The organism is Paraburkholderia sp. RHO2 (genome assembly GCF_050955445.1).
Taxonomy (GTDB): domain Bacteria; phylum Actinomycetota; class Actinomycetes; order Mycobacteriales; family Mycobacteriaceae; genus Prescottella; species Prescottella agglutinans_A.
The window spans coordinates 1201665-1657965 of record NZ_CP162617.1; the positions used below are offsets into that span (position 1 = coordinate 1201665).

A 456301-nucleotide genomic window follows, 5' to 3' on the forward strand; every position below is an offset into this window, starting at 1 on the left:
GACGACGCCACGACGTTCGGCCGCGTGCGGCCCGACCAGAAGCGCGCGATGGTCGGTGCGCTGCAGTCGCGCGGGCACACCGTCGCGATGACCGGCGACGGCGTCAACGACGTGCTCGCCCTCAAGGACGCCGACATCGGCGTCGCGATGGGCTCGGGCAGCCCGGCCACCCGCGCGGTGGCGCAGATCGTGCTGCTGGACAACAAGTTCGCCACCCTGCCCTACGTCGTCGGCGAGGGCCGGCGGGTGATCGGCAACATCGAGCGGGTCTCGAACCTGTTCCTCACGAAGACCGTGTACTCGGTGTTGCTGGCCTTTCTGATCGGCATCTCGGGCGTGGCGTCGCAGATCTTCCACTTCGATCCGCTGCCGTACCCGTTCCTGCCGCGGCACGTGACGATCGCGGCGTGGTTCACGATCGGCATCCCGTCGTTCATCCTGTCGCTCGCGCCGAACAACGAACGCGCCCGATCCGGGTTCGTCGGCCGGGTCATGCGGTTGGCGATCCCGTCGGGCGTCATCATCGGCGTCGCGACCTACGTGGCGTACCTGCTCGCGTACGCGGGACCCGACGCCACCGAACAACAGATCGAGCAGGCCAGCACCACGGCGCTGATCACGCTCATCATGATCGCGCTGTGGGTGCTGGCCGTGGTCGCCCGCCCGTACGTGTGGTGGAAGATCGTGCTCCTCGTCGGCTCGGTGCTCGGCTACGTGGTGCTGTTCGGATTCGATTTCACCCGTGAATTCTTCAAGCTCGATCCGTCCAACGTCGCCGCCACGACCGGAGCGTTCGCGATCGGGGCCGTCGGCATCGTCCTCGTCGAGATCGCGTGGTGGGTGACCGGTCGGATCCACGGTGAGCACCGGCGCCTGTTCGCGTCGAGCGACGATCTGCCGGGAGTGCACGGCGCGTGATCCGGCGGTTCCCGATCTCCCCGGGAACCGTCGTTGTTGCCGGCACGGAAACGTTGCGCAATCCCGACAAATTCAATGATCACTGTCTGTAGAGTGCAGACCCGCAGACATGACGGACCAATGGGTTTTCGGTCGGGACGAAGGGGAGAAGACCATTACAGTGCAACTGTTGTCGGATAAGCACGCCGAGGTGATTCGGGCGACGCTGCCCGTGGTGGGCGAGAACATCGGCGCCATCACCGGGCTGTTCTACACCAAGCTGTTCGACGCGGCGCCGGTGCTCGAACGCGACGTGTTCAACCGGAGCAACCAGGCTCGGGGCGAACAGCAGAAGGCACTGGCCGGTTCGATCGCCAACTTCGCGACGCTCCTGATCTCGGACACCGACGAGGATCCCCGCACGACCATCGGCCGGATCGCACACAAGCATGCATCGCTCGGTGTCAGCGAAGCCCAGTACGACGTGGTGCACAAGTTCCTGTTCGAGGCCATCGTCGAGGTTCTCGGCGAGGCGGTGACCCCCGAGGTCGCCGAGGCGTGGGACGCCGTCTACTGGCTCCTGGCGAACGCGCTGATCGACGCAGAGAAGCAGCTGTACAAGGCCGCCGACGTCGACCCCGACACGGTACTGCGAGAGGTTCAGGTCCTCGACGTCGTCCGGCGCACCGAGGACGTGATCTCGCTCGTCCTGGATGCCAGCGGGTTCCAGGAACCCGTTCCCGGCCAGTATCTGTCGATCGGGGTGAAGCTCCCCGACGGTGCGCGTCAGATCCGCCAGTACTCCATCGTCGATTTCGGCAACGGCCGGGTCGAGGTGGCGGTCAAGCGGGACAAGAGCGATCCGCTCGGCGAGGTGTCCAACTTCATCCACGACCACGTCGCGGCGGGATCCACGGTCGTCGCCTCGCCCCCGTTCGGTGACGTCGGCCTCCCCGAGGGGGAGGGCCGTGTCTTCCTCCTGTCCAAGGGCATCGGCAACGCTCCGTTCGTCGGGATTCTGAACGGCATGGTCGCCCGGGGGCGGACGAACCCGGTCGTGGTGATCCACGCGGACCTCGACAGCGCATCGCACGCGTTCGCCGACACCACCATGGACCTGGTCGACAAGCTCGGCGGCGAACAGGTCTTCTGCTACGCGGAACCTGCGGAGACCCCCGAGGAGACCTTCGCTCGAGCGATCGCGGAGCGGGCCTTCGCGGACACCGACAACGCTCTCGTCTGCGGCTCGGTGGACTTCGTGGCCGCCACCCACAAACTGCTCAACGTCGCGGGCGTCGACGATTCCCGGATCCACTACGAGGTCTTCGGGCCGGATTCCTGGCTTCGATCCTGACGATTCGATTCGTGTGAATACAGGGTGGGGCCATTCGGATATGGCCCCACCCCTGTTCTGTTTCAGCCGCTTTCGCAGTAGTGGAACCCCCTGTGACAAGTAATAGAGGACTAGAAGGATGACGCTGACCCGGCCGCGGGTGGGTGGACAGATCGATCATCGAGAATCCCTTCGCTACGAACCGTTCACGACAACCCGGGAGATCGCCTCTCTGCACGGGAACGCGGAATGGCAGGGAACGGCGATATCCGATCTCGATGCGTACCTGCAATCCCTGGAAATCCAGTACTACCTGAAAGGGGTTCTGGACGTATTCCAGGAGTCCGACGCCCTGTATCACCCCCACCACTCGTCGGCCGACATCTCCGGACCGGTGGCTCGAATGATCGACATCCTCCAGGACAAGTTCGGTCCCCGATTCCACGCCGACGTTTCCAACGCCTCCGTGGAGATCGCCTTTCATCAGGGGGTCAGCGAAGCTCTGGCCGCCGTTGTCGATTGGTCTCGAAAGGTTGTGACTGTCTGATGTCCGAAGCCGCCGTTGCGCCGAATTCGTCGCTCCTTTCGCCTGTGTCCCTGCCCATCATCGAGTCGACCCTCCCTGTGGTCGGCGAGAATCTGGGCGAGATCAGCCGCATCTTCTACGAGAACCTGTTCGACAATCTCCCCTCGCTGGAGAAGGACCTCTTCAACGAGACGAACCAGGAGAACGGGGAGCAGCAGAAGGCGTTGGCCGGCGCGATCGCGGCCTTCGCGACCCTGCTGATCACCGAGGACGCGCCCCCGGTCGATCACGTCATGTCGCGGATCGCGGCCAAGCACGCATCGCTGGGCATCACGCCGGTGCACTACGACCTGGTTCACCGGGCCCTGTTCAAGGCCATCGTCCAGGTTCTCGGGGAGGCCGTCACCGCCGAGGTCGCGGCCGCCTGGGACGAGGTCTACTGGCTCATGGCGAACTCGCTCATCAAGCAGGAAGCCGAGATGTACGAGCAGGCCGGTGTCTCCGCAGGCCAGATTTGGACTGCGCTCACGGTCGTCGGCCGCCGCGAGATCGCTCCGGGGGTGTGGACATTCACCCTTGCCGGAGACGACAACACCCCGATGAAGCACTTCGAGGCCGGCCAGTACATTTCCGTTGCGGTGATCTACGAGGACGGCAGTCGCCAGATCCGCCAGTACACCGTGATGGCGGGCGAGGAGCCCGAAACCTGGGAGTTCACCGTCAGCCCGGTGCCGGGCGGCCGCGTGTCGAACAAGCTGATCGCCGAGGTCGGGGTCGGGTACCCGCTCGTGGTGTCGATCCCATCGGGAACGCCGTATCCGATCCCGGGTGACGGTCCCGTCGTGCTGGGCTCGTCCGGTGTGGGTGCCGCGCTCACCGTCGCCGTCCTCCAGCAGATGGTCGAGAAGCTGGACACCCGGCCGGTGCACGTCTTCCACGTCGACAACGACGAGCCGTCCTTCGGCCACCGCGGCCAGATCCTGGAACTGCTTCACACATACGGGGGCAAGAGCTCGATCGACACCTTCTATGTCGGCGACATGGCGGAAGGGCTCAGTCGGCTGCGCAAACACGACTGGGACCGCAAGGCCGACGTGTACCTGTGCGGATCGCCCCAGTTCATGCGCCAGGTGCGCAAGATCGCGGTGGTGAAGGGCGTCCGGCCGGAACGCATCCACTACGAGGTGTTCGCCCCGGACTCCTGGCTGGGCTTCGACTGAGTCGGTCGTCCGGGACTCGGGGGGAGATGTCACGTGGTGCAGCAGGCTCGTGCGGTGGCGACCCGGCGGCAGATCGTGGTCTGTGCCGCACAGATCTTCGACCGATCGGGCTACTACGGTGGACGTGTCGACGAGATCGTCGACAGCGCTCGAATCACCAAGGGCGCGTTGTACTTCCACTTCGGATCCAAGGACGGGCTCGCGCAGTCGATCATTCGGGAACAGCGGGGCATCGCCGAGGCGTCGACCGAGGCGATCGCCGCGGCCGAGGTGTCGGCGCTCGAACAGGTGGTGATGCTCTGCCACGAGATGGCGCGGCAGATCGTCACCGACCCGATCGTGCGCGCCGGGATCCGCCTGACCGTCGAGCTGGGCTCGTCGGGCGGGGGCAGCGGCCCGTCGGATCCGTACAGCGCGTGGACGGACGGCTGCACCCGCTTCGTCGAGCGCGCGATCGAACAGGGGGACGTCGCCGACACCGTCTCGGCGCCGGTGCTCGCGCGGCACCTGGTCTGCGCTGTCGCCGGAGCCCAGTTGGTGTCGCGGATGCGGACCTTCTTCGAGGACCTCGATCGGCGCGTCGACGAGATGTGGGCGGTGCTGTTGCCGGGGATCGTCCCGGCCTCCCGGCACGACCGGATCCGGACGGTCACCTCCGCCAGGTGGTGTGCCGCAGGGAGGTGAATCCCGATATGTAGTGTGCACGTCACGTGCGTGATGCACATCGGGTACTGCGGGAGTGAGGCACTGTGGCGGATTCGGTCGAGGAACAGCAGGTCCTCTACGTGTACGACGGGCTGACGGACGAGGAGATCGCGCGTGAGGTCGACGTCTACGGCCCACTGACCGCGAGCGTGCGGGATCTGGTCGAGGTCGCGTTGGCGACCGAGGTCGACGACGACGACATCCGCCGGGCACGCGAGCACCTCGAGGCGGCGAAGGCGCTGTTGGGCAAGCAGACCCGGCCACACCCGTACGGTGTGCGGTGGAGCGAATCGGGCACGAAGCGGGCGTGGGGGAACGCGGTGGTGGGCCTGCGCAACGCGGTCGCACCGCCCGTGACGATCAACCGCGAACCGGACGGCCGGGTGTGGGCGGACTTCGAACTGGGCATGGCGTACGAGGGCCCGGCGGGTCTGACGCACGGCGGCATCTCGGCCCTCGTGCTCGACCAGGTGCTCGGCGAGGCGGCCGAACACGGCGGCTCGCCGGGAATGACCGCAACCCTCACCCTGCGCTACCGCCGCCCCACCCCGCTCGGCAAGCTCCACGCCGAGGCCCGGATCGACCGCGTCGAGGGCGTCAAGACGTTCGTCACCGGCCATCTCACCGGACCCGACGGCATCTGCGTCGAGGCGGAGGGGATCTTCATCATGCCGCGCTGGGCGCGGTCCGCAGACGGGTCGGGCGCACTCCCGATTCCGGGATCTGCCTGAACCGACCGCTGGGGGGTGCCGCAGTGGCAGCCACGGCAGCGGCGATGTGAGACTGGACGTCGGGCACGGCAGTCGTGCCCGACGTGGAGGAGGATGTCGCCATGGGCTTCATGGATTCGGTCAAGGGACTCGTGGACAAGGGTCAGGAACTCGCTGCAGAGCATTCCGACAAGGTCCAGGACGTGATCGACAAGGCCGCGGATCTCGCCGACGAGAAGACCGGCGGCAAGTACAGCGAGCACATCGACAAGGCCGCAGAGGCGGCCAAGAAGGTTGTGCCGCCGAAGGAGTGACCGTCGCGCGGTGACGGCGCGGCACACGAGTGACCAGGGGCCGTTCGGCGGCACAATCGTCGTGTGAACGGAACCCTGGTACTGCTCGTCGTCATCGTGTCGATCGCGGTGACCGGCCTGGCGAAGCGCCGGGACCTGCAGGTACCCCTCATCGGGGCGCAGGCCCAGGTCGAGGAGGTCGCGGCCGAACAATGCGTGCATCGGCGCCGCGGATGATCCGCTCGACGGCCCGGGACGGGCACAATCGAGCCGTGACCCGAATCAGGACGGCGCTCGTCGCGCTCACGTGCGCGGCGGTGGTCGCGGGCTGCGCGGCGACGGCCGGCGAGCCCGACGCCGAGACCACGACGAGCGCCACCACGGCGATCGCCCTCCCGGATCCGGCGGAGCGCGGCCTCGTGACCTCCGCGGAGCCGTTCACCGGTTCCGGGCTGTCCGGCCACCGAATCCTCTACCGGTCGACGTCGGGGATCGACGGGCGCGGCACCGAGGTGTCGGGCACGCTGTTCGTGCCGCCCGGGCAGCCGCCACCGGGTGGATGGCCGATCGTGACGGTGGGGCATCCGACGACGGGCCTGCTCGACGAGTGCGCGCCGTCCCGCGCCCCCGACCTGTTGGGGTCGGCGGGGCTGGTCCGGGACCTGTTGGCCCGCGGCACCGTCGTCGCCGTCACCGACTACGAGGGACTGGGCACCGACGGGCCGCACCCATATCTCGAGCCGATCACGGCTGCGCACAACCTGATCGACGCGGTCCGGGCCGCGCGGTTCCTCGTCCCGGACGCCTCGCAGCGTTGGGCGGCGATCGGGGTGTCGCAGGGTGGGCAGGCGTCGTGGGCGGCCGCCGAGCAGGCGACAACGTACGGCGACGGTCTCGAGTTCGTCGGCGCCGCCAGCCTGTCCCCGCCCGCGGATCTCAGCCCGATCGTTTCGGACGGAGCGCCGAATCTCGATGTGCCGCAACAGTTGTTCCTGCCGATGCTGCTCGACGGCCTGGCGGTGGCACATCCCGACCTCGACGCGAGCGCCTACATCCGCGGGCCGCTGACCGAGAACCGGGACGTGATGCGCTCGTGCACGGGACCGCTGGCGTCGCGGAAGCTGTCGGTGGCGCTCAGCGTCACCCCGGCCGACACGATGCCGCGCAGTACCGACGACGTGTCCCGGATGCGCGAGTGGCTCTCGCAGGACGCGCTGCCGCAGCGCCGCGCCGCGGGGCCGATACTGGTCGTGGTGGCCGGTCGCGACAACCTCATCCGCCCCGACTGGACCACCGCGGCGGTCGGCCGCGCGTGTGGGCTCGGCGACGCGGTCGAGTTCCGCTACCGCGCCGACGACGTGCACGCTGACTCGCGTGCGCTGCCGGGCGCGATCGACTGGGTGACCGGGCGGTTCACGGGCGCGCCGATCGTGAACACGTGCGCCGGTCAGGCGGCCCCGTGAGCGCGGTGCTGTGGACCGCGCTGGTGGTCGCCGTCGCGGTCGCGGTCACGGTCGTCGCGATGCGCACGCGTCGGGTGCTCACCACGCCGGCCGAGCGGGCCGTGCACGACACGTTGCACACCGCGTCACTCGCGGCCGGGCCGCTGCGCGGCGGGCTCGACGAGTCGTCCGCCAGGGAGGCCGCACCGCACCTGCGCCGCCTGACCGGTGCCGAATCCCTCGCGATCGCCGGCCCGGACGGCGTGCTGCTCGCCTGGAACGGTCCGCACGAGGCGTTGTCGGGCCAGTTCGCCGCGGCCGCGGTTCGGGCGATCGACGGCGGCCGCCGGGTGCTGGTGGGGCAGGGGGGTCTCGGAGCGCGCGACCACGACGTCCGCGCCATCGTCGCGCAGCCGTTGCTGATCGAGCACACCGGCGTCGTCGGGGTGCTCGGCGTGGTCACCACGTCGGAGCCGGGTCCGGCGATGCTGGGCGCGCTCACCGAGGTGGCGCGGTACGCGTGCAGCCAGATCGAACTCGCCGAACTCGACGCCTCCCGGGCCCGACTCGACCGCGCCGAGGTGCGCGCACTGCGCGCTCAGATCAGCCCGCACTTCATCTACAACGCACTCGGCACCATCGCGTCGTTCGTCCGGACCGACCCCGACCGCGCCCGGGAACTCGTGCTCGACTTCGCGGACTTCACGCGGTACTCGTTCCGGTCGGCGGGCGAGTACACGGTCCTGGCGGACGAACTGCGCAACATCGACCGGTATCTCACCCTGGAGCGGGCCCGGTTCGGCGACAACCTCGAGGTGCGGCTGCAGATCGCGCCCGAGGTGCTCAGCGTGGTGCTGCCCTTCCTGGCGTTGCAGCCGCTGGTGGAGAACGCGGTGCGGCACGGGCTGTCCGGGAGGACGGACGGTGGCACCATCACGATCGTCGCGTCCGATGCCGGCCCGGACTGCGTCATCAGCGTCGAGGACGACGGTGTGGGCATGGATCCGGACCTGCTGCGCTCCGGCGAGTTGGACGCCGTCACGTCGGGGAGCGGTGGGTCGAGCACGTCGGAGGCCGCGCACGTGGGCCTCGCGAACGTCGACGATCGGCTGCGGGCGGCGTTCGGCAACGACTACGGCCTGGTCGTCGAGACCGCGCCGGGTGCCGGCACGAAGGTGAGCATGCGGGTGCCGAAGTTCCGTCCCGGGATCCGGGCGTGAGCGCGACCCCTCGGCCCGCCGAGTCCGGACCGCGGCCGCGACATGGCACGATGGGTCCGTTGTGAAAGAGACCCCTGACCGGCCCGCAGATGGCCTCCTGACCGTGCTGGCAGTCGACGACGAACGTCCTGCCCTCGACGAGCTGGCCTTCCTGTTGCGTGCGCGCGACGACGTCGGCGAGACCCGCACCGCCGGCGATGCGACGACCGCGCTGCGCATCCTGCGCGACGGCGGCGTCGACGCGGTGTTCCTGGACATCAACATGCCCGGTCTCGACGGACTCGAGCTGGCCGGGATCCTGACGCAGTTCGCGAATCCGCCGTCGGTGGTGTTCGTGACCGCGCACGAGGACCGGGCGGTGGCGGCGTTCGACCTCGGGGCCGTCGACTACCTGCTCAAGCCGCTGCGGGAGGAGCGCCTCGCGGAGTCGGTGCGGCGCATCGTCGAGCGGCGGCGCCGCGCGCGCGACGAGAGCGACGACGAGGCGTCGGCCGACGAGGTGATTCCGGTCGAACTCGGCGGGGTCACCACGCTGGTGCCGCGGTCGACGGTGAAGTGGGTGGAGGCCGACGGCGACTACGCCCGCCTGCACACCGCCACCGGATCGCACCTGGTGCGCATCCCCATCTCGTCGCTCGAGAGCCGCTGGGCGGACGCCGGCTTCCTGCGTGTGCACCGCTCGTACCTGGTGTCGCTCGGCGAGGTGACCGGCATCCGCAGCGTCGGGTCCGGGCTGGTGGTGTGCCTGCGGCCGCAGGGGGACGTGCCGGCCGTGGAGCTGCCGGTGAGTCGTCGCCACACACGCGAACTCAAGGATCGTTTGATCCGGGGTCCGCGGCAGACCTGGACGTCACGGTGACGTCGCCCGACGCGTATGGTCGGGCGGCCCCGCCGCCGCGCGAACGGGTGGTGCTGGCGCAGCGTCGCGGCGCCCGGATGGTGCGCACCCGGGTCGAGGTCCAGGAGCAGACCGAGGTCGGGGACGCGATGATCCGGGGCCTCGTGCGGGCCCAGCTCAGTTTGGCGCTGCGCGTCGCGCTCGTGGTCGGCCTGTTGTTCGGGGCGATCCCGCTGCTGCTGGTGGTGTTCCCGGGCGCGGCCGGCGTCGCGGTGCTCGGGATCCGACTGCCGTGGCTGCTGGCGGTCTGCCTGCCGGTGCCCATCCTGTTGGCGGCCGGGTGGTTCTACATCCGCGCCGCCGAACGCAACGAGCAGGACTTCGCCGACCTGGTCGACGACTAGCGATGTCGCCGACGCCACGATGCCGATGACCGGACAGCCCATTCCCCTCATGACGGTGCTGGCGCTGGTCGTCGCCGCCGTGGCCACCGTCGGCATCGGCATCTACGGGGTTCGCTTGGCGCGCACCACGTCCGACTTCCTCGTCGCGTCCCGCAGCGTCGGTCCGGGATGGAACGCTGCCGCGATCTCCGGCGAGTACCTTTCGGCGGCTTCGTTTCTGGGTGTGGCCGGGCTGGTCGCGAAGTACGGCGCCGACGCGCTGTGGTACCCGATCGGGTTCACCGCCGGCTACCTGGGCCTGCTGTTGTTCGTGGCGGCGCCGCTGCGTCGGTCCGGTGCCTACACGGTGCCGGACTTCGCCGAGTTCCGGCTGGGCTCCCTGCGGGTGCGGCGGGTCGCGATGCTGGTCGTCGCCCTGGTGTGCGGCCTGTACATGGTCCCGCAGTTCCAGGGTGCCGGACTGACGCTGAACATCCTCCTGGGGGTGCCGCGGTGGGTGGGCGTCGTGATTGTCGGGGCCATCGTGATCGGCAACGTCGTCGGCGGCGGCATGCGGTCGATCACGTTCGTGCAGGGCTTCCAGTACTGGCTCAAGTTCACCGCCGTCGCGGTCCCGGTGGTGGTGCTGTCGGTGCACTGGTTCGGCGACCGGCAACCGGTCGGTGAACCCGCCCCGCCGACGGTCGCCGTGCAGACCTCGGTGGACGTCACCACCGACGTCGTCGTCCAGGTCGCGACGCCGACCGACGTCACGGTCGACGGCGAACTCGACGGACGCGAGACGTCCGGTGCGGTGCAACTCGGCCCGGGCCGGCACGAACTCGGCAAGGGCACGACGCTCGTGCTGCCGGCGGGATCGCCCGTCCCCGTCGTCGCGGGCGCCCCGGCGAACGGCGCCGGATGGGTCGAGCCCGGAAGCGGGTTCGGTGAGCCGCACCCGCTCTACCAGGTGTACTCGCTGATCCTCGCGACCTTCCTCGGCGCGATGGGGCTGCCGCACGTCCTGGTCCGCTTCTACACCAATCCCGACGGCCGGGCCGCGCGGCTGACATCGCTCGTGGTGATCGCCCTGGTGGGGGTGTTCTATGTGTTCCCTGTGCTGCTCGGCGTGTTCGCGCGGCTGTACGTGCCCCAGTTGCTCATCACCGGCACGTCCGACGCGGCGGTCCTGTTGTTGCCGGGGTCGGTGCTGTCGGGCTGGGGCGGACAACTGCTGGCCGCACTCGTCGCGGCCGGCGCAATCGCGGCGTTCCTGTCGACGTCGTCGGGACTGTTGGTGAGCATCGCCGGTGTGCTCAGCACCGACGTCCTGCGTGGGCGGGTGCGGGACTTCCGGGTGGCGGCACTCCTCGCCGGGGCGGTGCCGCTGGTGCTGGCCCTGGGCGCGACGGCGTTCGACCTGTCGCGGTCAGTGGGGCTGGTGTTCGCGGTGGCGGCGTCCACGCTGTGCCCGCTGTTGGTGCTCGGGATCTGGTGGCGCGGGCTGACGGCGGCCGGCGCGGCCGCGGGATTGACGGTCGGGATCGTGCTCGGCGGGGGAGCGGCACTGCTCGCCGTGCTCGACGTGGTGTCCGACGACGTGTGGCACGGCTGGCCGGCAGCGCTGATCGGCTACCCGGCCGCGGTGAGCGTGCCGCTCTCGTTCGCCGCGATGGTGGTGGTGAGTCTCGCGACGCGGCGACAGATTCCGCGGGAGGTGGGTCGGATCTTCACGCGCATGCACGCCCCCGAACGGCTCGGCATGGGCCGCGACCGCGAGGGCGACCTGCGGTCGATGTGAGCCCGGATTCCGGTAGGCGGGTCCGGCGATTGACGTGGTTCGTGGGAATCGGACACCGTGACGAGGCTGCGTGCGCGTCGGTGTGCACGCCCGGAAGAAGGAGACCCGCGTGGCGGAATGGCAGTGCCTCGGAACGGCCGACGACTACCGGGACGGCAAACCGCACGCCGTCCGGGCGTTCGACACCGACCTCGTGGCATTCTCCGACCGCGCGGGCGTCGTCCACGTCCTCGATTCCCGCTGCCCGCACATGGGCGCCGACCTGAGCCGCGGCCGGGTCGTCGGCGACAACATCGACTGCCCGGCGCACCGCTGGCGCTGGAACGGCAAGGGACGCTGCGTCGGTGGCTCGCCCAAGCTCCTCCCGATCCGGTCGTGGACGACGGAGGAGCGCGGCGGGCTGCTCTACCTGCAGGCGTCCGACGCACCGGCGACCGGGCGGCCGGTGAGGGCTGCCAACGCCTGGTGGTGAACATCGGGCGGTACCGCTCGTCGCTCCCGGTCGACCGTTGGGCGCACGCAACGACAGTTCGGCGTGTGACCGGTGCCACACCCTTCTCCTGTGACCTGGCTCTCACTAGCGTCGCATCGCACACCCCGCACCAGCGGCCGCGACGCGGTTGCCGATGTCCCAGGAGCCACCATGACCACCACCGACCTCGGATCGGGCGCGCCGCCGCAGCGGCCCGCACCCGACGCGCAGGCCTTCGTCGACATGCAGGCGAGCCCTGAGTTCCAGGAACTCCGGCACCGCTTGCGGCGCTTCGTCTTTCCGATGACCGCGTTCTTCCTGACGTGGTACGCCGTGTACGTGCTGCTCGCGACGTACGCGCCGGACTTCATGGCCACCAAGGTGTTCGGCAACGTCAACCTCGGGATCGTCCTGGGGCTCGGCCAGTTCGTGACGACGTTCGTGATCACCGCCCTGTACGTGCGGTTCGCGAACCGCGAGCTCGATCCGCGGTCGTCGGCGATCCGCGAGGAACTGGAAGGACCGGCCCAGTGATCACCACCTTCGCACAGTCCGCGCCCGCCACCGACGTCGGCAACCCGCTGTTCAACATCGCGATCTTCGTCGCGTTCGTCGTCGGCACCATGACGTTGGTGATCCGGGCGAGCCGTTCGACGAAGAAGGCCTCGGACTTCTACACCGGCGGTGGCCAGTTCTCCGGCCCGCAGAACGGCTTCGCGATCGCCGGCGACTACCTGTCGGCCGCCTCGTTCCTCGGCATCGCCGGCGCGATCGCGGTGTACGGCTACGACGGCTTCCTGTACTCGATCGGATTCCTCGTCGCGTGGCTCGTCGCGCTGCTGTTGGTGGCCGAACTGCTGCGCAACACAGGACGTTTCACGATGGCCGACGTGCTCAGCTTCCGGCTGAAGCAGCGTCCGGTCCGGATGGCTGCGGCCCTGTCGACTCTCGTCGTCTCGCTTTTCTACCTGCTCGCACAGATGGCGGGTGCGGGCGGTCTGGTCGCGCTCCTACTCAACATCAAGGACTTCGCCGGGCAGGCGATCGTCGTCGCCGTCGTCGGCGTGCTGATGATCGTGTACGTGCTGATCGGCGGCATGAAGGGCACCACCTACGTGCAGATGGTCAAGGCCGTCCTGCTCATCGCCGGCGCCGGCATCATGTTCGTGCTGGTGCTGTTCGCGGTGAAGGGCAACTTCTCGCAGCTGCTGGCCGACGCGCAGAGCACGGTGAACAACTCGGCCAACGAGGCGGTCGCCGGTCGCGACGTGCTCGCGCCGGGCGCCAAGTACGGCATCAGCGACATGTCGCGGCTGGACTTCGTCTCGCTGGGCATTGCGCTCGTCCTCGGCACCGCGGGTCTGCCGCACGTGCTGATGCGCTTCTACACGGTGCCGACCGCCAAGGAGGCGCGGCGCTCGGTGACCTGGGCGATCGGACTGATCGGCGCGTTCTACCTGTTCACGCTCGTCCTCGGCTACGGCGCCGCGAAGATGGTCGGCCCCGACGAGATCCTCGCCGCACCCGGCAAGGAGAACTCGGCGGCGCCGCTGCTCGCGTTCGAACTCGGCGGCACGATCTTCCTCGGCATCATCTCCGCGGTCGCGTTCGCGACGATCCTCGCGGTCGTCGCCGGTCTGGCCATCACCGCGTCGGCGTCGTTCGCGCACGACATCTACGCCAGTGTCATCAAGCGGGGCAAGGCGTCGGAGGAGGAGCAGGTCCGGGTCTCGCGGATCACCGTCGTCGTCATCGGCGTCGTCGCGATCGTCCTCGGCATCCTCGCGATGGGCCAGAACATCGCGTTCCTGGTGGCGCTCGCGTTCGCGGTCGCCGCGTCCGCGAACCTGCCGACGCTGCTGTACTCGCTGTTCTGGAAGAAGTTCAACACCACCGGCGCGCTGTTCAGCATCTACGGAGGCCTCATCAGCTGTCTCGTGCTGATCGTGTTCTCGCCCGCCGTCTCGGGCGCCAAGACGTCGATGTTCCCGCACGCCGACTTCTCGTGGTTCCCGCTGGCCAACCCGGGCATCGTGTCGATCCCGCTCGCGTTCGTGCTCGGCATCGTCGGCACCTACGTCGGCCGGAACAAGCCCGAGGACCCGGTCAAGCAGGCCGAGATGGAGGTCCGCTCGCTCACCGGTGTCGGCGTCGAGAAGGCGGTCGCGCACTAGTACGGCTGCCCGGTCGGATGGATCAGCTCGTCGCCAGCACCCGGCGACGAGCTGATCGCCGTCCGCCTATCCGGGACTGATGGCCAGGAGGAGTCGGACGAGTTCGGCCTGACGGTGCGTGCCGGTCTTGTCGAAGACGTGTTGGAGGTGGGTTCGAATTGTCGTCAGCGATACCGAGAGCTCGTCGGCGACCGGATTCAGACCTTCGCAACGGAGCACCCGGAGAGCAACGTCCGCTTCCGTGCTGGTGAGGCCGTAGAGTCGCCGCAGAACGGCGGCAGTGGGCTCAGGTTCGCGCGCCGGATCGATGACGAGGACGAGGGCAGTCGCCGCCGCAGAGTCCAGCCCGGCGGTTGCTCGGCCGAGCGGGATCACGTGTACGGCGTACGCGCGAAGGCCGGATGGTCGAGGGCACAGGGTAATTCCTCCGCTGGGGATCGCGGAGGGCCCTTCTCCGAGCGCGCGGCACACGAGGCGACGGAGTTCTCGATCAGCGCGGGCGACCGGTGCCGAGATCGACCCTGACGAGTCGATGTCGAGGCCGTCGCCGGCCGAAAGGACAGCCTCCGCAGCGGAATTCAGATGCAGTACCCGGCATCCGGGCCCGACGATCACCATCCCGTTCGGGACCGATTCTATGGCCCCGGCGAGGTCGGTTTGTCGGCGAGCGAGGTTCGACAGCTTGCCTTGCGTGTGGATTGCCTGCTGCAAGTGTGGGACCAGTTGGCTCATCAGTCGCACCCGCTCGGGTGTGCCGAACGGCTCCGAGCGATGCGGCGCCGCAACGGCAAGCCACTCGCAGACGGCTCCGTTGGTGAGCCGGACGAAAACTCCGTCTCCGAAATCGTTGGGACGAATCCAATCGACATGAAACTCCGAGTTCATGTGAGGAAGGACCAACTCGGTACCGGTGTGCACCAGGCCCGCCGGGGATCGTTCGATCGCCGCCGCCACGTGGTCGAGGCGGCCGTAGTACTCGTTGTAGGCCCTCTTTGCGGCGGCGTCGGTGCCGACGTTGACCTGTATCTCGGCCATATCCGGGGCCGCCTGGGCGATCGCCAAGGCGCCGCCGGTTCCGTCGAAAGCGTCGACAACCTCGGCGAGGGTCTCATCCCAACGCCCAGTGGTGACAGCTGCAGCGTAGATGGACGAGACGAGCTGCGAAAAATTACTGACTGAAACCATCGTCCGGCACTCCCCGCCGTTCACACCGGGCAGCGCGCTCGCCACTGCTGCCCCGCACCACGAATTATCGCCGATGTCGTCTGTCCGGGCGAGGCTGTGCAGTTCCGCCATACCAGTTCGACCTCGCAAAACAGACCACAGTGCATGTCGTGCCGCGATCCCGGTGCGTGGTGCACTGTCGTATACGTCACCTTCGCGATTGGTTACGATCCGTCAATGGCCAAGCTGAAGGTGTCCGTGGACGTGCCGATGAGCCCGGACGACGCGTGGGTCCGGGCGTCGGATCTGACGGGTTTCGACCAGTGGCTCAGCATCCACGAGGCGTGGCGCGGTGACCTCCCGGACGAACTCCGCGCGGGCACCACGGTCAGTTCGGTGGTCGCGGTCAAGGGCCTGCGCAACCGTGTGACCTGGACGTTGAAGCAGTACAACCCGCCGCGCAGCCTGGTCCTGAAGGGGGACGGCAAGGGCGGCGTCAAGCTCGGCTTGGTCCTCAGCGTCGACCCCGCCGCCGAAGGCGCGAAGGTCACCCTCGACATCGATCTCGGCGGTGCGCCGCTCTTCGGGCCGATCGGGTCGGGCGTCGCGCGGGCACTGCGCGGCGACATCGAAAGCTCCCTGCAGAAGTTCGTCACCCTATACGCCTGACTCGGGCGCAAGCCGCCCGATCATCCGCCATCAGCGCTCCCTGCGCCTTCCCTGGAGGTTTCCAAGCCATGGCCGGTCGCCACAGCGCAACGCGCGCGAAATCCGTCTCTCCCGTCGTGAAGTACGGGTCGATCGGCCTCGCCGCCGTGGTCGTCGTGGGTGCGGGTTACTTCGTCGTGGACAGTCTCACCGGCGGCGGCTGCGATACGACCACCGCATACACCGTGGCGGCCGACGAGTCGATCGCGCCGGTGCTCACCGAGGTCACGGGTGGAATGTCGGCCGAGGACCTCGGTTGCCGCAGCTTCGCGATCCAGGCGGCGTCGGGCGTCGAGGCGCTCGGGGCCCCAGGGGAGCAGGGCGGCCCGGACCTGTGGATCCCGGACTCCTCCCAGTGGGTCGCCAAGGCGAGCAGCGGATCGGGCACCCTGTTCGACGTCGCCGCGCCGTCGGTCGCCGCGACCCCGGTGGTGATCGCCGCCCGCGAGGGTGACACGCCCTCCTTCGCGACGTGGCTGAGCGCGCTGCAACTGCACGGGCTGCGGATCGGCGATCCGCTCACCAGCAGTGTGTCGGCCGCGCCGATCGTCGGTGCACTGGCCGAGGCGGAGGCGGGCACCGTCCCGGCCGACGCCGTCCCGGGTGCCCTCGTGCCGCTCGCGCAGGCACAGGCCGCCAACCTGCACCAGGCCGACGTGCCGGCACGGCTCGGCGCGGTCGCCGCGGAGGGCGGCATCGCGATTGCGACCGAGGGGCAGGTCGTGGCGCGTAACCAGAGTGACCCGTCGAAGCTGGCGGTGACGGTTCCCGACAGCGGTGCCGTGTTCCTCGACTACCCGGTGGTGGTGACCGCGTCGGGCTCCGACCACGCGGCAGCGAAGGAGGCCGGCATCGCACTGGCCGAGACGATGGCGTCCGAGTCGGGACGCGCTGCCCTGTCCCGCAGCGGATTCCGCGGACCGGACCGCGGCCCCCTTGATTCCGGTCGTGGGGTCGGGGCCGTCACGACCCTCACCCCGACAGACAGTGCCGCAACGGCCCAGGTGCTGAAGCGCTACGCCGTGCTGGCGCTGCCGTCGCGCGCACTGGTGGTCGAGGACGTCTCGGGTTCGATGAACGAGAAGGCCGGAGCGGAATCCCGGATCGCGTTGACCGTCCAGGCCAGCGAGACCGGTGCGAAACTGTTCCCGGACAACGCGCAGCTCGGGTTGTGGGCCTTCTCGATCGGGCTGGGCGGCAACGGAAAGGACTACAAGGAGCTCACGCCGATCCGGCCGCTGGGCGAGACGGTCGACGGCACCAGTCACCGCCAACGATTGACCGACGCCGTGCGCACGCTGCCCACCCTCGTCAAGGGCGGGACCGGGCTGTACGACACCACGCTCGCCGCGTTCCGCAAGGTCAAGGAAGGCTACGACCCGGCGGCCATCAACAGCGTCATCCTGCTCACCGACGGCGCCAACGAGGATCCGTCGAGCATCTCGCTCGACGAGTTGCTCGCGACGCTGAAGAAGGAACAGGACCCGGCCCGCCCGGTCATCATCGTCACGATCGGGATCACCGAGGACGCCGATGCCGCTGTTCTGCAGAAGATCTCGGCGGCCACCGGTGGCACCAGCCACGTCGCCCGGACGCCCGCCGAGATCCCCGGCGTGTTCGTCGACGCGATGCGCAGCCGCGCCGCGAGCTGACCGCTCCGACGCGAAACGGGGGTGGGTGGCCGGTCGGCCACCCACCCCCGTTTCGCGTCTTCGTCAGTTCAGGGGCGCGTCGGTTGCGGCCCGAACCTGCTCCTCGGTCACGCCGGGAGCGCACTCACGCAGGGCCAGACCGGTATCCGTCACATCGATCACCGCAAGGTCGGTGATGATCCGGTGGACCACGGCGCGCCCGGTGAGCGGCAGCGTGCAGCGTTCGACGATCTTCGAGGCACCCGACTTGTCGGTGTGCTCCATGAGCACGATGACCCGGCGCGCTCCGTGCACCAGGTCCATGGCGCCGCCCATGCCCTTGACCATCTTGCCCGGCACCATCCAGTTGGCCAGGTCCCCGGTGGCGGAGACCTGCATGCCGCCGAGCACCGCGGTGTCGATGTGGCCGCCGCGGATCATCCCGAAACTGGTGGCAGAGTCGAAGAACGACGCACCGGCGTTGACCGTCACCGTCTCCTTGCCGGCGTTGATCAGGTCCGGGTCCACCTCGGCTTCGGTCGGGTAGGGGCCCGTACCGAGGATCCCGTTCTCGCTGTGCAGCGTGACCTCGACGCCCTCGGGCAGGTGGTTCGGAATCAGGGTCGGCAGACCGATTCCGAGATTGACGTACTCGCCGGACACGAGTTCCTGGGCGGCCCGCGCGGCCATCTGCTCGCGCGTCCAGCCGACGGTCTCGACCACCGCGGTCATCGGGTGCCCTCCTTTGCGGCCGAAACGGTCCGCTTCTCGATCTTCTTGTCCTGCTGTCCGATGTGCACGATGCGGTCGACGAAGATGCCCGGCAGATGCACCTGCTCGGGGTCGAGTTCGCCGGCCTCGACGATTACCTCGACTTGGGCGACGCACACCCGACCGGCCATGGCGGCGAGCGGGTTGAAGTTCATCGCGGCCTTGTTGAACACGAGGTTGCCTTCGGTGTCGGCCACCATGGCGTGCACCAGCGAGAAGTCGGCGTTGATCGACTCCTCGAGGACGTATTCGCGTCCGCCGAACTCCCGAATCTCCTTCGGCGGCGACGCGAGCGCCACCGAACCGTCCGCGGCGTAGCGCCACGGCAGGCCACCCTCGGAGATGGGCGTGCCGACCCCGGAGGGCGTGAAGAACGCCGGGATTCCGGCCCCACCCGCGCGCATCTTTTCTGCGAGCGTGCCCTGCGGCGTCAACTCCACCTCGAGTTCACCCGACAGGTACTGGCGCGCGAACTCCTTGTTCTCCCCGACGTACGACGCCGTGACCCGGCGAATGCGCCTGTCCTCGAGCAGGATTCCCAGGCCGTGGCCGTCGGTGCCGCAGTTGTTCGAGAAGACCTCGAAGTCGGTTGCCGTGCCGGCGGCGAGCGCGGCAATCAGAACGTCGGGGATACCGCACAGTCCGAATCCGCCGACGGCCAGGGACGCCCCGGAGGGGATGTCGGCGACAGCGTCGGCCGCCGATGCGTAGATCTTGCTCATGAGTACCTTTCCGTCTCCGACTGTCTCGGCCGTCGCTGGGTCAGGCGGACGCGGTGCTCTGCGACGCGAGTTTGCGCATTCCCGCCGGGTAGACGCGCTTGCCGACGAGCAGCGCGACGATGGCAGCGACGTAGAAGAGCGGCGCGAGCTGGAGGGACTCGAGAAGTCCCAGTCGATCGGCGAGGATGCCGATGACGAAGGGGCCCAACGCCAATCCGAGAACATTGTTGGCGATGGTGAGTGTACCCAGTGCCGACGAGCGGACCGACTCGTGGGTGAGGCTGGCGACCATGGCGGCCGTCGGGCCCGAGCAGCCCGCCGAGAAGAATGCACCGATTCCGAGCAGGATCAACTGAGGAGCGCCGGTGCCCATACGGAATGCGACACCGAGGGCGACGAGCGAGATCGTGCAGAACACGACGGCGGTCAACCACTTGCGCGCCGGGTTGGTACGGCTCACGCGGTCGGTGACGATGCCGCACACGACCATTCCCGTGCCGACCAACAGGACGATGATCGCGGCGGCCCCGGCCGCCTTGTCGAGCGCCATGCCGTAGTACCGGTTGAAGAAGCTGGGCATCCACGACAGCAGGACGGCCGCGGTGAACATCTGGAAGCCGCCGGCGAGGTAAGCGCACCACACCGCAGGGTTCGTGAACAGGGTGGACACGCGGACGCGGATCACCGGGGCGGACGCGGCGGAGCGGTCGGACGGGGCGACGGGTTCGTCGTGCACGGCGTACTTTGCGAGCCGGGCCTCGGTGACGACGACCCAGAAGATTGCGACGAGGATGAGTCCGAGCACAGCCATCGCGATGAACGACCACCGCCAGCCGAGGTTCACGGCGATGACGCCGCCGAGCGAGACACCGACAACGGAGCCGAAGGATCCACCGGCCATGAACAGGCCGCTCAACGACGAGTGCATTCGCGAGGAGAACACGCTCAGGACCACCGCGATGCCGACGCTGCCGTACGCGGCCTCGCCGACGCCCACGAAGAACCGCGCCGCCAGCATCTGCTCGTAATTGGACGCGATCGCGCAGCCCAGAGTCGCGATGCTCCACACCACAGCCATGATGACCAGGCTTCGGACCCGGCCCCACCGGTCGGCGAGCAGCGACAGGGGGAAGGTCAGCAAGCCGACCATCAGGGCGACCACACTCGTCAGCGAGGCGAGCTGCGAATCGGACAGCGCCCAATCGGCCTTGAGCATCGGGAAGACCGCGCTGAGCACCTGTCGGGACATGTAGTCCGACAGCAGCAGTGCGAAGGCGAGAGCGGCGACGATCCACGGATAGATCCGGCGCCGAGGGCGGCCGGCGATCGGGGCGGCGGCCTGCTCGGTGTGGTCGAGCTCGATGGTTCCGACCAGGTCTTCGGTCGGCGTGGGGGACAGTCCCATGGTGGCTCCTGGAGGCGGATGGGCTGGTGGAGAGCGCGGCGATCGAGGGGAGGGGATCGATGTCGCGATGGGGGTGATTTAGGTGCGGGCCTCGAAGGCGGTCAGCTCTTCCTCGAGGATCGGGACGCCGAGGTTGCAGGCGTGGATCCCGAGGACGCTGACCATCTGAAGCACCGTGAGGATCTGCTCACGCGTGACGCCGAGCTCGAGGGCGGCGCGGATGTGCCGTCGGACGCCGGGTGCGTACATGTGGGTGGCGGCGGCGTCGATCGCGATGCTGAGCAACTCGACGAACTCGGGCGGAAACACTCCGCGCCGAATCGGTGTCGCGTTCATCGCCATGAACTGCTCGGTCCATTCCGGATCCCACTCGAAAAGGGTGTCCCACAGCGGATTCCAGTTACCGGCGCGCTGCATGCTGTCGATCGTGGGGGTGGGAGTCGGCTCGGGGCTCGTGGTCATGGCAGCGCTCATTTCAACGGACGTCGGATACGGATGTGGTGCGTGCTACTGCGCGCAGGAGAACGTGGCGCACATCACGTTATATGGACTCCGTTCACGATAGTTACCCCTCCGGGACGTCATTCTGTGCATTTTGGGACACTCGTGCCCCGTAGGCACCCGTGAAGACGCCGGATGCCGCCTGTTTGCGCCACTCGCGTGGGCTGACGCCGAACTGCTGGCTGAACCAGCGGGAGAAGCTGCTCGGTGTCGAGAACGCGAGCATCTCGGAGATCTCGGTGAACGAATAGCGGCTGCCACCGACCATCCGGTTGGCCAGCTCTGTCCGGGTGGTGTCGAGCACGGAGGTGAACGTCTGGCCCGATTTCGCGAGGTGGCGATGGACGGTGCGACGGTCGACGCCGAGACTGCGGGCCACCTGGTCGATGGAGCACCGCCCGGTGGGCAGAAGCAGCTCGACCAGTTCGCGGACGCGTCCCTCGAGCGTGGGCTCCTCGGGCGTCGTGATCGTGTCGAGGAACTGCTTGGCATACGAGCGCAATCCCGGATCGGACAGACGGTTCGGTTCGTTCAGATCGTTTGTGTAGGTGACGATCCCGCTGAAGTCGTTGTCGAAGGTGAGAGGTGCGCCGAACATCCGGCGATGCGTCGAGTCGTCGGCTGGTCGGCCGTGCTCGAAGCAGACGGACACGGGGTGCCACCGGTCGCCGAGCAGGTTGCGGAGCAGCTGGTAGACCACGGTCACTGCGAGTTCGATCGACTGGCGAACGGGCATCGGTTCGCCGGGTTCGAAGCTGACCTGGATCGCGGACAGTCCGTCTCGCTCGGTCATACGGATGTGCAGGGCCTCGTTGTACATGTGCTGGTACCGGATCAGCATCTGGAAGGCACTGCGGGCGTTCGGTTCCTCGCGGATGCTGACGCTGAGTGGGCCGAGCGTGGACAGTCGGCGGTGTTCGGCGAGCTTGAGGGCGAAGTCGGGGCGTCCGGATACGGCCGACGAGAGTTCGAGCAGGCGCGCCACGGACGCGGCGGGGATCCATCGATCCTGGAGGTCCAGGCTCGAAGGGTCGAGTCCGACGGTCCTCAGTAGCTGTACCGGATCGATTGCCAGCATGCGGCTGACCTCGATGTATCCGGTCAGCGAGGCGTATCGCGCGAGGGGCTTGGCCACTCGTATCACCCTCCTCGGGCTGGTGGTGCTGTCCCGCAAGGGTAAGTGTGTGCCCGGGCACATCGAAACCGGGGTGTGGGGGCGGACATATCTCGTGGGTCACACCGTTGTCCCGAAATGGACAGAAATATGTCCCTTGAGGGTATGTGTGGTGCGCCACAGGCCGATAGTGTCGTGTCAGCTGAGTCACACGGGAATCGTCCCGGCGATTCACGTGCCGAACCAGGTCGGGGCGAGCGTGCAGACGCCGGCTCGACGAGGCTCGGATGCGAAAGAGGTTGCTGCCCGGAATGTTCCGGCAACCGCGCATATGGGGCGGCCTGCCCGGGGCCGAATCATGATCAAGGAGAGAGAGCTATGGCAAAGGCGATTCGCTTCTACGAGACCGGTGGCCCGGAGGTCCTGAAGTGGGAGTCCGTGGAGGTCGGTGAGCCCGGCCCGGGCGAGGTGCGGATCCGTCACGAGGCCGTCGGGTTGAACTTCGCCGACACCTACTTCCGTACCGGCATGTACCCGGCCCCGCTGCCTGCGGGTATGGGCGTCGAGGCTGCGGGTGTCGTCGAGGCGGTCGGCCCCGGGGTGGAGGGTTTCAAGGAAGGTGACCGGGTCACCTACACCGGCAGCCCGCTCGGCGCGTACAGCACCGAGCGCATCATGCCCGCCGAGCACCTGATCGCGCTGCCCGAGGGCATCGAGTTCGAGACCGCGGCCGCGATGACGATGCGCGGACTCACCACGTCCTACCTGCTGCGCCGGATCTACCCCTCGCTGAAGGCGGGTGACACGGTGCTGCTGCACGCTGCCGCCGGCGGTGTCGGCCTGATCTTCTGCCAGTGGGCAAAGCTGCTGGGAGTCAACGTCATCGGCACCGTATCGACGGACGAGAAGGCCGAGGTCGCCCGCGCTCACGGTTGCGGAGAGGTGATCGTCTACAAGCGTGAGAACGTCGCGGAGCGGGTCCGTGAGCTCACCGACGGGGTGGGTGTGCCGGTCGTGTACGACAGCATCGGTGAGTCGACCTTCCAGTCGTCGATCGACTCGTTGGCGCGCCGGGGCCTGCTCGTGGCGTTCGGGACGGCGTCCGGCCCGATTCCGCCGATCAACGCCATGGAACTCGCGGTCAAGGGTTCGCTGTTCGTGACCCGTCCGGCGCTCGCCGACTACATCGCCGATCCGGCCGAGCGTGCCGAGCTCGCCGGCGAGTTGTTCGGCCACGTCGCCGCCGGCCGCATCAAGATCGAGATCAACCAGCACTACGCGCTCGAGGAAGCCGAGAAGGCTCACCGGGACCTGGAGTCGGGTATCAGCATCGGCTCGTCGGTGTTCTCGTTCTGATCCGAATCATCCATCTGCGCAACGTCGTTCGGTGCCGACGCAACGAGTGACGAGGCTGCGGCTTCACTACTTTCCCAGTTTGTACAGGAGAGCGTCATGACCACTGTCGAAATTGCTCCCGTCCGCCGGACGACCGTCTCGCCGATGGATGCCCGTCCCCTCACCTGCAGCATCGGTGCCGAACTTCACGGTGTCGATCTCGCGGACGTATCGCGTGACGACGACCTCTTCGCCGAGCTGAAGTCGCTGCTGCTGAAGCACAAGGTGCTGTTCTTCCGTGATCAGGGCATGAGCCGGGCCGAGCACGTCGCGTTGGCGGAGCGTTTCGGCTCGCTCGAGGACCATCCGGTGGTCGGCAGTGATCCCGAGCATCCCGGTCTTGTCCGGATCTACAAGGATCTCGACAGCCCGCGCGAGGCGTTCGAGAACGCGTACCACACCGACGCGACGTGGCGGGTGAACCCTCCGATGGGGTGCGTGCTCCGCTGCGTCGAGGGCCCGGCCGTCGGCGGCGACACCATCTGGGTGAACATGGCGCTGGCATACGAGCGGCTGCCCGAGCGCGTCAAGGAGCAGATCCAGGGTCTGCGTGCCCGCCACAGCATCGAGGCGTCCTTCGGTGCGCGCCTGCCGATCGAGAAGCGTCTCGAACTCAAGGAGCGGTTCCCGGACGCAGAGCACCCGGTGGTCCGCACGCACCCCGAGACCGGCGAGAAGATCCTGTTCGTCAACAGCTTCACGACGCACCTCACGAACTACCACACCGAGGAGAACGTCCGGTGCGGCATCGACTACGCCCCGGGCGCCGGTGAGCTGCTGCGGTACCTGCAGACCCAGGCAACGATCCCGGAATACCAGGTGCGCTGGCGCTGGACGAAGAACAGCGTCGCGATCTGGGACAACCGGTCGACCCAGCACTACGCGGTCCAGGACTACTGGCCCGCGGTTCGAAAGATGGAGCGCGCCGGCATCGTCGGCGACCGCCCCTTCTGAATTCCGCTGCTCTTCCACATTTCACTGCTATCCAGAAACGGAGCTACACAATGCATTTCCACGACGATGCACTCTACCCTGAGAACCAGGACAAGCTGGTCATCACCGTCGCGCCGTACGGCCCGGAGTGGGCGGTGGAGGACTTCCCGGAGGATCTGCCGCTGACGATGGACGAGCACGTCCAGCAGGCGGTGGACTGCTTCGAGGCGGGCGCGACGGTGCTGCACATCCACGTCCGTGAGGAGGACGGCAAGGGCTCCAAGCGGCTGTCGAAGTTCAACGAGCTCCTCGGCCGGCTGCGTGAGGCGGTGCCGGAGATGATCCTGCAGGTCGGCGGGTCGATCTCGTTCGCGCCGGAAGGTGACGGCGCGGACGCGAAGTGGTTGCCGGACAACGTGCGTCACATGCTCGCCGAGCTGGATCCGAAGCCGGACCAGGTCACGATCGCGATCAACACCAGCCAGATGAACATCATGGAGCTGATGACGCCGGGCGACATCAAGGGCACGTCGCTGGAGAACGCCGAGCTCGCGCACACCTACCGTGAGATGACGGTGCCGGCCGGCCCGGAGTGGGTCGAGGAGCACCTGCGCCGGTTGCAGGCCGCCGGGATTCAGCCGCACTTCCAGCTGTCGAGCATTCCGCAGCTCGAGACGGTGGAGCGGTTGATCCGTCGGGGTGTGTACACCGGTCCGCTGAACCTGACGTGGGTGGCGATCGGTGGTGGCTTCGACGGCCCGAACCCGTACAACATGATGCAGTTCATCAACCGGGTTCCGGACGGTGCCTGCCTGACCCTCGAGACGCTGATGCGCAGCGTGTTGCCGGTCAACACGATGGCGATCGCGATGGGTCTGCACCCGCGTTGCGGTAACGAGGACAACCTGTGGGCGCCGAGCGGCGAGGTGAAGATCACCTCGGCCGAGCAGGTCCGTCAGCTGGTCCGGGTCGCCAAGGAGCTCGGCCGTGAGGTCGCCACGGCGAAGGAGGCCCGCGACATCTACAAGATCGGCACCACCTACAAGGATGCCGACGAGACCCTCGCCCAGCTCGGGTACGCCCCGAACCGTCGCCCCGGCCAGGTCGGCTTCACCCAGCACGCCTGACCCGCTGTCACCCGTCTGCGACAGCACCCTTCGGCGGAGCGGGGATACCTACAGGTGTCCCCGCTCCGTCCGACCGTCTCGAGATCTTTTGGAGGAAATGCCTTGAGCAGCGCCGCTTCCCCGACCGTCGTGATCGTTCCCGGACTGCGTGACCACGTCGAGGACCACTGGCAGACCCTGTTGGCCGCCGGCCTGGACAAGGTCCGCATCGTCCCGCCGCTCGAGCACGACAAGCTCAGCCTCGACGCCCGTGTGGCCGCGCTCGACGCCGTCCTGGCCGACATCGACGGCCCGGTCGTCCTCGTCGCGCACAGCGCCGGCGTGATGATCACGGTGCACTGGGCCGCCCGCCACGACCGCCCGGTCGCGGGCGCGATCCTGGCCACCCCGCCGGACTTCTCCACGCCGCTGCCCGCCGGCTACCCGACGCGTCCGGACCTGGACGCGAACGGGTGGAACCCGGTCCCGCGCAGCCCGTTGCCGTTCCCGAGTATCGTCGCCGCGAGCACCAACGACCCGCTGGCCGACTTCGCCGTCGTCGTCGATCTTGCCCGCGACTGGGGCAGCCGCCTCGTCGACCTCGGCGAGGTCGGACACCTCAACCCGGCCTCCGGCTACGGCGAATGGCCCCGCGCCACCGAGCTCCTCGACGAGCTGTTCACCACGATCGGCGCCGCGGCCGCGCCGAGCCACTGACCTTCACGACCGCTGCCCGAGAGAGACGCCCCGATGCTCAATCTGTCCATGTTCCTGGAAGACTCGGCCCGTAAGTACCCGAGCCGCGACGCGCTGGTGCTGGGAGACGACCGGTTCACCTACGCGGAGACCGACGGTCTCGCGAACCAGATCGCCAACCTCCTCGTCGCGTCCGGGATCGAGCCCGGTGACCGGGTCGCGGTCTCGTGCCCCAACCTGCCGTGGTTCCCGATCGTCTACTACGGGATCCTCAAGGCGGGTGCCGTGGTCGTTCCGCTGAACATTCTGCTGAAGGGGCGCGAGATCGCGTACCACCTGCAGGACTGCGGCGCCAAGGCGTACTTCTGCTTCGAGGGTGGACCGGACCTGCCGATCGGTGAGTACGGGCGGGACGGCTTCCGCGAGGTGTCGTCGTGCCGGTCGATGTTCGTGATCGGTGCGGACAGCGAGTACGGCGAAGGGATCGAAGCGCTTTCGGCGGTGCTCCCCGCCCAGCCCGCCACCTTCGAGTCCGTCGTGCGTGAGGCGACGGATACGGCCGTCATCCTGTACACGAGTGGCACCACCGGCCAGCCGAAGGGCGCCGAGCTCAGCCAGTCGAACATGGTGATGAACGCGCTCGCCGCCAACCGACTGTTCGACAGCACACCAAGCCGGCCGGACACCCATCTGCTGACGCTGCCGCTGTTCCATTCGTTCGGGCAGACGATCAACATGAACGCCGGGTTCTCGATGGGCGCGACACTGGTGCTGCTGCCGCGCTTCGAGGCCGCCGCGGCGCTGGAGATCATGGAGCGCGAGTCGATCACGATGTTCGCGGGCGTGCCGACGATGTACTGGGGTCTGCTCGGGGCGGTCGACGACTCCGTCGATGTCAGCCGGATCGCCGCGAATCTCCGCAAGGCCATCTCGGGCGGCGCTGCCCTGCCCGTCGAGATCCTGGAGCGCTTCGCGAAGCGCTTCGGGGTGCAGATCCTCGAGGGCTACGGGCTGTCCGAGACGTCGCCGGTCGCGCTGTTCAGCGATCCCGAGCAGGATCCCCGCGCCGGTTCGATCGGCGTTCCGCTGTGGGGCGTGGAGGTCCGCCTCGTCGACCAGAACTGGAACACCGTCGATGGCGCGGACATGGTGGGCGAGATCGCGATCCGCGGCCACAACGTGATGAAGGGCTACTACGGCCGTCCCGAGGCCACCGCCGAAGTGGTGCGGGGCGGGTGGTTCCGCACGGGCGATCTCGCGCGCCGGGACGCCGACGGCTTCTACTACATCGTCGACCGGGCGAAGGACATGATCGTGCGGGGCGGGTTCAACGTCTACCCGCGCGAGATCGAAGAGGTCCTCATGACGCACGAGGCGGTCTCGCTGGCCGCGGTGATCGGCGTTCCGCACGAGAGCCACGGCGAGGAAGTGCGGGCGTACGTCATTCCCGAGCCCGGCTCCGACGTCTCCGGCGACGAGTTGGTCTCGTGGTCGAAGGAGCGGATGGCGAGCTACAAGTACCCGCGCGAGGTCCGGATCGTCGAGCAGCTGCCGATGACGGCCACCGGAAAGATCCTCAAGCGCGAACTCGCCTGAGACGCAACTAGGTCCGGGCGCGATCGGGTACGACGACGTCGGCGGCGGGACGGGGTATCGGGACCCCGGACCGGCGTCGGCGTCGTAGCGCTTTCTCCGCCTCGATGACGACCGGAACGATCAGCGACCAGCCGATGCACGCGAGCCACTGCCCTCCGGTCAGCGATGTGGTCATGAGCAGGTCCTGGAGCACGCCGGCCTCGACCGCGAACACGGTGATGACGGCGGCGATCGACAGGATCCGGATGGCACTGAGAACCGGCGGTGCGAGCCCGGATTCCGGATCGCGCCGCATCACCAGACCGCCGAGGATCGAAGCGAACGACAGCACCACGAACGTCATCGTCATCGGCACGTTCGGTGCGGTGGTGCTCAGGTCCCCAGGGGCGGTGAGCATTGCTGCGAGTGCGACCGCGAACTGGAGCACGCCGTAGGCCAGCCATTGCCCGATGGACCTGGGATTGGCGATCGGCACCTTCGGGTCACGCGGAGGCTTGCCCATCAGATTCGGTGGCGCCGGGTCGACCATGATGACGGCCACCGGGAACAGCGTGATGAAGAAGTGCTGGAACAACACCATCAACGGTGTGAGTGCCACCCCGTCGTTGATGTCGAAGACACTCGCGACGAGGAACAGCAGTACCAGGGAGAACAGCTTCGCCATCTGGTAGCGGATGTACGACACGATCTTCTCGTAGATGCTGCGACCCAACTGGATTGCCGTGATCAGGGTTCCGAAGTTGTCGTCGGTGAGGATCATCCGCCCGGCCTGCTTGGTGACCTCGCTACCGGATCCCATGGCGACACCGATGTCGGCCTTCTTCAGCGCCGCGGCGTCGTTGACGGCGTCCCCCGTCATCGCCACGATCGCGCCGCCGCGCTGCATGACGTCGGCCAGCCGGAGCTTGTCCTGTGGGGTGACGCGACCGAACACGTGCAGGTGGGGGAGCGCCGCGCCCAGTTCCGTGTCGGTCATCGCCTGGAGTTCGGCGCCGCCGATCGCACCTGGCCCGAGTCCCAGTTCGGCGCCGATCGCCGAGGCAGTGATCGCGTGGTCGCCGGTGATCATGCGGACCTCGATCCCGGCCTCGTGGGCGATGCGGACGGATTCCACGGCCTCCGGTCGGAGGGGGTCGATGATGCCGACCATCCCGACGAACGTCAGGTTCTCGACGAACGACATGGGGTCGCGTCCCACGGCGTCCTCTTCTCCGCTGTCGAGTGGCCGTGCGGCGAACGCCAGTACGCGCAAGCCCTTCTCCGACATGTCGCGGTTGGCGGCCACCAGCTCGTCGCGCACCTCGTCGATCGGCACCCGGCTTCCGTCCGGGCGGAACGCCGTCGCGCACCGGTCCAGAACGACGTCGGGCCCACCCTTGACCACTTCCAGGAAGGTGGTGGTTCCGTCGACCGGGAGGTGATGGAACGTCGCCATGAATTTGTACGCGGAGTCGAACGGCACCTCGGCCACGCGGGGATACGTCCGCCGGGTGAGCGGTGCGTCGACGCCCATCTTGGCCGCGAGCACCACCAGAGCCGCCTCGGTCGGGTCACCGACGACCTCGCCGCTGTCGGACACAACGGCGTCGCTGTCGAGGCAGAGTCCGTACGCGAGCAGGGTGAAGTCCGGGACCGGTTCGCCCGCAACGTGGGTGATCGCCCCGGTCTTGCCGTACCCCACGCCGTCGACGGTGAACCACCGGCCGCGGAAGTAGAGTGACCGCACCGTCATCTGGTTCATCGTGAGGGTGCCGGTCTTGTCGGAATTGATCGCGCTGGTCGCCCCGAGCGTCTCGACGTCGGTGAGGTTCTTGACGACGGCCTTCGCCTCGGCCAGTTGCCGCGCCCCGTAGGCGAGCATCGCCTGGACGAAGGTCGGTAGGCCGGTCGGGATCGCGGACACTCCCATCGAGATGCCCAGCAACAGGAGCGTCGTGACGTCCTGTCCGCGAATCACGCCGATCACCACGATGATCGCCACCGCGGTCCACGCGATGACGCCGAGCACCTTGGTGAGCGAGTCCAGTTCGCGCTGGAGGGGCGACTTGCTCGGTGCGACGGCCGACAGCATCGTGGCGATCCGCCCCATCTCGGTGTGCATGCCGGTCTCTGTGACCACGACCGTGGCGGTGCCGCGCGTGACCGAGGTGTTCTGGAAGACCATGTTGCTGCGGTCGCCGAGCGGAGCGTCGGCGGTGTCCAGTGTTCCGGCGTCCTTCGCGATCGGCGTGCTCTCTCCGGTCAGCGCCGCTTCCTGGGTTTCCAGGGTCGTCGACGCGATCAATCGGCCGTCCGCCGGGACGATGTCGCCGGCCTCGAGTGCGACGATGTCGCCGGGCACGAGGTCGGTCGCGTCGAGTGCGACGACCGCGCCGTCCCGCAACACCCGGGCCTGCGGGGTCTGCATCTTCGCGAGGGCATCGACACTGGCGCGGGCCTTCAATTCCTGTCGCGTGCCGAGCACGACGTTGAGCACGACCAGTACTGCGACCACGATCGCCGTCGGTATCTCCGAGATGACCAGGCTGACGACGACGACGGCCACGAGCATGAGGTTCATCGGATCCCGCAACTGCCGCAGTGCGATGGCCCACGCGGACGGGCCGGGCGCGGACGCGATCACATTGGGGCCGTAGCGGGCCTGGCGGACCGTGGCCTCGTCGCTCGTCAGCCCGGTCCGTGTGTCGGTGCCCAGTTCGGTCACCACGGCGGTGGCGTCGTGGATGTACCAGGTCTCGGCGGTGGTCATGGCGTTCCCAGCGAGCGGGTCCGAGTTCCGTCCACGGGTCCTCCTTCGCGCCGCAGGGCGCGATCAATGGCGCCGCGAGTCCGGGCGCCGGGTCGAGAGCCGACGGTTTCGCTGCGATCCAAAGTAGCGAATCGCACCATGAAGCGGGCGAATTCGAGCTAGGCTCGCGCGGAAGTTGGACGCTTGTACAGGAAGGCACCCCTTGCGCGCGCTGCTGTTGACTGCCCTGACGGTACTGACCCTGCAGGCCGCCGTTCCCGCGGCCGAGGCAGCCCCGGCCGAGGAAGGCTGGACGCTGCCGCAGCTGACCGTGGTCGACGGCACCATCAAGGATGTCGACGGACGGACGGTGCTGCTGCGCGGCGCCAACGTCAATGGGCTCAACGACTACGCGTCCAACGGGACCGGACTACCGACGGTTGCGCCGCTGGACCGGACGGACTTCGAAAGCATGGCGACGCTCGGCTTCAACGTGGTGCGGCTGAACGTCGCGTGGTCGGCACTCGAACCGACCCCGGGTGCTTTCGACGCCGCGTACGTCGACCGGATCCGCCAGGCTGTTCGGGACGCGAAGGACAACGGCATCTACACCGTCCTCGACATGCACCAGGACGCGTGGGGGCCGTACGTGGGAACTCCGGATGGCCAGGACTGCCCGCCGCTCCTGCAGCGAGGCATCGGGTGGGACGGGGCTCCCCAGTGGGCGACGATCACCGACGGGTGGACGACGTGCAACATCGGCGGTCAGCGGGAGGCATCGCCCGCGGTGGCCCGGGCGTTCCAGGCGTTCTACGACGACGAACAGGGCGTGCAGGGCCACCTGGTGCAGACGTGGGCGCGGCTGGCCGCAGAGTTCAAGAACGAACCCGCGGTGGTGGGCTACGACCTGCTCAACGAACCGAATCCCGGTCTGCGTGACCCGTTCACCGCGGCCGACCAGATCGGGCGCTTCTATCAGCGCGCGATCACGGCCATCCGGCAGGCCGAGACGGGTGGCTTCCAGCACCTGGTGATCTTCGAGCCCAGCGCGCTCTGGTCGGCATTCGGATTCGATGCGCTGCCGCCGCGGCACTATCTCGCCGATCCGCTCGTCGTGTTCTCGCCGCACCTCTACAGTCAGTCCATCAACGTCAGCAATGAAATCCCGTCGATCGAGGACGGGTTCCGGATCGCCGCGCAGGCGGCGGACTGGTACGGCGCACCGCTGTGGACCGGCGAGTGGGGCTGGTTCGGTGAGCCGGACGAGCAGGCCGGGGACGTCGGCCGGTTCGTCGATGCGATGAACACCCACCGGATCGGGGGTACGTGGTGGTCGTGGACCCAGGCGTGCGGCGACCCGCACGCGGTGAACGGCGGCACCACCGCCGAGCCGCAGGGCAACCTCAATCGCATCGACTGCCCGTCGGGTGAAGAGCAGGGGCGCGTCGACGGATTCGCGGAGCAACTCGCCCGCGCCTACCCGCGGGCGGTGCCGGGGGCCCTCACCGAGGTGACGGCGAAGGGCTTCACCGGGACTGGGACCGGGCGCGTCGAGGCGTGGTACCCGGGCGCCGAGCAGCCGCGACTCGAGACCGCGAACCTCGCCGACGTCGAATTGACCCGCGTCGACGGCGGTTGGCGCCTGACCGCCCACGCGGACGGTGCGTACTCCGCAGCGCTCTCCTGAGCGATCGCTCATGCCCTGAGCGATCGCTCAGGACACGAGGGAGGTCATCCCGTCAATCGGTCGCCTTGACCATTCGCTCGGCCAGGGCGGCGAACGACGTCCCGACCGCCTCGGGGGTGTGCAGTTCCCGGGACGGGTACCAGCGAACCGTGTCGATGCAGAGCGACAGGACGGCCAACGTCGTGGCGTCGATGTCGGCCACGGCGAACTCGCCGGCCCGCGTCCCCTCGGAGATGATGTCCCGCACCGTGGCCACGATGTCGTGGCGCAGCTGGACGACCTGGGCGTGATTGTCTTCGTCCAGGGCCGCCAGTTCGTACTGCACCACCCGCCCCGCCGTGTGGTTCTCGGCGTGCCAGTGCGCGAAGGCATAAACCGTTGCACGCAGGCGTTTCGTGGGTGATCCGGCGGTCTCGGCGCCTGCGCGGATCGCGCTGAGCGCCGAGACGTGTCCGGTGAGGCTGAGCCGGGCCAGCACCTCCTGCTTGGACCGGAAGTGGATGTACATCGCGGCCGGGCTCATGCCGGCCCCCGCGGCGATCTCCCGGGTGCTCGTGCCGTGATAGCCCTTCGCGGCGAACGCGTCGCGTGCCGCGTCCAGTAGGCGTTGCTCCGCTTCTCCCGTCGGGCGATCCGTTTCCGTCGCCCCGTTTCGCGCCCCTGTTCGCGATGACATGTGCTCCGACCCTTCGCCGCATCCGTCGACCCGATGTCGACGCGCTCGCGTTGACATTCTCACACCGTACCCGCACACTAAGCGAACGCTTAGCCGGACGAGGTTGAGTCGGAAAGGGTGTTGAAGTGAAGAGAGCAGTTTTCACCGACGATCACGAGCAGTTCCGCGCGTCGGTCCGCGATTTCCTGGCACGTGACGTGGTTCCGAACGTCGAGGAACACGCCGAGAATCGGCTGATCCCGCGCGAGGTGTGGCACGAGGCCGGCAAGCAGGGGATCCTCGGACTCGAGATCCCCGAGGTGTACGGCGGCGGCGAGGCCGGGGACTACCGGTTCAACGCAGTTGCGACCGAGGAACTCGCTGCGGTGAACGCGGCCTTGGTCTCCGCGTTCGGTATCCACTTCGACATCACGACGCCGTACGTCGTCGACCTCGCCTCCGAGAACCAGAAGCAGCAGTGGTTGCCCCGCATGGCCGCCGGTGAGGCGGTCGCCGCGATCGGCATGACCGAGCCGTCCGGCGGCTCGGACCTGGCGAACCTCAAGTCCACTGCTGTCCGGGACGGCTCCGACTGGATCCTCAACGGCGCCAAGACCTTCATCACGAACGGCTACACGGCCGACGTCGTGGTCGTGGCTGCGCGCACCGACCCGGAGAAGCGTTCGAAGGGCATCAGCCTCTTCCTCGTCGACGCGTCGTTGCCCGGTTTCGAGCGAGGCCGCAAGCTCGACAAGGTCGGCCAGCCGGAGTCCGACACCGCCGAGCTGTTCTTCGACGACGTGCGACTGCCCGCCGACGCGCTGCTCGGCGAGCCCGGCATGGGATTCGTGGCGATGATGGAGCGCCTCCCTCAGGAGCGGATCGGTGCGGCGGTTGCCAACATCGCGCACGCCAAGCAGATCCTGCTCGAGACGATCGAGTACGCCAAGGAGCGCAAGGCGTTCGGCAATTCGATCGGGTCGTTCCAGCACAACAAGTTCCTGCTCGCCGAGCTGGTCACCAAGATCGAGGTGGCGGAGGCGTACGTCGACGCCGCCGTCGCCGAGCACGCCGGGGCCGGTCTGAGCGCGGTGGACGCGGCCAAGGCCAAGTGGTGGTCGGCGCAGGTGCAGAACGAGGTGCTCGATCACTGCGTGCAGCTGCACGGCGGCTACGGGTACATGCGCGAATACCGCGTCGCCCGTGCCTGGATGGATGCCCGCGTCACGAAGATCTGGGCCGGTTCCAACGAAATCATGAAGGAAATCATCGGGCGCGATCTCGCGCTGTGATCCGACCCGGCGTCAGCCGGTGGAAAGGAACGCACATCATGACCGAAGCTGTCATTGTTGCAACCGCGCGCTCGCCCATCGGGCGGGCCGGCAAGGGATCGCTGGCGGGTATCCGTCCGGACGATCTTGTGGCACAGATGGTTCGGGCTGCGCTGGACAAGGTTCCTGCCCTCGACCCGAACACGATCGACGACCTGTACCTCGGTGCGTGGGAACACACGGGTGAGCAGAGCGAGAACGTCGCCCGGCGCGTCGCGGTCCAGCTGGGACTGGACGCCGTCCCCGCGGTGACGGTGAACCGGGCCTGTGCGTCGAGCGTGCAGACCACGCGGATGGCGTTCAACGCCATCAAGGCGGGCGACGGCGACGTGTTCGTCTCGGCCGGTGTCGAGTGCGTGTCTCGCTACCCGCAGCAGAACGGGGTGGGCGCCGGTGACGTGAACCTGCAGAATCCGCTCTTCGCGCAGGCGCAGGAGCGTACCGCCCGCCTCGCCGAGACGAACGAGACCTGGAGCGACCCCCGCGAGACGGGTGCGCTGCCGGACGTCTACATCACGATGGGCCAGACGGCGGAGAACGTCGCCACGTACCGCGGCATCAGCCGCGCGGAGCAGGACGAGTTCGCCGCCCGCTCGCAGCAGTTGGCGGAGAAGGCCATCGCCGACGGGTTCTTCGACCGGGAGATCACCCCGGTCACGCTGGCCGACGGCACCGTCGTACGCACCGACGACGGCCCCCGCGCCGGCACCACGGTCGAGAAGCTGTCCGGTCTCCGGACGGTGTTCCGCGAGAACGGCACCGTCACCGCCGGCAACGCGTGCCCCCTCAACGACGGTGCGGCCGCGCTCGTCGTGATGAGCGACCGCAAGGCCGCCGAACTCGGCCTGACGCCGCTCGCCCGCGTGGTGTCGACCGCGGTGAGCGGCCTGTCGCCCGAGATCATGGGCCTCGGCCCGGTCGAGGCGTCGCGTCGTGCGCTCGCGAAGGCGGGCCTGTCGATCGCCGACATCGATCTGGCCGAGATCAACGAGGCGTTCGCGGCGCAGGTGATCCCGTCGTACCGGGACCTCGGCATCGACATCGACAAGCTCAACGTCAACGGCGGCGGCATCGCCCTCGGACATCCGTTCGGTGCGACCGGCGCGCGCATCACGACGACGCTGCTGCACTCGCTGCAGGAGCGGGATCTGCACTTCGGCCTGGAGACCATGTGCATCGGTGGTGGACAGGGTATGGCGATCATCTTCGAGAGGCTGAGCTGATGACGGAAACGGTTGCGACACACGAGCAGAACGCGTCGAACATCTCGTTCGACTTCGCCGGGCAGACGGTCATCGTGACCGGTGGTGGCCGGGGGATCGGGCTCGAGCTGGGACGGTTCTTCCACGAGGCCGGCGCCACCGTGTACCTGGTGGACTTCGACGCCGCCGCACTGGCGGAGGCCGTCGCCGATGTCGGGTGCCGTTCCGCGGTGGCCGATGTGAGCGACAGCGCCTCGGTGCAGGCCGTGGTCGACCAGGCGATCGCCGAGACCGGTCGCATCGACGTCCTGGTCAACAACGCGGGCATCCTGCGCGACCGGGTGCTGTGGAAGCTCACCGACGACGACTACGAGCAGGTCATGGCCGTGCACGCCGGCGGGACGTTCCGATTCACCCGTGCCTGCGTGCCGCACTTCCGTGAGCGCGGGTACGGCCGCGTCGTCAACGTCACCTCCTACACCGGGCTGCGCGGCAACCCGGGCCAGGCGAACTACTCGATGGCCAAGGCGGGCATCATCGGGTTCACGAAGACCGCCGCGAAGGAACTGGCGCGCTTCGGCGTCACCGTCAACGCGATCTCGCCCAACGCCGAGACCCGCATGATCGCGTCGATCCCGGACGACAAGAAGGCCGAACTGGTCGCGCAGGTGCCGATGGGGCGCTTCGCGGACCCGCGCGAGATGGCCGCCGCGGTCGCGTTCCTGGCGTCCGCGAACGCCGGATACATCACCGGCACGGTGCTGCCGGTCGACGGCGGTATCTCGATATGACGGCCCGCTTCGCGGACCGCGTCGCGGTCGTCACCGGGGCGAGCCGGGGGATCGGCCTCGCCGTCGCCCGGCGTCTGATCGACGAGGGCGGCCGGGTCGTCATCACCGCGCGCAAGCAGGAGGCGCTGGACCGGGCCGTCACCGAACTCGGCGGGCCGTCGAAGGCGATCGCCGTGGCCGGGCACGCCGACGACACGGCACACCAGCTCGAGACGTTCGAGCGTGCCGCCGCGGCCTTCGGGCGGGTGGATGTGCTGGTCAACAACACCGGCATCAACCCGGTGGTCGGTCCGGTGCTCGACGCTGATCTGGACGCGGCGCGAAAGATCCTGGGGGTCAACGTTCTCGGCGTGATCGGCTGGACCCGTCAGTTCCGGGAGCAGGCCGGCAGCCGATCCGGTGCCGTCGTCAACATCGCGTCGGTGGCGGGTCTGCGTCCGGCCGCGGACATCGGTGTGTACGGGGTGAGCAAGTCGGCGGTGATCGGGCTGACCGCGCAGCTGGCGAAGGAGAACAGCCCGGCGATCCGGATCAACGCGGTCGCACCGGCCGTGGTGCGGACGCGGTTCGCCGGACCGCTGTTCGAGGGACGGGAGGAGCGAGTGACCGCCGACTACCCGCTCGGGCGTCTCGGCGAGCCCGAGGACATCGCCGCGGCGGTGGCCTTCCTCGCGTCGGACGACGCCGCCTGGATCACCGGGCAGACGCTCGTGGTCGACGGCGGCCTGACCCTGTCCGGAGGTGTGTGATGGCCGTCTTCGCGTCGGTCGACGAGTTGCGGTCCGCGGCCGGTACCGACCTGGGGGCCAGTGACTGGATCACCGTCACACAGGATCGGATCGACACGTTCGCCGAGTGCACGGAGGACCGGCAGTGGATCCACACCGATCCGGTGCGCGCGGCCGACGGCCCGTTCGGCGGGCCGATCGCCCACGGGTATCTCACGCTGTCGTTGCTGTCGCGGTTCATCGAGGACCTCGTCCGAGTCGAGCACGTGGCCGCGGCCGTGAACTACGGGCTCGACAGGGTGCGGTTCCCGGCCCCGGTGCCGGCCGGTGCGCGCGTGCGCGGGCACGGCCGGATCGCGTCCGTCGACGAGATCCCCGGAGGTGTGCAGGTGGGCCTCGACATCACCGTCGAGTGCGAGGGTGCGAGCAAGCCGGTCTGCGTCGCGCGGTCCCTCGCCCGTTTCCTGGCCGAGGCGCCGGAGTAGTACCCAGCGCGCGGGAAGGGCGCCGCCTCGGGCGGCGCTCTTCCCGCGTCGGCACCGGCACGCGGGCCGTCGGCGGCGCACAATGTGCGTACAGCAGCGGAACTCGAGGGAGGTGCCCGCGTGCCGACACGCACCATCGACGGCCGTCGTGTGGCTGTGAGCAGGCTCGACAAGGTGCTGTACCCCGCCACGGGCACGACCAAGGGCGAGGTGATCGACTACTACACCGCGATCGCGCCCGCGATGCTCCCGCACGTCGTCGACCGCCCGGCCACCCGCAAGCGCTGGCCGAACGGGGTGGACGAGCCGTCGTTCTTCGAGAAGAACCTCGCCACATCGGCGCCGCAGTGGCTCACCCGGCACGCCGTCCACCACAAGGACCGGACCGTGCGCTACCCGATCGTCGACTCCACGGCGGCGCTCGTGTGGATCGGTCAGCAGGCGGCGCTGGAAGTGCATGTCCCGCAATGGCGGTTCGTCGAGGGCGAACCGGGGCCGGCGACTCGGCTGGTGTTCGACCTCGACCCCGGCGAGGGGGTGGGCCTGCCCGAGTGTGCGCGGGTGGCGTTCGCGGTGCGGGACCTGGTGGCGACGCTGGGGTGGACGGCGTACCCGGTGACGAGCGGCAGCAAGGGCATTCACGTCTACGTGCCCCTGGACCGGACGCTGGCTCCGGGCGGGGCGTCGACCGTCGCGAAGAAGGTGGCGACGAGCCTGGAGCAGATGCATCCCGACCTGGTGACCGCGACGATGTCGAAGTCGGTGCGGGGCGGGCGGGTGTTCCTCGACTGGAGCCAGAACAACGCCGCCAAGACCACGATCGCTCCGTACTCGATGCGTGGGCGCGCCCATCCGACTGTCGCCGCGCCGCGACGCTGGGAGGAACTCGAGGATCCGGACCTGCGGCACCTGCGGTTCGACGAGGTGCTCCAGCGGTACCGACGGGACGGGGACCTGCTCGCCGACCTCGACGCGCCGTGGGACGCCCTGTCCGAATACCGCCGTAAGCGCGACCCCGCCCGTACCCCCGAACCGATCCCGCAGACGGAAGCCGAAGGCGGTGAGGGCAATTCGTTCGTCATCCAGGAACATCACGCCCGCCGACTGCACTACGACTTCCGGCTCGAGCGGGACGGCGTCATGGTCTCGTGGGCGGTGCCGCGCGGCATCCCGACGTCGCCGAAGGAGAACCGCCTGGCCGTGCACACCGAGGACCATCCCCTCGAGTACGCGAGCTTCTCGGGCTCGATCCCGAAGGGGGAGTACGGCGGCGGGAGCGTGAGCATTTGGGACGCCGGGACGTACGAGCCGGTCAAGTGGCTCGACGACGAGGTGATCGTGCGACTGTTCGGGGAGCGGGTCCAGGGCCGGTTCGCGCTCATCCGCACCGAGGGCGACCAGTGGTTGATGCACCTGATGCGGGAGGACGGAGACGACCGGAACTTCCCGCGGGGGCTGCGGCCGATGCTCGCGACGGCGGGCACCCTCGACGGCCTGAACCCCGACGAGTGGGCGTTCGAGGGGAAATGGGACGGCATCCGGCTGATCGTCGAGTTCGACGGAGCTACCCTCACCCTGCGAGGCCGTGCCGGCAACAACGTGACCGACCGGTATCCGGCACTGCAGTCGCTGGCCAGGACCATGGACGGGCACCGGGTGGTGCTGGACGGGGAGGTCGTCAGCCTCGACGGCGCGGGGCGGACGAGTTTCACCGCGCTGCAGGCCGGAGGCGAGCCGCGGTTCTGGGCGTTCGACATCGTGTATCTCGACGGGGTCTCGCTGCTGCGCAAGCGCTACGACGACCGCCGACGCGTTCTCGACGCGCTGGCCGCCGCGGTCGACGGACTCGTCGTTCCGCCGCAGTTGACGGGCTCGGTTCCCGAGGTCGTCGAGCAGAGCGGCGACCTCGAGGGCGTCGTGGCGAAGCGGCGGGACTCGGTCTACCTGCCAGGGAAACGCGGATCGGCGTGGATCAAGACCAAGAACTGGCTCACGCAGGAGGCCGTCATCGGCGGGTGGCGTCGCGGACGCGGTGGACGCGGTGGCAGCCTCGGCTCGCTGCTGCTGGGGATCCCCGGCGACGGCGGCCTGCGCTACATCGGACGGGTCGGCACCGGGTTCAGCGAGTCGGAACTCGACCGGCTGAGTGCGCTGCTCGCCCCGCTCGAGCGAAAGACCAGCCCCTTCGTCGGCGACGTGCCCGACGTGGATCGGCGCGAGATCGTGTGGGTGACCCCGAAGATCGTGGGAGAGGTGCGGTTCCGGGACCGCACCGGGGCCGGAAGGTTGCGACACCCGAGCTGGCGGGGTCTGCGCGACGACAAGACGCCCGACGACGTGCGCGAGGAGTCGGGCTGAGCTCGGTGGTCGCGAACCGTGTCGGGGTGTATGGTCCGGGGCTGCGGGTGGCCGAGTTGACAGGCACCGCAGGAGGTTTCGACTCCGAACGCACAGGGTCCCACACGAGAAACCCGACGAGCGGGTGACCGAGATGCGGGCGCCGGTCACCGAAACCTGATCGGACTGGCGCGCGAAAGGTCCTTTGGTTCGGAGGCAAGGCGGTTCGAAGGTGGCCGGGCGACAACCTCACCGCGCGGGTCGAGGTCGTCGGACTTGCGCAGAACGAGAAGGGCTGCGCCGCGGTAGAAGGGCACTCCGAACCACGAATCCGCATGGCGCCCAGGTCTTCAGCGGCGCCGCCGAGGTCGGCTGATCTCGATCAGGTCGCGCAGCCGCGTTGTGGAGGATTCCTCTTGGTATCCGGGAGAAATCCTTCATGATCGCCGGGACCGCTCGCTGGTGGAGTGCCCCCGGCAGGATTCGAACCTGCGACACCGGCTTTAGGAGAGCCGTGCTCTATCCCCTGAGCTACGAGGGCGGGGGCGGGGCGAACTCGGTTCGCAGTGTTCCGCAATTGGGAGTGTAGCCGCCGGCGGGCTGCTCCGATGAATCGGTCGTCGCGTCACACTCCGTCGGGTCGAGTCCCTGCCGAACGCAGGAGAGTCCCCACTCTCGTGACGTAGGGGACCGACGGACGGAACGGCGCCGGCAAACTGATCGATCCGCGCTCCGACTCCGAACCGTCAGAAAATCGAAAATAAAGATCAGGTAACGCTAGCGAACACGTATATGGATTTGTTACCTTGGCTCGGCAGCAAGATCGAGTGCACTCCGAAGTGTGCGGCCGAAGAAACGATTGACGAGGTAGCTGACTGTGGGACGCCATCGCCGGACGGATTCCGACGCCCTTCTCATCGAGCTCGACCCGACCGCCCAGCGTGGCCGTCACCGCGACGCAACCTCCGGTCCCGGGGCAGGTCTGAAGGCCGCCACCGTCGCCGCTGCGACCGGCGCGATCCTCACCGCCGGAGCGCAGCTCGGTGCCGGATCCGCGGCCGCCGACACCGGACCGAGCACCCAGCAGTTCCAGATCCCCGAGGGCCTTCTCCCGGCCGGCGTCGAGTTGCCCGCCCTCCCGGCGCTGCCCACGCTGCCGCAGGCGCCGACCGCGCAGCAGGTGATCGAGACCGTCAAGGCCTTCGAGATCCCGGCCGGCATGCCGCAGGTCGAGCAGGTCGTCGACGACCTCACCACCCGCGCCGAGGCGAGTTTCGGCTCGATGAGCGGTTCGCTGAGCGCGCCGCGTGCGGTCAAGCCCGTGTCCGGCACGCTCACCTCCGACTTCGGTCCCCGCTGGGGCAGCCATCACGGCGGCATCGACATCGCGGCCCCGATCGGCACCCCCGTCTACGCCGCCGCCGACGGTGTCGTCGTCGACGCCGGTCCCGCGTCCGGATACGGGCTGTGGGTGCGCGTCAAGCACGACGACGGCTCCACCACCATCTACGGCCACGTCAACGACTACCAGGTCGCCGTCGGCCAGCAGGTGGTCGCGGGCCAGCAGATCGCGACCGTCGGCAACCGCGGCCAGTCGACCGGCCCCCACCTGCACTTCGAGGTGTGGAACGCGAACGGCGCGAAGGTCGACCCGTCGGCGTGGCTCGAGGAGCGCGGCGTCCAGGTCACCTGGCGCGGCGCCTCGGCCACCATGTGAGCCGACCCCGAGACGACGAAAGTCCCCGCCCCGATGGGCGGGGACTTTCGTGTTCGTGGGCCGGCAGGTCAGGCGGCCGGGGTGGCTGCCCGGCGGGCGGCGTAGGACAGCCCGCACGCGGTCATGACCTGGCCGAGGCTGAGCGCGCCGCCGTCGCCGAGCGCCCGCGAGAAGCGGCCGTCGGGTCGCACCCACAGCCGGACCGTCGCCGCGCCGTCGGTATGAGCGAGGACGTACTCGTCGCAACCGTCGGGGCAGGGCAGCGTCTCACGCACGGCGTGCTGCGAGTATGCGAGTTCGATCAGGTCGTCGATCACGAAAGCTGCTCCTAACCCCCGGTCCGACCGAGGCCTACATCACCGTTCGGTAACGCAGATTAGGCTAACCTTCGCCCAGTACTGGCTGTCAACCCCTTGGTTCGTCCTGTGAGCAACCACTCGGGGACCCGTCGCCGGTCCTACCGCGGCGACAGTGCGACCGAGGCCTCGCCGGTGTACGTGAGGAACGTCAGCGACTCCTGGAAGTACAGCTCGACCGTCTCCGAATCGTGCGACAGGTAGCCGATCGACAGGTCCTGCCCGATCTGGAGGTCGAAGTCGCCGCCGCGGGTGGTCAGCACGAACGCCCCGTCGATCGCCGGCGCCCAGATGATGTCGCCGTCGATGAGCCGCCGGATGTGCTCGCGAATCGGGTACCCGTGATCGGAGGTCTCGCTGACCTGCGTGTACGCCTCGGCACTCAGCAGCACCGAGTACGGGCCGTCGACGCCGGCCAGGCGCAGCTCCGACAGCGCTTGGCTGATCACCTCGGGCACGTCGCGGACGTCCTCGGGCAGGCGCAGCGTCGGGTTCGACGAGCTCGCGCGGATGCCCTCGATGCCGGCCGCGGCGTACCCCTCGAAGATCGCGCGGTCCTCGGCGAACGCGATCTTCTTCGCGGCCTCCTTGACGGCGTCCCAGTCGGCGTCCTGCGCGCCGCGCTCGACGTTGTCGATCTCCTCGCGGGACAGCGTGAACGGCACCCGCAGCTCGACCAGCGGGGCGACGCGGCGCTGTCGGGCCAGCACGCCCGCGGCCGGGGCGTCGATCGACGTGGTGCGGCCGAGCCCGACCGCCGAGAAATCGGTGCCGTGCGGGCCGGAGACGTCGACGACGGTGCGTCCCGCGATGTGCCGCTTGAAGGTTCGGGTAGCCTCCTCCTCGATCGACGCCCAGGCGGCGTCGGTGATGGGGGCGAGACCGCGATAGAGATTGTTCATATGGTGGAACTCCTTCTCAGACTGCCAATTCCGAGTGATCCGTCAGCGGCGGGGGACGGGCTCGTGTCTTCGGTGCCGGCGTGCCTTATCCCGGGAGCCGGCGGGAGGTCGTCGAGGAACTCGATAGTGGGGGAGAAGAACAGGCTGCCCGTGACGGCGGTGGAGAAATCGAGGATGCGGTCGGTGTTGCCCTCGGGCTTGCCGACGAACATGTTGCGGAGCATCTCCTCGGTGACCGCCGGCGTGGCCGCGTACCCGATGAAGTAGGTGCCGAACTCGTCGCCGCCGAGGCTGCCGAACGGCATGTTGACGCGCAGGATCTGGCGCTCGTCGCCGTCCTCGTCGACGACGGTGGTCAGTGCGACATGGGAATTGGACGGTTTGACGTCGTCGCCGAGTTCGATGTCGTCGAGCTTGGTGCGGCCGATGACGCGCTCCTGCTCCTCGGTGGAGATCGCGTTCCACGCGTCCATGTCGTGCAGGTACTTCTGCACGATCACGTAGCTGCCGCCGGTGAAATCGGGATCCTCGTCGCCGATCAGCGCGGCCTCGGCCGCCTCGGCGCCCTCCGGGTTCTCGGTGCCGTCGACGAACCCGAGCAGATCGCGCCGATCGAAGTACTGGAAGCCGTGGGTCTCGTCCACGACGGTGGCTGCACCCCGGAGACGTCCGACGATCTTCGACGCGAGTTCGAAGCACAGGTCCATGGACACCGCACGGATGTGGAACAGCAGGTCACCGGGGGTCGCGGGGGCGCGGTGCCGGGTGCCTTGGAGTTCGACGAACTCGTGCAGTTCGGCGGGGCGGGGCCCGTCGAACAACCGGTCCCACGCGGACGAGCCGATCGAGGTGACGCACACCAATCCCGAATCGGGCACCCGGAATCCGACGGCCTTGCGCAGGCCGTCGACGTCGGACAGCACGTCGCGGACGGTGTTCTCGCCGCCCTCGTCGATGGTGAGGACGAGGAATATCGCCGCAGGTGTCAGCGAGGTCAGGATCAACTGAGGTCGGGCCACACCTCACCGTAGAACACTCCCGGCGGCGTTGCCCGGGAACACCGACCGTCGGCGGCGTGATGTCGCCGACGGTCGTGGGCCGCGATCGGGTGGCTACGCGGTGGCGCCGGCCCAGCTGTCCGGGCCGAACACCTCGTAGTGGATGTTCGCCTCCGGGATGTTGCGGGCGATGAGCGACTCCTTCATCGCGAGCATGAACGGCAGCGGGCCGCACAGGAAGGCGCGGGTGCCGGGCTCGAGTGCGACGTCGGTCAGATCTGCACGCCCCAACCGGGTTCCGGTGAACGCCTCGCGCGCACCCATGTCCTCGTACCAGCGGTGCATCACACCGGACGGCAGCCGCCCGACCAGCTCGGTGAGCTCGGCACGGTGCGCGTGCTGCGCGGCGGAACGGTCGGCGTGCAGCACCGAGACGCTGCGCCGGTCGTCGGTGGAGGCCAGGTGCTCGAGCATCCCGATCATCGGGGTGCAGCCGATGCCCGCCGAGACCAGCAGCAGCGGGGCGTCGTCGTCCGGCAGGACGAGGTCGCCGAACGGCAGCGACACGGTCAGCTCGTCACCCTCGAAGACGTTGTGGTACAGGAAGTTCGACACCTCGCCGGCGGGCGCGGCGGAGCCGTCGGGCAGTGCCTGGGCGGCGATCCGCTTGACCGTGATCCGCCACTCGGCGTCGGTGGGCCCGCACGCGAGGCTGTACTGCCGGATCTGGCGGGCGCCGTCGGGCAGGTGGACGGCGACCGAGATGTACTGGCCCGGTGCGAACGCCGACAGGGCGGAACCGTCGGCGGCCGCGAGGGTGAACGAGACGGTGTCGGCGGACTGGTGCGCCCGGCGCGTCACCCGGACCGACCGCCACACGTCACCCGCCTCGACGCCGGCCTCCTCGTACAGCCCGGCCTCCATCGCGATCAGGGTGTTGGCCATCAGCCAGTAGACCTCGTCCCACGCCGAGGCGACCTCGGGCGTGACGGCCTCGCCGAGCACCTCGACGATCGCCTCGAACAGGTACTTGTGCACGATCCAGTACTGGTCGGCGGTGATGCCGAGCGACGCGTGCTTGTGGGCGATGCGCGACAGGATCGCCTCGACCCGTGCGGGATCGGGGTCGAGCTGCAGCGTCGCGAACGCGGCGATGGCCCCGGCCAGCGCCTTCTGCTGCTCGCCCTGGCTCTGGTTGCCCCGGTTGAACAGGTCGCGCTCGAGCTCGGGATGGGCGTCGAACATCTTGCGGTAGAACAGCGGCGTGATGTCGCCGATCGCGGCGCCCACGGCGGGCAGCGTGGCGCGGACGGTTTCCTTCGAGGCCTCCGAGAGCATCGGATTCTCCTGTCGGTCGGGGATTACGGTTCGTTCACTGCCGGCGCGGTGAGCGTCAGCAGCACGTCTCGGGTGGAGTCGTCCGCCAGGTCGCGGACGGTCAGCGTGTCCAGGGCGCCGTAGAAGGCGTTCTGGGCGTCGCGCAGCGCGGAGCGCAGCCGACAGCCGCGGCGCAGCGGGCACGGCTTGTCGCCCTCGCAGGTGACGACCTCGCCGTCGCCCTCGAGCTGTCGGGTCAGCCAGCCGAGCGATGCCGACCGGCCCAGTTCGGTGATCGCGAGGCCGCCTCCGCGGCCCCGGCGGGTGGTGACGACGCCGAGTTCACTCAGCCGCGCAACCACTTTCGTGGCGTGCGTGTACGAGACGGCCAGCTGGTCGGCGATCGCCCGGGTGCTCGGGGCCGCCCCGGATCCGGCGGTCGACCCGTCGGCCAGTCGCATGACGATCCGCAGGCCCAGATCCGTGAACTGCGTCAGCTGCATGACTCGACAGTAGGAAATTGGAATCTGGGACTCCAATTAAATGTGACGGGCGTCTCGGGTCCCGCCGCGAAGTCCCGACTTCCGGCCCGGCGCGGAGGGACTTTGGTCCCGAACTACACGGGACTCATGCATCCCCGCGGAAACCGGTCGGAGTGACTAACGTCGAAGTCGGCACCTCGATCGGTTCGATCCGAGGACGATCGACCACGACTTGCCGCACCGATTCGTCGCAAACGGAAGAGGGTGAGCGGGATGACCGCACAGGGCATGCAACACGGCGCCGAGGAACCGTCGATCGCACGGGCCGCGAACGCGGTGATCGTCGGCGTCGACGGATCCGAGTCCGCGGAAGCGGCCGTCCGCTGGGCCGCGCGGATGTGCGCGGACCGCAACCTGTCGCTGCGGATCATCCACGCCCTGAACTTCTCGCCCTACACCTACGGCGCGCCGTACCTCGACGTCGCCGGCATCTACGACTGGATGGAGGACGAGGGCAAGGAGATTCTCTCCCGCGCGGCCGCCGTGGCCCGGGAGGTCTCCGCCGACCTGGACGTCTCCACCGAGATCTCGACGATGGGCGGCGCCCGCTGGCTGGTGTCGCTCTCCGAGGACTCGCGGGCGCTGGTGCTCGGGGCGTCGGGCAGCGGCGCGGCCGGCGGCATCGGCTCGACCGCGGTCAACGCCGCGAGTCACGGTGTGTGCCCGGTCGTGGTGGTCCATCAGCGCGACGGCGAGGTGCCGCAGGAGGGGCCCGTGGTCGTGGGCATCGACGGCAGTCCCACGAGCGAGCGGGCCACAGGCATCGCGTTCGAGGAGGCCGCGCAGCGCGGGGTCCCGCTCGTGGCGATCCACGCGTGGAGCGACACCCCGCACGGGACGCTCGCCGGTGGGCGCAGCGCGATCCGCGACCCGCGCGCCTTCGAGGACGCCGAACACGAGGTGCTCTCCGAACGCCTCGCCGGGTGGTGTGAGCGGTACCCGGACGTCGAGGTCCAGCGCGAGCTGTACATCGACGGCCCCCGCACCCACCTGCTCGCGTGGTCGCAGAAGGCGCAGCTGGTGGTCGTCGGCAGTCGCGGCCGCGGCGGCTTCCGCGGCCTGCTGCTCGGCTCGACCAGCAACGAACTGGTGCAGAAGGCGCAGTGCCCGGTGATGGTGGTCCGGCCCGAGCGGTCGTAGAGTCCATTTGTCGTAACGGCCGTCACAGGAAACGGATTGGGGTCGCCGCAGTGCGCATCGGAATGGGCTTGAACTACAGCGGGGGATTCGCGGAGACCGTCGAAGAGGTCGCCGACCTGGAACGGGCGGGCCTGGACATCGTGTTCGTGCCCGAGGCGTACTCGTTCGACGCCGTCAGCCAGCTGGGATACCTGGCGGCCAAGACGTCGAAGATCGAGCTGGCGTCGGGCATCTTCCAGATCTACACCCGCACCCCGAGCCTGACCGCGATGACCGCGGCCGGTCTGGACTACGTCTCGGGCGGCCGGTTCGTGATGGGCATCGGGGCGTCGGGTCCGCAGGTGATCGAGGGCTTCCACGGCGTCAAGTACGACGCCCCGCTCGGCCGCACCCGCGAACTGGTCGACATCTGCCGGCAGGTGTGGCGTCGCGAGAAGGTCAACTACCAGGGCAAGTACTACCAGGTCCCGCTGCCCGCCGATCAGGGCACGGGACTGGGCAAGCCGCTGAAGCTGATCAACCATCCGGTGCGGGAACGGATCCCGATCGTCATCGCCTCGCTGGGACCGAAGAACGTGGCGATGACCGCCGAGATCGCCGAGGGCTGGGAGCCGATCTTCTTCCACCCGGAGAAGGCGGAGTCGGTGTGGGGCGAGGCGCTCGCGGCCGGCAAGGCCAAGCGGGACCCGGCGCTGGGGGATCTGCAGATCTACGCGGGCCCGGCGCTGGCGATCGGCGACGACGTGGAACCGATGCTGCAGTGGATCAAGCCCCACCTGGCGCTGTACATCGGCGGCATGGGCGCCAAGGGCAAGAACTTCTACAACGACCTCGCGTGCCGCTACGGGTACGCGGAGGAAGCCGAGAAGATCCAGGACCTGTACCTGGCCGGCAAGAAGGAGGAGGCCGCCGCCGCCGTGCCGGACGAACTCGTCCGCGCCGTTTCCCTCATCGGCACCGAGAGCTTCGTCAAGGAGCGGGTGGCGGCGTTCGCCGCCGCCGGCGTGACGACCCTCAACGTGACCCCGATGGCCGCCGACCGCGCGGGCCGCGTCGCCCTGATCGAGAAGCTGCGCGCGATCGTCGACTGACCGCCGCCCCGCCGAGCCGTGGCGTGGCGTGCCCAGAGTCACGGCCCGCGGGGCGCCGAGACGCACGCGGTGGCGGACAGAAATCGGGACAATGGTCTCGACCGGACTGCAGGTGTGAAGGAGAAACTGGATCCATGAGCGCAACCGAAGCGATCGTCGTCGCCGTCGACGGCTCCGAAGCGGCATCGAACGCGGTGGTGTGGGCCGCCCGAGCCGCTGCGGTCCACCAGCGTCGCCTGCACATCGTCACCGCCGTGCACATCCCGGCGTTCTACTACTCCGAGCCGTACCTGGCCCGTAGCTTCCAGGACGAACTGCGCGACACGGCCCGTTCGCGTCTCGACAGCGCCCACGTCCTCGCCAAGCAGTCCGCCGAGGACATCGGTTCGATCGAGATCACCACCGAGCAGATCGACGGGCGTCCCGCGCCGACGCTGATCGACCTGTCGAAGCAGTCGTGGATGGTGGTCCTCGGATCGCACGGCCACGGCGAGATCACCGGGCTCGTCGTCGGTTCGGTCACCGCGGCGGTGGCCTCGCACGCCGAGTGCCCGGTCTCCGTCGTCCGCGGTCGCACGCTCGACGGCCTGCCGCCGACCGAGGGTCCGGTCGTGGTGGGCGTCGACGGCTCCGAGTCCTGCAAGCCCGCCGTCGCGGCCGCGTTCGAGGAGGCGGCGGCACGGAACGCGAACCTCATCGCCGTGAACGTGTGGAGCGACGTGAGCGTGCAGCCGTCCCTCGGCGCCACCCCCGACGACCCGCACTGGAGCCGCATCCAGACCGGTGAGGAAGTGGTGCTCGCCGAGCGCCTCGCGGGCTGGCAGGAGCGGTACCCGGACGTCACCGTCGAACGCGTCGTGGCCCGGGACCGGCCGGTGCGGGTGCTCAGCGAGTACGCCGAGCAGGCCCAGTTGATCGTCGTCGGCACCCGCGGGCGCGGCGGCTTCCGGGGCATGCTGCTGGGCTCGACCAGCCGGGCGATGCTGCACACCGCCGACTGCCCGGTGCTGATCGTGCCGTCGGGCGACTGAGTTTTCGACCTTCCGATCGGGGCCGCGTGGCGATTCGCCGCGCGGCCCCGGTGTCGTCCTACGGGGTCCCGGCGAGGGCGAGCACCCGATAGCCGGACTCGTTGAGCGCGTGGTGGCGCGCCCACCGGGTCTCGGTCCACACCGGATCGGTGTGCGCGGCCACCAGTGCCGCCGTCGTCGCCGAATGCAGGTCGAACTCGAGTCCGCGGCAGAGTTCGCGCGCCTCGGACCGGTCGCGGGTGGACGCGGTCCGCTCGATGGTCGCCGCCACGCGGTCGTCGGCGTCGACGAGGATCCTGCGGTACGACGCGGGCAGCACCGTCCACAGCACGACGACGGCGACGACGACGCCGATCACCGTCTCGAGGAGACGATCCCGGGTGACGCCGGTCAGGTCGTCGGGCGACCCGAGACCCCCGAGCAGCAACGCCAGGGTCGTGATGAACACCATCGCCAGTCCGTAGTTGCGGACGAGATACGCCTGCAGTCCGGCCATCGACGCGGCCAGCGCCAGCACGAGCGCGGCCCCGGTCGGATCGATGGGCGTCAACGCCGCCAGAACCAGTAGGCCCAGCACCGTTCCCGCGAAGCGATGCACGGCCCGGTATGTCCCCAGGATCCGGTCCGGCCCCTGGTGCAGGATCATCGCGGCGGTGATGACCGCCCAGTCCGGCCGGGCCACACCGAGGCCCATCGCGACGGCACCGGCCACCGGGCACGCGACGAGCAACCGAACGACGATGAGCGTCGACCGGCCCCGCAGGTGTGCCGCCCGCCCGAGCCGGAACCGGATCGTCGGGCGCGGCGCGGGGACCCGCCGCCCCAGGTCCTCACCGTCGGCGTCGAGCGCCGTCTCGCTGCCGTGCAGCAGCGTCACGCAGCGATCCTGTGTCGCGAGCAGATCCCGGGTCAGCGGGTGGTCCCGGATGGCGATGCCCGCGTCGTGCAGGCACTGCCATGCGGCATGGACGGCCTTGACCGCCCCGTGTCGTCGCGTTGCGGAGTCCCGATCGTGGTCGAGGGCGTCGACCGCCGCGATCGCAGACGAGACCGCCGTGCGTTCGGGGGTGCGCGGCCGCACCGGCCAACCGGACATCGCGACGAGGACGGCGGTGGCCGCGCCGACCGCCGTCCAGGCGACGACGTGGCCGACGGGGACGCCGACCGCGGGCAACGCCGACGCGATCTCGACCGCCAGAAGTGGGAGGAACGCGCCGGGAGCGCCGATCCGCAGCGCGTCGACCACGAACGCGGCCACGGCCACGAACGCCGACATCGCGAGTACCAGCGCCATCGGCCACAGTGCGGATCCGCCGGCGGTGGCCGCGTCGTGGACCGCGCTGCCGACGACGGCGCCGAGGGCGGCCGCGACCACCATCACGCACGCCGCGACGGAGACCGCCCGCCACCGCACCCGGTACGGACGGCCCTCCCCGTACACCACCGCGAACGCGCCGAGGGCCGCCGAAGCGGCCGCCGGATCGTGGCCGAGCGCGACGCCGATCAGTCCGGGCAGAGCGACGGCGACCGCTGCACGCGCCGTCCCCGGCCATCGGCGCCCGTCCCGCGGCACGCGCACCAACGCGGGCCATGCCCGTGTCGGTGTGGGAATCGGGGGAGGGGCTTCGATCGACACGGGTACTTACGTTACGAAACGGCGCGGGGCGCGATCGAAGCAGGCAAAAAGGGAAGGCCGAGAGGGGCCGCGCCGGAGGCTCATTGTCCGGTTCCTCCCCCTGTTCGCTCGGTGGCGGGTCGCGCGCGCCGCAAAGCGGACTCCTGCCGCGCGCCGGGCGGGCGCCCGAGCCTTTCGCGTTCGCGATTCCTCTCCTCGACGGACCGGATCGGAGTTAAATAGATTCGAACAGGCGCAACGGATTTCGACAAGATCAAGCACAGCCCAGTCCACCGCCCACCCGCTCCGGTCCGGTGCCATCCGCGGGAGGCAGATCGCTTCGGGGATGCGCAATGAACAAAGCAGCTTTGGGCGTCCACGCGCGCAGCAGCGAGCCCGCCGCGGCGCCGCCGGAACTGTCCGATTCGCTCGACGACGACTCTGGTGGCGCACGTGGCGGCGTCACACTGCCGAGGCTGCTCGCGGGTGCGCGGCTGACGCCGGCGCAGGCTGCGCAACTGTCTGCGGACGTGATCGACGAGCTCGGACGGGTCAGCTCCGGCGGTAGCCGTCCGGTCACCGTGCGGAACGACGCCGCGGTGGTGTCCGACGGCGGGCGACTCATGCTGGACGGCGTTGTCGGCGGCGCGTCCCGCATCGAGACCAAGGATGCGATCGCGGACCTGCTCCGCGGCATCGCGACGAACTGCCGAGGGTCGGATCTCGGTGATCCTCTGATCGAATCCTTATCGGACGCAACGGATCCGAATGACCTGATTCGCCGGGTTCGTCGGGTGATCGACCCCGAACTCGACCCGGCCGGCGAAGCTCGGCGGAGGCGAGGGATCGGCGAACTCGTCAAGGCGACGATGGGGCGGCGCCCACCCGACCGTCGAGCAGGGGAGGATCGAGGAGAGCGGACCGACGTACGGAACGATCCGTCCGTGCCGACCGGGTCGCTCGTGACGGGCACCGGTTGGTACCCGCCGGTTCGAAGCCCCTGGCACAGTCGTCGGCGTCGGCCGTCCCGTCGCCAGGGGATCTACGTCGTGCTCGTGACCGTCGTTGTCGCCGGGTCCCTGGTGGCGGCGCCTCGTGCGTGGGAGCAAGTGAGCCGGGGCTGGGACGCCCTCCTCCATCCGGTGAACGCCTCCTCGGCGCAGAACCGCATCGAGCCGGTGTCGCCGCCGCCACCGGAACCGGCGGACCCGGCGGGGACCGCGGCAGGCGGTGTCACACCCGCGCCGGTCGATACCGGTGCCCCGGCCGCTGCGGGCCAGATCGCCGGGGTCACAGCACGTTTCGCCGACGGATCGTGCAGCCCCGGCAAGCCGTGCGCCGTCCGTGTGGACGTCCGCCTCGATCCGTCAGCGGCCGGTGCGGTCACCTGGAAACTGAACGTCTACGACCGATGCTCGGGTGAGGTGCACGAGGGCGGTGACGTCACCATCCCGGCCGAGCCGGACCGGGAGGGTGTGTACGGCCTGAGCAGGACCACACTGCCGAACGGGTCTGCCTTGGCCGTCGCGGCGGTCACGAGCGCCCCGGCCGTCGCCGCGTCCGAGCCGCTGTACGTGCCCGCCGACAAGGCGGCCTGCTGATGACCGCGGACGGCGGCCGGGTGAGGGGACACGATCGAGAGTCCGACCCCTGGATCGTCTCGGCGGCGGTCGTGCTCGCGGTCCTCGGGCTGCTCAACCTGATCTCGATCGGGCTCACGTCGCAGGCGATCCGTCATGCATGTTTCACCGTGATCGGCCTCGGGTTGATGTGGGTCGTCTCGCGCGTGCGGGTGAGCAACCTGGCCCGATTCGGGTGGGTGACCCTCGCTGTCTCGGTCGTGATGCTGGCGGCGGTCCCGCTCGTCGGCGTCGCGGTCAAGGGCGCGCAGCGGTGGCTGGACTTCGGCCTGTTCACCGTGCAGCCTTCGGAGATCGCCAAGCTCGGTCTGGTGATGGTGTCGGCAACGATCCTGGCCGGCGGCTACACGTTCGGCCGGTTGACAGCGGCGTTGGGGATCGCGGGTGCCGTCGTCGCGCTCGTCGCGCTGCAACCCGACCTGTCGAGTGCCGTGGTGCTCGTCGCGATCGCGGTGCTGATGGTGGTTCTGGCCAGGGTGCCGATGGCGCCGCTGATGCCGCTGTTCGCGCTGGGCATCGCCGCGTTACCGATTGCCGTGCTCTTTCTCCGTCCGTACCAGCTCGAACGGATCCAGACGTTCGTGTCGAGCGACGCCGATCCGAGCGGATCGGGCTGGGCGTCGATGCAGGCCGACATCGCGGTCGGCAGCGGCGGCCTGTGGGGCCTGGCGCGGGACCCCACGTACGACCTGAGGGCCGCATACCTTCCCGAAGCGGAACACGACCTCGCGTTCGCGAGCGTCGTGTACGGGTGGGGGCTGTTCGCCGGCATCGCGGTCATCGCGGCCAGCCTGGTGATCACGTGGCGTGCCGCCCTCGCGGCCCGCCGCGCCCGTACCAGGGAAGCCGCGCTCGTGGCCGCCGGTGTCGGTGCCCTGTTCGGGATCCACGCGGTGCTGTCGATCGGTGCGAGCCTGTCGGTGCTGCCCCAGACCGGAATGCCGCTCCCGATGTTCAGCTACGGCGGCACCGTCGCGGTCGTCGGTTTCATCTCGATCGGGCTGGTACTCGCGGTGCGCCGCGACGGTGTCGGCCGGCCGCTGTGGGCTCAGCCGTCCACGCGCCGACGACGGCCGCGGGGCGTCACGGCGGGTTCCCTCGCGGTCACCGCGCTCCTCGTGGCGATGTCCGTGTTCGCGTGGCAGTTGCAGAGCGACCGCGGTCCGGAGCTGCGTGCGCTGAGCGACACCCAGATGACCCGCTGCATCCGACTGCCCGCCGAACGCGGGGAGATCCTTGACCGGAACGGCGTGCCGCTGGCGACCAACGTTGCCGAGTACTCCATCTCGGTGGTCAGCCGGATGTTCGACGAGGACGACTCCGGGGAGCGCACCATGCTCGCCGCGCTGCTGGGCGAGCCCGACGCCGAGCTGACGAAGACCCTGGCGGACAGCGGCGGGGAGATGCAGGCCGTCGTCGGCAGGGTCACCCCGGAGCAGGCGCGGCGGATCATCGACGCGCAGCTGCCCGGCGTGCTCGTGGTGCCCTCCGGAAAGCGGCACTACCCGTACGGACCCGCGCTCGCCTCCGTCCTCGGCTACGTGGGCGTCGGTGATCCGCAGGACATGGAACGTTGGCCACAGCTCGCCCTCGGGTCGCGGGTGGGCCGGGCCGGGCTCGAGAAGCAGTACGACGCCCTGCTCCGCGGCACCGACGGCCGGCAGTGCGTGTACGTCGACCCGGCCGGAAACCTGGTCGGCCCGGCCGAGCGCGTGGATCCGGTGCCGGGTCACGATCTGCGGCTGCACCTCGACATCGGGTTGCAGACCCTGGCGACGGACGCGCTGGCCCAGGCGGTGCGCAGCAGCGGCGGCGACCTCGGCGCGGCGGTGGTGATGGACGCGCGGACCGGAGGGGTCTTGGCGCTCGCCAGCGTGCCCGGGTACGACAACAACGTCTACGGGCCCCCCGTAGACGCCGTCGCGCTGGCGGCGCAGACCGAGGGGACCGGGCCCGGACGGATGCTCAACCACGCCTACCAGACCGCGGCGCCGCCCGGCTCGACCTTCAAGATCGTGGTCGCGTCGGCGAACCAGGAGGACCAGGTCCTGGACCCGGAGCAGGTGATCGAGACCGGCGCCGCCTACAGCTACGGAGGGCACACGTTCGCGAACTGGCAGCCGATGGGGCCCAACAAACTGCTGGGTGCGATTCAGTGGTCGGACAACGTGTACTTCTACAAGCTCGGTGAGCTTCTCGGTCCCGAACGGATGGCGAGGACCGCCTCCGAACTCGGCGTCGGCAGTCGGTCGGGGATCGATCTGCCCGGCGAGTCCGCGGGGTTCCTGGGCACCCCCGAAAATGTCGGCGAGATCGGTGGCACCTGGTATCCGGGGTCGACGCTGTTGATGGGCATCGGGCAGGGCACCGTGATCGCCACCCCGGTCCAGGTGGCACGGTGGACGTCGGGCATCGCGACCGGGGCGCTCGTCACCCCGCAGCTCGCCGCCGCCGACGCGACCGGAGACGGCGCGCCGATTCCGACGGGAGAGCCGCAGCGGCTTCCGTTCGCCGACAAGCTCGGTCCCGTCCGCGCGGGGATGCGGGCATCGGCCACCGCAGGTACCGCAGGCCAGCTTGCCACGCTGCCGGTGACGGCCGGTGCCAAGACCGGCACTGCGGAGGATCCGTCGGCACCGGGCGGCCTCAACGCGTGGTTCTCCGCGGTGGTGCCCTTCGAGTCCCCCGAAATCGTTGTGACAGCCCTTGTTCGCGGCGGTGGATTCGGATCGGCCACGTCCGGCCCCGTGGTCAAGGCGATCCTCGAGCGGTACCTCGCGGAGCGGCCGGCCCCGGCACCCCCGGCACCGGGTCGGTGATCAGCTGTCGTAGGTGATCCCCCGCAGCGGATCGGGTGCTGCGGGGGATCGGTGCAGGTACGGGATCGGAGGATGCCGGAGATCAGCCGCTGTACGCGGCGACGACCTCCGGGTGATCCAGGCAGGCCGTGGCGCCCTCGGCGACGCACGTGAGCGGCCGCTCGGCCGTCTTCACCGGGAGGCCGAACGACTCTTCGAACAGCTGGGGCAGCCCGCGAAGCAGTGCGCCGCCCCCGATGACCAAAATCCCTTCGGCCATGACGTCACTGATCGCCTGTGGGGGAAGGTCTTCCAGGCATGCAGTCAACGTCTGCACGATTCCGGTCGTGGTCGGCCGCAGCGCTTCCACGATCTCCTCGACGTCGAGTGAGATCAGCCGCGCGCGGCCGGTCACGGCATCGAGGCCCTCCACCACGAGCGACTGATCCTCGGCGGTGTCGGGTGCGCCCATCTTGGCGCGCTCGGCGGTCAGCTCTCCGACGATGATCTGGTGCTCTTCGCGCAGGTGGTGGTGCAGCGCCTCGGTCAGTTCCTCCCCGGCCAATTGGCAACTGCGGTGAGAGATCACGCCACCGAAACAGATGGCGGTGACCTCCGAGGTGCCGCCGCCGACGCTCACGATGAGATGGGCGCGAGGCTCGAGCGGATTGACGCCGCATCCGAGAGCACCCGCCACCGGTTCCGGGATCAGCCCGACTTTGCGGAGGCCGGCCTCGTGCCCGACCTCGAGGAGTGCGCGACGCTCGAGTGGCGTGGCCCCGGCAGGAGCCGAGATGACCGCCTTCGGCCGCCGACCGTACCGTCTGTGCGGCGCGACCTGCTCGATGACGGCCGTGACGAACGCTCGGGCCGATTCCAGATCCACGATCACGCCGTCGCGCATGGGGCGCACCTGCGTGATCCCGGCAGGTGTGCGGCCGACAAGGTTTCGCGCATCCTGACCGATCGCGAGGGCGCGGTGCGGATCTTTGTTCCGAACCAGCATGAAAGACGGTTCGTTCAGGACGACCCCGTCTTCGAGGGTCCCTACAACGGTGTTCGTAGTTCCGAGATCGATGCCAAGTCCACGCACGTCGGCCTCCCGAAGGGAATCGAACGAGATGGTCTAGATGCTACGCACACAGAGGGGGTTCATGGCCTGTTTCGCGAGGCAGTCCTCTGCGCGGGCGCAACCTTGACTTCTCTGTGCCGATTCTGTGGTCAGGCAACGAGTTTCGAGGGTTTGCACCGCGCCCGAACTGGCTGGAAAGCCCTCCTCGAGAAGTTTGCGATTTCCCCCCCGACCTCTAAGAAAGAAACTCACAAAACCAATTCGGCCCTGTGTTAAGTGGGTGAGATGTTAGGTTGATGCCGCCTATATGCATGGGGGCGCCAACTGTTCAGTCGGGGGTCTGGCGGAGTTCCGTGAGGGGAAATGGCGGCGTTTCATGAATGTAATTCCATGCGGTGGGCGGATCGTTGATGAATTGCTGCGTAGGCCAACCGAGGAGGTCATGTAACGATGCCAACCCACAGGCGAGAAAACTCACGCGCGCGGAAAATGAAGACGCGAATCATGATTACGGCGGCGGCGGTCACGGCTCTCGCGATCAGTTCGCCTGCAGTCGGGCTGGCCGATCCGGCGGCAGTCGGCGGCGCCGGTAACGAGGCCGGTAACGAGGCCGGAGGCGATGGACTCGGGAGCCTCGGATCGGCGCTGGATCCGAACTCTCTCGCCAAGGTCGTGTGGGGCAGCATCGATCACGGAAGCTCCGGCGGCGGTCACGACGGGAGCATCGGCAAGGGGAGCGTGGAAGGCAGCCACGAGGGGAGCATGGAAGGCAGTCACGAGGGGAGTGTCGGCAAGGGGAGCCTCGGCAGCCATGAGGGGAGCATGGAAGGCAGCATCGGCAAGGGGAGCCTCGGCAGCCATGAGGGGAGTATCGAAGGCAGCATCGGCAAGGGCAGTCTAGGTAGTCACGAGGGCAGTCTCGGCAGCCTCGGCAGTCTCGGAAGTGGTGAAACCGGTAGCGCCGCCCTCGGCTCGTTGCCGTTGCTGGGAAGCGCGGGCGGCAGTGGCGGTAGCGCCCTGATCGGCAGTGCCGCAATCGGTAGCGGGGCACTCGGTAGTGCTCTGTTGGGTTCCAGCGGGTCAGGTGGGTCGGGCGGACCGGGTCCGGAGGGTGGCCCGAGTCCCCAGGCTCCCGGTCCGCAAGGTGGCCCGGGTCCCCAGGGTGGTCCCGGTCCGCAGGGTGGTCCCGGTCCGCAGGGTGGCCCGGCCCCCCAGGGTGGAGGAATGATGCCGGGTGCACCGCTCCCCGGTGGGCAGATCGGCATGGTCCCCACCGGCGGCGTCGAAGCAGGTGGCGGACCGAGTGGCGACGTCGCCGACGGAATGTTGGTCGGTACTGCGCTGTTCCTGGCGGCGGCGACAGGCACGACAGCCGCGTGGCGGCGTCGTCCTACTTCCTGAGCACGCGAATCCGCTCGGCGGTGCCGGCAGCTTGTTGCCCTGTAGACGGCAACAAGCTGCCGGCATTGTTGTTTTTTCGGCCCACCGCCGCGACAACGGCGACATTGTCGACTCTCTGGACAGAAACCTGCCTGGAACTACTCGATCCTTCGAGTTCGTTCTGGATCGAAGGCGTTCGATACCGCCTATCGAAAAGCGCTACGCTCCGGTTTGCGTAGAAACTTCTTTGTTCGGCGTTTTCGAATAAGCGTTATCCGAAATGGTGGACAGCGTTGTTTGAAGGATAGTTTGTTCGGCTCGCACAGTCGTAGCAGCGCGCCCGCGGTGGTGACGACCCCGCGGGCGCGCTGAGTTGATCCGACGACGCGTGTCTAGAGGGTCCGTGCCAGGCGGTTCGCGAGCAGCTTCGCGAAGTGCGCCGGATCCTCCAGCTCGCCACCCTCGGCGAGAAGTGCGGTGCCGTAGAGTAATTCGGCGGTCTCGGCGAGGCTCGGGTCGTCGCCGCGCGCGGCGTGCGCGGCCCGTAGACCCTCGACGAGCGGGTGCGTCGGGTTGAGTTCGAGGATCCGCTTGAAGTGCGGGACGTCCTGGCCCGACGCCCGGTACATGCGCTCGAGTGACGGTGTCATGCCGAACTCGTCGCCGACGATGCAGGCAGGGGAGTCCGTCAGGCGAGTCGACAGGCGCACCTGCTTGACCTGCTCCTCGAGGGTCGAGGTGAGCCAGGCGAGGACGTCGGCGAACTGCTTGTCCTGTTCCTCGCGCTTGGCCTCGGCGTCCTTCTTCTCCTCCTCGGTGTCGAGGTCCACTTCGCCCTTCGCGATCGACTGCAGCGGCTTGCCGTCGAACTCGGGGACCGACGTCACCCACATCTCGTCGACCGGGTCGGTGAGCAGTAGCACCTCGAGGCCCCGGGCGCGGAACGCCTCCATGTGCGGCGACGCCTCGAGCTGCTGGCGGGACTCGCCGGTGAGGTAGTAGATCTGCTCCTGGCCGTCCTTCATCCGCTCGACGTACTGCGCCAGCGTGGTCTGCTCGTCCTCGCTGTGCGTCGACGGGAACGACGAGATCTCGAGGAGCGTGTCGCGGTTGTCGAAGTCCGACAGCAGGCCCTCCTTGAGGACGCGACCGAACTGGGACCACACCGTCCGGTACTTGTCCTGTGCCTCCGTGTCCTCGGACGACATCAGGTCCTTGATGGTGGTCAGCACCTTCTTGGTGAGCCGTCGCCGGATCGCGCGGATCTGCCGGTCCTGCTGCAGGATCTCGCGAGAGACGTTGAGCGACAGGTCCTGTGCATCCACCACGCCCTTGACGAAGCGCAGGTACTCGGGCATGAGTTCCTCGCAGTCGTCCATGATGAACACCCGCTTGACGTACAGGTGGATGCCCGCGCGGTGCTCGCGCGAGAACAGGTCGAACGGCGCGTGCGACGGGATGAACAGCAACGCCTGGTACTCGAACGTGCCCTCGGCCTTCATCGGGATGATCTCGAGCGGATCGTCCCACGAGTGGCTGACGTGCTTGTAGAACTCGTTGTACTCCTCGTCGGTGACCTCGCTGCGCGGGCGGGCCCACAGCGCCTTCATCGAGTTGAGCGTTTCGGTCTCGACGACCGTCTTCGGTTCGGTGTCCTCGGCGTCGTCGGTCTTCGGGGCGGGGCGCTCCACCTGCATCCGGATCGGGTAGGCGATGAAATCCGAGTAACGCTTGACGATCTCGCGCAGCTTGCGCTCGGACGCGTAGTCGTACAGGTGGTCCTCGACGTCCTCGGGCTTGAGGTGCAGCGTCACCGACGTGCCCTGCGGAGCGTCGTCGACGGTCTCGATCGTGTAGGTGGCGTCGCCGCTCGACTCCCACCGCGTCCCGTGCTTCTCGCCGGCCTTGCGCGTGAGCAGGGTGACCTTGTCGGCGACCATGAACGTCGAGTAGAAGCCGATGCCGAACTGGCCGATCAGTTCTTCGGACGCCGCCGCATCCTTCGCCTCGCGTAGCTTGCGGCGCAGCTCGGCGGTGCCGGACTTGGCGAGCGTGCCGATCAGGTCGATCACCTCGTCGCGGGACATGCCGATGCCGTTGTCGCGCACCGTGAGCGTGCGCGTGTCCGCGTCGACGTCGAGTTCGACGTGCAGATCGGACGTGTCGGCCTTGAGGTCCTTGTCGCGGAACGCCTCGAGCTTGAGCTTGTCGAGCGCATCGGACGCGTTGGAGACGAGCTCGCGGAGGAAGGTGTCCTTGTTGGAGTACACCGAGTGGATCATCAGATCCAGAATCTGGCGAGTCTCGGTCTGGAACTCGCGCTGTTCGATACCCGTGGTCATACGTGCTTCCCCTTCGGCAAACAGAACTTGCGACCGAAATGTTAGGACGGCGGCGGGCATCGCGGTGACGAAGGGCCGCGATCGTCACCCGGAGGTGAGGAATGGTTCCTCGATCGCCACGAATCCGTGACACAGCGCGGTGACGATCTTGCTGCCGCGTTCGGGATCGAACCATCGGTCGACGTGCGCCCAGTGGTACGGGTGCGTCATGTAGGGGCCGGTGAGGCCATCGAGGCTCGCGTACTCCTGCTCCCACACGTGCGTCCAGCCCGTGGAGCCGGTGGCGTGGTGCACCTGGGCGAGCTGCGAGGCGCCGATGGATCCGATGTAGTTCGGCATCGCCCCGGTCTCGGTTTCGAACTGCCGGACGCGTCCCGGATCGGCGGCCGGATCGACCGCGACGAGCAGCACCCGGTACACCGCCGGCGCGTCGGCGCTGGGCGACGGGGCGACGGTGCCCGTGTAGGTGGCGCCGTCGACCCGGTCGACCGCCGGACTCCAGAACCAGGAATCGACGACATTCTCCACTGCGCGCCAATCAGATTCGGTGCCGAAGCGGAACCGGGCGATCACGTCTCCGGCATTGATCGCGCCGGGCAGTGTGGGCCCGATCAGCACCGCCGCGGCGTGCGGCTCCACCTCGGCGCGCAGACCGGCGACGATCGCGTCCCGGTACCCGGCGTCGGCGGTGTCGGCGAAGTGGATCAGCCGGATCACCTCAAACATCGGTCACCGCCTCGAGGTCGTCGAGCGCGGCCGACGTCGTTCGCCGCCGGCTCACCAGCGACTCGTCGGCGGACGCCCACCACGCCGCGACCTCCGGGTCGCGGCCCGCGGCCCAGCGCTGCTGCCACCAGGCCTCCGCTCCGCTGACGGTCCACGTGACGGTGACGGTGTTCGACTGCTCGGCGAGCCACACCGGCGGGCTTACGAGGATCCGGTCGAGGGTGAGTCCGCGCGCGCGTGCGCCCGGCGCGTACTGCTCGAGATACGACGTGAGGAATTGGCGCGCCCGACCGGGCACGACCTCCATCTCGTCGACGATGTAGACGGTCGGTGCAGCGTCGTCGGCCGCGGGCCCGGCGAGCAGGCGCTCCATCGAACTCCTTTCGGTGTACCTCGACAGGACGCTAGGGCGTCGTGGAGTGTGGTGCCTACGGCCGTTCCACGCAGCGGGAGGACGGGAAGCGCACGGGGAGGGGGCAGCGGCGATGCGGATCGGGATCCTCGCCTACGAGGGGTGTCTGGCGGCGGAGATCTTCCTGTTCTCGGACATCCTGCTGGTGGCGAATCGGGTCGCTCGGCACGCGGGCGCCGAGCGGGACCCGTTCGTGGTGTCGGTGATCGCCGCGTCGGCGACGCCCGTGCGTGCCGCGGGCGGGTTCCCCATCGGGGCCCAACCGTGGCACCACGACTTCGACCGAATCGTCGTGCCCGGGTTCGAACTGGTGCCGTCGGAGGACCCCGACGACAGGTTGCCGACCTGGCGCCACGAATCCGCGTTCCTCGCCGCCGCCGCGGCCCGCGGAACCGAGGTCGCCTCGGTGTGCGTGGGCGCGTTCCTGCTGGGCGAGGCCGGACTTCTCGACGGGCGCCGGTGCACCACGTCGTGGTTGTTCGCGCCCGAGCTCGGTCGGCGGTATCCCGCCGCGACCGTCCTCGGGGATTCGTTGGTGGTGCACGACGGGCCGGTCACGACCACGGCCGCGTTCAGCGCCGCACTCGACCTGGCCACGGCGCTCACCCGCATGCATCTCGGGGACGGCGTCGCGCGGGCCACGGCCCGGATCACCCTCGTCGCCGAGAACCGGACGAGCCAGGCGCCGTACGTCGTCGACGCGATGCTGCCCAACGGCCACGGCCCGTTCGCCGAGGACGTGGGTCGATGGTTGGTGGCGCATCTGGCCGAGCCCTACGACCTCACCCGCCTGGCCGGGGCATTCCACGTGAGCACGCGGACGATGCTGCGGCGATTTCGCGCCGACGCGGGACAGTCACCGCTCACGTTCCTGCGGCGGGCCCGGGTCCGCGCCGCCAAGTCGCTGCTCGAGACCACCGATCTGCCGCTGGCGCAGATCGCCGAACGCGTCGGCTACCAGGACGCGGGGACGTTCCGCCGACTGTTCCAGGCGCAGGTGGGGATGGGCACCGCGGAGTACCGCCGGCAGTTCCGGGCGCGACCGTCGGTCGGGGCGGGTGGCGAGATCGCCCTCGAACGTGGCGGCGACGCCACTCGTGCGGCGGCGCGGTCGCCGAAACACTGATCGGGCACGCCATTCGGATCAGTGACGGAGGAACGCCGGTGCCCGACCGCAGCATGAGCGAGGACGACCCGCTCGAGGACTTCGAACGACGACGGATCGAGTTCGACGGGCTCGCGAGGACCGTGTACGTCGCGGGCGGCGGCCCAGCGGTGATCGTCATGCCGGAGATTCCGGGGATCAGCCCGCACGTCGCGCGCTTCGCCCGCTGGGTCCGCGACGCGGGATTCACCGTGTACATGCCGTCGCTGTTCGGCCGCGACGGCGCCGTCCCCACGGTCGACGACGGGGTCGCGGTGCTCCGGCGGGCGTGCGTCAGCGCCGAGTTCCGCGCGCTCGGCGCGAATGACCCGAGCCCGGTGACGGTGTGGCTGCGGAGCCTCGCGCGCCGCGCCCACGACGAGTGCGGCGGCCCCGGCGTCGGCGTCATCGGGATGTGTTTCACGGGCAACTTCGCGCTGTCGATGATGCTCGAACCGGCCGTCCTCGCCCCGGTGCTGTCGCAGCCGTCGCTCCCGCTCGACGACCCCGACGCCGTCGACAGCGGCCCGGCCGAGCTGGCGGCGGTCCGGCGTCGCCTCGACGCCGAGGATCTGACCGTGCTGGCCTACCGGTTCCGCGGGGACCGGTTCTGCCGGGCGCAGCGTTTCGCGGCCTACGCGGCCGCGCTCGGCGACCGTTTCGTGGCACGTGAGCTACCCGATTCCGCCGCCAACCCGGACACCTCGCCGTTCTTCGAGCACGTGATCGGGGGCCCGCACAGCGTCGTGACCGCCCACCTCGTGGACGCGGCGGGACAGCCGACGCTCGCGGCGCGCGACGAGATCCTGTCGTTCTTCCGCGTCCGCCTCGGGCCGTGAGGCCCGGGCGATCGCGGGCGCGGTAGCGTCATTGCCGAGAGTTACGGAAGGTGGCACCGATGACCCGGGTCTTTCTGGTGGACGATCACGAGATCGTGCGGCGCGGACTGGTCGATCTTCTCGGCAGCGCGCCCGACCTGACGGTCGTCGGCGAGGCCGCGTCGGTCGGCGAGGCGATGGCGCGGATCCCGAGCAGCGGCGCCGACGTCGCCGTCCTCGATGTCCGCCTGCCCGACGGCAACGGCGTCGAGTTGTGCCGCGACCTGCGGGCCGTGCTGCCCGACCTGCGGTGCCTCATGCTCACGTCGTTTGCCGACGACGAGGCCCTCTTCGACGCCGTGATGGCCGGCGCCTCCGGGTTCGTGCTCAAGCAGATCCTCGGCACCGACCTGATCTCGGCGGTCCGGACCGTCGGCGCGGGTGGGTCGCTGCTCGACAGCCGCGCCACGGCCGCCCTCATGCAGCGGATCCGATCCGAGCGCACCGCCGACCCGCTCGCCGAACTGTCCGATCAGGAGCGGGCCGTGTTCGACCTCATCGGCGAGGGCCTGACCAACCGGGAGATCGCCGAGCGACTGTTCCTGGCCGAGAAGACGATCAAGAACTACGTCTCCCGCCTGCTCGCCAAGCTCGGTATGCAGCGCCGCACCCAGGCCGCGGTCCTCGCGACGGAGTTGCGGAACAACCGGCGCAACTAGAGCGTGCCTCCAAATTGACGAGACGCTCGAGCCTGTGGCCAATTCCGACCACTGCTCGACGGCAGCGAAGGATCGCTCGACGACATTGCAGCCCTGTACTCGTCTCCCCACGGACGTCATGCGCGTTCGGAGGTAATCGATCTCTCCCGGTCGACCCGAATCCGGCTGGTAAATGGCAAGATTCGCTAGGCAGTTACTCAGCGAATGGAGTCGACAGTGGCGCCAACAACCGTGAAATCCGCGCGCAAGCGATTGAACCGACTGGTCAGGCAGGTCAACGACGACACCGTCGCGATCGAGATCGCCGGCGAGAACGCCACCGCCGTGCTGATTTCCAGCGACCGCTACCTGGCCCTGCAGGAATCGACCTTTCTGCTCCGGTCGCCCGAACTCATGAACAGCCTCCGCCGCGCCGCAGAGCGCGCGCTCGGCGACAACGCCTCCGCCACCGAAGGGGGCACCGGGAAGCGCAAGTCTGCGCAGGCTGCCAAGAAGTCGAAGAAGTCGAAGAAGGCGAAGAAGGAGAAGAAGCCGAGAAAGAACAAGTAGACGCTTCTGCTCGACAACAAGGGTGGAAATGTGCCGGTCATGCGCACGGAATCCAACGAAACCGCTTATTACTACCAGGATCTCGACGACGCGGGCGGCCGCCTGCACGGCTCGACCGTGTACACCGTCCGGTTCCCCGCCGACCGGCTGCCCCCCGGTCCGCGGGTTCTGGTCGCTGACGGTCTACAACAAGCACCACTTCTTCCGCGCCAACGACCTCGACCGTTTCTCTCTCTCAGCACCAAGAACCAGGACCTCACGTACGGAACAGCCGCGCCACGGCCGCCCTCATGCAGCGGATCCGATCCGAGCGCACCGCCGACCCGCTCGCCGAACTGTCCGATCAGGAGCGGGCCGTGTTCGACCTCATCGGCGAGGGCCTGACCAACCGGGAGATCGCCGAGCGACTGTTCCTGGCCGAGAAGACGATCGAGAACTACGTCTCCCGCCTGCTCGCCAAGCTCGGTATGCAGCGCCGCACCCAGGCCGCGGTCCTCGCGACGGAGCTGCGGAACAACAAGCGCGGCTGAGCGCGGATCGGGCGCGGTCTGTCGGGTTCATCTGTTCCGGGTGATCCGGCGGCGGTTCACGACGGCATACGGTCACAGCTGTTACGTCCAGTGTTCGCGAGATAGGGAGCTGCGATGACCGGTGCCGGGGGCCCCGATCGCCCGAAGATGACCGTCGACTACGCGCGCGCGGTGGGGACCACCGCCTATCTGTGGGGCTGGCCGCTGGTGAACATGCACAATCGGCGGAACCTCATGGAGCAGCTGCCCGAACCGGGTCTGCTCGGTGGCATCGTGCCGGCGGGGCCGCCCGGGACGATCGGGATGCTGCACGACTACATCCGTCCGGAGGAGCGCGTCGTCGCGTGCCCCAACCAGGACGTCGCCTACGGGTTCGGAGTCCTCGACGCCGAGCGTGGACCGTCCGTGGTGCAGGTCCCCGACTTCGGCGACCGATTCTGGGTGTACCAGGTGGTGAACCAGCGCACCGACTCGTTCGTCGAGCTCGGCACGATGTACGGAACCCGTCCCGGCTTCTACCTGCTGGCGCCCACGTCGTGGGACGGCGACGTGCCCGAGGGCATCACCGGTGTGTTCCGTCACGACACCCGCGTCGGCGTCGTGATCCCTCGGGTGTTCATGGACGACACCGCCGAGGATCGCCGGGCGATCGCCCCGTTGGTGGGCCGCATCTGCATGTATCCGCTGTCGGAGTTCGACGGCGAGGTGAAGACCCGGGACTGGACGGACGTTCCCTCTTTCGGTGACAGTCGCGCCACCGGCGGCCAGGGCGAGACCCAGTGGGTGGATCCCGAGAAGTACTTCGAGGAGTTCGGCCAGGTGCTCGACGAGGTGCCCCCGCTGCCGGGCGAGGAGGCTCTGTACGGATGGTTCCGTTCGGTCCTCGCCGCGGCCGCCGACGATCCTGCGGTCGCCGATGCGCTGCGGCAGACCGCGATCGACGCCGACGTCGTCGTCCGGGAACTGTTCGAGTTCCGCAACATCGGCAATCCCGTCGCCCACAACTGGACCACCCAGCGCAACGGAGCCGCGTTCGGCACCGACTACCTGTCGCGGACCGCGATCGGAAAGTCGAACATCTTCGTCAACACCCCGAACGAAACCGCTTACTACTATCAGGATCTCGACGACGCGGGCGAGCGCCTACACGGCACGAACGTGTACACCGTCCGGTTCCCTGCCGGTCAGCTGCCCCCGGTCCGCGGATTCTGGTCGCTGACGGTCTACAACAAGCACCACTTCTTCCACCCCAACGACCTCGACCGGTTCTCGCTCGGCACCAAGAACCAGGACCTCACCTACGGAGACGACGGATCACTGACCCTCACGGTCGGCGGTCAGGCACCCACCGACCCGAAACTGCTGGCCAACTGGCTGCCCGCCCCGGACGACGACTTCACGATCTACCTGCGCGCGTACTGGCCGGAGCCGAGCATCCTCGACGGAACCTGGGAGCCGCCCGCCGTCAGCCGGCAGGCTCGGACCTGACCGCGCCCAAGCGGCGCGGCGTGACCTTCGGTCACCTCACCGCAGCGGCACCCGCCACGTCAGCTCGGTGCCAGCGCTGACGCCGGGCAGCACGGTGCAGGTGCCGCCGCACTGCTCGGCACGCCGGACCAGGTTGTTGAGCCCACTGCGACTCGGATTGTCGGGGACGCCGACGCCGTCGTCGCAGATGCGGATCGTCAGGTGGTCGGCGGCGTCGATCGCGACGGTGATCGTGGACGCGCCCGCGTGCCGCAGTGCATTGCTCAGCCCCTCCCGCAGGACCGCCTCGGCGTGCGGATGGACCCGCGGCGGCACGAGCGTGTCGATCGCGCCGGTGAACTGCACGTTCGGGGTAAGCACCGACCGGGTGGTCAGGTCGCCGATCGCGTCGAGCAGCCGTCGACGCAGGCTCGTCGGGGTCTCCTCGCCCGCGGTCTGCAGGTCGAAGATCGTGGTGCGGATCTCGCGGATCGTCCGGTCGAGCTGGGACACCGTCTGGGTGAGGGTGTTCGCCGCGGACTCCGGGACGGGGTGGGCCTCGTCGAGCAATAGGCTCTGCAGGCTCATCCCGGTCGCGAACAACTGCTGGATGACGTTGTCGTGCAGGTCGCGGGCGATGCGGTCCCGGTCGGTCAGCACGTCGAGTTGCCGCCGCCGGTGCTGCTGATCGGCGAACTCCACCGCGAGTGCGGCCGAGTCGGCCATCGAACCCAGCCGCGTGACCTCGTCCTGCGTCCACGCCTCGTTCTCCCGCGTGACCACCAGCATGCCCGCGACGCCCGACGTCGTGGACAGCGGCAGCGCGGCGATCCGGACGCTGCCCGACGCGTCGAACGGGGCCACCCGATCCTGCTCGGTGAGCAGCGCGGGACGCCGGCTCCGGACGACCGGCAGGAGGTCGGAATCGGACAGATCGAGGTGGCTGCCCGCCCGGGGGCCACCGTCGCAGGCGGCGGCCTCGACGGTGGCGTCCTCCTCGTCGACGACCATGACATACGCGCCGCTCGCGCCGCACAGGTCCCGGGTGCGCGTCACCAGCAGGTCGAGGGCCTCGTCGATCGACCCGCCCGACAGCAGGCGCGCGTTGAACGACGCGAGCGCCGTCAGCCACCGCTCGCGGGTGCGGGACTCCTCGAACAGGTGCGCGTTGTCGATCGCCACGCCGGCCGAGGTGGCGAGCGCGTCGAGGATCGTCTCGTCCTCGTCGGTGAACTCGGGGCCGGTGCGCTTCTCGGTGAGGTAGATGCTGCCGAACACCTGGCCTCGCACGATGATCGGCATGCCGAGGAAGCTGTCCATCGGCGGGTGGTTCGGCGGGAAGCCGACCGATGCCGGATGCTTGCCCAGGTGCGCGACACGCACCGGCCGCGGATGCTCCATCAGCAGGCCCAGCAGCCCGTGGCCTTCCGGTAGGTGGCCCAACCGGGCGCGTTCGTCCGCGGTGATGCCCTCGTATACGAACTCCGACAGTCCGCCATCGGGATCCCGCACGCCCAGCGCCCCGTACCGGGCGTCGAGCAGTGTCGTCGCCGCCTGCACGATCCGCTGCAGGATCGAGTCCAGTTCCAGTCCCGCGCCCACCACCAGGACCGCCTCGAGCAGTTCCCGCAAACGGGCGGGCGTCGCGACGCTGTCGACGAGGCGACTGCGCATGTCGGCGAGCACTTCCTCCAGGTTCTCGAAGTCCCCGAAGTCCCAATTCGTGCTGTCGACCATGCACGCAGCATATGTGCCCGAAAAGCGATCCGGGATTTCGGTCGAAATGGGGTGTAACACGTTCTACCCGGCTCCCGATGCATTCGGTGACGCTGTCGTGAGTGGGATCGTGGTGGCCCCCTCACGGCACGTGACCGTCCGGCGTCGATCCTCGGGGGAGGGGGTTGACGCCGGACTCCCTTCCGTGGGGTCCGCGTCAGATCACCAGGTGGTCGAGGGAGAACGGTGGTGTGCCGACTCCGGTGATCCGGAAATGCCCCCACGGGTCTCGTTCGGCGAGGGTCGCGTCTACGGCGCGACCCTCGCCGATCCTGAGGGTGGGCACCCCGGCGTCCGGGCGCTTCAGTTCCGCGATGCGCTCGTCGCCGCCGACCCGGCCGTACCAGTGGTAGCGCCCGTCGAGGGGGTCCATGTGCCCGGTCAGGTGCACGTCGACGTCCAGCCTCCGGCCGCCGCTGCCCTCGAGCACCGCGGGCCCGCGGTAGTCCTCCTCGTCGCGTTCGGCCGCGTTGCTCAGGTCGAACGCGCCGACGTCCGGGTGTCGCGTCCGTAGCCAGTACGACACGCTCGACCCGGGCCACGCCGCGCGGTTGCGCCCGGTCCGGTCGAGGTACCAACTGTCGCAGCCGCCGGAGTTCCACACCGACCGCTCGAGCTTCCGGTGGATCCGACGGTTGAATTCCCGCTGGGTGCCTGCCCGCACCTCGATGCGGGTGGCACCCTGCCGGTCCATCATCCGCAGGCACTCGAGGACGTAGCGCGCCTGCGCCTCGATCACGAACACGATGGACTGGTTCCCGCCGCCCGAGTTGGGGCCCATCATGAGGAAGAAGTTCGGGAAGCCGCTCACAGCCGTCCCGAGGTACGCCTCCATGCCGCCGCGCCAGGCCTCCTGGATGGTCAGTCCACCCCGGCCGACGATGTGGTCGGTCTCGAAACGGTCCTCGATCGCGAAGCCGGTGCCGTACACGACGACGTCGGCGGCGCGCTCGACACCGTCGGCGGTGCGGATGCCGGTCTCGGTGAACCCGTCGATGCGCGCGGTGACGAGGTCCACGTCGTCGCGTTGCAGAGCCGGATAGTAGTTGCTGGACAACAGGATTCGCTTGCATCCGATCGTGTAGTCCGGCGTCAGGGCCGCGCGCAGTCCCGGGTCCGGCACCTGACGCCGCAGCAGCCCGCGGGCGACGCGTTCGAGTACCGTCATCAGACGCGGATGCATGAAGCCGGCGATCAGCGACTCGTGGCTCCAGTAGATCGCGCCGCGGTACGCCTTCTGGCTGCCGGGGACAGTGCGGAACAGGCGCTTCTCGGTCGGGGTGATCGGCCGATCGAGTTTCGGGACGATCCAGTGCGCGGTGCGCTGGAAGACGTCGACGTGTGCGGCCGCCTTCGCGATCTCGGGCACGAACTGGACCGCGCCGGCGCCCGTCCCGATCACCGCCACCCGCTTGCCCGCCAGGTCGACCGAGTGGTCCCACTCCGCGGAGTGGAAAGCCGTGCCCGTGAAGCGTTCCCGGCCGGGGAAGTCCGGGATGCTGGGCTTGTGCAGCGGCCCCGGCCCGGCCACGACGATCCGCGCACGGTACGCGTCCCCGCCGCTGGTGCGGACGGTCCAGCGGTCGTCGGATTCGTCGAAGTCGTACGCCACCACCTCGGAGTCGAAGCGGATGTGCGGGGCAAGGTCGTAGTCGTCGACGATCCGCCGGATGTAGTCGAGGATCTCGGGTTGCCGCGCGTACATCCGGGTCCACCGCCGGTTCGGGGCGAACGAGAACGAGTACATCAGCGACATCACGTCGCACCCGCAGCCCGGATAGGTGTTCTCGCGCCACGTCCCGCCGACCTCGGATGCCTTCTCCAGAATCACGAAGTCGTCGATTCCCGCCTCCTTCAACCGGATCGCCATACACAGGCCCGAGAACCCGGTGCCGACGATCGCGACCCGTGCGGTCTCGAGGCCGGTCACAGGAATCCCGCCCGACGCCACATCGCCCGGGAGCTGCGGCGCATCAGCCCGGTGTCCTCGAGAAACTCTGCGAGACCGGCGAAGCCGCGGCGCTGGTTCTCGCGGAAGTACGGGTTCGCCCGGGCCTGCCGTCGGGCCTCCCGCGCGTCGAGTCCCGCCCGCCGGTACATGGCCGGGTTCGTGAACAGCCGCTCGAGCAGCAGGCCGCCGAGGCCCTGGGCGGTGCCCACCCAGATCTTCTCGACGCGGTGGGTCCGGGCCATCCGCCGCAGCACCCCGGCCCGCGCGAACTGGATGTGCCGGGCCTCCTCGGTGACATGGATCCGCATCAACCGCGCGATCAGGGGCTGCAGCTGCGGGTCGTCCACGACGCGGCGCTGGGTGGCGTCGAAGATCTCCTCGCCGATCAGTGCGGCCACCCACAGCATCGTGCCGCGGAATGCCCTGGGCAGCAGGTTCACTGCGGTCGCCTGATACCAGCGCAGCTGGAAGGGCTTGGCGCCCATGCGTTCGATCGCGCGGCCGAACATGGCCATGTGCCGGCACTCGTCGCCCATCTCGGTGAGGGTGTAGCGGGTGTGTCGCGAACCCGGGTCGTTGTGCAGCAGGTGCCGCAGCAGCGCCTGGTTCAGGATGTTCTCGAACCAGGTGCCGACGCCGAGGATGTTCGCGCACTCCTGGCGGGACAACTCGATTCGCTGCTGCTCGCTCATCGAGTCCCACATCGGCGTCCCGTACAGCGACAGGATGTGCGGCGGCAGGAAGTACTTGCCGTCGTCGAGCGGCGCGTCCCAGTCGATGTCCACGACCGGGGCGTACGAGCGCTTGACCGAGCCCTTGAGCAATCTGTCCGCGACCTGCTCCGGGCCGTGTGGTTTCGCGGTCTGCGTCATGACCGTCCCTCCTGGGCGGACCCCGCGCGGCGGGCCGGCGGGGCGGGAACGACGCCGTGGTTCGACACGGCGCGTGCTGCCGGTGTCCCTTAGAACGTAAGCGCGTCCGGGGGCGAACGTCAACGGTGTCTGTGATCGGCCGGCACAGCAAACGAGCAGAAACAGAACCGGCCGGTAGGTAGATTCGGCACTACACTGACCAGCCGTGAGTTCCCGTGCACAAGATCTGAGCCCCACCGCGATTCGCGAACGCATCCTCGACGCCGCGGAGGTGTGCCTGATCGAGTTCGGTTACGGTGCACGACTGCACGCGTTGATCGCCGAACGGGCCGGACTGTCCCGGCCGACGCTCTACAAGTACGTCGGCGACCAGTCCCAGATCTTCGACGCGCTTCTCCAACGCGAGATCATGAGGTTCTTCGCGGTGCTCGATCCGGTGCTGCGCCGTCGGGACCGGCTCCCCATCGGATTCGTCGACTGCATCGTGTTCGCGGTCGGCTACGCGTCTCGGCACCCGGTGCTGCAGAAGGGGCTGCGTGATGATCCGGCCACCGTGCTGTCGTGGTTCACGGTGCGATCCGCTCCGCTCATCGAGCGCGGCGCTGAGTTCCTGGTTCCGCACTTCGAACGGATGGCCGCCGGCGACCGGTTCGCCGCCGCCGGTCCGCGCGTGGTCAGCGAGTGGGCCTTCCGTCTGGTGGCATCGCTCATCACCACCGACGGCGGCGTCGACACCGCCGACGAGCGTGCGCTGCGCGAGTTCGTGAACGGACTGCTGTCGATCGGCGTGGTCGCGGCGGGCGAGGTGGTCGAACCGCTACTTGACGACCGTGAGGAGGAAGGCGACGTCCTCGAGTGCCTCGACGCTGTGCCGGGCCGCGGGAATGATCAGCATGTCTCCGGTCGAGCCCTTCCATGAATCCTCGCCGCAGATCAGGGCGAGCTTGCCGCTGAGCACGAGGATCGTCGCCTCACCGGGGCTGTCGTGCTCGGCCAGACTCTTGCCGGCGCCGAGCGCGATCACGGTCTGGCGCAGGTGACGCTGGTGGCCGCCGAACACGGTCTGCGAGCTGCGCCCGCTCGACGAAGTGGACGCCAGCTTCAGTTGCTGGCGGGCCAGGGCCGTCAGTGAGGTCTTGTCCATCACATGCCACTCCGATGCGTCGGGACGAAACGGGACACTGCCTTTGAAGTATGGCCCACGACAGCCCCCTTGCGCCCGCAGATGCGGGTCGGGAGGGGTCGAGTGAGGCGCTCAGAAGCGCCGCGTCCGGTGTGTTTCAACTCGTTCGCTATCGGGAAAACTCGCGATAACGCCGGTCCCGGATGCTCCGACTGCCGCGAACAGGCCGTGGGAGGCAACCGGCGGATGTCGATTGACCAAGGTCTCGAGGAGCCGAAGATGGACACCACCACGACCATCATCTGGATCGTCGTCGCGCTCGTGATCGTGCTGGTCGTGATCGCGCTCGTCTCCGCGGTGGTGCGCCGACGTACCCGGCAACGCCGTGTCGAGGCAGAAGACCTTCGCAGCGCCGCGCGTGAGGAGTCGCATCGGGTCGGAGAACAGGAGGCGCGGGCGGACGAGACCGCCGCGAAAGCCCGTGCGGCCGCCGCGGAAGCGGACGCGAAGCGCGCCGAGGCGGAAAGACTGCAGCATCGGGCCGACGCGCGCGGTAATGAGGCTGCCTCCGCCAGAAAGGAACTCGGCGAACAGTTCGAGCGTGCGGACGAGGTCGATCCGGACGGTGACCCGGACCACGACCGGGGTGGCGACACCGGTCGAAGACCTGACCGGGACCGGTAGACGATCGCGCGGTGCATCGTAGTGCCGGAGAACGGCGGGATGCCCCACACTCCAACGGAGGGCGAGGAGATCGCCGCGGCGGAGCAGGACGCGGCCCGGATCAGGTCGACGGACCATCCGCTCGGCCCCCCGGGACCTCGCTTCGACCGCAGCTCCCCGTTCATGATCGGAATGACCGGGGCCGCGGGCGTCGTGGTCACCTACGTGCTGGTCGAGATGGTGATCGCGGTTCGAGGGATTCTGGTGCTCATCGCCATTGCGGCGTTCCTGGCGATCGGTCTCGAACCTGCCGTCTCGTGGCTGGTACGCCATCGTTTTCCGCGCTGGCTGGCGGTGGCTGCCGTATTCGCGATCGCTTTCGGGCTGATCGCCGGATTCCTGGCTGCTGCGATCCCCCCGATGATCGACCAGGGCACCACCCTGGTGCATCACGCGCCGGATTACCTCCACGACCTGCGGCTGCGCTATCCCGTCATCGACCAGCTCGACGCCCGCTTCCACCTGCAGGGCCAGCTCGAGAAGGCGGTGGGCGGAGAGTCGGTGCCCACCGTCGTCGGCGGGGTCGTCGGGGCGGGAAGGTTCGTCTTCAGCGCCATCACCGGGACCGTCGTCGTCATCGTCCTCACCGCGTACCTCCTCGCGGACTTCGACCGGGTCCGCGCATCGCTCTACCGGTTGGCGCCGGCCTCGCGGCGACCACGCACGATTCTCATCGGGGATGAGATCCTCGCCAAAGTCGGCGGTTACGTCCTGGGGAATCTGTTGATCTCCCTCATCACGGCCATTCTCACGTTCGTCTGGCTCACCGTGTTCGGGGTGCCCTATCCGCTGCTTCTCGCGGTGCTGGTGGCCGTCCTCGACTTGATCCCCGTCGTCGGCTCCACCCTCGCCGGTATCGTCGTCGCGTTAGTCGCGTTGACGGTGTCGTTGACCGTCGCTGTTGCGACCGTCGCGTTCTTCATCGGACTGCGACTGCTCGAGGACTACCTGCTCGTCCCCCGCATCATCGGCCGCACGGTGCGGGTGCCGCCACTTGTCACCGTCGTCGCGGTTCTCCTCGGGGGCGCGCTCCTGGGAATCGTCGGAGCGCTTCTTGCCATTCCCGTTGCTGCCGCGGTGATGCTCCTGGCCCGCGAAACCGTCCTACCGCAGCTCGACCGTCGGTGACACGGTGAAGCCGGTGGCCGGGCCGCGGAACGACCGGCCGGGTCGAGCCGGGATGGCGGGCACGCGCTCAGGCGCGCACGTACGTCAGGAAGCGGTACCGCAGACCGGACGCCTCGGAGATGCGCCAGTCGCCCTTGTCACCCACTACCCACTCGTCGGCGATGGTCGGGGCGAACGCGTCGCCGTCGACGTCCGCGTCGATCTCGGTGACCGACAGCAGATCCGCGAACGGCATTGCCGCCGTGTAGATCTGGCTGCCGCCGATGACCCAGGCGGTGTCGCCCGCGAGCGTGAGTGCCTGCTCGACCCCGTGCGCGGTCTCGACGCCGTCGGCCGCCCACCCGGCCTGGCGGGTGACGACGATGTTCCGGCGTCCCGGCAGCGGGCGGAACCGGGGCGGGAGCGAGTCCCACGTCAGACGGCCCATCACCACTGGGTGGCCCATGGTGGTGTCCTTGAAGTGGGCCATGTCCTCGGGGATGCGCCACGGGATGGTGTTGTCGCGGCCGATCACCCCGCCCGTGGTCTGGCCCCAGATCAGACCGATCATCAGACGGCCACCGGCGCCTTGATCGCCGGGTGGTGCCGGTAGTCGACGATCTCGACGTCCTCGAAGGTGTAGTCGAAGATCGAGTCGCGCTTGTTCAGCTTCAGCGTCGGGTAGGGGAGCGGCTCACGCGAGAGCTGCTCGGTGACCTGCTCGACGTGGTTGTCGTAGATGTGGCAGTCGCCGCCGGTCCAGATGAAGTCGCCCACCTCGAGGCCGGCCTGCTGCGCCACCATGTGGGTGAGCAGCGCGTAGCTGGCGATGTTGAACGGCACGCCCAGGAACAGGTCGGCGCTGCGCTGGTACAGCTGGCAGCTGAGCTTGCCGTCGGCGACGTAGAACTGGAAGAACGCGTGGCACGGCTGCAGCGCCATGGCGTCGAGGTCGGCGACGTTCCACGCCGAGACGATGATCCGCCGCGAGTCCGGGTTGGTCCTCAGCGTCTCGATGACCTTGGTGATCTGGTCGATGTGCTCGCCCGACGGCGTCGGCCACGAGCGCCACTGCACGCCGTACACCGGGCCCAGCTCGCCGTCGGCGTCGGCCCACTCGTCCCAGATGGTGACGCCGTGCTCCTGCAGCCACTTGACGTTGGACTCGCCGCGCAGGAACCACAGCAGCTCGTAGACGATGGACTTGAGGTGCACCTTCTTGGTGGTAACCAGCGGGAAGCCCTCGGCGAGGTCCCAGCGCATCTGGTGCCCGAAGACACTGCGCGTCCCGGTTCCGGTGCGGTCCGCCTTGGCAGTTCCGGTGTCCATGACGAGGCGGAGCAGATCTTCGTATGGGGTGCGCACGGCAGCCAGTCTAGTGGGCGCGCATCCTAGCCTCGGGCACCGGCAGGTAGCCTCGCCGAACATGCGTGAACTGCTTGTCATCGGCATCGGAGCCGGCGACCCCGACCAGGTGACGATCCAGGCCGTCAAGGCCATGAACCGGGCCGACGTGTTCTTCGTCATCGGCAAGGGCGACGAGAAGCAGGAGCTGGTGGACCTGCGCACCACGATCCTGTCCGAGCACATGGACCACGAGTACCGGATCGTCGACATCGTCGACCCGCCGCGGGAGCGGACGAACGTGCCTTCTGTTCGCTCCGCAGGCTCCGCTCAGGCCGACTACGGCACCGTCGTCGACGACTGGCACGACCGCCGCGCCCAGGTGTTCGAGGAGAAGTTCGCGGCCGAGGACGGCGTCGGCGCGATCCTGGTGTGGGGCGACCCGTCGCTCTACGACAGCACGCTGCGGATCGTCGAGCGCGTCCTCGCCCGCGGCAACGTGAGCTTCGAGTACTCGGTGATCCCCGGCGTCACCAGCGTCCAGTCGCTCGCCGCGCAGCACCGGATCGTGCTCAACCGCATCGGCGAGCCCGTCCACGTCACCACCGGACGGCGGCTGCGCGACGGCCTGCCCGACGGCGTCGACACCGCGGTGGTGATGCTCGACGCCGAGTGCAGCTTCACCCACGTGCCCGGCGAGGACGCCGAGATCTGGTGGGGCGCATACCTCGGCCTGCCCGACGAGGTCCTGATCTCCGGCAGGCTGCGCGAGGTCGAGGACGAGATCGTCCGCGTGCGCGCCGAACTGCGTGAGCGCAAGGGCTGGATCATGGACGTCTATCTGATCCGTCGCTGACCGGCCTGGTCGCGTCCAGCTGCGCTGCGGGGGCGTTCCCGACGACGTTGTCGAACCGAGAACGCCCCGATCCCCACGCCTACAGAGCGGCCTGCAGCTCTTGGATGGCAGCCGCCAGGGTCGGCGACGATGCGCCCTGCGCCGAGTGGCCCGCATCGATGGCGATCGCCTGTCCGCGGATGGCGATCGCGGCATCGGAGGCCAGGAAGGCAACGAGTTCCGCGACGTCCTCGGGCTGGGTGAGGCGGTCGGTGGTTTGGTGCTTGACGACGGCGTCGGCCAGCGGTTTCGGGAACTGCACCGCCGCGCCCTCGGAGAGGACCAGGCCGGGCAGGACCGCGTTGATGTTGATCCCGGCTCGGCCGTGCGAGGAAGAGACGTACTTCGTGATCGCGGTCACCGTCGCTTTGAGTGATCCGTACGAGGCCCTCAAGAGGTCGCCCGTCTCGCCGCCCATCGACGAGGTGAGGACGATACTGCCGCCCCCGTGCTCGAGCAGCTTCGGGATGCCGAACTTCAGTCCGTGCACCACACCCATCACGTTGACGTCGAACACGTCCTGCCACACCGAGAGGTCGGTGTCGACGACGTTGGTGTCGACGGGACTCCCGGCGGCAGCGTTCAGGTGCAACACATCCAGCCGTCCCAGACGCTCGACCGTCTCGTCGTAACTGGCGCGGACCGCCTCCGGGTCCTTCACATCCACCTGAAGGGCAATGGCCTTCGCTCCGGCGCTCCGCAGCCGATCGGCGACCGATTCCGCCGCCTCGCCGTTGACGTCGACGACCGCGACCGCCGCCCCTTCCCTCACCATCACCGACGCAGTGGCCTTGCCGATGCCACTTCCTGCGCCCGTGATGTACGCGGTCTTCCCATCGAGCCGCCGTGTCATGTGCAAACCTCCATCTGTTGAGTCAGCCCGCCGGTTATGGCGGTCTGTGCCAAAAATGCACGCAGAAGTGATCGAGCAGTTCGTTCGTGCCGTCGTAAAGAATCGGGTTCTCGTCTAATCGACCTTCGAATCGTGGTCTATGTCTCAGTACTCAATGAAGAGTACGTCATTTCCCTCGATCGATGTGGAACCTTGTTCTATTCAAAGTCGCGCACGTCCGACGGGCGGCGCGTGGTCACGCGCTGCGGCGCGTACGGATAGGAGGAGGGCGCTTACCGGAGTCGAATCCGGTAAACGCCCTGCCCGCGTGCGTGCTGGTGGTTCAGTCGGTTCTTCCCCGGACCTATCCGTTCGACCGCATCGTCACCAGTGTGGCGGGACCGAGGTCCGCGGCAGAGGTTCCGAGGCGGACGGCGTAGCTTCCCGGCTCGACCTCCCAGCGGTGGTTCTCGACGGACCAGTGGGCGAAGCTGCGTTCTGCGATCTCGATGACGGCTTCCACCGCTTGACCCGGATCGGCATGGGCGGCATGGAATCCGGCCAGCCAGATGGCGGGGTAGTCGATGTCGGACGGATCGACCCGGCTCACATATGCCTGCAGGACGTGCTTGCCAGGCCGCCGGCCCACGTTGGTGATGTCGGTTCGAACGACGACCCCGCCGTGATGATCGAGTCCGGTGACCGTCGGCTCACCGACGGACCATTCGGTGTAGCCGAGCCCAAATCCGAACGGGACAGCCGGAGCGGGGCCGCCCTGGGCTTCGCGCTGGGCCCATGCCCGGTATCCGATGTGGACTCCCTCTCCGTAGACCAACTTGCCGTCGGTCGGTTCCACGGTCCAGACCGGAACGTCTTCGTCGTGGGCCGGCCAGGTGGTGGGCATTCGACCGCCGGGTTCGCGCTCTCCGGTGAGCACGTCGGCCAGCGCGGTTCCGAACTCCGCACCCGGGAACCAGGAGACGACCGTGGCCGCCACCTCGTCGATCCACGGCATGATCACCGGAGCGCCGGAGTTCACGATGACGACGGTGCGTGGGTTGGCCGCAGCAACCCGGCGGACAAGTTCGTCCTGTCCGTCGGGCAGCGCGAGATTCGGGCGGTCGTGCCCCTCGGATTCGATCGCCTCCGTGGTCCCCACCACGACGACGGCGATGTCGGCAGAGCGTGCAGCTTCCACCGCGCGAGCGAATTCGTCGTCCGGGTCTCCGAAGACCTGCTCATAGCCGAGCGTCAACACGGCGAACGCGAGCCCCGTCGGGAAGTACGGGGTCAGCTCGAGCTGAAGTTCGATCGTCTGGCCCTCCTCGAGAGTCACATCGAAGACGCGCCGCGGCGGTTGCAGGCTCTCCACGATCATGTTGTCGCTCTCAGGCAGCACCGGATCGGCGCTGACAAGCTCACCGTCGATCCGGAACTGCAACATTCCCAGGCCCGAGAATCCGATTCGGTGGTGACCGGTCTCTCGTGCCGTATAACGGGTATGCAGCCGGACCAGTGATGCGTCAGCCAGGCGCGGATCGCCGAGCCAGCCCACCCGGCCACTGGGTGCAATCTCGGTGGCGAATTCCGTTCCCTCCGCGTCGAGGTACTGCACCCGCATCCCGGCGTCCCCCGTCACGGGGTCGACAAGGGTGCCGCGCTCGAACCCGATCAGCTCGTCCACCGGTGGCAGGCCGGGTGCGTAGGTGACCGCGGAGTCCCCGAAGGCGGCATGCAGGCCCTCCAGCGGGGTGTGCACATAGCGCGGGAACACGGTGGCCGAGCCGCCGCCCTGACTGCGCGCTCGGTGGGCGTGCTGACCGAGTACGGCCACTCGCGACGTGTTCTCGACGGACAACGGGAGGATGCCGTTGTTGCGCACCAACACCATTCCGTCTGCCGCGGCCTCGCGGAGGAGCGCCGCCACGTCTGCGTCCGTCCACTCGGCCGGAGCCCCCGTGTCGATCGTGACACCCTCGAGTGCGCCGACACGTGCAGCGAGTCGGAGCAGCCTGTGCACCTTGTCGTCGATGGCGCTCTCGGGTACCTGACCAGCACGCACCGCTTCGACGAGTGCGGCGCCCCACGGACCATCCGGGCCAGGCATGACGATGTCGAGACCGGCGGCACCGGACCGCACCGCTTCGTGGACAGCAGCCCAGTCCGACATCACGGCGCCGTCGAAGCCCCACTCGTCCTTGAGGGGAGAGGTGAGGAGCGGGCTGGCGCTCATCGTGTGCCCGTTCACCCCGTTGTAGGCAGACATGACCAGCCAGGTGCCTTCTGCCACAAGTTCTTCGAACGGAGCGAGGTACACCTCACGAAGAGTCCGCTCGTCGACCCTGGCGTCCACGGTCATCCGGTCGGTTTCGCTGTCGTTCGCAACGTAGTGCTTTGCCGTCGAACCGATTCCGCACGACTGCACCGCGCGCACGTAGGCGGCGCCGATCTTGCCGGTCAACCACGGGTCCTCGCTGTAGGCCTCGAAGTGCCGACCGCCACGCGGGCTGCGATGCAGATTGATGGTTGGTCCGAGGACGACGTCGACGTTCTTGTCGCGTGCCTCCGCGGCGATCAGATGCCCGAGTCGCTGGACCAGATCGAGGTCCCAACTGGCGGCGATGGCGGTCGCGGACGGCAAGCTGGCCGATGTCTCTCGATCGTCCAGGGCCTGGCCGCGCACACCCGTCGGGCCGTCCGAGACGATGATGGTCCGCAACCCGATCGACGGATCGTCGTGGAGCGACCAGGCTGATGCGCCGGTCAGAAGCCGGACCTTCTGCTCCAGCGACATCGACGTGATGCGCTCGAGCAGAACGGCCTCGATGTCCGTGTCTTCGTAGGTGCCGGTGGGGTTCACCATGTGTTCCTCTTCGTTATCGATGTGTGTCGGCAGTTCGGATGTCGTGGGCCAGTCGCAGATTCCAGGTTGGCTGTCAACGTGCGCGCCGGACGGGCAGGATCGCGAGCGCTGCCAGCACGACGATGGCGCATCCCATCGGCAGGATCAGGTTGTACGAGCCTGCTGCGAGGGCGATGATTCCGCCCGCGATCACCGGAGCAATGGCGTTGCCGAGGTTGTTGGCCCCCTGTGCCAGGCCGAGGTCGCGTCCAGCGGAGTGCTTGTCCGGCAGAACATCGATGAACAGCGCCTGGTCGACGACGAGGAACGCTCCGTAACCCAGGCCGGCCACGATCGCCTGGATGAAGAATGCCGGCAACGTCGGCCAGACGACGGGAATCAGGAACGAGACGGCCATGACCAGCGACGCTCCGATCACGAACGGCTTGCGGCGACCGATCCGATCCGACCACCTGGCGGCGACGACCATCGCAATCAGGGTGAGCGGCAGCGCCGACATCTGGAGCAGGGGCGCGGTTTGTGCCGCATCGTCAGCCGACAACGCAGGGCGTACGTAGCTCTGCAGCATGTACACGGCGTAGGTCCCCGCCATGGCGTATCCGATGGCGAACAGCAACTTGGCAGTCCATACCCACCGATAGTCGCGGTCGCGTAGGGCCGAGACGAAGGCGCCGAGCACCGCGCGAATATGCAGTGCGCGACGTGGCATGTCCTTCGACGACCTGTCGGGTGCGATCACGACGAACAGCAGCGACAGCAGGAGCATCGCGATCGCCAACGGGTAGTACGCGTCCAACCCGATCGCGGCGAACAACTGGCCGGCGGTGAAGGATGCGGCGATCGCGCCGAAGTAGCCGATCACGCCCGTCACCGCGGAGGTAGTTGCAATCCGTTGCGCCGGAACACGATCGGCCACCGTCGCGGATCTCGGTGTCTCCACGGTGTTGACAGCGAGGCTCACGAGCGACCAGAGAACGACGAGCGCACCGATGGTCGGCGCGAATCGCATCGCGATGGTGAGTCCGGCGCCGGCGACCGCGCCCGCTGCGATCCACGGTGCGCGTCGGCCCCACCGCGAATGGGTGTGGTCCGACAGGACACCGATGATCGGCTGCAGCAACAACGTGCATGCCGCCGCCACTGCGTGGATCACCGACAGGGACGATGCGCGCGCAGTGTCGTATTGGCGGTACAGGTCCAGGAGCCGCGCCTGCTCGGCGGTCGGTACGACGGCGCCGGCGTCGACCTGATGTTTGAGGTTGGCAAGTTGGGTGAGATCGACGGCGGCGTCCGCACCATTGAAGTAGTGGTGGAGTTCGAGCCCCTGCACCTGCAGAGGCAGCAGGACCATTCCAGCAGCACCCCAGAACAGCGTTGTGCCGAGAGTTCCCAGTGCATATGCCCCCGTGAAGCGGCGGAGTGCTCTGGTCTTGGGCTCGTGGCGGACGGAGACGTCGTCGAGCTCGTCAACCTCGTTCGCGGTTGTTTCAGTCGTCATGGAACCGCCTTCCGGCGTGGAGGGGAGCTTCTGGGGGAGTGCTTGATGGGCGGACTCACGTCATCGCAGTGGGCAATGCCCGGTCGCCGCCGCGGGTCGGGCGTGGTTGTTTCGCACGCTCGCACTCCGGCTCGAACGTGCTGCCGAGAGATCCGGGGCACGCCCGACACCGGGGAGTGATGAAGACGATGTACGTCGCCGTGGCCCATCGATGCTCCCGTCAGGCGGATCGCGCTGGAGTATCGAACGCTCGGCCACCAGCAGATTAATTACTGTCGCATGACATAAATATCACGGGCGGGTCGATGTGTCACGGTTCGGTGTCGTCCGGATTCGGCCGTTGGATACCGTGAGCGGGATGTGAGAAGGAGTGACGATGGCTGCACCGAAGGACGGTCCGGCGCCTGCCCGGAGGCGGGGGCGTCCGCCGCGCATCGACCGGCAGATGATCGTCGAAGCTGCCCGTGATCTCGACCCCGAGCAGCTGACCATGCAGGTGATCGCCGACCGTCTGGGTGTCCACAGGAATGCTGTGCACTACCACGTCGCGGACCGGGAGGGCCTTCTCCGGCTGCTGGCCGCGGACACGGTCGCGCGTGCTGCAGGGCAATACAGCTTCGACGACGACGAGCCCTGGCAGACGACCGTTCGTACGTTCGCGGTGTGGGCCAAGGACAGCTACCTCGCGGCGGGGAAACTGATCGACTACTACCGGTTCGAGCCGTCCGACGACCTGTCGAGCCTCGTGCCCGTCGATCACTTCCTGCGCAGCCTCCGCCGCAGCGGCTTCGATGAGAACTCCGCGGCACGGGCCCTGACCATGGCGCTCACCGTCGCGCTGGGCTTCGCGCGGGACGTCATCTTGTCGGAGCCGCTCGAGCGGCACCCTCAGCTCGTGGACCTGGCTGCCGCGATCGACGTCGACACGACTCGAGACTTCGCTGCGCTCCGCCGTCTCGTGGAACACGAACACGAACCGTCGGATACCGCTCAGTTCGACTTCGATCTCGACCTGATGGTCCTCGGGCTCGAGGCCTGGCGAGACCGTTCGGCGGGCGGTCGTGGGCGTTGATACTCAACTCCCGAGGCTGCGGGGCGACCTCAGCGCTTCGATAGGTCCCGATCGACCGACGCGGGACTCAGGACATGGTCGACGGCCAACGTGGCGCTGCCGATGACGCCCGACCGGTCGCCGAATTCGGTCGGCAGAATCTCGAGACCCCGGGTGGCCACCGCTATAGCGCCGCCGTAGAGCGTCTCCCGCACGCCCGCCACGAAGTCGTCGTAGGCCGGCGCCATGTCCCCGCCCACCACGACGACGGCGGGATTGAGCAGGTTGACCGCACCGGCCAACACCTCGCCGATGTGCCTGCCGGCCGTGCGGATCAGCCGGCGCGCCTCGCTGTCGCCTTCGAGGGACAGGGTCACGACGTCGCGGACGTGGGCGACCTCGCGGCCGCGGGCACGCAGCTGCTGCACCAGCGCCCACCCTCCGGCGACGGCTTCCACGCAACCGGTCTCCCCGCACCGGCAGGGCATGCCGTCGGCGGCGACGGTCTTGGTGTGCCCGATTTCGCCGGCCGCGCCGAGGGCGCCGCGCTGCAGCGCCCCGCCCGCCCGGATGCCGGCACCCAGCCCGGTCGACGCCTTCAGCAACAGCAGGTCGTTGCACTTGCCGAGCCGCCCGTGGCCCTCGGCGAGGACCATCACGTTGGTGTCGTTGTCGACGAGCACTGGCGCATCGGTCAGCTCGGCGAAGAACGGCGCCAGCTCGACTCCGTCCCAGCCGGGCATCATGAGTGCGCTTCGGCTGCATCCGCGTTCGGCATCGACAGTGCCCGGAATGCTCACGCCCACGCCCAAGACCTCAGCGGGGCGGCGGTCGAGTGACGCCAGTAGCTGCGTGAGCCGCTCGGCCGCAAGCGGCACCACCGTGTGCGGTCCGACGTCGGTGTTCTGCTCGAGGCCGTCGACGGCCAGCACACCCGCCGCGAGATCGCACACGGCGAGCTGGACGCGGCTGCGGCCTATAGCGGCAGCCAGGACGACGCCGGCGTCGACGTTGAACGCGAGGGTGGTCGGCGGACGCCCGCCCGTGGACACGCCGTCCTCGACTTCGGTGACGAGATTGCGGTCCTGCAGGGCCGCTATGCGCGAGGTGACGGCGGTGCGCGACAGACCGGTGCGGGCCGCAATGTCGGCTCGGGTGAGCCCGTCGTGACTCCGGATGACGGCGAGCAGATCACCAGCCGTCACGGGGGAGCTGGGTCGGTGTGACTTGCGCATACGCCGATTCAACCAGCTCCCCCTCTCGCGGGTTTGAGCGATGCAAGATTCAAGTTCGGGAAGTTAAGTCTGCGAAAGACAGACTTTTGCTTGCAAACGGTCATAAGTCTCGATACCGTCTGGTGCTCAGTGATCCGAAACGTCGGAAAGAGACTCCGTGACAGCGATTTCCGCGCCACCCATCCCCGCCTCGTCGGAGGCACCCCCATCTGGTTCCTCCGCGGCCACGTGCGATTTCGTCGTCTTCGGTGGCACCGGAGACCTCACCGCCCGCAAGCTGCTGCCCGCCCTGTACCTGCAGGACCGGCGCGGCGGCCTGTCCGAGGACACGCGCGTGATCAGCGTCGCCCGTGCGGATCTCGACGGTGCCGCGTACCGGGCCAAGGCTCGCGAGGAGCTCGAACAGTTCGTCGACGGCCACCTGCTCGACTCCGACGTGCTCGCCCGGTTCCTCGAGCGGATCGAGTACATCCACCTCGACTTCCTCGACGGGGACTGGAGCGAACTGCGGGCACTGCTCGACCCCGGAGCGGGCCGGGTCCGGATCATGTACCTCGCCAGCGCGCCGTCGATGTTCGGCCCTATCTGCCTGCGGCTGCACGAGCAGGGGTTGGCGGACGATGCGTGCCGGGTGGTGCTCGAAAAGCCCATCGGAACCGATCTCGAATCGGCGCGTGAGATCAACGATGCCGTGGGATCGGTGTTCTCGGAGTCGCAGATCTACCGAATCGACCATTACCTGGGCAAGTCCAGCGTCCAGAACCTGCTGGTGACCCGATTCTCCAACGCGTTGCTCGAGCCGCTGTGGAACTCGAGGTGGATCGACCATGTGCAGATCACCGTCTCCGAGACGCTCGGGGTGGGAAGCCGCGGTGGCTACTACGACCACGCGGGCGCGTTGCGCGACATGGTGCAGAACCATCTACTGCAACTTCTCTGCCTCATCGCGATGGAGCCCCCGGCGCGGATGGACCGCGAGAGCGTACGCGACGAGAAGCTGAAGGTGCTTCAGTCGCTGAAGCCGTTGCGCGGAGCGGCTGTCGACCGTGACACCGTCCGCGGTCGCTACGAGGCCGGTGTGGTCGACGGCCGGCCCGTCGCCGGCTACCTCGAGGAGGTCGGCAACCCCGACAGTCGCACCGAGAGCTTCGTGGCCCTGGAGGCCCGGGTGGAGAACTGGCGTTGGGCCGGCGTGCCGTTCTACGTGCGTACAGGCAAGCGCATGTCACGCCGATGCTCGGAGGTGGTGGTGCAGTTCAAGCCTGCCCCGTATCCGTTCTACGCCGACGGCGAGGCCGGCGGCGGGCAAGCGAACCGTCTCGTCGTGCGTCTGCAGCCGGACGAGGGCATGCAGTTGTACCTCAACTTCAAGGAGCCGGGATCCGGTGCGGTACGCATTGATCCGGCGCCGCTCAGCCTCAGCTACGCCAAGCTCTTCGGGGGTGCAGTCCCCGACGCCTACGAACACCTGCTGATGGACGTCGTCCGCGGCGACTCGACGCTGTTCATGCGGCGTGACGAGGTCGAGGCCGCGTGGGCGTGGGTGCAGCCGATCCTCGACCACTGGGCGACGACCGATGTGCCACCGCAGCCGTACCCGGCCGGTGTCGACGGTCCGGCCGCATCCGATTCACTCATCGAGTGCGGCGAACGCTCTTGGTATCAAGGACATTTCGAATGAGTCTGCATCCACGACTGGCCGCCGTCACCGAACGGATCATGCAACGCAGCCGCGACGAACGGCACGCGTACCGCGATCGGATCCGTCGCGCCGCGGAGGCAGGTCCCGTTCGTGGGCGACTGGCGTGCGCGAACTTCGCGCACGGGTTCGCTTCGGCCGGGCCACCGGACAAGGAGGCCCTGCGTGGGCTGGTGAAGCCCAACGTGGCGATCGTCTCCTCGTACAACGACATGGTGTCCGCGCACAAGCCCTTCGAGTCCTACCCGGCGCTGCTGAAGAGCGCGGTCGTCGCCGCCGGCGGGATCGCGCAGTTCGCCGGCGGCGTCCCCGCGATGTGCGATGGGATCACCCAGGGCACCGCGGGTATGGAACTGTCGCTGTCGAGCCGCGACGTGATCGCTATGTCCACCGCAATCGCACTGTCGCACAATATGTTCGACGGCGCTCTGATGCTCGGCGTCTGTGACAAGATTGTTCCGGGAATGTTGATCGGCGCACTCAGCTTCGGGCACCTGCCGACCATCTTCGTGCCGGCGGGACCGATGACCTCCGGACTGTCCAATGGCGAGAAGTCTCGCGTGCGCCAGCTGTTCGTGGAGGGCAAAGTCGGCCGCGAAGAGCTGCTCGACGCCGAGGCAGCGGCGTACCACGGCATCGGCACCTGCACGTTCTACGGGACCGCCAACTCCAACCAGCTGCTCATGGAAGCGATGGGCCTGCACCTGCCGGGCTCGAGCTTCGTCAACCCGGGTACCGCTCTCCGCGAGGCGCTGACGGCGGAGGCCGGTCGGCGGATCAGCCGACTGACCGCTCTCGGCGACGAGTACACCCCGATCGGCGAGATCGTCGACGAGCGTGTGATCGTCAACGGTTGTGTGGCACTGCTGGCCACGGGCGGCTCGACCAACCACACCATTCACCTCGTCGCGATCGCGCGGGCCGCGGGGATCGTCCTGACCTGGGATGACATCTCGGACCTGTCCGAGGTCGTCCCGCTGCTCGCACGCATCTACCCGAACGGGCAGGCCGACGTGAACCACTTCCACGCAGCCGGCGGTGTCGGATTCGTGCTGCGAGAATTGTTGTCGGCGGGTCTACTGCACGAGCACGTACGGACGGTCGCCGGCCAGGGCCTGCGCCGCTACACCGAGGAACCCCGCCTGGCGGAGTCCGGACTGCACTGGGCTGCGGGGGTGACGTCGAGCCTCGACACGGACGTCGTCCGGCCGGTGACCGACCCGTTCGACGCCGAGGGTGGGCTCAAGATGCTCGCGGGCAACCTCGGCCGCAGTGTGATGAAGGTGTCCGCCGTGGCGCCGGCTCACCGGTTCGTCTCGGCGCCGGCGCGGGTGTTCGACGGCCAGGCCGACTTCCTCGCCGCGTTCGAGGCGGGCGAGTTCGACCGGGACGTCGTGGTGGTCGTGCGGTACCAGGGCCCTCACGCCAACGGGATGCCCGAGCTGCACAAGCTCACCCCGGTTCTCGGTGTGCTGCAGGACCGGGGGCTGCACGTCGCACTGGTCACCGACGGCCGGATGTCCGGTGCGTCGGGCAAGATTCCCGCGGCGATCCACGTGACACCCGAGGCGGCGTCCGGTGGCCCGCTCGCCCGCGTCCGTGACGGCGACGTCATCACGGTCGACGCGGTCACCGGAACTCTCGATCTGCACGTCGACGCTGTCGCACTCGCAGCGCGTCCCGTTTCCGGCAGGCGACCGAGCGACGGGGAATGGGCCGGACAAGGGCGGGAGATCTTCGCGGGCATGCGCACCGTCGTCGGACCTGCGGACGAGGGGGCGACCGTGTTCGCGCCCCCGGTCCCACGCACCACTTCGATTTCGTACGAAACAGTTTCAGGAGGTCTGCGATGACCACGTCGCTGCTCGACATCTCACCGGTCGTCCCCGTCGTCGTTCTCGACCGAGCCGAGGACGCCGTGCCGGTGGCACGTGCACTCGTTGCCGGCGGAGTCTCGCTGATCGAGGTGACGCTGCGGACCCCGGTGGCGATCGAGGCCATCCGACGCATCGCCGCAGAGGTGCCCGAGATCAACGTCGGAGCGGGAACGATCGTCACCCCCGCGGACGCCCGTGCGGCCGTGGCGGTCGGCGCAGGCTTTCTCGTCTCGCCGGGCAGCACGGCACCGCTGGTGTCGGCGGCACGCGAGTGCGGCGTGCCCTACCTGCCCGGCGCATCGACCGTCTCGGAGGTCCTGACCCTGCTCGACCTCGGTTTCGGGGAGATGAAGTTCTTCCCGGCGCAGGCCAGCGGCGGTGTCGACTTCCTGAAGTCCCTGGCCCCCGTCACCCCTGGCGCGCGCTTCTGTCCGACGGGCGGCGTCAGCGTGGACAACGCAGCGCAGTACCTCGCGCTGCCGAACGTCGGATGTGTCGGCGGATCCTGGCTGACCCCACGCGACGCCGTCACTGCCCGTGATTTCAGCCGGATCACCGAACTGGCCCGTGCCGCAACTGCTCTGCGGGCGGCGAAGTGATCGCGGCGGAGGAAAGCGGTCTCGCGCTCGGCATCGACATCGGCGGCACTGGCATCAAGAGCGGCATCGTCGGGCTCGACCGCGGCGAGCTCGTCGGCAGTCGTCATCTGATCGCGACACCGCAGCAGTGCACGCCGGAAGCGGCCGCGGACGCAGTGGCGGTCGTCGTCGAGCATTTCGCTTGGAGCGGTCCGGTGGGGATCACCCTGCCCGCCGTCGTCACCGACGGCATCGCCCGAACAGCAACCAACATTGCGCCCGAGTGGATCGGCACCGATGCGCGCGCACTGTTCGCCGACGCGCTGGGTGGAGGCGAGGTGACGGTGCTCAACGACGCCGACGCCGCAGGTCTGGCCGAGTACCGCTACGGGGCCGCGACCGACGGCGTCGTGGTCGTGCTCACCTTCGGTACCGGAATCGGATCGGCCGTCCTGCACGACGGTGTCCTACTGCCGAACACAGAACTCGGCCACATCGAGATCGGCGGCAAGGACGCCGAAAGGCTCGCGGCCGCATCGGTGAAGACCCGCGAGGACCTGACCTGGGGGCAGTGGTCCCGCAACGTCGACGCATACCTTCGCTGCATCGAGAACCTGCTCTGGCCAGACCTTTTCGTCGTCGGAGGGGAGATCAGCCGAATGCACAAGCACTGGATTCCAGGGTTGTCGGTTCGTACTCCGATCGTTCCGGCGCAACTGCTCAACAACGCCGGCCTCGTCGGCGCCGCCGCCGCGACGAGCGTGATGCCCGTACCGCGCGGCCTCGAGAGCCCGTCCTCGCCTCCGTTCTCGGCGCTGATCACGTGACGGTACCCGCATCCGACCACAGGAGCTTGTCATGACCACGAAGACCGATCGCAGTCGAATTGGACAGTTCGTCCGCCGCGGTGGGCCCCCCGCCTACCGCACCGACGAGTGGGCCCAGATCGTCATGCGGGCGCTGTCCGCCAACGGCGAGTGCTGGCTGGTGTTGTACCACGACGGCGCGAACAACGTCATCCCCGTCCACGATCCGTTGCGGAATTACGAGTTCCGGACGAGCCCCGTCGACTGGCGGGTCTGACGACCGCGCGCCCCGCCCTTGGATACGTGATCGCTGACGGCCGGTTTACCGGTCGACAGCGCCCGCGAATTCGAGGTATGGGGCGCAGTGTTCAGGGGCGGAGAGGGAACGGCTGGTCCGCGAGAGTAGGTGGTACACGGATCAGGCCGGCAGCGACGCCGGATCGGGTGTGCGCGCCACCACTGATGCGGTTGTCATCTCGATCAGGTTCGCGACGAAAGCGTCGTGGGGTGCAGCGTCCGCGAGATCTTCCGTGCGGCCTCGATGACGAGCGGGGCGACGTGATCGAGCTGTGCCGTACGGGCGTCCCCGCACAGCGAGATTCCGGCGATGGGAGTGCCGGCTCCACGAATCGCGACGCCGACGCAGGCAACACCGTTCACCGACTCGCCCCGATCGAAGGCGAGACCACCACGCTGCCGAATCCGGGTGAGTTGCATGTGCAGGGTCGGCATGTCTGGGGCCGTTCGGTCAGTGCAGATACTCGGACGCTCTCGGCACAAGTGATCGACGCGCTCGGGGGCGAGCCACGCCAGCATGGACCTGCCGGCGGCGGTGGCGTATGCGGGACTTCGACCGCCGACGCGTGACGGCAGTGTCGTTGCGAATCGGCCGCCCACCTTGTCCAGGCAGAGACTGTCCGACCCGTCGAGGACCACAAGGTGCACGACCATGCCTGTCCGCATGTGCAGTTCGTGCAGCAGAGGCGCTGCTGCGGAGCGGATCTCGTTGTGGCTGCTGCCGCCGAAACTGTAGGCACGGCTGCCGAGCCGGTAGCCGAGCGGCGTGTGCTCGAGCCAGTTCGAGTGGACCAGCTGGTCAAGGATGCGGTGCACCGTCGAGCGAGGCAGCTGGGTTCGGCGCATCACGTCGGAGTGAGTCAGTGGTCTGGTGGTTCCGTGGAATGCGTCGAGAATCAGGGTCATCCGCTCGATCATGGACGGCCGCAGTTCTTCGCGGATCGGAGTGTCGACGGACCGACCCGTATCGACAACCGTCATTGAATCCTCCGTGCGCTCGTTCTCTGCGTCCATCATCGAATGACAGCCCTGATCAGGACGCGCGTCTCCCCGGACCTGACGGACCGAGACAATCAGGGCTGCAACGGGTTCGGCGAGCACAATGTCGTTTCATCAGATGCCCATCTTCGCGCCGTCCGATCGAGGACTTTGCTCCGTCAGCGATCGTCGGCCTATCCATCGCAGTCCTCCTCGAGTAATGCACCGCTGTAAGGCGCGCTTCTGCATATCGAGCGGGCGGCCACGCCTGTCCTGCGACTTAGAACCATATTCTATTGAAGGGAACCCGAGATCGCGTGAGGATGCAAGTCCTACCTCGCGCAATCCCTCTGCAAGGTAGGTCGGATCCAACGGTAAGGGGTTGATCGAATGTCGTCGCCGGGTCTTGACGCTTCGAGAACCCAGTTCTATATTCGATCCAGATTGAGAGGTACACCGGACTAATGCCGGTGTGGAATCGCTACCCCGTGCAGGTGTGAACCGCCACTGTCGATTTCGACCTACCTGCTCGAGCAGGGTTGGCGTGCAGAGCTTGCTGCCGTAGCTGATCGGTGCCCACGGACGCCTTCCGAGATATCAACCGAGGAGATCCCATGACCAGGGTTGTCTACGCCCGAAGTGTTCACGACGATGCCGAGATCGATGCGTGTCTGGAGGTGCTGCGGGGTGGTCCGTTCGCGCTGAAGATCGGTAAGAATGTGGCCGAGATGGAGCGGCGGGTCGCAGATTTGTACGGCAAGAGGCTCGGACTGATGTGCAACTCGGGCTCGTCCGCGCTGTATCTTGCGTTGGAGTTGCTGGATCTGCCGAAGGGGTCGGAGGTCATCACCTCGCCGCTCACGTTCTCGACCGATGTCTCGCCGATCGTGCGTGGGGGCTGGGTTCCGGTGTTCGTGGACGTCGAGCCGGATACGTACAACGTCGACGCGTCGAAGATCGAGGAGTTGATCACCGACAAGACCAGGGCGATCCTGGTGCCGAACCTGGCGGGCAATGCGCCTGACTGGGACGCGATCCGGGAGATCGCGGACCGGCACGATCTGAAGGTCGTCGAGGATTCGTGCGACTGCATCGGAACGACGCTGCGTGGCACCAGGACCGGGTCACGCTCGGACATCACCGTCACGAGCTTCGCGATGGCGCACATCATCACGTGTGCGGGTAACGGTGGCATGGTGTGTCTCGACGACGAGAAGCTGCGGGACAAGGGTCTGATGCTGCGGCGGTGGGGGCGGCGTTCGGAGCCGCACCTGTTCGGGTCCGAGAAGACGGGTCGGGTGTTCCGTGAGGATCTCGACGGTGTCGCGTACGACAACGACTTCATCTTCGATGTTCTGCCGTGGAACTTCGAGCCGTCCGAGCTGGGTGCGGCGTTCGGTTTGGTGCAGCTGAGCAAGCTCGACGTCAACTACACGCGGCGGGCGCAGATCTTCGAGGCGTTCTCCGCGGCGTTCGGGGCGTATCCGTCGCTGTTCCGGCTGCCGAGGCAGCTCGAGGGGTTCCAGACGGCGTGGCTGTGTTATCCGGTCACTGTTCGTGAGGATGCCGGCTTCACCCGGTCCGATCTGCAGGAGTCGCTCGAGGGTGCCGGTATCGACACGCGGACGGTGTGGAGCGGCAACGTCACCCGCCATCCGATGATGCGGGGCGTCGAGTACCGCATCCCGGAGGGTGGTCTGCCCTTCGCCGACGAGGTCTTCGAGCGTGGGATGTCGCTCGGCATGAGTCACGGGATGAGCGACGAGGAACTCGATCACGTCGTGGCGAGCATCCACGCCTTCGCCTCCAAGTACACCACTGCACAGTCGTAGGACGGTCCAGAGACGGTTCTCGCGGCGCGGGCCCCTGATCTCGCGACGTCACGACACGTTTCACATACATCTGATCAGGAGTCTCACAGTGACGAACGAAACGCCGTACAACCTCATCTCCGTGGACGGCCACGCCGGTGCTGATGACACCCCCTACCGTTCGTACCTCGAATCGGTGCGGCACAAGGGGTTCGACGCATGGCGCGGCAAGCACCAGAACGCGTACCGCGTTCTGGTGGACGTGCTGCCGTGCGGGTCGTTCGCCACGCAGGTCGAGGCGGAGCTGGGCGCGTGAGCGGCCGGCTGGAGGGGCGTCGGGCGATCGTCACCGGCGCCAGCCGCGGGATCGGGGCGGGCATCGCGCAGCGGCTCGCGGCGGAGGGCGCGGCGGTCGCGATCGTGGCCCGCACGGTCGACGAGCCCGATCGCGGGTTCGAGGGCACCCTCGCCGAGATCGGCGAGCTGATCCGCGCGGCCGGCGGCACCGCCGCGACCATCGCCGCCGCACTCGAGGACCCCGAGTCCCGCGGGCGGATCGTGGAGGAGGCCGAGCGGCAGCTCGGCGGTCCGATCGACATCCTCGTCAACAACGCCGCGGCGGCCTTCTTCCAGCCGCTGCGGGGCATCCCCGCGAAGCGGGCACACGTCACGTTCGAGGTGAACGTACATGCGCCGCTGGACCTGGCGCAGCGCGTGATTCCCGGCATGCGCGAGCGTGGGGAGGGCTGGATCGTGAACATCACCAGCGGGACTGCCCGGCTGCGCCCCGTCGAACCCTTGCCAGAGGGGGAGACGGACCTGGACGCGGACATCCACGGCACCGCCCTCTATGGCGCCAGCAAGGCGGCACTGGACCGCATCACCGCGGGTCTCGCCGCTGAACTCAACGGCACCGGAATTCGGGTCAACGCCGTCCGGCCACGGTCGGCGGTCGCGACCGCCGCCGCGCTGACGGCGGCGTCGAACATGGTCGGCACCCAGTGGTTCGTTCCGGAGTCGCTCGAGGAGATGGTCGAGGCTGTCATGTGGCTGTGTGACACCGCACCGCATTACACCGGCAACATCGAGGCGAGCCTCGACATCCTCGAACGTGAGGAGATCACGGCACGCGGCCTCGACGGCGCGCCGGTTTCGAAGGAGCAGAACGCATGACCATCGCCGACGGCATCCCGAGCAGCACCACTCACAGCGCGTTTCATGACCCCGGCTGTGGTGGCGAGCTGAACGACGTCCACTCGAGGGTGCGTGCTCTTGCTGACGCACACCCCTTCGCAGAGTTGTCGATGATCGACTATCTCGGCAAGCGGTACGACGCCGGTTTGGCGTGGATCCACCATCCGGTCGGTCTCGGAGGCTTGGGGCTGGCCCGGAATCTCCAAGAATCTCTCGAAGAAGCCCTCGCCGATGTTGGTGGCCCCGTTGTCGACGCATTCCGGAATCCGATCGGAACCGGAATGGCCGCACCGACGATCGCGGAACACGGAACGGACCAGCAATGTGCACGTCTACTGCGTCCGCTGTGGACTGGCGAAGAGATATGGTGCCAGTTGTTCAGTGAGCCCGATGCGGGATCTGACCTTGCAGGGCTGTCGACCCGTGCGGTCCGCGACGGTGACGAATGGGTAATCAACGGTCAGAAGGTGTGGACCTCCTACGCGCACAAGGCTCGCTGGGCCCTACTGCTCGTCCGCACGGACGTCACAGCACGCAAACACCAAGGGCTGACGTACTTCATCCTGGATATGCGCGGGCCGGGTGTCGAGGTCCGCCCCTTGCGGCAAGCCAACGGCCAGGCCGAGTTCAACGAAGTCTTCCTCACCGACGTACGCATTCCCGACACGATGCGCCTCGGAGAGGTAGGACAGGGTTGGGCCGTGGCACGGACGACCCTGATGAACGAACGAACATCCATCGGTGGTCGAACAACCCAAAGAAACGACGGCCACATCGGTCGGGTACTCGACCTGTGGAGGGAACGACCCGAACTGAGAACACCGGGTTTGTATCAGCGCCTCATGCATGTCTGGGTTGATATCGAGGCCGCACGTCTGACGAATGAGCGGACCAGGCAGGCGATCGCTACCGGAGCGCCCGGGCTGGAAGGCTCGGGTGCCAAGGTGACCTTCGCGAAGAACAATCAGGAAGTGGCCCGGTTGTGGGCGCAGTTGGATCCCGCCGCGGGCTTGAGCTACGACGACTGGTCGGTGGCGAACGGTGTTCCGCGAGTGCAGAGGCCGGCGGGATACCACTACCTGCGTTCCCGGGCGAACTCGATCGAGGGTGGAACTTCCGAGATCCTTCTCGGTCTGATCGCAGACCGGGTTCTCGGGCTCCCGAAAGAGCCGAATCCCACAGCAGACCTCGCGTGGCAGGACATTCCGAAATGACAACGACAGCGCAGCACCATCCCGATACCGTTCCCGACCTGCTCTACGACTCGACTCACGAACAGTTGCGGGCCACTCTCCGTGGAGTACTCGCCGAAGAATGCACTACGGACGTGTTGCTCCGAACAGCCGACACCGGTGCCCGCAGCAGTGCGGCCCTCTGGGACATCATCGCAGGAAAGATGGGGTTGACCGGACTCCTCATCCCGACGGAACTCGGCGGTGACGGTGCCACTACCCGGGAAGTTGCGGTGGTGATGGAGGAGCTCGGACGCGCAGTCGCGCCCGTCCCCTACCTGGCCAGTTCGGTCCTCGCGACCCTCGTCCTCGTCGACTGCGGTCGAGCTGGGTCCACCGCCGCCGAATCGGTGTTGAAAGACCTTGCCGCAGCATCACTGACGGCCACCCTGGTCGTGGAAGCGACCCGGGCGCCGGGCGCGGACTGCTCCTCGCGCGTTCGAGCGACGTCCGGTGGGGCACCGGCGTCGGTGGGTCTGACGGGGACCGTTTCCTCGGTACTCGCCGCGGACTACGCGGACGTGTTCGTCGTCCAGGCGGTCGCGTCTGGAGAGCCCATTCTCGCGCTGGTCGATCAACCAGCTTCCTCCGTCCGAGTCACACCCGTCACCAGTTTCGACACCACCCGCCCGGTCTTCACCGTCGACTTCGACAACACCCCCGCAACGGTATTGGCCACCGGACCCGCCGTCCTGCAGGCCGTCGATCGTGCATTGCGAACCGGTGCCGCCATGATCGCAGCGGAGCAGGTGGGGCTCCTCGAGTGGGCGCTGGACGCTGCCTGTTCGTATCTGACGGTGCGGCATCAGTTCGGCCGTCCGATCGGCTCGTATCAAGCTTTGCGTCACCGTGCTGCGGACATGTGGATCTCGCTGGGGCAGGCACGCGCGACGTCCCAGTACGCTGCAGCCGCCCTGGCCACCGACAGTCACGATGCAGAGGTGGCCAGCTCGTTGGCAAAGGCGCACTGCACTTCTCGCTCCTTGGATGCGATCGAAGACTGCTTGCAGATGCACGGTGGGGTCGGATTCACGTGGGAACATCCGATCCATATGCGACTCAAGCGCGCGTTCGCGGCGCAGCTGACGTTCGGCAGTTCCGAACATCATCGACTGCTGCTGGGTGACCTGTTGGACATCCCTGCCCCATCGAACGAGCTGTGAACCTCTCACCGCCAGCGCCTGCGAACAGGTAACTTCTCCGAAGGGAATCATGATGCAGTTCAATCTCGCCGATGTCTTCGAATCGGTCGCCGAATCGGTCCCCGACCGAATTGCGCTGACGTATGAGGACCAGCACCTGAGCTACGCGAGCCTGAACGCCGAGGCGAACCGAACCGCCAACCTGCTGACGAAGGCCGGCATCCGCCAGGGCGACCACGTGGCCCTGTTCCTGAAGAACAGCATCGAACACGTCACGTCCATCCTCGGACTGATCAAGATCCGCGCGGTGCCGATCAACGTCAACTACCGCTACACGCCGGCCGAACTCGAGTACATCTTCACCAACTCGGACTCGACCGCGGTGGTCGTCGAACTGCCCGAGCATCAGCGCACCCTGGCCGACCTGCTCGGCAGCTACCCGCTGATCCGGACGGTGCTCGTCATCGGCGATCCGGTCGAGGAGTTGCTCACCGCGGCTGCCGCCCGCTCGATCACCGTGTCCCGGTTCGCGGACTCGGCCGATCTCCCGGCCACCGCGGAGTTCCCCGCCCGCTCCGGCGACGACCTCTACATCCTGTACACGGGCGGCACCACCGGCTACCCGAAGGGCGTCATGTGGCGCCACGACGACTTCTTCCGAAAGCCGCTCTCCGGCGGCAACCCGTACGGCGAGGACGCCCGGCAGGACCTCGCGGAGGTTGCCGCTGCCGCAAAGGAATTCCCCGACATGGCGTTCCTCATCGCCGCCCCGCTCATGCACGGTGCCGCGCTGTACTCGCTGTTCACGTTCTTCACGCTCGGTGCCCGCGTGGTGCTGATGCGCGACTTCGACCCGAAGAAGGTCGTCGAGGCCATCGAGAAGGAGCGACTGCAGGTGATCCTGATCGTCGGCGACGGCATGGGCTTGCCGCTCGTCGACGAGATGGAGCGCCGCAAGGACGACATCGACTTCAGCTCGCTCTTCTCGATCACCTCGGGCGGGGCGCTCTGGTCGGTCGGCGTCCGGGAGCGGATGCTCACGGTCAAGCCGGAGCTGTTGTTGCGCGACAACTTCGGTGCCTCGGAGTCCGGCAACGACGGCGCCTTCACAATCGACGAGGACGGCAATCTCCGCATGGCACCCTCGCCCAACATGATTCTCGTGGACGAGCGCCTCGACGAGATCGCTCCGGGCACCGACGAGATCGGGTACATCGCCCGCATCGGCAACGTCCCCCTCGGCTACTACAAGGACGAGGACAAGACCGCCCGCACGTTCCCGGTCCGCGCCGACGGCACCCGCATCTCGGTCCTGGGCGACATGGGGCGGATCGAGGCCGACGGCACCATCGTCTTCCTCGGCCGCGGCTCGCAGTGCATCAACACCGGCGGTGAGAAGGTGTTCGCCGAGGAGGTCGAGGCCGCGCTGCACGCGCACCCCTCGATCGCCGACGCCCTCGTCGTCGCCAAGCCCGACGAGCGGATGGGCCAGCAGGTGGCCGCGGTGATCGCGATCTACCCCGACGCCCCGGAACTGACGCTCGACGAGGTCCAGGCGCACTGCCGCAAGACGTTGGCCGGCTACAAGATCCCGCGGACGATCGTGCTGGTCGACGAGGTCAAACGCACCCCCGCCGGCAAGGCCGACTACCGCTGGGCCACCGAGATGGCCTCCGCCTAGCCCAGTGCGAGACGCGCCCGCGTCGGCAACGCAGCCATCATCGAATCACTGTGAAACACAGTAAGATCCGGAAGGAACCCGCATGATCGTCACCGACAGCGTCGCGCTGGTCACGGGCGGTGCATCAGGCCTCGGTCTGGCTACCGTCAAGGCCCTCCACGACCAGGGCGCCCACATCGTCATCCTCGACCTGCCGTCCTCGAACGGCGAGACTGTCGCCAAGGAGATGGGTGACAGCGTTCGGTTCGCCGCCGCCGACGTCACCGACGAGGCCGCGGTGACCGCGGCCCTCGACGTCGCCGAGTCCCTCGGTCCGCTGCGCGTCGCCGTCAACTGCGCCGGCATCGGCAACGCCATCAAGACTGTCGGCAGGAAGGGCGCGTTTCCGCTCGCCGACTTCACGAAGATCATCAACGTCAACCTCGTCGGCACGTTCAACGTGCTCCGCCTTGCCGCCGAGCGGATCGCGAAGACCGACCCCGTCGACGGCGAGCGCGGTGTCATCATCAATACCGCCTCAGTCGCCGCGTTCGACGGTCAGATCGGCCAGGCTGCCTACTCCGCGTCCAAGGGCGGCGTCGTCGGCATGACCCTGCCGATCGCCCGCGACCTCGCGGCGCTGCTGATCCGCGTCAACACCATCGCGCCCGGACTGTTCAAGACCCCGCTCCTGGGCTCCCTGCCCGACGAGGCCGAGGCCGCCCTCGGTGCACAGGTCCCGCACCCCTCCAGACTCGGCGATCCCGCCGAGTACGGGGCCCTCGCCGCCCACATCGTCTCCAACGCGATGATCAACGGCGAGACCATCCGCCTCGACGGCGCCATCCGCATGGCGCCGCGCTGATCGCGGCGGTCCATCGACTCTTCTGATCGGGAATACCGATGGGCGGGCGGGTCGATGGACGGCGCCGCCGTGAATCCACCCCAGGGTGGAGATTCCTCACCCCCGTGGGTGTCGCGGTCCACCCTCGGGTTGCTGTTCAGCGGGGCGCACTCGGACGAGGTTGGAAACCGGGAAATGTGGACATCCGACCTGGAGTGACCACGTCGCTCCGAGCCCTACACCTGGACGGAAGGTGGAGGAGACATGAGGCTTCTCGAAACCGAGCGCGATGTGCTGGCTCGCGCGCTGCCCGGTCTGGACGAGGCGCTGACAGCGATACCACCGGGGGATCTGGAACGGCGGGGCAGCCCCGGCACGGCGGTGTTCCGGGAGGCCGGTGGGCCGGGCCTCCTCGTGCCCGCCGATCTGGGCGGCGTCGGGGCAAGTCCCCTCGAGGCCGTCCGGGTGCAGCGCGCGATCGGCTCGCGGTCACCGTCGCTGGCGGTCGCCACCACGATGCATCACTTCTCGGTTGCGAGCCTGGTCGCGGTGAGCGAGACGAACACCGGTCTGGACTGGATGTTGTTGCAGGCCATCGCCGCCGACAGCCTGCTGCTCGCGTCGGGCTTCGCGGAGGGGCGTCCGGACGGGCAGATCCTGAAGCCCACCATGACCGCCACCCCCACGCCCGACGGCGTCCGATTGAGTGGGGTCAAGAAGCCCTGCAGCCTGTCGCGGTCCATGGATCTGCTGACCGCCAGCGTCATGCTCCCGCGCCCGGACGGCCCGGGAGAGCAGCTCGCGGTCGCGCTCATCCCCGCCAAGGACGACGGCGTCTCGGTCAGCCCGTTCTGGTCCAGCTTCGCGCTCGGTGGCGCCGAAAGCGACCAGGTCACCATCGACGACGTGCTGGTGCCGTCGGATCTCGTCGTGACCACGACGGTGGGCGAGGGCGAACAACTCGACGACATCCAGAACGCCGCCTTCCTGTGGTTCGAACTGCTCGTCACCGGCGCCTACCTGGGAGCCGCCAGCGCCCTGGTGGAGCTGGCGCTCGGTTCGGACCGGATCAGCGAATCCGACCGGCTCCGGCTGGTCGTCACGCTCGAGGGCGCGATGGCGTCGGTGGAGAACATCGCCCGTCGGATGACCGACGAGCTGGACAGCCGGAAGCTGCTGGTGGACGCGCTCCTGGTGCGGTACGCCGTGCAAGACGCGATCGCGTCGGCGGTGCCGCGGGCGGTGGAGCTGCTCGGCGGGCTGAACTTCATCACGTCGGACCGGGTCGGCTACCTCGCCGCCGCGGTCAACGGCCTGGGCTTCCATCCGCCGGCCCGAGCCAAGATGGCCGGCCCGTTGCTGGGCTGGTTCGCCGGGAATCCGCTGACGATCGCCTGATGAAATGCATTGGAGGACACGGACATGAAGCGCACCATGCTGCTCACCGGTGGCTCCGGGGTCATCGGCAGAGCGGTGCTCGACGAGATGGCCGAGGACTTCGACATCGTGTGTCTGCGCGGCAGACGCCCGATCGACGACCCGAGGGTCGGCGAGTTCCCCGGTGACTTCACCCATCCCACGCTGGGCCTGCCCGCCGCGGACTACGCCCGCCTGGTGGACCGGGTCGACGTGGTGCTGCACGGGGCGGCAGTCACCAAATGGAACGTGGATCCGGAGCGGCTCCGGGCGGTCAACGTCCAAGGTCCCGCGTCCATGCTGCGGGTGGCGGCCGACGCCGACGCCCCGGTCTACTACCTGAGCACGGCCTTCGTGCTGCGTCAGGCCCCGGCCGACGAGCGATTCGCCGGACTGGCCGCCTATCTGGAATCCAAGACGGAGGCCGAGGAGTTGATCCGTGCCGGCTCGGTGCCGGCCGTCATCCTCCGGCCGTCGGTGGTGATCGGGGACTCCCGCGACGGTCGGATGGCCGCCTTCCAGGGGTTGCATCGCATGCTGGGGAACGCGGTCAGGGGCAATCTCCCGGTGGTCCCGGGGGACATCGGATCCCTGGTCGACACCGTTCCCCTCGACATCGTCGTCGAGGCCGTCGGCAACCTGATTCGCGACCGGGTCACCGAGGGCGAGTACTGGTTGACCGCGGGAGAGCAGGCGCTCACGTTCACCGAGATCGCCGAACTGTGCGAGTACGTGTCCCGGCTCGCGTGGATCGGCGCGGTGCGGCCACGGTTCATGCCGTTCGAGTCCGTCGATCGGTTGCTGCTGCCGCTGTTGGACGACCTGATCTCGGACGCACGACGACGGATGTTCGTCGACTTCCTCGAGTCGGTGTGGGTGTTCCAGTCCAGCGAGGCCATGCCCAGCGACCTGGACCGGCTGGGATTCGGTGAACGGGCCACCAAGGACGCGCTCACCGAGGCGCTCAGGCGCTCGCTGATCTACTGGGCGCAGGTCAAGAAGCTGTTGCCGGCGGAGCCGCCGGTGCTCGAAGGCGCAGTCCGATGAGCGCCGGCGCGCTGCGCGACTCCGCGCTCCTCGATTCCGACGTGCTCACCGACCGGTACCGCAGGCACTTCGGCAGCGGCCGGGCGGCACTCGGCCGGCTGATCGGCGACCTGGCCGAGGTGGAGTCGTCGGGTGCCTGGATCACGGTGGCGGACGGCCGACGCGTCCTGGACTTCGGTGGTTACGGCGTGTACCTACTCGGACACCGTCACCCCGCCGTCGTCGAGGCGGTGTGTGCCCAGATGCGACGGCACCCGATGGCCTCGCGGGTGTTCCTGGATCCGGTCGGCGCCGGTGCCGCGGCCGCCCTGGCCGAGATCACCCCCGGCGACCTCGATCTGGTGCACTTCGTCAACTCCGGCGCGGAAGCCACCGAGTGCGCGTTGAAACTGGCCCGCGCCCACGGCAAGACCGCCGTGATCACGACCCGCGCCGGGTTCCACGGCAAGACGCTCGGCGCGTTGAGCGTCACGGCGAACGGCGTGCTGCAGCGGCCCTTTCGGCCGTTGCTGCCGCACATCATGGAGGTCGCCTTCGGGGATCCGGCCGAGCTGGAGGTGGCGCTGCGCGCAACCGGCGGCCACGGCTGCTTCATCGTCGAACCGGTGCAGGGGGAGGGCGGCGTGAACGTGCCGCCGCCGGGCTACCTGCGCGACGTCGCCGACCTGTGTCGGCGCTACGGGGCGCTGCTGGTCGTCGACGAGGTCCAGACCGGGCTCGGTCGGCTCGGTCGGTGGTGGGGTGTCGATACCGACGGCGTCGTGCCCGACATGATGTTGGTCGGTAAGGGTCTCTCCGGGGGCGTGATGCCGATAGCCGCGGTGGTCGCGACGCCGGAGGCCTACGCGCCGTTCGCCCGGGACCCCTACCTGCACACCTCCACGTTCGCGGGGTCGCCGGCGGCGTGCGCCGCCGCGCGCGCCGCCATCGGCGTGATCCGCGACGAGGACCTCCCGGCGCGGGCGGCGACCCTCGGGGCTCGCCTGCTGACGGGCGTCCGGACGGCCGTGGACCGGCACGGCGCCGGCCGCGTGGCCCAGGTCCGCGGTCGCGGGTTGCTGCTGGGCCTCGAGATGGCGTCGAGCGGCCTGGTCGGGGAGCTGTTCCTGAACCTCCTGGAACGGGACGTCCTGGCCAACCACTCGCTGAACGCGGCCAACGTGCTGCGCCTCACCCCGCCGGCGATCGTGACCACGGACGAGGTCGAGCTCTTCCTCCGGGCCCTCGGCGACGCCCTCGAGGACCTGACCCTCACCTGAACACGACCCTTTGGAGTTCTCATGCGCCACGTAGTCATGCACATCCGCGCCGAGCACGTGCAGCCCGACGCGGCCTACGCCCGGATCAGCGACTTCGCCCGCTATCCCGAACTCACCGAAACCGTCCTCGCCCTCGAACTCGAACCCGCGCAGGCGGACGGGTCGGTCGTCTCCAGTTGGCTGGTGCGGTTCCGCAAGGGCACGCTGCGCTGGACCGAGCGGGACGTGCTCGATCCGGTTGCCCGCCGCATCGAGTTCGCCCAACTCAGCGGGGACTTCCTGACGATGGAGGGCTCCTGGCAACTCGACCCGGAGCCGGACGGTGACGGGGTGCTGATCCGGTTCGAGACCCGGTTCGACCTCGGGATCCCGAGCCTGGCGGAGATCCTCGACCCGGTCGCGGAGTCCACCCTGCGCAGCAACATCGTGCTCATCCTGACGGGCCTGCTCGGTGCCGTCGTCGAGGTCGGGCCGCTGAACGAACCTGTCTGACTCCGCCCGGCTGTCGGTGCCGGCGCCTACTCTGATCGCATGCCCGAACTGCCCGAGGTCGAGGCCCTGGCACAGTTCCTGCGCGACCACGCGGTCGGCGCGGTGGTCGGCCGCGTCGACGTGGCCGCGCTCAGCGTGCTCAAGACATTCGACCCGCCGATCAGCGCCCTGCGCGGTCGGGACGTGACCGGCTCCCGGCGCTTCGGCAAGCACCTGGGGATGGACTGCGACGGGCTCTGGCTCATCACGCACCTGTCCCGCGGCGGGTGGCTGCGCTGGACCGACAACCCGAGCCCGGCGCCCCCGAAGCAGGGGAAGGGGCCGCTGGCGCTGCGTGTGCACTTCTTCACCCCGGAGGGGGAGACACCCGCGTTCGATCTCACCGAGGCCGGCACCAAGAAGCGGCTCGCGGTGTGGGTGGTGCCCGACCCGCAGCAGGTGCCGGGCATCGCCCGGCTCGGGCCCGACGCGCTCGAGGTGACACGGCCACAGTTCGGCGAGATCCTTGCCGGAACCACCGCCCGGATCAAGACCGCGCTCGTGGACCAGTCGCTGCTCGCGGGGGTCGGTAACGCGTACTCCGACGAGATCCTGCACGCCGCCAGGCTGTCGCCGTTCGCGACGGCGTCGAAGCTGACGACGGACGAGGTGGACGCGCTGTACGACGCGATGCGCTCGGAACTGTCCGACGCTGTGGAACGCTCGGTGGGGCAGGAGGCCGCACGGCTCAAGGGCGAGAAGCGGGCCGGGATGACGGTGCACGCCCGCACCGGGCTACCGTGTCCCGTGTGCGGGGACACGGTGCGGGAGGTGTCGTACGCCGAGCGGTCGTTCCAGTACTGCCCGACCTGCCAGACCGGCGGGAAGGTCCTCGCCGACCGGCGGATGTCACGGCTGCTGAAGTAGCGATTGCCGGCGGCCGAACACCCAGCCGCGGAGCGCGACGAACCGCAGGGCGCCGACGACACCGCTCACTGCGATGACCAGCGCGATCGACACCAGGCCCGACGCGTCGGGGAAGAAGAAGTGCAGCAGCGCCAGCGCGAGCGAACTGATGATCAGGCCGAGCAGCGCGAGCGCGCCGCCCTCCCACTGTGCCGCGAACCAGGGCACCCGGTCGGCGGCGCGGAAGGTGCGGCGGCGGTGGAGTTCGTTGGCCAGCACGGTGCTGGTGGCGACGCCCACGGCGTTCGCGAGTAGCGTGCCGTAGGCGTCCAGGACGATGAACGACAGCGCGTACACGACGTTGCTCGATCCGCCGACGAGGGCGAACCGGGTCAGCTGGGCGAACCATCCGTCGCCGCCCAGACGCAGGTCGAGCATCGACATCGAGGTCTCCCACAGCCTGAAATTTGGTTGCGATCCGCAACGGTATACCACGGGGGGTTCAATGTCGGTGCCGGTATCCGCGCCACGCTTCGCGTCGGCTCCGCAGGGGATCGCATTCGACACGGCAGATCTCGTCGATGATCAGCGTGTCGCGGCGTTCATACGAGTAGCGCGGCCAGGTCTCCAGCGGGCGGCCGCCGCGGGCGAAGGCGAGCCAGTGGCCCTGCATCGTGTCGGTCACCGTGCGCAGGCCGCGTGCGCCCCCGAGCGCCGTGAGCGTGCGGGTGGTGCCGGCCCGCGCCCCGAACACCGGCCACAGATCCGTCGCGTGGGTGGCGCCCATGCCGATGAGGTGCAGCAGGCGCGGCGCGAAGTCGTAGCGGTACATGTAGGTGTCGCTATGGCGGGTGTGGGCGTGGGCGCAGCGCAGCGACGGCTCCCAGAACACGACGTCGCCGCCCAGGTCCGCGGCCGCGCGCCGACCCGGGTACCCCGGATAGGCGGCGAGCACGCGGGCCTTGATCGCCGGATCGGTGCCCTCGAACATCTTCTCGATCCGGACCGGATCGGTCGGCAGGATGTCGAGCAGCCGGGGAAACACCCGGCCCTCCTGGGCATTGGTGCCGATGACCAGCGGCACCCGGTGCTCGGTGCCGGCCTCGAAGGCCTCGAGCGGATGCTCGGGCAGCAGGTCGCCGTCGGCGACCGGCGCGAACGGCCGGACGCCCGGGACTTCGTCCGCGCCCCGGGCGCTGAGCGTCGATGCGGTCTCCACGAGCACTTCGGGGGCGGCGGTGGTGAGGTACGCGGCGGCGTCCGACCGCGGCACGCCGGAGAGCTCGAGGAACTCGCGTGCCCACATCGCCGCCAGTTCCGGGCCGTTGGACGTGGCCGGCGGTGGACTCTGGGCGATGACCCGGGCGAACAGTCCCCGCGCCGCGGGCACGCACATCAGGGTCATGACGGCATCCGCGCCCGCGGACTCGCCGAACAGCGTGACATTGTCCGGATCCCCTCCGAAGGCGGCGATGTTGCGCCGCACCCACTGCAGGCCGGCGAGCTGATCGCGCAGCCCGAGGTTGACATCGAAAGGTCGCTCGGGGGTGGAGAACTCGCGGAAGTCGAGGTATCCGAGCGCCCCGAGTCGGTAGTTCAGGGAGACGAAGACGACGTCGCCGCGCCGCACCAGCGCCGCGCCGCTGTACTGCGGATCCGCCGACGTGCCGGCGGTGTGCGCACCGCCGTGGATGTAAACCATGACCGGCCGGGGGACGTCGGTGGGTCCGGAGGGTCGGAGCACGTTGAGTGTCAGGCAGTTCTCGTGGCCCTGCCGGCGCAACTGTGGGGCCGGGGAACCGAACTCGGTGGCCTCCCGGACGCCGGACCACGCCGCTACGGGCTGGGGAGCGCGCAGGCGCAGCGGCCCGACGGGTGGGGCGGCGTACGGGATCCCCTTCCACGACAACAGGCCCGGCAACCGTCGGCCGCGGACGACTCCCTCGGCCAGGGTGACGTCCACGTCGGAATCGGTCACGGCAGGGGCTCGGTTTCGGCCCTGCCTTCTGCGCTGCCTTCGCTTTCGTAGCCGAGATACCCGGACCACGCGAGTCGACGCTCACGGCCCGGGTCGCGTTCGATGCGGGTGGGGACGTCGAAGATCAGGGTGCGTCGGTGGTCGACGTCGTACCGCGGCCACCATGGCGTCGGAATACCGTGGCGGGCAAACGAGATCCAGTTCTCCTGCATCCGATCGGTGACCGCTCGCAGTCCGCGTCGGCCACCGGGCGTGGTGAGTGCGCGTCCCACGGCGGAGTCGCCGTACCCGAACACCGCGAACATCTCGAACGCGTGCGTGGCTCCGAGACCGAGCCAGTGCATGAGACGCGGTGCGTAGTCGAAGCGGTAACTGTAGGTGGGGGAGTGGGCGGAGTGCGCGTCGGCGATCTCGACCGACGGCTTCCAGAACGTCAGATCGCCGCCCAGATCGATCGCCGCGGCCACGTCGGGGTAACCGGCGTACGCGCCGACGATCCGCGCCAAGGCCTCCGGATCGGTGAGTTCGAACATCGCCTCGATGCGGGCGGCGTTGCTGGGCAGGGCGTCCAGCATCTTGGGGAACAGGGTGCCCTCACGGGCGTTGGTGCCGATGATCATCGGGACCGGGTGCGCGCGTCCGGCCGCGAACGCCGTCAGCGGCGGCTCCGGCAGGAACTCGCCGTCCACCACCGGGCCGAACGGGTGCAGTCCGGGCGTCTCGGCGAGAACCTTGGCGCCCAGCCGAGTTCCGGCCCGGCCGAGTTCCGTCGGTGTGGCGGAATCGAGCGCCCGTCCCGCCTCAGTCTGGTCGTCGCAGCCGAGCAGCGTCAGGAACTCGCGGGCCCAGCGCTGCGCCCGACGACGGTTGCCCACGAGCACCGGCGCCGAACTCTCCGAGATCGCCCGCGCGAAGAGCCCTCGCGCGGCCGGTGTGGCCATCAGCGTGGTGACCGATGTGGCGCCCGCGGACTCCCCGAACAGCGTGACGTTGTCCGGATCGCCGCCGAAGGCGGCGATGTTGCGCTGCACCCATTGCAGCGCGGCCACCTGGTCGCGCAGTCCCAGGTTGGAGTCGAACGGCCGCTCGGGGGTGGAGAACTCGGTGAAGTCGAGGAAACCGAGCGGGCCGAGACGGTAGTTGATCGAGACGTACACGACATCGCCGCGCCGGACGAGGCGGTCCCCGCGGTAGAGGCCCATGGCGGTGGTGCCCAGGACGAACGCGCCGCCGTGCACGAACACCATCACCGGCCGGGGCGTCGAACTCGGTGCCGCCGGCGCGAGCACGTTGAGCGTGAGGCAGTCCTCCGAGGTCGGCTGGTGCTTGCCCGGCCGCAGCGTGACGCCCATCGGGTGCTGTGGGGCGGCGGCGCCGAACTCGCCGGCGTCGCGGACCCCGGTCCACGGCTCGGTGGGCTGCGGCGCCCGCAACCGCAGCGGACCCACCGGCGGGGCGGCGAACGGGATTCCGCGCCAGGCGAGCAGATCACCGATCCGGCGGCCCCGGACGACGCCGTCAGCGGTGGTCACTTCGAGACTCGGGGTCATGGCCGCGACTATACGACGGTTCGAGGGCCCGGCCGGTCCGGTCGAGCCGGGCCCTCGAATCGTCAGCGGGCCCGGAGGAACTGCCCGGTGCGCCGACTGCCCAGGGCAGCCGCTGGTTCCCCGTTCCCGAAGACGTACTCGCCGCCGACGAACACGGCGGAGACGGCGTCGTCGTTGCGGTTCACCATCCGGGAGAGGTTGTCGTACTCGGGGACCGTGCACTCGGCGTACGTGTCGAGCGAGGCGTCGAGGTGCTCAGGGTCGACGACCACCAGGTCGGCGCGGTCGCCCTGCCGCAGGTGGCCCGCATCGAGGCCGTACCAGTCGGCGAGCTCGCCGGTGACCCGGTGCACCGCCTGCTCCACCGACAGGAACGGTGTACCCGCCCGCTCGGCGTCGCGCACCCGGCGCAGGAATCGCAGTCCGAAGTTGTAGAACGCCATGTTCCGCAGGTGCGCACCGGCATCGGAGAAACCCAGCTGCACACCGGGATCGGCGGCGAGCGTGTTCAGCACCTCGGGACGATGGTTCGAGATCGTGGTCCGCCAGCGCACCTTAGGCCCGTACTCGACCACCAGGTCGAGGAACGCGTCGACGGGATGCACGCCGCCGCGATCCTCCCCGACCTGACCGAACGTCTTCCCGATGACCGATTCGTCCGGGCACTCGACGATCTCGGCGTCGAAGAAGTCGCGGTGCCACACCCGAGGCCCGTACTTCTTGTCGTAGTCCTTGCGGAAGCGCCGGCGGTAGTTCTCGTCGGCCAGCAGTTCCCGGCGCGCGTCGATCTGGTTCGACAGGTGCAGGGCCGCCGCGCCGGAGCCGAACTCCTCGAACACCGGCAAGTCGATGCCGTCGGAGTACACCTCGAACGGCACCGGCAGATGCTGCCAACGGAAGTCGCCGCCGAGGCCGTTGAGGACCTTCGCCATCAGCGGGAAGACCTTCACCACCCCGGGGATCGCCTTGACGTCGGCGGCCGAGAGCAGGCTCGTCTTGAGCGGCTTGCGGAAGATCCCGAGGCTGCTCAGTGCCATCACCACCATGCTCTGCGGGCGGGCCACGTCCGGGCCACCCTGCAGCGCCCGGCGGCGGCGGCGCAGGATCGCGTTGAGTCGGCGACGCTCCTTGGCGGTCGCGTACGTCGACGGCAGCGTGCGGGACCGGCAGACTTCGCCGTCGAGCTTGTCGAACATCAGCTGCTGTGACGACATCCCGACGAACCCGGCGTCGAGGGCCTCGGTCAGCTGCTGCTCCATCGCGGCGAGCTCGGACGCGGTCGGCTTGACCTCCTTGCGAGTGGCCCGGTCCAGGCCCATCAGCGCCGCCCGCATGTCGGAGTGGCCGATGAACGCGGCGACGTTCGCTCCCAGCGGCAGCGATTCCAGCGCATCGACGTATTCGCGTGCCGAGTTCCACGTCTTGCGCTCCTCGAGCCCGTCGACGACGTGGCGGCGGGGGATCGCCTCGACCCGGCCGAACAGGTCACCGGCGTCCGACGGCCCGACGTGAACCGTCGACAGCGAGCACGAGCCCACGAACACGGTGGTGACGCCGTGCCGCACCGACTCGTCGAGCTGGGGGCGGAGCAGGACCTCGACGTCGTAGTGGGTGTGGATGTCGAGCATGCCGGGGATCACCCACTTGCCGGACGCGTCGATCACGCGCGGGCAGTCGGTCTCGTCGAGCGGTTCGGCGGAGACCGTGGCCACCCGGCCGTCTCGGATACCGAGGTGGCGGGTTGCGGACGGGGCGCCGGTGCCGTCGAACCACCGGCCGTTCTTGACGATCGCGTCGAAACTCATCGGGATCTTGCCTCTCTCGCCGCGGGGGACGGAAATTCGTTCGCTCACAGGGCGATCTGAGTGCGGATCGTCTTGCCGGTCGCGTTGCGCGGCAGCGAATCGGTGGTGATCTTCCATCGGGTCGGCACCTTGAAGTACGCGAGACGATCGGCGGCGAACTCCCGCAGCTCGTCCTCGGTCACCGACATCCCGGGCTTCGGGACCACCACCGCGCCGACCTCCTGCCCGAGGTCGGGGTGGTCGACTCCCACCACCGCGGACTCGGCCACCGCCGGATGCTCGTCGAGGCACTGCTCGATCTCGACGGGGTACACGTTCTCGCCGCCGCGCAGGATCAGGTCGGAGCGACGGCCGGTGAGCCGGACCATGCCGTTCTCGATCACACCGAAGTCGCCGGTGTGCAGCCAGCGGTCGCTCCGGATCGCGTCGGCGGTGGCGGCGTCGTTCTCCCAGTAACCGAGCATCACGTACGGGCTGCGGACGCAGATCTCGCCCTCGATCCCGTCGGCCACCGGCTCGCCGAGGGGATCCCGGACCTCGACGGTGACGCCGATGATCGGCCGGCCGAGGGTGCCCGGGAACGCCTGCAGATCCATCGGGGTCGCGACCGAGATGGCAGTGCTGCACTCGGTGAGCCCGTAGCTGTCGACCAGGGCGTTGCGGGCGAACGGCAGCTTCTCGCGCAGCCGCTGCTGGAAGGTCGGCGACGACGGCGCCGACGCCAGCGCGAACGCGGTCAGCGACGACAGGTCGTAGCGCGAGACGTCCTCGTGTTCGAGTAGCCGTCCCGCCATCGTCGGCACCGCGCCCCAGTTGGTGACCTTCTCACGCTCGATGAGCCGCAGCACCCGATCCGCGTCGAAGGAGCCCTGGTAGATCACCACGGCGCTGCCCGTGGCGAGCCGCGGGACCACCAGGTTGTGCAGGCTGGCGATGTGGAACAGCGGCGAGGTGAGCAGATACCGCAGATCGCTCGGGCCGTCGCTCACCGGCGCGCCCGTGAACGCGGCGGCCAGCGCGTCGCTGTAGCGGTGGTAGCCGATGACGGCCAACAGGTTTCGGTGCGAATGCACCGCCCCCTTGGGTCGGCCGCTGGTGCCGCTCGTGTAGAGGATCACCGCCGGGTCGTCCTCGAGGACGTCGACTCGCGGCAGCTCGGCACCGGCGAACTCCGCGACCAGGCGCGGCACGTCGTCCTCCATGGTCAGGACCGGGACGTCGAGATCGAGGCCGTCGAGCAGCGCGGCGCGCTTGGCGTCGACGATCACGACGGCGGGCCGGGTGTGCTCGATGCCGTACTCGATCTCGCGTGGTGCCCACCACGCGTTGAAGCCGACGGCGATCGCCCCGAGCGACTGTGCGGCCCAGAACGACATGACCCATTCGGGGGTGTTGGCCGCGAGGATCCCGATACGGTCGCCCTTGCCGACGCCGTACCGGTCCCGCAGCGCGGTGGCCAGGGCGGCCGCACCGGCACCGTGCTCGGCGAAGCTCAGTCGGCGGTCCTCGGTGACCAGGTAGTCGCGGTCGCCGAACGCGATCGAGGCCGCGAGAACCTCGCCGAGGGAACGCTCGCGGTTCTTCATCACCGGCATCCGTGCGCCGAGAACCTCTTCCTCGCCGAGTTCGAACCGCCCACCGGGGCCCGTCAATCCGGCCATCACCGATGCGATGTACGCCTGGGGGTCGAGAGACTTCGTCACTGCGGGTCCTTTCGGATCGGGGCTGTCCCCGACACAATTCATAGTGATGTGGGTCATACTCCGACGTGACTGACGATGTGTCAAGTGAATGACGACCCGTTGCCTCAATGACGGGTCGACTTGCCCGGGCGCGTGGAGGTGGACGATCGTGGATGCCGTGGGAGTTGTTGCGGACGAGATCAAGGGCAGGCGCGGGAAGCTGCGCGACGAGCAGAAGCGGTGGACCCGCGCCCGGCTTCTGGAGGCCGCGCGTGAGCTGTTCTCCGCGCGTGGGTATGCGGCGGTCACCGTCGACGACATCGCGGCCGCTGTCGGCTGCAGTCGCGCGACGTTCTACCTGCACTTTCCCAGCAAGATCGAGATCCTCCGGGCCATCAGCCTGGAGAAGATGGCGCCGAGTGCGTTTGCGTTCTACGAGGACCTGGACCGGGTGCTCGACACCGGTTCGCGCGCCGAGTTCACCGCCTGGGTCAACCGGGCCATCGACTGGTTCGACGAGTGCAAGGACATCCTGCCCGCGTGGGACGAGGCGGTCGCGCTCGAACCGTCGTTCCGCGAGACGTCCCGCGAGGCGATCCTCGCCCTGCCCAACTCGATGACGCAGTACCTGGCGCGCTGGCCGCGCGATCGGCAGGACGAGGCCCGGTTGCGCGTCGAACTGCTGGTCACGCAGCTCGAGCGGTTCTTCACCCGGTGGGCCCTGCAGGGGACGATCGAGGTCCCCCGCGAACGGGCGGCCGAGGTCCTCACCGACATCTGGTTCCCGGCGCTGAACGCGCCGATCCAGGCCTGACGCGAGGCGCCCGGCGTCACCCGGGGTCGACGAGCCCGGCGAGCCGGTCCAGTGCCTCGTTCCATCCCAGTTCGTTGTCGGCCGGATCGACGCCCGGCGGAAGACCGGTGTGGTCGGCGGCCAGTTCGGTGCCGCCGTCGTTGGCGCGCAACGTGATCGACATCGTCATCTCTCCCCGCACCGCGGGGTCGTCGGTCTCGAACTCGAGCACCTCCACCACTCGTTCGTTCGGCACGATCTCGGCGAAGTGCCCGTGGTAGGTGTCGGTGTGGGCGCTGGATTTCCCGGTCCGGTCGGGCGAGTCGTAGGTGAGCGAGATCCGGAACCTGCCGCCGACCCGGGCGTCGAACTCGTGTACCGCGCTGGTCATGTTCGACGGCACCCGCCACGCCGCGGTCGCCTCCGGATCGATCAGCGCACGAAAGACCCGCTCGCGAGGGGCTCGCAGTGTCCGGTGGACTCGTGTCGAGGTCACGTCGAAAGTCTTGCACGCGAACGGTGCGGGTGTGACGGGTCAGGGTGCGAGGGCCGCGTTGTGCGCGGTGAGCAGCGCCCCGAGGAGGTAGTGGCCGTCCGCGGAGTCGAGCGGGACCACGCCGCCGACGGCCGCGACTGCGGGATGTGCGCGCGTGGCCGGCGAGCCGGCGAGCATCCAGGCCAGGTTGTTCTCGTCGTGCCGGGGTCGATACTGCAGGCCGTCGATGCCGGGGTTGGCCGCGAGGATCGCGGCGGCCCAGCGGCGGGCGTGAAGGTAGCCGGACGGATCGCATTTGGTGAGCCACACGCCCGCGTTGATCTGCGCGGCACCGGTTCCGGTCAAATCGACCACCCGAACGGGACGAGTGGTGCGGAGCTCGCTCAGGACGCGGCCGCGGATCTGCGCGCGCGGAATGAGCCGCGGGGACTGGTCGACCGGGAGGTTCCGGCACAGCGTCTCCGCGACCGCGGCCGCGGGGCTGTCCCCGAGATACAGGTAGGCGAACGAGCCGTCGAGGCTGTCGAACCTGCCGCCGACGCGGGCCCGTGGGCGCGGCGTCGGATTGAGCTCGGCCGCACCACGATTTGCGTTGTGGATGCGCCACACCGGTGTATCGGCCGGGACGGTGACGATCGATGCACGGGGCAGGGGTGTGGGGGGATCCGGGTACTCCACCGGCCGCTCAGTCCGCGACCAGGTCGTCGGCCATGTCCCGCAGATCCTGTTCGTGGCCGCCCGCGACAGCGAGTTCGGCGGGGGAGCGTGGATCGTTTGCGAACGCGGTCGGGTTCAGCCACCACGACGCGGCGCCCCACGGATCGTCCTTGGCGTCGATCACCCGGTTGATCTCGGCGACGATCGGGCGCACCTCCCGGCGTTCGGTGTCGAACTGGAAGGCGGGGAAGAGCTTGTGTCCGCCCGCGGGCAGGGCCACGACGCTGCCTGCGGCGGCGAGACGACTGGCGGTGTTCCGGCTGGTGGCCGACTTGCCGAGGGCCCGGCTGACGGCGGTCGAGTCGAGCATCTCGTGTTCGTCGACGAGTGATCGCAGGGCCGACGACACGATGCGGGTGCGCGCGACCGCGGCGGCCGCGGGGTTGGCGACGGCGCGCTCGTGCTGCAGCGCCAGAGCCGGGCCCATCGCCAGCAGTGCGGTCACGTCGTCACGCACCGGCCGCAGATTCGGCCGTCGGGAGAACTCCTCGGCGAGGAGTTCCACCAGGTCCTGATCCGACAGGGCGTGGATCGTGTCGCGGGCTCGGTCACGGTTGGCGAGCATGGTCACACCTCCAGATGTGCCATCAGCGTACCGCGTACCGGTCGTGTCAGCCAGCTCAGTGCCGGCCCGGCAGATCCACCTCGTCCGGGGACTTGTCGTTCCGCAGGCCCTTCCAGCTGGGGTGCCGCAGGCTCTCGCCGGCGTAGTCGCGGTACTCGACGTCGCCGACCAGCTCGGGCGCGACCCAGTGCGCTCCCGCGGAGTCCCGGGCGGGTGGTGGTGCTGCCAGCGGACTCGTCGGCCGCTCGATCGCCGCGAGCCGGTCTCGCAGCGATCGACGTGCGGCAGAGGTGAATCCGGTGCCGACGTGCCCGATATAGACCAGACGGCGGTCCTCGTCGTACGCGCCCAGCAGCAGGGATCCGACCCCGTCCCTCGCGGCTCCGGTGCCGTCGACCCAGCCGACGACGACGGCTTCGGTGTTCTTGCGCAGCGGCGTCTTGACCCACGTCGGGGCTCGTCGGCCGGGCAGATAGGTGGAATCGACCTGTTTGGCGACCACGCCCTCGAGGTGATGCTCACGGGCGAGGGCGAGCATGCGGTCGCCGTCGACACCGGTCCAGAACGGCGGTACCTGCACCTGCCGCCCCGACAATGCGAGCCCGTCGAGCAGTGCACGCCGTTCGAGGTAGGGCAGAGTCGTCGACGACTTGCCGTCGATGCCCAGGACATCGAACGCGTAGTAGGTGACGGGATAGTCGCTGACCAGCCGGGCCGTCGGGCGTAGCACGTGCATCCGCCGCTGCAACCGCGCGAACGACGGACGGCCCTTCGTGTCGAGCGCGACGATCTCGCCGTCCAGGACTGCGGCGTGCCCGTCGACAGCATCAGCAAGAGGGCGGATCAGTTCCGGGAACGTCTCGGTGATGTCGATGCCGTTCCGGCTGAACAATCGGGTCTGGGAGTCACCGACCTCGGCCACGGCTCGCTGTCCGTCCCATTTCATCTCGAACGCCCACCCCTCACCGGCCGGTGGCTGACCGAGCGTGGCCAGCATCGGCGACGGCGGCGCCGACGACGAGCGCATACCTACTGCTTGCGCCGCGCCTCGAGTAGCCGCAGCCACACCTCGCTGACCGTCGGGTACGACGGGACCGCGTGCCACAGGCTGTCGAGCGGCACCCGGCCCACCACCGCGACGGTCGCGGCGTGGACCAGTTCGGCGACACCCGAACCGACGAACGTGGCGCCGACGATCGTGTCGGTGGCGCGGTCGATGACGAGCGAGGCGCGGCCCGAGTAGTCGTCGCGGGACAGTGCGGCGCCGGCGACATCGATGTCCACCGCCACCGTCTCGACATCGAGTCCATCTGCGCGGCACTGGCTTTCGGTGCGTCCGACGGCCGCGACCTCGGGTGTCGTGAACACCACCTGCGGCACCTGGCCGTGGTCGGCCGACGCGACGAAGCGGGGACCGTCGAGCGGCCGGCCCTCCGCGCGGGCCGCGATCACGTCGCCGCACACCCGCCCCTGGTACTTGCCCATGTGGGTCAGCAGCACCCGGCCGTTGGCGTCGCCCACCGCGTACAGCCAGTCGCCGTCCACGCCCTGCGCCGTGAGATGGTCGTCGACCGCGACATAGCCGTGATCGGGCAGTCCGACACGCTCGAGGCCCAGCCCCGCGGTGGTGGGGGTGCGGCCGGCGGCGACGAGGATCTCGTCCACGGTCAGTTCGGGATCGCCGTCGTCGCCCGTGACCGTCAGCGCGACCGGTCCGCCGTGGATGCATCCGATCCCGGTGTCGGAGGCGTCGGCGCGGGCAACCGCCGCGAGCGAGGCGCCGAACCGGACGTTCACTCCGTGCTTGCGCATCTTCTCGGCGACCATCTCTCCGGCGAACGGTTCGGTGCGTTCGAGTAGCGCCGATCCCCGCACCAACAGCGTGACCTCCTCGGCGCCCAGTTCGTGGAGCCACGTCACCGCCTCGCACGCAACCACTCCGCCGCCGACGACCGCGAGCCGCTTCGGCACCTCCCGGACGTTCGTGGCGTCCCGCGACGTCCACGGGAGCGCGTCGCGCAGACCGGGGATGTCGGGCACGCTCGCGGTGGTGCCGGTCGCGACCACCACCGCGTGCCGGGCCCGCAGCACGCGCTCGCCCACGGTGACCTCCCGGACCCCGGTGAGCCGCGCGCTGCCGCGGATGACGTCGATGCCCACCGAATCGGCCCACAGCACCTGCGACGAGTCGTCGAGGTTGTTCGTGAAACCGTCCCGTCGGGCGAGCACGGCCTGTGTGTCGAGGCCGTAGGCGTTGACCTTCTCCTCGACGCCGGGCATGTGGCGGGCGGTGCCGAGCACCTCGACCGGCCGCAGCAGCGCCTTCGACGGCATGCACGCCCAGTACGAGCACTCGCCGCCCACCAACTCGTGCTCGACGAGCGCCGCCGTGCGGTCACTTCCGGCGATCGCGTAGGCCGCCGCGTTCTCCCCGGCCGGCCCGCCTCCGATCACGATGACGTCGAATTCTTCGGGAGCCATGGATCCACGGTAGGCCGGGGAGAACGGTTTCGCGCGACTTCCCATCACCCGGTCAGCGGATCGCGCGGTGCTCGTACAGGCGCTTCGCCCAGACGTACCCGAACAGGGCGATCGCGACGGTCCACGCCACGGCGAGCACCCCGTTGTTGCCGATCGGGCCGCCGAGCAGAAGCCCGCGCAGTGTCTCGATGACCGGGCTGAACGGCTGGTACTCGGCGAACCACCGCAGTCCGGTCGGCATCGAGTCGGTCGGCACGAACCCGCTACCCAGGAACGGGAGCAGCATCAGGAACATCGGCAGGTTGCTCGCGGTCTCGACGCTGCGCGACACCAGACCGAGCGCGACCGACAACCACGTGAGCGCGAACGTGAAGCCGGCCAGCAGCCCGATCGCGGCGAGCCACTCGAGCGCGTCGGCGGTGGGGCGGAAGCCGACGAGCACGGCCACACCCGTCACCACGGCGAGGGCGACCATCGTCTGGATCAGGCTGCCGACGACGTGTCCGGTCAGCACCGAGGATCGGGATATCGCCATCGTCCGGAACCGGGCGATGATGCCCTCGGTCATGTCCGTCGCGACCGAAATCGCGGTTCCCTGAGCGGCACTCGCAATCGTGATCAGCATGATGCCGGGGGTGACGAACTCGAGGTAGGCATCGCGTCCACCGCCGAGACCGGCGCCGAGCGTGCCGCCGAACACGTAGACGAACAGCAGCAGGAGCACCACCGGCATTCCCACGAGCAGAACCGTCATCGACGGGTAGCGCGCCATGTGCCGGACGTTGCGGCGCAGCATCGTCGCCGAGTCCCGCAGGGTGTAGGTGACTGTGGTCATCGCAGCGAATCCTTCCGGGTGGTGGAACCTTCGGTCAGGGCGAGGAAGACGTCGTCGAGGTCGGGGGTGTGGATCGACAGGTTCGTGACCTCGATCGAGTCCGCGTCGAGCCGGTCGAGGATCGACCGCAGCGACGGCACACTGCCGTCACCGGGGACGTCGAGGGTCAGTGCGTCGTCGTCGCCCGGAGCGACTCCGAGTGACGCTGCGGCCGAGGCCAGTTCACGCGGATCGGCGAAGGAGAGCCGGACGTGCCCGCCCGGCACCAGTCGCTTGAGGTCGGCGGGGGTGCCCTCGGCGACCACGCGGCCGCCGTCGAGCACCGCGATCCGGTCGGCGAGCTGATCGGCCTCCTCGAGGTACTGCGTGGTGAGGAAGATGGTGACCCCGTCGGCGACCAGGTCGCGGACGATGTCCCACATCGTGCGCCGGCTGCGCGGATCGAGGCCGGTCGTGGGTTCGTCGAGGAAAATGATCCGCGGCCGGCCGACCAGGGTCATCGCCAGATCCAGGCGGCGACGCATGCCACCGGAGTAGGTGCCGGCCGTTTTCGACGCGGCGTCGGCGAGGTCGAACCGTTCGAGCAGTTTGGCGGTGCGGCGCCGCTCCTCGCGGCGCCCGAGATGACACAGATCGGCCATCAGGGCCAGGTTCTCGGCGCCGGTCAGGAGATTGTCGACCGCCGAGAACTGACCGGTGACACCGATCGCGGCGCGGATCGCGTCCGGCTCCCGCGCCAGGTCGTGCCCGCCCACCCGGATGTCGCCGGCATCGGGGTGGACGAGGGTGGAGAGGATGTGGACCGTGGTGGTCTTGCCGGCCCCGTTGGGGCCGAGGAGGGCGAAGACCGAGCCCCCCTCGATGTCGAGGTCGATTCCGTCCAGAACGACCTTGTCCCCGAAGGACTTCCGCAGGGACCGGACCCGAATGTCCGACGTGGTGAGGGTTGCTGTGGTCATCACTCCGCCTTCTCACTGGTGGGCTGGTCGGGGGTGGCGCGTCGAACGAGGATGTCGCCGAAACCGGTGTGCGCCTGGATCTCGACCGAGTCGTCGGTCGATGCCGGGCTGGTGGTCTCGGCCAGCAGGTTCTGAACCTTTCCGAAGGTCGTGTGGACGTCGAGGCGTGCCGCGGTGCCGCTCCGGATGCCGATCTCGATCTCGCCGCGCGCGGTGCGCAGATTCGCCGCCCCGCGTGCGATCTCACCGATTCGGATGTTGCCGTTGGCGGTTGCGGCGTTGACGTCGTGTCCCACGCCGCTGACGACGATGTCGCCGTTGGCGGTCTTGGCCCGCAGCGATCCGGTGACCGTGCCGATCCGGTTGTGGCCGTTGGAATTCTTGACGACGGCGTTGCCCGCGACGCTGTGCACCTCGATCCGACCCGATCCGGTGCTGATCTGGACGTCGCCGTCGACGTGTTCGACGGTGACCGTGCCGGCCCCGGTGCCGACGGTCGTGGTGCGGGCCTCGTCGAGGCGGACGTCGCCCGTCGAGGTCTTGATGCGGCAGTCGCCCAGCGCGCCGGTGGTGCGGACGGTGGCGACCGAGGCATCGGCCTCCAGGTCGGAACCGGTCGGCAGTTCGATCGTCACGTCGACCGATCCGACCTTGCCCCACAGCACGCGGGGGCGGGGGGCGCGGACGACCAGTCGACCGGACGCGTATTCGACCCGGGTCTGCTCGGCGGCGCGCACGTCCGCGTCGCGAGCGGAGTCGCTGGGCCGGACCCGCACGACCGTGTCGTCGCGATCGGTCGCCGTGATCGTGGCGTCGCCGACGGCCAGTTGGACGAGCGCCGAGATCGGTTCGGGGGTGGTGAAAGTGGGCATCGTGATCCTCTGGGTGTGATGGAGGTGGCGGCTCGGCGGCGGGGTCAGCGGACCCAGCCGGTGAACCGGTCGCCGCCGATGGGGGCCCGGCGCTCCGGGCGTCGCGGGGTGGCATTCTCGTCGAGTGCCGCCGTCGCCGCGCGGACGAGCCACGCATTGACCGACAGCCCGGCCGCCCGCGCCGCGTCCTCGACGCGGTCCTTGAGGTCCTGCGTGAGCCGGAGATTGATCCGGGTCATCGGACCGTCCTCGACGTCCGCCGGGCGCGGCGGTGCCGTCGGCGCCTCTTCGGGGGCGGCGGGTTCGTCGAACGCGGCCGGTGCGGGCGGGGGAGTGACCACGAAGCCGGGTTCGCGTCCCCGCAGGCGCAGGTCCACCGAGCCCGGGGCGAGGTCGCGGGTGATCTCGTTCGCGGCGGCGGACAGGGCGTCGAGCAGCGCCAGGCGCACCGCCGAATCGAGCGGCGCCGTCAGACGCTCCGCGAGCGCCCGAGCCTCCGGACCACCGGCCTCCGCGGCCACCGCCAGGTCGTTCTGGAGTGCGGTTACATACGGTGTCAGATCCATGGCATCACTATGGCACCAAAATGGTGCCATGTGAAGCCGGTTATCGAACTTGCCTGATCAGAGTGGTGTCACTGTGGCATCACTCGTCACCACGGGTGTGCCATCAGGCCCCTCGCGGCGAGCGCGGACACCGCGAGATCCCGCAACCCTTCGTTGCTGTCGAAGCGGTCGGGATCGATCCCGACCAGCGACAACGTGTAGGTGCCGCCGAGCGAGCTCAAGTAGGCCGACAGGCGGGTGGTCGTCCGCACCGGGTGGTCGCTCGAGATGCCCGGATGCATCGCGCGCGTCGCGACGCCGGTGGTCCGATGCGGGCCCAGCGATGCGAGCGCGTCCGGCAACCGGCCGATGTTCGAACACAGGGCGTCGAGTTCGCCGGCCCCGGCGGTCAGGCGCGCGGCGATCCGGTCGGGGAGGATCTGCGCGGTCTCCTCGGGGAAGCCCGACGGCGCACCCATCGGGCGAGCGGCGTAGGCCGCGCGGCTGGACCGGCGGATGTCGGCGAGTGAATCACTCGGCGCCACAATCACTTCTGTCATGACGACGGCATTGTCCACCGCGTCCGAGCTGCGCATGTCGACCGGTACGCTGACGTGCAGCGGCATCGGCACGCCGGCCGCATCGGCGATCGCGGTCACGAGCGCGAGGAACAGTCCGTTCGGGGTGCCGCCCTCGGCGGCGGCCGCCGCGTCCCACGCCGCCGCGTCCACGTCGACGATCGCCGTGCAGGTTCCGGTCGCGAGGTGCGTGCGGACCGGCCGCGGGCTCGGCTGGCCGTCGACGAACTCGCGCAGCTCGCGGCGTCGCCGGGCGCTGAACACGAGTCCCAGCGACGCGCGGGCACCACCGAGCAGGACGGTGCCGACGGTCCGAACCGCGTCCGCGACGTCCGAGGTGCGCGGAGGCGTCGCGGACGGGGGTCGCCCGGTGAGCGCCGCGTCCACCGCCGACGCCAGCCCGCGGGCGTCGGCGACCGCGTGCGAGCACACCAGCGAGATCGCGGTGCCACCGCCGGTGACCGGCGCGGCGGACAGCGCCCACCCGGGACCGAACTCGGGGTCGACGTCGACGGCGGCCTGCGCGTCGGCCCACCGCACGACGTCGTCGACCGGGAGCTGCGCGTAGCGGAGCGGGTGGGCGGCGGTGCTCGCCTCCCACCGCGGGCGGGCGCCGGGCACCCGGGGGCGGACGACGCGGCGCCCCAGCGCGCTGCGGGTGAGTGCGCCGTGCACCGACTCGAGGACCGCGGCGTCCACCGCATCCGCGGTGCGCCACACACCCTGCATCACGATCGGGAGGCCGTACCCGTGATGCCGGCGCAGGAAGATCTCGTCCACGATGGTCAACCGGTCCATGCGGACGGACGCTACCGCTACTGCTGGTCGAACTGCCCGTGTCGCCCCTCGCCGGCCGCGAATCGGGCCGCACCGGTGAGCGCGTCGACCGTCACCGCGACCATGCCGTGCCGGAACTCCGACGCCAGCGCCTCCTCCTCGGTGAGGCCCTCCTGGTCGAGCAGCGCCATCCGGTCCTCCCGCAGGCACGTCTGCGGGAAGCGGGCGAGTTCGGCGGCCAATTCCTCCGCGGCGGCGCGGGACTGTCCGGTCGGCACCACTCGGGTCACCAGGCCGATCGCGAGGGCCTCGTCGGCGCCCACCGCGCGACCCGTCAACACCAGGTCCATCGCCCGGCCGGCCCCGATGATCCGCGGCAGCCGCACGGTGCCACCGTCGATCAGCGGAACACCCCATCGTCGGCAGAACACGCCGAAGATGCTGTCGGACTCCGCGATTCGAAGATCCGCCCACATCGCCAACTCGAGTCCCCCGGCGACGGCATGCCCGGCGATCGCAGCGATCACCGGCTTCGACAGCCGCATCCGCGTCGGCCCCATCGGCCCGTCACCGTCCGGGGTGACGTGGTTGGAGCGGTCGGTGCCCAGCGCCTTGAGGTCCGCGCCCGCGCAGAACGTGCCGCCTTCGCCCCACAGGACCGCGACGGCGGCGTCGGGATCGGCGTCGAACTCCCGGAACGCGTCCGCGAGTGCCGCGGCGGTGGGTCCGTCGACCGCGTTGCGCACCTCGGGCCGGGACAGCACGATCGTCGTGACGGGCCCGGATCGTTCGGTGCGCACCGGCATGGTTCGACGCTACCCGCGCCCGCTCGGCCGCCAGGACCGAATCGCGACTTCGTCGCTCGCCCTGGTTCACTACACACATGGCCTACCGTCGGACCCCTGCAGTCGAGGCGCGTCTCGCTGCGCAGCGTGACGCCATCTTCGAGGCCGCGGTCGCGGTGTTGTCCGAGTCGGGGTATCAGGGGTTGACGATCGCCGCGGTCGCCAACCGGGCGCAGGTCGCGACGGGAACCGTGTACTCGCACTTCGCTGGGAAGTCGGACCTGGTGGTCGCGGTGTTCCGGGAGATCGTCGGCCGGGAAGTGGCGGCGGTGAACGAGGCCGCGGGACCGGGCCGGTCGGCCGGCGAGCGCATCGCGGCCGTGATCGAGACGTTCGGTGGGCGCGCGATGCGGAACCCGAAGCTCGCGTACACCCTGCTCGCCGAACCCGTCGACGCGTCCGTCGACGCCGAGCGGTTGATCTTCCGCCGCACGTTCGCCGACGCATTCGCGGCCGCCGTCGCCGCCGGTGTCGCCGCCGGGGAACTGGCGCCGCAGAACGTCCCCCTCGTGGCGGCCTCGCTCGTCGGCGCGACCGCGGAGGTCCTGGCCGGGCCGCTCGCGTCCGGGCAGGATGCGCCCGGCGTGATCGACGACCTCGTGCGGTTCGCGCTCACTGCCGTCGGAGCGGTGCCGGTAAGGCGCTGATCAGGAAGTTTGCGCGGCGAGCGCATACTGGGTGCAGCGCAATCCCGATCCGTACGGAGCACGGTCATGCTGGGCGACACTCACTGGAGCGCCTGGAACGAGGAGATCCAGGTGCAGGTCACCGAGGGCGCCGCGCTGGGTCCCGCGGTGGCACTGGTGGGAACGGTGCTCACCGAGGCCGAGGCGGCGTGCAGCCTCCAGCGCGGGAACGCCGAGATCCACGCCCTCAACCTCGCGCAGGGGCTGCCCGTGCGCGTCAGCGTCCCCCTGGCCGGGCTGCTGCGGTCGGCGCTGTGGGTGGCCCGCATGACCGACGGCGCGGTGAGCCCGCTCGCGATCGAGGAATCGCCGCCCGGCGTTCCGCCCATCCATCCCGAACCGACGTTCGCGGACGTCCAGATCGACGACGCCACCGTCCTCGCCCCGTGGGGTGTCTCGTTCGACATCGCCGACACGGCGAAGGCCGACAGTGCGGACCGGGCGGCCGCGCTGGTCGCCCACGAACTCGAGTGCGGCGTGCTGGTGCGGGTCGGCTCCGTCCTCGCGACCGCGGGACACTGCCCGGCCGGCGGCTGGCAGGTGACGGTGCCCGGTGACGGTGCGGTGGAGCTGCGGGCGGGCACCGCGATGGCGACCGTCGGCGCCGACCTGACGTACGGCGGGCACGACCCGGTCAGCGGCGAGTGGGAGCAGGTGTCGGTGCTGGCCGACGACGCGCTGTGGGCGTACGGCGCCGCAGCCGCGGCGATCCGACGCGGCGTGGGCGCGGTGCCCTGGCTCGAACAGCAGGAACTCGGCGCCCGACTGGTGGACCGGCTCGGCCGGATCTACACGACGCACGGGTGGAGCCACCCGCACGCCGCGTAGGTACCCGTCAGACGGCGCGTCCGCGCTGCGACCGGTACCAGCGCACCAGCGCATCGGTCGACGAATCGTCCTGCTGCGGAGGCGCTTCCGGTGACGTCAGCACGGGGCCCAGTTCGAGAGCCTGCGCCTTGCCGAGTTCGACGCCCCACTGGTCGAACGAGTCGATACCCCAGATGACGCCCGCGACGAACACCTGGTGCTCGTACAGCGCGATGAGCTGACCGATCGTCGACGGCGTCAGCCGCGGGGCGAGGATGGTGGTCGAGGGGCGGTTGCCCGGCATGACCTTGTGCGGCACCAGTTCCGGTGCGGTTCCCTCGGCCGCGATCTCCTCGGCGGTCTTGCCGAATGCGAGCACCTTGGTCTGCGCGAACAGGTTGCTCATGAGCAGGTCGTGCATGCTGCCGGTGCCGTCCGCGGTCGGCAGGTCGTCGGTGGGCTCGGCGAAGCCGATGAAGTCGGCCGGCACCAACCGGGTGCCCTGGTGAAGCAGTTGGTAGAAGGCGTGCTGGCCGTTGGTGCCGGGCTCGCCCCAGAAGATCTCACCGGTCTTGGTGGTGACGGGGGTACCGTCGGCGCGGACCGACTTGCCGTTGGACTCCATCGTCAGCTGCTGCAGGTACGCCGCGAACCGGGCGAGGTCGTTCGAATACGGGAGCACGGCACGGGATTCGGCGTCGAAGAAGCTCGAGTACCAGACCCCGATCAGCCCGAGCAGCACCGGTGCGTTCCGGTCGAGCGGCGCGGTCCGGAAGTGCTCGTCGATCGTGTGGAAGCCGGCGAGGAACTCGGCGAAGCGTTCCTTGCCGATCACGGCCATCACCGAGAGCCCGATCGCCGAATCCACCGAGTACCGGCCGCCGACCCAGTCCCAGAAGCCGAACATGTTGTCGGTGTCGATACCGAACTGGGCCACCCGCTCCGCGTGCGTGGAGACGGCGACGAAATGCTTGGGCACCGCCTCCTCGCCGAGTTCGTCGACCAGCCAGCGGCGGGCCGCGGACGCGTTGGTGAGCGTCTCGAGCGTCGAGAAGGTCTTCGACGCGACGACGAACAGCGTCGTGGCCGGGTCCAGGTCGGCGAGCGTCCCCACCAGATCCGCCGGGTCGACGTTCGAGACGAACCGGGCCGAAATGCCGGCATCGGCATAGTGGCGCAGCGCGCCGCACACCATGACCGGTCCGAGGTCGGAGCCGCCGATGCCGATGTTGACGACCGTGCGGATCCGCTCGCCGGTGGCGCCGCGCCACTGTCCGGACCGCAGGCGGTCGGCGAAATCGCCCATACGCCGCAGGACCGAATGCACGTCGGCGACGACGTCCTGGCCGTCGACCACGAGCTCGCTGCCTGTGGGCAGTCGCAGCGCGGTGTGCAGCACCGCCCGGTCCTCGGACGTGTTGATGTGGGATCCCGCGAACATGTCGTAGCGGCGCTGCTCGACCTGCGCGGCGCGTGCCAGATCGACGAGCAGCGACAGGGTTTCGGGGGTCACCCGGTGCTTGCTGTAGTCGACGTACAGGTCGCCGGCGGAGACCGTCAGCTCGGTTCCGCGTCGGGGATCCTGCTCGAACAGGTCTCGTAGATGGGCAGATTCGATCACTCGATGATGCGCATCCAGGTTCTTCCAGGCTGCGGTCCCGGTGATGTCTGTGCTCATGGAACAGCAGCTTATCGGCACTGCGCCCGCGGAGCGGGACGACTCTCGTCGAACGAGAAGACGGCGCATGATGGAGGATATGAACTCAGCCGAATTGATTCGTGCCGTTCCCACCAAACTGTGGATCGGGGGCACCCCGGTCGATGCCGAGAACGGCGCCACGTTCCCCGTTCACGACCCCGCCACCGGAGAGGTCCTCACCGAGGTCGCCGACGCCAGCCCCGCCGACGCGGTCAAGGCGCTCGACGCCGCCGCGGCCGCCCAGTCGGACTGGGCCGCCACCGCGCCCCGCGAGCGCTCCGAGCTCCTGCGCTCGGTGTTCGAGAAGATCACCACACGGGCGGAGACGTTCGCCCAGCTGATGACCCTCGAGATGGGCAAGGCGCTGCCCGAGAGCCGCGCCGAGGTGCGATACGGGGCCGAGTTCTTCCGCTGGTTCGCCGAAGAGGCGGTCCGGATGGAGGGCCGGTACCAGTCCGCGCCGGCCGGCAACGGGCGCATCCTCGTCAGCAAACAGCCCGTGGGGCCGTGCCTGGCCATCACGCCGTGGAACTTCCCGCTCGCGATGGGCACGCGCAAGATCGGACCGGCGCTGGCCGCGGGCTGCACGATGATCGTCAAGCCCGCGTCGGAGACGCCGCTGACGATGCTCGCGCTCGCCGAACTGTTCGTCGAGGCGGGCCTGCCGCAGGGCGTGCTGTCGGTGCTGCCGACGTCGCGTTCGAGTGCGGTCACCGAGCCGCTGCTCGCGGACCCACGCCTGCGCAAGCTCACGTTCACCGGTTCCACAGCGGTGGGCCGGCTGCTGGTGGAGAAGTCGGCCTCGGGGCTGCTGCGCACCTCGATGGAACTCGGCGGCAACGCGCCGTTCGTGGTGTTCGACGACGCCGATGTCGATGCGGCCGTCGACGGCGCGATGCTGGCGAAGCTCCGCAACGGTGGCGAGGCGTGCACCGCCGCGAACCGTTTCCACGTCGCGAACGCCGTCCGCGACGAGTTCACCGCGAAGCTCACCGAACGCATGGCAGCGTCGAAGCTGGGCCCCGGCATCGACCCCGCGACGAAGCTCGGCCCCCTGATCAACGCCGACCAGCTCGCCACCGTCACGGAACTGGTGGACGACGCCGTCCGCGCCGGCGCGAAGGTGCTGCTCGGCGGCGAGGCGCCGGGTGGGCCGGGCTGGTTCTACCCCGCGACGGTGCTCGCCGATGTGCCGTCGGCGGCACGGATCCTGCGCGAGGAGGTGTTCGGGCCGGTCGCCGCGATCAGCGGGTTCGACACCGAGGAGGAGGCGATCGCCGCCGCCAACGACACCGAGTTCGGCCTGGCCGCGTACATCTACACCCGCGACCTCGACCGGGCGCTCCGCGTCTCCGACGCGCTCGAGACGGGCATGGTCGGCGTCAATCGGGGCGTCATCTCCGACACCGCGGCGCCGTTCGGCGGTGTCAAGTCGTCCGGCTTCGGGCGTGAGGGCGGCAGCGAGGGCATCGCCGAGTACCTCGAAACCAAGTACATCGCGCTCACCTGAGACGTGTCCGGGGGCGTCGCACCCGAAGCCCTCGGCGCACACGAGAACCGCCCGGTCCGAAGACCGGGCGGTTCTGGGAAGTTCGATCGACGCGTGGAGCTCGGTGCTCTCGGAGGTCTCTAGTGCCCCAGTCGTCCGCGACCGAGGCGCAGCAAGAGCATCGCGAGGGTGTGTCCCTCCTGGCCGAGCTCGCTGAAGCGCTCGAGAACCTTCATCTCCCGACTGTGGACCAGGCGGGGGCCACCGGACGCCATCCGGGTGCGGCCGATGATCTGGGACACCTCGCTGCGACGCTTCACAGCGGCGAGGATCTCCGCATCGAGTCGGTCGATCTCCTTGCGGAGTTCGGCGATCTCGGCCTCGCTCGAAGGCAGGGGCGACTCGGATGAAGGCGTTGCGGTCGGACTGCTCATAATCTTCTCCTCGTGTCGGAACTAGGTTCGTTCGGTTCCCTCGAGTCGTTACGAATCCGGGTCCAGCTCACAAGAACGCCCCGGGATCCGGTGTGGACCTCGGGGCGCGCGGGGGATCAGGCCGCGGGCACCGTCGGTCGGTACCCGCTGGGAAATCGCCAGTGCTCGCGGGGCGAGCGCCATCGGCCCGGCTCTCCCTGTGCGGCAATGATCATCACTCCAGTTTGCCACGCAAAGGAGTGCAACCCAAGCAGAGGTGACTGCCTTCACCACCTGCGGTATCGGGCCCCTCCCGCAATGTCGGACTTCGCCGGTAGCGTGGACAGACGATGAACACGATTCCCGGCTCCACGATCGGTGCGGCAGGCCGTTCTCCCGCCTCGTCCGACGCCCTGCTCGAAGGTCTCAATCCCCAGCAGCGGGAGGCCGTCCTGCACGCGGGATCGCCGCTGCTCATCGTCGCGGGCGCGGGGTCCGGCAAGACCGCCGTGCTGACCCGGCGGATCGCCTACCTGCTCGCCGAGCGGGACGTGATGCCTGGCCAGATCCTCGCGATCACGTTCACCAACAAGGCCGCCGCGGAGATGCGCGAGCGCGTCGCGCAGTTGGTGGGCCCGCGCGCCAACAGCATGTGGGTGTCGACGTTCCACTCGAGCTGCGTGCGGATCCTGCGCGCCCAGTCCGCGCTGCTGCCGGGTCTGAACTCGAACTTCTCGATCTACGACGCCGACGACTCGCGCCGCCTGCTGACGATGATCGCCAAGGATCTGGAGATCGACTCCAAGCGGTACTCGGCGCGGCTGCTCTCGACCAAGATCTCGAACCTCAAGAACGAGCTGATCGATCCCGGCGAGGCCGAAGCTGCGGCCGCGGCTGATGATGCCAACGACCTCGACAAGCTCGTGGCGCGCGTGTACGCGCACTACCAGCAGCGGCTGCGGGCCGCGAACGCGCTCGACTTCGACGACCTGATCGGCGAGACGGTGTCGCTGCTGCAGCGGCACCCGCAGGTCGCCGAGTACTACCGGCGCCGGTTCCGGCATGTCCTGGTCGACGAGTACCAGGACACCAACCACGCCCAGTACGTGCTGGTCCGTGAGCTGGTGGGGGAGCCCAGCGACGACCCGCACACGGTCCCGCCGGCGGAGCTGTGCGTCGTGGGCGACGCCGACCAGTCGATCTACGCGTTCCGCGGCGCGACGATCCGCAACATCGAGGAGTTCGAGCGGGACTACCCGGACGCCCGGACCATCCTGCTCGAACAGAACTACCGGTCCACGCAGAACATCCTGTCGGCCGCGAATTCCGTCATCTCCCGCAACACCGGTCGGCGTGAGAAGCGACTGTGGACCGACTCGGGCGAGGGCGAGCTGATCACCGGCTACGTCGCCGACAACGAACACGACGAGGCACAGTTCGTCGCGTCGGAGATCGACCGCCTGGCCGACGCCGGCGACGCGAAGTTCGGCGACGTCGCCGTCTTCTACCGGACCAACAACTCGTCGCGCGCGCTGGAGGAGATCTTCATCCGCCTCGGCATCCCGTACAAGGTGGTCGGCGGCACCCGGTTCTACGAGCGCAAGGAGGTGCGCGACATCGTCGCGTACCTGCGCGTGCTCGCCAACGAGGACGACGCGGTGAGCCTGCGGCGCATCCTCAACACCCCGCGCCGCGGCATCGGCGACCGCGCCGAGGCGTGCGTGTCGGTGTACGCCGAGCAGAAGGGGGTCGGGTTCGCGCAGGCGCTGCGGGCCGGCGCCGAGGGCGTCGTACCGCTGCTGAACACCCGGTCCCAGAAGGCGATCGCGTCGTTCCTCGAGTTGCTCGACGGGCTGCGCGCGATGATGGCGTCCACCGATGCCGACGGAAACGACCTCACCGACATCGGCGAGATCATCGAGGCCGTCCTCGACCGCACCGGGTACCGTCGCGAACTCGAGCTCAGCAGCGACCCGCAGGACGGCGCGCGACTCGACAACCTCAACGAATTGGTGAGCGTTGCAAGGGAGTTCAGCTCCGACGCGCGCAACGCCGCCGCGTTCGCCGCGGAGAACGCGGCCCCCGACGACGTCGTGGACGACGAGGGCCTGCCCGACCCGGGTTCGCTCGCGGCGTTCCTCGAGCGCGTCTCGCTGGTCGCCGACTCCGACCAGGTGCCCGACGCCGGCGAGGGCGTCGTCACGCTCATGACGCTGCACACCGCCAAGGGGCTCGAGTTCCCCGTCGTGTTCGTCACCGGCTGGGAGGACGGGCAGTTCCCGCACATGCGGGCACTCGGCGATCCCGCGGAGCTGTCGGAGGAGCGGCGACTCGCCTACGTGGGTATCACGCGGGCGCGGCACCGGCTCTACCTCACCCGTGCGATCGTGCGATCCGCATGGGGTCAACCGGTCACCAATCCGGAATCACGCTTCCTGCAAGAGATCCCGGCCGATCTGGTGGACTGGCGCCGCGAGGATCCCGGCGTCCTCGGCGGTGGGGGAGCGATCGGGGGCGGTCGCCCGCGTGGCCAGGGCTACGGCGGATCCGGTTACGGCGGTTCCGGATTCGGCGGTGGTGGCCGCGGTGCGGGTTCGTCGCCCAGCTTCGGGGCGCCGCGCGGCCGCAACAACAACCTGGTGCTCGCGGTCGGCGACCGGGTGAGTCACGACAAGTACGGACTCGGAAAGGTCCTCGAGACGAAGGGCAGCGGTCCCACCGCGACCGTCACCATCGACTTCGGGTCCGCCGGCAAGGTGCGTCTGATGCTGATCGGCGGCGTGCCGATGGTCAAGCTCTAGGACTCAGGTACACCTCGCCGGCCGGGCCGAGGGATTCTGCACAGGCTACTGCGCGGTGTAGCCGCCGTCGACGAGGTGGTGGCTACCGGTGATGAACGACGCGGCGTCACTGGCAAGGAAGCACACCAGATGCGCGACCTCGGTGGACCGACCGAGGCGTCCGATCGGATGCTTCGAGACGAGGATGTCCCGCGCATCCTGGTCGGCATCTTTCAGCAACGGCGTGTCGATGAAACCCGGGCCCACGGAGTTCACGCGGATACCGGACGCCGCATACTCGAGGGCGACCGTCTTCGTCAAACCGACGACGGCGTGCTTGGATGCGACATAGGCAGAGCTGTTGGCGGAGCCAACGCTACCGAGGATCGAAGAGACGTTCACGATCGCGCCGCCACCGTTCTGCGACATCGAATTGACCTGGGCGCGAACATTGTGGAACACCCCGTCGAGGTTGACGCGGGTTACCCTCTCCCAGTCCTGGTCACGGAACTGGCCGGTCGGAACACCTCCTCCGACGATCCCCGCGTTGTTCACCGCGATCTTGAACGGGGCAAGGGTTGCGGCTGCACGGACGGACTCCTCTGCGACTTCCGGTAGGGCCGCGTCGCCGATGACGGCAACGGCAGTGCCTCCCGCCGCTGCGATTTCCGCAACCACCCGGCTCCCGGCTTCTTCGTTGAGGTCCTGGACGACGACACTGGCGCCACTGTCGGCCAGGAGCAGCGCAACCGCCCGACCGATCCCTGACCCCGCACCCGTCACAACCGCCGAACGGCCGAACACATCATAAACAGCCAAGGCCGACATCCTTTCTCGCAAAGTCGATATGCGCGGTTCTGCCGAACGCAGTTCTCGCGGAAGCCATAACGGCGACGCCCCGTCCAGGGCGACGGATTGAGACAGTATCCAGAGACGCCGGATCGAGCTTGACGGTTTGGGTCAAATTTCTTGACCTGTTGGGATGTGCCTGTGTCGTCCGCCACCGGATCGAAGTCCAGTCGTCCTGGCCACGGCGAAGAGGGGCAGGTGGGAGGCGGGTGTCAGTGGAGTATGCTGCGACGCGAAATCACATGGCCCGCAGCCGTTCTCGTGGCTGCGGATCGAGCGTCAGGGCTGCTCGACGCCGAGGCTGATACCGCGGGTCGCGAGCCACGGGATCGGGTCGATCTTGTTTTCGCCGGCGAGGTGGACCTCGAAGTGGAGGTGCGGGCCGGTGGAGAAGCCGCGGTTGCCCATCGTGGCGATCTGGTCGCCGGCCATCACCTTCTGGCCGACGGTGACCAGGGTCTCGTTGATGTGGCCGTACACGGTGATGGTGCCGTCGGCGTGCTGGACGCGCACCCACATGCCGAACCCGGACGCCGGGCCGGAGTCGATGACGACGCCGTCGGCCACGGCGTAGATCGGGGTGCCGATGGCATTGGCGATGTCGACACCCGCGTGCAGCGTGCCCCAGCGGGCGCCGAACGACGAGGTGTAGGTGCCCTTGGCGGGCAGGACGAACAGCGGGCGGCGGGCCGCGGCCTCGCGGGCGGCGCGCTCCTCGCTGAAACGCTGACCCTTGGCGAGGAGGTTCGAGAACTGGCCCAGGTCGGTCGGGCTGGCGACGGCGAGGACCTGCGGTGCCGAGCTGTCGGAGGAATTCTGTGCGACATCGCTGAACTGGGCGGCCTGCGGAACGGCGGTGGTGGCAACGGAGCCGGAGGCGGTGAGCTCGACCTCGGAGTGGTCGGAATTCTCGGCCGGGCCGTTGGTGGCTGCCTGGCCTGCGGCGACGACTGCGCCGGCGGCGACCGCGATGACTGCGGCGCGGCCCTTCAGGGCGGAGGGGGGAGCTGGGAGGCGGTGCTGGCCGCCGCGGCGGGGAGCGACGACATCGACTGTCGGATCGATCGTCCCCGCGGGGGTGAAGTACTCGGTCGGCGCCTCGTCTGTATCGACGGCGTCGTAGTGATTTTCAGGCTTGGAACTGTGGAGCATGGCGCTACGAATCTCAGATCTTTCCGCCTCGGGGTAACGAACCCCCGAGGGCGTCGGATAGCTGGTTGCGACGCCGTCCGCCCGTTCCGACAGCGTGACCGGAGACGGCTCCGCTGCTGGATTGCAACGCTCGAACTCGTGATCTGCCGCAGCCGGGAACCTGGAGGCTTCCGGGTCAGCGTGTTGATTCACAAAACGGCTGGCGGTGAACTGAGTGCGGTGGCGCATGTGCCTTTCCGTCCTCCTGCCCGTGACCTGCCTGTGACTTAGACCCTGGCGACGGTAACGAAACGGTTGCAGGGGAGCAACCCGTAAGACCGGACGAAACGGGAGATGTGACTGGCGTCACAGCGCGAACTGGGCGGATGCCGAACATGCCAAATGGTCTCGTTCATATATCGGGACGGGCCCGCCGCGTTACATCACGTATATCTGCGGTCCGACATTCCTGTTCGAGCGACGATCCGGCGCACACCCGCTAGCGTCGCGCGGGTGGATTCCCCAACCGAACTGCGCGCGGTGCCCGAAGCGATCGAGCCCACCGGCAAACGGACGATCGACCGGCCCGCGAGGCGCGGTGACGACGGGCCCGGTCTGCTGCCGTACGCGGCCGTGGCGCTCGCCGCCGTGGGTGCGCTCGCGGTCGCCGCGGGAACCCTCGGCGCGGTCGCGCGCTCCGCGGCCGATGCGACGCGGATTCCGGGAGTCGGTGCGGCCGCCGTCGTGGCGGTGCTGCTCGCGCTGTCCGTTCCCGTGGTGGCCGCGGTCCTCACCGTCCGTCGGTCGCCGGCGGGCGGCGCGGTGCTCGCGGGGGCCGGCCTCGTGTCGGTGGGGCTGTGCGTGATGGACGTGCAGTTGTGGAGCGGCCCGATCGACGCCAACCGGCTCGAGCTGTTCCGCCCTGTGACGGCCGGCGGCATCGAGACCGGACCCGGTGCCGCGCTCGTCCTCGCGGGGCACGTGTGCGCCGTGGTGGCCGGGATCGCCGGACTGGCCGTGGTCCACCGTGCCTCGCACGCAGACGGTTACGGCTCGTCGCCCGATCCGGACGCGGTCGGTCGTCCGGTAGGGGCGCGCGTCGGGGGCGGGCTGGTCACGGTGGTGCTCGCCGCCGCCGTCGCGCTCGCGGCGGCGCTGTTCACGCGTCCGTTCACCTCGAGTGATCCCGTGCTCGTGGTGCGCGCCGCGATCGCGTCCGACGCCGCCATCGCAATCGGCAGTGCGGTCGTGGCCGTCGCCGTGCTGATCGCCGTGGCTGCAGCGCTGGCATCCGTGGACGTCGGCGTGGCCGCCGGCGTCGTCGGGGGAGCGGCCCTGGCCGCGCTCGGACCGGTCGGCAGCCGTTTCGCGGCGAGCCTCGCGGACGACCGTCTCGCAGCCGGCGCCGGAACAGTGTGCGGCGTGCTCGGTGCCCTGCTCCTCGCGGTGGCTGCATCGTCGATCCCCGTCGTCGCCGGCCGGCGCGAACGACGCGCCGCGGTCGTGCTCGAGGAGCCGGCGCAGCCGCGCGCCGGCGCCCGCGGAAGCGGCGCCGCGGCCCATGAGCGGATGCTGCGGTGGCACGCCGCGGCCGGTGCCACCGGTGTGCTCGCCGGGGCGCTCGCGAGCGTCGGCGCTCTGCTGCCGGTGCTCTCCGTGCCCGCGGGGCTGCCGGAGCCGGACTTTCCCGCCACCCGGCTGGTGCTCGTCGCCGGAGTGTTGCTGGCGATCACGAGCGTGTGGCTGCTGATGTCGGAGTTCTCCGTGTTGTTCCGCCCGGCCCTCGCGATCATGTGGGTCGGGGTGGTCGCGGCGGCCGCGGACGTCGCGCAGACCGCCCTGAGCGCGGTCCAGCTCCCCGGCGTGAGGCTGGGGGTGGGCAGCATCCTCGTCACGTGCGCGGCCGTCGCGGCGGCGGGCGCCGGCGTCCTGGCGGCCATCGCCGGTGCCGTCGAACGTGACGACATCGATACGTCGGAGCCGCACGATCCCCCGCAGCAGATACTGATCGTCGGGGCGGCCGCCGCCGTCGCCACCGTGCTCGGATACGCGCTGCCGCTGTACCGCGGCAGCGACGGCACCGCGGCCGCGCTCGGTCGCCTGCCGTGGGGCTGGGACGCGTGGGGGCAGGTGCTGTCGGTGGTGGCGATCGTCGTCGCGGTGCTGGTCGCGATGGGTGCGCGGCCGGCGCGCGGGGCCGCGCTCCTCGCCGGTGCGGCCGTCGTCGCCGCCCTCCACGTGCTCGCGTGGCCGCTGTCCGCTGGACGTCTGACCGATCCGGTCGTTGCCTCCGGCGCCGCACCTGCAATCCTTGCGGTAGTGCTCCTCGCGGTGAGCGCGGCGCTCGTCGGGCGCCGCGACCGCCGTTGAGGCGTGCATCGACGGCTGTCGTCGCGTGACATATCCCACATAGCATGTGGGCGGGCGATAGGCGATTGATTGAACTAGTTAAAGTCCGACACGGACCCGCTCCTACCCCTGAGCGGGCGTCAACGCAGACGAGACGGTGAGCAGATGGATCTCTTCGAATACCAGGCGAAGGAACTCTTCGCCAAGCATGACGTGCCGACGTCGGCCGGCCGTGTTACCGACACTGTCGCCGGTGCCCGCGAGATCGCGGAGGAAATCGGCAAGCCGGTCATGGTCAAGGCGCAGGTCAAGGTCGGTGGCCGCGGCAAGGCCGGTGGCGTGAAGTACGCCGCCACCGCGGATGACGCGCAGACTCACGCCGAGAACATCCTCGGCCTCGACATCAAGGGTCACGTCGTCAAGAAGCTCCTGGTCGCCGAGGCGAGCGAGATCGCGGAGGAGTACTACATCTCCTTCCTGCTCGACCGCACCAACCGCACCTACCTGGCCATGTGCTCGGTCGAGGGTGGCATGGAGATCGAAGAGGTCGCCGCCACCAAGCCGGAGCGTCTGGCCAAGGTCTCCGTCGACGCCGTCAAGGGTGTCGACCTCGCGTTCGCGCGCAGCATCGCCGAGCAGGGCCACCTGCCCGCCGAGGTGCTCGACGCCGCAGCCGTGACCATCCAGAAGCTGTGGGAGGTCTTCGTCAAGGAAGACGCTCTCCTCGTCGAGGTCAACCCGCTCGTCCGTACGCCCGACGACCAGATCCTGGCCCTCGACGGCAAGGTCACCCTGGACGCCAACGCCGACTTCCGTCAGCCCGGCCACGCCGAGTTCGAGGACAAGGACGCGACGGATCCGCTCGAGCTCAAGGCCAAGGAGAACGACCTCAACTACGTCAAGCTCGACGGTGAGGTCGGAATCATCGGTAACGGCGCCGGCCTGGTCATGTCGACTCTGGACGTCGTCGCCTACGCGGGCGAGAAGCACGGCAACGTGAAGCCCGCCAACTTCCTCGACATCGGTGGCGGCGCCTCGGCTGCCGTCATGGCTGCCGGCCTGGACGTCATCCTGAACGACGCGCAGGTCAAGAGCGTCTTCGTCAACGTCTTCGGCGGCATCACCGCGTGTGACGCGGTCGCCAACGGCATCGTCGGCGCGCTCGAGACCCTGGGCGACGAGGCCAACAAGCCGCTCGTCGTGCGCCTGGACGGCAACAACGTCGAAGAGGGTCGTCGCATCCTCGCCGAGGCCAACCACCCGCTGGTGACGGTCGTCGCAACCATGGACGAGGCTGCCGACAAGGCTGCCGAGCTCGCCTTCGCAGCGAAGTAAGGGACACACACAACAATGGCTATCTTCCTGACCAAGGACTCCAAGGTCATCGTCCAGGGCATCACCGGCGGCGAGGGCACCAAGCACACCGCTCTGATGCTGAAGGCCGGCACCCAGGTCGTCGGTGGCGTCAACGCTCGCAAGGCCGGCACCACGGTCTCGCACACCGACAAGGACGGCAACCAGGTCGAGCTGCCGGTCTTCGCGACCGTCGCCGAGGCCATGAAGGAGACCGGCGCGGACGTCTCGATCGCGTTCGTTCCCCCGGCCTTCTCGAAGGACGCCATCGTCGAGGCCATCGACGCGGAGATCCCGCTGCTCGTGGTCATCACCGAGGGCATCCCGGTGCAGGACTCCGCTTACGCGTGGGCCTACAACGTGGAGAAGGGCAACAAGACCCGCATCATCGGCCCCAACTGCCCGGGCATCATCACCCCGGAGGAGGCCCTCGTCGGCATCACCCCGGCGAACATCGCGGGCAAGGGCCCGGTCGGCCTGGTCTCCAAGTCGGGCACCCTCACCTACCAGATGATGTTCGAGCTGCGTGAGTACGGCTTCTCGACCGCCATCGGCATCGGCGGCGACCCGGTCATCGGCACCACCCACATCGACGCCATCGAGGCGTTCGAGAAGGATCCCGAGACCAAGCTGATCGTGATGATCGGTGAGATCGGTGGCGACGCCGAGGAGCGTGCCGCCGACTACATCAAGGCCAACGTCACCAAGCCGGTCGTCGGCTACGTGGCGGGCTTCACCGCTCCCGAGGGCAAGACCATGGGCCACGCCGGCGCCATCGTCTCCGGTTCCTCGGGCACCGCGCAGGCCAAGAAGGACGCCCTCGAGGCGGCCGGCGTGAAGGTCGGCAAGACGCCGTCCGAGACCGCGGCTCTCGCCCGGGAGATCCTGAAGAACCTCTGATCCGGTCGGATCTCACGAACGGCGCTCGCAGCCAGGACACTTCGTCCGGCTGCGGGCGCCGTTCGCGTGTCACACGTCGACCCACCGGACCCCTGCCGGAGTGAGTTCGCTCGCGCCGGCGGTCAGTTCGGCCACGACGGCCGCCAGGTGCGCGGGATCCTTCGTCGCGAGCGTGAACGTGACCTCGGCGGCGTAGGCGGTGTCGACGACGGGGATCCCGCGTCCGCGTAGTTCGGCCTCGAGACGGCCCGCGGTGTCGTGCCCGACGTCGAGCGACAACAGTTCGAGGCGTTCGCGGCTGAGCCACCCCGGAGCGGCGCTCGCGGTGTCGGCCGCCGCCGCCACGGCACCCGAGTACGCCCGCACGAGTCCACCGGCCCCGAGCTTGATGCCGCCGAAGTAGCGGGTGACGACGGCCGCGACGTCGACGAGTTCGCGCGCCCGCAGCACCTGCAGCATCGGGATCCCGGCGGTGCCGCCCGGTTCACCGTCGTCACCCGACCGTTCGGCCCGCTCGGACGGCTCGTTGCCGGTGATGTACGCCCAGCAGTGGTGTCGCGCGTCCGGGTACAGCCGTCGCTGTTCGTCGACGAACGCCTGCGCGTCGGCAGGGGTGTCGACTCGCCGCAGCGCCGCGATGAACCGGGAGTGCTTCACCTCGGTCTCCGCGACGACGTCGGAACCGGCAGGCAACGTGAAGGGCATGATTCATCTTCCCTTTTCCGCTGTCGCGGACATGCCGTGGGGAGACAATGGGGCGGTCCCGACCCGAGCCGAGGTGAGGCGCCATGACCGACGTCGTAGAGTTCTCCACCCGCAACGACCGCGCGGGCCGCGGTGAGGAGGCACGTCGCCGCGTGCCGTTCGAGGCGCTCGTCGACATCGGACCAGGTGCGCAGCGCGACCCGATCGGATTGCTCGAGGAGCAGGCCCGGACGCGGATCCCCGACCTGGTGCCCGTCCGATACAGCCGAATGGCAGTGGCGCCGTTCGCGTTTCTGCGCGGCGCAGCCGTCGTCATGGCCGACGACCTGGCGCGCACGCCCGACACGGGTCTGCGGGTGCAGCTGTGCGGGGACGCCCATCTCGCCAACTTCGGCATCTTCGCAACCCCGGAACGGCGGCTCGCGTTCGACCTCAACGACTTCGACGAGACCTACCCCGGGCCCTTCGAATGGGACGTCAAACGGTTGGTCGCCAGCTTCGAGGTCGCCTGCCGCCAACTCGGATTCGGCGAAAAGCGTCGTTCGCGCATCACCCGCGCGTGCGTCGCCGCGTACCGGGAGACCATGGTCCGGCAGGCTGGACTCGGCAACCTGGCGGTCTGGTACGCGCACGTCGAACCGACGAGCGAGTTGGCGCAGCTGCGCGACGAACTCGATTCCGCGACCCGCAAGAGCAGCAGGAAGCTGGTCGAGAAGTCGTGGAACTCCGACAGCGTCCAAGCGCTGGGGAAGCTGACGACGCTGGTGGACGGGCAGCGGCGGATCGTCAGCCGTCCGCCGCTGATCGTGCCGATCGAGGAGGTGTACGCCGACGCGGACGCCGACGGGCTCTATCGTGAGCTGCGCGCCCGGCTCGGCGAGTACGCCGGCACGCTGCAGCGCGAGTGCCGGATCCCGTTGGAACAGTTCGAGTTCATGCAGGCGGCGCGGAAGGTCGTCGGGGTGGGCAGCGTGGGCACTCGGGCCTGGATCCTGCTGCTGCGGGGGCTCGACGACGACGATCCGCTGTTCCTGCAGGCGAAGGAGGCGCAGGAGTCCGTGCTGGCGCGTCACGTCGACGGTCCGAAGTACCCGAGTGAGGGGCAGCGGGTGGTCGAGGGGCAGCGGGTGATGCAGGCGGCCAGCGACATCTTCCTGGGATGGCAGCAGGGGGTGGGGTACGACGGCGTGCGCCGCGACTACTACGTGCGTCAGCTGCGGGACGCCAAGGCATCGGTGTCCGTCGACGGGGCCACCCCGGTCGGGGCGGAGATCTACGGCCGGCTGTGCGGGCGAGTGCTCGCCCAGGCCCACGCCCGCTCCGGAGATCGGGTCGCGATCGCCGCGTATATGGGCTCGGGTACGGGGTTCGACGAGGCCATCACGGCGTTCGCCCGCGCGTACGCGGACCGCACCGAGCGCGACCACGCCGCACTCGTCGACGCACTCGGATCCGGGCGGGTCGTGGGGGCGTGAGCGCACGGCGCTGCATCGATCACGGCTGATGCGCGATTGCGGGTAGCGTTCAAGGCGTTGCGTTTCACCGACGAGGAGCAGACATGACTTACACCGACGGAGGGTCCTACGGGCAGCCTTCGCAGGCGTCGACCGAGACGGGGACGAAGAACCTGTCGTTCTATCTCGGACTTGCCGTGGCCGCTCTCGGCATCGTGAACTTCCTGCTCGGTTTCGCGCCGTACGTCGAGAATTCGACGACCGTCGGCTTCGGGTTCTCGTTCACCCAGGACGCGTTCGAGAGCGGCGGCGCACTCCCGCTGGCGTTCCTGCTGACCGGTGGTCTGCTCGCCGGGCTGTCGCTGCTGCCCAAGCAGGAACACGCCGCTCCGGCTGCGGTCGCCTCGCTGGTCGGCTTCCTCGTGTCGTTCGTCTTCATGCTGAGCCTGCCCGGTGGCGGCAGCCTCGCCGGTGGTGGGATCGCGATCCTGGTCCTCTCGTTCGTCCAGGCGGTGATCGCGGTCGCCGTCTTCCTGTTCGGTGCCGGCATCGTCAAGATGCCGCAGCCGCGGCCGTCGCGCACCCACGTCCACCCGGCCGCCTACGGCCACCCGCAGGGATACAACCCGCAGGCCCCGCAGCCGGGGTACGGGGCACCCCAGGGCTATGCCGCCCCGCAGGGCTACCCGCAGCAGCAGATGCCCGGCTACGGCCAGACCGGGCAGGCGCCCCAGGGTTACCCGCAGCAGCCGACGGCCGGCTACGGGCAGTTCCAGGCGTACCAGGCGCAGCAGCCGACGCAGCACATGCCGCAGCAGTCGCCGTCCCCGTCTGCCCAGCCGCACACCTCGCAGCCCGGCGAATCGTCCGGCGCGCCGTCCGGGACACCGGGTGCCGACGCGTCCGGTGCACCCACGCAGGCCTTCGACGCGCAGGCGCGCGAGGACGACGACGAGAAGAAGTGACACAGTGCGCCCCACCACGCCTCGGCGCGCCTGAGGGGCGCCGCCGCGCGCGGGTGCGACCCTCGATTCGATGACTTCTCTGCTTGCTCGCGGCCCCCGCCGCGACACTTCCAGCCGCCCCGACCCCGCGTCCGAGCAGGTGCGTGCCCTGGTCGGTGTGGCGCTGCGTCCCACGGGTGTCGCGATCGTCCTGATCAGTGCGGCCGTGCTCGTGACGTTGGTGTCGTCGAACAGCGACCTGACGGGCGCGGTCGGCGCGATCGCGGCGGGCTGGCTGGCGCTGCACCAGGTGTCGCTGACCATCACCGACGCACCCCTCGGGATCCTCCCGCTGCTGCCGACGGCGGTGCTGGTGTGGGCTGTCGCGCGGGGCTGTGCCCGGGCGGTGAATCCCCAGTCGTCACTTCAGGACGCCGCGCGCGTCGTCGCGGCCGCGGTCGCCGGTCCGCTGGCGGCGACCCTGATCGCGCTCGCGGTGATCACCGACGCCACCGTCGTGATCCCGTTGGCGGCGCCCAGCGCGCTCGAAGCCCTCGCCTGCGTGGTGGGCATCCACCTCGTCGCGGCGTGCGCCGGCGTCGTGGTGGTGATCGGCCCCGCCGAGTGCGCCCGGGTGGGCGCCCCGGAATGGCTGCCTTCCATCGCCCGGCCCGCCGCGCGCGCGGCCGGCCTGCTCTTCGCCGCCGGTGCCGCGGTCACGGTCGCGTCGCTCGTCTGGTCGTGGTCCGAGGTCGGTGACCTGTTGGACGACGACTCCGGATTCGCCGGGGTACTCGGCCTGACCGTGCTGTCGGTGCTGTACCTGCCGAACGTCGCGGTCGGTGCCGTCGCGGTGCTCGTCGGCGGCACGGCGCACGCCGGCGGGACGACGTTGAGCGTGTTCGAGATCGTCGGTGGACCGGTGCCGCCGGTGCCCGTGCTCGGCGGTGTCCCCACCGACCTGGTCGGCAGCGCGTGGCCCGTTCTGCTCGTCGTACCGGTGACGGTCGGAGCCCTGCTCGGTCGTGACTGCGGGCGGTTGCGCCTGCCGGTCGCGGAGACCGCGTACGCCGTGCTGTGCGCGGCGGCGGGCGTCGGTGTGCTCGCCGCGGTGGCCGGTGCGCTGGCCGGTGGCGATATCGGCTCCTACGGGTTCGTGGGGGTCGAACCCCTGGCCTTCGGACTGGTCAGTTTCGGATGGCTGGCCGTGCCGGGCGTCGTCGTCGGGGTGCTCCTCGCGCGACGGAACAGCACCGAAGACGGTGGTGACGAGGCGGAGTCGGTGGACCGGGAAGGCGTATCGACCGAGGCGCCCGCCGGCGAGCCGAGCTTCGAGGTGAAGCGGCTCGAGCGTCCCACCCTGAGGTACCGATCGGCGGCCGTACCCGAACTGGAACAGGCGGCCGCGGCGACCGAGCCGACCGCAGCGACGGAGACCACCGCGCCGCCGGAGACGGTCGTCGACGCCGAGATCGTGTCGGAACCGACAGCCCCGACCGGGGCGGACGAACCTTCCGGCGGGGAGGTCGCAGAGCCGGTCGAGGCCATCGAGGTCGCCGTCGACGCGGTTGTCGGGGAGCGGGCGAGCGACGAAGCGGACGCCGCCGAGGCCACCGAAGGCGACCTGCCGGACGGTCCGGTGACCCCCAGCGACTAGGCTCTTACCCGGCCGGTGATGCGGCCGGAACCGTCTCGAAAAACCAGGAGTAGTGCGCTGACTGCCACGCGTGACCAGCTGCGGCCCACAGTGCCCGCTCGGATCGTCGTACTCGCATCGGGGACGGGCAGCCTGCTGCAGGCTCTCATCGCCTCCGCGCGTGCCGACGAATACCCCGCGACCATCGTCGCGGTCGGGGTCGACCGTGACTGTGCCGCCACCGAGCGCGCCACGGACGCTGGTATCGCCCACTTCACGGTGTCGTTGCGTGATCACGCCGACCGTGCCGCCTGGGACGTCGCCCTCACCGAGGCCGTCGCCGCGCACGAACCGGACCTGGTCGTCAGCGCCGGATTCATGAAGATCCTCGGCCCCGCGTTCATGGAGCGCTTCGGTGGCCGCATCATCAACACGCACCCCGCGCTGCTGCCCTCGTTCCCGGGTGCGCACGCGGTGCGGGACGCGCTCGCGTACGGCGTCAAGGTGACCGGCTCGACGGTCCACCTCGTCGACGACGGCATCGACACCGGACCGATCCTGGCTCAGGAACCGGTCGCGGTCCTCGCCGACGACGACGAGGCCACCCTGCACGAGCGCATCAAGACGGTTGAACGACGACTGCTGGCCGAGGTCGTGGCCGCTGTCGCCCTCCGAGGTGTTGTTTCCGACGGACGAAAGGCCGTGATCCCCAGTGAGTGAACGCAAGGCTGTGCGCCGCGCACTCGTCAGCGTCTACGACAAGACCGGCCTGGTCGAGCTGGCCACCGGCCTGCATCAGGCCGGCGTGGAGCTCGTCTCCACCGGCTCCACCGCCGCCAAGATCGCCGATGCCGGCATCCCGGTCACCAAGGTCGAGGACCTGACCGGCTTCCCCGAGTGCCTCGAGGGCCGCGTCAAGACGCTGCACCCGCGCGTGCACGCCGGCGTCCTCGCCGACACCCGCAAGCCGGAGCACCTCGCGCAGCTCGAGGAGCTGGGCATCGAGGCGTTCCAGCTGGTGGTCGTGAACCTGTACCCGTTCACGCAGACCGTCGCGTCGGGCGCCACCCCGGACGAGTGCGTCGAGCAGATCGACATCGGCGGCCCCTCGATGGTCCGCGCCGCGGCGAAGAACCACCCGTCGGTCGCGGTCGTCGTCGACCCGAAGAAGTACGAGGGCGTCCTCGCCGCGGTCGAGGCCGGCGGCTTCACCCTCTTCGAGCGCACCGCGCTGGCCGCGCAGGCCTTCCAGCACACCGCGTCCTACGACGTCGCGGTCGCCACGTGGATGACGTCCACGATGGTCGAGTCCGACGAGCAGTTCCCGCGGTGGGTCGGCGCGACGTGGGACCGTTCCGCGGTGCTGCGCTACGGCGAGAACCCGCACCAGGCGGCGGCGCTGTACGACAGCCCGGCCGGCCCCGCCGGCCTCGCGCAGGCGAAGCAGTTGCACGGCAAGGAGATGTCGTACAACAACTACACCGACGGTGACGCCGCGTGGCGTGCCGCCTTCGACCACTCCGAGCCGGCCGTCGCGATCATCAAGCACGCCAACCCGTGTGGCATCGCGGTGGGCGCCGACATCGCCGAGGCGCACCGCAAGGCGCACGCGTGCGATCCGGTCTCCGCGTTCGGTGGCGTCATCGCCGCCAACCGTGAGGTGACCGTCGAGATGGCCGAGCAGGTCGCCGACATCTTCACCGAGGTCATCATCGCCCCGTCGTACGCGCCGGGCGCCGTCGAGGTGCTGACCCGCAAGAAGAACATCCGCGTGCTCGAGGCCGCCGCCCCCACCGCGACCGGCATCGAGCTGCGCCCGATCTCCGGCGGCACGCTGCTGCAGGAGCGCGACGTCCTCGACGCCGAGGGTGACAACCCGGCCAACTGGACGCTGGTCGTCGGTGAGGCCGCGGACGAGAAGACCCTCGCGGACCTCGAATTCGCGTGGCGCGCATGCCGTGCCGTGAAGTCCAACGCGATCCTGCTCGCACACGACGGCGCCTCGGTGGGCGTCGGCATGGGCCAGGTCAACCGCGTCGACTCGGCGCACCTCGCGGTGCAGCGTGCCGGTGACCGGGCCAAGGGTTCGGTGGCCGCGTCGGACGCGTTCTTCCCGTTCCCCGACGGCCTGCAGGTCCTGCTCGACGCCGGCGTCCGTGCCGTCGTCCAGCCCGGTGGCTCGGTCCGCGACAACGAGGTCATCGAGGCCGCCCGCGAGGCCGGCGTGACGCTCTACCTGACCGGCGCGCGCCACTTCGCGCACTGATCGAACAGTCCGACGACGCTCCCTCGTCCGGCTCGCGCGCCTCTCAGGCCGCGAGCCCGGACGGGGGAGCGTCGTTGTGTGCGGAGGCGAGCAGCGCACGGGCGTTGGCGGCGTCGGTGCCCGAGATGACCAGGCGGGCGGCGCCGCGGGCGAGCAGTTCGCTGAGCAGTGCCGCCGCGCCGGTGTCGTGACCGGGATCGACGTGACGCAGATCGATCGTGACGACCTGCCCGGTGAGGTCGCCGGGCAGATCCTGGGTGGTGGCGCCCGTGGCGCCGAGTCGAAGCTTCATTCTCTGGTTCTCCTGACTGGAAGCGATAAAAGAAAAGGCACCCGAGGCGGTGTGCCTTCGGGTGCCCGAGAGAGATTCCGGTTACGGGGAACTGGTCTCTCGGGGCCACCTGAAGAAGGCTGCGTGGCTGTGCCGCGCGGGTACGGCGAAAAACGCGTGCTTCGAAACGTGCTTGGCATATACGTGCTTCACGGCAATTGCCGAGGCTATCGACTGCATCGCGACCGTACCTTTCTCGTGTGTGCCCGTCGGTTAACGGAGAACCATACAGCAGTGTCCGCCCGGCGACATCTCGGTTTTTCGCCGAGCGTGTCGCCGGGGACACCCTGCAGGGACATCAGAGACTGCGGAGCCAGCCCTCGAATCCGCTGGTGAACTCGGTCGACCACGGCAGCGGCTCGATGTAGTCGGCGCCCGTGGACGCGACGGCGCCGATCTCCTTGAGCACGTGGTTCGCCGTCGTCATGCGCACCGAGGTGAGGGCCGTGTGGGCCAGGGCGGCGTCGAGCGCGTCGACGTCGGCGCAGTCCAGCTGGATGTCCTTGGCGGAGCAGCTCGTCACGACCGGCAGGCCGGCGGGCAGGCGACCCGCGAGCTCGCGCGGATCGAGCGCGTCCTCCTCGGCGAGGGCCCGCGCGTTCGCGGGTACCAGACCGGCCGCGCGCAGCGGTTCGGGCAGGTCGTCGGCGAGCGTGGCGTCGGAGCGCAGCGACTCGACGGCGCCGGCCAGCGCCAGCCTCAGCTCGTCGGCCAGCTCGACCGGCAGCTGCCCGGCCCCGACGACCGCGGTGAGCTGGCCGTCGATCTGCGTCGTCAGCAGGTCCAGCAGGCGCACGCTCAGCGGCTCGAGCAGACCCAGTCCCGCGACGTTTGCGCCGCCGGCGGCGAGGGCGAGCGCGATCAGCGCGCCCTCGCTGTGGCCGACCACGTACACGCGGTCGGGGTCGACGGCGGCCCGGCCGGCGAGGAAGTTCAGCCCGGCGGCGGCAGAGTCGGTGAACACGGAGAAGCCGAGGCCGCCGATGTCGTCGACGTCGTACGGGCCCAGTCCGGTGGTGCCGCTGCCGAGCTTGTCGTAGCGCAGGCTCGCGAACCCGCGCTGCTCGAGCAGGTCGGCGAGGAACTCCAGGGTGCCGATCGAGCCGGGCAGCAGCGCGCTGTCGCCGTTGCGGTCGGTGGGACCGCTGCCGGCGAGCAACAGCACGGCAGGCGCGGGGGAGTCCGCGCCGGCGCCCGCCGGGAGACGGAGGCTGCCGTGCAGCGTGATGTTGCCGGTGGTGAACGTGATCTCGAAGTCGGCCATGACGTGTGTCTATCAGAGCCTGGGAAAGCGCAGCGCAGGCGACGGCGTTCCGGGTGCCGAATCGCCAGAACGCTCGTAACTTGGAGTGGTGACTGCCACACCGCCTGCGCACCTGCCCCGGACACTCGGTGAACTCCGCGCGTCTGGTCACGTCCAGCGTTCGGTCAAGGACGAGATGCGGGAGAACCTTCTCGTGTATCTGCGCGACGGCTACGACCCGTGGCCCGGCATCGTCGGCTTCGAGGAGACGGTGCTGCCGCAACTCGAGCGGGCGCTCATCGCCGGCCACGACGTCGTGCTGCTCGGCGAGCGCGGTCAGGGCAAGACGCGTCTGCTGCGCACCCTGTACCTGTTGCTCGACGAGTGGACACCGGTGATCGCCGGTTCCGAACTGGGCGAGCACCCGTACGAGCCGATCACGCCGATCTCGCTGCGGCGGGCGGCCGAACTGGGGGACACGCTCCCGGTCACGTGGCGGCACCGCAGCGAACGGTACGCCGAGAAGCTCGCGACGCCGGACACGTCGGTCGCGGACCTCGTCGGCGACGTCGACCCGATCAAGGTCGCGGAGGGGCGGAGCCTCGGCGACCCGGAGACCATCCACTTCGGCCTGGTGCCGCGCGCCCATCGCGGGATCGTGGCGATCAACGAGCTGCCGGACCTCGCCGAGCGGATCCAGGTGTCGCTGCTCAACGTCATGGAGGAACGCGACATCCAGGTGCGCGGCTACACGCTGCGGCTGCCGCTCGACGTGCTGCTGGTGGCCAGCGCGAACCCGGAGGACTACACCAATCGCGGACGGATCATCACCCCACTCAAGGACCGCTTCGGCGCCGAGATCCGCACGCACTACCCGTCGCTGCTCGAGGACGAGATCGCGGTGATCGAGCAGGAGGCGAACCTGCAGGCCGTGGTCCCGCACCACCTGCTCGAGGTGCTGGCCCGGTTCACCCGGCTGCTGCGCGAGTCGACGTCGGTGGACCAGCGTTCGGGGGTGTCGGCCCGCTTCGCGGTCGCGGGCGCCGAGACGGTGAGTGCGGCCGCGGTGCACCGCAGCGCGGTGCTCGGCGAGGCGGAGGCGGTGGCCCGGCCGATCGACCTGGGCACGATCGTGGAGGTGCTGCGCGGCAAGGTCGAGTTCGAGTCCGGCGAGGAGGGGCGCGAACTGGAGGTCCTCGAGCACCTGCTCAGGCGCGCGACCGCGGACACGGCCCGCCTCCGGCTCGGCGGCATCGACCTGGCGCCGCTCGTGACCGCCGTGGAACTGGGGCGGCCGGTGGTGACCGGGGAACGGGTCACCGCCAAGGCGCTGCTCGGGGAGCTGCCCGAGCTCGAGGTGCTCGACGAGGTCGCGGCCCGGCTCGGGGCCGAGTCCGACGGCGAACGCGCGTCGGCCGCCGAACTGGCACTCGAGGGCCTGTACCTGGCCCGGCGGATCTCGAAGAACCCGGACGAGAACGGTCAGGCCGTCTACTCGTAGTCGGCATTCGGATTGGGAGGCAGGATGTCTCGCGGCGCGCGGTACGGCCCGTACGAGGGCGGGGATCCGCTGGCCCCGCCGGTGGATCTGCGGGAGGCGCTGGCCGCGATCGGCGACGACGTCCTCGAGGGGGCGTCGCCGCGGCAGGCGCTGCGGGAGTTGCTGCGGCGCGGGTTCGGGGAGCGCCGCGGCCTCGACGATCTGGCGGCGCAGGCCAATCGGCGACGTCGGGAGGTGTTGCAGCGCAACAATCTCGGCGGAACGCTCGACGAGGTGCGGGAGCTGCTGGATCGCGCGGTACTGGAGGAGCGCAAGACCCTCGCCCGTGCCCTCGACGACGACGCCCGGTTCGCGGAGATGCGGATCGAGGAACTGCCGCCGTCGACGGCGCAGGCCGTCGCCGATCTCGCCGACTACGACTGGCGCAGCAGCCAGGCCCGGGAGGACTACGAGAAGATCCGCGACCTGCTCGGGCGCGAACTGCTCGACCAGCGGTTCGACGGGATGAAGCGGCTGCTCGAGGGCGCCACCGACGAGGACCGCGAACGCATCCGGGAGATGCTCGAGGATCTGAACTCGTTGCTGGACAGCCATGCCCGTGGCGAGGACACCACCGAGCAGTTCCGGGAGTTCATGAACCGGCACGGCGAGTTCTTCCCGGAGAACCCGCGCAACACCGACGAGCTGCTGGACTCACTGGCGCGTCGGGCAGCGGCGGCGCAGCGGCTGCGGAACTCGCTGTCCGCGGACCAGCGCGCGGAACTGGATGCGTTGGCGCAGCAGGCCTTCGGCGACCCCTCGCTGATGGACCAGCTGGACCGCCTGGACGCGCACCTGCGGGCGGCCCGGCCCGACGAGGACTGGAAGGGATCGGCACAGTTCCGCGGCGACGAGGGCCTGGGCCTGGGGGAGGGGACGTCGGCCGTCGCGGACGTCGCCGACCTCGAACGGCTGTCCGAGCAACTGTCGCAACAGTATCCGGGCGCGCAGCTCGACGACATCGACACCGAGACGCTGGCCCGGCAGCTCGGTGGCGAGGCGGTCGCCGACGCCCGCACTCTCGCCGACCTCGAGCGGGCGTTGCAGCAGCAAGGCTTCTTCGATCGTGCCCCGGACGGCCAGTGGCGGCTGTCGCCCAAGGCGATGCGGCAACTCGGCCAGACGTGGCTGCGGGACGTGGCCGGGCGACTGGCGCACCGCGGCGGCCAGCGGGAGACCCGCCGTGCCGGCTCGATGGGCGAGCCGACGGGGGCGTCGCGGCCGTGGGAGTTCGGCGACACCGAGCCGTGGGACGTCACGCGCACCCTGACCAACGCGATCCTGCGCGAGCCGGGCCGGATGCCGGTGCGGATGACGGTGGCCGACGTCGAGGTCGCCGAGACCGAGCAGCGCGCGCAGGCGGCGGTGGCGCTGCTGGTGGACACGTCGTTTTCGATGGTGATGGACGGGCGCTGGGTGCCGATGAAGCGCACCGCGCTCGCGCTGAACCACCTGGTGACCACGCGGTTCCGGGGAGATGCACTGCAGCTCATCGGGTTCGGCCGCTACGCGCAGGCGCTGTCCGCCGCCGAGCTCGCGGGCCTGGACGGGGCGTGGGATCAGGGCACCAACCTGCACCACGCGCTGCTGCTCGCGGCCCGGCACCTGCGGCGGCACCCCAACGCGCAGCCCGTCGTGCTCATCGTCACCGACGGTGAACCCACCGCGCACCTCGAGCCCGACGGGCAGGCGTTCTTCGACTACCCGCCGAGTGTGCGGACACTGGGACTGACGGTCCGCGAACTCGACACCCTCGCCCGGCTCGGCGCACAGGTCACCATCTTCCGGCTGGGCGACGACCCCGGCCTCGCCCGCGTCGTCGACCGCATGGCCCAGCGCGTCGGCGGCCGCGTCGTCGCACCCGACCTCGACGGGCTGGGCGCCGCCGTGGTCAGCGACTACATGCGGATGCGGCGTCCGGGCCGGTGAGTGCGGGCCTCAGGGCTGACTGGCGATCTGGATCAGGTTGCCGCACGTGTCGTCGAAGACGGCGGTGGTGACCGGGCCCATCGAGAGCGGTTCCTGTGTGAACACGACCCCGAGTGCCCTCAGCCGTTCGAACTCCGCCTGGACGTCGTCGACGGCGAAGGACGCGGCCGGGATGCCGTCCGCCACGAGGCCCTTCTTGTAGGCCTGGGCCGCCGGGTGCTCGTCCGGTTCGAGGAGCAGCTCGGTGCCGTCGGGATTCTCCGGGGAGACGACGGTGAGCCACTTGTGCTGCCCCAGAGGGACATCGGTCTTCTTCACGAAGCCGAGGACGTCGGTGTAGAACGCGAGCGCCTTGTCCTGGTCGTCCACGTGCACGCTCGTCAGATGGATCCTCATTGCGTTTCTTCCTCTCGGTCGTCCGGTGCGGGTATGGGCCAGCGGTCGACGATCGCCCGCAGTGGGGTGGTGTCGAGGTGGTGGAACTTGTAGCGACCCTCGCGGCGGGTGCGGAGCAACCCGGCCCCCTCGAGCACCGCGAGGTGCTGGGAGACGGCCTGCCGGGACGATCCCGATCCGTACTTGGTGACCAGTCGGGTGCACAGCTCGAACAGCGTCTGCCCGTCGCGATCGGCGAGCTCGTCGAGGATTGCCCGTCGCGTCGGGTCCGCCAGCGCCTTGAACAGATCGCCCACGCCCGAACCATAGGCAAGTAGTGACTTGCCTGTCAACGGTGGCCCGGCACCATCGGTCATTCGACCGATGGTGCCGGTGTGACGCCAGTCATAGCGTGGCGTTCGTCTCCGAAACACGTCACCGTGAAGGGTGGTTCCCATGAACACATCGGACCTGGGTTGGATGCCGGCTACCGAGATGGCCGCGCAGGTCTCCTCGAAGAACTTGTCGCCCAACGAGATTGCCGAGGAGATGATCCGTCGGGTCGAGGAGGTCAACCCCTCCGTCAACGCGATCGTGCACTTCGACGCCGAGCAGGTGCGCCGGGACGCGGCGGAACTGTCGCGAGCGCAGCAGAGTGGTGAGCCACTGGGGCCGCTGCACGGTGTCCCGTTCACGATCAAGGACCTCACCGACGTGCGTGGCCTGCCGACCACGTTCGGTCTGGAGCCCATGCGCGACAACATCGCCGAGCGCGATGCGGTGATCGTGACCAGGCTGCGGCAGGCGGGCGGCCTGTATCTCGGTAAGACGAACACGCCGGAGAGCGGCTACTACGCCGGTACCGACAACCACCTGTTCGGACCCACCCACAATCCCTGGAAGCCCGGGCACAGCGCCGGCGGCTCGAGCGGTGGTGCGGCGGCCGCCGTCGCGGCCGGCCTGGGCCCGCTGGCCGAGGGCAGTGACGGCGCCGGTTCGGTCCGGATCCCGTCGGCACTGTGCGGCGTCGTGGGACTCAAGCCCACGACCGGGGTGATCCCGCAGACCATCCTGCCCGGCCGCTACAACAACTGGGCCTACCACGGCCCGATCACCCGGACCGTCGCCGACAATGCGCTGATGCTGGATGTCCTTGCCGGGCCCGATCATTCGGATCCGCTGAGCATCGAGCGAGTCGAGTCGTCGTACGTGGAGGCGGCGCGGGGCGGCATCGACGGCCTGCGCGTCGCGTGGTCGCCCGATCTCGGTCTCGGTTACGTGGAACCGGACGTCGCGGCGGTGTGCGCCGAAGCCGTCGCGTGTTTCGAGGAGATGGGCGCCAAGGTCGTGGAGGCGACGCCCGACTGGGGCGATCCGTCGGAGGCGATGTGGCACGGCATCTGGGTGCCGGGCTTCGCCGGCGAGCACGACATGCTCGACTGGGACTCGCTGCACGGCCGGGTCGACGAGAACCTGATCGAACTCATCCACGAGGGACGGCGGCTGTCCGGTGTCGACTACGGGCGCGCCGACGCGTTCCGCGGCCGGATGTGGGACACCTGGACCGAGTTCATGAACGACTACGACGTCCTGATCTCGCCGACGCTCGCGTCCGCGACCTTCCCGCTCACCCAGTTCGCGCCCGACTGGCTCGAGGGCAAGTCGCTGCGGGAGCAGTTGCTCGACTGGCTGTTGACCTACCCCTACAACATGCTGAACAACCCGGCGATCACGGTGCCGGCCGGCTTCACCCCGGACGGGCGTCCCGTCGGCCTGCAGATCGCCGCCCGGCACCGGCGGGACGCGCTGGTGCTGCGGGTCGCGGCCCACCTCGAGCAGGCCCGGCCGTGGGCCGACCGCCGTCCTGTGGCGTAGCCCACAGGTACATTCGTGCCATGAGTGAGCGGTGCGGGACGGTGACCGGAGACCGGGACCTGATGTCGTCCAGGTCCCCGGTCACCGTCGCGCACGGCCTGCTCTCGCGCTGGGCCGGTGAACTCGGCTACGTCGCCGCCGCGATCACCTACCGGCGCCGTGGGGACGTCACGCATCGCGTGTTCGCCAACGGGGGATACGCACCACCCGTCGCGGAGTACCTCGCCCACGAGTTCGTCGACGACACCGGCGTGTTCGACCGCATCCGGATCGCGTCCGGTCGGCCCGTGTGTTGGGAGGACGTCCCCGGCTTCGAGCGCACCGCCACCGTGGAGGAAGTGCTGCGGCCCTCCGGGTTCCGTGAGGGATCATCGGTGGCGCTCGGACTCGAGCGGGGCCAGGTGACCGGCGTCCTGCACGTGAGTTTCGCTCGGTCCCAGGTCGATTCGTCCGCGCGAGCCGGGATCGAGGCGCTCGCGACCCAGTGCCGCCGCATCGTCGCCGATCAGGCCGATCGGGAGGCGTTCCGGCTCAGCGGCCGCGAGCACCAGGTCCTCGCGCTCGTCGCGCAGGGACTGAGCAACGCCGAGATCGCGGACGAACTGCTGGTCAGCAAGCGGACGGTGGCGACGCATCTCGAGAACATCTTCGCGAAGACGGGGACGCGGTCCCGGGTCCGTGTGGCGGTGCGAGCCACCGAACTGGGCGTCCTGTGAAGCGGGCGGCTCAGGCCAGCAGCGCCGCCACCAGCGCGATCGCGGGGATCGACGCGAGCGTGGTGACGAACGCGGCGTCGCGGGCGAGGACCATGCCGCGCTGGTAGCGGCTGGCATAGACGAAGACGTTCTGCGCGGTCGGCAGGGTCGAGACCACCACGATCGCGAACAGTTCGTGGCCGTCGAGGCCCAGCAGGAAGCGGGCCATCAGGTACCCGAGGACGGGTTGGACGCAGATCTTGAGGACCGATGCCAGCGCGACGTCGCGGCGCGGACTCGCGCCCTTCTCGAGCACCCGCACCCCGTACAGCGACAGACCGAACGCCAGCAGCGCACCCGGAACCGAGGCGCCGCCGATCAGGCGGAACGGCTGCATCAGCGCCTCGGGCGGCGTCCACCCCGACACCGCGACCGCCAGCCCGGCCGCCCCGGCGAGCACGATCGGATTCTTGAACGGCGCGGTGATCGTCTCGAGCCGGGACGCGCCCTGGCGCATCGTGCTGATGTCGAGCACGGTCAGCGCGATCGGCGAGAAGATCATGATCTGGAACAGCAGCAGCGGGGCGACGAACGACGCGTCGCCGAGCACGAACACCGCGATGGGGATGCCGAGGTTCGCGGAGTTCACGTACGACGACGCGAGCGCACCGACCGTCAACTCCGGCAGCGGCCGACGCAGCCAGACCTTGGCGACGGCCAGATAGATGCCGGCGACGGCGAACGCCGTGGCCGCCGCGACCGCGAGGGTGGGGGAGAACACCACCGACAGATCGGAATTCGCGAGGGTGTCGAAGAGCAGCGCCGGCGTCGCGACGAAGAACACCAGCCGGCTGAGCACGAACTGGCCGTGTTCGCCGAGAGTGCCGCTGCGACCGAGGAAGAACCCGATCGCGATGACGACGAAGATAACCGTGAAACCCGCGACCACACCCGACACGTCGCGGGGCACCTCCAACACCGAACCGAAACTCGGCGGAAAGTCTAGACCTCGTCGAGGCGGAAGATCCCGGCGGCGGGGTCGAAGCGGACCCGCTGCGAGTCGAACGCCCGCCGGATCGCCCCGGACTCGACGAGCACCGCGGGGGTGCCGTCGACGACGGTGGCGTCGCCGGCGGCCAACCACACGTGCCGTGCGGTGCGCAGGACCAGTTCCACGTCGTGCGTCGAGAGCAGCACCGTCATGCCGGCGTCGTCGGCGATCTCCGTGAGCAGCGCCAACAGTTCGACGCGGGCGGCGACGTCGAGGAACGCGCTGGGCTCGTCGAGCACCAGCAGCGACGGCTGCTGCACCAGCGCCCGCGCGATCAGCACCCGCTGGCGCTGCCCGTCGGACATCTCGTGCAATCGGACGTCGGCGAGGTGCGTGGCGCCCATCCGCTCGAGGCTGTCGGCGATCAGTGTCTTCTCGCCGGCGCTCAGCCGCGACGCGAAGCCCTGGTGCGGCAACCGTCCGAGTGCCGCCACCTCGCCGCCGGTGAGCAGGCCGCCGTCGACGCGGTCGGTGAGGACCACCGCGATCCGCCGGGCCCGCTGCGCGGGTGGCAGCGACGTGACGTCGACGCCGTCGAGCAGCACCGCCCCGCCGAGCACCCGCTGCAGGCCGGCGACCGACCGCAGCAGCGTCGACTTGCCGGCACCGTTGGGTCCGAGCAGCGCCGTCACCTGCCCGGCGTGCGCGGTCAGGTGCAGGTCGGTCAGCACCTCGCGCAGCGGGCGGCCCGGGTAACCGACGGTCACGCCGTCGAGCACGAGCGTCATGCCATACCCGCTTTCGCCCGGCGCGAGCGCAGCAACACCAGGATCACGACCGGGGCGCCGACGAGCGCGGTCACGACGTTCAGCGGCAGCACGCCGTCGCGTCCGGGAAGCTGCGCGACCACCGAGCACAGCAGTGACACCGCCGCGCCCATCAGGATCGCTCCGGGGACCAGCAGCCGGTGATCCGACGTCCGGAGCGCGAGCCGCGCCAGGTGCGGAACCGCGATGCCGAGGAACGCGATGGGTCCGCAGAACGCGGTGACCGCGCCCGCGAGCAGGGCGGACGCGGTGATCGCGATCGCCCGTGTGCGCAGCAGGTGCACACCCATCGAACTCGCGTAGTCCTCGCCGAGCAGCATCGCGTTGAGCGGCCGCACCAGCGTCGCCGCCAGCACGAGGCCGACCAGCACGACGGGCACCAGCACCCGCAGGTCCGACCACGACGCGCCCGCGTACGAGCCGAGGCTCCACAGGATGAACTGCTGCATCTGGGCGGGCTGCGAGAACGCGACCAGCAGCGAGACGACGGCGCTGGTGACCGAGCCGACCATGACACCGACGATCAGCAGCGTCACCACCGACTGGACCCACCGCGAGATCGCGACCACCAGCAGCAGCACCGCGAGGGCGCCCACCGCGGCGGCCGCGGCGATCCCGAGTCGGCCGGTGCCGGCCACGGCCGCGAACACGCCCGCCCCGGCGCCCGAGCCCAGCACGACGAGCGCGACACCGAGACTCGCTCCCGACGACACACCGAGGATGTACGGGTCGGCGAGGGGGTTCGCGAACAGCGTCTGCATCAGCAGGCCCGCGACCGCGAGCGCGGCACCCGCGCACGCCGCCGTCACGACCCGGGGCAGACGAATGTCCTCGATGAGCGTGGTCCACCGGCCGCTACCCGCGTCCCCGGTGAACAGGTAGCGCACGGTGGCGTCGAACGGGATCGTCACCGACCCGACCGACACCGCCAGCACGGTCGCCGCAACGACGAGCGCGACCAGCGCGGTGACGGCGGCTGCGGTGCGGTTCACTGCAGGCGACGGTAGAAGGCGAACTCGTGGCCGGGCAGCAGATCCGGGTGCGCGATCGCGATCAGGTCGGCCAGCACCAGGTCGGGCCGCAGGACCCCCTGCTCGTAGATGTCGAGTGCGCCGGCGTCGGTCATGCGGTTCGACGACGTCCACACCTGGCCGTCGCGGAACGCCGCGAACTCGGCCAGCCGCGGTTCGGCCGCGATCGCGTCCGCTTTGGTGGCGTTGGACGACGTGCTGATCGCGAGCGGGATGTCGCCGGCCTTCGCGAACACCGTCTCGAGATCGGTCTGCAGGGTGCCGGTGCCGGGCTCGGTCATCCACGGGTGCGTGATGTGGGCGGTGGTGTACAGGTCGTTGGAGTAGCTGGCCAGCGGCACCGACCAGGCGCCCTGGTACGGCAGGCCAGGCACGACCGGCACGGGAGCGGTGTTCGCGGCCAGGCTCGTGTACTTGTCGTACTCGGCGACGATGCCGTCGAACGTCTCGGTGGCCTGCTTCTCGGTGCCGGTGAGGGCGGCGAAGAACTTGATCCACTCGGCGCGGCCCAGCGGATTCGTCTCGAGCCAGTCGTAGTTGTCGAGGACCGGGATCTTCGAACGCTCGATCACGGCGAACGCCGGATCGGTGAAACCGCCGGTGACGAACGCCTGCGGCGCGTGGGCGACGACGGCCTCGGCGTCGACCTGGCCGGCCGTCGCGAACTGGACGACACCGTCGTCGGCGATGTGGGTGCGCGCGGTCTCGCTGTAGACGTAGTCGGCGCTGGCGAAGCCGGTGAGGGTATCGAGCTTGCCGAGCGCCTCGAGGCTCGGCAGGTGCGTCGTGGACTCGGCGAACAGGTCCGTCACCGGAGTAGTGACCTGCTGGGCGCCCGCCAGATCACCCTTCATGTCGGGTGCCGGGGCGCCGCACCTGGTGAGCACGTACGACTCGTCGGCCTGACCGGGCTGCCGGACGGTGAGCACCTGGTACGAGCCCCGGTACTCGATGTCGAAGTTCTGTGCGTACTCGACGGTCTGCTTGTCCGGGAAGTAGTCGACACCGGGGTCGAAGTCGGTGATGCAGTCGGGAGAACCGAACACCGACGTCGAGGACTCGGACGAGCAGGCCGCGACACCGCCCACGGTCAGGGCGGTCGCGGCCAGGAGAGCGGCGGTACGGAGCGAAAACGACACCCGGAGAATCTAGCGTGACGCCGAACGCGCGAGGCCGCGCAGTCTCTGGGACTGCGCGGCCTCGCGCGATCTGTCTGTGCGATCTGTCTGCGTGCTACCGGCTGGTGAACGGCAGCAGAGCCATCTCGCGGGCGTTCTTCACGGCGATGGCGACCTGACGCTGCTGCTGCGGGGTCAGACCCGTGACGCGGCGGCTGCGGATCTTGCCGCGATCGGAGATGAAGGTGCGGAGCAGGTTGACGTCCTTGTAGTCGACGGTCTCGATGCCCGCGGCGATGAGCGGGTTCTTCTTGGGGCGGCGGCCCTGCTCGCTGCGCGCCTTCTTCGACGGTGCCCTCTTGACTGCCATTGCTCTTCCTTACCAGCTCGACTTGTGTACGCCTGGCAGTTCCCCGCGGTGGGCCATCTCGCGTACCCGCACGCGGGAAAGACCGAACTTTCGCAGGTGACCGCGCGGACGTCCATCCGCAGCGTCTCGATTGCGCAATCGTACCGGACTGGCGTCCCGCGGAAGCCCTGCCAGCCGAGACTGTGCGGCGGCGCGTTCCTCGGAGGTGCTCGAGGGGCGGCGGATCGTCTCCTTCAACTCGGCCCGCAGTCGCGCATAGCGGGCGACGATCTCCTTGCGCTGTTCGTTCTTGACGATCTTCGACTTCTTCGCCACCGTCTCAGCGCTCCTCTCGGAAGTCGACGTGGCGGCGCACCTTCGGGTCGTAGCGGCGCAGCACCAGTCGGTCGGGGTCGTTGCGGCGGTTCTTCCGGGTGTAGTACCGGTAGCCGGTCCCCGCCGTGGAGACGAGCTTGACCAGGGGGCGGATCTCGTTGCGTGCCATGGGTTCAGACCTTCTGTCCGGCGGCCCGCATGCGGGCGACGACGGCCTCGATGCCGTCGCGGTCGATGGTGCGGATGCCTTTCGGCGTCAGCCGCAGGGTGACCCGGCGGCCCTCGCCGGGCAGGAAGTACGTCTTGGTCTGGATGTTCGGGTTCCAGCGCCGGTTGGTCCGTCGGTGGGAGTGCGAGACGGACCGACCGAAACCGGGCCGTCTGCCGGTCACCTGGCAGTGAGCGGACACGGGTGCTCCTTTCCGGCCGGAACGGCCAGTTAATGAAAACGATTGTCGTTAATCGCTCGGTGAGTGTAGTCTCGCCAACCGTTAATGACAATCGTTTTCGAAAGGGGCTCGATTGTGGCTGCGAAGCCGGACGGCCGCACCCCGCTGGTCGTGGTCAGCGGGTGGAGCGGACCGGTGCACGAGACCGCGCACTCGTTCCTCGGTGACCGGGAGACGCCCGCCGTCGTGGTTCGACACGACCTCGGCGACCTCGGCCAGGGCATCGTGCGACGCACCCTCACGACCGGATCCGCGGAGGCGCCGGAGGTGACCACGGAGGTCCTCGAACTGGCCCACGGGTGCGTGTCCTGCACGCTCCGCTACGACCTGTTGCCGCTGTTGCGCAGGCTGCACGCCCGCAGTTCGGTCGGCCGCATCGTCCTCGAACTGGACCCCGCGCTCGAGCCGGAAGCCGTTTGCTGGGCGGTGCAGCACGTCCCGGTGGTCGGTGTCGTCGGACAACTCGACGGCCCCGCAGGCCGCGACGTCCGCGTCGAGGCCGTCGTGGCGTGCCTCGACACCGAGGCCTGGTGGGAGGCGGTGACCGGCGACGAGGACCTCGACGACGACCGGACCGTCGCGCAGGTCGCGGTCGGGCAAGTCGCCTTCGCCGACGCGCTCGTCGTCGACGACCGTGCCGCCGACCCCTGGCTGACGCACAAGGTGGCGGCGGTGCTCGCCCGGCTCGCGCCCGGTTGCCCGACCTCCGCCGCGCCGGACGGTCCGGCGCTGCTGTCCCGAGTCGGCGCCGACACCCGGCGCGGCCGCGTCGACGGCGCCCACTCCCCACTGCTCCGGGGAGGTCCGCCCCTCGACGCCGACCACGGTGTCGCGCTCGTCGAGTTCACCGCGCGACGACCGTTCCACCCGGGACGGCTCCACGAGGCGATCGACGTCCTGCTCGACGGCGTCGTCACCGCGCGCGGCCGACTCTGGCTCGCCACCCGCCCCGACGTCGCGCTGTGGCTCGAATCGGCGGGAGGGGGACTGCGGGTCGCCGCGGCCGACCGCTGGCTCGCCGACATGACGGCCGACGAACGGTGCGACGTCGACGCCGAGCGGCGTGCGCTCGCCGCCCTGCGCTGGGACGAACGGTTCGGCGACCGGGACACCTCGATCGTCGTCCTCGTCCACGACGTCGACCCCAGCGCGATCACCGCGGCGCTCGACTGGGCGCTGCTCACCGAACGCGAACTCGACGACGAGGCGTCATGGCCCACGTGGGACGACCCGTTCGGCGAGTTCCACACCGATCCGTGCGCCCCGACCGCCGTGGGCGCACTCGAGAAGAACGGAGAAACGACATCGTGAAACCCGGCATCCATCCCCACTACCGGCCCGTGGTGTTCCAGGACGCGGGCACCGGCACCGCCTTCCTCACCAGGTCCACCGCCCGAACCGAGCGCACCGTGGACTGGGAGGACGGCCACAGCTACCCGCTGGTCGTCGTCGACGTCACCAGCGCGTCCCACCCGTTCTGGACCGGCGCGGACCGCATCGTCGACACCGAGGGCCGGGTCGAGAAATTCGAGCGCCGGTACGGTCGCCGGGTCCGACGCGACCCCAGGGAGGGCTGAGCGGTGGCGGTACCGAAGCGGCGCATGTCGCGCGCCAACACCCGCAGCCGGCGCGCGCAGTGGAAGGCGTCCGTCCCCGACCTGGTGACCGTCACGGTCGGCGGACAGACGTTTCGCGTCCCGCGGCGGCTGGTCCGGGGCATCCGGCTCGGGGTGGTCGATCCCACCCGCCTGTGATCCCCGGCAGCGGGTCCGTGCGACCCTGTCCGCGTGTTGCTGAAGATCCTCGAACTGGTGGGCATCGTGGCGTTCGCCGCGTCGGGATCCCTGGTCGGCGTCAGTAAGCGCTTCGACATCTTCGGGGTGTTCGTCGTCGGTGTCTTCACCGGCATCGGCGGCGGCATCGTCCGTGACCTGCTGCTGGGGATCCATCCGCCGACGTCGCTGACCAGTTGGCCGTTGTTCGGGACGGCGGCGGCGACGTCGGTGGTCGTGTTCTTCGTGCACTCCACGCTGGGCCGCCTGCGACGCGTGATCCTCGTGCTCGACGCCCTCGGCATGGGCCTGTTCGCGAGCACGGGTGCGACGATCGCTCTCGAGCACGGCGCGGGCCCGCTCGCGTCCGCCCTGATCGGGGCCACCGCCGCGATCGGCGGCGGCATCCTGCGCGACGTGCTGGTCAACGAGGTCCCGCTGCTGCTGCACCGCGACCTGTACGCGATCCCGGCGCTGCTGGGGGCCGCGCTCGTCGTTGCGGGGACGTCGGTGGGCATGACCTACAACGCGGTGCTGGTGCTCGGGACGGTCGTCGCGACGACGTTGCGACTGGTCGCGATCTGGCGGCGCTGGAGCCTGCCCGCTCCCCGGTTCCCTTCCGACTGAGCCGACACGCCGGCCTGCTCGACGGGACCTCTCAGCGGGATCTCAGTCGCTCGGGCCAAAATGTCGGCATGCGCATTTTGGTGGTCGACGACGACCGGGCGGTCCGGGAGTCGCTGCGGCGATCCCTCAGCTTCAACGGCTACACCGTCGATCTCGCCGTCGACGGAGTCGATGCGCTCGAAAAGGTGACCGCGTCGCGCCCGGACGCGCTGGTGCTCGACGTCATGATGCCGCGACTCGACGGGCTCGAGGTGTGCCGCCGACTCCGCAGCACGGGCGACGACCTGCCCATCCTCGTCCTCACCGCGCGCGACTCGGTGTCCGAGCGGGTGGCCGGACTGGACGCCGGCGCCGACGACTACCTGCCCAAGCCGTTCGCGCTCGAGGAACTGCTGGCGCGACTGCGGGCACTGCTGCGCCGCGCGGCCCCCGCTGCCGGTGACGACTCGGAGACGATGAAGTTCGAGGACCTCACGCTCGACCCGGTCACCCGCGAGGTGACCCGCGGCGGCCGCTCGATCAGCCTCACCCGAACCGAGTTCGCGCTGCTCGAGATGTTGATGGCGAACCCGCGCCGGGTGCTCTCGCGCAGCCGCATCCTCGAGGAGGTGTGGGGGTACGACTTCCCGACGTCGGGCAACGCGCTCGAGGTGTACGTGGGCTACCTGCGCCGCAAGACCGAGGCCGACGGTGAACCGCGGCTGATACACACCGTGCGCGGGGTCGGCTACGTCCTGCGGGAGACGCCTCCGTGATGGTCACTCCCTTCGGTCGGGCGGGTTCCCGTCCCAACGGCCCGGAGACGCCGATCGGCGCCATGCCACCTCCCCGGCACGAGATGCGTCCCCCGATGCCGCTGACCCGGTCGGTGTCGCTGCGGTGGCGCGTGACGCTGCTCGCGGCGTCGGTCGTGGCGATCGCGGTGGCGGTCATGGCCGTCGCCGCGTACGCGGTGGTCTCCCGCGCGCTGTACGCCGACGTCGACAAGCAGCTGCAGTCGCGGGCGTCGGCGATCGTCGACAACGACCTCATCACCTTCGACCCGCGGTACGTCGCGGGCGCGACGCTGTACACCAGCGACATCAGCGTGGCGTTGATCTTCCCGGACTTGAACAAGTACATCCCGCCGGGATCGGTGGTGCCGATCGGTGCGCCCGAGCTGGCGGTGGCGCGCGGCCAACGCGACTTCTCGCTGCGGACCGTCGAGGACAACCGGGTGCTCGCCGAACGCACCCGCGACGGCAGCACGCTGGTGATCGCGCAGCGACTCCAGCCCACCAAGGACGTGCTCGACCGTCTCGCCTGGGTGCTCTTCGTCGTCGGGGGCTGCGGCGTCGTCCTGGCGGCGGCCGCCGGCACCACCGTCGGACGAACCGGTTTGAGACCGATCGGGAGATTGACCGCGGCGACCGAACGTGTCGCCCGCACCGACGACCTCACGCCGATCCCGGTGACCGGCAACGACGAACTGGCCCGGCTGACCGTGAGTTTCAACACGATGCTGCGTGCCCTCGCCGAGTCCCGGGTGCGGCAGAGCCGGCTCGTCGCCGACGCGGGGCACGAACTGCGCACCCCGCTCACCTCGCTGCGCACCAACATGGAGTTGCTGATCGCGTCGAGTCGTCCCGGAGCCCCGCACATCCCGGACCAGGACATGGCCGAACTCCGCGCCGACGTCATCGCCCAGATCGAGGAGCTGTCCACCTTGGTCGGCGACCTGGTGGACCTCGCCCGCGAGGACGCGCCCGAGACGGTCTTCGAACTCGTCGACCTCCGCGAGGTGGTGGAGCGGTCGCTCGAGAAGGCCCGCCGGCGACGCAACGAGATCGACTTCGAGGCCGTCACGACGCCGTGGTTCGTCTACGGCGACCAGGCGGGCCTGTCCCGGGCCGTGCTCAACGTGCTCGACAACGCGGCGAAGTGGAGCCCGTCCGGCGAACGCGTCGACGTCACGATGCGGCAGATCGGGGACCGGCTGCTCGAGCTCACCGTCGACGACGCCGGTCCCGGCATCCCGGTCGAGGAACGCGAACTGGTCTTCGAGCGGTTCTACCGGGCCACCGCATCGCGGTCGATGCCCGGATCGGGGCTCGGCCTCGCCATCGTGCGGCAGGTGGTCGTCAAGCACGGCGGCACGATCGCCGTCGAGACGTCCGACCGCGGCGGCGCCCGTATCCGCGTCGTGCTGCCGGGCGAACCGGACGCCGACGCCCGCTGAACGTCCGTCCGGGTGCCTTCGGGGGTGACCTCGGTGGAATTCACGGCAAGGTCACGGGAAACTGAAAGCGGCGTCTCAGCGGCTTCTCAGCCGTACCGGGCAACCTGAAGTCAACGACCGGACCAGAGCCGCCCACCCAAGGCGGTCACGAACGAAGGCGGTGCGATGACCGACGACCGTAACCCCCACGGTGGCCCCGACCAGGGGGCTCCGCAGCACGGTAGCCCTCAGCAGAGCAATCCTCAGCAGGGCGCTCCTTACCAGGCGCCCGGCCATCAGTCCGCGCCGCAGGATCCGTGGCGTTACCAGGCCCAGACCCCCGGATACCCGGGCGGTGCGCATCCCGGCCACGGCTATACCCAGCCCGGATACCAGGCGGGGCACCAGCCGACCGAGCAGTTCCCCGGGATCGGCGCGACCGGCACCCTTCCGACCACCGGCGCGCCGGTGGCCACTCCGCCGCGCCGGGTGGGACGCACCACGCTCGTCGCCGGTGCCATCGCCCTGGCCCTGGTCAGTGGCGGTATCGGCGGCGCCGTCGGCGCGCTCTCGACGTCGAGCAACGGCAGCAATGCCCCGGTGTCGAACGCGCTCGACGCCCCCAGGGCGAGCGCCAGCCCGGCGTCGAACGCGCCGGAGGGCTCCGTCCAGGCGGTCGCGGCCAAGGTCGTGCCCAGTGTCGTGCAGATCCAGGTCGCCGGCAGCCGGGGCGAGGGCGAGGGCTCCGGCGTGGTCCTCTCGTCCGACGGCCTCATCATGACCAACAACCACGTGGTCTCCGGCGGTGGACCCGACGGCAAGCTGATGGTCGCCTTCTCCGACGGCACCACCGCGCCCGCGACCCTCGTGGGGACGGACCCGACGTCCGACATCGCGGTCATCAAGGCCCAGGGCAAGACGGACCTGACCCCGGTCGAGCTGGGCTCGTCCGAGGGCGTCCAGGTGGGCGAGCAGGTCGTCGCGATCGGTTCGCCGCTCGGACTGGCCGGCACCGTCACGTCGGGCATCGTCTCGGCGCTCGACCGGCCGGTGTCGACCAGCGGTGAGACCGGCAACCAGAACACCGTCATCGACGCGATCCAGACGGACGCCGCGATCAACCCCGGTAACTCGGGTGGTGCGTTGGTGAACATGAACGGCCAGCTCATCGGCATCAACACCGCGATCGCGACCGCCGGCGGTCAGGGCGGATCAATCGGTCTCGGCTTCGCCATCCCCGTCGACCAGGCCCGACGGATCGCCGACGAACTCGTCGACACCGGCAAGGCCACCCAGGCGATCATCGGTGTGCAGGTGTCGGCCAAGGAGTCCGCGGGCGGCGCGACCGTCGTCGACGTCACCCCCGGAGGCCCGGCCGACAAGGCCGGTATCCCCAAGGGCGTGATCGTCACCAAGGTCGACGACCGGGTCGTCACGACCGGTGACTCGTTGATTGCGGCCATCCGGTCCCACGCCCCCGGCGACACCGTGAAGGTGACCTACCGGGACTCCGCCGGCAACTCCAAGACCGTCGACGTCCAGCTCGGAACCCAGACACAGGGCGGTCGTTGATGGACTCTGATCACCCCCGGCCCCCGGCACGGATTCTCAGGCCGCTCCCGACGGTGTCGGGCGAGCTGCCGGGGGCTGCCACTACGGTAGGGGCCATGGAACTCGAAGCACCGCTCGCCGGACGTGCGCTCGTCGTGATCGTCGATGACCGAACCGCACACGGTGACGTCGACTCGACCGGACCGCTCGTGACAGAACTGCTCACCGAGGCAGGCTTCCTGGTGGATGCGGTGGTCGCGGTGACCGCCGACGAGGTGGAGATCCGCAACGCACTGAACACCGCGGTGATCGGTGGCGTCGATCTGGTGATCTCCGTCGGTGGTACCGGTGTCTCGCCACGCGACGTGACGCCCGACGCCACCGCCGAGGTGCTCGATCGAGAGCTGCCGGGAATCAGCGAGGCACTGCGGTCCTCGGGACTCGCGGCCGGTGCGGTCGACGCCGTGATCTCGCGAGGACTCGTCGGCATCTCGGGCAGCACCCTCGTGGTCAACCTGGCGTCGTCCCGCGCCGCGGTGCGCGACGGCATGGCGACGCTGACCCCGTTGGCCAGCCACGTCATCGGGCAGCTGTCGAGCATCGAAGACTAGACACCGGCGAACAGAGCGGAACGAAAGACATGTCGGCAGGACAGACGGACACCGGCTCGACGGCGGAAAGCCGGCCCTCCGCGGCGTCCGGCCGGGCCCGCATCGACCGGGCTCGCCTCGACGCCATCTTCGGGACCGTCCTGCCGGAGCAGACCTCCGACGAACGCTCCCGCGACGGCGCGTCGTCCTCGGGCGGCGGTCAGGACGAGTGGCTGCGGCGGCAGGTGCCGCCGCATCACGGCTGACCGGCGTCCGGACCCGCGGGCGAGACGACAACGGCGAAGGAGCCCATCCGATCGGATTCGGATGGGCTCCTTCGCCTTGGATCGGGCGGCTAGTCGAGCACCCGGGTGTGCTTTCCGTCCGGCTCGGTACCCGCCTCGCCGATGCGACCCTCCGCCAGGATGTCGCGGATCTGGATGAGCAGATCGGCCTCGCTGGCCTTCGTGTCCTCTTCCTCGGTCGCGAACCGGGCCTTGACGGCGTTCGCCGGCACGATGAGCACGAAGTAGACGACCGCCGCGATGATGACGAAGTTGATGATCGCGGTCACCACGGCACCGACGTTGACGAACGTCTCCGGGTTGCCGGCGATGATCTCCTTGCCCCAGGCGTGCTCCTCGGAGCCGCCGACCGCGGCCACGAGCGGATTGATGATGTTGCTGGTGAAGGCGGTCACGATCGCGGTGAACGCGGCGCCGACGACGACCGCGACGGCGAGATCCAGGACGTTTCCGCGGAGCAGGAAGTCCTTGAAGCCTTTGAGCATGTGGTAGCCCCTCTGTGTGTTTCCCGACCGAGGCGAGACTAGTGCAGTGTCACGGTGATCGCGTCGGTGAGCGACGCCGCGGCCACCGCACCCGCCTCGGGCGCCGGGAGTGCGAGCATCACGACCTGGTCCCGACGCGTACCCGACGACGGTTGCTCGGGCGACACCAGCACGACCGTCGCGCCGGACGCCAGGACGGTCGCAGCGGGCGGCTGGGACGCGCCGGTGTCGTGCGCCGCGCCGACGGTGAGGACGTCCACCCGGTCGCCCTCGCGAATGAACTCCGCGAGCCCCGCGTCGGACAGTCGGACGGGAACCACCCGGGCGTCGGCGGATCCGACGGCGGCCTCCGCGAGGCGCGGTCCGAGCAGTCGGACGTCGGTGAGGATCTCACCGCCACGGACGGGGGAGGAGACGGTGCGCCCCACCACGGCGCCCGCGTCGTCGACCGCGGCGTCGGGAAGATCGGCGCGCGGACGGGCCACGGTGCGGACGTCGTCGGCGGTCACGAGGTGACCGGGCGTCAGGTCCCGCGCCGCGACGACCACCGGTTCGCCGGTGTCGTCTCGGTTGTCGCGGATCAGGAACACGAAGGCCGCGACGACGAGAGTCGCCGCGGCGATCCGCCGTGCGGTGTCGGTCCGGGCCCAGCCGGGGCGCAGCAGCCGACCGAGCCGGTCGCCGATCGTCGGAGCGAGTGATCCGCTGCGGTCGGTCTCGCGTCGACGGAACAGGTCGTGGGGCATGACGGGAACGCTAGGCCTGGGAGTGGAGGCCGGAGCCTGTCGGAACCGCGTTCGGCAACCCGCCTGTGGATGAACGGCGGGCTGTGGAGAACCTGCTGACTAGCTGGCAGCGGCGGGAGCGGAGGTGCTCGACGACGACCCGGAGGTCGATGAGCTCGACGTGCTGGTAGAGGAGTCGCTCTTCTTCGCCGGTTCGCTCGCGGTGCTCGATCCGCCGCGGCTGTCGGTGCGGTAGAAGCCGCTGCCCTTGAAGACGATGCCGACCGAGTTGAACAGCTTGCGGAGCTTGCCGGAGCACTCCGGGCAGACGGTCAGGGTGTCGTCGGTGAACGACTGCACGATGTCGAATCGGTTGTCGCACTCGGTGCAGGCGTACGAGTAGGTGGGCACTGGGGTCCTCCGCTGGTGTCGCGCATTGTGTAGTCAAACCGCAGGTGTTGGCACTCTACAGTCGACAGTGCCAACAGCGCGAACCAGCCGACTATTCCAGCGGCAGCGGACCGACCTGCCGATTACCCCGGATCGCCCGCCCGCAGACGCACCAGCCCGCGGCCCGGCGTGAGGGCATGGGTCATGGCCACGTCGTGCGGATCACCCGGCAGGTGCGGCACCAGTTCGCTGTCGCGGACGACGGCGACGAGCATCGCGTCGGGTCGCGCCATCCCCAGGGTGCGGTCGTAGAAGCCCGCGCCCCGGCCCAGCCGCACGCCCTGCTCGTCGACCGCCAGCGCCGGCACCAGGACCACCGCGGCGGCCGCGACCTCGGTCGACGGCAGCACCGGACCGCTCGGCTCGCGCAGCCCGTACCCGGCCGGGACGAGATCGTCGCGACCGGTGAACTCGGCCCACTCGAGCGGGCCGGGCTCACCGGTGACGGGCAACAGAACCCGGCGGCCCGCGTCGCGCAGCGCGTCGAGCATCTCCATCGAGCCGGGCTCGCTCCCGACCGGGACGTACGCGCACACCGTGGTGTCGGTTTCCGGGTCCGTCGTGACCGATGTGACCGATGTGACGAACTCGACCAGCGCCTCGGCTTCGGCCCTCTTGGTCTCGGGCGCGACCGCCCTGCGTTCCCGTAGCACGCGGGTCCGCCATTGCGCTTTGGTCGGCACATTCATGATCGCAACCATAGGATCGCTCCGACCGGCCGCGGGGGCCGGTGGATAGGGTGGTGAGTTATGACAGAAGCCGTCACCAATGACAACAGGTGCTTTCGGACGGCGGTCGTTCCCGCTGCGGGTATGGGAACCCGGTTCCTACCTGCGACGAAGACCGTGCCGAAGGAGTTACTCCCGGTGGTCGACACCCCCGGCATCGAATTGGTGGCGGGAGAGGCGGCCGACTCCGGGGCGAGCCGTCTGGTCATCGTGACCTCACCGGGCAAGGACGGTGTCGTCGCCCACTTCGTCGAGGACCTCGTCCTCGAGAGCAAGCTCGAAGCCAGCGGCAAGTACCACCTTCTGGAGAAGGTGCGGAAGGCCCCGGGGCTGCTCGAGGTGGAGTCCGTCGTTCAGGAACAGCCGCTGGGCCTCGGCCACGCGGTCGGCTGCGCCGAAGCTGTTCTCGACAACGACGAGGACGTGATCGCCGTACTCCTGCCCGACGACCTCGTCATGCCGCGCGGTGTGCTCGAGACCATGGCCCGGGTGCGGGCCAAGCGTGGTGGCACCGTCCTCTGCGCGATCGACGTACCCAAGGACCAGGTCAGCGCCTACGGTGTGTTCGAGGTGGAGACCGTGCCGGACACGACCAACCCGGACGTCCTCAAGGTCACCGGCATGGTCGAAAAGCCGGCCATGGAGGACGCGCCGTCGACGTTCGCGGCCGCGGGCCGCTACCTGCTCGACCGGGCGATCTTCGACGCGCTGCGCCGGATCACTCCGGGCGCCGGTGGTGAGCTTCAGCTCACCGACGCGATCGCCCTGCTCATCGAGGAGGGACATCCCGTTCACGTCGTCGTCCACCGCGGATCTCGACACGATCTGGGAAATCCCGGCGGCTACCTGCGTGCTGCGGTTGACTTTGCGTTGAACAGCGAGGAGTACGGCCCGTCTCTGCGTGAGTGGCTGACCGACCGTCTCCAGCAGCCGTCCGGCGAGTAGTCGCCGGTAGGTACAGGTCGGGTCGACAGGGTCGGGAGGACGAGGAACCACATGCGCTCGGTTGAGGAGCAGCAGTCGAGAGTCACTGCTGCCGCGGTCGCGCCCAGGCCCGTCCGGGTCGCGATCTCCGAGGCACAGGGATTGCTGTGCGCCGAAGAAGTGGTGACCGAACGGCCCCTGCCGGGCTTCGACCAGGCCGCGATCGACGGCTATGCCGTGCGCAGCGTCGACGTCCTCGCCGCGGGTACCGATATCCGCGGTGAGGACGGCGAGCCCACCGAGCTGACGCTGCCGGTCGTCGGCGAAGTCACGGCGGGCTCGCGGCAGCCGATCCGGCTGCAGCCGCGTCAGGCGGTGCGGGTCGACACGGGCGCGCCGCTGCCCACACTGGCGGACGCGGTGCTCCCGATGGACCGCACCGACGGCGGGCACGCCCGCGTCAAGGTCTACAAGCCGGTCCGGTCCGGCGACTACGTCCGACGCGCGGGCGACGACGTCCAGCCGGGCGACGTCGCCGTCCGCGCCGGCACGATCATCGGTGCCGCGCAGGTGGGACTGCTCGCCGCGGTCGGCCGCGACAAGGTTCTGGTGCACCCGCGGCCGCGCCTGTCGGTCATCTCCGTCGGCGGCGAGCTCGTCGACGTCGACCGGACCCCCGGACCCGGCCAGGTGTACGACGTCAACTCGTACGCGCTCGCGGCCGCGGCCCGCGACGCCGGCGCCGACGTCAATCGGGTCGGCATCGCGACGATGGATCCGCGACGCCTGCGTGAGGTGGTCGAGGGGCAGCTGATCCGCTCGGAGATCGTCGTGATCGCGGGAGCCGTCGGCGGCGGCGCCTCCGACGAGGTCCGTGACGCGCTGGCCGACCTCGGGAACCTCGAGGTGGAGCGCGTGGCGATGCATCCAGGTTCGGTGCAGGGATTCGGACAGCTCGGACGCGACGAGGTGCCGACGTTCCTGCTGCCGTCCAACCCGGTGAGTGCCCTGGTCGTGTTCGAGGTCATGGTCCGGCCGCTGATCCGGATCGCGTTGGGACGCCGCCAGCCGATGCGCCGGATCGTCACTGCGCGGACCGTCGGCCCCATCACGTCCATCGCGAACCGCAAGGGTTTTCTGCGCGGTCAGCTGATGCGCGACGAGTCGACGGGGGAGTACCTCGTCCAGGCCCTCGGGGGTGCGCCGGGCGCGTCGTCGCACCTGCTCGCGACGCTCGCCGAGGCCAACTGCCTGGTTCTCGTCGAGCCGGAGGTCACCGAGATCCATCCCGGCGAACAGGTGGAAGTCGCGTTCCTTGCGCAGCGGGGCTGAACGCTCGATGTCGGTGCATCCGGGTTGGCCCGCCCGGATCGGCCCGCTGCGGGTGCCGGCCGGGCGAGTGACGCTGCGTCCCATCCGGTTGCGGGATGCGGCAGTGTGGAGCCGGCTGCGTATCGAGAATCAGGAACACCTCGAACCGTGGGAGCCGACGGGGCAGGCGCCGTGGGCGGACCGGCACCACATCACGGCGTGGCCGGGACTGTGCTCGAGTCTTCGTTCGGAGGCCCGCAAGGGGCGGATCCTACCGATGGCCATCGAGCTCGACGGCAGCTTCTGCGGTCAGATCACGGTCGGCAACATCGTGCGCGGGGCGCTGTGCTCGGCGTGGATCGGCTACTGGGTCGCCAAGGAAGTCGGCGGGCAGGGGGTCGCAACAGCGGCACTGGGGCTCGGGTTGGACCACTGCTTCGGGCCGATGATGTTGCATCGGGTGGAGGCCACGGTGCGGCCCGAGAATCTGGCGAGCCAGGCGGTGCTCCGACATGCCGGGTTCCGCGAGGAAGGGTTGCTGCGCCGCTATCTCGACGTCGACGGTCAGTGGCGCGATCATCTGCTGGTGGCGATGACGGTCGAGGAGGTGCCGGGGTCGGTGTCCGATCGGCTGGTGCGTGAGGGTCGCGCGGACTGGGCGTAGTTCGGCCCGGCCGCTACGTCGGAGGACGAAGAACGGCCCCGCCGGTGCCCGACTGCCGACGGGGCCGCTCGGCCGACCTCAGACGATGACCGGGGGCCCGTAGCTGACGACGACGTCGTCGGCGACATCCGTGGAGGCGGTGAACAGCGCGTACGAGCGCACCGACACCGACCCCAGGGCGTGGTTGACCTCGAGGTGGACGTCCCGGAGGGTGATCGCGCACTGGTTGGACTTGCATTCCTTCTTCTGCACCGGGACCGTCGCGATGGTGCCGGGCGCGATCTGCGTCGACAGATTGCCCTCCACCGGTGTCTCGACGCCCAACTCGAGGGCCTGACCGTTGAAGAGTTCGACGACCGGCGGGACGTTGGGATCGGCGGCGAGGATCAGCGTCTCCGCTTGCTCGGGGATGTACACCGCACCGGGCGTGATCCCGGCGTTGCCGGTGATCACGGCGCCGTTGGAGACATCCGCCTGGTAGCCGATCTGGTAGCCGACCTCGAGGACGCCGCCCGTGTAGGGGGACCTGCCGTTGCCGCTGACGGTCGCGAGCGAGCGGCCGCTGGCGAAGATGTCGCGAGTGAACTGGTTCCCGGACAGCGGCGGAACGCTGTTGATGGACTGGCCGGTCTGGTCGATGTGGAGTTCCCAGCCGTCGAAGCTGGTGGTGTGGGCGGATGTGTCGTCCTGGTACGCGACGTCGGCGCCGGCCGAACCTACGGACACCGTGAGCGTCAGAGCCGCGGCCCCGGCGATGACGGCGGTGCTGGAGCGTGCGAGTTTGCGGCGAAGGAAAGACTGGTGATTCACGAGCATAGGAATTCCTCGTCTTCGTTTGTTCGCGACCGGCGCAAACCGGCCTCGGGCAGGTTGGTACGACTCCCGCGTCGGGCGTCCCGTGTGCAGTATTCGTTCTCGATCACTGGCGCGTAAGATTTTGGCGACTAGTTTTCTCAAATTTGATAAAGAAAAGCTAACAATTCGGCTTCGGCGCCCAATTGTGTCGTTTCCGGTATTCGCGCGAATCGCCGGAATTGTCCGGCGGTGTTGGCGGTGCGAGGTGGCGACCCGAGCGGTCTGGAGCGCCGGGACGGGGCGAGGCGGGCGCCGCCCCTGAATCTCGAGTCTGCAATTTCCCTCTCGAGGGGTGATAATCGAGTGACGGGTGTGACACCTGCGAAAGCTGAGTCGGCGCGTCTGCGAGGATGGGAGCGCGGATGCCACTACGCTGAACGGGTCAAGAGCGTCATCCGTGCTGGTAGACGAATGGGAGGAGGTCGCCGGTATGCCGAGTTCCTCGATCATCTGGATCGCGCTGGTAGCCGTCTGGCTGTTCGTCCTTGTTCCGATGCTTGTGAGCAAGCGGCCTCGAATTCGGCAGACGACGGATGCGGCGCTCGCCACTCGAGTGCTGTTCCGGGGAGGCGCGGACAGGCCGGCACGTGGTCCCGCGGCGGGGCATCGCAGTGATCCGAACTGGCATCACGGGCCGACATCGCAGAGCAGCGACACACACGGCGACGACGACATGTACGGCACAGACGCGGAGGACCGAATGGATGTTCACGCCGACTCCGAAATGATGGATGACGAGATGGACCGTGAGCGCGGTTCCGCGGGGGAATTTGTTCCGAATCGGCGCGGCCGGGGCGGATTCGACCCCGAGGCCGACGCCATTGCGCGTGCGGCGCGCTATCGGTTCCGGCAGCGCACCGTGCTGGGACTCGTGTTCGCGGCGATTCTCACCGCGGCGCTTGCAGTGGCTGTCAGCGCCGTCCTGTGGTGGGTGTTCGCGCTCGCGGCATGCGGACTCGTGGGCTACATGGCGTACCTGCGGCGCCAGGTCAACCTCGAGCAGGAGATCCGTCGGCGTCGGATGGCGCGGCTGGGCCGTTCCCGCCTGGGTGTGGAGTCCGACACCGACGACGAACTGCGCCTCGTGCCGTCGCGGCTCCGTCGTCCCGGGGCGGTGGTGCTCGAGGTCGACGACGGGGATCCGGCGTTCGACCATCTCGAGCACTACGACGCCGAGGTGGAGGACTACGGCGACCGGCGTGGTTACGACGGTTACCGCGGCGACGGAATGCGCCGGGCATCGGGGATGTGACGGCGCGAGCCGTCGAGAGCGCTGGGCGCCCGGTCACACACGGTGACCGGGCGCCTCTTTCTTTGCGTCGATCATGTGAGCTGACCAGGCGATTCGTTCTCCGGGGTCATCGCCTGTTACAGTTTCCGAGCGGTCAGCGAAAGCGGGACCGTGATTCGGGGCTGTGGCGCAGTTGGTAGCGCGCTTCGTTCGCATCGAAGAGGTCAGGGGTTCGATTCCCCTCAGCTCCACCACGAGAAACCCTGCTCACCGTATCCGGTGAGCAGGGTTTTCTGCTATGTGGCGAGCCAGGGCGTTGTGCCGAGCGTGTGCGCCTAGAGAACGCAAAGAATCCACCAAGCGGAGGCAGCCAGACTCGGCGGCAGATCCACATCGTCTCGACGATCTGCCTTCGAAAGGAGCCGAGAACCGTGCTTTCATCGCTATCCGAGTTGTTGGGGAGGGGGCGGCCGCGGGTGTCGCGGCGGGCTCGAACCGCCCTGCTCGTACCCCTCGCCGCTGCCGCGTGCCTGGCCCTCGCCGCGCCGTCCGTCGCAGCACCCGTCGGAGCCCCGATCTCTGCCAGTGGTGGTGCCGTAATTGCCTGGGGCGCAAATGGCGAGGGTCAGGTGAGGGTGCCGGCTGCGCCGTCGGGGCAGACGTTTGCCGCCGTCTCGGCGGGTTCCTATCACTCGCTGGCCCTGACGTCCGGTGGTGAGGTCGTGGCGTGGGGTCTCAATGACTACGGCCAGGCGACGGTGCCGGTGCTTCCGTCGGGGCAGACGTTCACTTCCGTCGTTGCGGGCGGTGTCCATTCGGTCGCGCTCACGTCGAATGGATGGGTGGTCGCCTGGGGTCACGGTCAGTACGGCCAGACGACGGTACCGGCACCGCCTGTAGGACAGCGGTATACCGCTGTCGCCGCCGGTGGTGTCCATTCGCTTGCGCTCACGTCTGCGGGGCAGGTGGTTGCGTGGGGTATGAACAACGAGGGTCAGGCGACAGCGCCGGCGCCGCCGGCGGGGCAGAAGTTCACTGCGGTCTCTGCCGGCTATGCGCATTCGCTGGCGCTGACATCGGATGGTCAGGTGGTTGCCTGGGGCAGTAACCGGGAAGGCCAGACGAGTGTGCCCACGCCGCCGGCAGGGCAGAAGTTCACTGCGGTCTCTGCCGGCAATGCGCATTCGCTTGCTTTGACGTCCGGTGGCCAGGTCGTTGCATGGGGCTTCAACGGCGACGGTCAGACAATGGTGTCGGCGCCGCCGGCCGGTCAGAGGTTCACTGCGGTCTCTGCGGGTGGCTTCGCGCATTCGCTTGCGCTGACGTCGGGTGGCCAGATTGTCGCGTGGGGCGCCAACGGTGTCGGCCAGTCGACGGTGCCGGCTTTGCCGTCCGGAAGGGTCTACACAAACATTGCGGCAGGGGGGTGGCACAGTCTGGCGATCGCATCCGAACGGCCCGTGAGTGAATCGCCGGGTTCGCTCTCGGGAGCGTTCGGTTCGCTGAGTTGACGCGCCCGTAGACGATCATTCGCGCCGGCGTCGATGGAACCTGTTCCTCGACTCCGGCGCGAATCGATACTCAGCTCAGCGCGACGCGTCCGGCGGGATCTCCGGGAGTCCTTCCGCGGCACGGAGCTTTTCCGCGAGCGTGGTGAGCAGTGCCTGCGATTCCTCGGACAGGTCGAATGCGCGGGTAGCGAGCCTGCGCAGCCCGTAGCCCTGCAGTTGGGCCAGCAACTCGAGGTCGTGGTCGACCTTTGCGGCGTAGATGTCGTTGAAGAAGTACGCCGGCTTCACCTTGAAGAACTTCGCGAATGCGGCGACGGTCTCGTCCGACGGGTTGCACCGCTGCCCCGACCGCAGCTGGGAGATGTACGGCTTCGAGATCTGGTGGCCGTCGGCGCAGAGGGCGTTCGCCACCTCGGCGTTGGTGTGCGGCTTCCTGCCAGGGGGATGAACTGTGTCGAAGAGCTTGTTGAGCCGTGCGGCGAAGTCAGACATCGCGAAGATAGTAACACCGGGAATAACCGGCGGGTAGCTCGTTGAGAGTGATTGGTCGACTGTTCGGAAGACCGACTCGCTGCCCCGTTCGAGACGGTGGAACGAGGGGTTGGCATGTGAATAACCTCGTGATAGCTCGTTGCCTCGATTCGGGGTAACGATGTCGGTCCGGTGTCGCCGGAACCTGGAAAATGTGAGTGCCTGCGGGGAAACTGGGACTCATGGACCGCAGAATGAGCGACAACGAATTGCGCCGGGCGATTCGCGTGCTGCGCGAGCGGGCGGACGACGCGCGCAGGCACGGTCGTCCCGAGGACGCGGACGGGATCGAGAAGACCATCCGCGACTACCAGGACGAGATGACACAACGCCTGTAGGCCTCGTCCCCACAACTCCGGCGCCGCACATCCTCGGTGCCGGAAGTCGTCGAGCGCGGAAAGTGGCGTGCGCCACGTACACTGCCGACACGGACCGAACCGATCGGCGAAGGTGGGGGAGCACGCGATGGCGATCACGACGTTCGACGGTAAGAAGTGCCTGATCACCGGGGCTGCCAGTGGGATCGGCCGGGCCACCGCGATCGCCGCTGCGGCGCGCGGCGCGCACGTGTTCCTCACCGACGTCAACGAGATCGGGCTGGCGGAGACCACCGCCCACATCGGCCGGGCCGGGGGCACCGTGAGCTTCTCCCGCGCCCTCGATATCTCCGACTTCGAGGCGGTCACCGCCTTCGCGGACGAGATCCACGATCAGTTCGGCAGCCTCGACATCGTGATGAATGTGGCAGGGATTTCCGCGTGGGGCACTGTCGAGAACCTCGAGCACCGGCACTGGAAGTCGATGGTCGACGTCAATCTGATGGGCCCGATCCACGTCATCGAGTGCTTCGTGCCGCCGATGATCGCCGCCGGACGGGGCGGGCACCTCGTCAACGTCTCGTCGGCGGCCGGCCTGCTGGCGTTGCCCTGGCACGCCGCGTACAGCGCCAGCAAGTTCGGGTTGCGAGGCGTGTCCGAGGTGCTGCGGTTCGACCTCAAGCGCCACGGCATCGGGGTGAGCCTCGTCGTCCCGGGCGGAGTCCGCACGGGCCTTGTGGGCACCGTGCAGATCGCTGGGGTGGACCGCTCCGATCCGCGGATCGAGAAGCTCACCCGCCGGTTCGAGAAGCGCGCGGTCACCCCCGAGAAGGTGGCCGCCTGCATCCTCTCGGGGATCGAGAAGAACCGCTTCCTCGTGTACACGTCCCCGGACGTCCGGTTCGGCTACTGGTGGGCGCGCAAGTTCGCGCCGCCGTACGAGTTCGTCATGCAGAAGGCGAACGACCAGTTCAGTAAGCTCCTGTAGCCGCGGGGACAGCCCGGGGCCGCAGCCGCCCGCTGTGCATCTCGTACGCCGCGTCGACGAGGTCGAGCTGGTTCAGGTCGTGGGTCACCATCACCGTCGCGACCGAGCGCTCCCGGCTCAGGTCGGCCAGCAGCGCGACGATCTCCCGACTGCGTTCCTCGTCGAGAGCCGATGTCGGTTCGTCGACCAGCAGCACCGCGGGGTCGTTCATGAGCGAGCGGGCGATCGCGACGCGCTGACGCTGGCCACCGGAGAGCTGATTCGGGCGTCGGTCCAGCTGGCCCTCCAGGCCGAGGCTGCTCAGCAGGTCCCGGGCGCGTCGACGGCTCTCCCGGACCGACCCGCCGTTCAGATGCGTGATCATCTGCAGTTGCTCGGTGGCGGTGAGGGACGGCAGCAGGTTCGACTGCTGGAACACGAAGCCGAGCTTCTCGCGCCGGACATCGGTGCGCGCCGCGCGGTCGAGGCCGGTGACGTCGGTGCCGTCGATCGTCACGGTGCCGGAGTCGGGCGAGGTCAGCAGCCCGGCGACGGCGAGGACGCTCGACTTGCCGGACCCGGACGGGCCGGTCACGGCGACCAGTTCGCCGCGATCGACGTGGAGGTTCACCTGGTCGAGGACGCGCAGTCGGGTGTCGCCGTCGGGGTAGGTGAGGACGATGTCGCGGAGGTCGATGCTCATGGGGGTCCTTTCGGGGTTGTAGGCCGGCTCAGCGGGCGGTCGCGAGCGCGGACTGCGGGTCGATCGAGACGATGCGGGCCAGGGCGGCGGTGGCGCCCACCATGCCCATGACGATCAGCGCGACGAACGGGACGAGCGTGCCGGACAGGGTCAGCGTGAACGGCACGAACTGGGATGCGATCGCACCGACGCCCACCGCGGCGAGGGTGCCGAGGCCGGCGCCGAGCACCAGCACGATCAGTGACTGGCCGAGGGCGTCCTTGAGCAGGTACTTCGTGGATGCGCCGACCGCCTTGAGGACCGCCAGGTCCTGGCTGCGCTGGATGGTCCAGACGGTGAAGAACGCACCGACCACGAGGGCACTGACGGTCATCAGCATCGCCTGCATCAGGAGCAGCGAGCCCCGCTCCGACGTGTAGGAGCCGATCGCGTCGAGGGCACCCTTCTCGTCGGTGATCGACGTGCCGGTCGCCGCGGCGGCGCCGTCGGCGTCGAACCCGCCCGAGGTGCGGAGGGCGACGACGGTGCCGTCGCTGCCGCCCGCGGAGGGCAACTGCGTCCACATCTCGTGGTCGATCCACACCACCGGCTGGTGGCTGTAGAAGGACTCGTCGACGAGCGCGGTGATCGTGAATGTCTCTGTGCCGATGGTGATTCGGCTGCCCACGGTCCACCCGTTGTCCTTGGCGAGGTCGGTGTCGACGGCAGCCGATCCGGCGTCGAGCGGGACGGGGGCGGCGAAGGACCCGCCGTCCACACCGAAGGCGGAGGCGGCCACCTCCCGGCCGTTCGTGCTGATCCGCACCGGTGCGATTCCGACGACGGCGGCCTCGTCGACACCGGGCGTCGCGGCCAGGGCGTCGCGCTGCTGCTCGGTGACCGTGGACTCACCGAACGACAGCGACTGCCCCTCGGCAGGTGCACCGAACGCGAAGTTGTCGGCGCCGATGTGCTGGACCGCGGCGATCGACTGGTTACCCAGTCCTGCGGTCAGCCCCGACAGCATCACGACCATCAGGGAGATCAGGAACAGGGCCGAGCTCATGATGGTGAATCGGCCCTTGGCGAAGCGGAGATCTCGAATACTGAGGAACATGTCATCCACCTTCGCGTGGAGTGAGGGGTCGGGGCATCGCACATCGGTTGACATCCTCGGTCCATCGAAAGTTGGAGATGGCCGTCCGAGGCGGCAGACGCTGCATCGGCGGTGTTAGCGTGAGTGAAATGCAGACCTCTGACGTGTACCACCCGGGCGGTGTCGCCCCGGTGCTGCGCGCGATGCGGATCGGCGCGCACCTGCTGTTCGTGTTGTTGCTCGCGGTCGGCGTCGGACGGGTCATCGCCTCTCAGGGCACCCACGGCTGGTGGATCGTGGTGCTCGCGATCGCCGAACTCGGGTGGTACGTGTGCGGGGTCTTCTTCGTCGAGCGCGGCCGGGGTGGCGGCAAAGCGGACAAGGCATCGGGGCGGGTGTGGCTCGCAATCCTCGTCATCGGTTGGCTGGTGCTGGTGGCCTCGAACCCCGACTTCGTGTGGCTCTCGTTCGCGTTGTTCTTCCTGTGCTTCCACCTGCTGTCGATCCCGCAGGCGCTCGGGGCGACGGCGGCGCTGACGGCGGTGTCGATCGGGGCGAGCCTGTGGCACGGTGTGTCCAACACGATGGCGTCCATCCTGGGACCCCTGATCGGAGCGGCGGTCGCCGCCGGCATGGCGATGGTGTACGAGCAGTTGGTACGTGAGGCGAGGGAGCGGCAGGTGTTGGTCGACGAGCTCACCGAGGCTCATCGTGAACTACTCGGGGCGCAGGACGAACTGGTTGCGCTGCAACGGGAATCCGGTGCGCTCTCCGAGCGTTCGCGGTTGGCCCGCGACATCCATGACACCCTCGCGCAGGGGTTCTCGTCGATCCTGCTGTTGGCGCGCGCTGGTCTGCGCGGCACCGAGACCGCGCCGATCTTCACTCAGATCGCCGATACGGCACAGCAGAACCTCGTCGAGGCCCGCCGCGTGGTGGCCGCGCTCGCGCCCGCCGCCCTCGAGTCGGCGCCGCTCGAATCGGCGCTGAGCCGGTTGCTCGAACAACTGTCCGACCAGACCGGCATCGCCGGCGAACTGCTCACGGACGGCGAGTCGGCCGCGCTCTCGATGGACTACGACGTGGCTCTGCTGCGGGTCGCGCAGAGCGCGCTCGCGAACGTGCGCCTGCACTCGCAGGCTCAGCGCGTCCGGGTGACGCTGAGCTATGCGGGCGACGAGGTCCGCCTCGACATCGTCGACGACGGTGTCGGGTTCGATCAGCGCGAGGCGGGCGGGTTCGGTCTGCGCGCGATGCGGGATCGGCTCGCCGAGCTCGGCGGCACACTGGTCGTCGAGTCCGCCCCCGGCGACGGAACCGCTGTTGCCGCAACACTTCCCGTCGGGAGGCCGGCGTGAGCGCGGTCCGGGTCCTGCTGGTCGACGACCACCCGGTGGTGCGTGCCGGCCTGCGCGCATTGCTGGCGTCGCACGAGGAGGTCGAGGTGGTGGCCGAGGCGTCGTCTGGCGAGGAGGCGGTGGCGTTCGCGGCGACCGCGAAACCCGATGTGGTGCTGATGGATCTGCGGCTCGGCGCCGGTATGGACGGCGCCGGCGCGACCGCGCAGATCACCGCGATGCCCGAGCCGCCGCGGGTCGTGGTGCTCACGACGTACGACACCGACGCCGACATCCTGCGGGCGGTGGAGGCGGGCGCGTCCGGCTATCTGCTCAAGGACACCGCCCCGCAGGTGCTGATCGATTCGGTGTTCGCCGCGGCGCGCGGTGAGACCGTGCTGGATCCCGACGTGGCGCAGCGGCTGTACCGGCGGATGCAGCAGCCCCGCGCCGACCTGAGCGCGCGAGAGGTCGAGGTGCTCGGGCTCGTGGCCCAAGGGTTGTCGAACCGGGCAATCGCCAAGCAGTTGTTCGTCAGTGAGGCCACCGTCAAGTCGCATCTCGTGCACGCGTTCACGAAACTCGAGGTCGACAGTCGCACCGCCGCCGTCGCGGCGGCCCGCGAACGGGGCCTCATCGCCTGAGCGATCCGGTACCGTCGGCTCCATGCCGAAGCGATTCGAGTTCTCGGCCGAGTTCGATCACCCCGTCGAGCGCGTGCATGCGCTGCTGACCGACGAGGATTACTGGCGCTCCCGCGCGGCCGACGGGTCGTCGCGCGCCGAGGTGCGTGTGGAGGCGGCAACGTCCGACGACGGGCAGCGGCTGGTGACGGTGACGATGGTCGAAACCGTCGATTCGGACAACTTTCCGGCCTTGGTGCGCAAGGTGATTCGTGGTGAGATGCGGATGGAACGGGTCGACGCGTGGCGGCCCGTCCACGACGGCGCGGCGACGGGCCTGGTCACCGGGCGTTCCACCGGGATCCCCGTCGCGATCGACGGCGAGTACGCCCTGCGCTCGCACGGCGTGGGATCGGTGCTGGACGTGCGCGGCACCATCACCGTGCGCGTCCCGCTGGTCGGCGGGCAGATCGAGCTGCTCGCCCGACAGATGGTGTCCCAGATGGTCGAGCGCGACCGCACCGAGGCGCAGAGCCGTCTCGACGGCGAGCGGGCGTGACGTCAGTCCAGGTCGACGTCGATGACGCGGGCGCCCGGCCCTTCGGTGCCGAGCTCGTCGTGCGGGTTGGCCAGCGTGCAGCTCGCGAGCGAGAGGCAGCCGCAGCCGATGCAGTTGGTGAGGTCGTCGCGGAGCCGGACCAGCTGTTCGATGCGGCGGTCGAGGTCGGCGTGCCAGCGGCTCGACAGTCGGGCCCAGTCGTTGCGGGTGGGTGTGCGGCCGTCGGGCAGGGTCGAGAGGGCGTCCCGGATCTCGGCGAGCGGGATCCCGACACGCTGTGACAACCGGATGAACGCGACGCGGCGGAGGGCGTCGCGCTTGTAGCGGCGTTGGTTGCCGCTGGTGCGGCGGCTCGAGATCAGGCCCTCGCGTTCGTAGAAGTGCAGCGCCGAGACGGCGACCCCGCTGCGTTCGGACAGCTGCCCGGGGGTGAGCTCCCTGGTGTTCCAGTCCGGCTTGTCCATGATGTCCGCCTCTCCCGAGCCCACAACCTCGACAATAGTCGAGGATTGTGAGGTGCCGACCGACCCACGCGGGACTACCGTTTACCCATGAGCGTGCAGGAGGCCTCCGGGCTCGGCGTCGACACCGAGGTGGGGACGCTGCGGTCGGTGCTGCTCCACCGCCCCGGCGACGAGCTCAGACGCCTCACTCCCCGCAACAACGATCAGCTCCTGTTCGACGGGCTGCCGTGGGTGGATCGCGCGCAGGACGAGCACGACGCGTTCGCCGCCCTGCTACGCCGGCACGGTGTCGAGGTGCTGCTGCTCGCCGACGTGCTGACCGAGACCCTCACGACCAGCGGCGCGGCGCGCATGCAGGGCATCTCGGCTGCGGTCGATCCGCGCAAGCTCGGACACGCGCTCGCTCAGGATCTGGCCGCGCACCTGCGCGGTGTCCCGGCCGACGAACTGTCCGCGATCCTCACGGCGGGCATGACGTTCGACGAGTTGCCGATCGGCACGGGCGCCGCGACGCCGTCCCTGGTGCGGCTGATGCACCACGGCGGCGACTTCGTCATCGACCCGTTGCCGAATCTGCTCTTCACCCGGGACTCGTCGTTCTGGGTCGGCGGTCGCGTCGCGATCACGTCGCTCGCGTTGCCCGCGCGGGTGCGCGAGGCGTCGCTGACCGACCTGATCTATGCGCACCATCCGCGCTTCCGCGGGGTGCGGCGGGCATACGAATCGCACACCGCCCCGGTCGAAGGCGGGGACGTGCTGCTCCTCGCGCCCGGTGTGATCGCGGTGGGGGTGGGGGAGCGGACCACCCCGGCGGGTGCGGAAGCGTTGGCGCGCAGCGTCTTCGAAGACGGGCTCGCGCACACGGTGCTCGCGGTGCCGATCGAGCAGCGCCGCGCGTCGATGCACCTGGACACGGTGCTGACCATGGTGGACTCGGATGCCGTGGTGATGTATCCCGCCGTGCGGGACACCTTGTCGGCGTACACGATTCGACGTGAGGACGGACTGGTCTGCATCGGCGGACCGGAGCCGTTCCTGGAGGCGGCCGCGACGGCGATGGGCATCGGCAAGCTCCGGGTGATCGACACCGGACTCGACCACATCACCGCCGAACGCGAGCAGTGGGACGACGGCAACAACACGCTCGCGCTGGCGCCCGGTGTCGTGGTGGCCTACGAGCGCAATGTCGAGACGAACGCACGGATGGAGGCGTCGGGCATCGAGGTGCTGCGCATCTCCGGGGCGGAATTGGGGTCGGGCCGGGGCGGACCGCGGTGCATGTCGTGTCCACTTGCGCGCGATCCGCTGGCCTGACCGGCGGACTACAGGATCTCGCGCACCTTCTCGTAGGGGCGCGCCAGGACGGTGCCGCGGTCGGTCACCACGATCGGGCGTTCGATCAGGATCGGGTTGGCGACCATCGCGTCGAGCAGTTCGTCCTCCGACGCCGTCGCGAGTCCGAGTTCCGCGAAGAGGGCCTCCTTCTTGCGGATGGCCTCGCTGGGGCGCAGGCCGGCGTCGTCGAGCAGCTTGCGCAGACCGTCGTGCGACGGCGGCGTCTCGAGGTACTTGACGACGGTGGGCTCGATGCCCGCGTCCTCGATGAGCTTCAGGGTGTTCCGCGACGTGCTGCAGCGCGGGTTGTGATAGATCGTTGCGGTTTTCGCGGTGTCGTTCGTGCCTGCCATGTCAGTCATTGTGCACTGGGACAATGGCAGGGAGCGGACACGTCATGTCGAACCAGTGTGAGGAGTCCACCATGACCGATCGACGCGTCGTCATTGCCGGCGGGCACGGCAAGCTCGCCAGGCATCTGATCAAACTGCTCACCGCCTCGGGGGACCGGGCCGTGGCGCTCATCCGCAACCCCGACCACGAGGGCCCGGTGCGCGCGCTCGGCGCGCTCCCGCAGATCGTGGATCTCGAACACGCCACCGCCGGCGAGGTCGCTGAACTGCTCCGAGGCGCCGACGCCGTGGTGTTCGCAGCCGGAGCCGGCCCGGGGAGCGGCGTTGCCCGCAAGGACACCGTCGACCGTGGCGCGGCGGTGCTGATGGCCGACGCGGCGGAGCTGGCCGGAGTTCGGCGGTTCGTACAGGTCAGCTCGTTCGGGGCGGGCGAGCCTGTTCCGCCGGGAACCGACGAGGTGTTCGCCGCGTACCTGACCGCGAAGTCGGCGGCCGAGGAGGATCTGCGCGGACGCGATGCCCTGGACTGGACGATCGTGCGGCCCGGCGAGCTCACCGACGAGGAGCCGACGGGGGAGGTGGCGCTCACCGAACCGCCGCTCGAGCGCGGCACCGTGCCGCGCGCCGATGTCGCGGCGGTGATCGTCGCCCTGCTCGCGTCGGGGGCGGACGGCCACACGCCGCGGGCGGTGGGCCGCACATTGATGCTCACGGAGGGCTCGATTCCGGTCCAGGACGCCGTCGCCGTGTTACCGTGAGTTCACGGGCCGGATCAGCAAGGACGACGAACGGGGACGCCGGTGGAGATCGAGATCGACCACGACGCTGCGACGCCGCCGTTCGAGCAGTTGCGGGTGCGCATCCTCGAACTCGTCCGCAACGAGGAGCTGGTCGCGGGTACCAAGATCCCGACGGTGCGCAAGCTCGCCGCCGACCTGGGGATCGCGCCGAACACGGTGGCCCGCACGTACCGCGAGCTCGAACAGCTCGGGGTGATCGAGACGCGCGGTCGGCTCGGTTCTTTCATCGCGGCGACCGGCGATCCGACGCGGACCAAGGCGCAGCGGGCCGCGACGGAGTACGTGGCGACGGTTCGTCGGCTGGGGATGTCCGACGAGGACGCGGCGGCGTTCGTCGCGACCGCGCTCAAGGGGGCCTGACACATTTGGTTGACGCTTCAACTTAAACGTGTCAGAGTGGGGACATCCGAGGGCGCGGCTCCGCGCGTCCGATCCCATCCTGAGGACTCTCATGAACTCCACGGCTTTCCGTGACGCCACCCTGCTCATCGCCCGCGTCGGAATCGGCGTCATCTTCATCGCCCACGGCTGGCAGAAGTTCTTCGACTGGGGAATCGACGGCACCCAGGCCGCGTTCGCCGGCATGGACATTCCGCTCGCCGACGTCTCGGCGATCGTCGCCGCCACGATCGAGCTGGTCGGCGGCATCGCCCTGCTCATCGGACTCGCCACCCGCATCGCGGGTGTCCTGCTGTTCCTCAACATGCTCGGGGCGTTCTTCCTCGTCCACATCGGCAACGGCGTCTTCGTCGGGGACGGCGGCTACGAGCTGGTCGTGGCCCTCGGGGTCGGTTCGCTGCTCATTGCCGGTGTCGGTGCGGGCCGGGTCAGCGTCGACGCCTTCGTCGGCAAGAACTCGCGCATCCTGTCCGCGGCATAGCGATCCCACGCCCGCCGCACGCGAGCAGCACCCGGACGCCGCCACGAGCGTCCGGGTGCTTGCTTTTGCGCAGGAAGATGAGCAGCGTGTGGGGAATGGCAGGCACGCGTGAATTGCCCGGAACCGATCGTGTCGTGTTCGGCGTCGCCGCGGGTGCGGTCGCCGCCATCCTCGTCTGGGGACTGGCCGCGCCCGACAACCTCGAGACGGTCACCGGGAACATGCTCGACTGGCTGGTCGAGAACCTGGGTTGGCTGTTCGTCATCGCCGCCTCCGGTTTCGTGATCTTCGCGCTGTGGCTCGCCGCCAGCCGGTACGGGCGGGTGCCGCTCGGTAAGGACGGCGAGAAGCCCGAGTTCACCACCGTCAGCTGGATCGCGATGATGTTCAGCGCGGGCATGGGCATCGGACTGATGTTCTTCGGTGTCGCCGAACCCCTCGCACACTTCGTCACACCGCCTCCCGGCACCGACGGCGGTGTCGGAACGGCCATGGCCACCACCATGTTCCACTGGAGCCTGCACCCGTGGTCGATCTATGCGGTGATGGGACTGGCGATCGCCTACGGCACCTACCGCAGGGGGCGCCCGCAGCTGATCAGCGCGGCCTTCTTCCCGCTCCTCGGGCGGCGCAGCGAAGGACCCATCGGCCGGATCATCGACATCCTCGCGATCTTCGCGACGATGTTCGGCACCGCCGCGTCCCTGGGGCTCGGTGCGCTGCAGATCGGCTCCGGCCTCGAGGTCGTCGGCTGGATGGGCGAGGTGGGCACCCTCCTGCTGGTCGCGGTCGTCGCCGTGCTCACTCTCGCCTTCGTCGCGTCCGCGGTGTCCGGCGTGGCCAAGGGCATCCAATGGCTCTCGAACATCAACATGGTGCTCGCCCTCACCCTCGCGGTGTTCGTCTTCGTGCTGGGGCCGACCGTGCTGATCCTCAACCTCGTGCCCACCACGATCGGCAACTACGCCGCCGAGCTCTCGCTGATGTCCGCGCGGACGGCGGCGTCGAGCAATCCGGCCACCGCGGAATGGCTGTCGTCGTGGACGATCTTCTACTGGGCCTGGTGGATTTCGTGGACCCCGTTCGTCGGGATGTTCCTCGCCCGCATCAGCCGCGGCCGCACCATCCGCCAGTTCGTGGTCGGGGTCATCCTGATCCCGAGCCTCGTCAGCCTGCTCTGGTTCTCCGTGTTCGGTGGCGCCGGCATCAACGAGCAGCAGGAGGGCATCGACCTCGCCGGCCGCGACACCACCGAGAGCCAGTTGTTCGGCATGCTCGAGCATCTGCCGTTGTTCGGGCTCTCGACCGTCATCGTGATGGTGCTGGTCGCGATCTTCTTCGTCTCCGGCGCGGACGCCGCCTCGATGGTGATGGGCACGCTGTCGCAGCGCGGGGCGCTCGCACCGGCCCGCTGGGTCGTCGTGTTCTGGGGTCTGCTCACCGGCGGTGTCGCGGCCCTGATCCTGTGGACCGGCGGCGCCGAGGCGCTGAACGGACTGCAGACGATGACGATCATCGCGGCCGCACCGTTCGTCATCGTCATGATCGGCCTGTGCATCTCGCTGTACCGGGACCTGTCGCGTGACCCGATGATCCTCGCCGAGCGCAAGGAACGGCGACTGTCGGTGCGGGCCCGCAGTCGCTGGACGTGACGGTCAGCCACGGTCGGTGACCATCGACAGGATCCGGGGAAGCGGCGTCCAGTCGGTGGAGACCACGGACGCCGACCGGCCCGCGAGTTCCAGAACCCGCGCCCGCGCGTCCGCTTCCGGCGGAGCGACCGGGTCGAGCGCCGGATTCACCTTGTGCGCGTCGGTCATGACGACGAGATAGCCGCTGTCGCGGTACCACGCGGCGTCGATCCCGCCGCCCGTGAAGTCCGACGCGTCGCCGTCGAACACCACGAACCACGGCCGCAGGCCCGCCTCGTACCGCATGCGCGGATCGCCGGCCTGCGCCTTGTGCACCGCGGGGAAGGCGCTCGCGAGACCCAACCCGTCGACCCGGGCGAGGTCTGCCAGGTGCGTCGCGTAGGCGCGGTCGGTCCACCAGGTGTCGAGCGGGTTGTTCTCCTGCACGGTCCCCGGGATCAACTCGATCAGGAACTTTCCGCGCAGCGCATCCGCCGCGGGCCACCCCGCGGTCCGGACGGCGTCGTCGAGTGTCGCGGCGGACCCACCGTGGGCAAGGAGATCGGCCGGCGCGAACACCGCATCCCCGAGATGGCTGCGCACCAGCGCGTCGAACTCCGCCGGACCGCGGCCGAACGGTGCGGTGAAACCGTCCTTCATCTCGACCTTCACCACGACGGGCGCGTGGTTCGGGTTCGCGTCGTGCCACGTTCGCAGGTCGTCGAGGCAGCCGCCGAGGAACCGATCGAGCGGACCCGTCCGTAACTGCGAAGCCGACGTCGCTCCCGTGCAGTTGTTGTCGTTCGCGATCGGATTGGAGTGCGACACGCGCCACTCCGGGCCTGCGGCATTGGTCCACACGTCGAGTTCGATCAGGCCGGCACCGGCATCGAGCGCATCGGTGAGGAACGGGTAGCGCTGCTTCTCGAACGTGTTGTGGACGCCCACCGACGTCACATCGGACCAGCGGGGCGCCACCGGGCCGGCATCGGCTCGCGCCGTTGCCGGTACGAGCACGGTCAGCACGGCGAGGGCGGTCACGATTCCCGCGAGAGACGATCTGGACATCCGGTGCACACTACCCACGCGCGGGGCCGGACGGATGCCTTTCAGCCGCCGGGGTCAGCGCCAACTCGGCAGCCACAGTTCCCGCTGCCACATCTCCGGGGTGATCGGCACCGCAGTGAGGATCGGCCACAACCACACGAAATTCGCGACCACGAGGCCCACGTACAGGCACACCGCGAGCAGACCGGTGCCGCGCCGCTCGGCCGAATCCTTCGCGGCGCCGAGAATCTCGCCGAGAATCAGCGCGATCGCCATCACGAAGAACGGCGCCAGCGCGACCGCGTAGAAGTAGTACATCTGCCGGTCCAGCGTCACGAACCACGGGAGCAGCGCGGCGGCGTACCCGGTGAGCACTGTCGCGTACCGCCAGTCGCGGCTCACGAACGTCCGCCACAACGCCCATCCGAGCACCGGCACCGCCAGCCACCACATGGCGGGCGTGCCGATCAGCATGACCGCCTTCACGCAGCTCGGCCCGCCGCAGCCGGACACGTGCTCGCCTTCGGCGTAGTAGTACAGCATCGGCCGCAGACCCATCGGCCACGTCCACGGCTTCGACTCCCACGGGTGGTGGTTGCCCGCCGAGTTGGTGAGCCCCGAATGGAATTCGAGCACCTTGGCGCTGTAGTACCACAGCGACCGCAGCGCGTCCGGCACGAACCCGAACGGTCCGCCGGTACCGACCTCGTTGCCCACCGCGTGCCGGTCCACACCGGTTTCGCTCGCGAACCACGCCCAGTACGTCGCCAGATAGACGCCGAGCGGCACCAGCACCAGCGCGTACAGGGAGGGGCCGATGTCGCGGATCGCGGTCCCGACCCACGGCCGGCGCACGCCGTACGCGCGTCGGGCCGCGATGTCGAAGCCGACGCACATGAGCCCGAAGAACGCGATGAAGTACATGCCGGACCACTTGGTGCCGCACGCCAGCCCGAGCATGATGCCCGCGCCGAAACGCCACCACCGGACGCCGAGTCTCGGGCCGAACGCGGTGACGTCGATGCGTCCCTCCGCCCGTACGCGGGCCATCCGCTCCCGCACCTGGTCGCGGTCGACGACGAGGCAGCCCAGCGCCGCGACGGTGAACAGGGCCAGGAAGATGTCGAGCATCCCGAGCCGCGACGAGACGAACGTGACGCCGTCGACGATCAGGAGCAGGCCGGCGATGGCACCGATCAGCGTCGACCGGGCCATGCGCCGCACGATACGCACGACGAGCAGCACCAGGATCGTCCCCGCCATCGCCGACGCGAACCGCCAGCCCCACGCGTTGTACCCGAACAGCGCCTCGCCGATCGCGATCAGCTGCTTGCCGACCGGCGGATGCACCACCAGCCCGTACGCGGGGTTGTCCTCGATGCCGCCACCGGTCAGCACCTGCCAGCCCTGCGGCGCGTAGTGCTTCTCGTCGAAGACCGGCGTCCCGGCGTCGGTGGGGTAGTTCAGCATCGTGAACCGGGTGATCGCGGCCAGCGCCGTCACGAGCGCCGTCACGATCCAGCCGCGGCGTCGATCGGTCAGGCCGAAGTCGGGCGCCGGCGCCAGTGGCGCCGGGCTCACGAGTCGGGCACTGCCGGACGACGGCACAGGACGATCGTCCGTCAGCTGGGTCACGAGTCGATCGTAGGCTGTCATCCATGACTGGTCGCCTCGTCCTCGCCGCAACTCCGATGGGCGACATCGGTGATGCCTCCGATCGCCTGCGCAACGCGCTCGGATCCGCCGACGTCGTCGCCGCGGAGGACACCCGTCGCACCAAGGCTCTCGCGGCCGCACTGGGGGTCACCATCACCGGTCGGGTCGTCAGCTTCTACGACCAGGTCGAGGTCAACCGATTGCCCGCACTCCTCACCGACCTCGAGGAGGGGCGGACGGTCCTGCTCGTCACCGACGCCGGGATGCCGTCGGTGAGCGACCCCGGCTACCGGTTGGTCGCTGCGTGCGTCGAGAAGGATCTGCCGGTGACGTGCCTGCCCGGACCGTCCGCGGTCACGACGGCGCTGGCGTTGTCCGGGCTGCCGGTCGAACGGTTCTGCTTCGACGGGTTCCCGCCCCGCAAGCCGGGGCAGCGCCGTGCCTGGCTGGAGATGCTGCGCACCGAGCCGCGGGCGTGCGTGTTCTTCGAGGCGCCGCACCGGCTAGCGGCCTGCCTCGCCGATGCCGTCGACGTCCTCGGAGGGGATCGGCGTGCCGCCGTCTGCCGGGAGCTGACGAAGACCTACGAGGAGGTCCGCCGCGGCACGCTCGCGGAGTTGGCCGAGTGGGCCGCCGACGGTGCCCGAGGTGAGATCACTGTGGTCCTCGAGGGCGCGCAGCCGGTCTCCGCCGATCCCGAGGATCTCGTCGGGGAAGTGGAGCGTCTCGTCGCCGAGGGCGTCCGGCTCAAGGACGCGTGCGCTCAGGTCGCCACCGATGGCGTGTCGAAGCGAGAGTTGTACGAGACGGTGCTCGCGACGCGTCGGGGCTGACGCCCGCGCGGTGGAATGACGGCGTGGTTTGCCGGCCCCCGCCGACCCCCGTCGGAGTCACTCACCCGCGGGTAGGGGCTTCGATTGAGATCGAAGCCCCACCCGGCGGGGTCGCGGCCGCATCGGCGGGGGCCGCACCCAACAGCACCATCAGCCCCAAAGTCGCTGCGATCACGAGAGTGGCCGCTACTGCCGGCGGTGTTCTCGCCGTCAACTTCGTCGCTCGTTCGATCATCGCGCGCTCCTCCTCCGTGGCGTGCGCCGGCCGGGACTACCCCTCGTCTGTCTCCAGCCCCAACCGGCAACCGCGCCGCCGGCTCTGGGGCCGTTGTGCGTCGATGTCGACTTTGCCCCGCTTGGCGGAACTCAGAAACCGACGAGTCCGCACGAGGCGCTATCATCGCAGTTCGCAGGCGGTGAGGAATTAATCCGCAGCGGAATTCGAGTGGTCTTCCAGGTCGTCCGCGGCCCTCTGTCGAGGGCGGAATCGAGACGAATCGGACCAACGAGTCGGGGATGGAGGAGGGACGCGGGCGATGACGTCCGAGACCGAACAGATGCCGGACGCGGGGCAGTCGGGCTCGCAGGCACGCCTGTTCTTTGCCGACCAACTCCGGCTCCTGTTCGCGACCGCGGGGGGACCGCCGCTGAAGAAGGTGGTCTCCGAAGCCGCCACCCTCACGCGCTCGATGGGCGGGGAGAAGCCGGCGTCGGTTCAGCGCGTCAGTGACTGGCGGTCCGGCAAGCGGATGCCGGCCACCTTCGAATCCGTCCGTCCGGTGCTGGCCGTGCTGATCCGCATGGCGCGCTCACTCCACGTCGGCCAGCCGCCCACCGACGGGCTGTTCTCGATGCGGCAGTGGGAGACGTGGTGGCGCAGCGCCAACGCGGTCCCCGCCGCCCGGACCGCGGGCGCCGGCGCCGAGCCGATCGTCCCGGCCCTCCCCGCGGGTGTGCGGCCCTACCGCGGACTCGCCCCGTACCGGGAGAAGGACGAGCGACTGTTCTTCGGTCGACGGCACAGCGTGAGCAGCCTCGTCGCCGCGGTGCTGTCGGCGCAGGGGCAGGGCCTGGTGATCGTCACCGGCGCCTCCGGTGTCGGCAAGTCGTCGCTCGTGCAGGCCGGCCTCATTCCCGAACTGCGCGGACACGACCGCGGCGAGGGCCGGACCGCGTTCGCGCCGATCGTGTTCGCGCCCGGCGCGAACCCGCTCGATGCCCTGGTCGCGGCGGTGCCGGAGCTGGAGAAGTGCATCGCCGCCCCCGATCACGCGCAGATCGACCTGGCGCTCCGCGAAGCCGCGGGCCGAACGGGGGCCGCCCAGGTCCTGCTGGTCGTCGACCAGATCGAAGAGCTCTTCACGCAGTGCACCGATCCGGACCAGCGGACGCGATTCCTCACGGTGCTCGATTTCGCGGCCACGGCCCGGTTCGGCCAGGAGCCGTCCGAGACGCCGTCCGTCGTGGCGACCATGCGCTCGGACTTCTACGCGCAGGCCCTCGCCTACCCGGTACTCGCTCGCGCGCTGGAACAACGCAGCAAAGCGGTGGCGCCGTTGCTCCGCGAGGACGTCGTCGAGGTGATCACGCAGCCGGCCCGGATGATCGGGTTGAAACTCGAGCCCGGCCTGGTCGATCTGATCCTCAACGACCTCGGGGTGCTCACGGAGCCGTCCCCGAACCCGCCCGAGGGCAGCGGCGCGGTGCTGCCGGAGGGGAGCGGCACCGTGCTGCCGCTGGTCTCGCATCTGCTCGACACCATGTGGGAGCGGCGCCGCGGCGGCCAGCTCACCATCGCGAACTACCGCGGCACCGGCGGCGTGCTCGGCTCCATCGCCGCCGCCGCCGAACAGGCCTGGGAACAGCTCGACGAACGTGGCCGCGTCCTCGCGCGCGCGATGATGGTGCACCTGGTGTACGTGACCAGTACCGGCACCGACGTCAAGATCCGCCGCACCCTCGCGCAGCTCGTCGCCTTCGAGGGCGCCGACACCGGCGCCGGACGGCGCGTGATCGACCACTTCGTCAACGCCCGTGTGCTCGTCGTCGACGGCGACGACGTCGAGCTGATCCACGACGCGGTGATCGTCACCTGGCCGCGGCTCGCGACCTGGATCCAGGAGGACCGGTCCTACTCCGCGCTGCGGCAGCAGGTCGAGACCGACGCGGTGCACTGGGACGACGCGAAGCGCAACAACAGCCTGCTCTATCACCGCGGTCGCCTCGACCTGCTGGCCGAGCACGCCGCGAAACGTGCGGACAACTCCACCGACACCACCGAGGCCGGCATTCCCGCGGTGGCGGCGTCGCTCACGCCTGCGGCCGCCGACTTCCTCGACGCGTCCGTCCGCCAGGTGCGACGCCAGTCCTGGATGGAGCGGAGCGTGATGACCGCCCTCGCGTTCTCCGCGGTGGTCGCGTTGGTGATGGGCGTGATGGCGCTGGCCGCGAAGTCCCGCGCCGAGAACGAGCGCAGTGCGGCGCAGTTTCAGCAGGTCGTGGCCCTGGCCGACGCACTCCGTGACAGCGACCCGACCACGTCGGCGCAGCTCTCGCTCGCCGCGTGGCAGATGCGCCCCGGCAGCGACGACGCCTTCTCCCGGCTGGTCGCGACCGAGAACACGCCCATCTCGCGCGCCCTGCCCGGACACACCGGACCGATCTACGGGGTGGCGATCTCGGCCGACGGCCGGACGCTCGCGACGGCGAGCGACGACCGGACGGTGCGCCTGTGGGACTTCACCGATCCGTCCGATCCGGTCCAGGTGGGCGCAGACCTGACCGGATCGCAGCAGTACATGGCATCGGTGTCGTTCAGTCGCGACGGTCGACTGCTCGCCGCCGGCAGCGGCGACGGCGCGATGTGGATCTGGGACGTGACCGACCGTGCCGCGCCGCGTCCGCTGGTGGAGGGCGTGCGGTCGGCGCCCGGCGCCGTGCACAACGTGCGGTTCAGCCCCGACGGCACGCTGCTCGCGGTCCCGCACGACAACGGCACCGTCACCCTCGTCGACACGTCGGACCCCGTCTCCGGACGGTTCCCGACGTGGACGCTGCATGGCCATTCCGGTGCGGTGCGGACGGTGTCGTTCCGCGGGGACTCGGTCCTCGCGACGTCGAGCGACGACCGCACCGTCCGGGTGTGGGACGTCGCCGACCCGGCGCGCCCGGTCCAGATCGGTCGTGAGCTGTCGGGCTTCGACGACGTGGTGCATTCGGTCGCGTTCAGCCCGGACGGCCGCAGCCTCGCCGCGAGCAGCGACGACGGGCTGATCCGGATGTTCGACACCACCGATCTCGCGGCGATCCGCCCGATCGACACCCCGATCCAGGCGCACACGGGCGGCATCTGGACCATCGCGTTCGCCGCGGACGGGGCGACCCTGGCGAGCGCGTCGTGGGACGGGACCGCGAAACTGTGGTCGGTGGACCCGGCGACGCGCGTCCTGCACGAGATGAAGCCCGCGCTCAGCGGCAACGGCGGTGGGGTTCCGGCGCTCGCGCTCTCCCCGGACGGCGGTGCGATCGTCACCGGTGGCCAGGATTCGGTGCTGCGGGTCTGGACGTTGGCGCCGGGGACGGTCCCGGTGTCGGATGCGCAGTTGACGTTGCCGTCGATGAACCGGTCCGGGTCGCTGCTGGCGACCGCCGGATACGACACCGCGGTGCGGCTGTGGGCGGTCGACGAGCAGGGCCGCCTCGAGCAGGCCGGGTCGATCGACGTGCCGCGACCGCGCGGCGGCGCGAATGTCGCGGCGCTGTCACCGGACGGCCGGATCCTCGCGACCACGCAGACCTCGGGCGGCCACGTGCAGTTGTGGGATGTGCAGGATCCCGCGAAGCCGACCCCGTTGGGTCCCGCCATCGTCACCGCGACCCGGTTCACGTGGGAGATGGCGTTCAGCCCGGACGGGCGGACCCTGGCGATCGGCGACGACGACTTCAGCGTCGCGCTGTGGAACATCGAGGATCCCCGCGCGCCCGTCATCCGCGGCCGGAGCTTGACCGGACCGCACAATCTGGTGCGCAGCGCCCAGTTCAGCCCGAGCGGCGACCTGCTGGTGGTGGCCAGCGCCGACGGCGACATCCACGCGTGGGACGTCACCGATCCGTCCGCGGCTGCGCCGCGGGAGCTGCGGGGCGGCGGTCACGAGGGCGGCGTCAACGCCCTCGCGTTCAGTCCGGACGGTTCGACGATGGTCACCGCGAGTGACGATCACACGCTGCTGCTGTGGGATCGCGACGCCGACGGCGGATTCGACCGGCGTCCGGAACCACTGCGGGGGCACACCGGGACGGTGTACAGCGTCGCGTTCACAGCGGACGGATCCCACGTCGTCAGCGGCAGTGACGACGGCTCGGTCCTGTTGTGGAGCGTCGCCGACGACGGCGAGGCCGTCGGAGGCCCGTTGACGACGATCGGCAAGGGACGCTGGCAGGTGACGACCATGCCGCGGACCGACACCGTTGTCGCCGGTGGCGGTGACGGCGTGCTGCGCATGTGGCGGCTGGACGCGGACACGATCACCGGGCGGATTTGTGCCGCTACCTCGGAACTGACGCAGGATCGGCCGGCGCATTTCGAGATGCCGGAGTCGGGACAGGATGCGTGCGGGACGCGGTGAGCGTCACGATGCTGCGCGCCTTGTCGAGGCATTCCTGCCATTCGGCGGCGGGATCGGAGTCGATCGTGATGCCGCCGCCGACGCCCAGTTCCACCCGGCCCGTCGGGTCGAACTCGACGGTGCGGATCGCGACGTTGAGTTCGAGACCCGCGACCGGGCTGTGCATCCCGACGGTGCCGCAGTAGACGCCCCGCGGCTCCGGCTCCCACTGCGCCAGTAGTTGTCGCGCGGAGAGTTTGGGGCAGCCGGTGACCGACGCGGGCGGGAAGGTGGCGTCGATCAGCGCGGCGGCGTCCACGGCGTCGGGGACGGTCGCGGCGACGGTGGAGACCAGGTGCCAGACGCCGGGGGCCGGTTTGACCCGCAGCAGATCGGTGACCCGGACGGATCCGGGCTCGGCGACCTGGCCCAGATCGTTGCGGACGAGGTCGACGATCATCACGTTCTCGGCCACGTCCTTGACCGAGCCGCGCAGCAGTTCGGGATTCTCGCCGAGCGGCAGCGTGCCCTTGATGGGGCTCGACGTGACGGTGCCGCCGTGCCGGGACAGGAACACCTCGGGCGACAGCGACGCCACCGAACCCCACGGGCCCTGCACGAAGGCGGCCCGGCTGGGGCGGGTCCGCTCGACGGCGTCGGCGAAGAAGTCGGTGGGCAGCCCGGAACTGGTGCCGTGGAATCGCGCGCACACGCACGCCTGGTAGACGTCGCCGCGGGCGATGGCGTCGAGGCAGGCCTCGACGCCGCGACGGTGGGCGTGCCGGTCCGGTTCGGTCCATTCGACGTGCCACGGCTCCGGAGCGGCGTCCGGGTGGCGTACCGCTCGCACGACGTCGTCGGGGCACGGCTCGTCCCGCAGGCTCTCGAACCACCAGCACCCCGACGCGTCGAGTCGCACGACGTGATCGGTCCAGCCGCCGGCCGCGGCGGGCAGCGTCCCGGTCCGGTCGGGGTAGGCGCGGTAGCCGATCCAGCCGCCGCCGACGAGCAGTCCGTCCGGTACCGGTGTTTCACGTGGGTCGGACCCGGCAGGCGGCCGCAGCGTGAAGGCCGCCGCGGGGTCGCACGGGACTGCCCGCACGCTCGGGGCGATCACCGCGGCAGTGCCGAACCAGCGTCCGGTCAGGCCGGCCGGCGGGGGAAGCTGCCGCGACCGAGCCCGCCGAGCCAGTGCGCGGAACACGTCGGCGGCGGTGCCACCGTCTCCGAGCCGCTCGATCCGCATCGGTCCAGCTTTCCATGGGCGGCGGGCGGCACCGGCATCGGTCCACGGTGACGTCGATCGGGCCGGCACCCCGTGTGTGGCCGGTGCCTCATCGCGGGATCGCCCGAGCCGACGGTGACAGGGACGCGTCGTCGGCCGCGGACTGCCCGGCGTGCCAGCCGTCGGCGTCGACGGTGCGACTCCGGGACGCCCTGGTGGTGGGGAACAGCCGCTCGAACTCCGCGTCCACCGCCGCGGACCGCGCGGCCAGCACCGGCAGCAGGTCGTCGATCCGGACGTCGGCGTCCACCGCGGCCTCGGCGGTGGCGCGGCCGTCCGTCTCCTTGAGTCGCTGCCCGATGCGCACCGCGAACCCGAACAGGAACGCCTTGCGGAACGACGCGGTCCGGGAGGTGCCCGCGTCGCGGGCTCCGGCCGTCTGCATCGCGCGGGTGGCCTGGACCAGCAGCGACGTGAACAGCAGTTCCACCTGTTCGAGGTCGAGCGGGCTGCCGACGACGGTTGCGATCGCGAACCGGTCGAACCACACCGTCCGCACGCGATTGGCCTCGCCGATCGCGGTGAGCAGGTGGATCTTCTCGCGCACGTACGGGTTGTCGAGGTGCAGGCGGCGACTGTGGACCGCGGTGGACGCCGGACTGCCGCCACTCAGCAGTGCGGTGCTGATCGCGTACCGCGTCATGAGGTCCTGTGCCTTGGCGGTGAAGGTCTCGGCCTCCTCGACGAACTCGGTGGCCTCGGCCTTGGCGAGCAGCCCGCGAATCCTGCCGAGGACCTTGGCGTCGACGGCCTCGGGGACCTCGGTGGGACCGTCGCCGTGCTGCGCCCGCAGGCGCGGCCACACCGACGGCGGCTCGCACAGCTGGTTCAGCCGCGGGAACTCGAGCCACAGCACCGTCAGGTCCACCCAGTCGCGCACCGCGATCTGCCAACCGTCGGCGTCGAGGGCCGCGGCGAAGTCGTCGGGGTCGCAGCGGGGCGGCAGCGCGTCGGCGAACCGGGCGGCGTCCGGTTCGCCGTCCGCGATGCGGGAGAGCTGTGCCAGCCACTCGCGCGGTGCCCGGCCCGTGCTGCCCGAGGTGTGTGCCTGGAAGAGCACCGCCGCGGCGGCGGTCGGCGTGGTCCCGGCGCCGAGCGCGCGCCGGGTCACGTGCATCACGTCGGCCGGCTGCCAGCCGCGCTCGTAGGCGTCGGCGAGCGCGGCCATGAGCCCGGCCGCCGACCGCTGCCGCGGCGGCACGCAGTCGGCGGCGAGGCGTTCCCGTGTTCGAAAGTATGTTCTATTGCTCCCCATGGGTGCGAGTGTGCACGAGGGGACCGACAACTTTCGGTGAGCGACTACTCGTCGGCGGATTCCTCGACGTACCGCGGGAACACACCGACCGGCTTGGGCAGCGGCGTACCGGCGACGATGCGGTTCTCGAGGTCGGCGAAGGTGCGGGCCTCGGGGGCCTGGCCGAGCAGGTCGAGGATCTTCGCGGCCGAGTCCGGCATCACCGGCTGGACGAGAACGCCGACGATGCGTACCACCTCGAGGGTCACGTACAGGACCGTGGCCATGCGGGCCGGATCGGTCTTGCGCAGCACCCACGGCTCCTGCTGCGAGAAGTAGCGGTTCGTCTCCCCGAGCACGTGCCAGATCGCCTCGAGCGCGAGGTGCAGTGCCTGCACGTCGAACTCGGCCCGAACTTTCTCGAGCAGCGCGTCGGCCTGCGCGAGCAGCGCACGGTCGTCGTCGGTGAGCTCACCCGGCGTCGGGACCTGCGCGTCGCAGTTCTTCGCGACCATCGACAGCGACCGCTGGGCCAGGTTGCCCAGCTCGTTCGCCAGGTCGGTGTTCATGCGGGTGACGATGGCCTCGTGGCTGTAGCTGCCGTCCTGGCCGTACGAGATCTCGCGCAGCAGGAAGAAGCGGACGGCGTCGAGGCCGTACTGCTCCACCATCGCGAGCGGGTCGACGACGTTGCCGACCGACTTCGACATCTTCTCGCCCTTGTTGAACAGGAAGCCGTGGACGAAGACGCGCTTCGGCAGCTCCACGCCGGCCGACATCAGGAAGGCCGGCCAGTACACGGTGTGGAACCGGGTGATGTCCTTGCCGATGATGTGCAGGTTCGCGGGCCAGTAGCGCCCGAACTCCTCGGACTCGGTGTTCGGGAAGCCGGCACCGGTGAGGTAGTTGGTGAGCGCGTCCACCCACACGTACATGACGTGCGCGGGGTCGCCGGGCACCGGGACGCCCCAGTCGAACGTGGTGCGCGAGATCGACAGGTCCTTGAGGCCACTCTTGACGAAGCTGAGGATCTCGTTGCGGCGGGTGGCCGGCGCGATGAAGTCCGGGTTCTCCTCGTACAGCGCGAGCAGGCGATCCTGGTACTTCGACAGCCGGAACGTGTAGTTCGACTCCTCGGTCCACTCGACCGGCGTGCCGGTCTCGGTGGCGATGCGCGTGCCGTCCTCGAGGACCGTCGTCTCGTCCTCGGCGTGGAAGGCCTCGTCGCGCACCGAGTACCACCCCGAGTAGGTGTCGAGGTAGATGTCGCCGGCCGCCTCCATCCGCTGCCAGATCGCCTTGCTGGCCTCGAGGTGGTCGGCGTCCGTCGTCCGGATGAACCGGTCGTAGGAGATGTTGAGGGCCTTGTCCATGGCCTGGAACACGTCCGAGTTGCGCGTGGCGAGGTCGCGGACGTCGATGCCTTCCTTGGCCGCCGTCTGCTGCATCTTCAGGCCGTGCTCGTCGGTGCCGGTCATGAAGAACACGTCGAACCCGTCGAGACGCTTGAAGCGTGCGATGGCGTCCGACGAGATGTACTCGTAGGCGTGTCCGATGTGCGGGACGCCGTTCGGGTACGCGATCGCGGTCGTCAGATAGAACGGGCGCCGGGACGGCTGGGTAGGCGAGGGAGGCACAGTCATGGTGCGCCTACTCTATCGACGTGAGCAAAGATCGTCCCGCCCCGGACCTGCCCGAGCCGCTTTTTCCGCTCGTCGACGCCCACACCCACCTCGATGCGTGCGGTGCCACCGACGCGGCGAGCGTGCGCGAGATCGTCGACCGCGCGGCGTCGGTCGGCGTCGAGCGGATCGTGACGGTGGCCGACGATCTGGCGGCCGCGCAGTTCGCGGTGGACGCCGCGAACTGGGACGAGCGGGTCTTCGCGGCGGTCGCGATCCATCCGACCCGGGCCAATGCCCTCGACGACGCCACCAAGGCGGAGGTCGAGCGTCTGGCGTCGGACCCGCGCGTGGTCGCGGTGGGGGAGACCGGCCTGGACCTGTACTGGCCGGGCAAGCTCGACGGCTGCGCGACCCTCGAGGAACAGGTCGGTGCTTTCAGATGGCACATCGACCTCGCGAAGCGTCTCGGCAAGCCGCTGATGATCCACAACCGGGATGCCGACGCCGACCTGTTGCGCGTCCTCGAGTCGGAGGGCGCGCCCGAGACGGTGATCTTCCACTGCTTCTCGTCCGACGCGACGATGGCCCGCGCCTGCGTCGACGCCGGCTACGTGCTGAGCTTCTCGGGCACCGTCAGCTTCAAGAACGCGAAGGCGCTGCGCGAGGCCGCGCTGCTGGTCCCGTCGGACCAGCTGCTCGTCGAGACGGATGCGCCGTATCTCACCCCGCACCCGTTCCGGGGCGCGCCCAACCAGTCGTACTGCCTGCCCTACACGTTGCGGGCGCTCGCCGAGGTGCGCGGCGAGGACCCCGGTGAGCTGGCGAAGGCGTCGACCGCGACTGCCGAGCGGGTTTACCGGCTGCCCGCGCGCGACTGAGGTTCGGCCTCACCGCCCATTCCCGGTCGGTTCGCGCGGGATCCCGCGTCCGGGCTCGAGGAATGGGCGCTCAGGCCGACGGCGGGTTCTTCCGCGGCCGGATCCGGGCGTTGGGCAGCGGCGGCGCCGGCAGTCGCTGCACGTCACCGGAGTAGCCGTCCACCGCGCCGAAGCGGTCGGACTCGGCCTGCCACGCGTCGCGGAACTCCTCGATCTCCTCGTGGCTGCGGCCCACGAAGTTCCACCACATGACGATCTCCTCGCCGAACGGTTCGCCGCCGAGCAGCACGACGCGCGCCGGTTCGTCGGTGAGGTTCGTCAGCGTCAGGGTCGACGCCCCGATCCCGACGTACCCGAGGTCGGCGCGGGCCAGGTCGATGTCCTCGATCCGGACCGCACCGGTGTCGACGAGGGCGCCGTGCTCGAACGCGGGATCGACGTCCAGGCGGACCCGAGCCCGCGGCTCGAGTGTGAGTTCCGCACCGAGCAGGGGCGTGAAGGTGTGGACGGGCGACACGGATCCGGCCAGCGAGCCGAGAAACACACGAACAGACGCACCCTCGACCGATACGACCGGCGGCACGTGGTGCTCGAAGTTGCGGGGAGCGTCGCGCGCCGCGTCGGGCAGCGCCACCCACAGCTGGACGCCGTGCAGGATTGTCGTGGCCGCCGTCGACACCTCGGAGTGGCAGATACCGCGGCCGCCGGTCATGAGATTGACCTCGCCGGGGCGGACCATCCCGTGCACGCCGTGGCTGTCGCGGTGCTCGATCTCGCCGGTGAACAGCCAGCTGACGGTCTGCAGCCCGGTGTGCGGGTGCGGCGCGACGTCCATGCCGCCGGTGAGCGCGACGTCGTCCGGTCCGTAGTGGTCGGCGAAGCACCAGGCTCCGATCAGCGACCGCTGCCGTTGCGGCAGGGTTCGTCGCACGGGCATCGCGCGGGGCCCGCCGAGTGGCACCTCGCGGGAGGTGATGATCTCGGTCAGCGGCCGCCCGGCGACGGGTTCGTCGGGTCCGTGTTCGCACTCGATCTCGACCGGGTCGGTTTCGACGTTGCTCATTGCTCCACCCTTTCACGCGTCCGGAGGGTGGGTGTCCGGACATCCGATGACGAAGGCGCCGTGACCGATTCGTGACTGACCAGCGCCGTTGTCGAGACCTTTGTTGCAGCATATGTGCTGATCGACACCTTGCGGTTGCCAGATCACAGCCTCACCGTTACCGTGCTGTGATCGAACTTGTCGTCGGCCCCAGGACTTCTCGTGTCGCCTTTTGCCCGGATCAACACCGCCAGGTCGCCACTGCTGTACGTCGTCGTCGCCGCTCTGTTTGCGACGCTCCTCGTCGGTGGCGGGCTGGTCGTCTCGCAGCACAAGACGATCACCCTCGACGTCGACGGCGAGTCCATCTCGCTCAGCACGCTGCGGTCCGAGGTCGGGTCCGTCCTCGACAGCGCCGGCTACCCGGTCGGTGAGCACGACGTGGTCGCGCCCGGTTCGAACGCCAAGCTCTCCGATGGCGACACCGTCGTCCTGCGCCGTGGTCGCGAGATCGCGCTCACGGTCGACGGTGAGCGTCGGACGGTGTGGACGACGGCCCTGACGGTCGACGACGCGATGCGTCAGCTCAGCCTCGCCGGCGATGCGTACGTGTCGGCGTCGCGCGGGCAGCGCATCCCGTTGGACGGCCTGGAGTTCGACGTCGTGAACGCCAAGTCGGTGAAGGTGTCCGACGGCGGTGCCCCGCTGGCGGAGGCCCGCGTCGCGGCGCCGACGGTCGGCGAGTTCCTGGCCGTGACGAACGCGTCGCTCGAGCAGGCCGACAGCGTCACGCCCGCGCCGGAGACGCCGCTCACCGACGGCCTGGAGATCGTCGTGACGCGCAACCGCACCGAGACTCGCACCGAGACTCAGCCGATCCCGGTCCCCGAGCACCGCGTCGACGACCCGGAGCTGGAGCAGGGCAAGACCACCGTCGAGAACCCGGGTGTGCCGGGCGAGCGGACGGTGACGGCGACGGTGACGACCGTCAACGGTGCGGAGACGCATCGGCAGGAGCTGTCGTCGTCGGTGGTCCGCGAGGCCGCGCCGGCCGTGGTGCGGGTCGGGACCAAGGCCAAGCCGTCGGCGCCGTCCGTCGCGAGCGGCTCGGTGTGGGACTCCATCGCCCAGTGCGAGGCCACGGGCAACTGGTCGATCAACACCGGCAACGGCTACTACGGCGGCCTCCAGTTCAACCAGAGCACGTGGGCCGCGTACGGCGGTACCCAGTACGCCCCGCGCGCCGATCTGGCCACCCGCGAGCAGCAGATCGCCGTCGCCGAGAAGGTGCAGGCGGCGCAGGGCTGGGGTGCGTGGCCGGGATGTACCAGCAAATTGGGTCTCGGATAAGGAAACTCGATGTCGCCCCTGTCGAAGATCAACACGAGTCGGTCGCCGCTGATGTACGGCGTGATGGCCGCGACGCTCGCAACCCTCACCGTCGGTGGCGGGACCGCGATCGCGCAGCACAAGACGGTGACCGTCGACGTCGACGGCGACCTGATCCGGGTCGGCACGATGTCGTCGAGCGTCGACGGCGCACTCGCGGCGGCCGGTTATTCGGTCGGTGAGCACGACGCGGTGGCACCCGCGGTGGACTCGGACCTGCACGACGGCGACACCGTGGTGTTGCGCCGCGGTCGCGAGGTCGCACTCACCGTCGACGGTCAGGAGCGCTCGGTGTGGACCACGGCGCTGACGGTGGACGAGGCGCTGAACCAGTTCCGACTCGCCGGTGACGTGCACGTCTCGGCGTCGCGTTCGCAGCGTCTGCCGCTCGAGGGCGCGGACCTCGACGTGCTCAACCCGCGGACGGTGCGCTTGATCGACGGCGCGGGCGCGCCGTCCGACGTCCGGTTGGCGGCGCCGACCGTCGGCGAGTTCCTCGCGGCGCACGGAACGCCGCTCGAGCAGGCAGACACCGTCGTTCCCGCCGCGGACACCCCGCTCGCGGAGAACATGGAGATCACGGTGACCCGGGGTCGGGTGGAGACCCGCACGTTCACCGAGTCGGTGGCGCCGCCGGAGCAGCGCATCGAGGATCCGACGATGAACATGAGCCGCTCGGTCGTCGAGAATCCGGGCAGCCCCGGCGTCGCCGACGTCACGTACGAGATCTCGACGATCAACGGTGTCGAGTCCGGTCGCAAGCCGGTCGGCTCCACCGTCACCGTGCCGGCGCAGCCGCGCGTAGTGCGGGTGGGTGCCAAGCCGGGCACCGAGGTGCCGCCGGTGCAGAACGGCGCGACGTGGGACGCGCTCGCGCAGTGCGAGGCGACGGGCAACTGGGCGATCAACACGGGCAACGGCTTCTACGGCGGTGTGCAGTTCGACCAGAACACGTGGGAGCGCCAGGGCGGACTGAAGTACGCGCCCCGCGCCGACCTGGCGACCCGCGAGGAGCAGATCGCGATCGCGAGCCGGACGCAGCAGACGCAGGGCTGGGGCGCGTGGCCGTCGTGCACCAGCAAGCTGGGCCTGCGCTGACCGGTTCCCGCGTGCGTTAGGTTCTTCAGGTGTCAGACGCCGTGCCGCCCCCCATCCACCCGCGAGGACAGGCCGCCCTCCTGGGCCCCGCCGAAGTCCGCGCCCTCGCCGAAGAGTTCGGGGTGCGCCCCACCAAGCAGCTCGGTCAGAACTTCGTGCACGACGCCAACACGGTGCGCCGCATCGTGGCCTCGGCCGGTGTCGGTCCGCAGGACACGGTGCTCGAGGTCGGTCCGGGCCTGGGCTCGTTGACGCTGGCGCTGCTCGACGTCGTCGACAAGGTGGTGGCCGTCGAGATCGATCCCAAGCTGGCTGCACGCCTGCCCGCGACGGTCGCGGACCGGGCGCCGGAGCTGGCGGACCGGTTGACGGTCGTCGGGGCCGACGCGATGCGGGTGATGCCCGACGACGTCCCGGCCGAGCCCACGGCGTTGGTCGCGAATCTGCCGTACAACGTGGCCGTCCCGGTGCTGCTGCACCTGTTCGCGGAGTTCCCGAGCCTGCGCACCGCGTTGGTGATGGTGCAGTCCGAGGTCGCGGACCGGCTGGCGGCGACGCCGGGCAACAAGGTGTACGGCGTGCCGAGTGTGAAGGCCAACTTCTTCGGTGCCGTCAAGCGTGCGGGCCACGTCGGTCGGGCGGTGTTCTGGCCGGTGCCGCAGGTGGAGTCGGGTCTGGTGCGCATCGACCGGTACACCGAGGAACCGTGGCCGATGGACGCGGCGCACCGCCGCCGGGTCTTCGCGGTGATCGACGCGGCATTCGCGCAGCGCCGCAAGACTCTTCGCGCGGCCCTCGCGGGCTGGGCGGGGTCGCCCGCCGAGGCCGAGCGTCGGCTCGTCGCGGCGGGGATCGAACCGTCGACCCGAGGCGAGAAGCTCGACGCGGCCGCGTTCGTGCGACTCGCCGCGGTCCCGGAATCGGCCTGACGCCGAATCAGCACTCGTCGCAGGACGATCCGGGCCGCTTCTGTGATCCGGTCGGGGTCGATTCGTGCGGATCAGACTTCTGGACCACAATAGACCGGGCGGTCGCTGTCGGGGGAGATCGCCGCGGAAGGATCCTTTCGAGCTGCGATTTCGAGGAAACGGTTGTGAACAAGCGAATGTGGGCCTACCTGCGACGGTCGATCGGGGTGGCATCGGTGGTGGCGGCGACCGCGCTGGTCGCCGGTTGCGGCGGTTCCGTGGAGGGCACTGCGTCCGCTGCGGACGCCGGATCGACGAGTTCGTCGAGCACGACGAGCAGCGCGGCACCCAGCACGGTGGCCGGCCAGCAGGGCACCGACGGTGGCGGTTCGGTCGACATCGACGTCGAGATCGGCGAGTGTGTGCGCCTGGGCGGTACGTCGGATGCGGCGACGATCGCCGAGGCGAAGTGCGGCAGTGACAAGTCCAACTACAAGGTGGTCGCCAAGGCGGCGGAGAACGCACAGTGCCCCACCGACGTCGACCAGGTCTACTACGAGACCCGGTGGGGCAGCGAGCGCGGCGCCCTGTGCCTCGACGTCGACTGGGTGATGGGTGGCTGCATGAGCATGCCGGACGGTGAGGACGAGCCGCAGCGCGTGGACTGCAGCGATACGTCGGCGCCGAACATCGAGCGGGCCGTCGAGATCATCGAGGGCGTGACGGACGTCGAGCAGTGCTCGGAGGGCGGCTTCGTCCACGACGAGCGGCGCTTCACGGTATGCACCGAAACGGTGAGCGGCTAGCGCTCCGAACGCGACGAACGGCTCGGTGGAATCCTCCGAGCCGTTCGTCTTTCGCGCTCTAGGCCGAGGCGGCGATGGCGTCGTCGTCGCGGCACGACGGTTCGATGGCGCGGCGTTTGACGAGGAGGATGACGGCGAGCACCGGGTAGGCCAGGATCGGCGCGAAGGTGCCCGGGTAGAAGGGCTGGTCGACCAGGATGGAAGTGCCGCTGAGCAGTGCGAAGTCGAAGAGGCCGTGCAGGACGGAGTTGACGGCGTTACTGCCGGAGACACGGCGGGTCAGGTAAAAGAAGTACCCTGCGAGGCTGACGACGATCGCCTGGGGAATCGCGGACGCGCCCCCGTGCCCCAATGCGTTCGACAGGTGGACGACGCCGAAGATCACGCTGGACCACAGGGCCACCTGGCCTTCGCGCAGGCCGTGCCGGCGCAGCATTGTCACGCCGATGCCGCGGAACATTCCTTCCTCGCCCCACCCGACGAACTGGGTTGCAATGAGCAACGCGATGACGAACAGCCATCCCTGGTCGGCGAGGGCGCTGTAGTCGATGCCCAGCAGGATTGCGACGAGCAGAACGATGGGTACCACCCAGACCCACCGGCTGACCGGCCGGTCGTCCTTGATCACTGGACGCCACCATCCCAGGGCGGCGACGACGCCGTAGGCGAAGACCAGGGCGAGCCCGAGTGGGATGATCATGGTGAAGACCACGCCTCGGGTAGTCAGAATGTCGTCCTCGTCGGCCCAGCCTCCGATGAGGGGGGTGCCGATCTGAATGACCGCCAGGTATGCGACGACGATGACGGCGAAGGACAGGTAGGAGAGGCGTCGGCCCGTGACACCGGGCGGAGCGCCGTGCTGCGGTGTGTTCACGGCGAAAGACTAAGCGCCGGAGGTCTTCCGCGCGCGGATTGAATCGTGCGGACTCAACGGCCACCGCTCTCACTGACCGGGAACGGTCGACCGTCGCGAACCGGACGCACCCTACCCTCTGCGGAAATCTGTGGCGGCCGTCACGGTTTCACGAGTGGTGGGAGGGCGTGTGGGCGGACGATCGGTATTCGGTAGAGGCTTCGTCGCGGCGGTGGTTGCCGGTGCGCTGGTGCTTGCGGGCTGCGCGAACTCGGACGACGGAGGCGAGTCCGGGGACACTCGTACCCCACCGGCCGTCGGTCTCGTGGGGGACCAGGACGGCACCCCGGGCCCGGTGCCCCAGCTGACGTTCAGCGTGCAGGCCCTGGCGGCGGTTCTCGACCCCGCCAAGACCGCGGCCCGCGGCGGCAGCGGCGGCGACGAACTGGCCGCGGTCTACGACGTTCTGCTGCGCTACGACGACCAGACGGGCGAATTCGTGCCGCGACTCGCCCAGTCCCTGGCGGCGGATGGCAGCGGCATGGTGTGGACGCTGAAACTGCGTGCGGGCGTGACCTTCAGCGACGGCACTCCGCTCGACGCGAACGCGGTGGTGGCGAGCATCGACCGCTACAACACCAATCGCGGCAACGGCGCCGCGGTGTGGGTCGACGCCGTCGAGTCGACGACAGCCGTCGACCCGCAGACCGTCGAGTTCCGCCTGCGTAAGCAGTGGCCGACGTTCCCGTCGATGCTGGCCCTCGGTCACGGCATGATCGTGGCGCCCAGCGCCGGTGAGGGCGAGGCGTTCAGGCCGATCGGTGCCGGCCCGTTCGTGCTCGAGCGGTATGCACCCAACGAGGAGCGCATCGTCACCGCGCGCGCCGACTACTGGAACGGCAAGCCCAACGCGGACCGGATCCGGTTCATCGCCCTCAGCGGTTCGCGGGAGAACCTCGAGTCGTTGAAGACCGACGGCATCGACATCGGGTTCATGCGCGGCAACCCGCAGGCCGTCTACGACGCGCTCGACGCCGACTATCCGGGTTCGTTCAGCATCCTCAACAGCGGTGGCGCCGAGCTGGTGAACAACCGTGAGGGTCGCCCCGGCTCCGACGTCCGTGTCCGCAAGGCGATCGCGCTCGCGATCGATCCGGAACTGGTGGGCCAGCGCGGCGACAACGGCCTCGGCCTGCCGGGCAAGGCGATGTTCGACGAGCGCTCCCGCTGGGCCACCGACGTCGAGGGCCTGCCGTATGACCCGGATGCCGCCCGCAAGCTGCTCGACGCGGCCAAGGCCGACGGTTACGACGGCACGCTGAACTACATCGTGTTGCAGGAGCCCACCGAGGCGGCGATCGGCCTGGCCGTGCAGTCGCTGCTGCAGGCGGTCGGGTTCACCGTGAACATCGTCAACGCGAACAACGCGGGTGACATCGTCAAGCAGGTGTACGTCCAGCACGACTACGACATGGCCCACGCTGGTATCGGCCTGTACGAGGCGATTCCGTTCTTGGGCCTGCAGACGACGTTGGCGGGCAACTCCGGCGCCAATTTCTCGGGGTACTCGAACCCGCAGATGGACGAGTTGCTCGGCAAGCTGCAGGCGGCCGACGGCGACGAGCAGATCCGCGGCGTGATCTCCGAGATCCAGACGCTGTGGAACGAGACCGTGCCGAGCGTGCCGATCAGTTCCGTGATGATCTACGTGGCCTGGCAGGAGGACGTCCGCGGCGTGCTGCCCACCGCGACCGGGATCATGCTGTTGGACAAGGCCGGTCGCAGCTGACGCGGTGACGCGCGACGAGGGCCCGGGCGACCGGGTGGTCGCCGGGCCCTCGTGGCGTCCGCTACGCGGACGGAGTGAACCCCCGCAGTCGCAGGCTGTTGCTGACGACGAAGACGCTCGAGAACGCCATCGCCGCGCCGGCGAGCATCGGGTTGAGCAGGCCCGCCGCCGCGAGCGGTATCGCCGCCGCGTTGTAGGCGAAGGCCCAGAACAGGTTGCCCTTGATGGTGCGAAGGGTCTTGCGGGACAACTCGATCGCGTCGGCGGCCGAGCGGAGGTCGCCGCGGACCAGGGTGATGTCGGCGGCCTCGATGGCCACGTCGGTGCCGGTGCCCATCGCCAGGCCCAGGTCGGCCTGGGCGAGGGCGGCCGCGTCGTTGACACCGTCGCCCACCATCGCGACGACCTTGCCCTCCGCCTGCAGCTTCTTGACGGCGTCGACCTTGTCACCGGGGAGCACTTCGGCGATCACGGTGTCGATGCCGACCTGCGCCGCGACGGTGCGGGCGACGGTCTCGTTGTCGCCGGTCAGCAGGACCGGGGTGAGGCCGAGGGCGTTGAAGCGGCGCACGGCGTCCGCGCTGGTGTCCTTGATCGCGTCGGCGACCACGAACACGGCTCGGGCCTGCCCGTCCCAGCCGGCCGCAATCGCGGTCCGCCCGAGCTTCTCGGCGTCCCGCTTGGCGCGGGCGAGGTCGTCCGGCAGGTGCTGCGACCAGTCGGCCAGCAGGCTCTCGCGTCCGGCGACCACGGCGTGGCCGTCGACGATGCCCTGCACGCCCTTGCCTTCGACGTTCACGAAGTCCTCGACGCGGGGCAGCGTTCCGACGCTGCCCGCGGCGCCGGTCGCGACGGCCTGCGCGATCGGGTGCTCGGACGCGTTCTCCAGTGCCCCCACCAGTCGCAGCGCCTCGTCCCGGTCGACGCCGTCGGCGGTGATCACGTCGACGAGGGTCATCTTGCCGGTGGTGACGGTGCCGGTCTTGTCGAGCACGACGGTGTCGACGCCGCGGGTGGTCTCGAGGACTTCGGGGCCCTTGATCAGCACGCCCAGCTGGGCGCCGCGGCCGGTGCCGACGAGCAGTGCCGTCGGGGTGGCCAGGCCGAGCGCGCACGGGCACGCGATGATCAGCACCGCGACCGCGGCCGTGAAGGCCACCTGCAGCGGGTTGCCGGTGCCGATCCAGTACCCCAGTGCGGCAACCGAAATCGCGATCGCGATGGGAACGAACACGCCCGCGATACCGTCGGCGAGACGCTGCACCTCGGCCTTGCCGTTCTGCGCGTCCTCGACCAGCGCCGCCATCTGGGCCAACTGGGTGTCGCTGCCGACCCGTCGGGCCCGCACGACGAGGCGTCCGCCGGCGTTGACGGTGGCGCCCACGACGTCGTCGCCCACGCTCACCTCGACCGGGACCGATTCGCCGGTCAGCATGCTCATGTCGACGGCGGAGCTGCCCTCGACCACGACGCCGTCGGTGGCCACCTTCTCGCCGGGCCGCACCACGAACAGGTCGTCGACGCGCAGTTGGTCTGCGGGGATGCGGGATTCGACACCATCGCGCAGGACCGAGACTTCCTTGGCGCCCAGTTCGAGCAGCGCGCGCAGCGCGGCGCCGGCCGTCCGCTTCGACTTGGCCTCGAAGTACCGGCCGGCGAGCACGAAGGTGATGACGCCGGCGGCGACCTCGAGGTAGATGTTCGCGGCACCGTCCATCCGGTTGATGGTCAGCTCGAAGGCGTGCGTCATGCCGGGGGTGCCGGCGGTGCCGAAGAACAGCGCGTACAGCGACCACGCGAACGCGGCGGACGTGCCGAGCGAGATCAGGGTGTCCATCGTCGCGGTGCCGTGCCGCAGGTTGGTCCACGCGGCGCGGTGGAAGGGCAGGCCCGCCCACACGATCACCGGCGCGGCGAGCGTGAGCGAGAGCCACTGCCAGTTCGTGAACTGCAGTGCCGGGACCATCGCCATCGCGATCACCGGCACCGACAGGATCGCCGAGACGATCAGACGGGTGCGCAGTGCGGAGAGTTCGCGATCACGCGGATCGTCGGTGGGGCCGGACTCGTCGGCCGAGGGGGGAGTGGGCAGGGTCGCGGTGTAGCCGGCGTTCTGCACCGCGGTGACGAGGTCGTCGGTGCTGACACCCTCGGGGAAGGCGATCTTCGCCTTCTCGGTGGCGTAGTTGACCGTGGCGGAGACGCCCTCGATCTTGTTGAGCTTCTTCTCGACTCGGGCGGCGCACGAGGCACACGTCATACCGCCGATCGCGAGTTCGATGGTGTCACTGCGGCCGGTGGTGAGATCGGCGGTAGTCATCAGTGTCCTCCTTCGTGACCGTCGTGTGCGGGTGCGGACGTGGACTCGGTGCCGGGCGTGGCGGCCACGGGGCCCACCGGCACGGTGAACTCGGCGGTGCGGACGGTGCCCTGGTGCTGGAAGTCGAGGAACAGTCGGTAGGTACCGACGCTCGGGGCCTGTGCGTGGAACGTGACGTCCGGGCCGGGCGCGGTGACACCGTCGCCGGGTTCGCCTTCGGGGTGCACGTGCAGGTAGGCCAGGTCGCCGGTGCGCAGCGCGACCAGGTGGCCGTATGCGCCCAGGTAGGGATCGAGATCGGTGACGGGTGCGCCGTCGCGGGCGACCGTGAGCGTCAGCGGTCCGCCCGCGGTGCCGAGGTCGCCGTCGAGGGTGACGGTGTAGCCGTCGACCGTCGCCGTGCGCGACGGGGTCGGCAGTGCCGCCGGCTGCAGATCGCCGCCGACGTCGACGTTCCGGCCCAGGGTGAGCTGGCCGGGAGCGCCGCTCGCCTGGAAGTCGGCGAACACGCGGTAGGTGCCGCCCGTGGGCCAGGTCCAGTCGATCGACCACGTGCCGTCGGGCCCCAGCGTGGGGTGGACGTGTCGGAACTGGCTGGTATCGGCGCGAGCGACGATCAGGTGCAGCTGCTTGCCGTGCAGTTCGTCGAACTCGCGGACGGGATCGCCGTCGGCGCCGAGGATGCGGAAGTTCAGGGTTCCGGCTTCGCCGGCCCGGGTGGGCGAGGCGACCTCGCCCAGGGTGTATCCGTCCTGCGAAACCTGAAGTCCGGCGGGCGGTTCCGCGTCCGCCGTGACGGTCGGCGAGGGCGCCGCGTGGCTGTCGGTGTGTGTGCTCGTCATGTCTATCGGGCTTCCCGTGACGGTCCCCACGCCGAGGGCCGCGGCGAAGACGACCGCGAGACCCCCGGCGTAGGCGATGAGCGTGGTGGACGTGCGCATCGGATTCCTCAGATCGGCTGTGCCGTGTAGCCCGCTTCCTCGACGGCCGCGGAGACCGCGGACACGGGAAGCGGGGCTGCGGATGTGACGGTCAGGCGGCCGGACGGCAGGTCGACGGCGACGTCGGAGACACCGTCGATGGCGCCGACCTCCTCCTTGACCGAGGCGACGCAGTGTCCGCAGGTCATCCCGGTGACGGTGTATTCGGCGGTGCTGCTCATGTCGGTCTCCCTCTGGTTGTACCACTACCCCGTGTGGGTATGGCTCGAACAATTCGAAAGGTACCCCCAGGGGGTATAAAACGCAAGGGGCCGAAAGAGATCTTCGCCACGTCGCCGGGTTTCTCGTAGGCAGGGCAAGCGCGCCCGACGGCGCTGTGGTTGACTGGTCCGCGGTCGTAGTTTTTGTGTTTGTGTTAGTCCACGCTCGCAAATCCTTAAGTTGCGGGCGGGCGAGTCTCCACTTCGGAGTTCGACGACACCGCCGTGTGACATCGGCCCGGGAACCCCTGACCTGGAGTTTCCCGAGTTTGCACTGCGTAAGAGGAGAGAAAGAAACATGGCAGAAGGCACCGTGAAGTGGTTCAACGCTGAAAAGGGCTTCGGCTTCATCGCGCCCGACGACGGCAGCGCCGACGTCTTCGTCCACTACTCGGCGATCCAGACCAACGGCTTCCGCACCCTGGAAGAGAACCAGCGCGTGCGCTTCGAGATCGGCCAGGGCAACAAGGGCCCGCAGGCCACCGACGTCACCGCTGTCTGAGCTGACTCGGATCTGCCCGGCTGAGCCGGGCGCTTGACGAGAACGGGCCCCACTCCGTCACCGGAGTGGGGCCCGTGTCGTGTCTCCGGCCGATTCGGCGCACCGGCGCCGGATTCGGCGCTAGTGTTCGGCAACCGAGCCGACGAGACGGAGGGGCCGAGGTGACGCCCGAGGAGTTGAGCGACCGAGCCGAGATCGGTGATGTCCTGCACCGCTACTTCCGGGGGGTCGACCGCCGGGACTGGGCGCTGGTGCGGGGATGCTTCTTCGACGACGCGCGCAACGACTACGCGCCGTTCTACCAGGGCTCGGTCGACGACTTCATGACGTTCCTGGCCGACCCGGGCGGCTTCGGACTGTTCGACCGCACGTTCCACTTCGCGGGGAACCAGCTGATCGAGCTGGCCGGCGACAGCGCGGACACCGAGACGTACGCGATGGCGCAGCACACCAGCGCCGCCGACGCGGGCAACTCGACGCGCAACTTCCTCACCGTCTGGCTGCGCTACCTCGACCGTTTCGAGCGCCGGGACGGGCGCTGGGCGATCGCGGACCGGCGGATCGAGGTCGACTGGATCCGCAACGACGTCGGCGGCATGTGGATGGACGTGCCCGGTCAGGCGCCCCGGTAGCGCTCGGCGACCAGTGCGTGACGCTCGGCCGCGCGGTGGCACTCGTCGCGCAGTTCGGGCGGGCCGAGCACCGTGAAGTCGACGTCGAAGGCGCTGAGCCAGCGCGCGATCGAACGCAGCGAATCCGAACCCAGCGCCACCACGCAGCGATCGTCCGGCGCGTCCTCGAGCGTGCCCCACGCGGCGTCCACCTTCGGCGCGATCTCGTCGATCGGGGCATGGAGCAGGACGCGCGCCCGGACCTGCGTGACGGCCCGGTTGACGCCGCGGGCGACGAACTCGGCGGCACCGCCCGGTGGTAGTTCGCGGGGTGTGAACCGCGGTCCGGTCGGGATCTTCGGCTCCATCCGGTCCACCCGGAACGAGCGCCAGTCGGCGCGCATCACGTCCCATGCCACGAGGTACCAGCGGAAACCTGAGCGGACCAGGCGATACGGTTCCACTTCGCGGCGGCTCTCGCTGCCGTCGTGGGTGCGGTAGTCGAACCGCAGCCGCTCGTGGTCGTGGCACACCGCCGCGATCGCGGACAGCACCGCCGCGTCGACGGCGCTCGGCGCCGGCTCGCGGTGCACCACGTCCACCTGCAACGCCTCGAGGCGGTGCCGCAGCCGGGACGGCATCACCTGCCGCAGCTTCGCCAGCGCCCGCACCGACGACTCGCCGATCCCGACGACCGCCCCGCTCGCCCCGGACTGCAACCCGAGCGCGACGGCCAGGACCTCCTCGTCGTCGAGCAGCAGCGGCGGCATTTCCGCGCCTGCGCCGAGCCGGTAGCCGCCGCCGACGCCGACCGTCGCGTCCACCGGGTAGCCGAGGCCGCGCAGCTTGTCCACGTCGCGGCGCACCGTGCGCGGGGTGATGTCGAGGCGCTCGGCCAGTTCCAGGCCCGACCAGTCCCGGCGGGTCTGGAGCAGGGAGAGCAGCCGCAGCAGCCGTGCCGATGTTTCCCTCATGCGTCCGAGCATTCCACCCAACGAGGACGGTAGGTGTCCGCAATAGCTCCTAGTTTTCGTGGCGACAGGAACGAATCACGAAACCTCGGAGGCAGGGACGATGCACGCGATGATCCGCACGGAGGCGCTCACCAGGCGTTTCAAGCAGGGTAAGGCCACCGTCGACGCGGTCGTCGACGTCGATCTCGAGGTGGCGGACGGCGAACTGGTGGCCCTGCTCGGACCCAACGGCGCCGGCAAGTCGACGACGCTGCGGATGCTCACGACGCTGCTGGCCCCCACGTCCGGCCGGGCGAGCGTCGCCGGATTCGACGTGACGGCCGACCGCGACGAGGTGCGGCGCCGGATCGGGTACGTCGGGCAGGGCAGCGGCGCCGGGCACAACCAGCGGGTCCGGGACGAGCTGGTGACGCAGGGACTCTGCTACGGGATGACGAAGGCGGCGTCGGGCCTCCGGGCCGACGAATTGCTGGACGCCCTCGATCTGGCGGACCTCGCGACCCGGAAGGTGAGCACGCTGTCCGGCGGGCAGCGCCGACGCCTCGACATCGCGCTGGGCCTGGTCCACCGGCCGCCGCTGTTGTTCCTCGACGAGCCCACCACGGGTATGGATCCGCAGAGCCGCGCCAACCTGTGGGACCACGTCCTGCGACTGCGGTCGCAGATGGGCACGACGATCGTGCTCACGACGCACTACCTCGAGGAGGCCGACGCGATGGCCGAGCGGGTGATCGTCATCGACCGCGGCACGGTGATCGCGGACGACACGGCGTCGGCACTGAAGTCCGATCTGGCGGGCGATCTGCTGACGATCGGGCTGGACGATCCTGCGGCGGCGGTACGGGTCGCGGGCCTGGCCGACGCGCTCGTGACGGTTCGCGACGTGACGGTTGCCGGCGCGTCGGTGCAGGTGCGCACGCGCGAGGGCGACGCCACGTTGCCCGAACTGCTCCGGGCCGCCGAGGCGTGCGGCGTGCGCGTGGCGACCGCCGAGATCGCCCGCCCCACCCTCGACGACGTCTTCCTCGGTCTCACCGGGCGCAGCCTGCGTGAGACCGCCGCGGCGTGAGCGCGCCCGCCTCGACTCGTTCCGACTTCCAGACCAGACCAAGGAGACATCTCATGACCGGCATCGTCCGCGACAGCGGCATCGTCATGGCCCGCGAACTGCGACCCACGCTGCGTGACCCGGTGAGCGTCGTGTTCAGCCTCGCGCAGCCGCTGATCCTGCTCGCCCTGTTCGGTCCGCTGCTGAAGAGCGTCCCCGGGACGGGGGAGGGGGTGTGGAACTGGTTCATCCCCGGCGTGCTCGTGATGATCGCGATCTTCGGTACGTCCATGACGGGCTCGAACCTGCTGATGGAGATGCAGCAGGGTTCGCACGAGCGGATGCTCGTGACACCCTTGCACCGCTCGTCGCTGCTGATCGGACGGGCCGCGAAGGAGATGGTTCCCCTTGCCGCGCAGGCGGTCCTGATCATCCTGGTGGCACTGCCACTGGGTCTCGACGTCGATCCGCTTGGTGCGGTCGTCGGCATCGTGCTGCTCGGCGTGTTCGGGGTGGGCCTGGGGGCGTTGTCCTACGCGCTGGCGTTGGCGGTGCGCGAGCAGGACTGGATGTTCTGGGTGGTGCAGCAGACGCTGATGTTCCCGATGCTGATCCTGTCGGGCACGATGCTCCCGCTCGACGACGCACCGGGCTGGATGCGCGCGCTGGTCGCGGTCAACCCACTGGGTTACGTCGTCGAGGCCGAACGCGCCCTGTTCGCGGGAGATCTCGCGTCCGGGCCGGTCCTGTCGGGGACGGTCGCCGCCGTCACCGTCGCGGTGGTCGGACTCGGTGTCGGCGTCCGATCCGTGCGGTAGGCGCTCGACCGGTGTAAGTGCCGCCTGAGGTGCGTTTTCGTCACCTCGGGCGCACCGCCTATTGTTGGAACCTGTGCTCTCCGTCGTTCCACGCCCCGTCACGGTCCGGGCCCCGTCCAAGGTCAACCTGCATCTGGCGGTCGGTGACCTGCGGGAGGACGGCTACCACGAGCTGACGACCGTGTTCCAGGCCCTCTCGCTCACCGACGACGTGTCCGTCGTCCGCGCCGACGGCCTCGCGGTGCGGGTACGTGGCGAGGGCGCCGCCGCGGTGCCCACCGACGCCGGCAACCTGGTCTGGAAGACCGCCGAGATGCTCGCGGCCGAGGCGGGCATCACCCCCGACGTCGAGATCTCCATCGTCAAGGGCATCCCGGTGGCGGGCGGCATGGCCGGCGGCAGCGCCGACGCGGCGGCCGCGCTGGTGGCGCTCAACGAACTGTGGCAGCTCGGTCTGGACCGCGACGCCCTCGGCGAATTCGCGGCGCGGCTCGGCAGCGACGTCCCGTTCAGTCTCCACGGCGGCACCGCATTCGGTACCGGGCGCGGCGAGAAGCTGCTGCCCGTCCTGTCCCGCAACACGTTCCACTGGGTGCTCGCGCTCGCGAAGGGCGGCTTGTCGACGCCGACGGTGTTCCGCGAGCTGGATCGGCTCCGCGCCGCGGGTCGGCCGCCGCGGGTCGGTGACGCCGCCGATCTGATGCACGCCCTCGCGTCCGGTGACGCCGCCGCGCTGGCGCCGCTGCTCGGCAACGACCTGCAGGCGGCGGCGCTGTCGCTGGCACCGGAACTGCGGCGCACGCTCCGGGCCGGTGTGACCGCCGGAGCGCTCGCCGGGATCGTGTCCGGGTCCGGGCCGACGTGCGCGTTCCTGTGCGCCGACGCCGACGCCGCCGTCGCGGTGAGCGCGGAACTCTCGGGTGCGGGAGTATGCCGCACCGTGCGCGTCGCGAGCGGGCCGGTGCCCGGTGCGCGCGTGATCGACCTCGAGCCGGAAGGCAGCCACTGATGGCGAATTTGATCAATCTCGAACAGGTTTCGAAGTCCTTCGGCATCAAGCCGCTGCTCGATTCCGTCTCGCTCGGCGTGCAGGAGGGCGAACGCATCGGCGTCGTCGGCCTCAACGGCGGCGGCAAGACGACGATGCTCGAGGTGCTCGCCGGGATCGAGGAGCCCGACTCCGGCCGCGTCAGCCGCGTGGGCGGGCTGCGGATGGCCGTCGTGACGCAGCGCGGTGCGCTCCCGGCGGGGTCGACCGTCGGTGACGTCGTCCTCGGCCCGCTGGGCGTCGCGGACCACGAGTGGGCCGGTGACGCGCGCATCCGCGGCATCCTCGCGGGCATCGGCATCGACAACCTCGGCCTCGACGCGAAGGTCGACGGCCTCTCCGGCGGCGAACGGCGTCGCGTCGCGCTCGCGGCCGCCCTGGTGCAGGACCTGGACCTGCTCGTGCTCGACGAGCCCACCAACCACCTCGACGTCGAGGGCGTGCAGTGGCTCGCCGAGCACCTGGTGTCGCGGCGCTCGGCGCTGGTCGTCGTCACCCACGACCGCTGGTTCCTCGACACCGTCGCCACCCGCACGTGGGAGGTGGTGGGCGGCAAGGTCGAGAGCTACGAGGGCGGCTACAACGACTGGATCTTCGCCCGAGCCGAACGCGCCCGGCAGGCCGACGCCGCGGAGGAGCGGCGGCAGAACCTGGCCCGCAAGGAGCTGGCGTGGCTGCGCCGCGGACCGCAGGCGCGCACGTCCAAGCCCCGGTACCGGGTGGAGGCGGCCGAGGCGCTGATCGCGAATGTGCCCCCGCCGCGCGACAGCATCGCGCTCGCGTCGTTCGCGAAGCGCCGCCTGGGCCGCGTCGTGATCGAACTCGAGGACACGAAGCTCGCCACGCCCGACGGCCGCGAGCTGGTCCACGACCTGACGTGGCGGCTCGCGCCGGGTGAACGCGTCGGCCTGGTCGGGGTCAACGGCTCCGGCAAGACGACGCTGCTGCGCACCCTCGCCGGCGAGCTCGAGCCTGCGGAGGGCAAGCGGGTCCAGGGCCAGACCGTCAAGATCGGGTGGCTACGCCAGGAGCTCGACGACCTGCCCACCGACATGCGGGTGCTCGACGCCGTCAAGGACGTCGCGGAGCGGATCACGCTGGGGGACAAGGAGATCTCGGCCGGCCAGCTCGCCGAGCGGCTCGGCTTCGCGCCGGCCCGTCAGCGGACCCCGGTCGGTGACCTGTCCGGTGGCGAGCGTCGTCGCCTGCAACTGACCCGCGTCCTGATGGCCGAGCCGAACGTGCTGCTGCTCGACGAGCCCACGAACGACCTCGACATCGACACCCTGCAGCAGCTCGAGGACCTGCTCGACGGCTGGGCCGGCACGATGGTCGTCATCTCCCACGACCGCTACCTGATCGAGCGGATCTGCGACTCCACGTGGGCGCTGTTCGGCGACGGCAAGCTGACGAACCTGCCCGGCGGCATCGAGGAGTACCTGCGTCGGCGCGCGCTGCTGGCGCAGAAGCCGGAGAACGTGGCGCAGTCGGTCGCGTCCACCGCCGGGGCGTCGGCGCCGAAGGTAGCCCGCGACGGTGCCGCCGACCGCGCGGCCCGCAAGGAACTCTCGCGACTCGAGCGGACGGTGTCGAAGCTGTCCGAGCGGGAGGAGAAGTTACACGCCCAACTGGCCGAGGCGGCGACGGACCCGGCGAAGCTGATGACCCTCGACGCCGAGCTCAAGCAGGTGGTGGCCGAGAAGGAGGCCGCGGAGGAGCAGTGGATGGAACTCGCGTCCGAGCTCGAGTGACCTCGTCGGGAATCGTCCCGTTCGTATTCGCGTGCAACGATAATGCCGCTACCGGCCCCAGATACCTGCGGTGACGGTTAGCCTGCACTTGTACCGTACGGGCTTCGGTGGAGGGCGGGCATCGTGGATCTGGAGGCGATAGCCGAGATCAGTCGGCTCAAGTACCGGTACGTGCGCGCCCTCGACACGAAGTCCTGGGTCGATTTCGCGGACACCCTGCTGCCCGACGCGACGGCCACCTACGCCGAGCATCTGCGGTTCGACTCGCGGGACGCCTTCGTGTCGTTCCTGCAGGACACACTCGGTCCGCACGTTATCACCGAGCACCACTGCGGCCACCCGGAGATCGACGTGCACGGCGACACCGCGACGGGTATCTGGTACCTGTCCGACACGGTCGTGGTGCCCGGTGACCAGATGCTGATGCACGGCGCCGCGTTCTACCAGGACCGGTACGCGAAGGACGCCGCCGGACGGTGGAAGATCGCGCACACCGCGTACGAGCGCACCTACGAGTCGGTGTATTCACTGGCCGACATGCCGAGCTTCCGGCTCACGTCGAACCGGTGGGCGCTGATCGGGTCGCCGCAGTCGGGGGTGCCCGGGGTGGCCCCGTGACGGATTTCCCGCCGGCCGGCGCCCTGCCGTACCTGACGGTCCGCGGGGCGCGGGAGGCGCTGGAGTGGTACCGGAAGGCGTTCGGCGCCGAACTGGTGGGGGAGCCGATCGTGATGGACGACGGCCGCATCGGGCACGCCGAGCTGCGCCTGCAGACCGGGATGATCTACCTGGCCGAGGAGTTCCCGGAGATGGGGCTCACCGCACCGGAGTCGGGCGCGACGTCGGTGAGCCTGATGCTGCCGGTCGACGACACCGACGCGGTGCTGGCGCGGGCGCACGACGCCGGCGGCACCGTGGAGCGGTGGATCTCGGAGAACTACGGCCGCCGCAACGCGACACTGATCGACCCGTTCGGGCACCGCTGGATGCTGTCGGGTCCGGCGAAGGGTGCCGCCGGCCGATAAGGTCGGACGGTGACCGTTCCGCCCCGCGCGTCGTTTCCCGACACCCGCAGCTGGATCCGTGCCTTCCCGGGTGCGCAGGCGTCACCGCCGAGCAGCGGTCTGCCGATGCCCGCGGAGCCGGGCCTGCCCGCCGATCCGGTCGAGCTGTTCCTGTCCTGGCTGGGCGAGGCGGGCGCGGCCGGGGTGGTGGAACCGCACGTCGCGACGCTGTCGACGGTGGACGAGGCGGGCCTCCCCGACGCCCGCACGCTGCTGCTCAAGGACGTCACCGCGCGCGGGTGGTGGTTTTCGAGTGACCTGCGTTCCCCCAAGGCGCACCAGCTCGGCGCCCACCCCGAGGCGGCGCTGACCTTCTACTGGCGCGAGCAGGGGCGGCAGGTGCGGGTGCGGGGCGGGGTGGAACGCGGCGGCGTCGACGTGAGCGCACGGGACTTCCTGGAGCGGTCGGTGACGGCACGTGCAGTGGCGGCGGCGAGTCGGCAGAGCGAGATCCTCACGGACGTAGCCGAATACGACGACGCCATCCGGGCCGCGGCGGCCGAGGTGGAGGGCGACCGATCGTTCGTTTCTGCAACCTGGCAGGCTTGGTGCCTGGTTCCGGCGACAGTCGAGTTCTGGCACGCAGATCCGGGCCGACGGCACCTGCGTGTCCGCTACCGGCGCACCCCGGGTGGGGTTGCCGGTTGGCACACCGACGCGTTGTGGCCGTGAATCGTTCGACAGGAGAGGTAGGCACGATGACGTCGTTCATCCAGACCCGCGTGCACGGTAGTGTCGCGGAGATCGTGCTCGATCGGCCCAGGGCGCTCAACGCCTTGGACAGCAGCATGATTCGCGATATCCATGCCGCGCTGGTGAAGTGGCGCGACGACGACGCGATCACGGCGGTACTGGTGACAAGCTCATCGGACCGGGCATTTTGTGCGGGTGGCGATATCAAGTCGGTGCGCCAGTCCGCGCTCGACCGGGACCACAACGCGGTCCACAAGTTCTTCTCCACCGAGTACGAGCTCAACGCGCTCATCGCGAACTACCCCAAGCCGTACATCGCGCTGATCGACGGGCACGCGATGGGCGGTGGGCTGGGCATCTCGGTGCACGGATCGGTGCGCGTGGTGACCGAGAGGGCAGCCCTCGCGATGCCCGAGACCGCGATCGGCTTCTTTCCCGACGTCGGTGCCAGCTACTTCCTGCCGCGGTTGACCGGAGCGACGGGCATGTACCTGGGGCTGACCGGTGCCCGCGCATCCGGCGCGGATGCCGTCGCCGCGGGACTGGCCACCCACTTCGTGCCCAGCGACAAGCTCGACGCGCTCGCCGGCGACCTTCGCGCCATGCAGGGCGGTGACGCCGCAGAGGTCGATCGTGTGCTGGCGCGCCACGCCACCGCCGCGCCGGCGTCGGAGCTGGCGGATCGGCAGGACGAGATCGACCGTGTCTTCGGGTCGGGCAGCCTCAGCGACATGGTGGCCCGGCTCACCGGCGACGACGTGTGGACCAAGACCACCCGCGAGGAGCTGACCTCACTGGCTCCCAGCAGCCTGTGGATCACCGCCGAGCTGGTGCGGCGGGGTGCGGAGTTGACCCTCGCGCAGTGCCTGGATCTCGAGTTGGCCCTCGGCGGCGAGGTCACCCGCAACGCGGATTTCGTCGAGGGTGTGCGCGCCGTCCTGGTCGACAAGGACCGTAACCCGTCCTGGAATCCGCCGTCGATCGAGGATATCGACCCGGAGGCGATCGAGGCGCTGTTCACGGAGATCACCGCCGAGATCGTCGACGCGCAGCCGTCGCACGGCGGCCGGTAGATCCGTATATCGGGCAGCGGAGTCTGCGCGCCGGGGACCCCGATGGGGGTCCCCGGCGCGGCTCTACCGAGCGTCGAGCCCCAGGTGTTCCGCCAGTTCCCGCAGCGCCGGCAGCGGATCGCCGGCCATCGGAAGAACCTGCACCGCAACGTGGTCCGCGCCCGCGTCCAGGTGCGCGGTGAGGCGGGCCGCGACGGCCGCCGCGTCACCGTGCGCGACGAGGGCGTCGATGAGGCGGTCGCTGCCGCCGTTGTCGAGTTCGGCGGTGGGGAACCCGAGACGCTCGAGGTTCCTCCGGTAGTTCCGCAGGTGCAGGTACGGGTTCTCGACGGCCTCGCGGCCGGTCGTGCGGGCGGCGTCCGCGTCCGTGCTCAGCACCACCTTCTGCTCGGGGGCGAGCAGCGCGTCCGGGCCCAGGGTCTCCCGCGCCTGACGGGTGTGCTCGGGCGGAGTGAGATAGGGATGGGCACCGGCGGACCGATCCGCCGCCAGTTTCAGCACCTTGGGACCGAGCGCGGCCAGGACACGCCGGTTCTTCGGGACGCCCGCGTCGTCGAGGACGTCGAGGTAGCGGACGAGGGCGTCGTACGGCTTCTCGGCGCCCATGCCGGGCACCTCGGGATGACCGACACCGAGGCCGAGAATGAAGCGTCCGGGGTGGCGGGACTCGATCCGGTGGTAGGACTTCGCGATCTCGTCCGCAGGTGCGGAGAAGATGTTGACGATGCCGGTCGCGACGGTGATCCGCTCGGTGCCGGCGATGAGGTCCTCGATCACCTCGAGGTCGGCGGGAGGGGATCCGCCGGCCCAGATCGCGCCGTAGCCGAGTCGTTCGATCTCCGCGCCGACCTCGGGTTGCAGTCCGAATGCGTGCCGCCAGACGCCGAACCGTCCGTACGAGGTGGTACCTGCCGTGTCGTGTGTGACCGCTGCCATACCGCGTCCAACGGGACCGGTCGGTGGATCATTCCGCGGCGATCGCCCGCGACTGCTGCGCCGACTGCCTCTGGATGCGCAGCCACACCGCGAAGCCCCACAGCACGAATGCCGCGTACACCAGGTACAGCAGCGCCGACGGGTAGTAGCCGCCGCTGAAGAGCAGCGGGACGCCGACGGCGTCGACCCCGATCCAGATCAGCCAGAACTCGGTCCAGCCGCGGGCCATGCCGTAGGTGGCGAGAATCGACCCGGTGAAGATCCAGGCGTCGGGCCACGGGCCCCACGAGCCGAGCATCTCGAAGACCTTCGCGAACACGACGGTGCCGATCACCATCGTCGCAATCATTCCCGCGCGCGCTCGGGTGGACGCCCAGTGCGGAAGTACGGCCTTGCCGGAATCGTGGCGCGATTGTGCCCACCGCGCCCATCCGTAGGCGCTGACGGTGATGAACAGCAGTTGCCGCCCGGCCTGGCCGTACAGGTTGAGGTCCTGGGGGGTGTGGAACAGCGCGCCCATGAACACCGTGAACAGCAGGGCGTTGCCGATGATCCCCACCGGCCACGCCCACACGACGCGCTTCATGCCGCCGATCGCGGACGCGATTCCGAACGCGTTGCCGACGATCTCGCGCCACAGGATCGTGGCGCCGCCGATGTGCAGTTCGGCGTCGAACAGTGTCTGCAGCAGGCTCACTGATCGCCTGCGGCGACCAACGGCTCGAGCGTGAGCTCCGGCATCTCCTTCTGGATGTACTGGAGGCGCCACTTGTCGCTGAACAGCGCCAGCAGCACGCCGTCGGTGCGGGTGAAGACCTCGACGCCGCGCTGGCGGCCCAGCTCGACCGCGGACTCGGCGTCGGTGCGACGGGCGAGCGCGTAGCCCAGCGGCTCCATCCGGGCCTCGACGTTGAACTCGGCCTTCATGCGGGCCGCGACCACCTCGAACTGCATCGGGCCGACGGCCGCCATGACGGGGGAGGCGTCGCCGCGGATGTCGTTGCGCAGGATCTGCACGACGCCCTCGGACTCGAGCTGGTCAACGGCGCGGCGGAACTGCTTGTACTTGCTGGCGCTCTCGGCGCGCAGCACCGAGAAGTGCTCGGGCGCGAACGACGGGATCGGCGGGAACTCCACCTTCTTGTCGCTGAACAGCGTGTGGCCGGGTGCGAGCGCGTTGGCGTTGACGAGGCCGACGATGTCGCCCGGGTACGCGTTCTCGACCGTGTTGCGGTCGCGGCCGAACACCGTCAGCGCGTACTTGGTCGCGAACGGCTTGCCGGTCTGGGCGTGCGTGACGACCATGCCGCGCTCGAACACGCCGGACACGACACGCATGAACGCCAGGCGGTCGCGGTGGGCGGCGTCCATGCCGGCCTGCACCTTGAACACGACGGCGCTGAACGGGTCGGTCACCTCGCGGGCGCCCTCGGCGACGTCCTTGCGGGCGCCCGGCGCGGGGGCGAGCGCGATCAGGGTGTCGAGGATCTGCCGGACACCGAAGTTGAGCATCGCGGACGCGAAGATCACCGGCGACGTCTGGCCGGCCAGGAACAGCTCCTGGTCGTGGTCCTGGCCGCTGGCCGAGAGCAGCTCGCTCTCCTCGGCGGCGGTCACCCATTCGTCGCCCTCACGCTCTAGGGCGGCGTCGGCGTCCATGACCTCCTCGGGCGCGATCTTGGCGCCGCCCGCGGTGCGGGTGAAACGGATGTACTCGCTCGGGGCGCCGTCCTCCCCGCGGCGCAGCAGTCCACGGAAATCGCCGGCGATGCCGACCGGCCAGTACAGCGGGGTGGGGGTGAGACCGATGCGGTCGTTGATCTCGTCGAGCAGTTCCAGCGGGGTGCGACCCGGGCGGTCCCACTTGTTGATCACGGTGATGACCGGGATGCCGCGGTGGCGGCACACCTGGAACAGCTTGAGGGTCTGCGGCTCGAGGCCCTTCGCGGCGTCGATGAGCATCACCGCGGCGTCGACGGCGGTGAGCACGCGGTAGGTGTCCTCCGAGAAGTCGGAGTGGCCGGGGGTGTCGACCAGGTTGACGACGTTGATCTGGTCGTCGGGGGTTTCCTCGGCGTGGTAGTTGAACTGCAGTGCCGTCGACGACACCGAGATGCCGCGGGCCTTCTCCATCTCCATCCAGTCCGACACCGTCGACTTGCGGCCGGCCTTGCCGTGCACGGCGCCGGCCTCGGAGATCACCTTCGCGTGCAGTGCCAACGCCTCGGTGAGCGTCGACTTACCGGCGTCGGGGTGTGAGATGACCGCGAACGTGCGGCGTCGGGCAGCCTCGGCCGCGAGGGACTTCGGTGCGGAACCGGTCGGCGCCTTCTCGGCGGTGGTGAGTTCGGCCGAGTCGGGGGCGCTGGTCAACGGGGAACCTCTCGGGAGTCGGGGCCGGTGGAGAAACGGGTCAGAGAACCGCTACCAGGGTACGCGGGCCCAGTACGGAGTCGACAGGTCGGCACCGCCGACGGGGTAACAGGTCGGCACCGCTTGTGGATAAAAGTAGGGAGATCGGCAGCGCAGTCGTAGTGTCCGGACTTGACCGGCAGGAGCGTTTCGATGAGCAAGTTCACCGACGAGATGTACGCCACGGCCGCGACTAGTTCGCAGGCCCTGATCACCGGTGAGCCCGACGCCCCGCTCCGGCAGGAATGGGGCGAGGTACACGCGATCGCGCGCCGGATGGCCGGCGCCCTGGCCGACGCCGGTATCGGGCGGGGCGACGCGATCGGCGTCCTCGCCGGCCTGCCCGTCGACATCGCCCCGGTCTGCCAGGCGACGTGGATGCGGGGCGCGTCGGTGACGATGCTGCACCAGCCGACCCCGCGTACCGACCTGCAGGTGTGGGCGCAGGACACGGAGACGATCATCCGGATGATCGAGGCCACCGCGGTGATCGTGGGTGCGCCCTTCGAACCGGCGGTGCCGCTGCTGCAGGAACGCGGCATCGAGGTCGTGACCGTCGAGGCGATGCGTGACGGCGAGGCGATCGCTCCCGTCGAGACCGCGGAAACCGACATCGCGTTGCAGCAGTTGACGTCGGGGTCCACCGGTTCACCCAAGGCCGTGCAGCTCACGCACGCCAACTTCTACTCCAACGCCTACGCGATGATCGACCGCGTCAAGTTCAGCCCCGACCGCGACGTGATGATCAGCTGGCTGCCGCTCTTCCACGACATGGGGATGATCGCGTTCCTCTCGGTGCCGATGCAGATCGGTGCCACCACCGTCCACATCACCCCGCTCGACTTCCTCCGGACCCCGCTGCTGTGGGCCGAACTGATGGGCAAGTACCGCGGAACTGTCACCGCCGCACCGAACTTCGCGTACTCGTTGCTGGCACGGCGGCTCGCGCAGGCACCCGAAGGCGAGTACGACCTGTCGTCGATGCGGTGCATGCTCAACGGTGCCGAACCGGTCGACCCCGACACCATGGTCGCGCTCGCGGAGGCCGGTGCCCGCTTCGGACTCGACCCGCTCGCCCTCGCGCCGACGTACGGGATGGCCGAGGTGACCCTCGCGGTGTCGGTGCCCGAACCCGGACAGGGGCTGGTGGTCGACCACGTCGACCCGGACCTGCTCGAGGCGGGCGGGCTGGCGGTCCGCTCCAACCGGAGCAACGCCCGGGCCCTCGCCACCCTCGGGCCCCTGGTGCCCGGTCTCGAGGGGCGGGTCGTGGCGCGGGACGGGCTGGAACTGCCGCGGCGGGCGGTCGGGGTGATTCAGTTGCGCGGAAACGCCGTCACTCCCGGCTATCTCACCGTCGACGGCCCCGTGCAGACGCGGGACGAGGACGGCTGGATCGACACCGGCGACATCGGCTACTTCACCGAGGACGGGCTGGTCGTGGTGTGCGGCCGCGTCAAGGACACCATCATCATGGGCGGCCGCAACATCTATCCCACCGACATCGAACGCGCCGCCGGTTCCGTCGCCGGGGTGCGTCCTGGCAACGCCGTCGCGATCCGCCTCGATGCCGGCGACAAGCGCGAGAGTTTCGCAGTTGCCGTGGAGACCAACGCAATCGACGACGCCGACGAGGTCAGACGGATCGAGCACGAGGTCGCCCACGCGGTGGTCGCCGAGGTCGGTGTGCGGCCCCGCACCGTCGCGGTCCTCGGGCCGGGCGCGATCCCCAAGACGTCGTCGGGCAAGCTGCGGCGGTCGAGTTCGCTCGGGCTGCTCTGAACCTCGAGTCGGCCCGTCTCTACTGATCGACCGTGAAGATCACCGACCGGCCGTTTCGGGCCGCCGCGCGGTAGAAGACCTTCAGATCGGGCAGGAAGGCCGCGGTGTAGGCGATGTCGTCCGCGTCGCCGGTGCCCTCGTAGTCGTCGAACGTGAGGCTGGCGAAGCGCTCGCGCAGCCACTGACCGTCCAGCGGCTCCAGGGCCGCCGCGACCTCGGGCACCTGCTCCGCCGTCACGTGGCAGACGAGATAGTCGTCGTCCTCGTGCAGTGGCGCCCCGCCGAGGATGACGTGCGACAACGGGAACTCACCGTTGCCGAAGGCCAGGTCGCCGTCCGTGAAACAGCGGTGCATCGCGTCCCACGACTTGTCGAGCTCGCACAGATGATGCTCTTCCCAGCGCTCCTCGACCTCGCCGACGAGTTCGCTGCGCTCGTCGTCGTCCCGGCAGGCCAGCAGCCGTTCGGTGTCGTCGGGGTCCAGGGCGAAGAGCACCGCGCGAGCCGTCATTCTTTCCTCCCACGAAGATTCGTCCGGGTGATCCAATCACACCGTCGACGGCAGAGCCTCGTGGAAGCGCTCAGTGCAGCCGGTTCTGCGCCGCCTCGAGTCCCAGCTGCAGCACCAGTTCGACGGCGTCGGCGGCCTCCTCACAGACCAGGTCCAGTTCCTTGCGCTCGACGCTCGAGAACGGCTTGAGCACGTAGTCGGCGGGGTCCTGGCGGCCCGGCGGGCGGCCGATGCCGACGCGGGCGCGCAGGTAGTCCTTGGTGCCGAGGGACTGCGAGATCGAGCGCAGGCCGTTGTGGCCGCCCTCGCCGCCGCCCTGCTTGAGGCGGATGGTGCCGAAATCGAGGTCGAGTTCGTCGTGGATGACGACGATGTTCTCCGGCTTCACGGAGAAGAAGCGCGCCAGTCCCGAGACCGCCCCACCCGAAAGGTTCATGTAGGAGCGCGGTTTCGCGAGGATCACCTGCCGGCCCACGAGCCGGGTCTGCACGATCTCGGCGCCACTGCGCTTGTGGGCGCTGAACTTTCCGCTCACGCGCCCGGCGAGAAGGTCGGCCACCATGAATCCGATGTTGTGGCGGGTCTTCTCGTACTGCGGTCCCGGATTACCCAGGCCGACGACCACTGCGGTGCCGGTCTCGTCACTCACTGCTCGGGCGTCCTTTCGATGCGACAGTGCTCATACGACAGCGGCGCGCCGAACCCGAACGGGATCGGCGCGCCGCACGACGTTTCAGCGCGGAGCTGATCAGGCCTCGGCCTCGGTCTCCTCGGCAGCCGCGGGCTCGGCGGCCTGAGCGGCGACCACGTTCACGAGCAGCAGCTCGGCGTCGTCGGCCAGGGTCGCACCCTTCGGCAGTGCGACAGCGCCGGCCAGAACCTGGGTGCCGACCTCGGCGCCCTCGATCGAAATCTCGACGGACTCGGGGATGTGCAGGGCCTCGACCTCGAGCTTGATCGTGGTGACCTCTTCGGTGACCAGCGCGCCCGGAGCGGCGGTGCCGGTGAGGACGATCGGAACCTCGACCGCGACCTTCTCGCCCTTCTGGACGATCAGCAGGTCGGCGTGCTCGATGTGGCGACGGATCGGGTGGACGACGACCGACTTGGTCAGCGCCAGCTGCTCCTTGCCGTCGATGTCCAGGTTGATGACGACGTTGGTGCCGTGCGCACGCAGGATGGCGGCGAACTCGCGAGCCGGGAGGTTCAGGTGCTGCGGGTCGGTGCCGTGGCCGTACAGGACGGCGGGGACCTGGCCGTCGCGGCGTGCACGGCGGGCAGCGCCCTTGCCGAACTCGGTGCGGGCGGCGGCTACGAGACGGTTGTCGTCAGACATGTGAAACGGCTCCTACAACTCACGTGAGATATTCGTTGACGGTCGTTCGTCGCGACGAGGGGCGGACAGACGCGAACGGCCGGAGCAAACTGCTCTATCGAAGCCGTGCCGCGTCGATCACGGTGATTCAGCGCACTACGCGAATCGCCCTCGCCGAGACAACTCGAAGCAGTCTACCGGATGGCTGTGCAGAACTGAATCGGGCCCGGTCGACGCGCGAGAGCGTCGACCGGACCCGATCCGGAGTGCAGCTGTCAGGCCTTGGCGGCGCTGATGCCGGCGCGGCGGCCGAAGAAGCTGCCGTCACCCAGCGAGGCGCCGGAGGCGTAGCCGCCGGCGCACACACCGGAGGTGCTGCGGCCGGCGGCGAACAGGCCCGGGATCGGCGCGCCCGAGACGTGCAGCACCTCGGAGTCGACGCTGGTACGCAGGCCGCCGAGCGTGAAGCCGCCGGTCATGCCGCGCAGGTCGATCGCGGCGATGGGGGAGCCGACCGGCTTGACCCACTCCGGCTTCTTGCCGAACAAGGGATCCTCGCCGTTCTCGGCGTGCCGGTTGTAGACGTCGACGGTGGCCTGCAGTGCGCCGGCCGGCAGGCCCATCTCGGCCTCGAGTTCCTCGACCGTTTCGGCCACCCACTTGGGTTGGTGACGCAACTGCTCGGTCGCGGTCGGGCGGGACAGGCCCTCCTCGTACGCGGCCTCGTCGATGATCAGATACGCCTGGTTCTGGTTCTCGTACAGCGTGGCCTGGCCGACGCGGCCGGGGTAGGTGTCCTCGTTGATGTAGCGCTGGCCACGGCCGTTGACCAGGATGCCGCGGATGAACAGCTGCGGATCGCAGAAGAACGCGACCTCCGCCGCATCCATGTGCGCGAGGTCCGCGCCGAGGGCCTGCGCCATTTGGATCGCGCGGCCGTCGTGCTCCTCGATCGAGGCGGCGGGCCGATTGACCATCTTCGGTGCGAACGACTCGAGCATCGTGTTGTTGTAGGCGAAGCTACCGGTCGCCAGCACCACACCCTTGCGGGCGCGGACCGCGACGTCCTTGCCGTACTGCTTGGCCTGCACGCCGACCACGCGGCCGTCCGCGTCGACGATCAGCGTCTGCACGCGCATGTCGTACTCGGCGCGCACGCCCAGCTCGGCCGCCTTGTCGGTGAGCGGCTTCATCAGCATGTAGCCGCCGCCCTTCTCGCCGCCGGACTGTTTGTCCGACATCTGCGGGACGTGCCCGCGCGGCGCCGGCGGGATGGTGGCGTTGAACGGGGCCGCGTTCTCGCCGCCGGTGTACTGGAGGCCGTCGTCGCCCGGCGGCTCCCAGCCCGGCTCGCCCCAGAAGCTCATCTTGAACGGGACGCCGCACTCGTCGACCAGCCAGTGGTAGTGGTCGACACTGCCCTCGCAGTAGGCGTCGATCTTCGCCTCGTCGGTGCCCGGACCGAGAGCGGCCTTCATGAAGGCCTTCATGTTGTCGACGGTGTCCTCGAACCCGCACGCCTTCTGCAGCGGGGTGCCACCGCCCATGTAGATGAAGCCGCCGGCCATCGCCGCGGCGCCACCCCAGCCTCCGGTGCGCTCGAGCACCAGCACGTCGGCGCCCGCCTGGGCGGCAGCGACCGCGGCGGACGCGCCGGCGACACCGAATCCAGCGACGACGACGTCGGCCTCGTAGGCCCAATCGGTGACCTGCTCTGCCGGGATGGGGTGGATCGGTGTGGCGTCAGCCATGTGGTGTCCTCTCGCACGAACAAATGTGTGACACAGATCATCTACACGGGCGCGGGGTTCGATGGGACACACATCCCGCCCAGCGGGAGCCCCGTTCCGGATAGTCCGGAAAGTGGATGTGGCGACACGGTCACTCGAGGTGCGCGACCGCCGCCAGGAAACGGTCGATGTCGCTGTCGGACACGAAGTAGTGCGCCGACGCGCGCACGACGGCGTCGAGTCCGCGGGCGCTCATGTCGAGCAGCGTCGACGACCGTCCGCTCACCGTCACGGTTATCTGCTTGCGCGCCAGCTGTTCTCGCACGCCGGCCGGATCGAATCCGTCGACGGTGAAGGTCACGATGCCGCTGCGATCGGTGCCCAGGTCGCGGACGGTCACGCCTCGGAGTTCGCCGAGTCCCTCGCGCATCCGCTCGGCTCGATCGTCGATGGTGGCTGCGGCGTCATCGATTCCGATGCCGAGAAGGTAGTCGGCCGCCGCGCCGAGCCCGAGTCGCGCCGCGACGTCGCACTCCCACAGCTCGAATCGTCGTGCGTCCGGCGCTGGCCGGTACTCGTCCGGTCCGATCCACTCGGCGCCGTGCAGATCCAGTGCCATGGGATCCAGTGATCCCGCGAGTTCGCCACGCACGTAGAGGAATCCGGTTCCGCGGGGTCCGCGCAGCCACTTGCGGCCGGTCGCGGACAGCGCGTCCACGCCGAGTTCGCCGACGTCGATGGGAACCTGCCCTACCGACTGGCACGCGTCCAGCAGCACCAGCGCGCCGTGCCGGTGCGCCGGCTCGACCACCTCCCGGACCGGATTGATCAACCCACCGTTGGTCGGGACGTGAACCAGCGACACCAGGCGGACGCGGTCGTCGAGCATCCGTTCGAAGGCCTCGACGTCGATGCGGCCGCTGGGGTCGCTCGGCACGACCTCGACCGTCGCGCCCGTTGCGCGGGCGCGGTGCAGCGCGGTGATCGCGTTGCTGGCGTACTCCACCTGGGAGATCAGGATCCGATCGCCGGGCGCGAACCGGATCGCGGACACGAATTCGCTCCACGCCCGCGTGGCGCTGTCCACGAGGGCGATGTCCTGCGGCTGCGCGCCGATCAGTTCGGCGAGCGACACGCGCACCGCGGCGAGGTCGTCGGCCCGCTCCGCGGCGGCGACGTAGCCACCGACCTCGGCTTCGCGGCGCAGGTGCCCGATCACCGTCGCGAGCACCGGCTGCGGCGGCAGCGACGACCCCGCGCTGTCGAGAAATACTCGTTCCAGACATCCCGGAGTGTCGCGTCTGAGCCGTTCGAGGTCGAGCATCGGCAAATCCTCCCGATCGGTAGCCACGACGGGGAGCGGGCTCTACCCTCGAGGAGGACGCTCGACCGCTCCCGAGGGGAGGATGGCATGGTTGTCGCAGTCGAGTCCACCTGTCTCAGCTCACGACCCGCGGCAGAGTCCTACGTCGGCGGCGTGTGCTTCAAGCTGGGGCCGCCCAGGCTGATCGGTGCCGAACTCGAATGGCTCACCGACCACCGAAGTCCCTCGTCGACCCGCCCCGACCTCGCCTCCATCGCCGCAGCTCTCGGGCCTCATGCCCCGCGGTCCCTCGTCCCCGATTCGCCCGCGTGCCCGCTGCCGTCCGGCAGCCTCGTCACCATCGAACCCGGCGGTCAGATCGAACTCTCCAGCGCGCCCCGCGACAGTGCCGTCGCGCTCTGCGACGCCCTCGCCTCCGACGAACGAACCCTGCGCGCGCTGCTCTCGACGCGCTCCATCACCACCCACGCGCATGCGGCCGACGCCCGGCGGAGCGCGCAGCGGCTGCTCCAACTGCCGCGCTACCGGGCGATGGAGGAGCGGTTCGAGGACATCGGCCCCTTCGGCAAGCTCATGATGTGCAACACCGCGGCCGTCCAGGTGAGCGTCGATGCCGGAGCGGACGCAGCGGACGTCGCCGGCCGGTGGAATCTGCTCCACACCGTCGGGCCCGCCCTGGTTGCGGCGTTCGCGTGCTCGCCGCGGCTGTGCGGCATTCCCCCGGGGGACTGGGCGTCGCAACGGATGCGGACGTGGCTCGAGCTCGACCGGTCCCGCACCATCGGGCCGTCGGAGTCCGGGGAGTTCTCGATGGACCCGATCGGCGACTATGCGCGGTGGGTGCTCGACGTCCCGCTGTTGTGCGTGATGCGTGACGGACCGTGCTGGACGGCTCCGCCCGGCGCGACGTTCGGGGACTGGATCGACGGCGCGCTCGACGACGAACTCGGCCGGCGGCCGACGCACGCCGACCTCGACTACCACCTGACGACGGTGTTCCCCCCGGTTCGGGCGGTCGGTCACCTCGAAGTGCGGTACTTCGATGCCCAGCCGGGCGACCGGTGGCGCGTGCCGGTGGCCGCGCTCGAGGCACTGCTGATCGCGCCGGACGCCGTCGACGTCGCCTTGCCGACCCGCGGCCGGTGGTGGGACGCGGCGCGGGACGGGCTCGCGGACGGCGACCTGCGGAGCGGTGCGGTGGCGCTGCTCGAGCTGGCGGCCGACCACGCGCCGGACCGGGTCCTCGCGTCGGAGCTGGCAGCGGCGGCCGGGCGGTGTCGCCGCGGCGCGCGTCCGGGCGAGGAGCCGATGTGACCGGCCTGCGCGAGCAGCTCGAGTCGGCATTGTCGCGCGCCCGGCAGCGAACCGCCGTCCTCACCGACTGTGTCGACGACCGGGACCTGGTGGCGCAGCATTCGCCGTTGATGAGCCCCCTGGTGTGGGACCTCGCGCACATCGGGAATCAGGAGGAGCTGTGGCTGGTCCGCGACGTCGGTGGTCGGGACGCCGTGCGCAGCGACATCGACGAGCTGTACGACGCGTTCAAGCACGCCCGCTCCACCCGTCCGACGCTCCCACTGCTCGGGCCCGGCGAGGCCCGGCGCTACGTCGGCGACGTCCGCGAGAAGGTCTGGGACGTGCTGGACGCGAGCAGGTTTCGTGGAAGTCGGCTCGAGGAGAACGGGTTCGCGTTCGCGATGATCGCGCAGCACGAACAGCAGCACGACGAGACGATGCTCGCGACGCACCAGCTGCGCACCGGCGCGGCGGTGCTGACCGCCCCGCCGGTCGCCGTCGCCGTCGCTCCGGTACTCGAACCCGAAGTCGTCGTCCCGGCGGGCGAATTCACGATGGGAACGTCCGAGGACCCGTGGGCGCTCGACAACGAGCGGCCCGCGCACCGGGTGTTCGTCGCCGAGTTCGCGATCGACACCGTCCCGGTGAGCAACGGCGACTACGCCGCGTTCATCGGGGACGGCGGCTACCGGCGCAGGGAGCTGTGGAGTACGCGCGGATGGCGGCATCGCGTCGAGTCCGGGCTCGAGGCTCCGCAGTTCTGGATCGGCGACGGCAGCGGGCACTGGTGGCGGAACCGGTTCGGGGTGCTCGAGCCGGTGCCGCCGGACGAACCGGTGATGCACGTGTGCTGGTTCGAGGCGCAGGCGTACGCGCGGTGGGCCGGCAAGCGTCTGCCCACCGAGGCGGAGTGGGAGAAGGCGGCGCGCTGGCATCCGGCCAGCGGACGCTCGCGCCGGTTCCCGTGGGGCGACGACGATCCCGACCGCAGGCGTGCGAACCTCGGGCAGCGGTATCTCGGCGCCACCCCGGTCGGGTCCTATCCCGAGGGCGCGTCGCCGGCGGGCGTGCATCAGCTGATCGGTGACGTGTGGGAGTGGACGTCCTCACCGTTCACCGGCTACCCGGGGTTCGAGGCGTTCCCGTACCGGGAATACTCCGAGGTGTTCTTCGGGGGCGACTACCGCGTCCTGCGCGGCGGGTCGTTCGGGACCGATCCGGTGGTGTGCCGGGGCACGTTCCGGAACTGGGATCATCCGATCCGGCGCCAGATCTTCGCCGGCTTCCGCTGCGCGAGGGACGTCTGATGTGTCGGCACCTGGGCTATGTCGGTCCGACGCGTTCGGTGCGCGAGGTGATCACGGCGGGGGAGTTCTCGCTGTTGCGGCAGGCGTGGGATCCGCGGGACATGCGCGGCGGCGGCACCATGAACGCCGACGGGTTCGGCGCCGCGTGGTGGGGGCCGACGCTGTCGCGGTACCGCAGCGCGATGCCGATCTGGTCGGATCCCGCCCTGCCCGAGATGCTGTCACGGGTCCGCTCGCACGCGGTGTTCGCGGCGATCCGGTCGGCCACCGTCGGGATGCCGGTCGAACGCAGCGCGTGCGCGCCGTTCGTCTCGGGGCACTGGGCGTTCAGCCACAACGGGCGGATCGTGGGCTGGCCCGAATCGATGGTGGAGCCGGCGCGGCGACTGCCGACCGTCGACCTGCTGGGCCTGGAGGCGCCCACCGATTCGGCCCTGCTGTGGCTGCTCGTGCGGGATGCACTGCGGGAGAACAGCCCGGAGGTCGCGCTGATGCAGGTCACGACGCTGGTCGCCGAGGCCGCACCGGGGTCGAGGCTCAACATGCTGCTCGGGGATGGACGCCAACTGTGGGCCACCACGTGGGACCACTCGCTGTCGGCCCTCGTCGACGACGACCGCGCGGTCCTCAGTTCCGAGCCGTACGACCGGAACCACGAATGGAAGGAGATCCCCGACGGGCACATTGTCACCGCGCGACCCGGTCACCTGATCGATACCCCGCTCTGAGCGTCATCCGAGATACGAACATTTCAGATGGGAGAGGAATGAGTGCACCGACCCTCGAGGTCCACATCGCACCCGAGCAGCTGACCGCGGCGCTGCGGGCGGACGCCGCGCGGGGACTGACGTCGTCGCCCAAGTGGCTGCCGCCCAAGTGGTTCTACGACGCGCGTGGCAGCGAACTGTTCGAGCGGATCACGCGGCTGCCGGAGTACTACCCGACGAGAACCGAACGAGCGCTGCTCGAGGCCCACGCGCGCGAGATCTCCGACATCGCGGTGCCGGAGATCCTCGTCGAGCTCGGCTCGGGGTCGTCGGAGAAGACGCGGCTGCTGCTCGAGGAGCTGGGCGCGCGGGGGTCCTTGGAACGGTACGTCCCGCAGGACGTCTCGGAGAGCGCGCTGCGCGACGCCACCCGACGCATCGCCAAGGAATTCCCCGAGATCGGCGTGCACGGGGTGGTCGGGGACTTCACCGAGTCGCTGCACCACCTGCCCGGCGGAGGCCGGCGGATGATCGCGTTCCTGGGCGGGACGCTCGGAAACCTGGTTCCCGACGAGCGCCGGGCGTTCCTCGCCGGTATCGCGGACGTCCTCGAACCGGGGGAGCACCTGCTGCTCGGGGTCGCGTTGGTGACCGATCCGGCGGTGCTGGTGCCGGCGTACGACGACGCGGACGGCGTCACCGCGCAGTTCGACCTCAACGTGCTCTCCGTGCTGAACAAACAGTTGGGGGCGGACTTCGACCTGGACCGGTTCCGGCACGTGGCTGTGTGGGATTCGGGTAACGAGTGGATCGAGATGCGACTCGAGGCGACGTCCGAGATGACCGTGCGCATCCCGGATCTCGGCCTCACCGTGCCGTTCGACTCGGGAGAACAGATGCGGACCGAGATCTCCGCCAAGTTCCGAGAGGACGGTATCCGGCGAGAACTCGCGGCCGCCGGATTCGACGACGTCCAGACCTGGACCGACGCCGACGACCGGTTCGCACTGGTCTGTGCCCGTCGCGGCTGACTAGGCGTCCCCGTCCCCGTCCGCGTACGGGTCGGGCAGCGTCAACTGCAGGTAGGTCATGTCCAGCCAGCGGCCGAACTTCCGTCCCACCTGCGGCATCTGGGCAACCACCCGGAACCCGAAGCGCTCGTGCAGCGCGATCGACGTGGCGTTGGTCGCCTCGACGCTGGCGACGATCACGTGGACGCCGCCGGCCCGGGCCCGTGCGATCAGTTCGGTCATCAGGGTCGTCGCGATACCGCGGCGGTGGAAGTCCACGTGCACGTACACCGAGTTCTCCACGGTGTGGCGGTAGCCGGTCTTGGGCCGCCACACCCCGTACGACGCGTATCCGGCGATCCGGCCGTCGATGTCGGCGACCAGGATAGGGAAGCCCCGTCGGCGGCGGTCGTCGAACCACGACCGCCGCTCATCGAGGTCGGCGAGGGTCTCGTCCCAGATCGCCGTCGAGTTGGCGATCGCCTCGTTGTGGATCTCGAGGATGCCGGGCAGATCGTCTGGGGTGGCGTCACGGACGAGCATGTCGAGCGTCGTGTCTCTACGCGCCCGCGCTGCGGCGAGCCTTCTCCAGCGCCGCGAGGGTGCGGAGGATGGTCGCCTTCTGACCGTTGAGGTCGTTGAGGCGGGCACGCGCGGCCAGACCCTGTCCGGCCTCGGCCAGCTGGATCTGGGTGTCGACCTTGGTGAGCTGGTCCAGCAGACCGGTCACGCGCTCCTCGAGCGCGGCGACGTCGAGCTTCTTCGCCGGAGCGACCGCCGCGGTCGGCGTGGGAGCCGGTGCGGACGGAGCCGTGCGCGGACGCGCGGGGGCCTTACGCGCCGGCGCGTCCACGGCGTCGAAGGCACTGACGATACGAGCGGCCTTGGGGCGCATCGACTTGCGGACCAGGGCCGGGTCCGGCGGCTCGGCCAGGCGGATCCCGTTCAGGGCCGCGCGGGCGTCACGGGCGGCCACTCGCCACTCGCGCTCTTCCTCGTCGTCCGACTGCAGGGTGCCGCCGATCGGGCGCAGGCCGTACATGCCCATGAACTTGCGGGCCTCGTCGATGACGGTCTCATGCTCGCGGCACGTTCCGCAGCGAGGCTCGTTGCGGAACTCCTCGATCGATTGATCGCTTCCGCACCAGACACACGACCCCGGGGTCCATCGGCGAACCGGTTGGCTGTTCGAGATTTCAGGGCCTGCGGCCGGGCTTTCGAGGGTCTGCGCGTCGATCACGAGCAGCCACAATAAGGCACCGCTCCGCGTCCGGCTACACCGAGGTCCACTTTTCCCGCCGCGCGTGACCAAACTCATGTTCGGTACCGGCTGGTAGCGGCAAAGTCTTGTGCCACACGCCTTCTCCGCTCCGGGCCGAGGTCACGCCTTCGCGCCGAACGCGCTCGTGAGCCAGTCGACGAGGGGACTCATCGCCCGCCAGGCGAGCCGCACGTGATCGGCCGCCTCGCTCGTGCCGAGCCAGTCGGGACACCCCAGATTCGACGCGGCCGTCAACGATCGGTGCCGGAGCAGTTCGATGCGTGGATGGTCGGCCGCGACGCCGCGCGGGCGGGTCGCGAGGCGGTCGCCGCCGATGTCGTAGCCGTCCGATTCGAGTGTGCGCACCACCCGCTGCAGTGCGCGGCCGCGGCGCTCGTCGTCGACGGCCTCGCGGTAACGCGCGAGTTGCTCGGGGGTGTGCGAGTAGTACCCACCGGCCACGAACAGTCCGGACGCGTCCACCTGGACGTAGAAACCGACACCCGGGCACGCCTCGACGAACCCGCCCTGATGGGTCTTGTACGGCGACTTGTCCTTCGCGAACCGGACGTCGCGGTAGGGGCGGAAAACCTTGCCGGGACCGAACTCCGGTTCGAGTTCGGCGAGCAACTCGACCATCGGCACACGGACGTCGGTGTCGTAGATCGACTTGTGGGAGGTCCAGAAGGCCTTGCTGTTGTCGGCCTCGAGGTCCTCGTAGAAATCCAGTGCGGTGGTGGGGAAGCCGGAGAACACACCGGAAACACTACGCCCGTGCCCGGCACGCCAGGGGCGAACCGGGCACGGGCGTGGGGACGGATCTAGGCGATGCCGTTGAAGAGGGACGTCACCGAACCGTTCTCGAAGACCTCCTGGATGGTCCGCGCCAGCAGCGGTGCGATGGACAGCACCGTCAGCGTCGGGAACCGCTTCTCCTCCGGGATCGGCAGCGTGTTGGTCGCGATGACCTCCTTGGCGCCGCAGTTCGCGAGGCGCTCGGCGGCCGGGTCCGAGAACACACCATGCGTGGTCGCGATGATCACGTCGCCCGCGCCGGCGTTCTTGAGGACCTCCACCGCGCCGGCGATCGTGCCGCCGGTGTCGATCATGTCGTCGATCAGCACGCAGGTGCGTCCGCTCACGTCACCGACGACGCGGTTCGACTTCACCTGGTTGGGGACCAGCGGGTCGCGGGTCTTGTGGACGAACGCCAGCGGCGCGCCGTCGAGGGCGTCGGCCCACTTCTCGGCGACCTTCACGCGGCCCGCGTCGGGAGAGACGACACAGATGTTGTCGGTGCCGTAGTTCTCGCGGACGTACTGCGCCAGCTGACCCTGCGCGTGCATGTGGTCGACCGGGCCGTCGAAGAAGCCCTGGATCTGGTCGGTGTGCAGGTCGACCGTGATGATCCGGTCGGCGCCCGCGGTCTTGAGCAGGTCGGCGATCAGGCGGGCCGAGATGGGCTCGCGGCCGCGGTGCTTCTTGTCCTGGCGGGCGTACGGGTAGAACGGCAGCACGGCGGTGATGCGCTTGGCGGATCCACGCTTGAGCGCGTCGATCATGATCAACTGCTCCATGATCCACTGGTTCAGCGGCGCCGGGTGGCTCTGCAGCACGAACGCGTCGCTGCCGCGCACCGACTCCTCGAACCGGACGAAGATCTCGCCGTTGGCGAAGTCACGCGCGGTCTGCGGAGTGACCTTGATGTCCAGTTCCTTGGCCACCTGCTCGGCCAATTCGGGGTGTGCGCGGCCCGAGAAGAGCATCAAGTTCTTCTGCACGTCGCTGGATATCGCGCTCACTGATCTTCGCCATCCTTTGGTTCTTGCCGATCGGTCTCTTGCTGGAGTGCTCGTTCCGCCGCCTCAGCAGCGGGAGTGCCGGGCCTGTTGCGCTGGACCCAACCCTCGATATTGCGTTGCTTGCCGCCCGAGACGGCGAGCGCCCCCGGCGGAACATTGTTACGCAGGACGGTGCCCGCGCCTGTGTAGGCGCCGTCCCCGACGCGGACCGGGGCGACGAACATCGTGTCGGATCCGGTCCGTACATGCGAACCGACGACGGTGCGACTCTTGTTCACGCCGTCGTAGTTGACGAAAACGCTGGATGCTCCGATGTTGCTGTGCTCGCCGACGGTCGCGTCGCCTACGTACGTGAGGTGCGGCACCTTCGAGTGCGCGCCGATGTCGGCGTTCTTGGTCTCGACGAAGGCGCCGAGCTTGCCGGACGCGCCCAGGACGGTGCCGGGCCGCAGGTACGTGAAGGGGCCGACGGTCGCGTCGGGGCCGATCACCGCGTCGTCACCGTGGGTGCGGATCACCGAGGCGCCCTCGCCGACCGTGACGTCGGTGAGCGTGGTGTCGGGGCCGATCACGGCGTCCTCTCCGACGCTCGTGGAGCCGCGGAGCTGCACGCCCGGACGCAGGATCACGTCACGGCCCATCGTGACGGCGACGTCGACCCAGGTGCTCGACGGGTCCTCGACGGTGACGCCGGCGCGCATGTGACGCTCGAGGATCCGTCGGTTCAGTTCCCTTGCGAGAGTGGCGAGCTGGACGCGGTCGTTGGCGCCGGCGACCAGCTGGCTGTCCGCGATGTGCTGGCCCCGAACGGTTTTCCCGGCCCGCCGGGCGATGGCGATGACGTCGGTCAGGTACAGCTCGCCCTGCGCGTTGTCCGCGCTCAGCGACGCCAGCGCGCCGCGGAGCGTGGCGGCGTCGAAGGCGTAGACGCCCGAGTTGACCTCGGTGATCGCGCGCTGCGCCTCGGTGGCGTCGGCCTGCTCGACGATCGCGGCGACCTCGCCGTCCGTGGTCCGCAGGATCCGTCCATACCCGGTGGGGTCCGGAGCCGTCGAGGTCAGGACCGTCACGGCGGCGGCGGGCTCGGCGGTGTGCGTGTCGACGAGGGTGCGGAGCGTGTCGGCGTCGAGCAGCGGGACGTCGGCCGCGGTCACCAGCACGGTGCCGTCGAAGTCGTCGGGCAGGGCGGTCAGTCCGCAGCCGACGGCATGTCCGGTGCCGTTCTGTTCGTCCTGGACGGCCGTCGCGACCGACCGCCTCAAGTCCTTGGCGACCTCGTCGACGGCGGCGGCGACCGCCTCGCGGTCGTGTCCGATGACGGTCACCAGTTCGGTGGGGTCGACGGCCGCGGCGGCGTGGAGCGAGTGGGCGAGCATCGAGCGCCCGGCCAGGGTGTGCAGCACCTTGGGGGTCTTCGACCGCATTCGAGTCCCGGCGCCGGCGGCGAGGACGATGACGGCGGTCTGCGGTGGCATGAAGCTCCCTCGAAGTCGATCTACGCTGAGCCGCTCGAGCGGCCGGACTCGTCGCACACGTTCCGGAAAAGAATATCGCGAGCGGTCCGCGCGACGGCAACGTGCCCGAGAGTAGCCGGGAGCGAGCACGCTCGTCGGTGGAACCGCGCGCCTCGGATCGTCCAGCCGCAGAAGCGAGTTAGCGGGGAGTTAACGAGATTCGACCGACCGGTCGGCATACCGTGGCCGGAATCACAGTCCGCCCGGTCGATGAGCTCCGCCGCCAGGACTCGAACCTGAACTATCTGAACCAAAATCAGAGGTGCTGCCATTACACTACGGCGGATTGCCGCGCCGGCGAGCTGGCGCTCGCAGCGCGGGAACGATCCTCGCATGCCGACGCGCCGCGCGTCGAACTGCTCGAAAAATTCGCCCGCGGCGTGTCGGAAAGGACGGTCACCTCGAGTGTCGCGACCAGCACGGGAGTCGTCGAACCCCGAACGTACGCCTCGAACCCGGATGACGGGGACGCAGCGCCGTGAGCAGTTGATCGAGATCGGTCGGACGCTCTTCGCGGAACGCGGCTACGAGGCCGCCTCGATAGAGGAGATCGCCGCGCGCGCCCAGGTCTCCAAGCCTGTGGTCTATGAACACTTCGGCGGCAAGGAAGGGCTCTATGCGGTCGTCGTCGACCGGGAGATGTCGAAGCTGCTCGAGATGGTCACGTCGTCGCTGACGCAGAACCGCTCGCGCATCCGGGTCGAGCGCGTTGCGTTGGCGCTGCTGACCTACGTCGAGGAGCGCACCGACGGATTCCGGATCCTGGTGCGCGACTCGCCCGTCGCCGCGCCCGAGGGAACGTACTCGAGCCTGCTCAACGAGGCTGTCCGGCAGGTGGGCCACATCCTGGCCGGTGACTTCGCACGTCGAGGCTTCGACCCCGAACTCGCGCCGCTCTACGCGCAGGCGCTCGTCGGCATGGTCGCCACGACCGCGACGTGGTGGCTCGACGAGCGGACGCCGTCCAAGGAGGTCGTCGCCGCCCACCTGGTGAACCTCTGCTGGAACGGTCTGACGAACCTCGAGGCGGATCCGCAGCTGGGGGAGTGATCCGGCCGGTCGGGCCCTTCGCGGGCGCCGGGTCCCGTGTCGGGCCACGCGCCTAGAATCGAACAGTCTGCATTTCACGACATCAGGAGCGCCGTCGTTGTCTTCCGTGTCCTCTTCAGCTCCGTCCGTGGCGCCAGTCGGCGGGATCACACCGCTCGCCGGCCTCGCGCGGACAGTCCTCACGGACGCCGCGATCGGGCAGGTCGTCGACAGCGTGGGTCGCGCGTCGATCGATATCGTCGCGCCCGGCCCGGTGCGTCCGTTCGTCGCGACGGCCGTGTCCGAGAAGGCGCAGCTGCTGCTGGTCACCGCCACCGGGCGCGAGGCCGACGACCTCACCGTCGAGCTGCGCGAGATCATCGGTGACGCCGTCACGCAGTTCCCGTCGTGGGAGACCCTGCCGCACGAGCGGCTCTCGCCGAGCGCGGACACCGTCGGACGCCGGATGCAGATCCTGCGCCGGTTGGCCCGGCCCGACGACGCCGATTACGGCCCGCCGCTGCGGGTGATCGTGACGACCGTGCGCTCGCTGGTGCAGCCGATGGCCCCGGGCCTGGGCGAGATCGAGCCGGTCATCCTGCGGGTCGGTGCCGAACACGACTTCGACGCCTTGATCTCCCGTCTCGTCGAGCTCGCGTACACGCGCGTCGACATGGTCGGCAAGCGCGGCGAATTCGCGGTCCGCGGCGGCATCCTCGACATTTTCCCGCCCACCGCCGACCATCCCGTGCGTGTCGAATTCTGGGGCGACGAGGTCACCGAGCTGCGCGCCTTCTCGGTCGCCGACCAGCGTTCGCTGCCCGAGCTCGAGCTCGCCACGGTCATCGCGCCCCCGTGCCGGGAGTTGCTGCTCACGGAGACGGTGCGCGACCGTGCCGCGCAGCTCGCGGCCGACAACCCGGCCGACGCGGCACTGGTCGAGATGCTCGACAAGCTCTCGGCCGGCATCCCGGTCGAGGGCATGGAGGCCCTGCTGCCGCTGCTGCAGCCGGGCGAGCTGCAGCTCCTCACGGACGTGCTGCCGCGCGAGACCCACGTCCTGCTGTGCGATCCGGAGAAGATCCGCACGCGCGCAACGGATCTGGTGCGCACCGGGCAGGAGTTCCTGGAGGCGTCGTGGACGGCGGCCTCGATCGGTGGCGCGGCCCCGATCGACACGTCCGTCCTCGGCGGCGGCATCGACCTGGGCGCGTCGGCGTACCGGTCGCTGCGGCAGGTACGGGAGACCGCCGAGGCGCAGGGGCGCCCATGGTGGACCATCAGCCCGCTCGCGTCCGGCCGCGACGACGAGATGGTGCTTCCCGTGCAGTCGGCGCCCGAGGTGCGGGGCTCGGACGAGCTGTTGTCGATGCTCTTCGTGAACCTGCGCGCACACGTGACGACCGGCGGTCGTGCGGTGGTCGTCGTGGCGGGCTCGGGCACGGCGCACCGGGTCCTCGAGCGGCTGCGCGACGCCGACGTCCCCGCCGGCGAACTCGCGCCCGGCGCCGAGCCGGGCCGCGGTCTGGTGGGCGTGCTGTGCGGGTCGCTGCACGAGGGCCTGGTGCTGCCCGGCGACGAGGCCGCCGGGATCCCGGGTCTGGTGATCGTCACCGAGGCCGACCTGACGGGTAACCGGGTCGCGGCCGCCGGCGACGGCAAGAAGATGCCGGCCAAGCGCCGCAACCAGGTCGATCCGCTCGCGCTCACCGCCGGCGACATGGTGGTGCACGACCAGCACGGCATCGGCCGGTTCGTCGAGATGGTCGAGCGCACGGTCGGCGGGGCACGTCGCGAATACCTCGTCATCGAGTACGCGGCCAGCAAGCGCGGGCATCCGGGGGACCGGCTCTTCGTGCCGATGGAGTCGCTCGACCAGCTCTCGCGTTACGTGGGCGGCGAGATGCCGGCCCTGTCCAAGCTGGGTGGCTCCGACTGGCAGAACACGAAACGCAAGGCCCGCAAGGCTGTTCGTGAGATCGCGGGCGAGCTGGTGCAGCTGTACGCCGCGCGGCAGGCGGCGCCCGGTCACGCGTTCGGCCCCGACACCCCGTGGCAGAAGGAGATGGAGGACGCGTTCGCGTTCACCGAGACCCACGACCAGTTGACCGTCATCGACGAGGTGAAGGCCGACATGGAGAAGCCGGTCCCGATGGACCGCGTCGTGATCGGCGACGTCGGCTACGGCAAGACCGAGGTCGCGGTGCGCGCGGCGTTCAAGGCCGTCCAGGACGGCAAGCAGGTCGCGGTGCTGGTCCCGACGACCCTGCTGGCGCAGCAGCACCTGCAGACGTTCTCCGAGCGGATGGCGTCGTTCCCGGTGAAGGTGCGCGGCCTGTCCCGCTTCACCGACGCCGCCGAGTCCAAGGAGATCATCGCGCAGCTGGCGGAGGGGGAGATCGACGTCGTCGTCGGCACCCACCGCCTGCTGCAGACCGGCGTCCGCTGGAAGGACCTCGGTCTCGTGGTCGTCGACGAGGAACAGCGGTTCGGCGTCGAACACAAGGAGCACATCAAGGCGCTGCGCACGCACGTCGACGTGTTGACGATGTCGGCGACACCGATCCCGCGCACGCTCGAGATGAGCATGGCCGGCATCCGGGAGATGTCGACCATCCTGACCCCGCCCGAGGAGCGGCACCCGATCCTCACGTACGTGGGCGCGTACGCGGACAAGCAGGTGGCCGCGGCCATCCGCCGCGAGCTCCTGCGCGACGGCCAGGTGTTCTACGTCCACAACCGGGTCAGCTCGATCGACAAGGCCGCCAAGCGGATTCGCGACCTCGTCCCCGAGGCTCGCGTCGTCGTCGCGCACGGCCAGATGAACGAGGAGACGCTCGAGAAGACCGTGCAGGGCTTCTGGCAACGCGAGTTCGACGTCCTCGTCTGCACGACGATCATCGAAACCGGCCTCGACATCTCGAACGCCAACACGCTCATCGTGGAGCGGGCCGACTCGCTCGGCCTGTCGCAGCTGCACCAGCTGCGCGGTCGCGTCGGCCGCAGCCGCGAGCGCGGCTACGCGTACTTCCTGTACCCGTCCGAGAAGCCGCTCACCGAGACGGCGTACGACCGACTGGCGACCATCTCGCAGAACTCCGACCTCGGCGCCGGCATGGCCGTCGCGATGAAGGACCTCGAGATCCGCGGCGCCGGCAACGTCCTCGGTGCCGAGCAGTCCGGTCACGTCGCGGGTGTCGGCTTCGACCTGTACGTGCGACTGGTCGGCGAGGCCGTCGAGGCGTACCGCGCGATCGCCGACGGCCGGCCCGTCACGACCGAGCCGGAGACGAAGGAGGTGCGCATCGACCTGCCGGTCGACGCACACATCCCGCCCGACTACGTCACCAGCGACCGCCTCCGACTCGAGGGCTACCGCAAGCTCGCGGCGGCGGCCGATACCGGCGCCATCGCCGGGGTCGTCGAGGAACTCGTCGACCGCTACGGCCCGCTGCCCGAGGAAGTGGGCCGGTTGGTGTCGGTCGCCAAGCTGCGGCTGCTGTGCCGCGAGTACGGGATCGAGGAGGTCGCCGTCACCGGCACCCAGCTCAAGGTGTCGCCGATGAGTCTCCCGGACTCGAAGCAGATGCGGCTCAAACGCATCTATCCGAGCGCGCAGTACCGTGCCACCACCGGGATGGTGCAGATGCCGTTGCCGCGGACCGGATCCGGCGGTGTGGGCGCCGAACGGGTCCGCGACGTCGAACTGCTGCAGTACATCGCGGACTTCCTGCTCGCGATGGACGGCAAGGCGGCGGGCTCGGTGGACGTGAGCACGCCCACCGGCGTGCAGGCGGGGGTCTGACCCGGATGGGTATCGGCGAGGAGCGCCGCGAGGAGTGGCGCGCCGGTGACGCGTTGATCGAGGCCGTCGAGGTGATGGACAAGCTGTGGGGTTACGGCGGCTGGGAGGTGACGCAGACCCACGACTCGCTGCGTCCCTACCTGCTCGAGGAGACCTACGAGTTGCTCGACGCGATGCAGGCCGGTGACCCCGACGGTATCCGTGAAGAACTCGGAGACCTGTTGCTGCAGGTGCTGTTCCACTCGCGGATTGCCGAGGCGGCGGGGGAGTTCACGGTCGACGACGTGGCCGCGACGCTGGTGGCCAAGCTTGCGCACCGCAGCCCGCACTTGGCCGAAGACGTCGTCGGCCCGGTCGACATCGCCGAGCAGGAGCGGGCATGGGAGGCACGCAAGGCAGCCGAGAAGGCACGCGAATCCTGTATCGACGGCATCGCGCTGCAGCAGCCCGCCCTGGCACTCGCCGAGAAGGTGATCGCGCGGGCCCGCAAGGCCGGACTGCCCGACGAGTTGGTCCCCGACGAGCTGCGGGTGGTCCGGTTGGGTGGACCGAACAGTGCCGAGGACGAACTGCGCAAGGCGACACTGCTTTTCGTCGCGCGGATCCGCGCCGCCGAGTCCGCCGCGCACGCGGACGGTGTCGCGTGGGGCGGACTCGACGCCGACAGCTGGCGAACCTACTGGGCGTAGGACGTGCGCGCGGTGCAGCCGGGACAGGAACTGTCGGCGAGCGTCAGTGCTTGCGGCAGTTCAGTATCGCCGCATGAGGCCTCTCCCAGTAGCCACGAAGGAGGTGCGCCTCGGCATCCGCTTCCGGTGAGCGCACCTGGGCGTGGTCGACCCACTGCGCCAATTGGAACCCGGCCGAGTGCATCGCATCGTCGATGCTCTCCTTGGTCCAGACGTAGGCGGTGACGGTGTCCTCCTTCGTGCGGTCGGACGGGTCGAAGAGGTCGAGTCGCACCTGCCCGCCGTCCACATCGGGTCCGATCGGAGTGAGGCGGAACCCGTACCGTTCGTAGTACGACGAATCTCGTTCGTAGTCAGGGTGGATGGGAAGGGTCACCAAGCGACCACCGGACCGAAGCGGTCGTGCCATCTGCGCGCACATCTCGTGAAGTTCTTGTCGTGTGGTGGCATAGGGCAGTACGTACACGGCCAGGACAAGGTCGAACTGGCCTTCGAGGTCGGGTGTCAGCTCGGATGTGAACGTGATTCCGCGAGGGCTGTTCTGCTCCCACGCGCGTGCGTACTCGAGCATGCCCTCCGAGACGTCGTAGCCGACCACCCGGCGGGCTCCCTGTTCCTTCAACCATCGCGAGTACATCCCGTTGCCGCAACCGAAGTCGAGTACATCGCGTCCGGTCAGATCCCCGATCGCTGCGAGTACGTTCGGAATCTCCAGATGCCTTCTGAAGGGCCAGTCGGCCATGTCTTCGTAGAGATCGGCAAGCTCGTCGAATTGGCTCTGCATACGCACCTCTTCTGGTGAGTGGGGTGTGGCCGAGGGCTCCTGATGTCGTCCAGCGTGACAACGGAGGCCCACACACCGTCACGGTAAGCCCGACTGGGGTTACCCGCAGGTATGTTTCGGCGGATGCGGTCACAGCGGTGATCGGATTCGACGCCGACGCGCGGCGGAGCTACTGGGGGCGGGCTCGAACAGCGTCGCTCCCCAGTAGCCGCCGTCAGGGCGTAGGAAGTGCGGGCGTCGCCTAGTGCGTCAGTCGAGACTCGGCGGAGATGCGTCCGTTCTCGTCGAGCTCCACGGTGACGTCGATCCCGACCTTGCGCAGGAACTCGTAGTCGTGGCTGACGATCAGCATCGCACCACCGTAGGCGTCGAGTGCTTCGGCGAGCTGCTCGACGCTGGTGATGTCGAGGTTGTTCGTCGGCTCGTCGAGGATCAGCAGCTGCGCGGGCGGGTCCGCCAGCAGCAGCTTCGCGAGCGATACCCGGAAGCGTTCTCCGCCGGACAGCGTCGCGACGGGCCGATCGGCGGAACTCCCGCGTATCAGCAGACGGGCGAGCTGATTCCGGATCGTGCCGGCCGTCGTGCCGGTCGCGACCTTCTGCACGTTCTCGAGTGCGCTCAGGGCCTCGTCGAGGTTGTCGAGGCGCTGGGGAAGGTACCCGACGCGTTCGGTGAGCAGCACGCCGCTCACCCGGTCCGGGTCGCCCGCGGTGCCGTGGACGAGATGCTGGAGGAGGGTCGACTTGCCGGCGCCGTTGGGGCCGACGAGCGCGACGCGTTCCGGGCCCTGGACGACGACGGTGCGCGCCCCGCAGTGGAACTCGGCGATCCGCCGACTCCGGGGCACGTCCGGGTCGGGGAGGACGAGGTGGATGTGTTCGTCCTCTCGCACCCGCAGGTCGGCCGCATCGACGGCGGCCTGCGCGGCCTCGACCTTGGCATCGAGCGTCGAGCGCATCGACCCGGCGGACGCCTGCGCCTTGCTGGCTCGATTCCCCGCCAGGATCTTGGGAATCCCGCCGTCCTTCTGGGTCTTCTTCGCCGTGCGTTCGCGGCGGGCCAGTTTGGTCTCGGCCTCGATCCGCTGACGCTTCTCGACCTTGAGCGCCTGCTGGGCCGAGCGGGCGGCCTGGACGGCCGCCGCCTGTTCCTGTTCGAGATGCTCCTTCCATGCGCTGTAGGGGCCGCCGAAGACGTCGAGCCGCCCGGCGTGCAACTCGGCGGTGTGATCCATGTGCTCGAGCAGTTCCAGGTCGTGGCTGACCACGATGAGGGTGCCCGGCCAGGTGTCGACGAACTCGGCGAGCTTCGCGCGGGTGGGGCGATCGAGGTTGTTCGTGGGCTCGTCGAGCAGGGTGATCGGGGTGCGGCGGATCCGCAGGCCGGTGATGGCGATGAGCATCGCCTCGCCACCGGAGACCTCGTCGACTCGACGATCGAGATCTGCGGCGGAGAAGCCGATCTCGTGCAGGGCCTCGTCGGCGCGCGCCTCGATGTCCCAGTCGTCGCCGACCGTGTCGAAGTGATGCGCCCCGACATCCCCGGACTCGATCGCCCGCAGTGCGCCGATGATTCCGTCGATGCCGAGGAGTTCGGCGACCGTCGAGTCCTTCCGCAGGGTCAGCGTCTGCGGCAGGTAACCGACCTCACCCATCAGGTCGATCCGACCCGACGTGGGCCGCAGCACCCCGGCGATCAGTCGCAGCAGCGTGGACTTGCCCGCTCCGTTCCGGCCGACGAGGCCGGTGCGGCCAGCGGTGAAGGTGCCGCTGACGTGGTCGAGTGCGACCGTACCGTCGGGCCATTCGAAAGTGATGTCTCGCAGGGTGACTGCGGAGGTACTCATGCGTTGTTGCCTCCCTTGCTGGGCAGGATCTGGCGACCGCGGTAGACACCGCAGTACGGGCATGCGTGATGGGCCGGAACGGTCTCTCCGCAAGCGGGATTCGGGCAGGTCGTGAGAACGGGAACGGTTGCTTTCCACTGTGCCCGGCGATGGCGGGCACGGGAACGGGAGGTGCGATGCTGCACGTGACGGCCTTTCGTGAAAGGTTGCTGATCAGCGGTGCTGAAGGACGAAACCGATCACGAGCGGGTGTGGGGCAGGGACGCGAGTGCATTGTTTGCCAAGCGTTGCATGGCAACTCGATTGGTGCCGCGGGCCGGGAGGGGTACGCGGATCCCGTGGTCGACATCGCTCTGCACACCGAACGTGATCGGTGCGGAGCGGACATGCCGGAGTGAGCCCGGTCCGTGGAAGGGCAGAACGGCACGGATGTGCTCGGACCGAAACCACTGACGACGGGGATGGGTCAGTCACCGGGGCGCGGATCGCGCCTTCTCGGTAAAAGGCCACCGGCAAGTCCGGTGGCTAGATTCTGTCGACCTCGATGTCCATGGACGGCACTCTATCAGCCGGCGTCGGGCGCGCTCGTTCGAGGCGACGTCACGCCTCGAACAGCGTCGACCCCCAGTAGCCGCCGTCGCCCACGCCCGGCGGCACCGCGAACACCGCGGAGCCGACGTGCTTGACGTACTCGCCCAGCGCATCGTTGCGGGCGAGGTTCTGCTGCATCGGCACGAACTGCTTCTGCGGGTCGCGGCAGTAGGCGATGAAGAAGAGGCCGGCGTCGAGGTGGCCGAATCCGTCCGTGCCGTCGGTGAAGTTGTAGCCGCGGCGCAGGATCTGGATGCCGCCCAACTCCTCGGCCGACGCCAGACGCACGTGCGCGTCCTTGTCGATCACCGGCTTGCCGCCGGCGCCCTTGGCGTCGAGCTGCAGGTCGTCGAACTCGTCCTTGCGGCCGAGCGGGGCACCGCTGCCCTTGCTGCGCCCGAACACCCGCTCCTGTTCGTGCAGGGTGGTGCGGTCCCACGGCTCGATGAGCATCCGGATCCGCCGGGCCACGAGATACGAGCCGCCGGCCATCCACGCCTGATCGTCCTGCGGGTCCACCCACACGAACTCCGACAGCGCGGCCGGGTCCTCAGCCTTGATGTTGCGGGTTCCGTCCTTGAACCCGAACAGGTTTCGCGGTGTCGTCTGGCTCGTCGAGGTCGACGACGTGCGGCCGAACCCGAGCTGCGACCAGCGCACCGCGACCACGCCGAAGCCGACGCGGGCGAGGTTGCGTACCGCGTGCACCGCCACCTGCGGGTCGTCGGCGCACGCCTGGATCGCGATGTCGCCGCCCGAGCGCGCGGGTTCGAGGGCGTCGCCGGTGAACTTCGGCAGATCGACCAGTGCCGCAGGCTTCTTGTCGGCGATGCCGAACCGGTCCTTGCCGTCGACGCCGAACAGCGACGGCCCGAAGCCGATGGTGAGCGTCAGCTTCGACGCGTGCAGGTCGAGCGCCTCACCGGTGTCGGTCGGCGGGTTGTACTCGCCGGCGTCGGTCGCGCCGCCCTCGGTGGCCTCCTCGCCGGCGGTCATCCGCGCGGCCATCTCAGTCCATTTCTTCAGCATCGCAATCAGCTCGTCACGCGAATCGGTGATGACGTCGAACGCGACGAAATGCATGCGATCCTGTGCGGGCGTGACGATTCCGGCCTGATGGGCGCCGGTGAACGGCACCACCTCCGAGGTCGACGCCGCGGCCGCAGGGGCGGTCAGACGCCCCACCGCGACTCCCGCCCCCGCGAGCACCGCGCCCGCCCCGACGGCGCCGAAGAGACGCCGCCGGGACAGGCCCGGGCGGGCCTCGGGCCGGGCGTTGCCGCCCTCCTGGTTGCCGGCGGGCTGATTACTGTCCTGCGATGACACCCTGCACCTGGCTCACTTCTGCGGACAACGCGTCGATCTTCTGGGTCAGTGCCTGACGCTGCGGTTCGGTCACCGTGTCGTACGAGACGAATCCGTCGCCCTGGCGGTACTGCGCGAGTTCTGCGTCGAGGTCGGCGAAGCGCTGGTCGATACGCTTCGCGAGTTCGGGGTTGCGCTCCTCGAGAATCGGGCGCACCGACGCGATCGCGGCCTGCGAGCCGTCGGCGTTGGCCTGGAAGTCGTACAGGTCGGTGTGCGAGAAGATGTCCTCCTCGCCGGTGATCTTGGTGCGCGCGATCTCGTCGAGCAGCGTCTGCGCGCCACCGGCCACCTGGATCGGGTCGACCTCGAAGTCCGGCGCGGCCACTCCGTCGATCAGTTCCTGGAGGTCGGCCTGCAGTTGATCGGCGATCGCGTTGGTGTCGGGCTGCAGCCCCTGCACCCACAGGTCCTTCTCGAGCCGGTGGAAACCGGTCCAGTGCCAGCCCGGCTCGACGTCGACCTCGCGCAGATCGATGCGCGGGTCGAGATCGTTCGGGAAGCTCTCGGCGATCGGCTCGATGCGCTCGTAGTAGGTGCGCGTCAGCGGGTACTGGGCCTTGGCGGCGGCCACGTCACCGGCCTTGACCGACGCGATGAACGCCGCGGCGGTCTCCTGCAGCGCGGTGATCTGGCTGTCGACGTAGCGCTTGTATCCGGCGGCGGCCTCGGCGAGGCGGCTGTCCTGGTCGGTGGCGGCCACCGAGTCGCCGGTGACGGTGAACTCGCTGCGGATGCCGTCGCCGACCATGCCCGGCTTGCACGCGGTGTGGTAGGTCCCGGCCTCGGCGAGGTTGACGATCAGCTGGCGGGTCAGACCGGGCCCGACGTTCTCGACCTCGCCCATCACCCGGTCGCCGTCGCCGAAGACGTAGAACTCGGTGACCTTGGAGCCGTTGTTGGTGATGGCGAACGTGGTGTTGCCGGTCTCGGCGGTGTTCCCGGAGATCTCGCACGTGGTGTCGGTGGCGGTCACCGTGATGGCCTCGGCGTCGGCGGTCGACTTGGACGTGCACGCCGCGAGAGCGAGCGGAGCGATCGCCAGCAGGGCGAGCGCGGAGGTGGTACGACGCACGGGCGGAACCTTTCGGGAAACGGTGCTCAGGAAACGGCGACGGAGGTGTCGGTGCTGTCCGGATCGGGTCGCCCCGCATCGGACGCGGTCTTCGCCGCGGCCTTGACGGGGCGCAGGAACAGCGGCATCACGATCGCGAGGTACCCGACCCACGCGGTCAGCTGCAGCACCGTGGGGTCGGGGCGGAAGTTGAAGATGCCCTGCAGGACGGTGCCGTACCAGCTGGAGGTGTCGAACACCGACGAGATGTCGAACGCGAGGGTGGAGCCGCCCGGCAGCCAGCCGGCGAGCTGTAGGGCGCGGACGCCGTACGCGAGGATGCCCGCCGCGACCACGACGAGGAACACGCCGGTGTAGCGGAAGAACCGGCCGAAGTCGATCCGGACCGCGCCGACGTAGAGCAGCACCGTGAGCACGGCCGCGACGACGATGCCGAGCAGCAGCCCGACCAGCGGCCACGCGCTGCCGGCGGTGTTCTCCGCGTAGCCGACCAGCAGCAGCGCGGTCTCGACGCCCTCGCGGCCGACGGCGAAGAACGCGAGCGTCACGACGGCGGCCGGCCCGACGGCCAGCGCCCGATCCAGGCCGGCCCGCAGCTGACCCGAGATGGACGACGCGGCGGTGCGCATCCACAGCACCATCGCGGTGACGATCGCGACGGCGACGAGGGACGCGAGCCCACTGATCAGTTCGGCGGCGGTGCCGGTGACCGTGGACGTGCCGAAGTGGATGACGCCGAAGATCACGGCCACCATCGCGATCGCCGCCCCGACGCCGACCCACACCCACTTCAGTGCGTCGCGGCGCCCGGACTTGACGAGGAACGCGACGAGGACCATCACGACGATGCCGGCCTCGAGCCCCTCGCGGACGCCGATCAGCCCGCTGCCGAACAGCTGGGTGGCAACGGAGGGCGCGTCGGCGCCGGCGGCGAGGACTGACACTGCATGTGCTCCTGGGGCGAGTCGGAACGGCCCGGCGTCGTCGTCCCGGAGGTGATCTCTGGGAAGGCAAGGCAAACCTGGAAGGGCCGAGGTGAACGTAGCATTCCCTAAGATCGACCGAAAACCGCCCCCTGCCTGGTCCTTTTTGTCCGAAATACGGCTTAGGTCCCGATATCGACAAGCGTCACGACCGCGCGGTCTGGATGATGGACGCCGTGACGAGACAAGCCGCGCCCCGAAGCGGGGCTCCCCGGGCGGGCACGGCCGGAATGCCGCCGGATCCGTTTCCCCGCCGACCGCGGCGGCGGTTTCGAACGTTCCTCATCGTGACGTCGTCGACCCTGGTGGCGGTCGCGGCCGTGACGGTCGCGTCGGGCTTGGACGAGTTCGACCAGCGCCAGCCCCGCATCGAGATTCCCGAGGGCATTCCCCCGGGACCCGGTGCCCCGCTCCCGCCGATCGACGTCGACGCGCCGGGCCGGACCGCGACGCAGCTGGCGGACTGGGCGGCGCCGCTGTCCGACAGCCTGGCGATCTCGTCCACCGCCCTCGAGGCCTACGGGCACGCGGCCGCGGTGATGGCCGAGTCCCGACCCGGGTGCGGCATCGGCTGGACGACGCTCGCGGGCATCGCCGCCGTCGAGAGCAAGCACGGCACCCACGGCGGTGCGCGCGTCTCGGACGACGGCCTGGTCAGTCCGCCGATCCGCGGCATCCCGCTGGACGGGTCGCCCGGCGTCGCGGAGATCCCGGACACCGACGCCGGTGCGATGGACGGCGACGCCACCCACGACCGGGCGATGGGGCCGCTCCAGTTCATCCCGGAGACGTGGAAGCGCTGGGGCGTCGACGCGAACGGGGACGGGGCCGCGGACCCGGACAACATCGACGACGCCGCGCTCACCGCCGCGCGCTACCTGTGCGCGCGCGGCGGCGACCTCACCACCGAGGAGGGGTGGCGCACCGCACTGATGGCCTACAACCTGTCCGGCGAGTACCTCCTGGACGTGCGGGATCGCGCTGCCGCGTACTCGGTAGGGGTCCGGCGGTGACAGGTGCGACGCGCGCGCCTCGGCGCGGGAGTCGGTTACTCCGGTTAGGCTCAGACCTGGCACTATGCTTCCGGCGGCTTCCGGCCGCCAGCAATCGGTGGCTCGCTGCCGCCGCCCGCCCGTAGACAACCCAGACGCTGTCTGTCCGGACCGGCATTGTCCGCCCCGGAAGCAGCCGAACGAAGCCGCCGAAGGAGAACCATTCGTGGCCATCATTGAGCAGGTAGGAGCTCGCGAGATCCTCGATTCCCGTGGCAACCCCACGGTGGAGGTCGAGGTGCTGCTCGAGGACGGTAGCTTCGCCCGCGCCGCCGTTCCTTCCGGTGCCTCCACCGGTGAGCACGAGGCCGTGGAGCTGCGCGACGGCGGCGACCGCTACCTGGGCAAGGGTGTCCAGAAGGCCGTCGAGGCCGTGCTCGGCGAGATCGCGCCGGCCATCATCGGTCTCGACGCCACCGAGCAGCGCACCGTCGACCAGGCTCTGCTGGACACGGACGGCACCCCCGACAAGTCCCGCCTCGGTGCGAACGCGCTGCTCGGCGCATCCCTCGCCGTCGCCCGCGCCGGCGCCGAGAGCTCGGGCCTGGAGCTGTTCCGCTACGTCGGTGGCCCCAACGCGCACGTGCTGCCCGTCCCGATGATGAACATCCTCAACGGTGGCGCCCACGCCGACACCGGTGTCGACGTCCAGGAGTTCATGGTCGCCCCGATCGGTGCGCCCACCTTCAAGGAGTCGCTGCGCTGGGGTGCCGAGGTGTACCACTCGCTCAAGGCCGTCCTGAAGCAGAAGGGCCTGTCCACCGGCCTCGGTGACGAGGGCGGATTCGCTCCCGACGTCGCCGGCACCCGTGAGGCGCTGGATCTGATCAGCGAGGCCATCGCGAAGACCGGCCTCGCGCTGGGCACCGACATTGCGCTGGCGCTCGACGTCGCGGCCACCGAGTTCTACACCGACGGCACCGGCTACAAGTTCGAGGGCAAGATCCGCACCGCCGAGGAGATGGGTGCGTTCTACGCCGAGCTGCTGGGCCAGTACCCGCTGGTCTCCATCGAGGACCCGCTGAGCGAGGACGACTGGGCCGGCTGGGTCGCGCTCACCGAGCAGATCGGCAACAAGATCCAGCTCGTCGGCGACGACCTGTTCGTCACCAACCCGGAGCGTCTCGAGGAGGGCATCGCCAAGGGTGCCGCGAACGCTCTGCTGGTGAAGGTCAACCAGATCGGCACGCTCACCGAGACGCTGGACGCCGTCGACCTGGCGCACCGCAGCGGCTACAAGACCATGATGAGCCACCGCTCGGGCGAGACCGAGGACACCACGATCGCCGATCTGGCCGTCGCGGTCGGCAGCGGTCAGATCAAGACCGGTGCGCCCGCTCGCAGCGAGCGTGTCGCGAAGTACAACCAGCTGCTGCGCATCGAGGAGAGCCTCGGCGACGCCGCCCGCTACGCCGGCGAGCTGGCCTTCCCGCGCTTCGTGTTCGAGGGTGCCGCCAGCTGATGAACCAGCGCGGTAGGTCGCGGTCGGGTCGCCCGGGTGGGCGTCCCGCGCGTCGCGGTGCCGGGTCGGACCAGGGGCCGCGTCGCCCCCGGCGGACTCGTTCCGGCGCACCTGCCGCACCTACCGACCGCCTCCACGCGGCCGCCCCGGGTGACACCGGCGCGGCCCGCGGGGGTGATACCGACGCAGCCGCCCCGTCCCGTGCCCGCTCGATGCGTGGTTCGGGACGGGGATCGGTTCCGGTGAAGGCCGAGCGCACGTTCTTCGGGCTCTCGACCGGGCGTGCCGTCATTCTCGGAGTGGTGATCTGCGCGTTGGCGCTCACCCTGGCGGTGCCGCTGCGCACCTACCTGACCCAGCGTTCCGAGGCCGATCGGCTGGCCTCCGAGCAGCTGCAGCTCGAACGGCAGCTCGAGGAACTGCAGCGCCAGAAGGAACAGATCGACGATCCCGCGTGGATCGCGTCGCAGGGCCGCGAACGGCTGGGCCTGGTACGGCCGGGGGAGACGCCGTACAAGGTCCAGTTGCCTGGCGACTACAAGCCGCCGCAGAAGGATGCACCGCCCCCACCGCCGTCCACCGGCGCCTGGCACAGTGATCTCTGGCAGCGGCTCACCGAACCGCTGCCCACCACCGAGCCTCGATCAGATACACCGCCGGCGGCCCCCGCGGTGCCGGCTCCCGCATCAGAAGAACCAGGAGTACCCACCGGGTGAGCGAATCGTCCGTCCCCCAGGAAGACCTCGACGCGGTGGAGGCCCAGCTGGGTCGCGTCCCGCGCGGAGTGCTCGCTATCGCCTACCGGTGCCCGGACGGGCAGCCCGGCGTCGTCAAGACCGCTCCCCGGCTGCCGGACGGCACCCCGTTCCCGACGCTCTACTACCTCACCGACCCCCGCCTGACCGCGGAGGCGAGCCGGCTCGAGTCGGCCGGTGTGATGCGTGAGATGACCGAACGGATCGACACCGATCCCGAACTCGCCGCGGCCTACCGGCGGGCCCACGAGTCCTACCTCGCCGAGCGCAATGAAATCGATTCCCTGGGAACGGATTTCACCGGAGGTGGGATGCCGGACCGGGTCAAGTGCCTGCACGTGCTCATCGCGCACTCGCTCGCGAAGGGGCCCGGCGTCAACCCGCTCGGTGACGAGGCCGTGTCGCTCGCCGCGCGAGGTGGCCTGCGAGGCACCGCGATTCCGGCCGACTGGCCCGAGTACCGGGGCCCTTTCGCCGAGGGCGACGAGTGACCCGGGTCGCAGCGATCGACTGCGGCACCAACTCGATCCGACTGCTCGTCGCGGACGCCGACGAGAACGGGCGGCTCACCGACGTGACCCGGCTGATGCGGATCGTGCGCCTGGGACAGGGTGTCGACGCCAACGGTGCCTTCGCACCCGAGGCTATCGAGCGCACCCGCGTCGCACTCGCCGAGTACGCCGGCATCATCCGTGACACCGGCGCGACCGCTGTGCGGATGGTCGCGACATCGGCCACCCGCGACGCCGCGAACCGTGAGGACTTCTTCGCGATGACCCGCGAGGTACTGGGTGCGGTGATCCCCGGTGCCGAGGCGGAGGTCATCACCGGAGACGAGGAGGCACGGCTGTCGTTCGCCGGCGCGGTCGGCGAACTCGACGCGGCCGAGGGGCCGTTCGTCGTGGTCGACCTCGGCGGCGGATCCACCGAAGTCGTCCTGGGTGACGACAGCGGCGTCCATGCCGCGTACTCCACGGACGTCGGCTGCGTGCGGGTGACCGAGCGGTGCCTGCACGACGACCCGCCGACCGTCGAACAGGTCTCTGCGGCACGCGAATTCGCGGCCGACCGGCTCGCAGAGGCGTTCGCCCGCGTGCCCGTCGAGCAGGCGCACACGTGGGTCGGGGTGGCCGGGACCATGACGACACTGTCGGCCGTCGCGCAGAACCTCCCCCAGTACGACGCCGATCGAGTGCACCTGTCGCGGCTCAGCCTCGAGCAGCTGCACGAGGTTGCACAGCGTCTGGTGACGATGACGCACGACGAGCGTGCCGCGCTCGGCCCCATGCATCCCGGGCGGGTCGACGTGATCGGAGGCGGCGCGATCGTCACGGCCGTTCTGGCGGACGAACTCTCGCGCCGCGCCGGCATCGGCGAACTCGTCGTGAGCGAACACGACATTCTCGACGGAATTGCAATGTCGGTTCCGCTGGGCGGGTCGTGAATTAGCTCACTGTCGGTTCCGCCTACACTGTTCTGAGTTCCACGGTCGTGGGCCACCGGAGTCGGGCCGGTGGTGGGCCCCCATAGCCCAATTGGCAGAGGCAGCGGACTTAAAATCCGCCAAGTGTGGGTTCGAGTCCCACTGGGGGCACCACTTCGCCGCAGTTAGGGGCATTTCGGTCTCGAGCTACGAAGCTGTGCAAGTCTCCGGCGGCCGTGAAAGGCCGTGACGTGCGGGTGGCGTCCGATGATCTGCGCTATGCGTGCGGTTAGTGTCTTCACTCGGCCAGCGTTTTGGTGGGGCGTACCGACGGGCGCTCATCGGAAACCCTTGTCGGGCAGGTGCACCGTGCGCAGCGCCTGGAAGGAATCACAGCGGCGATTGGTAACATGCGGCGACGCATGCGCCAATGCGTTGGCCGAGTCCACGACCAGGTGGTTCAAGGCCGAGGCGATGGCGAAGAACAGCCCTTCCCGTGACGGAGATGTCCGTCTGATCCGAGGCCGAGGGGCTGGCGGTGCATGCATCGGATGGCGAACAGGTCGTTTGAGGCGTCCGCGCTGGCGAAGTGCGAGAGCGCGGGGCGAGCGATATGACACTCCGCAGGAAAACCCTATCCCGCCGCGATGATCTTGTTCGACTTGGTCCGGTTGCACCGCCAGCACAGGGTTTGGAGGTTCTCCGGTGCTGTCAGACCGCCCTTGGACACAGGCACGATGTGATCCACCTCAAGCAAAAGGTGCGGTTCCGTAGACAGAGAAATCGAGCAGTACTGGCAAGTGTGGTTGTCCCGGGTCTTGATCATGTTGCGCAGCTTCGTGGTCATGAGCGCGCGCTGGCCAGCCGCGCTCTTCCGCCACTTGATCTTCTGCGACATAGTTTCGATCAGCACGTCGATCGTCTGCCGGTCGAGAGTGACGGATGATCGCTGGCCGCTGTTTCCACCGGCACTGACATACTCGAAGGTATAGACGGGGTACGGCACGCTGATCGGCGACAACTCGACTCCGACGTGCTTCATGAACTCGTCAGAGTAGTGCTTGAGGATGAACTTCGGCGGGTTGACCATTTGTGTGATGCTGGCCTCCCGCTGCTGAAGATTCGCGACTGCATCCTCTAGACGGGTGATGCCCTCCCCGAGGCTCTCCACCTCGGCGAGGTCTTCCTCGTTGGCCCTGATGCCGAAGTACTTCATTAGGTACTTGATCGGGTCGACGCTGGCGTTGCGAACGACCTGCAGCGAGCAATTGTGAACGTTTGGAGCCTGATAAGTGGCCAGGTGGCGGTCACGCCGGTACTTGTGGCGGCTTGTGTTGTCGAACGTCGCCAGGTGCGCCTGCGCACCGGTTGATGAGCTGCCGAGCACGAAGGTTCCTTGGCTGCGGATCTCGGCGACGTAGCTAGCGATCTCGTTGTGCTCAGCGACCACCGAAGCGATCTGGGCCTTATATGCCAGAAACTCCTCGCCGGCAAAGTAGCGCTCCTTCAGGATGTACCGGATAAGCCGGTACAGGAGATAGCCAATTCCTGCGATGAGGGCGACCGGCCAAAGAGCCTGGATTGCGGCAATCACAATGCCGATGAGGAGCAGAATCCCAATCACTTGCCACATGTTCTTACCTCCGGTTCGACGGGAAGCACGAACACGCCCCCATGATGATGAAGTATGCCGGGCACGACGGACAGAAATCGCTCAACCCGCTCAGTGCCGAGAGAGTGCCACAACTATCCGCGAATCCGCGGGAACGTCTACGAACAGCTGCGAAGCAAGATAGCTGGTCGCAGCGCCTTGACGACCGGCGGCGAAATGCGAGCAGATGCTGATTCGCGGACTTAAAATCCGCCGAGTGTGGGTTCGAGTCCCACTTGGGGCACCCTGTCCCGTCCGCTGCTGCCCTGCGGTGTTGCGGGTCCCGTGCCCACCGAAGCCGGTGGGCGCGACCTGCGCGGTCAATCCCCGAATCTGGTCGGCGATCAGGCTGAATCAGTGTCGCCGGCACGCCGATTCGTCACGCGTACAGCGGAACCTCGGTGCCGGCCGGTGCACCTTGATAATGGTCGACGACCTTGTTCAGTTCGACCTGCAGGTAGAGCGAGTTGACTCCGAGCGCAAAGGTCAGCAGCCAGGCGAGGGTCGGCGAGCAGGTCGGGGGGAGGCCTGCAGCGCGCTGGGCTTCGCGGACTCGGACCCCGGCGTTGTGGTAGCTGATGAGCGGGCCGATGATCGTCCAACCCAGGAGCAACAGTACGAGCATCGGGCCGACGACCGGAATGTGGCGGCGACGGTCGAACTCGGCCATTTCCTTGTGGATCTTGTAGTACCAGACGAAGGTGTAGATCCCGAGTGTGATCAGTGGCAGTCCCAGCCATACGGCGAACGGATTGCGTCGTTTCATGGCGAGGCCGGTCGGCTGTTGGTTCACCGCGACGGCCGGTTGCGCCGCCGCCGCGTAGGCGGATATGGCCGGCATGGGCGTGGTCGCCGGTGGCGTGGACGGATTCGACTCGGACATGCTGATTCCTGCCTTCGAGCGAAGACGTGTTTCTTCGCGCGGCGGAGCGTAACCGCGAGACAAGACCTATCGGTCTGCAATGGCTGCGGAGTGGTCCGGATCACAGGTCCTGGGCGCCCGGCCGGCTGAGGAGTCGGGCTCCGATGCGCGGGCGCGGCAGTTATGGTTCACGCCCTACCTGCAGTGCCAGTGTCCGTACGCCCGAGGGTTCTGCCAGCGTCGGCACGGGGCGTCGTAGTTGGCGCCCGCTTGGTGGGTTGCGGTCACCGCGGGGCCCACGGTGGTGTGGACGGTGTCGGCGCTCGTGGGGGTCGCGGTGACTGCGAGGGGCAGCGTCGCGAACGTGGCCGTGGCGAGAACCTTTGCGAGAAAGCGTAATCCGCTGGTGGCGCCGCGGTTCGGGGCGTACTCCTGTGTCATCGGTCCGATCCTTCGTGGCCGTCGCGATGCGCTCGCCGCAGCGGAACGCAATCGGTCGAGCGTGCATCGCTGCTGTACCCCCATCGTAGGGGCCCAGCGGTGCTCCGAGCGATGTCAGCTGCGTACCCGGGACCGATGCCACTTCCCAAACGGGCCGCGAGCGGCACCCGTCATTGCTGCGACGCGATGACGGCGTCCTGCGCGGCCGGCGTGACCGCGTCGACGTACCCGGCGAAGTCGTCGTGCTTCTCGAGGAAACCGGCGACGAACGGGCAGATCGGCACGATGCGTTTGCCGTGGGACGTGGTGTCCTCGAGCGCCGCCCGGATCAGCGTGCTCGCCAGACCCCGACCCGCGAAGCGCTCGTCGATCTCGGTGTGGAAGAAGATGCGCTGCTCGCCGCTGTCCACGAACTCCGTGAAACCAGCCGTTTCGGTTCCGACGCGGATCTCGTAACGCCGGCTGTCGGCGTGGACCTCGGGTTGGGCATCCAGTTCGTCGCTCATGATCCCACTATGACGCGGGCGGTTCGCTCGCGCGAGTGTTCGGTGCCTCGGAGGGCTTGGTCAGCGTCCACGCGTGGGCGGGCGGGACGTTGGGCCAGACGGTTCGCCGACTTTGCCGGAATCGGCCGCGGAACTCCGCGAGCACCCGTGCGCTGTGCCGCCGCCGCCGACTGTGCCGGTCGCCGGCGAGGCGGTCGACGATCGAGGCGCCCAGGTAGGAGAAGTACGTCAGGGTGCCGCCCGGAACGAGGGCGTCGTCCAGCGCGTCGCAGATCGCCCGGGTCTCGCCGGCGGTGAAGTTCGCGAACGGTAGCCCCACGACGATCACGTCGTACTCCTCGCCGATCACGGCGTCGACCACGTCGGCTTCGCGGACGGTGATCCGTTCGCCGAGAGACCGGAAGCTCGGGTCGATGTCGACCCGCCTGCGCAGATACTCGGCGAGGCGAGGGTTTCTCTCGACGCACGTCAGGGTGTCCGTCGGCCCCATGCAGGTCGCCACGGCCCGAGTGAGCGAGCCCGTTCCGGAGCCCACCTCGAGAATCGACAAGGTGGGCCGCGCGGACCTGCGGACCGGTTCGGTGAGCGCGTTCGCGAGCGTCGAACCGCTGGGCGCGATCGCGCCGGTGGCCCGCAAGTCGCGCCCGGCCTCGGCGGCGAAGAGCACACGTCCGGTCAGTCGGGCGGACCGGGGCCGCTCGTCGAAAGTCGTCATGAATCGACTGTGTGCCAGGAATGGGCGCCGCCGCATCGGACGCTCGGCCACCACTACCCCCGACGAAAGTCGAAGTGTCCGCGAACGATCGGTGGAGGCCGAATACCCGATGCCGCCGCGGTACAGTCTCCGCGTGATCTCGGTTCTGGTGGTGGACGACGATCCGTTCGTCCGGCAGGGGCTGACCGAACTACTGGCCACCGACGACGACATCGCGGTGGTCGCTCACGCCGCCGACGGCGGTGAGGCGGTCCGGTCGGCAGCGTCGGAGCGGATCGACGTGGTGCTGATGGACGTGCGGATGCCCATCATGGACGGTATCGAGGCGGCGCGGCGGATGGCGATGCTGCCCCGGCGCCCGCGCATCCTCGTCCTGACCACCTTCGACCTGGATCGGTACGTGTATTCGGCACTGGCCGCGGGTGCGGACGGTTTCCTGCTCAAGGACACGCCGCCGGCGGAGATCATCAGGGCCGTTCACGTCGTCGCCGACGGCGGGTCGATGCTCCACCCGGGGGCCGCGCGGGCTCTCATCGACCGATTCCACCGGCAGACCTCCGACGCTGCGCGCGCGGCGGTCGAACGCATCGAGCGGTTGACGCCGCGGGAGAAGCAGGTGCTCGAGCGGGTGGGCGGGGGCGAGTCCAACGCGGACATCGCCCGCGCCCTCGCGATGCGGGAGAGCACGGTGAAGGCGCACGTCAGCCGCATCCTCGCTGCGCTGGAGGTGTCGAACCGCGTGCAGGCAGCGCTGGTGGTCCGCGATGCTCAGCTGCTCGCCGACCCGGATTGACCGTCCGGCCACGGCGAACTCGCGAACACACGCCACCCCCCGTCCGGCGTCGGGCCGTGTTCGAGGCTGCCGGACGCCAGTCCCACCCGTTCGCGCAGGCCCACGAGACCCGAACCCGAACCGGTCAGGCCCGACGGTGTCACCGGGCGCGGAGGGGGCCCGTTGACGACCTCGATCGTGAGACGGTCACCGGGGCGGCCGTGGATCTCGACCGTGGTCGGCGCGCCCGCGGCGTGCTTGTGAATGTTCGTCAGGGCCTCCTGCGTCACCCGGTAGGCGGCGAGTGCGAGCGCGGACGGAGCGGGAGCGCCCAGATCCACGGAGACGTTCTCCGCTATGGGGATCCCGGCCTCGCGGGACGCCGCGACGAGCGCCGGTAGATCCACCAGACGCGGCTGCGGTGGATCCGGGTGATCGCCGTCGGGCGAGTCTCGGAGCACCCCCAGCACACTGCGCAGGTCGGTGAGCGCGGCGCGGGCGGTGTCCGCGATCAGCTCGGCGGAGCGATGGACGCGGTCGACGTCCGGCGCCGCGGTCATCTGGAGCGCGCCGGCGTGGAGAGCGATGAGCGAGACCTTGTGCGCGACGACGTCGTGCATCTCGCGCGCGATCCGGCCGCGCTCCGCCAACCGCGCCTGAGCGGCGCGCACCTCCCGCTCGGCTTCCGCGTGCCGCACCCGCTCGTGCAGTCCGTCCAGGTGCTGTCGGCGCAGTCCGATGTAGGCGCCGAGCACGACGTAGGTGACCACCGTGAAGATCGATGACGCCAGGTAGCCCACGTAGCTGCCGGTGTCCGCCCGGAGGAAGCCGGACGTGGCGTTCGTCAGGACGCCGATCGCGGCGACGATCCACAGCCACCGGTCGTGTCGGCGAACCGCCAGCGTGCAGATCCCGAGCATCATCATGACGTTCGACCCGGTCAGGGCGCACACCCCGACCCCGACGCCGGTGACGGAGATCGGATAGCGGCGTCGCCACATCAGGGTCGTCGCCGCGGCGGCGGACGACGCCGTCGCCCAGACCGCGGTGGTCGACGTGGACCCCGTCTGAACGAAGCGCACGATCAGGAGCGTGATGGTCGCGACCGTCAGCACGACGTCGCGGACGCGGGGCAGGTGCGGTTCGAGCCTCCGCCGGTACCGATCGAGGGCATTCACGCGCTGCAGGATAGCGACGGTGGACAGCGAAGCGAGCCACCGCGAGGCGCCGGCACCCCCGCGGCGCCGACGGGCTCACGGCGCGGACGTGTTCATCAGGTAGGCCATCGCGTAGGACGACCACGGTCGCCACCGGTCTCGATCCAGTCCGACGCCGTGCTGCTTCGCGGCACGGCGAAGAGCAAGGTCGATCGGGGCCAACGTGTCCGGGTCTCGAAGTAGGCGCATGGTGACGTAGTCGGCCGTCGATGGGCCCACACCAGGCAGCTCGAGCAACATCGCGCGGCACTCCGTCGCTGTGAGTCCGCCGTGGAGGTGAATCTTGCCAGTGCACATCTGGTCTGCGGCATGGCGGATGGCGTCGATCCTTCGGGCGGGACCGGTCAGAACCAGGTGCGCGCTTTCGGCGATACTCTCGGAGTCCGGGAACATCACCGCGACTCGACTTCCGACCGCGCGATTTCCCATCGAACGCCCGAGGCCCTCAACCAGTTTCGCAGTGCGTGCCCTGGCTGCGCTCACCGATACTTGCTGACCGATCAGGGACCGAATCAACAACTCTTGGGCATCGACACATCCTGGTGTCCGTGTGCCGGGGTTCGATCCCACCAGAGGTGCCAGATTCGGGTCGGCGCCGAGCGCGCGGTCGATGGCGACGGGATCGGAGTCGAGATCGAGCAGATGGCGCAGGCGCGAGACGGCGGTCGCTGCATCCCGGGCCTGGTCGAGCGCCAACCTTGTTCGGATGTAGCCTGCAGCGGCCGTCGAGAAGTCGACGGTCGCGGTGCCAGTGCCGTGAGGGAGTTTCAGGGTGCGCGTGAACTGTGTTCCGTCGCAGTGCTCGAGCCCGGGAACAGCGTGGCGATGAAGGAACTCGAGCATCGCCCCGGCCGCGTACGGAGTGCGTACGGGAAGCCGAAGGTTGATTTCGCCGGGAATCTGCGCTTCGCTCGTGTGGGTGCGAAGCTCCGATGGACTCCGCGAGTACACAGCTCGGATAGTCGAGTTGAACTGCCGGACGGATGTGAAGCCGGCGGCGAATGCCACATCCGACAGGGGAAGGTCCGTCGACTGGATGAGCATTCGTGCAGTGTCGGCGCGGTGGGCTCTCGCAAGTGCCAACGGACCGGCACCGAGCTCGTTGGTCAGCACTCTGGTCAGATGGCGGGTGCTGTATCCGAGTTGGTGCGCGAGACCCGTTACGCCGGACCGATCGACCAGACCGTCGGCAATCAGCCGCATCGCACGCGCGGCCAGTGTCGAATCGAGATTCCAGCGCGGCGAGCCGGGAGTCGCGTCGGGCAGGCATCTGCGACACGCCCTGCAACCTGCTTGCTGGGCGGACGCGGCCGTCGTATGGAAGGAAACATTCTCGCGTTTGGGTGTCTGCGCTGGGCACGACGGCCTGCAGTAGATGCCTGTGGTGGAGACCGCGGTATAGAACTGGCCGTCGAACCGCGCGTCGCGGCTGGCGATCGCTCGGTAGCATCGCTCGAAATTGAGGGGTCGGGCGTTCGGACCCTCGGGGGCCACGGTATTGGTCACGGCCTGTCCAGGTTAGCCGCTTTCGGTACTGCAGCATGACCGGTTTCACCGTTGCCGCCCGAGCGCATGGACGCCGTGAGCGCCCCGGCAATGGCAATAGCGGCACCGCAGATCGCGACGCAGGCTTCCCATCCGACATTGGCGACCGCCACCGCTCCGAATCCTGTTCCCACGCTCCCGCCGATGAAATACACGAGCATGTAGGCGCCGTTGAACTGTGCCGGCGCCGTCGGGTTGATCGCCAAGATCGTGGATTGATTGGCTACCTGTGCCGCGAACAGGCCGGCGTCGAACAGGGCGAGAGCGGAAAGTGTTGCAGCAGTGCTCGACAACCCGAATGCGAGGACCACGCACGACGCACCTGCGGTGGCCAAGCCGACGACGACCACCGGCCGAGGTCCGACTCGGTCGGTCCACCTGCCCGCGATCCGGGTCGCGGCAATTCCCGAAACGCCGGCAAGGCCGTACAACCCGATTTGTTCGGCCGACAGCGAGAAGGGTGGTTCCGACAAGGCGACTGCGATCCCGGACCATACGGCGCAGAACGCGAAGAACCACAGAGCGCCGCGCGCTGCGCCGCCCCGCAGGACGTCGTTGCGACGGAGCAAGGTGGGAGTCGACACGAGCGCCGCCAGATAGCCCTGAGCGACGCTTCCCTTGGAGTCCGGCAGCATGCGCAGACACGCTGCAGCGGCGAGCGCGCACGCCGCCGCGACCGTGAGAAGCATGGCCCGCCAACCCGCGAGGTCGGTCAGCCACCCGCCGAGGATTCGTCCCGCGAGGATTCCGGCCGAGATTCCGGCAGTGACGATTCCCAGACTCGTCGAACGGCGCGACTCCGGGGCCAACCGTCCCACCACTGAGCTCATGCCCGCACCGACCGAAGAGCATGCCCCCGTGAGGAGCATCGCGAGGCCGATCAACCACACCGCGCCGCTGACAGCGGTCACCACAAGAGCCGCAGTGAGGGCAGAGAACTGCAGTGCAAGAACGATTCTCGGTGAGAACCTGTCGACGAGAGGAACGAGCAGAGCGAGACCGATCATGTATCCCACCGGTCCGCATGCGAGCGCAACACCCAGGGCTGCGACGGGCACCCCGAGCGTGCTCGACACTTCCGCCACAGCTGGTTGGAGTGGATAGATCGTCGCCGTTCCGAGCGCCGCAGCAACCGACATGAAGGTCACCGCTGCGCTACCGATGGTGTTGTCCTCGTGTGTGGAAGCACATCTGATCACACGTCGACGGTAGGAAACGTCGCCCGACGTGCGCTGGCGGAAATCGGCCATCCTCGTCGGAAGCTGCGCGATCGTGTCGGGCACCGAGGGCGGGCACCTGTGGCCGGCGTCCACCTACCCCACACCGACGCGCCGCGGGAATATCCGTGGGGTCGGCGGTGTTGGTGGCATATAGTTGAAACTTGAAATACATCGGAGGTAGGGCATGCAGTTCGGAATCTTCACCGTCGGCGACGTGACCATGGACCCCACGACCGGGCGGACCCCGACCGAGGCCGAGCGCATCAAGGCGATGGTCGCGATCGCGGAGAAGGCCGAGGAAGTGGGCCTGGACGTGTTCGCCACCGGTGAGCACCACAACCCGCCGTTCGTCCCGTCGTCGCCGACGACGATGCTGGGCTACGTCGCCGCGCGCACCGAGCGCATCCAGCTCTCGACGTCGACCACGCTCATCACCACCAACGACCCGGTGAAGATCGCCGAGGACTTCGCGATGCTCCAGCACCTCGCGGACGGGCGCGTGGACCTCATGCTCGGCCGCGGCAACACCGGTCCGGTGTACCCGTGGTTCGGCAAGGACATTCGCGAGGGCATCCCGCTCGCGATCGAGAACTATGCACTGCTGCACAAGCTGTGGCGGGAGGACGTCGTGAACTGGCAGGGTCGGTTCCGGACCCCGCTCCAGTCGTTCACCTCGACGCCGCGGCCACTCGACGACGTCCCGCCGTTCGTCTGGCACGGCTCGATCCGCAGCCCGGAGATCGCCGAGCAGGCCGCGTACTACGGCGACGGCTTCTTCGCGAACAACATCTTCTGGCCGAAGGAGCACTTCATCCAGCTGATCAACCTCTACCGCCGGCGCTACGAGCACTACGGTCACGGCGCGGCGGACCAGGCGATCGTCGGACTCGGTGGTCAGGTGTTCATGCGCAAGAACTCGCAGGACGCCGTCCGGGAGTTCCGTCCCTACTTCGACAACGCCCCGGTCTACGGTCACGGCCCGTCGCTCGAGGAGTTCACCGAGCAGACTCCGCTCACCGTCGGCAGCCCGCAGGAGGTCATCGACAAGACCCTCACGTTCCGCGAAAGCTTCGGTGATTACCAGCGTCAGTTGTTCCTGATGGATCACGCGGGCCTGCCGTTGAAGACCGTCCTCGAGCAGTTGGACCTGCTGGGTGCGGAGGTCGTGCCGGTGCTGCGTCGCGAGATGGACGCGATGCGCCCCGCGCATGTCCCCGAGGCGCCCACGCACGCGAGCCTGCTGGCCGGCAAGAAGGCGGAGGTGCGGTCGTGACCGACTCGGTGCCGTTCGAGGAACTGCTCGCCCGTAACGGGTGGTAGCGGATCTCGCCCCGGTGTACCTGACTCGTGAGTAATATTTCCGCAACTGACGTCGTCGATCGATACGGGGGAGCGGATCGTGCGGGAATCGGACTGGTGGACACGGGTGAATGTCGCGCTGCGCAATGCGTGGGGCCTGACACTCGGTGACGGTGTCGCGACGGCGGAGCGGACACCGTCGGAGCCGATCCACCTGGAACTGCATCGCGATCTGTATCGCTACGGCCCGGCCGGCGGTGGCCGCCCCGTCCTGCTCGTCCCGCCGCTCGCAGTGCCGAGGCACTGCTACGACCTGCGGCCCGGCCAGAGCCTCGCGGCGCACCTGCTGGACACGGGCCGCACTCCGTACGTCGTCGACTACGGGACGATGAGCTACGCCGACCGCGGCCTCGGCTTCGAGGAGTGGATCGACGACATCGTCCCGGGCGCGCTGCGGCGGGTGAGCGAACTGCACGACGGCGCCGACGTCGACGTCGTCGGATGGAGTCTCGGTGGGACGCTCTCGCTGCTCACCGCGGCCGCACACCCGGATCTACCGATCGCGTCGATCACTGCACTCGGCACTCCGATCGACTACTCGAGAATCCCCCTGATGGCGGCCGCTCGCGGCGTCGGCCGCGTCACCGGGCACCGCCCGGTGACCGAGCTGACCCGGCTGATGGGCGGGCTACCCGCCCCGCTCGTCCAAGTCGGTTACCGGGCCACCGCCCCGCAGCGGGAGCTGCTCAAGCCGTGGTTCGTCGCCCGCAATCTGCACGACACCGAGACCCTCGCCCGGATGGAGGCGATCGACCGGTTCATGGCCGAGATGCCCGGCTACCCGGCGCGGCTGTTCTACCAGATGGCGGAGGAAATGGTGCTCGGCAACGGCCTCTTCGAAGGACGGATTACGCTGGGCGGCACGACAATCAAACTTGCCGAGGTGTGCGTTCCGGTGCTCGCGGTCGGCGGCACGGGCGACGTCATCGCGACCGCCGACTCGGTGGGTGCAATCGTCGACGTCCTGCCCGGGTCGCCGTCGGTGCGGTTCGAGACGGCGCCGGGGAGCCACCTGGGGCTACTCGCAGGACCCGGCGCGAAGGACACCACGTGGCGGCACATCGACGCGTTCCTCGGCGAGCTCGCGGCCGCCTGAGCCTCCGGGGACGAGCGGCGCCAGTGTGGTTCTCTCGGTCGGCCTGAGCGCCCACTTCCGGTCGGTTTTCGCGGATACCCGCGCGTGGCGGTGAGGAATGGGCGGCCAGGCCGATGGCCGCACCCATCCGGGCGTCGAGGACACTTGACGTCATGCTCTCCGTCGAAGACCTGTTCAGCCGGATGCGGCGCTTTCCCGACGTCGAGGCGCCCAACCTGTTCGCCGTCGACGCGGCCGACCGGCTGATCCTCGACGAGGCCGCCGGCGCCCTCGCTGCCGCGCCGGACGGCTCGGTGACGGTGATCGGGGACCACTACGGTGCGCTCACGCTCGGCGCGGTGGCGCGGTTCGGCGCGAACGACGTTCGCGTGCACCAGGATCCGATTACCGGTGAACGGGCGCTGGGGAACAACGCCGAGACTGTCGGACTGTCGGGCAGCTTCCGCCCGTGCGCACTGGGGGAGGATCTGCTCGCCGGTGCCCGCGTCGTGCTGCTGCAGTTGCCGCGCAGCCTCGACGAACTCGACGAGATCGCCGACACGATCGCCCGGTACGCCGCCCCCGACGTCGTCGTGTTCGCGGGCGGCCGGAACAAACACATCACCCCGGCGATGAACGACGTCCTGCGGCGGTCCTTCGCGAACGTCCGGGCGACGCTGGGCCGGCAGAAGTCGCGGGTGCTGATCGCCGACACGCCCCGGCCGCCTGCCGCGTCGTCACGGTTCCCCGTGACCGAGCACCTCGCCGAACTCGGACTGGACGTCGTCGCACACGGCGCCGTCTTCGCCGGGCCGAAGCTCGATATCGGGACGAGGTTCCTGCTCGAGTTCCTGCCACGGATGCGCGACGCCGGCACCGCCGTCGACCTAGGGTGCGGCACGGGCATCCTGGCCGTGAGCCTCGCGAAGGCCCGCCCCACCGTCACCGTGATCGCGAGCGACCAGTCCGCGGCCGCCGTCGCCTCCGCCGCGGCGACCGCCCTCGCCAACAGGGTCGACGACCGGGTGCAGACGCTGCGCGACGACGCCGTCGCATCGCTGCCCGACGCCGGCGTGGACCTGGTGCTGTGCAACCCGCCGTTCCACGTCGGGGCGGCCGTACACACCGGGGGTGCCGGCAAGATGTTCGACGCCGCCGGCCGGGTCCTGCGACCGGGCGGGGAACTGTGGACCGTCTACAACTCCCACCTCGGCTACAAGGGCGCGCTCGAGCGGTCCGTCGGGCCCACCGAGGTGGTCGGCCGCAGCACGAAGTTCACCGTCACGCGGTCCGTCCGCGCGGCATAGCGCAGCGTCTACTGGACCGGCCCGCCGCCGGCCGCGTCGCCGTCGACCTGGCCGCGGTGCAGCCCGACGTCCTCGACGATGACCCCGTCGACGATCTCGGCACCCTGGAGTTCGTCGTCGTCTTCGCGTTCCTCACCGAACGGCGGCAGGTCCGGCTCCTCCTCGGCGAGGCGCTGGTCGAGGCTCTCACCCTGCTCTGCCTCGCGCAGGGTGGTGCCGAACCGGTCGGCCTCGCTCCACTCGTCGGGAGCGTCGACCACGTCGTCGCCGTCCTCGTTGCGAACCTCGTCAGAATCGAGGCTCTCGCTGACATTCAGTGTCTCGTCGGATCCGTCTTCGATTCCCATGTCGCCATTGTCTGCCGGATCGCGATTTCCTGCTGGATTGTCGCGGCAGGCGATACCGTTTGGTCGGATCCTCGTATAGCGATCGCAGCGGTGCGCCCGGTACAGTCCGAAATGTCCAACTCTGCGCGTGGTCGGGAACTTTCCCCACGACGCCGGACGTTTCACGGACAACGACGCCGGGCGAGACCGGCCGACTCGGGCCCCACCGGGCACGACAGACGACCACGAGAAGGGATGTGCACGGTGCGCACCACCAGCAACCCGGTGTTCAAGAACCTGCCCAAGCAAGAGGGTGGGGGCTACGCCACATTCGGATCTGCGCAGGCAGGTGCCGCGCAGGTTGCACAGGAATACGGATACGGCCAGCAGTACCCGGCGCCCGAGCAGTACCAGACGCCGCAGCGGGCCATGACGATCGACGACGTCGTCACCAAGACCGCCATCACGCTGGGCGTGCTGACGATCTCGGCGATCATCTCGTACTTCCTGGTCGACGGTAACCCCAGCCTCGCGGCGCCGTTCGTCATCGTCGGCGGCCTCATCGGCTTCGTCCTCGTGATGGTCGCGTCGTTCGGCCGCAAGATGGACAACCCGGCGATCGTGCTCGCCTACGCGGCATGTGAGGGTGTGTTCCTCGGCGCGTTCTCGTTCATGTTCACGAGTGTCCTGGTGAGTGACGTCCCTGCATCGATGTTGATCGGTCAGGCCGTCCTCGGTACGTTCGGCGTGTTCTTCGGCATGCTCGTCGTCTACAAGACCGGCGCCATCCGCGTCACCCCGCGCCTGACCCGCATGATCATCGGCGGCCTCATCGGTGTGATGGTCCTGATGATCGGCAACCTGATCGCCAGCTTCTTCACCAGCGGCGGCTTCGGCCTGCGTGACGGCGGCACCGTCGCGATCATCTTCAGCCTCGTGTGCATCGCGCTCGCCGCGTTCAGCTTCCTGCTGGACTTCGACGCAGCCGACGAGATGATCCGCGCCCAGGCGCCGGAGAAGGCTGCATGGGGCGTCGCCCTGGGCCTGACCGTCACCCTGGTCTGGCTGTACGTCGAGATCCTGCGTCTGCTGAGCTACTTCAACAACGACTAGTCTCACCACGCCTCACGAACGGGCGGTTTTCTGACGGGCCACTCGGCCGACGGTCAGAAAACCGCCCGTTCGTCGTTGTGGATAACTCGTCTTCGGGGCCCGGACGTCGTACCCCGGTCGGTCATGCTGCCCGCATGGGGGATTACGACGAAGGCGTCGAGCTGACGCCGCGTCGGCGGGCCCACGCCGCCGCTCTGTTCAGCGGCCCGGACGCGATCCTGACGGGGTTCTCGGCGGCAGCGCTGCACGGGACCAAGTGGATCGGTGCGCACGAGCCGGCCGAGGTGATTCGCTCGGGTCACTGGCGGGCCCCGCCGGGAATGCTGGTCCACAATTGCCGGATCGAGCCGGACGAGTTTCGCGCAGTTCGGCGGATGCGGGTCGCAACGCCCGCCCGCGCTGCCTTCGATCTCGGTCGTCGACTGCCTCGGGTGCCGGCGATCGTGGCCATCGATGCGCTCTGCAACGCGACGGATCTGAAGCCTGCGGAGGTATCGCTTCTGGCGGACCGATATGCCGGTGCGCGTGGGGTGGCGCGGCTGCGGTCGGTTCTTCGCGACGTCGACGCCGGCGCGGAGTCTCCACCGGAAACGCATACGACGCTGACGCTCGTGGATGCAGGACTGCCGCGCCCGGAGACCCAGATCCGCATCAGGGACTCGTACGGCCGGGTGTTTGCGCGCTCCGACCTGGGTTGGCGGGAGTGGCTCGTGCTCGTCGAGTACGACGGAGCCGATCACTGGACCCGGGTGCAGCGGGCCCGAGACATCGAGCGGCTCGCCCGACTCGACGCACTCGGATGGACTGTCGTCCGGGTCGGGGCGGAGCTGCTCTACGACCGTCCGGGGGTCCTCGTCGACCGCGTTCGCGAGAAGCTCCGAGCCGCGGGAGCCGCCGTCTGACGACGAACGGGCGGTTTCCGACGGGCCTCTCGGCCGACCTTCGGAAAACCGCCCGTTCGCGGACGCTCGGGGATCAGGAGAGGCGCTCGAGCACCATCGCCATGCCCTGGCCGCCGCCGACACACATGGTCTCGACGCCGAACTGCTTGTCGTGCGTCTGCAGGTTGTTGAGCAGCGTCGCGGTGATGCGGGCGCCGGTCATGCCGAACGGGTGGCCGACGGCGATGGAGCCACCGGAGACGTTCAGCTTGTCCTCGTCGATGTTCAGCTCGCGAGCCGAGCCCAGAACCTGCACCGCGAAGGCCTCGTTGATCTCGAACAGGTCGATGTCGCTGACCGACTTGCCGGCGAGCGCGAGGGCCTTCTTGGTGGCCTCGATCGGGCCCAGGCCCATGATCTCGGGGGACAGGCCGGAGACGCCGGTCGAGACGACGCGGGCCAGCGGGGTCAGGCCCAGCTCCTTAGCCTTGGTGTCGCTCATGATGACGAGCGCGGCAGCACCGTCGTTCAGCGGGCAGCAGTTGCCGGCGTTGATGGTGCCGTCGGGACGGAAGACCGGCTTGAGCTGGCTCACGGCCTCGTAGGTGACGCCGGCGCGCGGGCCGTCGTCGGTGGAGACGACGGTGCCGTCGGCCAGGGTGACCGGGGTGATCTCACGCTCGAAGAAGCCGGCCTTGATGGCCTCCTCCGCGCGGTTCTGCGAGCGGACGCCCCAGCGGTCCTGCTCCTCGCGGGTGATGCCGGTGATCTGCGCGACGTTCTCGGCGGTCTGGCCCATCGCGATGTACGCGTCGGGGACGATGCCGTTCTCGCGCGGGTCGCTCCACTGCACGCCACCCTGGGCGGCGACGGCCGTGCGCTCCATGGCCTCGGCGAAGAACGGGTTCTTGGTGTCCGGCAGCGAGTCCGAGTTGCCGGCGGCGAAGCTCGACACCGACTCGACACCGGCGGAGATGAACACGTCGCCCTCGCCGGCCTTGATCGCGTGCAGCGCCATCCGAGTGGTCTGCAACGACGACGAGCAGTAACGGGTGATCGTGGTGCCGGGCAGGGTGTCGTAGCCCAGCTTGATCGCGACGATGCGACCCATGTTGAAGCCGGCCTTGCCGCCCGGCAGGCCGCAGCCCAGCATCAGGTCGTCGATCTCGGTGGGATCGAGCTCGGGAACCTTGGCGATCGCGGCGGCGATCATCTGTGCGGCCAGATCGTCCGGACGCATGCTTGCCAGCGAGCCCTTGACGGCGCGGCCGATCGGTGAGCGGGCAACGGAGACAATGACTGCCTCGGGCATGGGAACTCCTTCTCGAATTGGTCTCTTCGACCATGAACTTACGTTGCCGCGTCGGTATCTCCACGCGGCCGCCTCCCGTCGGCGGCCGGAAGATCGACTCGAGGCAGGTTTCACGACCGCGAACGGTCCACGACCAGGGGGAATGCGCGCGATACTGGAACGTGTTCCGTGCCGTGGAATGACGACCCCCCGTCCCACTCAGCGAGAGCCTCTTCCGGGGCGCGTGGTGCGCCCGAGCGAGAGGGCCGCGATCGCATCGTGCGGATCCGGTGGGCGTGTCCGATTCCGATCTGGAAGCATGGGGTCATGCGCATCGCGGATCATGTCGTCGACCTCATCGGCAACACCCCCCTGGTCAAGCTGTCCTCCGTGGTCGGAGCGGGCTCCGGGCTGGTGGCGGCCAAGGTCGAGTACCTCAATCCGGGCGGCAGCTCCAAGGACCGCATCGCGGTCAAGATGATCGACGCCGCCGAGGCGTCCGGCGAGCTGAAGCCGGGCGGCACCATCGTCGAACCCACGTCCGGCAACACCGGCGTCGGCCTGGCCCTGGTCGCGCAGAAGCGCGGCTACAAGTGTGTGTTCGTCTGCCCCGACAAGGTCAGCGAGGACAAGCGCAACGTGCTGCGTGCGTACGGCGCCGAGGTCGTGGTGTGCCCCACCGCGGTCGCCCCCGAGCATCCGGACAGCTACTACAACGTCTCCGACCGTCTGGTGAAGGAGATCCCCGGCGCCTGGAAGCCCAACCAGTACGCCAACCCGGGCGGACCGGACAGCCACTACGAGACCACCGGTCCGGAGATCTGGCGTGACACCGACGGCAAGGTGACGCACTTCGTCGCCGGTGTCGGCACGGGCGGCACCATCACCGGCACGGGCCGCTACCTCAAGGAGATCTCGGGCGGCAAGGTCAAGGTCATCGGTGCCGACCCCGAGGGCTCGGTGTACTCGGGCGGCACCGGCCGGCCGTACCTGGTCGAGGGCGTCGGCGAGGACTTCTGGCCCAGCGCGTACGACCCCACCGTGCCGGACGAGATCATCGCCGTCTCCGACGCCGACTCGTTCGAGATGACGCGCCGCCTCGCCCGCGAGGAGGGCCTGCTGGTCGGCGGCTCGTGCGGCATGGCCGTCGTCGCGGCGCTCAAGGTCGCCGAGCGCGACCCGGACGCCGTCGTCGTCGTGCTGCTGCCCGACGGCGGTCGCGGCTACCTGTCGAAGATCTTCAACGACGAGTGGATGGCGTCGTACGGCTTCCTGCGCACCCCCCTCGACGGGGACACCACCGAGCCGACGGTCGGCGACGTACTGCGCGGCAAGTCCGGTGAGCTGCCGGATCTGGTACACACGCATCCGGGCGAGACGCTGCGCGACGCGATCGAGATCCTGCGCGAGTACGGCGTCTCCCAGATGCCCGTTGTCGGTGCCGAGCCGCCGGTCATGGCCGGCGAGGTCGCGGGCAGCGTGTCTGAGCGTGACCTGTTGAGCGCGGTGTTCGAGGGCCGTGCCGCCCTCGCCGATCCGGTCGAGAAGCACATGAGCCAGCCCTTCCCGCTCATCGGTGCGCACGAACCGGTGTCGGCGGCGACCAAGGCCCTCGGCGACACCGACGCCCTGATGGTCGTCGACGACGGCAAGCCCGTCGGTGTCATCACCCGACACGATCTGCTCGGGTTCCTCAGCGCCGGAGCCTGAGCCCGAAACCTTCGGTTACTGACGAATTCCCGGTGGACACCCGCCGGGAATTCGTCGTTTCGGGCCTCGGATAGGCTCTGCGCCATGCAGTGGGGGAGAAACATGGGGGCTGTCGCATGTCTTGCGGCAGTAGTGATGTCGGGTTCGGCGTGCAGTGGCACGGTCGAGGGGACGGCGACGGCGGCCGACGGAGGGATGGTCTCGGCGCAACCGCCGTCACAGCCGTCGCCCCGATCCTCCCCAGTGCCGACGGGAGCGTCCCGTACGGCCGAGGGTGCGGCGGTGGAACTTCCCACGTGCGCCGAGGTCGAGAAGGCGATCGCCCGATACGCGAGCGGCTACACGATGACGGTCCTGTCGGAGGACGCCGGGACGATCTGCTCGTTCATGGGTAAGGGGGAGTTCACGGTCAGCGTCGAACCGACGGACGTGACCGCCGAGGCGGTCGACAAGCTCCGCCCGGCCATCGCCCGCTCGAGCATCTACGTTCCCAGCAAGGACGCCGAGGCGATCGGTGGCTACATCACGACGTTCGACGGTGTCGGCACCACCTACAACTCGCCGCGCGCCAATCTCTTCCTCTTTCCCCGCGGCGGCGCCACGTTCTCGAAGGAGGACTCCGCGGCGCTGCTGGTCGCGGTGCGGTCGGCGATGGTGAACTGACCGGTGGCCCGGCCCGGTCGCTAGGCTGAACGCCATGAGCGAGCAGGGATTCACGACAGGGTTCTCTACCAGGGCCATCCACGCCGGATACGAGCCGGACCCGCAGACCGGTGCCGTCAACGTGCCGATCTACGCCAGTTCGACGTTCGCCCAGGACGGTGTCGGCGGCATGCGCGGCGGGTTCGAGTACGCACGCACCGGCAACCCCACCCGTCGTCCGCTGGAGGCGAACCTCGCCGCGCTCGAATCGGGCACGTTCGGGCGGGCATTCGGGTCGGGCATGGCGGCGACGGACTGCGTGTTGCGGTCGGTGCTGCGTCCCGGTGACCACCTGGTGATCCCGAACGACGCGTACGGCGGCACGTTCCGGCTCATCGACAAGGTGTTCACGCAGTGGGGGATCGAATACACCCCGGCGGCGGTGTCCGACGTCGACGCGGTCCGCGCCGCGATCCGGCCCGACACCAAGCTGGTGTGGGTCGAGACCCCGACCAACCCGCTGCTCAACATCGGTGACATCGCCGCGATCTCCGAGGTGGCACACGCCGCGGGCGCGAAGTTGGTGGTGGACAACACCTTTGCCTCGCCGTACCTGCAGCAGCCGCTGACGTTGGGTGCCGACATCGCGCTGCACTCGACGACGAAGTACATCGGCGGCCACTCCGACGTCGTCGGCGGCGCGCTCGTGACGAACGACGCGGAACTCGACGCCAAGTTCGCATTCCTGCAGAACGGTGCCGGCGCGGTGCCCGGCCCGTTCGACGCGTTCCTGACGATGCGCGGCATCAAGACGCTCGCGCTGCGCATGGAGCGGCACAGCGACAACGCCGAGAAGGTCGTCGACCTCCTCGCGGGCCACTCGGCGATCTCCCAGGTCATCTACCCGGGCCTGGATTCGCACCCGGGGCACGCGGTGGCCGCCAAGCAGATGCGTCGCTTCGGCGGCATGGTCTCGGTGCGGTTGAAGGGCGGCAAGCAGGCCGCACTCGACTTCTGCTCGCGCACACAGATCTTCACGCTCGCCGAGTCGCTCGGTGGCGTCGAGTCGCTCATCGAGCATCCGGGTGCGATGACGCACGCGTCGACCGCGGGCTCCGCCCTCGAGGTTCCGGAGGATCTGGTGCGTTTGTCCGTCGGCATCGAGGATGCTGCCGACCTGCTCGCCGACATCGAGCAGGCCCTCGGCTGACAGGTCGTTGAACAGCCGTTTTGCACGCTTGCCGTCGTCGCGGGTGAACGCCCGGCGACGGCAGGCGTGCGAAAGGCTGAGGTTTTCCTGAATCTCGCACGCGCCCGTCAGTTTGCCCGTTACGGTGAGTCCTCGGAACACGGACGACCCCAGGAGCGGTGTATGTCATGGGAGCCCGCAGCCGTCATCGTGGCTGTCACAGCAGTAACAGGTGTCGCGTTCCCGGCGGTAGCGAATGCAACACCCGACCCGGCTCCCGAACCGCCGCCAGCGACCACCGCCCCGCAGCCCGCGCCGCAGTTGGTGGAGCCCGTGAACAGCATCGTCGCGCTGCTGCCGCCGGAGATGCGGCAGCAGGCGGCGTCGGATCTAGTGAAGGCCATCCCGGTACTGCAGGCGCCGGCCGCCCCGCCGGCGCAGCCGTCGACGGCGGAGGCTCCCGGACAGCCGCCCACCACCGAACCGGCCCCGCTGTCGCCCGCCGCGGCCCCGCCCGCGGCGCCCCCGACCGAGACGCGAGTGCCCGTGCCGGTCACGGCCCCCGCGATCACGCTTCCGGGGATCGGGTCCGTCGCCCTGCCGCCGTTGCCCGCCGTGCTTCCCCCGAATGCCACACTGGGGCAGGTCGGTTCGATCGCGGTGTTCGCGCCGTGGCTGCGCAAGGCCGGTGAGATCTGCGACGGTGTCAAGGCCCCCACACTCGCGGCGCTGTTCTCGGTCGAGAACGACTTCCGGTACGGCCCCAGCGCGCCCGTCTCGCTGGCGGGCGGGCGCGGCCCGGCCAAGTTCATGCCCAGCGAGTGGGCCAAGTACGGCAAGGACGCCGACGGCGACGGCACCGCCGACATTCTCGGTGTCGCCGACTCCGTCATGGCCGCCGGACACATGTTGTGCGACAACTACGCTCAGATGGACGCCTGGAAGCAGGAGGGCCTGGTCCAGGGTGACACCCTCGACCTGGCGCTCGCGGCCTTCAACGCCGGCACCCGAGCCATCCGCAAGGCCGGCGGCATCCCGACCGGTGTCGACGACGCCGCCGACCAGAGCGGCCCGTACGTGCAGAAGATCCGCGGGTCGGAGGGCCAGTTCGAGCAGCTGCTGTCACCGTTCACGAACGTCAACTTCGACATCAACCTCCCGACAACGGGGATCGGCGGTGCCGCGGTCCAGCTCGCGATGCGGTACCTCGGCCTGCCCTACGTGTGGGGTGGCGGCAACATCAGCGGGCCATCGATGGGCGGCTTCGACTGCTCGGGTTTGACGTCGTACGCGATGTTCGCGGCCAGCGGCGGCCGGGTGGCGCTGCCGCGCACGTCGGAGACGCAGTGGGGGGTCGGCACCGAGATTCCGATGGCCGCGGCGCAGCCGGGCGACCTCGTCTTCGGCAACTGGCAGGCGGGCGGCCCCGGTCACGTCGGCATCTACATGGGCAACGGGCTCATGGTCCACGCCCCGCAGACCGGCGATGTCGTCAAGATCGGTCCGGTCTTCGCGGACATGAAGGCGCGCCGGGTGCTCTGACGGCGCGAGGCGAAAGCGAGAAACCCCGGCCGGGCAGCTGCCCGGCCGGGCAGCTGCCCGGCCGGGGTTCGTCGTTACGAGTGTCGGATCAGCCGCGGTACGGCCGCGACGGATCAGCCGTGGTACGGCTCGGCGCTGACGAGGGTGACCTTCATCAGGCTGCCGTTGGGGAGGGTGTACTCGCGGGTCTCGCCGACCTTGGCGTCGATCAGCGCGCCGCCCAGCGGGGAGCCCGGCGAGTAGACCTCGAGCTTGTCGTTGCGGGCGCCTTCTTCGCGGGTGGCGATGAGGAAGGTCTCGGTGTCGGTCTCGTCGCCGTCGTAGAAGACCTTGACGACCGAGCCGGGCAGCGCGACGCCGGACTGCGTGGGGGCCTCGCCGACCTTGGCGCTGTTCAGCAGCTCCTGCAGCTGGCGGATGCGCGCCTCCTGCTGGCCCTGCTCCTCGCGCGCAGCGTGGTAGCCGCCGTTCTCCTTGAGGTCGCCTTCCTCGCGACGCTCGTTGATCTCGGCGGCAATGACCGGACGATTGGCGATGAGCTGGTCGAGCTCAGCCTTGAGCCTGTCGTGAGACTCCTGAGTAAGCCAGGTCACCTGGGTCTCGGTCATTGTCGATCACTCCCTTGTAGTCGAAGTCCACCGTGGACTCCCTCGGCAGATCGCTGCGATCAGCAGCGATCAACGGGCAGGCCGCTCTTGTCCGTGGCGGTTATCCCCCGGTCGCCCACATCGTGAGCAGACTCGTCCTGCCGTCAATGCAGCAATACACGGCTCCGAGTGGAACCGTGTATCAACCGATTTTAGCACGGAGGGGCCTTCCGACCCGGTCTAACGAAGACCGGTCGGTCTGAACGTCAGCCCGCGCGTAGATAGTCCGGAACGTCCATACTGCATCCGTACAGATCGCCCATAGCGGGTGGCTGGGAGGCGTGGACGGGGGCGGTGACCTCGACGGTCTTCGACTCGGACGGCGCGATGTACACCTCACGGCGCCCGGTCTCGGAACCGTCCTTCGAGCGCGTCCGGACGATGCAGACGGCGGGCTCGGAGGGGTCCTCGCGCGTCACTGTGATCTGAATGTTCATCGTTTGGTCGTCGACGATCTCGAACGCGACCTGTTTGCCGTCGACGTCCTTGACCGCGAATTTGGTGTAGCCGATGTAGGCGATCCCGATGCCGGCGAGGATCACGAGACCCGTCAGCACCCACTTGCCCCAGTTCTTCGGGCGGGCAGTGCGCGGCGCGGACCCGTAGCGGTCGGTGGGAGGTGTACTGCTCATCACTTCGCTCTCGAGCCGGTTGTGGTGGTGCTCCGTGGGGCCGTCGGGATCGCCGTATGCCACGCGTAGCGGGGGTACGACAGACGGTCGTATGTGTCAGGTGGAACTATAGGGGAAGGACGACGGCACACCGTGCGCGGTAGCGGTCGACCACTGCAGGTGACACGCCACGACGGTGACACGCGAAGCTGAGGTGAAGACACACGTGAGCGGATTCCGACTCATGGCCGTTCATGCCCATCCCGACGACGAGTCGAGCAAGGGCGCCGCGACGATGGCCCGCTATGCCTCGGAGGGCAACGAGGTGCTCGTCGTGACGCTGACGGGCGGTGAGCGTGGCGACATTCTGAACCCCGCGATGGACGTTCCCGGTATCCGGGAGCGGATGGACGAGGTGCGCCGCGAGGAGATGGCCGAGGCTGCCCGCATCCTGGGGGTGCGGCAGACGTGGCTCGGGTTCGTAGACTCCGGCCTGCCGGAGGGCGACCCCAAGCCGCCGCTGCCGGAGGGCTGCTTCGCGCTCGAGCCGCTCGAGGTGCCGACCGAGGCGCTGGTGAAGGTGATCCGCGAGTTCCGTCCGCACGTGATGACCACGTACGACGAGAACGGCGGCTACCCGCACCCTGACCACATCAAGTGCCACGAGGTCTCCATGGCCGCGTACGAGGCGGCGGGCGACCCGGAACGGTTCCCCGACGCGGGTGAGCCGTGGGAGGTGCAGAAGGTCTACTACTCGCACGGGTTCATCCGTAAGCGTCTGGTCCAGTTCAAGGAGGAGTACGAGCGCCGCGGGGAGGAGTTCCCCATGGCCGAGTGGCTCGCCAAGTGGAAGACCGAGCAGGGCGACCTGATGGCGCGGGTGACGACGCAGATCCAGTGCGGGGACTTCTTCCCGCAGCGGGACGACGCGTTGCGCGCCCACGCGACGCAGATCGACCCGAACGGCTCGTTCTTCGCGGTTCCGCTGGACATCCAGCAGAAGATCTGGCCGACCGAGGAGTTCGAGCTGGCCAAGACCCGCGTACACACGGCGATCCCGGAGGACGACCTCTTTGCGGGCATTTCGGAGGATGAGAAGCAGTGATGACGACGTTGGCGTGGGACCTTCTGGCGCAGGGGACCAGTACCCCGAGCAGCCCGCAAGGTCCCGAGTTCGGCAAGGCGTCCCCGCTCGGTCTGGTGCTTATCGTGGCGCTGTTGGTCGGCACCGTCCTGTTGGTCCGGTCGATGAACAAGCAGCTGCGTAAGCTGCCGGACACCTTCCAGCCGGAGCACCCCGAGGCCGATCAGGCGGCCGACGAGGGCACGGATCGTGGTGCGGCGATCGCCGAGGTCACCGAGCCGGAGCGGCCGGCGGGCGACTCGCAGGCCGATCAGGACCCGCCCGCGAAACCGACGAGTTAGGGGAGAGTCGTGTCGCTCGAGCGGAACACCCTGGGCGGCGCGACCAGCCCGTATCTACGGCAGCATGCGGACAACCCGGTCCACTGGCACGAGTGGGGTCCGGAGGCGCTCGCGTGGGCGCGTGAGCGCAACGTCCCGGTTCTGCTGTCGATCGGGTACGCCGCGTGCCACTGGTGCCACGTCATGGCGCACGAGTCGTTCGAGGATCCGGCGACCGCGGCGGTGATGAACGAGAACTTCGTGTGCATCAAGGTGGACCGCGAGGAACGCCCCGACCTGGACGCGGTCTACATGACCGCGACGGTCGCGATGACCGGTCAGGGCGGCTGGCCCATGACGTGCTTCCTCACGCCGGACGGCGCCCCGTTCTACTGCGGCACCTACTATCCGCCGCAGCCACGGGGCGGGATGCCGTCGTTCACGCAATTGCTGCACGCGGTCACCGACACCTGGCGCACCCGTCGCGGCGACGTGGACGACGCGGCCGCGTCGGTGGTCGCCGAGCTACGGCGCAGCAGCGCCCCGCTGCCGGCCGCCGGCCCGCCCGTCGACGTGCCGTTGCTGTCCGGGGCGGTCGCCACCGTGCTGCGCGACGAGGACCGCGACCGCGGCGGATTCGGCGGCGCCCCGAAGTTCCCGCCGTCGACGCTGCTCGAGGGGCTGCTCCGCTCGTACGAGCGGACGGGCGCCGAGCCGGTGCTGCGCACGGTCGAGCGAGCCGCCGACGCGATGGCCCGCGGCGGCATCTACGACCAGCTCGGCGGCGGTTTCGCGCGCTACTCGGTGGACGCCGACTGGATGGTGCCGCACTTCGAGAAGATGCTGTACGACAACGCCCTGCTGCTGCGCTGCTACGCGCACCTCGCGCGCCGCACCGGCTCGCTTCTCGCCCACCGGGTCGTCGAGGAGACGGCCGACTTCCTGCTGCGCGACCTGCGCACCAGCGCGGGGGCCTTCGCGTCGGCGCTCGACGCCGACACCGAGGGCGAAGAGGGTCTGACGTATTCGTGGACTCCCGGGCAGCTGGTCGATGTACTCGGCGCCGACGAGGGGGCGTGGGCAGCCGAGACGTTCGCGGTGACGGCGGAGGGAACGTTCGAGCGCGGAACCTCGGTCCTGCAGCTCCTCTCGGACCCGTCCGACGACGCCCGTCTCGCCGACGTGCGCGCGCGTCTGTTCGCGGCGCGCAGCCGACGGCCGCAGCCGGCCCGCGACGACAAGGTGGTCACCGCCTGGAACGGGCTCGCGATCACCGCGCTCGCCGAGGCCGGCGCGACACTCGACCGACCGGAATGGGTATGGGCGGCAGCCGAATGCGCCCGTGTACTGCTGACGACTCACGTGGTGGACGGGCGCCTGCGACGCGCATCGCTCGCCGGCGTGGTGGGGCAACCGGCGGGAATCCTCGAGGACCACGCCGCGCTCGCGACGGGACTGCTGACCCTGCACCAGGCGACCGGCGAGGTCGAGTGGCTGGACGCCGCCACCGGTTTGCTGGACATCGCGATCGCGCGTTTCGCCGACCCCGAGCAGCCCGGTAGCTGGTTCGACACCGCGGACGACGCCGAGGTCTTGGTGACCCGTCCACGGGATCCGCTCGACGGGGCGACCCCGTCGGGGGCGTCCGCGATGGCAGAGGCGCTGCTGACGGCGTCTGCGCTGGCGGACGCGGACCGGGCATCGACGTATGCGGGCGCGGCAGCGGATTCGCTGAGCCGCGCGGCGATGGTGCTCCAGCGCGCGCCGCGATCGGCGGGGCACTGGCTCGCGGTCGCGGAAGCCTCGGTACGTGGGCCTGTCCAGATCGCGGTATCGGAGACCGAATCGTCCGAATTGTCCAGGCAGGCACGTCGACTCGCGCCCGGTGGCGCCGTAGTGGTTGCGGGGCCCGCGGATTCGACGCCGCTACTCGCCGACAGGCCGCAGATCGACGGCACTCCTACGGCGTACGTGTGTAGAGGATTCGTGTGCGACCAGCCGGTCACCGAGGTCGACGCCCTGCGCGAACTGGTGGGATCGGACTGACACGAAAAGAGCCGTGCGGCAGTGCCGCACGGCTCTCTTGTGATTCCTGTCGGAAATCAGCTGTTGAAGATGTCAGCGACGCTGCCGAAGGCCTGGCCGACGACATCGTTGATGCCTGCGATCGTGACGCTGATCGAGTTGATGAAGCCGGCGAGGATGACGTCGGCGCTGCCGACCGGGATCATGACGGCGTCGAGGATCGAGCCCATGGTGTACCTCCGAGATTGGGGCGGGGCCGAACTGTTCGGCCCTACGAGTGATGGGGATGCTCCGACGGGAGCGAAGGAACCGCGCCGGCGCTCAGCAGCGCCCGCGATTCGCGACAGGGTCTCAGCTGGCGAAGATGCCCGCGACCAGGTCGAAGATGTTCTCGACCGATCCGGTGACGGTGTCGAACAGGTGGTCGATGGCGAGCGACGAGTTGGTGAAGATGCCGTCGAGCGAGCCCATGAAACTCTCCTTCGTGAATGCTTGTGACAGAGAGCTCCTGCAAAATCTGTTGCAGGACAACCCTCTTCGTGTTATCGCAGGGCAGGGCCCCGCGACTGCAGCGACGATAGCAATCCCGCGGAGGTTGTCGTGGCAAAACGGAAAAAAACTGTTCAGTTGTCCAAATCGGGCGTGAAGTGCAGAAAGGGTCCGTGGTTGACGCTCACGGACCCTTCCTGCATATCGGGTGTCATCGAAATCGGCGACCCCGACCGAAGCGTCAGCTCAGTGCCAACGTGGTGTAGTCGACGAGGTTCCTGAAGGACTGAAGGATTCCGACGCCGATGGCGTCGATGCTCATGACGGGAATCTGGATGAGAGCGGCGAGCGAACCCATGTGGTTTCCTCCTGATCGCGCAGGCCTGCCGGCACTGCAAATCGATAGGGTGGGGAGACGTTGCGCCGCGCGGGCACAACGATCGGTGTCAGTTGGCGGCGCTACCGGTGAGAAGGCCGCCCAGCCATGCGAGCACCGTCCGGATGGTGCCCTCGGTCAGATCCACCGACTGGACGTCGGCGAGGATGTCTGCGATAGAACCCATGATCCCTCCCTGTTTCCCGGTGCGGTGCGGGGAGTTTCAACCAGTTGCGCAGTCCCGCAATCGCGTTGTCTCTGTAACGGGCAACCGCCCGTGACACACGACGCTAGCAGTAACTCGTCTGGTACGCGCGCTATGTTTCGAATCGATCGGTCAGTTGTTTGAATCCGCTACTGGCGGAGGGCCGCTCGGATCGTCGGCCACGATCGGCCGAGCTCGTCCCGCCAGTAGTCCCACGCGTGCACCCCGGTAGGTTGAGCGCTGCGGGTCACGTCGGCTCCGGCGCTCCGAAGTGCCTGCGTCAGTTGGTCGGTACACACATTGGCACCGGCCTCCAGTAGCCCGCCCACCACCACGGTGTTGGCGATGTCGGGCTCGTCGAGGGACTCGTGCGGGCCGGGCAGGCCGTTCCCGGACGACAGGTACACCTTCTTGCCGGCGAGGCGAGAAGCGTTGCGGAACAGGTCGTGGTCGTGCCAGGCGTCGCTACCCTGCGGCCCCCACATCATGTCCGAGGTCGCCATGCCGTTCATGACGATCAGATCGGTCAAGAGCTGCCCTCCCGGTCCGTCGGTGGCGTAGCAGCCGCTGTAGCCCACGACCCCGTCGTACAGTTCCGGATCACGGGCGGCGAGCATCACGGCGCCCTGGGCGCCCGAGGAGATCCCGCCGATGACGTTGCGCCCGCTGGTATCGAATCGAGCGTCGATCAGGGGAGGTAATTCCTTGGACAGGAACGTCTCCCACTGGGTGTGTCCGAACTTGGGGTGGTCCTCGGCCCAGTCCTGGTAGAGGCTGCCGGTGCCCCCGACCGGCATGACGACGTTGACGTTCTTGTCGGCGAAGAACGCCTGCGCGTTGCCCTTGGTGGGCTCGAGCCAGTTGGTGCTCGCCACCTGCCCGGAATTGCCGTCGAGCAGGTAGAGAACGCCGCGTGGTTCGCTGCGATCGGCCGGCAGCAGTACGTTCACCGGCACCTCGCGGCGCATGGCTGGGGAGGCTACCTGCAACAGGAGAAGCCGGTCGGAGACGGGCGTGACACTCGTGATCGACGGCTGCGTGTTCGCGTCGACCTGCACGTACTGCGGGACATCCGTTCCCGGTTCCGTGTCGGCTGCCGCCGTCGTGACCGCCGGACCCGTCGTCAGCAGACTTGCCGTCAACAGTGCGGCGGCCAGTTTTCGAACGTCGTTCCGTTGCATGAGTGTTCGATCTCCCCGGTTCGGTGCGGTCAGATGCCGAGCGAGTGTGCGATCATCGGCCACGACTCGTGCAGATCGTCTTCCCAGTATCCCCACGAGTGGGTACCCGCCGCGCGGAAGTTGTAGACGATGTTGTCCATTCCCAGTGCGCGCGTCTTCTTCGAGAGTTGATCCGTGCAGTACTGCGTGGACGCCTCGATGATCCCGCCGACCACGACCTGACTCGCCAATGCCGCGAGCTTGCCTTGGATTCGGGGGTTGCCCATGTTGTCGTGCGCCCCGGGCAGTCCGCTGGCCGTCGAGATGTACATGGGGATGCGGGGAAGCTTGTCGGCGTTGACGTAGGGATCGCGGGCGACCCATTCCGGGTCGTCCTCCGGACCCCACATGTTGTCGGTGTCGCCGTCTCCGAGTCCCACGACAAGCCTGACGAACTGGCGCCCGGGGGCTCTGCTGGTGATCGCGCATCCGCTGTACGAGCCGACGCTCTTGTAGAGGTCCGGCGCCTGGATCGCCAGGTCGAGGACGGAGGTCCCGGTCATGGAGATCGCGGCGATGGAGTTGTCGCCCGTCGTGTCGAAGGCGTCGTCGATGACAGACGGCAGTTCCTCGGTGAGGAACGTGGTCCACTTGTTGATGCCGTTGTTGCCGGAGGTGGCGGCCAGTCCGGGATCGGGGTTGCGCCAGTCGGTGTAGTAGCTGAACGCGCCTTCCGTCGGGGTGACGACGTTGACGTGCTTGTCCGCGAAGAACTCTCCGACATCGGTCTGCAGGTTCCATGCGGCACCGTCCTCACCGCCGCCGGCGCCGTTGAGCAGGTAGAACGTGGGAGCTGGGATACCGGTGTCCCTGGGGCGGAGCACCTGCAGGGGAATGTTGCGCTGCATCGAGGGCGAGTACACCTCGATGTCGACCTGCCGGCCGGCGCTCTCCTCCAGGCTGACGAGGCGCGCACCCGTCGTCACGTCGACATCAGCCGTGTCGGGCGAACCTGGGATCGCTGCCGCCGCAGGGAATCCGCCGAGCAGCGGAAGTGTCGCCGCGGCCAGGACGCACACCGTCCGCAGTCGTCGGGTTGCGTGCGCGTTGTTCATGGATCGGTCCTGGGTCGGGTCGCTCGAGCGGTCTCTGACATGCGCAATCGGGACCCGCCAATGATTGCGGATCCCGATTGGGTGCCGGACGGCACCAGTGCCAAGTGTCGTTACTTGGGGTTGGTGGCACCACTCAGTGCGTAGAGGGCATTGACGACCTTGGTGATCGCCGCGCCGGCGCTGCCGGTGACGACGCCGAGAGCTTCGTAGACGGATCCCATGATTCTCCTTAGGTATGGCGAGTTGGTGCGATCTCCGATACCGGCCCTCGGTGATCCGGAAGCCTCCGGTATTGCCTACTCAGGCCGGTACTCGCTTTGTCAGGTGGGGCGAATGCCGACTAGGCCGGAGGTGTCGGGATGGCGGAGAAGCTGTCGATCGAGCCGAAGCCGATGTCGACCAGTTCACCGAGCGAGCCGAGTGCGTCGTGGATGCTGGTCTGTGCCGAGCCGAGGAACGCGCCGAGTAGTCCGTCAGCGCCCAGCGAGCCCAGTCCACCGTCGAGCAGTGCGCCCAGAATTCCCTGGAGAGAACCCATGTTTGCCTCCTGAAGACATCATGTCGTTGTCCGGTACCCGACTCCGGAAACACGGCTGTACGGGTCGACACCGGCCCTTCATCACGGGCGGATTACCCGCGATGTCCCGAACGTTAACAACCGTTTGAATGGCGACGGGTCGGTTTCACGAAATTTCTCCGGAATCGGCGGAAACTCCCTGCACCACAGGAGCTTTTGGACGATCGACCAACTCGCGGAACGCCCGGATCAAGAGTTCTTTGTAACGATCCGTGTCGGGCATCATTGCGGTGTCGGTGCAGAACGAGATCTCGATTTCGTCGCCGTGATGGGAGACGATCAGGTGCCGGAGTCCGACCTTGTCGACGATGCCGAGGATGCCGAAACTCCGGACCAGGGGCGCGCCGCGCAGGACCAGGTCGTCGCCGGTCCACGGGATGTTGCTGACCATCGTATTGACGGAGTCGACGGTACCTTCCGGCTGCTTGCGAAGCTGCAACAGCCAATTGGCTCCGCGCAGCAACCATGCCGGCGACGTCTCCACCCGGGATGCCGCGATCTGGACGTCCGCATGGCGGTGACGGTGCTTTTCCGCGCGGACAGACGCAGTGACCGCCCGTAGCCGTTCGAGCGGGTCTGCGATGTCGGTGTGGAGATCGACGTTCATCAGTGCGAGGTGATTGGCGCGATCGTTCTCCGGTCGATTCGCGACACCCGGCCGGGTGCCGCGCAGCGACATCGGCACCATCGCGGACAGCGATGCCGTCGGCGTCTCGCCCTTTTCCTGCAGGTATGCAGCGAGTCCGCCGGAGATCGTCGTCAGGAGAACGTCGTTGAAGGTCACGCCCTCGACCGCGGCCTGCACGGTGCGGATGTCGTCCGACGAGAAGCTCACGACGTCGAAGGTCAGATCCGGCGTGATCCGATTGTTGAACCGCGTCGCCGGGCGGGGTGGTCCGGGCGGGGCGATCGTGCCCGCTGCGATCTCGTCGGTGACCCGCTTGGCGGCGTCCCCGGTCGTGGCCAGCCCTTCGCGGAAGGCTCGCCACTGGGTGGGAAGTCGGCCGATCGCTCTCGTGAACTCCCTCGGCATGGACCAGCTTTCGGATGCGGACGGGATCGGCGGATGAACCTCGGACCGTCCGAAGATGCGAAGTCCCAGGTCCCGGGCGGTGAGCCCGTCGCCGGAACTGTGATGGCACCGGAGTACGGCCACCGTCATTTGCTCGGGCAGGCCGTCCACTCCGGTGACGCCGGTGAGGAAGTGCAACTGCCACGGTGGGCGGGTGAGATCGAGCGGCTTGCCGGAGAATCGGGAGATGTGGCGTCGCAGAGCGTCCCATCCGGGACCGTCGACCGGTTCGACGACCACGTGCTTCCTCAGGTCCAGCGTGGGATCCGGGACCCAGAACGGGTAGTCCAGTTCCAGTGGTAGGCGCCGAAGGCGCCGTGTGAACACCCCGCTGTAACCCAGTCGCGCGCGCATCCACTCGACGGCCTCACGCTGGGTGATCGGTGCGACGTCTGCGGTGGTGTCGAACATGTAGATGCCGGTCGAGTTCGAGATGTGGCGCTCGCCCTCGTGATAGACGAATTCGGCGTCCTGCGGCGCCAATTGGGAGATTCCACCAACTGTTTGCTCGGTCGTCGTCACGGCGCTCCTTCCCCCGGGGTGGATAGCAGGGTAAGCAGATCGCCCGAAGGCCCGTGCCCGTTTTCGGAACCTTCACCGCAATTCGCGCCGGCAGAACCTAACCGAAGACCACCAGGCAGACGGCCACGAAGTGGCAGACGGCGGCGACGGCCGTGGCGGCGTGGAAGAACTCGTGGTGGCCGAACGTGTGCGGCCACGGGTTGGGCCACTTCGTGGCGTAGAGGATCGCCCCGACGCTGTAGAGAACACCGCCGACGGCAAGCAGCACCATCGGTGCGACGCCGGCCTCGTCGACCAGTTCGCCGGCGACCGGGACGATCGCCCAGCCGAGCAGCAGGTAGAGAGGTACACCCACCCAGCGGGGCGCGGTGGGCCACAACATCTTCAGGGCGATGCCGACGAGGGCGCCACACCACACGACGGTGAGCAGCACGGTACCCGTGTGCGGCGGTAGCGCGAGCAGGCCGAACGGGGTGTAGCTGCCGGCGATGAACAGGAAAATCATCGAATGGTCGGCGCGCTTCATCCAGGTTCTGGCGCGGACCGTACGCCAGTGGACGCGGTGGTACGTCGCGCTCACCGCGAACAGCCCGCACACGGTGGTGCAGTAGACGAGGGTCGCGAGCCCGGCTCGCGTGGACTCGAGCGAGAACGCGAGTGCCACCAGCGCGACGCTCGCGACGGCGGCGACCACGAGCGACCACGCGTGGATCCAGCCGCGCAGCCGCGGCTTGGTCGGTAGCGCGACGAGGTCGTCGAGCCCGAGAACCGTCATGGCGTGCCCCTGTCGTCGATGGGGCCGGGCGAACCCGGCGAACTTACGGAACCGTAACCTACGGTGGAGTAACTACGGTAGGGCTAGAAGTGAGGCGTGCGCGACATCGAGAGCATCGGCACGGTGGTCGGTGGAACATGTTCGCGGCGTACTCTTTCTTCCCGTGGTGATGTCCAGGTGAAGTTGCGCGGCCTGCTGTACAGCATCTACGAGCGACGGCTGCTGCGCCGTCTCGACGGTTTACAGCACCCGCGCCATGTGGCGGTGATGTGCGACGGCAACCGGCGTTGGGCGCGGGAGAACGGATTCACCGACGTCAGCCATGGGCACCGGATGGGTGCGCGCAAGATCGCCGAACTCCTCAGCTGGTGCGACGCGGCCGGCATCGAGATGGCGACGATCTACCTGCTGTCCACGGAGAACCTGCGCCGTGAACCGGAGGAACTCGACACGCTGCTCGAGATCATCACCGAGGTGGTCGAGGAGATCTCCGCTCCCGGGAAGAACTGGAGCGTCAAGATCGTCGGCACGCTCGACCTGCTACCCGAGGATCAGGCGCGGCGGCTGCGCGAGGCGGCCGAGGGGACGCGCGGCCGGACGGGCACGCACGTCAACGTCGCGGTCGGGTACGGCGGCCGTCAGGAAATCGCCGACGCGGTCCAGTCGCTGCTGCGCGACAAGCTCCGCGAGGGCCTCACGGGCGACGACCTCGTCAAGGCGATGAGCGTCGAGGGCATCGACGGTCACCTCTACACGTCCGGCCAGCCGGACCCGGACCTGGTGATCCGGACGTCGGGCGAGCAGCGGCTGTCCGGGTTCCTGCTGTGGCAGAGCGCGTACTCGGAGATCTGGTTCACCGAGGCGTACTGGCCGGAGTTCCGCCGCGTCGACTTCCTGCGCGCGCTGCGCGACTACGCGGCTCGACACCGACGCTTCGGCGTGTAACCGAGGCCCTCACGTCGCGGGTGGCGTGAGCGCCGGGAACCAGATGTCGGTGAGGACCTCCGCGGCCTGCTCGCGGGGGATCTCGATCGTCCCCTGCACGGCCCATCGGGTGAAGAACCGTTCGAGCTGGGTGACCAGCAGTTCGATCCGCACGCGGGCCTCCCGCTCGCGGTGGGCGCCCCACCGGGCCAGGTAGGACGGCATCGCGTTCGGCAGCGCGGCGATCGCCTCCCGGGCGGGCTCGCGGAAGTCGGGCTCGAGCACCAGCGCCTCGTCCCACGCCGGCAGGATCGCGCGATTGCGGTCGAACCAGTCGATGGCCCGCTCGATCCACCGGGTGAACTCGTCGCGTGAACCCGACTCGAGCACCTCGTCCAGGTCGGCGTAGATCGACACCGCCCGCGGATCCATCGACTCGGCGCCGATCCGGCGCAGGACATCGGTCTTGCCGGTGAAGTGCAGGTAGAACGTGGCTCGGCTGCAGCCGGCCGCGGACGCGATGTCGTCGATCTTCACCGCCGCGTATCCGTTGGCCGCGAACTGCTCTCGGGCGCAGTCCAGCAGGCGCCGCCGCGTCAGCCGCTTCTGCTCGTCGCGCAGCGTCGGCTTCCGGTCGGGGGCCTGGTCGATCTCGTTCACTGCATACCTCCGACCGGCATCGTACTGTCCGATCGTGCGGCTCGGTCAGCGTGCGCCGCGGACCAGAACGCCTGGTCGGGCGCCGGTGTCCTCGCCGTCGCGGAGCACCACCTGCCCGGACACGATGGTGGCCCGGTAGCCGTCGGCGCGCTGCAGCAGTCGTCGCGCCCCGCCCGGCAGGTCGAACGCCATCGCCGGCGGCTGCAGTTGCAGCCGCTCGAAGTCGATGACGTTCAGGTCTGCCTTCTTGCCTTCGGCGATCACGCCACGATCGGTGAGTCCGTACAGGGTGGCCGTGTCCGACGTCATCTTCTTCACTGCGGTTGCCAGGGGAATTCGCGCGCCCCGGCGGCGGTCTCGCGCCCAGTGGGTGAGCAGGAACGTGGTGTTGGACGCATCGCAGATTGCGCCCACGTGCGCTCCGCCGTCGCCGAGTCCGACCGCGGTCGCTGGGTGCAGCAGCATCTCCTCGATCGGATCGAGTGTGAAGTTCGAGTAGCCGAGCAGCGGACGGAAGAACAGCGCACGACCCTCCTGCGAGAGCAGCAGGTCGTAAGCGTGCTCGAACGGATCCCGCCCGGCACGTTCGGCCTCGCGGGCGAGGTTGGTCTCCGGGTCGGGCTCGTACTGCGGCGGGTCGCCGAGGTGGAACGTCCGGTCCAGCTTGCTCAGGTACGGCATGCGATTGTGCGGCGAATCGGCCTCGTCGAGGATCGCGCGCCGGGTCGCCGGGTCGCTCAGCTCGGTCACCAGCGCGGCAAGGTCGCCGCCCGCGCGTTCGACGGCGGCAACGTAGCTCGGACGGGTGTTGAAGGCGTTGAAGGTCTGCAGCCCGGTGAGCAGGCCCAGCGGGCGGGCCGACACCTGCGGGCGCAGCGGAATGCCGGACTCGTACGAGGTGGCGGCGAGATCGAGCAACCGCTTCCAGTCGTCCGGCGCGCCGTCGTGCTGCAGCAGCCCGAAACTCACGGTCCGACCGGTGAGTTCGGCCAGCCGGACCATCCAGTCGAGTTCCCGATCGGGTGCGGCGAGATCCTCGCCCATGATGCCCGCGGGCGCCAGCTCGAAGACCCCGGTGCCGGCGGCGGCCAACGCCCGTCCGATCCCGAACAGTTCGTCCTCGGCGGCGAAGGTGCCCGGCACCGGCTCACCGTCGATGGCCCGATGCACGATGGTGCGTGACGTCGAGAACCCCAGCGCTCCGGCCTCGACGCCTTCGCGGACCAGGGTGGACATCAGTTCGATGTCCTCGGTCGACGCGGCTTCGTTGCGGGCTCCGCGCTCGCCCATGACGTAGGCCCGCACGGCACCGTGCGGCACCTGCGTCCCGACGTCGATGGCCAGCGGCAGGCGCTCGATCGCATCGAGGTACTGCGGGAACGACTCCCACGCCCACCGGATCCCCGTCGACAGTGCCGCGCCCGGAATGTCCTCGACGCCCTCCATGAGCCCGATCAGCCACTCGCGTTCGGACTCGGTGACCGGCGCGAACCCGACCCCGCAGTTGCCCATCACCGCGGTGGTGACGCCGTGCCAGCAGCTGGGCGTGAGCATCGGATCCCAGGTCACCTGCCCGTCGTAGTGGGTGTGGATGTCCACGAACCCCGGCGTCACGATCAATCCGGTCGCGTCGACGACCTCGTCGGCGTCCGCGTTGCTCAGCTCGCCACCCGGGACGACCGCCGCGATCCGACCGTCGCGGACGCCGATGTCTGCGAGGTAGGGCTGACCACCGGTCCCGTCGACCACTGTCCCGTTGGAGACGACAAGAGAGAAACCCATATTCACTCCTCGCGATCTTCGACCGAGCGCCGTCCGCACTGCGTCGGCACACCGGGAATCGGCTGCGTGCGGTATCAGCTGGTGAGTTCCGAGCACTTTCGCTTGACAGCGTGTCAGCGAATCCGGTTCTATGACTTATATCACGTTCTTGCCGAAGGTCGATGCAATCCGATTGCGGGAAAGGAACTTCCATGCCTCAGCTGCCCAAGGTGTGCATCATCGGTGCCGGCTGTTCCGGATTCACCACGGCCAAGCGCCTCAAGGACCACGGCATCCCGTACGACTGTTTCGAGGCGTCCGACGACATCGGCGGCAACTGGTACTACAAGAACCCCACCGGCATGTCGTCGTGCTACGAGAGCCTCCACATCGACACGTCGTCCACGCGGTTGCAGTTCGAGGACTTCCCGGTGCCGACCGACTGGCCGCACTTCCCGCACCACTCGCTCATGCACGGCTACTTCCGCGACTACGTCGAGAAGTTCGGCCTGCGTGACACCATCACGTTCGACACGATGGTCGAGAAGGCCGAGCGTCTCCCCGACGGCACGTGGGCGGTCACGCTCGACAGCGGTGAGACCCGCACGTACGACGCGCTCGTCGTCGCGAACGGTCACCACTGGGATCCGCGGATGCCGGAGTACCCGGGCACGTTCGACGGACAGATCATCCACAGCCACGACTACCTCAACGCATACGACCCGATCGACATGCGCGGCAAGAACATCGTGGTGGTCGGCATGGGCAACTCCGCGCTCGACATCGCGTCGGAACTCTCGCACCGATCGATCGCCAAGCATGTGTGGGTGTCGGCGCGACGCGGCGTCTGGGTGTTGACCAAGTACCGCGAGGGCAAGCCGGCCGACAAGATGATGATGCCGCCGTGGATGCCGAAGAAGCTGGGCCTGGCCATCGCGCGGCGCAAGATCAAGAAGTCGCTGGGGCGGATGCAGGACTACGGGCTGCCCGAGCCCGACCACGAGCCACTCGGCGCGCACCCGTCGGTGAGCATCGACTTCCTCGCCAAGGCAGGATCCGGTGACCTGACGTGTGTCCCGGCGATCGAATCGCTCGACGGCGACCACGTCCGGCTCGTCGACGGCCGTCGGATTCCCGCGGACGTCGTCGTGTGTGCCACCGGGTACAACATGAGCTTCCCGTTCTTCGATGATCCGTCGCTGCAACCCGATGCGCAGCACCGGTTCCCGCTGTTCAAGCGGATCATGCAGCCCGGCGTCGACAACCTGTTCTTCATGGGGCTGGCGCAGGCGTCGCCGACGATCGTCAATCTCGCCGAGCAGCAGAGCAAGCTCGTGGCCGGCGTGCTCAGCGGCTCGTACGCGGCGCCGACCGCCGACGAGATGCGGCGGATCATCGCGGCCGACGACGCCGCGAGCCTCGCGCAGTACTACGAGACGCCGCGGCACACCATCCAGGTCGACTTCGCGCGGTATGTGCGCGACCTGAAGAAAGAGATCGCGGCCGGCGAGAAGCGGGCCCAGCAGACGCCGGTCGGCGCCCGGTGACATCCGTCGAGGGATTCGCCGACCCCGCTTTCGGGGGGCTGCGAGAGCTGTTGCAGCGCAACCTCGACGACGGCACCGACGTCGGCGCGTCCGTGTGTGTCGTGCGTGACGGGGAGACCGTCGTGGACCTGTGGGGCGGGGTCGCCGACGCCGACACCGGTGCGCGCTGGGTCAAGGACACCGTCGTCAACACGTACTCGCTGACGAAGACCATGACCACGCTCGCGGCACTGCTGCTCGTCGACCGCGGCCTGCTCGACCTCGACGCCCCCGTCGCCCGGTACTGGCCGGAGTTCGCCGCCAACGGCAAGGACGGTGTGCTGGTGCGGCACGTCCTCGGGCACACGTCCGGCGTGAGCGGCTGGCAGCAACCGGTCACGGTCGCCGACATCTGCGACGACGTCCGTGCCGAGGACCTCCTCGCGCAGCAGGCGCCGTGGTGGGAGCCGGGCACGGCGTCGGGTTACCACGCAACCAACTTCGGGCATCTGGTCGGCGGGATGGTCCGCCGCGTCACCGGACGCACCCTCGGCGACTTCTTCGCCGTCGAGGTCGCCGACGCGTGCGGCGCCGACTACCGCATCGGCACACCCGCCGACGTCGATCCGCGGGTCGCGCCGTTGATCGCCCCGCCGCCCACCGGGTTCGACTACGCGTCGCTGCCGCCCGACGGCGTCTTCGTCAAGACGATGGCGAACCCGGTGATCCCGGTGCCGGAGACGTCGAGTCGGCTGTGGCGCGGCGCCGAGATCGGCGGCGCCAACGGTCACGGCAACGCGCGGTCGGTGGCCCTCGCACAGTCGGTCGTCTCGCACGGCGGACGGGCCCCGTCGGGGGAGCAGTTGCTCCGCCCCGAGACGGTCGAGCGGATCTTCGACGTGCAGGCCGACGGCGTCGACCAGGTGCTCGGGGCGTCGCTGAGATTCGGTCTGGGCTACGCGCTGCCCGCGCCCGACGTCCATCCGTCGATCCCCGACGGCCGGGTGTGCTGGTGGACGGGGTACGGCGGGTCGATCGTCGTCAACGACCTCGACCGCCGAACGACATTCGCGTACGTGATGAACAAGATGACCCCGCAACTCCTCGGCGCACCACGCACCGAGGAGTACGTCGCGCAGGCCTACGCGGGCCTGTGACCGGGTGTCCTTTGCGTTGCGAGGGGGACGCAAAGGACACCCGCCTGATCAGAGCTTGCGCAGGCGCAGCCGGTTGATGGTGTGGTCGGCGTCCTTGCGTAGCACCAGCGTCGCGCGCGGCCGGGTGGGCAGGATGTTCTCCACCAGGTTCGGCCGGTTGATCGAGTTCCAGATGTCCTCGGCCGCGAGCGTCGCGTGCTCGTCCGAGAGTGCCGCGTAGTGGTGGAAGTGCGCGTTCGGGTCCGCGAACGACGTCTTGCGCAGCGCCAGAAAGCGTTTGATGTACCAGCGCTCGATGTCCTCGATGCGGGCGTCGACGTAGATCGAGAAGTCGAACAGGTCCGAGACCATCAGGCGCGGACCGGTCTGCAGCACGTTGAGGCCCTCGATGATGAGGATGTCGGGCTGCCGGACAAGGTGGTACTGGCCCGGGATCACGTCGTACGAGATGTGCGAATACACGGGGGCCGCAACCTCTTCGGCACCCGACTTCACCTCCGTGACGAAACGCAGCAGCTTGCGGCGGTCGTAGCTCTCGGGAAATCCCTTGCGGTGCATGATGCCCCGGCGCGTGAGCTCGGCGGTGGGGTAGAGGAACCCGTCGGTGGTGACGAGGTCGACCCGGGGGTGGTGTTCCCAGCGGGCGAGGAGGGCCTGCAGCACGCGGGCCGTGGTCGACTTGCCGACCGCGACACTGCCGGCGACGCCGATGACGAACGGCACCTGGCGGTCGGGGTGCTTCTCGCCGAGGAAGGTTGCGGTGGCGGCGAACAGGCGCTGGCGCGCGGCGACCTGCAGATGGATCAGACGGGCGAGCGGGAGGTAGACCTCGGCCACCTCGTCGAGGTCGATCTGTTCACCGAGGCCGCGGAGCCCGACGAGTTCTTCTTCGGTCAGCACGAGCGGCGTCGACTTGCGGAGCTTGCGCCACTGCTTGCGGTCGAACTCGACGTAGGGGCTGGACTCGCTCACCCGTGCCATCGATGCCCCTTCCGGGAGAGCGGCTTCGACTGCAACCGGTGCATGCGCGTGCTGAGGGGAGGCAGGTGCATGAGGCAAATTGTGCTCGCAGCCACAGGGGAGCGGTGCGCCGGGTCCGCCTCTCGGCGGAAACCACAGGTGAAGGACTATGGTCCCGAACATGGAATCGGACGCATTGGTACGCGACTACCTCCTGCTTGGTCTGCGTTTCGACCGCCTCGAAGAGGGCTTCGTCGACGCCTACACCGGTGACCCCGCCCTGCGGCGGCAGGTGGAGAACGAGTCGCGGCCCGACCCGCGCCGACTCGCCGGCGACGCCCGCGCGCTACGTGCGGATCTCGGGTCCGCCGGGCTGTCGGACACGCGGACGCGGTTCCTCGACGCGCACCTCACCGCGCTCGAGTGCTCGGCCCGCAAGTTCGCGGGCGACGACATCGGTTTCGTCGACGAGGTCGCGGCGTACTTCGACGTGCGGATCGAGCCGGGCGACGAGGGCGAGTACCGCGAGGCCCACCGCCGGATGGACGCCGTGCTGCCCGGCCCCGGCACGCTCGCCGAGCGGATGGAGGCGCACCGGGCCGCCGACCGCATCCCGCCGGACCGGCTGGCCGAGTGCGTCGAGGCGTTCAACAGTGCGCTGCGGGACCGGGTGCGCGCCGAGTACGCCCTCCCCGAGACCGAGCGGGTCGAGTACGAGGTGGTCGGCGACAAGCCGTGGTCCGGGTTCAACTACTACCTGGGTGGGTACCGGTCCACCGTCGCGATCAACTCCGACCTCGACCAGCACATGTCGAACCTGCCGCGGCTCATCGCGCACGAGTCCTACCCGGGCCACCACACCGAGCACTGTCGCAAGGAGGCCGGCCTCGTCGGAACCGGACAGCTCGAGCAGACGCTGTTCGTCGTCAACACCCCGCAGTGCCTCATGGCGGAGGGGCTCGCGGACCTGGCGCTCGAATCCGTCGTCGGCGAGGGGTGGGGTGCCTGGGCGCAGGAGATCTACGCCGACCTGGGTCTGCGATTCGACGGGGAGCGGGCCGAGGAGCTGTCGGCGGCGTCGAGCGGGTTGCTCGGCGTGCGGCAGGACGCCGCGCTGCTGCTGCACGACCGCCGGGCCGGTGCCGACGACGTCGTCGCCTTCCTGCAGCGCTGGAGCCTGACGAGCCGCGAGCGGGCCGAGCAGAGCCTGCGGTTCCTGTCGTCGCCGCTGTGGCGGGCGTACATCAGCACGTACGTCGAGGGCTACCGGCTCCTCGGGGGCTGGCTGGGGCAGGTTCCGGCGGGTCCGCACCGGTCCGAACGGTTCCGTCGACTGCTCGACGAACCGCTCACTCCGGGGGCGCTGCGGGACGAGGTGACGAGCGGTGGCGGAGCCGCGTTGGGGAGCTGAGACCCCCGTTCCTTAGACTGAGGGGGATACTTCCGCAATCCAGCCTGGAGATTCGCTGATGACTGCTGTCCCTGCCACCGACGTGAACACCGCGTCCCTCGCCGAACTGGACCCCGAGGTCGCCACCGCCATGGCGGGTGAGCTGTCGCGTCAGCGTGACACCCTCGAGATGATCGCGTCCGAGAACTTCGTTCCCCGCGCCGTGCTCGAGGCCCAGGGCAGCGTGCTCACCAACAAGTACGCCGAGGGCTACCCGGGCCGCCGCTACTACGGCGGCTGCGAGTACGTCGACGTCGTCGAGGATCTGGCCCGCAACCGCGCCAAGGAGGTCTTCGGCGCCGAGTTCGCGAACGTCCAGCCGCACGCCGGTGCGCAGGCCAACGCCGCCGTGCTGATGACGCTGATGAACCCGGGCGAGAAGCTGCTCGGCATGGATCTGGCCCACGGCGGTCACCTCACGCACGGCATGAAGCTCAACTTCTCGGGCAAGCTGTACCAGGTCGCGTCGTACGGCGTCCGCGAGGACACCCACGTCGTCGACATGGATCAGGTGCGCGAGATCGCGGTGCGCGAGAAGCCGCAGGTGCTCATCGCCGGTTGGTCCGCCTACCCGCGTCACCTCGACTTCGCGGCGTTCCGCTCGATCGCCGACGAGGTCGGCGCCAAGCTGTGGGTCGACATGGCGCACTTCGCCGGCCTGGTCGCCGCGGGGCTGCACCCGTCGCCCGTGCCGCACGCGGACGTCGTCTCCACCACCGTCCACAAGACGCTCGGCGGCCCCCGCTCGGGCATGATCCTGGCGAAGCAGGAGTGGGCCAAGAAGCTCAACTCGTCCGTCTTCCCGGGCCAGCAGGGCGGACCGCTCATGCACGCGATCGCCGCGAAGGCCGTCGCGATGAAGATCGCCGGCACCCCCGAGTTCAAGGCGCGCCAGGAGCGCACCCTGGCGGGCTCGAAGATCCTCGCCGAGCGTCTCGGCGGCGCGGACGTCGCCGGCAACGGTGTCTCCGTGCTCACCGGCGGCACCGACGTGCACCTGGTCCTGGTGGACCTGCGCAACTCGCAGCTCGACGGCCAGCAGGGCGAGGATCTGCTCCACGAGATCGGCATCACCGTCAACCGCAACGCCGTGCCGTTCGACCCGCGCCCGCCGATGAACCCGTCGGGTCTGCGCATCGGTACCCCCGCGCTGGCCACCCGCGGCTTCGGCGAGGAGCAGTTCACCGAGGTCGCCGACATCATCGCGACCGCGCTCGCCAAGGGCGCCGACGCCGACGTCCCGGCGCTGCGGGCCCGGGTCTCCAAGCTGGCTCAGGACTTCCCGCTGTACGACGGCCTCGAGGGCTGGGGTCTGCTCTCCAAGAACGCCTGACGTTCACTCGTCGGATCGGCCCGCACCCCCCCCAGGGTGCGGGCCGATCCGCGTTTCCGGGGAAATCCGTTTCGGTGCACGAGACTTAACGCCGCGTTCACTCGACACGCCGGGTTCGTGCGCCGGGCGATTCGCCGACAGGCGTAGCGTCCCGGGGTAACAGGCAGCAGGGGAAGCTGACTGTACGGGAGGTCCTGATCGTGGCTGATCTGCTCAGTGCGAGGGGGCCGGCGCCCGGCCCTCGTGTCGATTGACACATCGGGTTCGGACCGGTCCAGCGAATACGTCTGCGCGGGTGCCACGCAGACACGAGGAGCCTCACGTGACCGCAATCAGCTCCGTCCGCACCTACGTCCTCGACACCTCAGTCCTGCTCTCGGACCCGTGGGCTGTCACCCGCTTCGCCGAACACGAGGTGGTCCTACCGCTGGTCGTGATCAGTGAACTCGAGGACAAGCGCCACCATCACGAGCTGGGATGGTTCGCCCGCGAAGCGCTGCGGATGCTCGACGATCTCCGTCTCGCGTACGGTCGCCTGGACCGCCCGGTCCCGATCGGCTCGGAGAACGGCACACTCCAGGTGGAGCTCAACCACACCGACCCCTCGGTGCTCCCGGTCGGATTCCGCACCGACAGTAACGATTCCAGGATCCTCGCCTGCGCCCTCAACCTGGCGGCGGACGGCAAGGACGTCGTCCTGGTCAGCAAGGACATCCCGCTGCGCGTCAAGGCCGGCGCGGTGGGACTGCCGGCCGACGAGTTCCGTGCCCACGACGTCGTCCCGTCGGGCTGGACGGGCATGACTGAACTGGAGGTCGCGTCCAGCGACATCGATGCGCTGTTCGCGGAGGGGGTCGTCGATATCGACGAGGCGCGGGAGTTGCCGTGTCACACCGGTATCCGGCTGTTGGGCGGAACCTCGAGTGCGCTGGGTCGGGTCACCCCGGACAAGCGGGTGCAGTTGGTGCGGGGTGAGCGGGAGGCGTTCGGGCTGCACGGCCGGTCCGCCGAGCAGCGGGTGGCGTTGGATCTGCTGCTCGACGAGAGCGTCGGGATCGTCTCGCTCGGCGGCAAGGCCGGCACCGGCAAATCGGCGCTCGCGCTCACCGCCGGACTGGAGGCGGTGCTGGAGCGTCGCAGCCACCGCAAGGTTGTCGTGTTCCGGCCGCTCTACGCGGTGGGCGGTCAGGAACTCGGCTATCTGCCGGGCAGTGAGAGCGAGAAGATGGAGCCGTGGGCGCAGGCCGTCTTCGACACTCTCGACGGTCTCGCGAGCCCCGAGGTGATGGACGAGGTGATGAGCCGCGGCATGCTGGAAGTGTTGCCGCTCACGCACATCCGGGGTCGGTCGCTGCACGACTCGTTCGTGATCGTCGACGAGGCGCAGTCCCTCGAGCGCAACGTGCTGCTGACCGTGCTGTCCCGTCTCGGTACCGGGTCCAGGGTCGTGCTCACCCACGACGTCGCCCAGCGTGACAATCTGCGGGTCGGCCGACACGACGGCGTCGCTGCCGTCATCGAGAAGCTCAAGGGGCACCCGCTCTTTGCGCACATCACCCTCACCCGCAGCGAGCGGTCGCCCATCGCGGCCCTTGTGACCGAGATGCTGGAGGAGTTCGGGCCCAACGCCTGATCTGTATTCACCGACGGGGGTGGGTGCAGTTGGATCCAGTCACCAGCCCGGCACTCCGAGGGGAGGAGTGCCGGGCGGTGGCGTTCAACCGGCGTGACCGAACCCACCGCCCGACGGCTGAGCGCTCGCCCGCGTCGGGGGATGGGCGAGTGCTCGACTGCTTTGACAGAGGATAAGCAGCGCCTGTGACGCTATCCGCAAGGAACGTTCGCGGCAATTCGAAAGCCGCCGAAGCTGACATTTCATCCAGGGATTTCACCCTCGGTGTCGTCACGCCGTGCGGGCGGGGTCGGAGGAGTTCACCGGCCGGTGTTGATTTCCGGCCAACCACCACAGTCGGGCCGTGCTGTCAGACTTGGGCGTATGGCCGAGCTGTATCCCGCACTGGAGCCCTATGAGTCCGGACTCCTCGACGTATCCGACGGGCACACGCTCTACTGGGAGGCGATCGGTGATCCGGCCGGAACTCCCGCGGTCTATCTGCACGGTGGGCCGGGGTCCGGCTGCCGACCGGGCGTACGCAGATACTTCGACCCCAGCGTGTTTCGCGCCGTGCTGTTCGACCAGAGGGGGTGCGGGCGCAGCCGACCGCTCGCGGACGATCCGGACACCGACCTCTCGACCAACACGACCGCCCATCTGGTGGCCGACATCGAGCGGCTCCGCGAACACCTGGCGATCGACCGGTGGGTCGTCGTCGGCGTGTCGTGGGGCGTGACGCTCGGGCTGGCCTATGCCCAGGCGCATCCGGACCGGGTGATCTCCATGGCACTGGGTGCGATCACGTCGGGCACCGCCCGGGAGGTCGAGTGGATCACCCGCGATATGAGGCGGGTCTTCCCGCGGGAGTGGGAGCGTTTCGTCGAACCCGTGCCGGCGGCAGAGCGAGACGGGAACCTCGCGGCGGCGTACGCGCGCCTGCTCGCGCATCCGGACGCGGCCGTCCGGGCGCACGCGGCGTCGCGTTGGTGCGAGTGGGAGGACACCCACGTGTCCCTGGTGCCGGGGTGGCGGCCGAGCCCGCGATTTCAGGACCCGACGTTCCGGATGATCTTCGCGCGACTGGTCACCCACTACTGGGGCAGCGACCACTTTCTCGAGGACGGGCAGATACGCGACGGCATGGCCCGGCTGGCCACGATTCCGGCGATGCTCGTCCACGGCAGATACGACGTGTCGGGGCCGCTCGACACCGCGTGGGAACTGTCGCGCCTGTGGACTGGGAGCCGACTCGTCGTCGTCGACGATGCCGGGCACGGCGGCGGCAGCTTCGTCGAGCAGCTCGTCGCCGCCGTCGACTGGTCGGCGCTTTCGGACGCGCGATAGCACCTGAGGCGCGTGCGACCCCGTTCCTTATTGTAAGGAATATCTGTGTCGATACGGTGAATGATCGCGCCATTTGGCCTGGTCAAGCCAATCCGTGCTCCCAAATCGTTGTTCAATACTGAAACGTGTTCTAGATTTGGCGTACTTACTTTCCGATGCGCACCGAGGGGTGGTCATGGCAGGGAATTCGGGTTCGGACGAGCGGTTCGACGTCGTCGTGGTAGGTGCCGGCGGGGCCGGCATGGCGGCGGCGATCACCGCGGCCAAGCAGGGGCTGAGGACCGTCATCGTCGAGAAGTCGCAGTACTGGGGCGGTTCGACGTCGCGTTCGGGTGGCGGTGTCTGGATCCCCGGCAACTCCGTGCTGAAGCGGGACGCGCCGGCCGACGACGTCGAGGCCGCGCGGTGCTACCTGCACAGCATCATCGGTCCCGGCGTCGATCCCGCGCGGATCGACACCTACATCGATCGCGGTCCCGAGGCGCTGCAGTTCCTCATCGACAACTCGCCGCTCGAGCTCGAGTGGGTCAAGAACTACTCCGACTACTACCCGGAGGCGCCGGGCGGCCTGTCCACGGGACGGTCGTGCGAGCCCAAGCCGTTCGACGCCCGCGCATTGGGGGACGACCTCGACACGCTGCATCCGCCGTACAGCAAGGCGCCGCTGAACGTCGTTGTGAAGCAGTCGGATTACCGCTGGCTCAGCACCGGGCTGCGGCACTGGCGTGGACCGGTCCGGATGGCTCGCGTCGGCCTGCGGACCTTCGTCGCGAAGGCTCGGCACCGCAAACTCATCGGCATGGGCGGCGCGCTCATGGCCGAACTGTTGCTGGGTGTGCGTCAGGCGGGAGTTCCGTTGCGGCTCAACACCGGTCTGGTCGACCTGCTGGTCGAGGAGGGGCGCGTGACGGGTGTCGTCGTCGAATCCGGCGACACCCGGAGCACGCTCCGCGCCGAGCACGGCGTCGTCCTCGCCTGCGGCGGATTCGACGCCAACGACGAAATGCGCAAGAAGTATCAGCGCGCCCCCATCGGGGCGGACTGGACCATCGGCGCGCCATCGAACACCGGTGACGGCATCAACGCAGGCCTGAAGGTCGGTGCCGCTATCGATTTCATGGACGACGCGTGGTGGGCGCCGTCCATCCCGTTGCCGAAGGGGCCGTGGTTCGCGCTTGCCGAGCGATCGCTGCCGCGCAGCCTCATGGTCAACGACCGCGGCGAGCGTTTCATGAACGAGTCGCTGCCGTACGTCGAGGCGACACATCGCATGTACGGCGGCGAATTCGGGCAGGGCGACGGACCGGGGGAGAACCTGCCGTGCTGGCTGATCTTCGACCAGACCTACCGCGACCGCTACCTGTTCGCCGGTGTCACCGCCCGCGCCCCGCTGCCCCGCAAGTGGCTCGACAGCGGCGCGATCGTCAAGGCGTCGAGCATCGACGCGCTCGCCGAGAAGGTCGGTGTTCCCGCCGACGCGCTGGCCGCAACGGTCCAGCGGTTCAACGGTTTCGCGCGCACCGGTGTCGACGAGGACTTCCACCGCGGTGAGAGCAGGTACGAACACTACTACGGTGACATCACCAACAAGCCCAATCCGAGCCTCGGCGAGCTGAGCAAGCCGCCGTTCTACGCGGCGCAGATGGTGCCCGGCGACCTCGGCACCAAGGGAGGCATCGTCACCGACGTCGCCGGACGGGCCCTCCGCGAGGACGGTTCGGTGATCGAGGGACTGTACGCGGCCGGCAACACCAGCGCGCCCGTCATGGGGCACACCTACGCCGGACCTGGTGCCACGATCGGACCCGCGCTGGTGTTCGGTTACCTTGCGGCGCTGGACATTGCAGAGAAGGCGGGCAAGCCGGTCAGTCGTCGCTGAGCGGACCCAGTTCGGTCTCGAGGACCTCCTGCACGACGCGCATCGCGGCGAGTCCGGCGGGCGCACCGCAGTACGCGCTGGCGTGGATGACCGCTTCGACGATCTCGGTGCGGGTCAACCCGTTTCGCAGGGCGCCGCGGACGTGCCCGCGCAGTTCGTTCTCGGCGCGCAGTGCGATGAGCATCCCGAGGTTGAGCAGGCTGCGGCTGCGGCGATCCAGGCCGGGGCGCGTCCACACCGATCCCCACACGTGCTCGGTGATGAACTCCTGGATGTCCTCGGAGTCGGTTCCGCGGGTGCGGTCGAAGGCCCGCTCGACGAAGTCGGCGCCCATCACCTCGGTGCGGACGTCGAGTCCGGCCTGGAATGCGGGGGAGGTGTTCTGGTGCTCGGTCATCGCGATCGGCTTCCTGTGCGGGTCAGGCGGCACATCTCGCCTGTACCGCTCAGCGGGAGCCTACTAGGTCGGCCGCGGCGTCGGCACCGCGTGCTCGGCGGCGACCAACCGCCGAGTGCAGGTCCCACTGCGCGGTGCCGGGGTTGCGATGCGAATGCTGTGTTCGGGGCGTTGATCCGCAATTCGCCCGAAGACGCCGGGATTCAGCCGGTTGTCCGAGTGTGAATTCGACGTAGCAGGGAGCGGGCCGTCGCCGTGACGGTGCCGACGGCGACATTGCCCCAGCTGAAACGGTCCCGCCAGACCGCGATCCGTCCGTCGCGCACCTCGAACGTCCCACAGACCCAGAACGTCGAGCGCAGTGGACCGACCACCAGGGTGTCGATCCGCTCGGTGAGCACCGTTTCGCCGTCGCTCGCGATGTTCTCCATCACCGCATCGAACCGGAGCGCCGGCCGGTTCGCGAAGGCGAGTGCGCGCCGCACCCTGGGTAGCCCGCGCAGCGTCGGCAGGGTCGTGTTCTGCCACACGACGTCCGGCGCGAGGTGCTCGACGGCGCGGTCGACGTCCCTGTCTCCGAGGGCGGCGAAGAAGTCCTCGACCACCCGAACGGCGGCGTCGGCGTTCGATGGAGTGTTCACGGTGTGCTCCTCCTCGGTGGGTGAATGAACGGCGCGCGGTCGATCACTCGGTCAGTTCGGCGACCACGCCCCTCCATACCGACCGCCAGCGGTCGACGTCCTCGCGGGCGTCGAGTTTCTCGTGGGTGACCGCGAGACCCGCCTTCCCTCCCGGCTTGTCCGAGATCGTCACGACCACCCGCGTGCCGTCGGCGAGGCGGCGGCGCCAGTACCGCTCGATGGGTCGCGTCACGGGTTCACTCCTCGGGCGTCGACTCGTCGAGCTTCGTCATGGCGAGCACGTCGAGGCGGCGATCCAGTTCCGCCTCGGTGAGCCCGTCGCCGACCAGCCCCCGGTCGATCACCGTCTGCCGAATCGTCTTCTTCTCCTTCAACGCCTGCTTGGCGACCGCCGCGGCCTCCTCGTAGCCGATCGCCGAATTGAGCGGCGTGACGATCGACGGGGACGACTCGGCCAGCGTGCGCAGACGCTCCTCGTTCGCCACGAGACCCGCGACGCAGCGGTCGGCGAAGAGCCGAGAGACGTTGGCGAGCAGGCGGAACGACTCGAGGAGATTGCGAGCCATCACCGGGATGTAGACGTTGAGTTCGAACGCTCCGGCGGCGCCGCCCCATGCGACGGCGGCGTCGTTGCCGACGACCTGTGCTGCCACCTGCGTGACCGCCTCGGGCAGAACGGGATTGACCTTGCCCGGCATGATCGAGCTGCCCGGCTGGAGGTCCGGCAGCTGGATCTCCCCGAGACCGGTGAGCGGACCGGATCCCATCCAGCGGATGTCGTTGGCGATCTTGGTGAGGGACACCGCGACCGTGCGCAGGGCCCCCGACGCCTCCACCAGACCGTCCCGGGCGGCCTGCGCCTCGAAATGGTTGCGGGCGGGGGTCAGGGCATCGAGGCCGGTGGTGCGCACCAGTTCCGCGACCACACGCGGACCGAAGCCGTCGGGCGCGTTGAGGCCCGTGCCGACCGCGGTGCCGCCGATCGGAAGCTCGCCGAGCCGCGGCAGCGTCGCCAGAACCCGCTCGATGCCGGCCTCGATCTGGTGCGCGTAGCCGCCGAACTCCTGTCCGAGCGTCACCGGGACCGCGTCCATCAGGTGCGTGCGTCCGGACTTGACCACCGTCCGCCACTGGGCGGCCTTGTCGAAGAGGGCAAGTCGCAGATGGTCGAGTGCCGGCACGAGATCCTTCACGGCGGCCTCGGTGGCGGCGACGTGGGTGGCCGTCGGGAAGGTGTCGTTCGACGACTGCGACATGTTGACGTCGTCGTTGGGATGAACGGTCACCCCGGCCTTCGCTGCGAGGCTCGCGATGACCTCGTTGGCGTTCATGTTCGAACTGGTGCCCGAGCCGGTCTGGAAAACGTCGATCGGGAACTGGTCGTCGTGCCGGCCGTCGGCGATCTCGGTCGCGGCGGCGACGATCGCGTCGGCCTTCTCCGGCGCCAGCAAGCCGAGGTCCTTGTTGACCTGCGCGCAGGCCGCCTTCAGCAGGCCCATCGCGCGGATCTGCGCGCGCTCGAGGCCGCGGCCCGAGATAGGGAAGTTCTCGACTGCGCGCTGCGTCTGGGCACGCCATAACGCGTCCACCGGGACGCGCACCTCGCCCATCGTGTCGTGTTCGATGCGGAAGCGTTCGGTGTTGTTCTCGGCCATGCCCCAACCTTGCCACCACGCCGGAATCGGTGCTCGGGTTCGGTCGGCGCTCCCGGGCGGAACCGGCACGGGGGTCCGTATCGGGCGATATTGTCGTGCGCATCCAAGTTTGTCGGACGGTGGGGTGGGGATCTGTGCGCAGGGACAACCTGGACACTCGCACACACGAGTTTCGCGTACTCGGCGCATTCCATGTACTCGGGCGGGACGGGGAAACGCTCGATCCGGGAGGACCACAGCAGTGCGCGGTCCTGGCCGTGCTGGCACTGGAGGCCGGGCGGGTCGTGTCGGCGGATCGCTTGATCGGTCAGTTGTGGGCGGGGGCGGCGCCGCCCAGTGCGAGCGGAACCATTCAGGCGTATGTCTCGAAGCTGAGACGGGTACTCGAACCCGACCGCCCGGCCCGCGCGCCCGCGACGGTGCTGGTGACTCGGAGTCGCGGCTACCTGCTGGCGGTCCGGCCCGACCAGGTGGACGCGCACAGGTTCGAAGCGGGGCTGGACGAAGGTCGGCGCCTCATCGAACTCGGACGTCCGCTGGAGGCGGAGCAAGTGCTCGAGGCGACGCTGAAGGAATGGCGGGGCGATCCGCTGCCGGAGTTCGCCGACGCGCCGTTTGCCGTCGCCGCCGCCGTCAGGCTGCGCGAGGTGCGGGCGATGGTGGCGGAGGAACTTGCCGTAGCTCGACTCGCGGCGGGCCGGCATGCGCGGGCGACCGAAGCGCTCACCGCCTTGGTGGAGGAATTCCCGTTCCGGGAACGGTTGTGGCAGCAGTTGATTCTGGGGCTCTATCGAGCCGGTCGGCAGGCGGACGCGCTGGATGCGTATCGACGCGCGCAGTCGGTGCTGCGGCAAGAACTCGGTCTTGCGCCCACCCGCGAACTTCAGGTACTCGAGGAACGAATCCTCCGACAGGATCCCGCGCTCGACCTGACGCCGGCCGTCGCGCCGGCCGCGACGGTTTCCGTCGGCAACGCCGACGTGCCGCCTCCTCCGCAGCCTGACCGCACGATGGTCGGGCGGGAATCGGAACTCGGGCTCCTCACGAGCCGGATTGCCGGACTGCGGAGCGGGCGCGGGGGCGTCACGGTCGTCGTGGGGGAGGCGGGCGTCGGCAAGACGATGCTGGCCAGGGCGGTCGCGGACGGAGGGGCCGCGGCGGACTTCCGAGTGGCATGGGGCCGGGCGGTCGAGGGTGGATCCACGCCGGCGTTCTGGCCCTGGATACAGGTCTTTCGGGCGCTGGATGCCCCCGGAATCGCGGTCGACGAGTTGTTGTCCGTGTTCACCGGCGAGTCCGCGGCCACTTCGGACGACAAGGATCCGGACACCGCCAGGTACCGGCTCTACGAGCGCGCCGTAGAGGTGCTGCGCGCGGCGACCGCGCGCACGCCGCTCGTCGTGGTCATCGACGACCTGCACGACGCCGATCCGGCGTCGGTCCAGCTTCTCGCGTATCTTGGCGCCCACCAGAACCCACCGCCGGTCCATGTCGTCGCGACGATGCGGCCGTTCGAGCGTGCGGCGAACCCGGTCCTGCTCGATGCGCTGGCACAGCTGGCGAAGGAGCCGACGTTTCACCGGCTCGATCTGCCTGTCTTCACGGTTCGCCAGGTCGGTGAGTACCTGGAGGTGGGGCACCTGCAGGTCAGGCCCGACGTCGTGCATGCGCTGCACGAGCGGACCGGCGGCAATCCGTTCTACATCAAGGAACTGCTGACTCTCATCCGCAGCGAGCAGCCGACGGCCCTGGAGACGCCGCCGTCGGTGTCCGTCTTCGCGGTGCCGGACAGCCTGCGCGACGTGATCGGACGTCGGGTCGCCCGGCTGCCCGAGGAGACCCGGTCCGTTCTCGAGGTCGCCGCGGTCATCGGCCGCGAATTCGACGCGGCCGTTCTGGAATCGGCAGCCGGCATCGACGGCGAGACACTGCTCGAACGGATCGAACCGGCGCTGCTGGAGGGACTGGTCAGCGAGGGTGCGAGTGAATGGGAGCTGCGGTTCACCCACGCCCTCGTTCAGGAAAGCGTGTACGGCAACATCTCCCGAGCATCGCGCGCCCGCACCCATCTGCGAGTCGGGTACGCGCTGCGCGATGTCGGCGATCCGAGCGACTCGGGGCGGTTCGGGCGGATGGCCCATCACTTCGCGAAAGCCTCACGGGTCGGTGGTGCCGATCTGGCGGTCCACTACGCGTCGGCTGCGGCTGAACAGTCGACCTCGGCACTGGCGTTCGACGATGCGGTGGCCTTCCTCGAGTTGGCGCTCACGACACTCCGCGGAACATCGGAACAGGTTATGCGTCAGCGGTATTCGATCCTGCTCGCGCTCGGCAAGGCCAAGCGGGCAATCGGGGACGTCGTGGGTGCCCACGGTGACCTCGATCGCGCGGTGACGCTCGCGGCGCAACTGGGCGACGATCTGGCGGTGATCGACGCGGCGACGGTGTTCGGCGTCGTCACGCTGTGGAACTGGCGGTACTACGGTGTCGTCGACCACGCGATGGTGCGGATTCTCGAAGGCGGTTTGGCGACCGTCGGCGACACCGACCCGGTCCGGAAGGCGTCGTTGCTCGGAACCCTGGGTGTCGAGCTCTACTACGGTGACCGGCGTGGCGAGGGAAGGCAATTCGCGACCGAGGCCGTGGATCTGGCGCGACGGTTCGGAGACCGCGAGCTGCTGGTGCGCACGCTGAACAACCGCGTGATCGCGGCATGGGATCCGGAACATCTCGACGAGCATTGCGAGGCGATCGACGAGATCCTCAGCCTGGGCGCACTTCCCCGGAGCGTCGAGATCACCGCCCGGATGCACCGCGTGATGGCTCGGCTCAACGTCGGTGACGTCGCCGGCTCCGACGCCGACCTGGCCCGGTGTCGCGCCCTCGTCGACGAGGCACGACTGCCCGAGCTGCTCGTCCAGATCACGTGCGCGGAGGCCGGACAGGCGCTGCGCCGGGGACAGTGGGAGCGGGCCGAGGAACTGATCGGTGTCGGCTACGAGCTGCACTCCCGCACCAGCATGTGGGGAGCCGACTGGGTGCGCCTCGTCCTGCAGTACACCAGCGCGCGGTTCCGCGGGCGCGGCGCGGAACTCGTCGACGAACTCGTCCGCGCCACGGACCTGCCCCATTACGAACTCCTCCAACCCACAGCCGTGCTGGCCGCCTACGAGGCCGGCGACGAACCACTCGCGCGTGCTCTGCTGGATCGCTCGACCACCGACGTGCGTCCGAGTTGGGTCTCCGAATGGCTGCTCTTCCAGTGGGGACTGGTGGCGGCAGCGCTCGGCGCCCCGGACCCGCAACGGATCTACGACCAGCTCGCCCCGTCCGCGTCGCACCTCGTCGTGCCGGGCACCCCCCTCGCGACGTGGGGGTCGTGTCACTACGCGCTGGCGGCTCTCGCGCACCGTCTGGGCCGCCCGGAGACCGCGCTGGCCCACGCAGAGTCGGCGTTGGCCACTCATCTGGGTCTCGGGATCGACCACCTCGTCGACGCGAGCCGGACGCAGATCGGGATCCTTCGGGCGTCCGAGGTCCGCACCTAGCCGGCGTGAAGAGTTCACCAAGTGCGCTTGGACAGGCTCGTGAGCAGATCCCGCGATCGGCGTGGGATCCCGTCACGAGGAGAGACCATGGACCTGTCGACGCCGTCGACGAGGGCGCTCACACCGACCGACATCGACAACCTGAAGGGGTCGGTCCTGGGACCGGTGTTCCTGCCCGGCGAGCCCGGTTACGCCACGGAGGTGTTCGCCTGGAATGTCTCGGTGACCCCGGCACCGGGGGTGGTCGTGGGCGCCACCTGCGCCGCGGATGTGGCAGCGGTGGTCCGCTGGGCGGGTCAGCGGGGGCTGGCGGTCGGCGTGCAGGCGACCGGCCACGGCGTCCTGCCGACCACGGACGACACGGTCCTGATCTCCACCAAGCGGATGGGTGAGCTCACGGTCGACCCCTCGTCCGCGACGGCGCGCGTCGGAGCCGGCGTCAAATGGCGGCAGGTGATCGACGCCGCGGCGCCGCACGGACTCGGCGTGGTGTGCGGTTCGTCGACCGACGTGGGGGTCGTCGGGTTCACCGTCGGCGGCGGTGTCGGCCCGCTGTCGCGGACTTACGGATTCGGCGCGGACAACGTCGAGCGAATCGAGGTGGTCACCGCGGACGGCGTCGTCCGATCGGTCGACGCAGAGCACGACCCCGAACTGTTCTGGGCGTTGCGCGGCGGCAAGGGCAACTTCGGGATCGTGACGTCGATCGAGATCGGCCTCATCGCCCTCCCGACACTGTTCGGCGGCGGGATCTTCTTCGCGGCGGAGCACACCGCCGATGTTCTGGACTCGTACCGGAGGTGGGCTCGCGCCCTGCCCGAGGAGATGACGACGTCGGTCGCCCTGCTGCGGCTGCCCCCGGATCCTGCACTGCCCGAGCCGCTGCGTGGACGGTTCGTCGTCCATCTGCGCGTCGCCTACGTCGGGCCCACCGATGTCGGGGTTCGGCTGCTCGCGCCGATGCGGTCCGTCGCGCCGGCGATCCTCGACACGGTGGGAGAGATGCCGTTCAGCGCCGTCGACGCGATCCACCAGGATCCGGTCGACCCGATGCCCTCGTGTGAGCGGGGAGTACTGCTCCGCGAGCTGACCGCCGAGACGATCGAGGCGCTGCTCGACGTCGCGGGACCGCAGTGCGATGTTCCGCTCGCCGTGGTCGAACTTCGTCAGCTGGGTGGGGCACTGGACCGCATGCCCGAGGTTCCCAATGCCGTAAGCGGTCGGGGCGCCGCGTTCTCGTTGTTCGTCATCGCACCACTCCCGCCCGAACTGGCCGACGTGGCACCGGGACTCGTCGATGCAGTCGTCGCCTCGGTCGCATCGTCGACGGCGGATGGGGCGTTCGTGAACTTTCTCGGCCGCGCATCTTCACCGACCGATGTGCTCGGCGCCTGGGCGCCCGACGATCGCGAGCGGTTGCTGCGTATCAAGCACGTGCACGATCCGACGAACATGTTCCGGGCGGGATATGCGCTCAGCGCGGCCCGGTGTACCGCACCGGTCACGGTCTGACTTGCTCCGGAAACGGCTGAAGGGACCCTTCGTTGAACTGGTCCCCGATTGTTGGACTGGCTAAGTGGGAGCCTAAGCCGCGAGGGCCTGGGTCCGGTATTGCACCGGGCTCAGGCCCTCGAGTTTTGTGGAGATCCGTTCGGTGTTGTACCAGTCGATGTAGTCGTCGATCGCGGTGGTCAGCGCCTCGGTGTCGGGGTATCGGGTGTGGTCGAAGAGCTCGGCTTTGAGGTGGCCGAAGAAGTTCTCCATCACGGCGTTGTCGTAGCAGTTGGCCTTGCGCGACATCGATTGGGTCGCAGCGGCTTCAGCGAGCAGCCGTCGCCAGGACGAGTGCTGGTACTGGAATCCCTGATCCGAGTGCACGAGCGGGGCCTGCCCGTCGTCGAGGGTCGCGAGCGCGGCTTGCAGCGAACTGTTGGTCAGTTGCAGCGTCGGTGACGGGCCGATCGAGTGGGCGACGATCTGCCGGTCGAACAGGTCCATGACCGGTGACAGATACAGCTTGTCGTCGCCGATGCGGAACTCGGTCACGTCGGTGACCCACTTGCGGTTCGGGGCGTCGGCGGTGAAGTCGCGGTCGAGCAGGTTCGCCGCGATCGTGCCGACCTGGCCCTGATAGGCGACGTACTTGCGCTTGCGTCGGACCCGGCAGGCCAGCCCGAGCGTGCGCATCAGCGTCAGCACCGTCTTCTTCGCCACCCGCCAGCCGGCACGGGTCAGTGCGTGGTGGATGCGACGGTGCCCGTAGCGGCCGCGGCTGCGCACGAACGCCTCGGTGATCGCGGCCTTCAACTCGGCGTTCGGGTCCGGTGCCCGCAGACGCGCCTGGTGATAGAAGAACGTCGACCGGGCCACCCCGGTGGCCTCGAGCAGCACATCGATGCGGTGTTCGGCCTTGAGGGAGACGACGGCAGCGACCTTCACCGTCGTTGTTGCGCCCTCAAGGCCCGTAATTTTCCCAGGTAGGCGACCTGCGCCCGCAGCACCTCGTTCTCGCGGCGCAGCTGCTCGAGCTCACTGACCTCGTCCGGCCCGGGATCGGCGGGTTTCGGGGGACGCCCGGCCCGCTTCGGGCGCAGCCCGTCCTCGCCCTCGTTGCGGTACTTGCGCACCCACGTCTCGATCAGTTTCGGCGAGGACAGGTCGAACTCGCGGGCGAGGTCGACCTTCGCCTCGCCGGCGATAGCGCGGCGCACTACGTCGAGTTTCAACTCGAACGAGAACGACCGTCTGTCCCGAGGTTTGGCCACCAGAACTCCTCTTCCGCGAACCCGCCACCGGTCATACAACCGTCTGACGGCTGGCCGACCCACGCCCAACCTCGTCGCGACCGTGCGGTCACCCACACCGACCTCGAACAACGCTACAGCCACCACCCGCTGATCCTCGGACAGTGAACTTCGTGCACGCATAAAACTGCTCCCCGGACATCGGAACCGAATTTCTCAGTCCAACTTCCGGGGAGCAGTTCACGTGCGCTCACAGCGCACGAAGGGTCCCTTCAGCGGGATACCCGAGGGCGATCAGGGCAGCGGCGGCTGCGCGCCCTCGACGCCGTCGAAGTTGATCGAGGAGAACTCGTGCAGCTTCTCGAGGCGGTGGTACGCCTCGATCATGCGGACGGTGCCGGACTTGCTGCGCATCACGATCGACTGCGTCGTCGCGCCGCCGCCGTAGTAGCGCACACCCTTGAGCAGGTCGCCGTCGGTGACACCCGTCGCGCAGAAGAAGATGTTCTCGCCAGTGACCAGCTCCTCGGTCCGCAGGACGCGGTCGAGGTCGTGGCCGGCGTCGAGTGCCTTCTGGCGCTCCTCGTCGTCTTTGGGGGCCAGCTTGCCCTGCAGCGCGCCACCCATGCAGCGGAGCGCGGCGGCGGCGATGATGCCCTCCGGGGTGCCGCCGATGCCGAGCAGCATGTCCACGCCGGACTCGGGGCGGGCCGTCGCGATCGCGCCGGCCACGTCGCCGTCGGAGATCAGGCGGATGCGCGCACCGGTCTCACGGATCTCGCGGATGATGTCGGCGTGACGCGGCCGGTCCAGGATGGTGACGGTGGTGTCGGAGACCGCGCGGTTCTTCGCCTTCGCGACGCGACGGATGTTTTCCGCGACACCGGCCGACAGATCGATGACGTCGGCGGCCTCCGGGCCGACGGCGATCTTGTCCATGTAGAACACCGCGGACGGGTCGAACATCGCACCGCGCTCGGCGACCGCGAGCACCGCGATCGAGCCGGGAGCGCCCTTGCTCATCAGCGTCGTGCCGTCGATCGGGTCGACCGCGACGTCGCACAGCGGGCCGTCGCCGTTGCCGACTTCCTCGCCGTTGTAGAGCATCGGGGCTTCGTCCTTCTCGCCCTCGCCGATGACGACGACGCCCTGCATCGAGACCGAGCTCACCATGTGGCGCATGGCGTCGACGGCGGCGCCGTCGCCGCCCTCCTTGTCGCCCCGCCCGACCCAGCGGCCGGCCGCCATGGCGGCGGCTTCGGTGACTCGCACCAACTCGAGAGCGAGGTTGCGGTCCGGGGCCTCGCGGCGACTCGATGGGGTGCTGGCCGTCATGGGCAGTGCCTCCTGCTGCAGTCAAGGTCGGCGCGTATGTCGGCCGACACTTCGGGGCGGTCGACCGCGGTGCGGTCGGGCCGTCGATTCGGTGGACGAATCTCGCAGTGATTCTCTCAGAACCCCCACGATGAGTGGGGGGCTGGTCCACACTCCCGGCGGAACAGGAATACTGGACGTCGTGCCCGAGAAGAAGCCCCGCATCCTGCAGAACGGCCAAGACATGGCGTGGTCGCTGATCCCGCTGGTTGTGGCTTGTCTGATCATCGCGGGCATCGCGACCCAGTGTTCGTTCAGTCCGGGCGGTCCGAAGCAGGGACCGATCCCCAGCTTCGACGCCGAAGCGGCGTTCAAGTACGACTCACGCGAGCTGGGCTTCCCGATCCGCCAGCCGGAGATCCCCGAGGGGTGGACGCCGAACTCAGGCTCGCGAAGCATCGTCACCGGCGACGGCGGCGGCGACTCGAGCAACATCGGGTTCATCACCGAGGCCGGCCGGTACATCCAGCTCACGCAGAGCAACGCCTCCGAGGAGGCGCTGGTCCCGTTCATCGCAGGTGAGCCCCGGTACGCAACCGGCACCGAGCAGATCGGTGATCACACGTGGGATGTGTTCGGTGGCGACGGCGTCGAGGCCATCTGGGTCAGTGATTTCGGTGACACCCGCATCTTGATCACCGGGCCCGCGCCGGCGCCCGACTTCACCACACTGGCGACCGCGGTCGGGGCGGTCGAGCCGCTGCAGCGGTAGCCGGGGCTACTCGCCGGCGTCGTCGTCGGCGTGGGCGAGTGCCTGCTCGACCCGCTGCCGGGCGCCCGCGAGGTGCTGCTCGCAGCGCTTCGCGAGAGCCTCGCCCCGCTCCCACAGCGCGAGCGATTCGTCCAGGTCCAGGCCGCCCAGCTCGAGGGTCTTCACGACGACGACCAGTTCGTCCCGGGCCGCCTCGTACCCGAGTTCGGCCACATCTTCGTTGCTCATGACTCTCTTCCCATCACGGCGGCGCGCACCGCGCCGTCGGCCAATCTGACTCGGATCTGCGTTCCCGGCGGCGCGTCCTCCACCGACCGCAGCACCTCGGGCTCGGTGTCGCCGTGCACCCTCTGCACCACCGCGTAGCCGCGGGCGAGGGTGGCCGCGGGACCGAGAGTGGTCAGCCGCGCCTGCAGGTGCGCGACGGTCGTCGACTCGGCATCGATCGCCCGGGTGACGTCCCGGCGCGCCGCGTCCCGGAGTCGCTCCACCTCCTCGGCACGGCGGTCGATCCCGGACAGGGGATCGGCGAGCGACGGACGGCTGCGGAGCTGCGCGACGAGACGCGCCTCGCGCTGCACCCAATTCCGCAGGGCCGCCGCGCTGCGTGCGCGGAGATCTGCGACCAGCGCCTGCTCGGCGACGGCGTCGGGCACGACCCGCTTGGCGGCGTCGGTCGGGGTCGCGGCCCGCAGATCGGCGACGTGGTCGCTCAGCGGGCTGTCGGGCTCGTGACCGATCGCACTGACCACGGGCGTCGTGCACGCGACGATCGCGCGGCACAGCGCCTCGTCCGAGAACGGCAGCAGATCTTCGACGCTGCCGCCGCCACGGGCCAGGATGATGACGTCGACGCGCGGGTCGCGGTCCAGTTCCTCGAGCGCCTCGATGATCTGGGGCACCGCGGTCGGTCCCTGCACGGCGGTGTTGCGGACCTCGAATCGCACGGCCGGCCAGCGGCGCTGCGCGACGCTGAGCACGTCGTGTTCGGCGGCGCTGGCCCGACCGGTGACGAGGCCGATCGTGCCCGGCAGGAACGGCAGCGGACGCTTGAGCCGCGGATCGAACAGGCCCTCGGCGGCCAGCAGCGCCCGCAGCCGCTCGATGCGGGCCAGCAGCTCACCGATGCCGACGGCCCGGATCTCCGTCACCCGCAGCGACACCGTGCCGCGACCGGTGTAGAAGGACAGCTTGCCGAACATCACCACGCGGCTGCCCTCGGTGAGCGGCACCGGGGCGTCGCGCAGCAGTTGCGGCGAGCACGTCACGGACAGCGACATGTCGACCGACGGGTCGCGCAGCACGAGGAACGCCGTCCGGGTGCCCGGACGCGCGTTGATCTGGGTGATCTGGCCCTCCACCCACACACTGCCGAGGCGGTCGATCCACTGGGCGACCTTGGTGGAGACCGTTCGGACCGGCCAGGGCTGCTCGGCCGTGCTCGGAGACGGGCCGGCGGACGCGGGGCGAGCGGACGTCACTTGGCTTTGGCGGAGGTGATGCGGTTGGTGAGCATGGTCTGGAACGGCGCCCGGGCAGCGGTGCGCTCCTCGTACTCGAGCAGCGCCGTGAGGTCCTCCACCGACAGCGACCGCAGCCGCGACCGCAACTGGGCGAGCGTGAGCGCCGCGTAGTCGAGTTCCTCGGCGATCTCCGGGACCGGGACGTCGTGGGCGGTCGGCGCGGCGTCGGCGGGCTTCTCCGTCGGGGCCGCCGTGTCGCTGTCCTCGGCAGGGGTCATCGAGTACAGCGCGAACCGGCCCGGCGTACTCGGACGGTCGGCATCCTCGGGGGCCTCGACGTCCACCTCGCCGGCCGTGTCGACGTCGGTGCGGTCCTCGTCGAACACCGCCCACGACGGCTCTTCCTCGGTGCGGTCGAAGAGGCAGAACGCCCGGTCGCCCTTGATCGCGAGCGAGGTCATGGACTGCTGGACCCGCATCGTCGTCTGCAGCACCTGACTGACCGCCGTCATCGGCAGCGTCATGGCGGTGGACGGCAGCTTGAGCGCCTCTTCGTACGCCGTGATGGCCATGCCGGCGGCGACGCGCGCCATGAACGGGGGACGGATCATGCTCACAGCCTGCCTCACGACGGCGGTATTTGGTAGCCGACGGCACCGATGATCCGGGCCCGGCATCCCGCGTCGTCGTGTGCAGGAGAGGAGACCTGCGGCGTGCACCGTACGCTGGAGTCATGTCTTCGGCAGTTCCTCTCAATCTGGGTATCGCCCGATCCGCCGGTGCCGACGCCACCGATCAGGGCAAGCGGGTTCTCCTGGCCGAGCCTCGCGGCTACTGCGCGGGCGTCGACCGTGCCGTCGAGACCGTCGAGAAGGCCCTCGAGAAGCACGGCGCGCCGATCTACGTGCGCAAGGAGATCGTCCACAACCGTCACGTCGTCGACACGCTCGCCGAGCGCGGCGTCGTCTTCGTCGACGAGACCGACGAGGTGCCCGAGGGATCGGTGCTGGTGTTCTCCGCGCACGGTGTCGCGCCCGCGGTCCACAGCGCGGCCGCCGAGCGGAGCCTGCACACGATCGACGCGACGTGCCCGCTGGTGACGAAGGTGCACCAGGAGGCCAAGCGGTTCGCGCGCGACGACTACGACATCCTGCTGATCGGGCACGAGGGGCACGAGGAGGTCGAGGGCACGGCCGGTGAGGCTCCCGATCACGTGCAACTCGTCGACGGCCCCGACGCCGTCGAGAAGGTCACGGTGCGCGACGGCGCCAAGGTCGTCTGGCTGTCGCAGACGACGCTGTCCGTCGACGAGACGATGGAGACGGTGCAGCGGCTGCGGCAGAAGTTCCCGCAGCTCGAGGACCCGCCCAGCGACGACATCTGCTACGCCACGCAGAACCGTCAGGTGGCGGTGAAGGCGATGGCGCCGGAATGCGACCTGGTGATCGTGGTCGGCTCGCGGAACTCGTCCAACTCGGTGCGACTGGTCGAGGTGGCGCTGGGTGCCGGCGCGCGGGCCGCGCACCTGGTCGACTACGCCCGCGAGGTCGACCTCGCGTGGCTCGACGGCGTGCGGACCGTCGGCATCACGTCCGGCGCGTCGGTTCCCGAGGTGCTGGTCCGCGGGGTCATCGACCTGCTGGCCGAGCACGGCTTCGCGGACGTGCAGTCGGTGACCACCGCCAACGAGACGCTCGTCTTCGCGCTGCCGCGGGAACTGCGCGCCGCGCGCAACTGACGACGACCGACACAGGGAACGTCCCGGGACGAATGTTCGTCCCGGGACGTTCCCGTCTGTTGTCCGTCTACCCGTCGATCGGGGGTTCGCGCCGCTCCCGGTAGCGCACCCGCGGTGCCGGTCGTGGCGGGATGTCCATCGCCGGGCGCGAGCGGACCGGGATCGGATCGCGCTGGATCGGTTCGCGGTCGCGGGCGATCGGCTCGCCGTACGCGGTCTCGCGGCGCGTCTCGCGTCGTATCGGCTCGCGGTAGCCGCCGCTGTCGCGCCCACCGTAGCCGGAGGCGTGTGCCGTGACGGGCTCGTGGGTGGGGCGGGGCGGACGTGGTTCGTTCACCGGAGCGCGGCGCGGTCGGGGGCGTCGCTCCATCGGCGTCTCGTAGTCGTCGCGCCGTGTCTGCTCGTCGCGGCGTGCGTGGTCGTCGCGGCGCGATGCGGCGCGCGACGAGCGGGAGGAGGCTTCGCGACGACCGGCCGACGAGTCGGCGCGGGCGGATCGGGTCGGGGCGCGTCGGGCCTTGGATCGGGCCGGGGCACCCTTGCCCTGCTGGACGAGGAATACCCGCGCGCCGGCGATCAGCGCCACCACGACGGTGGCCGCCAGCATCAACGGAAACCGGTTGACCAGCGGATACGCGACGTTGAGTGCCAGGTCCTTGAGGCTTCCGCTGCCGTCGGTGAGGATCTGCTGACCGATGGGAACGGCGACGAACAGCAGCAGCGGAGGCTGGACGACGGCCGTGAACAGGCCCCGGTAGCGAACCGCGAGAACCGCCAGGACGCATCCGAGGAAGTACAGCATCGAGAAGGTCGACGTCAGTTCGCTGCCCGACATTGCGTCGAGAGCGAAGCCGATGAAGGTCAACCCAGCGGCGACGGCGACAGCCCCCCAGGCAGGAACGCCGGGAACGGTGGGGAGGGCCGATCGTTGGTCGAGCGGCACCCCGGAACGAGCACGTTGGGTTGCGGACACACTTCGACAGTAGTCGCTGACGGTCGGCTTGCTTTGTTGGCGGGACCGTCCGAGACCGAGAATTCGCTGAGATTCCACCGCTCGACCGGGCCCGATGGCCGCGTCCGACCGGCATGTCCGAATCGATGGCCTGTCGGTCGGGTGCTCTACCGTCGTTCGCCATGAGGATCCTGCACACATCCGACTGGCACGTCGGGCGCACCTTCCACGGCGTCGACCTGCTCGCCGACCAGTCGCGGGTGCTCGAGGCGATCGCGGATCTGGTCGTTACCCACGGCGTCGACGTCGTGGTGGTGCCGGGGGACGTGTACGACCGCTCCATTCCGAGCGCCGACGCGGTCGCCGTGTGCAACAGGGGTTTCGAGGCGATCCGCGCGGCCGGTGCTGTGATTGTCGCCACGTCGGGCAACCACGACTCGCCGGTGCGACTGGGCGCCGGCGCGGCGTTTTCAGCGGCGGGCGGTCTGCACCTGCTCACCCGGGTCGGGGCGCTGGACACCCCGGTGCTGCTCGACGACGAGCACGGTCCGGTCGCGTTCTACGGCATCCCGTATCTCGAGCCCGAGATCACCCGTGCCGAGTTGGGGGCGCCCCAGGCGCGGTCGCACGCCGACATCCTCGACGTCGCGATGGCGCGGATCCGTGCCGACCTGGACGTCCGGCGGACCGCGGCGCCCGCGCTGCGCTCGGTCCTGCTGGCGCACGCCTTCGTCGTCGGCGGGGAGGCGACCGGGTCGGAGCGGTCGATCTCCGTCGGCGGCGTCGAGACTGTCTCGGCCTCGGCGTTCGACGGCGTCGACTACGTCGCGCTCGGGCATCTGCACTCGCCGCAGACCCTGGCCGAGAACGTCCGGTACAGCGGTTCACCGTTGCCGTATTCGTTCGGTGAGCGCTCGCACGGCAAGGCGGTGTGGCTGGTCGACGTCGATGCAACCGGTCTCGCCGGTGTCGAGCGGATCGACCTGCCGGTGGTGCGCGGGCTCAGCCAGCTCACCGGCACCCTCGGCGAGTTGCTGCACGACGCGGCGTTCGCGTCGGCGGAGGACCACTACGTGTCCGCAGTCCTCACCGACCCGCTGCGCCCGGTCGACGCCATGCGGGCACTGCAGGCCCGCTTCCCGTTCGCGGTGCACATGGAATGGCAGCGCCCCGAAGGTAATCCGGAGCTGCGGTACCGCGAGCGGGTGCGGGGACGCTCGGATCTCGAAGTGGCGCAGGGCTTCCTGTCGGATGTGCGCAGCGAGGCGACTGTGGGGGAGATCGGACTGCTCGAGGATGCGCTGCGCAGCGCGTCGGCGGCCGAGGCCGTGTCGGTCGCCGGCGACGCACCGGTGGGCGTGCTGGAGGTGTCGGCGTGAGGCTGCACAACCTCGCCGTCACCGCGTTCGGCCCGTTCGCCGACACTGTGGAGGTCGACTTCGACGAGCTCGGAGCGGACGGGCTGTTCCTGCTGCACGGACAGACCGGTGCGGGCAAGACGACGATCCTCGACGCCGTCGCGTTCGCGCTGTACGGCACGGTGCCGGGCGCCCGCAAGGAGGGCAAGCGACTGCTCTCCGACCACGCCGCAGCCGGATCGGTGCCGACGGTGACGCTCGAGGCGACCATCGGGGGGCGGCCCCTGCGGATCACCCGCAGTCCCGAGTACGAACGTCCCAAGAAGCGGGGCGCGGGGACGCTCACCGAGAACGCCAAGGCGACGCTCGAGTGGCTCGACGGCAAGAGCGAGAACCTCTCCCGCATCCCGGACATCGCGCGGGAGGTCGAGCGTCTCCTCGGCATGACCGCCGACCAGTTCTTCCAGGTGGTGTTGCTGCCGCAGGGCGAGTTCGCCAAATTCCTGCGGGCGGACAACGAGGAACGCGGCAAACTGCTCGAGAAGCTCTTCGACACCACGCGGTTCAAGTCCGTCGAGGATTGGTTCGTGGACCGGAAGAGGGCCAGCACCGCCCGCGTCGAGGACCACCGCAAGCAGGTGGACCTGCTGGTGGCCCGGGTCTCGACGGCCGCGGGCATCGAACTCGGGGCCGACGGCGACCCGCTCACCTGGTCGCGGCGGTTGCTGGACCAGTCCGTCGAGACGGCGGACCTCACATCGGTCGAGCTGACCCGGGCGCGTGCCGCGGAGGAGAGGGCGCGCGCCGCGGCGGTCGAGGCCCGGCGGGTACGGGACCTGCAGGCCCGGCGCGACCGTGCCCGGGCGGCGCTGGCGGAACTGGAAGCCGGGGCGGCCGAGCGCGATGCGCTTGCCGCCGAAGCGGATCGCGCTGCGCGGGCCGCTGTCGTTGCGGCCGCGGCCGCCGAAGCGGACGCCGCGGCACGGGAATCGGAGTCCGCGGCATCGCGCGCCCGCACGGTCGCCGATCGTCTCGCGGCGTCCGAGGACGGCGCGGGCTTGGTCGCGACGCTGTCCTGGCCGCAGACGGAAGCGGACCGTGACGCGATCCGTGCGCGGGCGCGGGAGTGGGCCGCGGAGGTGGTCCGGCTGGACGGACTACTCGGCGAGGCCCGCGCCGCGGAGCAGCTCGAGCGGGACCTCGCCGAGATGCGTCGGGGCAGTGCCGATCTGGTCCGGCGGGCGGAGAAGCTGGCGACCGACCGCGCCGAGTGGCCGGAGGCGCTGCGCGCGGCGGAGGAGGCGCTGCGTACCGCCGAGCAGGCGCAGGCGTCGCTGCCGGCGCTCGAGGACACGGCCGCCCGCGCCGCCGATGCGTCCACCGCGGCCGACGAACTGGTGTCGGCCAGAACGGCTCTGGAGGAGCGTCGGCTGGCGGTTGCCGGTGCCCGCGACGCGCACCAGAACGCGCGTGACCGACTTCTCGATCTGCGTGAGCAGCGAATCGCGGGCATGGCGGCCGAGCTGGCCTCCCAGCTGGTCGTGGGAGAGAAGTGCGTCGTTTGTGGCGCGGTCGATCACCCCGAGCCGGCGCGGCCGGGCGACGCGACGGTCACCAAGGAGGACGAGGAGGCGGCCCGGCTCGCCGAGCAGCGGGCCGCCCGGGTCCTGGAAACGGAGACCGACCGGCAGTCACAGCTCGAGCGGACGGTCGATCTGCTGGCCCAGCGCGGCGGCGACGGCGACCGCGACGAGCTGCGGCAATTGCGCGAGATGGCCGCGGAGGCGGTCGACCGTGCACGATCGATCGCCGCGGGCCTCGCCCGGGCGTCCGCATCGGTCAGTGAACTCCGTTTGCGCGGTGCGCAGTTGGACGATCAGGCCCGCGCGGTCGCCACCGAGCGGGCCGCGCTCGACACGCGCATCGAGGCTGCGGAGGAGCAGGTGGCGTCGCTGCGTACCCGGCTGTCCGAGGCCGCCGGTGGTGACGGCAGTGTGCAGGCCCGCCGCGACCGGTTCGACGATCTCGCCACCCGGGCTGCACAGCTGCTCGACGCCCGGGACCGGGCTGCGACGCTCGACGAGGCCGCACGCGAACTCGACGCCCGCGCGCGAACCGCGGTGTCGGACGCCGGGTTCGAGTCGCTCGCCGAGGCGTCGGCGGCGGTCCGCCCGGCCGCCCGCGTGGAACAGATCGAGGCGGTCCTCGCGGCGGCCCGCGATCGCCTCGCCGCCGCCCGTGCGGTGCTGTCGGAGCCCGACATCGTGGCGGTCGCCGACCGCGAACCCGCCGTCCCCGACGCGCTCGCGCGGGACGCCGCGGCGGCCGTCGAGACCGCCGCGGCCGCCGCGGCGGAGGCGGAGACGAGGCGTGGGAACCTCGAGCGACTCGTCGCGCACCTGGAGGAGACCATGACGGCGCTCGGGCCGGTGCTCGCGGCGCACGACGAACTCGCCGGACTGGCCGACGTCGTGGCCGGGCGTGGTCAGAACGCGCGCAAGATGTCGTTGCGGTCGTACGTGCTCGCGTCGCGGCTCGAGGAGGTCGCGGTGTCGGCGTCGGTGCGGCTGCGGCGCATGTCCGCCGGTCGGTACGAGTTCGTCCACTCGGACGAGGCGGGCTCGCGCGGGCGTCGCGGCGGACTCGGGCTCGACATCCGCGACGACTACACCGGCGTGGTCCGCTCCGCGAAGACGCTGTCGGGCGGCGAGTCCTTCCTGGCGTCGCTGTCGCTCGCGCTCGGTCTCGCCGACGTGGTGGCCGCGGAGTCGGGTGGCGTGGTGCTCGACACGATGTTCATCGACGAGGGTTTCGGCACGCTCGACGCCGACACCCTGGACCTGGTGATGGGCGTCCTGGACGAACTGCGGGCGGGCGGTCGGGTGGTCGGGATCGTCAGTCACGTCGACGAGATGCGGCAGCGGATCCCGAGCCGGCTGCACGTGGTGCGCGGCCGGACCGGGTCCACGCTGGAGATGATCGCCGGCTAGTGCCGGGTGGGGCCCGACGAGTTGGTGCCGGGCTCCGGGATCGGGCCCGGCGCGGTGTCCGCGATCGGGCTCGGCACCGCGGTCTCCGGCTCGCCGTCGCGCTCCGTGACCGTTCCGTCCGCGGTCGCGTCGGCGGCGTCGAGCAGCGCGTCCTCCTCGAGGCGGTGGTCGATCTGCTCACCCAGGTAGCGGATCACCACGGCGGCGACCGCGGCGGCCGGGACGGCGAGGAAGGCGCCGACGATGCCGAACAGCGAGCTGCCGGCGGCGACGGCGAGGAGCACCACGACGGCGTGCAGCTTCATGCTCTTGCTCTGCAGCACCGGCTGCAGGACGTTTCCTTCGATCTGCTGCACCGCGATGATGATCGCCAGCACGATGAGCGCGGTCGTCACACCGTTGGCGACGAGCGCCACCAGAACGGCGAGGGCGCCGGCGACGAACGCGCCGACGATCGGGATGAAGCCGCCGATGAAGGTGAAGATCGCCAGCACGGGTGCGAGCGGGACGCCGAGGATCAGCAGGCCCGCGCCGATGAACACGGCGTCGATGAGGCTGACGAGCGCCTGGGTGCGGATGAAGCCGCCGAGGGTGTCCCACATCCGGCCCAGCACCTCTTCGAGGTGGCGTCCGGCGCGGCCGCCGCCGACGCTGTGCATCCACGGGATGAACCGGGGGCCGTCCTTGACGAAGAAGAACGCCAGCACCAGGACGAGGCCGAGCGTGACGAGCATCGACCCGGCGGTGGTGACGCCGCTGAAGACGCCCGACGCGATCGCCGTGCCGCTCTCCTGGAGCTTGGTCGTGAGCGCGTGGATCGCCGTGTCGATCTGGTCGTCCTGCAGGTTGACCGGAGGGCCCTTGAGCCAGTTCTGCACCTGCTGGATGCCCTGGGTCGCCTTGTTCGCCAACTCCGGCGTCTGGTCGACGACCGACGGCACGATCAGCGCCACCACGCCGCCGAGCAGCCCGAAGAAGACCAGCAGCGTGATCGACGCCGCGCCGGCCGGGGGGATGCCGCGCCGGGTGAGCGCGCGGGTGGGCGGCCACAGCACGGTCGAGACGATGATCGCGAGGAGCACGGGCAGCGCGATCACCCACAGCTTCTCGAAGATCCAGCCCACCACGATCGCGCCGAGCGCGATCGCGGCTATGCACAGCGACCATTTGGCGAGCCACATCCCGCCGGCCCCGATCACCTCACCGCGGTCGCGCATGCGGGGGCGCGGGGAGGGCTGGACGATCTTCTTGACGCTCACAGCGCGGGGGTTCCTTCCGGCGGTCGGGTGACAGTCTCCGTCGAATCTACGCATTTCTCCCCGGATCGGCGCGATCAATCGATCAGGTCACGGCGTGGTAAAATCCGACATTCGCTTTCGCGGACGAACGTAGGATCCGGCTCATGAGGAGCATCATCGGGAAAGCAACCGCCACGATTGTCACCGCTTCTGCCCTCGTATTCGGGCTCTCGGCATGCACCAACGACGGTGGTACATCCGAGGAAACCAAGGAGAAGATCAGCTCGGCCGTCACGTCCACACCGGAGACCGGTCCCGGGGAGGCCCTGCGTACGAGCATCAAGGAGACGGCGTCCGGCGTGGTGTCCGGGATCGGCGGGGCATGGGATCAGGCCAAGCTGACCGCGTTCACCGCCACCTTCCGGACCGCGTACCCGAACCTGTCGAGCGATCGCGACGACGAGTCGATCGAGTCGATCGTGAAGGAGACGTGCACCGCCATCGACGCCGGGGCCAGCGACCAGGAACTGGTCGCGAAGGTGACGCAGGTCGCAACCAACGACGGCACCGTGCCGACCGAGGACCAGGCCAACCGGATCCTGCAGTTGGTCAGGCCGGCGTGCCCGTAGGAGTCCGGGGCCGGAACGAGTAGGGGTCGGCGGCGAGCCAGTCGCGCCGCCATGCCGCCGGGGCGTGGTCGAGCAGTTCACCCGGTTCGAGCCACTCGTACAGTTCGGCGTAGTTGCGGGTCGTGACGCCGTCGATGCGTCGGTTCAGCATGGACGGGTGCAGCTCGTCGAAGCCGTCGAGTCCCATCGAGGCGATCATCTGCTTCGCGCTCGCGACGGTCGCCTTCTGGAATCGGTACACGCGCGCGGTCTTGTCGGGCACGTCGAGTGCGCGGGTGCGGGCGGGGTCCTGGGTCGCGACACCCACGGGGCACCGGTTGGTGTGGCACTTCTGGGCCTGGATGCAGCCGACGGCGAACATCATGGCCCGCGCCGCGAGGGTGAAGTCGGCGCCCTGGATGATGCGTTTGACGATGTCGGCGCCGCTCGCGATCTTGCCGGACGCACCGATCTTGACGCGGTCGCGCAGGCCCGTGCCGACGAGCGCGTTGTGCACCGTCATCAGTCCCTCGGTGAGCGGCATGCCCATGTGGTCCTCGAACTCCACCGGGCCGGCGCCGGTGCCGCCCTCGGCGCCGTCGACGATGATGAAGTCCGGGGTGACGTTCCGGTCGAGCATGGCCTTGCAGATGGCCAGGAACTCGACGCGCGAGCCGACGCACAGCTTGAACCCGACCGGCTTGCCGCCGGAGAGGGTGCGCAGTTCCACGATGAAGTCGATCAGTTCGTCGGGGGTGCCGAACGCCCGGTGTGCCGGCGGTGACGTCACCGTCTCGCCGATCGGGACGCCGCGCGCCTCGGCGATCTCCGCGGTGACCTTGGCGCCGGGCAGCACACCGCCCATGCCGGGCTTGGCGCCCTGGGACAGCTTGATCGAGATGGCCTTGATCTGGTCGTCGGCCGCCTTCGTGGCGAACAGGTCGGGGTCGAATTCGCCGGCGGGCGTCCGGCATCCGAAGTAGCCGGACGCGATCTCCCAGATGAGGTCGCCGCCGTGCTTGCGGTGGTAGCGGCTGATGGCGCCCTCGCCGGTGTCGTGCGCGAATCCGCCGCGTGCGGCGCCGGCGTTGAGCGCCTCGATCGCGTTCGCGGACAGCGCCCCGAAGCTCATCGCGGAGACGTTGAGCAGCGCGATGTCGTACGGCCGGGTGCAGTCCGGGCCACCGAGACGCACCGTCGGGGTTGCCGCGGACGCGGTGCGCGCCCGCAGCGAGTGCGTCATGAACTCGTAGCCGACGGCGTGGACGTCGCGTTCGGTGCCGAACGGCTCCTCGTCGAGCGTCCCTTTCGCTCTCTCGTACACCAGGTCTCGCGTTTCGCGGTCGAAGGGCGTTCCGTCGGTGGGGGATTCGATGAAGTACTGCTGGATCTCGGGGCGGATGCCCTCGAGCAGGAAGCGGGCGTGGCCGAGGACCGGGTAGTTGCGCAGGATGTTGTGCCGGCGCTGCGTCAGGTCCCAGGTGCCGAGTGCGGCCAAGGCGACGAGGGGCACGGCGGCGACGAGCCACCACGGGGACACCGTCGCGGCCGCGACTCCCGCGGCCAGCGCGAGCACCCAGAAGCAGACGACGATCGAGATGCGAGCCATGCGGCGATGGTAAGGGGCGGCGCCGGGCCGTACCCTGTCGGCGATGTGAGTCGGTGTGTCCACCGGCGCCGGTCGAAGCGAAGGGGTGCCCACGAACATGAACTCGGATCCGATCACCGAGTTGGAGGCCGAACTGGTCGACATGTGGCGACGCGGGCGGATCCAGTCGCGTGAGCGTGCCCGGGCGATCAACCCGAAACTCGATCCGGCGTGTTATCCGCTCCTCGTCATCCTGGCCCGCGAGGAGGCGGTTCCGATGTCGGCCCTGGTGGCCGAGTTGGGGGTGGAGAAGTCGACGCTCACCCGGCAGATCGACGCGGTGGTCCGGCTCGGACTCGTCGAGCGTCGCCCCGACCCGCTGGATGCCCGGGCCCGCCAGGTCGCGCTCACCGAGCCGGGGCGCGCCCAGCTCACCGAGCTGCGCGAGTCGGCGATCTCGCAGTGGCGCGAGCGGCTGTCGCGCTGGGATCCCGCCGACGTCCGGCAGTTGACGATTCTGCTGCGTCGGCTCGCGGAGAGCGCGTGCTGAACCGAGGCTGAACCGCGGGCACCCCGACCCCGATAGTTGCGCATTGCAACTATCAGGTCTATAGTTGTACTACTCAACTATCGGGAGGCTTCATGGGTGCGAAGGACACCGCGGAGGTGCTCATCGACCACCTGCGCGACATCGTCCGGAGCAGTCGCGAAGTGTCGGCGGCGCTCGTGCGTGAGCCCGACGGCGAATTGCTCACCGTGCCGTTGGGGGCGCTGCTGTCGCACGTCGCCGCCGGTCAGGGCGACGCTGCAACGCCCTGGCGGATCGGATGCACATCACCCCCTCGACGTTGAGTCGGCACATCGCCCATGCGGAGGAACTCGGCTATCTCGAGCGAGTTCCCGATCCAGTCGATCGCCGGGCCGCGCTGCCCGTGTTGACCGACGAGGGGGCCGCGGTTCTGCGTCGCCATCGTGCGCGGCAGAGGGAATGGTTGCTGGAATCGATCGCGGACTGGACGGACGAGGAGGTGCAACAGCTCGTGAACGGGTTGGCGCGCCTGAGTTCGTCGATGCGGGACGCGGTCTCGGCGAACTGACGCCGAAATCCCAATTCACTTTTTACGCAACTGTTTTCGGGGAAACCCGAAGAATTCGCGAGGTTTCTGCATGAGCACTTCCGTCAGCCGGGCCACCGGCGCACCCGATTCGGCGGCGGACTCGCCGATGACGCACCCGCAGCGCATCCAGGCGCTCGTCGGTCTGCTTCTCGGGATGTTCGTCGCGTTCCTGTCGTCGACCATCGTCTCCAACGCGCTGCCGACCATCATCACCAGCCTGCACGGCACGCAGGACCAGTACACGTGGGTCGTCACGGCGACGCTGCTGGCGTCCACCGCGACCACCCCGATCTGGGGCAAGTTCTCCGACCTGGTCAGCAAGAAGCTGCTGGTCCAGCTCGCGCTCCTCATCTTCACCGCCGGGTCGGTGCTCGCCGGCCTGTCGCAGTCGGTCGGCATGCTCATCGCGTTCCGTGCGGTCCAGGGCCTGGGCCTGGGTGGCCTGCAGGCGCTGGTCGTCATCGTCATCGCGACGATGTTCAGCCCCCGCGAGCGCGGCCGCTACCAGGGTCCGATGGCCGGTGTCATGTCGATCGCGACGGTCGCCGGACCGCTGATCGGCGGCGTCATCGTCGACACCAGCTGGCTCGGGTGGCGCTGGACGTTCTTCGTCGGTGTCCCGCTCGCCGTCATCGCGCTGGTCGTCATCCAGCGGACGCTGAACCTGCCCGTCGTGCGTAAGAACGTCAGCATCGACTACCTCGGTGCGGTGCTCATCGCGTCCGGCGTGAGCACCCTGCTGATCTGGGTGACCCTGGCCGGCAAGAACTTCGACTGGGTGTCCGGTGTGTCGTTCGGTCTGGTCGCGCTCGGTGTTCTGCTGCTGGCGGCGGCGGTGTTCGCCGAGACCAAGGCCACGGATCCGATCATCCCGCTGCGCCTGTTCCGGGATCGCACCACCGCGCTGGCGACGCTCGCGAGCGTCGCGGTCGGTATCGCGCTCTTCGGCGGCTCGGTGTTCCTGGGCCAGTACTTCCAGATCGCGCGCGGCTACTCGCCGACCGCGGCCGGCCTGCTGACGCTCCCCATGGTCCTCGGCTCGATGGTGTCCTCCGCCGTGTCCGGCTCGCTGATCACCAAGTTCGGGCGCTGGAAGGGCTTCCTCGTCGGCGGCGCGATCATGATGACGGTCGGCTTCTTCCTGCTCTCGACGATCGACCACGAGACCGACATGGTCGTCCTGGGTTCGTTCCTGTTCGTGCTCGGTGTCGGCATGGGCATGACGATGCAGAACCTGGTGCTGGCGGTGCAGAACACGGTGAGCCCGGAGGATCTGGGGTCGGCCAGCTCGGTGGTGTCGTTCTTCCGTTCGCTCGGTGGCGCGGCCGGTGTCTCGGTGCTCGGTGCGGTGCTCTCGAGCCACGTCGCGGACCTGACGGTCAAGGGCCTGGCGGCCGCCGGCGTCGACATGAGCCAGGCCGGCGGCTCCGGTGCGGGCCTGTCGAATCTCGAGGAGCTGCCGGGTCCGATCGCGGACATCGTCCGCGGCGCCTACGGTGACGCGACCGCGCGGATCTTCCTGATCTCCGGCATCGTGTCGCTGCTGAGCCTCGTGGCGATCGCGCTGATCAAGGAGGTGGCGCTGCGCACGTTCAGCGCGGACGAGCAGCGCCGCGCCGAGGCTGCCGGTGAGGACGTCGACGCCGAACTGGCCGAGATCGTCCAGGGCGACCCGGTTCTCGTCGATCCCGTCCCGGCGGACTCGACGAACACCACACGCCGATAGCACGGCTCGACACACGCAGGACCGGGCGCCGTCGTCGACGGCGCCCGGTCCGAGTGTTTTCCCGGGCCTATTGTGGGCGCATGAGCAGCACCCGATGGCAGCGTGAACGATCCGCATCCGACTCCCAGGCGTACATCGAGCGGTTCGCTCGGCTCGCGGCCGAGGGAACGGATCTGCACGGCGAGGCGCGGGCGGTGGACGCGATGCTGCCGCGCGGTGCCCGCGTCCTCGACGCCGGTTGCGGCACAGGGCGCCTCGGGGCGGAGCTGGCCCGACGCGGTCACCGCGTCACCGCCGTCGACCTCGATCCGGTGCTGGTGGCGGAGGCCCGCAGGCATCCCGAACTGACGGTGCACGAGGCCGACCTGGCGACGCTCGACCTGCCGGGGGAGCGGTTCGACGCCGTCGTCGCGGCCGGCAACGTGATGATCTTCGTGGCGCGCGGCACCGAGCGGCAGATACTCGGACGCCTCGCCGATCACCTGGTGCCCGGGGGACTGCTCGTCACCGGGTTCGCCACCGACTACGAGTACACCGTCGACGAACTCGACACGGACCTCGCCGCGGTCGGGCTGGTGCGTGAGCACCGGTTCGCCACGTGGGACCTGCGGCCGTGGCAGGGCGGCGCGGGCTGGGCGGTCACGGTGGCGCGCAAGCCTGCCGATTAACCGACGTGTCGGTTTCGGTTACGGTCTCTGCCGACAACGCGTCGTCAGACCCGAGGGGGAACCTTGTCCGAACCGAACTACACCGCTCCGACGGCCGGTGGGCCGACCGAACCGTTCGGCGGATCCGCCGAGCAGTTCAGGGCGCCGACCGAGTCGTTCGGTGCGCAGCCGGGCTATCCGCAGCAGCCGTACCCGGGCGTGCCGCAGTACCCGGCCGGTCCCGCGCCGGCCCAGTACGGCGGACAGCCGCCGCTGCCGCCGTCGAACGCCGGCTGGGCCGTCGCGTCGATCCTCTTCTTCTGGCCGCTCGCGTTCGCCGCGTTCAACCACCTCCATTCCATCTTCCCGAAGTGGTCGATGGGGGACTACCAGGGCGCGCAGTACGCCTCGGAGCGGGTCGCGACGCTCGGCAAGATCGCTCTGGGCATCGGCGTGGCGGTGTTCGTGCTCGCGTTCTTCGGCTGGTTCGTGATGATTGCCGCGTTCACCGCGGCCATCGACGAGGCGACCAACACCACCACCTACGGCCGCTGACGCGTGGCGGTGGTCGGCCCCGGAGCGCGGCCGACCACCGCTATCGCGCCGTGACGCCGTAGAATCCCTATACCGTGAGCCTTACCCTCGGAATCGTCGGACTTCCCAACGTCGGCAAGTCGACCCTTTTCAACGCGCTGACCAAGAACGACGTGCTCGCCGCGAACTACCCGTTCGCCACGATCGAGCCCAACGTCGGCCTGGTGGAGCTGCCGGATCCGCGGCTGAACAAGCTCGCCGAGATCTTCGGTTCCGAGCGCCTCCTGCCCGCGACCGTGTCGTTCGTCGACATCGCCGGCATCGTCAAGGGCGCGTCAGAGGGTGCGGGCCTGGGCAACAAGTTCCTCGCCAACATCCGCGAGGCCGACGCCATCTGTCAGGTGGTTCGTGTCTTCGCCGATGACGACGTCGTGCACGTCGACGGCCGCGTCGATCCGGCGTCGGACATCGAGGTGATCGAGACCGAGCTCGTGATCGCCGACATGCAGACCCTCGAGAAGGCACTGCCGCGGCTCGAGAAGGACGCGAAGAAGAACAAGGAACTCAAGCCCCAGCACGAGGAGGCGCTGAAGGCGCAGGAGATCCTCAACGAGGGCAAGACCCTGTTCAGCGCCAAGGACAAACTGGACTTCGCGCTGCTGCGCGAGCTGCACCTGCTCACCACCAAGCCGTTCCTGTACGTCTTCAACGCCGACGAGGCCGTGCTCACCGACGAGGCCAAGGTCGCCGAGCTGCGCGCGTCCGTCGCGCCGGCCGACGCGGTGTTCCTCGACGCCAAGGTGGAGCACGAACTGCTCGAACTCGACGAGGACGACCGTCAGGAGATGCTCGACTCCATCGGCCAGTCCGAGCCCGGCCTGCACGCCCTCGCCCGCACCGGCTTCCACACCCTCGGCCTGCAGACCTACCTGACGGCCGGTCCGAAGGAAGCCCGCGCCTGGACCATCCACAAGGGCGACACCGCCCCGCAGGCCGCCGGCGTCATCCACACCGACTTCGAGCGCGGCTTCATCAAGGCCGAGATCGTCTCCTTCGACGACCTCGTCGAGGCCGGCTCCATGAACGCCGCCAAGGCCGCCGGCAAGGTGCGCATGGAGGGCAAGGAATACGTCATGCAGGACGGCGACGTCGTGGAGTTCCGCTTCAACGTCTAAAGGCCCTGTTCAGAGGCTTGATTGCACGCCTCGGTACGCAGTGAGTACGCAGTAGATTTCGTGGACGTCCGGAACAGGTCGTCCGCTGCCTTGCGTGTGCGGTCGTTCGCGTCCGGCCAGAGGTGCGAGTACGTCGAGAGGGTGACCGTTGCAGAGTGATGCCCGAGGGCACGCTGCACGGTCACCACATCGCACCCCGCCGCGATCAGGCCGGAGGCGTAGAAGTGTCGAAGGTCGTGCAACTTGAGCGTGTCCACGCCCGCGGCCTCTCGCGTCTTGCGCCACCGGTAGCCGACCGAGTTCTGGTGCCACGGGTGACCGTTCTCGCCGGGAAACAGCCATGCGGTTGGCGCGCCGCCGACGAACAGACTTGGGCAACTTCGCCGACACGGCGAATTTCCTTGCGTAGCTCGAGTAACCGACGACACCTACTACAAGCCGGAGCGGGAAGTCCTGGCTCCTCCAGGATGGCGTGCATCTTCTCGCCGATCGGCGAATAGAAGCGATCGACCAAGTCGATCGACATGATCTGAAATCCTGCACGTGCGAGGCTAACCCCCACGTCAATGAGGTCATTGGACCCTAGAAGGAGAGCGTGGCCACTATCCGACGAGAACGCTTCAGGTGCACGCTGTTTCGGGTTCGGCAAAATCGCCAGACCTTCAGACTCGCGCGATACGAGCTGAAGTACTGCCATTCGGATCCACCCCCTTCCCTCAGTGCACGGCAACCCAAGCGGGTGCCGTCGTCAGGAACGTCGATTGCAACACAACCATGTCCGTACGACAGCGAAAGGGGGTGGATTCAGGCCAACCTCTGACGGCTCTCGCGGCCCGTGCCCTGAACGTGAAACGCGGGTTCGTAGCGTGCGTAGGCGACCGTGCACCCTCCCGGACCGCGAGGGCCCCGACTTCCGGCTTGTATGGCGTGGCGGCAGGCGTTCGAACTGACGGGTCCGGTCGACTACGGAACGTCGACGGTTACGACGCCCGGCGTGACGAACAAGCTGCCGGTGTGTACGACGACGACAACAACGTGCCCGGTCCCGGTCGGCAGGACCGCTTCCGGGTATCCGTCCAAGCCGCCCGACATCCGGGTGGAGCCGGAGGCTCCGCTCGACAGGTTCAGCCAGCGCACTTCGGACAGTTGTAGGCACCCTGATCTGCCTTCCCGTCTGCGTTCCTCCGGACCGGCGATCGTCACCGTCCCAGGCTGTTCGCCGACCACGGCCACGCAGCGGACCGCGGGAAAATCGAAGCTGCCGTACGGGTTGATCTGGAACGGAACGGTGACCGCGGCGGATGCGACGGCCGCCGGCGCCAGAACCGCACCGGCCACGATCGCGGCGCAGGCGACCGATCGGCGAACGAAATCGATCACGACGACCTCCACGAACAGTCGGGGCCTTGCTGTCTCGCTGTCGAAGTTTGAACCTCAGCCCGGATAGCCGGGCGGGAAGCCGAGCTTCCAGAGTTCGTACGACAGGGTGATCAGCCACCCTCTCGTTTCATCGTTCAGGAACGGCACATAGAACCAGTCGAACATCGTCATCACCGACAAGCCTGTCGGAAATCAACCAGGCACGGATAGGTCGAGGCCAGCCATCGCAGGGTCTCGAACGGTAACGGTAGGAACCAGAAGGTGTCACCCATCGCCGTTCACCTCCAAAGTCAGTGCGGTGGGATGCCCCACAGCCAGAGCTGGTACCCGATGTCGTAGAACCACTTCGGCACGAAAATGCCGCCGAGTGGCGTGGGAGTGTTGTCGATCATGGTGACCTCTAAGGAGGCCAGCAACCCCGGATTTGCTGGCCCGCTGTCGTTCTGGTGTCAGTCGACCGGCACGCCGAGTAGCGAAAGAACGTAGGCGAGCGGTGCGAGGTTTCCCCAAAAAGCCCAAGCCGTTGCTCCCATTCAACTCACCTCCTCCTATGGGCAGTAGCCGCCCAACCAGCATGGGGCGTGCTGTGTAAGCCACTGTTGCCATTCAGGAGGGACTGGCCAGAACAGGAACCAGTTGTCCATCGTCGAGCACCTCCGGGACATCATTCCCGACCTACCTGGTCAGGCTAGACCTCGGAGGAGTCCGCGGCATGCACTGTTGCGCGCTGGTTATCGACGACGCGGCCCACTCTGGTCCGGAACGGTGCGGGCCGACGCTTCCCTCGTCGACCCGCACCGAGACCTACCAGCCGGCGTTCGAACCCCGGGGGCGCTTGTCAACACACACGGGATCCTTCGCCAGCGAGCGTCGGCGACGTTACCACTGCAATCGAACATGTGTGCGAAAATGGTGGGGTGCCGAGCTACAAGCGAGCACCCCTCTGCTGTCCGCGTGGGCATCAGCTCGGGCCTGACCGCGTCGTCGTCGGCTGGATGGCCTGCGGATGCACGGGTCGCGGCGGACACCGCACCTACGAGTGCCGCGAGTGCGGCGTGATCCTGTACGTGCCGGCGCACGACGGGCCGCTCGACTTCGGGGAGCGGTGGCGGCGGAAGTAGGGAACGGCGCCACGCATCTCCCTGCGCGCGACGCCGCCCAATACCCACGCGTCGTCGCTAAGGGGTCGTTCTCAGGCCGCCGTCCACAATGGGATCGTAGTCAGCCCCGTTGCCCCCACACCGAGATCATTCCCATCGCGAAATCAATGAAGGTCGGGTCGTCGAACAGGGCCATGCCTGTGTCGAACTCCTTGTTGTCGAGGCGGCCGGCAGCAATGATTGACTCTCGCATCTGGCTGCCGCCCACGCGATAGAACTCTGCCATCGGGCTGCCGCCACGAACGTGCGGCACGTGCACATCGGTACCGATGTGCACAAACCCGTGCTCGGCGAGCATCGCCGGATAGTTGCGGGCACAATTCACATCGGTACCCATCGACCGATGCATGGCGTCCCACACTGCCGCGAACAGCCTGCTGTAGAGGGTGTTCGGGGAGGTGGAGCTGAGCGGATCGATGGCTTCACTCAACACGAGCCAGCCACCCGGAGCCAACCACGTCATCGCACGGCGGATGACCTCTTCCCGCTCGGGTATGTGCATGAAAACCATGCGCGCGTGGATCACATCGAAACTGCCAGAAGGGAACTCCGCTGTGGTGATGTCCGCTTCCACTACCTCGAGGTTCTCGCGGGCATTCGGATCCAGGAACGCAGTGCTGCGATCGAGAGCGATGACGTGCCCCGAGGTAGCTCGGTCGGCGAGCGAAACGGCAACCGTACCGGTGCCCGCGCCGATGTCCAAGCACCGTGAGTCCGACCGAATCTGCAGCGCGTCGAGCCGCGCGAACGTGATCTCGTCGTATGTGTGGGTGAGTGCGTTCAAGCGATCGCGCTCACCGCTGCGCTCATGCCCGAACAGCTCGTCGCCGTACCGACCGTTGGACGTCCTCATCTGAACCATAGAACCCCGACCTCCATCGCCCAACACCCAGCGGGCGCATATGCGCAATTCTGACAAATCGACGATACGGTGCCACTCAGGTCAAACGACCATTCGACACGCTTCGATGTTGCGGATCAGCGAGCACCGCGGCAGTGCAGCCGAGCGCACTCGAACGGACCGAGCTCCCCTGGACCTGATCGAGTCCGACGGCGACACGACCGATGGCGCCGAATCCCTGTGGGGTTCTGCGCCATCGGTCGCTGTGGTCGAGCGAGTGCTAGTGCGTTTCGGGTCCGAGGTGGTACTCGAAGACCAGTCCGGCAGCGGCGGTGAGGACCAGCACCACTGCGATGACGATCATCCACGGCTGGAGGAAGGCAGGCCGAGAATTGAGGAACCCGCACGGGTTTTTCAGATCAGCGACCGCGTTCGCATCCGCCTCGATGTGCCGAACTGGATCAGTTCGGCGGCTGGTACCGCCCGTACAGGCCTTCGCCGTCGCCGTCGAGGTAGACCTCGTTCTCGTGGTCGGCGCCTGCTACCGAGACGAACAACCCGCACAAGGCGAGGCGTTCGGGTGGCGATGCCACTCAGGATCCAAACGATCCGAATCCGGCCGATCCGGTCGTGAGCGAACCCAGCGGGTTCGGATCGTTCACTGTGCTTCGCGGAACATCGACGCGGATCACAGGCTTCGAATGATCTACATTCACGCGATAGTCCGATCCCCACACGGTGAGCGGGTCGCCGTATCGGTTCCAGCAACTCCAGTAGACATCGAACTCGCCGCTACCGACATAGTCGAATGGGAAGCCCCAACTGATGTCGTCCTCTGGGTCGTACCGCCACGTGCCGGAGTCGAAGGCGATCTTCCGGTCGGGATCGCCAGCCTTTTCGCCGTAGATTCTACAGGTCAACGTATCGTTCGCCTGGCTGTCGATCTCAACGAGTAGATGTCCCGGTGAAGCTGTTGCCCTTGCGTTGCCAACCGCGTCGGCACTCCGATCGAGGGCGGCCGTCGCTGTTCCTGCGCCGCCGACTGCGATCCCGATTGCGGCCGCCGCCGCGATGATGGTTGTTCCGACCTTGCGCATTCTTCCGCTGTTCCCCTTGTTTCTAAATGCCCCCGATGCCCCGACGGGAGGTCTGATGGACATACGAAGTGGACACAGTAGACCAAACGGTCGCAGAATGAGCCGGTTCCCGTACCTCAACGCCAGTGCCGAAGATTCGCTGGACACCTTGGTTTATCGAGAGTAGAGAGGGCTGAGTGGAACCTGGTCAGTCGTGGGCATATCGTGCGCGTCGGATTGACGATCTCGTCGAGGTAGTCGTTGTGCGTCATGGAACCCAGAAGCCGCCTCGGGTGTTGGTGCGGTTCGCGGACGAGCAGTTCGAGGGCCGCGAGGAGTGGGTCCCACCCGCGCGACTGAAAGTGCTTTGGTCAGAGGTCGGGGAGTACCAGGCACGTGAAGGGCGTTGGGCCGCGATTCATGCCGCCGGAATCGATGGCGACGATCCGAGAGCCGGTGCGGCGGAGCGAGTTCTCGAATTGACGCTCGACGATGAAGCTGTCGAGATGGGTTACCGCGAGGGAGGCTCGGTACGTCTAGGTGATCCATCGCGATTGGCTGCGGCGATCGGTCTTGATCTCGATCGCTTGATCGGACATCCACTGTGCTTCATCGAGGACAACGTCACGATTGCGCCGTGGGCGGTCACCGAGCTGATCGTCACGACAATTGCTAGTCGGACGCCCGAGCCGATTCTTCAGTTCATCGCCGCCGAGGAGCGGCGCGCGCGGTATGAAGCGATCCACGGACGCTGGTGGGGTCCTGTGCGGGGTCCGCGTGACTACATGGAGCCGGAGCGGTGCATCGAGTTCGACGACACCTACTACAAGCCGGAGCGGGAAGTCCTGCGGCAGTGGTGCGGGGAAGAGGCCGGCGAATGGTTCGACGAGTTACTCGAGCTACGCAAGGAAATTCGCCGTGTCGGCGAAGTTGCCCAAGGTGCGATCGATGCGCTCATCACCGTAGGCGCCAAAGACGTCGCCGCCGACCTTACTCGGTCGCTGGGGACGACGGTTGAGATGCTGCGAGTCGAGGAAACGCGCGACTAGTCAGGTGGATGCCATGGGCTCATACCCCTCGGCATAAAGGGCGCGAAATCGGATGGAAAGACGTCGCTTGGCGTTTCGAAAGCGAGTTCCTGGGGCTGGCATAGCGGGTCAATCCGATCAGCCTCCGCTCGCGCCCAGTGAGCCCACTCTGCGATACTGTCGGCGCGCGTGGAATCCTCACTTGCTGCCGCAACTGAATCGAGTTGTGCGCAGTACATACGAATCGCCTGGGCCTCGGCAGATCGTGAGATCTGGTCCCGCAATCTCTCCCGGTTAACTTGCTCGGTGTAGGCCCGTTTGGCGCGGGGAACCGCTTCATGCCATCGGTCTAGCCGGTTCCGTCGTTGAGCCTCCCTTCGGATCCGAGCTTCCACTTCTGCGGCGGCTCGGTCGGCTACTGCAGCGACTACATGCGGGAGTCTTTGTTCCAGCGTCCACCTTTTCCGATCGGCCCAAAACTGGACCATCCGTCCCTCACCAAGCTCCAGCCTCAATCGGCCGGAACGCACCTTCTGCATCGTGACGGGGATGCGCTGCCAGTCGTACTTCGCCTTCCCGAGCGCCTCCGGGTCGGGTGCTTCGCCTCGGTCCCACTCTTCGGCAATTGTGACTGCAAAGCTGTCGTCGCCAACCGCGATCTCGAACGACGGTTGGCGCTCGCCCCTGAGGCTGACACTGTACCCACGGCGTGAGCATTCTTCGATGATTGCCTGTGTAATCAACAGTGCGCGCGGCCGCACCTGGTCGGAGACGTCCAGTAGTTTTGGGTCCCGCGATAGCTCACGAACCACGTCGTGTTCGGTCGATCGCCTTACTGGCATAGGCACTTGCGGAAGCGGCTCCGGTTTGGAAGGGCTCTCGCTCTCGGGCACGAGCCGTATATGCAAGGCGCCCTTGTCGCGGCCGCGGTGCCGCAACACAAAGCCATCGGGTAGGGCACCCGTCGTTATAGCTCTACTGATCGCTCGTCGGTATGCTGCTCGCAGCTCTGGCGGCGGATCGGCAATTGCAATTTGGCCGTCAGAGTCGGCGAGTTGCTGAAGCAGCGACTCCACAGATATAACCAGCCCCTGCGGTCGTGGTGTTGTCGCTTCCACTGCCCGGTGCTGGCTACGCCGCTTCGTAACTGCGCCTTCTGGTGCGGCGGGGTAGTCGCCGTGCTCTAGGTAATGCCGGCCGGCATCGGTGATAGCCGTGGACCAAGCGTGCCGGCGGCGGTCGACATTCACCAACCCTCGGTTGGCCAGCGCGTAGACCGTGAGTTTGTAGGTTGTGCCATCCCGCCGAGCTGGACAGCCGTCAGACACCCACTGCAAGATCTCTCGCTGGCGCTCGGACAGCGGGGCGAACCGTCTAGGCATGCATTCAGGATGCCCTACGCCGCAGCCAGTTGAATCCACGCTGCGCCGGTACGCAGTGGGTACGCAGCAGCCTCGGCAGCCGTCGGTACTCCTCGGTCGAGAATCTGCGGTTTTCGCAGGTAGCAACGCTCTTGTTGATGCTCCTCGTTAGTCCTCAATTCCCAGGATTGAGTTCCGCTTCAACGTCTGAGTTTGTTCGCGAGTCCATGTGAATGGCCCCTCGCTTGTGCGCCGCGGTGCGGCGTCCCCACGTCGTCGGTAACAATCTGCGACACCTGTGGCCGAAGCTGCACGCGGTGCGCCTGCTGTGATGAATGCTGCAGGGATGACCCTCGCCAAGCGAAGCTGCTCCGCCCTCTGGGTGGTGATGCTGTGTGTCGCAGGCTTGTTGGTCGCGGCCTCGGGGAGCAGTGGGGCCACACCGTCGCCGGGTTGGCGATACACGTTGGTGGCGTTCAGCAATACCAGCGATCGCGACATGGATGTGTTCGAGTCGGGGGACGGCACCCAGTTTCAACCGGTACAACCGTCGGCGTTCCGGCCGCCGTCGGGACTTGTACGGGATCCGAGCATCTTCCGGCACACGGACGGGTTGTACTACATCACGTACACCACCGGCGGCGGGGCGAGTATCGGCTTCGCGCGCAGCAGTGACCGCGTCAACTGGACGCACATGGGCAACCTTCCGGTCCCGTTCTGCTGCGCCTTGATGCCGGGGACGGGGGACGGCACGGGTTCGGCGAGTCTGCAGGGCTCCTCGGACTTCGTGGGCTCCTCGGGGTCGGCGGGCTCGGCCGACGGGCCGTCGCTGTCGCCGTTCGTCACCAAGGCATGGGCCCCCGAATGGTTCGTGGACGGCGACCGCGTCAACGTCATCCTGTCGATGTCGACCGGTGGGGGATTCGTGCCGTATCTGATGACGGCGCTGGAGCCGTCGCTTCGGCAGTGGAGCCTGCCCGTTCCGCTTGCCGGCATCGGAGCCGACCACATCGACACCACCGTGGTCAAGGTCGGATCGACCTATCATGCGTTCATCAAGAACGAGACGAAGAAGGTCATCGAGCATGCGGTCGCCCCATCGGTGACCGGTCCCTATTCCTTCGTCCCGACTGGAAACTGGGGCACACAGGTGGAGGGCCCGGCCGTTGTCCAGCTGCCGAACGGTGCCTGGCGGATATATCTCGACGCCTACGCCGAAGGAAAGTACCTCTACTCCGACAGCACTGACGGGCTGAGTACGTGGTCGCCGGTGCAAGAGCTTCCGGGTCTTTCCGGGAAGATGCGCCACTTCGGTGTGATGCGAGAGCCGGCGTGACAACGCCAGCCGAGCGGCAAACCAGCAGGTGAACGGTCAATCCGCTCACCCCGACAATTCACCCCGCAAAAGGACCCGATACGTCTGGTCTGCCGTCTACTGTCTCCGGGACCCAACCATGGAATCCCAGGGGGAAACGGAATGCGTAAGTCCATCGCTGCCGGTGTCGTAGCGGCAGCATCGGTAGGAACCATCCTCGGCGGCACCGGGATCGCCTCCGCGGCGTCCAAGACCATCCCCGAAGGGACGGGCTTCTACCGCGTGAACACCGACATCCGACCCGGCATCTACTCGACGCAGGGCGCCATCGTCGGCGGGGACCAGGTCTGCAGCTGGATGCGTGGAGACCTCAAGTCGCTTCAGGTGAAGCCGATCGCGTTCGGCGAGGGCAAGGGTCCGACCACGGTGAAGATCGAAGACACCGATGACGTGTTCATCACCGCCGGGTGCAGCGGGTGGACGCTCGACAAGCCGCAGCACGAGGGCTTCCTCTCGTCCGGATCCCTGTCCGGCTCGCTCGACTTCAGTTCTGTGACAGACACTCTGGTCAGTTCTCTCGAGCTCGGTTCTGCGGCCGGAGCGGTCGGCGGCTCCCTCGCCACCGGGTCCCTCATCAAGGGATTGTCCCAGAACGGATCGGCCGGCTCCTGACCTCCTCGGAGCAGCGGAGCGTGCGTGCCCCAACCGGTGTCGGTTGGGGCACGTTGCTTTGGGGACAAGGAGCGGGCAGGTCGGCGGGACACACCGACGTCGTGCCCGCGCCCGCGTGAGGCCGCTCAGCGTCCCGAGACTGGTGCCTCGCTCAACGTCCGGCGGGTGCCGAACCGGCGCGGCGTTCCCGACAGTGGATCGGTGAATTCCAGTTCCCGTGAGAGCAATTGGAGTGGGAGGGAGTGATCGTCCGGCGCCTCGGGCAGCAGGTCGGGATACCAGCTGTCGCCCAGGATCCCGGCGCCGAGTGCCGCCAGATGCACCCGCAACTGGTGCATGCGTCCGGTGTGTGGACGCAGGATCGTGTGCAGCACGGCGCGTCCGGAGGCGCTCACGCCGGTGCCACGCACCTCGATCATCGTCTCGGAGTTGGGCTCGCGGGAGTCGTCGACGACGACCCGCAACTCGCCGCGCCGCGCCTCGATGTGGTTGCGGTAGACGACGGGAACAGCGCGCCCGGCCAGCGCCGGTGCGTCCGGGTCCCACCCGGGCGGTAGCGCCGACACCGCCTCGTAGACCTTGGTGACCCGCCGCTTCTCGAACAGCGACTGATATGCGCCGCGCGTCGCGGGACGGGTCGAGAACATCACCAGGCCGGCGGTCGCGCGGTCGAGTCGATGGATCGGTGTCAGGTCCGGGTTGTCGAGGCGGGTCCGCAATCGGACGAGAGCGGACTCGCGCAGGTAGCGCCCGCCCGGGGTGGTCGGGAGGAAGTGCGGCTTGTCGATCACGACGAGGTCGTCGTCGACGTGCAGGATCTCCTCGCGGAACGGCACCGGATCCTCCGCCGGCAGGTCGCGGTAGTACCAGATGAACACATGCGCGCCCAGCGCCGTATCGCGACCGATCGGTCGGCTGTCGGCGCCCACGATCTCACCGGCGTCGAACCGGCGGTACAGGTCGTTGGCGTCCAGGTGGTCGAACCGTGCGACGACGTACTCGGCGATCGTCGTCCACGGCCCGGACGTCGGTACCCGCAGCCGCGTCGGCCCGACCCCTTCCTTGACGGGCAGCGGTGAGGGCATCGGCATGTGCACCATCATCCCACCGGCTTACGGCGGCGACGCGGGCGGCGTCGAGGAGGGAACGGAGTTGAGCCGGTGGTCTCGCCGACGCAACGGAACCCGCAGTGGCGCAGTCTGTTCGACCGCTCCGCTGCGGGTTCCGTTGGCGTCTCGCGTCGGGTCAGGAACCGAGCGAGCCGGTGTCGAGCGATCCGGCGCCGAGCGAGCCGGTGCTAACGGAGCCGGTGTCGAGCGATCCGGCGCCGAGGGAGCCGAAGACGTCGAGCGATCCGAGCGAGCCGGTCGTGCCCGCGGCGGGCTCCGGATCGTTCTTGGCGAAGTTCGTCGTGCAGCCGTTGAACTTCACCTCATCGACCAGCGTCGAGGTGGCCGCAGCTCCGGTTCCGACGCTCACGCCGTAGTGGTCGACGACCGCGTCCGGGTTGGCTTTGGCGACGTCGGCGAGGTCGACGAGCTCGCCCTTCTTGGCGCCGGCAATGTTCGAGGTGCTCCACCACTTGCCGTCCTGCAGGTTGGCATGGACGCCGCCGTTGGCGGTGTCCGCCGCGTCGGCGTCCGGAACCCACACGAGCGTCGTGAAGCCGCTGTCCGGGAAGCGCGTGTTGTCCTTCGTGCCGGTCAGTCGTAGCTGGAACGCGGCCGTCGGATGCTCGGCGCGCTCCGAGAAGCCGATCTCCTCCGTGATGGCATCGGACAGCTTGATGCCGCCGGCCGAGTGGTAGCTCACGGACCTGTCCGTGCTGTCCACGACTTCGAGCCGGAGCGAGCCGTCGTCGTCGAGAACGGAGACGTCGGTGTAGTAGGCGATCTCCTCCTTCTCATCCTCGAACGGGATGCCCCATCCGTTGGGAGTGGCTTCGGTCGACAGCTCGGCGCAGGTGAATGCCTCCGGGCCGTCGCTGGATCCGCTGGAACCGCTGGAACCGCTCGAACCGCTCGAACCGAGCGAGCTGGTCGATACTTCGCTCGAGCCGAGCGAGCCGAGCGAACCGGTCGGCGCGGCGCCGGCCAGTGCAGGGACGACGAGCGCGGCAGCGCTGACGATGGCCGCAGCGGAGCCGATCCGGAATGCGTTCTTGGACATACTCTTCACTCACCTCATTGGGAGTAGTGGACATGGTTCGACGCCCCATGCGGGTGTCGATGCCCGACTGGGATGTCGTTCGAGTCGATGAATCGCCGGCATGCAGTTCCCGGCGCAACCCCCCTGTAGCCCCCCGCAGGCACAGGCGCCGCTCTCTGTTCTGGTCGTTGAACTTTTGAGCGACTCCAGTGACAGTAGACAATCGAGCGGCAGGAATCAATACGACTGGGCGGTTTGTTTTTGCAGCGTCACCGCCGACGACGTCGACGTCGCGACCAGCCGCAGCTTCGGGGCGCGTTCCGGCGCACCACCCAGGTACTCCGGCGCGTGTGCGCCTGAGAATGCGGCTCTGCTCACGTACTCGAAACATGTTCCTGCGCCCGCGAAGTAAACCCCAGTTTCGCCAAGACGTGTTCGACGTGCCCATCTACCGTGCGTTGCGAAAGTACAGTCGGGCTGCGATCGCTTGTTCGTCAGGCCCTGATCGCCAACCGGCAGCCCGTCCGGCGGGCGCAGATCTGGGCGACGACGCCCCGGTTCTCGTCGGTGAGTTCGAAGCTGGGCACCGCGGAGGAGGCGCGTTCGACCCTGATCACCGATTCGCCGCCGATGCCCCGGGTGCGTCGCGGCTGGTGGGGGGATGCGCAGACTCGGGCACCTTGTCAGCAGCATCTGCGCCAGGTCTGCGACGGCCGTGATCATGTGCTCGCAGCGTCACCAGACGAGCGGCCGACAGCGAATCGCGCACCTGCGCCAGTACGGTGCGGCGCCCCACGAAGCCCGTCAGCTCCGCCGGGAGATTTCCCTGGCGTGACAGCTGGGTTGAGTGGTGATGCGCAGGAACTGTGCGACCAGTTGCTCGCCGTCGTAGCGCTCGAACGCGGCGTGGCCGGTGAGCGCGCAGAACAGGGTGGCACCGAGCCCGTACACGTCGGCGGCGGGCGTGGGGGGTGACCGTCGAGCACCTCGGGTGCGGTGAATGCGGGCGAGCCGGCGAAGATGCCGGTGGCAGTCTGGAAGCCGCCCGAGACTTGTAGAGGTAGAGGCGGGGGTGAGCTTGTGGCTCAGCTGACCGACGACGCGTCGCGGGACTTCCACCACGACCAGAGGGCGGTCACGATGATCGCGCCGGCGAAGGAGCCGATGATGCCGCTCGGTCGGAACGCGAGGCCGTCTCCGGCGAGCAGGCTGATGAGCAGGCCGCCGACGAACGACCCGATGACACCCGCGGCGCACGCGAGGCCCCAGTCGATACCGGCCTTGGACTTGCCGACGACGAGCTGGGCGACGGCGCCGACGAGCAACCCGAACAGGATCATCCCGATGATCAGCATGGCGGGAGTATAGGCAGCACACTCCCGCGAGATCCCTGATTTGCCGGTCGGACACGCTGATTCGTGCCGCAAAAGATCGGATCGAACTCGGGTGATCCGAACTCTTGAACGCCGTGCCCAGGCGCGGTCCCGGCAGGGGATGCGCGTCCGGAACTCCGTTGACGGTGGCGGCTGTGGCGCCCACGATTCCGGCATGACCATCGCCAGCGTCGAGACCCGGGCACGCCAGCACGCAACCGTGGCGTGCTGCGCGTGTGCGCCCTGTCCGCGCTCCTGTTGATGTCACCGGCCCGCGTGAACTGGACGGGCCCTCTCTCGTTTCACCCGCCGGTCGCCGCGACCGCGGCCGGGTTCCTCGTGCACTCGTCATGTACCTATCGGAGGTTCTCCATGCGTCGTTCGACGCGAACACGTTTCGTCCTCACCGCATTCACGGCCGTCGCGGCACTCGCGCTGAGCGCGTGCAGCAGCTCCAGCGCCTCGGAACCGTCCGACACCGCCGGCAACGCCGCCTCGGATGTCACGCTCCGCATCGGCGACCAGGTGAAGAGCACGCAGTCGCTGCTCGAGGCCGCCGGCGCACTCGACGACCTCGACTACAAGATCGAGTGGTCGACGTTCGAGGCCGGTCCGCCACTGCTGGAGGCGTTGGGTGCCAACAAGATCGATGCCGGTGGCACCGGCGACGTGCCTCCGGTGTTCGCACAGGCGAACGGCAACTCGGGCCGCATCGTCGCGGTGCAGGCACGCACCGGCACCAACGACTTCCTGCTGGTGCCGGCGAACTCGACGGCGTCGTCGATCGCCGACCTGAAAGGCAAGAAGATCGCCGTCACGCAGGGGTCGAGTTCGCACGGCCTGGTGCTGGGTCTGCTCGAGCAGGCGAAGCTGCCGGTCTCGGACATCCAGTTCCAGTTCCTCGGTCCCGCAGACGCATTGAGCGCGTTCACCGCCGGGCAGGTCGATGCGTGGGCGGTGTGGAACCCGTACGCGACGATCGGTCGGAACACCGCGGGCGCCAAGGTGATCGCCGACGGCGGCGAGGTCACCACCGGTCAGTCCTACTTCTCGGCCGCGTCGGGCGCGCTCGCGGATCCGGCGAAGTCGGCGGCGCTGGCCGACTTCTTCCAGCGCCTGGCCCGCGCCCAGGTGTGGGCGGACGCGCATCCCGAGGCGTGGGTGCCGATCTTCGCGAAGCTGACCAAGCTCCCGCAGGACGTCGCCGCGGCGTCGTTCGACACGTCGAAGGGCTCCTACGTTCCGATCGACGACCAGCGCATCGCGAAGCAGCAGAAGCTGATCGACCTGTTCGCGGCCGCTGGACTGCTGAAGCAAGCGCCGGTGGCGGGTGACTGGTTCGACGCCCGGTTCAACGCGCAGATCCAGGCGGGTGCGAAATGACCGCGCTCCTGACGAAGGACGTCGCCGCGGTCGAGTCGATCGAGAGTTCGGCGGCGCCGGAGGGGACGCCGTCGCGCCGCTCGTGGACACCGTTGCTGCGCCTGATCTCCCCGCTGGTTCTGCTGGTGCTGTGGCAGGCACTCAGCAGCGCCGGTGTGGTGTCGGACAAGACGCTCGCCTCGCCCGCGCAGGTGCTCGCGGCCGCCGCCGAACTGTGGTCGGACGGCAGCCTGCAGGACGCGCTGGCGGTCTCGGTGCAGCGGGTGCTGCTCGGCGCGGTCCTCGGAATCGCGGTCGCGGTGCTGTTGGGTGTGCTGGCCGGGTTCTCCCGGGTCGTGGAACTCGCGATCGACCCGCCGATCCAGATGTTGCGGACGGTCCCGTTCCTCGGCCTGATCCCACTGTTCATCATCTGGTTCGGGATCGGTGAGCAGCCCAAGGTGTTCCTGGTGGCGCTCGGCGTGATGTTCCCGCTCTACCTCAATCTGTTCGCGGGCATCCGCAGCATCGACGGCAAGCTGATCGAGGCAGCGGAGACGTTGGGGCTGAACAAGTTCCAACTCGCTCTTCATGTCATCCTCCCCGGTGCGCTACCGCAGGCGCTGACCGGCCTGCGGATGTCGCTCGGCGTCGCCTGGCTCGCGCTCATCGTCGCCGAACAGATCAACGCCGACGCCGGTCTCGGCTACCTGATCAACAACGCCCGCATCTATTTCCGCATCGACATCGTCATCTTCGGTCTGCTCGTGTACGCGTTCCTCGGTCTCGCGACCGACGCGCTCGTGCGGGCCCTGGAGGGAAGGCTGCTGACATGGCGCAAGACGTACCAGGGCGCGTGAGCGACGCCGTCGTCGCCGCCCGCGGCGTGCGACGGGTGTTCGGGTCCGATGTGGTGCTCGACGGCATCGACCTGACGTTGCGTCGCGGGGAGATCGCCGCACTCGTGGGCCGCAGCGGATCCGGCAAGTCGACGCTGCTGCGGACCATCGCCGAACTCGACCGCGGGCACGAGGGACGGATCGACGTCGACGGCTCGGTGGCCGTCGCGTTCCAGGAACCGCGGCTGCTCCCGTGGAAGCGGGTGCACCGCAATGTGTCCCTGGGGCTCGCGGACGGGGACGGCAAGCGGCGCGCGGTCGAGGCTCTCGGCGAGGTCAACCTCGGACACCGCGTCGACGCCTGGCCGCTCACGCTCTCGGGCGGTGAGGCGCAGCGCGTGTCGCTCGCGCGGGCGCTGGTGCGGGAGCCGGACCTGCTGCTGCTCGACGAGCCGTTCGGTGCACTCGACGCGCTCACCCGAATCACGGCGTACGAGTTGCTGATCCGGCTGTGGAAGCGGCACGGGTTCGCCGTTCTCCTGGTCACCCACGACGTGGAGGAGGCGGTGCTGCTCGCGGACCGGGTGCTCGTCCTCGACGCCGGCCGGATCGCGCACGACGTCGCGGTGACGTCGCCGCGTCCGCGACGGCGTGCCGACCCGGCCGTCGTCGCCCTGCGCAAGCAAGTTCTCGCCCATCTCGGTGTTCTCGAAGGGATTTCAGCATGACCCTGCACTTCCACTGGTACCTGCCCACCTCCGGCGACGGGCGCGAGGTGATCGGCGCCCTGGAACCGCGCGAGGCGTCGGGCCGGGCGTCCGAGTTCCGGCCGGCCTCGCTCGACTACCTGACGCTGGTCGCGAAGACGGCCGAACAACTGGGGTTCGAGGCGGTGCTCACGCCGACGGGGACGTGGTGCCCCGACGCCTGGATCACCACCGCGGCGCTCATCCGGGAGACGCGCACGCTCAAGTTCCTGGTGGCGTTCCGGCCCGGACTGATCACCCCCACCCTGGCGGCGCAGCAGGCCGCGGCGTTCCAGCAGCTGTCGGGCGGGCGGCTGCTGCTCAACATCGTCACCGGCGGCGACGCGGAGGAGCAGCGGCGGTTCGGCGACTTCCTCACCAAGGAGGAGCGGTACGAGCGGACGGGGGAGTTCCTCGACATCGTGCGCGGCGCGTGGGGTGCGGCCCCCTACGACTACGCGGGGAAGTACTACCGGGTCGAGGGTGCGGCGGCGTTCCCGACGCCGGCGCCGGCGCCGGGGATCTTCTTCGGCGGGGCCAGCGAGCCCGCGCTCGACGTGGCCGCCGAACACGTCGACACGTATCTCACGTGGACCGAGCCGCCCGCGAAGGTGGGGGCGCTGATCGACGACGTCCGCCGCCGCGCCGCGGCCCACGGCCGGACGCTGAGTTTCGGCATCCGCGCCCACGTGATCGCCCGGGACACGTCCGAGGAGGCGTGGGCCGAGGCCGACAAGCTCGTTGCCCGCATGGATCCCGCCCAGATCGAACTGGCACGGACTCGGCTGGCGCAGAGCGAGTCGGAGGGACAGCGCCGCCAACTCGGGCTCAGCGCGGACCTGCGCAACCTCGAGGTGTATCCGGGGCTGTGGGCCGGCTACGGGCTGGTCCGCGGCGGCGCGGGGACCGCGCTCGTCGGCAGCCACGCGGAGGTCGCGGCGCTGATCCGGGAGTACGCGGCGGTGGGCGTCGAGCACTTCGTGCTGTCGGGACAGCCGCACGTCGAGGAGGCCTACTGGTTCGGGGAGGGGGTGCGGCCGATCCTCTCGCGGCAAGGTCTGCTGCAGGTTGCCTGACCGTCCACGATGCCGAACGGGGAAAAACCGATTGTTCGTCGCCGGGGCCGGTCGTATCGTGACGGTGGTTAGCCGCCCGTACGATCGAAGGAACCGGCCGTCATGGATCCGATCACCGAACGCGACATCAGGGCGTCGTTCGTCAACTGCTCCAAGGGCGACGCCAAGCGCCTGCCGGCGCCTCGCGACCTCGACGATCGGCCGTGGGACGACCTGGACTTCCTCGGCTGGACCGATGCCTCGTTCCCGGGCCGCGGCTACCTGGTCGTGCCCCGGGACGACGGTCCGGTCGGCATCGCGATGCGGTTCGAGCCGAACGGCTCCGGGAAGTCGCAGATGTGCGCGATCTGCCTGACCACCCACACCCGCGGCGGCATCGCGCTGATGACCGCGAACAAGGTCGGGGAGTCGGGCCGGGCGGGCAACTCGGTGGGCATCTACATGTGCATCGACCTCGCGTGCTCGCTGTACGCCCGCGGAAAGAAGAAGCCCGCGCTGGGCAGTCGGTACCGCGAGGACCTCTCCGAGGAGGAGAAGACCCAACGGGTCCGCGAGCACCTCGACGCCTTCGTCGAGCGGCTGTACACCTGAACCCGGCCGCCCGTCGGCGTGCCGACGGTCAGACCATCTCGGGCACGTGCAGGTGCGCGATCGCGAGCTCGAACTCGCACGCCTCCAGCAACTCGGCTCCGGCCTCGCGGAAGAAGGCGGTCCGATGCGTCTCGGCCTGCTCGCGACTGGCCCGCATCTGTTCGACGCTGTCGAAGGTCACCGAGGACACCGCCCGTCCGGCCGAGTGGTTCACCATGAGGCTCGCGCTGCAGAATCCGTCGGTGTCCTCCATCGCAGGCAAGGCCAGCTTGAAGACGTCGACAGCGTGCGTCATCTTGCTGGGATCGACCTTGAACCAGGTCACGCGGACGCACGCGCCGAGGCTCGACGCATGATCGCGGTGCAGGACTTCGATGTCCCACCGCTCGACGTTCGCGGTGCCGTGGAAGACCTCGGTGGCCCGATCCCGAAGATGTATGACGGGCCCCTCGCTGGCACGGAGAGTGTCCTCGTCCATCCACGAACTGGTGACGATGCAGCGCCCGGAGTCGCGGTCGACCAGTAGTGACAGCCCTGCGCTGCCCTCGAGGTCGGCGAGCTCCGGCATCACGGTGTCACGGATGTGCTTGATTCCGGCGTCGATGAACGAGGGATGCGCCTGAATGGTTGTAGAACGCGCGTACACGATCAACTTCCTTTGCTCGAGGCGGCGCCCCGGTGGCGCCACCGGTCCCGTTCTTCACCTCACCTTCCTCCCATGGTCGGGGCCTGGCAATGGTGCGAGGTCTGTCAGCCCGGTAGTGGAGAGGTCGCTGCGACGGAGATCGTCGATCGCGTCGTAGAGGCTCTCGCCGCCGCCGGACACCATGGCGGTGCGGTTGCGTACCGACTTGCACGGCCGGCAGTTGTGCTGCCGGGCCTGGTGCAGGCGCACCACCTCGGTCGTCACCGGGGCGAGTTGGCGTGGCCGCGCGACCCCGACGAGCGTGCGTGGGATCAGCGGCCACGGTTCGCTCGCGTCCCAGACGGCCGGGAAGGTCCACGCCGGTGCGGCGGCGTCGAACAGCGCATCGAGGCCGTCACTGCCACCACCGTCCTTTCGGGTGCGACGTCGTCGTACTCCATTGGACTGCAACGAACGAATATTCGGTTGCTTTGTCCCGGTATCGCCATACGGTTGTGGTACCAACAATTTTCGGATGCGACGCGGGCGATCCCCGCGCGGACATCCACGACCGGAGTAGGACAGTGACCCCCACCGAGCACGGCCACAACCTGGTGAACTTCGCCAGCCACCTCGACGACGGAACCCTCGCACAGGCGCGCGAGACCGCCTCCATGCCGTTCGTGTTCCCGCACGTGGCGCTGATGCCCGACGCCCACGCCGGCAAGGGATCGGCGGTGGGAACGGTGATCCCCACCCGCGGTGCGGTGATCCCGGCGGCCGTCGGTGTCGACATCGGCTGCGGAATGATCGCCGCCCGAACGCAGTTCACGTTCGCGGACGTCGAGCGAGCCGAGGAGCAGGGGCGGACCCTGCACGCGCTGCGGCTGCGGCTGGAGCACGCGATCCCGCTGTCCCCGGGGCACTACAACCTCACCGCGTCCCTCGGAAAGTGGTTCGCGGAGGCCAAGATCGCCGAACTCGAGCAGAAGGCCGCGAAGGACGGCGTCGACCTGTCGCACTCCCCGAAGTGGCGCGAGCAGCTGGGGTCGCTGGGCGGCGGCAACCACTTCATCGAGCTGTGCCTCGACGAACAGGATCGGGTGTGGCTGTTCCTGCACTCCGGCAGCCGCGGAGTGGGGAACAAGATCGCGCAGAAGCACATCGCGATCGCCCAGAAGCTGTGCCGGACATGGCACATCGACCTGCCGAACCGGGACCTCGCCTACCTGGCGGAGGGTGCGCCGGAGTTCTGGGAGTACATCCGGGAACTGCGGTGGGCGCAGCGGTTCGCGCTGCTGAACCGGGCGGAGATGATGGACCGCTTCAGCAAGCTGTTCGGCGAGTGGATCGGCACGCCGGTGATCGAGGCCGAGCGGATCAACTGTCACCACAACTACACCGAGCAGGAGGAGCATTACGGCGAGAAGGTCTGGCTCACCCGTAAGGGGGCGGTGAACGCGCACGAGGGCGTCGCCGCGGTGATCCCGGGCTCGATGGGGACCCGCTCGTACGTCGTGGTCGGCAAGGGCGATGCCCGGGGACTGTGCTCAGCCCCGCACGGCGCCGGCCGCCGGTTCTCCCGCACCCAGGCGCGTAAGCGGTTCACGGTCGACGACCTGGCCCGGCGGATGAAGGGGATCGAGTACCGGCACGGTGCCGAGTGGGTCGACGAGATCCCCGACGCCTACAAGGACATCGACGTGGTGATGGACGACGCCAGGGATCTCGTGGACATCCGGCACGAGCTGCGGCAGATCCTCAATGTCAAGGGGACGTAGCCGCCTCGGACTCGGCCGAAGCGGAGCTCGTTGCCGACGTTAGAAGCTGAAGTGGAACGAGCTGCCGAGGTCCAGGAGGCTCTCGATAAACAGAGGCGGGAACAACGAGATGATGCCGTTGATGTTCATTGCAAACCCTTCCAGGGCAGGCCGGTTGACTGACTGTTATGCGGCCGAAATATAGCCCAGGGGGATGCGGGACACGCCGGTTTACGAAAAGAAGAGTGGACGCCCGTCCAGAACGTGGGCGCCCCGGCGGTATCGGCTGTCAGGAGGTTCGGGCGAGGAGGGCATCGAGCGCGGCGAAACTCGCGTTCATGCCCTCCTCCATGCCCGACTGGACCATGCCGTCGCGGTCCTCGGCGGTCATGAAGAGCGAGTCCATCACGACCTTGGTGCCGTCGTCACCGAGATCGACGAATTCGATCGTCTCCACGCACACGTGCGTCGGCATGCCGTCCCACTCGAACGACCACGTGATCCGGTCCTTCGGTGTGACGTCGCGGAATCGCCCCTCGAAACCGTCGGTGCCACCGTCGTGGTGCTCGACGAACCGCCAGTGGCCGCCGCGTTCGAGTTCCCACTTCTCGACGTCGAGCGGATTGCCGCGGCCCCACCACTGCGCGATCCGGTCCGGTTCGGTGTACGCCGCCCACACGCGTTCGCGCGGCGCGTTCACCACCCGTTCGATGTGCAGTCCGCGCTCGCCCGACAGGGTGACGGTGGCGGCTGCGGTCCGGTCGGTCATGAGGTCCCTCCGTCGAGTGATGTGCGGACTCCGGTATCCGTGCCGAGAACCCTCAGTACGGAAGTGTTGTGTCGGTGAGTTTTTCGGCCACCGCCCACAGGGACGACGCGAGATCGACACCACGCGAGCTGCGGGGCGGGTCGCATCGTCGGGTGGGTCCCACCAGGCCCATGCGCCCGCCCGGTCCGTAGTAGCCGCTCTGGACGGCGTCGGGGCTGGTGGCGGCGAACAGCAACGGCTCGACGCCGTGCTGGACGTCCTGCGACGGCAGCACCGTGCGGTCGCTCCCGGAGAACATGCCGTGGCGCGGCTTGTCCCGGCCCAGGCTCGCCCCGGCGGTCTGCAGATTGGTCCGGGTGTAGCCGGGATGCGCGTATGTGCTCAACAGGTTCCAGCCGCGCTCGTCGGCGACGTGGGCGAGGTGCTGGGCCATCAGCATGTCGGCGAGCTTGGACTGGGCGTAGCTCAGGGCCGGGCTGTAGCGGTGGGTCGAGTGCAGGTCGCGGAAGTTGATCCGGCCGTAGTGTGCGGTGGCGCTGGTCATCGTCGCCAAACGGGGCGCGGGCGCGTCCAGCAGGAGCGGGAGCAGCAGATTGGTGAGGGCGAACGGGCCGAGAAAGTTGCTGCCGAACTGCAACTCGAAGCCGTCGACGGTCTCGAACCTCTCCGGCGGGGACATCACGCCGGCGTTGTTGACCAGCAGGTCCAGCGGGCGTCCGTCGTCGAGGAATCCGGCGGCGAACTCCCGCACCGACCCGAGGTCGGCGAGGTCGATTCGCCGAATCTCGAGCTGCGCCCGGGGGATCTGGTGCATGATTTCCGCGCACGCGTTCTCGGCCTTGCTCGCTGTGCGGCAGGCCATCACGATGTGTGCGCCCGCCGCGGCCATCCGGCGGGTGGCCTCCTTGCCGATGCCGCTGTTGGCGCCGGTGACGACGACGTATCGGCCCGTCATGTCGGGAACCTGATACATGTGAACTCCCTCGGCGATCGACGATGCACGGGTCCGTTCCCGTCCCAATCTACCGCCGGATCGGCCGCGTTCCCGGCGGTTGCCGCCGCATCGTCGTACGCTCGCGATCGGCGGCCGACGATTCTCCCCGCACCGCCACGGTCTATCCCGACAGAGCACGTCTCGACGACGAACGACCGGAAGGACGAACCGACTATGCAGAAGATCACCCCGTGCCTGTGGTTCGACACCGATGGGGAGGAGGCCGCGAACTACTACGTCTCGGTGTTCAAGAATTCGAAGATCCTGAACATCTCGCGCTACGGGCCCGGCATGCACCGCCCCGAGGGGCTGGCGCTCACCGTGGAGTTCGAACTGGACGGACAGCGGTTCACGATCCTCAACGGCGGACCCGAATACACCTTCGACGAGGCGATCTCCTTCCAGGTCAGCTGCGCCGACCAGGCGGAGGTCGACGCGTACTGGTCCCAGCTGACCGCCGACGGCGGCGAGGAGGGCCGGTGCGGCTGGCTCAAGGACCGTTGGGGAATGTCGTGGCAGATCGTGCCCGCGCAGTTGGGGTCGTATCTCGGCGGCGCCGACCCGGAGGGCGCACAGCGCGCCACGCAGGCGATGCTCGAGATGCGCAAGCTCGACATCGACGTCATCCGCACGGCCTATGAGGGTGCTGCGGGCGCCTGACGGTTTGTCCGGTACGTGATCCATGGGGTTCGCTGTCCCCATGGGATTCAGCCGTGCCGAACTGGAGTCGTTTCGTGACGCGGAGGTGCCCGACCTGATCGGTCCGGGCTGCCGCCTGCTCTTCGTCGGGATCAACCCGGGGTTGTGGACGGCGGCGACCGGCGCCCATTTCGCCCGGCCCGGCAACCGCTTCTACCCGGCGCTGCTGCGGGCCGGAATCATCGACCGCCCGATCGATCCCACCGCGGGGATGTCCGACGACGACCGGGACCTACTCGTGTCGCATGGTGTCGGCATCACGAATCTCGCCCGGCGCGCGACCGCGCGGGCCGACGAACTGACCGCCGACGAACTCCGCGCGGGTGGCCTGCGGCTGCGACAGCTCGTCGCCGAGCTGCGCCCCCGGGTGGTCGCGATCGCCGGCATCACCGCGTACCGGGCCGCCTTCGGCGTGCGCACCGCGAAGAAGGGTCGACAGCCGGACGACTTCGAGGGCGCCGAGTTGTGGGTGGTGCCCAACCCGAGCGGACTCAACGCCCACGACACCGTCGACACGTTGGCCGACGCGTACCGCGCCGCCGCCGTGGAGGCCGGTGTGGTCCCGCGGTGACCCCGAACGGGCCGAATGTCACATACGTTCGCTTGGACTGAACGCATGTGACATTCGGCCGACGGGGGTGGGGCGCGCACGGCACACTCGGAACATGACGGGGAGCTCCGGATCGGCCCTCCCGCTGTTCGCGACCCACGCAGTCGCGGCGGTGGTGCTCGGGTGCGCCTTCGTCGCTTTCCTGCTGTCCGAGTACCGGATCGGCCGCACGCATCCGGGCGCGGGCGCGTCACGCGACGGTTGGACGGGCGTCGCGGTGGGAATCGGCCTGGCGGCCGTGTATCTCGGCGGTCCAGCCGTGAGCGTCCTGGTGTCGGCGACGGTGATCACCACCGGCGTCTGGTGGTTCTTCTGGGCCGGGCTGGCGGTGGCCGCCGCGGGACAGGCGATGCGGCTGCGCGCCGTGCAGGAGCTGGGGGCGTCGTTCACGTTCCGTGTGCAGACCACGCCGGGACAGCGGGTGGTCGACACCGGTCTCTACCGCCGTATCCGACACCCTTCCTATACCGGCGCCCTGGTGTGCGCGCTGGGATTCACCGTTGCCTACACCAATTGGCTTGCGCCGCTGACGGTCCTGGCTCTCGCTGGCGCGTACGTGATCCGCATACCGCACGAGGAACGGGTGCTGGTGGCGGGGCTCGGCGAGCCGTACAGGCACTACATGCGGCGGACCAAACGGCTCATTCCCTGGGTGCTGTGACCGTGAACGAGGGGAGTCCTCGACGTTCACATGGTGAGGACCATGCGATAGCGGGCGCGGCCCTGCTCCATCGCGGCGTAGGCGTCGGCGGCGTCGGCCAGGGGGCGCTCCTCGATCTGCGCCCGCACCCCGGACAGCACCGCGAACTGCATCGTCTCCTCGACGTCGCGGGCGGTGCCGGAGGCGTGACCGGCCACGCTGACCCCGGACATGATCAGCTGCAGGGGGCTGATCGGAAGTGGATCCGGCGTGACGCCGATGGTGACGAGTTCGCCCTGCGGAAGCAGCCCCCCGAACGTGTCACCCATTGCCTTCGCGCTCGCGGCGGTCGCCAGGACCACCGACACGCCCCCGAGCGCCTGCAGCGCGGCACCGACGTCGCCGGCCGTGGAGTCGACGTAGTGGTGGGCGCCGAGCCGTCGCGCGTCGTCCGCCTTGTCGGCGCCGCGGGCGATCGCGATCGTCTCGAAACCCATCGCCCGGGCGAACTGGACACCGAGGTGGCCGAGGCCGCCGATCCCCAGGACCGCGACGCGGTCACCTGGCAGCGCCTTGGTCTTCCGGAGTGCGTCGTATGTGGTGACGCCGGCGCAGCCCAACGGGGCGGCCTCCGCGAAGGACAGTCCGTCGGGAATCCGGGCGAGCGCGTTGGCGGGGACGATCACGGACTCGGCGTAGCCGCCGGGGTACTGCCAGCTGGGGACCTGCAGCTTCTCGCAGTTGATGAACATTCCCTTGCGGCAGGGGATGCACTCGTTGCAGTGGCCGCCGAACCAGCCCACCGCGACGCGGTCGCCGACCGCGAAGTTCTCGACGCCGGCGCCGAGTTCGGCGATCGTTCCGGCGATCTCGTGTCCGGGTGTGAGCGGCCAGGTCATTTCGGGGAATCCGCCGCTGACGAATCCGTGGTCGGTGCCGCAGATTCCGCACGCGGAGACCGCGATCCGGACGTGTGCGGGGTCCGGCGACGTCGTTTCGACGTCGACCAGTTTCAACGCTTCGCCGGGGGACTGGACGTGCACTGCTCGGTGGGTCGACATCAGCTACCTCGCTCCGTGTGTGGCCATGGGCGATCGATACCAGAGTCCAGTCAAGCCCTCGCCCGAAGCCGCTGGCAAGGGCTGGGCAGGTATCGACGCCCACCCGTGGCGTGGGAGCCGACAAAGACGGCGAAAGCCCGGCGGAGCGAATGCTCCACCGGGCCTTCGGGATTCGGTGCGTCAGCTCACAGGCCGGGGCGCTTGCCGATCGTGAGGGTGACCTCGCCGGTGTGGGCGAAGAAGTCGTTGCCCTTGTCGTCGACGACGATGAAGGCGGGGAAGTCCTCGACGTCGATCTTCCAGACCGCCTCCATGCCGAGCTCGGGGTACTCGATGACCTCGACGTGCTTGATGCAGTCCAGGGCCAGACGCGCGGCCGGGCCGCCGATCGAACCGAGGTAGAAGCCGCCGTGCGCGTTGCACGCGTCGGTGACCTGCTTGGAGCGATTGCCCTTGGCGAGCATGATCATCGATCCGCCCGCGGCCTGGAACTGCTCGACGTAGGAGTCCATGCGCCCGGCGGTGGTGGGGCCGAACGAGCCCGACGCCATGCCGTCCGGGGTCTTGGCCGGTCCGGCGTAGTACACCGGGTGGTCCTTGAGGTACTGCGGCATCTCCTCGCCGGCGTCGAGGCGCTCCTTGATCTTCGCGTGCGCGATGTCGCGCGCGACGACCAGCGGGCCGGTCAGCGACAGGCGGGTCTTGACCGGGTGCTTGGACAGCTCGGCCAGGATCTCCGGCATCGGGCGGGTGAGGTCGATCTTGACCGCGGCGCCCTTGCCGGTGCCCGAGACGCCGTCGGTGTCCGAGTCGAGCTGGGTGTCGGTGACCTCGGGCAGGAACTGGCCGGGGTTGAACTCGAGCTGCTCGAGGAAGACACCCTCGGGGGTGATCTTCGCCTTGGCCTGGCGGTCGGCCGAGCACGAGACGGCGATCGCGACGGGCAGCGACGCGCCGTGGCGGGGCAGGCGGATGACGCGGACGTCGTGGCAGAAGTACTTGCCACCGAACTGTGCGCCGATGCCGATCTTCTGGGTGAGCTCGAAGACCTGCTTCTCGAGCTCGTGGTCGCGGAAGCCGCGGCCGGTGATCGCGCCCTCGGTGGGCAGCTCGTCCAGGTAGTGCGCCGACGCGTACTTCGCCGTCTTGAGCGCGAACTCGGCGGACGTGCCGCCGACGACGATCGCGAGGTGGTACGGCGGGCAGGCCGCGGTGCCGAGCGAGCGGATCTTGGCCTCGAGGAACTGCATCATCGAGTCCGGGTTCAGGATGGCCTTGGTCTCCTGGTACAGGTACGACTTGTTGGCCGATCCGCCGCCCTTGGCCATGAACAGGAACTTGTAGGAGTTCTCGTGGCCCTTCGCGGTGTCCGCGTAGAGCTCGATCTGCGCGGGCAGGTTGTTGCCCGTGTTCTTCTCCTCCCACATGGTGATGGGAGCGTTCTGCGAGTAGCGCAGGTTCAGCTTGGTGTAGGCGTCGTACACGCCGCGGGCGATCGACTCCTCGTCGTCGCCGGGGGTGAGCACGTGCTGGCCGCGCTTGCCCATGACGATCGCGGTGCCGGTGTCCTGACACATCGGCAGCACGCCGGCCGCGGAGATGTTCGCGTTCTTGAGTAGATCCAGCGCGACGAACTTGTCGTTGTTCGACGCCTCGGGGTCGTCGAGGATGCTGGCGACCTGCTTCAGGTGGTCGGTGCGCAGGTAGTGCGAGATGTCGTGGAGAGCGGTCTCGGTGAGCAGCCGCATGGCCTCCGGCTCGACCTTCAGGAAGGTGCGGCCGTCGGGTCCCTCGACGGTGGACACCCCCTCCGTGGTGAGCAGCCGGTACTCGGTGGGGTCCTCACCGATCGGAAGCAGGTCCTCGTAGAGGAATTCGGCCATCATCTCTCCTGAACACGGGGCTGTGAAGTTCGTACTCAGGCTAACGGCGCTCGCCGGATCGCCCGAACCGGGGCGGGCCGCGGGGCCGTAGCATCGAAGGTGACCGTGTGCCGGGTGTGGGCCAGCTCACCGCGTGCCCCCGGCGCACGGAGGCGTACTCTCGAGATTGGTAACGGACGGATAACAATCTGTGCTCTCTCGTGTCGGGGTGATCGCAGAGACTGGGGATGCGCACCGAATGAATCTCGCAACCGCCGACGCCGACGCCGGCGCCGTGTCGACGACGGGTCTTCACCGCATACGCGCCGCGCATGCGTGGTTGGACGTGGCTGTCGTGGTGGTCGTGCTGGTCGCGACCAACCTGATCGCCCACTTCACCACCGTCTGGGCGAGCATCGCCACCGTGCCGATCGCGGCCGTGATCCTGGTCGGGCTGACCCGGCGCCGCGGCCTGGGTTGGTCCGAGTTGGGGCTGTCGCCGCGGAACTGGCGCAAGGGGACGGTGTACGCGCTGGCATCGGTCGGAATCGTCCTCGCGGTGGTCGCGATCGGCATAGCGCTCCCGGTCACGCGGCAGTTCTTCATGGCCGATCGGTACGCCACCATTTCCGGTGCCCTGATCGCCTCCATGGTCGTCATCCCACTGCAGACGGTGATCCCCGAGGAACTCGCCTTCCGCGGCGTCCTGCACGGCACCCTCTCCCGCGTCTCGGGCGTGCGCGGCGTTTTCGCCGCGGGTTCCCTCCTGTTCGGTCTCTGGCACATCGCGTCGTCGCTCGGGCTGACATCCGGCAACAAAGGGCTGAGCGCGATCCTCGGCGGCGGTCCGCTGGGGCAGGCACTCGGTATCGCCGGTGCGGTTGCCGCGACCGCGGCCGCAGGCTTTGTCTTCACGTGGCTGCGCCGCCGCAGTGGAAGCCTGCTCGCCCCCATCGCCCTGCACTGGTCGCTCAACGGCGTGGGCGCGCTGGCCGCGGCCCTGGTCTGGCACGCGTCGTTGAGTTGACCCAGCCCTGGGCTGACCCGGCAGCGGGCCGACGTCAGTCCCGATCGACGACGCCCGCGAGCGTTGCTCCACGGAAGTCGGCCAGCACCTGCGCCTGCTGCTCGATCCCTGTCCGCACCCGCTTCTCCAGCCGGGTCCACGGCGTGATCTCCACGGTGAACTTCTTCCCCGACGTCCGGGGCCGCCACAGGCCGACGACCTCCCCGCCGACCGCGACCGCTCCGGGGCGGCCGAGTGTCGGCCACAGCGCCTTGCGCAGGCTCTCGTCGGCGACGAGCAGTTCGCGGTCCTTCAGCTGCAGGAATGGATCGAACGGTCCGAGCAGTCGCACCGAGTCGTCGGTCGGCGGATCGAGGAGGGCGTCGAGATCGGCCGCGAGGATCCATCGCTCGGCGCCCTCCACCGACACCGGCGTCGCGTCGTCCGGCCAGTGCCGCTTGACGTCCTTGACCGGCGCGTCGACGTATGCGGCGGTGGCCTTCGGTTCGGCCGGGCCGAAGAACCTCAGGTAGCCGCGGATCACGTCGAACCGGGCGTCGGCGTCCGCGCCGGTGCGGTTGTACGGCTTCCCGCGCCATCCGGGAATGCGTTCGAGGACGGGCGGCGAGGTGTCGGGCCGCAGTTCCAGACCGGCCTGCAGCGCCGCGAGCCGGAACGGCATCTCGTACATGTGCGTCGCGTTGCACGGGCGGCAGAACCGCAGATAGGGCTCGCTCATCCGGGCCGTGAGCGCCGCCGACATCTCGCCCTTGACGGTGGGGGCGCGGACGATGTCGCGCATCTCGTCGGCGACGGTGCGGAGCGCGTCGAGCGTCGGAATCCCCGCGGCCTTCAGCGGTCGGTTCGCGTCGAAGATCCGTTTGGCCGCGTCGGCGTCCGACAACGGGGCGGTCGCGGTCGCGATCGCCGGCAGATCCGCGCGCCGGTAACAGTGCGGCGCGCCGCGCAACGTCCACGCGAGCGCGAGGTCGCCGCCGGCATCACCGGGCGTGCCGCGCACGCGCAGCGCCCACGCGGCCCCGTCGGGTCCGGTGTTCTGGATGCCGAGGTCGAGGACGTCGCAGTCGGTGGGCCCGGCCGCGACGCCCGCGGGGCGGTCGAGTTGCTGGGCGTGCCAGCGATACGAAAGCACCTGCGCGCGGGTCACGTCGACGGTCATGGCGTGAGTGTAAGGGCGGTCACAGACAAATGCCGGGAGACACTAGACTGCCAGTATGGAAACCGAACCCGGCGAGAAACTGTCGCTGCGTGAGCTGCAGAAGCGCCAGAGCCGGACGCACCTGATGGATGCGGCGGCCGCCCTGATCGGGGAGCGCGGTTTCCGGGAGACGACGATCGACGACATCGCCAAGGCCGCCGGCGCGAGCCGGGCAACCCTCTACTCGTACTTTCCGAGCAAGGACGCGATCGTCCGCGAGATCGTCGTCGAGGTGTGGGACCGCGCGGAGTCCCTGTACCGGGACTTCGGTGCGCTCGACGACTGGTCCCGCCCGACCGTGCGCGCCTGGGTGGAGCGCGTGGTCGAGCGGTGGGAGGCGAGCGGGGACAAACTCCGCGTGCAGGCCGCCGGGCTGGTGCGCTTCGACGAGTTCTACCTCGACTACCACCGCCGCTTCGTCGCAGCCCTCACCGCGAACGCCGAGCTGTGGAAGACGCTCGACGACGCCGAGATCGAGCGCCGCGCCCTATTGCTGATCAGCGGGCTCGAATTGTTCCTGAACACGTGGATGGTCCGTGGGTGGCCGGCCGATCGTGAGGGTGCGATCGGCACGATCACCGACGTCTGGTGTGCGGCGCTGCCGTCCGAGTAGCCTCAGCCGAACGCGAACTTGGCGCGCATCAGGCCGCCGATCTCGGCGAGCGCCAGTCGGGCGCGGGCATGCTGATCGGCGTGCATGAGGAAGCCGTGCGCCACACCGGGATAGCGCAGCACCGCGGTCTGGACGCCGGCGTCGCGCAGGCGGTGCGCGTAATCCTCGGCGCCGTCGCGACTGGGGTCGTGGGACGCCGTGACGACGATGGCCGACGGCAAACCCGACAGGTTCTCGGCCAGACTCGGCACGCCGTACGGGTGGTCCCGGCTCGGGTCGTCGCCGAGGTACAGGTTCTTGGTCCACGCGAAGTCCCCGGCCGTGATGATCGGCCCGTCCGCGAACTCGAGCACCGACGGCCTGGTGTCGTCGCGGTCGATACCGGCGTAGATGTGCAACTGGAAGAGCAGCGGCACGCCGCCGTCGTCCCGGGTCTGCAGCGTCACGCCCGCCGCGAGAGTCGCTCCGGCGCTGTCCCCGGCGACGGCGATGCGGGTCGGGTCGACGCCGAGGTCTCCAGCGTTGTCGCCCACCCACTGCGTCGCGAAGTACGCCTCGTCGGTCGCGACCGGATAGGGGTGTTCGGGGGCGAGGCGATAGTCGACGCTCACTACCACCGCACCGGACGCCCGCGCGAGCAGGCGCGCGAGCCGGTCGAAGGTGTCGATGCTGCCGATCACCAGCCCGCCGCCGTGGAAGTAGACGATCGCCGGAAGGTCGGGCGCATCGACCGGGTGGTAGATCCGTAGCCGCAGCGGGCCGTGCGGGCCGTCGACGACGCGGTCCGCGACTCGGTGCAGGTCGGGTCCGGGGCGCTGCGGCACGGCCGCGAAGGCCGCGCGGGCAGCCTGGACGCCCGCCACGTGCATGGGCACCCAGTCGGAGCGGGTGCCGAGGTAGGCGGCGACGTCGGGGTCGAGCTCGAGCATGTCGGTGTCCTCTCGGGGTTCAGGCCTGGATCTTGCCGTCGACGTCGGGGGAGACGCGGATCGCATCCCAGTCCGCGCGGGTCCGCGAGCCCATCCGAGCGACGAACGAATCGAGCTGGGACCACAGTGATTTCGAGACGACCATGTCGCCGGGAGTCATCACCTGGCCGATCAGTGCGGACCACGCTTCGGGGGTGTGGTCGTCGGTCAGGGCGCCCGGCGTCTCCGCCTGCACCACACGGGAGACCAGGCCGCCGCCCACCGTGAACGCCTCGCCGGTGAGCGTCGTGTCGGAATGGAGCAGATAGGCCGCGAACGCGGCGACCGCCTGGGGCGGGAAGTGTGCCTGCATGAAGTCCGCGAAGCCGGGCTGGTCGATCCCGGCGGTGGAGCGCGTCCACGCCGCGGGAAGGATCGCGTTGGAACGCAGGCCGATTCGTTTGCCGAGGATGGCCTGCGTCCGAGTGAGGGAGAGGATGGCGCCCTTCGCGGCCGCGTAGCCGGGCATGGCGGGGGCACCGAAGCTGCCGTTCGACGAGATGTTGAGGATCCGCCCGTCCCCAGTGGCAGCGAGGTGCGGCCACGCGGCCTCGGTGATGCGGTTCGCGCCGCGCAGGTGCACGTCCACCAGCGTGTCGAAGTCGCCGCCCGCGCCGGCGTTGTTGATCACGATGTCCAACCGGCCGAACGCGTCGACGGCGGTTCGCACGATGCCGTCGGCCTCCGTCACCACGTCTCCGGTGACCCCCGCCGCCGTGCCGCCGTCGGCCTCGATCAGGCGGACGACCTCGTCGGTCGCCGGCGTGCTCGCCGACCCGGTCCAGTCCCGGCCGAGATCGTTGACGACCACCGAGCATCCGCGGGAAGCGAGCAGACGCGCGTAAGCGAGGCCCAGCCCGAAGGTGGACACGCCGGTGATCAGGGCGACTTGGCCGTCGAAACGTAGTGGATCCATGGCAGACAACGCCTTTCGTCGGGACACGCGTGGGTGGACCGCCACGGGCGCAGTGCGGTGGCGTCTGATCGGACGGTAGCCGACCGGTGGACGCTGCGGTAGACGTTCGAGCAAAAAACCAGACTATCAGTCTGGTAAATGGGATGTAGGTATGGACAGGGTCGGTTCGGTGGCCTACTGTCCCGAGTCACGTCGCCACGCACCGGGTGCGTGAGCGTCGTCCCCCAGCTCCTCACGACTCGCGTCGGGCCCGGACCGCCGGGCCTGCAAGGAGATTCCATGACATCCAGCACCGCCGTACCGTCGACAGCACACGCCGGCCACGCCGCGCCCGACCCCGAACCGCTGCGTACACATCTGCGACGGGCGGACCCGGCGGTGCTGTTGGCGGTGCTCGCCCAGCTCACCGGTGACGCGGCCGTGCTCGATCGGCACGCCGCGGCGATCTCGCACGTCCCGGACGCGCCCGAGATGGCCGGCGTCACCGACCCGGACACGGCGGCAGCGATCGTCGAGGACGTGATCACGGCGTTGACGGCGGACCGTCGCCCCGACGCCCCCGCGCCCGACGATCCGGCGCTGTTCGCCCGTCTGGTCCCGCTGGCACTCGGCGCGACGCCCGGGGACGAATTCCTGCCGATGCTGGCGGAGCAGGGCGGATTCCATCCGGCGCAGCCCGTCCTGCCTCGCACGACGCCGCTGCCGGACACCCTCGACCTTGCGATCATCGGTGGCGGCCTGGCGGGCGTCGCGGCCGCGATCGCCGCGACGCGCGAGGGGATCTCGTACGAGCTCCTCGAACGGAACGACGACCTCGGCGGCACCTGGCTGATCCAGAACTATCCGGGCGTCGGTGTCGACACCCCGTCGTCGTACTACTCGCTGTCCTCGGAGTTGAACCCTGACTGGACCAGTTACTACCCGAAGGGCGGCGAGTACCGGGACTACCTACGGGGCGTCGCCGACAAGCACGGGATACGAGATCACACCCGGTTCGGCACCGAGGTCGAGTCGCTCGTCTGGGACGAGGCGGCGCATCGCTGGCAGATCCACGTGCGGGCGTCGGACGGCACCCGATCGGTGACGCACGCCGCGGCGGTGATCACCGCGTTGGGCTATCTCAACCGGCCGCAGTTCCCGCGGGTCGAAGGGCGAGAGTCCTTCGCCGGGATCAGCGTTCACTCGGGGGAGTGGGACCCGACACTGGACCTCGCCGGCAAGAGGGTCGCGGTCATCGGGGCCGGGTGCACCTCCGCGCAGATCGTCGACTCCATCGTCGACGACGTCGCCCACCTGACGCTGTTCCAGCGTCAACCCCACTGGGTGGCGCCGCGGAAACGGGACAGCGATGACGTCCCCGAGCATCACCGGTGGCTCTCGCGGCACGTGCCGTTCTATGCGAACTGGTTGCGTCTCAAGGCGTTCTGGGGATCGGCGGACAGTGCGTACCCCGTGGTGATCGTGGATCCGGAATGGGCGTCGACGCACCTGTCGATCTCGCGTGCCAACGACATGCTGCTGCAGGACTGCCTCGCCTACATCGATCGCACGTTCGGCGCCGGGTCCGAACTGGCCGAGAAGGTGACCCCCGATTTCGCGCCGTTCGGCAAGCGCATCATCCGCGATCCCGGCGGTTACTACCCGGCGCTCACGCGTGAGCACGTCGACGTGCTCGTCGCCGAGCCGGCCCGGATCGTCCCGGAGGGGATCGTCACCCCGGACGGGGACCTCGTCGAAGTGGACGTCATCGTGTACGCCACCGGTTTCCACCTGGACTTCCTGTCCACCATGGACATTCGCGGACGGGACGGCCGCACGCTGGTCGACGAGTGGTCGGGCAACCCGCGGGCGTACCGTGGCGGCACCGTTCCGGGCTTCCCGAACCTGTTCATCACCTCCGCCCCCAACACCAATCCGAGCCACGGCGCGGGCAACAACCTCGGCATCGAGGTGGCCGTCCACTACATCGTCGAGTGCCTGCATCTGCTCGCCGAGCGTGGCGCGCGTTCGCTGGAGCCGACCCGGCAGGCCTACGACGCGTACGTCGAGGAGATCGATGTCGCGATGGAGAACACCGTCTGGCGGCACACGCCGAACGCGCACACCTACTACCGCAACGACAGCGGGCGGGTGGTCGTCGCCAGCCCGTGGCGCCTGGTCGACGTGTGGCAGCAGCACCGCACGCCGATCGAGGAAGACTTCGTGCTGCGGTAGTTTCGGCAGGTCACGCGAATTCGCGCGGTCAACGCCGCAGCGGGCCACGCGATCGTCGCGGCCAGGGCGTGCGGGGCACACACCATGATCGCATCCGAACCCTCCCCGAAGCGCCGCGAGCTGGCACTGAAGATGTGTGCCGACACCGCCGTCGACCCGCCGTGGACGATCCGATCGAGATCTGGAACAGCATGGTTGCCGATGGCCACAACGTCGCGGCCGCTTGCGAGGATCCACAGGGTACCAACGAGATCCTCGTCTCTTGGCTCACGCGGCACTTTTGAGTCGGACGGTCGGGCTCGTCTCCTCACGGTGTCGAGCCCGACCCTGTCACCGCGACTCCGCGACCACTCGACTTCCGGCCTCGACCGGTGCCATACGGTAGTGCAGTCGCACGGCCGTGGCGCCCCACACCTTCAGGACATGATCGGTTCGGGCGACGCCCTCGTCGTCGACGTACAGGTGGAATTCCTCGTGGATCGGCACGCGGGCGGCGTACGTGTGACCGCCGTCGATGACGGTGACGTATGCGCCGTCGTCGCCGAATCCGCCGGGCGGCGACGCCAGCGTCATCGATCCGCCGGGACCGTTGGACGGGCGGAGGTACACCTGCACGTTGCCCTGCTCGAGCGGGAAACTGACGTGGACGCTCGGCTGGTCACGTCCGGGGAGCCGGCCGACGCGATAGTAGCCGCTGAACATGTAGTCGCCCGTCCGCCGGAGGGTCCGCAGCCACGCGGCCCCGGCATGGTCTCCTTCCGGGCCCACGATCGCAACGATCTCGCTGTCCACCCCGTGTGCGACGGCCAGTGCATCAACCGGAAGCGCAAGTTGTTGCAGCCGTTTGCCGTACAGCGATTCGATGACCGCACCCGGGCCGGCGAACCCACGCGACCACTTGGTCCACGCGTCCATCCGCCAGGACGCGGTGTGCTCGTAGAACCCTCTGATCGCCGGGTGCACTGCGGTCGGATCGAAGCCGGGACCGGCCAGCGCATCCATACTCGGCAGCAACCCGGAGTTGCCGTCACGGACCGTTCTGCCGCCGATGCGATCGGCTTCGGCCGGAAGCCAGCGGTCGGCGACGGTGCCGCGCCCGGAAACGGGCGCGGCCAACCACGCATCGTCGCCGTCGACATCGATCCGCCTGCCGACCGTCCGCCACCACAGCCTCGTCCCGCGATCGAGCATCGGCCAGCCGTCGGTTCTCCCCATGGGAGCACCGTCTCACATCGCGGTCGCGCAGGAGGCGGCGGCGCTCCGGCTCAGCGCGCTCCAACCTTCGAAGGACGACGGGCCGCCCGGGCCTTCGGAGTCGGTTCCGCGGGGTGTCGGAGTCGCCGATCGAGCAGGTGAACCAGGCCGACGACGACGCCGACGACGGCGCCCCACAGCGCCGACACCACCAGGCCGAGGACCACGGCGAGCACGAACGTGCCGAGGCCCTGGTGCGTCTCGAAGCTGAGGTACACCGTCCGCACCAGGTTGCCGACAGCGACTCCGAGCATCGTGGCGAGCAGGGCCGCGAGGAACGGCCGACGCCTGCTCCCGGCCGGCTGGGTCCAGACCACCGCGGTCATCGCGAGTGCGGCGACCACGTCGACGAACCAGAACGACCACGTGGTGTCGCCGAGCGGATACAGCCGCAGCGGCGGAATCCCGAACGGCAGGCCGATCGCGCTGGGAACCAGCAGTTCCGGGTTGAATGTGAGGATCCGCCCGGTGAGCGACCACGTGCCGAACAGTATCGACGCGAGCAGGACGGTGACCGTTGCCGGCCATGGACCGGCCGGGATCCGGCGGGCCAGCACCCTTGCCGAAAACGCCCCGTGCTCGTCAGACATGGCGCAACATTAACGCACTGAACAGGACGAACGTCCAGGTTTGGCGTGGATGCGAGAGTTGGTGGAGTGGTGAGGCGTTCGAGGGTGCTCGCGGCGATGGTCGGGGCGTTGCTTCTCGTCGGTGGCGTCGGAGCCGCGTTGCGGGCGGATCCGGCGCCGGCCTCCGCGTATCTCACGGACGACGCCGGCCGGGCACTGATCCTCAATGGGTTCAACACCGCGTCGAGCGCCAAGAGCACACCGGACGGCATGCCGACGTTCACCGAGACCGATCTCGACCGCGAACACACCGACATGGGAACCAACTTTGTGCGGTTCCTCATCTCGTGGCGGTCGGTGGAACCCGAACCGGGCGTCTACAGCCAGGAGTACCTGAACCGGGTGGCCGAACGCGTCGGCTGGTACGCCGAACGCGGGTACAGCGTGATGCTCGACATGCACCAGGACCTGTACTCGAGTGCCATCACCCCGAGCGGGCAGAACGGCAACGGCGCCCCCGCGTGGGCGACCTACCTCGACGGGCTCCCCGTCGGGGACAACGACATGTGGGAGATGTACTACCTCGAGCCCGGGGTGATGCGGGCGTTCGACAACTTCTGGAACACCACCGGCGACCACCCCGAGTTGACCGACCACTACGCGAACGCGTGGCGGGCGGTCGCGGAGCGCTTCGCCGGCAACCCGGCGGTGGTCGCGTACGACCTCATGAACGAGCCGTACGGCGGCACCCTGCAGGGCCCGTCGTTCGAGGCCGGCCCGCTGACCGCGTTGTACCAGAAGACGTCCGACGCCATCCGCACCGTCGACCAGGACACCTGGGTGTGTGTCGCACCGCAGGCGATGGGTACCAACTGGGGCACCGCCAGCGGCCTGCGCGCGATCTCGGACGCCCGTGACGGCGCGCAGCGGATCGCGTACTGCCCGCACATCTACCCGCTGCCCATGGACCTCGGCGGCGGCTACACCGGATCCGCCCGCGCACAGGTGGACGCGACGATCGACGCGTGGCGGGGCAACACCCTGCGCACCGCGGCCGCGTTGGGGAACGTGCCGATCATCCTGGGGGAGTTCGGACTCGACACGACGCTGCCCGGCGCGCTCGACTACGTCGAGCGGATCTACGACACCGCCCGCGAGATGGGGGCGGGCGTCTCCTACTGGTCGCGCGATCCCGGCCCGTGGGGGCCGTACGAGGAGGACGGGTCCGAACGGAACCTCGTGGCGACCCTCGACAGGCCGTACCCGCGAGCGATCGCGGGATCGCCGCTCGACTGGTCGGCCGACGCGGACCGCCTCGAGTTCTCCTACGTGCCCAACCTGTCGATCACTGCGCCCACCGAGATGTACCTGCCCGCGCGGACATTCCCGCACGGCGCCGACGTCGACGGTGCGCACGTCGCCGGCTGGAACCCGGACACCCGCATCCTCACGCTCCGCGCCCCGGCCACCCGTCAGCCGGTGACGGTCACGGTCGTACCCCGGTCGTGACGCTCACGCGTCCGGTCGTGGGGCGAATTCTCGCCGCAGCATGTCCCCGCAGTCGTCGAGTTCCGGTGCGGGAATCGTCGACCCGACCGAATCCCAGGTGCCGAACTTCAGCGGGGTTCCCGGAACGGCGAATCCGCCCACTTCCTTGATCATGCCGCGTATCTCGATCTGATCGAGTCGGCGGGTGTCATCGACGTTGAGGACTACGCCCACCGGGACGCCGGCGTCGATCAGCAGGCCTCGCCACGCCTCGCTGGTGTCGGTGCGCAGCACGTCCTCCAACGCGGTCTTCAGGTCCTCGTGGTTGGCGCAGCGGTCGACGTTGGTGGCGAATCGCTCGTCCGACCGCAGATGGGTGAGTCCCAGTGCGCTGCACATGAGTCCGAAGAGACGGTCGGTGCCGGCGGCGATCGCGATGGGCCGGTCGCTGCACTCGAAGGTGTCGAACGGGTACATGAACGGGTGCCGGTTGCCCAGGCGGGTCGGGTGCACCCGCGGGCCGAGCGCATCCATCAGTCCGTGCTCCATCAGTGCGAACGTGCTGTCGAGCATCGCGATGTCGACGGTGGTCCCGCGGCCGGTGCGTTCGCGGGCGACGAGGGCGGTGACGATGCCGCAGTAGCCCATGATGCCGGCGGCGATGTCGGAGATCGACGTGCCCACCCGGGTCGGGGGACCGTCCGGCCACCCGGTGGCATCCATGATGCCCGACAGCGCCTGGATCACCGTGTCGTAGGCCGACTCCTGATGCATGGGGCCGTACTGGCCGAAGCCGGAGATCGAGCACACGATCAGCCGCGGATGTTCGGCGACGAGGTCGTCCGGGGCCAGGCCGAGCGCCGCCATCACGCCCGGCCGGAAATTCTCCACCACCACGTCGGAGTGCCGGATCATCGACCGGACCAGCGCCATGTCGTCCGCATCGTTCAGATTCAGTGCGATACTCTCCTTGCCGATGTTCGCCAGCCGGTAGTACTCGGAGCTGCCGTCGTCGGCGAACGGACCCATCTGCCGCGTGTCGTCTCCGGTACCGGGACGTTCGATCTTGATGACCCGCGCACCGCCGTCCGCGAGCATTCGGGTGCACGTGGGTCCGGCGAGCACGTGGGTGAAGTCGACGACCGTGATCCCCTCGAGCGCTTGCGGTTTGGTGGGGTCGAGGTGTCCGCCGGGGTCGTGTTCGGTCATGGTTCCTCCTCGTGCGCCGGACGATCGGGCTTCTGCAGACGGCCGCTCGCGGTCCCGACGGCCGGATCGATGACGCAGTCGATCAGCGCGGGCCCCGCGGTGGTGAGCGCGGACCGAAGCGCGCCGGCGACCTCCTCCGGTGTCTCGGCGTGGTACCCGACGCCGCCGAACGCCTCGATCAGCGTGTCGTAGCGACTCGAGTGCAGCAGCACCGTCGGTGCCGGATCCTCCGAGTGGGTGTTGACCTCGTCGCCGCGGCAGACGCCACCGTTGTTGAACACGACCACGACCACCGGCAGGCGGTAGCGACAGATCGTCTCGATCTCCATGCCGCTGAACCCGAATGCGCTGTCGCCCTCGATCGCGACCACCCGGTGGCCGGTCTCGACGGCCGCGGCGATCGCATACCCGAGGCCCACACCCATCACCCCCCACGTCCCGACGTCGAGGCGGTGCCGTGGGTAGTGGGTGGGAACGATGTTGCGCGCGTTGTCGAGCGTGTTCGCCCCTTCGCTGACCACGACCGTGTCGCGCCGGTCGTCGAGGACGTCCCGCACGGCGCGCAGCGCGACCGCGAAGTTCATCGGGTGGACGTCGGCCCGCAGCCGCCCCTCGAGCTCGGCGGTGTTCGCCCGCCTCGTGGCGGCGACCTCGTCGAGCCAGTCGCGAGACGGTCGGATCCGGTCGGGTCGCAGCGCCGCGAGCAGGGCCGCCGTCGACGACCCGATGTCGCCGAGGACCGGGGCCGCGATCGGTCGGTTGCTGTCGAACTCGGCCGCACAGATGTCGAGCTGGACGAAGCGCGCGTCCGGGGACCACCGCGGAGCCCGCCCGTGGTCGAGTAGCCAGTTCAGGCGCGCGCCGATCAGGACCACGACGTCGGCGCTGCCGAGCACCAGCGATCGCGCCGCCGCCGCGGACTGTGGATGATCCTCCGGTAGAAGCCCTTTCGCCATCGGCATCGGCAGGAACGGGGCCCGCGTCGCCTCCACGAAGTCGCGAACGACCCGGTCGGCCCGCGCGTACGCCGCCCCTGTCCCGAGCACGATCAGCGGGCGTTGCGCGGACTCGAGGAGGACGATGGCACGGCCGACGGCGTCGGGCGCCGGAATCTGCTGCGGCGCCGGGTCGACGACCGGCGGATGCGGCACTCGTGGTGCGGGGCCGGCGAGGGCCCGAGCCGGCAGATCCAGGTAGACCCCGCCGGGCCGACCGGAGACCGCGGCTCGGATCGCCCGGTTCACCCCGACGCCGATGAGGTGGGCGGCATCGACGCGGAACGCGGCCTTCGCGAACGGACGGGCCGCCGCGAGTTGGTCCAATTCCTCGTAGTCGCCCTGCCCGAGGTCGACGACGGACCGGTCGCTCGATCCGCTGATCTGGATCATCGGGAAACAGTCGGTGGTCGCGTTGGCGAGTGCGACGAGTCCGTTGAGGAAGCCCGGGGCCGACGCGGTCAGGCAGATGCCGGGCCGCCCGGTGAGGTAGCCGGCGGCCGCGGCGGCGTGCCCGGCGGCCTGCTCGTTGCGGAATCCGAGGTAGCGGATGCCGCGGGATTGGGCGATGCGGGCGAGGTCGGTGATCGGGATCCCGACCACGCCGTAGATCGTCGAGACCGCGTTGGCCACGAGTGCGTCGACGACGAGTTCGTTCCCGTCGACGGAATTGGGCTCGGTCATGGGCGCATCCCCGGACAACTGGAGTCTGCCACTCGGACGGCGGCCTTCTCCGAGTATCCCCCGCACGTCGTCGGCGGGCAGCCCGCTCGGCGGTGCCGGACCGAAACGTCCGGCATGTCGGCTCGTCGGGGTCGAAACCACGAACATCGACAAAATTGGTCATATGACCTATTTTCGTGTCATGAACGACGAACTCGAGTACGACCCCGCCGGACCGGTGCTGATCGTCGGTGGGTACGGCACCGTCGGCGCCGCGCTCACCGAACTCGCGGGGCGCGAATGGCCGCTGTTGCTCACCGGGCGCCACCCGGAGAGGGGCGCAGCCCTGGCGCAGCGACACGGCGCGACCGTGCGCCGCTGGGACGTGGCCGACCCGGAACCGTTCGCGGCGAGCGTCCGCGCCGTGGTCTCCGCGGTCAACGACCCGGACGATCGGGTGCTCCGTGCGGCGGTGGGAGGTGGGGTGCCCTACGTCGACGTCACCCGGTGGACCGCGAGGCTCGCGCGCGCGGTCACGGTGGCAACCCTCGCGGAACCGACCGCGCCGGTGCTGTTCTCGTCGTCCTGGATGGGTGGCGTCACCAGTCTGGTGACCGCCGCCCTGGTCGCCGAGCGAGGCGGTGACGCCACCTCGGTCGACATCGCAATCCGATACGACGTGCAGGATGCGGCCGGCGTCGACTCGGTCGACTTCATCGACCGGCTCGGCTACGACTACGAGGTGCGACGCTCCGGTGGCCCGGCGACGGTGGCGCCGCTCTCCGACGCCCGGTGGGTGGACATCGCCGGCTCCCGGACGAAGGTCGCCCGGCTCGACACCCCCGAGCAGTTCACGCTGCCGCTGACCCTGGGCGTGGACACCGTGACCACCCGGATCGGGTTCAGCTCCAACTCCGCCACGGCTGCGCTTCTCGCGGCGAAGAAGGTGGGACTCTTCCGCTGGGGGCGCGGCGACCGCTGGACCTCCGTGCGGCGATCCCTGCTGTACTCGCCCGGCGACGGGGGCAGCGCGCAGATCCGCATCGACGTCGTCGGTGATGCGGGCGTGACGTCCGCGACGATCGTCGATTCCCGCGGTCAGGCGCATCTCACCGCGCTCGGCGGATTCCTGGGGCTGCGTCGGGTGCTCGCGGGCGACGCGGTCGCCGGCGTCACCTTCCCCGAACTGCATCCGCGCCCCGAGTCCGCGCTGCGGGAACTCGCGGAACACGGGGTGGAAGTATTGCGGTCATGACCTCGTCCAAGGGCGCGCAGCGCCAGGCCGAACTGCTCGACGCCGCTGAACGTGTGCTCACCACACGGGGCAACGCGAACGCTGCGCTCCGGGACTTCGCGGCGGAGGCCGGGGTGCGAATCGGCCACCTGCAGCACTACTTTCCCACCCGCGCCGACCTGATCAGGGCGGTGCTCGACCGTGCGCTGGCGCGTTCGCTGGCGCGCTTGGCGGAGGCGACGGGTCTGGATGCCGACGACAGGTCGGAACGGACCGTGACCCGTGAGGACACCGAGCGGATGCTCGAAGTCCTTCTCGCCGAGCACGACGACGCCGGCTGCGTCCGGCTCTACCGGGAGATCTGGGCAATCGCTGGGGGAGACGAGCAGACCGCGGCGGTGGTGCGTACCTTTTACCGCAAGTACGTCGGCCTCGTCGCGGACCTCATCGCGTGCGCGCGACCGGAGGTCTCCGAGGATCGTCGAAACGCGTTGGCGGAGATCGTGGTCAGTCTCCTCGAGGGTTCCTCCGTCGTCCGGTCGGACATCGGGGTGCGGCGTTCGGCGGAGGGGGATCGCGAGTTGGTGCGGACCGCGGTGACGCTGATCCACGGTGACGCCGATCCACGGTGACGGGGTGGGCCCGCGCTGACCTGCCGGGCCCACCCCGTCACCGTCGGTGTCAGCCCTTCGCGGCGCTGATGCCGGCGCGGCGGCCGAAGAAGCTGCCGTCACCGAGAGAGGTGCCGGACGCGTAACCCCACGCGCACACACCGGCGGTGCAGCGGCCGGCGGCGAACAGGCCGGGGATCGGTTCGCCGGAGACGTGCAGGACCTCGGACTCGACGTTGGTGCGCAGGCCGCCGAGCGTGAAGCCGGCGGTGAAGTTGCGCAGGTCCAGTGCCGCGATCGGTGACCCGATCGGCTTGACCCACTCGGCCTTCTTGCCCAGAACCGGGTCCTGCCCGGTCGCGGCGTGCTTGTTGTAGACCTCGACGGTGGCCTGCAAGGTGCCCTCCGGCAGACCCATCTCGGCCTCGAGTTCCTCGACCGTCTCGGCCACCCACTTGGGCTGGAACCGGAAGAACGGCGTGGACGTCGGCGTCGTCTTCGCCTCCTCGTACGCGTCCTCGTCGATGATCAGGTAGGCCTGGTTGTCGTTGTGCAGCAACGTGAGCTGGCCGATGCGGCCGGGGTAGGTGTCCTCGTTGACGTAGCGCTGGCCGCGCCCGTTGACGAGGATGCCGCGGACCATCATCTGCGGATCGCCGAAGAACGCGACCTCGGTGGCGTCCATGTGTGCCAGGTCGGCGCCGAGTGCCTGCGCCATCCGGATCGCACGGCCGTCGTGCTCCTCGATCGCGGCGCCGGGGCGGCCGATCAGCCGCGGCGCGAACGCCTCGACCATCTCCTTGTTGTAGGCGAAGCTGCCGGTCGCCAGCACGACGCCCCGGCGCGCCCGGACGGTGACGTCCTTGCCGTACTGCTTGGCCTGCACGCCCACCACCCGGCCGGTGGCGTCGGTGATCAGCGTCTGCACCCGCATGTCGTACTGCGCCTGCACACCGAGGGCGGTGGCCGTATCGACGAGCGGCTTCATGAGCATGTAGCCGCCGCCCTTCTCGCCCACCTTCTTGTCGGTCATCTGCGGAATGTGTCCGCGCGGTGCCGGGGTGGCGATCGTGTTGAAGGGGGCCGAGTTCTCGCCGCCCGAGTACATGAGGCCGTCGTCGAACGGCGTCTCCCAGCCGGGCTGACCGTAGAAGCTCTCCTTGAACGGGACGCCGCAGTCGACGAGCCAGTTGAAGTGGTCGACGCTGCCCTCGCAGTACTCGGTGATCTTCGCTTCGTCGGCGCCGGGCCCGAGGGCGGCCATCATGAACGTCTTCATATTCTCGGGGGTGTCGTCGAAGCCGAGGGCCTTCTGCAGCGGGGTGCCGCCGCCCAGGTAGATGAATCCGCCCGCCAGCGAGGCCGCACCGCCCCAGCCGCCCGCGCGCTCGAGCACCAGGACGTCGGCACCGGCGCGCGCCGCCTCGATCGCGGCGCTCGCGCCCGCGACACCGTAGCCGGCGATCACGACGTCGGCCTCGTAGTTCCATGTGTCGACGGTCTCGGCGGACAGGGGACGGAGGGGTGTGGCCTCGGCCATGGGGTGGGTCCTTTCGACGTGCACTGGTAGAACGTGTTCTATTTCCTAGTATTCACCCTCGCAGCCGAGCGTTGCACCCGAATCGCCGGACTACTGCTCGCGCTGCTTGTCGGCCGCGCGTGCCGCCCGGCGTCGGTCGGCCGCGACGGAGATCAACGCGTTGTTCAGCCCGGTACCCAGCGGCCAGCCGACGTAGTGGCAGAGGAAGATCGCGGCCTCCTCGATCTGCTGTTCGGTCAACTCCTCGTTGTGGAGCGCGGCGTTGATCTGGATCTTCGCGACGTCGGTCTGCCCCTGTGCCGCGATCGCCCCGAGCAGCAGCAGGCGTCGGTCGCGCATGTTCAGACCCGGCCGGGTCCAGACGTCGGCGAACAGGTGGTCGGCGGTGACGGCGAAGAAGTCGCCCGGCACGTCCGCCGGCATCTCCCAGCCGTACACCTGGTTCATCATCGCGACGCCACGCGCGCGGCGCTCGGTCGCGGCGGCGTCACCGTTGTGGTCGGTCATGCGTGCTCCTTCTCGTGGGTAGACCGGTCGGCGACGGTTCCGTTGCCGACGCCGAGTCCGGGGCCGAGTCCCGTGAGGGCCCTCGTGGCCAGGGGGAGGTCCACGTCGAACCGGTCACCCAGGTCGAGCGCGAGGGCGAGGTCCTTCTCCCCGAGATTCCGCACGTGCGAGAGGATCGAGAACCAGGGATCGTCGGGGGCCAAGGCCACCGTGGTGTCGCGCAGCATGATCGCGCCGGCGCCGCCGGTGATGGCGTCGGTGTGCCGGACGATCTTGCCGAGCGCCCGCACGTCCAGGCCGGCCGCCTCGGCGAGCCGCTGGGCCTCGCAGGCCGCGGTGAACGAGACGAAGTGGAGAAGGTTGCGCGCCAGTTTCATCCGCGTGCCCGCGCCCACCGGTCCCGCATGGATCACCAGCTCGGCGAAGTACGCGAACGGTTCGCGCACCGCCTCGAACGCGTCGTCGCTGCCGCCGACCATGACGGCCAGCCGCCCCTGCTGCGCTCCGGGCGCGCCACCGCTGACCGGAGCGTCGACCAGGTCCACCCCCTCGGCCCGGCAGGTAGCGGCCAGCTCGGTCGCCGTCTCGTCGCCGATCGTCGAGTGCACCGCGATCACCGTCCCCGGCCCGGCCGTGGACAGGATGCCGTCCGGGCCGGTGACGACGTCGCGAACCTGCGCGTCGTCGAGCACCGTCACCAGAATCACCGTCGCCTGCGCGGCGACGTCGGCCGGTGTCGCCGCCGCGGTTGCGCCCGCCGCGGTGAAGGGCTGCGTGGCCTCGGGACGGGCGTCGCACACGACCAGGGCGCCGGGACGATCGAGCAGCCGGGTGGCCATCGGCGCGCCCATGTTGCCGAGCCCGATGTAGCCGACCGCGGGAGCCGCTGTGGTGTCGTCACTCACGACCGGATCACCTGCCCGCCGTCCACGTTGAAGATCTGCCCGGTGATCCAGCTCGCCTCGTCGGACAGCAGGAACAGGCACATGCCCACCAGATCGTCGGGGGTGCCCATGCGCTGCAGCGGGATGCGCTTGACCATGTCCGAGACGATGTTGCCGGGGGTGACGGTGCGGGTGGCCTCGGTGTCGATCGGACCGGGCGCGATGGCGTTGATCCGGATCTTGGACCAGCCGAGCTCGAACGCGAGTTGCTGTGTGAGACCGTTGATCCCGACCTTCGCCAGGCCGTAGAAGTTCGAGTACACCCACGCGGCCGTCGACGACTGGTTGACGATCGAACCGCCGGCGGCGCGCATGTGCGGTACCACCGCCCGGCACACGTTGAGCGCACCGTCCATGTTCACGCTCATGAACTTCTTGTAGTAGTCCCAGGGCACCGTGAGCAGCGAGTCGAGCTTCATGCCTCCGTAGATCGCCGCGTTGTTCACCAGATGCTCGACACCGCCGAACCGGTCGATCGTGAACGCGGCCAGTTCGAGCGCCGAATCCGGTTCGGCCACATCGACTTCCTGGAATGCTGCCGAACCGCCGTCGGAGACGATCTGCTTGGCCACGGTCTCACCGAGTTCGCGGTTGAGGTCGGCCACCACGACGCTCGCGCCCTCGGCGGCCAGCGCCCGCGCGTACGCCTCCCCGATGCCCTGCGCCGCGCCGGTGACGATGGCGGTGCGTCCGTCGAAACGTCCCATCTGCCTACTCCTTGTCTGTCGGTCCGTCAGGCCTGCGCCGGTTCCGCCACGAGCTTGGTCTCGAGGTACTCCTCGAACCCGGCGACGCCCATCTCGCGGCCGATCCCGGACTGCTTGTAGCCGCCGAAGGGGGCGTCGGCCGCATACCAGACGCCGCCGTTGACGGCGAGGGTGCCGGTACGGACCCCGTCGACCACCTTCCGGACCCGGTCGGGATCGGTGCCCCAGACCGACCCGGACAGTCCGTAGGGCGAGTCGTTGGCGATGCGGATCGCGTCGTCGTCGCCGTCGTGGGGGATGATCACCAACACCGGGCCGAAGATCTCCTCCCGCGCGACGCGGGAGGTGTTGTCGAGACCCGAGATCAGCGTGGGCTCGACGAAGAACCCGCGCTCGTGCTCGGCTGGTCGACCGCCGCCGACGACGATCGTGCCGCCCTCCTCGACGGCGAGCGCGAGGTAGCTCTCGACCCGGGCCCGCTGTCGCGCGGAGATCAAGGGTCCGCACACGGTTCCGCGCTCGGCGGGATTGCCCGGTCGGATCCCGGCCATGGTGCGTGCGGTGGCCTCGACGGCCTCCTCGTAGCGTTCGCGCGGCACCAGCAGGCGCGTCGTGATCGCGCAGCCCTGACCGGCGTGCGTGCAGACCGTGAAGGCCGCTATCGCGCAGCCGGAGGCGAGGTCGGCGTCGTCGAGGACGATGAACGCCGACTTGCCGCCCAGTTCCAGGAAAACCTTCTTGAGCGACTCCGACGCCGCGGCCATGACCGCCTTGCCGGTAGCGGTCGAACCCGTGAACGAGATCAGGTCGACGCGCGGGTCCCGGGACAGTTGGGCCCCCAGAGCGTGGTCGGTGGAGGTCACGATGTTGATCACGCCGGCCGGAATGTCGGTCTCTTCGGCGACGACCTTGCCCACCAGGGCCGCGCACCACGGGGTGTCCGGAGCGGGCTTGAGGACCACGGTGTTGCCGGCGGCGAGCGCCGGGCCGATCTTCGCGAAGTTGATCTGGTGCGGAAAGTTCCACGGGGTGACGGCGCCGACCACCCCGACCGCCTCCTTGAGGACCCGTCGCCGGGTCCTGATACCCATCGGCGACGCGACACCGAGATCGGTTTCCCACGAGTAGGACTCGGCGAGATCGGCGAAGTAGCCGAGGTCCGCGATCGGGCCCTCGAGTTGGGGCCCGGCGGTGAGCATCGCGGGCGCGCCCGCCTCGGCGATCGTGATCTCGCGCAGTTCGTCGATGTGCGACTGCAGGGCGTCGCGCAGTTGTCGCAGACAGCGCGCGCGGAAGGCGTGATCGCGCGACCACGAGGTGGTGTCGAACGCCTGGCGCGCGGCCGCGATCGCCGCGTCCATGTCGGCAGCGGTCCCTTCGGCGGCGTACCCGATGACCTCCTCGGTTGCGGGATCGGTCACCTCGAACACCCCGCCCGAGCCGGGGGTGAGCTTGCCGTCGATCAGAAGCGCGGAGCTGTCGGTCGGTCGAAGCGTCATTGCGCGGACCCCTTCTTACTGGACAGGTGTCTGGACTATAGTACGAGTCAAATCCCGATGACAATGCCGATCTGGCGGAATGGTTTTCGCGAACCGTCCCCGCCGGGATGTGGGGAATCTCGTCTCGAACGGTCCCGCCGGAGGGTGATCTGCAGTAATGTCCAGACACGTGTCCAGTTCACGTTTCGAGTCCACGCGTAGACGCTTGACGCAGAAGCAGGCGGACACCGTCGACAAGCTGTGCGAGGCGGCGGTGCAGGTTCTGCACGACGAGGACTTCGCCGGCCTGACGGTCCGTGCCGTCGCGGCGCGCGCAGGGGTCGGCCCGGCCACCGCCTACACCTACTTCTCGTCCAAGGAGCACCTCGTCGCCGAGGTGTTCTGGCGCCGGCTCTCACGCTCGCCGCGGCCGGAGGCGGGCGGGCTCGACCGGGCCGGCCGTGTCGTCGCGGTGTTCCGCGGAATCGCGCTGCTGCTCGCTGACGAACCGGGGCTCGCCGGCGCCGTCACCAACGCGCTGCTCGGGGGTGACCCGGACGTCGAACACCTGCGACTGCGGATCGGCATCGAGATCCGCGGCCGGCTCGAGGAGGCGTTGGGTGAGTCCGGTGATCCGGACGTCCTCGAGACGCTCGATCTGCTCTACGCCGGAGCACTCCTGCGGGCCGGCATCGGCTACGGCACCTACGAGGACCTGACCGGCCGTCTGGAGCGTTCCGCCACGAGGATTCTGGAGTAATCACATGACCGAAGCGCTGATCGACCCCGTGGTCTTCAATCCGTACGACTACGAGTTCCACCACGATCCCTACCCGACGTACGCACGGCTGCGGAAAGAGGCTCCGCTATACCACAATCCGACGATCGGATTCTGGGCGCTGTCCCGCCACGCCGACGTCCTGCGCGCGTTCCGGGACAACACGCGACTGTCGAGCGCGAACGGGGTCTCGCTCGATCCGGCGGCGTACGGACCGCACGCCCACCTGGTGATGTCGTTCCTCGCGATGGACGACCCGCGGCACGCGCGGCTGCGGCAACTGGTCTCGCGCGGCTTCACGCCGCGGCGAGTCGCCGAACTCGAAGGACGAATCCTCGAACTCACCCAGCGGTACCTGGAACCCGCGCTCGAGGCCGGCGAATTCGACTGGATCGCCGAGGTGGCGGGCAAGCTGCCGATGGACGTGATCTCCGAACTCATGGGCGTGCCGGAGGCCGATCGCGCGGAACTGCGTCGCCTCGCCGATCTGGTGGTGCACCGCGAGGACGGCGTTCTCGACGTGCCGCAGGCGTCCGTGGAGGCGTCGATCACCCTGATGACCTACTACAAGGAGATGATCGGGCAGCGGCGTCGCTCGCGCACCGCGGATCTCACCTCGGCGCTGCTCGACGCCGAGATCGACGGCGACAAGCTGTCCGACCAGGAGATCCTCGGGTTCATGTTCCTGATGGTGGTGGCGGGCAACGAAACCACGACCAAGCTGCTCGGCAACGCCGCCTACTGGGGGGCGCGCAATCCGGACCAGGTCGCCCAGGTGCTCGGCAACCCGGGCCGGGTGTCGGAGTGGGTCGAGGAGACCCTGCGATACGACACCTCCAGCCAGATCGTCGCCCGGACCACGGCGGTCGATCTCGACTACCACGGGCAGACCGTGCCCGCGGGCGAGAAGATGCTGTTGCTGATCGGCTCCGCCAACCGGGACGAGTCCGTGTTCGAGGACGGCGACCGGTACCGGATCGGTCGGGACTCCACCAACAAACTCATCAGCTTCGGGGGCGGTGTGCACTTCTGCCTCGGCGCCCACCTCGCCCGGCTCGAGGCGAAGATCGCGCTCGCCGAATTCGCCGAGCGGGTAATGCGATACGAGGTGGACGAGTCCGGAGCCGAACGTGTCCATTCCACGAACGTGCGGGGCTTCGCGGCCCTGCCGATGAAGGTGCAGGTGCGCTGATGCCCCGTTTCGAACCCAACCCCACCCGCCGGCCGACGCTGATCAGCGGCGCCTCGTCCGGGATCGGTGAGGCCACCGCGTACGCGCTCGCCGACCTGGGGCACCCCGTCGCCCTCGGCGCCCGCCGGGCCGCGGAGACCGAGGCGATCGCCGAGAAGATCCGCAGCAACGGGGGAGAGGCCTTCGCGCACGTCCTCGACGTCACCGACGACGCGTCCGTGGACGCCTTCGTCACCGCCGCCGAGGACGCGCTCGGCCCGGCGGAGATCGTCGTCTCCGGCGCCGGCGACCTGGAGTTCGGCGCCGCCGACCAGATGGACACGGTGCGCTTCGCGAAGCAGATCGACGTGCACCTGGTCGGTGCGCAGCGCCTGGCGCACCGCGTCCTGCCCGGGATGCGTCGGCGGCGCCGGGGAGACTTCGTGCTGATCGGATCGGACTGCGCCGCCCACCAGCGGCCGCTGATGGGCGCCTACGACGCGGCCAAGGCGGGCCTCGAAGCGATGGGTCGACAGATGCGGATGGAACTCGAGGGGACCGGAATTCGCGCGTCCATCGTCCGGCCGGGGCCGACCTTCACCGGAATGGGCATGAACTCGACCCCGGAAATCCTCGCGCCGGTCGCCGAGATGTGGGCCAAATGGGGCTTCGCCCGGCACGGCTACATGCTGCGCGCGTCCGACATGGCCAACGCCGTCGTCGCGGTCGTCGGCGCCCCCCGCGGCGTCCACCTCGTCCTCGTCGAGGTTCAGCCCGAGGCGCCGCTGGCGCCCCTTCCGAGTTCGGAGAAGAAGGAATGACCGAGACGACACTGCCCGATCCGCCGCGCGTGTCCGGCGGCGACCACGAACACGGGCACCTCGAGGAACTGCGCACCGACCCGATCGCGCTGATGCGGCGCGTCCGGGACGAGTGCGGCGACGTCGGGGTGTTCCGCCTTGCGGACCGTGACGTGGTGATGCTGTCCGGCGCCGAGGCCAACGAGTTCTTCTTCCGCTCCACCGACAGCGATCTGGACCAGCAGGCCGCCTACCCGTTCATGAAGCCGATCTTCGGGGAGGGCGTGGTGTTCGACGCCAGCCCCGAACGTCGTTCCGAGATGCTGCACAACTCGGCGCTGCGCGGCGAGCAGATGAAGGGACACGCCACGACCATCGGGGTCGAGGTCGAGGACATGGTGGCCGGCTGGGGCGACGAGGGCGAGATCGACCTGCTCGAGTTCTTCGCCGAGCTCACCATCTACACGTCGTCGGCGTGCCTGATCGGCAAGAAGTTCCGGGACGAACTCGACGACCGGTTCGCCACGCTCTACCACGAGCTCGAGCAGGGCACCGACGCGATCGCGTTCGTCGACCCGTACGCGCCGATCGAGAGCTTCCGCCGTCGCGACGCGGCCCGCGTCGCGCTGGTCGAACTCGTGCAGGGAATCATGAACGGCCGCATCGCCGATCCTCCCCAGGGCAAGGAGGATCGGGACATGCTCGACGTCCTGGTGTCGATCCGGGGCGACGACGGCAGTCTGCGGTTCAGCGCCGACGAGATCACCGGCATCTTCATCTCGATGATGTTCGCCGGCCACCACACCACCTCCGGCACCGCCGCCTGGTCGCTGATCGAACTGCTGCGTCACCCCGAGACGATGGGGAAGGTCACCAGCGAGCTCGACGAGCTCTACGCCGACGGTGCCGACATCAGCTTCCACGCCCTCCGGCAGATCCCGGTGCTCGAGGCGGTGATCAAGGAGACGCTGAGATTGCACCCGCCGCTGATCATCCTGCTCCGGGTGGCCCGCGGCGACTTCGAGGTGGGCGGATACGCCATCCACGAGGGGAATCTGGTGGCGGCCACACCGGCGATCTCCAATCGCATCCCGGAGGACTTCCCCGACCCCGAACTGTTCGATCCGGGCCGGTACATCGACCCCAACCACGAGGACACCGCCAACCGGTGGACCTGGATCCCGTTCGGCGCCGGACGTCACCGTTGCGTCGGGGCGGCATTCGCCCAGATGCAGCTCAAGGCGATCTTCTCGATCCTGTTGCGGGACTTCGAGTTCGAGATGTCTCAACCCGCCGATACCTACCGCAACGACCACAGCAAGATGGTCGTGCAGTTGCAGCAGCCGTGCCGGGTGCGCTACCGGCGGCGGGCCGGCCGGGCGGAGTCGGTCGGCGCGACGGCCACTGCGGTGCCCACCGGTTGCCCCGTCGCCCACCCGAGTGAGGCCTGACCATGCGCGTCGAAGTCGACCTGGACCTATGTCAGGGCCACGCCGCCTGCGAGATGGAGGCGCCCGACGTGTTCGCGGTGCCCAAGCGCGGCAAGGTCGCCATCCTCGATCCGAGCCCGCCCGAGTCGATGCTCGCCGACGTCGAGAGTGCTGTCCGGTACTGCCCGACCCAAGCCCTGCGGATCGTCGAGGACTGAACTCGAAACCATCACGCACCAAGACTTTCGAAGGAGACCACAGCATGACGGGATTCGATCGGGCCGAGCTGGACGAGATGGTCCGGCGCTGGGTGGACGGCAACAAGAAGGCCGAGGCCGCCGGTGACTGGAAGCCATTGGCGGACTTCTATACCGACGACGCGACCTACGGATGGAACTACGGCCCCGAGCAGGACTTCATGGCGGTGGGCCGCGACGAGATCCGCGACATCGCGTTGGGGCTCGAAATGCAGGGACTCGAAGGCTGGGAGTACCCGTACCAGGAGTTCGTGATCGACGAGGTCAGCGGCAACGTGATCGGGCTGTGGAAGCAGATCTCCGACGCCGAGCGCCCCGACGGCACCAACTACTCGGTGTACGGCATCGGTGGTAGCTGGTTCCGCTACGGCGGCAACTTCCAGTGGTCGTGGCAGCGTGACTTCTTCGACTTCGGCAACGTCTCGGCGCTGTTCATGGAGATGATCCAGAACAGCGCGCTGTCGACGGGGATGCAGGCACGCATGCAGCGCTCGCTCTCGGGCGAGAAGCTACCGGGCTGGTACCCGGCCGGGCAGGCACCGGTCCCGCTGTGGTGAGCACCCAGGCGCAGCCGTCGCGGTCGTTCGCGGCGCTCCCGCGCTCCGACCTCGCCACGCTTGTCCCGGAACTGCTGCTGTGTGGCCAGCTGATCGACCGGTCCGGAATGGCGCACCTGATCGCCGAGTTCGGCCGGGAAGGCATGGCGCAGATCGCGATCGAGGAGTGGCAGGCATCGAGCCCGTGGTACACCCGCCGCATGCAGCGCGCCCTGCGCTACGAGGGCGACGACGTCGTGACGATCTTCAAGGGTCTGCAACTCGACATCGGGGCGCCGCCGCAGTTCATGGACTTCCGCTTCCGCGTCGACGACCCGCACCACGGCGAATTCTGGCTCGACCACTGCGGTGCGCTGATGGACGTCGAACCGCTCGGCGACGAGTACGTGACCGCGATGTGTCACGACATCGAGGACCCCACCTTCGACGCCACCGCACTGGCCACCAACCCGCACGCCCAGGTGCGGCCGATCCACCGTCCACCGCGCCGGCCCGCGGACCGCCATCCGCACTGCGCGTGGACGGTGGTCATCGACGCGGGGCATGTCCCCCCGACGATGCCGCCGCACACCGAGCAGATCGGCCGAACCGCCGCGTACACCGTCGATCTCAGCCCGATCGACGCCACCGGCGAGGGCCGTCACGACTACGCGGGCCCGCTGCTGACGGACCTGCGGTTCGGGGACTTCTCACACTCCGCGCTCGTACGGATCGCCGAGGAGGTGTGCCTGCAGCACCACCTGCTCGCGCTCGGCTTCCTGATCGCCGTCCGTAAGCGGGTGGACGAGGGCAAGGCGCGCGAGATCACCCGCAAGCAGTTGACCGGCATCGCCGGCGTCGCCGCGCAGCGGATCCGGGACGCGCTCGGCCTCCCCGACGATCTCGAGGGCCTGGCGACCGTGCTGTCGCTGCATCCGCTGCTGAATCCGGATCGGTACGTGGACAGGGAAATCGGCTTCGACGGCGAGCAATTGCAGCTGCGAATCGGCCGCCGCGGACTCGTCGACGCCGACGGCGGCTGGCCGACGCTGATCGACGGTGGACACCTCGAGGCGCTGCAGGCCCTGGTGCGGGGAACGAACCCGCACTTCACCGTCCGCGTCGGCGGTGAGGACGAGGCAGGTCTCCTCGTCGTCGTCGAGATCACCGACGAACCTGCCCCCGAATGCGTCGAGGTGGCGATCACGAAGGTCAGCACCGGCGCGGCGTTCGCATTCGAAGACCGCGGAATTCCCCTGCCGCTCTATGTGATCTGAGCGGCCGACCCCGACAGGACACTCGCATGGCCTACACGTCCGTCACCGACGAGTTCCAGCAGTCGCGGGGCGGGGTGTCCGCCGGGGAGGCGATGCGCTGGCTGATGCTGCCGCCGCTGATCCACACGTCCGCGATGATGCCGACGTTCACGGCGCTCCTCACCGGCAACACCGTGATCATGGAACCGGAGTTCGACGCCGCCCGCGTCTGGCAGGTGGCGGACCATCGACCGCAGGTCATGGTCATCACCGGTGACGCGATGGGCCGCCCGTTGGTCGAGGCGTTCCGGGAGCAGGACCGGGACACCTCCAGCCTCGGCGTCGTCGCCTCCGGCGCGGCGCTGTTCTCCGCCGCGGTCAAGGAGGCCTTCTTCGAGGCAATGCCGAATCTGATGATCTCCGACTCGGTCGGATGCACCCCGACATCTACGACGCGATCGTGATCGGCGTCCCCGACGAGCGCTGAGGCGCCCGGGTGGCCACCGTGATGCGGGTACGGGACGGCGTCGTGCCGGACTTCGAATCCATCGAGAAGCACACCCGCAGCCGACTCGCCGGCTACAAGATCCCGCGGGCGTTCTGGATCGCGGACGAGGTGATGCGGACGCCGAGCGGCAAGCCCGACTTCGGGTGGGCGAAGCAGCATGCGGCCGCCAACGAGCACGCCTATCGGATCGACTAGGCGGCGGCCGCACTCGCGGAGTTGGTTGTTCGCGTGAACATGCCGCGAGTGAATTGGTTTCCGGCGGTGCGCATTCAACGCCCATCGTTGCGCGACACGCGACCGGTGCGGGGTGACCTCCTTCATGGGCTCGAGTCGGATATCTCGGTTGTGCATGACGCATCGCGAGTGAGAACGCAGGCGTTACACACCGAGGTCGATCAGTCGGCGAGTCGTCCGCGCCGGGCGCGACGTCGTGTCCGTTCGAGTGTTCGTTCCGACGAGAAACGCGCAGATCAGCAGGCCGGTGAGGGCGGTGTTACCGGGCGCGCGAACGCATTACACGGAATTCGGTGCGTGGGATCGGTGATCGATACCGGTTCGAGATGCTATCTTGATCGCGCCTGTATGCATGTGGCCGGGGGGGTTGCTATCCGTTTCAGCGGGGGCTGGCGGATTTTCGGGGGGCGTTTTTCGTCAATTCTGTCTTCATGCGACTGGGCTGTCTGTCTTTGCATCTGGACACGCCGATCGAGGAGGTCGAAGAACGATGTCTACCCACAGAGCCGAGAACATCCGAACGCGAAAGATGAAGAGTCGCATCATGGTTGCCGCCACCGCGGTGGGCGCCCTGACGATTGCCACCCCCGCCATCGGTCACGCTGCGCCGGCCCCGGGAGGTGGAATCGGTAGCAGTGCGAACGGTGGTGCCGGCGGCGGACTCTCGGGTCTGGGCAGCAGCATCGGGGGCAACGGCGATGCCGGTCTCGGAAGCGCGGTGGGCCCCGGCGGCGCGAACGGCGGCGTCAACGCGGGCAGTGCGGGCAACCTCGACCTGGCGAATCTTGCGCAGGTGGCGCTCGGCAGCCTCGGAAACATCGGCACCGGCAGCCTCGCCGGCGGCGACTTGGACGTCGGCAGTGCCGGTGGGACGGGCAGCGGCACGGACACCGGCAGCTCCGGCAGCCTGGAATTGGGGCTCGACGTCCTCGGCGGGCTCGCAGCGGGCAGCGCCGGCCAGGCCGATACCGGCAGCGTCGGAGAGATCGCGAGCGGCAGCGTCGACGGCGGCAGTGTCGACAACGGCAGCGCAGAACTGGATCTCGGTAGCCTGGCCGACCTCGGCTCCGGCAGCGCCGCCGACACCGGGAGCGCAGCGGGTGGCAGCCTGGACGCTCTGGTCGAACTCGCGCTGGGGAGTGCCGGCAACGTCGGCGTCGACCTGGGAAGCCTGTCGGAGCTCGCGCTGGGCAGCCTCGGACTCGTCTCCGGGAGCGCCGATTCGGGCAGCGACAGCGGTAGTGCGGAACTGGATCTCGGCAGCCTCGCCGGCCTCGGCGCCGGGAGCCTGGGCGACCTCGTGGCGGGTAGCTCGGGGGACACGGGCAGTGTGGATCCGGGCAGCCTGGAGGCGGGCAGCGCCGGTGGTGCCGGGGTGGATCTGGGCAGCCTCGCCGATCTGGGAACCGGCAGTGCCGGCGGTGGTGATCTCGGTCTGGGCAGTCTGACCGACCTCGGGGCGGGTAGCTCGGGGGACACCGGCAGTGTGGATTCTGGCAGCCTCGAGGCGGGCAGTGCCGGTGGTGCCGGCGTGGATCTGGGCAGCCTGGGTGAGTTGGCCCTGGGTAGCCTGGCGCTTCCGTTCGGCAGCCTGGCGCTTCCGGTGCTGGGCAGCGTCGGCGCACTGGGCAGCACCGGTGACGCGGGCAGCCTGACGGGCGTGGAGACCGGTAGTGCCGGTGTGGATCTGGGGAGCCTCGGGGATCTGGGTGCGGGCAGCAGTGGCAGCGGCGACCTGGGTGCCGGTTCGTCCGGTGATGCGGGTAGTGCCGATCTGGATCTGGGCAGCCTGGCCGATCTGGCGCTCGGCAGTCTCGGTTCGGGCAGTACGGGTGGTGTGGACACCGGCAGCCTCGGTGACCTGGACGCGGGCAGCGCGGGCGGTCTGGGCAGCCTGGGTGATCTGGCGACCGGTAGCGCCGGGGACGCGGGCAGCGCGGGGGATCTCGGCAGCCTGGGTGAGTTGGCCCTGGGCAGCCTGGCGCTTCCGTTCGGCAGCCTGGCGCTTCCGGTGCTGGGCAGCGTCGGCGCACTGGGCAGCACCGGTGACGCGGGCAGCCTGACGGGCGTGGAGACCGGTAGTGCCGGTGTGGATCTGGGGAGCCTCGGGGATCTGGGTGCGGGCAGCAGTGGCAGCGGCGACCTGGGTGCCGGTTCGTCCGGTGATTCGGGTAGTGCCGATCTGGATCTGGGTAGCCTGGCCGATCTGGCGCTCGGCAGTCTCGGTTCGGGCAGTACGGGTGGTGTGGACACCGGCAGCCTCGGTGACCTGGCGACCGGTAGCGCCGGGGACGCGGGCAGCGCGGGGGATCTCGGCAGCCTGGGTGAGTTGGCCCTGGGTAGCCTGGCGCTGCCGTTCGGCAGCCTGGCGCTTCCGGTGCTGGGAAGTGTCGGCGCGCTAGGCAGCACCGGCGACGCGGGCAGCCTGACGGGCGTGGAGACCGGTAGTGCCGGTGTGGATCTGGGGAGCCTCGGGGATCTCGGCGCGGGCAGCAGTGGCAGCGGCGACCTGGGTGCCGGTTCGTCCGGTGATTCGGGTAGTGCCGATCTGGATCTGGGTAGCCTGGCCGATCTGGCGCTCGGCAGCCTCGGTTCGGGCAGCACGGGTGGTGTGGACACCGGCAGCCTCGGTGACCTGGACGCGGGCAGTGCCGGCGGCACCGGCAGCCTGGGTGATCTGGCGACCGGTAGCGCCGGGGACGCGGGCAGCGCGGGGGATCTCGGCAGCCTGGGTGAGTTGGCCCTGGGCAGCCTGGCGCTGCCGTTCGGCAGCCTCGCGCTTCCGGTGCTCGGCAGTGCTGCTGCACTGGGCAGCACCGGTGACGCGGGCAGTTCTGGTGGCGTCGACACCGGCAGCGCCGGTGTGGATCTGGGGAGCCTCGGGGATCTGGGTGCGGGTAGCAGCGGCAGTGGTGACACCGGCGCAGGCAGCTCTGGGAGCGCGACCGTCCCCGGTAGTTCGGGCGACACCGGTAGTGCGGCCGGCGGCGAGGGCGGTGTCGATCTCGGCAGCGCGCTGCTCGGAAGTGCCGCACTCGGCAGTGCGATCGCCGGCGGCGCGGCGCTGGGCAGCCAGGTCGGTGTCGGCGCGAACGGTGCGGCCAACGTTGCGCTACCCGTCGCAGTCGATGCCGTTGCGGCACATGAAGTCAGTGTGCCGGTTCGCGCCGCCGAGGTGAGCGCTGCCCGAGCCGGCGGCCAGATCACCGCGGTGCCGGTCGGCGGCGTCGAGGCCGGCGACGGGGGCATTGTCGACGATTCGTCGAACGGTGGCGTGCTGTTGGGCACGGCATTGCTGCTGGCGGCCGCCGCGGGCGGCGGGTCCGTAGCCACCATGCGGAGTCGTCGCAAGCTCTAAGATCCGAACATGCCGATGAGCATCACATCGACAGGCCGTTGCCGGCGATTGTTCGGCAGCGGCCTGTCGGCGGGCCTGGCCGCCTGTGCGCTGGTCGTTGTTGCACTGAGTGGGTGTACCGCAAACGGAGCCGACGGGCCGCCGGTGCCGACCGTCGTACAGGAGGCGTCCGGACCAGCTGTCGGCACCGGAACCGACCCCGCGTCGATCACGGATCCGCGTCCGGTCCGGATCGCGATCCCGGCCATCGGGGTCGATTCCGACCTGATGAAACTCGGCCTCGAGTCCAACGGGGCGCTGGAGGTACCACCGGGTGGCTTCCCGGCCGGATGGTATTCCGGTTCACCGGTTCCCGGTGAGCTCGGACCCGCGATCATCGCCGGACACGTCGACTGGGGCGGCGCGCCCGGCGTGTTCTTCCGCCTGCACGAACTGGCGCCGGGGGACGAGATCACCGCAGACCGGGCCGACGGTGTCACCGCGGTGTTCCGGGTGGCGACCGTGGAACGGTACGCCAAAGATGCCTTCCCCACCGCGAGGGTGTACGGCGACATCGACCATCCAGGCCTGCGCCTCATCACCTGCGGAGGTGAATTCGACACCGACGCACGCAGCTACCGCGACAACACCGTCGTGTTCGCCGACCTCGTCGGCACCAGGGTCGCGAGCGCGAACTGACCGCCCCCGGGACTCCACCGGGTCAAGCGGACTTCTTGCGGCCCCAACGGAAGTACGACAGCGGACCGACGAAGTTCACCGCGATGATCGCGGCCCACTTTCCCTTGCTGCCGTTGACGTCCTCGCGGCGACGCTTCGCGAGGTCTGCCCACGCACTGACCGCCAGACTCAGCTGGACCGAGGCCAACGCGATGATCGACGCCCGCTTGGCCGGGCTCAGATCCGCCCACTTCGACTTCGCCATGGTGCTGTTCCTTTCGCGTCCACGATTGCTGGGATGCCCTCTCCATTCCTACCCGACGACGACACGATCGCGGCGGCACCGTCTCGCCGACGCGCGGAGTGAACAGTCGGTCTGTAGCCTGTTTCGTGCGAGAAACCGGCCCTCGGGCGGCCGGGGCAGAACGGGGAGGGTCGATGGCTGACCTGGTGGTGTTCGGTGACGTGCTGACCATGGACGAGGCCAACCCTCGCGCGACTGCCGTGGCCGTCGAAGACGGGCGCATCGTGGCGGTGGGCTCGGACGCAGACGTCGCCTCGCTCATCGGCCCGGCGACAGTGGTCCACGACGTCGGTGAGGCCTGCATCATGCCCGGGTTCATCGAGGCGCACGGTCACCCGATGAACGAGGCCGTCCTGCTGGGCGATCCGGTCGTCGACATCCGCCCGGTCACGATCCCCGACGCCGACGGCGTGCTCGCCGCGATCGACCAGGCGGTCGCCGACGCCGGTCCCGAGGGCGCCGTACTCAACGGCTGGGATCCGTTGCTCCAGAAGGGGCTTGCCGATCCGACAATGCAGTGGATGAACGAACTGTCACCCGACAAGCCGCTGATCATCCTGCACAACTCGGGCCATGCGGCCTACTTCAACTCGCATGCCGCCACGGCCGCCGGCGTCACCCGCGACACCCCCGACCCGGAGGGTGCCCGGTTCGGCCGGGACGAGTCCGGTGACCTCGACGGCGGCGCCTACGAATCGGCGGCCGTGATGGCGATCGCCGGCCCGCTGCTCGTGTCGGCGGCCGCGCGATTCGGCGACCTGATCGCGGCGGAGTGCGCCCGCATGAACGCCGTCGGCGTGACCACGGTGAGCGAGATGGCGTTCGACCCGAAGATGCGCGCCCCGCTGGCCGCGGCGGCCGAAGCGGGGGCGCTCACCACGCGCCTGCGCCTGTACGAGATGTCGGGGCCGAAGCGGGCGTCCGACGTCGAACCGGGTGCGGGCGACGACCTGGTGCGGCAGGTGGGCATCAAGATCTGGTCGGACGGATCCCCGTGGATCGGCAACATCGCACTGAGCTTCCCCTACCTCGACACGCCGGCGACCCGGGCGCTGGGCATGGCGTGCAGCCACGGCCACGCCAACTACACCGGCGAGCAGATCGTCGAGATCAGCACCCCGTACTACGAGCGGGGCTGGCAGATCGCCTGCCACGCGCACGGCGACGAGGCGATCACCATGGTGCTCGACGCCTGGGAGAAGATGCTCACCGCGAACCCGCGCCCGGACCACCGCCTGCGCCTCGAGCACGTCGGTGCCATGCGGCCCGACCAGTTCCGGCGCGCGGCCGACCTCGGTGTGACGTGCAGCTTGTTCGTGGACCACCTCTACTACTGGGCGACGTTCTCGTCGGTGACCTGTTCGGGACCGATCACGGCGGGCACTGGGCCGCAGCGGGTTCGGCGCTGGCTGCGGGCCACCGGATCTCGTTCCACAACGACGGCCCGGTCACGCCCACGAATCCGCTGCGCAACATCGCCGACGCCGTCAACCGTCGCTCCCGCAGCGGGCGGGTGCTCGCGCCGGACGAGCGCATCCCGGTCGAGGCGGCGCTGCGAGCCCAGACCGTCGACGCCGCGTGGCACTTGTTCAGCGACGACGCCGTCGGAAAGCTCGAGCCGGGCCTGCACGCGGATATTGTTGTGCTGTCCGCCAATCCGCTCACCGTCGATGCCGGCAGCCTCGCCGACATCGAGGTGAAGGCCACGGTGTTCGCGGGGAAGACGGTGTACGGCAGCCTGAGCTGAACCGTCGCGGCGAGAGCTTTGTTCTGGCGGCGCTTCGCGGAGTAGCACTCGAAACCGACCGCGCTCGGCACGGTTCGATTCCCCGTGTATTCGCCATCGCGCCTTGGGGATCGAGACTTAGAATCCCGAGAATGCACACCGACGGAATCCTCCCCCCAGATCCTTCAGCTGTCTCGGACCCGTCAACATCGGACACGCCGACGGACAGTCCGGCCCGGAAGTGGTTCGAGTCGATCTTCGACGTCAGTTACATCGCCACCATCTGGGCGCTCGTCGTCGCGATGAGCCGCCGCAAGGAACAGGTCCCGGCGAGTGATCGCCGTACTGCGGATCTACTGCGCAGGGCATTCACGATGCTCGCTGTCGGCGACACCGCGCACGTCGGGTTCCGCGTCCTCGCCTACGCGCGGGGCAGGGACAAGTCGTTCGTCACCTGGTTGGGCCAGCGCGTCAGCCTGATCGGCCTGGGCGAGATGGTCGCCTCGATCACCATGACTTTCTTCTACGTCCTCACCCTCGACGCGTGGCGAGTCCGCTTCGGCAAGGCATGGAACTGGTTTACCGGTCTGCTACTGGCCTCTGCCGGAGTACGCATCGCAGCCCTCGCGGCGCCGCAGAACAAGTGGGAGGAGGAAGAGCCGCCTCAGCCCTGGTCCACGTACCGCAACGTCCCTCTGCTCACGCTCGGTCTCGGGCAGGCCTACCTGATCGAGAAGGACGCCCGCCGCACCGGAGACCGCACTTTCCAGCGGATCGGACGATCCATGCTCGCGTCCTACGCGTTCTACACGCCGGTGGTGCTGTTCGCCCGGCGCTCACCGTTGGTTGGACTGCTGATGATTCCGAAGACCATCGCCTACGTAGCGATGGCGCTGCGCACCTACCGGGACTTCTACCGCCGACCGCGTCCGGGAAGCAGCAATCCGGCGTGACGGAATTCGCGGAAGTCGTCGGACTCGGCGCCGCCGTCCGCTCCTGACCGGAGTCCATCGGTCCGCGGTCCCGACAGGGCCACCGGATTCGGGACCTGACCGGTTTCCCGATAACATCCAGGTCGGCTGGCCGAACCGGTGTCGAGCGGCCACCGACGACGGTGCGATGGGAGCGGGTGTGCAGGTGCAGGAGCCACGACGTGGGGACGTCACCGGTCAGGCGAATCTGATCGCCCAGCTTCCGCCGTACACCGAATTGCTGTGGCCCACCCTCCAGGCGCTGATCGCCCTCGGCGGCTCGGCGTCCAACAACGAACTCGACGGCGCCGTCGTGGAGCGGGAGGGCTGGTCGCCCGAGCTGCAGGGCATCCTGCATGGCGACGGTCCGGGCACCGAGGTCGAGTACCGGTTGGCTTGGGCACGTACATATCTCAAGGGGATGGGCCTGCTCGCCAACAGCCGGCGCGCGGTGTGGAGCGTGACCAAACGCGGCCGTGACGTGAGCGAGGGCGAGATCCGTCCGCTGCTCGCGACGTTCACGGCGGACAAGCGTCGCCAGCGCCTCAATCGCAAGGCCAACGTTCCTGACGCACAGGATCTTCCGCTCTCGGAACCCAGTGCGCCTTCCGAACCGGATGCGTCGTACGGCGAATCGGGGGAGGCCGTCGAGTGGAAGTCCGCGCTGCTCGAGGAGATCCTGCGGATGTCGTCCACCGCGTTCGAGCGCCTCACTCAACGACTGCTCCGTGAGGCCGGGTTCTCGACCGCCACGATCACCGGGCGTGGGGCGGACGGAGTGGTCGACGGCATCGGCATGTGCCAGATCTCGCTGCTCAGCTTCCCCGTCGCCTTCCAGTGCAAGCGGGTCAGCGGAAGCGTCGGGGCGGGTGCTGTGCGGGATCTGCGCGGTGCGATGGCCGGACGAGGTGAGAAGGGCCTGTTGATCACGACCGGTACCTTCACGAGCGAGGCACGGGCCGAATCGCGCCGCGACGGTGCCCCGCCCATCGACCTCATCGACGGCGACCGCCTGTGCGAACTGCTCAAGGAGCACGCGCTCGGTGTGCGCACGACGACCCGCGTCGTCGAGGACGTGACCGTGCAGGCCGACTTCTTCGCGGGCCTCGAATCCGACTGACCCGAAGTCACCCATGTGACTGACGGAACCAGAGTGACTGTGGTGAAATAGCCCTCGAATTCAAGCGGTCCGAGACGAATCGATCGTGCCGCTCAGTCACAGCGATGCCGGGATCCGCCGGTGATGCGAGGTTTTGCCAGTGCAGGTCTCCAGACGACAACTGTTCAAGTTCGCCGCGGCCGGCACCGCCGCGGCCGGGCTGGCCGCCGTGGCGGCCCCCGCAATCGCGAACGCCGGACCGGCGACGCTGGTCGACTACTCGGGAGGGGTCCCGTCGCCGCTCGGCATCCGGCTCGCCGGACACGTCGGCGCCATCCGCTACGTCTCCGACCGGCGACCGGGCGCGGAGTGGATGCTCGGCAAGCCGATGCAGTTCGGTGAGGCCGCCGCCATGTCGGCCCTCGGACTGCAGATCGTGTCGTGCTACCAGTTCGGCAAGGGCGCGACGTCGGACTGGCGCGGCGGCTACGACGCCGGCGTGCGGCACGCGCGGCGCGGTCGCGAACTGCACCTGGCCGCCGGCGGGCCGGAGAACAGCCCGATCTACGCCTCCATCGACGACAACCCGTCCGCGTGGGAGTTCGACAACCTCATCGCGCCGTACCTGCGCGGGTGGGAGAGCGTGATCGGCCACGGGAACGTGGGTGTCTACGCGAACTCTCCGACGATCGACCGCTGTCTGCGAGCAGGTGTCGGTTCGTGGTTCTGGCAGCACAACTGGGGCACTCCCGCCGGCTTCGTGCACCCCGCGGCGCACCTGCACCAGTTCGAGATCGACAAGCGTCAGATCGAGGGGATAGGCGTCGACGTCAACTCGATCCTCAAGCCCGACTACGGGCAGTGGTCGATGCAGAGGCCGTTCTTCCTGTCCTGACTGCCTACGCGGTGTCGGTTCCGTGCACCGAACCCGCGTAGCGACGGGTGAAGGACGTTCCGTCGTCAGCCGTGACGGTGACGTCGTAGCGGCCGTCGGTCGTGGGCCAGCGGACGCTCACCCGTCCGTTCGGCCCGACCTCGTGGACGCGCGATTCCCCGCCGAGGTCCGCGATCGCGAAGGACAGCCCCGTCGCGCCGTGGTTGGCCAGCTCCAACTCCAACCACGAACCCGCCGGCCCGCTGCCCCTCAGTGCAGCCCTGACGTGCGGGACGGCCGCGTCGTCGGTCGTGGGCAGAGCACCCGCGAAGCGGCACAGGAATCCGTCGGCCCCGTGGACCGTGAAGTCGTAGCGACCTGCCGTGCGGACGGCGTCCCACTCGTAGACGTCGGTGCCCCGCGGCGCGACGGTGAACGGAGTCCCGGCAAACGGCCGGTGAATGTTGGGGAAGACCGTGTAGTGGAACGCCGCGCTGCCCTCGTTCGTGAGCTCGGCGCGGACCCGGCCGGTGGTGCGATCGACCGCCACGTCGACCCAGGGCCGGTACGGCAGCGGCCGGCGGGGCCGGCGTCGCGGCTCCTGCGTCGGCATCACCTGGGCCCCCGGGGTGGGCAGCGGTACCGGCGGAAGGTCGACAGCCGCATCGGCGGCTGCTATCAGCGCGCGGGTGTCCGGCAGCGCGGGGACGGAATAGTCGGGGTTGTCGAAGTCGAAGCAGCTGGTCAGGTCGCCGCACACCGCCCTCCGCCACGCACTGATATGGGGCTCGTGGACTCCGGTGACGCGCTCCAGGAAGCGCAGCACCGAGGTGTGATCGAACACCTGGGAGTTCACCCACCCGCCGCGCGACCACGGAGAGATCACCAGCAACGGCACCCGGTTACCGAGCCCGATCGGTTGCCCGTCGACGAACTCCTCGGGGGTGCCGGCGGGCGGGAAGGGCGGCACCACGTGGTCGAAGTAGCCGTCGTTCTCGTCGTACATGAGGAGGAACACGGTGTGCCGCCACACGTCCGGGTTGGCGAAGAGCGACTGCAGGGCGGTGTCGACCCAGTGCGCGCCGTACGCGGGGCTGGCGTCGGGGTGCTCGCAGAAGAGGTACGGCGACACCAGCCACGACACCGTGGGCAGCGTGCCGTCCTTGCAGTGCGCGTCGAACGCCGTCAGGTCCCACCGCGTCATCGCATTGATGTACCGGGGATCGTCCGGCGCGAAGCCGTGGAACTGCGGGAAGTACTCGAGGGCGTTGTCCTCGTAGTTGCCGTCTCGTTCGTCGAGGCCAGGCGTGTGGTAGACGCGCCAGGAGACTCCGGCGTCGGAGAGACGCTCGGCATACGTCGTCCAGTCGCACACCGGACTCTCCGGCAGCGGGGTGTTGTCGATCCACGGTCCTGTCGTGCCGTCGCGGCCCGGTCCCACCGTCCCGGTCCACAGGAAGAGGCGGTTGGGGCTGGTGGGGCCGGCCATCGAGCAGAAGTACGCGTCGCCGATGGTGAACTCGTCCGCCAGCGCGAACTGATACGGGATGTCCTCGCGGGTGAGGTAGCCCATGCTCCGCTCGCCCTTGGCCGACGTCCAGCGGTTCATCGCGCCCTGGTTGATCGCGTCGTGACCGCTTTCCCAGTCGTGCGGCAGGCCCTCCGCGTTCTGGGCGTTGTAGCGAGTGGAATCCATCCGGAACGGCAGCAGGACGCCCCCGTCCGTCCGGGACAGCGCGGGCTGGCGGAAGACGGTGTCGCCGTCCGGGAAGGTCAGGGCCTGTCGGTCCTCGAACCCGCGGACTCCGCCGAGTGTGCCGAAGTAGTGGTCGAAGCTGCGATTCTCCTGCATCAGGATCACCACGTGGCGGATGTCGTCCATGGTCAAGACCTTTCTGCCGGGTGCAACAAGGAGGCGAGGAAGGCCACGTCGGCCCCCTCGAGTGACTTCAGGATCGTTCGTCCCGGCGCCGGCGGGACGTCGACAGAAGGAACGGCGAGCACGGCGCATCCTGCAGCCTCGGCCGCCGCCACACCCACGGGCGTGTCTTCGACCGCGACGCACGCGTGCGGGTCGACGCCCAGGGCCGCGGCGGCCGCGAGGTAGGGGTCCGGCGCCGGCTTGGAACGGACCGTGTCCTCGACGGCGATCGTCGTGGTGAACCGGTCGACGCCGAGCGTCTCGCGCACCAGATCGACGACCCGTCGTGGTGACGCTGTCACGATCGCTGTGGGGATTTCCGCGCGGGACAACTCGTCGAGCAGCGACAGCACGCCGGGACGGGGCACGACCTCGTCGGCGACCAGGGCCGCGAACGCGTCATCGAGATCGCGGGCGAGCGCATCCGGGTCGGGCGCGGTCGGTCCCAGTATCCGACGTAGATGGTCCGCGGTGTAATCGGAGGGGCGGCCCAGGACGGCCGGCGCGTCGGCCGACGACAAGCGATGTCCGAGCCCTGCCGCAACCCGCTCGACCGCATCCCACCAGAGCCGCTCGGTGTCGACCAGCGTCCCGTCCATGTCGAAGAGGACGGCTGCCGGCCGGGTCTCGTGCCTCATCGGGTGCGCCTCCAGGACCGGCGATTGTGCGAAACGGGTTGGGCCACGGCCTTTGCGGCCGGCTCGATGGTGCCCCGTGGGCGGTCCACCAGCACGGGGCGGTCGGGCAGCGACAGGGTCACGGCCGTGCCCGCGCCGAGCGCGGTGGCGGCGGTGGTGGGCACGTCGGCGAGTGCCTCGCGTCCGTCCGGCAACCGCACGGTCAACCGCGTGCCCGCGCCCCGGAACGTCGAGGCGGCGATGCGGGAGGTTCCGTCGTCGGCCGCCGTCACACCGAGGACCTCCGGACGCACCAGCACATCGACGGCGCGGGCGCCGGTTCCCGACTCCGTGGCGCCGGGGAGCTCCCCATGGACGGGCAGGCGGCGGCCGAGGACGTGTACCGTCCGCCCGTCCGCCGAGAGTTGTCCCGGTAGCCGGCTCATGACTCCGACGAATTCGGCGACGAACGCCGTGGCGGGGCGCTCGTAGAGTTCGGACGGCGCGGCGCACTGCTCCATCCGTCCGGCCCGCATCACGGCAACCCGGTCGGCCATGGAGAGGGCCTCCTCCTGGTCGTGGGTCACGAACAACGTCGTGATGCCCAACCGCTGTTGCAGCCGGCGAATCTCCTCCCGCAGCGTCTGCCGCACCTGCGCGTCGAGCGCCGACAGCGGCTCATCCAACAGCAGGACCCGGGGCTGCAGAGCGAGGGCGCGCGCCAATGCAATTCGCTGCTGCTGGCCACCGGAGAGCTGGCGGGGATACCGCGCGGAGTGCTGCGGCAGTCCCACCAACTCCAGCAGCTCCATCGCGCGGGCGCGCCGGGCGGATTTACTCTTCCCCTGCATCCGCAGACCGAACGCGACATTGTCGACGGCGTTCAGATGCGGGAAGAGGCTGTAGGACTGGAACACCATGCCCACGTCACGCCGATGCGCGGGGACCCGAGTGATGTCCTCGCCGTCCATGAGCACCATGCCTGCGTCAGGGCGCTCGAAACCGGCCACGGTGCGCAGGGCGGTGGTCTTACCGCATCCGGACGGGCCGAGCAGGGCGAGCAGTTCGCCCGGCTGGATCTTCAGATCCAGCCCGTCCAATGCCGTTGTGGCGCCGAATGTCCGGCGCAACCCCCGGAACTCGACGGTGGAACCGGCCCCTGTCGTGGGAGCGGGCGTTCGATCGGTCAGTAACACGGTCATGGGGCCTCCTCGAGGCGACGGGTGCGGCCGGCCGCGGCGACCACCATGAGCAGCGCCCAGGTGCCGACCAGGCCGACGATTGATACAGCCACCGACATCTGCGCCTGGGAACCGCTGATCACGACGGTCCACACCGCGAAGGGCTGGTACCCGAGCAGCGCAGCGACGGCATACTCGCCGAGAACGAGCGCGAGAGTCAGGAAGGCGGCGTTGAGAAGGGCGCCACGCAGATTCGGCAGCACCACATGGACGAGGGTGCGCGGCCATGACGACCCGCACGACCGCGCGGCCTCGACAAGGACCCGCAGGTCGAGCGCGGACACGCCGGCGTCCAGCGTGCTGTAGGCCAGCGGCAGGGCCATCACGGCGAAGGCGAGTACGAGGATCACCGGGAAGTCGGGATTTTGGAGCGCGACCAGACCGTCGAACAACGGCGTGCCGTAATAGCGGTCCGCGCCCCACCGCAGCAGCGTGGTGATGCCGGCGCCCAGCGCGACGGCCGGAACGACCAGCGGCAGCAGGCACACGGCCTGGACGACCGTGCGCAGGCGAGGTGCGGCGAGACGCACCGCCAGCAGCGCCGGTACCAGTAGCCCGAGCACGACGGCAATCGTCGCCACGGCCACTTTCAGCGTCAGCGCGAGGCTGTCGGCCAGGCCCTCCGCGCCGCCGATGCCGGAGTACGCATCGAGACCGACCTGCCCGCCGGGGGATCCGACGCCCACACTGAAGGCGAACGCGCATCCGATCGGAACGAGGAAATAGAGGCCGGCGACGAGGAGCACGATCCAGCGCCCGTAGTCACCCCTCGTCCGTGTCAGGCCAACCATCGGGCGCTCCTACGCTGCAGCGGCAGGTAGATCGCCATGACGATCGCCGCGACCAACACCATGTCCAGACCGAGGGCGAGGGCGATGTTGCCCTGCCCCACGAGGACGTCGCCGGACAAGCCGGCCGCGATCTGCACGGTGACGAGCTGCACGGTGCTGCCCGCGATCGCCGCGGCCGTCGCGTAGGTGCTGAATGCCGTCCCGAACAGCAGGACGAATCCACCGAGAAGCGACGGCAGCAGGATCGGCAGCGCCACGTGCCGCCAGTACTGCACCGTGCTCGCGCGGTTGTTTGCGGCCGCCTCACGCCACTGCACCCGCAGACCCTCCAGGGCCGGGGTGATGGTCAGGACCATCAGCGGGATGAGGAAGTAGAGGTACACGACGGTCAGCCCCCGCATGTCGTAGAGGCTCCAGCCGAGTTCGTCGAGGTGGAAGGCGCCTGTCAGGACTCCCGCGTTGCCGAGGGTCGCCACGAATGCGAAGGCCAGGGGGACTCCGCCGAAGTTCGCCAGCACGCCGGCCGCCGCCAGCACCGCTTCACGCAGCGCCCGGAATCGCGACGTCACGATTGCGTGCGCGATCGGCAGGCCCACGACCGCTCCGATCGCCGCGGCCGTCGCCGAGAGCTTGATGCTGCCGAGCAGGCTCGAGAGGTACGGGTCCTGCAGCGTCGCAGTCATGTTGGCCGTGGTGAACCCGGCCTCGGCCGATCCCGTCGAGGGCGTGGTGAACGCACCGATCACCATCGTGGCGACGGGGAGGCCCAACGCGATCGCCGCAAACAGGAGCAGCGGAAGGACGCCGAGCCAGGCCCCCGCTCTCACCCGAAAGCTGCTGCGGCGGCGGGTAACCGGGGTGTCGACGGCGGTGCCGGACCGCGCGCCGAGGCCGCGGGTCGCAGTCATCTGGACGCTCATCCGGCGAGCACACCGCCCCAGCCGCGGCTGACCACGTCCTTGGCCTGCGACGACTGCTTCTCCGTCGGGAAGACCGGTGCGGCGGCGTCTACCTCCGGAAGTCGAGCGGCGGCAGTGGCGTCGAGCGTTCCCGCCTTCTCCATCGCGGGCATGAGCACGGGCCGGGCGTAACCCTTCAACCAGAGATTCTGGCCCTCAGGGCTGTAGAGGAACTCCTGCCAGAGTCGCGCCGCTGCAGGGTGCGGCGCCCACTTCACGATTGCCTGCGAGTAGAACTGGGCGAACAACCCGTCGGCCGGGATGGCGACCTGCCAATCGATCCCCTTGCCGCGGAGCGATTCGCTGTAGCCGGCATTGAGGTAGTCCCAGTTGACGCTGATCGGGGTCTCGCCCTTCTCGATGGTCGCGGCCGTCGACTCGACCGGGTTGAAGTTGCCGATCGCGTTGAGCTGGGCGAAGTAGTCCAGACCCGGCTGGATGTTGTCGAAGGAACCGCCATTGGCGAGAGCGGCCGCGTAGACGGCGGCGAAGGCGGAACCGGACTGCGTGGGGTTGCCGGTCAACGCGACCATGCCCTTGTACTGCGGGTCGAGCAGATCTGCAAAGGTCTTGGGGCACTGCGCAATGCGTGCGCTGTCGCAGCCGATCGAGACGTAGCCGCCCATGTCGTTGTACCACCGGGCGTCGGCGTCCTTCTGGCCCTCGGGGATGTCGCCGAACGCCTGTACCCGGTACGGGGCGAGCACACCCTGTTCGGCGGCGCTGATGCCGAAGGTGTGGCCCACGTCGATGACGTCCGGAGAGCGGTCCTGCCCCTTGCGCGAGGTCGCGGCGTTGATCTCGTCCTGGCTGGACGCGTCCGGATTCTCGACCTCGACGTCGATCCCGTACTTCGCCTCGAACGTGTCGATGATCTCGCCGTAGTTGGCCCAGTCCCGCGGGAGGGCAATGGCGTTCAGCTTGCCCTCCTTCTTCGCGGCGGCAATGAGACCGTCCATACCGCCGAAGTCCTCGACCGAGGTGGCGCTCGACGCTCCACCGGCGTCTCCGTCCGCCTTCGTGCTGGTCAGTCCGCAGCCCGCGAGGGTCGACAGGGCGATCGCCAGCGAACAAGCAAGGCTCGCCCGGCGAAGGTTGTGCAGTCGCATGGTGTCTCCCTGATGATCAATGTTGGCTATACAACTTCGCAATCATTTCGACAGAGCGACGTTGCCGCCGGGTGAACGGTTCGGGATCGAACCGTGAAGATTGACCGTCCACGAACCGACGTCTGCTCGCGCGGATATGCCTGTGAGCGTTTGGAATAACTGCTACAGCTACGATCGGGAACAGACGACCGTGTTCCGGGAAGGAGACGAACAGTGGCTGAGGCGGGGGGCAAACGTCCGCGTGCCGAGTACCGAAGGTTGGCAGCCGAGTTACGAGAGGCGATCACGTCGGGACAGTTCGGTTCCGGCGACCGGCTGCCCAGCGAGGAGAGTCTCGCCGCGCAGTACGGCGTCTCCCGCGGCACCGTCCGTCAGGCCCTGGCCGTGCTGCGCGCGAACGGTTTGGTCACCTCCCGGCGGGGCACGCGCCGCGTCATTCTCGGCACGGCGCGTACGCAGAGCTTCTTCGAGTTGCTGAGCTTCACCGGCTGGGCGCACTCGATCGGCGAGGCTCCCGGCAGCCGAACGATCGAGATCGAGCACCGGGTCGCTCTGCCGCTGGAGTGCGAGCAGCTCCAGCTCGAACCGGGATCGCACATCTACCGAGTGGTCCGGCTCCGGACTCTCTCGCGGGTTCCCGTGATGCTCGAGCGGGCCATCTATCCCGAGGAGATCGGCAAGCTGATCGCCGATCTGCCGCCGGATGCCTCCTCTCACGCGAACCCACTGCTGGACGGGGGCATCGTGTTCACCGATGCCGATCACACCATCGACCTCGTCGAAGCGGATGTGGACGACGCGCGTCTCCTCGGGTGCACCGAGGGCTCGCCTCTGCTCCGCGAGCGCCGACGCGTCACCGACCCCGCCAGCACCCCGCTACTGTGGTCCGACGACCGCTTCCTGCCCGGCACCGTCTCGTTCACCGTGCACAACTCCGTGGCCACGACGGCCCTGTCGCGTCGCCGTGGCTAGCTCCCGCAGGGCGACCAGGTCGCCCGCCGACACCGGATCGGACGACTCCCCGTGACCCATTCCGACGACTTCCCCGACCGCCCGGCGCACCACGGTGGTGCCGAGCCGACCCTGCCGCAGCTTCGGCTGAGTCTCCCCGCGGTACAGCACAACGTCGAACTCATGGCGGCGTGGTGCCGCGACCGCGACGTGGAGCTGTGCCCGCACATCAAGACGACGATGACCCGCCCCATCGTCGAGCGGCAGCTGCGCGCCGGTGCCTGGGGCGTCACCGTCGCCACGGTTCGCCAGGCTTCCATCGCCCTCGAGTGGGGAATGCGGCGCATCCTGATCGCCAACGAGGTGATTCATCGCGCCGAACTCGAGACGATGCGGACGTGGCTCGACGCGCGCCCCTCGCTCGAGCTCTACCTCCTGGTGGACTCGACGGCCGGCCTGGATCTGGCCGCCGCGGTCATGCGGGGCGTCGCCACTCCGCTGAAGGTGCTCATCGACGTCGGGACGCCGGGCGGGCGAACCGGTGTGCGGGACGCGTCGGCGGCGCTGGATCTCGCGAGGGCGTGTGACGGCGAGTCCGGAATCGTCCTCGCCGGCGTCGCGGGGTACGAGGGCGTGCGACCCAACCGGCGCGAGGCGGACGTCATCGCGCAGGTCGATGCGCACTGCCGGGAGACCGTGGAGGCCTTTCGTGCCGTGTCACCGTGGATCCAGGCCGAACAGCCCGTCTTCAGCATGGGGGGCTCGGCCTTCCCCGACCGAGTCGTCGATGCCATTGCGGACCTTCCGGACCTTTCCGGCCGGGCCGGGAGACGCCCGACTCCGGTGCTGCGATCGGGTTGCTACGTGACCCACGACCACGGTACGTACGCGCAGGTGTCGCCGGTGCCCGGTCTGCGTGCGGCCCTGACGGTCCGGGCCGTCGTGCTCTCCGCGCCGGAACCGGGACTGATCGTGGTCGGTGCCGGAAAGCGCGAGCTGCCCTACGACGCGGGTCTGCCGGTGATGGTGTCCGCCACCGACGCCCACGGAATCCCGCGCAGCCCGGCGAAGGCGACGGCGACCCGGATCTACGATCACCACCTGGTCTTCACCGAATCCGAGGGGCTCGAGGTCGGTGACATCGTCGATCTCGGGATCTCCCACCCGTGTTCCGCCTTCGATCGCTGGCCCGACATCGCCGTCATCGAGGACGGCCGCGTGCAGGCGGTGTGGCACCCGCGGTTCCGGTGAGTACATCCTTGGATGGATTTCTCGAGCAGAGTTGTGAAGCCGCCGGATGCGTAAAGCTAAGGTAATAGCATGTCTGTCCTCTACAACATCCTCGTCGCCGTGCACCTTCTGGGCATGGCCTCGATCGTCGGCGGTTACCTCTCGGTCCTGAAGGCCCCCCGGATCAGCGAGGTGATGGTCTGGGGTGCCCGCGTGCAGCTGCTGTCGGGCATCGTGATCGTCGGCCTGGGCGAGGCGGTCGAGTCGCTCGGCAAGGACTACAACATGTCCAAGATCGGCGTGAAGCTGCTGATCACCCTGGTCATCGTCGCCGTCGCGGAGATCGGCCGGGCTCGCCAGAAGCGGGGCGCAGGCAACCCCAACTTCGCGCACATCGTCGGCATCCTGGCAATCGTCAACGCGCTCATCGCGGTGCTCTGGACCAGCTACTGACATCTGCCTCGTGCACACGAAACGGGCGCCCTCCGCACGGAGGGCGCCCGTCGTCGTTCGCGGCCGCTGTCAGCCCGGGACGTTGGCCATCTTCTCGAGCCAGGCCCGGGCATCGTCGGCTAGGTTTCCGGCCTGCTCGGCGTGCCGGCACCACTTCTTCGCCATCGACAGGAAATTCATCGGGTTGTAGGCGTCCTCTTCGTGCGACCACAGGTTGTCGCCCGCGTAGTGGAGGATCGTGATGTTCGCGGCACCGTGCTCGGTGCCGTCACCCGGGTCCTCCATCGGGTTCTGCACCTCGCAGATCACCCAGCCGCGCTCCTCGTCGATCACGTACCACGAAACTGGGAACTCGGGCATCCGGTTGCCGGGGAACGCGGTCATGGTGCGCGTCACCCAGCGTCGGATCTCCTCCCGGCCGGCGAAGCTTCCGAATGCATGCTCGAGGTAGGTCGCGTCCTCGGTGAACTGGTCGGCAAAGATGTTCCAGTCCCGGGTCTGCGTCGCCTCGACCACGGTCTTCTGATAGTTCGCGAATGCGGCCTCGAGTTCGTCGCGGGTCCACGCCATCGCTGCGCTCCTCCTGCTCGGTTGCGGTCACCCGCCACGTGGGCGAGTTCTCCTGCAACCTAACGCACGGCTGGAACGTGTTTCAGTTTTTGCCCCGAATGGGGTGCGCTGTCAGGTTCCGTGAAGTTCCGTCCACTGACCGAACGGTGGCGGGCCCTCACCGAGCACCTTGAGTGCGTGTGCGGGAGTTCCGGTTTCGGCGTCGTCGTGCTTGACGTGCATCCACTGGTATCCGGCGAGCACGTGTTCCTCGGACGTGGCACGGTTGACGACCACGTGGTCGCCGTTCGGCCGCTGCTCGAGGGACCAACCGCTGTCGGGCCCCGCCAGCACCCACCACTTCTCTTTGCTCATGGTCGTGACTCCCGTCTGGAGTGACTACACGATGCGGGTTCAACGCTACCGCACCGGATAGGTGGCGAAACGGAGTCGGGCGGACCTGCGATATGCCCGGTACGGGTCCGACCGACGGACCGGTTCGGATAGCGTCAACGGTCCGAATGCTGCTACTACGTGGAGGGTCTCGTGGATTTCCTCATCAACCTGCTGTACTCGATCGCCGCAAACCTGTGGGTGGGATCGTCCGGCGGATCGTCCGGTGGTGGTCAGGCTCCGACGACTCCGAACCCGTAAAGACCGCACGAAGCGAAGGTCCACACCGGATTGCCGGTGTGGGCCTTCGTTGTCTCGACGGCGCTCGTCAGGCCGACTGCCCGCCGGCGGCCGCGGGCTTCGCCTTCGGGATCAGGAAGGCGAACACGAGCGCGACGATCGCCGCCACGATAGCGATGACGAAGGTGGCACGGAACGCGTCGAACGAGGGAATCGTGGCCGTGCCGAGAGTGACCGTCATGCTGGCCAGCACGACGCTGATCACCGCTGCAGCGCTGGAGGTTCCGATCGACCGCATCAGCGAGTTCAGGCCGTTGGCGGCCGCGGTCTCGGACACCGGAACGGCGCCGATGATGAGCGCGGGCATCGACGAGTAGCTCAGACCCACGCCCGCGCCGATGATCATGCCGCCGACCACGATCATCCACACCGACGAGGACAGGAAGTACACGAACAGGTAGCCGAGGCCGACCACGATCGAGCCCACCATGAGGGTGAACCGCGGCCCGCGCCACGCGGAGATCTTCGCGGAAACCGGTGACAGCGCCATCATCACCAGGCCGCCGGGGGCCAGTGCGATACCGGCCGTGATCATCGACAGCCCCAGCCCGTAGCCGGTGGACTCCGGTGCCATCAGCAACTGGGGGAGTGTCAGCGAGTTCCCGTACATGCTGAACCCGATGGCAATCGACGCCAGGTTCGTGAACAGCACGTTCGGGCGCGCCGACACCCGCAGGTCCACCAACGGTCGCGCGGTCCGCAGCTGGATGAACCCCCACGCGACGAACACCACGGCCGACGCCGCGAGCAGGCCCAGGGTGAGCGGATCGCTCCAACCCCACGTGCCGCCCTTCGTGATCGGGAGCAGGAAGAGGATCAGGGCCGCGCTGAGGCCGACCGCACCGACGAAGTCGAAACGTCCCGGGGTGCGGACCGGCGACTCCGGGATCATGACGATCGCGAGCGCCATGCAGGCCAGACCCAGTCCGGCGGACATCCAGAAGAGCACGTGCCAATCCGCGACCTGCGCGACCGCGGCCGCGACCGGCAGGCCGATCGCACCGCCGACGCCGAGCGTCGCGCTGACGACGGCCATTGCGCCGGCCACCTTCCGTGGGGGCAGCTCGTCGCGCAGGATGCTGATGCCGAGAGGGATGACGCCCACGGAGGCGCCCTGCAGCGCACGACCGACGATGAGCGGGATCAGGGAGTTCGCGAAGGCGCAGACCACCGACCCGAGGACGACGAGCAGCAGGCTCGCGACCAGGATGCGCTTTTTCCCATACATGTCACCGAGCCGGCCGCTGATCGGGGTGACGACCGCGGCGGCGAGAAGTGTCGCGGTGACGGCCCACGAGGCGTCCGCGGGCGAGGCGGAGATCAGGTGCGGCAACTGCGGAATGATCGGCACCACGAGGGTCTGCATCAGGGAGACGACGATGCCGCAGAAGCCCAGGATCGCGACGATGGCGCCGCCGCCGGATCGGGTTTCTGCGGGGGCCGTCGACGCAGACGCGACGGATGAGGCCAAGGGATACTCCTCGAAAGAAAGCTAGAAGACCGAAATCGCAAGAGTGTGTACGGTACACAGCGTGTGCACGATGCACAAAGCGGACAATTCTGGCGACAAGGCGAGGAAGGGCGAGTGCGTGTCCGACGCGGACCGGGTGTTGAGCGAGATCGAATACGAATTGACGCTGCTGTCGCGGTACCACGCGCTCGCGCGTCAGCGCGGCGGGCAGAAACTCGACCGGTCGGCGTACTTGATCCTGGCCCGCCTCGAGCTGGAACCTCCGATGAGCCTCAAGGAACTGTCAGAAGCGTTCCGATTGGACATTTCCACCGTCAACCGGCAGGTGGGCGCCCTGCTGCGCCACGGATTCGTCGCACGTCTGGCCGACCCCGCCGGCGGGGTGGCGCGCAAGATCCAGCCCACGGCGAAGGGCCTCGAACAGTTACGCGAGGACCGGGAGCTCAACTGTCGTGGGATCCACAGCGTTCTCGACGACTGGTCGGTCCAGGACGTTCGCGAGCTGCGGGACGTGCTGACCCGATTCAATACCGACGTGGAGCGCCTCGAGGGCCGGCCCTGGCCGCGGCCCTTCGAGGATCGGCGCCCCGACGGGAACTAGGACTGCACGTGCCGGGTCGGTGACTCGACGAGGTCGGGCTCGTCCGGCACGACCACGAGGGGCGGCCGCTGGTCCGGGGCGTGACCGACCGCGCGCCACGACAGCAGCGACCACCGCGACAACCCCGACAGGGCCGAGCCGACGCTCGCGAACGACAGCGACGACAGCGCCGAGCCCGCCGAGCCGATCGAGCCGATGGACAGCACCGATCCGACGCTGCCGATCGAGAGGATCGACCCGACGCTGCCGATCGACAGGATCGACCCCTCCGAGCGGATCGACAGGATGGACCGCCGCGAGTTCCGGGAACGGATGGACTGCTTGGAGTCGGCCATTCCTCGGTCTACCACGAACGACCGGGCCGTGAAAGCGGAAGAGCCGAGCGTCGTTCCCTCCACCGTCGGGTGGCGATTGTCCCCGCGAACACGAACGCCCTGCCGCGACCGGTGGCGGTCGAGGCAGGGCGGTGCGAGAGCGGGGGAGTTACGCGACCGTGAACATTCCGACGGTCGGCAGGAAGTTGCACGTGATCGGTGCGGCACCCTCGGGCTCGGTGGTCAGATCGCCCGAGATGACCGCGAGGACGCGGCCGGGGCCGGTATTCGCGATCGCCGACAGGGTGGCCGGACCGTCCGGGTTGATGCGCGCCTCGGTGGTGAGGTTCTGCGTCTCCCGACGACCGTTGTCGACGTTGATCCAGGTGACCGTCATGCCCTGGTTCGGGGCCGCCTTCGCGGTGCCGAGCGCGGTGAAGACGAAACCGGCCTGGCCGGCGCCCGGACCGGGCGGGGGCAGGTGAGCCGGGCCGGGAACGGCGAGCGCGGTGCCGACGGAATCGCTCGACGGCGCGATGCAGCCCTTACCGACGGTCGGGTAGAGGAACTGCGCGATGACGGGACCGTCCTGCGGGATCTCCGGTCCGCCGCCGCCGCTGCCGTCCAGGAAGGTGATGACGCGCTCGAGCGTGGACTTGAGCTCCGGCGGCAGGTTCGCCCCCTCGAGCAGGGCGCGGGCCTGGGCCAGCAGATCGGCCTTGGCGTCGACGTCGTGGAGCTCGGCCGGGGCCGCGGCAGCGCCGAGGATGGCCGGGGCCAGGGACGCCAGCGCGTCGATCGAGACGCCCTCGGGGATGCCGGGAGGCGCCGGCTGTGCGGCCGCGGTGGCCGGGACGGCGAGCGCGGCGGCGGCCGCAACTGCACACGCGGTGATTGCTCGTCGCATTCCTCGGTTACGAATCACGGTTTCCCCATCCTTGTCGTTCAGCCGCCGGCGGTGCAGCGTCGGTCTCCCGGGCGGACGCTGAGTCCGTCCCGGTCGCGGGTCACTCTAGGGACCGACCCCCGATGTGTACAGACTTGTCCGTACGACCCATTCGTGACCTGCGTCGCGGAGAAGTCTATGCAAGCTGTGACATGACTGCCATCGCCTGGTGACAATATCGCGTGACATATGGGGAGAAAGTGGTTGTTGATGCAACTGTTACGGATGAGCAAGGTATTTTCGGCCGCCGTTCCCATCGGGTTAGGCTGACGCGACACCTGGTCCTTCCCGCCGCTGCGCCACACTGGGTGCTTCCAGCCAGCACACCGATCAGGGAGAGCGTCGACCAGTGACTCAGCTTCCACGCGCCCTCGGGGCGTACCGCGGGCTCGTCCGGTGGGCGCCGCTCGTGCTCGCCGTGTCGGTGCTGGCGAGGCTGCTGTGGACCGTCCTCACGCCGAATGGCACCAACTTCGTCGACCTGCACGTCTACGTCGACGGTTCGGCGGCGCTGCTGCGGGGCGATCTCTACGGGTTCACCTACTCGGAGGAGACCCCCGACTTCCCGCTCCCGTTCACCTATCCGCCGTTCGCCGCACTGGTGTTCCTGCCGCTGCACTACCTGCCGTTCGGGCTGGTCGGCTTCTGCTGGCAGCTCGGTACCGTCCTCGCGCTGTTCTGGGTGATCCGGATCAGCCTCGAGCTGCTGCTCGGCGAGACCGCCCGCGAGCGCCACTGGCAGTACGTCGCGATGTTGTGGACCGCCGTCGGGGTGTGGACCGAACCGGTGCGCACGACGCTCGACTACGGCCAGGTCAACGTGTTCCTCGTGCTCGGCGCGATGTTCGCGGTCCGGAGCACCCGCTGGTGGGTGTCCGGCGGCATCGTCGGCATCCTCGCCGGCATCAAGCTCACCCCCGCCGTGACGGGGCTGTACTTCCTCGCGCAACGCCGGTGGCGCGCCGCCGTGTTCTCGGCGGTGGCCTTCGCGGGAACCGTGGGCGTGAGTTACCTCGTGATCAGCGCGCAGGCGCGTGACTACTTCTCCTCCAAGTTCGGCGACGCCGACCGGATCGGTCCCGTCGGCTCGGCGTGGAACCAGTCGTTGCGCGGCGCGCTGAGCCGTCTCGCGGGCCACGATGTGGGCTCCGGTCCGGTGTGGATCGCGGCGGTCGTGGTGTCGGCCGCGCTCGCCTTCTTCGCGTGGAGTGCGCTCGCCCGCGACGACCGGCTGGGCACGCTGGTACTGGTGCAGTTGTTCGGGCTGCTGATCTCGCCGATCTCCTGGGTCCACCACTGGGTGTGGGTGCTGCCGATGCTGATCTGGCTGGTCTACGGCCCGTACCGGGAACTCCTCGGCACCCGGATCGTCGCGGGGTGCTGGCTCGCCGTCACGGTGATCGGCGTGCCCTGGGTACTCCAGCAGTTCGAGGGCGAGTCGATCTCCCGCGCCGGCGCACTCGCGTGGGCGGGGACGGTGAACGTGGCAGGTGCGCTGGTCGTCTTCCTGTGGATCGGATACGCCGGCCGCCGCCACGCGGCTACGCCGACTCGGCCAGTTCGTCGATCTGTCGAGCCAGCTCGAGATCGAATTTCGTGATCCCGCCGAGGGAGTGCGTCGAGAGCGAATACGTGACCGTGCGCCAGCGGATGTCGATGTCGGGGTGGTGGTTCATCGACTCTGCGACCTCCGCGACCCGGTCTACCAGGGTGATTGCGTCCGGGAAGGTCGCCGACTTGACGGTCCGCGTCAGTGCGGCGCCGTCGCGGCTCCAGTGCGGAAGATTCGAGAGTGCAGTGTCGATCTCGGTGTCGGACAGCAACTCGGCCATACCTCATGATGGTGCGATGGCGAGGGGACCGCAATGATCCGGGAACGCGAGGTGGTCGCGGCCGCGGTGATCCGGGACGGGCGTCTGCTGCTGGCGCAGCGCACGCGGCCGGTGGAATTGGCCGGTCTGTGGGAGTTGCCCGGCGGCAAGGTCGAACCCGACGAGTCGCCGGCCGAGGCGGTGCGCCGGGAACTGCGTGAGGAACTGGGCGTCGAGGCGATCGCGGGCGAGCGGATCGGGGCCGACGTGCCGCTGCGCGACGGATTGGTGCTGCGCGCGTACCGCGCCGAACTCGTCAGTGGCACACCCGAGGCGCTCGACCACGCGGCGCTGTGCTGGGTCGACGCGCGGGAACTGCGCGAGATCGACCTCGTCGACAACGATCGCGGCTGGCTGCCGGAACTGGTGGCGCTGCTCGGCGAGTGACCCTCAGGCGGCGCGGGCCTTCTTCAGGCCCTTCTTGAGTTCCTTCTTGGTCGCGCCCTCGTTCTCGAGCTTCTTCATGCGCATGATCACGACGGGGCACTTGAGGCAGCGCGTCTTCTTCCGGCAGCACTTCTTCTTGGGCTTGAGACCAGAGACCTTGCTGGCCTTCACCTTTCCCTTGCCCATGCGCGCGACCGGCCTTCCTCCCGAGTGCGGCGCCCGGATCGTCGCCGCACGGAGTTAGCGTACCCTCATTCGACGTCGGGGCCCAGGTGGCCCGGAGTCGGCTCCGGGCCACCTGGCGGTCGGACGTTCGTCAGCGTCCGTGCACCGGGTAGTTGCCGCGCACCACGTACGACGGGTCGACGGCCTGCTTGAGGCGGCGCAGCGCCGCCAGCGTCGGCGCGTCGTACGCGCGTTTCGGCGACTCGTTCGGGCCCAGCAGCGTCGGCAGGGTCGGACCCGCCGCCCACGGCGCGAGGTCGTGCCACAGGGCCGTCATGGCTGCGGCCGCCGCGTCGAGCAGTTCGGGGACGGGGGCGATCGCGATGGCCGTCACCGCGAACTCGGCACCGCACCGGCGCAGATTCACCGCGCCGTCCCGACCGGCCAGTGCCGCTGCGCCGAGGTGTCGGAACTGCACCTGCGTCAGCGGTGTCGTCCCCGGGGTGCCGACCCGGTTCACGACGAGGTCGACGACCGCGTCGTCGAGCGTGCCCAGCATCATCGAGGAATGAGTCCCCGGGGACGGGTCGACCGGTTCTTCGCACACCCCGCCCAGGTCACCCGGCTGCAGCGGGCGGACGGTGTCGCGCAGGACCGTTCCCGCCGCCCGGATCGGGGCCAGGTGCGCGGCGAGGTCGCCCGGCGAGCCGAGCAGCACCGTGTCGACGCAGCAGAACGACTGTCCCCGGATCTCCTCGGGCAGGTCCGGGATGGGCGGGAAGTGCATGATCGACGTCCACACCGTCAGCTCCGCCGGCGCACTCGCGGTCACCGCGGTGACCGCGCGGAGCACCGACGTGGCTTGCGCGGCCGGGAACACGAGCCGCCCGCCGGTGATCTCGGGCGCCGGGAACAGGTCGATCTCGACGGCGGTGACGATGCCGAACTCCCCGCCACCGCCCCGCAGCGCCCACATCAGTTCGGGCGACTCGTCGTCGCTCACCCAGCGGTGCACGCCCTGCGCGTCGACTAGTTCGACCGCGGAAAGCGATCCCGAGCCCGGGCCGAATGGGCGCGTGAGCCACGACAGGCCACCGCCCAGGCAGAAGCCGACGACGGAGACGTCCGGATTGGAGCCGACGAGCCCGGTCAGCCCGGTGCCGTCCAGCGCCGACTGCAGCGCACCCCACTTGACGCCCGCCCCGACGCGGGCGGTTCGTGCGGCGGTGTCGATCCAGATGTCGTCGAGCGCCGCGGTCCGGATCAGGATCGTGTCGTCGAGGGCCCGGGTGGCGCCGTGGCCGCTCGGCTGCGCGGACACGCGGATGCGGTGCGCCGCCGCGAAACGCACGGTCTTGACGACGTCGGCCGTGTTCGCGGCGGTCACCACCGCGGCGGGGCGCTGGGCGATGCTCAGGTTCCAGGCCTGCGTGGCGGTGGACCAGTCGGGGCTGTCGGGCAGGTGGAGCCGGCCGTCCAGGTCGGCGGTGAGACCGTTCCAGGTGCCGGCATCGAGGCGGACAGCCGGGCAGGCGGTGTCGGGGTGGATCGGTGTGTATGTCATGGCCGGAAGCGTCGCCCGGGCGCAGCGGTGGCCGGTATCCCTCGGCGTGGGGTTTCGAGGACCCCAGACTTCTGGGGGTTCACAAGACCAGACCGATCGGTCAGACTTCTGGAATGAGTACCTACCAGGCAGGATCTGCCCGGGATCGGGTGAGCGCTCTGGCCCGCGCGGGATTGCCGTGGACGGAATTCGGCGAGCAGGCGCTCATGGTGCTCACGAAGGCCGTGCCGTTCGACTCCGCGTGCTTCGGGACCATCGATCCGACCACGGCCCTGGTCACCGGGTCGGTGAAGACCGGTCTGCCGGAGCCGTGCGAAGCGGAGTTCATGCACCACGAGTACGTCCAGGACGACGTCAGTCTCTTCTCGGACCTCGCCAAGCGTGAGGTCGGGGTCAGCATCCTCCACGAGGAGACCGGCGGCGACCCGCGGCGCAGCTCCCGGTTCCGAGACCTGTTCGAGCCCCGCTTCGGGCTGGGGCACGAGCTGCGGTTGATGCTGCGCTGCGGCGGACAGGCGTGGGGCGGACTCGCGATCTACCGCAGCGCCGGCAGCAGCGGCTTCAGCCCCGCCGAGGCCGACTTCCTCGACGGCCTGTCGACGACGCTCGCAGTGGGGGTACGCGCCGGACTGGTCGCGGCCGCCGCCGGCGGCCCGGTCGAGTTCGAGTCCGGCGCCGACGGGCCGGTCGTGATCGTGTTCGACGGAGTCGGCTCGGTGCTGCAGGCGACCGGGGCGGCCGAACGGCAGATGAACGAACTCGGCGGCGACCTGTGGGGCGAGCTACCGCCGTCGATCGTGTCGATCGTGACGGCGGCGCGGGCCCTCGAGGCCGGCCGGACCGGGTCGGTGCCGCGGTTGCGGGTGCGCTCGCTCACCGGCGAATGGCTGACCATCCACGCGTCGCCGCTGAGCAGCCGCGGGGAGGGCTCGTCGCAGGTCGCGGTGACCGTCGAGAAGGCCGGGGCGCCCGACGTCGTGCCCCTCGTCGTGGCGGCGTTCGGGCTCACCGGACGCGAGCGCGACGTCGTCGCGCACGTGCTGCAGGGGGCGACCACCGCGGAGATCGGCAAGAAGCTGCACCTGTCGCCGTATACGGTCCAGGACCACCTCAAGGTGGTGTTCGACAAGGCCGGGGTGTCGAGCCGCCGCGAGCTGACGTCGAAGGTGTTCTTCGATCACTACGCGCCCCGGATCGGAGGGGGGCTGTCGCCGTCCGGGTGGTTCACGCAGGACGCCTGACGGCGTAGTGGTGCAGATCACTATTCCCAGGTCAGGGCGTGTGATCTCGGCCCGCGATGCGGGAACGGGCGGTGCGGGCGGGTAGGGTATTCGCTGGCCGCAATCCCTTCGTCGGCACAAATGTCGTGATCACTCGCGCGACGTTCGGTGCCCTGGGATCGCGAATGGGAATCACGCATGCGCGCAGCGGCAGCCCAGATGCCGTGCGACACCTACCTCGCGTGGCCCCGTCAGCAGCCAGGAGAACGCCCCGCGTGAGCACCACCAACTTCCGTAACGTCGCCATCGTCGCGCACGTCGACCATGGCAAGACCACCCTCGTCGACGCCATGCTGCGCCAGTCCGGCGCCTTCGCCGAGCGGGCCGAGCTGGTCGACCGCGTCATGGACTCCGGTGACCTCGAACGCGAGAAGGGCATCACCATCCTCGCGAAGAACACCGCTGTTCATCGCCACAACCAGGACGGCACCGTCACCGTCATCAACGTCATCGACACCCCCGGTCACGCCGACTTCGGCGGCGAGGTCGAGCGCGGCCTGTCGATGGTCGACGGCGTCGTCCTGCTCGTCGACGCGTCCGAGGGCCCGCTGCCGCAGACCCGTTTCGTCCTGCGCAAGGCGCTCGCCGCGTCGCTGCCGGTCATCATCGTCGTGAACAAGACGGACCGCCCCGACGCCCGCATCGAGGAGGTCGTCACCGAGGCGCAGGACCTCCTCCTGGACCTGGCGTCCGACCTCGACGACGAGGCCGCGGCGGCCGCCGAGGCGCTGCTCGACCTGCCGGTCCTGTACGCGTCGGGCCGCGAGGGCAAGGCGTCGATGAACCGTCCCGAGGACGGCCAGGCCCCGGACACCGAGAACCTCGACGTGCTGTTCGACGTCCTCATGGAGCACGTGCCGGCCCCCAAGGGCGATTCGTCCGCGCCGCTGCAGGCGCACGTCACCAACCTCGACGCCTCCGACTTCCTCGGTCGCCTCGCGCTGGTCCGCATCCACAACGGCGAGCTGCGCAAGGGTCAGAACGTCGCGTGGATGCACGCGGACGGCGTCAAGAACGTCAAGATCACCGAGCTGCTCAAGACGGTCGGCGTCAACCGCGAGCCGGGCGAGGTCGCCGTCGCCGGTGACATCGTCGCCGTCGCGGGTATCCCCGAGATCATGATCGGTGACACTCTCGCAGACATCGAGAACCCGGTCGCGCTGCCGACGATCACCGTCGACGAGCCCGCGATCTCCGTCGTCATCGGCACCAACACGTCGCCGCTCGTGGGTCGCGTCAAGGGCCACAAGCTGACCGCGCGCATGGTCAAGAGCCGCCTGGACTCGGAGCTCATCGGCAACGTGTCGCTGCGCGTCCTCGATATCGGTCGCCCCGACGCGTGGGAGGTGCAGGGCCGCGGCGAGCTGGCGCTGGCCATCCTCGTCGAGCAGATGCGTCGTGAGGGCTTCGAGCTCACGGTCGGCAAGCCGCAGGTCGTCACCAAGCAGGTCGACGGCAAGCTGCACGAGCCCTTCGAGGAGCTGACGATCGACACCCCCGAGGAGCACCTCGGCGCGATCACCCAGCTGCTGGCCAACCGCAAGGGCAAGATGGTCCAGATGACGAACCACGGCACCGGCTGGGTTCGGATGGAGTTCATCGTCCCGTCGCGTGGCCTGATCGGTTTCCGCACCGACTTCCTCACCGAGACCCGCGGCACCGGCATCGCCAACGCCGTCTCGCACGGCTACGGCCCGTGGGCCGGCGAGATCCGCGCCCGCCACACCGGCTCGCTGGTCTCCGACCGCACCGGCTCGGTGACCCCGTTCGCGATGATCCAGCTCGCCGACCGCGGCACGTTCTTCGTGGAGCCGGGCTCGGACACCTACGAGGGCATGGTCGTGGGCATCAACCCGCGCGCCGAGGACCTCGACATCAATGTCACCAAGGAGAAGAAGCTCACCAATATGCGTTCGGCGACCGCCGACGCCACGGAGACGCTCGCGAAGCCGATCGAGCTGACGCTCGAGGCGGCGATGGAGTTCTGCGCCGGCGACGAGTGCGTCGAGGTCACTCCCGAGGTCGTCCGCGTGCGCAAGCTGCACCTGTCGCAGACCGACCGCGCGCGCGAGCGTTCGCGCGCGAAGTCGCGTGACAAGGCCGCACTGTAAGTGCGTGACGCGTTCCGTGCGCGTTGTGCGAGGCTGAACCCTCGCGCAACGCGCACGGCTGTGAGAGCCGCTCGCGGAGGGGAGGACCGGTAGTGGCGCTGCACTCGAGGGTGGGGGTGACGGGTCGACTTGTCGTCGGGGCCGTCGCGGTCGGCGTGGTGTTGACCGCCACCGCCTGCACCGCCAACCCGCCGCCGCCGGTCGAGAGCACCGACAGCCCCAAGCCCACGACGGCGGTGCCCACCAAGAACACCGTCGTCGTCGCGATCGACGACGTGGGCATCGGGTTCAACCCGCACCTGCTCGCCGACCAGTCGCCGGCGAACTCCGCGGTGAGCGCGCTGGTGCTGCCCAGCCCGTTCCGCCCGGTGCTCGACCCGGCACGGCCGGGCGTCACCGACTGGGTGCTCGATCCGTCGGTGCTCGTGTCGGCGACGGTGAATCCGCCGACACCCGAGGCGCCGTCGTCGATCACCTACCAGCTCCGCAACGAGGCGCAGTGGTCCGACGGTGCGCCGATCGCGGCCGAGGACTTCCGGTACCTGTGGCAGCAGATGATCAGCCAGCCCGGCGTCGTCGACCCCGCCGGCTACGGGCTGATCGAGGACGTCGAATCGTCCGGCGGCGGCAAGACCGTGACCGTGAAGCTGTCGGCGCCGTATCCGGCGTGGCGGGAACTGTTCACCGATCTGCTGCCGTCGCACCTGGTGAAGGACTCGCCGGGCGGTTTCGCGCGTGGCCTGGTCGACAACATCCCGGTATCGGGCGGACGGTTCCACATCAAGTCGGTCGATCGCGGCCGGGACGAGATCCTGCTCGAGCGCAACGACCGGTTCTGGGACACCCCGGCCAAACCCGACCAGATCATGATGCGCCGCGGCGGGTCACCGGCGCAGCTGGCCGATTCCATGCGTTCGGGCGACGCGCAGGTCGCGCGTGTGCACGGCGGCGCCGCGACGCTGGCGCAGTTGTCGGTGATCCCCGACGTGCGCACGGGCACCGAGCTGCAGCCGCGGGTGCTGTCGATGACCCTCAACGGTCGTGTCCCCGAGCTGGTCGATGCGCAGGTGCGCAAGGGCCTGCTCGGGCTGGTCGACCCCAACCTGCTCGCCACCGTCGGCGCGGGCAGCGAATCGTCGGCGACACCGGCGCGCGCGCAGGTGCTGGCCCCGTCCGACCCCGGCTACGCGCCGACCGCGCCGCCGCAGCCGACCCGCGAGCAGGCGTCCGGGCTGCTGGCCGCCGCCGGATACCAGCTCGTTCCGAACGTCACCGAGGACGTCGATCCGGAGACCCTGACGCGGGGCCGGATGATGCGCGGTGACGAGCAGCTGACGATGGTGATCGGCGCTCCCGAGAACGACGACACCGCGATCGCCGTCGCGAACACCGTGGCGGATCAGTGGCGCGGCGCCGGGATCGCGGCGTCCGTCCGGGCGCTGCGGGCCGAGGACCTCTACGGTGACGCGCTGGCGTCCGGCGACGTCGACGCCCTCGTCGGCTGGGAGCGGGCCGGCTCGGATCCGGCGACCTCGCTCGCCTCCCGCTTCGGGTGCCTGCCCTCGACGCTGCCGGTCGCGACCCCCGAGCCGTCGGCGGAGTTGTCGGCGACACCCGATGTCGCGCCGTCGCGACGTGCCCCGAGCAACCTGTCGGGCCTGTGCGATCCGACGCTGCAGCCCGCGATCGACGAGGCGTTGCGCGGTCGGGCCGACACGGCCCGGGTGATCGCGGACGCCGAGCCGCGGCTGTGGGATCTGGCGGTGACGCTGCCGGTGCTGCAGGACAACACCGTGGTCGCGGCGGGACCCGGGGTGGAGGGCGTCGCGTTGACCGGCCCGGTGCAGGTCGGGATCTTCGCGGATGCCGCCGTGTGGACCCGGACGTCGAAGTGAGTAGAGGTGAACCAGCCGTGGTGAGCGGTCGACGGATCCTGTTCGTGCACGCGCATCCCGACGACGAGACGCTGACCACCGGCGGCGCCATCGCCCGGTGCGCGGCGGACGGCGCGGCGGTCACGGTGCTCACCTGCACCCTCGGCGAGGAGGGGGAGGTGATCGGCGATCGGTGGGCCGGTCTGGTCGCCGACCGCGCCGACCAGTTGGGCGGCTACCGGATCCTCGAACTGACCCGGGCACTGCGGGCCCTGGGTGCCGCGGCGCCCCGGTTCCTCGGCGGCGCCGGCCGCTGGCGCGACTCCGGGATGGCGGGGACACCATCGGCGCGCAATCCGCGCGCGTTCGTCAACGCCGACCCGGACGAGGCGGTGGGGGCACTGGTGGCGGTGATCCGCGAACTGCGCCCCCACGTGGTCGTGACGTACGACCCCGTCGGGGGATACGGACACCCGGATCACGTTCAGGCCCACCGGTTCACGACGGCGGCGGTCGAGGCCGCCGGCACCGACGCGTTCCCCGACGCGGGTGCCCCGTGGGATGTCGCGAAGTTCTACTGGACGGTGACCGAGCGCGGGGCGCTCGAGAGCGGTGTCGCGGCGATCGACGCCGTCCCCGCCGGATGGCGACGGCCGGGACCGGACGAGCTGCCGAGCGTGCCGGACGCCTCGGTGACCGCCGCAGTGGACGTCTCGGGCGTGATGGACGCGAAACTCGCTGCGTTGCGGGCCCACGAGACGCAGGTGACTGTGGCGCCGTCGGCGACGGAGTTCGCGCTGTCGAACGACGTGATCCAGCCGATCCTCACCGAGGAACACTTCGTGCTGGTCCGGGGACAGGCCGGTCCGGTCGACGAGCACGGTCGCGAGCGGGACCTCTTCGGCGGGATTTCCTGACCGGTCCCCGTATGCTGTGACCTACGCCACGGATCGTGGGGGTCCGATCGTCGGCGTCTCGGGTTGTCGATCGGGAGGGTCCGGCGCATGTACAACTGGGACGTGCAGAACGCGATCGTCGCGTTCGTGGACAGCCTGCGGCCGATGTCGCAGTTCTATCGCGATCTCTATTACGGCTCGCTGTATTCGTTCGCGGACCATCAGAGCGAACTGCTGACGATGCTCGGGTATCCGCCGGTGCCGTGATCTCGAGTCGACCCCACTGTCGCGGGCCGCGCGGTCACGGGGGACGATCGAGGGTATGACAGCCCCGAGCCTCGTCGCCGACATGCCGACCCCCGCCGAGTCCCGCACGACACTGGCGCTGCTCACGTTCGACGGGTTTCTGTGCGCGGTCCTGTCGGTGCTGTTCCTGCCCGCGTACATCGGGACTACTCCGTTCCCGTTGTCGATCCTGGTGGCCGCGGTGGTCAACCTGCTGTTGGTGCTGGGGGCCCGCAAGTTCACCGATCGGGCGCTGGGCGCCGCGTTGCCGCTCTTCGGGTGGCTGTTCGGCTTCGGCCTGTGCGTCATCGGCGGACCGGGTGGCGATCTGCTCGTCTTCGAGGACTGGCGGACCCTGCTGCTGTTCGTCGCGGCGTTGCTGCCGGCGGGGTTGTACCTGTTCCGGGTGCGTCTCGAGTCGTTGGTCGCAAAGGCCCAGAGCTGACCGTGCGCGGGCGAGGGTCCCGCCCGCGCACGGCCTCGGACGGCGCTACGTGCGGTAGAACGCGGTCACGTCGTCGTTGCCGATCAGGTCGGGAACGGTCCAGCCGTCGAGGTCGTACTCGCTCATGAACTGTTCGGCCAGGCCCTTCATCGCCGAGACGCCGCCGCGATTCTCGGCCGCGAACAGCAACTCGGCCTTGACGTTCTCGTGGTTGCCCGAGTAGTTGCGTTCGTAGAGTTCGTGGCGGCCGCCGAACTCGGAGCCGATCGAATCCCACAGTGCCTTCATCACCTTCACCCGTTCGACGGCGGTGATGCCGTCGCTGCCGCGCACGTACTTGTCCAGGTACGGGCGCACGTCGGGATTCTTGAAGTCCGCGGCGCTGGACGGCAGGTAGATGAGCCCGGACGCGACGTCCTGCTCGATGATCTCCTTGATCCGCGGGTAGCCCTGGATCATGAACATCCGGTAGGTGAGGCCGTACTCGAGCTTCGGGATGACGGTGTCGCCGATCCACTGCTCCGGGTCGCGGGCCATCGATTCGCTCAGGGACCAGAACAGGTTGCGCCAGCCGATCACCTCGCCGACCCGGGTCTGCACGCCGCGGAAGCCGCCGGCGCCGGTGCAGTCCAGGGCCTTCATCAGCAGTCCGGCGATGAAGTCGAGCTTGACCGCGAGCCGGGTGCAGCCCTGGAACGTGAACCGCGGCAGGAAGCCGGACTGGGGGAAGAAGGCGTTGATCTTCTCGACGTCGCCGTACATGAAGACGTTCTCCCACGGCACCAGCACCTTGTCGAAGATGAAGATGGCGTCGTTCTCGTCCATCCGGCTCGACAGCGGGTAGTCGAACGGCGAGCCGACGACCGCGGCGTTCTGCGAGTACGAGGCGCGCGAGATGAGCTTGATGCCCGGTGCGTCCATCGGCACCGTGCAGATCAGCGCGTACTCCTTCTTCTTGATCGGCAGGCCGTAGTGCGCGATGAAGTTGTAGTTGGTGATCGCCGAGCCGGTCGCCACCACCTTCGCGCCGGACACGATCAGCCCGGCGTCGGTCTCCTTCTCGACCTTCATGAACACGTCGCCGACCTGATCGGGCGGCAGTTGCCGGTCCACCGGTGGGTTGATGATCGCGTGGTTCCAGTACAGGACCTTCTCCTGCGACTCCCGGTACCAGCGCTTCGCGTTGTCCTGGAACGGCGCGTACAGCTCGCTGTTGGCGGCGAGGGTGCCGAGGAAGCTGGCCTTGTAGTCGGGGGAGCGGCCCATCCAGCCGTACGTCATGCGTGCCCAGGTGGCGATGGCGTCCCGTTCCTTCAGCAGGTCGTCGGACGACTTGGGGGTCTTGAAGAACGGCATGGTGACGCCGCCGTTGCCGGTGTCGGTGGGGCAGGTGAGCGTGTCGACATGCTCGCCGGTGTGCAGGGCGTCGTACAGCCGCGCGGTCATCCGGATGGAGTTGCGGAACGCGGGGTGGTTCCAGAACTCCTTCACCTTCTCCCCGTGCAGGTAGATCTCGCGCCCGTCCTTGATGGACTCGATGTACTCGTCGCCGGTCATCGGGCGCGTCGCGAAGTTGGCGGTGCGATTGGCCTCGGAATCCGCGGCGACGTTGACCTTCGAGCGGTCGACATCATCGACGGTGGGACGGGGTTCGGTGGTGGTCATCGTCTCTCCTGCGTGGGGGTCAGTTGGTTGCACCGGACAGGTGCATGGGCATGAACGTGGCGGTGGCGTCGAACCAGCCGCGATGCGGATCGTCCATCGAGCCGTTCCAGGCCGCGTTCGCGCTCGGCGCGCCGAGATCGTGGAACGTGCTGCGGTAGAACAGCAATGGGTCGGTGTCGCGACACTGGGCGTCGACGATCTCGCCGATGAAGATCACGTGGTCGCCGCCGTCGTACTCCCGCCAGGGCACGCACGACAGGGTGGCGGCGCTGCCGGCCAGCACCGGGGCGGTGGGCCCCTGGACCCACACCGGTTCGGGCGACTGCGGGCGACCGGCGAAGTGCAGTGCGACGTCGGTCTGGTCCGCGGCGAGGATGTTGACCGCGAACGGTGCGCCGGACAGGAACGAGCACGCCTTGGATGTGCGGGTCAGCGTGACCTGGCACAGTCGCGGTTCGAGCGAGACTGCGGTGAAGGCCGTCACCGTGGCGCCGTGGGGAGTGCCGTCCTGCTTGGCGCAGGTGATGACGGTGACCCCACTTGCGAACTGTCCGAATATGTTTCGCAGTCGACGCGAATCCATGTCGGGCTCCTTGTCGGTGGTCGTTGACTGTGACGGAGACCATAGGTCGATCGGATTCGGGTGGGCTATCCGCTGAGCGGCCCCGCTATCCGGAATGCGCGGTCGGTTCGACGGTGCGTTGTTGCCAGGGGAGGTGTTCCCGATCACACTGGGGCCGAAGTCCCGAATTGGACGGGGCGGGAAGGTGCGAGGCGATGGGTATGAACGGGACCGCCGATCCAGGTGATTGGGGCGCGGCGGAGAACGTGGTCTCCGATGCGTACTTTCCGCACGACCTGTCGCCGCTGTCGGCGGGTTCGGAGCCGCACCTGAACCTGCGGGCGACCCGGATCGGCCCCTTGCGCCTGGCTCGGATCGGTTGGGGAGCAGAGGTTTCCGTGGACACCGAGCATCCCGGCGGATATGCGGTGAACATTCCGCTCTCCGGTCGGATCGAATCGGTGAGTGCCGGCGCCGCGGTGGTCTCGGGTGTGGGGGCGGCGTCGGTGTTCCGGCCGGACACCCCGGCCGCCATCACGCGGTGGACCGAGGACTGCGAGATCGTGGGCGTCAGGATAGATCGCGAGTATCTGCACCGCGAAATCGCGCGTGTCCTCGGGCGTCCCGATCGCCGGCTGCCCGATCAGGTGGATCTGTCGACGGCGGCCGGGCGGGACTGGATGGGGTTGCTGAACTCGATCGTCCAGCAGGTGCGGGGCGGTGAGGGGCTGTGGCAGGCGCCGGTCGTCGCCGAACAGCTGTCGGGCGCCATCACCAGCGCGTTCGTGCTGGCGGCGATGCCCGACGAGCCCACCGCGGCGCCGCGGCCCCGGATCGTCAAGCGGGTCCTCGACCGGATCGACGAGGACCCGTCGCTGGCGTGGTCCGCGAGCGACATGGCCGACGTCGCGGGAGTGAGTGTGCGGCGGCTGCAGGAGGGCTTCCGCGAGTATCTGGGCGTGTGCCCCCGGGACTACCTGCTGGACGTCCGGCTCGCACGGATCCACGACGACCTGACGGCGGGCGACCCCTCGGTCACCTCGGTGACCGACGTCGCCCTGCGCTGGGGAATCACCCACACCGGGCGGTTCGCGGCGGCCTACCGGCGTAAGTACGGGTGCGCCCCGTCGGCAACGCTGCGTTCCTGACGGGCCCGCGCACCTTCATCCACGGTGGCCCAGATCCGCGCTGAGTGCGTCCGCGGCCGCGACGACGTGCGGCGCCGCCGTGTCGCGGAACTGTTCGGGCGTGCTGCGTCCGGACGAGGTGGAACACGCGGTCACCGCGACGACCGCTCCCGACGCGTCGCGAACGGGGGCGGCAAGCGAGATCAGGCCTTCCTCGAGTTCGGCTGCGGTCAGCGCGTACCCCTGGTCGCGCACCCGGGCCAGCTCGGCGCGCAGGTCGTCGGGCGTGGCGACGGTCGCCGACGCCAGCTTGTCGAACCGGGTGGCCGCGATCAGTCGGTCGACGGTCTCCGGTGGCGCCCACGCGAGCAGGGCTCGGCCCATCGACGTGGCGTAGGCCGGCACTCGGGTGCCGACGGACACGTTGATGCTCATGATCCGTCGCACCGGCACGCGCGCTGCGTACACCACCTGGGTGTCGTCGAGCACGCCGAGCGATGCCGACTCGCCGGTGCGTTCGGACAGCTCGACGAGGCGGGGCATCGCGGCGTCCGCCAGGCCGTGCGATGCCGAGTAGTGCTGGCCGATGCTCAGCACCCGGGGGGTGAGCGACCAGCGGCTGCCGTTCGCGCTCACGTAGCCGAGTCGCTGGAGGGTCAGCAGGATGCGGCGGACCGCTGGTCGCGAGAGTTCGGTCTTGGCCGCCAGTTCCGCCAGCGACGGCTCGGGGTCGTGCTCGTCGAATGCCAGCAGCACGGCGAAGCCCCGCTCGATGCTCTGGATGTAGTCGCGTTCGTCGTGGGCCATCGGCGCTCCCCGCAGGCATTTCGGTGCCGGCGCTGCCGCCGACTGTTGACAAAGTGTGTGACTCGACGCACAGTATCTACACGCACAGCGTGTACGCACTGCGAATCATATGTACGCATAGCGTACTTCCTGATCGGGCTCGACGAAACCGTCTCCCGATCCCGCGACTTCTCGACCGCATCGCCCGAACCCTCGACGAGGAGGATCCATGACCGACATCGACACCGCCGTCGCGACGGCACACGCGTCCGGCAACGCCGCCACCGACAAGTTCAAGACCGCCCGGGTCTCGTCCGACACCTCACCCGAACGGGCCGCTGCCATCTACCGGGACGTGCTGAACGCACTGGGGGAGATCATCCACCGGCACGAGGTCACCTACGACGAGTACCGCGTCCTCAAGCAGTGGATGATCGACGTCGGCGAGTACGGGGAATGGCCGCTGTGGCTGGACGTGTTCGTCGAGCACCAGGTCGAGGATGTCAACTACAGCCGCAACGGGCTCGCGGGCACCAAGGGCAGCATCGAGGGGCCGTACTACGTGCCGAACGCGCCCGAACTTCCGGCGGTGTGCACCATGCCGATGCGTGACCAGGACCGCCGGTCCGCGCCGCTCGTGTTCTCCGGCCAGGTCACCGACCTCGACGGCAACGGTCTCGCCGGGGCGACCGTGGAACTGTGGCACGCCGACGAGGACGGGTACTACTCGCAGTTCGCTCCGAACATTCCGGAGTGGAATCTGCGCGGGACCATCGTGTGCGACGACGAGGGTCGATACGAGATCACGACGATTCAGCCTGCGCCCTACCAGATTCCGCACGACGGCCCGACCGGGTGGTTCATCGAGTCCCACGGCGGCCACCCGTGGCGTCCGGCGCACCTGCACCTGATGGTCAAGGCGCCCGGCCGGCTGCCGATCACCACGCAGCTGTACTTCCGCGGCGGGGACTGGGTCGAGACGGATGTCGCGACGGCGGTCAAGCCGGAACTCGTCCTGGACCCGGTGCGGGGTGCTGACGGGGTGGGCCGGGTGAGCTACGACTTCGCGCTCGATCCCGCCCGGTAGTTGTCCACAAGCGTCGAATCCGTTCTGCGAAGGTGAGTTTCCCGATGCCCGACCCCGATCTGGCGATCGTCTCGATCGAGACGACGATCCTCGACGTGCCGTTGGTCCGTCCACACAGATTCGCCACCACGACCAGCGAGGTGCAGCCGATCCTGCTCGTCGCGATCACCACGGCGGGCGGTGTCACCGGGTACGGCGAGGGTGTCGTCCCGGGCGGACCGTGGTGGGGCGGTGAATCCGTCGAGACCATGAAGGTGCTCGTCGATCTGCACATCGCGCCCACCCTGATCGGGCGCGGGGTGAACGAGATCGCCGGCATCATGGTCGATCTCGAACGGGTGGTCGCCAACGCCCGGTTCGCGAAGGCGGCCGTCGACGTGGCGCTGCACGACGCCTACGCCCGCTGTCTGGGCGTCGGGGTACACACGCTGCTCGGCGGCGCCTTCCGGACCGGTGTCGACGTCCGGTGGGCGCTCGGCGCGGCCCCGTCCGAGGAGATCCTGGACGAGGTCACGGAGAAGATCGAGTCGCGCTCGAACTTCGCCTTCAAGCTCAAGATGGGGGCGCTCGACCCGGCGGTCGACACCGCCCGCGTGGTGCGCGTCGCGCAGGCGCTGGAGGGCCGCGCGGGGGTCAGCATCGACGTCAACGCCCGCTGGGACCGGCTGACCGCACTTCGATGGGTGCCGGAACTGGTCGACGGCGGGGTGGAACTCGTCGAACAGCCGACCCCGGGCGAGCAGCGCGAGGTGCTCGCCGAGATCGCCCGTCGGGTGTCCGCGCCCGTCATGGCCGACGAGTCGGCGCACACACCGCACGACGTGCTCGAGCTCGCGAAGCTCGGCGCCGCCGACGTGATCGCGGTCAAGACCACCAAATGTGGTGGTCTGCAACGGAGTAGGCAGGTGGTCGCCGTGGCGAAGGCGGCCGGGTTGCGCTGCCACGGCGCCACGTCCATCGAGGGCCCGATCGGTACGGCCGCGTCCATCCACTTCGCGTGTGCCGAGCCGGGGATCGACTACGGCACCGAGCTGTTCGGTCCGCAGTTGTTCGCGGTGGAGTTGTTGCAGACGCCGCTGGACTACTCGGAGGGGCAGGTGCACCTCCCGTCCGGGCCGGGCCTGGGTGTGGAGCTCGACATGGACGTCGTCAAACGCCTCGCCCGTGACTGAATCCGCTACCGATACAGGAGTATCCGCACGATGGCACTGTTCCATGTCCGGATGGACGTCGACATTCCCCGCGACCTCGACCCCGCGGTCCGCGAGGAGACGGTCGTCCGAGAGAAGGCTTATTCCCAGGACCTCCAGCGCTCAGGCAAGTGGGCGCACATCTGGCGAATCGTCGGGCAGTACAGCAACATCAGCATCTTCGATGTCGAATCGGCCGACGAACTCCACGAGATCCTGTGGAACCTCCCGCTGTTCCCATACATGACGATCGAGGTGACGCCGCTGACGAGGCACGGCAGCGCCATCCGCTAGATGCTGCGGCGCCAGACGCCGCCTGCACCGGGGGTGACGGCGTCGACCAGCGCCCAGGCCTCCTCGACGGGCAGGTCGTGTACGACATACCGGCCGGTGCCGGCGGGGGTCGCGGCGATCACGGTGGCGACACCGGCGCGACGCTGGAAGAACGTCTGCCGGACCGTCCAGCCGATGATGCCGGCGGCCTCGACGCTGTCGCGGCGGCGGTCGAGTGATCCACTGCGGGTGATCAGCCAGCCCGGCAGCACCGCGTGGCCGAGCCCGCGGTACCGGTCCCACGCCAGTCCGGCGCCGGCCACCGCGAGCACCACGATGCCGGCCCACACCGGCCACGGCACGTGCCGGCCGGTGACCGCGACCGCGGCGGCGATCACCGCCGCGAGGGCGGCGGGCCACAGGGCGCGTGTGTACCGGCGTCGGCGCGCCGACGGTCCATGCGCAGCGAGCGGGACGTCGGCCTGCCGGTCGTCGCCGAGGACGGTCGCCATCACGCGTGTCGTCTCGGCGCGCGGACTCTGCGGCAGCAGCAGCGACGACTCGCGGTGCTCGGCGCTGACGCCGGTCATGATCGCGTCGAGCGCGGCGCCGCCCGCCAGGCGCAGCAGCAGCGGCTCCTTGAGCGTCGTCCCCCGCAGCCGGGCGCGGTCGAGCGTCGTCTGGCGGGTCCGCAGCAGACCGTGGCTCACGTGCAGGGTCCGGCCGTTGTCGGTGACCGTCATGCGTCCGTAGACGACGAGGTACCGCACGCACGCGAGGACGCTCGCGACGACGAACAGGAAGATCAGGGCGACCAGGCCGAGCAGGGTCAGGGCGAGCGTCCCGGCGCGCTCCGCGGAGTCGAACCCGTTCTCGAATGCGGGCGAACGGGCGATCCGGTCGGCCAGCCCGTACTGGAAGACGACGCCGACGAAGGCGCCGATCGCGATCAGGCCGGTGACGGAGAACGGGGCGTACCGCACCCACGACGGCGACCAGCGGCCGATCTCGTTGCCGGCCGGGGCATCCGGCGCGGCGACCCGGTCGGCGGCCGCGTCGGGGCGTGCGTGACCGGCCAGCAGCGCGGCGCGCATCTCCGGGACGAGCGACGCGTCGAGGGCGTCGAGCTCGAATCGCTCCTCGTGGCGGGCGGTATGTCGGCCGGTCCCGATCCGGAGCACTGCCAGCCCGAGCAGACGGTGCAGGACGCGAGCCTCGACGTCGACCGACCGGATCCGGCTGCGGGGGACCGAGAGCACCTTCTTCTGGAACACCCCGCGCCGCAGCTGCACGTGCACCGGTCCGATGCGGTACGTCGTGGTGAACCAGCGGAGCACGCCGTACACGACGAGCGCGGCGACGGCGGCCAGCCCCCAGTAGTGGTTACCGCTGCGGCTGCCGACGATCCACGACACCGCGATCACCGGGAGCAGCTTCAGGACCTCGTTGACGGGGTGCACCAGCAGCATCCGCCTGTCGAGCCGCAGCCACGGCTGCTCCTGTTCGGCCGCGAGGGCGTCGGCCCCGGACTCTTCGACGGGGACGGTCACGTGGCGTCCCCGGCGTCGGCGGCGGCGATCTCGGTGAGATGTTCGACGGCGCGGTCGGCGACGTCGAGGTCGAGCGCCGCGATCTTGACGGCGCCCGCCGACGAGGCCGTCGTGACGGTGACCGTCGCGAGGCCGAACAGCCGGTCGAGGGGGCCGCGTTCGGTGTCGACCGTCTGGATGCGCGTGATCGGGGCGATGCGGCGCTCCTGGTTGAACCAGCCGGTGCGGGTGTACACGGCGTCGGCGCTGATCTCCCAGCGATGCACGCGATACCGCCACCGCGGCACGACGAGGATGTCGGCGGCGGCGACGACGAGCGTCGCCGCGAACACCGTGACGTGCGGCCACGTGGTCCAGTTCCCGTCCACGACGGCCCACCCGACCTGCGCGGCGAATATCGGCAACCAGAGCAGGGCGGCCGTCGTGGCCCACAGTCGCGGCGCCCGGGTGCTCGGTCGCCACTGCGGGTCGGCCATCGCCACCGTCCGTGCGCGGGTGGGGTCGGGAGGAAGACTCACGGTTTCATCCTGCCCGAGGCGGCGCGCGGCGTCCTATGGTGGAGGTGGCCGGACAGGGCTGCGCTGTCTGTCGAGACGGGAGGTGGTTGTGATGGCTTCGTTCGAATCCGACAACGCCGACAACACCGAGGCCGAGGCGGAGGCCGTCGAGGCGGTGGATGTCCCCGAAGCCGACCTCGTCGAGCAGATGACCCCCGCCGAGGCCGACGACGAGCGGGACGAGTCGACGCCGGTGCCGACTCCGCTCGAGGTGGATCCGGCCGATGCCGCCGAGCAGCACCGCAGCGTCCCCGTCGACGAGGACTACCCGCACGAGTAGCAAGGACGCCCCCGGGGACCCGCGGTGGCAGGGCACCCGGTCGGTGGCGCATGATCGTCGGGTGAGTCACACCAGCGATGACACCGATCGGTCCACGATCCTGCCGATTCCGTCGGTTCCGGGGCGTTCCGGGAACATCGAGGCGCCGTCCGCGAGTGCCATGCGGCGCGTGCTGCGGCGGGCCCGGGACGGTTCGACACTCAACGTCGACGAGGCCACGACGCTGCTGCAGGCGCGTGGCGCCGACCTCGAGGACCTGTGCGCGTCGGCGGCCAAGGTGCGCGACGCCGGTCTGGTCGCCGCGGGCCGGCCCCGGACGGTGTCGTACTCGCGCAAGGTTTTCATCCCACTGACCCGCCTGTGCCGTGACAAGTGCCATTACTGCACGTTCGTGACGGTGCCGGGCAAGCTCCGCGCCGAGGGGCACGGGATGTACCTCGAGCCCGACGAGGTGCTCGAGATCGCGCGTCAGGGTGCCGAATTGGGTTGCAAGGAAGCCCTGTTCACGCTCGGTGACCGCCCCGAGGACCGCTGGCCCGAGGCCAAGCAGTGGCTCGACGAGCGCGGCTACGACTCCACCCTGGACTACGTGCGGGCGATGGCGATCCGGGTGCTCGAGGAGACCGGCCTGCTGCCGCACCTCAACCCGGGTGTCATGAGCTGGGAGGAGATCTCGCGCCTCAAGCCCGTCGCGCCGTCGATGGGGATGATGCTCGAGACCACGTCGACGCGGTTGTTCACCGACAAGGGGGAGTGCCACTACGGCAGCCCCGACAAGGATCCCGAGGTGCGGCTGCGGACGCTGACCGACGCCGGCCGGCTGTCGGTGCCGTTCACGACCGGCATCCTGGTCGGCATCGGCGAGACGTACGCCGAGCGGGCGGAGTCCGTCATGGCGATCCGCAAGCTGCACAAGGCCTTCGGGCACGTGCAGGAAGTGATCGTCCAGAACTTCCTGGCCAAGCCGGACACCGCGATGCGGGACGCGCCGGACGCGAACCTCGAGGAGTTCCTCGCGACCATCGCGGTCGCGCGACTGCTGCTGGGCCCCGGCATGAGGATCCAGTCGCCGCCCAACCTGGTCTCCGAGGCGGAGTGCCTCGCGCTGATCGGCGCCGGCGTCGACGACTGGGGCGGCGTCTCGCCGCTGACCCCTGATCACGTGAACCCCGAGCGACCGTGGCCGAACCTGGACACGCTCGCCGAGATCACCGCGCGGGCCGGGTACACGCTCGTCGAACGGACCGCCGCGCAACCGCAGTACGTGCTGGCCGGCCACCCGTGGATCGACCCGCGGATCGGTGTGCACGTGCGCGCGCTCGCGGATCCGGCGACGGGTCTGGCCCGGGAGGGCGTCAAGCCCGCGGGGCTGCCGTGGCAGGAACCGGACGAGGAGTGGGTGTCGTCGGGACGTATCGACCTGAACACCGAGATCGACACCGACGGCCGCAACACCGAGACCCGCTCCGATCTCGGCAGCGCGTTCGGTGACTGGGAGACCGTCCGCGAGCAGGTCCTCGAACTGGGCCGCGCCGCGCCCACCCGGGTGGACACCGACGTCCTGGCGGCGCTGCGCAGCGCCGAACGCGACCCGGCGGCCCTGACCGACGATGAGTACCTCGCGCTCGCGACCGCCGACGGTGACGGCCTGGAGGCGGTCGTCGCGCTGGCCGACGCGCTGCGCAAGGACGCCGTCGGCGACGACGTCACCTACATCGTGAACCGGAACATCAACTTCACCAACATCTGCTACACCGGCTGCCGATTCTGCGCGTTCGCGCAGCGCAAGGGCGACGCGGACGCGTTCACGCTGTCGGCGGAGGAGGTGGCCGACCGAGCGTGGGAGGCGCACGTCGCGGGCGCGACCGAGGTGTGCATGCAGGGCGGTATCGACCCCGAACTGCCGGTGACCGGCTACGCCGACCTGGTGCGGGCGGTCAAGCGTCGGGTGCCGTCGATGCACGTGCACGCGTTCAGCCCGATGGAGATCGTCAACGGTGCCTCCCGCGGCGGCCAGAGCATCCGTGACTGGCTCGTGGAACTCAAGGACGCCGGTCTCGACACCATCCCGGGCACGGCGGCCGAGATCCTCGACGACGAGGTGCGGTGGGTCCTGACAAAGGGCAAGCTCCCGACGTCGGCGTGGATCGACGTCGTCACCACCGCGCACGAGGTGGGCCTGCGGTCGAGTTCGACGATGATGTACGGCCACGTGGACAGCCCCAAGCACTGGGTGGGGCACCTGCGGGTGATTCGCGGCATCCAGGACAGGACCGGCGGATTCACCGAGTTCGTGCTGCTGCCGTTCGTGCACCAGAGCGCTCCGCTGTACCTCGCGGGCGCGTCGCGCCCCGGACCGACGCAGCGCGACAACCGGGCCGCGCACGCGCTGGCGCGGATCATGCTGCACGGACGCGTCCACAACATTCAGACCAGCTGGGTCAAGCTGGGCGTCGCGGGCACGCAGGCGATGCTGCAGGGCGGCGCGAACGATCTGGGTGGCACGCTGATGGAGGAGACCATCTCGCGGATGGCGGGTTCGCAGCACGGATCGGAGAAGACGGTCGAGGAGTTGCGGGCGATCGCGGAGGGGATCGGCCGCCCGGCGCGGGAGCGGACGACGAGTTACGCGCTGCGGGAGTCGACGACAGCGCTGCCCGTGGTCTGAGGGCGCGGTCTGACGGAGCTCCCGCGGCTCTCCGGGTTCGAACTGGTCAGCCCTCTCGGTGCGGAAGGAACTCCTGTGCCTTCGTCTTGACGCCGGTCTTGATGAACCCCCACGCGTCCTCGTCGCCGGCCAGTACCGCCGCCGTCGCATCCTTGAACTGTTCCCACGTCGCGTGCGGCGGGATCGGCGGCATGTCGGGGTCGGTGTGTACGTCGAGAACGGTGGGGCGGTCGGCGGTCAGTGCCCGGTCCCACGCCCCGGCGATCGTGTCGGGGTTTTCGACGGTGATTCCCTGTAGCCCCAGGCCGGCGGCGAACGCGGCGTAGTCGACGTCGGGCAGGGTCTGCGATTCGGTGAACTTCGGGGCCCCCGACATTGCCCGCATCTCCCACGTCACCTGGTTCAGATCGTTGTTGTGCAGCACCGCGACGACCAGACGGGGGTCGGACCACTCCTTCCAGTACCGCTTGACCGTCACCAGTTCGGCCATCCCGTTCATCTGCATCGCGCCGTCGCCGGCGAACACGATTCCCGGTCGTTCCGGGTGGGCGAACTTCGCGCCGATGCCGTACGGGACGCCGGGGCCCATCGTGGCGAGAGTCCCGGACAACGACCCCCGCATGTGACCGCGGAATCGGAGTTGGCGCGCATACCAATTCGCCGACGAACCCGAGTCGGCGGTGACGATCGCGTTGTCCGGCAGTATCGGCGAGAGTTCGGAGAACAGCCGCAGCGGGTTGATCGGATCGGCCGCGACCTGCGCCTGCATCTCCATCGTCTCCCACCAGCGGGCGACGTCGGATTCGATCTTCTCGCGCCACGAGCGGTCCCGTTTCCGCTCCAGACGGGGGATCAGGGCGCGCAACGCCGCGCGGGCGTCGGCGACGAGGTTGACCTCGTACGGGTACCGCATGCCGACGAACCGTGCGTCGATGTCGATCTGGACCCCGCGGGCCTGGTCGTAGTCGGGCATGAACTGGCTGTACGGAAAGCTCGACCCCACGGTCAGCAGGGTGTCGCACTCGCGCATCATCTCGTAGCTCGGCCGGGTGCCGAGCAGACCGATCGAACCGGTGACCCACGGCAGCTCGTCCGACAGGACGTCCTTGCCCAGCAGCGCTTTCGCCGCGCCCGCCGCGAGCAGATCGGCCACCACGGCCAGTTCGCGATCTGCGCCGCGCGCGCCGGTCCCGACCAGGATGGCGACCTTGGATCCGGCGTTGAGGACATCGGCGGCCCGGCGGACCGCGTCGTCGTCCGGCGATACCTCCGGCAGATCGAACCCGAGGCTGGAAGGGACCATCTTGAAGTCGTGCGTCGGCGGCGAGTACGGCAGTTCCTGCACGTCGGCCGGGATGATCAGCGCTGTCGGCGCACGCTGTGACAACGCTGTGCGGATGGCGCGATCGAGGACGTTGGGCAGCTGCTCGGGCACGTTGACGGTCTGGACGTAGTCGGCCGCGACGTCCTTGAACAGGCTGGCGAGATCCACCTCCTGCTGGTAGGAGCCGCCCATAGCGCTGCGGTTGGTCTGCCCGACGATCGCCACCACCGGCACATGGTCGAGCTTGGCGTCGTACAGGCCGTTGAGGAGGTGGATCGCGCCCGGCCCGGAGGTAGCCATGCACACTCCGACCCGGCCCGAGAACTTCGCATACCCGACCGCCTGGAACGCACACATCTCCTCGTGCCGGGCCTGAACAAATTTGGGGTGGTTGTCGGCTCGTCCCCACGCGGCCAGGATCCCGTTGATGCCGTCGCCCGCGTACGCGAACACATGCTCGACGTCCCATGCCCGTAGGCGCTCGAGGAGATAGTCCGCGACGTTCCGGTCGGCCATCGTGCCCCCTCTGCAGATCGTTTCGATGCGGGATGTACTCGGCTACCCGCGCCCCCGGACAGGCAAACGATGCGCCGGTGCCGTGCGCGGTAGTCCGGGGCTTCGAAGGACACCCTTACCTGACCGCGCGGTGCCGCACGCTTCATACTGGACACTTCCGGATGTTCGTCGGGCGGGAGCCCGGCGGCCGGCTCGCCGAGGCGCCCCGGCGCCCGTGTCAGAAAGGCAGGGAGAGCAGCAGTGACCTACACGATTGCCGAACCGTGCGTCGATGTGATGGACAAGGCCTGTATCGAGGAGTGTCCGGTCGACTGCATCTACGAGGGCGGTCGCATGCTCTACATCCATCCGGACGAGTGCGTGGACTGCGGTGCGTGTGAGCCGGTCTGCCCCGTCGAGGCCATCTTCTACGAGGACGACGTGCCGGACCAGTGGACCGGTTACGTGAGCGCGAACGTCGACTTCTTCGACGATCTCGGTTCGCCGGGCGGTGCCGCGAAGCTCGGCAAGGTCGATCACGACTCGCCGATGATCAAGGCGCTGCCGCCCATGAACGAGGACTAGTCGACGACTCGTCCAGTACCAAGTAGGAACGGTTCGAGGAAGATCAGTTGCCGCGCATCTCTGTAGCCAAGACCCTGCCCGATTTCCCGTGGGATTCCCTCGCGGCCGCGAAGGAGAAGGCGACCGCGCACTCCGACGGGATCGTCAACCTGTCGGTCGGGACACCGGTCGATCCGGTGGCTCCCGTCATCCAGGAGGCGCTGTCGTCGGTCGCGGCGGTGCCCGGCTATCCGACGACGCACGGCACCGACGAGCTGCGTGAGGCGACGGCGGCGTCGCTGGCCCGGCGCTACGGCATGACGGGGATCGATCCCGCGGCGATCCTGCCCGCGATCGGCACCAAGGAGGTCATCGCGTGGCTGCCGAGCCTGCTCGGCTTGGGCGCGGGCGACCTCGTGGTCATTCCGGAGGTGGCGTACCCGACGTACGAGGTGGGCGCGCTGCTCGCCGGTGCCCGGGTGCTGCGCGCCGACGGGACCGCGCAGCTGGGCCCGGAGAAGCCGGCACTGATCTTCGTCAACTCGCCGTCCAACCCCACCGGCAAGGTGCTCGGGGTCGAGCACCTGCGCAAGGTGGTCGAGTTCGCGCGTGAGCGCGGCGCGATCGTCGCGTCCGACGAGTGCTACCTGGGGCTGACCTGGGAGGCCGAGGCGGTCTCGATCCTGGACCCGCGCGTGTGCGGCGGCGACCACACCGGTCTGCTGGCCATCCACTCGCTGTCGAAGACGTCGAATCTGGCGAGCTACCGGGCCGGGTTCCTCGCCGGTGACCCCGCCCTGATCGCCGAGCTGCTCGAGGTCCGCAAGCACGCGGGCATGATGATGCCGACGCCGATCCAGGCCGCGATGGCGGCCGCACTCACCGACGACGATCAGGAGAAGGAGCAGCGCGAGCGGTACCGCGAGCGCCGCGAGATCCTGTTGGCGGCGGTCCGCGCGGCGGGCTTCACGGTCGACGACTCGGAGGCCGGCCTGTACCTGTGGGCCACCCGCGGCGAGGACTGCCGGGACACGGTCGACTGGTTCGCCGAGCGCGGCATCCTGGTCGCGCCGGGCGACTTCTACGGCCCCCGCGGACAGAAGCATGTCCGGATCGCGCTCACGGCGTCGGACGAGCGCATCGCCGCGGCGGCGAGCCGCCTGTCCTGACTGCGGCGAGCCGCCTGTCCTGACTGCGGCGAGCCGCCTGTCTTGACCACACCGGGTACCCGGGTTCCCGCGTTTTGCGCACTTATCGCGTGAATGGGGCCCGGGCTCCGACGCTTCGCGCACTTGTTGCGGGGCGCGGGAGGCGGTGTCGGGCGTAGCCTGAGCTTGGTCGCAGTCTCTCGGGCTCAGGCTGAGGAGGGCAGCATGGATGCCGTCACACAGGTGCCAGCGCCGCGCAACGAGCCGGTCCACTCCTACGCGCCGGGCAGTCCGGAGCGCGAGCGTCTGCGGGACGCTCTCGCGGACCACACCGCCGGGGCGATCGAGATCCCGCACGTGATCGGTGGCCATCACCGTTTCGGCGGCGGTGAGACGCTGGAAGTAGTTCAACCCCATCGCCATTCGTCCATACTCGGCACGTTCACCAACGCGACGTACGACGACGCGAGCGCCGCGATCGACGCCGCGACCGCGGCGGCTCCGGGGTGGCGCGAGTTGCCGTTCGACGAGCGGGCGGCGGTGTTGCTGCGCGCGGCAGATCTGCTGTCGGGTCCGTGGCGGGAGAAGCTGGCCGCCGCGACGATGCTGGGGCAGTCCAAGTCGGTGCAGCAGGCCGAGATCGACGCCCCGTGCGAGCTGGTGGACTTCTGGCGGTTCAACGTGCACTTCGCCCGGCAGATCCTGGCGGAGCAGCCGATCTCGTCGCCGGGGGTGTGGAACCGGCTCGAGTACCGGCCGCTCGAGGGGTTCGTGTACGCGATCACGCCGTTCAACTTCAGTGCGATCGCCGGGAACCTGCCGACCGCCCCGGCGCTGATGGGGAACACGGTGATCTGGAAGCCGTCGCCGACCCAGACGCTCGCCGCCTACTGGACGCTGCGCCTGCTCGAGGCGGCGGGCCTGCCACCGGGGGTGATCAACCTGCTCACGGGCGACGGTCTCGCGGTTTCCGATGTGGTGCTGCGTGATCCGAGGTTGGCCGGGATCCACTTCACCGGGTCGACGGCGACGTTCCAGCACCTGTGGCGTGAGGTGGGGGCGAATATCGGGAACTACGACGGCTACCCGCGACTGGTGGGGGAGACCGGCGGCAAGGACTTCGTGGTCGCGCACGCCTCGGCCGATCCGGCGGTGCTGGCGACGGCCCTGATCCGCGGCGCCTTCGAATACCAGGGGCAGAAGTGTTCGGCGGCCTCGCGTGCGTACGTGCCGCGGTCGGTGTGGGCCGGGATGAAGGAGCAGTTCCTCGCCGAGGTCGACGCCCTCACGTACGGCGACATCAACGATCTCGCGAACTTCGGCGGTGCGCTGATCGACCGCCGCGCCTACGACAAGAGCGTCGCGGCAATCGAGCGCGCCCGGGGCGCCGCCGGCGTGCAGATCGCGGTGGGCGGCAAGTACGACGACAGCGTCGGGTACTTCGTCCGGCCCACCGTGCTGCTCGTGGACGACCCCCGGGACGAGGCGCTCACCAAGGAGTACTTCGGCCCGATCCTGTCGGTGCACCTGTACGACGACTCGGTCCCGGACGCGTTCGCCGACGTTCTGGCGGCCGTGGACACCGCCTCGCCGTACGCGCTGACCGGCGCGGTCGTCGCGGACGATCGGGAGGCCGTCGAACAGGCCTCGGCCGCGCTGCGTTTCACCGCGGGCAACTTCTACGTCAACGACAAGCCGACCGGTGCGGTGGTGGGGCAGCAGCCGTTCGGGGGTGGGCGGGCGTCGGGCACCAACGACAAGGCCGGCTCGCCGCTGAACCTGCTGCGGTGGGTGTCGGCGCGCACGATCAAGGAAACGTTCGTCCCGCCGACCGATCACCGCTATCCGCACATGGCGCCGGAGCGGGGTCGATGACGCCGGGCGTCCTGTCGAATCCGTTGCGGCCGGCGATCCTCGCGGCCGCGCGGTCGGACCGGGTCAAGCACGCGGTGACCCGGGCGCCGGTGACCAAGTCGATCGTGCAGCGCTTCGTCGCGGGGGAGACGTTCGCCGATGCGGTGGCCGCGGCGTCGACCCTGCTGGCGGCGGGGCGGTCCGTGAGCCTCGACTACCTCGGCGAGGACACGCTCGACGCCGGGCAGGCCCGGGACACCGTCGTCGCGTACCTCGAGTTGCTCGGCGAGCTGGGACGGTTGCCGCAGGCGGGTGCCGACGGGGTGCGCCCGCTCGAGGTGTCGGTGAAACTGTCGGCGCTGGGGCAGGGGCTGCCGGTGGACGGCGACAAGATCGCTCTCGACCACGCCCGCACCATCTGTGCGGCCGCGCACGAGCACGGGGTGTGGGTGACCGTGGACGCCGAGGACCACACCCGGACCGATTCGACGCTGTCGATCGTGCGGGAGCTGCGCGCGGACTTCCCGTGGCTCGGCACGGTGCTGCAGGCGTACCTGCGGCGCACCGAGGCCGACTGTCTGGACCTGGCGGGTACGGGCTCGCGGATCCGCCTGTGCAAGGGCGCGTACCGCGAGCCCGAGTCGGTGGCGTTCCGGTCGCGCGCCGACGTGGACGCGTCGTACGCGCGGTGCCTGACGATCCTGATGCATGGCGACGGCTACCCGATGGTCGCGACCCACGACCCGGCCATCATCGCGTCGGTGGACGCACTGGTCTCGGAAACCGGCAGGGGAGCAGCCGATTTCGAGCACCAGATGCTGTTCGGTATCCGGGACCTGGAACAGCGGCGACTGGTCGACGCCGGTCGCCGGGTGCGGGTCTACGTGCCGTACGGCGTGCAGTGGTACGGGTACTTCATGCGCCGCCTCGCCGAGCGGCCGTCGAACCTGAAGTTCTTCCTGCGCTCCACGCTCACGCGAGGCTGACCGGGCGCTTGTGAGACAGTGGGCGTCGTGCTGCTCAGTTCGCTCAATCCTCTCGCCGTCGCGCGCGGCGACGACATGCCCGACGCCGTCCGGATCGGCGACACCACGCTCTCGCGCACCGACATCCTCGGTGCCGCCGGCGCCCTGGCCAAGCGGATCGCCGGCGCCCGCGTGGTCGCGGTGCTGGCCGAGCCGACCCCGGCGACCGTGATCGCCGTCGTCGGTTGCCTGCTCGCCGGGGTCACCGTCGTTCCGGTCCCGCCGGATTCGGGTCCGGCCGAACTCGACCACATCCTGTCCGATTCCGGTGCGCAGGCGTGGCTCGGACGGGCACCGGAGGGCTCCGCGCTGCCGGTGGTCCCGGTGCGTGTGCACGCCCGGGACTGGCACTCGCATCCCGAACCGCACCCGGCGTCGACCGCGTTCGTGCTCTACACGTCGGGGACGACGGGTCCGCCGAAGGGTGTGCTGCTGAGCCGGCGCGCGATCGCTGCGGGCATCGACGCGCTCGCGGAGGCGTGGCAGTGGACGTCCAAGGACGTTCTGGTGCACGGTCTTCCGCTGTTCCACGTGCACGGCCTGATCCTCGGTGTGCTGGGCCCGCTGCGAGTGGGCAGCCGGCTGGTTCACACCGTCAAGCCGACGCCGCAGGCGTACGCGGAGGCCGCAGGGGCGGGCGGTTCATTGTTCTTCGGCGTGCCCACCGTGTGGTCGCGGATCGTCGATGACGAGGCGTCGGCGCGTGCGCTCCGCGGCGCCCGACTGCTCGTGTCGGGCAGCGCGCCGCTGCCCGTGCCGGTGTTCGAGCGGCTGCGCGAGCTCACCGGGCTCACTCCGATCGAGCGCTACGGCATGAGCGAGACGATGCTGACGGTCAGCACCCGCGTCGACGGCGAGCGCCGCCCCGGCTGGGTGGGCCTCCCCGTTCGCGGCGTCGAGACGCGACTGCGCGACGAGCACGGGGACCCGGTGCCCCACGACGGCGAGAGCATCGGCGGCCTCCAGGTCCGTGGGGCGACACTGTTCGACGGCTACCTGAACCGGCCGGAGGCCACCGCCGAATCGTGGACCGAGGACGGTTGGTTCAAGACAGGCGACGTCGCGGTCATCGACGCGGGCGGCTTCCACCGCATCGTCGGACGCGAGTCCACCGACCTCATCAAGTCCGGCGGCTACCGCATCGGAGCCGGCGAGGTGGAGACCGCGCTGCTCGGCTACCCGGGCGTGAAGGAGGCCGCGGTCGTCGGCCTGCCGGACGCCGACCTCGGCCAGCGCATCGTGGCGTTCGTCGTCGGTGACGGTCTCGGCGAGCAGGCGCTCATCGACCACGTCGCGTCGCAGCTGTCGGTGCACAAGCGGCCGCGCGAGGTGCGGATCGTCGAGTCGCTCCCGCGCAACGCGATGGGCAAGGTGCAGAAGAAGCTGCTGTAGGCGGCTGCGCCGCCCGTGCGCACTTTCGGTGGGGCGGATTCATGCGGTCGTTGCAACGAGGGCCTCGTCGAGACGCTCGGCTGGAGTATGCCAGTCGAGCGTCTTGCGGGGCCGTTCGTTGAGTTCGTCGGCGACGAACTGCAGGCGCTCGGCGGTGTGAACGGCCAGGTCGGTGCCCTTGGGGAAGTACTGGCGCAGCAGTCCGTTGGTGTTCTCGTTCGAGCCGCGCTGCCAGGGTGAGCGGGGGTCGCAGAAGTAGACCTGGACGCCGGTGTCGACGGTGAACTGGGCGTGCCGGGTCATCTCGGTGCCCTGGTCCCAGGTGATCGAGCGGGCCAGTGCAGCGGGCAGTTCCCGGATCTTGGCGGCCATCGCGACGTTGACGTGTTCGGCGGAGTGACCGTCGGGCAGGTGCAGCAGCATCACGAACCGGGTGGAACGTTCGACCAGGGTGCCGATCGCGGACCGGTTGCCGGCACCCATGATCAGATCGCCCTCCCAGTGGCCGGGCACGGCCCGGTCCCCGGCCTCGGCGGGACGCTCGGAAATGTTGATCATGTCGGGGATCCGGCCCCGCCGCTCGTCGGGCTTGCGGCTACCCTGACGCAACACCCTTCCGGTCCGAAGATGCTGTGTCAGTTCCCGTTTGAGTCCTCCGCGGGCCTGGACATAGAGCGAGAGGTAGATCGTTTCGTGGGACACACGCATCTCCGGATCGTCGGGGAACTCACGCACCAAGGCGCGTGAGATCTGCTCCGGAGAATGATTCTTCCCGAGCCGGGACTGCACGAACGTCCGCAGCCGCTCGCACGAGTTCAGCTTCGCTGGTTTCGGTCGTTTCGCCCGCGCTTGGGCGGCCCGGTGCGCTGTGGAGGCGATGTAGTAGCCACGCTTGTTCGTGCCCCGGGCGATCTCTCGGCTGATCGTCGACGGGGACCGCCCCAACGCCGCGGCGATCTCGTGTTGCTTCTTTCCGGCCTGCAGCAGTTCGGAGAGCGTCTCACGATCCTCGAGGGACAGGTACCGGCCCGACGGTGGTGGCGTCCGGCGGGGACGAACCCCACCGGACGCCACCAGCCACCGCTGCGCCGTCGAATACGCCACCGATGCCGCACCCGCGGCCGCTGCCGTCGACGCGCCCTCGCTACGGCACTGCCAGAACTTCAGCCGAGCATGCGCCGGCGCCGGCGGCCGACCGATCCACACCATCTGCAACACCCTCCAGGATCAGGGATGTTGCAACGACCGATTGAACTCGCCTGGTCCCAGCTACCGAAAAGGCGCACGGGCGCGGAGCGCCTAGTAGCGGTAGAAACCCTCGCCCGACGCGATGCCGAGCTTGCCCTTGTCGATGTAGTTCTCCTTGAGCCACACCGCGAGTTTCTGTGCGTCCTCGTTGCCGTGCGCCATGATGTTGTACGGCGTGTTGAGGCCGATGATGTCGAAGATCTGGAACGGCCCCAGGGGCGCGCCGGTGGCGATCTTCCAGGTCTTGTCGACGTCCTCCGGTTCGGCGTAGCCACCGGCGGCGAGAGCCGCGGCGGAGTTGAGGAACGGCACGAGCAGCGAGTTCAGCACGTAACCGGCCTTCTCCTTGTGCAGTTCGATCGGGACCATGCCGATTGCGGTCGCGAAGTCGACCACCTTCCGGTACACCGCGGGATCGGTGCGCTCGGTGCCCATGACCTCGGCGGTGTTGGAACTCCACACCCGATTCGCGAAGTGCAACGCCAGGAAACGGTCGGGACGCCCGGTGGCGTCGGCGAGGTCGCTCGGCAGCAGCGTCGACGAGTTCGTCGCGAAGATCGTCCGTTCGGGCGCGGCGGCGCCGATCCGGCGGTAGGTGTCCTGCTTGAGCGAGAGGATCTCGGGAATCGCCTCGATGACGAGATCCGCGTCGGCGACCGCCGCATCGAGATCGGACGTCAGGGCCAGGCGGTCCAGCGTGGCGGCCGCGCTGCCGTCGTCCGCGCCGGGAACCTCCCGTCGATACGTGTCGACCAGACCGGCGAAGCGACCGCGCGCAGCCTCGAGTGCCTTGTCGTCGATGTCGTACGACGTCACGTCGAGGCCCTTGAAGGCCGTCTGGAATGCGATCTGGGAACCCAGAACTCCCGCGCCCAGTACGGTGACCTTCCGAATGTCCGTCATGAAACCTCCCGGTTGCGTTCGGCCGAATCGGACGCCGGCCGGTTCTCTTCGACCATATCCCCGCCGGGTGGGAGCGGGCGTACCGTCGGGGTATGAGCGCTGTCACGAGCACCCGCATCGTCCTCGCGTCACGACCGCACGGTGAGCCCACTGCGGACAACTTCCGCACGGAGACAGTCGAATTGCCGGACCTGTCCGAAGGCGAGGTGCTGCTGCGGACGGTCTACCTGTCACTGGACCCGTACATGCGCGGTCGGATGAGCGCCGCCGAGTCCTATGCCGAACCGGTCGAGGTGGGCGACGTCATGGTCGGCGCGACGGTCGCGCAGGTGATGCAGTCGCGGAGCCCGCGGGTCGCCGCGGGCTCCCACGTCCTCGCGTACTCCGGGTGGCAGACGCACGCCGTGGTCGACGGCAACGCGGTGCGGGTCCTCGATCCGTCCGCGGCGCCGCTGTCCACGGCGCTCGGCGTGCTCGGCATGCCGGGATTCACCGCGTACTCGGGTCTGCTGAGGATCGGTCAGCCGAAGGAGGGCGAGACCGTCGTCGTGGCCGCGGCTGCCGGTCCCGTGGGTTCCGCCGTCGGTCAGATCGCGATGATCCACGGGGCCCGTGCAGTCGGCATCGCCGGCGGGCCCGACAAGTGCGCGTACGTGCGCGACAAACTCGGGTTCGACGCCGCGATCGACCACCGGTCCCCGGACTTCGCCGATCGGCTGAAGGCGGCGGTGCCGGACGGCATCGACGTCTACTTCGAGAACGTCGGTGGCCCGGTCGCCGCCGCGGTGCTGCCGCTCCTCAACACGTACGCGCGGATACCGGTGTGCGGGTTGGTGTCCCAGTACAACGTGACGTTGGCGCCGGAGGGACCGGACCGGCTGCCGGCGTTCATGGGACTGGTGCTCACCAAGAGCCTGACCGTGCGCGGCTTCATCCAGTCCGAGTTCGTGCGGGAGATGTCCGCGGACTTCGAACGCGACGCCTCCCGGTGGGTCGCCGACGGTCGGTTGAAGTACCGGGAGGACGTCGTGCACGGGTTGGCGAATGCTCCCGCGGCATTCCTGGGGATGTTGCACGGCAAGAACTTCGGGAAGCTGGTGGTCCGGGTCGGCCCCGACGAGTGAGCGTCAGGTCGGGCGCCGAGGGGCTCGTCGCCCACGGTTTGCGTGACGGCGGGGAAGGCGGGTCGGGCGGGAAGCCCAATTGGTGTACGCGACTGGATGTTTCGGCGCGCAGGTGTCGCTGGAGCGTGTCGGCTGTCAGGGCGACCGAATGTCTCGGCGGCCGTGCGGGACTCGACCACCGCCTCGATGAGCCCTTCACGCGAACCGAAGTGGTACTTGGCCGCCGACTTGTTGGACTGGTCGGCCGCGACCTGGACGTCATCGAGTGTCACTGGCGCGTTGTGCGCACTCATCGCGAGAATCGGGCACCCCATCCCGCGGGTTGCGCACTTATCGCGGGATGGGGTGGGACGGATCGACTAGCGGGCGTCGCGGAACACGGGATCCCGCTTCTCGCGCCGCGCCAGGGTGGCCTCCTCGAAGTTGTCGGTCATCAGTCGAATCATCAACTGGCCGAGCCCTTCCTGATTCATGTGCTGCGCCATCGACGACGCGTCGAGGCTCGACCACAGCGTCCGCTTGGTCAGTTCGACGCCCGGTCGCGAGAACATCGCGATCCGCTGCGCCATGTCGAACGCCTCCTCGAGCAGGTCGTCACCGGCGACGATCCGGGACACGAGCCCGATCCGGGCGGCCTCGTCGGCGTCGACGTCGCGGCCGGTGAGCATGATCTCGAACGCCCGCGACGATCCGATCGCCCGCGGCAGCAGATAACTCAGGCCGAGTTCGCTGGCCGTCAGGCCGTTGTTGATGCCGGCCGCGCGGAAGTACGCCTCGGGCGCGGCGAGGCGGATGTCCGCGGCCAGCGACAGGCACAATCCACCGCCGATCGCGGCTCCGTTGACCGCCGCGATCACCGGCTGGTGCATGCGGCGCAGCGTCAGGATGACGTCGTCGAGCAGTTCCATCGAGCGCAGCGCGATCGACGGGCGGGTCAGTCCCTCGATGTGCGGGATCGGGCCCGCCGATTGCTGGTCTGCGCCCGAGCAGAAGCCCCGGCCGGCGCCGGTGATCACGACGGCCCGCATCGAGGTGTCGTTGCTGATGGCCTCGAGCGCTTCCCGGAACGGGATCATGACGTCGAACGCCATCGCGTTCATGCGTTCCGGGCGATTGAGGGTCACCAGCGCCACGTTCTCGCGCGGCCGTTCGACGACGATGAAGCTCAACGAATCTCCTACGTGCGACGGGTCGATGTGCGCCGACCCTACGCCGGGGAGGCGTCCGATGTGCCCGTTATTCGGCTCATCGCTGGTCGCCGCCTCCCCGACGCGGGCTCACGACCCCGCGCTGCCGGAGGACCCGACGATGTCCGACGAGTAGAGACTGCCGCCTCCGCCACTGCCGGCGGGCGGCGCGGTCCAGCCGATCGGCACGTGGCCGAGGCGCACCCGCTGCGGGTGGTCGCCCACCGAAACCGTCGCGACCCGCTGTCCGGTGGCGAAGTCGATCGCCGCCACGGTGTCGTTCGCGCTCTCGGAGATCACGCACTGCGTCCCGTCGCCGTTGACGGTGGCCCAGTACGGCTTGCCGGCCGGGACCGGCGTGGTCGCCTCCAACGTCGTGGTGTCGACGGTCGTCACGTAGTCGTCCATCGTCCCGGCGATGCACAGCCGGCTGCCGTCGGGGTTGATCGACATGCCGTGGTGGCGTGAGTCGTTGACCCAGGTGGTGCGGTCCGGGTTGGTGGCCGGGTTCTTCGGAAGTTCCTTGATCCGGGTGATCTTGTCCGTGGCGACGTCGTACTCGACGAAACCGTTGAAGAACGACACCTGGAAGTACAGCTTGTCCTCGTTCGGGCTGAACGCCACCGGGCGCACCGCGTCGGAGAGGTCCGAGCGGCCGAACGCATCGAGCCGGTCACGCATGTCGATCACCTCGACGACCTGGAAGGTGTTCGCGTCCACGACCGTGATCCGGCGGTCGCCCTTGGTGGAGTCCTGCTCCGGCGCGTCGGTGTTCGAGGTCACCTCGCCGATCGACATGTTCCAGAGGTAGCGGCCGCCGTCGGTGAAGACGTTCTCGTGCGGCTTGTCGCCGGTCCGGAACGATCCGACCTGCCGACCGGTGGCGATGTCCAGGACGTGCACGGTGTTGCTGGTCGAGGCGGACACCGCGATCCGGGTGCCGTCCGGTGAGACGGCCATGTGGTCGGCCCGGAAACCGGACACCGGGAAGCGCCAGTTGACCTTCCCGGTGGTCAGGTCGATCGAGACGACGTCGGCGAAGCTGGGCCGTGAGGCGACCACCGCGGACCCGTCGGGCGTCGTGTACATGTCGTCGACGAACTGGTCGTGGCCCTCGCCCGCGGTGGCTCGGATGCCGAGGAAGTAGGCGAGCTTGATCGGGTTGAGGTTGATGTCGCGCAGTCGCTCGTTCTTGTCGGGGATCATGTCGATCCGGCCGAGCTTGTCGTAGCTGCCGGTCGAGTCGATGACATCGGCGGTGCCGTCCCAGTTGTTGCCGACGAACAGCACTTCGTCGAGCCCCGCGGGGTCCGCGGCGGCGGTCGGTGCGCCGACCGCCAGCGTCGAGAACACCGCGGCGGCCGCCACGGCGACGGCGCACCCCCGTCCCGGAACGGTCCTGCGTGACGTCATCCGTGCCCCCTCGTCGACTCGATTGTCGGCGGCAGGTTAGCAAGCGAATCCACGGCGCATACGGGAAAACGCGAACACCGCCCGCCGCGCCGGGATCCGCCGGCGCGGGGGGCGGTCGTCGGGTCAGTTCGCAGGTTCCGCCGCGGCCTTGCGCGCTCGGCGGCGCGAAGTGATCAGCCCGAGAGCGAGGATCACGAGGAACAGCACGGCGGTGGAGATCAGCTGCTCGCGCGCGTCCTCGTCGAACGCCATCAGCACCACGAAGCCGCCGAGCAGTGCCAGGGTGAGGTAGCTCAGGTACGGGAACAGCCACATCCGCACCGACAGTTTGCCCTCGCGCTCGAGGTGTGGCCGCAGGCGTAGGTGAGCGATGACGATGAACACCCAGATCACCAGCAGCGCCGCACCGACGGCGTTGAGCAGGATGCCGAGCAGGTCGTCGGGAAGCAGCCAGTTCAGCAGGACGCTGACGAAACCGAAGAAGACCGACAGCAGCACCGCGTTGGTGGGCACGCCGGACTTCGACAGCTTCGCGAGCGCTGCGGGGCCGTCGTTGCGCCGCGCCAGCGAGAACGCCATGCGGGAGGTGCCGTACACGTTCGCGTTGAACGCGGACAGCAGCGCCACCACCACGACCAGTTCCATGAGGCCGGAGACGTACGGGATGTTCGCCTTCTCGAGGACCGCGACGAAGGGGCCGTCTTGCAGTTCCGGATCGTTCCACGGCAGGACGAAGACCATGATCGCGATCGCGCCGATGTAGAAGACGCTGATCCGCCACATGACGGTGCGGACGGCGGTGGCGATCGACTGTTCGGGGTGCTCGGACTCGGCCGCGGCGATCGTGACGATCTCGATGCCGCCGAACGCGAACGCCACGACCAGCAGGCCGGCGGCGATGCCGGCGAAGCCGTTGGGCATGAACCCGCCGTCGCCGAGGAAATGGGTGAAGCCGACCGGGTCGGTGCCGGGGAGCAGACCGAAGACGAGCAGCACACCGACCACGAGGAAGCCGATGATGGCGGCGACCTTGAGTGCCGCGAACCAGAACTCGAACTCGCCGAAGTTGCTGACCTTCGCGAGATTGACGACCGCGAAGAACGTCACGAAGACGAGGGCGATCACCCACTGCGGAACGCCGGGCAACCAGTCGTTCACGATCGCCGAGGCACCCGTGATCTCGGCGCCGAGCACCATGATGAGCATGAACCAGTACAGCCAGCCCATCACGAAGCCGGCCCACTCGCCGATGCCGATCCGCGCGTAATGCGAGAAGGATCCGCTCGCAGGCAGAGCGGCGCCCATCTCGCCGAGCATGCGCATCACGCACACCACGACGAAACCGGCGAGCAGGTAGGAGACGAGGACCGCGGGGCCTGCCTTCGCGATCCCGACGCCGGTCCCCAGGAAGAGACCGGCGCCGATGGCCGACCCCAGGCCCATCATCGTGAGATGACGGACCTTGAGGCCGTGCCCTAGTCGAACGGGGGTTTCGGTGGAGCTCACAAGCCGAGAATCAGTCGTTGGCGTGCAGTGCCGCGTTCAGTTCCACGCCCGTGCCCTTCCACGGCACCACCTCGACCGCGCCGGAGACGGAGTTGCGGCGGAACAGGATGTTCGACTGGCCGCTCAGGTCGGCGGCCTTGACGACGGTGCCGTCGGGACCGGTGACCTTGGTGCCGGCGGTGATGTAGAGGCCGGCCTCGACCACGCAGTCGTTGCCGAGCGAGATGCCCAGGCCGGCGTTGGCGCCGAGGAGGCAGCGCTCGCCGACCGAGATGACCTGCTTGCCGCCGCCCGACAGGGTGCCCATGATGGAGGCGCCGCCACCGACGTCGGAGCCGTCACCGACGACGACGCCCGCGGAGATACGGCCCTCGACCATCGAGCTGCCGAGCGTGCCGGCGTTGAAGTTCACGAAGCCCTCGTGCATGACGGTGGTGCCGCTCGCCAGGTGGGCGCCCAGGCGGACCCGGTCGGCGTCGGCGATGCGGACGCCCGACGGGACGACGTAGTCGACCATGCGCGGGAACTTGTCCACGCCGAACACCGTCACCGGCCCACGGATCCGCAGGCGCGAGCGGACCAGTTCGAAGCCGTCGACGGCGCACGGTCCGTAGCTGGTCCACACGACGTTGGCCAGCAGGCCGAAGATGCCGTCGAGGTTGATCGAGTGGGGGGCGACCAGGCGGTGCGACAGCAGGTGCAGCCGCAGGTACGCGTCGTGCGCGTCCACCGGCGCCGCGGACAGATCGGCGATGGTCGTGCGTACCACGACCTGCTTGACCTCGCGGGCCTCGTCGTGGCCGGCGAGCAGCGCGAGGTCCGACGGGATGTCGGTTCCCTCGAGCGCGACGGTTCCGTTCTCCTGGTACTCGCCCAGTTCGGGGGCCGGGTACCAGGTGTCGAGAATCGTGCCGGACTCGGTCACGTTGGCGACGCCTACTGCAGATGCTCCCTGTGCACTCACGGATGCACAGGTTACGCGAACGCGCGGACACGCTCCGGACGCGGTGAGCCCATCGCGATCCCGGGTCCGCGTTCCGACCGGTCGGGTAGCGCGGCTCGGGTGCCCCTAGTCTGGAACGGTGAGCCTTCTCGATCTGCACGCCGACCCCATCGATCTCACCGCCGCCCTCGTGGACATTCCGAGTGTGTCGCAGGACGAGGGCGTCATCGCCGACGTCGTCGAGGCCGCGCTGCGGGAACAGACCTCGGGGTTCGAGGTGATCCGCAGCGGCAATGCGGTACTCGCCCGCACCGACCGCGGCCTGCCCAGTCGCGTCATGCTCGCCGGTCACCTCGACACCGTGCCGATCGCCGACAACGTGCCGAGCCGTCGCACGTCCGACGAGCGCGGCGACCTGCTGCACGGCTGCGGCACCGTCGACATGAAGTCCGGCGACGCGGTGTTCATGCACCTCGCGGCGACCGTCTCCGACCTCGCCCACGACCTGACGCTGGTGTTTTACGACTGCGAGGAGATCGCCGCGCAGTACAACGGACTCGGCCGGATCGAACGCGAGCTGCCGGAATGGCTGCGTGCCGACGTCGCGATCCTCGGCGAACCGACGGGCGGCTTCATCGAGGCCGGCTGCCAAGGCACGCTGCGGGTGCGCCTGACGGCGTCGGGCACCCGCGCGCACTCGGCGCGATCGTGGCTGGGTGACAACGCGATCCACAAGTTCGCGCCGGCACTCGCGCGGCTGTCGGCGTACGAGGCCAGGTCGGTGGACATCGACGGCTGCGTGTACCGCGAGGGCCTGTCCGCGGTACGGATCTCCGGTGGGGTGGCCGGCAACGTGGTGCCCGACGCCGCCGAGATGGACGTCAACTTCCGATTCGCGCCCGACCGCAGCGTCGAGCAGGCGATCGACCACGTCCGTGAGATCTTCGACCCGTCGGCCCTGGGCGGCCTCGAGCTGCGATTCGAGGTGACCGACAGCTCGGCGGGCGCGCTGCCGGGCCTGTCGCATCCCGCGGCCGCGGCACTGATCGAGGCGGCCGGTGGGCAGTACCGCGCGAAGTACGGCTGGACGGACGTCTCGCGTTTCTCGGCACTCGGGATTCCCGCGGTCAACTACGGCCCGGGCGACCCGAATCTGGCGCACAAGCGGGACGAGCACGTCCCGGTCCACCAGATCACCGACGTGACGCGCGTGCTGCGTGGGTACCTGAGCGTGTGAACGCCTAGCCTTGGCCGCATGGCACCTGAGAGGAAGACCGGAGCGGCCCGGCAGGGAAACGCATCGGTGAAACATCGCGGCCCGGTCATGCTGCGGCGCGACCGCAAGGCCGAGGTCACGACCGCCGACCGGAGGCTGCTGGACCAGCGTGGGCCCACCGACTGGGTACACACCGACCCGTGGCGGGTGCTGCGCATCCAGAGCGAGTTCGTCGAGGGGTTCGGTGCCCTCGCCGAGGTGCCGCGTGCGGTCACGGTGTTCGGCTCCGCCCGTACGTCGGAGGAGTCGGCCGAGTACGGACTGGCCCACGACCTCGGCGCCGCACTGGTGCAGGCCGGGTTCGCGGTCATCACCGGTGGCGGCCCCGGCGTCATGGAGGCCGCGAACCGCGGTGCCAGCGAGGGCGGGGGCTACTCGATCGGGCTCGGCATCGAGTTGCCGTTCGAGCAGCGTCTCAACGACTGGGTCGATCTCGGGATCAACTTCCGCTACTTCTTCGCGCGCAAGACGATGTTCGTGAAGTACTCGCAGGCGTTCATCTGCCTGCCGGGTGGGTTCGGCACGCTCGACGAACTGTTCGAGGCGCTCACTCTGGTCCAGACGCGCAAGATCACCCGCTTCCCGATCGTCCTGGTCGGCACGGAGTTCTGGTCCGGTCTGGTGGACTGGCTGCACAGCGTCCTCGAGAGCACGGGGAAGATCTCGCCCGGTGACATCGATCTGATCCACGTCACCGACAGCATCGACGAGGCGGTGCGCATCGTCGTCGAGTCGCAGCAGGGCGTGGACGAGGCGGCGCTCCTCGGGGACGAGGACGAGTGGTGAGCGGCGACAAGTTCGCCGTCTGCGTGTACTGCGCGTCGGGTCCGGTGGATGCACAGTTCCTGCAGCTGGCCTCCGAGGTGGGCGCCGCGATCGGTCGTCGCGGATGGCAACTGGTCTCCGGCGGCGGCAACGTCTCGATGATGGGCGCCGTCGCGGAGGCGGCCCGCGCGTCCGGTGCGTGGACGATCGGTGTCATTCCGAAAGCGCTGGTGCACAAGGAAGTTGCCGACGTCGACGCGGACGAGCTGATCGTCACCGACACGATGCGCGAACGCAAGCAGATCATGGAGGACCGCGCCGACGCCTTCATCACCCTCCCGGGCGGTATCGGCACGCTCGAGGAGTTGTTCGAAACGTGGACGGCGGGATACCTGGGGATGCACGCGAAGCCGGTGGTGATGCTCGATCCCGTGGACCACTTCCGGCCGCTGCTGGACTGGCTCGACGGCCTGGAGACGCAGGGCTTCGTCGCCCGGCGGGCGCTCGACGGTCTGATCGTCACACGCGATGTCGAGGAAGCGCTGGACGCCTGCACGAGGTGAAAGTGGTTCCCGTCGAGGGGTTCCGGGGACGGGGCGCAAAGGTTACTGTGAAGTAAGAACCGCCCCGTCCCCTCCCGACAAGGATGCCGATGAGTTCCGACGCCACTGCCCCGACGATCGGTCTCGTGCAGCTGGCGCTGCAACTCCCGCGGATGGCGACCGAACTCCCGAGCCTGGCGCGTGGGGCACTGGGCTTGACCCGCAAACCCGACGCGCGCGTGTCCATCGGACGGGTCTTCCAGGAGCAGGCGCAGCGCCAACCGCACCATCCGTTCATCCGCTTCGAGGGCGAATCCGTCACCTACGGCGAGGCGAACGCCCGGGTGAACCGGTACGCCGCCGTCCTCGCGCAGCACGGCGTCCGGCACGGCGACGTCGTCGGCATCCTCATGAAGAACCGGCCCGAGACGCTGCTGCTGACACTGGCGGCGGTCAAACTCGGGGCCGTCGCGGGGATGCTCAACCACAATCAGCGGGGCGACGTCCTGGCGCACAGTCTCTCGCTGCTGGACAGCCGGCTCCTGGTCGTGGGGGAGGAGTGCGGCGAGGCGGTCGCATCCTTGGAGGGTGCTCCGCAGGCTCGGACGGTGCTCTCGGGCGCCGACCTCGACGCCGCCGCCGAGGGTGCGGATGCGTCGAATCCTGCTGTGTGCGAGCGCATCCAGGGCAAGGATCGGGCGTTCTACATCTTCACCTCGGGTACGACCGGACTGCCCAAGGCGAGCCTGATGAGCCACTTTCGCTGGCTCAAGAGCATGTCCGGCCTCGGCGCGATGGGAGTTCGTCTGCGCCGCAGCGACACCCTCTATTGCGCGCTGCCGCTCTACCACAACAACGCCCTCACGGTGTCGCTGTCGTCGGTGCTGTCGTCGGGCGCCACCTTCGCCATCGGGCGCACCTTCTCCGCGTCCAGGTTTTGGGAGGACGCGAAGGTCAACGGGGCCACCGCCTTCGTCTACATCGGCGAGGTGTGCCGGTACCTGCTCAACCAGCCGCCCAGGCCGACCGACCGGGACAACGACATCCGCCTCGTCGTCGGAAACGGGTTGCGCCCGGAGATCTGGACCGAGTTCACCGAGCGATTCGGGATCGACCGGGTGGCCGAGTTCTACGGCGCGAGCGAATGCAACATCGCGTTCGTCAATGCGCTCGGGGTCGACCGCACGGCCGGACTCTGCCCGCTGCCCTACGCCGTCGTCGAGTTCGATCCCGACACCGGCCGGGCCCGAAGGGATTCGGCCGGCCGCCTGCGCCGGGTCGGCACCGGAGAGGTGGGACTGCTGCTGTCGAAGGTGACCGACCGGGCACCGTTCGACGGGTACACCGATCCCGACGCCAGCGAGAAGAAGCTCGTCCGAGACGGATTCAAGGACGGCGACTGTTGGTTCGACACCGGCGACCTCGTGCGCACCCAGGGGTTCATGCACGTCGCGTTCGTCGATCGGCTGGGTGACACGTTCCGGTGGAAGGGCGAGAACGTCGCCACGACAGAGGTCGAAGGCGCGCTGTCGGCGTGTCCCGCGATCGACGAGTCCGTCGTGTACGGCGTCGCGGTGCCGGGGACCGACGGCAAGGCGGGCATGGCGGCGGTGACGATGCACCCGGGGTACGAGTTCGACGGGGAGCTGCTCGCGAAGGAGCTGTTCGACCGGCTGCCCGTGTACGCGATTCCCCTGTTCGTGCGCGTGGTCGACTCGCTCGAGACGACCTCGACGTTCAAGAGCCGCAAGGTGGGACTGCGCGAGGAGGGGTACTCGGTGAGCGTCGACCGGCTGTACGTGTTGGCCGGCCGGACCGACGGCTACGTGCCCGCCTACGCGGACTACGCGCGTCACGTCGCCGAGGGGAATGCTCCCAGGGCGTAGTGCGATCCCCGTCATGCGACTATGGGGGCATGGCACCCCGCCCCGATGACACCTCGGCCCCCGGCCACGTCCTGCCCACGCTCTGCGGCAGGCCGGTCGCGACCGATCGTGCACTCGTGATGGCGATCGTCAACCGCACCCCGGACTCGTTCTACGACCGCGGCGCCACGTTCACCGACGAGGCAGCGATGGCGGCCGTCGATCGCGCCGTCGCCGAGGGCGCCGATCTGGTCGACATCGGCGGGGTCAAGGCCGGCCCGGGCGCCGTGGTCGACAGCGCCGAGGAGATCCGTCGCGTGGTGCCGTTCGTGGAGGCGATCCGCGCGCGCCACCCGGACGTGATCATCAGCGTCGACACGTGGCGCAGCGAGGTGGCACGACTCGCGTGCGCCGAGGGTGCGGACCTGATCAACGACACGTGGGCGGGCGCCGACCCCCATCTCGTGGAGGTCGCCGCCGAACTGGGTGCGGGAATCGTCTGCTCGCACACCGGGGGTGCGGTGCCGCGCACCCGCCCGCACCGAGTCCGCTACACCGACGTCGTCGCCGACGTCGTCGACGAGGTGGTCGGGGCGGCCGAGCACGCGGCCCGACTGGGTGTGAAGGCGGACTCGATCCTGATCGACCCGACCCACGATTTCGGGAAGAACACCTTTCACGGACTCGAATTGTTGCGTCGCGTGGAAGATCTCGTTAAGACCGGATGGCCCGTGCTGATGGCGCTGAGCAACAAGGACTTCGTCGGAGAGACTTTGGGGGTGGAACTGGCCGAGAGGTTGGAGGGCACGCTCGCGGCGACCGCGCTGGCGGCCGCCGGCGGCGCTCGCGTGTTCCGCGTCCACGAGGTTGCCTCGACCCGGCGTGTGGTCGACATGGTCGCCGCGATCATGGGTACCCGGCAGCCCGTCCGCACCGTACGGGGGTTGGCATGAGCATCACCGAAGCGTCGCGCACCTGGACGGACGCCAACAGTTGGGATCACCCGTGCTGGAGCATCGCCGAACTCGAGCGGGCCAAGGCGGGGCGAACGGTGTCGGTGGTGCTGCCGGCACTCAACGAGGAGAAGACCGTTGCGGGTGTCGTCGACACCATCCACCCGCTCCTGGGTGGGCTCGTCGACGAGCTGATAGTCCTCGACTCGGGCTCGTGCGACGCGACGGCCGAGCGGGCCGCCGCCGCCGGGGCGACGGTCATCAGCCGTGAGGACGCGGTCCCGGGCCTGCCCCCTGTGCCCGGCAAGGGCGAGGTGCTGTGGCGTTCGATCGCCGCGAGCAGCGGTGACCTGATCGCCTTCGTCGACTCCGACCTGGTCGAGCCCGATCCGGCGTTCGTCCCCAAGCTGCTGGGCCCGCTGCTCACGGTGGACGGGATCCACCTGGTCAAGGGCTACTACCGCCGTCCGCTGCGCGTGAGCGGCACCGAGGACGCCAACGGCGGCGGTCGGGTCACCGAACTGGTCGCGCGTCCCATGCTCGCCGCACTGCGTCCGGAGCTGACGTGTGTGCTGCAGCCGCTCGGCGGCGAGTACGCCGGTACCCGCGAACTGCTGTCGTCGGTGCCGTTCGCGCCCGGCTACGGCGTCGAGATCGGCCTGCTCCTCGACACGTACGACCGTCTCGGGCTCGCCGCGATCGGGCAGGTCAACCTGGGCGTGCGCAAGCACCGCAACCGGCCGCTGTCCGAGCTCGGCGTGATGAGCCGGCAGATCATCGGCACGATGCTGCGGCGGTGCGGCGTCGACGACAGCGGTGCCGGACTGACACAGTTCGTCTCCGACGGCGACTCGTTCGTCCCGGCGCGAACCGACGTCTCGCTCGCGGATCGGCCGCCGATGAACACGGTCCGTTCCTGACAGCCCTCACGGTGCGTGTCGGAGGTTCGTGACAGTATCGGGGCATGCTGACGGTCCTGCTGTACCTGGTGATCATGGCGCTGGTCGGTGGCCTGCTCTACCTCGCCGCCAGCGCGGTGTTCGGTCGTTCCGAGGAACTGCCACCGCTGCCGGCGGGGACCACCGCGACGGTGCTGCCCGCCGAGGGGGTCAGCGGTGCCGACGTGCGGGCGCTGCGGTTCCAGCAGACGCTGCGCGGCTACAAGGCGAGCGAGGTGGACTGGGCGCTCGATCGTCTCGGTCGGGAGATCGATTCCCTGCGAGCGCAATTGGCGGAACGTGTCGACGTGCCGGCGTCCGACGGTCCCGACGACTCCGCCGGGCCCGACGACGCGGAGGCGGGCCGATGAGCGCGGTTGTGGGGGAGGATGTTTCGTTGGCGGACGGGCGACCTCGCTGCCCGTGGGCCGTCGACACCGACGGTTCCCGGATCTACAGCGACTACCACGATTTCGAGTGGGGGCAGCCGCTGCACGGCCGCGATGCGCTGTTCGAGCGACTCTCCCTCGAGGCCTTCCAGTCCGGGCTGTCGTGGATCACGATCCTGCGCAAGCGAGAAGCGTTCCGGGAGGCGTTCGCCGGATTCGACCCCGAGGCCGTGGCGGCCTTCACCGAGGACGACGTCGCGCGACTCCTCGGTGACGCGCGCATCGTCCGCAATCGGGCGAAGATCGAGGCCGTCGTCGCGAACGCGCGCGCGGTCCTCGACCTCGCCGACACCGACCTGGACACGCTGCTGTGGTCGTTCGCCCCGCCGCGGCGCGCGCGGCGGTACGAGCGAGTCGAGGACGTGCCCGCAATCACTCCCGAGTCGACCGCGATTGCCGCCGAGCTGAAGCGTCGAGGCTTCCGATTCGTGGGTCCGACCACGGCGTATGCACTGATGCAGGCCACCGGTATGGTCGACGACCACCTCACCTCCTGCTGGGTCGAACAGCACGGGTAGAGGTGTCTGATTCGAGTGGTTTTTTCGCCTCAGCTACCCGGCAACCCACTCGATAGGGAAGAATGGAGTACAGAGCCTCGCTAAGTGCTGGCGAGGCACCCACGGTAACCCGAGGCGCTAGTCGAAATCCGGCGCAGATGTGGAGGGAGCAGAGGATGGCGGCCATGAAGCCCCGGACCGGGGACGGTCCCCTCGAGGCAACCAAAGAGGGACGAGGAATCGTCATGAGGGTTCCGCTCGAGGGCGGCGGACGTCTGGTCGTCGAACTCACCCCGGAGGAAGCTGCGGCGCTCGGGGACGAACTCAAGGGTGTCACCAGCTGAGAGGATCCTCTCTCTTCGGTGTTCCGGCCGGGTCGATTCGTCGACCCGGCCGGCGCCTGCAGGTGGCGAACGATCTTCCGGAAAGGGCACGGCGGTACAGGTGCTGACGGATGTGTGCGCACTGCTCGCGTGCCCGCAATGCGGCGACGAGTTGGACCTGCTCGACCGCGCCCTCGTATGCATGCGCGGCCACAGCTTCGACGTCGCCCGACAGGGCTACGTGACACTGCTGACCGGCGCCGCGACCAAATTCACCGGCGACAGCTCCGAGATGATCGCGGCGCGCGACCAATTCCTCGGATCGGGTCACTTCGACCCCCTGATGGACGCGGTCGCCGACGCCGTCGCGCAGACCGTCGACGGTGACACCGAACCGCGAATCCTCGAGATCGGTGCCGGCACCGGCCACTACCTCGCCCGGGTGCTCGACGCGGTGCCGGCGGCGCAGGGCATCGGCCTCGACGTCTCCAAACCCGCCGCCCGGCGACTGGCGCGCGCACATCCGCGCGCCGCGGCGGTCGTCGCCGACGTCTGGCGGGCCCTGCCCGTCCGCGACCACGTTCTCAGCCACGTCCTGTCGGTCTTCGCGCCGCGCAACGCCGCCGAGATCGACCGTGTGCTCGCCGACCACGGCACCCTCGTCGTCCTCACGCCGACCGACCGGCACCTCGCGGAGTTGGTCGACCTGCTCGGGATGGTCCGCGTCGACGACCGCAAGGTCGAGCGACTCGGCGAAACGGTGGCAGGGCGGTTCGACCGCGCCCACCGGACCCCGGTCGAGATCCGGATGATGCTGTCACGCCGAGACGTGGAGAATCTCGTCGGAATGGGCCCCTCGGCCCGCCACCTCACTGCCGAGCGGCGGGCGGAGGCGATTGCCGCACTGCCGGAACTGTTCCCGGTGACGGCATCCGTCGTCGTCTCGACCTACCGCCGAGCCGCTACCGCCGACTGAGCACGTCGGCGTACACCTCGAGGGTCTGCTGCGCGATGCGCGCCCACGAGAACTCCGCCGTCGCGCGCACGCGACCCGCCCGGCCCATCGCGGCCGCACGGGCCCTGTCGGTCGCGATCTCGTTGACCGCCGCCGTCAGTGCGTGCTCGAACGCCTCGGGCTCGTACGAGTTGTAGTGCACCAGTCGACCGGTGACCCCGTCCTGCACCACCTCGGGGATGCCGCCGACGTCGGACGCGATCACGGCCGTCTCGCACGCCATCGCCTCCAGATTCACGATGCCTAGCGGCTCGTACACCGAGGGGCAGACGAACACCGTTGCCGCGGCGAGTATTTCGCGTACCTGCTCGGTGGGGAGCATGTCCCGGATCCAGACGACCCCGGCCCGGTGCGCCGAGAGTCGGGCGACGGCCGCCTCCGTCTCGGCGGCGAGTTCCGCGGTGTCCGGGGCGCCCGCACACAGGACGAGCTGGATCGCGGGATCGAACGCGTGCGCCGCGGCCACGAGGTGGCCCAGCCCCTTCTGTCGCGTGATCCGGCCGACGAACACGACGATCGGGCGACCGGGATCGATCCCATGCGCCGCCAGTACCGACACGCGTCCGGGCGCCGCCGGGCCGGGATGCCACACCTCCGAGTCGATCCCGTTGTGCACCACGTGGACCCGCGCCGCGTCGATCGTCGGATACGTGTCGAGGACGTCGGCCCGCATGCCGGCGCTCACCGCGATGACGGCGTCGGCGTGCTCCATCGCGACGCGCTCGGACCAGGACGAGACGCGGTAGCCGCCGCCGAGCTGCTCCGCCTTCCACGGTCGCCGCGGTTCGAGCGAGTGCGCGGTCACGATGTGCGGGATGTCGTGCAGCGCGCCGGCCAGGTGGCCCGCGAGCCCCGTGTACCACGTGTGCGAGTGCGCGACGTCGGCGCCGTCCGCCGCCTGTGCCATCCGCAGTTCGGCCGACAGCGTGCTGAGGGCGGGATTGGCGCCGGCGAGTTCGGGGTCGGGACGGTGCACGAACGCGCCGTCGCGGGGGACACCCATGCAGTGCACGTCGACCTCGCACAGCCGGCGCAGGTGCGCGACGAGTTCTGTGACGTGGACCCCCGCGCCTCCGTAGATCTCCGGGGGATACTCCTTCGTCATCATCGCGACCCGCACCGGGTAAACGTAACCGCCGGAACCCGTTCCGGCCAGCGGGCTCGCACGTGTTCCCGGCAACGGTGGCGGCGGTCGGGGGCCGCCGGATAGGTTGACTGGTGTGAGGAGTCAGCCCCATGTGCTCGGGATCGTGCTCGCCGGCGGCGAGGGCAAGCGCCTGTACCCGCTCACCGCTGACCGCGCCAAGCCGGCGGTTCCGTTCGGCGGTGCGTACCGGCTCATCGACTTCGTGCTCAGCAACCTGGTGAACGCGGGTTACCTGCGCATCTGCGTGCTCACCCAGTACAAGTCTCACTCGCTGGACCGGCACATCTCGCAGACCTGGCGGCTGTCCGGGTTCGCGGGCGAGTACATCACCCCGGTGCCCGCGCAGCAGCGGCTCGGTCCGCGCTGGTACACCGGCAGCGCCGACGCGATCTTCCAGTCCCTCAACCTGGTCTACGACGAGGATCCCGAGTACATCGTCGTCTTCGGTGCCGACCACGTGTACCGCATGGACCCCGAGCAGATGGTGCAGCACCATATCGACTCCGGTGCCGGGGTGACGGTGGCCGGCATCCGGGTGCCGCGCAGCGAGGCGTTCGCATTCGGGTGCATCGACAGCGACGAATCGGGCCGGATCACCCAGTTCCTCGAGAAGCCCGCACACCCGCCGGGGACCCCGGACGACCCCAACGTGACGTTCGCGTCGATGGGTAACTACGTCTTCACCACCAAGGTGCTCGTCGACGCGATCCGTGCCGACTCCGAGAACTCCGACTCCGACCACGACATGGGCGGCGACATCATTCCGGCCCTCGTCGACGCGGGCCTCGCCTCGGTCTACGACTTCAAGAACAACGTGGTCCCGGGCGCGACCGACCGCGATCGCGGGTACTGGCGGGACGTCGGGACGATCGACGCGTTCTACGACGCCCACATGGATCTGGTGTCGGTGCACCCCGTGTTCAATCTCTACAACCGGCGTTGGCCGATCCGCGGCGGCGGTGAGAACCTCGCGCCCGCCAAGTTCGTCAAGGGCGGGCTCGCGCAGGAGTCCGTCGTCGGTGCGGGCTCGATCCTGTCCGCGGCCACCGTCCGGAACTCGGTCCTCAGCTCCAACGTGATGGTCGAGGACGGCGCCACCGTCGAGGGCAGTGTCCTGATGCCGGGCGTACGGGTCGGCAAGGGCGCCGTGGTGCGCCGCGCGATCCTCGACAAGAACGTCGTCGTCGGGGAAGGCGAGATCATCGGCGTCGACCTCGAACGCGACCGGCAGCGCTTCGCCGTCAGCAACGGCGGCGTCGTGACGATCGGGAAGGGCGTCTGGATCTAGACCTCAGTGCCGCGCGGCGCACAGCAGGCCGTCGCCCACGGGGAACAGCACACGGGTCAGCCGGTCGTCCTCGGCGATCGCCCGTGCGGCCTCCCGGACCGCGACCGTGGTGGCGTCGCGCTGACCGGAATCGGCGACCCGGCCGCCGAGGAGCGCGTTGTGGAGCACGATCACCCCGCCCGGCCGCAGCAGACGCACACCCTCACGCACGAAATGCGGATGGTCGGCGGGGGCGTTGTCGATGAACACCAGGTCGTACGCCGAATCGGCGAGCCGCGGCAGGACGTCGAGGGCGCGGCCGTTGATCAGCCTCGTCCGGGACGGGGCGACGCCGGCGACCCGGAACGTCTGCTTGGCCGTGCGCTGGTGCTCGGGTTCGCTGTCGATCGTGGTGAGGACGCCGTCCTCACGCATGCCGCGCAGCAGCCACAGGCCGCTGACGCCCGCACCCGCCCCGACCTCGACGACCGTCTTCGCGTCGAGCATCCTGGTGAACAGCGCGAGCGCGGCACCGACCGGCGGTGGCACCGGAGCAGCGCCGAGTTCCGTCGCCCGGTCGCGCGCGGCGGTCAGTATCTCGTCCTCGAGGATCGAGTCCTCGGTGTGGGTGAGAATTCGTTCGGCGTTCGTGTGCACGCAATAGAGGCTAGCCTTGCCGCGCGGTCCCGGTGTCAAGGCTCGCTCGCCGTCCCCCGCCGCGGCCGGTCGTCGGTGCGTCGCGAGGCCCGCGTCGGTGAAATTCTCAGGTCACGCTCAGGTTGCTCATAGTGCGCACATATCGCCGTGCGACAGGGTGAGTGCAACGCCGGACGACTAGACCGCACGGCGTGAAGATCGCGAGACCGATCCCTTCGGACGGTGGCGGGAACAATTCCGGGCTCCCGGGAGTTGAACCACCACAATCCGGTTTCTCGTGATCCGCGGTCCTGAGTAGGAGGATCCACCCATCCACATGATCAATGCCGAACGCACCCTCCACGACACCGCTGACGGACTCGTCGCGGCGGGCACAGATTCAGGTGGGTCCGCACCCGGCGTTGACGATGTGACATCAGAACCGACCGGCACCGCTGTGTTCGACGCGACCGGCGACAAGGCCGCCATGCCGTCGTGGGAGGAACTGGTGCGCGAGCACGGCGACCGTGTCTACCGGCTCGCCTACCGCCTGTCCGGCAACGCGCAGGACGCCGAGGACCTTACCCAGGACACCTTCATCCGGGTGTTCCGCTCGCTCCAGAACTACCAGCCCGGCACGTTCGAGGGCTGGCTGCACCGCATCACCACGAACCTGTTCCTCGACATGGTGCGCCGCCGCAACCGGATCCGGATGGAGGCGCTGCCCGAGGACTACGACCGCGTCCCGTCCGACTCGCCGAACCCCGAGCAGATCTACCACGACGCGCGACTGGCGCCCGACCTCCAGTCGGCGCTCGACTCTCTGGCGCCGGAGTTCCGTGCCGCCGTCGTCCTGTGTGACATCGAAGGACTGTCGTACGAGGAGATCGGTGCCACACTGGGAGTCAAGCTGGGTACTGTTCGCAGCAGGATCCATCGTGGACGACAGGCGCTGCGCGACCACCTCGCCGCGAATGGCAAGGTGGACTCGGATCGGATCGGTATCGGGTGTTGATGCAGGAGGGCTTGATGACGCAGGCGCGCGGACCTCGTCAGTTCGGTTCGACCGAACACCTGGCGAGTGAGGCGATCGCAGCCTACGTCGACGGCGAACTCCGCATGAACGCGTACCTCCGCGCCTCCCAGCACCTGTCGCTGTGCCCCGACTGCGCGGCCGAGGTCGACGCGCAGCAGCAGGCCCGGATCGCCCTGCGCCGCGCCGCCTCCGACGTCTCGATGCCGAGTTCGTTGCTCGGGGTGCTCAGCCAGATTCCGCGATGCCACCCCCAGCCGGAACCGCCGTCCGGGCGCGATTCCGTTCCCGGGATCATCTCGTTCGACCGCGACGACATCAACCGACGTTGGCCGTTCCGCCGCCGCCGCTGACCGTCCGGAACGCACCCGCACCGATCGCATCGGTGTCACCGCCGCGGAACGAATCGGTGATACTGGCAGGCGTGACTGACGCACACGAGGGGGACAGGCGCGCGTGACGGCCGATTCGAGGACTCCGGGACCGGCGCAGGACCAGACCCCGGCGAAGGGCGGATGGCCCGATCGCTCCGATGGTCCGCGGCTGGCTCCGCGTCCGATCTACCGTCCGGACGTCGACGCGGCCGCGCAGCACGCGTTCGGCCGCCCCGCGGACGTGGCCGGCTCGTTCGGTCCGCGGACGGTGTCGCCGAACCGTCCACCCGTCGGTGTCGGCCGTCCCGACGAGGCGCTCGCCGAAGCGTTCGGCCGCCCGGCCGGCGAGCCCGACTCCCTCCAGCGCGGACCCGAGGGCGCCGACGTCGTCGTCGACGACGAGTCGGCTGCCGATCCGTGGCGCGATCCGAACGCCCCCGTCCGCCTCGGCCCACCCGCACAGGGTGCCGCGGCCCCGACGCTGCAGGCGCACGCCCCCAAGCTGACGGTGCGCGACGTGCTGTTCGGTGAGCGCGTCGAGCGCAAGGCGCTGGCGGTCCTGGCGGCGATGGCGCTCGCGCTCGGTCTCGTGGGCGGGCTCATCGCGACCGTCGCGACGTCCGATCGGGGCTCCCTGACCAGCAGCAAGGTGACGCTCTCGCAGTCCGACGGCGACGAGGACGCGCCCGTGGGCCGGATCGCCGAGGTCGCGGACGCCGTGCTCCCGTCGGTGGTCTCGATCCAGGTGGCACACGGCGACCAGTCCGGGACCGGTTCCGGCGTCGTCGTCGACGGCGCCGGTTACATCGTCACCAACAACCACGTCGTCTCGATGGCCGCGGCCGACCCCGGGACGTCGACGATCCGGGTCACGTTCTCCGACGGCACCAAGGTGCCGGCGCAGATCGTCGGCCGGGACACCAAGACCGACCTCGCGGTCCTGAAGACCGAGGCGCAGAACCTCACGGTCGCCGATCTCGGCAAGTCGTCCGACGTGCGGGTGGGGCAGGACGTGGTGGCTGTCGGCTCGCCCCTCGGCCTGAACAAGACCGTGACCCGGGGCATCGTCAGTGCCCTCAACCGGCCGGTGCGGCTGTCCGGCGAGGGCACCGACACCGACGCGGTCATCGACGCCGTGCAGACCGATGCCGCGATCAATCCCGGTAACTCCGGCGGCCCGCTGATCGACATGGAGGGCCGCGTCATCGGCATCAACTCCGCGATCCGCTCGGAGAGCGGCGGCTCGGTGGGTCTCGGCTTCGCCATCCCCATCGACGACGTCACCGCGGTCGCGCAGGAACTGATCCGCAACGGCGTGATGCACCATCCGGAGATCGGGGTGAACGCGCGCACCGTCATCAACGACGCCACCAGCGGCGCCGAGGTCGCGAACGTGCAGGCCGGCAGCCCCGCGGAGCGGGCGGGCATCACGGAGGGCGACGTGATCGT

437 protein-coding genes, 4 tRNA genes and 4 pseudogenes (2 of these 445 only partly in view) are annotated in these 456301 nt (G+C 69.1%); 247 read left to right on the forward strand and 198 right to left on the reverse strand.

The annotated features are described in order from the left end of the window. From ABTV10_RS05515 to ABTV10_RS05590, 16 genes are all read left to right on the forward strand, one after another. A protein-coding gene (locus ABTV10_RS05515) for an HAD-IC family P-type ATPase (RefSeq protein ID WP_499033082.1) crosses the window boundary here: on the forward strand, positions 1-918 show its end. The gene continues 1566 nt to the left of window position 1, outside the view; the window shows 918 of its 2484 coding nt (coding positions 1567-2484); the start codon falls outside the window, past its left edge; its stop codon occupies positions 916-918. Positions 919-1087: 169 nt separating this feature from the next. Next, positions 1088-2251: a globin domain-containing protein gene (locus ABTV10_RS05520; protein ID WP_499033085.1), complete on the forward strand. Its 1164-nt coding sequence runs from the start codon at positions 1088-1090 to the stop codon at positions 2249-2251. Positions 2252-2369: 118 nt separating this feature from the next. Continuing rightward, complete coding sequence (locus tag ABTV10_RS05525) at positions 2370-2777, forward strand: hypothetical protein (RefSeq protein ID WP_499033088.1); 408 nt, start codon at positions 2370-2372, stop codon at positions 2775-2777. Positions 2778-2821: 44 nt separating this feature from the next. Beyond that, positions 2822-3976 carry a globin domain-containing protein gene (locus ABTV10_RS05530; protein ID WP_499033090.1) on the forward strand — a complete coding sequence of 385 codons (1155 nt, stop codon included), beginning with the start codon at positions 2822-2824 and terminating at the stop codon, positions 3974-3976. 33 nt (positions 3977-4009) lie between these two features. Then, positions 4010-4660 carry a ScbR family autoregulator-binding transcription factor gene (locus ABTV10_RS05535; protein WP_499033091.1) on the forward strand — a complete coding sequence of 217 codons (651 nt, stop codon included), beginning with the start codon at positions 4010-4012 and terminating at the stop codon, positions 4658-4660. Positions 4661-4725: 65 nt separating this feature from the next. Further along, the gene (locus ABTV10_RS05540; protein WP_499033093.1) at positions 4726-5412 is read left to right on the forward strand and encodes a PaaI family thioesterase; all 687 of its coding nucleotides are present in this window, start codon (positions 4726-4728) and stop codon (positions 5410-5412) included. Between the two features lie 101 nt (positions 5413-5513). Then, positions 5514-5705 carry an antitoxin gene (locus ABTV10_RS05545; protein ID WP_499033094.1) on the forward strand — a complete coding sequence of 64 codons (192 nt, stop codon included), beginning with the start codon at positions 5514-5516 and terminating at the stop codon, positions 5703-5705. A gap of 63 nt (positions 5706-5768) precedes the next feature. Then, positions 5769-5921: a hypothetical protein gene (locus ABTV10_RS05550; protein ID WP_499033095.1), complete on the forward strand. Its 153-nt coding sequence runs from the start codon at positions 5769-5771 to the stop codon at positions 5919-5921. 35 nt (positions 5922-5956) lie between these two features. Next, entirely contained in the window at positions 5957-7147 is a 1191-nt protein-coding gene (locus tag ABTV10_RS05555) for a lipase family protein (RefSeq protein WP_499033097.1), read from the forward strand. After that, positions 7144-8346, forward strand: a complete 1203-nt coding sequence (locus ABTV10_RS05560) for a sensor histidine kinase (protein ID WP_499033098.1) — start codon at positions 7144-7146, stop codon at positions 8344-8346. Before ABTV10_RS05555 ends, ABTV10_RS05560 begins: the two co-directional genes overlap by 4 nt. Before the next feature lie 103 nt (positions 8347-8449). Beyond that, positions 8450-9205: a LytR/AlgR family response regulator transcription factor gene (locus tag ABTV10_RS05565; protein WP_499033100.1), complete on the forward strand. Its 756-nt coding sequence runs from the start codon at positions 8450-8452 to the stop codon at positions 9203-9205. Continuing rightward, positions 9202-9588, forward strand: coding sequence for a hypothetical protein (locus ABTV10_RS05570; protein WP_499033101.1), 387 nt, complete (start codon positions 9202-9204; stop codon positions 9586-9588). Before ABTV10_RS05565 ends, ABTV10_RS05570 begins: the two co-directional genes overlap by 4 nt. 25 nt (positions 9589-9613) lie before the next feature. Continuing rightward, positions 9614-11368 (forward strand): sodium/solute symporter, encoded by a 1755-nt coding sequence (locus ABTV10_RS05575; RefSeq protein ID WP_499033102.1) that lies wholly within the window; start codon positions 9614-9616, stop codon positions 11366-11368. A 70-nt stretch (positions 11369-11438) separates the two neighbouring features. After that, the gene (locus ABTV10_RS05580) at positions 11439-11840 is read left to right on the forward strand and encodes a Rieske 2Fe-2S domain-containing protein (RefSeq protein ID WP_499033103.1); all 402 of its coding nucleotides are present in this window, start codon (positions 11439-11441) and stop codon (positions 11838-11840) included. Between the two features lie 171 nt (positions 11841-12011). Next, positions 12012-12374 carry a DUF485 domain-containing protein gene (locus ABTV10_RS05585; protein WP_433610548.1) on the forward strand — a complete coding sequence of 121 codons (363 nt, stop codon included), beginning with the start codon at positions 12012-12014 and terminating at the stop codon, positions 12372-12374. Further along, the gene (locus ABTV10_RS05590; RefSeq protein WP_499033104.1) at positions 12371-14014 is read left to right on the forward strand and encodes a monocarboxylic acid transporter; all 1644 of its coding nucleotides are present in this window, start codon (positions 12371-12373) and stop codon (positions 14012-14014) included. Before ABTV10_RS05585 ends, ABTV10_RS05590 begins: the two co-directional genes overlap by 4 nt. Positions 14015-14080: 66 nt before the next feature. Here the strand turns inward: ABTV10_RS05590 and ABTV10_RS05595 are convergent, their stop codons facing one another. Further along, positions 14081-15310, reverse strand: a complete 1230-nt coding sequence (locus ABTV10_RS05595) for a helix-turn-helix transcriptional regulator (RefSeq protein WP_499033105.1) — start codon at positions 15308-15310, stop codon at positions 14081-14083. 105 nt (positions 15311-15415) lie between these two features. On the opposite strand from ABTV10_RS05595, the gene ABTV10_RS05600 reads away from it, so the two are divergent. Then, on the forward strand, positions 15416-15847 hold the full coding sequence (locus tag ABTV10_RS05600) for a type II toxin-antitoxin system Rv0910 family toxin (protein ID WP_499033107.1): 432 nt from the start codon (positions 15416-15418) through the stop codon (positions 15845-15847). Positions 15848-15915: 68 nt separating this feature from the next. Next, entirely contained in the window at positions 15916-17538 is a 1623-nt protein-coding gene (locus ABTV10_RS05605; protein WP_499033108.1) for a substrate-binding domain-containing protein, read from the forward strand. Between the two features lie 63 nt (positions 17539-17601). Here ABTV10_RS05605 and ABTV10_RS05610 read toward each other — a convergent pair whose 3' ends face one another. The 5 genes from ABTV10_RS05610 to ABTV10_RS05630 form a co-directional block, all read right to left on the reverse strand. Beyond that, positions 17602-18249: a CoA transferase subunit B gene (locus tag ABTV10_RS05610; RefSeq protein ID WP_499033109.1), complete on the reverse strand. Its 648-nt coding sequence runs from the start codon at positions 18247-18249 to the stop codon at positions 17602-17604. Then, positions 18246-19010 (reverse strand): CoA transferase subunit A, encoded by a 765-nt coding sequence (locus tag ABTV10_RS05615; protein WP_499033111.1) that lies wholly within the window; start codon positions 19008-19010, stop codon positions 18246-18248. Before ABTV10_RS05615 ends, ABTV10_RS05610 begins: the two co-directional genes overlap by 4 nt. 40 nt (positions 19011-19050) lie before the next feature. Further along, positions 19051-20415: an MFS transporter gene (locus tag ABTV10_RS05620; RefSeq protein WP_499033112.1), complete on the reverse strand. Its 1365-nt coding sequence runs from the start codon at positions 20413-20415 to the stop codon at positions 19051-19053. Positions 20416-20493: 78 nt separating this feature from the next. After that, a complete protein-coding gene (locus ABTV10_RS05625) occupies positions 20494-20877 on the reverse strand; it encodes a carboxymuconolactone decarboxylase family protein (RefSeq protein ID WP_433610561.1) in 384 nt (127 codons plus the stop codon). A gap of 103 nt (positions 20878-20980) precedes the next feature. After that, positions 20981-22051 (reverse strand): AraC family transcriptional regulator, encoded by a 1071-nt coding sequence (locus ABTV10_RS05630; protein WP_499033114.1) that lies wholly within the window; start codon positions 22049-22051, stop codon positions 20981-20983. Between the two features lie 357 nt (positions 22052-22408). Between ABTV10_RS05630 and ABTV10_RS05635 the strand changes: the two genes are divergently transcribed. The 5 genes from ABTV10_RS05635 to ABTV10_RS05655 all read left to right on the forward strand — a co-directional run bounded on the left by ABTV10_RS05635 (position 22409) and on the right by ABTV10_RS05655 (position 27756). Next, complete coding sequence (locus tag ABTV10_RS05635; RefSeq protein ID WP_499033116.1) at positions 22409-23386, forward strand: quinone oxidoreductase family protein; 978 nt, start codon at positions 22409-22411, stop codon at positions 23384-23386. 144 nt (positions 23387-23530) lie between these two features. Further along, on the forward strand, positions 23531-24379 hold the full coding sequence (locus tag ABTV10_RS05640) for a TauD/TfdA dioxygenase family protein (RefSeq protein ID WP_499035140.1): 849 nt from the start codon (positions 23531-23533) through the stop codon (positions 24377-24379). A 50-nt stretch (positions 24380-24429) separates the two neighbouring features. Continuing rightward, positions 24430-25485: a beta-keto acid cleavage family enzyme gene (locus ABTV10_RS05645; RefSeq protein ID WP_499033117.1), complete on the forward strand. Its 1056-nt coding sequence runs from the start codon at positions 24430-24432 to the stop codon at positions 25483-25485. A gap of 102 nt (positions 25486-25587) precedes the next feature. Beyond that, on the forward strand, positions 25588-26181 hold the full coding sequence (locus tag ABTV10_RS05650) for an RBBP9/YdeN family alpha/beta hydrolase (RefSeq protein ID WP_499033118.1): 594 nt from the start codon (positions 25588-25590) through the stop codon (positions 26179-26181). Between the two features lie 33 nt (positions 26182-26214). Next, entirely contained in the window at positions 26215-27756 is a 1542-nt protein-coding gene (locus ABTV10_RS05655) for a long-chain-fatty-acid--CoA ligase (protein WP_499033119.1), read from the forward strand. Positions 27757-27763: 7 nt separating this feature from the next. On the opposite strand, the gene ABTV10_RS05660 is transcribed toward ABTV10_RS05655, so the two are convergent. Beyond that, positions 27764-30505, reverse strand: coding sequence for a cation-translocating P-type ATPase (locus tag ABTV10_RS05660; protein WP_499033120.1), 2742 nt, complete (start codon positions 30503-30505; stop codon positions 27764-27766). A gap of 202 nt (positions 30506-30707) precedes the next feature. Here ABTV10_RS05660 and ABTV10_RS05665 point away from each other — a divergent pair, with 202 nt between their 5' ends. Beyond that, positions 30708-32171 (forward strand): glycoside hydrolase family 5 protein, encoded by a 1464-nt coding sequence (locus ABTV10_RS05665; protein ID WP_499033121.1) that lies wholly within the window; start codon positions 30708-30710, stop codon positions 32169-32171. A 52-nt stretch (positions 32172-32223) separates the two neighbouring features. On the opposite strand, the gene ABTV10_RS05670 is transcribed toward ABTV10_RS05665, so the two are convergent. Continuing rightward, positions 32224-32847: a TetR/AcrR family transcriptional regulator gene (locus ABTV10_RS05670; protein WP_499033123.1), complete on the reverse strand. Its 624-nt coding sequence runs from the start codon at positions 32845-32847 to the stop codon at positions 32224-32226. A 125-nt stretch (positions 32848-32972) separates the two neighbouring features. Between ABTV10_RS05670 and ABTV10_RS05675 the strand changes: the two genes are divergently transcribed. The 6 genes from ABTV10_RS05675 to ABTV10_RS05700 all read left to right on the forward strand — a co-directional run bounded on the left by ABTV10_RS05675 (position 32973) and on the right by ABTV10_RS05700 (position 39721). Next, the gene (locus tag ABTV10_RS05675) at positions 32973-34118 is read left to right on the forward strand and encodes an acyl-CoA dehydrogenase family protein (RefSeq protein WP_499033124.1); all 1146 of its coding nucleotides are present in this window, start codon (positions 32973-32975) and stop codon (positions 34116-34118) included. Between the two features lie 38 nt (positions 34119-34156). Then, positions 34157-35380 carry an acetyl-CoA C-acetyltransferase gene (locus tag ABTV10_RS05680; protein ID WP_499033125.1) on the forward strand — a complete coding sequence of 408 codons (1224 nt, stop codon included), beginning with the start codon at positions 34157-34159 and terminating at the stop codon, positions 35378-35380. After that, positions 35380-36150 (forward strand): SDR family oxidoreductase, encoded by a 771-nt coding sequence (locus tag ABTV10_RS05685; RefSeq protein ID WP_499033127.1) that lies wholly within the window; start codon positions 35380-35382, stop codon positions 36148-36150. The genes ABTV10_RS05680 and ABTV10_RS05685 overlap by 1 nt, the downstream gene beginning before the upstream one ends. Then, positions 36147-36899 carry an SDR family oxidoreductase gene (locus tag ABTV10_RS05690; RefSeq protein ID WP_499033128.1) on the forward strand — a complete coding sequence of 251 codons (753 nt, stop codon included), beginning with the start codon at positions 36147-36149 and terminating at the stop codon, positions 36897-36899. The genes ABTV10_RS05685 and ABTV10_RS05690 overlap by 4 nt, the downstream gene beginning before the upstream one ends. After that, positions 36899-37363 carry a MaoC family dehydratase gene (locus tag ABTV10_RS05695; RefSeq protein WP_499033129.1) on the forward strand — a complete coding sequence of 155 codons (465 nt, stop codon included), beginning with the start codon at positions 36899-36901 and terminating at the stop codon, positions 37361-37363. Before ABTV10_RS05690 ends, ABTV10_RS05695 begins: the two co-directional genes overlap by 1 nt. Positions 37364-37483: 120 nt before the next feature. Continuing rightward, the gene (locus ABTV10_RS05700) at positions 37484-39721 is read left to right on the forward strand and encodes an ATP-dependent DNA ligase (protein ID WP_499033131.1); all 2238 of its coding nucleotides are present in this window, start codon (positions 37484-37486) and stop codon (positions 39719-39721) included. A 447-nt stretch (positions 39722-40168) separates the two neighbouring features. Here the strand turns inward: ABTV10_RS05700 and ABTV10_RS05705 are convergent. Continuing rightward, a tRNA-Arg gene (locus tag ABTV10_RS05705) sits at positions 40169-40241 on the reverse strand. 336 nt (positions 40242-40577) lie between these two features. Between ABTV10_RS05705 and ABTV10_RS05710 the strand changes: the two genes are divergently transcribed. Then, the gene (locus ABTV10_RS05710) at positions 40578-41417 is read left to right on the forward strand and encodes a M23 family metallopeptidase (protein ID WP_499033132.1); all 840 of its coding nucleotides are present in this window, start codon (positions 40578-40580) and stop codon (positions 41415-41417) included. Between the two features lie 68 nt (positions 41418-41485). Here the strand turns inward: ABTV10_RS05710 and ABTV10_RS05715 are convergent, their stop codons facing one another. From ABTV10_RS05715 to ABTV10_RS05735, 5 genes are all read right to left on the reverse strand, one after another. After that, complete coding sequence (locus tag ABTV10_RS05715) at positions 41486-41734, reverse strand: hypothetical protein (protein ID WP_499033134.1); 249 nt, start codon at positions 41732-41734, stop codon at positions 41486-41488. Positions 41735-41874: 140 nt separating this feature from the next. Continuing rightward, positions 41875-42675, reverse strand: a complete 801-nt coding sequence (locus ABTV10_RS05720; RefSeq protein WP_433610600.1) for a family 1 encapsulin nanocompartment shell protein — start codon at positions 42673-42675, stop codon at positions 41875-41877. Next, positions 42672-43694 (reverse strand): Dyp-type peroxidase, encoded by a 1023-nt coding sequence (locus tag ABTV10_RS05725; protein WP_499033136.1) that lies wholly within the window; start codon positions 43692-43694, stop codon positions 42672-42674. Before ABTV10_RS05725 ends, ABTV10_RS05720 begins: the two co-directional genes overlap by 4 nt. 93 nt (positions 43695-43787) lie before the next feature. Then, a complete protein-coding gene (locus ABTV10_RS05730) occupies positions 43788-45011 on the reverse strand; it encodes a globin domain-containing protein (protein ID WP_499033138.1) in 1224 nt (407 codons plus the stop codon). A gap of 23 nt (positions 45012-45034) precedes the next feature. Further along, entirely contained in the window at positions 45035-45493 is a 459-nt protein-coding gene (locus ABTV10_RS05735; protein ID WP_499033140.1) for an RrF2 family transcriptional regulator, read from the reverse strand. 252 nt (positions 45494-45745) lie between these two features. On the opposite strand from ABTV10_RS05735, the gene ABTV10_RS05740 reads away from it, so the two are divergent. The 3 genes from ABTV10_RS05740 to ABTV10_RS05750 all read left to right on the forward strand — a co-directional run bounded on the left by ABTV10_RS05740 (position 45746) and on the right by ABTV10_RS05750 (position 48794). Next, a complete protein-coding gene (locus ABTV10_RS05740) occupies positions 45746-46672 on the forward strand; it encodes a universal stress protein (protein ID WP_499033141.1) in 927 nt (308 codons plus the stop codon). 50 nt (positions 46673-46722) lie between these two features. Then, complete coding sequence (locus ABTV10_RS05745; protein ID WP_499033143.1) at positions 46723-47763, forward strand: LLM class F420-dependent oxidoreductase; 1041 nt, start codon at positions 46723-46725, stop codon at positions 47761-47763. 134 nt (positions 47764-47897) lie between these two features. Continuing rightward, positions 47898-48794: a universal stress protein gene (locus tag ABTV10_RS05750; RefSeq protein ID WP_499033145.1), complete on the forward strand. Its 897-nt coding sequence runs from the start codon at positions 47898-47900 to the stop codon at positions 48792-48794. Positions 48795-48852: 58 nt separating this feature from the next. Here the strand turns inward: ABTV10_RS05750 and ABTV10_RS05755 are convergent, their stop codons facing one another. Next, positions 48853-50430, reverse strand: coding sequence for an FUSC family protein (locus ABTV10_RS05755; protein WP_499033147.1), 1578 nt, complete (start codon positions 50428-50430; stop codon positions 48853-48855). Between the two features lie 332 nt (positions 50431-50762). On the opposite strand from ABTV10_RS05755, the gene ABTV10_RS05760 reads away from it, so the two are divergent. Then, positions 50763-52010, forward strand: a complete 1248-nt coding sequence (locus tag ABTV10_RS05760) for a hypothetical protein (protein WP_499033149.1) — start codon at positions 50763-50765, stop codon at positions 52008-52010. Beyond that, positions 52010-54868, forward strand: coding sequence for an FtsW/RodA/SpoVE family cell cycle protein (locus ABTV10_RS05765; protein WP_499033150.1), 2859 nt, complete (start codon positions 52010-52012; stop codon positions 54866-54868). Before ABTV10_RS05760 ends, ABTV10_RS05765 begins: the two co-directional genes overlap by 1 nt. A gap of 82 nt (positions 54869-54950) precedes the next feature. Here ABTV10_RS05765 and ABTV10_RS05770 read toward each other — a convergent pair whose 3' ends face one another. After that, a complete protein-coding gene (locus ABTV10_RS05770; RefSeq protein ID WP_499033152.1) occupies positions 54951-55940 on the reverse strand; it encodes a rod shape-determining protein in 990 nt (329 codons plus the stop codon). Positions 55941-56423: 483 nt separating this feature from the next. Between ABTV10_RS05770 and ABTV10_RS05775 the strand changes: the two genes are divergently transcribed. Beyond that, positions 56424-57320 (forward strand): hypothetical protein, encoded by an 897-nt coding sequence (locus ABTV10_RS05775; protein WP_499033154.1) that lies wholly within the window; start codon positions 56424-56426, stop codon positions 57318-57320. A gap of 371 nt (positions 57321-57691) precedes the next feature. On the opposite strand, the gene htpG is transcribed toward ABTV10_RS05775, so the two are convergent. The 3 genes from htpG to ABTV10_RS05790 all read right to left on the reverse strand — a co-directional run bounded on the left by htpG (position 57692) and on the right by ABTV10_RS05790 (position 60740). Continuing rightward, the gene (gene htpG / locus ABTV10_RS05780; protein ID WP_499033155.1) at positions 57692-59641 is read right to left on the reverse strand and encodes a molecular chaperone HtpG; all 1950 of its coding nucleotides are present in this window, start codon (positions 59639-59641) and stop codon (positions 57692-57694) included. Positions 59642-59725: 84 nt separating this feature from the next. Beyond that, complete coding sequence (locus tag ABTV10_RS05785) at positions 59726-60367, reverse strand: Dabb family protein (protein ID WP_499033157.1); 642 nt, start codon at positions 60365-60367, stop codon at positions 59726-59728. Continuing rightward, on the reverse strand, positions 60360-60740 hold the full coding sequence (locus ABTV10_RS05790) for a hypothetical protein (protein ID WP_499033158.1): 381 nt from the start codon (positions 60738-60740) through the stop codon (positions 60360-60362). Before ABTV10_RS05790 ends, ABTV10_RS05785 begins: the two co-directional genes overlap by 8 nt. A gap of 112 nt (positions 60741-60852) precedes the next feature. Between ABTV10_RS05790 and ABTV10_RS05795 the strand changes: the two genes are divergently transcribed. The 7 genes and pseudogenes from ABTV10_RS05795 (at position 60853) to ABTV10_RS05825 (ending at position 66027) form a co-directional block, all read left to right on the forward strand. Further along, positions 60853-61905, forward strand: coding sequence for a GlxA family transcriptional regulator (locus ABTV10_RS05795; RefSeq protein WP_499033159.1), 1053 nt, complete (start codon positions 60853-60855; stop codon positions 61903-61905). A gap of 53 nt (positions 61906-61958) precedes the next feature. Beyond that, positions 61959-62762 (forward strand): dienelactone hydrolase family protein, encoded by an 804-nt coding sequence (locus ABTV10_RS05800; protein WP_499035141.1) that lies wholly within the window; start codon positions 61959-61961, stop codon positions 62760-62762. 59 nt (positions 62763-62821) lie between these two features. After that, complete coding sequence (locus tag ABTV10_RS05805; protein WP_499033161.1) at positions 62822-63460, forward strand: response regulator; 639 nt, start codon at positions 62822-62824, stop codon at positions 63458-63460. 216 nt (positions 63461-63676) lie between these two features. Then, the gene (locus ABTV10_RS05810; RefSeq protein ID WP_499033164.1) at positions 63677-64009 is read left to right on the forward strand and encodes a type II toxin-antitoxin system Phd/YefM family antitoxin; all 333 of its coding nucleotides are present in this window, start codon (positions 63677-63679) and stop codon (positions 64007-64009) included. A 28-nt stretch (positions 64010-64037) separates the two neighbouring features. Continuing rightward, positions 64038-64244: pseudogene (locus ABTV10_RS05815) on the forward strand (DUF1214 domain-containing protein); the annotation flags it as partial. Positions 64245-64299: 55 nt separating this feature from the next. Further along, positions 64300-64539 carry a response regulator transcription factor gene (locus ABTV10_RS05820; RefSeq protein ID WP_499033166.1) on the forward strand — a complete coding sequence of 80 codons (240 nt, stop codon included), beginning with the start codon at positions 64300-64302 and terminating at the stop codon, positions 64537-64539. Positions 64540-64653: 114 nt separating this feature from the next. Continuing rightward, entirely contained in the window at positions 64654-66027 is a 1374-nt protein-coding gene (locus tag ABTV10_RS05825; protein WP_499033168.1) for a DUF1214 domain-containing protein, read from the forward strand. A 36-nt stretch (positions 66028-66063) separates the two neighbouring features. Here the strand turns inward: ABTV10_RS05825 and ABTV10_RS05830 are convergent, their stop codons facing one another. The 3 genes from ABTV10_RS05830 to ABTV10_RS05840 all read right to left on the reverse strand — a co-directional run bounded on the left by ABTV10_RS05830 (position 66064) and on the right by ABTV10_RS05840 (position 70605). Next, positions 66064-67743, reverse strand: coding sequence for a sensor histidine kinase (locus ABTV10_RS05830; RefSeq protein ID WP_499033169.1), 1680 nt, complete (start codon positions 67741-67743; stop codon positions 66064-66066). A 196-nt stretch (positions 67744-67939) separates the two neighbouring features. Beyond that, complete coding sequence (locus ABTV10_RS05835; RefSeq protein ID WP_499033172.1) at positions 67940-69712, reverse strand: DUF4873 domain-containing protein; 1773 nt, start codon at positions 69710-69712, stop codon at positions 67940-67942. Next, the gene (locus ABTV10_RS05840) at positions 69709-70605 is read right to left on the reverse strand and encodes an AurF N-oxygenase family protein (protein ID WP_499033174.1); all 897 of its coding nucleotides are present in this window, start codon (positions 70603-70605) and stop codon (positions 69709-69711) included. The genes ABTV10_RS05835 and ABTV10_RS05840 overlap by 4 nt, the downstream gene beginning before the upstream one ends. 205 nt (positions 70606-70810) lie before the next feature. Between ABTV10_RS05840 and ABTV10_RS05845 the strand changes: the two genes are divergently transcribed. Then, entirely contained in the window at positions 70811-71524 is a 714-nt protein-coding gene (locus ABTV10_RS05845; protein ID WP_499033176.1) for a TetR/AcrR family transcriptional regulator, read from the forward strand. On the opposite strand, the gene ABTV10_RS05850 is transcribed toward ABTV10_RS05845, so the two are convergent. Continuing rightward, entirely contained in the window at positions 71423-71749 is a 327-nt protein-coding gene (locus tag ABTV10_RS05850) for a cupin domain-containing protein (RefSeq protein WP_433610643.1), read from the reverse strand. The two genes, ABTV10_RS05845 and ABTV10_RS05850, sit on opposite strands and share 102 nt — an antisense overlap. A gap of 258 nt (positions 71750-72007) precedes the next feature. Here ABTV10_RS05850 and ABTV10_RS05855 point away from each other — a divergent pair, with 258 nt between their 5' ends. Then, entirely contained in the window at positions 72008-72412 is a 405-nt protein-coding gene (locus ABTV10_RS05855) for a hypothetical protein (protein ID WP_499033179.1), read from the forward strand. Between the two features lie 39 nt (positions 72413-72451). Continuing rightward, complete coding sequence (locus ABTV10_RS05860; protein WP_499033180.1) at positions 72452-73579, forward strand: AI-2E family transporter; 1128 nt, start codon at positions 72452-72454, stop codon at positions 73577-73579. Positions 73580-73646: 67 nt separating this feature from the next. Here the strand turns inward: ABTV10_RS05860 and ABTV10_RS05865 are convergent, their stop codons facing one another. Both ABTV10_RS05865 and ABTV10_RS05870 read right to left on the reverse strand, forming a co-directional pair. Continuing rightward, a complete protein-coding gene (locus ABTV10_RS05865) occupies positions 73647-74129 on the reverse strand; it encodes a dihydrofolate reductase (RefSeq protein ID WP_499033182.1) in 483 nt (160 codons plus the stop codon). Beyond that, a complete protein-coding gene (locus ABTV10_RS05870; RefSeq protein ID WP_499035142.1) occupies positions 74129-74887 on the reverse strand; it encodes a thymidylate synthase in 759 nt (252 codons plus the stop codon). The genes ABTV10_RS05865 and ABTV10_RS05870 overlap by 1 nt, the downstream gene beginning before the upstream one ends. Before the next feature lie 97 nt (positions 74888-74984). On the opposite strand from ABTV10_RS05870, the gene cobF reads away from it, so the two are divergent. Continuing rightward, a complete protein-coding gene (gene cobF / locus ABTV10_RS05875; RefSeq protein ID WP_499033184.1) occupies positions 74985-75758 on the forward strand; it encodes a precorrin-6A synthase (deacetylating) in 774 nt (257 codons plus the stop codon). A gap of 79 nt (positions 75759-75837) precedes the next feature. On the opposite strand, the gene ABTV10_RS05880 is transcribed toward cobF, so the two are convergent. The 3 genes from ABTV10_RS05880 to ABTV10_RS05890 all read right to left on the reverse strand — a co-directional run bounded on the left by ABTV10_RS05880 (position 75838) and on the right by ABTV10_RS05890 (position 80990). Beyond that, the gene (locus tag ABTV10_RS05880) at positions 75838-76650 is read right to left on the reverse strand and encodes an SDR family NAD(P)-dependent oxidoreductase (RefSeq protein ID WP_499033186.1); all 813 of its coding nucleotides are present in this window, start codon (positions 76648-76650) and stop codon (positions 75838-75840) included. 343 nt (positions 76651-76993) lie between these two features. After that, a complete protein-coding gene (locus ABTV10_RS05885) occupies positions 76994-79492 on the reverse strand; it encodes a beta-glucosidase family protein (protein ID WP_499033187.1) in 2499 nt (832 codons plus the stop codon). 73 nt (positions 79493-79565) lie between these two features. Beyond that, entirely contained in the window at positions 79566-80990 is a 1425-nt protein-coding gene (locus ABTV10_RS05890) for an MFS transporter (protein WP_499033188.1), read from the reverse strand. 376 nt (positions 80991-81366) lie between these two features. On the opposite strand from ABTV10_RS05890, the gene ABTV10_RS05895 reads away from it, so the two are divergent. Continuing rightward, a complete protein-coding gene (locus tag ABTV10_RS05895; protein ID WP_499033190.1) occupies positions 81367-82062 on the forward strand; it encodes a hypothetical protein in 696 nt (231 codons plus the stop codon). 29 nt (positions 82063-82091) lie between these two features. Here the strand turns inward: ABTV10_RS05895 and ABTV10_RS05900 are convergent, their stop codons facing one another. After that, complete coding sequence (locus ABTV10_RS05900; protein WP_499033192.1) at positions 82092-83276, reverse strand: ROK family transcriptional regulator; 1185 nt, start codon at positions 83274-83276, stop codon at positions 82092-82094. Between the two features lie 181 nt (positions 83277-83457). On the opposite strand from ABTV10_RS05900, the gene zwf reads away from it, so the two are divergent. Genes zwf through ABTV10_RS05925 form a run of 5 tightly spaced genes read left to right on the forward strand, consistent with a single transcriptional unit; the run spans position 83458 to position 88513 of the window. Beyond that, on the forward strand, positions 83458-84957 hold the full coding sequence (zwf, locus tag ABTV10_RS05905; protein ID WP_499035144.1) for a glucose-6-phosphate dehydrogenase: 1500 nt from the start codon (positions 83458-83460) through the stop codon (positions 84955-84957). Beyond that, positions 84954-86828: a phosphogluconate dehydratase gene (gene edd, locus ABTV10_RS05910; RefSeq protein ID WP_499033194.1), complete on the forward strand. Its 1875-nt coding sequence runs from the start codon at positions 84954-84956 to the stop codon at positions 86826-86828. Before zwf ends, edd begins: the two co-directional genes overlap by 4 nt. Continuing rightward, positions 86825-87451, forward strand: a complete 627-nt coding sequence (eda, locus tag ABTV10_RS05915; protein ID WP_499033195.1) for a bifunctional 4-hydroxy-2-oxoglutarate aldolase/2-dehydro-3-deoxy-phosphogluconate aldolase — start codon at positions 86825-86827, stop codon at positions 87449-87451. The genes edd and eda overlap by 4 nt, the downstream gene beginning before the upstream one ends. Next, a complete protein-coding gene (ppgK, locus tag ABTV10_RS05920; RefSeq protein WP_499033196.1) occupies positions 87448-88257 on the forward strand; it encodes a polyphosphate--glucose phosphotransferase in 810 nt (269 codons plus the stop codon). Before eda ends, ppgK begins: the two co-directional genes overlap by 4 nt. Positions 88258-88288: 31 nt before the next feature. Beyond that, positions 88289-88513 carry a hypothetical protein gene (locus tag ABTV10_RS05925; protein WP_499033197.1) on the forward strand — a complete coding sequence of 75 codons (225 nt, stop codon included), beginning with the start codon at positions 88289-88291 and terminating at the stop codon, positions 88511-88513. Positions 88514-88716: 203 nt separating this feature from the next. Here the strand turns inward: ABTV10_RS05925 and ABTV10_RS05930 are convergent, their stop codons facing one another. Beyond that, entirely contained in the window at positions 88717-89514 is a 798-nt protein-coding gene (locus ABTV10_RS05930; protein ID WP_499033198.1) for an IclR family transcriptional regulator, read from the reverse strand. A gap of 611 nt (positions 89515-90125) precedes the next feature. On the opposite strand from ABTV10_RS05930, the gene ABTV10_RS05935 reads away from it, so the two are divergent. The 12 genes from ABTV10_RS05935 to ABTV10_RS05990 all read left to right on the forward strand — a co-directional run bounded on the left by ABTV10_RS05935 (position 90126) and on the right by ABTV10_RS05990 (position 102514). Then, positions 90126-91343: a DegT/DnrJ/EryC1/StrS family aminotransferase gene (locus ABTV10_RS05935; RefSeq protein WP_499033199.1), complete on the forward strand. Its 1218-nt coding sequence runs from the start codon at positions 90126-90128 to the stop codon at positions 91341-91343. A gap of 88 nt (positions 91344-91431) precedes the next feature. Beyond that, a complete protein-coding gene (locus ABTV10_RS05940; protein ID WP_499033201.1) occupies positions 91432-91638 on the forward strand; it encodes a hypothetical protein in 207 nt (68 codons plus the stop codon). Further along, positions 91635-92495 (forward strand): SDR family NAD(P)-dependent oxidoreductase, encoded by an 861-nt coding sequence (locus ABTV10_RS05945; RefSeq protein WP_499033203.1) that lies wholly within the window; start codon positions 91635-91637, stop codon positions 92493-92495. Before ABTV10_RS05940 ends, ABTV10_RS05945 begins: the two co-directional genes overlap by 4 nt. Further along, the gene (locus ABTV10_RS05950; RefSeq protein ID WP_499033204.1) at positions 92492-93730 is read left to right on the forward strand and encodes an acyl-CoA dehydrogenase family protein; all 1239 of its coding nucleotides are present in this window, start codon (positions 92492-92494) and stop codon (positions 93728-93730) included. The genes ABTV10_RS05945 and ABTV10_RS05950 overlap by 4 nt, the downstream gene beginning before the upstream one ends. After that, a complete protein-coding gene (locus ABTV10_RS05955; RefSeq protein ID WP_499033205.1) occupies positions 93727-94911 on the forward strand; it encodes an acyl-CoA dehydrogenase family protein in 1185 nt (394 codons plus the stop codon). Before ABTV10_RS05950 ends, ABTV10_RS05955 begins: the two co-directional genes overlap by 4 nt. Positions 94912-94960: 49 nt before the next feature. Continuing rightward, a complete protein-coding gene (locus ABTV10_RS05960; protein WP_499033206.1) occupies positions 94961-96571 on the forward strand; it encodes an AMP-binding protein in 1611 nt (536 codons plus the stop codon). 82 nt (positions 96572-96653) lie between these two features. Beyond that, positions 96654-97415 (forward strand): 3-hydroxyacyl-CoA dehydrogenase, encoded by a 762-nt coding sequence (locus ABTV10_RS05965; protein WP_499033207.1) that lies wholly within the window; start codon positions 96654-96656, stop codon positions 97413-97415. A 243-nt stretch (positions 97416-97658) separates the two neighbouring features. Continuing rightward, positions 97659-98792, forward strand: a complete 1134-nt coding sequence (locus ABTV10_RS05970; RefSeq protein ID WP_499033209.1) for an acyl-CoA dehydrogenase family protein — start codon at positions 97659-97661, stop codon at positions 98790-98792. 24 nt (positions 98793-98816) lie between these two features. Continuing rightward, positions 98817-99857: an SDR family oxidoreductase gene (locus tag ABTV10_RS05975; RefSeq protein ID WP_499033210.1), complete on the forward strand. Its 1041-nt coding sequence runs from the start codon at positions 98817-98819 to the stop codon at positions 99855-99857. Further along, positions 99854-101116, forward strand: coding sequence for an aspartate aminotransferase family protein (locus ABTV10_RS05980; RefSeq protein WP_499033212.1), 1263 nt, complete (start codon positions 99854-99856; stop codon positions 101114-101116). The genes ABTV10_RS05975 and ABTV10_RS05980 overlap by 4 nt, the downstream gene beginning before the upstream one ends. A gap of 21 nt (positions 101117-101137) precedes the next feature. After that, a complete protein-coding gene (locus tag ABTV10_RS05985) occupies positions 101138-101608 on the forward strand; it encodes an SRPBCC family protein (protein WP_499033213.1) in 471 nt (156 codons plus the stop codon). A 39-nt stretch (positions 101609-101647) separates the two neighbouring features. After that, positions 101648-102514: an Fpg/Nei family DNA glycosylase gene (locus ABTV10_RS05990; protein WP_499033215.1), complete on the forward strand. Its 867-nt coding sequence runs from the start codon at positions 101648-101650 to the stop codon at positions 102512-102514. Here ABTV10_RS05990 and ABTV10_RS05995 read toward each other — a convergent pair. The 5 genes from ABTV10_RS05995 to casG all read right to left on the reverse strand — a co-directional run bounded on the left by ABTV10_RS05995 (position 102497) and on the right by casG (position 109529). Further along, on the reverse strand, positions 102497-102937 hold the full coding sequence (locus ABTV10_RS05995) for a GtrA family protein (RefSeq protein ID WP_499033217.1): 441 nt from the start codon (positions 102935-102937) through the stop codon (positions 102497-102499). The two genes, ABTV10_RS05990 and ABTV10_RS05995, sit on opposite strands and share 18 nt — an antisense overlap. Positions 102938-102995: 58 nt before the next feature. Beyond that, a complete protein-coding gene (locus tag ABTV10_RS06000) occupies positions 102996-104471 on the reverse strand; it encodes a carboxylesterase/lipase family protein (RefSeq protein ID WP_499033219.1) in 1476 nt (491 codons plus the stop codon). Then, positions 104468-106021, reverse strand: a complete 1554-nt coding sequence (locus ABTV10_RS06005) for a carboxylesterase/lipase family protein (protein ID WP_499033220.1) — start codon at positions 106019-106021, stop codon at positions 104468-104470. Before ABTV10_RS06005 ends, ABTV10_RS06000 begins: the two co-directional genes overlap by 4 nt. A gap of 62 nt (positions 106022-106083) precedes the next feature. Beyond that, positions 106084-107826: an N-acyl-D-amino-acid deacylase family protein gene (locus ABTV10_RS06010; protein ID WP_499035145.1), complete on the reverse strand. Its 1743-nt coding sequence runs from the start codon at positions 107824-107826 to the stop codon at positions 106084-106086. A gap of 44 nt (positions 107827-107870) precedes the next feature. Next, positions 107871-109529 carry a steroid-24-oyl-CoA synthetase gene (casG, locus tag ABTV10_RS06015; RefSeq protein WP_499033221.1) on the reverse strand — a complete coding sequence of 553 codons (1659 nt, stop codon included), beginning with the start codon at positions 109527-109529 and terminating at the stop codon, positions 107871-107873. Positions 109530-109677: 148 nt separating this feature from the next. Here casG and ABTV10_RS06020 point away from each other — a divergent pair, with 148 nt between their 5' ends. Then, positions 109678-110322 (forward strand): TetR/AcrR family transcriptional regulator, encoded by a 645-nt coding sequence (locus ABTV10_RS06020; protein WP_499033223.1) that lies wholly within the window; start codon positions 109678-109680, stop codon positions 110320-110322. A 16-nt stretch (positions 110323-110338) separates the two neighbouring features. Here the strand turns inward: ABTV10_RS06020 and ABTV10_RS06025 are convergent, their stop codons facing one another. The 11 genes from ABTV10_RS06025 to ABTV10_RS06075 all read right to left on the reverse strand — a co-directional run bounded on the left by ABTV10_RS06025 (position 110339) and on the right by ABTV10_RS06075 (position 119932). After that, positions 110339-110797, reverse strand: a complete 459-nt coding sequence (locus ABTV10_RS06025) for an SRPBCC family protein (RefSeq protein ID WP_499033224.1) — start codon at positions 110795-110797, stop codon at positions 110339-110341. 39 nt (positions 110798-110836) lie between these two features. After that, positions 110837-111475 (reverse strand): RES family NAD+ phosphorylase, encoded by a 639-nt coding sequence (locus ABTV10_RS06030; protein ID WP_499033227.1) that lies wholly within the window; start codon positions 111473-111475, stop codon positions 110837-110839. Between the two features lie 7 nt (positions 111476-111482). After that, on the reverse strand, positions 111483-112079 hold the full coding sequence (locus tag ABTV10_RS06035) for a hypothetical protein (protein ID WP_499033228.1): 597 nt from the start codon (positions 112077-112079) through the stop codon (positions 111483-111485). Positions 112080-112134: 55 nt separating this feature from the next. Next, positions 112135-113106 carry a non-homologous end-joining DNA ligase gene (gene ligD / locus ABTV10_RS06040; RefSeq protein WP_499033230.1) on the reverse strand — a complete coding sequence of 324 codons (972 nt, stop codon included), beginning with the start codon at positions 113104-113106 and terminating at the stop codon, positions 112135-112137. A 2-nt stretch (positions 113107-113108) separates the two neighbouring features. After that, positions 113109-114560 carry a dihydrolipoyl dehydrogenase family protein gene (locus ABTV10_RS06045; protein WP_499033231.1) on the reverse strand — a complete coding sequence of 484 codons (1452 nt, stop codon included), beginning with the start codon at positions 114558-114560 and terminating at the stop codon, positions 113109-113111. Between the two features lie 52 nt (positions 114561-114612). Then, entirely contained in the window at positions 114613-115395 is a 783-nt protein-coding gene (locus ABTV10_RS06050; RefSeq protein WP_499033233.1) for an ABC transporter permease, read from the reverse strand. Continuing rightward, positions 115392-116354, reverse strand: coding sequence for an ATP-binding cassette domain-containing protein (locus ABTV10_RS06055; protein WP_499033235.1), 963 nt, complete (start codon positions 116352-116354; stop codon positions 115392-115394). Before ABTV10_RS06055 ends, ABTV10_RS06050 begins: the two co-directional genes overlap by 4 nt. After that, the gene (locus ABTV10_RS06060; RefSeq protein WP_499033237.1) at positions 116354-117226 is read right to left on the reverse strand and encodes a DUF4097 family beta strand repeat-containing protein; all 873 of its coding nucleotides are present in this window, start codon (positions 117224-117226) and stop codon (positions 116354-116356) included. The genes ABTV10_RS06055 and ABTV10_RS06060 overlap by 1 nt, the downstream gene beginning before the upstream one ends. A gap of 44 nt (positions 117227-117270) precedes the next feature. Continuing rightward, positions 117271-117792 (reverse strand): hypothetical protein, encoded by a 522-nt coding sequence (locus ABTV10_RS06065; RefSeq protein WP_433610690.1) that lies wholly within the window; start codon positions 117790-117792, stop codon positions 117271-117273. Positions 117793-117878: 86 nt separating this feature from the next. Next, positions 117879-119147, reverse strand: a complete 1269-nt coding sequence (locus tag ABTV10_RS06070) for a hypothetical protein (RefSeq protein ID WP_499033238.1) — start codon at positions 119145-119147, stop codon at positions 117879-117881. Positions 119148-119164: 17 nt separating this feature from the next. Next, the gene (locus tag ABTV10_RS06075; RefSeq protein WP_499033239.1) at positions 119165-119932 is read right to left on the reverse strand and encodes a crotonase/enoyl-CoA hydratase family protein; all 768 of its coding nucleotides are present in this window, start codon (positions 119930-119932) and stop codon (positions 119165-119167) included. Positions 119933-120009: 77 nt separating this feature from the next. On the opposite strand from ABTV10_RS06075, the gene ABTV10_RS06080 reads away from it, so the two are divergent. Beyond that, positions 120010-120618 (forward strand): TetR/AcrR family transcriptional regulator, encoded by a 609-nt coding sequence (locus tag ABTV10_RS06080; RefSeq protein ID WP_433610696.1) that lies wholly within the window; start codon positions 120010-120012, stop codon positions 120616-120618. A gap of 66 nt (positions 120619-120684) precedes the next feature. Continuing rightward, positions 120685-121485 carry an FAD:protein FMN transferase gene (locus ABTV10_RS06085; protein ID WP_499033241.1) on the forward strand — a complete coding sequence of 267 codons (801 nt, stop codon included), beginning with the start codon at positions 120685-120687 and terminating at the stop codon, positions 121483-121485. Between the two features lie 7 nt (positions 121486-121492). On the opposite strand, the gene pgi is transcribed toward ABTV10_RS06085, so the two are convergent. Next, positions 121493-123142 (reverse strand): glucose-6-phosphate isomerase, encoded by a 1650-nt coding sequence (gene pgi / locus ABTV10_RS06090; RefSeq protein ID WP_499033242.1) that lies wholly within the window; start codon positions 123140-123142, stop codon positions 121493-121495. Positions 123143-123221: 79 nt separating this feature from the next. Between pgi and ABTV10_RS06095 the strand changes: the two genes are divergently transcribed. Continuing rightward, entirely contained in the window at positions 123222-124673 is a 1452-nt protein-coding gene (locus tag ABTV10_RS06095) for an NAD-dependent succinate-semialdehyde dehydrogenase (RefSeq protein WP_499033243.1), read from the forward strand. A 119-nt stretch (positions 124674-124792) separates the two neighbouring features. On the opposite strand, the gene ABTV10_RS06100 is transcribed toward ABTV10_RS06095, so the two are convergent. After that, positions 124793-125086 (reverse strand): chorismate mutase, encoded by a 294-nt coding sequence (locus ABTV10_RS06100; RefSeq protein ID WP_127915154.1) that lies wholly within the window; start codon positions 125084-125086, stop codon positions 124793-124795. A gap of 329 nt (positions 125087-125415) precedes the next feature. Between ABTV10_RS06100 and pcrA the strand changes: the two genes are divergently transcribed. Further along, positions 125416-127866 carry a DNA helicase PcrA gene (pcrA, locus tag ABTV10_RS06105; protein ID WP_499033244.1) on the forward strand — a complete coding sequence of 817 codons (2451 nt, stop codon included), beginning with the start codon at positions 125416-125418 and terminating at the stop codon, positions 127864-127866. Positions 127867-127911: 45 nt separating this feature from the next. Here the strand turns inward: pcrA and ABTV10_RS06110 are convergent, their stop codons facing one another. Both ABTV10_RS06110 and ABTV10_RS06115 read right to left on the reverse strand, forming a co-directional pair. Continuing rightward, positions 127912-128664: an SDR family NAD(P)-dependent oxidoreductase gene (locus tag ABTV10_RS06110; protein ID WP_499033245.1), complete on the reverse strand. Its 753-nt coding sequence runs from the start codon at positions 128662-128664 to the stop codon at positions 127912-127914. Positions 128665-128973: 309 nt separating this feature from the next. After that, positions 128974-129846 carry a M23 family metallopeptidase gene (locus tag ABTV10_RS06115; RefSeq protein ID WP_499033246.1) on the reverse strand — a complete coding sequence of 291 codons (873 nt, stop codon included), beginning with the start codon at positions 129844-129846 and terminating at the stop codon, positions 128974-128976. A 492-nt stretch (positions 129847-130338) separates the two neighbouring features. Here ABTV10_RS06115 and ABTV10_RS06120 point away from each other — a divergent pair, with 492 nt between their 5' ends. From ABTV10_RS06120 to sucD, 3 genes are all read left to right on the forward strand, one after another. Then, positions 130339-132195 (forward strand): hypothetical protein, encoded by a 1857-nt coding sequence (locus ABTV10_RS06120; protein ID WP_499033247.1) that lies wholly within the window; start codon positions 130339-130341, stop codon positions 132193-132195. Between the two features lie 144 nt (positions 132196-132339). Next, entirely contained in the window at positions 132340-133509 is a 1170-nt protein-coding gene (sucC, locus tag ABTV10_RS06125; protein ID WP_433610714.1) for an ADP-forming succinate--CoA ligase subunit beta, read from the forward strand. A gap of 15 nt (positions 133510-133524) precedes the next feature. After that, positions 133525-134427, forward strand: a complete 903-nt coding sequence (sucD, locus tag ABTV10_RS06130; protein ID WP_280762629.1) for a succinate--CoA ligase subunit alpha — start codon at positions 133525-133527, stop codon at positions 134425-134427. Between the two features lie 69 nt (positions 134428-134496). On the opposite strand, the gene ABTV10_RS06135 is transcribed toward sucD, so the two are convergent. Beyond that, positions 134497-135132 carry an IMPACT family protein gene (locus ABTV10_RS06135; RefSeq protein ID WP_499033249.1) on the reverse strand — a complete coding sequence of 212 codons (636 nt, stop codon included), beginning with the start codon at positions 135130-135132 and terminating at the stop codon, positions 134497-134499. A gap of 83 nt (positions 135133-135215) precedes the next feature. Here ABTV10_RS06135 and ABTV10_RS06140 point away from each other — a divergent pair, with 83 nt between their 5' ends. The 5 genes from ABTV10_RS06140 to purH all read left to right on the forward strand — a co-directional run bounded on the left by ABTV10_RS06140 (position 135216) and on the right by purH (position 141432). Continuing rightward, positions 135216-136607, forward strand: coding sequence for a DUF2252 domain-containing protein (locus tag ABTV10_RS06140; RefSeq protein ID WP_499033250.1), 1392 nt, complete (start codon positions 135216-135218; stop codon positions 136605-136607). Between the two features lie 83 nt (positions 136608-136690). Then, a complete protein-coding gene (locus tag ABTV10_RS06145) occupies positions 136691-137551 on the forward strand; it encodes a DUF5336 domain-containing protein (protein WP_499033251.1) in 861 nt (286 codons plus the stop codon). Positions 137552-137621: 70 nt separating this feature from the next. Then, a complete protein-coding gene (locus ABTV10_RS06150) occupies positions 137622-139187 on the forward strand; it encodes a cell division protein PerM (protein WP_499033252.1) in 1566 nt (521 codons plus the stop codon). A gap of 90 nt (positions 139188-139277) precedes the next feature. After that, positions 139278-139886, forward strand: coding sequence for a phosphoribosylglycinamide formyltransferase (purN, locus tag ABTV10_RS06155; RefSeq protein ID WP_499033253.1), 609 nt, complete (start codon positions 139278-139280; stop codon positions 139884-139886). Then, entirely contained in the window at positions 139879-141432 is a 1554-nt protein-coding gene (gene purH, locus ABTV10_RS06160) for a bifunctional phosphoribosylaminoimidazolecarboxamide formyltransferase/IMP cyclohydrolase (protein ID WP_499033254.1), read from the forward strand. Before purN ends, purH begins: the two co-directional genes overlap by 8 nt. Before the next feature lie 43 nt (positions 141433-141475). On the opposite strand, the gene ABTV10_RS06165 is transcribed toward purH, so the two are convergent. Beyond that, complete coding sequence (locus ABTV10_RS06165; RefSeq protein ID WP_499033255.1) at positions 141476-141724, reverse strand: hypothetical protein; 249 nt, start codon at positions 141722-141724, stop codon at positions 141476-141478. A gap of 337 nt (positions 141725-142061) precedes the next feature. Beyond that, entirely contained in the window at positions 142062-143027 is a 966-nt protein-coding gene (locus ABTV10_RS06170) for an alpha/beta hydrolase family protein (protein WP_499033256.1), read from the reverse strand. Positions 143028-143115: 88 nt separating this feature from the next. On the opposite strand from ABTV10_RS06170, the gene ABTV10_RS06175 reads away from it, so the two are divergent. After that, on the forward strand, positions 143116-144507 hold the full coding sequence (locus tag ABTV10_RS06175) for an ATP-binding protein (RefSeq protein ID WP_499033258.1): 1392 nt from the start codon (positions 143116-143118) through the stop codon (positions 144505-144507). Positions 144508-144531: 24 nt separating this feature from the next. Then, positions 144532-146475 carry a vWA domain-containing protein gene (locus ABTV10_RS06180; protein ID WP_499033259.1) on the forward strand — a complete coding sequence of 648 codons (1944 nt, stop codon included), beginning with the start codon at positions 144532-144534 and terminating at the stop codon, positions 146473-146475. 9 nt (positions 146476-146484) lie between these two features. Here the strand turns inward: ABTV10_RS06180 and ABTV10_RS06185 are convergent, their stop codons facing one another. After that, positions 146485-146871: a VOC family protein gene (locus ABTV10_RS06185; protein ID WP_499033260.1), complete on the reverse strand. Its 387-nt coding sequence runs from the start codon at positions 146869-146871 to the stop codon at positions 146485-146487. Then, a complete protein-coding gene (locus ABTV10_RS06190; RefSeq protein WP_499033261.1) occupies positions 146868-147167 on the reverse strand; it encodes an ArsR/SmtB family transcription factor in 300 nt (99 codons plus the stop codon). Before ABTV10_RS06190 ends, ABTV10_RS06185 begins: the two co-directional genes overlap by 4 nt. Before the next feature lie 139 nt (positions 147168-147306). Here ABTV10_RS06190 and ABTV10_RS06195 point away from each other — a divergent pair, with 139 nt between their 5' ends. After that, positions 147307-148725 carry an amidase gene (locus ABTV10_RS06195; RefSeq protein WP_499033262.1) on the forward strand — a complete coding sequence of 473 codons (1419 nt, stop codon included), beginning with the start codon at positions 147307-147309 and terminating at the stop codon, positions 148723-148725. 20 nt (positions 148726-148745) lie between these two features. Beyond that, the gene (locus ABTV10_RS06200) at positions 148746-149441 is read left to right on the forward strand and encodes a helix-turn-helix transcriptional regulator (RefSeq protein WP_499033264.1); all 696 of its coding nucleotides are present in this window, start codon (positions 148746-148748) and stop codon (positions 149439-149441) included. 10 nt (positions 149442-149451) lie between these two features. On the opposite strand, the gene ABTV10_RS06205 is transcribed toward ABTV10_RS06200, so the two are convergent. The 8 genes from ABTV10_RS06205 to rpmB form a co-directional block, all read right to left on the reverse strand. Then, entirely contained in the window at positions 149452-150399 is a 948-nt protein-coding gene (locus ABTV10_RS06205; protein ID WP_499033266.1) for an AEC family transporter, read from the reverse strand. 23 nt (positions 150400-150422) lie between these two features. Further along, complete coding sequence (locus ABTV10_RS06210) at positions 150423-151199, reverse strand: ABC transporter ATP-binding protein (RefSeq protein WP_499033269.1); 777 nt, start codon at positions 151197-151199, stop codon at positions 150423-150425. Further along, entirely contained in the window at positions 151196-152230 is a 1035-nt protein-coding gene (locus ABTV10_RS06215) for an iron chelate uptake ABC transporter family permease subunit (RefSeq protein WP_499033271.1), read from the reverse strand. The genes ABTV10_RS06210 and ABTV10_RS06215 overlap by 4 nt, the downstream gene beginning before the upstream one ends. After that, the gene (locus ABTV10_RS06220; RefSeq protein WP_499033274.1) at positions 152227-153408 is read right to left on the reverse strand and encodes an ABC transporter substrate-binding protein; all 1182 of its coding nucleotides are present in this window, start codon (positions 153406-153408) and stop codon (positions 152227-152229) included. Before ABTV10_RS06220 ends, ABTV10_RS06215 begins: the two co-directional genes overlap by 4 nt. Before the next feature lie 94 nt (positions 153409-153502). Further along, entirely contained in the window at positions 153503-153757 is a 255-nt protein-coding gene (rpsR, locus tag ABTV10_RS06225; protein WP_348608112.1) for a 30S ribosomal protein S18, read from the reverse strand. Positions 153758-153766: 9 nt separating this feature from the next. After that, the gene (rpsN, locus tag ABTV10_RS06230) at positions 153767-154072 is read right to left on the reverse strand and encodes a 30S ribosomal protein S14 (RefSeq protein ID WP_499033276.1); all 306 of its coding nucleotides are present in this window, start codon (positions 154070-154072) and stop codon (positions 153767-153769) included. A gap of 4 nt (positions 154073-154076) precedes the next feature. After that, positions 154077-154241, reverse strand: coding sequence for a 50S ribosomal protein L33 (gene rpmG / locus ABTV10_RS06235; RefSeq protein WP_499033278.1), 165 nt, complete (start codon positions 154239-154241; stop codon positions 154077-154079). A gap of 4 nt (positions 154242-154245) precedes the next feature. Continuing rightward, positions 154246-154482 (reverse strand): 50S ribosomal protein L28, encoded by a 237-nt coding sequence (gene rpmB, locus ABTV10_RS06240; RefSeq protein WP_499033279.1) that lies wholly within the window; start codon positions 154480-154482, stop codon positions 154246-154248. A gap of 114 nt (positions 154483-154596) precedes the next feature. Between rpmB and mrf the strand changes: the two genes are divergently transcribed. From mrf to ABTV10_RS06285, 9 genes are all read left to right on the forward strand, one after another. Further along, positions 154597-155832, forward strand: a complete 1236-nt coding sequence (gene mrf / locus ABTV10_RS06245; protein ID WP_499033280.1) for a ribosome hibernation factor-recruiting GTPase MRF — start codon at positions 154597-154599, stop codon at positions 155830-155832. Next, complete coding sequence (locus tag ABTV10_RS06250; RefSeq protein WP_499033281.1) at positions 155829-156098, forward strand: type B 50S ribosomal protein L31; 270 nt, start codon at positions 155829-155831, stop codon at positions 156096-156098. Before mrf ends, ABTV10_RS06250 begins: the two co-directional genes overlap by 4 nt. A gap of 3 nt (positions 156099-156101) precedes the next feature. After that, positions 156102-156275 carry a 50S ribosomal protein L32 gene (rpmF, locus tag ABTV10_RS06255; RefSeq protein ID WP_499033283.1) on the forward strand — a complete coding sequence of 58 codons (174 nt, stop codon included), beginning with the start codon at positions 156102-156104 and terminating at the stop codon, positions 156273-156275. Positions 156276-156308: 33 nt separating this feature from the next. Then, positions 156309-156920 carry a trimeric intracellular cation channel family protein gene (locus tag ABTV10_RS06260; protein ID WP_499033284.1) on the forward strand — a complete coding sequence of 204 codons (612 nt, stop codon included), beginning with the start codon at positions 156309-156311 and terminating at the stop codon, positions 156918-156920. 68 nt (positions 156921-156988) lie between these two features. Continuing rightward, on the forward strand, positions 156989-157675 hold the full coding sequence (locus tag ABTV10_RS06265; RefSeq protein WP_433610772.1) for a response regulator transcription factor: 687 nt from the start codon (positions 156989-156991) through the stop codon (positions 157673-157675). Next, positions 157675-159138: a HAMP domain-containing sensor histidine kinase gene (locus tag ABTV10_RS06270; protein WP_499035146.1), complete on the forward strand. Its 1464-nt coding sequence runs from the start codon at positions 157675-157677 to the stop codon at positions 159136-159138. The genes ABTV10_RS06265 and ABTV10_RS06270 overlap by 1 nt, the downstream gene beginning before the upstream one ends. 165 nt (positions 159139-159303) lie before the next feature. Further along, complete coding sequence (locus tag ABTV10_RS06275; protein ID WP_499033287.1) at positions 159304-160689, forward strand: S1C family serine protease; 1386 nt, start codon at positions 159304-159306, stop codon at positions 160687-160689. A 95-nt stretch (positions 160690-160784) separates the two neighbouring features. Further along, positions 160785-161279 (forward strand): MogA/MoaB family molybdenum cofactor biosynthesis protein, encoded by a 495-nt coding sequence (locus ABTV10_RS06280; RefSeq protein WP_499033288.1) that lies wholly within the window; start codon positions 160785-160787, stop codon positions 161277-161279. A gap of 29 nt (positions 161280-161308) precedes the next feature. Beyond that, positions 161309-161524: a hypothetical protein gene (locus ABTV10_RS06285; RefSeq protein WP_499033290.1), complete on the forward strand. Its 216-nt coding sequence runs from the start codon at positions 161309-161311 to the stop codon at positions 161522-161524. Positions 161525-161613: 89 nt separating this feature from the next. On the opposite strand, the gene mscL is transcribed toward ABTV10_RS06285, so the two are convergent. The 4 genes from mscL to ABTV10_RS06305 form a co-directional block, all read right to left on the reverse strand. Next, a complete protein-coding gene (gene mscL / locus ABTV10_RS06290; protein ID WP_499033291.1) occupies positions 161614-162048 on the reverse strand; it encodes a large conductance mechanosensitive channel protein MscL in 435 nt (144 codons plus the stop codon). 38 nt (positions 162049-162086) lie between these two features. Beyond that, positions 162087-162794 carry an SAF domain-containing protein gene (locus tag ABTV10_RS06295; RefSeq protein ID WP_433610782.1) on the reverse strand — a complete coding sequence of 236 codons (708 nt, stop codon included), beginning with the start codon at positions 162792-162794 and terminating at the stop codon, positions 162087-162089. Between the two features lie 99 nt (positions 162795-162893). Then, positions 162894-163184, reverse strand: a complete 291-nt coding sequence (locus tag ABTV10_RS06300; RefSeq protein ID WP_433610784.1) for an FmdB family zinc ribbon protein — start codon at positions 163182-163184, stop codon at positions 162894-162896. A gap of 122 nt (positions 163185-163306) precedes the next feature. Then, complete coding sequence (locus ABTV10_RS06305) at positions 163307-163912, reverse strand: 5-formyltetrahydrofolate cyclo-ligase (protein ID WP_499033293.1); 606 nt, start codon at positions 163910-163912, stop codon at positions 163307-163309. 60 nt (positions 163913-163972) lie between these two features. Here ABTV10_RS06305 and ABTV10_RS06310 point away from each other — a divergent pair, with 60 nt between their 5' ends. From ABTV10_RS06310 to ABTV10_RS06320, 3 genes are read left to right on the forward strand one after another with little or no spacing between them, the layout of a single operon-like run. Beyond that, positions 163973-164896, forward strand: a complete 924-nt coding sequence (locus ABTV10_RS06310) for a UTP--glucose-1-phosphate uridylyltransferase (protein ID WP_433610788.1) — start codon at positions 163973-163975, stop codon at positions 164894-164896. Between the two features lie 51 nt (positions 164897-164947). Continuing rightward, positions 164948-166207 (forward strand): molybdotransferase-like divisome protein Glp, encoded by a 1260-nt coding sequence (gene glp / locus ABTV10_RS06315; RefSeq protein WP_433610790.1) that lies wholly within the window; start codon positions 164948-164950, stop codon positions 166205-166207. A 7-nt stretch (positions 166208-166214) separates the two neighbouring features. After that, positions 166215-166850, forward strand: a complete 636-nt coding sequence (locus ABTV10_RS06320) for a GNAT family N-acetyltransferase (RefSeq protein WP_499033295.1) — start codon at positions 166215-166217, stop codon at positions 166848-166850. A 78-nt stretch (positions 166851-166928) separates the two neighbouring features. On the opposite strand, the gene ABTV10_RS06325 is transcribed toward ABTV10_RS06320, so the two are convergent. Further along, a complete protein-coding gene (locus tag ABTV10_RS06325; protein ID WP_499033296.1) occupies positions 166929-167666 on the reverse strand; it encodes an MspA family porin in 738 nt (245 codons plus the stop codon). A gap of 469 nt (positions 167667-168135) precedes the next feature. Here ABTV10_RS06325 and sepX point away from each other — a divergent pair, with 469 nt between their 5' ends. From sepX to ABTV10_RS06340, 3 genes are all read left to right on the forward strand, one after another. Further along, a complete protein-coding gene (gene sepX / locus ABTV10_RS06330) occupies positions 168136-168957 on the forward strand; it encodes a divisome protein SepX/GlpR (protein ID WP_499033297.1) in 822 nt (273 codons plus the stop codon). A 157-nt stretch (positions 168958-169114) separates the two neighbouring features. Then, positions 169115-169190: transfer RNA gene (locus tag ABTV10_RS06335), tRNA-Ala, on the forward strand. A 381-nt stretch (positions 169191-169571) separates the two neighbouring features. After that, entirely contained in the window at positions 169572-170447 is an 876-nt protein-coding gene (locus tag ABTV10_RS06340) for an RCC1 domain-containing protein (RefSeq protein ID WP_499035147.1), read from the forward strand. Between the two features lie 75 nt (positions 170448-170522). Here the strand turns inward: ABTV10_RS06340 and ABTV10_RS06345 are convergent, their stop codons facing one another. Then, complete coding sequence (locus ABTV10_RS06345) at positions 170523-170939, reverse strand: helix-turn-helix domain-containing protein (RefSeq protein ID WP_433610798.1); 417 nt, start codon at positions 170937-170939, stop codon at positions 170523-170525. 233 nt (positions 170940-171172) lie between these two features. Here ABTV10_RS06345 and ABTV10_RS06350 point away from each other — a divergent pair, with 233 nt between their 5' ends. After that, complete coding sequence (locus tag ABTV10_RS06350) at positions 171173-171316, forward strand: hypothetical protein (RefSeq protein WP_433610800.1); 144 nt, start codon at positions 171173-171175, stop codon at positions 171314-171316. Positions 171317-171443: 127 nt separating this feature from the next. Continuing rightward, positions 171444-172283, forward strand: coding sequence for an SDR family oxidoreductase (locus tag ABTV10_RS06355; RefSeq protein ID WP_499033298.1), 840 nt, complete (start codon positions 171444-171446; stop codon positions 172281-172283). Here ABTV10_RS06355 and ABTV10_RS06360 read toward each other — a convergent pair. Both ABTV10_RS06360 and ABTV10_RS06365 read right to left on the reverse strand, forming a co-directional pair. After that, complete coding sequence (locus ABTV10_RS06360; RefSeq protein WP_499033299.1) at positions 172267-172965, reverse strand: ABC transporter ATP-binding protein; 699 nt, start codon at positions 172963-172965, stop codon at positions 172267-172269. The two genes, ABTV10_RS06355 and ABTV10_RS06360, sit on opposite strands and share 17 nt — an antisense overlap. A 28-nt stretch (positions 172966-172993) precedes the next feature. Beyond that, on the reverse strand, positions 172994-174061 hold the full coding sequence (locus tag ABTV10_RS06365) for an ABC transporter permease (protein ID WP_499033300.1): 1068 nt from the start codon (positions 174059-174061) through the stop codon (positions 172994-172996). A gap of 128 nt (positions 174062-174189) precedes the next feature. Between ABTV10_RS06365 and ABTV10_RS06370 the strand changes: the two genes are divergently transcribed. The 3 genes from ABTV10_RS06370 to ABTV10_RS06380 are packed head-to-tail and all read left to right on the forward strand — an operon-like array spanning position 174190 to position 176559. Further along, positions 174190-175398: a sensor histidine kinase gene (locus ABTV10_RS06370; RefSeq protein ID WP_499033301.1), complete on the forward strand. Its 1209-nt coding sequence runs from the start codon at positions 174190-174192 to the stop codon at positions 175396-175398. Next, positions 175395-176021, forward strand: coding sequence for a response regulator (locus tag ABTV10_RS06375; RefSeq protein WP_499033303.1), 627 nt, complete (start codon positions 175395-175397; stop codon positions 176019-176021). The genes ABTV10_RS06370 and ABTV10_RS06375 overlap by 4 nt, the downstream gene beginning before the upstream one ends. 22 nt (positions 176022-176043) lie before the next feature. Next, the gene (locus ABTV10_RS06380; RefSeq protein ID WP_499033304.1) at positions 176044-176559 is read left to right on the forward strand and encodes a DUF2505 domain-containing protein; all 516 of its coding nucleotides are present in this window, start codon (positions 176044-176046) and stop codon (positions 176557-176559) included. A 2-nt stretch (positions 176560-176561) separates the two neighbouring features. Here the strand turns inward: ABTV10_RS06380 and soxR are convergent, their stop codons facing one another. Continuing rightward, positions 176562-177023 carry a redox-sensitive transcriptional activator SoxR gene (soxR, locus tag ABTV10_RS06385; RefSeq protein ID WP_499035148.1) on the reverse strand — a complete coding sequence of 154 codons (462 nt, stop codon included), beginning with the start codon at positions 177021-177023 and terminating at the stop codon, positions 176562-176564. Between the two features lie 87 nt (positions 177024-177110). Here soxR and ABTV10_RS06390 point away from each other — a divergent pair, with 87 nt between their 5' ends. Then, positions 177111-178337, forward strand: coding sequence for an arginine deiminase (locus ABTV10_RS06390; RefSeq protein ID WP_499033306.1), 1227 nt, complete (start codon positions 177111-177113; stop codon positions 178335-178337). 8 nt (positions 178338-178345) lie between these two features. Here ABTV10_RS06390 and arsC read toward each other — a convergent pair whose 3' ends face one another. Continuing rightward, positions 178346-178711: an arsenate reductase (glutaredoxin) gene (arsC, locus tag ABTV10_RS06395; RefSeq protein ID WP_499033307.1), complete on the reverse strand. Its 366-nt coding sequence runs from the start codon at positions 178709-178711 to the stop codon at positions 178346-178348. Between the two features lie 71 nt (positions 178712-178782). Here arsC and ABTV10_RS06400 point away from each other — a divergent pair, with 71 nt between their 5' ends. The 4 genes from ABTV10_RS06400 (at position 178783) to ABTV10_RS06415 (ending at position 182043) form a co-directional block, all read left to right on the forward strand. Further along, positions 178783-179469 carry an SDR family oxidoreductase gene (locus tag ABTV10_RS06400; protein ID WP_499033308.1) on the forward strand — a complete coding sequence of 229 codons (687 nt, stop codon included), beginning with the start codon at positions 178783-178785 and terminating at the stop codon, positions 179467-179469. Positions 179470-179511: 42 nt separating this feature from the next. Further along, positions 179512-179871, forward strand: coding sequence for a GntR family transcriptional regulator (locus ABTV10_RS06405; protein WP_433610820.1), 360 nt, complete (start codon positions 179512-179514; stop codon positions 179869-179871). Between the two features lie 91 nt (positions 179872-179962). Next, a complete protein-coding gene (locus ABTV10_RS06410; protein ID WP_499033310.1) occupies positions 179963-180391 on the forward strand; it encodes a DoxX family protein in 429 nt (142 codons plus the stop codon). A gap of 95 nt (positions 180392-180486) precedes the next feature. After that, positions 180487-182043: a BCCT family transporter gene (locus ABTV10_RS06415; protein WP_499033311.1), complete on the forward strand. Its 1557-nt coding sequence runs from the start codon at positions 180487-180489 to the stop codon at positions 182041-182043. A 3-nt stretch (positions 182044-182046) separates the two neighbouring features. Here ABTV10_RS06415 and ABTV10_RS06420 read toward each other — a convergent pair whose 3' ends face one another. Together ABTV10_RS06420 and ABTV10_RS06425 are read right to left on the reverse strand one after the other, a co-directional pair. Continuing rightward, positions 182047-183090 carry a phosphatidylinositol-specific phospholipase C domain-containing protein gene (locus ABTV10_RS06420; RefSeq protein ID WP_499033313.1) on the reverse strand — a complete coding sequence of 348 codons (1044 nt, stop codon included), beginning with the start codon at positions 183088-183090 and terminating at the stop codon, positions 182047-182049. A gap of 54 nt (positions 183091-183144) precedes the next feature. Continuing rightward, positions 183145-184704, reverse strand: coding sequence for a dolichyl-phosphate-mannose--protein mannosyltransferase (locus ABTV10_RS06425; RefSeq protein WP_499033314.1), 1560 nt, complete (start codon positions 184702-184704; stop codon positions 183145-183147). Between the two features lie 23 nt (positions 184705-184727). On the opposite strand from ABTV10_RS06425, the gene rsmI reads away from it, so the two are divergent. Together rsmI and ABTV10_RS06435 are read left to right on the forward strand one after the other, a co-directional pair. After that, on the forward strand, positions 184728-185558 hold the full coding sequence (rsmI, locus tag ABTV10_RS06430; RefSeq protein ID WP_499033315.1) for a 16S rRNA (cytidine(1402)-2'-O)-methyltransferase: 831 nt from the start codon (positions 184728-184730) through the stop codon (positions 185556-185558). A gap of 536 nt (positions 185559-186094) precedes the next feature. After that, entirely contained in the window at positions 186095-190183 is a 4089-nt protein-coding gene (locus tag ABTV10_RS06435; protein ID WP_499033316.1) for an NACHT and WD repeat domain-containing protein, read from the forward strand. Here ABTV10_RS06435 and ABTV10_RS06440 read toward each other — a convergent pair. The 3 genes from ABTV10_RS06440 to metG all read right to left on the reverse strand — a co-directional run bounded on the left by ABTV10_RS06440 (position 190104) and on the right by metG (position 194324). Further along, a complete protein-coding gene (locus ABTV10_RS06440; RefSeq protein WP_499033317.1) occupies positions 190104-191408 on the reverse strand; it encodes an aminodeoxychorismate synthase component I in 1305 nt (434 codons plus the stop codon). The two genes, ABTV10_RS06435 and ABTV10_RS06440, sit on opposite strands and share 80 nt — an antisense overlap. Before the next feature lie 88 nt (positions 191409-191496). Then, on the reverse strand, positions 191497-192702 hold the full coding sequence (locus ABTV10_RS06445) for a DUF2786 domain-containing protein (protein ID WP_499033318.1): 1206 nt from the start codon (positions 192700-192702) through the stop codon (positions 191497-191499). 44 nt (positions 192703-192746) lie between these two features. Further along, positions 192747-194324, reverse strand: coding sequence for a methionine--tRNA ligase (gene metG, locus ABTV10_RS06450; protein WP_499033319.1), 1578 nt, complete (start codon positions 194322-194324; stop codon positions 192747-192749). Between the two features lie 20 nt (positions 194325-194344). On the opposite strand from metG, the gene ABTV10_RS06455 reads away from it, so the two are divergent. Continuing rightward, positions 194345-195184, forward strand: coding sequence for a TatD family hydrolase (locus ABTV10_RS06455; RefSeq protein ID WP_499033321.1), 840 nt, complete (start codon positions 194345-194347; stop codon positions 195182-195184). A gap of 70 nt (positions 195185-195254) precedes the next feature. On the opposite strand, the gene ABTV10_RS06460 is transcribed toward ABTV10_RS06455, so the two are convergent. Beyond that, on the reverse strand, positions 195255-196247 hold the full coding sequence (locus tag ABTV10_RS06460) for a pirin family protein (protein WP_499033323.1): 993 nt from the start codon (positions 196245-196247) through the stop codon (positions 195255-195257). A 201-nt stretch (positions 196248-196448) separates the two neighbouring features. Here ABTV10_RS06460 and ABTV10_RS06465 point away from each other — a divergent pair, with 201 nt between their 5' ends. The 4 genes from ABTV10_RS06465 to lppU all read left to right on the forward strand — a co-directional run bounded on the left by ABTV10_RS06465 (position 196449) and on the right by lppU (position 200427). Beyond that, positions 196449-197576 (forward strand): resuscitation-promoting factor, encoded by a 1128-nt coding sequence (locus ABTV10_RS06465; RefSeq protein ID WP_499033325.1) that lies wholly within the window; start codon positions 196449-196451, stop codon positions 197574-197576. A gap of 9 nt (positions 197577-197585) precedes the next feature. Further along, positions 197586-198713 (forward strand): resuscitation-promoting factor, encoded by a 1128-nt coding sequence (locus tag ABTV10_RS06470; protein WP_499033328.1) that lies wholly within the window; start codon positions 197586-197588, stop codon positions 198711-198713. Between the two features lie 29 nt (positions 198714-198742). Next, complete coding sequence (rsmA, locus tag ABTV10_RS06475) at positions 198743-199642, forward strand: 16S rRNA (adenine(1518)-N(6)/adenine(1519)-N(6))-dimethyltransferase RsmA (RefSeq protein WP_499033330.1); 900 nt, start codon at positions 198743-198745, stop codon at positions 199640-199642. A 164-nt stretch (positions 199643-199806) separates the two neighbouring features. Then, complete coding sequence (lppU, locus tag ABTV10_RS06480; protein ID WP_499033333.1) at positions 199807-200427, forward strand: LppU family putative lipoprotein; 621 nt, start codon at positions 199807-199809, stop codon at positions 200425-200427. Between the two features lie 58 nt (positions 200428-200485). Here the strand turns inward: lppU and ABTV10_RS06485 are convergent, their stop codons facing one another. Next, positions 200486-201301, reverse strand: a complete 816-nt coding sequence (locus ABTV10_RS06485; RefSeq protein WP_499033335.1) for a CPBP family glutamic-type intramembrane protease — start codon at positions 201299-201301, stop codon at positions 200486-200488. A 169-nt stretch (positions 201302-201470) separates the two neighbouring features. On the opposite strand from ABTV10_RS06485, the gene ABTV10_RS06490 reads away from it, so the two are divergent. Beyond that, positions 201471-203069 (forward strand): ABC transporter substrate-binding protein, encoded by a 1599-nt coding sequence (locus ABTV10_RS06490; protein WP_499033336.1) that lies wholly within the window; start codon positions 201471-201473, stop codon positions 203067-203069. Positions 203070-203130: 61 nt separating this feature from the next. Here ABTV10_RS06490 and ABTV10_RS06495 read toward each other — a convergent pair whose 3' ends face one another. The 3 genes from ABTV10_RS06495 to ABTV10_RS06505 are packed head-to-tail and all read right to left on the reverse strand — an operon-like array spanning position 203131 to position 206551. Beyond that, positions 203131-205389 (reverse strand): heavy metal translocating P-type ATPase, encoded by a 2259-nt coding sequence (locus tag ABTV10_RS06495; protein ID WP_499033337.1) that lies wholly within the window; start codon positions 205387-205389, stop codon positions 203131-203133. Then, positions 205389-206330: a DUF8832 domain-containing protein gene (locus ABTV10_RS06500; protein ID WP_499033338.1), complete on the reverse strand. Its 942-nt coding sequence runs from the start codon at positions 206328-206330 to the stop codon at positions 205389-205391. Before ABTV10_RS06500 ends, ABTV10_RS06495 begins: the two co-directional genes overlap by 1 nt. 8 nt (positions 206331-206338) lie before the next feature. Beyond that, positions 206339-206551 carry a heavy-metal-associated domain-containing protein gene (locus ABTV10_RS06505; RefSeq protein WP_499033339.1) on the reverse strand — a complete coding sequence of 71 codons (213 nt, stop codon included), beginning with the start codon at positions 206549-206551 and terminating at the stop codon, positions 206339-206341. Positions 206552-206888: 337 nt separating this feature from the next. On the opposite strand from ABTV10_RS06505, the gene cspE reads away from it, so the two are divergent. Both cspE and ABTV10_RS06515 read left to right on the forward strand, forming a co-directional pair. Further along, the gene (cspE, locus tag ABTV10_RS06510) at positions 206889-207092 is read left to right on the forward strand and encodes a transcription antiterminator/RNA stability regulator CspE (RefSeq protein WP_005514750.1); all 204 of its coding nucleotides are present in this window, start codon (positions 206889-206891) and stop codon (positions 207090-207092) included. A gap of 161 nt (positions 207093-207253) precedes the next feature. Then, positions 207254-207724: a nuclear transport factor 2 family protein gene (locus ABTV10_RS06515; protein WP_433610860.1), complete on the forward strand. Its 471-nt coding sequence runs from the start codon at positions 207254-207256 to the stop codon at positions 207722-207724. Here the strand turns inward: ABTV10_RS06515 and ABTV10_RS06520 are convergent. Next, positions 207709-208677: a helix-turn-helix transcriptional regulator gene (locus ABTV10_RS06520; RefSeq protein ID WP_499033341.1), complete on the reverse strand. Its 969-nt coding sequence runs from the start codon at positions 208675-208677 to the stop codon at positions 207709-207711. The genes ABTV10_RS06515 and ABTV10_RS06520 overlap by 16 nt on opposite strands. 109 nt (positions 208678-208786) lie before the next feature. Between ABTV10_RS06520 and ABTV10_RS06525 the strand changes: the two genes are divergently transcribed. The 8 genes from ABTV10_RS06525 (at position 208787) to ABTV10_RS06560 (ending at position 216172) form a co-directional block, all read left to right on the forward strand. Next, entirely contained in the window at positions 208787-209746 is a 960-nt protein-coding gene (locus ABTV10_RS06525) for an ATP-binding cassette domain-containing protein (RefSeq protein ID WP_499033343.1), read from the forward strand. Between the two features lie 53 nt (positions 209747-209799). Continuing rightward, positions 209800-210543: an ABC transporter permease gene (locus ABTV10_RS06530; RefSeq protein WP_499033345.1), complete on the forward strand. Its 744-nt coding sequence runs from the start codon at positions 209800-209802 to the stop codon at positions 210541-210543. A gap of 73 nt (positions 210544-210616) precedes the next feature. Then, positions 210617-211552, forward strand: coding sequence for a 4-(cytidine 5'-diphospho)-2-C-methyl-D-erythritol kinase (locus tag ABTV10_RS06535; RefSeq protein WP_499033347.1), 936 nt, complete (start codon positions 210617-210619; stop codon positions 211550-211552). Beyond that, positions 211552-213342, forward strand: a complete 1791-nt coding sequence (locus tag ABTV10_RS06540) for an ABC-F family ATP-binding cassette domain-containing protein (RefSeq protein ID WP_499033349.1) — start codon at positions 211552-211554, stop codon at positions 213340-213342. Before ABTV10_RS06535 ends, ABTV10_RS06540 begins: the two co-directional genes overlap by 1 nt. 123 nt (positions 213343-213465) lie before the next feature. After that, entirely contained in the window at positions 213466-213960 is a 495-nt protein-coding gene (locus ABTV10_RS06545; protein ID WP_127915080.1) for a nuclear transport factor 2 family protein, read from the forward strand. After that, positions 213957-214367, forward strand: coding sequence for a VOC family protein (locus ABTV10_RS06550; RefSeq protein WP_499033351.1), 411 nt, complete (start codon positions 213957-213959; stop codon positions 214365-214367). Before ABTV10_RS06545 ends, ABTV10_RS06550 begins: the two co-directional genes overlap by 4 nt. A 9-nt stretch (positions 214368-214376) precedes the next feature. Continuing rightward, complete coding sequence (locus ABTV10_RS06555; protein WP_499033353.1) at positions 214377-215078, forward strand: pyridoxine/pyridoxamine 5'-phosphate oxidase; 702 nt, start codon at positions 214377-214379, stop codon at positions 215076-215078. A 26-nt stretch (positions 215079-215104) separates the two neighbouring features. Continuing rightward, positions 215105-216172, forward strand: coding sequence for an enoyl-CoA hydratase/isomerase family protein (locus tag ABTV10_RS06560; protein WP_499033355.1), 1068 nt, complete (start codon positions 215105-215107; stop codon positions 216170-216172). 63 nt (positions 216173-216235) lie between these two features. Here the strand turns inward: ABTV10_RS06560 and ABTV10_RS06565 are convergent, their stop codons facing one another. From ABTV10_RS06565 to ABTV10_RS06575, 3 genes are read right to left on the reverse strand one after another with little or no spacing between them, the layout of a single operon-like run. Further along, positions 216236-217108, reverse strand: coding sequence for an LLM class F420-dependent oxidoreductase (locus ABTV10_RS06565; protein ID WP_499033357.1), 873 nt, complete (start codon positions 217106-217108; stop codon positions 216236-216238). Positions 217109-217136: 28 nt separating this feature from the next. Continuing rightward, positions 217137-217805 carry a nicotinamide riboside transporter PnuC gene (pnuC, locus tag ABTV10_RS06570; protein WP_499033359.1) on the reverse strand — a complete coding sequence of 223 codons (669 nt, stop codon included), beginning with the start codon at positions 217803-217805 and terminating at the stop codon, positions 217137-217139. After that, positions 217802-219481 carry a peptide chain release factor 3 gene (locus ABTV10_RS06575; protein WP_499033361.1) on the reverse strand — a complete coding sequence of 560 codons (1680 nt, stop codon included), beginning with the start codon at positions 219479-219481 and terminating at the stop codon, positions 217802-217804. The genes pnuC and ABTV10_RS06575 overlap by 4 nt, the downstream gene beginning before the upstream one ends. Positions 219482-219673: 192 nt before the next feature. On the opposite strand from ABTV10_RS06575, the gene ABTV10_RS06580 reads away from it, so the two are divergent. Beyond that, positions 219674-221302: a fatty acyl-AMP ligase gene (locus tag ABTV10_RS06580; RefSeq protein WP_499033363.1), complete on the forward strand. Its 1629-nt coding sequence runs from the start codon at positions 219674-219676 to the stop codon at positions 221300-221302. Positions 221303-221321: 19 nt separating this feature from the next. On the opposite strand, the gene ABTV10_RS06585 is transcribed toward ABTV10_RS06580, so the two are convergent. The 5 genes from ABTV10_RS06585 to ABTV10_RS06605 all read right to left on the reverse strand — a co-directional run bounded on the left by ABTV10_RS06585 (position 221322) and on the right by ABTV10_RS06605 (position 226182). After that, a complete protein-coding gene (locus ABTV10_RS06585; RefSeq protein WP_499033365.1) occupies positions 221322-221813 on the reverse strand; it encodes a YfbM family protein in 492 nt (163 codons plus the stop codon). A 70-nt stretch (positions 221814-221883) separates the two neighbouring features. Beyond that, positions 221884-222462 (reverse strand): aminoacyl-tRNA hydrolase, encoded by a 579-nt coding sequence (pth, locus tag ABTV10_RS06590; protein ID WP_499033367.1) that lies wholly within the window; start codon positions 222460-222462, stop codon positions 221884-221886. Positions 222463-222561: 99 nt separating this feature from the next. Further along, the gene (locus ABTV10_RS06595; RefSeq protein ID WP_499033369.1) at positions 222562-223149 is read right to left on the reverse strand and encodes a 50S ribosomal protein L25/general stress protein Ctc; all 588 of its coding nucleotides are present in this window, start codon (positions 223147-223149) and stop codon (positions 222562-222564) included. 254 nt (positions 223150-223403) lie between these two features. Continuing rightward, the gene (locus tag ABTV10_RS06600) at positions 223404-224879 is read right to left on the reverse strand and encodes an FAD-dependent oxidoreductase (RefSeq protein ID WP_499033372.1); all 1476 of its coding nucleotides are present in this window, start codon (positions 224877-224879) and stop codon (positions 223404-223406) included. A 130-nt stretch (positions 224880-225009) separates the two neighbouring features. Continuing rightward, positions 225010-226182, reverse strand: coding sequence for an aminotransferase class V-fold PLP-dependent enzyme (locus tag ABTV10_RS06605; RefSeq protein WP_499033375.1), 1173 nt, complete (start codon positions 226180-226182; stop codon positions 225010-225012). An 87-nt stretch (positions 226183-226269) separates the two neighbouring features. Between ABTV10_RS06605 and egtA the strand changes: the two genes are divergently transcribed. The 4 genes from egtA to egtD are packed head-to-tail and all read left to right on the forward strand — an operon-like array spanning position 226270 to position 230523. Further along, complete coding sequence (gene egtA, locus ABTV10_RS06610; RefSeq protein ID WP_499033377.1) at positions 226270-227496, forward strand: ergothioneine biosynthesis glutamate--cysteine ligase EgtA; 1227 nt, start codon at positions 226270-226272, stop codon at positions 227494-227496. Continuing rightward, the gene (egtB, locus tag ABTV10_RS06615) at positions 227493-228785 is read left to right on the forward strand and encodes an ergothioneine biosynthesis protein EgtB (RefSeq protein WP_499033379.1); all 1293 of its coding nucleotides are present in this window, start codon (positions 227493-227495) and stop codon (positions 228783-228785) included. Before egtA ends, egtB begins: the two co-directional genes overlap by 4 nt. Beyond that, complete coding sequence (gene egtC / locus ABTV10_RS06620; RefSeq protein WP_499033380.1) at positions 228785-229513, forward strand: ergothioneine biosynthesis protein EgtC; 729 nt, start codon at positions 228785-228787, stop codon at positions 229511-229513. The genes egtB and egtC overlap by 1 nt, the downstream gene beginning before the upstream one ends. A 38-nt stretch (positions 229514-229551) precedes the next feature. Beyond that, a complete protein-coding gene (egtD, locus tag ABTV10_RS06625; protein ID WP_499033381.1) occupies positions 229552-230523 on the forward strand; it encodes an L-histidine N(alpha)-methyltransferase in 972 nt (323 codons plus the stop codon). On the opposite strand, the gene ABTV10_RS06630 is transcribed toward egtD, so the two are convergent. The 6 genes from ABTV10_RS06630 to ABTV10_RS06655 all read right to left on the reverse strand — a co-directional run bounded on the left by ABTV10_RS06630 (position 230524) and on the right by ABTV10_RS06655 (position 235365). Then, positions 230524-231045 (reverse strand): GNAT family N-acetyltransferase, encoded by a 522-nt coding sequence (locus ABTV10_RS06630; protein WP_499033383.1) that lies wholly within the window; start codon positions 231043-231045, stop codon positions 230524-230526. A gap of 16 nt (positions 231046-231061) precedes the next feature. Continuing rightward, positions 231062-231742, reverse strand: coding sequence for a hypothetical protein (locus ABTV10_RS06635; protein ID WP_499033384.1), 681 nt, complete (start codon positions 231740-231742; stop codon positions 231062-231064). Positions 231743-231883: 141 nt separating this feature from the next. Then, positions 231884-232519, reverse strand: a complete 636-nt coding sequence (locus ABTV10_RS06640; RefSeq protein WP_499033386.1) for a DUF2461 domain-containing protein — start codon at positions 232517-232519, stop codon at positions 231884-231886. Positions 232520-232584: 65 nt separating this feature from the next. Next, positions 232585-233565, reverse strand: a complete 981-nt coding sequence (locus ABTV10_RS06645; protein ID WP_280762725.1) for a ribose-phosphate diphosphokinase — start codon at positions 233563-233565, stop codon at positions 232585-232587. After that, a complete protein-coding gene (gene glmU / locus ABTV10_RS06650; protein WP_499033387.1) occupies positions 233562-235040 on the reverse strand; it encodes a bifunctional UDP-N-acetylglucosamine diphosphorylase/glucosamine-1-phosphate N-acetyltransferase GlmU in 1479 nt (492 codons plus the stop codon). Before glmU ends, ABTV10_RS06645 begins: the two co-directional genes overlap by 4 nt. Positions 235041-235294: 254 nt before the next feature. After that, positions 235295-235365, reverse strand: a tRNA-Gln gene (locus ABTV10_RS06655). A gap of 173 nt (positions 235366-235538) precedes the next feature. Between ABTV10_RS06655 and ABTV10_RS06660 the strand changes: the two genes are divergently transcribed. The 3 genes from ABTV10_RS06660 to ABTV10_RS06670 all read left to right on the forward strand — a co-directional run bounded on the left by ABTV10_RS06660 (position 235539) and on the right by ABTV10_RS06670 (position 240602). Continuing rightward, positions 235539-236129: a TetR/AcrR family transcriptional regulator gene (locus ABTV10_RS06660; protein WP_499033388.1), complete on the forward strand. Its 591-nt coding sequence runs from the start codon at positions 235539-235541 to the stop codon at positions 236127-236129. Positions 236130-236256: 127 nt separating this feature from the next. Beyond that, entirely contained in the window at positions 236257-239913 is a 3657-nt protein-coding gene (mfd, locus tag ABTV10_RS06665) for a transcription-repair coupling factor (protein ID WP_499033389.1), read from the forward strand. Between the two features lie 5 nt (positions 239914-239918). After that, on the forward strand, positions 239919-240602 hold the full coding sequence (locus tag ABTV10_RS06670; protein ID WP_499033391.1) for a nucleoside triphosphate pyrophosphohydrolase: 684 nt from the start codon (positions 239919-239921) through the stop codon (positions 240600-240602). 43 nt (positions 240603-240645) lie between these two features. Here the strand turns inward: ABTV10_RS06670 and ABTV10_RS06675 are convergent, their stop codons facing one another. The 6 genes from ABTV10_RS06675 to efeU all read right to left on the reverse strand — a co-directional run bounded on the left by ABTV10_RS06675 (position 240646) and on the right by efeU (position 247207). Continuing rightward, a complete protein-coding gene (locus ABTV10_RS06675) occupies positions 240646-241386 on the reverse strand; it encodes a class I SAM-dependent methyltransferase (RefSeq protein ID WP_499033392.1) in 741 nt (246 codons plus the stop codon). A gap of 241 nt (positions 241387-241627) precedes the next feature. Continuing rightward, a complete protein-coding gene (locus tag ABTV10_RS06680; protein ID WP_499033395.1) occupies positions 241628-243232 on the reverse strand; it encodes an ABC-F family ATP-binding cassette domain-containing protein in 1605 nt (534 codons plus the stop codon). Continuing rightward, the gene (gene rpmF, locus ABTV10_RS06685; protein WP_499033397.1) at positions 243229-243417 is read right to left on the reverse strand and encodes a 50S ribosomal protein L32; all 189 of its coding nucleotides are present in this window, start codon (positions 243415-243417) and stop codon (positions 243229-243231) included. The genes ABTV10_RS06680 and rpmF (ABTV10_RS06685) overlap by 4 nt, the downstream gene beginning before the upstream one ends. A gap of 415 nt (positions 243418-243832) precedes the next feature. After that, entirely contained in the window at positions 243833-245149 is a 1317-nt protein-coding gene (efeB, locus tag ABTV10_RS06690; protein ID WP_499033399.1) for an iron uptake transporter deferrochelatase/peroxidase subunit, read from the reverse strand. Then, the gene (efeO, locus tag ABTV10_RS06695) at positions 245130-246263 is read right to left on the reverse strand and encodes an iron uptake system protein EfeO (protein ID WP_499033401.1); all 1134 of its coding nucleotides are present in this window, start codon (positions 246261-246263) and stop codon (positions 245130-245132) included. Before efeO ends, efeB begins: the two co-directional genes overlap by 20 nt. A 26-nt stretch (positions 246264-246289) precedes the next feature. After that, positions 246290-247207: an iron uptake transporter permease EfeU gene (efeU, locus tag ABTV10_RS06700; protein WP_499033404.1), complete on the reverse strand. Its 918-nt coding sequence runs from the start codon at positions 247205-247207 to the stop codon at positions 246290-246292. 326 nt (positions 247208-247533) lie between these two features. Between efeU and ABTV10_RS06705 the strand changes: the two genes are divergently transcribed. The 6 genes from ABTV10_RS06705 (at position 247534) to ABTV10_RS06730 (ending at position 252112) form a co-directional block, all read left to right on the forward strand. Continuing rightward, positions 247534-248259 (forward strand): lytic transglycosylase domain-containing protein, encoded by a 726-nt coding sequence (locus ABTV10_RS06705; RefSeq protein ID WP_499033407.1) that lies wholly within the window; start codon positions 247534-247536, stop codon positions 248257-248259. Positions 248260-248464: 205 nt separating this feature from the next. After that, complete coding sequence (gene eno / locus ABTV10_RS06710; protein ID WP_433610959.1) at positions 248465-249760, forward strand: phosphopyruvate hydratase; 1296 nt, start codon at positions 248465-248467, stop codon at positions 249758-249760. 242 nt (positions 249761-250002) lie between these two features. After that, positions 250003-250476 carry an FtsB family cell division protein gene (locus ABTV10_RS06715; RefSeq protein WP_499033409.1) on the forward strand — a complete coding sequence of 158 codons (474 nt, stop codon included), beginning with the start codon at positions 250003-250005 and terminating at the stop codon, positions 250474-250476. Beyond that, positions 250473-251006: a DUF501 domain-containing protein gene (locus tag ABTV10_RS06720; RefSeq protein WP_499033411.1), complete on the forward strand. Its 534-nt coding sequence runs from the start codon at positions 250473-250475 to the stop codon at positions 251004-251006. The genes ABTV10_RS06715 and ABTV10_RS06720 overlap by 4 nt, the downstream gene beginning before the upstream one ends. Continuing rightward, positions 251003-251959, forward strand: coding sequence for a Ppx/GppA phosphatase family protein (locus ABTV10_RS06725; RefSeq protein ID WP_499033413.1), 957 nt, complete (start codon positions 251003-251005; stop codon positions 251957-251959). The genes ABTV10_RS06720 and ABTV10_RS06725 overlap by 4 nt, the downstream gene beginning before the upstream one ends. A gap of 76 nt (positions 251960-252035) precedes the next feature. Beyond that, positions 252036-252112: transfer RNA gene (locus tag ABTV10_RS06730), tRNA-Leu, on the forward strand. Positions 252113-252572: 460 nt separating this feature from the next. Here the strand turns inward: ABTV10_RS06730 and ABTV10_RS06735 are convergent. The 5 genes from ABTV10_RS06735 to ABTV10_RS06755 form a co-directional block, all read right to left on the reverse strand. Then, a complete protein-coding gene (locus tag ABTV10_RS06735) occupies positions 252573-253571 on the reverse strand; it encodes an HNH endonuclease (RefSeq protein WP_499033414.1) in 999 nt (332 codons plus the stop codon). A 397-nt stretch (positions 253572-253968) separates the two neighbouring features. Then, on the reverse strand, positions 253969-254472 hold the full coding sequence (locus ABTV10_RS06740; RefSeq protein WP_499033416.1) for a DUF4234 domain-containing protein: 504 nt from the start codon (positions 254470-254472) through the stop codon (positions 253969-253971). Positions 254473-254646: 174 nt separating this feature from the next. Then, a complete protein-coding gene (locus tag ABTV10_RS06745) occupies positions 254647-254892 on the reverse strand; it encodes a hypothetical protein (protein WP_499033419.1) in 246 nt (81 codons plus the stop codon). A 170-nt stretch (positions 254893-255062) separates the two neighbouring features. Beyond that, entirely contained in the window at positions 255063-255398 is a 336-nt protein-coding gene (locus ABTV10_RS06750; RefSeq protein ID WP_433610965.1) for a GNAT family N-acetyltransferase, read from the reverse strand. Positions 255399-255405: 7 nt separating this feature from the next. Next, complete coding sequence (locus ABTV10_RS06755) at positions 255406-256113, reverse strand: class I SAM-dependent methyltransferase (protein ID WP_499033422.1); 708 nt, start codon at positions 256111-256113, stop codon at positions 255406-255408. 133 nt (positions 256114-256246) lie between these two features. Here ABTV10_RS06755 and ABTV10_RS06760 point away from each other — a divergent pair, with 133 nt between their 5' ends. Next, entirely contained in the window at positions 256247-256906 is a 660-nt protein-coding gene (locus ABTV10_RS06760) for a response regulator (protein ID WP_499033424.1), read from the forward strand. Here the strand turns inward: ABTV10_RS06760 and ABTV10_RS06765 are convergent. The 4 genes and pseudogenes from ABTV10_RS06765 to ABTV10_RS06780 form a co-directional block, all read right to left on the reverse strand. After that, positions 256882-258063, reverse strand: a complete 1182-nt coding sequence (locus ABTV10_RS06765; protein ID WP_499033426.1) for a sensor histidine kinase — start codon at positions 258061-258063, stop codon at positions 256882-256884. The two genes, ABTV10_RS06760 and ABTV10_RS06765, sit on opposite strands and share 25 nt — an antisense overlap. Positions 258064-258138: 75 nt before the next feature. Further along, positions 258139-259305, reverse strand: a complete 1167-nt coding sequence (locus tag ABTV10_RS06770) for a DNA-3-methyladenine glycosylase 2 (RefSeq protein WP_499035149.1) — start codon at positions 259303-259305, stop codon at positions 258139-258141. Between the two features lie 66 nt (positions 259306-259371). Further along, positions 259372-259608 (reverse strand): annotated as a pseudogene (locus ABTV10_RS06775) (Ada metal-binding domain-containing protein); the annotation flags it as partial. Next, positions 259605-260846: an MFS transporter gene (locus ABTV10_RS06780; RefSeq protein ID WP_499033428.1), complete on the reverse strand. Its 1242-nt coding sequence runs from the start codon at positions 260844-260846 to the stop codon at positions 259605-259607. The pseudogene ABTV10_RS06775 and the gene ABTV10_RS06780, both read right to left, overlap by 4 nt. Positions 260847-261051: 205 nt before the next feature. Here ABTV10_RS06780 and ABTV10_RS06785 point away from each other — a divergent pair, with 205 nt between their 5' ends. The 3 genes from ABTV10_RS06785 to ABTV10_RS06795 all read left to right on the forward strand — a co-directional run bounded on the left by ABTV10_RS06785 (position 261052) and on the right by ABTV10_RS06795 (position 264608). Beyond that, the gene (locus tag ABTV10_RS06785) at positions 261052-262140 is read left to right on the forward strand and encodes an LLM class flavin-dependent oxidoreductase (RefSeq protein WP_499033430.1); all 1089 of its coding nucleotides are present in this window, start codon (positions 261052-261054) and stop codon (positions 262138-262140) included. Between the two features lie 126 nt (positions 262141-262266). Continuing rightward, complete coding sequence (locus ABTV10_RS06790) at positions 262267-263322, forward strand: alpha/beta fold hydrolase (RefSeq protein ID WP_499033431.1); 1056 nt, start codon at positions 262267-262269, stop codon at positions 263320-263322. A 152-nt stretch (positions 263323-263474) separates the two neighbouring features. Then, the gene (locus ABTV10_RS06795) at positions 263475-264608 is read left to right on the forward strand and encodes a class I SAM-dependent methyltransferase (RefSeq protein WP_499033432.1); all 1134 of its coding nucleotides are present in this window, start codon (positions 263475-263477) and stop codon (positions 264606-264608) included. A gap of 8 nt (positions 264609-264616) precedes the next feature. Here ABTV10_RS06795 and ABTV10_RS06800 read toward each other — a convergent pair whose 3' ends face one another. Next, a complete protein-coding gene (locus ABTV10_RS06800; RefSeq protein WP_433610977.1) occupies positions 264617-264955 on the reverse strand; it encodes a hypothetical protein in 339 nt (112 codons plus the stop codon). 243 nt (positions 264956-265198) lie between these two features. On the opposite strand from ABTV10_RS06800, the gene ABTV10_RS06805 reads away from it, so the two are divergent. Both ABTV10_RS06805 and ABTV10_RS06810 read left to right on the forward strand, forming a co-directional pair. Then, entirely contained in the window at positions 265199-266047 is an 849-nt protein-coding gene (locus ABTV10_RS06805) for a Bax inhibitor-1/YccA family protein (RefSeq protein WP_499033435.1), read from the forward strand. 134 nt (positions 266048-266181) lie between these two features. Continuing rightward, the gene (locus ABTV10_RS06810) at positions 266182-266949 is read left to right on the forward strand and encodes a DUF559 domain-containing protein (RefSeq protein ID WP_499033437.1); all 768 of its coding nucleotides are present in this window, start codon (positions 266182-266184) and stop codon (positions 266947-266949) included. A gap of 73 nt (positions 266950-267022) precedes the next feature. Here ABTV10_RS06810 and ABTV10_RS06815 read toward each other — a convergent pair whose 3' ends face one another. Next, positions 267023-268240, reverse strand: a complete 1218-nt coding sequence (locus tag ABTV10_RS06815) for an acetyl-CoA C-acetyltransferase (RefSeq protein ID WP_433610981.1) — start codon at positions 268238-268240, stop codon at positions 267023-267025. A 306-nt stretch (positions 268241-268546) separates the two neighbouring features. Between ABTV10_RS06815 and ABTV10_RS06820 the strand changes: the two genes are divergently transcribed. From ABTV10_RS06820 to ABTV10_RS06835, 4 genes are all read left to right on the forward strand, one after another. Next, on the forward strand, positions 268547-269929 hold the full coding sequence (locus tag ABTV10_RS06820; RefSeq protein ID WP_499033439.1) for a cystathionine beta-synthase: 1383 nt from the start codon (positions 268547-268549) through the stop codon (positions 269927-269929). Positions 269930-270211: 282 nt separating this feature from the next. Then, positions 270212-270592, forward strand: coding sequence for a hypothetical protein (locus tag ABTV10_RS06825; RefSeq protein WP_499033441.1), 381 nt, complete (start codon positions 270212-270214; stop codon positions 270590-270592). A gap of 34 nt (positions 270593-270626) precedes the next feature. Continuing rightward, positions 270627-271781: a cystathionine gamma-synthase gene (locus ABTV10_RS06830; protein ID WP_499033442.1), complete on the forward strand. Its 1155-nt coding sequence runs from the start codon at positions 270627-270629 to the stop codon at positions 271779-271781. A 312-nt stretch (positions 271782-272093) separates the two neighbouring features. Beyond that, positions 272094-273302 carry a C40 family peptidase gene (locus tag ABTV10_RS06835; RefSeq protein ID WP_499033444.1) on the forward strand — a complete coding sequence of 403 codons (1209 nt, stop codon included), beginning with the start codon at positions 272094-272096 and terminating at the stop codon, positions 273300-273302. A 113-nt stretch (positions 273303-273415) separates the two neighbouring features. Here the strand turns inward: ABTV10_RS06835 and greA are convergent, their stop codons facing one another. Together greA and ABTV10_RS06845 are read right to left on the reverse strand one after the other, a co-directional pair. Next, the gene (gene greA / locus ABTV10_RS06840) at positions 273416-273910 is read right to left on the reverse strand and encodes a transcription elongation factor GreA (RefSeq protein ID WP_433610989.1); all 495 of its coding nucleotides are present in this window, start codon (positions 273908-273910) and stop codon (positions 273416-273418) included. Positions 273911-274155: 245 nt separating this feature from the next. Continuing rightward, complete coding sequence (locus tag ABTV10_RS06845; protein WP_499033446.1) at positions 274156-274644, reverse strand: DUF4307 domain-containing protein; 489 nt, start codon at positions 274642-274644, stop codon at positions 274156-274158. Positions 274645-274786: 142 nt separating this feature from the next. Between ABTV10_RS06845 and mca the strand changes: the two genes are divergently transcribed. From mca to ABTV10_RS06860, 3 genes are read left to right on the forward strand one after another with little or no spacing between them, the layout of a single operon-like run. Beyond that, positions 274787-275665, forward strand: coding sequence for a mycothiol conjugate amidase Mca (gene mca, locus ABTV10_RS06850; RefSeq protein ID WP_433610991.1), 879 nt, complete (start codon positions 274787-274789; stop codon positions 275663-275665). Next, on the forward strand, positions 275665-275985 hold the full coding sequence (locus ABTV10_RS06855) for a hypothetical protein (RefSeq protein ID WP_499033449.1): 321 nt from the start codon (positions 275665-275667) through the stop codon (positions 275983-275985). The genes mca and ABTV10_RS06855 overlap by 1 nt, the downstream gene beginning before the upstream one ends. 9 nt (positions 275986-275994) lie before the next feature. Beyond that, the gene (locus tag ABTV10_RS06860) at positions 275995-278010 is read left to right on the forward strand and encodes a thioredoxin domain-containing protein (RefSeq protein ID WP_499033452.1); all 2016 of its coding nucleotides are present in this window, start codon (positions 275995-275997) and stop codon (positions 278008-278010) included. A gap of 56 nt (positions 278011-278066) precedes the next feature. Here the strand turns inward: ABTV10_RS06860 and ABTV10_RS06865 are convergent, their stop codons facing one another. The 6 genes from ABTV10_RS06865 to trhA all read right to left on the reverse strand — a co-directional run bounded on the left by ABTV10_RS06865 (position 278067) and on the right by trhA (position 284280). Beyond that, positions 278067-278219 carry a hypothetical protein gene (locus tag ABTV10_RS06865; protein ID WP_433610996.1) on the reverse strand — a complete coding sequence of 51 codons (153 nt, stop codon included), beginning with the start codon at positions 278217-278219 and terminating at the stop codon, positions 278067-278069. A 989-nt stretch (positions 278220-279208) separates the two neighbouring features. Beyond that, positions 279209-280240, reverse strand: coding sequence for an alpha/beta hydrolase (locus ABTV10_RS06870; RefSeq protein ID WP_499033454.1), 1032 nt, complete (start codon positions 280238-280240; stop codon positions 279209-279211). A 29-nt stretch (positions 280241-280269) separates the two neighbouring features. After that, positions 280270-281334 (reverse strand): alpha/beta hydrolase, encoded by a 1065-nt coding sequence (locus ABTV10_RS06875; RefSeq protein ID WP_499033457.1) that lies wholly within the window; start codon positions 281332-281334, stop codon positions 280270-280272. Positions 281335-281674: 340 nt separating this feature from the next. Continuing rightward, positions 281675-281872: a hypothetical protein gene (locus ABTV10_RS06880; protein ID WP_433610999.1), complete on the reverse strand. Its 198-nt coding sequence runs from the start codon at positions 281870-281872 to the stop codon at positions 281675-281677. 145 nt (positions 281873-282017) lie between these two features. After that, a complete protein-coding gene (locus tag ABTV10_RS06885) occupies positions 282018-283505 on the reverse strand; it encodes a wax ester/triacylglycerol synthase domain-containing protein (RefSeq protein WP_499033460.1) in 1488 nt (495 codons plus the stop codon). Positions 283506-283602: 97 nt separating this feature from the next. Further along, on the reverse strand, positions 283603-284280 hold the full coding sequence (gene trhA / locus ABTV10_RS06890; protein WP_499033463.1) for a PAQR family membrane homeostasis protein TrhA: 678 nt from the start codon (positions 284278-284280) through the stop codon (positions 283603-283605). A gap of 96 nt (positions 284281-284376) precedes the next feature. Here trhA and ABTV10_RS06895 point away from each other — a divergent pair, with 96 nt between their 5' ends. Beyond that, positions 284377-285225, forward strand: a complete 849-nt coding sequence (locus ABTV10_RS06895) for an isoprenyl transferase (RefSeq protein WP_499033466.1) — start codon at positions 284377-284379, stop codon at positions 285223-285225. 9 nt (positions 285226-285234) lie between these two features. On the opposite strand, the gene ABTV10_RS06900 is transcribed toward ABTV10_RS06895, so the two are convergent. Both ABTV10_RS06900 and ABTV10_RS06905 read right to left on the reverse strand, forming a co-directional pair. Beyond that, the gene (locus tag ABTV10_RS06900) at positions 285235-285864 is read right to left on the reverse strand and encodes a TetR/AcrR family transcriptional regulator (RefSeq protein WP_499033469.1); all 630 of its coding nucleotides are present in this window, start codon (positions 285862-285864) and stop codon (positions 285235-285237) included. 45 nt (positions 285865-285909) lie between these two features. Next, positions 285910-287646, reverse strand: a complete 1737-nt coding sequence (locus tag ABTV10_RS06905) for an N-acyl-D-amino-acid deacylase family protein (protein WP_499033471.1) — start codon at positions 287644-287646, stop codon at positions 285910-285912. A 191-nt stretch (positions 287647-287837) separates the two neighbouring features. Between ABTV10_RS06905 and ABTV10_RS06910 the strand changes: the two genes are divergently transcribed. Beyond that, positions 287838-289172 (forward strand): flavin-containing monooxygenase, encoded by a 1335-nt coding sequence (locus ABTV10_RS06910; RefSeq protein ID WP_433611010.1) that lies wholly within the window; start codon positions 287838-287840, stop codon positions 289170-289172. Next, positions 289169-290308, forward strand: a complete 1140-nt coding sequence (locus ABTV10_RS06915) for a serine hydrolase domain-containing protein (protein WP_499033474.1) — start codon at positions 289169-289171, stop codon at positions 290306-290308. The genes ABTV10_RS06910 and ABTV10_RS06915 overlap by 4 nt, the downstream gene beginning before the upstream one ends. A gap of 48 nt (positions 290309-290356) precedes the next feature. Here ABTV10_RS06915 and coaA read toward each other — a convergent pair whose 3' ends face one another. Further along, a complete protein-coding gene (gene coaA / locus ABTV10_RS06920; RefSeq protein WP_433611014.1) occupies positions 290357-291289 on the reverse strand; it encodes a type I pantothenate kinase in 933 nt (310 codons plus the stop codon). A gap of 160 nt (positions 291290-291449) precedes the next feature. Between coaA and ABTV10_RS06925 the strand changes: the two genes are divergently transcribed. From ABTV10_RS06925 to kstD, 5 genes are all read left to right on the forward strand, one after another. Further along, positions 291450-292679: a DUF885 domain-containing protein gene (locus tag ABTV10_RS06925; protein ID WP_499033477.1), complete on the forward strand. Its 1230-nt coding sequence runs from the start codon at positions 291450-291452 to the stop codon at positions 292677-292679. Between the two features lie 58 nt (positions 292680-292737). Beyond that, positions 292738-294051 (forward strand): serine hydroxymethyltransferase, encoded by a 1314-nt coding sequence (glyA, locus tag ABTV10_RS06930; protein ID WP_433611017.1) that lies wholly within the window; start codon positions 292738-292740, stop codon positions 294049-294051. Between the two features lie 322 nt (positions 294052-294373). Next, positions 294374-295684, forward strand: a complete 1311-nt coding sequence (phoH2, locus tag ABTV10_RS06935) for an RNA 5'-3' helicase PhoH2 (RefSeq protein ID WP_499033478.1) — start codon at positions 294374-294376, stop codon at positions 295682-295684. A 363-nt stretch (positions 295685-296047) separates the two neighbouring features. Further along, complete coding sequence (gene pip / locus ABTV10_RS06940) at positions 296048-297010, forward strand: prolyl aminopeptidase (RefSeq protein ID WP_499033479.1); 963 nt, start codon at positions 296048-296050, stop codon at positions 297008-297010. A 175-nt stretch (positions 297011-297185) separates the two neighbouring features. Beyond that, complete coding sequence (kstD, locus tag ABTV10_RS06945) at positions 297186-298889, forward strand: 3-oxosteroid 1-dehydrogenase (protein WP_499033480.1); 1704 nt, start codon at positions 297186-297188, stop codon at positions 298887-298889. Here the strand turns inward: kstD and ABTV10_RS06950 are convergent. The 4 genes from ABTV10_RS06950 to ABTV10_RS06965 form a co-directional block, all read right to left on the reverse strand. Continuing rightward, positions 298876-299286, reverse strand: coding sequence for a carboxymuconolactone decarboxylase family protein (locus tag ABTV10_RS06950; RefSeq protein ID WP_433611025.1), 411 nt, complete (start codon positions 299284-299286; stop codon positions 298876-298878). The genes kstD and ABTV10_RS06950 overlap by 14 nt on opposite strands. A gap of 203 nt (positions 299287-299489) precedes the next feature. Beyond that, positions 299490-299927, reverse strand: a complete 438-nt coding sequence (locus ABTV10_RS06955) for a limonene-1,2-epoxide hydrolase family protein (protein ID WP_499033482.1) — start codon at positions 299925-299927, stop codon at positions 299490-299492. A gap of 43 nt (positions 299928-299970) precedes the next feature. After that, positions 299971-300159, reverse strand: coding sequence for a hypothetical protein (locus ABTV10_RS06960; protein WP_499033484.1), 189 nt, complete (start codon positions 300157-300159; stop codon positions 299971-299973). 4 nt (positions 300160-300163) lie between these two features. After that, the gene (locus ABTV10_RS06965; RefSeq protein WP_499033485.1) at positions 300164-301582 is read right to left on the reverse strand and encodes a class II fumarate hydratase; all 1419 of its coding nucleotides are present in this window, start codon (positions 301580-301582) and stop codon (positions 300164-300166) included. Between the two features lie 134 nt (positions 301583-301716). Between ABTV10_RS06965 and ABTV10_RS06970 the strand changes: the two genes are divergently transcribed. Both ABTV10_RS06970 and ABTV10_RS06975 read left to right on the forward strand, forming a co-directional pair. Further along, positions 301717-305130: an ATP-binding protein gene (locus ABTV10_RS06970; protein ID WP_499033486.1), complete on the forward strand. Its 3414-nt coding sequence runs from the start codon at positions 301717-301719 to the stop codon at positions 305128-305130. A gap of 87 nt (positions 305131-305217) precedes the next feature. After that, positions 305218-306642 (forward strand): FAD-binding oxidoreductase, encoded by a 1425-nt coding sequence (locus ABTV10_RS06975; RefSeq protein ID WP_499033489.1) that lies wholly within the window; start codon positions 305218-305220, stop codon positions 306640-306642. A gap of 72 nt (positions 306643-306714) precedes the next feature. Here the strand turns inward: ABTV10_RS06975 and ABTV10_RS06980 are convergent, their stop codons facing one another. The 4 genes and pseudogenes from ABTV10_RS06980 to glpX all read right to left on the reverse strand — a co-directional run bounded on the left by ABTV10_RS06980 (position 306715) and on the right by glpX (position 309209). Further along, positions 306715-307569 (reverse strand): IS3 family transposase, encoded by an 855-nt coding sequence (locus ABTV10_RS06980; protein WP_499028888.1) that lies wholly within the window; start codon positions 307567-307569, stop codon positions 306715-306717. Continuing rightward, on the reverse strand, positions 307566-307895 hold the full coding sequence (locus tag ABTV10_RS06985) for a transposase (protein WP_499035126.1): 330 nt from the start codon (positions 307893-307895) through the stop codon (positions 307566-307568). The genes ABTV10_RS06980 and ABTV10_RS06985 overlap by 4 nt, the downstream gene beginning before the upstream one ends. A 33-nt stretch (positions 307896-307928) precedes the next feature. Next, positions 307929-308057: pseudogene (locus ABTV10_RS06990) on the reverse strand (hypothetical protein); the annotation flags it as partial. Between the two features lie 111 nt (positions 308058-308168). Continuing rightward, on the reverse strand, positions 308169-309209 hold the full coding sequence (gene glpX, locus ABTV10_RS06995; RefSeq protein WP_433611037.1) for a class II fructose-bisphosphatase: 1041 nt from the start codon (positions 309207-309209) through the stop codon (positions 308169-308171). 181 nt (positions 309210-309390) lie between these two features. Between glpX and ABTV10_RS07000 the strand changes: the two genes are divergently transcribed. Further along, positions 309391-309960: a DUF4245 domain-containing protein gene (locus ABTV10_RS07000; protein ID WP_499033492.1), complete on the forward strand. Its 570-nt coding sequence runs from the start codon at positions 309391-309393 to the stop codon at positions 309958-309960. A 6-nt stretch (positions 309961-309966) separates the two neighbouring features. Here the strand turns inward: ABTV10_RS07000 and ABTV10_RS07005 are convergent, their stop codons facing one another. Genes ABTV10_RS07005 through ABTV10_RS07015 form a run of 3 tightly spaced genes read right to left on the reverse strand, consistent with a single transcriptional unit; the run spans position 309967 to position 312034 of the window. Beyond that, a complete protein-coding gene (locus ABTV10_RS07005) occupies positions 309967-310188 on the reverse strand; it encodes an exodeoxyribonuclease VII small subunit (protein ID WP_433611040.1) in 222 nt (73 codons plus the stop codon). Next, positions 310185-311441, reverse strand: a complete 1257-nt coding sequence (gene xseA / locus ABTV10_RS07010; protein WP_499033494.1) for an exodeoxyribonuclease VII large subunit — start codon at positions 311439-311441, stop codon at positions 310185-310187. Before xseA ends, ABTV10_RS07005 begins: the two co-directional genes overlap by 4 nt. Next, the gene (locus ABTV10_RS07015) at positions 311438-312034 is read right to left on the reverse strand and encodes a lipid droplet-associated protein (RefSeq protein ID WP_499033497.1); all 597 of its coding nucleotides are present in this window, start codon (positions 312032-312034) and stop codon (positions 311438-311440) included. Before ABTV10_RS07015 ends, xseA begins: the two co-directional genes overlap by 4 nt. A 122-nt stretch (positions 312035-312156) precedes the next feature. On the opposite strand from ABTV10_RS07015, the gene ABTV10_RS07020 reads away from it, so the two are divergent. Further along, positions 312157-313161: a 4-hydroxy-3-methylbut-2-enyl diphosphate reductase gene (locus ABTV10_RS07020; protein ID WP_499033499.1), complete on the forward strand. Its 1005-nt coding sequence runs from the start codon at positions 312157-312159 to the stop codon at positions 313159-313161. A 67-nt stretch (positions 313162-313228) separates the two neighbouring features. Here ABTV10_RS07020 and ABTV10_RS07025 read toward each other — a convergent pair whose 3' ends face one another. Further along, on the reverse strand, positions 313229-314134 hold the full coding sequence (locus tag ABTV10_RS07025) for a DUF6542 domain-containing protein (RefSeq protein WP_499033501.1): 906 nt from the start codon (positions 314132-314134) through the stop codon (positions 313229-313231). 161 nt (positions 314135-314295) lie between these two features. Between ABTV10_RS07025 and ABTV10_RS07030 the strand changes: the two genes are divergently transcribed. Next, positions 314296-315492 (forward strand): metallophosphoesterase family protein, encoded by a 1197-nt coding sequence (locus ABTV10_RS07030; protein ID WP_499033503.1) that lies wholly within the window; start codon positions 314296-314298, stop codon positions 315490-315492. Then, positions 315489-318461: an AAA family ATPase gene (locus ABTV10_RS07035; protein ID WP_499033505.1), complete on the forward strand. Its 2973-nt coding sequence runs from the start codon at positions 315489-315491 to the stop codon at positions 318459-318461. Before ABTV10_RS07030 ends, ABTV10_RS07035 begins: the two co-directional genes overlap by 4 nt. Here ABTV10_RS07035 and ABTV10_RS07040 read toward each other — a convergent pair. Further along, a complete protein-coding gene (locus ABTV10_RS07040; protein ID WP_499033506.1) occupies positions 318458-319720 on the reverse strand; it encodes an AI-2E family transporter in 1263 nt (420 codons plus the stop codon). The genes ABTV10_RS07035 and ABTV10_RS07040 overlap by 4 nt on opposite strands. 143 nt (positions 319721-319863) lie before the next feature. Between ABTV10_RS07040 and ABTV10_RS07045 the strand changes: the two genes are divergently transcribed. Continuing rightward, positions 319864-320328, forward strand: a complete 465-nt coding sequence (locus ABTV10_RS07045; protein ID WP_433611054.1) for a hypothetical protein — start codon at positions 319864-319866, stop codon at positions 320326-320328. On the opposite strand, the gene ABTV10_RS07050 is transcribed toward ABTV10_RS07045, so the two are convergent. Next, positions 320309-321916 carry an FMN-binding glutamate synthase family protein gene (locus ABTV10_RS07050; protein ID WP_499033508.1) on the reverse strand — a complete coding sequence of 536 codons (1608 nt, stop codon included), beginning with the start codon at positions 321914-321916 and terminating at the stop codon, positions 320309-320311. The two genes, ABTV10_RS07045 and ABTV10_RS07050, sit on opposite strands and share 20 nt — an antisense overlap. A 97-nt stretch (positions 321917-322013) precedes the next feature. On the opposite strand from ABTV10_RS07050, the gene ABTV10_RS07055 reads away from it, so the two are divergent. From ABTV10_RS07055 to ychF, 7 genes are all read left to right on the forward strand, one after another. Next, positions 322014-322445, forward strand: coding sequence for a MarR family winged helix-turn-helix transcriptional regulator (locus ABTV10_RS07055; RefSeq protein WP_499033509.1), 432 nt, complete (start codon positions 322014-322016; stop codon positions 322443-322445). 92 nt (positions 322446-322537) lie between these two features. Next, complete coding sequence (locus tag ABTV10_RS07060) at positions 322538-322747, forward strand: hypothetical protein (RefSeq protein WP_499033511.1); 210 nt, start codon at positions 322538-322540, stop codon at positions 322745-322747. Continuing rightward, positions 322723-322992 (forward strand): MarR family winged helix-turn-helix transcriptional regulator, encoded by a 270-nt coding sequence (locus ABTV10_RS07065; protein ID WP_499033512.1) that lies wholly within the window; start codon positions 322723-322725, stop codon positions 322990-322992. Before ABTV10_RS07060 ends, ABTV10_RS07065 begins: the two co-directional genes overlap by 25 nt. Before the next feature lie 70 nt (positions 322993-323062). Then, positions 323063-324739 (forward strand): MDR family MFS transporter, encoded by a 1677-nt coding sequence (locus tag ABTV10_RS07070; protein ID WP_499033515.1) that lies wholly within the window; start codon positions 323063-323065, stop codon positions 324737-324739. A gap of 80 nt (positions 324740-324819) precedes the next feature. After that, entirely contained in the window at positions 324820-325407 is a 588-nt protein-coding gene (locus ABTV10_RS07075) for a class I SAM-dependent methyltransferase (RefSeq protein WP_499033517.1), read from the forward strand. 63 nt (positions 325408-325470) lie between these two features. Further along, positions 325471-325941 carry a CD225/dispanin family protein gene (locus tag ABTV10_RS07080; RefSeq protein ID WP_499033519.1) on the forward strand — a complete coding sequence of 157 codons (471 nt, stop codon included), beginning with the start codon at positions 325471-325473 and terminating at the stop codon, positions 325939-325941. Between the two features lie 74 nt (positions 325942-326015). Beyond that, positions 326016-327095 (forward strand): redox-regulated ATPase YchF, encoded by a 1080-nt coding sequence (ychF, locus tag ABTV10_RS07085; protein WP_499033521.1) that lies wholly within the window; start codon positions 326016-326018, stop codon positions 327093-327095. Here the strand turns inward: ychF and ABTV10_RS07090 are convergent. Both ABTV10_RS07090 and ABTV10_RS07095 read right to left on the reverse strand, forming a co-directional pair. Further along, complete coding sequence (locus ABTV10_RS07090) at positions 327092-327523, reverse strand: tyrosine-type recombinase/integrase (protein WP_499033523.1); 432 nt, start codon at positions 327521-327523, stop codon at positions 327092-327094. The genes ychF and ABTV10_RS07090 overlap by 4 nt on opposite strands. 535 nt (positions 327524-328058) lie before the next feature. Beyond that, positions 328059-328475 carry a hypothetical protein gene (locus tag ABTV10_RS07095; RefSeq protein WP_499033524.1) on the reverse strand — a complete coding sequence of 139 codons (417 nt, stop codon included), beginning with the start codon at positions 328473-328475 and terminating at the stop codon, positions 328059-328061. Between the two features lie 917 nt (positions 328476-329392). Here ABTV10_RS07095 and ABTV10_RS07100 point away from each other — a divergent pair. Then, positions 329393-329596 (forward strand): hypothetical protein, encoded by a 204-nt coding sequence (locus tag ABTV10_RS07100; RefSeq protein ID WP_499033526.1) that lies wholly within the window; start codon positions 329393-329395, stop codon positions 329594-329596. A gap of 100 nt (positions 329597-329696) precedes the next feature. Here the strand turns inward: ABTV10_RS07100 and ABTV10_RS07105 are convergent, their stop codons facing one another. The 4 genes from ABTV10_RS07105 to ABTV10_RS07120 all read right to left on the reverse strand — a co-directional run bounded on the left by ABTV10_RS07105 (position 329697) and on the right by ABTV10_RS07120 (position 331573). Then, complete coding sequence (locus ABTV10_RS07105; RefSeq protein ID WP_499033528.1) at positions 329697-330419, reverse strand: class I SAM-dependent methyltransferase; 723 nt, start codon at positions 330417-330419, stop codon at positions 329697-329699. A gap of 337 nt (positions 330420-330756) precedes the next feature. After that, a complete protein-coding gene (gene ctaF, locus ABTV10_RS07110; RefSeq protein WP_499035150.1) occupies positions 330757-330924 on the reverse strand; it encodes an aa3-type cytochrome oxidase subunit IV in 168 nt (55 codons plus the stop codon). A gap of 13 nt (positions 330925-330937) precedes the next feature. Continuing rightward, complete coding sequence (locus ABTV10_RS07115; protein WP_499033529.1) at positions 330938-331069, reverse strand: hypothetical protein; 132 nt, start codon at positions 331067-331069, stop codon at positions 330938-330940. Beyond that, positions 331070-331573 (reverse strand): hypothetical protein, encoded by a 504-nt coding sequence (locus ABTV10_RS07120; RefSeq protein WP_499033531.1) that lies wholly within the window; start codon positions 331571-331573, stop codon positions 331070-331072. It lies immediately after the preceding gene. Between the two features lie 242 nt (positions 331574-331815). Here ABTV10_RS07120 and ABTV10_RS07125 point away from each other — a divergent pair, with 242 nt between their 5' ends. From ABTV10_RS07125 to ABTV10_RS07135, 3 genes are all read left to right on the forward strand, one after another. Continuing rightward, positions 331816-332601 carry a hypothetical protein gene (locus ABTV10_RS07125; RefSeq protein ID WP_499033533.1) on the forward strand — a complete coding sequence of 262 codons (786 nt, stop codon included), beginning with the start codon at positions 331816-331818 and terminating at the stop codon, positions 332599-332601. Positions 332602-334287: 1686 nt separating this feature from the next. Then, a complete protein-coding gene (locus tag ABTV10_RS07130; RefSeq protein WP_499033535.1) occupies positions 334288-335277 on the forward strand; it encodes a hypothetical protein in 990 nt (329 codons plus the stop codon). A gap of 141 nt (positions 335278-335418) precedes the next feature. Next, positions 335419-335928 (forward strand): Rv1352/Rv1906c domain-containing protein, encoded by a 510-nt coding sequence (locus ABTV10_RS07135; protein ID WP_499033536.1) that lies wholly within the window; start codon positions 335419-335421, stop codon positions 335926-335928. Positions 335929-336053: 125 nt separating this feature from the next. Here the strand turns inward: ABTV10_RS07135 and ABTV10_RS07140 are convergent, their stop codons facing one another. From ABTV10_RS07140 to ABTV10_RS07160, 5 genes are all read right to left on the reverse strand, one after another. Beyond that, on the reverse strand, positions 336054-337019 hold the full coding sequence (locus tag ABTV10_RS07140) for a pseudouridine synthase (RefSeq protein ID WP_499033538.1): 966 nt from the start codon (positions 337017-337019) through the stop codon (positions 336054-336056). Between the two features lie 154 nt (positions 337020-337173). Then, positions 337174-338097 (reverse strand): hypothetical protein, encoded by a 924-nt coding sequence (locus tag ABTV10_RS07145; protein ID WP_499033541.1) that lies wholly within the window; start codon positions 338095-338097, stop codon positions 337174-337176. 473 nt (positions 338098-338570) lie between these two features. Continuing rightward, the gene (locus ABTV10_RS07150; RefSeq protein ID WP_499033542.1) at positions 338571-338693 is read right to left on the reverse strand and encodes a hypothetical protein; all 123 of its coding nucleotides are present in this window, start codon (positions 338691-338693) and stop codon (positions 338571-338573) included. A gap of 187 nt (positions 338694-338880) precedes the next feature. Continuing rightward, positions 338881-339027, reverse strand: a complete 147-nt coding sequence (locus ABTV10_RS07155) for a hypothetical protein (RefSeq protein ID WP_499033543.1) — start codon at positions 339025-339027, stop codon at positions 338881-338883. A 134-nt stretch (positions 339028-339161) separates the two neighbouring features. Continuing rightward, positions 339162-339431: a GlsB/YeaQ/YmgE family stress response membrane protein gene (locus ABTV10_RS07160; protein WP_499033544.1), complete on the reverse strand. Its 270-nt coding sequence runs from the start codon at positions 339429-339431 to the stop codon at positions 339162-339164. A gap of 390 nt (positions 339432-339821) precedes the next feature. On the opposite strand from ABTV10_RS07160, the gene ABTV10_RS07165 reads away from it, so the two are divergent. From ABTV10_RS07165 to ABTV10_RS07185, 5 genes are all read left to right on the forward strand, one after another. Continuing rightward, positions 339822-340832, forward strand: a complete 1011-nt coding sequence (locus ABTV10_RS07165) for an ABC transporter substrate-binding protein (protein ID WP_499033546.1) — start codon at positions 339822-339824, stop codon at positions 340830-340832. Continuing rightward, positions 340829-341671: an ABC transporter permease gene (locus ABTV10_RS07170; protein WP_499033549.1), complete on the forward strand. Its 843-nt coding sequence runs from the start codon at positions 340829-340831 to the stop codon at positions 341669-341671. Before ABTV10_RS07165 ends, ABTV10_RS07170 begins: the two co-directional genes overlap by 4 nt. Further along, positions 341644-342378, forward strand: coding sequence for an ABC transporter ATP-binding protein (locus tag ABTV10_RS07175; RefSeq protein ID WP_499033552.1), 735 nt, complete (start codon positions 341644-341646; stop codon positions 342376-342378). Before ABTV10_RS07170 ends, ABTV10_RS07175 begins: the two co-directional genes overlap by 28 nt. Further along, entirely contained in the window at positions 342375-343472 is a 1098-nt protein-coding gene (locus tag ABTV10_RS07180) for an LLM class flavin-dependent oxidoreductase (RefSeq protein WP_499033553.1), read from the forward strand. Before ABTV10_RS07175 ends, ABTV10_RS07180 begins: the two co-directional genes overlap by 4 nt. A gap of 102 nt (positions 343473-343574) precedes the next feature. Next, complete coding sequence (locus tag ABTV10_RS07185; RefSeq protein WP_499033555.1) at positions 343575-344063, forward strand: FBP domain-containing protein; 489 nt, start codon at positions 343575-343577, stop codon at positions 344061-344063. Positions 344064-344091: 28 nt separating this feature from the next. Here ABTV10_RS07185 and ABTV10_RS07190 read toward each other — a convergent pair whose 3' ends face one another. Both ABTV10_RS07190 and ABTV10_RS07195 read right to left on the reverse strand, forming a co-directional pair. Then, positions 344092-344709: a hypothetical protein gene (locus ABTV10_RS07190; protein WP_499033557.1), complete on the reverse strand. Its 618-nt coding sequence runs from the start codon at positions 344707-344709 to the stop codon at positions 344092-344094. 54 nt (positions 344710-344763) lie between these two features. Continuing rightward, positions 344764-345159 carry a hypothetical protein gene (locus ABTV10_RS07195; protein ID WP_499033559.1) on the reverse strand — a complete coding sequence of 132 codons (396 nt, stop codon included), beginning with the start codon at positions 345157-345159 and terminating at the stop codon, positions 344764-344766. A 113-nt stretch (positions 345160-345272) separates the two neighbouring features. Here ABTV10_RS07195 and ABTV10_RS07200 point away from each other — a divergent pair, with 113 nt between their 5' ends. Beyond that, a complete protein-coding gene (locus ABTV10_RS07200) occupies positions 345273-346469 on the forward strand; it encodes an RtcB family protein (protein WP_433611118.1) in 1197 nt (398 codons plus the stop codon). A 268-nt stretch (positions 346470-346737) separates the two neighbouring features. Here ABTV10_RS07200 and ABTV10_RS07205 read toward each other — a convergent pair whose 3' ends face one another. Both ABTV10_RS07205 and ABTV10_RS07210 read right to left on the reverse strand, forming a co-directional pair. Beyond that, positions 346738-347217: an SRPBCC family protein gene (locus ABTV10_RS07205; protein WP_499033561.1), complete on the reverse strand. Its 480-nt coding sequence runs from the start codon at positions 347215-347217 to the stop codon at positions 346738-346740. A 52-nt stretch (positions 347218-347269) separates the two neighbouring features. Continuing rightward, positions 347270-348190 (reverse strand): SDR family oxidoreductase, encoded by a 921-nt coding sequence (locus ABTV10_RS07210; RefSeq protein WP_499033563.1) that lies wholly within the window; start codon positions 348188-348190, stop codon positions 347270-347272. Between the two features lie 195 nt (positions 348191-348385). Here ABTV10_RS07210 and ABTV10_RS07215 point away from each other — a divergent pair, with 195 nt between their 5' ends. The 3 genes from ABTV10_RS07215 to ABTV10_RS07225 all read left to right on the forward strand — a co-directional run bounded on the left by ABTV10_RS07215 (position 348386) and on the right by ABTV10_RS07225 (position 350181). Further along, positions 348386-348871 (forward strand): VOC family protein, encoded by a 486-nt coding sequence (locus tag ABTV10_RS07215; RefSeq protein ID WP_499033565.1) that lies wholly within the window; start codon positions 348386-348388, stop codon positions 348869-348871. Between the two features lie 40 nt (positions 348872-348911). Beyond that, positions 348912-349481, forward strand: coding sequence for a mismatch-specific DNA-glycosylase (locus ABTV10_RS07220; RefSeq protein ID WP_499033567.1), 570 nt, complete (start codon positions 348912-348914; stop codon positions 349479-349481). 94 nt (positions 349482-349575) lie between these two features. Beyond that, positions 349576-350181: a methyltransferase family protein gene (locus ABTV10_RS07225; RefSeq protein WP_499033568.1), complete on the forward strand. Its 606-nt coding sequence runs from the start codon at positions 349576-349578 to the stop codon at positions 350179-350181. A gap of 26 nt (positions 350182-350207) precedes the next feature. On the opposite strand, the gene ABTV10_RS07230 is transcribed toward ABTV10_RS07225, so the two are convergent. After that, positions 350208-351221, reverse strand: coding sequence for an alcohol dehydrogenase catalytic domain-containing protein (locus tag ABTV10_RS07230; protein WP_499033569.1), 1014 nt, complete (start codon positions 351219-351221; stop codon positions 350208-350210). A 185-nt stretch (positions 351222-351406) separates the two neighbouring features. After that, complete coding sequence (locus ABTV10_RS07235; RefSeq protein ID WP_499033571.1) at positions 351407-353107, reverse strand: fumarate hydratase; 1701 nt, start codon at positions 353105-353107, stop codon at positions 351407-351409. 235 nt (positions 353108-353342) lie between these two features. On the opposite strand from ABTV10_RS07235, the gene ABTV10_RS07240 reads away from it, so the two are divergent. Then, a complete protein-coding gene (locus tag ABTV10_RS07240; protein WP_499033573.1) occupies positions 353343-354110 on the forward strand; it encodes a CPBP family intramembrane glutamic endopeptidase in 768 nt (255 codons plus the stop codon). A gap of 34 nt (positions 354111-354144) precedes the next feature. Here ABTV10_RS07240 and ABTV10_RS07245 read toward each other — a convergent pair whose 3' ends face one another. Beyond that, positions 354145-355269: a winged helix DNA-binding domain-containing protein gene (locus ABTV10_RS07245; protein WP_499033574.1), complete on the reverse strand. Its 1125-nt coding sequence runs from the start codon at positions 355267-355269 to the stop codon at positions 354145-354147. Positions 355270-355324: 55 nt separating this feature from the next. Here ABTV10_RS07245 and ABTV10_RS07250 point away from each other — a divergent pair, with 55 nt between their 5' ends. Next, a complete protein-coding gene (locus tag ABTV10_RS07250) occupies positions 355325-355921 on the forward strand; it encodes a TetR/AcrR family transcriptional regulator (protein WP_433611138.1) in 597 nt (198 codons plus the stop codon). Positions 355922-355923: 2 nt separating this feature from the next. On the opposite strand, the gene ABTV10_RS07255 is transcribed toward ABTV10_RS07250, so the two are convergent. Both ABTV10_RS07255 and ABTV10_RS07260 read right to left on the reverse strand, forming a co-directional pair. Further along, entirely contained in the window at positions 355924-356850 is a 927-nt protein-coding gene (locus ABTV10_RS07255; RefSeq protein WP_499033575.1) for an alpha/beta hydrolase, read from the reverse strand. A gap of 19 nt (positions 356851-356869) precedes the next feature. Beyond that, positions 356870-357805, reverse strand: a complete 936-nt coding sequence (locus ABTV10_RS07260; RefSeq protein WP_499033576.1) for an SDR family NAD(P)-dependent oxidoreductase — start codon at positions 357803-357805, stop codon at positions 356870-356872. Positions 357806-358084: 279 nt separating this feature from the next. On the opposite strand from ABTV10_RS07260, the gene ABTV10_RS07265 reads away from it, so the two are divergent. After that, entirely contained in the window at positions 358085-360019 is a 1935-nt protein-coding gene (locus ABTV10_RS07265; RefSeq protein WP_499033577.1) for a flavin-containing monooxygenase, read from the forward strand. 330 nt (positions 360020-360349) lie between these two features. Here ABTV10_RS07265 and ABTV10_RS07270 read toward each other — a convergent pair whose 3' ends face one another. Then, on the reverse strand, positions 360350-361234 hold the full coding sequence (locus ABTV10_RS07270; RefSeq protein WP_499033578.1) for a hypothetical protein: 885 nt from the start codon (positions 361232-361234) through the stop codon (positions 360350-360352). A gap of 50 nt (positions 361235-361284) precedes the next feature. After that, positions 361285-361863, reverse strand: coding sequence for a hypothetical protein (locus ABTV10_RS07275; RefSeq protein WP_499033580.1), 579 nt, complete (start codon positions 361861-361863; stop codon positions 361285-361287). A gap of 66 nt (positions 361864-361929) precedes the next feature. Here ABTV10_RS07275 and ABTV10_RS07280 point away from each other — a divergent pair, with 66 nt between their 5' ends. After that, complete coding sequence (locus ABTV10_RS07280) at positions 361930-363351, forward strand: cellulase family glycosylhydrolase (RefSeq protein ID WP_499033582.1); 1422 nt, start codon at positions 361930-361932, stop codon at positions 363349-363351. 3 nt (positions 363352-363354) lie between these two features. On the opposite strand, the gene ABTV10_RS07285 is transcribed toward ABTV10_RS07280, so the two are convergent. Together ABTV10_RS07285 and oxc are read right to left on the reverse strand one after the other, a co-directional pair. Next, positions 363355-364539, reverse strand: a complete 1185-nt coding sequence (locus ABTV10_RS07285) for a CaiB/BaiF CoA transferase family protein (RefSeq protein WP_499033584.1) — start codon at positions 364537-364539, stop codon at positions 363355-363357. Then, positions 364536-366218, reverse strand: a complete 1683-nt coding sequence (gene oxc, locus ABTV10_RS07290) for an oxalyl-CoA decarboxylase (protein WP_499033585.1) — start codon at positions 366216-366218, stop codon at positions 364536-364538. The genes ABTV10_RS07285 and oxc overlap by 4 nt, the downstream gene beginning before the upstream one ends. Positions 366219-366399: 181 nt before the next feature. On the opposite strand from oxc, the gene ABTV10_RS07295 reads away from it, so the two are divergent. Next, complete coding sequence (locus ABTV10_RS07295; protein WP_499033588.1) at positions 366400-367452, forward strand: saccharopine dehydrogenase family protein; 1053 nt, start codon at positions 366400-366402, stop codon at positions 367450-367452. Continuing rightward, on the forward strand, positions 367449-368063 hold the full coding sequence (locus ABTV10_RS07300) for a TetR/AcrR family transcriptional regulator (RefSeq protein ID WP_499033589.1): 615 nt from the start codon (positions 367449-367451) through the stop codon (positions 368061-368063). The genes ABTV10_RS07295 and ABTV10_RS07300 overlap by 4 nt, the downstream gene beginning before the upstream one ends. Before the next feature lie 49 nt (positions 368064-368112). On the opposite strand, the gene ABTV10_RS07305 is transcribed toward ABTV10_RS07300, so the two are convergent. From ABTV10_RS07305 to ABTV10_RS07325, 5 genes are all read right to left on the reverse strand, one after another. Then, positions 368113-369582, reverse strand: coding sequence for an FAD-dependent oxidoreductase (locus tag ABTV10_RS07305; protein WP_499033591.1), 1470 nt, complete (start codon positions 369580-369582; stop codon positions 368113-368115). Positions 369583-369672: 90 nt separating this feature from the next. Next, complete coding sequence (locus ABTV10_RS07310) at positions 369673-370089, reverse strand: carboxymuconolactone decarboxylase family protein (RefSeq protein WP_499033593.1); 417 nt, start codon at positions 370087-370089, stop codon at positions 369673-369675. Beyond that, positions 370086-370994, reverse strand: coding sequence for an NAD(P)-dependent oxidoreductase (locus ABTV10_RS07315; protein WP_499033595.1), 909 nt, complete (start codon positions 370992-370994; stop codon positions 370086-370088). Before ABTV10_RS07315 ends, ABTV10_RS07310 begins: the two co-directional genes overlap by 4 nt. Beyond that, on the reverse strand, positions 370991-371740 hold the full coding sequence (locus tag ABTV10_RS07320) for an SDR family oxidoreductase (RefSeq protein ID WP_499033596.1): 750 nt from the start codon (positions 371738-371740) through the stop codon (positions 370991-370993). The genes ABTV10_RS07315 and ABTV10_RS07320 overlap by 4 nt, the downstream gene beginning before the upstream one ends. Positions 371741-371766: 26 nt before the next feature. Then, positions 371767-373239, reverse strand: a complete 1473-nt coding sequence (locus tag ABTV10_RS07325) for an aldehyde dehydrogenase (RefSeq protein WP_499033598.1) — start codon at positions 373237-373239, stop codon at positions 371767-371769. 205 nt (positions 373240-373444) lie between these two features. Here ABTV10_RS07325 and ABTV10_RS07330 point away from each other — a divergent pair, with 205 nt between their 5' ends. The 11 genes from ABTV10_RS07330 (at position 373445) to ABTV10_RS07380 (ending at position 384224) form a co-directional block, all read left to right on the forward strand. Continuing rightward, positions 373445-373978, forward strand: a complete 534-nt coding sequence (locus ABTV10_RS07330) for a TetR/AcrR family transcriptional regulator (protein ID WP_499033599.1) — start codon at positions 373445-373447, stop codon at positions 373976-373978. 4 nt (positions 373979-373982) lie between these two features. Continuing rightward, positions 373983-375188 (forward strand): cytochrome P450, encoded by a 1206-nt coding sequence (locus ABTV10_RS07335; protein WP_499033601.1) that lies wholly within the window; start codon positions 373983-373985, stop codon positions 375186-375188. Further along, complete coding sequence (locus ABTV10_RS07340; protein ID WP_499033603.1) at positions 375188-375988, forward strand: SDR family oxidoreductase; 801 nt, start codon at positions 375188-375190, stop codon at positions 375986-375988. Before ABTV10_RS07335 ends, ABTV10_RS07340 begins: the two co-directional genes overlap by 1 nt. Further along, entirely contained in the window at positions 375985-377418 is a 1434-nt protein-coding gene (gene cyp51 / locus ABTV10_RS07345) for a lanosterol 14-alpha demethylase (protein ID WP_499033606.1), read from the forward strand. The genes ABTV10_RS07340 and cyp51 overlap by 4 nt, the downstream gene beginning before the upstream one ends. A gap of 2 nt (positions 377419-377420) precedes the next feature. After that, positions 377421-377615 (forward strand): ferredoxin, encoded by a 195-nt coding sequence (locus ABTV10_RS07350; RefSeq protein ID WP_499033608.1) that lies wholly within the window; start codon positions 377421-377423, stop codon positions 377613-377615. A gap of 44 nt (positions 377616-377659) precedes the next feature. Beyond that, complete coding sequence (locus ABTV10_RS07355) at positions 377660-378211, forward strand: Cif family virulence factor (RefSeq protein ID WP_499033610.1); 552 nt, start codon at positions 377660-377662, stop codon at positions 378209-378211. Next, positions 378205-379467 carry a hypothetical protein gene (locus tag ABTV10_RS07360; protein ID WP_499033612.1) on the forward strand — a complete coding sequence of 421 codons (1263 nt, stop codon included), beginning with the start codon at positions 378205-378207 and terminating at the stop codon, positions 379465-379467. Before ABTV10_RS07355 ends, ABTV10_RS07360 begins: the two co-directional genes overlap by 7 nt. A 26-nt stretch (positions 379468-379493) precedes the next feature. After that, complete coding sequence (locus tag ABTV10_RS07365) at positions 379494-379910, forward strand: AMP-binding protein (protein WP_499033615.1); 417 nt, start codon at positions 379494-379496, stop codon at positions 379908-379910. A 32-nt stretch (positions 379911-379942) separates the two neighbouring features. Beyond that, positions 379943-380149, forward strand: coding sequence for a hypothetical protein (locus ABTV10_RS07370; RefSeq protein WP_499033616.1), 207 nt, complete (start codon positions 379943-379945; stop codon positions 380147-380149). A gap of 529 nt (positions 380150-380678) precedes the next feature. Further along, the gene (locus ABTV10_RS07375; protein ID WP_499033618.1) at positions 380679-383546 is read left to right on the forward strand and encodes a beta strand repeat-containing protein; all 2868 of its coding nucleotides are present in this window, start codon (positions 380679-380681) and stop codon (positions 383544-383546) included. 9 nt (positions 383547-383555) lie between these two features. Further along, positions 383556-384224 carry a class F sortase gene (locus ABTV10_RS07380; protein ID WP_499033619.1) on the forward strand — a complete coding sequence of 223 codons (669 nt, stop codon included), beginning with the start codon at positions 383556-383558 and terminating at the stop codon, positions 384222-384224. A gap of 22 nt (positions 384225-384246) precedes the next feature. Here the strand turns inward: ABTV10_RS07380 and ABTV10_RS07385 are convergent, their stop codons facing one another. Then, positions 384247-384468 carry a PLD nuclease N-terminal domain-containing protein gene (locus tag ABTV10_RS07385; protein WP_433611192.1) on the reverse strand — a complete coding sequence of 74 codons (222 nt, stop codon included), beginning with the start codon at positions 384466-384468 and terminating at the stop codon, positions 384247-384249. A 377-nt stretch (positions 384469-384845) separates the two neighbouring features. Between ABTV10_RS07385 and ABTV10_RS07390 the strand changes: the two are divergent. From ABTV10_RS07390 to ABTV10_RS07405, 4 genes and pseudogenes are all read left to right on the forward strand, one after another. After that, a pseudogene (locus ABTV10_RS07390) lies at positions 384846-386254 on the forward strand (amidohydrolase). Positions 386255-386385: 131 nt separating this feature from the next. Continuing rightward, complete coding sequence (locus tag ABTV10_RS07395; RefSeq protein WP_499033621.1) at positions 386386-387186, forward strand: hypothetical protein; 801 nt, start codon at positions 386386-386388, stop codon at positions 387184-387186. Positions 387187-387364: 178 nt separating this feature from the next. Then, the gene (locus ABTV10_RS07400) at positions 387365-388324 is read left to right on the forward strand and encodes a restriction endonuclease (RefSeq protein WP_499033623.1); all 960 of its coding nucleotides are present in this window, start codon (positions 387365-387367) and stop codon (positions 388322-388324) included. A 139-nt stretch (positions 388325-388463) separates the two neighbouring features. Next, positions 388464-389198 (forward strand): DUF1906 domain-containing protein, encoded by a 735-nt coding sequence (locus ABTV10_RS07405; RefSeq protein WP_499033624.1) that lies wholly within the window; start codon positions 388464-388466, stop codon positions 389196-389198. A 4-nt stretch (positions 389199-389202) separates the two neighbouring features. Here the strand turns inward: ABTV10_RS07405 and ABTV10_RS07410 are convergent, their stop codons facing one another. From ABTV10_RS07410 to ABTV10_RS07435, 6 genes are read right to left on the reverse strand one after another with little or no spacing between them, the layout of a single operon-like run. Then, positions 389203-391059, reverse strand: coding sequence for a phosphocholine-specific phospholipase C (locus tag ABTV10_RS07410; protein WP_499033626.1), 1857 nt, complete (start codon positions 391057-391059; stop codon positions 389203-389205). Between the two features lie 2 nt (positions 391060-391061). After that, positions 391062-391736: an HAD family hydrolase gene (locus ABTV10_RS07415; protein ID WP_499033627.1), complete on the reverse strand. Its 675-nt coding sequence runs from the start codon at positions 391734-391736 to the stop codon at positions 391062-391064. Next, positions 391733-392917, reverse strand: coding sequence for an ABC transporter ATP-binding protein (locus ABTV10_RS07420; RefSeq protein WP_499033629.1), 1185 nt, complete (start codon positions 392915-392917; stop codon positions 391733-391735). Before ABTV10_RS07420 ends, ABTV10_RS07415 begins: the two co-directional genes overlap by 4 nt. Beyond that, entirely contained in the window at positions 392914-393747 is an 834-nt protein-coding gene (locus ABTV10_RS07425; RefSeq protein WP_433611207.1) for an ABC transporter permease, read from the reverse strand. The genes ABTV10_RS07420 and ABTV10_RS07425 overlap by 4 nt, the downstream gene beginning before the upstream one ends. Then, positions 393735-394655: an ABC transporter permease gene (locus ABTV10_RS07430; protein ID WP_499033631.1), complete on the reverse strand. Its 921-nt coding sequence runs from the start codon at positions 394653-394655 to the stop codon at positions 393735-393737. Before ABTV10_RS07430 ends, ABTV10_RS07425 begins: the two co-directional genes overlap by 13 nt. A gap of 8 nt (positions 394656-394663) precedes the next feature. Then, positions 394664-395815, reverse strand: coding sequence for an ABC transporter substrate-binding protein (locus ABTV10_RS07435; RefSeq protein ID WP_499033633.1), 1152 nt, complete (start codon positions 395813-395815; stop codon positions 394664-394666). A 213-nt stretch (positions 395816-396028) separates the two neighbouring features. Between ABTV10_RS07435 and ABTV10_RS07440 the strand changes: the two genes are divergently transcribed. The 3 genes from ABTV10_RS07440 to ABTV10_RS07450 all read left to right on the forward strand — a co-directional run bounded on the left by ABTV10_RS07440 (position 396029) and on the right by ABTV10_RS07450 (position 398449). Further along, positions 396029-396787 carry a GntR family transcriptional regulator gene (locus ABTV10_RS07440; protein ID WP_499033635.1) on the forward strand — a complete coding sequence of 253 codons (759 nt, stop codon included), beginning with the start codon at positions 396029-396031 and terminating at the stop codon, positions 396785-396787. A 51-nt stretch (positions 396788-396838) separates the two neighbouring features. Beyond that, on the forward strand, positions 396839-398017 hold the full coding sequence (locus ABTV10_RS07445; protein ID WP_499033637.1) for an alanine racemase: 1179 nt from the start codon (positions 396839-396841) through the stop codon (positions 398015-398017). Between the two features lie 69 nt (positions 398018-398086). Continuing rightward, a complete protein-coding gene (locus ABTV10_RS07450) occupies positions 398087-398449 on the forward strand; it encodes a hypothetical protein (RefSeq protein ID WP_433611217.1) in 363 nt (120 codons plus the stop codon). 69 nt (positions 398450-398518) lie between these two features. On the opposite strand, the gene ABTV10_RS07455 is transcribed toward ABTV10_RS07450, so the two are convergent. From ABTV10_RS07455 to ABTV10_RS07465, 3 genes are all read right to left on the reverse strand, one after another. Continuing rightward, a complete protein-coding gene (locus ABTV10_RS07455) occupies positions 398519-399019 on the reverse strand; it encodes a nuclear transport factor 2 family protein (RefSeq protein ID WP_499033638.1) in 501 nt (166 codons plus the stop codon). A gap of 111 nt (positions 399020-399130) precedes the next feature. Further along, positions 399131-399373 carry a hypothetical protein gene (locus tag ABTV10_RS07460; protein ID WP_499033639.1) on the reverse strand — a complete coding sequence of 81 codons (243 nt, stop codon included), beginning with the start codon at positions 399371-399373 and terminating at the stop codon, positions 399131-399133. A 346-nt stretch (positions 399374-399719) separates the two neighbouring features. Further along, positions 399720-401162, reverse strand: coding sequence for an MFS transporter (locus ABTV10_RS07465; protein WP_499033640.1), 1443 nt, complete (start codon positions 401160-401162; stop codon positions 399720-399722). Between the two features lie 118 nt (positions 401163-401280). Here ABTV10_RS07465 and ABTV10_RS07470 point away from each other — a divergent pair, with 118 nt between their 5' ends. Then, the gene (locus ABTV10_RS07470) at positions 401281-401763 is read left to right on the forward strand and encodes a MarR family winged helix-turn-helix transcriptional regulator (RefSeq protein WP_499033642.1); all 483 of its coding nucleotides are present in this window, start codon (positions 401281-401283) and stop codon (positions 401761-401763) included. Here ABTV10_RS07470 and ABTV10_RS07475 read toward each other — a convergent pair. Next, entirely contained in the window at positions 401760-402098 is a 339-nt protein-coding gene (locus ABTV10_RS07475; RefSeq protein ID WP_499033644.1) for a hypothetical protein, read from the reverse strand. The two genes, ABTV10_RS07470 and ABTV10_RS07475, sit on opposite strands and share 4 nt — an antisense overlap. 148 nt (positions 402099-402246) lie before the next feature. Next, the gene (locus ABTV10_RS07480) at positions 402247-402984 is read right to left on the reverse strand and encodes an Rv1157c family protein (RefSeq protein WP_433611227.1); all 738 of its coding nucleotides are present in this window, start codon (positions 402982-402984) and stop codon (positions 402247-402249) included. 388 nt (positions 402985-403372) lie between these two features. Between ABTV10_RS07480 and ABTV10_RS07485 the strand changes: the two genes are divergently transcribed. Beyond that, a complete protein-coding gene (locus tag ABTV10_RS07485; RefSeq protein ID WP_499033646.1) occupies positions 403373-404623 on the forward strand; it encodes a mannosyltransferase in 1251 nt (416 codons plus the stop codon). On the opposite strand, the gene ABTV10_RS07490 is transcribed toward ABTV10_RS07485, so the two are convergent. Beyond that, positions 404565-404855 (reverse strand): 4a-hydroxytetrahydrobiopterin dehydratase, encoded by a 291-nt coding sequence (locus ABTV10_RS07490; RefSeq protein WP_499033648.1) that lies wholly within the window; start codon positions 404853-404855, stop codon positions 404565-404567. The genes ABTV10_RS07485 and ABTV10_RS07490 overlap by 59 nt on opposite strands. Before the next feature lie 33 nt (positions 404856-404888). Here ABTV10_RS07490 and ABTV10_RS07495 point away from each other — a divergent pair, with 33 nt between their 5' ends. Next, positions 404889-405281 carry a (deoxy)nucleoside triphosphate pyrophosphohydrolase gene (locus ABTV10_RS07495; RefSeq protein WP_433611233.1) on the forward strand — a complete coding sequence of 131 codons (393 nt, stop codon included), beginning with the start codon at positions 404889-404891 and terminating at the stop codon, positions 405279-405281. A 3-nt stretch (positions 405282-405284) separates the two neighbouring features. Here ABTV10_RS07495 and ABTV10_RS07500 read toward each other — a convergent pair whose 3' ends face one another. Further along, positions 405285-405467 carry a hypothetical protein gene (locus ABTV10_RS07500; RefSeq protein WP_005514508.1) on the reverse strand — a complete coding sequence of 61 codons (183 nt, stop codon included), beginning with the start codon at positions 405465-405467 and terminating at the stop codon, positions 405285-405287. A 130-nt stretch (positions 405468-405597) separates the two neighbouring features. Next, positions 405598-407010 (reverse strand): FAD-binding oxidoreductase, encoded by a 1413-nt coding sequence (locus tag ABTV10_RS07505; protein WP_499033651.1) that lies wholly within the window; start codon positions 407008-407010, stop codon positions 405598-405600. A 113-nt stretch (positions 407011-407123) separates the two neighbouring features. On the opposite strand from ABTV10_RS07505, the gene ABTV10_RS07510 reads away from it, so the two are divergent. The 6 genes from ABTV10_RS07510 (at position 407124) to ABTV10_RS07535 (ending at position 413901) form a co-directional block, all read left to right on the forward strand. Beyond that, positions 407124-408251: a LuxR C-terminal-related transcriptional regulator gene (locus tag ABTV10_RS07510; protein ID WP_499033653.1), complete on the forward strand. Its 1128-nt coding sequence runs from the start codon at positions 407124-407126 to the stop codon at positions 408249-408251. A 254-nt stretch (positions 408252-408505) separates the two neighbouring features. Continuing rightward, complete coding sequence (typA, locus tag ABTV10_RS07515) at positions 408506-410401, forward strand: translational GTPase TypA (protein WP_499033654.1); 1896 nt, start codon at positions 408506-408508, stop codon at positions 410399-410401. Between the two features lie 92 nt (positions 410402-410493). After that, complete coding sequence (locus ABTV10_RS07520) at positions 410494-412296, forward strand: ABC transporter family substrate-binding protein (RefSeq protein ID WP_499033656.1); 1803 nt, start codon at positions 410494-410496, stop codon at positions 412294-412296. A 20-nt stretch (positions 412297-412316) separates the two neighbouring features. Continuing rightward, positions 412317-413192, forward strand: a complete 876-nt coding sequence (mshB, locus tag ABTV10_RS07525) for an N-acetyl-1-D-myo-inositol-2-amino-2-deoxy-alpha-D-glucopyranoside deacetylase (protein ID WP_499033657.1) — start codon at positions 412317-412319, stop codon at positions 413190-413192. An 87-nt stretch (positions 413193-413279) separates the two neighbouring features. Then, positions 413280-413438: a hypothetical protein gene (locus ABTV10_RS07530; protein ID WP_499033659.1), complete on the forward strand. Its 159-nt coding sequence runs from the start codon at positions 413280-413282 to the stop codon at positions 413436-413438. A 55-nt stretch (positions 413439-413493) separates the two neighbouring features. Further along, the gene (locus ABTV10_RS07535) at positions 413494-413901 is read left to right on the forward strand and encodes a hypothetical protein (protein ID WP_499033660.1); all 408 of its coding nucleotides are present in this window, start codon (positions 413494-413496) and stop codon (positions 413899-413901) included. A 45-nt stretch (positions 413902-413946) separates the two neighbouring features. On the opposite strand, the gene ABTV10_RS07540 is transcribed toward ABTV10_RS07535, so the two are convergent. Both ABTV10_RS07540 and ABTV10_RS07545 read right to left on the reverse strand, forming a co-directional pair. Further along, a complete protein-coding gene (locus tag ABTV10_RS07540) occupies positions 413947-415566 on the reverse strand; it encodes a 4-hydroxyphenylacetate 3-hydroxylase family protein (protein ID WP_499033662.1) in 1620 nt (539 codons plus the stop codon). 19 nt (positions 415567-415585) lie between these two features. Next, positions 415586-416149, reverse strand: coding sequence for a flavin reductase family protein (locus ABTV10_RS07545; protein ID WP_499033664.1), 564 nt, complete (start codon positions 416147-416149; stop codon positions 415586-415588). Positions 416150-416343: 194 nt separating this feature from the next. Here ABTV10_RS07545 and ABTV10_RS07550 point away from each other — a divergent pair, with 194 nt between their 5' ends. Continuing rightward, on the forward strand, positions 416344-417276 hold the full coding sequence (locus ABTV10_RS07550; RefSeq protein WP_499033665.1) for an AraC family transcriptional regulator: 933 nt from the start codon (positions 416344-416346) through the stop codon (positions 417274-417276). A gap of 15 nt (positions 417277-417291) precedes the next feature. Here ABTV10_RS07550 and ABTV10_RS07555 read toward each other — a convergent pair whose 3' ends face one another. Further along, positions 417292-418062: an IclR family transcriptional regulator domain-containing protein gene (locus ABTV10_RS07555; protein ID WP_499033667.1), complete on the reverse strand. Its 771-nt coding sequence runs from the start codon at positions 418060-418062 to the stop codon at positions 417292-417294. A 208-nt stretch (positions 418063-418270) separates the two neighbouring features. On the opposite strand from ABTV10_RS07555, the gene catA reads away from it, so the two are divergent. From catA to catC, 3 genes are read left to right on the forward strand one after another with little or no spacing between them, the layout of a single operon-like run. Then, on the forward strand, positions 418271-419128 hold the full coding sequence (gene catA / locus ABTV10_RS07560) for a catechol 1,2-dioxygenase (RefSeq protein WP_499033669.1): 858 nt from the start codon (positions 418271-418273) through the stop codon (positions 419126-419128). 44 nt (positions 419129-419172) lie between these two features. Next, positions 419173-420300, forward strand: coding sequence for a muconate/chloromuconate family cycloisomerase (locus ABTV10_RS07565; protein ID WP_499033671.1), 1128 nt, complete (start codon positions 419173-419175; stop codon positions 420298-420300). Positions 420301-420330: 30 nt separating this feature from the next. Next, complete coding sequence (gene catC, locus ABTV10_RS07570; protein ID WP_499033672.1) at positions 420331-420612, forward strand: muconolactone Delta-isomerase; 282 nt, start codon at positions 420331-420333, stop codon at positions 420610-420612. Here catC and ABTV10_RS07575 read toward each other — a convergent pair. Further along, complete coding sequence (locus ABTV10_RS07575; RefSeq protein WP_499033673.1) at positions 420609-422141, reverse strand: PH domain-containing protein; 1533 nt, start codon at positions 422139-422141, stop codon at positions 420609-420611. The two genes, catC and ABTV10_RS07575, sit on opposite strands and share 4 nt — an antisense overlap. Then, the gene (locus ABTV10_RS07580; protein ID WP_499033674.1) at positions 422138-422659 is read right to left on the reverse strand and encodes a PH domain-containing protein; all 522 of its coding nucleotides are present in this window, start codon (positions 422657-422659) and stop codon (positions 422138-422140) included. The genes ABTV10_RS07575 and ABTV10_RS07580 overlap by 4 nt, the downstream gene beginning before the upstream one ends. Before the next feature lie 91 nt (positions 422660-422750). Here ABTV10_RS07580 and ABTV10_RS07585 point away from each other — a divergent pair, with 91 nt between their 5' ends. After that, positions 422751-422978 carry a hypothetical protein gene (locus ABTV10_RS07585; RefSeq protein ID WP_499033675.1) on the forward strand — a complete coding sequence of 76 codons (228 nt, stop codon included), beginning with the start codon at positions 422751-422753 and terminating at the stop codon, positions 422976-422978. 61 nt (positions 422979-423039) lie between these two features. Then, a complete protein-coding gene (locus tag ABTV10_RS07590; RefSeq protein WP_499033676.1) occupies positions 423040-425646 on the forward strand; it encodes a bifunctional FO biosynthesis protein CofGH in 2607 nt (868 codons plus the stop codon). Positions 425647-425692: 46 nt separating this feature from the next. Here ABTV10_RS07590 and ABTV10_RS07595 read toward each other — a convergent pair whose 3' ends face one another. Beyond that, a complete protein-coding gene (locus tag ABTV10_RS07595) occupies positions 425693-427486 on the reverse strand; it encodes a thiamine pyrophosphate-requiring protein (protein WP_499033678.1) in 1794 nt (597 codons plus the stop codon). A gap of 240 nt (positions 427487-427726) precedes the next feature. On the opposite strand from ABTV10_RS07595, the gene fdxA reads away from it, so the two are divergent. The 5 genes from fdxA (at position 427727) to ABTV10_RS07620 (ending at position 433448) form a co-directional block, all read left to right on the forward strand. Then, a complete protein-coding gene (fdxA, locus tag ABTV10_RS07600; RefSeq protein WP_280762290.1) occupies positions 427727-428050 on the forward strand; it encodes a ferredoxin in 324 nt (107 codons plus the stop codon). A 47-nt stretch (positions 428051-428097) separates the two neighbouring features. Then, a complete protein-coding gene (dapC, locus tag ABTV10_RS07605; protein WP_499033679.1) occupies positions 428098-429198 on the forward strand; it encodes a succinyldiaminopimelate transaminase in 1101 nt (366 codons plus the stop codon). Positions 429199-429402: 204 nt separating this feature from the next. Further along, complete coding sequence (gene pruA / locus ABTV10_RS07610) at positions 429403-431052, forward strand: L-glutamate gamma-semialdehyde dehydrogenase (RefSeq protein ID WP_499033680.1); 1650 nt, start codon at positions 429403-429405, stop codon at positions 431050-431052. Continuing rightward, positions 431049-432017 carry a proline dehydrogenase family protein gene (locus ABTV10_RS07615; protein ID WP_499033681.1) on the forward strand — a complete coding sequence of 323 codons (969 nt, stop codon included), beginning with the start codon at positions 431049-431051 and terminating at the stop codon, positions 432015-432017. The genes pruA and ABTV10_RS07615 overlap by 4 nt, the downstream gene beginning before the upstream one ends. Before the next feature lie 27 nt (positions 432018-432044). After that, positions 432045-433448 (forward strand): acyl-CoA synthetase, encoded by a 1404-nt coding sequence (locus ABTV10_RS07620; RefSeq protein WP_499033683.1) that lies wholly within the window; start codon positions 432045-432047, stop codon positions 433446-433448. 39 nt (positions 433449-433487) lie between these two features. Here the strand turns inward: ABTV10_RS07620 and ABTV10_RS07625 are convergent, their stop codons facing one another. Together ABTV10_RS07625 and ABTV10_RS07630 are read right to left on the reverse strand one after the other, a co-directional pair. Continuing rightward, entirely contained in the window at positions 433488-434657 is a 1170-nt protein-coding gene (locus tag ABTV10_RS07625) for an IS30 family transposase (protein WP_499028866.1), read from the reverse strand. Positions 434658-434747: 90 nt separating this feature from the next. After that, positions 434748-435599, reverse strand: a complete 852-nt coding sequence (locus ABTV10_RS07630; protein ID WP_499033684.1) for a 3-hydroxyacyl-CoA dehydrogenase — start codon at positions 435597-435599, stop codon at positions 434748-434750. Positions 435600-435691: 92 nt separating this feature from the next. Here ABTV10_RS07630 and curA point away from each other — a divergent pair, with 92 nt between their 5' ends. Beyond that, complete coding sequence (gene curA, locus ABTV10_RS07635) at positions 435692-436723, forward strand: NADPH-dependent curcumin/dihydrocurcumin reductase (protein ID WP_499033685.1); 1032 nt, start codon at positions 435692-435694, stop codon at positions 436721-436723. A 359-nt stretch (positions 436724-437082) separates the two neighbouring features. Here curA and ABTV10_RS07640 read toward each other — a convergent pair whose 3' ends face one another. From ABTV10_RS07640 to dapD, 4 genes are all read right to left on the reverse strand, one after another. Further along, entirely contained in the window at positions 437083-437892 is an 810-nt protein-coding gene (locus ABTV10_RS07640) for an enoyl-CoA hydratase (protein ID WP_499033686.1), read from the reverse strand. 108 nt (positions 437893-438000) lie between these two features. Then, positions 438001-439323 carry a YncE family protein gene (locus ABTV10_RS07645; protein ID WP_499033687.1) on the reverse strand — a complete coding sequence of 441 codons (1323 nt, stop codon included), beginning with the start codon at positions 439321-439323 and terminating at the stop codon, positions 438001-438003. A gap of 123 nt (positions 439324-439446) precedes the next feature. Then, positions 439447-440829, reverse strand: a complete 1383-nt coding sequence (locus tag ABTV10_RS07650) for an amino acid permease (protein WP_499033689.1) — start codon at positions 440827-440829, stop codon at positions 439447-439449. Positions 440830-440839: 10 nt separating this feature from the next. After that, positions 440840-441793: a 2,3,4,5-tetrahydropyridine-2,6-dicarboxylate N-succinyltransferase gene (gene dapD / locus ABTV10_RS07655; RefSeq protein WP_433611291.1), complete on the reverse strand. Its 954-nt coding sequence runs from the start codon at positions 441791-441793 to the stop codon at positions 440840-440842. Between the two features lie 118 nt (positions 441794-441911). Between dapD and dapE the strand changes: the two genes are divergently transcribed. From dapE to ABTV10_RS07705, 10 genes are all read left to right on the forward strand, one after another. Continuing rightward, positions 441912-443009, forward strand: coding sequence for a succinyl-diaminopimelate desuccinylase (gene dapE / locus ABTV10_RS07660; RefSeq protein ID WP_499033691.1), 1098 nt, complete (start codon positions 441912-441914; stop codon positions 443007-443009). An 18-nt stretch (positions 443010-443027) separates the two neighbouring features. Beyond that, entirely contained in the window at positions 443028-443834 is an 807-nt protein-coding gene (locus ABTV10_RS07665; RefSeq protein ID WP_499033692.1) for an LOG family protein, read from the forward strand. After that, positions 443831-444376 carry a cytokinin riboside 5'-monophosphate phosphoribohydrolase gene (log, locus tag ABTV10_RS07670; RefSeq protein WP_499033694.1) on the forward strand — a complete coding sequence of 182 codons (546 nt, stop codon included), beginning with the start codon at positions 443831-443833 and terminating at the stop codon, positions 444374-444376. The genes ABTV10_RS07665 and log overlap by 4 nt, the downstream gene beginning before the upstream one ends. A gap of 89 nt (positions 444377-444465) precedes the next feature. Beyond that, entirely contained in the window at positions 444466-446241 is a 1776-nt protein-coding gene (locus ABTV10_RS07675) for a long-chain-acyl-CoA synthetase (protein ID WP_499033696.1), read from the forward strand. A 29-nt stretch (positions 446242-446270) separates the two neighbouring features. Next, positions 446271-447173 carry a dihydropteroate synthase gene (gene folP, locus ABTV10_RS07680; protein WP_499033697.1) on the forward strand — a complete coding sequence of 301 codons (903 nt, stop codon included), beginning with the start codon at positions 446271-446273 and terminating at the stop codon, positions 447171-447173. Next, complete coding sequence (locus ABTV10_RS07685; RefSeq protein ID WP_433611303.1) at positions 447170-448093, forward strand: glucosyl-3-phosphoglycerate synthase; 924 nt, start codon at positions 447170-447172, stop codon at positions 448091-448093. Before folP ends, ABTV10_RS07685 begins: the two co-directional genes overlap by 4 nt. 44 nt (positions 448094-448137) lie before the next feature. Beyond that, on the forward strand, positions 448138-448482 hold the full coding sequence (locus tag ABTV10_RS07690) for a DivIVA domain-containing protein (RefSeq protein WP_499033698.1): 345 nt from the start codon (positions 448138-448140) through the stop codon (positions 448480-448482). Continuing rightward, positions 448479-449078 (forward strand): DNA-3-methyladenine glycosylase I, encoded by a 600-nt coding sequence (locus ABTV10_RS07695; RefSeq protein WP_499033700.1) that lies wholly within the window; start codon positions 448479-448481, stop codon positions 449076-449078. The genes ABTV10_RS07690 and ABTV10_RS07695 overlap by 4 nt, the downstream gene beginning before the upstream one ends. 164 nt (positions 449079-449242) lie before the next feature. Continuing rightward, positions 449243-449401 carry a DUF3117 domain-containing protein gene (locus ABTV10_RS07700; protein ID WP_499033701.1) on the forward strand — a complete coding sequence of 53 codons (159 nt, stop codon included), beginning with the start codon at positions 449243-449245 and terminating at the stop codon, positions 449399-449401. A 100-nt stretch (positions 449402-449501) separates the two neighbouring features. Further along, positions 449502-450356, forward strand: a complete 855-nt coding sequence (locus ABTV10_RS07705) for a putative RNA methyltransferase (RefSeq protein WP_499033703.1) — start codon at positions 449502-449504, stop codon at positions 450354-450356. Here the strand turns inward: ABTV10_RS07705 and glgA are convergent. After that, positions 450343-451515 (reverse strand): glycogen synthase, encoded by a 1173-nt coding sequence (glgA, locus tag ABTV10_RS07710; RefSeq protein WP_499033705.1) that lies wholly within the window; start codon positions 451513-451515, stop codon positions 450343-450345. The two genes, ABTV10_RS07705 and glgA, sit on opposite strands and share 14 nt — an antisense overlap. Before the next feature lie 100 nt (positions 451516-451615). Here glgA and glgC point away from each other — a divergent pair, with 100 nt between their 5' ends. Further along, the gene (gene glgC / locus ABTV10_RS07715; RefSeq protein ID WP_430331627.1) at positions 451616-452830 is read left to right on the forward strand and encodes a glucose-1-phosphate adenylyltransferase; all 1215 of its coding nucleotides are present in this window, start codon (positions 451616-451618) and stop codon (positions 452828-452830) included. 3 nt (positions 452831-452833) lie between these two features. On the opposite strand, the gene ABTV10_RS07720 is transcribed toward glgC, so the two are convergent. Then, the gene (locus ABTV10_RS07720) at positions 452834-453466 is read right to left on the reverse strand and encodes an O-methyltransferase (RefSeq protein ID WP_499033707.1); all 633 of its coding nucleotides are present in this window, start codon (positions 453464-453466) and stop codon (positions 452834-452836) included. Between the two features lie 409 nt (positions 453467-453875). On the opposite strand from ABTV10_RS07720, the gene sigE reads away from it, so the two are divergent. From sigE to ABTV10_RS07735, 3 genes are all read left to right on the forward strand, one after another. Further along, positions 453876-454460 carry an RNA polymerase sigma factor SigE gene (gene sigE / locus ABTV10_RS07725; protein ID WP_499033709.1) on the forward strand — a complete coding sequence of 195 codons (585 nt, stop codon included), beginning with the start codon at positions 453876-453878 and terminating at the stop codon, positions 454458-454460. Positions 454461-454474: 14 nt separating this feature from the next. Next, positions 454475-454831 (forward strand): RNA polymerase subunit sigma-70, encoded by a 357-nt coding sequence (locus tag ABTV10_RS07730; protein ID WP_433611318.1) that lies wholly within the window; start codon positions 454475-454477, stop codon positions 454829-454831. A 103-nt stretch (positions 454832-454934) separates the two neighbouring features. Continuing rightward, positions 454935-456301, forward strand: partial view of a S1C family serine protease gene (locus tag ABTV10_RS07735; RefSeq protein ID WP_499033712.1) — the 5' portion only. 142 nt of this gene lie beyond the right edge of the window; the window shows 1367 of its 1509 coding nt (coding positions 1-1367); it begins with the start codon at positions 454935-454937; its stop codon lies off the right edge, out of view.

Bases quoted from the DNA above. Each gene is read 5' to 3' on its own strand.
- ABTV10_RS06200 (WP_499033264.1), top strand. From the start codon at position 148,746: ATGAGTGAGCGGTGCGGGACGGTGACCGGAGACCGGGACCTGATGTCG.
- ABTV10_RS06500 (WP_499033338.1), bottom strand. From the start codon at position 206,330: ATGCGCACGTCCACCACGCTCATCGCCTACGCCGGGGGTCTCGCGGTC.
- ABTV10_RS06075 (WP_499033239.1), bottom strand. From the start codon at position 119,932: ATGCCGGTGCGCACCGAACGATCCGGGCCCGTCACGACGATCGTGCTG.
- ABTV10_RS06320 (WP_499033295.1), top strand. From the start codon at position 166,215: ATGTCGGTGCATCCGGGTTGGCCCGCCCGGATCGGCCCGCTGCGGGTG.
- ABTV10_RS06070 (WP_499033238.1), bottom strand. From the start codon at position 119,147: ATGGACCGGTTGACCATCGTGGACGAGATCTTCCTGCGCCGGCATCAC.
- ABTV10_RS06150 (WP_499033252.1), top strand. From the start codon at position 137,622: ATGACTTCTCTGCTTGCTCGCGGCCCCCGCCGCGACACTTCCAGCCGC.
- ABTV10_RS07535 (WP_499033660.1), top strand. From the start codon at position 413,494: ATGACAGCCCCGAGCCTCGTCGCCGACATGCCGACCCCCGCCGAGTCC.
- ABTV10_RS07645 (WP_499033687.1), bottom strand. From the start codon at position 439,323: ATGACGTCACGCAGGACCGTTCCGGGACGGGGGTGCGCCGTCGCCGTG.
- ABTV10_RS07430 (WP_499033631.1), bottom strand. From the start codon at position 394,655: ATGACTGCGACCCGCGGCCTCGGCGCGCGGTCCGGCACCGCCGTCGAC.
- ABTV10_RS07700 (WP_499033701.1), top strand. From the start codon at position 449,243: ATGAAGCCCCGGACCGGGGACGGTCCCCTCGAGGCAACCAAAGAGGGA.
- ABTV10_RS06580 (WP_499033363.1), top strand. From the start codon at position 219,674: ATGAGCAAGTTCACCGACGAGATGTACGCCACGGCCGCGACTAGTTCG.
- ABTV10_RS07475 (WP_499033644.1), bottom strand. From the start codon at position 402,098: ATGGCCGACTCCAAGCAGTCCATCCGTTCCCGGAACTCGCGGCGGTCC.
- ABTV10_RS05685 (WP_499033127.1), top strand. From the start codon at position 35,380: ATGACGGAAACGGTTGCGACACACGAGCAGAACGCGTCGAACATCTCG.
- ABTV10_RS05955 (WP_499033205.1), top strand. From the start codon at position 93,727: ATGACAACGACAGCGCAGCACCATCCCGATACCGTTCCCGACCTGCTC.
- ABTV10_RS06080 (WP_433610696.1), top strand. From the start codon at position 120,010: ATGGCCTACCGTCGGACCCCTGCAGTCGAGGCGCGTCTCGCTGCGCAG.
- ABTV10_RS05610 (WP_499033109.1), bottom strand. From the start codon at position 18,249: ATGACCGCGGTGGTCGAGACCGTCGGCTGGACGCGCGAGCAGATGGCC.
- ABTV10_RS05660 (WP_499033120.1), bottom strand. From the start codon at position 30,505: ATGACCACCGCCGAGACCTGGTACATCCACGACGCCACCGCCGTGGTG.
- metG (WP_499033319.1), bottom strand. From the start codon at position 194,324: ATGACTGTGCCTCCCTCGCCTACCCAGCCGTCCCGGCGCCCGTTCTAT.
- ABTV10_RS05990 (WP_499033215.1), top strand. From the start codon at position 101,648: ATGCCCGAACTGCCCGAGGTCGAGGCCCTGGCACAGTTCCTGCGCGAC.
- ABTV10_RS06905 (WP_499033471.1), bottom strand. From the start codon at position 287,646: ATGGGTTTCTCTCTTGTCGTCTCCAACGGGACAGTGGTCGACGGGACC.
- ABTV10_RS05970 (WP_499033209.1), top strand. From the start codon at position 97,659: ATGAGGCTTCTCGAAACCGAGCGCGATGTGCTGGCTCGCGCGCTGCCC.
- ABTV10_RS07175 (WP_499033552.1), top strand. From the start codon at position 341,644: ATGGCGCAAGACGTACCAGGGCGCGTGAGCGACGCCGTCGTCGCCGCC.
- ABTV10_RS07410 (WP_499033626.1), bottom strand. From the start codon at position 391,059: ATGGACGACATCCGCCACGTGGTGATCCTGATGCAGGAGAATCGCAGC.
- ABTV10_RS06435 (WP_499033316.1), top strand. From the start codon at position 186,095: ATGACGTCCGAGACCGAACAGATGCCGGACGCGGGGCAGTCGGGCTCG.
- ABTV10_RS07045 (WP_433611054.1), top strand. From the start codon at position 319,864: ATGAGGAGCATCATCGGGAAAGCAACCGCCACGATTGTCACCGCTTCT.
- ABTV10_RS07295 (WP_499033588.1), top strand. From the start codon at position 366,400: ATGAACGACGAACTCGAGTACGACCCCGCCGGACCGGTGCTGATCGTC.
- ABTV10_RS05865 (WP_499033182.1), bottom strand. From the start codon at position 74,129: ATGATCGGTCTGATCTGGGGCCAGACCACGGGCGGGGTGATCGGCCGC.
- ABTV10_RS06795 (WP_499033432.1), top strand. From the start codon at position 263,475: ATGCTCTCCGTCGAAGACCTGTTCAGCCGGATGCGGCGCTTTCCCGAC.
- ABTV10_RS06785 (WP_499033430.1), top strand. From the start codon at position 261,052: ATGCAGTTCGGAATCTTCACCGTCGGCGACGTGACCATGGACCCCACG.
- ABTV10_RS06595 (WP_499033369.1), bottom strand. From the start codon at position 223,149: ATGTCTGACGACAACCGTCTCGTAGCCGCCGCCCGCACCGAGTTCGGC.
- ABTV10_RS07225 (WP_499033568.1), top strand. From the start codon at position 349,576: ATGACGGGGAGCTCCGGATCGGCCCTCCCGCTGTTCGCGACCCACGCA.
- ABTV10_RS05620 (WP_499033112.1), bottom strand. From the start codon at position 20,415: ATGGGACTGTCCCCCACGCCGACCGAAGACCTGGTCGGAACCATCGAG.
- ABTV10_RS06875 (WP_499033457.1), bottom strand. From the start codon at position 281,334: ATGAACAACGCGCACGCAACCCGACGACTGCGGACGGTGTGCGTCCTG.
- ABTV10_RS07615 (WP_499033681.1), top strand. From the start codon at position 431,049: ATGACGCCGGGCGTCCTGTCGAATCCGTTGCGGCCGGCGATCCTCGCG.
- ABTV10_RS06045 (WP_499033231.1), bottom strand. From the start codon at position 114,560: ATGGCTCCCGAAGAATTCGACGTCATCGTGATCGGAGGCGGGCCGGCC.
- ABTV10_RS05680 (WP_499033125.1), top strand. From the start codon at position 34,157: ATGACCGAAGCTGTCATTGTTGCAACCGCGCGCTCGCCCATCGGGCGG.
- ABTV10_RS06085 (WP_499033241.1), top strand. From the start codon at position 120,685: ATGCTGGGCGACACTCACTGGAGCGCCTGGAACGAGGAGATCCAGGTG.
- ABTV10_RS06310 (WP_433610788.1), top strand. From the start codon at position 163,973: ATGACAGAAGCCGTCACCAATGACAACAGGTGCTTTCGGACGGCGGTC.
- ABTV10_RS06600 (WP_499033372.1), bottom strand. From the start codon at position 224,879: ATGGCTGACGCCACACCGATCCACCCCATCCCGGCAGAGCAGGTCACC.
- ABTV10_RS07215 (WP_499033565.1), top strand. From the start codon at position 348,386: ATGCAGAAGATCACCCCGTGCCTGTGGTTCGACACCGATGGGGAGGAG.
- ABTV10_RS06670 (WP_499033391.1), top strand. From the start codon at position 239,919: ATGGGTATCGGCGAGGAGCGCCGCGAGGAGTGGCGCGCCGGTGACGCG.
- ABTV10_RS07130 (WP_499033535.1), top strand. From the start codon at position 334,288: ATGACCCTCGCCAAGCGAAGCTGCTCCGCCCTCTGGGTGGTGATGCTG.
- ABTV10_RS06275 (WP_499033287.1), top strand. From the start codon at position 159,304: ATGACCGACGACCGTAACCCCCACGGTGGCCCCGACCAGGGGGCTCCG.
- ABTV10_RS06415 (WP_499033311.1), top strand. From the start codon at position 180,487: ATGGCAGGCACGCGTGAATTGCCCGGAACCGATCGTGTCGTGTTCGGC.
- ABTV10_RS07180 (WP_499033553.1), top strand. From the start codon at position 342,375: ATGACCCTGCACTTCCACTGGTACCTGCCCACCTCCGGCGACGGGCGC.
- ABTV10_RS05805 (WP_499033161.1), top strand. From the start codon at position 62,822: ATGACCCGGGTCTTTCTGGTGGACGATCACGAGATCGTGCGGCGCGGA.
- ABTV10_RS06265 (WP_433610772.1), top strand. From the start codon at position 156,989: ATGCGCATTTTGGTGGTCGACGACGACCGGGCGGTCCGGGAGTCGCTG.
- cspE (WP_005514750.1), top strand. From the start codon at position 206,889: ATGGCAGAAGGCACCGTGAAGTGGTTCAACGCTGAAAAGGGCTTCGGC.
- ABTV10_RS07435 (WP_499033633.1), bottom strand. From the start codon at position 395,815: ATGCGACTGCACAACCTTCGCCGGGCGAGCCTTGCTTGTTCGCTGGCG.
- ABTV10_RS07145 (WP_499033541.1), bottom strand. From the start codon at position 338,097: ATGTCCAAGAACGCATTCCGGATCGGCTCCGCTGCGGCCATCGTCAGC.
- oxc (WP_499033585.1), bottom strand. From the start codon at position 366,218: ATGACCGAGCCCAATTCCGTCGACGGGAACGAACTCGTCGTCGACGCA.
- ABTV10_RS06470 (WP_499033328.1), top strand. From the start codon at position 197,586: ATGTCGCCCCTGTCGAAGATCAACACGAGTCGGTCGCCGCTGATGTAC.
- ABTV10_RS05980 (WP_499033212.1), top strand. From the start codon at position 99,854: ATGAGCGCCGGCGCGCTGCGCGACTCCGCGCTCCTCGATTCCGACGTG.
- ABTV10_RS07055 (WP_499033509.1), top strand. From the start codon at position 322,014: ATGAACTCGGATCCGATCACCGAGTTGGAGGCCGAACTGGTCGACATG.
- ABTV10_RS06880 (WP_433610999.1), bottom strand. From the start codon at position 281,872: ATGGGTTCTCTCCAGGGAATTCTGGGCGCACTGCTCGACGGTGGACTG.
- ABTV10_RS07490 (WP_499033648.1), bottom strand. From the start codon at position 404,855: ATGGCCGAGTTGCTGTCCGACACCGAGATCGACACTGCACTCTCGAAT.
- ABTV10_RS06135 (WP_499033249.1), bottom strand. From the start codon at position 135,132: ATGCCCTTCACGTTGCCTGCCGGTTCCGACGTCGTCGCGGAGACCGAG.
- ABTV10_RS06360 (WP_499033299.1), bottom strand. From the start codon at position 172,965: ATGAGCATCGACCTCCGCGACATCGTCCTCACCTACCCCGACGGCGAC.
- ABTV10_RS06180 (WP_499033259.1), top strand. From the start codon at position 144,532: ATGTCTCGCGGCGCGCGGTACGGCCCGTACGAGGGCGGGGATCCGCTG.
- ABTV10_RS05950 (WP_499033204.1), top strand. From the start codon at position 92,492: ATGACCATCGCCGACGGCATCCCGAGCAGCACCACTCACAGCGCGTTT.
- rpmG (WP_499033278.1), bottom strand. From the start codon at position 154,241: ATGGCACGCAACGAGATCCGCCCCCTGGTCAAGCTCGTCTCCACGGCG.
- ABTV10_RS06285 (WP_499033290.1), top strand. From the start codon at position 161,309: ATGTCGGCAGGACAGACGGACACCGGCTCGACGGCGGAAAGCCGGCCC.
- soxR (WP_499035148.1), bottom strand. From the start codon at position 177,023: ATGGACAAGCCGGACTGGAACACCAGGGAGCTCACCCCCGGGCAGCTG.
- ABTV10_RS07690 (WP_499033698.1), top strand. From the start codon at position 448,138: ATGCTGACGGTCCTGCTGTACCTGGTGATCATGGCGCTGGTCGGTGGC.
- ABTV10_RS07365 (WP_499033615.1), top strand. From the start codon at position 379,494: ATGGCCTACACGTCCGTCACCGACGAGTTCCAGCAGTCGCGGGGCGGG.
- ABTV10_RS06830 (WP_499033442.1), top strand. From the start codon at position 270,627: ATGAGCGAGCAGGGATTCACGACAGGGTTCTCTACCAGGGCCATCCAC.
- ABTV10_RS06270 (WP_499035146.1), top strand. From the start codon at position 157,675: ATGGTCACTCCCTTCGGTCGGGCGGGTTCCCGTCCCAACGGCCCGGAG.
- egtC (WP_499033380.1), top strand. From the start codon at position 228,785: ATGTGTCGGCACCTGGGCTATGTCGGTCCGACGCGTTCGGTGCGCGAG.
- ABTV10_RS07510 (WP_499033653.1), top strand. From the start codon at position 407,124: ATGAGTACCTACCAGGCAGGATCTGCCCGGGATCGGGTGAGCGCTCTG.
- ABTV10_RS05795 (WP_499033159.1), top strand. From the start codon at position 60,853: ATGCGGATCGGGATCCTCGCCTACGAGGGGTGTCTGGCGGCGGAGATC.
- ABTV10_RS05890 (WP_499033188.1), bottom strand. From the start codon at position 80,990: ATGACGACTGAAACAACCGCGAACGAGGTTGACGAGCTCGACGACGTC.
- ABTV10_RS06630 (WP_499033383.1), bottom strand. From the start codon at position 231,045: ATGCTCGTCCGTGACGCCACCCCAGACGATCTGCCCGGCATCCTCGAG.
- ABTV10_RS06165 (WP_499033255.1), bottom strand. From the start codon at position 141,724: ATGAAGCTTCGACTCGGCGCCACGGGCGCCACCACCCAGGATCTGCCC.
- ABTV10_RS07630 (WP_499033684.1), bottom strand. From the start codon at position 435,599: ATGACGGACATTCGGAAGGTCACCGTACTGGGCGCGGGAGTTCTGGGT.
- ABTV10_RS05885 (WP_499033187.1), bottom strand. From the start codon at position 79,492: ATGGTGAACCCCACCGGCACCTACGAAGACACGGACATCGAGGCCGTT.
- ABTV10_RS06800 (WP_433610977.1), bottom strand. From the start codon at position 264,955: ATGGGAATCGAAGACGGATCCGACGAGACACTGAATGTCAGCGAGAGC.
- ABTV10_RS05840 (WP_499033174.1), bottom strand. From the start codon at position 70,605: ATGACGCAGACCGCGAAACCACACGGCCCGGAGCAGGTCGCGGACAGA.
- ABTV10_RS06095 (WP_499033243.1), top strand. From the start codon at position 123,222: ATGAACTCAGCCGAATTGATTCGTGCCGTTCCCACCAAACTGTGGATC.
- ABTV10_RS05960 (WP_499033206.1), top strand. From the start codon at position 94,961: ATGATGCAGTTCAATCTCGCCGATGTCTTCGAATCGGTCGCCGAATCG.
- edd (WP_499033194.1), top strand. From the start codon at position 84,954: ATGAGTCTGCATCCACGACTGGCCGCCGTCACCGAACGGATCATGCAA.
- sucD (WP_280762629.1), top strand. From the start codon at position 133,525: ATGGCTATCTTCCTGACCAAGGACTCCAAGGTCATCGTCCAGGGCATC.
- ABTV10_RS07425 (WP_433611207.1), bottom strand. From the start codon at position 393,747: ATGGTTGGCCTGACACGGACGAGGGGTGACTACGGGCGCTGGATCGTG.
- ABTV10_RS07015 (WP_499033497.1), bottom strand. From the start codon at position 312,034: ATGATCCGTCCCCCGTTCATGGCGCGCGTCGCCGCCGGCATGGCCATC.
- ABTV10_RS07505 (WP_499033651.1), bottom strand. From the start codon at position 407,010: ATGACATACACACCGATCCACCCCGACACCGCCTGCCCGGCTGTCCGC.
- ABTV10_RS07480 (WP_433611227.1), bottom strand. From the start codon at position 402,984: ATGCGACGAGCAATCACCGCGTGTGCAGTTGCGGCCGCCGCCGCGCTC.
- ABTV10_RS05525 (WP_499033088.1), top strand. From the start codon at position 2,370: ATGACGCTGACCCGGCCGCGGGTGGGTGGACAGATCGATCATCGAGAA.
- cobF (WP_499033184.1), top strand. From the start codon at position 74,985: ATGCGTGAACTGCTTGTCATCGGCATCGGAGCCGGCGACCCCGACCAG.
- cyp51 (WP_499033606.1), top strand. From the start codon at position 375,985: ATGACCGAGACGACACTGCCCGATCCGCCGCGCGTGTCCGGCGGCGAC.
- ABTV10_RS05765 (WP_499033150.1), top strand. From the start codon at position 52,010: ATGACCGCGGACGGCGGCCGGGTGAGGGGACACGATCGAGAGTCCGAC.
- pgi (WP_499033242.1), bottom strand. From the start codon at position 123,142: ATGAGCACAGACATCACCGGGACCGCAGCCTGGAAGAACCTGGATGCG.
- ABTV10_RS05825 (WP_499033168.1), top strand. From the start codon at position 64,654: ATGACCGGTGCCGGGGGCCCCGATCGCCCGAAGATGACCGTCGACTAC.
- folP (WP_499033697.1), top strand. From the start codon at position 446,271: ATGGCACCCCGCCCCGATGACACCTCGGCCCCCGGCCACGTCCTGCCC.
- ABTV10_RS06870 (WP_499033454.1), bottom strand. From the start codon at position 280,240: ATGCAACGGAACGACGTTCGAAAACTGGCCGCCGCACTGTTGACGGCA.
- ABTV10_RS06210 (WP_499033269.1), bottom strand. From the start codon at position 151,199: ATGACGCTCGTGCTCGACGGCGTGACCGTCGGTTACCCGGGCCGCCCG.
- ABTV10_RS07375 (WP_499033618.1), top strand. From the start codon at position 380,679: ATGTCTACCCACAGAGCCGAGAACATCCGAACGCGAAAGATGAAGAGT.
- ABTV10_RS07275 (WP_499033580.1), bottom strand. From the start codon at position 361,863: ATGTCTGACGAGCACGGGGCGTTTTCGGCAAGGGTGCTGGCCCGCCGG.
- ABTV10_RS07230 (WP_499033569.1), bottom strand. From the start codon at position 351,221: ATGTCGACCCACCGAGCAGTGCACGTCCAGTCCCCCGGCGAAGCGTTG.
- greA (WP_433610989.1), bottom strand. From the start codon at position 273,910: ATGACCGAGACCCAGGTGACCTGGCTTACTCAGGAGTCTCACGACAGG.
- ABTV10_RS06755 (WP_499033422.1), bottom strand. From the start codon at position 256,113: ATGACGACTTTCGACGAGCGGCCCCGGTCCGCCCGACTGACCGGACGT.
- ABTV10_RS06740 (WP_499033416.1), bottom strand. From the start codon at position 254,472: ATGTCCGAGTCGAATCCGTCCACGCCACCGGCGACCACGCCCATGCCG.
- ABTV10_RS06540 (WP_499033349.1), top strand. From the start codon at position 211,552: ATGGCGAATTTGATCAATCTCGAACAGGTTTCGAAGTCCTTCGGCATC.
- ABTV10_RS07005 (WP_433611040.1), bottom strand. From the start codon at position 310,188: ATGAGCAACGAAGATGTGGCCGAACTCGGGTACGAGGCGGCCCGGGAC.
- ABTV10_RS07245 (WP_499033574.1), bottom strand. From the start codon at position 355,269: ATGACCGTCGACGTGACCCGCGCGCAGGTGCTTTCGTATCGCTGGCAC.
- egtD (WP_499033381.1), top strand. From the start codon at position 229,552: ATGAGTGCACCGACCCTCGAGGTCCACATCGCACCCGAGCAGCTGACC.
- rsmI (WP_499033315.1), top strand. From the start codon at position 184,728: ATGACTGGTCGCCTCGTCCTCGCCGCAACTCCGATGGGCGACATCGGT.
- ABTV10_RS06735 (WP_499033414.1), bottom strand. From the start codon at position 253,571: ATGTGGCAAGTGATTGGGATTCTGCTCCTCATCGGCATTGTGATTGCC.
- ABTV10_RS05785 (WP_499033157.1), bottom strand. From the start codon at position 60,367: ATGTTTGAGGTGATCCGGCTGATCCACTTCGCCGACACCGCCGACGCC.
- ABTV10_RS06365 (WP_499033300.1), bottom strand. From the start codon at position 174,061: ATGTTCCTCAGTATTCGAGATCTCCGCTTCGCCAAGGGCCGATTCACC.
- pruA (WP_499033680.1), top strand. From the start codon at position 429,403: ATGGATGCCGTCACACAGGTGCCAGCGCCGCGCAACGAGCCGGTCCAC.
- ABTV10_RS07210 (WP_499033563.1), bottom strand. From the start codon at position 348,190: ATGTATCAGGTTCCCGACATGACGGGCCGATACGTCGTCGTCACCGGC.
- ABTV10_RS06440 (WP_499033317.1), bottom strand. From the start codon at position 191,408: ATGCGGATCGAGCGGCTCGGAGACGGTGGCACCGCCGCCGACGTGTTC.
- ABTV10_RS07310 (WP_499033593.1), bottom strand. From the start codon at position 370,089: ATGACCGACCACAACGGTGACGCCGCCGCGACCGAGCGCCGCGCGCGT.
- ABTV10_RS07555 (WP_499033667.1), bottom strand. From the start codon at position 418,062: ATGGCCCACGACGAACGCGACTACATCCAGAGCATCGAGCGGGGCTTC.
- ABTV10_RS07595 (WP_499033678.1), bottom strand. From the start codon at position 427,486: ATGGCCGACCGGAACGTCGCGGACTATCTCCTCGAGCGCCTACGGGCA.
- glpX (WP_433611037.1), bottom strand. From the start codon at position 309,209: ATGACGGCCAGCACCCCATCGAGTCGCCGCGAGGCCCCGGACCGCAAC.
- ABTV10_RS07495 (WP_433611233.1), top strand. From the start codon at position 404,889: ATGATCCGGGAACGCGAGGTGGTCGCGGCCGCGGTGATCCGGGACGGG.
- ABTV10_RS06140 (WP_499033250.1), top strand. From the start codon at position 135,216: ATGACCGACGTCGTAGAGTTCTCCACCCGCAACGACCGCGCGGGCCGC.
- ABTV10_RS06855 (WP_499033449.1), top strand. From the start codon at position 275,665: ATGACGACGTTGGCGTGGGACCTTCTGGCGCAGGGGACCAGTACCCCG.
- ABTV10_RS05670 (WP_499033123.1), bottom strand. From the start codon at position 32,847: ATGTCATCGCGAACAGGGGCGCGAAACGGGGCGACGGAAACGGATCGC.
- ABTV10_RS05830 (WP_499033169.1), bottom strand. From the start codon at position 67,743: ATGGTCGACAGCACGAATTGGGACTTCGGGGACTTCGAGAACCTGGAG.
- ABTV10_RS06810 (WP_499033437.1), top strand. From the start codon at position 266,182: ATGGGGGATTACGACGAAGGCGTCGAGCTGACGCCGCGTCGGCGGGCC.
- glp (WP_433610790.1), top strand. From the start codon at position 164,948: ATGCGCTCGGTTGAGGAGCAGCAGTCGAGAGTCACTGCTGCCGCGGTC.
- coaA (WP_433611014.1), bottom strand. From the start codon at position 291,289: ATGGCACGGGTGAGCGAGTCCAGCCCCTACGTCGAGTTCGACCGCAAG.
- ABTV10_RS05880 (WP_499033186.1), bottom strand. From the start codon at position 76,650: ATGACACGGCGGCTCGATGGGAAGACCGCGTACATCACGGGCGCAGGA.
- ABTV10_RS05585 (WP_433610548.1), top strand. From the start codon at position 12,012: ATGACCACCACCGACCTCGGATCGGGCGCGCCGCCGCAGCGGCCCGCA.
- ABTV10_RS06445 (WP_499033318.1), bottom strand. From the start codon at position 192,702: ATGGGGAGCAATAGAACATACTTTCGAACACGGGAACGCCTCGCCGCC.
- ABTV10_RS05655 (WP_499033119.1), top strand. From the start codon at position 26,215: ATGCTCAATCTGTCCATGTTCCTGGAAGACTCGGCCCGTAAGTACCCG.
- ABTV10_RS06660 (WP_499033388.1), top strand. From the start codon at position 235,539: ATGACGGGGACGCAGCGCCGTGAGCAGTTGATCGAGATCGGTCGGACG.
- ABTV10_RS07305 (WP_499033591.1), bottom strand. From the start codon at position 369,582: ATGGCCGAGGCCACACCCCTCCGTCCCCTGTCCGCCGAGACCGTCGAC.
- ABTV10_RS06055 (WP_499033235.1), bottom strand. From the start codon at position 116,354: ATGACCACAGCAACCCTCACCACGTCGGACATTCGGGTCCGGTCCCTG.
- ABTV10_RS06460 (WP_499033323.1), bottom strand. From the start codon at position 196,247: ATGAGCAACGTCGAAACCGACCCGGTCGAGATCGAGTGCGAACACGGA.
- ABTV10_RS06910 (WP_433611010.1), top strand. From the start codon at position 287,838: ATGCCTCAGCTGCCCAAGGTGTGCATCATCGGTGCCGGCTGTTCCGGA.
- ABTV10_RS06390 (WP_499033306.1), top strand. From the start codon at position 177,111: ATGAGCGTGCAGGAGGCCTCCGGGCTCGGCGTCGACACCGAGGTGGGG.
- ABTV10_RS06345 (WP_433610798.1), bottom strand. From the start codon at position 170,939: ATGTCTGACTTCGCCGCACGGCTCAACAAGCTCTTCGACACAGTTCAT.
- ABTV10_RS07270 (WP_499033578.1), bottom strand. From the start codon at position 361,234: ATGGGGAGAACCGACGGCTGGCCGATGCTCGATCGCGGGACGAGGCTG.
- ABTV10_RS06525 (WP_499033343.1), top strand. From the start codon at position 208,787: ATGATCCGCACGGAGGCGCTCACCAGGCGTTTCAAGCAGGGTAAGGCC.
- ABTV10_RS06170 (WP_499033256.1), bottom strand. From the start codon at position 143,027: ATGGCCGACTTCGAGATCACGTTCACCACCGGCAACATCACGCTGCAC.
- ABTV10_RS05820 (WP_499033166.1), top strand. From the start codon at position 64,300: ATGCAGCGGATCCGATCCGAGCGCACCGCCGACCCGCTCGCCGAACTG.
- ABTV10_RS05760 (WP_499033149.1), top strand. From the start codon at position 50,763: ATGAACAAAGCAGCTTTGGGCGTCCACGCGCGCAGCAGCGAGCCCGCC.
- ABTV10_RS07335 (WP_499033601.1), top strand. From the start codon at position 373,983: ATGACCGAAGCGCTGATCGACCCCGTGGTCTTCAATCCGTACGACTAC.
- ABTV10_RS07730 (WP_433611318.1), top strand. From the start codon at position 454,475: ATGACGCAGGCGCGCGGACCTCGTCAGTTCGGTTCGACCGAACACCTG.
- ABTV10_RS06295 (WP_433610782.1), bottom strand. From the start codon at position 162,794: ATGCCCCACGACCTGTTCCGTCGACGCGAGACCGACCGCAGCGGATCA.
- ABTV10_RS06605 (WP_499033375.1), bottom strand. From the start codon at position 226,182: ATGCTCGACCTCGAACGGCTCAGACGCGACACTCCGGGATGTCTGGAA.
- ABTV10_RS06975 (WP_499033489.1), top strand. From the start codon at position 305,218: ATGGACCTGTCGACGCCGTCGACGAGGGCGCTCACACCGACCGACATC.
- ABTV10_RS05925 (WP_499033197.1), top strand. From the start codon at position 88,289: ATGACCACGAAGACCGATCGCAGTCGAATTGGACAGTTCGTCCGCCGC.
- ABTV10_RS07460 (WP_499033639.1), bottom strand. From the start codon at position 399,373: ATGAGCAAAGAGAAGTGGTGGGTGCTGGCGGGGCCCGACAGCGGTTGG.
- ABTV10_RS07585 (WP_499033675.1), top strand. From the start codon at position 422,751: ATGGCTTCGTTCGAATCCGACAACGCCGACAACACCGAGGCCGAGGCG.
- ABTV10_RS05730 (WP_499033138.1), bottom strand. From the start codon at position 45,011: ATGCTCTCGGAGGCCTCGAAGGAAACCGTCCGCGCCACGCTGCCCGCC.
- ABTV10_RS07260 (WP_499033576.1), bottom strand. From the start codon at position 357,805: ATGGATCCACTACGTTTCGACGGCCAAGTCGCCCTGATCACCGGCGTG.
- ABTV10_RS06585 (WP_499033365.1), bottom strand. From the start codon at position 221,813: ATGACGGCTCGCGCGGTGCTCTTCGCCCTGGACCCCGACGACACCGAA.
- ABTV10_RS05860 (WP_499033180.1), top strand. From the start codon at position 72,452: ATGCCCCACACTCCAACGGAGGGCGAGGAGATCGCCGCGGCGGAGCAG.
- kstD (WP_499033480.1), top strand. From the start codon at position 297,186: ATGGCAGGGAATTCGGGTTCGGACGAGCGGTTCGACGTCGTCGTGGTA.
- ABTV10_RS06115 (WP_499033246.1), bottom strand. From the start codon at position 129,846: ATGCTCCACAGTTCCAAGCCTGAAAATCACTACGACGCCGTCGATACA.
- ABTV10_RS06380 (WP_499033304.1), top strand. From the start codon at position 176,044: ATGCCGAAGCGATTCGAGTTCTCGGCCGAGTTCGATCACCCCGTCGAG.
- ABTV10_RS05635 (WP_499033116.1), top strand. From the start codon at position 22,409: ATGGCAAAGGCGATTCGCTTCTACGAGACCGGTGGCCCGGAGGTCCTG.
- ABTV10_RS06100 (WP_127915154.1), bottom strand. From the start codon at position 125,086: ATGAGCAGTCCGACCGCAACGCCTTCATCCGAGTCGCCCCTGCCTTCG.
- ABTV10_RS06410 (WP_499033310.1), top strand. From the start codon at position 179,963: ATGAACTCCACGGCTTTCCGTGACGCCACCCTGCTCATCGCCCGCGTC.
- ABTV10_RS05740 (WP_499033141.1), top strand. From the start codon at position 45,746: ATGACCGCACAGGGCATGCAACACGGCGCCGAGGAACCGTCGATCGCA.
- ABTV10_RS06355 (WP_499033298.1), top strand. From the start codon at position 171,444: ATGGCGATCACGACGTTCGACGGTAAGAAGTGCCTGATCACCGGGGCT.
- ABTV10_RS07020 (WP_499033499.1), top strand. From the start codon at position 312,157: ATGTCTTCGGCAGTTCCTCTCAATCTGGGTATCGCCCGATCCGCCGGT.
- ABTV10_RS06325 (WP_499033296.1), bottom strand. From the start codon at position 167,666: ATGCTCGTGAATCACCAGTCTTTCCTTCGCCGCAAACTCGCACGCTCC.
- ABTV10_RS07070 (WP_499033515.1), top strand. From the start codon at position 323,063: ATGAGCACTTCCGTCAGCCGGGCCACCGGCGCACCCGATTCGGCGGCG.
- ABTV10_RS05870 (WP_499035142.1), bottom strand. From the start codon at position 74,887: ATGGACACCGGAACTGCCAAGGCGGACCGCACCGGAACCGGGACGCGC.
- egtA (WP_499033377.1), top strand. From the start codon at position 226,270: ATGGTTGTCGCAGTCGAGTCCACCTGTCTCAGCTCACGACCCGCGGCA.
- ABTV10_RS05595 (WP_499033105.1), bottom strand. From the start codon at position 15,310: ATGGCGGAACTGCACAGCCTCGCCCGGACAGACGACATCGGCGATAAT.
- ABTV10_RS06530 (WP_499033345.1), top strand. From the start codon at position 209,800: ATGACCGGCATCGTCCGCGACAGCGGCATCGTCATGGCCCGCGAACTG.
- htpG (WP_499033155.1), bottom strand. From the start codon at position 59,641: ATGACCACGGGTATCGAACAGCGCGAGTTCCAGACCGAGACTCGCCAG.
- ABTV10_RS07140 (WP_499033538.1), bottom strand. From the start codon at position 337,019: ATGCCGATGCCCTCACCGCTGCCCGTCAAGGAAGGGGTCGGGCCGACG.
- ABTV10_RS06680 (WP_499033395.1), bottom strand. From the start codon at position 243,232: ATGAGTACCTCCGCAGTCACCCTGCGAGACATCACTTTCGAATGGCCC.
- ABTV10_RS07285 (WP_499033584.1), bottom strand. From the start codon at position 364,539: ATGACCGAACACGACCCCGGCGGACACCTCGACCCCACCAAACCGCAA.
- glmU (WP_499033387.1), bottom strand. From the start codon at position 235,040: ATGCCACCGCAGACCGCCGTCATCGTCCTCGCCGCCGGCGCCGGGACT.
- ABTV10_RS07065 (WP_499033512.1), top strand. From the start codon at position 322,723: ATGCACATCACCCCCTCGACGTTGAGTCGGCACATCGCCCATGCGGAG.
- ABTV10_RS07060 (WP_499033511.1), top strand. From the start codon at position 322,538: ATGGGTGCGAAGGACACCGCGGAGGTGCTCATCGACCACCTGCGCGAC.
- ABTV10_RS05930 (WP_499033198.1), bottom strand. From the start codon at position 89,514: ATGACGGTTGTCGATACGGGTCGGTCCGTCGACACTCCGATCCGCGAA.
- ABTV10_RS07355 (WP_499033610.1), top strand. From the start codon at position 377,660: ATGACGGGATTCGATCGGGCCGAGCTGGACGAGATGGTCCGGCGCTGG.
- ABTV10_RS05790 (WP_499033158.1), bottom strand. From the start codon at position 60,740: ATGGAGCGCCTGCTCGCCGGGCCCGCGGCCGACGACGCTGCACCGACC.
- ABTV10_RS06505 (WP_499033339.1), bottom strand. From the start codon at position 206,551: ATGAGCAGCACCGCCGAATACACCGTCACCGGGATGACCTGCGGACAC.
- ABTV10_RS06280 (WP_499033288.1), top strand. From the start codon at position 160,785: ATGGAACTCGAAGCACCGCTCGCCGGACGTGCGCTCGTCGTGATCGTC.
- ABTV10_RS05935 (WP_499033199.1), top strand. From the start codon at position 90,126: ATGACCAGGGTTGTCTACGCCCGAAGTGTTCACGACGATGCCGAGATC.
- ABTV10_RS05895 (WP_499033190.1), top strand. From the start codon at position 81,367: ATGGCTGCACCGAAGGACGGTCCGGCGCCTGCCCGGAGGCGGGGGCGT.
- ABTV10_RS07075 (WP_499033517.1), top strand. From the start codon at position 324,820: ATGAGCAGCACCCGATGGCAGCGTGAACGATCCGCATCCGACTCCCAG.
- ABTV10_RS07205 (WP_499033561.1), bottom strand. From the start codon at position 347,217: ATGACCGACCGGACCGCAGCCGCCACCGTCACCCTGTCGGGCGAGCGC.
- ABTV10_RS07320 (WP_499033596.1), bottom strand. From the start codon at position 371,740: ATGGGACGTTTCGACGGACGCACCGCCATCGTCACCGGCGCGGCGCAG.
- ABTV10_RS06965 (WP_499033485.1), bottom strand. From the start codon at position 301,582: ATGGCCGAGAACAACACCGAACGCTTCCGCATCGAACACGACACGATG.
- ABTV10_RS07385 (WP_433611192.1), bottom strand. From the start codon at position 384,468: ATGGCGAAGTCGAAGTGGGCGGATCTGAGCCCGGCCAAGCGGGCGTCG.
- ABTV10_RS05690 (WP_499033128.1), top strand. From the start codon at position 36,147: ATGACGGCCCGCTTCGCGGACCGCGTCGCGGTCGTCACCGGGGCGAGC.
- ABTV10_RS07250 (WP_433611138.1), top strand. From the start codon at position 355,325: ATGGAAACCGAACCCGGCGAGAAACTGTCGCTGCGTGAGCTGCAGAAG.
- ABTV10_RS05985 (WP_499033213.1), top strand. From the start codon at position 101,138: ATGCGCCACGTAGTCATGCACATCCGCGCCGAGCACGTGCAGCCCGAC.
- ABTV10_RS05615 (WP_499033111.1), bottom strand. From the start codon at position 19,010: ATGAGCAAGATCTACGCATCGGCGGCCGACGCTGTCGCCGACATCCCC.
- ABTV10_RS07695 (WP_499033700.1), top strand. From the start codon at position 448,479: ATGAGCGCGGTTGTGGGGGAGGATGTTTCGTTGGCGGACGGGCGACCT.
- ABTV10_RS05645 (WP_499033117.1), top strand. From the start codon at position 24,430: ATGCATTTCCACGACGATGCACTCTACCCTGAGAACCAGGACAAGCTG.
- pip (WP_499033479.1), top strand. From the start codon at position 296,048: ATGGCCGAGCTGTATCCCGCACTGGAGCCCTATGAGTCCGGACTCCTC.
- ABTV10_RS07050 (WP_499033508.1), bottom strand. From the start codon at position 321,916: ATGGCTCGCATCTCGATCGTCGTCTGCTTCTGGGTGCTCGCGCTGGCC.
- ABTV10_RS07165 (WP_499033546.1), top strand. From the start codon at position 339,822: ATGCGTCGTTCGACGCGAACACGTTTCGTCCTCACCGCATTCACGGCC.
- ABTV10_RS06565 (WP_499033357.1), bottom strand. From the start codon at position 217,108: ATGGCAGCGGTCACACACGACACGGCAGGTACCACCTCGTACGGACGG.
- ABTV10_RS07300 (WP_499033589.1), top strand. From the start codon at position 367,449: ATGACCTCGTCCAAGGGCGCGCAGCGCCAGGCCGAACTGCTCGACGCC.
- ABTV10_RS05750 (WP_499033145.1), top strand. From the start codon at position 47,898: ATGAGCGCAACCGAAGCGATCGTCGTCGCCGTCGACGGCTCCGAAGCG.
- ABTV10_RS07030 (WP_499033503.1), top strand. From the start codon at position 314,296: ATGAGGATCCTGCACACATCCGACTGGCACGTCGGGCGCACCTTCCAC.
- ABTV10_RS05995 (WP_499033217.1), bottom strand. From the start codon at position 102,937: ATGTCGATGCTCGACCTGCGTCTGGGCGGCGACGGATGGTTCGCCCAG.
- ABTV10_RS06060 (WP_499033237.1), bottom strand. From the start codon at position 117,226: ATGCCCACTTTCACCACCCCCGAACCGATCTCGGCGCTCGTCCAACTG.
- ABTV10_RS06750 (WP_433610965.1), bottom strand. From the start codon at position 255,398: ATGAGCGACGAACTGGATGCCCAACCCGAGGTCCACGCCGACAGCCGG.
- catA (WP_499033669.1), top strand. From the start codon at position 418,271: ATGACCGACATCGACACCGCCGTCGCGACGGCACACGCGTCCGGCAAC.
- ABTV10_RS05600 (WP_499033107.1), top strand. From the start codon at position 15,416: ATGGCCAAGCTGAAGGTGTCCGTGGACGTGCCGATGAGCCCGGACGAC.
- ABTV10_RS07420 (WP_499033629.1), bottom strand. From the start codon at position 392,917: ATGACCGTGTTACTGACCGATCGAACGCCCGCTCCCACGACAGGGGCC.
- ABTV10_RS07540 (WP_499033662.1), bottom strand. From the start codon at position 415,566: ATGACCACCACCGAACCCCGTCCCACCGTCGATGATGTCGACCGCTCG.
- ABTV10_RS06950 (WP_433611025.1), bottom strand. From the start codon at position 299,286: ATGACCGAGCACCAGAACACCTCCCCCGCATTCCAGGCCGGACTCGAC.
- ABTV10_RS06815 (WP_433610981.1), bottom strand. From the start codon at position 268,240: ATGCCCGAGGCAGTCATTGTCTCCGTTGCCCGCTCACCGATCGGCCGC.
- mscL (WP_499033291.1), bottom strand. From the start codon at position 162,048: ATGCTCAAAGGCTTCAAGGACTTCCTGCTCCGCGGAAACGTCCTGGAT.
- ABTV10_RS05855 (WP_499033179.1), top strand. From the start codon at position 72,008: ATGGACACCACCACGACCATCATCTGGATCGTCGTCGCGCTCGTGATC.
- ABTV10_RS06520 (WP_499033341.1), bottom strand. From the start codon at position 208,677: ATGAGGGAAACATCGGCACGGCTGCTGCGGCTGCTCTCCCTGCTCCAG.
- ABTV10_RS06820 (WP_499033439.1), top strand. From the start codon at position 268,547: ATGCGCATCGCGGATCATGTCGTCGACCTCATCGGCAACACCCCCCTG.
- ABTV10_RS07665 (WP_499033692.1), top strand. From the start codon at position 443,028: ATGGCACCTGAGAGGAAGACCGGAGCGGCCCGGCAGGGAAACGCATCG.
- ABTV10_RS07235 (WP_499033571.1), bottom strand. From the start codon at position 353,107: ATGATGGCCGAATTCCTCTACGAGGACCTGCTTCCGATCGGTGAGGAC.
- ABTV10_RS05775 (WP_499033154.1), top strand. From the start codon at position 56,424: ATGATTACGGCGGCGGCGGTCACGGCTCTCGCGATCAGTTCGCCTGCA.
- pcrA (WP_499033244.1), top strand. From the start codon at position 125,416: ATGAACACGATTCCCGGCTCCACGATCGGTGCGGCAGGCCGTTCTCCC.
- ABTV10_RS07685 (WP_433611303.1), top strand. From the start codon at position 447,170: ATGAGCATCACCGAAGCGTCGCGCACCTGGACGGACGCCAACAGTTGG.
- ABTV10_RS07500 (WP_005514508.1), bottom strand. From the start codon at position 405,467: ATGGGCAAGGGAAAGGTGAAGGCCAGCAAGGTCTCTGGTCTCAAGCCC.
- ABTV10_RS05575 (WP_499033102.1), top strand. From the start codon at position 9,614: ATGACCGGACAGCCCATTCCCCTCATGACGGTGCTGGCGCTGGTCGTC.
- ABTV10_RS05735 (WP_499033140.1), bottom strand. From the start codon at position 45,493: ATGCAGCTGACGCAGTTCACGGATCTGGGCCTGCGGATCGTCATGCGA.
- ABTV10_RS07240 (WP_499033573.1), top strand. From the start codon at position 353,343: ATGAATCTCGCAACCGCCGACGCCGACGCCGGCGCCGTGTCGACGACG.
- sucC (WP_433610714.1), top strand. From the start codon at position 132,340: ATGGATCTCTTCGAATACCAGGCGAAGGAACTCTTCGCCAAGCATGAC.
- ABTV10_RS05695 (WP_499033129.1), top strand. From the start codon at position 36,899: ATGGCCGTCTTCGCGTCGGTCGACGAGTTGCGGTCCGCGGCCGGTACC.
- ABTV10_RS05900 (WP_499033192.1), bottom strand. From the start codon at position 83,276: ATGCGCAAGTCACACCGACCCAGCTCCCCCGTGACGGCTGGTGATCTG.
- ABTV10_RS05975 (WP_499033210.1), top strand. From the start codon at position 98,817: ATGAAGCGCACCATGCTGCTCACCGGTGGCTCCGGGGTCATCGGCAGA.
- ABTV10_RS06065 (WP_433610690.1), bottom strand. From the start codon at position 117,792: ATGGATCTGACACCGTATGTAACCGCACTCCAGAACGACCTGGCGGTG.
- ABTV10_RS06035 (WP_499033228.1), bottom strand. From the start codon at position 112,079: ATGCTCGCCAACCGTGACCGAGCCCGCGACACGATCCACGCCCTGTCG.
- ABTV10_RS06010 (WP_499035145.1), bottom strand. From the start codon at position 107,826: ATGAGTTTCGACGCGATCGTCAAGAACGGCCGGTGGTTCGACGGCACC.
- ABTV10_RS06420 (WP_499033313.1), bottom strand. From the start codon at position 183,090: ATGTCCAGATCGTCTCTCGCGGGAATCGTGACCGCCCTCGCCGTGCTG.
- curA (WP_499033685.1), top strand. From the start codon at position 435,692: ATGAGCGCTGTCACGAGCACCCGCATCGTCCTCGCGTCACGACCGCAC.
- catC (WP_499033672.1), top strand. From the start codon at position 420,331: ATGGCACTGTTCCATGTCCGGATGGACGTCGACATTCCCCGCGACCTC.
- ABTV10_RS07415 (WP_499033627.1), bottom strand. From the start codon at position 391,736: ATGAGGCACGAGACCCGGCCGGCAGCCGTCCTCTTCGACATGGACGGG.
- ABTV10_RS07380 (WP_499033619.1), top strand. From the start codon at position 383,556: ATGCCGATGAGCATCACATCGACAGGCCGTTGCCGGCGATTGTTCGGC.
- ABTV10_RS05965 (WP_499033207.1), top strand. From the start codon at position 96,654: ATGATCGTCACCGACAGCGTCGCGCTGGTCACGGGCGGTGCATCAGGC.
- ABTV10_RS06560 (WP_499033355.1), top strand. From the start codon at position 215,105: ATGACGTCGTTCATCCAGACCCGCGTGCACGGTAGTGTCGCGGAGATC.
- ABTV10_RS07255 (WP_499033575.1), bottom strand. From the start codon at position 356,850: ATGCTCGAGCTCGACCCCGACGTCGCCGCCTACCTCGGCACCCGCTCC.
- ABTV10_RS07350 (WP_499033608.1), top strand. From the start codon at position 377,421: ATGCGCGTCGAAGTCGACCTGGACCTATGTCAGGGCCACGCCGCCTGC.
- ABTV10_RS07220 (WP_499033567.1), top strand. From the start codon at position 348,912: ATGGGATTCAGCCGTGCCGAACTGGAGTCGTTTCGTGACGCGGAGGTG.
- ABTV10_RS07185 (WP_499033555.1), top strand. From the start codon at position 343,575: ATGGATCCGATCACCGAACGCGACATCAGGGCGTCGTTCGTCAACTGC.
- ABTV10_RS06185 (WP_499033260.1), bottom strand. From the start codon at position 146,871: ATGAGGATCCATCTGACGAGCGTGCACGTGGACGACCAGGACAAGGCG.
- ABTV10_RS06350 (WP_433610800.1), top strand. From the start codon at position 171,173: ATGAGCGACAACGAATTGCGCCGGGCGATTCGCGTGCTGCGCGAGCGG.
- ABTV10_RS07265 (WP_499033577.1), top strand. From the start codon at position 358,085: ATGACATCCAGCACCGCCGTACCGTCGACAGCACACGCCGGCCACGCC.
- ABTV10_RS06050 (WP_499033233.1), bottom strand. From the start codon at position 115,395: ATGACCACAGTCACCTACACCCTGCGGGACTCGGCGACGATGCTGCGC.
- rpsR (WP_348608112.1), bottom strand. From the start codon at position 153,757: ATGGCAGTCAAGAGGGCACCGTCGAAGAAGGCGCGCAGCGAGCAGGGC.
- ABTV10_RS06495 (WP_499033337.1), bottom strand. From the start codon at position 205,389: ATGACTACCGCCGATCTCACCACCGGCCGCAGTGACACCATCGAACTC.
- ABTV10_RS07325 (WP_499033598.1), bottom strand. From the start codon at position 373,239: ATGACGCTTCGACCGACCGACAGCTCCGCGCTTCTGATCGACGGCAAG.
- ABTV10_RS07340 (WP_499033603.1), top strand. From the start codon at position 375,188: ATGCCCCGTTTCGAACCCAACCCCACCCGCCGGCCGACGCTGATCAGC.
- ABTV10_RS07530 (WP_499033659.1), top strand. From the start codon at position 413,280: ATGTACAACTGGGACGTGCAGAACGCGATCGTCGCGTTCGTGGACAGC.
- ABTV10_RS05800 (WP_499035141.1), top strand. From the start codon at position 61,959: ATGAGCGAGGACGACCCGCTCGAGGACTTCGAACGACGACGGATCGAG.
- ABTV10_RS06770 (WP_499035149.1), bottom strand. From the start codon at position 259,305: ATGCGGCTGATTGCCGACGGTCTGGTCGATCGGTCCGGCGTAACGGGT.
- ABTV10_RS07545 (WP_499033664.1), bottom strand. From the start codon at position 416,149: ATGGATTCGCGTCGACTGCGAAACATATTCGGACAGTTCGCAAGTGGG.
- ABTV10_RS07170 (WP_499033549.1), top strand. From the start codon at position 340,829: ATGACCGCGCTCCTGACGAAGGACGTCGCCGCGGTCGAGTCGATCGAG.
- sepX (WP_499033297.1), top strand. From the start codon at position 168,136: ATGCCGAGTTCCTCGATCATCTGGATCGCGCTGGTAGCCGTCTGGCTG.
- arsC (WP_499033307.1), bottom strand. From the start codon at position 178,711: ATGGCAGGCACGAACGACACCGCGAAAACCGCAACGATCTATCACAAC.
- ABTV10_RS06675 (WP_499033392.1), bottom strand. From the start codon at position 241,386: ATGCAGAGCCAATTCGACGAGCTTGCCGATCTCTACGAAGACATGGCC.
- ABTV10_RS07675 (WP_499033696.1), top strand. From the start codon at position 444,466: ATGAGTTCCGACGCCACTGCCCCGACGATCGGTCTCGTGCAGCTGGCG.
- ABTV10_RS05545 (WP_499033094.1), top strand. From the start codon at position 5,514: ATGGGCTTCATGGATTCGGTCAAGGGACTCGTGGACAAGGGTCAGGAA.
- eda (WP_499033195.1), top strand. From the start codon at position 86,825: ATGACCACGTCGCTGCTCGACATCTCACCGGTCGTCCCCGTCGTCGTT.
- ABTV10_RS07625 (WP_499028866.1), bottom strand. From the start codon at position 434,657: ATGGTGTGGATCGGTCGGCCGCCGGCGCCGGCGCATGCTCGGCTGAAG.
- ABTV10_RS06305 (WP_499033293.1), bottom strand. From the start codon at position 163,912: ATGAATGTGCCGACCAAAGCGCAATGGCGGACCCGCGTGCTACGGGAA.
- ABTV10_RS06865 (WP_433610996.1), bottom strand. From the start codon at position 278,219: ATGGGCTCGATCCTCGACGCCGTCATGATCCCGGTCGGCAGCGCCGAC.
- ABTV10_RS06145 (WP_499033251.1), top strand. From the start codon at position 136,691: ATGACTTACACCGACGGAGGGTCCTACGGGCAGCCTTCGCAGGCGTCG.
- ABTV10_RS06745 (WP_499033419.1), bottom strand. From the start codon at position 254,892: ATGACACAGGAGTACGCCCCGAACCGCGGCGCCACCAGCGGATTACGC.
- ligD (WP_499033230.1), bottom strand. From the start codon at position 113,106: ATGCGCTCGTCGTCGGCGCCGCCGTCGCCGATGCTGGCCACGCTCGGT.
- glyA (WP_433611017.1), top strand. From the start codon at position 292,738: ATGACTGCTGTCCCTGCCACCGACGTGAACACCGCGTCCCTCGCCGAA.
- ABTV10_RS07455 (WP_499033638.1), bottom strand. From the start codon at position 399,019: ATGGCGTGGACCCGCGACGAACTCGAGGCCGCATTCGCGAACTATCAG.
- ABTV10_RS06195 (WP_499033262.1), top strand. From the start codon at position 147,307: ATGAACACATCGGACCTGGGTTGGATGCCGGCTACCGAGATGGCCGCG.
- ABTV10_RS06370 (WP_499033301.1), top strand. From the start codon at position 174,190: ATGCAGACCTCTGACGTGTACCACCCGGGCGGTGTCGCCCCGGTGCTG.
- ABTV10_RS06400 (WP_499033308.1), top strand. From the start codon at position 178,783: ATGACCGATCGACGCGTCGTCATTGCCGGCGGGCACGGCAAGCTCGCC.
- ABTV10_RS07395 (WP_499033621.1), top strand. From the start codon at position 386,386: ATGCACACCGACGGAATCCTCCCCCCAGATCCTTCAGCTGTCTCGGAC.
- ABTV10_RS07565 (WP_499033671.1), top strand. From the start codon at position 419,173: ATGCCCGACCCCGATCTGGCGATCGTCTCGATCGAGACGACGATCCTC.
- ABTV10_RS06005 (WP_499033220.1), bottom strand. From the start codon at position 106,021: ATGACCCCGAGTCTCGAAGTGACCACCGCTGACGGCGTCGTCCGGGGC.
- ABTV10_RS07450 (WP_433611217.1), top strand. From the start codon at position 398,087: ATGTCTGTCCTCTACAACATCCTCGTCGCCGTGCACCTTCTGGGCATG.
- ABTV10_RS05720 (WP_433610600.1), bottom strand. From the start codon at position 42,675: ATGAACAATCTCTATCGCGGTCTCGCCCCCATCACCGACGCCGCCTGG.
- ABTV10_RS07160 (WP_499033544.1), bottom strand. From the start codon at position 339,431: ATGCTGATCATCGGGATGATCCTGTTCGGGTTGCTCGTCGGCGCCGTC.
- ABTV10_RS07550 (WP_499033665.1), top strand. From the start codon at position 416,344: ATGGGTATGAACGGGACCGCCGATCCAGGTGATTGGGGCGCGGCGGAG.
- trhA (WP_499033463.1), bottom strand. From the start codon at position 284,280: ATGACGGTTCTCGGGCTCGACGACCTCGTCGCGCTACCGACCAAGCCG.
- ABTV10_RS05640 (WP_499035140.1), top strand. From the start codon at position 23,531: ATGGATGCCCGTCCCCTCACCTGCAGCATCGGTGCCGAACTTCACGGT.
- ABTV10_RS06925 (WP_499033477.1), top strand. From the start codon at position 291,450: ATGGAATCGGACGCATTGGTACGCGACTACCTCCTGCTTGGTCTGCGT.
- ABTV10_RS05605 (WP_499033108.1), top strand. From the start codon at position 15,916: ATGGCCGGTCGCCACAGCGCAACGCGCGCGAAATCCGTCTCTCCCGTC.
- ABTV10_RS05850 (WP_433610643.1), bottom strand. From the start codon at position 71,749: ATGGACAAGACCTCACTGACGGCCCTGGCCCGCCAGCAACTGAAGCTG.
- ABTV10_RS07135 (WP_499033536.1), top strand. From the start codon at position 335,419: ATGCGTAAGTCCATCGCTGCCGGTGTCGTAGCGGCAGCATCGGTAGGA.
- ABTV10_RS05625 (WP_433610561.1), bottom strand. From the start codon at position 20,877: ATGACCACGAGCCCCGAGCCGACTCCCACCCCCACGATCGACAGCATG.
- ABTV10_RS07120 (WP_499033531.1), bottom strand. From the start codon at position 331,573: ATGCGCAAGGTCGGAACAACCATCATCGCGGCGGCGGCCGCAATCGGG.